Raw genomic sequence first — 451,838 nt, forward strand, 5'->3', positions numbered from 1 at the left:
GCTGCTATCGAACCCGCGCCACAAGGCAAACGCAAAGTGGTGCTTGCCACCAACATAGCCGAAACAAGCTTAACCATCGACGGCGTTCGCGTCGTAGTGGACGCTGGACTGGCCCGCGTGCCGCGCTTTGACCCTGTCAGTGGTATGACTCGCCTGGATACGCAACGTGTTTCTCGAGCGGCAGCTACGCAACGTGCTGGCCGCGCAGGACGCCTCGAACCAGGTGTTTGCTATCGACTCTGGTCGGAATCGCAACATGACCAGCTTGCTGCATACGACGCTGCCGAAATTTTGCAGGCAGACCTATCTGGACTCGCGCTGCAGCTAGCACGATGGGGCGTGCAGCCTGACGATTTGGCTTGGTTAGATTCGCCTCCTGTAGCAGCTTATGCGCAAGCTCGTGACCTGCTCATCCGGCTAGGAGCATTAGATGAGCGTGGTGTTATTACTGCCCATGGCCAAGCTATGGCTGAGTTACCTGCACATCCTCGAATCGCGCATCTGTTGCTCCGTGGCCAGGCATTCGGACTTGGTAACCTCGCCTGTGACATCGCGGCGCTGCTTGGAGAAAAGGATATCCTCCGCGGTACCGGCGCCGACCTTCATGATCGTATTAGTGTATTGGGTAATGAAGCGTCCTCACGCGCTAGTCGAGGGGCTGTTCAACGAACCCGTCAGCTAGCGAGACAGTTCAGGGGATATCTACGCGGTCCGGTATCTGAGCCTGTGGCAGACCCTGATCATCCACGGTGGCAAGGGGGGCTCTTGGCCTTCGCTTATCCCGACCGAGTTGCTCGTCAGCGACGCGATGGTGGAGCTGAGTACCGATTGGCAAATGGTCGTGCCGCTCAGTTTGGCGAGCCTGACGCACTGATGAAAGAACCTTGGCTAGTCATTGCAGATCTTGGGAGCAGACAAGGTCAGAGAGAGGAGCGCATCTACATTGCCGCAGCACTTGATCCCCAGCTATTCGACACTCTGCTTGCCGAGCAGGTAAGCCAGCGTGATGAACTCGAGTGGGATGAACGCGAAGGTGTATTGAAAGCCGAGCGTCAGCAGCGTGTGGGTGAGCTGGTACTGAGTCGAGCGGCCATTCCTGGGCTTGATGAAGAGGCTCGTTCTAAGGCCTTGGTCGGCCTCGTACGTCGCAAGGGCATGGAGCTGCTACCGTGGACACCGGATCTTCGTCAGTGGCAGGCACGAGTGTCTCTTCTTCGTGGTCTGGATCTCGAGCAAAAGGGTGAAAGTGAGTGGCCTGATCTGTCAGATACCGCACTCCTGAGCTCACTTGAAGAGTGGCTGGGACCGTATCTGGATAAAGTCAGCCGACTCAGTCATTTCGCCGACTTGGATCTCCGAAGCATCCTTTTTGGTTTACTGCCTTGGCCGTTACCTGCACGCCTCGATGAACTTGCCCCCAAAGCGCTGCAGGTGCCTTCTGGCTCGCGCATTGCGATTGATTACTCAGAACACCCACCCGTGCTTGCTGTGAGGCTACAGGAGCTGTTTGGCCTGGCTGACACTCCACGTGTAGCAGGAGGCCGTCAGGGGGTGCTACTGCATCTACTGTCTCCAGCCCGCAGACCCGTACAGGTTACTCAAGATCTCGCCAGCTTTTGGGCCAACACTTACATTGAAGTAAAGAAAGATCTAAAGGGTCGATACCCCAAACACTGGTGGCCTGATAACCCTATGGAAGCAGAACCAACCGCTAGGAGTAAGCCTAGAAAGCAATGACTGCCGCCCGAGCGAAGCCAAGAAAAATCTAGAGATCGAGATAAGAAGCGACCAAGTTTACGTGGCGCGTGCCTTGGCAATTTCAAAGTCTTCATTACGAAACTTCTTGAGCTTTGCAAGCTTTGTTGCGTACTCGGCAACAGGCATTCCTGCCTTCAAGTCGTTCAGAAGTTTCTCTTGGCTTTGGTCAAAGACTTCAATCGCCTTGATCATGTAAACCGAGGAAACCGTAGTGTGATAGTTCGATACCTTCTCGAAGGCTAGGTGAATGTAGCGCTCTACAGAGTCAGGACAACCCCCTGGCCCTGTTGGCCGGTGACGACAAGGCCGCGCGCGGCGCTCGTGGCGGCGTGCAGCGCGCCCGCCAGCTGGCGCGGCAGTTCCGCTCCTAGCTGCGCGGCCCGGCCAGCGAGCCGGTGGCCGATCCGGATTACCCGCGCTGGCTCGGCTGCCTGCTGGCCTTCGCCTACCCGGACCGCATCGCCCAGCAACGCCGCGCGGGCGGTGCCGATTACCGCCTGGCCAACGGCAGCGCGGCGACCTTTGGCGAGCCGGATGCGTTGATGAAACAGCCCTGGCTGGTGATCGCCGACCTCGGCAGTCGCCAGGGCCAGCGCGAGGAGCGCATCTACCTCGCCGCCGACCTCGACCCGGCGCTGTTCGAGGGGCCGCTGGCCGAACTGGCGCCGCGTACGCTGGAAGTGCCGTCCGGTTCCCGTATCCGCCTGGACTACAGCGACGAGATGCCGGTACTCGCCGTGCGCCTGCAGGAGCTGTTCGGCCTGGCCGATACCCCGCGCATCGCCAACGGTCGCCAGGCGTCAAGCTGCACCTGCTGTGCAGGTCACCCAGGACCTGGCGAGCTTCTGGCGCAATACCTACGCGGAAGTGAAGAAAGATTTACGAGGTAGGTACCCCAAGCATTACTGGCCTGAGGATCCACTTGTGGCCGAGGCTACTGCAAGAGCTAAGCCGAGAAAGCCATAGGTATTGCCTTAATGTTAATGCTGGTGAATTAAAAAAGTAAGTTACTTTGTTGGGTACTGCAAGCAAAAGATTAGAAATAGAACAACTGGCTCATGCTAGGCTGCGTGCGATTCTAGAAATTTATACCATCCTTCAACGCTCCGATTAGACCTTACGAAAAGCGCAACCGTGCATGACAGAACTGGCGTAGATCCCACGGCCCGCCCCTCATGTGCGAGTGAGTGAAGACTCCCGCTGGCGAGCAATCTCAAAGTCCTTATTCGCCATCTTCTGCAGCACTTTGAGTCGCTGAATGTACTCGGTGACCGGCATACCTTCTTCAAGGAGGGCGAGCAATTCGTTCTCCTCTGAGAAGTACTTGTCCATCGCCATGACCAGGTGAACTGAACTTACTGTTTCCGTGTATCCAGCCAAATCGCGGAAGGCCAAGTTGATGTAGTACTCGGCCGATTGTGATGTGAGATGACCTGTCCAACTGATTACCTCAGCCAGGAATGTCTGGCTATCAAGTAGCGCACGCCGGAAGTCGTCTTCATTGGTGAGTTGGTGGCGTTTGATGAAGCGAATGAAGAGATTGGTGATGAAGGCATGACGGAACATGTGCGCGCAGACTTGGGACTCGATGCCGGCTACTTTGCGCAGATGATTGATCTCGTTTGATATTGCGCCGCTTGTGAGCGGGCGACCCGTTGTCGCAGAGACGAAGAAATACCCATGATCCTTTACGCCTTTGTACACAGTGCGCATGATTTTGCGTCGCTCCACTTCTATGTACTGTTTGAGTTTTTTTAGCGCAGTAGAAAAGACGGGAACGTAGCGCTCGGCTCCCTCGGCCTGTTTGAGCGTGTCCAGGCGTAGTACGGGATGTTCCATTTCCAATGCTCTCAGTACATCATCCACCTTAAGGTTTGCAACTTCGGTGCGCCTTCCACCTGTATCGCTGAAAAGTTCAATCATGCAGGCACGTCTTACCTTCACAAACGCAGGGCTCTTATCCTTCCGGATGGCGGCTTTCAGTTGCTGAATCTGCTCTTTCGTGATCGGGTTTCTGCGGTGTTCTCTGTGCGACTCTCCGAACGAGTGATGCGTCAAGTAAGTCCGATAGATATTTCTCCCATTTCGGGACGCGGCGACATACTTTTCCTCCCTGGCCCGTATTGACCCTTCAGGAGAAACAAAGTTAGGAATGCCATATAATCGGCCAACGAAGCCTAGAAAATCTAGCCAAACTTTTCCCGTGGCAACTACTGAGGTCTCCGATTTCTTTGTTACCGCCGGATTGAAACTCGAGGTCTCCTTTCGAATCTCATCAATGTAATCAGTAAACTTTCCATCTTGCAGGGTGATGGGGTCGAGACTATCTCGATAGCACTTTCGTAGCAGTTGACTCAATTTTGAGGCGTACTCTCCCATTGATCCGCCTTTCTGTCCCTTTCGCGATAGCCCTTGCTTTCCACGTCCCTTGCGACTCAACAGGGATTGCATATACAGGTTGCCAATTAAACAGGGCGAACCGTTTGGCCAGATCATAAACGGCATGTTAGTGGCATCACGGGTACTCAAGCGGTCGACCGAAAAGTGGCTGAATGTCTTGAATTCGCCCAAGAGGCTGTAAAGCTTACGGGTTAATCGACTATTCATGCGCTAGCCTTTGCGGTAGTCCGAGATATTGGCAACGTCCGCTATCGGAGCGTGAGCTTCGGAATAATTTTCTACTTGATTGAACGGTGGCATGCCCATGCTCAATATGGCCCGTAAAGTGTGGAGGGCATCGTGGGTCCGCTTTGCTCGGATCTTGTCGTCCGCTGCGTCGCGTATGTTGGTGAGCTGAGTCATTGACTCGGATAGTGCGCGAAGCAATATCACATTCGTCTGCCGCTGCATCTCCAGTTCCTGTTCCAGCTGCTCGACCTTTCTTGTTAACCCTGACTTGCTTCGTTTATTGGCGTGTTGCTGCCGTTTCTCCGCAAATTCAAGCGCCTCGAGAGCTTTGAGGCGTAGATCATTTAGTGCTTTGAAGCCACCAACTAGGTTTTCATTAGCATGTGTCTTCAGGCTGTTCAAGCTCATAGGGTAAGTTATTAGTGGCTCGTCTTTCTCGCTCGCTATAGATCGCTCGAGTTTTGCGAGACTTCCTTGGCTTTTTAGGGCGAGGTGGAGATCGGCATCCTTACTGAATTGCACTGGCCGTTGAATGATCTGCACAAGCAGAACATGAAGCGCCTTGACGCCGGCAGCCACTAGGCTTGCTCGCGACGCCCTGCTCATGCTGTTTCCTCAGTTAAAATCAGGCGGGCCACTACCTTGAACTTGTGGCCCTGGTGATCCGTGAAGAATTCCGGCTCGATTTCCACCCAGCCCTCAACTAGCAAGTCTTGAATCTGGTCTTCTAGATCATGGGTATCTATCAGATTGAAGTCTTCTGTCCCGTGCCGTTTCTTGAGTAATTCGGCGAGGGCGAGGTAATTCTCAACATTGCCCATATGCAGTTGTTCGGCTACATAGTGTGCCTTGGCACTGGCTAACACGGATCCGTCGGTTGATTCGGTAATGTAATGGTAGACATGCTTTGGATCCGCATGTCCCAGCATCCATTGCAGCGTGTCGAGTTTGGCGAAACTGCCGCAGTAAAAGAACAACATTGCAAAAAAACGACGCATTTGGTGCTGGCGGAAATAGTATCGCTCACCAGCTGCGTTTAGAGGTGTTTCGAAATAGTCACAGAACATGTCGAGGTTGCGGTTGTACACGGTAACGGACGATTCCGTGAGATTCGGTGCGCCTGTTACAGTAGGAACGGCGAAAAGGGTTTTAAGCTTACGGATGTAACCTATCCGTTGCAGAACCTTCTGCATCCTAATGAGAGTCTTTACCATGTCTACGGCTATGGGTTCGATGGGGCGCGCTTGCCTGCGACGATGACCGAAGAGGTGGCGAGTGCTCTTTGCGTTTTTAAACATGAGCCACGTCTCAGTTTCGTCAAGGCAATCGGCTGCTTTTAATTCATACAACTCGCTAGCGCGTCGGGCCATAAGCACGCCAATAGTCAACTGTATGCACCCGATGTAAACCATTATGAGTTCATATAGACCAGAATTGCGTCTTAGGTTTTCGAAATACTCGTTTTTTTTACCCTTCACGTTGGAGCGAGTTTTGGACTTGGCTGAACCACGCACACGAGTCGAAAGACATAGTCTATTTACTCCCAGAGATGCCAGTTTTTGACCAACTAGATATTGTACCTCTTCATGCGTAAGAGAGCTTGGAGATATGTTGCGCTTGCGGCACTCGAGTGCAACTCGACAGAAAGCTTTAGTGATTTCTTGTCCGTGATCGAGGTGGAACTCTATCGCTTGACGTACAGCCTTGAATACGATGTCGGACGGAACAGTGCGAAACCTACCCAGGGTCGACAAATCAGGCATATAGCGTTCAGCCTCAATTAGGGCCTCTAGGGGAGGGCTTGGAAGCGGGATTTCATGTAACAACCCAAGGCTGTATAAAGTTGAACGATAGAAATAGTAGGTATTGTCTATCATTCTCTCATGCTGCCCACTTTTTACGGGCGCACTTCGGTATTCCTTTTTAAAAGTACTGGTGTCACTGTTGAAGCAGAGGATTGGGTGAACGGGCTTGGCGAGGCTCTTGCCTCGTAGGGTATCATGGTAAATATCCTGGGCGAGCAAAAAGGTATTCGGCTGTTTGCCATAGGGAACTTGGTTGTGATAGAAATTTCTTAAGTATAGAGCCGCCCGTACCTGAGGAATTAGGTCATAAGATATTCCTAGTATGTCATCGTCCAATTGCTCATTAGTGATCAATCCAATTTCTGGAAGGCTCTTCAGTACGATTGAGATCTCGTTGGAATCGGTGCGTTTAACTAAATTAAGGCAGTATTCGCGTGCTCGATTAGTCCAATTGTATGTTGACTCTGTAGTATGTGGGGTTGATGCTATCGTCTCTAGAATTTCAATTAAGTTACCACTCGTAAGCCCGCCAAGTCCATGAGAGGATAGCTTGTAGCGTTTGCTATTTATGAGCAGTAAGTCAATGATATGACAAGCAGCGCGAAAGCGCTTGTGCTGCTGTCGCTGACCTTTCGCTTCTGCAAGAAAACTGGAAGAAATGCGTGTGCAAGACGTCAAGTAATACTTGAAGCTGTCGAGCAGTTGTTTGTGTCTGGATTCCGTAAGAGTGCTTCCGTCATCCAATACTACCCTCCAGTCAAGCTCTTTATATGTTTTGAATTCAAAGCTAATCCTCCACACTGGATCATCGAAGTCGCTGAGAAGCCAACAGGCCGATCGATATTCTTCTTTAGCCTTGATTAGAAAAGGCGAAAGAAAATCGAGTTCAGGGGGTAGATGCATAGATCAGATTCTCCATGTGTGAAGCGCTGACGTGCTTTCGCGCGATGTGTAGGTGATCTTGAAGGTCACTGTTGTAGCCATCTTCAATCTCTCGTACTACCAAGTCGGTGAAATTCGACCAGTAAATAGCTTTAGAGCACAGTTTGGACGGGGTGCTAGCGCTGCAAACGGCTTCTTTTAATGAAAGGAGGGCAGTAAGCACTCCGCTGTCGATCGAGATAAGTACACGATCAGCCTGGTCAATATGCTGGATGTCCCGCTGTTTTGAATCCGCCATTTTCATGTGCTCGGGGTTCCGGATATGATCTGGAATTTCTCGTAGAGCATGGTGTTTTAGGAACTCATGAAGTTCCTCCATGTTTTGGAATCTTGCGACTTCTAGTAAGCGAGGGCTGTCCTTCATGGCTTCGCAAATAATGCCGCGCTGGAAAATTCGAATCCATCGGGTCTGGAAAAATGCAAGGATAGGTTCCGGTAGGTAACTACTCAGCAAAGAAGAGTTATATCCAGTATGCCCGATAGCCTTAGCCATAGTTTCTACGCTGTTAGTCTTTAGGTAAACTTCAACTCCACTGGATGCTCGCAGCGATGTCACCGAAACACGTGAAATAAACTCTCGGATGGTGTTTTCGTCTCGGCCAGAAATAGTTGAAAATTCGTCAATTATCTGCTGGTGACGATCTATCATGCATGGCTTGATCTTGAATATCTTCGGCTTTTTTGGATAACAGATGGCTCGCTGGCAGTGAATAAATAAATACCGCCATGCATTATCGTCTGCATTGCGAAGTTCTTCCCGAAGGGGTTCAGTTAGTGAAATTACTCGGCGAACCCATACGGCCTGCCGAGGAGTAAGGTCGATTTTTTGCTCACTCAATTTGCCTCCTTTGCGATCTTTGTATCCAATAAGTTGATAGCCGCTGTCTGTCTTCAGGAATCCAGAAAGATTTCCCCGTTTGTCGTAGAGCTCGAGGTTATCGAAGAAGCTTTCTGTCAAGCAGGGATGATGGTAAGTGAGTAGCAACTGCAGGGCGAAGAAGTCGCTGGGTTTGGGGAGGGCAAATAATTTGGCTGCATCATCTTTCGTTGTTTGCCAAAGAATCTTGTTTGCATGCTCTCTAAGATAAGCTAGCCCAAATTTTTTGAATGTTGCACATAAGTTGTTCTCTCCGACTTCATTGATGCTTGCAAGTCGTCGGCTTATTTTTGTGATTGGTGTCCCTGTGAGCGAAAGTTGATCTCGATTGATTTGTTTCTTGCGGATGCTAAAGAGTCGTTTTTCAGCCCATTTCACTACTATCTGGTTATCTTCTAGGATTCTTTTAAATATTATTTCTATTGCTTCGGAGTCGGTTAGCTGCAGCGGTACGGAAGTTATGAGCTTGTCTTTAACAATGGTGCCATCAGCTGTCGTTCTGAGATTGGTATGGGAGCCAGGCGTAGAGGCGGAAGTCGGGCGCGGTAACTCACCAGCGAATGGCCGGGTCCAAATTCCCGATTGGATGAACGCCTCATCTATAGTATGGATGAACTTCGCATAGGAACGCGTCCGATTTGCGATGTCAGTACCTACTTCCAGTGCTTGCTTGAAGTTGAAGAGTAAGTAATCGATGAAGAGATTCTTGATCTGCATAGGGTGCTGGAAACTGGTACTGGGCCAGCGCTCAGCATTTTGTGAGAGAAAGAGCAAAAACAAATTGAAGTCAGAGTGCGCAGGTGCAAGATGTTTTTGCGCATTCTGGCGATAGTTCTTATAAATCTCTTCGGCAAACTCCTCGCCGTGGGAGTTCCAGATTAGGTTGATCGGAATGAAGCTGATTGCTTCTTTGCGGCCTTGAACAGGCCAGCCATTCCAGTAGCGAACTGACTTTGCGTCGAGGTGCTGCTTTTCCTGCTCCCAAACGTGCTGGTTGTAACGGGGATAAACCTCCATTCGAGATAAGGAGGGCAAAAGTGGGATCTCCTTACGCATTTCATCCAACAGCATGACGAATCCCCTGGCGTAGCGCTGTCTGCTCGTACCGTTTAGGACGAGCAGAGATTGGTCGGCTAACGATCCGAGAAAGCCTTTCATGACATTAAGAAATGATGGGGAGGAGAGAGACAGATAAGTGATCACGGTGCCGGTGACTTGGCAGTAGGCTTCGAAGACCTTCACGAGGTGAGTAGCTTTTTCCGCAGCGTTGATCGCGGCGCAACGCTGCATGAGGTCCACGACATCTGGAGGTATGACGCTAAAGCGATAGTTCACCAACGACTGCATATGTTTGATGACTGTCAAAGATTTATCCTTGAGATTATTTCCATGAAATGCCCGGAATAGAAGGATACTGGAAGAGTTTGACAACATCTGGCAAGTGGCAAAGTGCTTGAGCGCAGCCTCGACGCCGATCTGGCATTGGCCCTGAGTTTGAACGGTCGAGAGCTGTTTCGCGCTGAACAGCCGCTGAAGATTTTGCTGATGTCCGCAACGCTGGAAGGCGAACGCCTGGCCGGTTTGCTCGACGACGCGCCGATCCTGCGCAGCGAGGGCCGCATGTACCCGGTGACAATGCGCTGGGGGCGGCCGTTTCAGCCCGGCGAATACATTGATCAACGCGTGACGCAGACGGTACTCGAAGCGCTCAATGATGAAACCGGCAGCGTGTTGGTGTTTCTGCCGGGGCAGGCGGAAATCCGTCGAGTCCATCAGCAACTGAGCGACGCCATCGGTGAGCGCAGCGACGTGTTGCTCTGTCCGTTACACGGTGAGCTTGATCTGAACGCGCAACGAGCGGCCATCGATCCGGCTCCACCCGGTCAGCGCAAAGTGGTGCTGGCGACCAACATCGCCGAAACCAGTTTGACCATCAACGGCGTGCGCGTGGTGATCGATGCCGGGCTGGCGCGGGTGCCGCGTTTCGATCCGGGCAGCGGCATGACCCGCCTCGACACTCAACGCATTTCCAAAGCCAGTGCCACCCAACGCGCAGGCCGGGCAGGGCGACTGGAGCCAGGCGTTTGTTATCGCTTGTGGTCGCAGGATCAACACGAGCAACTGGCGGCATACGGCAGTGCGGAAATTCTCTCGGCAGATCTGGCCAGCCTTGCGTTGCAACTGGGGCGCTGGGGCGTGACACCGGGCGAACTGGTCTGGCTCGACGTGCCGCCGGCAGCGGCTTATGCACAGGCACAGGATTTGTTGCAGCGTCTGGGTGCGCTGGACGGCGAGGCGCTGACTGCGCACGGTCAGGCCATGGCCGAGCTGCCGGCGCATCCGCGTATCGGCCACTTATTGCTGCGCGGTCAGGCGTTGGGGCTGGCGACGATGGCTTGCGATGTCGCCGCGCTGCTGGGCGAGCGCGATATCTTGCGCGGCGCCGGGGCCGACCTGCACAGCCGACTGATCCTGCTTTCGGGCGAAGAGCGCGCAACTCGTGGGGCGCAGGGCGGCGTGCAGCGTGCGCGGCAACTGGCGCGGCAATACCGCGGTTACCTGCGCGGTAAGGCGAGTGAACCGGTCAACGATCCGGATCATCCGCGCTGGCTCGGCGCTTTGCTGGCGCTGGCCTATCCCGACCGTGTCGCCCAGCAGCGCCGCGCCGGTGGCGCTGAATATCGCTTGGCCAACGGTCGCGCTGCGCTGTTCGCCGAAGCCGACAGCCTGATGAAAGAACCGTGGATCGTCATCGCCGACCTCGGCAGCCGTCAGGGCCAGCGCGAAGAACGGATTTATCTGGCGGCGGATTTTGATCCGGCGCTGTTCGATTCGGTGCTGGCCGAGCAGGTGCAGTGCGTCGATCAACTGGATTGGGACGAGCGCGAAGGTGTGTTGCGCGCCGAGCGTCAGCGCAAGGTCGGTGAGCTGATCCTCAGTCGTGAACCGTTGACCGGTCTCGATGAAAGCGCACGCAGTCAGGCACTGGTCAATCTGGTGCGGCGCAAGGGTCTTGAGTTGCTGCCATGGACACCGGAACTGCGTCAGTGGCAGGCGCGTGTCGCCCTGTTGCGGCAGTTGGATCTGCAGACTCAAGACGCAAGCCAATGGCCGGACGTCAGCGATGACGCGCTGATGAAATCCCTTGAACACTGGCTGATGCCGTATCTGGGCAAAGTTTCGCGGCTCAGTCATTTCGCCAATCTGGATCTGTCGAGCATCGTCCGCAATCTGCTGCCGTGGCCTCTGCCGCAACGGCTGGATGAGCTGGCGCCACATCATCTGAGCGTGCCGTCGGGTTCGTCGATTCGCCTGGATTACAGCGAGTTTCCGCCGATTCTGGCGGTACGTTTGCAGGAGTTGTTCGGGCTGGCCGAAACCCCGCGAATCGCTGGCGGCAGGCAAGTGGTCAAGCTGCATCTGCTTTCACCCGCGCGGCGTCCGGTGCAGGTGACGCAGGATCTGGCCAACTTCTGGCGCAGCACTTATGCCGAGGTGAAGAAGGATTTGAAGGGACGGTATCCCAAGCATTATTGGCCGGATGATCCGTTGGTGGCCGAGGCCACTGCCCGGGCCAAACCTCGTGGCACCTGAAGAACAAACGATCGCCGCTTGCGGCAGCTCCTACAGGATGTGGGTCGGCCACAAATTCATTGCTGCGAGAAAACCGTCTTCACCCAACCTTGCAGCGTGTATTTTTCATAGATGGGTGCAGGGATGTCCACGTACGGGGCTGTGATGAAGTGCTCCGGAATCACCGGGCTGTTTTCGTCGATGACCAGAATGTTTGCCGGATTGTAGAAGTCATAATCGACAACACTCTTGTTGGTCGTGATGACCTTTTTTCGAAGAACGTAATGCCCGGATGACCCCCGGGATCGGTTTGCACTGCACCAGAAACCTGTAATCGGTAATGCCGAGTCGATCGAACTCATTCGCCAGACCTTCAAGTGCCGGCACCCGGTCCTTGCCGGCCATCACCACAAACGCCGAGTAATCGCCGGGCGCACCGTCGGCAACATAGTCGTCGTAAATGAAATTGTGCAGTTTTTTCAGACCGTGGTGCCGTTTGCTATGGGGTGGCCGGGAGCAGAAAACGGGCGATCACTGGCAAGTGATCGGAAATGCGCAAGGTATCGTCCTGGCGCACCATCGCTTCAACCCGCTTGATCTTCGGGCTGTAGAACAGATAGTCGACCGTGCGATCCGGGCCGTTGAGGCCGGGATCGTTGGGGTAGTGCGTCAGCCACTGGGCGCGATTGATGCCGCTGGCTTCATTGTTGGTCGGGATCATCGGGTATTTGTCCCACAGCAGATGTAACTCGCTGTCGGCGGCGTAGGGCGTGCGCTGCTCTGCGGGCAAACGGCGATATTGGCCGATCGGCAGCAGGTTGAAATCGCCGCCGACCAGCCACAGCAAACCCTGGCTTTCATACTTGTCGAGTACCTTGGCCACGGCCGTCACCTGCGCCTGCAAGGTGTCATTCGGTTGGCTGGCGCGTTCCAGATGCGTATTGAATACGGTCAGTTGCCCGCCATCGCTGAGCGGCAGACGGGTCGAGAGCAGGGCGTTTTTAGGCTGGAACTGGCGGCTGATGAAATTGCTCGAAGCCACCGGTAATTGCAGACGTTCGGCGTGTTCGATGCGGTAGCGGCTCAGGGTCGCCAGTTGCCGGCCGACGCTGCCAAAGATGTGGGGTTCGGGGACGAAGTCGGCTTTCCAGTCAAACGCGCTGACGCTGCACGGATACAGATCGGCGACCCGCTCCTGCAACAGCTTGAGCTGATTCTGATAGTCGCTGGCCTTGGCGCCGTCATCCAGTTCCTGCAACAGCACCACATCGGGTTGCTCGTCGCGGATCACTCGCGCCACTTCATCGAGACTGAAGGCCATGTCTTCCAGGGTTGGCGCTTCGTCATTGCCCTGGGCCAGATCATTCCAGAACACGTAACGCTTGCCGGCCAGGTACTGCACGTTCCAGGTCATGACTTTCAGCGCTTGCCCGGGCACCAGCGCAGGAGGGGTGCCGGTGCAACTGACCGGCAGGGTTTCCCGGGTGTCGGGGCGCCAGGTCAGGCTGAACAACAGCACGCCGATCAGAGCGATGGCGAGCACAACAAGCAACAGGGTGTAGCGCAGCAGACGGGTCATGGCTCGGCTTATAGCGTTACAGAAAGTGGCCCCGAGCATACCCGAGTGCGCGCCCGTCGCCCAAGGCCAAAGCGATCAGACCGCGCCACTACGTTTGTCAGGCAGTTCGCTGATCAGCATGAACAGGCGAAACAGCACCACGCTGGTGAACAGTTGCAGGAAGCTGTGGGCACTGTCGATCAGTACGGCGATCACCGGGTTTTGCGGCTCTGGATAAACCGCCAGGCTCGCCCCTTTGAGCAACCACAGCGGTGTCATCACGCAAAGAATGCACAGCAGGATTCGCCAGAAATGCCCACGGGTCAGGCGCAGGCTTTCTTTCATGGCGTGCAATGGATTGAGGCCGCGCAGGACCAGCAGGTATTCGCCGAACGCCAGCATCACCATGAGGATCAGACCCGGCAGGAAATACAGCGAAATGCCCAGCAGGATCAGCAATGTGTTCAGCGCCGTCAGCAAGGCGAAGCGCGGCCACAGGGTGGCAGCCATCGCCAGCAGGTCGCGGTTGCGCGGCGACTCGCCACGACTGCGGGCATCGAGAAACAGAATCAGCGCGGCGGTATACAACGGATAAATCACCAGGCCGACGATGATGCTGCTCGCCGCAAAGCTTTCCGGCCCGGTGGCGCGATCGACCACCTGTTGCAAAAAGGCTTCGACGATCACCAGCGGCAGGCACAGCTGCACGATGCTGACCAAATGGCGTTTGAAAAAAAACAGAGAGTCGCGCAGCACTTCGAAGGCATTCATCAGTCGGTATCGCAGGTCGAAAACAGTGGCTCACTTTAACCGATGATGTGCGGCGCGGCACAAACGTAAACATTCGGTAAAGGTCGTTGAAACATCCTGTCACCGTCGCCATTACAGGTGAGCACCCCGTCCAGTGTGGACGAGGGCAATGTTTTCCCCGGCAATCTACGAGGTCGCCATGAACAGCGAAGAGCAAACCCTGATCGATGGATTGTTTTCCCGGCTGCAACAGGCCGAAACGGAAGCAGCCCCGCGCGATGCCCAGGCCGAGGCGCGGATCAAGGAACACCTGACACGCCAACCGGCGGTAGGTTATTTCATGACCCAGGCGATTCTGGTGCAAGAGGCAGCGCTCAAGAGCCTCGACGAACAGAACAAGCAACTGACCCGGCAAGTCCAGCAGTTGCAGGCCGAACTGCAATCGGCCAAGGCCCAAGGTGCGGCGCCCACGCCGAGTGGTGGCGGTGGTTTTCTGTCGAGCATCTTTGGCGGCGGCACTTCGCGTCCGGCACCGGCCCAGAGCACCCCGGCATCCACTGGCGGCTGGCGTGAGCCGGCACCGCAGCAGAACTTCAATGCGCCCGCGCCGCAACAGAGCTTTGGCGCACAGTCGCCTAACTACGCGCAACAAGCGGCTCCGGCGGCAGGCAACAGCTTTCTCGGTGGCGCATTGAAAACCGCCGCTGGCGTGGCCGGTGGTGTGATGCTGGCGCAAGGCATCAGCAGCCTGTTTCATCACAATCAACAGCCGGAAGAAATTGTTGAAGTGATCAAGGAAGAGCCGGCGCAGGTTGCAGACCAGAGCAACAGCGGTTGGGGCGATGACCAGCGCGTGGCCGGAAACGACCAGGGTGGGGTTGCCGATACCGACTACAGCGATGACAACTCATCGTTCTTCGATGACGACGATTCCTTAGTCTGACTCACCATTCGTCCGGAGCCCCTGAGGGCTCCGGACCGATTATTCGCGTCACCTTCCTTCGGGCTGGCATACTGAGCGCCATTTTCGGGCCTGGCGCCTGATCCCGCTTCGTGCGCTTGCGCGCTCACAGGAACTCCGGTGAAAAAAATCGCAGTGTTCGCCGACGTGCAGAACCTCTACTACACCGTGCGTCAGGCCTATGGTTGCCACTTCAACTACGCGGCGCTGTGGGCAGACATCAGCAAGGACGGGCAGATCGTCGAGGCCTACGCCTACGCGATCGACCGTGGCGACAGCAAGCAACAGCAGTTCCAGCAGATCCTGCGCAACCTCGGCTTCATCGTGAAGCTCAAGCCTTACATCCAGCGCAGCGACGGCTCGGCCAAGGGCGACTGGGACGTGGGCATCACCCTCGACATCATGGACGCCGCCGACCACGTCGACGAAGTTGTCCTGGCGTCCGGTGATGGCGATTTCGACATGCTGCTGGAACGCATCATCAGCAAACACGGGGTGCAAGCGGTCGCCTACGGTGTGCCCGGCCTCACCGCCAACTCGCTGATCCGCGCCGCCAGCCGTTATGTGCCGATCGAAGGCGCACTGCTACTGAAGAATTGAGCGGTTACTGAAGAATTGATTTGTACGGAGTTGAACCCGGTTTGGAACGCATTGCAGTCATCGACTTTGAAACCACTGGCCTCTCGCCAAACAGCAGCTGTCGCGCCACGGAAATCGCCGTGGTCATGCTGGAAAACGGCCGCATCGTCGAGCGTTACCAGAGCCTGATGAACACGGGTGTACGCGTCCCCGCGTTCATCGAACAACTGACCGGCATCAGCAACGCCATGCTACGCACCGCGCCGCCGGCGGAAAAAGTGATGAACGAGGTCAACGAGTTTGTCGGCTGCACGCCACTGGTCGCGCACAACGCTTCGTTCGACCAGAAGTTCTGGGACTTCGAACTGGGGCGGATCAAGCGCACACGCCTGCAAAACTTCGCCTGTTCGCTACTGTTGGCTCGCCGCTTGATGCCGGCGGCGCCGAACCACAAACTCGGCACCCTCACCACGTTCGCCCGCCTGCCCCACACGGGTCAGGCTCACCGGGCGATGGCGGATGCAGAGATGGCGGCGAACTTGATGGCGCACCTTGCGGATGAGTTGCGCAGCAAGCACGGCGTGCGCGAGTTATCCCATGACCTGCTGTGCAAACTGCAGAAAGTCCCGGCCGCCAAAGTCAGCGAACATCTGCAGCGCTATCGCTGATCCCAAAATCACCGAAGCTTCCCTGTAGGAGCTGTCGAGTGAAACGAGGCTGCGATCTTTTGATCTTGTTTTTAAGAGCAAGATCAAAAGATCGCAGCCTGCGGCAGCTCCTACAGGAGAGCTCTACTTGCCGTTGCCTTCGATATGCCCGAGCGGCACGCGCTTTTCGATGGCGCTCGACAGCACAATCGATGTCTTGCTGAACCCGAATTTCGCCACGCGATTAATCAACTCCTCCAGCTCTGGCATCGAGCCCACCGCGGCCTTCATGATCACGCACGGATCGCCCGTCACTCGAAAGCACTCGGTCAGTTGGGGGATTTTCACCAGTTCGTCGTAGACCTTCTGACTGCCGTTCTGGTGCAGACGCAGTTCGATCACGCACTGAATCGGCAGGCCGATTTTCGCCAGATCGATTTTTGCCTCATAGCCGGTGATCACTCCCGCTGCTTCAAGCTTGGCCACACGCTCCGCGACGGCGGGGGCGGAGAGGTTTACTTTGCGCGCTAGGTCGGCGTAGGACGCTCGACCGTTTTCGAGTAGGGCGCTGAGCAGCATGCGGTCGTATTTGTCCAAGGGGTGAACTCCTGAAATCGGCAGACTTTCGAAATCGTGGTTTATGCCGTTGATCTCCGTGCTTTCCAAAGTGTACCGGCGCGATAAACAGGTTTTGTAACTTATTTTTGCCGGCTGGCCTTTCTAGAATATCCAGTCTCCTGACGCTGACTGTCGAGTTGCTCATGTCTGCCCTGCGCCGTTTTTCCTTGCCGCTGATCGCTGCTTTTTTTGCGTTGTATGTGATTTGGGGATCGACCTATCTGGTGATCCGCATCGGCGTCGAATACTGGCCGCCGCTGATGCTTGGCGGCGTGCGCTTTGTGATTGCCGGTGCGTTGATGTACGGCTTCCTGCGCTGGCGCGGGGCACCGGCGCCGACGTGGGCGCAGTGGAAAGCGGCGGGGATCATCGGGATTTTGTTGCTCAGCTTCGGTAACGGTGCGGTGAGTGTGGCCGAGCACTCGGGGGTGGCTTCGGGAGTTGCTGCGTTGGCGGTGGCGACGGTGCCGCTGTTCACGTTGCTCTGCGGTTATTTCTGGGGCGCGCGTAATACCCGTCTCGAGTGGGCCGGGGTAGGCTTGGGCATTGTCGGCATCGCCATGCTCAACATGGGCTCCAACCTGCAATCGAGTCCGCTGGGTGCCGCGTTGCTGATTTTTGCGGCGGCGGCGTGGGCTTTCGGTTCGGTGTGGAGCCGGCATCTGCCGCTGCCGCAGGGTGCGATGGCCAGTGCCGTGGAAATGCTGGTCGGCGGTGTGGTGCTGCTGATCGGTAGCACGCTGAGCGGCGAACATCTGCAAGCGCTGCCGCCGATTGAGGGCTGGCTGGCGCTGGCGTATCTGATTTTCTTCGGCTCGATCATCGCCTTCAATTCCTACATGTACCTGCTCAAGCACGTGCGCCCGGCCGCGGCGACCAGTTATGCCTACGTCAACCCGGCGGTGGCGGTGTTGCTGGGGATCGTGTTTGTTGGCGAGACGATTGGTATCGAAGAGGCGCTGGCGATGTTGGTGATCATCAGCGCTGTGGTGTTGATTGGCTTGCCGCAGTGGCGCCGACCAGTACTGCCGCCAGTCGCAGCGCCGACAGCCGTTCCCGCGGAACAGCGTACGAATTAGGGTAAACTGCGCGGCATTGCACACTCGTGTCGCACAATTGCGCTGAATTTTCCTACGGTACTCCCATGACTTTCGCCTCCCTTGGCCTGATCGAACCTTTGCTGCGCTCTCTCGAGAAGCTCGGCTACCAGACCCCGACGCCTGTGCAGGCGCAAGCCATACCGGCCGTTCTGGCCGGTCGCGACCTGATGGCTGCGGCCCAGACCGGCACTGGCAAAACAGCCGGTTTTGCCTTGCCGCTGTTGCAGTTGCTGGCCATGGAAGGCCCAAAAGTCACCGCGAACTCCGCGCGTGCGCTGATTCTGGTGCCGACCCGCGAGCTGGCCGAGCAGGTTCATGAGTCTGTGCGCCAGTACGCCGAAAACCTGCCGCTGCGCACTTATGCGGTTTACGGCGGCGTCAGCATCAACCCGCAAATGATGAAGCTGCGCGGCGGCGTCGATGTGCTGGTCGCCACGCCTGGTCGCCTGATCGACCTGTTCCGCCAGAACGCGCTGAAACTCGATCAGTTGCAAACCCTGGTGCTGGATGAAGCCGATCGTATGCTTGACCTGGGCTTCTCCGAAGAACTGGCGAACATCTACCGCATGCTGCCGAAAAAGCGCCAGACCCTGCTGTTCTCCGCGACCTTCTCCGACGATATTCGCCTGCTGGCCGGGCAGATGCTCAACGACCCACTGAGCGTCGAAGTCAGCCCGCGCAACGTCGCCGCCAACACCGTCAAGCAGTGGGTGGTGACGGTGGACAAGAAGCGCAAGGCCGAACTGTTCGTGCATCTGATGCGCAAGAACAAGTGGAAGCAAGTGCTGGTGTTCGCCAAGACCCGCAACGGCGTGGATGCGCTGGTGGAAAAACTCCAGGGCCTGGGCGTCAACGCGGACGGCATCCATGGTGATAAACCGCAGGCGACCCGTCAGCGTGCGCTGGATCGTTTCAAACTCAGCGAAGTGCAGATTCTGGTGGCCACCGATGTCGCGGCCCGTGGTCTGGACATCGAAGACCTGCCGCTGGTGGTCAACTTTGATCTGCCGATCGTGGCCGAGGATTACATTCACCGTATCGGCCGTACTGGCCGTGCCGGTGCGACGGGCGAAGCGATTTCGCTGGTATGTGCCGATGAAGTGAACATGCTGTCGGCGATCGAGATGCTCACGCGTCAGACGTTGAAGCGTCAGAACGAACCGGACTTCGAGCCTGAACACCGCGTGCCGGATACCGATGCCAGCGGCCAGGTGATCAAGAAGCCGAAGAAACCGAAAAAGCCGAAAACTTCCGGCGGTGGCGGCAAGCGCAACCTGGGTAAATGGGTCGACAGCGGCGAGACGCAGGCGCCAGAGCCTTCGATCAAACCTGTGCGCAAGGTGCCTGTGTTCAACACTGGGCCGCGCAAGCGCAAGCCGTAAAAGCAGCTTCGAGTGGATAGCTGCAAGCTGCAAGTTAAAAGCGCTGTGCTTTAGCTTGCAGCTTGTGGCTTAAAAACTGGCGCTGCTTTTAAGCCACTGCACAATCCCCAACCCCGCGGCCCGCCCACTGGCAAAACACCCCGTCAGCAAATAGCCGCCCGTTGGCGCTTCCCAGTCAAGCATCTCGCCCGCGCAGAACACCCCCGGCAACGCCTTGAGCATCAATTGCTCGTCCATCGCCTCGAACGTCACGCCCCCGGCACTGCTGATCGCTTCGTCCAGCGGGCGGGTTTTGATCAATGTCACCGGCAATGCCTTGATCGCCCGGGCCAACAACGCCGGATCAGCAAAGGTTGCAGCGTCAGTCAATTCACGCAGCAACGCCGCTTTCACCCCATCAATCCCGACCTGACTGTGCAGATGCTTGGCCATCGACCGCGAACCGCGTGGCTTGCTCAACGCTGCCTGCAATTTATCCACAGGTCGGCCGGGCAACAGATCGATGTGAATGGTCGCTGAGCCGTGCGCGTTGATCGCCTCACGAATCGGCGCCGACAGCGCATAAATCAGACTGCCTTCAATGCCGGTCGCGGTGATCACGCATTCGCCCAAGCGCGGAATGTCGTCGTTCAAGCCAATGGCGATATTTTTCAGCGGCGCGCCGGCGAATTTGCTGACAAGCAATTCGCTCCAGGCCTGCACTTCGAAGCCGCAGTTACTTGGCTGCAATGGCGCCAGTCCTACACCACGCTGCTCAAGCGGCAACATCCACGCGCCGTCGGAACCGAGTCGCGACCAACTGCCGCCGCCGAGGGCGAGCAGCGTGGCGTCGGGTTTGAGGGTTTTCTCGCCTTCCGGGCTGTCGATGCGCAGCGCGCCGTGTTCATCCCAACCGAGCCAGCGATGGCGGGTGTGGATAACCACGCCGCTGTCGCGCAGACGCTTGAGCCAGGCGCGCAGCAGCGGCGCGGCTTTCATGTCGGTGGGGAACACACGGCCGGAGCTGCCGATGAAGGTTTCGATGCCCAGATCGTGAATCCAGCGGCACAACGCGTCGGCATCGAAGCTGCGAAGCAACGGGGCGATTTGCGGTGCGCGTTCGGCGTAGCGCGAAAGGAACGCCGGGTAGGCTTCGGAATGGGTGATGTTCATGCCGCCGACGCCTGCCAGCAGAAACTTGCGGCCCACCGAGGGCATGCCGTCGTACAGATCGACGCGTACTCCCGCCTGGCTCAGCACTTCGGCGGCCATCAGGCCGGCAGGGCCACCGCCGATGATGGCGACGTGAGCGGGGGAGGAGGCGGTGTTCTGAGTCATGGCGTGCGCTGCGGTATGGCGAGATAAGGCGCGCATTCTAACAGCGCAGGCCAATGGGGGAGATCCCTGTGGGAGCGAGCCTGCTCGCGAAAGCGGTGGGTCAGTCACTTTTGATGTTGGAAGGACCGACTTCTTCGCGAGCAGGCTCGCTCCCACAGTGGATTTGTGGAGCAATTCAAATGTTGGTTAAAAAACAACCACCGCGCTGTACGCCATGTTCGCTGTGGCCTGTAGTCCCTTTCACTCAGGTTATCCACAGGCAGTTCCACAGCGATTGTGGGTAACGCAGCACAGCTCAATGACAACCGTGTGACGTCCAGACGCGCTGCGCGCTGTGATGAAGAATGCCGTGGCGGCGGGCGAGGGCGTGGCGATCCTTGCTGTAACCACCGCCGATCACGCCGACCACCGGGATGTCGCGGCCCAGACAATGGCGCATCACGCTTTCATCGCGGGCGGCGACACCTTCGTCGGTCAGTTGCAGATAACCGAGGGCGTCGTCCTTGTGCACATCAACGCCGGCGTCATACAGCACCAGATCCGGTTGATACAGCGGCAGCAGATAGTTGAGCGTGTCGTCGACCACTTTCAAATAGTCGGCATCGCCCATGCCTTTGGGCAGCGGTATGTCCCAGTCACTTTCGGCTTTGCGTGCAGGAAAATTCTTCTCGCAGTGCAGGGACACGGTAATCGCCTCCGGGGTGTCATGCAGGATGCGCGCGGTGCCGTCGCCCTGATGCACGTCGCAATCGAAGATCAGCACGCGATTGACCCGGCCGCTTTGCAGCAGGTATTGGCTGATGATCGCCAGGTCATTGAAGATGCAGAACCCGGCCGGGTAGTCGTAATGCGCGTGGTGGGTGCCGCCCGCCAGATGACAGGCCAGGCCATGCTCCAGGGCTTTTTCCGCAGCGAGGATTGAACCGCCGACCGCCCGCACCGTGCGCCGCGCCAGTGCTTCGTTCCACGGCAGGCCGAGGCGCCGCTGGTCTTCGCGGGACAACTCGCCGCTCATGTAGCGTTCGATATAGCTACGGTCATGCGCCAGCGCGAGGATGTCGTTGGGGCAGATCTGCGGACGCAACAGATCGGCGTCACGGGTCAGGCCGCTGTCGACCAGGTGATCACGCAACAGACGAAACTTGTCCATGGGAAAGCGGTGATCCGCTGGGAACTCGGGGCTGTAGTCTTCGTGGTAGATCAGCGGCAATGGCATGGCTTTTTCGCGTGGGAACGTTGGAAAGAGTGAAGGATCCTACCAGCGATGTAGACTTGCGGCATGGAAACGGAGGGGCACGATGGAGCCGATACTGCAACTGGAAAGCGCACGCCTGCTGATGCGTCAGTGGCAGGACGAGGATTTGCCGGCATTTGCGGCGATGTGTGCCGATCCTCAGGTCATGCGCTACTTTCCGGCACCCTTGAGCCGACTGGAAAGTGCGGCGCTGATTGGTCGTGTACGCGGACATTTTGCCGAGCATGGCTTTGGTTTGTGGGCGCTGGAGCGCAAGGACAGCGGCGAGTTCATCGGATTCACCGGGTTGGGTGTCGTCGGTTTCGACGCCTCATTCACGCCGGCAGTGGAAATCGGCTGGCGTCTGGCCAAGGAACATTGGGGCCTGGGTTACGCCAGTGAAGCGGCGTGGACCGCTCTGCGCTGCGGCTTTGATCGATTGGCCTTGAAAGAGGTCGTGTCTTTCACCGCACAAAGCAATCTGCCTTCGGAGAAAGTCATGCAGGCGATCGGCATGCATCACGCGCCGGCCGATGACTTTGATCATCCGAAACTCGCCGTCGATCACCCGTTAAGAAGGCATGTGCTGTATCGCATCACCCGGGAACAATGGCTGCAAACCTTGCATGGATAAGCCGACACGGACGTTTACAATGGCCGCCAAATCATTGGCCTGCGCCAGAATCTGAATCGACCGCCGTAGCCAAGACTGCGCGGTATAGCTTTGTGTGAGGAGAGCCTGAATGAGCCAAGTGTTGGAAGATCTGGTCGATTTGCTGACCCTGGAACCGATCGAAGAAAACCTCTTCCGCGGCCGTAGCCAGGACTTGGGTTTCCGTCAGTTGTTCGGTGGTCAGGTGCTCGGCCAGTCGCTGTCGGCGGCCAGTCAGACCGTTGAAGAAACCCGCCATGTGCATTCGATGCACGGTTATTTTCTGCGTCCGGGCGATGCCAAGTTGCCGGTGGTCTATTCGGTTGATCGCGTGCGCGATGGCGGCAGCTTCAGCACTCGCCGCGTAACGGCAATCCAGAAGGGCCATCCGATCTTCACGTGCAGCGCTTCGTTTCAGTATGACGAAGAAGGCTTCGAGCACCAGACCCCGATGCCGGTTGTGGTCGGCCCGGAAAACCTGCCGTCGGAGCTGGAGCTGACCCAGCAACGTGCGCACCTGATCCCCGAGCACATGCGCGAAAAACTGCTGTGTCCGAAGCCGATCGAAGTGCGCCCGGTCACTGAAAAAGATCCGTACAACCCGCAGCCAGCGGACCCGGTGAAATATGTGTGGTTTCGCGCCGACGGTGCGTTGGCCGACATTCCGGCGCTGCACAAATATCTGCTGGCCTATGCCTCGGACTTCGGTCTGCTGACCACCTCGATGCTGCCTCACGGCAAATCGGTCTGGCAGAAAGACATGCAGGTTGCCAGCCTTGATCACGCGCTGTGGTTCCACAATGACCTGCGTGCCGATGACTGGTTGCTCTACGCGATGGACAGTCCGTGGGCCGGCAACTCGCGTGGTTTCTCCCGTGGCAGCGTGTTCAATCGCGCTGGGCAACTGGTGGCTTCGGTCACCCAGGAAGGCCTGATTCGGCATCGCAAGGATTGGGCATGAGCCTGGCTGACGTCCGCCATTGGGTGTTCGACATGGACGGCACCCTGACCGTCGCGGTGCATGACTTCGCGGCGATTCGCGTGGCATTGGCGATTCCGCCCGAAGACGACATCCTCACCCATCTCGCCGCGTTGCCGGCCGATGAATCGGCGGCCAAGCATGCATGGTTGCTCGAACACGAGCGCGATCTGGCCTTGGGTTCGACCCCGGCGACGGGGGCAGTGGAGCTGGTGCGTGATCTGCACTCGCGCGGTTATCGCCTCGGCATTCTGACCCGCAACGCGCGCGAACTGGCGCATGTGACCCTGGAGGCAATCGGTCTGGCTGACTGCTTTGCCGTCGACGATGTGCTGGGCCGCGATGAAGCACCACCGAAGCCGCACCCGGGTGGTTTGCTGAAACTGGCCGAGGCCTGGAACGTGTCGGCCAGTGAGATGGTGATGGTCGGCGATTACCGCTTTGATCTGGATTGCGGCCGTGCGGCGGGCGCGCGCACGGTGCTGGTGAATCTGCCGGATAACCCGTGGCCGGAGCTGACGGATTGGCATGCGCAGGATTGTGTCGAGTTGCGGCAGATGTTGTTGGCTTAGGATCAAAAGATCGCAGCCTTCGGCAGCTCCTACAGGGGGATCGCACTCCATCTGTAGGAGCTGCCGAAGGCTGCGATCTTTGCTTTTGCTTTTACTCGAACAACGCTTTCTGCCCCTCCGGCGACGTCAGCATCTCGTCGCCGTTATGCCCAACCCCCGGCACCTCAACCAAGCGCTGATTCACGCCTTCCGGATGGCGGCGCAGCAAGTAACCGAAAAACATCTTGCCTCGCTCCAGGCGATACGCCCCCTGCGCTTTTGCCGAGCAACTCTTGTCCAGCGCCGGATGCTGCGGGTCGATGTCCTGCTGCCCGAGCAGATAAATCACCTCGCGTTTGATGTAACTGCTTTCAAGCTGCAGCGCCGTTTGCCCACCGGCATACACCGGCATGTCTGACAGACCGTACTTCCAGCGATTGAAGCCCGGACATTGCGCGTGATCGAATGCCACGGGCCGCTGTTCATTGAAATAGGCGTACGAGGAAGGGTTCGCTACCACGTAACGCAGGCGAATGCCGTTGGCCTTGAGCGCAGGCTGATCCTTGGCGAGCAGGGCATAACGCTGCACCACCTGGCCTCCGCCGGAGTGGCCAAAAATCACGATCTGTTTGACGTCCGGAAACTGTTTGCGATCGGTGATACGGGCGACGATTTCATCCAGCGCCGCATAGGAACTCAATGGATTCGGACCTGTGGAAAAACCGCCGCCCATCCACTCGTTGCCTTTCCAGCGCAACACCGTCGCGGGCAATGAGTACAACGGCACGTCACTTTCATTGAGAAACTGCGGGGCGATCACCAGCGTGTGCGCGGTTTGCCCCGCCAGTTCTGCCGCGCTTTCGGCGCTCTTGCGATAGGTCTCGGCGTTGCGCAGGCGACCATGAATGACGATCAGCACGCGCTCGATTTTCTCCGGCGCAGGGCCGATACCCACCGCCATTTCCCCGGCCTTCAGTTGCAATCGCCCGGGGCTGATTGCGTCGACGCCAGCCGCCTGCGCGGTGCTGCCAACGATCAGCAAAGCCAAAAGCCATTTGTGCATTTACAGGTTTTTCGCCGCAAAGGTGTCGCACTGGCTTACCTGGCCCTGCGCGAATCCGGTTTTGAACCAGCGCACCCTTTGCGCCGACGTGCCGTGAGTAAACGAGTCTGGCACCACACGACCCTGACCCTGTTGTTGCAAGCGATCATCACCGATGGCGTTGGCCGCGTTCATGGCCTCTTCAATGTCGCCCGGCTCCAGCCAGTTCAGGCGCTTCTGCGCGCTGTAGGCCCAGACACCGGCCAGACAATCGGCCTGCAGTTCCTGACGCACCAGCAAGCCACCGTCGCCCTCCATCTGCCGACCTTGCTGGCGGGCTGTCTGAATTTTCGCCGAGACACCGAGAAGCGTCTGCACGTGATGTCCGACTTCGTGAGCGATCACGTAGGCTTGTGCGAAGTCTCCGGACGCCTTGAAGCGTTGCGACATTTCCTGGAAGAACGCCATGTCCAGATAGACCTTCTGGTCTGCCGGGCAGTAGAACGGACCGGTAGCCGATGTGGCCATACCGCACGCGGAGTTGACCCGATTGCTGAACAGCACCAGGGTAGGATCTTTATATTGACGGCCGGCCTGCTGGAAAATCGTGCCCCAGGTGTCTTCGGTATCGCCGAGGATCGAGCGGACGAACTCTGCCTGTTCATCGTTCGCCGGCGGTGCCTGGCGGGTCTGCGAAGTGGCTGCCGGTTGCTCGGACATTTGCCCGGTGAGCTGGCCGAGGATCTGCATCGGGTCTTGCCCGGTGATCCAGCCGATGCCGACGATCAGCAGAATCGCCCCAAGGCTCAGGCCCTTGCCGCCGCCAAAGCGCATGCCACCGCCACCGCCGGCGTCATCACCACGGGCATCGACGACGTTGTCACTGCGTCGGCCTTTTTTCCATAGCATGTGGGAATCCTCTATTGAACGTGATGATGAGTGTTGCTGGTGCGTGAGTATGGCGCCAGTCCGGTCGTCAGACACCCGGGTTGGCCCGGCGGTTCTATTGGCGCGTGAATCCGGGTTCACGTGCAGGATCAGGACTATAACTTCGCGTCATCAAAAGTTCTGCTGTCTTGCTCGTTATCATTGAAGCCGGTGTTGAACCATTTGGTGCGCTGTTCGCCCACTATTATGAATATTCTCTGTGAGAGTCTGACGCCTGGCTCTAGATTGTTTGGCAGTGTTTACAAAGGAGTGCCCATGACCGTCAGTACACCGTTGTCCGGCGTCAACCAACCCTTCAAAGGGATCATGCTGATTGTCGTGGCGACCTTCCTGTTCTCCAGTCATGACGCATTGTCGAAATACCTCTCCGGGTTTTATCCGATCGTGATGGTGGTGTGGGCGCGCTACGTGGTGCACACCCTGCTGATGGCGGGCATTTTTCTGCCGCAATCCGGGTTGCGCGTCCTGCGCACCAAGAAGCCTTTGTGGCAGTTGATCCGCGCACTTTGCCTGCTCGGCACCAGCCTGTTCTTCACCACGGCGCTGATGTACATCCCGCTGGCGGAAGCCACGGCGGTGAACTTCCTGGCGCCGGTGCTGGTGACCGCGTTGTCGGTGCCACTGCTTAAGGAGCGAGTGACCCGTGGTCAATGGATCGCGGTGATTTGCGGTTTTATCGGCGTGCTGATCATTGTTCATCCCGGTGGCGAACTGTTCACGCCGGCTGTTTTGCTGCCGCTGTGCTCGGCGCTGTTTTTCTGCTTCTACCAATTGCTCACTCGCAAGCTGGCCGAAGTCGACAGCCCGACCACCAGCAATTTTTTCGCCGGGTTGTGCAACACGTTGGTGATGAGTGCGCTGGTGCCGTTCTTCTGGCAGGTGCCAACGTTGACCCATGCCGGGCTGATGCTGGCGCTGGGCAGTTGCGGGATGACCGCGCACTTGTTCCTGACCCAGGCGTTCCGCCATGCCGCGCCGGCGTTGCTGGCGCCGTTCGGGTATTGCCAGATTGTGTTTGCGGGGCTGTTGGGCTGGCTGCTGTTCAATCACACGCCGAGCGGGTTGACGGTGATCGGTATTGCGGTGATCTGTTGCAGCGGTCTGGCGGCGGCGTGGCAGCAGAGCCGCAAGTAGCGACACAAACCCCTGTAAGCGCTGCGGCACGCTGCGATCTTTTGATCTTTAACAACAAGATCAACAGATCGCAGCGTGCCGCAGCTCCTACAGGGGGCGGATCACTCGGTGATGGCTGGAATCTTGCGCGGCGCCATGAAGTACATCCACGTCAGCGCGAGGAAGTACATCGCCGGAATCAGGGTGAACAGCACGGTGTAGTTGTTGTTGGTGACGGTGAGGATGTGGCCGACGATCTGGGTCATGAACATCCCGCCGATCGCTGCGCACATGCCGCCGAAACCGAACACCGTACTCATCATGTGCTTGGGCGTGTAGTCCATCACCAGGCTCCAGATGTTCGCGGTCCAGGCCTGGTGCGCGCCGATGGCCAGCGAGATCGCCGCCACCGCGACCCACAAGTTGGCGGACCCGGCGGCCATGACCACCCCGATGATGCAGCAGGCGAACAGCAACATCGACAGCAACCGCGCCTTGATCGCGTTCATGCCGCGACCGATCAGGAACGAGGACAGAATGCCGCCACCGACACTGCCGAAGTCGGCGGTGACGTAAATGATGATCAACGGGATACCCATCTGGGTCACGTTGATGCCCAGGTTGTATTGCTGATTGAGAAACGGCGGCAACCAGTACAGGTAGAACCAGAACACCGGCGCGGTCAGCGAGTAGGCGAGGGCGAAGGCCCAGGTGCCGCGCATGCGCAGGATTTTCGAGAACGGCACGCGAGCCTGTTCAGGTTCGACTTCCTGCTGGATGTAGTCGAGTTCGGACTGTTTCACGCTCGGGTGATCTTCCGGGTTGAAGTACTTCAAACCCCAGAACAACAGCCAGATCCCGCCCAGTGCCGCCATGCACAGAAACGCCGCCTGCCAGCCCCATACGTGAAGGACCAGTGGCAACAGCATCGGCGTGAACATGGCGCCGACATTGGTGCCGGCGTTGAAGATGCCGGTGGCGACGGCACGTTCACCAGCGGGAAACCACAGGCGCGTGGTTTTCACGCAGGCCGGGTAGTTCGCCGCTTCCGTCAGGCCAAGGATAAACCGGCAGACCATGAAGCCGACCGCCGAAGTGGCCAGGCCGTGAGCGCCGGTGGCCAGGCTCCAGAGCAGCACGGCGCAGAAGAACACGCGCTTGACGCCGACCCGGTCTATCAACCGCCCTTGCAGGACAAAACCGATGGCGTAGCCGACCTGAAACCAGAAGTTGATGTTGGCGTAATCCATCGCCGTCCAGCTCATTTCCTTGGCGAGGATCGGCTGCATGACGCCGAGGGCGGCGCGGTCGATGTAGTTCAGGGTGGTGGCGAAAAACACCAGCGCCAGCATGCCCCAACGGGTTTTGCCGACCGCCATGGCGCCGCGGATCTTGTCGCCGATGCCACCGGTGGCAGTGCTCATGGCCGGGGCCATGCGGGAAGTCTGTGAAGGAATCATGTGTTCCACCCGTTTTTGGATTTTTTATTTGGTGTTCTTTTGTTGTCGAACACTGCGACCGGTGGTTCATGTCCGGACTCAATGTGCAGTCGATGTTGGGCAGTGGACGAAAAATCGTCAATTCGTCAAACCGCCATTGTGTTCGATAATCGCCCGCAAAACTAACCGGGTAGTACACTTTAAATTGCTGCGCGAGGGGATGCAGCCAATAATTTCACCACGATAAAAATGATCACCCGTCACAAACGGCGCAGTCCGGGAGTTGAAGCATGCAGCGTTCCATTGCCACGGTTTCCTTGAGCGGCACCCTGCCGGAAAAACTCGAAGCCATCGCCGCCGCCGGGTTCGACGGGGTGGAAATCTTCGAAAACGACCTCCTGTACTACGACGGCAGTCCGCGGGAAATTAAACAGATGTGCGCCGATCTCGGCATCGCCATCACCCTGTTCCAGCCGTTCCGTGATTTCGAAGGCTGCCGCCGCGATCGGCTGGCGCGCAATCTGGAGCGGGCGGAGCGCAAGTTCGATCTGATGCAGGAATTGGGTACCGATCTGGTGCTGGTGTGCAGTAACGCCTCGGCCGACAGCGTTGGCGATCAGCAAATTCTGATAGATGACCTGCGGCTTCTGGCAGAGCGCGCCGGGGCACGCGGTTTACGCATCGGTTATGAAGCGCTGGCGTGGGGTCGACACGTAAACACTTATCAACAGGTCTGGGACATCGTGCGTCAGGCCGACCACCCAAGCCTTGGCGTGTTGCTCGACAGCTTCCATACCTTGTCGCTGAAAGGCGATCCGTCTGCCATCGCCGACATTCCCGGCGACAAGATCTTTTTCGTGCAAATGGCTGATGCGCCGATCCTGGCAATGGATGTGCTGGAGTGGAGCCGACATTTCCGCTGTTTTCCGGGGCAGGGTGAATTCGATCTGCCGGGCTTCCTCGCGCCGATCATCCAGAGCGGTTACACCGGGCCGCTGTCGCTGGAAATCTTCAACGATGGTTTCCGTGCCGCGCCGCCACGGGCTAACGCGGCGGACGGGTTGCGTTCATTGCTGTACCTGGAGGAGAAGACTCGGCTGCGCCTGGAGCAGGACGCGACCCCCGTTGCAAATCGCGAAATTCTCTTCGAAACGCCCAAGGCCAGCGAGTACAACGGCGTCGAGTTTCTTGAGTTCGCCGTCGATGAAAGCCTCGGCGCCAAGCTATCGAACTGGCTGGAACGACTCGGTTTCGTCAAGGCTGGGCAGCACCGCTCCAAGAGTGTGAGCCTGCTGCGCCAAGGTGATATCAACCTGATCCTCAATTCTGAACCGTACTCGTTTGCTCACAGTTTCTTCGAGGCCCACGGCCCATCGCTGTGCGCCACCGCCGTGCGAGTCAAGGACAGCGCCAGCGCGCTGGCCCGTGCAGTTGCTTATAAAGGTCAGCCCTATCGCGGGTTGGTCGGGCCGAACGAGCTGGAATTGGCGGCGGTACGCGCGCCGGACGGCAGCCTGATTTATCTGGTGGATGAACAGGCGGATGTCTACGGCACCGACTTCAATCTGCTGCCCGACGCACCGGGACGTGGCGGCCTCAAGCGCATCGATCACATGGCCATGGCATTGCCGGCGGACAGCCTCGACAGTTGGGTGCTGTTTTATAAAAGCCTGCTGGATTTCGAGGCCGACGACGAAGTGGTCCTGCCCGACCCGTATGGTCTGGTGAAGAGCCGTGCGCTGCGCAGTCGCGATAGCTCGATCCGTTTGCCGTTGAATATTTCCGAGAACCGCAACACGGCGATCTCCCACGCACTGTCGAGCTATCGCGGCTCCGGTGTGCATCACATCGCCTTCGATTGTGATGACATCTTCGCCGAAGTCAGTCGAGCCAAAGAGGCGGGGGTGCCGTTGCTGGATATTCCGCTCAACTATTACGACGATCTCGCCGCGCGTTTTGATTTCGACGACGAATTCCTCAGTGAGCTGGCGTATTACAACGTGCTGTATGACCGCGACGCGCAGGGTGGCGAGCTGTTTCACGTCTACACCGAGCCGTTTGAAGGGCGCTTCTTCTTCGAGATCATCCAGCGCAAAAATGGCTATGCCGGGTATGGCGCGGCGAACGTTGCGGTGCGTTTGGCCGCGATGGCCAAATCACGCAGTGGCGCGGTGCGCCAGGCGAAGTTGTAGGAAATTCGTAAACGCGGGATTAAACACGGGTCGCGCGGCTTCCTTCACTGTGCGGCTCGGCCCATAATCGCCAGCCTGTGCAGTGAAGGCCGTGAGCCCGCAATGACAATAAATTCAGAACTTTCCGTAGCTCCCGTCGAGTCCGTCGCAGAGCCGCGCAAAAGTCGCAAGAACAACCCGGAAAAGACCCGTGAGAACATCTTGCAGGAGGCGATCGTCGAGTTCGTCCAGCAGGGATTGTCCGGTGCCCGCGTCGACGCGATTGCCGAGCGCATCCACACCTCCAAACGCATGATCTATTACTACTTCGGCAGCAAGGAGCAGTTGTACGTCGAGGTGCTGGAGAAACTTTACGGCGATATCCGCAACACCGAAAACCGCCTGCACCTGACTGAGTTGCCGCCCGTGGTGGCGATTCGGCGACTGGTAGAGTTCACCTTCGATCATCACGACCGCAACGTCGATTTCGTGCGCATCGTGTGCATCGAAAACATCCACAACGCGGAGTTCGTGAAGCGATCCGACGCGATCAAGGCGATGAACAACACCATCCTCGATTCACTGGGCGAGATACTGCGTCGGGGTGCTGAGGAGGGTGTATTCCGCGCCGGGCTCAATGCGCTGGATGTGCATTTGTTGATCAGTTCGTTCTGCTTCTATCGCGTGTCGAACCGCCACACGTTCAGTGAGATTTTTCAGATTGATCTGCCGGACGAAAGCATCAAGCAGCGTCATCGCGAGATGATTTGCGATTCGGTGTTGCGCTATCTGCAAGCCTGACACTTCAAAAGATCGCAGCCTGCGGCAGCTCCTGAAAAACCCTGCAGGAGCTGCCGCAGGCTGCGATCTTTGATCTCTAAATGTCCATACTTTGAAAATGCGCCAGCATCCGCTGCGCATCCGGCACCACGCCGCTGAACAACTCAAACGCCTTCACCGCTTGAAACACCGCCATGTTGCCGCCATCCAGCGTCCGGCAACCCAGTGCGCGGGCGTTACGCAACAATTCGGTTTCCAGCGGGAAATAGACGATTTCCGCCACCCACAATTCCTTGCGCAACAGCTCCACAGGCACCGGCATACCCGGCAATTTGGCCATACCCATTGGCGTGGTATTCACCAGGCCGTCGGCCAGTTTCAAGGAGCTCGACAGCTCATGCCCGGCCGCTGCTCGGCCCCCGCCGAAGTGCTGGTTGAGGTTGTTCGCCAAGTGCTCGGCGCGTTCACTGTCTACGTCGAAAATACTCAAGTGCCGTACGCCTTCGCTCAACAGCGCGTGGGCCACTGCCGCGCCAGCCCCACCGGCACCCATCTGGACCACCCGCTCGCGTGCAGCGTCCTTCAAGCCACGGCGAAAACCTTCGGCAAACCCGAGGCAATCGGTGTTGTGGCCGACACGTTTGCCATCCTTCAGCACCACGGTATTCACCGCGCCGATGCCGCGCGCTTCGTCAGACAGTTCGTCGAGCAGCGGGATGATCGCTTGCTTGCACGGGAAGGTGATGTTCAACCCGGTGTAGTTCATCCGTTCGGCGGCCAGTAACAAGTCGGGGAGGGCGCTGCTATCCATGTGCAGTTGGTCGAGGTCGATCAACCGGTACAGATAACGCAGGCCCTGTGCGTCGCCTTCGTGCTCATGCAGCGCTGGCGTGCGCGAGGCCTGAATGCCGGCACCGATCAGCCCGGCCAGTATTACGTTTTTGCGAATCATGCCGCGCATCCCTTCAGCCGCTGGCTGAAATGTTCCAGGGCCAGACGATAGCCGTGGCTGCCAAACCCGCACATTACTGCCGTGGCGATGGCTGAAACGAAGGAGTGATGCCGGAATGCCTCGCGTGCGTGGACATTGGACAGGTGCACTTCGATCACCGGCAGTTCGCTGGCCACCAATGCATCACGAATCGCCACGGAGGTGTGCGTCCAGGCCGCTGGATTGATCACGATCCCGGCGCAACGGCCACGGGCGGCGTGAATCCAGTCGAGCAGTTCGCCTTCGTGATTGGTCTGGCGAAACTCCACGGTCAGGCCGAACTCTTCACCGGCACGACCGCACAGGGCAGAGATGTCAGCGAGGGTTTCGTGACCGTAAGTTGTTGGCTCACGGGTGCCGAGCAGATTCAGGTTCGGGCCGTTGAGCACCAGAACGATAGGGGGCATGAGAGGAAACTCCACTTATTGTTTTTGGCTTTGGCCGAGGGTTTCAGCCTGTGGAGATAAAATGTACTAGATGGTTACATGGGTCAATTGAACGCTTGGGTGCTTTGGGTTTTTTGTTCGGTGATCGCACAGATCCAAAGATCGCAGCCTTCGGCAGCTCCTATATTTGGAACGCGCTCCCTCTGTAGGAGCTGCCGCAGGCTGCGATCTTTTAAGGCACCCACAAAAAAGCCGTCATCACGACGGCTTTCCTGTATCCAGCATCTGCAATCAGCGCCGGGTCAGCAGCACACCCGATTCCATGTGATGCGTCCACGGGAACTGGTCGAACAACGCGCACTGAGTAATACGGTGCGTGTCGTGCAACTGGGCGATGTTGGCCGCCAGGGTTTCCGGGTTGCAGGAGATATAAAGGATGTTGTCGAAACGCCGGGTCAGTTCGCAGGTGTCCGGGTCCATGCCGGCGCGCGGTGGATCGACGAATACGCTACCGAACTCGTAACTTTTCAGGTCGATACCGTGCAGGCGACGGAACGGACGGACTTCGTTGAGCGCTTCGGTCAGCTCTTCGGCGGACAAGCGCACCAGTGTGACGTTATCCACAGCGTTTTCGCTGAGGTTGCTCAACGCCGCGTTGACCGACGTCTTGCTGATTTCGGTGGCCAGTACTTTACGCACGCGGGTCGCTAGCGGCAGGGTGAAGTTGCCGTTGCCGCAATACAGCTCGAGCAGATCGTCAGGGCGATCGCCCAGCGCTTCGTATGCCCAGTTCAACATCTTCTGGTTCACCGTGCCGTTAGGCTGGGTGAACGCGCCTTCCGGCTGGCGGTAGCTGAAGGTACGGCCGCCGACTTCAAGTTGCTCGACCACATAATCCTGGCCGAGGACTTCGCGTTTGCCCTTGGAGCGACCGATGATGCTGACGCCCAGGTCCGCCGACAACTGGGTCGCTGCCGCGTGCCAATGCTCGTCCAGCGGACGGTGATAGCACAGGGTGATCATCGCGTCGCCGGCCAGCGTGGTCAGGAACTCCACCTGAAACAGCTTGTGACTCAACGCCGAACTCGCCTGCCACGCCGCCTTCAATTGCGGCATCAACTGGTTGATGCGCAGGCTGGCAATCGGGAACTCTTCGATGAGGATCGGCGTGCGCTTGTCATCCTGGGAGAACATCGCGTAATGCCGCTCACCGCCCTCGCGCCACAGGCGGAACTCAGCGCGCAGGCGGAAGTTCGCAAGCGGCGAGTCGAACACGGTCGGCTCGGGCGCATCGAACGGCGCCAGCAGATCACGCAGGCGCGTGACCTTGGCTTCCAGTTGTTCGGCGTAAGCTTTGGAATCGAAAGTCATGCGTTGAACCAACCCAACTTGATCACGAACAGAATCGACAGAATCACCAGCGCCGGGTTCAGCTCACGAGCGCGGCCCGACAGCAGTTTGATCGCGGTCCAGGAGATGAAGCCAAACGCGATGCCGTTGGCGATCGAGTAAGTGAATGGCATGGCCAGCGCAGTCACGACGACCGGCGCGGCGACGGTGATGTCATCCCAGTCTATTTCCGCCAGGCCCGAAGTCATCAACACGGCGACGAACAGCAGCGCCGGTGCAGTGGCGAAAGCCGGAACGCTGGACGCCAGTGGCGAGAAGAACAACGCCAGCAGGAACAGAATCGCCACGACGATGGCCGTCAGACCGGTACGGCCACCAGCACTTACGCCAGCAGCGGATTCGATGTAACTGGTGGTGGTCGAAGTGCCCAGCAGCGAACCGGCCATGGCCGCGGTGCTGTCGGCGATCAGTGCGCGACCCATTTTCGGCATGTGGCCGTCCTTGCCCATCAGGCCGGCGCGCTTGGCAACGCCGATCAGGGTGCCGGAGTTGTCGAACAGGTCGACGAACAGGAAGGCGAAGATCACGCTGACCAGACCGATGTCCAGTGCGCCTTTGATGTCCAGTTGCAGAAAGGTCGGCGCCAGCGAAGGCGGCATCGAGGTAATGCCGCCGAACGGGGTGAAGCCCATCGCGATCGAGGTGATGGTCACCGCCAGGATGCCGATCAGCACGGCGCCGCGCACTTTCAGCGCTTCGAGGGCGACGATCAGGGCGAAGCCGAGGGTGGCGAGGATTGGCGCGGGTTGTTTCAGGTCACCGAGGCCCACCATGGTCGCCGGGTTGCTGACCACGATGCCGGCGTTGTGCAGGGCGATCAGCGCCAGGAACAGGCCGATACCGGCAGCAATTGCTGAACGCAGGGGCAGCGGGATGCTGTTGATGATCCATTCGCGAATGCGGAAGATCGACAACAGGAAGAACAGCACTGCGGAAATGAACACCGCACCCAGCGCCACTTGCCAGGTGTGGCCCATGTGCAGGACGACGGTGTAGGTGAAGAAGGCGTTCAGACCCATGCCCGGTGCGAGGGCGATCGGGTAGTTGGCGATCAGACCCATCACCGCCGAGCCGATGGCGGCTGCCAGACAGGTGGCGACGAACAGCGCGCCCTTGTCCATACCGGTCTCGCCGAGAATGCTCGGGTTGACGAACAGAATGTAGGCCATGGCCAGGAAAGTCGTGATGCCCGCCAGAATCTCGGTCCGCACGTTGGTGTTGTGTGCCTTGAGTTGAAACAGCCTTTCCAGCATGTCCGCTCCCCGTGGCGCGCGTGGCGCCGTGAATGTATCGACCTCAACAGCAAAGCACAGACCGTCGCAAGCGCCTGGGAAATTGTGGTGGGCCGGAAAAAGCCGCGCATCATACCAGCAGCGTGAGGAATATGGCGGATGTTGGTGTCGATCGTCGGCGAAGTTTTGCGCTGTGGTCAACTGCGCCATACTGCGCGCAGATTTTTGGTGATGGGGGGAAGCATGAGCAAGTGTCGGTTTAAAGCTTTTGGATTGATCGCAGGCCTGATGGTCGGGACGTCGACAGTGTGGGCCGCCTCGGCGCCGCCCTTGTCGCAAGTCAAAGTCATCAAGGTGCAATCTTCGGCCTGCGGCCTTGAAGACATTGCCGATGGTCAGGCGCAAACCCAGTGCAATCACAGCGGCGCGAGCATCAAGGTCTACGTGCTGGAAGTCGGTTATGGCCAGAACCAACCGCAGGCTGCGCTGGACGGTTTCGAAGTGAACGGCACTCGGGCCCCGGTCTGTGCCTTTGATACCGGCAATCTGACCGAATGCACGCCCGGCAGCAAAACCGTCGGCTCTCTTTATACCTTCGATCTGGCGGGCAAGCAGGAAGGCACCTTCACCTTCAGCAACACCTCGATCAACGCTCCGCGCAACACAATGTCGACGCAGCTTTACATCAAGTAACGGCTGTTGCTGCGCGATCCGGGCGAAGCTGACTACGCTTTGAAGATCACCCAGCGGAAAGTGCCCATGACCTTTAGAGCCCTGATTACCCTCGCCGAGGGCATCGATGATTTGCACAGTGTGACCCTGATCGACGTACTGCGCCGCGCCGGCATCGAAGTGATGGCGGCCAGCATCGAGGGTCGCCGCATGCTGACCTGCGCCCGTGGCACGCGCCTGACCGCTGACGGCATGTTGGTTGATGTGCTGGCGCAGACCTTCGACCTGATCGTCCTGCCCGGCGGTGCCGTCGGTTCACAACACCTGGCGGCGCATCAACCGCTGCAACAATTGCTTAAGGATCAGGCCAGTGCCGGGCGCCTGTTCGCCGCCATCGCCGAAGCCCCGGCTGTCGCCCTGCAAGCCTTCGGTGTCTTACGCCAGCGACGCATGACCTGCCTGCCGAGCGCCAGCCATCAACTGTCGGGTTGCACCTTTGTTGATCAACCCGTTGTCGTCGACGGCAACTGCATCACCGCCCAAGGCTCCGGCGCCGCGCTGGAGTTTGCACTGACGCTGGTCGAGCAATTGGGCGGCAAGGCGTTACGGGTGAAAGTGGCGGGGGAGTTGGTGGTTTGAAGTGATCAGGCGTGGGCAGCGAGAGGTTCAATCGCTGGCTGCTCGCGATGTTCCGCCTGCCACAGATCGTAATCTGTTTGTACACCCAGCCACACGCGCGCCTTGCCAATGCCCGCTCGCTCCAGCCGTACCGCCAAGTCCGGACTAATGGGTGCATGGCCGTGCAATACGCGGGAGAGATGCGGGCGAGCGAAGCCAAGGTGTCGTGCCAGTTCAGTAACGCTGATGCCAAGTTCGGGCAAGACGTCCATCAACAATGTTTCACCGGGATGTGGCGGGTTGTGCATGGGCATGAGCCTGCCTCCTGTCAGTGGTAGTCCAGATAATCGACCAATTCGATATCCGAGCCGATAAATCGAAAGATCACTCGCCAGTTGCCTGAAACACTTAGCGACCAGTAATCCCAGAGCTCGCCCTTGAGAGGATGCAAGCGCCAACCCGGAAGATCCAGATCTCCCGGAAGTGTCGCGCGATCCATGAACTGCAGCATGCGAGCCAAGCGTTTTGCGTGGTCGGCGCGAATTCCGCGAGTTGAACCTGTTTCATAGAAGCCCCGAAGGCCTTTGTGCTGAAAGGATTTGATCATGGCGGCGAGTGTAAGGCGATACATTACACTCTGTGCGGTATCCATGTACCGCACCTTCGCGATTAATTTGTGCTCGTCGTGCTGAGTTCTAAAGCGAACGTCAAACCTTCACCTCGTCCACCGGCACATGCATCCGGTCGCGGTTAGCCAGCGTCGGGAACAGTTTGATCCACGTCCCGGTCACCACCAGCGTGCCGATGCCGCCCATGACCACCGCCGGCACGGTGCCAAACCAGTGGGCGGTGACGCCGGATTCGAATTCGCCCAACTGGTTCGAGGCGCCGATGAACAGGCCGTTGACCGCGCTGACCCGGCCGCGCATTTCGTCCGGGGTTTCCAGTTGCACGAAGGAGGCGCGGATCACCATGCTGATCATGTCCGCCGCGCCCAGCACCACCAGTACGGCCAGCGAGAACCAGAACGAGGTCGACAGGCCGAAGGCAATGGTCGCGACGCCGAAGATGCCCACCGCGGTGAACATCACGCGGCCGACGTTACGCTCCACGGCAAAGCGCGCGAGGAACAGCGACATCCCCAGCGCGCCGACTGCCGGCGCCGAACGCAGCAGGCCCAGGCCCCACGGGCCGGTCAGCAAAATATCCTTGGCGAACACCGGCAGCAGCGCCGTGGCGCCACCAAGCAGCACCGCGAACAGATCCAGAGAAATCGCACCGAGAATGTCCGGGCGGCTACGGATGAAGCGAATCCCCGCCAGCAGTGAATCCAGCGTGGCTTTGCCTTTGTTCAGCGGTGTCTGACGGGCCGGCAGGTTGAGCATCAATGTGCAGGCAATCACGTACAGGAGCACGGTCGGGCCATAGACCCAGACGCTGCCGAACGCGTAGAGCAGACCGCCAAGCGCCGGGGCAACAATGGTTGCCGACTGCTGCGCCGATTGCGCCGCCGCGACGGCCCGCGGGAACAGCGCACTGGGCACGATGCTCGGCAACAGCGCCTGAGTGGTCGGCATCTCGAACGAGCGCGCCGCGCCGAGCAGGAAGGCGAGGATGAAGATCAATTCGCGGGTGACGTGATCGGTGGCACTGCCAATGGCCAGTGCCAGCGCGATCAACGCCTGCAACGACTGACAGATGGCCGCGACCTTGCGTCGATCGTAGCGGTCGGCGACGTGCCCGGTGTGCAGCATGAACAGTACGCGCGGGGCGAATTCGACCAGGCCGACCAGACCCAGATCGAGGACATTGCCGGTCAGTTGATAGAGGTTCCAGCCGATGGCCACGGTGAGCATCTGGAAACCGCTGGCGGTGAAAATCCGTGCGAACCAGAACGCCAGGAACGGACGATGATGACGTAACAGCAGGGGCTCTTGGCTGGGCATCTGAAGGCAGGTCTGGCTCGAGGGGAACTGCGAGATTATCACCAGTCTGTAACAGGAAGTTGCTGTGATAAAAAATTTAGTTAGCCAGACATCGATCTTGACCCGCTGCCTGACGGCGTGTGGCGAGGGAAGGCGTGGCAAAGGGTTGCTGCGGCAGTGAGGCAACTTGTCACGCGGCAAACGACCACGCAGTTCTTCGTCGGAAATGGGACTACTCTTTCAACGTTGCTTGATCCAGATCAAGACCCTCCCGGGCCATGTTCTGGTGGCCCGTTGGCCAGACTCCCTGCGTTGCGATGGTTGTAAAAAAAGAACGAATCGGAATTCGCCGCACTCCATATCCGTGGGGGCAGTAGGTGCAGGGGCCACAAGCCCCGACGCCGGTATTACCTGACAGAGGAAGACTTATGTTCGGTTTAGAGGCACTCGATCTCGCCCGAATTCAGTTCGCGTTCACCATCTCGTTCCACATCCTGTTCCCGGCCATCACCATCGGCCTGGCGAGTTACCTCGCGGTGCTCGAAGGCTTGTGGCTGAAAACCCATAACGACACCTACCGTGACCTTTACCACTTCTGGTCGAAGATCTTTGCGGTCAACTTCGGCATGGGCGTGGTTTCCGGGCTGGTCATGGCCTATCAGTTTGGCACCAACTGGAGCCGCTTTTCGGACTTCGCCGGTGCTGTCACGGGACCGCTGCTGACCTATGAAGTGCTCACGGCATTCTTCCTTGAAGCCGGTTTCCTGGGCGTGATGCTGTTCGGCTGGAACAAGGTCGGCCGCGGCTTGCACTTCTTCTCCACGGTGATGGTAGCGGTCGGTACGTTGATTTCGACCTTCTGGATTCTGGCCTCCAACAGCTGGATGCAGACCCCGCAAGGTTTCGAAATCATCAACGGTCAGGTGATCCCCACTGACTGGTTTGCAATCATCTTCAACCCGTCATTCCCTTACCGTCTGATGCACATGGCGACCGCGGCGTTTGTTGCGACGGCATTTTTCGTCGGCTCCTCAGCGGCCTGGCACTTGCTGCGCGGCAAGGACAATCCGGCGATCCGCACCATGCTGTCGATGGCGATGTGGATGGCGCTGATTGTCGCGCCGATCCAGGCTGTCATCGGTGATTTTCACGGTCTCAACACCCTCAAGCATCAACCGGCAAAAATCGCCGCGATTGAAGGCCACTGGGAAAACAAGGGTGACGAAGCAACACCCCTGATCCTGTTCGGCTGGCCGGACATGAAGGAAGAGAGAACCAAGTTTGCCGTAGAGATTCCGTATCTCGGCAGCCTGATCCTCACGCACTCGCTGGATAAGCAAGTACCGGCGCTCAAGGACTTCCCGCCCGAAGACCGGCCGAATTCGACCATCGTATTCTGGTCGTTCCGGATCATGGTTGGCCTTGGATTCCTGATGATTTTCACCGGCCTGTGGAGTCTGTGGCTGCGCAAGCGCGACACGCTCTACACCTCGCGTCCGTTTCTTTATCTGGCGCTGTGGATGGGGCCGTCTGGTCTGATTGCGATCCTCGCAGGCTGGTTCACCACTGAAATCGGCCGCCAGCCGTGGGTGGTTTACGGGCTGATGCGCACGGCTGATGCGTCTTCCAATCACAGCTTCGCGCAGATGAGCATCACGCTGATCATGTTTGTGGTGGTGTATTTCGCGCTGTTCGGTGCCGGTCTCGGCTACATGATGCGCCTGGTGCGCAAGGGGCCGAAGATCAGCGAGGGTCAGGAAACACCGGATGGTGGGCCTGGCAAGAAACGTACACCGGCCCGTCCGTTGTCCGCAGCCGACGATTCGTCCGATGCCGACCACGGCGACGACGTCACCCTGACCAAGGAGATTTGACTCATGGGTATTGATCTTCCGCTGATCTGGGCCGTGATCATCATCTTCGGCATCATGATGTACGTGGTCATGGACGGCTTCGACCTGGGCATCGGGATCCTCTTCCCGTTCATCCCGGGCAAGGTCGACCGTGACGTGATGATGAACACCGTCGCCCCGGTCTGGGACGGTAACGAAACCTGGCTGGTGCTCGGCGGTGCGGCGCTGTTTGGCGCCTTCCCGCTGGCGTATTCGGTGGTGTTGTCGGCGTTGTACCTGCCGCTGATCTTCATGCTGATCGGCTTGATTTTCCGCGGCGTGGCGTTCGAGTTTCGCTTCAAGGCCAAGGACGACAAGCGTCACCTGTGGGACAAGGCATTCATCGGTGGCTCGGTGGCCGCGACGTTCTTTCAGGGGGTGGCGCTCGGGGCGTTCATCGATGGATTGCCGGTGGTCAATCGGCAGTTTGCCGGTGGTTCACTGGATTGGCTGACGCCGTTCACGATGTTCTGCGGCGCGGCACTGGTGGTGGCTTACGCATTGCTCGGCTGTACGTGGCTGATCATGAAGACCGAAGGCAAGCTGCAAGAGCAGATGCATAACCTCGCACGGCCACTGGCCTTCGTGCTGTTGGCGGTGATCGGTATTGTCAGTATCTGGACGCCGCTGGCCCACCCGGACATCGCGACGCGCTGGTTCAGCATGCCGAACGTGTTCTGGTTCATGCCGGTGCCGATTCTGGTGCTGGTGACGATGTACGGCTTGATCCGCGCCGTGGCGCGTAACGCCAATTACATGCCGTTCCTGCTGACGCTGGTGCTGATTTTCCTCGGCTACAGCGGTCTGGGCATCAGCCTGTGGCCGAACATCGTGCCGCCGTCGATATCGATCTGGGACGCCGCCGCACCGCCGCAAAGTCAGGGCTTCATGCTGGTCGGCACGCTGTTCATTATCCCGTTCATCCTGGGTTACACCTTCTGGAGCTACTACGTGTTCCGCGGCAAGGTTACCCATGAAGACGGTTATCACTAGAACTGTAGGAGCGGGCTTGTTCCGGGCGGCGTTCCGACGATGGCGTCGGCGGCGTTATTCAGCTAACGGAGGATCGATGCAATGACTGGCAAACATTCCCTGCACGACATTAAAGAAGCCGAAAAAAAGCCGCTGTGGCAGCGGCTCGGCTGGTTGGCGATGATCTGGATTGGTAGCGTCGGCGCACTGTTTATCGTCGCGAGCCTGATGCGCATGTTCATGAACGCCGCAGGTCTGACCACCCACTGAAACATCCCGTCGCCTTCAAGGTACGGTTTTGAAACCCTCCGAACGGAGGGTTTTTTCTGCCTGGCGTTTTACTTGCGGGCTTTGAGAATCACGAATTTCGGTGTGTTCGCCACTTGTTCGACACCGCGGAACAGTCGCGCCAGTTTGCTGTGATAGCCCAGATGGCGATTGCCGACGATGTACAACGCACCGCCTACCACCAACGCTTCGCGCGCTTGCTGGAACATGCGCCAGGCCAGGAAATCACCGACCACTTGCTGCTGATGGAACGGCGGATTACACAGCACCACGTCCAGCGATTGCGCTTCCTGACCGGCCAGACCATCGCCGGCACGCACGATCATGTCGCGATCACCAAGTGCTGCGCGCCAGTTCTCGGCAGCCGACTGCACCGCCATGAACGATTCGTCGACCAGCGTGTAGTGCGCATCGGGGTTTTGCAGGGCGCTGGCAATTGCCAGCACACCGTTGCCGCAGCCAAGGTCGGCGACCCGTGCACTGCCAAGGTTCTTGGGCAGATGCGGGAGAAAGGCACGGGTGCCGATGTCCAGGCCTTCTCGGCAGAATACGTTGGCGTGGTTGATCAGTTCGATGGCCGGCGCGTCGAGACGATAACGCGAAGGGTAGGGCGACACCGCCGGTTCTTTCGCTTCAGGGGTGGCAATCAACAGCCGTGCTTTTTTCACCGCCAGTGACGCCTGTACCGGGCCGATGTAGCGTTCCAGCAAATCGCCTGCAGCGCGTGGCAGATGTTTAATCATGGCGGCGGCGATCACTTCTGCGCCGGGCGCCAGTTGCCCTTGCAGGCGAATCAGTTGTTCTTCCAGCAAGGCCAGGGTTTTCGGTACGCGGATCAGTACTCGGTCGAACGGCCCGACCAAGGGCTCGCTCGCCGGGATCCTCTGGATCGCATCGAAGGCCTGGCCATTGCGCAGCAGATTCTTTTCCAGGCCCTGAAAACCCAGAAATGAATCGCCGCTGCTGCTGACTTCAACCTTGCCCAGCAAACTGGCGGCCAACGCGCCGAAGCTGTCGTTGAGCACCAGTACCCGTGTGCCGGCCACCGGTTGCTGCGCCGCCAGGTAATTGAGCAAATATTCATCGGCCGCGTCGAAAGCTTGCAGCGGTTCATTTTGCTGTTCGGGCTGGCGAATCAGGTCGAGTTGGGCGAAGGGCGTGTCAAGCAAGGGCATGGGGCGGGGACTCAGGGTGGTCAAGGTGTGTTCCGCGGCTGGGTTACTTGCGGCGGAACCCGACCCAGTGGACAGCGACTCTGACAAACAGCGTCATCACTCGGGAAGGGCCTGAATGGTACGTTTTTTTCCGGTGCAATACCCGTAAGTTTTTGAAGGACGCCAAGCGGCGATGTCAGATAATGCCGGCTCTGGCAGCGGCGATAACCGCAGAAATCTTGTTGCAGACGTTGAGTTTCTCAATCACGTTTTGTACGTGATAGTTAACGGTGCGCTCGCTCAGGCTGAGGATTTTTGAAATTTCATAGGCGGTTTTTCCGCCAGCCGACAATTGCAGAACCTCCAGTTCTCGTGGCGAAAGATGCGGCTGGTCGGGCTTCATCGACTGCTTTGGCAGCGTACGAGCAAACAATTCGCTCAAATGACTGGCTGCATAAAAGATGTAGCCAAAATGCTCATACAGTTCGAGTGGGCTGATCGGGCAGTGTTTGCGCGCCAGGCTGAGGATGCTGCACAAGCCGCTTTCCTTATGATGGAAAGATTGCGACCAGCCATGTTGCAGGCCTTGTTCCTGCAACGCTTGCCACACATGTGGAGCCTTCTCATACAGTGTTTCATTCCAGACAATCGGCATCATCGACTGATTGCAGTGTGCCGTTATCGGATCAATTGAACTGAATTTCCTTTGTTCATACTGCCTGTTCCATTCTTCGGGGTAGTTATTGATTTGCAAGGTGTTTATTGACGTAACCTGTTGCGGCATTGCAACGGTTACTGCACAAAAGTTAAAGCCAAGATTTTCGGCAAATCTGAGCAGTATCGGATACGCAGTATCGATGCCCTTGGCGAAAGTCAGCTGCTTCAACTGCGACTCCTTCCACGTTTCCATTAAAAATGCTCCGTGCAATTTCCGGGGTGCTTCTTGGATCCAATCTGATCCGCACGAAAACGAGTGTAGGACGTTTCCCACGTGATGCTCCGATTATTTTGCTCTTGGAACGAGTGATTAATTGAATGGCCGGTTATTAAGTACAGAGTGTTTTATATGTGACTTATCATTGTTACGGAATTTTCCTCTCCCACACGTAATGGAAGAGTGCACGCACATTATCCCAAGGGCAGGCATCCTGATATCACTACAAATCAGAGGTATTTAAGCAGGCGACTTTGCGCGAGACTGTTGGTTAACCGTTGAATGGAGTGCCCAATGACTGCCAGCACAGACAAATTCACCCATCAGACCTTGCTTGACGTGCAACCGTTGACGCCCAATCTGTTCACTCTGCGTACCACCCGTGATGCGGGTTTTCGCTTTCGTGCCGGTCAGTTCGCGCGACTCGGTGTGATCAAGGCCGATGGCAGCACAGTTTGGCGCGCCTACTCCATGGTCTCTTCACCGTTTGACGAGTTTCTTGAGTTCTTTTCTATCGTGGTACCCGGAGGCGAGTTCACCAGTGAGCTGAGTCGACTGGAGGTCGGCGATACCTTGATGGTTGAACGTCAGGCCTATGGCTATCTGACCCTTGATCGTTTCGTCGACGGACGCGATTTGTGGCTGTTGTCGACAGGTACTGGGGTGGCGCCTTTCCTGTCGATCCTTCAGGATTTCGAGGTCTGGGAAAAATTCGAGAGGATCATTCTTGTGTACAGCGTCAGGGAAGCGCGCGAACTGGCTTACCAGTCGTTGATCGCCGAACTGGCACAGCGTGATTATCTGGCGGAGCACATCCACAAGCTGCAGTACATTCCCACTGTCACTCGCCAGACGCATCCCGGTGCGCTGAACGGGCGGATCACGACGCTGATCGAGAACGGTGAGCTGGAACGCGCCGCGGGTGTGGAACTGTCAGCCGAACACTCGCGCGTCATGCTGTGTGGCAATCCGCAGATGATCGACGACACGCGTGCCTTGCTCAAACAGCGGCACATGAGCCTGAGCCTTGCTCGGCGGCCTGGCCAGGTGGCGGTGGAAAACTACTGGTAAACAAACGGCGCCTCGCAGGCGCCGTTTTTTTTGGGGTGTGGCTGATTCAGGGCTGATTGTTCTGAGCCTTGAGCAAATCGCGGATCTCGCCCAGCAATTCCTCTTCTTTGGTCGGAACCGGCGGCAGGCTAGGCGCAACGGCTTCTTCGCGCTTGAGACGGTTGATGGCTTTGACACCCATGAAAATCGCGAAAGCAACGATCACGAAGTCCAAAACGGTTTGGAGGAACTTGCCGTACGCGAGCATCACCGCGGGCGCATCGCCCTGCGCCGCTTTCAACGTAATGGCCAGATCACTGAAGTCCACTCCGCCGATCAGCAGGCCGATTGGCGGCATGATTACGTCACCGACAAAGGATGAAACGATTTTGCCGAAGGCGGCACCGATGATGATACCGACGGCCATGTCGACCACATTGCCTTTGACCGCGAAGGCCTTGAACTCGTTAAGCACGCCCATAGGTTATTTCCTTGTTACAGATGAGTTTGGTGTTGGCAGTGTAAATCAGTAAAACGCTTACTGCGCGAAACACCTTCTTACAATGCACATTTTTATCGACACATGAATAGACGATTAGTTTTCAAAGTGCCACTAATCGCGCGCGATTTACGCCATAACCACATGACTTGGAAGGAATTTTTTTCAATCATTGCGTTACGTTCTTTCTATTTATGTTCAGCGTTGCGGGCCTCTAGCCTTGTGTTGGCGCACCTGGATGCGCTCAAAAAAACAGAGGATCCTGATATGAATTCCGCTATTGGATTAGGGGCTTTTCCCCATCGCCGCACGCTTGGGGTCATCACCGCCAGCCTGCTGACCTTTTCCGTGCATGCCGCCCCGCTGACTCGCGACAACGGTGCCGCGGTAGGTGACAACCAGAACTCGCAGACTGCAGGAGCCAATGGCCCGGTGCTGTTGCAGGATGTGCAACTGATTCAGAACTGCAGCGCTTTGACCGCGAGCGCATTCCCGAGCGCGTGGTACATGCACGGGGCACTGGCGCCCACGGCACCTTTACGGTGACCAACGATCTCAGCGACTTGAGCAAGGCCAAGGTGTTCGCTGCCGGCCAGACTACCCCGGTATTTGTGCGTTTCTCCGCTGTGGTTCACGGTAATCACTCCCCGGAAACCCTGCGTGATCCGCGCGGTTTCGCCACCAAGTTCTACACGGCTGACGGTAACTGGGACCTGGTTGGCAACAACTTCCCGACCTTCTTCATCCGCGATGCAATCAAATTCCCGGACATGGTGCACGCGTTCAAGCCTGACCCACGCACCAACCTTGACGACGATTCGCGCCGGTTCGATTTCTTCTCCCATGTACCGGAAGCCACGCGTACGCTGACCGAGTTGTATTCCAACTCGGGTACTCCAGCCAGTTATCGAGAGATGGATGGCAACGGTGTGCATGCCTATAAGTTGGTCAATGCCAAAGGCGAAGTGCATTACGTCAAGTTTCACTGGAAGAGTTTGCAGGGCATCAACAATCTGACGCCCAAGCAAGTCGGAAAAGTCCAGGGTCAAGACTACAGTCACCTGACTAACGATTTGGTTACGAATATAAACAAGGGCAACTTCCCGAAGTGGGACTTGTACATTCAAGTGCTAAAACCACAAGATTTGTCCAAGTTTGATTTTGATCCATTGGATGCAACGAAGATCTGGCCAGGTATTGCGGAGCGAAAAGTTGGACAAATGGTCCTTAATCGTAATCCGGCAAATGTGTTTCAGGAAACTGAACAAGTAGCCATGGCGCCGGCCAATATTGTTCCTGGTATCGAGCCTTCGGAAGACCGCTTGTTGCAAGGTCGAGTGTTCTCTTATGCCGATACACAAATGTATCGCCTCGGTGCCAATGCCCTGCAATTGCCGATCAACGCACCGAAAGTTGCGGTGAACAATGGCAACCAGGATGGTGCGATGAACTTCGGTGCCAGCGCTTCCGGAGTGAATTATCAACCGAGCCGTCTGCAGCCGCGTGAAGAAACACAAACCGCGCGCTACAGCCAGATGGCGCTGTCGGGCAGCACTCAGCAGGCGAAGATCCAGCGTGAGCAGAACTTCAAGCAGGCAGGCGATCTGTACCGCTCGTTCAGCAAGAAAGAGCGTCGCGATCTGATCGACAGCTTTGGTGGCTCGCTGGCCACCACCGATGACGAGAGCAAGCACATCATCCTGTCCTTCCTTTATAAGGCTGATCCCGAGTACGGCACTGGTGTCACCGAAGTGGCCAAGGGTGACTTGAGCCGGGTCAAGGCACTGGCAGCCAAACTGGTCGACTGATTCCACATAACGCAACGCGGGGCCTGAGTCAGGCCCCGTTTCGCTGAGGGAGACTGCTGATGCGTGTCTATCTGTTTCTATTGTTCGGGTTTATGTCCTGTGGTGCGCTGGCAGCACCGGCCGTGCAAAGCCCTGACGCGATCAAAGAACAGCTACAGGATTACTATTTCGACGCCGCCCGGCGCGGTGATGTACCAATGCTCGATACCTTTATCGAATCCGGTTATTCACTCGACACTCGCGACGACAAGGGTTACACCGCGCTGATTCTGGCGGCTTATCACGGTCAGGCACCCGCAGTGGAGCGCTTGCTCGCCGCTGGTGCGGATGCCTGTGCCCAGGACCAGCGCGGCAACACGGCGTTGATGGGCGCGATCTTCAAGGGTGAGTTACAGATCGCCCGTCGGTTAATGGCCACCGATTGCAGCCCCGATCAACGTAACGGTGCCGGTCAGACGGCGGCGATGTATGCGGGTTTGTTCAAACGCCTTGAATTGCTCGACGCGCTGAAAGCCAAAGGCGCCGACCTTAATGCCGAAGATCCGCTGGGTAACAGCGCCGCACGTCTGGCCAGCGGCGAGATCCGTACCGCAGCGCCGCGCTGATCGGCGGCGCGTGCGTTATCATCGCGGTTTTTGTCGGGGGTTCTGATGGCCAAGGCCAAGCGCATGTACGGCTGCACCGAGTGCGGCGCAACCTTTCCCAAGTGGGCCGGCCAGTGTGGCGAGTGCGGTGCCTGGAATACGCTGACCGAAACCATGATCGAGAGCGGCGGCGCGACGGCGCCCTCCGGACGCACCGGTTGGACCGGGCAGCAGGCGCAGATCAAAACCCTGGCCGAAGTCAGCGTCGAAGAGATTCCACGGTTTTCCACTGCCTCCAGTGAGCTGGATCGTGTACTGGGCGGCGGCCTGGTCGATGGTTCGGTGGTGTTGATCGGCGGCGACCCGGGTATCGGCAAGTCGACGATTCTGTTGCAGACCCTGTGCAACCTCGCCAAGAGCATGCCGGCGCTGTACGTCACCGGCGAGGAATCCCAACAGCAAGTGGCCATGCGCGCCCGCCGCCTCGGTTTGCCTCAGGATCAGCTACGGGTGATGACCGAAACCTGCATCGAGACCATCATCGCCACGGCACGTCAGGAAAAGCCCAAGGTGATGGTGATCGACTCGATCCAGACGATCTTCACCGAACAACTGCAATCGGCGCCCGGCGGCGTGTCTCAGGTGCGCGAGAGTGCGGCGTTGCTGGTGCGCTATGCCAAGCAAAGCGGCACGGCGATTTTCCTCGTCGGCCACGTGACCAAGGAAGGCGCACTGGCCGGCCCGCGCGTGCTTGAGCACATGGTCGACACCGTGCTGTATTTCGAAGGCGAATCCGATGGTCGACTGCGTTTGCTGCGGGCGGTGAAGAACCGCTTCGGCGCCGTCAACGAGTTGGGCGTGTTCGGCATGACCGACAAGGGTTTGAAAGAGGTCTCCAACCCTTCGGCGATTTTTCTCACGCGCGCTCAGGAAGAAGTCCCGGGCAGTGTCGTGATGGCGACGTGGGAAGGCACCCGCCCGATGCTGGTGGAAGTGCAGGCGCTGGTCGATGACAGTCATCTGGCCAACCCGCGCCGTGTGACGTTGGGGCTGGATCAGAACCGATTGGCGATGCTACTGGCCGTTTTGCATCGCCATGGCGGCATACCGACTCACGATCAGGATGTGTTCCTCAACGTGGTCGGCGGGGTGAAGGTGCTGGAAACCGCATCCGACCTGGCGCTGATGGCGGCCGTGATGTCGAGCCTGCGCAATCGGCCGTTGCCCCATGACCTGCTGGTGTTTGGCGAAGTCGGGTTGTCCGGCGAAGTGCGCCCGGTACCAAGCGGTCAGGAGCGGTTGAAGGAAGCGGCCAAGCATGGCTTCAAACGCGCCATTGTGCCGAAGGGCAATGCGCCGAAGGAGTCACCGCCGGGGCTGCAGATCATTGCCGTGACCCGACTGGAACAGGCCCTCGACGCGCTTTTCGAATAACTACCAACCCGCTGTAGGAGCTGCCGAAGGCTGCGATCTTTTGATCCTGATCTTTTAAAAAGCAAGATCAAAAGATCGCAGCCTTCGGCAGCAGCTCCTACACGGCCAGGCTTTATCCGATTTCGATCAGTGCGCCCAACTCCCGCTCCAGCTCCTGCGGATCGCCCAGATTGAACTCAATCACGCGCCGCAGGCGTTCGATCGACTCCAGGCTGATGTGCTTGCAGACGAAGCCCAGTTGGCCGCGGTCATCGTGGGTCAGTTGCACATCCATCTTGATGCCGACCTCATCATCGAGATGAATCTCCACGAGGAAATGCCGTTCCCGATCACCCAGCCACGGCTCGGGTTTTTCGATCAACAGCCCCTTGAGCGAGAGATCGATCAACTTGACCTGCCAGATGTACTCGCCCTGACTCAATTCAGTTCGGGCATCGAACGCGATACGTTTGAATCGGCGACGCTCTGCTGGGTGCTCGCTCATGGCGCAATCCTCTCGAAGGTTTGCTGACTATAGACCCGACCAGCCGGGTGCAGCCAACGATCAAGGCGTCTAGACCTATGTCGGGGTATGGCCTTTGTCGTCGTAAGCGCTAAACTCGGGGTGGCTGTCTTTCTTGTCCACCCTGGCTGGAATAATAAAATGAAAAACAATAATAGCCTGCTACGCCACTTACCCTGGCTAGTGCTGGCAATCGTAGGAGCGTGCGCCCTGGGCGTAGTGGCATTGCGCCGAGGCGAGGCCATTAACGCCTTGTGGATTGTGGTCGCTGCCGTGGCCATTTATCTGGTTGCGTATCGTTACTACAGCCTGTTCATCGCAACCCATGTGATGCAACTCGATCCGCGTCGGGCCACCCCCGCCGTGCTCAACAACGATGGTCTGGACTTTGTTCCAACCAACAAACACATTCTTTTCGGTCACCACTTCGCGGCGATTGCTGGCGCGGGGCCTCTGGTCGGCCCGGTGCTGGCGGCGCAGATGGGGTATCTGCCCGGCACACTCTGGCTGATTGCCGGTGTGGTGCTGGCGGGCGCGGTGCAGGACTTCATGGTTCTGTTCATGTCGACCCGACGCAACGGCCGTTCCCTGGGTGACATGGTGCGTGAAGAAATGGGCCGTGTTCCCGGCACCATTGCACTGTTCGGCTGCTTCCTGATCATGATCATCATCCTTGCGGTGCTGGCGCTGATCGTGGTGAAGGCACTCGCCGAAAGCCCGTGGGGCATTTTCACCGTGATGGCGACCATCCCGATCGCGATGTTCATGGGCATCTACATGCGCTACATCCGCCCGGGCCGCATCGGCGAAATCTCCGTGGTCGGCGTGTTGCTGCTGCTGGGCTCGATCTGGCTGGGTGGGCAGATTGCCGCCGATCCGGTGTGGGCCAAGGCGTTCACCTTCACGGGTGTGCAGATTACCTGGATGCTGGTCGGCTACGGTTTTGTCGCTGCTTCGCTACCGGTCTGGCTGATTCTGGCGCCGCGTGACTACCTCTCCACTTTCCTCAAGATCGGTACCATCGTCGCGTTGGCGATTGGCATTCTGGTGACCATGCCCGAGCTGAAAATGCCGGCGCTGACCCAGTTCGTCGACGGCACCGGCCCGGTGTGGAAGGGCGGTCTGTTCCCGTTCCTGTTCATCACCATTGCTTGCGGTGCGGTCTCCGGTTTCCACGCGCTGATTTCTTCGGGCACCACGCCCAAGCTGCTGGATAACGAAACCAACGCCCGTTACATCGGTTACGGCGGCATGCTGATGGAGTCATTCGTGGCGATCATGGCCATGGTCGCTGCATCGGTGATCGAGCCAGGCGTGTACTTCGCCATGAACAGCCCGGCGGCCGTCGTCGGCAGTGACGTGGTGTCGGTTGCGCAAGTGGTCACCAGTTGGGGTTTTGCGATCACGCCTGAGGCGCTGCAAGCCGTGGCGAATGACATTGGCGAAACGACCATCCTCGCCCGTGCCGGCGGTGCACCGACCCTGGCGGTGGGTATTGCGCAGATCCTGCACAGTGTCCTGCCGGGTGAAAACACCATGGCGTTCTGGTACCACTTCGCGATCCTGTTCGAAGCGCTGTTCATCCTGACCGCAGTCGACGCCGGTACTCGTGCCGGACGTTTCATGCTGCAGGATCTGCTTGGCTCCTTCGTTCCGGCGCTCAAGCGTACCGAATCCTGGACCGCCAACCTGATCGCCACTGCCGGTTGTGTGGCGATGTGGGGCTGGTTGCTGTATCAGGGCGTGATCGATCCACTGGGCGGCATCAACACCTTGTGGCCGCTGTTCGGTATCTCCAACCAGATGCTGGCCGGTATCGCGCTGATGCTCGGCACCGTGGTCCTGATCAAGATGAAGCGTCAGCGCTACATCTGGGTCACGCTGTTGCCGGCAACGTGGCTGTTGATCTGCACCACGACCGCAGGCTTCATCAAGCTGTTCGACGCCAACCCGGCGATCGGCTTCCTGTCGCTGGCCAGGAAGTACAGCGATGCACTGGCCAATGGTCAGGTGCTTGCTCCCGCGAAAAGCGTCGAGCAGATGCAGCACGTGATCTTCAACGCTTACACCAACGCCACGCTGACTGTGCTGTTCCTGTTCGTGGTATTCAGCATCCTGTTCTATGCGCTCAAGGTCGGCATCGCTGCCTGGGGCAAAAAAGAGCGTACGGATAAAGAATCGCCATTCCAGGCCCTGCCGGATGCGTAACCAGAGGATTGCAGCATGTTCAATGACCTGAGTCGCCTCGGTAAATACCTCGGTCAGGCCGCGCGCCTGATGGTCGGCATGCCCGACTACGACACTTACGTCGAGCACATGCAAAACAAACACCCGGACAAACCGGTGATGAGCTACGAGATGTTCTTTCGCGAACGTCAGGAAGCCCGTTACGGTGGCAAGGGTGGGCCGAAGTGCTGTTGATCTGACAGCCTGAGGTTGAAGCAAGCCCCCGGTGGGAGCGAGCTTTCTCGCGAGTGCGGAGTATCAGTCGATGAATTATTTGACTGGCACACCGCTATCGCGAGCAGGCTCGCTCCCACATTTGTTTTTGTGTTGTTCATTCATTTTGTGAAGGAGAAAGCGTTTGTCCTCTCCCATTCCTGTCACGGTGCTCAGCGGTTTTCTCGGCGCCGGCAAGACCACGTTGCTGCGCCATATCCTGAAAGCCGAGCACGGCCTGAAAATCGCCGTCATCGAGAACGAATTCAGCGATGCCGGTATCGACACCCAGTTGCTGGGCGACGAGCCGGTGCAGGTCATGACCCTGGCCAATGGCTGCGTCTGCTGCACCATCCACACTGATCTGACCAAGGCTCTGTACCTGCTGCTTGAACGTCTGGACAGCGGCGAGATCGCCTTCGATCGTCTGGTCATCGAGTGCACCGGTCTGGCCGATCCGGCACCGGTCGCGCAGACCTTTTTCATCGACGAAGAATTGCGCGAGCGTTACCTGCTCGACGGCATCATCACCCTGGTCGACGCGGCTCACGCCGACGTGCACCTGACCCAGACCATCGCCCAGGCGCAAATCGGTTTTGCCGACCGTTTGCTGGTGAGCAAGACCGATCTGGTGGACGAAGCCACATTCACCGCGCTGAGCGAACGTCTGACCCGAATCAACCGGCGTGCGCCGATCCGTGTGGTCGAGCATGGCAACATCGATCTGGCCGAACTGCTGGATGTGCGCGGCTTCAACCTGAATGCCGATCTCGGTGGCGGCCTGAGTCTGCGCCCGGTGAGCAAAGCACCTTCGATCGATCGCATCTCAAGCCTGGTACTGCGCACCGATCAGCCGCTGGATATCGATCAGCTCAGTGAGTTCATGAATGAACTGCTGGAAGAACATGGCAAGCAATTGCTGCGTTACAAAGGCGTGCTGAACATTGCCGGGGAAGATCGCCGGTTGGTGTTTCAGGGCGTGCTGAAACTCTACGGTTTCGACTGGGACACCGAATGGGGCGAGGGTGAGAAGCGCGAGAGTGTGATCGTGTTTATTGCCGATGATTTGCCGGAAGAGAAGATTCGGGCGGGGTTTGCCAACGTGGTGGCGAGCTGATGGATCTTCAGCGTCAGTGATGACGCTATCGCGGGCAAGCCCGCTCCCACAGGTCAAGCGTCGGTCATGAATGCTGTCGGCATCTTGACCACTGTGGGAGCGGGCTTGCCCGCGATGGCGATCTAGCCGACGACACAGCGGTCATTGACGGAATACAGGAGGGTGTCCTCCAGATGATCCAGATGTTGATTCATCAGCATGCTGGCTCTGCAAGCATCCCCAGACTCCACCGCCTCAACCAGTGCCAAATGCTCCTGCCACGCGCAACAGTTGTGCGTAGTCCCGCCACACCGCGCAATGGCCAGTGACGTCAGCGGCACCAGAGTGCCAAGAAAATGCGCCAACGGTGCATTCCCCGCCATCCGCGCCAATTGCAGATGAAACTCCCCGGACAAGCGAATCGCCGCGCCCCGCCGATCCTGCTCCACAGCCTGCCGTTCACGCTCGATCAGCGCTCGTAGACGTTTCAAGCCGTCAGCCTGTGGGCGCTGACACGCCAGGCGCACCAGCGTGTTTTCAGCCAGTCGCCGCGCATGCAACGTCTGCCGATTCTGTTCCGCATCCGGCTCGGCCACCCGTGGCCGATGATTGGTGCGCAATACGATGACGTGTTCGTTGCACAGCTGCGTCAGCACCCGGCGAACATCTGCGCGGCTGGCGCCGAACATCTGCTTGAGACTGTCTTCGGTGAAGCGGCTGCTCGGGTCGATGCGCTGCTCCAGAATCGCGTCGAACAGTCGCGGATACAGATCATCATCCGGCGCGCGCAGGCTGGAGAAGGGCAGGGCGGCTGACATCTGGCGAGGGTGCGACGGCGAGGCAAGGCTGTTCATGGCCGGTCTCCAGTGTGAAATATTTCAGTTGCTCAAGTGGTCGTCCGGAATGTTCATCTCGATGCCCATCCGCTGCGCCTCACGCAGAATGTGCCGGCGCATTTCAGCGCTGGCCTGGGCGCTGTTTTTGCTGCGGATCGCGCGGACCACGGCTTCGTTTTCTTCCAGCCGTTCGGCCAGATGTTCCGGGGAGTTGCGCAGCACTTCGGCGCTTTGCTTGAGGGCGTTGCTGGTCTGCTGCACCACACTCTGGAAAATCGGGTTTGAAGTCAGCGTGAACAGCTCTTCATGGAAGGCAACGTAGGCGCTGACTCCGGCTTCGCTGTCGCCGGCTTCAAGGGCTTCGCGCATGTCCATCAGCGTCAGGCGCAACTGGCCGACTTCCTTGCTGCTGATCGACTGCGCCACCAGGCCGACAATGAACGGTTCAAGGGTGTAGCGCAGTTGCAGCACGTCTTCGAGACTGGCGCCGGCCACCGCGCTGTCGTGGCGCTGGCTGTCGCTGAGTTGCGCGTCGAGCACCACCACACCTTTGCCGGGCATTGAGCGGACGAGGCCAAGGGTTTCCAGGACGATCACCGCTTCGCGCAGGCTTGGGCGGCTGATACCCAGTTGTTCGGCCAGTTCGCGCTGGCCCGGCAACATGTCGCCGGAGCGCCATTGACCACGGGCCAGTGCGGCGCGGAGTTTTTCTACGACTGAGTTGACGACGGTAGATGTGGTAATCACTTGTCTTGCTCCATGTGCCTGTGAGGGCGGCCGCAGACGACGAACAAAGGATCGACGCCTGCGGCACCTCCCACAGGGTTGAAATCAGAACTCCTGCTGGTGCGCCGGAGTTGCTGTTTTACGCGGTTGAAAGGTGTAGCCCTGCTGACCGCTGAGTACTTTATTGGCTCGCTGCACATCGATGTCCTTTTCCCAACGGGCAATGGCCACGGTGGCGACGCAATTGCCGATCAGGTTGGTCAGCGCGCGGCCGATGCCCATGAACCAGTCCACCGCCAGCACCAACACCAGGCCGACCACCGGAATCGCCGGGATTGCCGTCAGCGTCGCCGCGAGAATCACCAAGGCTGAACCGGGAATACCGTGGGCGCCTTTGGAGGTAATCAGCGACACCAGCAGAATCGTCAGCAAATCAGTCATGGCCAAAGGCGTGCCGGTGGCGTTGGCGATGAAGACGATGGCCAGCGTCAGGTAGATCGAGAAGCCGTCGAGGTTGAACGAATAGCCGGTGGGGATCACCAGTCCGACGGTCGAGCTGCCGATGCCCAGGTGTTCAAGTTTGCGCATGATCTGTGGCAACACGGCATCCGAGGACGCGGTGCCCATGACGATCAGCAGTTCTTCGCGCAGGTACTTGAGCAGCGGCCACATGCGCAGGCCGGACGCACGCATCACCAGGCCCAGAATCACGCTGACGAACGCGATGCAGGTCAGGTAGAACAAGCCGACCAGGCTGCCCAGATGTTGCAGGGAATCGATGCCGTATTTGCTGGTGGTGAAGGCGATGGCGCCGAACACGCCGATCGGCGCCAGACGCACGATCATGCCCATGATCCGGAAGATCACATGGCTCAGTTCGTTGATCAGTCGCGATATACCGGAGGCCGCTTCGCCGACCAGATTCAAAGCACTGCCGAACAGTACCGAGAACAGCAACACTTGCAGAATGTTGTTCTCGGCAAAGGCGCCGATCACCGATGTCGGGATCAGGTCCATGAGGAACTGCGTGGTGGTGTGCATGTGCTGGCCGCGCTCGGCCAGATCGCCCATGTCGGCCGTGGACAATTGCTCCAGGTGGATATTCGCACCGCTGCCGATGCCGGTGCTGAAGGCAAATACCAGACCGATCACCAGCGCGATGGTAGTCAGCACTTCAAAGTAGATAACCGACTTGAGGCCAATCCGGCCGACCTTCTTCAAGTCGCCCGCGCCACTGATGCCGCTGACCACTACGCAGAACACGATCAGGCCGATGAGCATCTTGATCAGTTTGATGAAGCCGTCGCCGAGCGGTTTGAGCTGGGCCGAGTATTCCGGAAGGGTCAGCCCACAGACGATGCCGAGCACCAGTCCGAGAACCACTTGGAGGAAAATTGAACGCGAGCACCATTTGAGCATGGGAGAAATCCTGGTCGGTGTCCTGGCTGCCGTACGCGGGGCGTATCAGATTCAGGACTTAATTATTGTGGTCTTACCGGTATGTCCAGTGCGGGTGCAGTCTAGGCTCGGTTTTTTTGAAATGACAAGTGAAAATAGTGAAATTGGCATGACCGGTCTGACCAGTGGCCAAAGATCAAAAGATCGCAGCCTTCGGCAGCTCCTACACGGAAACGCGAATCCCAATGTAGGAGCTGCCGAAGGCTGCGATCTTTTGATCTTCCTTCAGGCGAAAAAAAACCGGCCAATCACTTGGCCGGTTTTTCATGCTGCGGGTTTAGCGTCGCAATTAAGCGCCGTATACCGGCAGTTTCTTGCAGATGGCTTTGACTTTCTCACGAACGGCGTCGATCACCGCTTCATTGGAAAGATCTGCCAGGATGTCGCAGATCCAGCCGGCCAGCTCTTTGCACTCTGCTTCCTTGAAGCCACGAGTGGTCACAGCCGGAGTACCGAAGCGCAGGCCGGAAGTTACGAACGGTGAGCGTGGATCGTTAGGCACGGAGTTCTTGTTCACGGTGATGAACGCTTTGCCCAGAGCGGCGTCGGCGTCTTTACCGGAGATTTCCTGCTTGATCAGCGACAGCAGGAACAGGTGGTTTTGAGTACCGCCGGAAACTACGTCGAAACCGCGCTCGATGAACACGCTGGCCATGGCCTGGGCGTTTTTCACCACTTGTTGCTGGTAAGTCTTGAACTCAGGCTGCAGCGCTTCCTTGAAGCAGATCGCTTTGGCGGCAATCACGTGCTCCAGCGGGCCACCCTGGGCGCCCGGGAATACGGCGGAGTTGAGCTTCTTCTCGATGTCGGCGTTGGCGCGAGCCAGGATCAGGCCGCCACGTGGACCGCGCAGGGTCTTGTGTGTGGTGGTGGTCACGACGTCAGCGAAAGGCACCGGGTTCGGGTAAACGCCTGCGGCAACCAGACCGGCCACGTGAGCCATGTCGACGAACAGGTAAGCGCCAACCTTGTCAGCGATTTCGCGGAAACGCGGGAAGTCCAGGATCTGCGAGTAGGCAGAGAAACCGGCCACGATCATTTTCGGCTTGTGCTCAACCGCCAGACGCTCGACTTCGTCGTAGTCGATCAGGCCGTTGGCGTCGATGCCGTACTGGATCGCGTTGTACAGCTTGCCGGAGGAGGAAACGCTGGCGCCGTGGGTCAGGTGACCACCGTGGGCCAGGCTCATGCCCAGAATGGTGTCACCGGCCGACAGGAGGGCCAGGTAAACGGCGCTGTTGGCTTGCGAGCCGGCGTGCGGCTGAACGTTGGCGTAGTCGGCACCGAACAGTTCTTTGGCGCGGTCGATGGCCAGTTGCTCAACGATATCGACGTACTCGCAACCACCGTAGTAGCGCTTGCCCGGATAACCTTCGGCGTACTTGTTGGTCAATACCGAGCCTTGAGCTTCCATCACCGCTGGGCTGGTGTAGTTTTCCGAAGCGATCAGCTCGATGTGCTCTTCCTGGCGCACGGCTTCTTGCTCCATGGCGGCAAAGAGATCGGCGTCGTACTTGGCAATAGTCAAATCACGGCTGAACATGGCGGTCCTCAAGGATCGGGGGCAGAAAAGGGGGGCATTCTAACCCAACCGCTTTTAGAAGGGCTATGAAACACAATCAGGTTGTGGATAAGCGGGCTTCAAGCTGCAAGCCAAAAGCTGCAAGTAAAAGCCGATTTGCTCTTGCTTGTCGCTCGCTGCTTGAAGCTTGCAGCTTTCTTCATGTTTGATTGATCGGAGCTGTCAGCTCCATCAATCAAACATGAAGAGCGCATCATTGCTGAACTGCGCCTCAAACCGTCCCGCCGGCATTGGTCGCCCGAACAGATACCCCTGAACCTCATCGCAGCCATGCTCACGCAGGAAGTCCAGTTGTTCGTGGGTTTCCACGCCCTCGGCAATCACCGCCAGATTTAGGCTGTGAGCCATGGCGATGATCGCCCGGGCGATCTGCGCGTCTTGCTCGCCGGACGGCAGGCCATCGACGAAGGTACGGTCGATTTTCAGCACGTCGATCGGGAACTGCTTGAGGTAGTTCAGCGATGAATAACCGGTGCCGAAGTCATCGACCGCGATGCTCAGGCCGAGATTCTTCAGGCCGGCGAGGATCTGCATCGCTTCGCTGACCTCACGCATCAGGATGCTTTCGGTCAGTTCCAGCTCCAGACAGGCCGGTGGCAGACCGGTTTCGCGCAGGATCGTGGCGATCCGCGTACCGAGCTGGCCGTCGGAGAACTGCCGCGCCGAGATGTTCACCGACACCTTCGGCACGCGCACACGGTTCTGGTGCCAGGTCTTGAGCTGACGGCACGCCTCGCTGATCACCCAGTCGCCGACATCGACCACCAGCCCGAGCTCTTCCAGCACCGGAATGAAATCTCCCGGCGGCACCAGTCCGCGACGCGGATGACGCCAGCGCAGCAGGGCTTCGGCACCGGTCAGCCGTTTGCCGTCGCCGCTGAATTGCGGTTGGTAATACAGGACAAATTCGTCTTGTTCCAAGGCATGGCGCAGGTCGCTTTCCAGCTCCAGACGCTCCAGTGCACTGGCGTTCATGTCGGCCTGATAGAACTGGAAGTTGTTTTTTCCACGCTCCTTGGCGTGGTACATCGCGGTGTCGGCGTTCTTCATCAACTGGCTCAGTTCGTTGCCGTCCTGCGGGCTGAGGGCGATGCCGATACTTGCAGTGACAAAGAACTCACGACCTTCGAGCACGAACGGCCGCACCAGACTGGCGAGAATCTGCTCGGCGACATGAATCGCCCGGTTCAGCGCCAGTTCGCGGCTGGAACGATGTTGCAGCAGCAAGGTGAATTCATCGCCGCCCATGCGCGCCACGGTGTCGTCATCGTCGACGCAGGCCAGCAGACGTGTGGCCATGTCTTTCAGCATGCGGTCGCCGGCCGCGTGGCCGAGGGAGTCGTTGATCGGTTTGAAACGGTCGAGGTCGAGGAACATCAGCACCACCCACGACTTCTGCCGCTCGGCCGATTGCAGCGCGGTGTGCAGACGATCCTGGAACAGCGTGCGGTTCGGCAGATGGGTCAGGGCGTCGTAGTAGGCGAGACGGTGAATCCGCTGTTCGCTCGCCTTGCGCTCGCTAATGTCACTGAAGAAGCACACGTAACTGGCCAGATCACCCTCGTCATCGAGCACCGCGGTGATGCCGACCCACGCCGGGTAATGCTCGCCGTTTCGGCGCTTGAGCCAGACCTCGCCTTCCCACGTGCTGTGCTGATGCAATTGCTTGAGCACGTAACGCAGGTGTGCGTCCTGTTGTTCGTCGACGGTGAGCATGTTCGGCAACTGGTCGAGGACTTCGGCCACCGCGTAACCGCTGACCCGGCTGAAGGCTTCGTTGGCCTGGACGATGTAACCGGCCGGATCGGTGATCAGGATAGCCGAAGTCGAATGTTCGAAAACCGTGGCGGCCATGCGCAGGTCTTTTTCGGCGCGGCGCTGCTGGCTGATGTCGCGTCCTACGCCAAGCACGCCTTCGAACGCACCGTGTTCGTCCCACACCAGCACCAGGCGCAACTCGATCGGGATCTTGCGGCCGTCGGCGCGCAGGCAGTCGAACAGGAACAGCTGGGTCTGGACTTGGTTGCGCAACAGCGCCAGTTGCTCGGGTTTGTCCAAAGCCTTGCTGACCCGATCCATCAGGGCGTGGATCCCATTCAGTTGCTGCGGGTTGGCGATGGTCGATTGCCAGCCGTTCTGAAAAATCCACTCGACGTCATAACCCAGCACCGCTTGCACCGAGGGGCTGACATAGTTCAGCGACAGCTTGCTGTCGGTGGAGAAGATCACGTCGCTGATGCTTTCGGCGAGCATGCGATAGCGCTGCTCGCTGTCGCGCAGGGATTCGCTGGCCTCGATCTGCTCGGTGATGTCCTTGGCCACGCCGATGATCCGCGTGACCTGATCGTGCTTGTCGCGGGCCAGTGCCTGTTCACGGATATCGAAGCGCCGCCATTCGCCGTCGCGATGGCGGAAGCGCAACTGACATTGCAGCAACTGGCTGTAACCGGCGTGGCGCTGCATCTGGCGCGAGCGGTGGTAATAGTCGGCATCTTCGGGGTGCAGCAGGATTTCCCAGAAATACTCGCCCATCTGATGCAGTTCGCTGCGGTTGTAACCGAGCGTCTGGCCGAGGTGGTGGTTGCTGAAAATCATCCGCTGGCTGATCACGTCCTGCACGTACAGGTGATCCGGCACGGTACGCACCACGTCGGACCAGAAACCTTCGCGCTCCAGCAGCGACAGTTCGATCAGTTTGCGGCTAGTGATGTCGTTGATGCTGAGGATTACGGCTTTGTAGTCATGCTGCTCGGTCGGCAGGCGCAGCACCATCCACAGATGCTGGTCACGACCATTGATGTCGGGCAGTTTGATTTCCAGTTCCAGCTGCTTTTGCTGCTGCAGCACGGCGTCCAGAATCTGATGGCCGATCGCGCAGTGACGGTGCGGATGGCCGTCGATCAACAGTTGCCAGGCGTCGTCACAGGAATTGACGTTGAGCAGTTGCAGCGCCACCTGATTGACCTCGGTGACGCGCAGTTCCTGGAGCAATTGCTGGCGCTGTTGCGGCTGATCGAGCCAGGCCTTGAGCTGGTCGCTGGTCTGGATCTGCACCTTGTCGAAAAATTGCTTGAGACCGGACAGGTCGAGCACGCAGAGGGCCACGCCGGTGCCCTCGAAAATGTCCTGATACCGGCGACGACCCTCATGCAGTTGGCGCTGACGGCGGCGCATGTTCAGCAGCGCAATCACCGGCAGCATCGAGAAGGCCAGGCCCAGCAAGCATTTGCCGATGAACGCCGGCAGCAACTCTTCAAGCACACGTCGACGGTCGAACAGGCCGCGCAACTGCCAGTCGCTGCTGCTCAGCGGCACAGTGAGCACGGTGTTGGCCAGATCATCCGGGCTCAGCACGCCGGGCCTGGCCGACGACGGTGCCTCATCGCGGCTGATGATCTGATGGTTGAGGCGGTTTTCCACCAGCCACAGTGGACGCAGGCCGGTTTCACTTTGTTTGGTCAGCGAGTCGAAGAAGATCGGCGCCAGGCGCAAGACCCAGTAGCCGCGCGTGTTGCCGCTGGCCTGATGCAGCAGCAAATGCACCAGAGAGCCGTCGTCCGCGTTGCTGAAATAATGCGCTTGCGAGCGGCTTCGGCGCACCAGTTCAGTCAGGTAGTCGGCGTCGGAACTGTCCGCTGCGCTGTCACTGATGATTCTGCCGGAGGGACTGAGCAGCGCCATGCTGCGCAGACCGGGCAACGATTGCTGGAGCTTGCGCAGCAATGCCTGCTGTTCGTCGGCTGACTGCGGCTGTTCGACGATCGGTAGCAGATTGAGCGCGATTTGCGCGTTCAGCGCCATGTTCAGGCTAACCTGCGAGGCGAGGTCGGCGGTGTAATCGATGGTGTACTGGCGCTGGTTTTTCTGGGTTTCGCGCAATTGGTCGAGCAATTGCCAGAACAGCAATGCCAACAGCAAAAGCACGAGTGTCGCCAGCGCACCCTTTAATGTTCCGCGCAGGGGTGAGCCTGGCGCCGGTTGGGTGCTGCTCACAGAGGCTGGCGGAGTGACATTGGACAAGCTGTAATCCTGCGGTCTGGCTGGACTGGCGCGACATGCACTATAAGCCGGACGCCCGAAGGGCGGCTAGCATGCCTTGAGTTGTGGCGAAGTGCCAGCCCCCTAACGGGTGGACTGCCTTCTATCATTAAGGTAGCTTTGCCGGTTACGCGGGAGCGTTCCAGCTCCTACAATCAGACTTTTTCTGCGCGCACGCATTGATGACTATCAAGTGAACGACGCGCATCGGTCTGGCCGGGCATCGCCTGCGCTCCAATCATTCATCTGTCACTGACCCAAGGTTCTCCATGGCTCAATACGTCTTCACCATGCATCGGCTGGGCAAAGTTGTTCCGCCGAAGCGGGAAATCCTCAAAAACATTTCGCTGTCCTTCTTCCCCGGCGCCAAGATCGGCGTGCTCGGCCTCAACGGTTCGGGTAAGTCCACGCTGCTGAAAATCATGGCAGGCGTCGACACCGAGTTTGAAGGCGAAGCCCGTCCGATGCCGGACCTGAATATCGGTTATCTGCCGCAAGAGCCGCAACTTGATCCGACCAAGACCGTGCGTGAAGTGGTCGAGGAAGCGGTCAGCGTGATCAAGAACGCCCAGGCACGCCTGGACGAGGTCTACGCGGCTTACGCTGAAGAAGATGCCGACTTCGACAAACTGGCTGCCGAACAGGCCAAGCTCGAAGCGATCCTGCAAGCCAGCGACGGCCATAACCTGGACCGTCAACTGGAAGTCGCCGCCGACGCGCTGCGTCTGCCGGCCTGGGACGCCAAGGTCGAATTTCTCTCCGGTGGTGAAAAACGTCGTGTGGCCCTGTGCCGTCTGCTGCTGTCCGCTCCGGACATGCTGCTGCTCGACGAACCTACCAACCACCTGGACGCTGACTCCGTGGCGTGGCTGGAGCACTTCCTGCACGACTTCCCGGGTACCGTGGTTGCGATCACGCACGACCGTTACTTCCTGGACAACGTTGCTGGCTGGATTCTGGAACTCGACCGCGGCGCGGGCATTCCTTACGAAGGCAACTATTCGGGTTGGCTTGAAGCCAAGTCCGATCGTCTGGCTGCCGAATCCAAGCAGCAGTCGGCTCACGAAAAAGCCATGAAAGAAGAACTGGAGTGGGTGCGCAAAGGCGCCAAGGCCCGCCAGTCGAAATCCAAGGCTCGTCTGCAACGCTTTGAAGAAATGCAATCGCAGGAATTCCAGAAGCGTTCGGAAACCAACGAGATCTACATCCCGGCCGGCCCGCGTCTGGGCGACAAGGTCATCGAATTCAAGAACGTTTCCAAGGGCTACGGCGATCGCGTGTTGATCGACAACCTGTCGTTCTCGATGCCGAAAGGCGCCATTGTCGGCGTAATCGGCGGTAACGGTGCCGGTAAATCGACCCTGTTCCGCATGCTGATGGGCAAGGAAACACCGGATTCGGGCAGCATCGAAGTCGGCGAAACCGTGCAACTCGCGTGCGTCGACCAGAGCCGCGAAGACCTCGATGGCAGCAAAACCGTGTTCCAGCAGATCTCCGACGGTTCTGACCAGATCCGCATCGGCAACTACGAGATCCCGTCGCGTACCTACGTCGGTCGCTTCAACTTCAAGGGTGGCGATCAGCAGAAGTTCGTCAAGGACCTGTCCGGTGGTGAGCGTGGTCGCCTGCACTTGGCGCTGACTCTGAAAGAGGGCGGCAACGTCCTGCTGCTCGACGAACCGTCCAACGACCTCGACGTTGAAACCCTGCGTTCGCTGGAAGAGGCTCTGCTGGACTTCCCGGGCGCCGCGATTGTGATCTCTCACGATCGGTGGTTCCTTGACCGCGTCGCGACCCACATCCTGGCGTACGAAGACGACTCGCAAGCGATCTTCTTCGAAGGTAACTACACCGAGTACGAAGCCGACCGCAAAAAGCGCCTCGGCGAAGCAGCGGCCCAGCCACACCGGGTACGCCACAAAAAACTGGCCTGATTCGGGTTGGTTGCATGAAAAAGCGGAGCCTTCGGGCTCCGTTTTTTTTGCTTTGATTTTTTCGGGGGTACCGAGGTGGATTCATCGCTGGCAAGCCAGCTCCCACAGGATTTGTGATGTGCCCGGAATGGGTGAGCACTGCTGAAACTGTGGGAGCTGGCTTGCCAGCGATTGGGGTGTAACTGTTGGTGCATTATCGAGGTTGGTAATCGTCATTGAGGTGCAAAAAATCCCTGAAAAGGCTTCTGATTTATATCCTGTGCACCATTTAATTTCATAACTGCGACATCTTGCGCTGTTCCTGTGCGCATTTCGTTTGCTACAGTCCGGCTCAATTTCTTCCAACGATAATAAATTTGCCGAGACTTTTTCCATGATCGAATCCGTCGAATCCTTCCTCGCACGCCTGAAACAACGCGACCCGGATCAACCCGAATTCCACCAGGCTGTCGAAGAAGTCCTGCGCAGTCTGTGGCCGTTTCTTGAGGCCAATCCGCGTTACCTCACCTCGGGGATTCTGGAGCGCATCTGTGAGCCGGAGCGCGCGGTGGTGTTTCGCGTGTCGTGGGTCGACGATCAGGGCAAGGTCCAGGTCAATCGCGGTTTCCGTATCCAGATGAACAGCGCCATCGGACCGTACAAGGGTGGCTTGCGTTTCCACCCATCGGTGAACATGGGCGTGCTGAAGTTTCTCGCCTTCGAGCAGACCTTCAAAAACTCGCTCACCTCGTTGCCAATGGGCGGCGGCAAGGGCGGCTCGGACTTCGATCCGAAGGGCAAGAGCGACGCCGAAGTCATGCGGTTCTGCCAGGCGTTCATGAGCGAGCTGTATCGCCATATCGGTGCTGATGTTGACGTGCCGGCCGGCGACATCGGCGTCGGTGCGCGGGAGATCGGTTTCCTGTTCGGTCAGTACAAGCGCCTGAGCAACCAGTTCACCAGCGTGCTGACCGGTAAGGGCATGACGTACGGCGGCAGCCTGATTCGCCCGGAAGCCACCGGTTTTGGCTGCGTGTATTTCGCTGAAGAGATGCTCAAGCGCCGCCAGCAGACCGTTGAAGGCAAACGCGTGGCGATCTCCGGTTCCGGCAACGTTGCGCAATACGCCGCGCGCAAGGTCATGGATCTGGGCGGCAAGGTGATTTCCCTGTCCGACTCCGAAGGCACGTTGTATTGCGAAGCCGGGTTGAGCGAAGAGCAGTGGCTGGCGCTGCTGGAACTGAAAAACGTCAAGCGCGGACGGATCAGCGAATTGGCGGCAGCCTACAACCTGGAGTTCCGCGCCGGTCAGTTGCCTTGGTCGCTGGCCTGCGACATAGCGCTACCGTGCGCCACGCAAAACGAACTCGACGCCGAATCCGCCCGCGTGCTGCTGCGCAACGGCTGCGTGTGTGTGGCCGAAGGCGCGAACATGCCGACCACTCTGGAGGCTGTGGATATCTTCATCGAGGCGGGGATTCTGTTCGCGCCGGGCAAGGCATCCAATGCGGGCGGCGTGGCCGTCAGCGGTCTGGAAATGTCGCAGAACGCCATGCGCCTGTTGTGGACGGCGGGCGAGGTGGACAGCAAGTTGCACGCGATCATGCAGTCGATCCACCACGCCTGTGTGCATTACGGCGAAGAGAACGGGCGGATCAACTACGTCAAAGGCGCGAACATCGCAGGCTTCGTCAAAGTCGCCGACGCGATGCTTGCTCAGGGAGTGGTCTGATCCGGCTCGATGCGAATCACTTCAATCATTTGATCGCCGGCGGGGCGCTGCCATAGCACCTCGTCGTTGAGCCGGGTGCCAAGCAGGGCCCGGCCCAGCGGGGAGCCCCAGTTGATCAGGCCTTTGGCTGCGTCGGCCTGATCCTCACCGACCAGTTGCACGCGGCGTTCGGTGTCGTGTTCGTCGGCGTAGGTCACCCAACTGCCGATTTGCACTTTGTCTGTAGACGTCGCGGCGACGGCGACTTGTGCGCTGCCGAGGCGCTGATTGAAATAACGCAAATCCCGTTCGAGATCGGCCTGACGTTGTTTGTCGGCCTGTTCACCTTTTGCCGTTTGCTCGGCGTGCAAGGCTTGCAGCTCGGCGACTTTCGCCTGCAACTGTTGCAGACCTTGTTGCGTGACGTAATTGGGCTGCGCGCTGACCTGCCGTTCGACTGGCTGATCGGCTTGCGCGGCGGCGTTGTCTTCGTTGACGAAAGCACGGCTCATGGTGTCCTCCCCGTTAATGGGTTGGGCCATGCTCGCAGGGATTTGGTTTCATCGGATGTCTGCAAACGACCTATTGCGAGCGATAGGCCCGCGCGGCGCCCTGATCCTTCTGCTGCTGCCAGGCGCGCTCGCGCTCGTCCCAGTGCTCGTTGCGATAGTCGTTGCGATCCTTGTTTTCCAGCATCGCCTGACACTGGCGGAAACCGTCGGTCCAGCCCTCGGCGTATTGCTTGTCCTTGAGATAGCGCGGCACATTCTTGCGAAACTCGCCGCTGATCGATCCGGCGGCTTGTCGGCCGCTGACGCAACCGTCATCAAACCCGTCGGCAAAGGCCGGTGGATAACCCTTGGCGATCAAATCCTCGTGAGTGGTCTGGCAACCGCTCAGCAATAGCAAAACACCCAGCGAAACCACACACCGCCACATCGCACTCTCCCGAGCCGTCACACGGCTTATGGGGTGAGTCTAGAAGGGGATTCGTTGGATGTTGGTGAAAGGCGTGTGAGTAATTCGTTAACCAGTAGAGATCCCTGTGGGAGCGGGCTTGCCCGCGATGAGGCCATCACATTCAACATCTCTGTTGGCTGTGAGTCCGCTATCGCGGGCAAGCCCGCTCCCACAGGGTCAGTGGTATGTCTGCTTAGTAGTGATACCACTTCACCTCAAGCATCACTTCAGTCTCAGGTGTTGCCACATGACTGAACTCGCGCTGCGCACTCAGGCGTAAACCCAGGTTACGCGACAGCTCCCACTGCTGATTCAGGCTGAGGCTGCGACGCACTTCGCCATTGATGAAGTAATCACCCTTGGCCTCCAGACTCAGGTTGCCCAGCGGGTTTTTCCACAGTACGCCGGTATTGAAACCGCCGGCGGGGGAAACGAACTCGGCGAAGTCATTGTTGTGTTCGACGCGCACCGTGCCGAGGGCAAAACCGAGCACGTCTTCACCCAATTGCCACGTACCGCCACCGCCGCCATTGACGTGGCTGACCAGGGTTTCGTCATCATGCTTGCCCGGCACGCGCTCAAGTCCGCCCGTGACTTGCCACGACAGCGGCTGCAGCAACTCGTTACGTGGCGTCAGTGAGCGAATGGTCGCCAGATCCAGTTGCTGGAACTGCCAGTGATTGCCTTCGTACTGGCGCAGCTTCATCTGCAGGATTTCGATTTGCGCTCCGAGCGGGAAACTTTCGGCGTTGTCGTTGAGGTCGTGATACGCCATGCGCAAGCCGTACTCGGCGAACGCACGGTCGCCGCGAGTACCGAGGCCGGCCTGCCAGGTGCGCGACTCGTGGCCATCCTCCGGCAGACCGGGACGAGGAATTTCCAGCTCCGGTGCCGGGTTCTTGTTGATCGCCCGAAGCAGTTCAAAGCTGCGCTGCGCCCGTTGCGGATCACGTTCCTGACCGTTGGCGCGGTAGCGCTCCAGTCGATACGCGGCGTCGATGATCAGCGCTTGCCGGGCGCGGGGCAGGGCCTTGAAGGCCGGTTCCTGCAACACCTGCTGCTCGGCGCTGACTTTCAGCACCCATTGCTGTTCTTCGTCAGTCAACGGTTCGGCGCGGCTGAGCAATTCGCGCTCACGGGACGGGCGGTATTCGATGCTTTCCACCAGACCCGCTTCTTTAACGGCTTTGACCGTGTCAGTAGGGATTGCGGTCAGCGGGAATTGTTCGGTCAGGCGCAGGCTCGGCCGGGCCACTTGCAGCAGTTCGAGCAGACGGTAGGAGCAGTTTTCGTCGAAGAAGAAATAGTCGAACTGGATCTGCTTCAACTCCCACACATGCTCGACCATGCGTGCGGTTTCTTCTTGCGTCAGGTTGAGCCGGTACTCCCACAGATCTCGGTTTTCCAGGCTGCGGTATTCGGAGAGTTTTTCCTGATACGGCACCAGTGCAAACAGCCCCGGATAGCCGCCCATCAAGCCTTTCCAGGCGTAAAGAATACTGTTGTCCGAACCTTCGATGTAGGCGCCAAAGTTGATCGCGTAACTGAGCAGCGAGGTCTTGTCGCTTTGCACGTCAGCCTGATCGATACGCAGCAGGGTGTGGCCGAACATCGACGACGGACTGTTGAGATACGCTGCCGGAAAGATCATCACCGCGCTGTGCGGCGAGACGTCCTTGAACCACTTTTTGTATTCGGCGCACGCCGGCATCGGCAGGTCGGTCAGGTTGAGCTGCGTTTTCAACCAACGGGTGCGGGCCGGATAAACGCATTGCGCGTGCTGCTCACCGAGACTGGCCGGGGCGTACAACGCCTGCACGGTGGCGGCCAGCTCACGGTCGGGGTGTTCATTGCCATCGGGCGCGAGAAAGAATTTCTTGTCGCTGACATAGCTGCGCCAGCCGCCAAGCTTGGCGGTTTCGTAATGACCGAGGGAAATCCAGAAGCGGTCATTGGCCAGTTGCTGCAAACGTTGAGGGTCGATGTTTGGCGCGGCGGACAGCGGGGCGCAGACACAGAGCGCCAGCCAGGCAAGGCGTTTGAGCATAGTCGGCAACTTAAACAGGAAAAAAACAAAAGCCCAAGGAGGGACGGGCCGAAAAAATAAAAACCCGCTCCCCGAAGGAAGCGGGCAGGGTCGAGCTTAAGCCTGCGTTGCGTACTTGGCCAGACGTGGGTCTGATTTCAGCACGGACAGGGTGTTGGTATGCACGTCTTCAGCGGTCACGTCAGCCTTGCTGAAGATCTGCTGGAAGTGCTCGTGAGTCACAGCAGCGAAGTGCGCACGGTCTTCCGGCGCCACGCCCAGTACCACGGCATAGGTCGTCAGCGCTTCGCCGTTGCCCTTGGCCATGTCTTCAGACAGCTCGTTCATCATGCCATTCATGGCAAACCAGGATTTGCCGCCATAGGTCAGCGACGCGTTGGTCGAGCAACCGTTGGTGCCGGAGGTCATACCAAACGTGGCGTTACCGGAAGTGCCGTTGGTGGTGGATGCCAGGAAGTGAGCCGGGGTGCCACGCTGACCTTCGAACAGCATGTTGCCCCAACCGCAATCCGGGCCGCCTGGAGCTTGCGCCATTGCGTTGATGGATACAGCGGTGAAGAGAGTACCGAGAAGAATCCGTTTCATAGCTTTTATCTCTTTATGTGCATACCAATGGACAGGGTTCTGGCTCCTGACGGTGCCAGTGGGCCGGTATTAGTTCCAGCCGCGCAGTTTGGAGTTTAGGCACGTTCCTGGGGTTCCGTGAGTTTTTGCAAAATATTTGGAATAAACCCCGGTTTCAAGGGGGCGGGTCACGGGACGGGCGTTTGTCTATGCTTTGTCACATGGCGCGCCTTGCCAGTGGGGTACGGGCAGCGCCAGAATGCCGCTATCTGCCCCGCCTGATTGTTAAGGAAGCCCGATGCCTGATCCTGTTGCTGCCAGCTTGCGTCTAGCGCCCGAAGCGCTGACCCGTCCGTTTTCCGCTGAACAGTTCAGCTTCACTACCACCAATGATCTGGAGCCCTTTCGCGGTGTGCTCGGCCAGGAACGTGCGGTCGAAGCCTTGCAGTTCGGTGTGGCCATGCCACGCCCCGGTTACAACGTCTTTGTCATGGGCGAGCCCGGTACCGGTCGCTTCTCGTTCGTCAAACGCTACCTGAAGGCCGAAGGCAAGCGCCTGCAGACCCCGGCGGACTGGGTCTATGTGAATAATTTCGATGAACCGCGCGAACCGCGCGCACTGGAGTTGCCATCGGGCACGGCCGGCGCGTTCATCGGTGACATCAACGGCTTGATCGACAACCTGCTGGCGACTTTTCCGGCGGTCTTCGAACACCCGTCCTACCAGCAAAAGAAAAGCGCCATCGACCGCGCCTTCAACCAGCGCTACGACAAGGCCCTAGACATCATCGAGCGTCTGGCCCTGGAAAAAGACGTTGCCCTGTATCGCGACAGCAGCAACATCGCCTTCACACCGATGCTCGACGGCAAGGCGCTGGATGAAGCTGAGTTCGCCCAGTTGCCGGAAGCCGATCGCGAGCGTTTCCACGAAGACATTTCCGGTCTCGAAGAGCGCCTGAACGAAGAACTCGCTAGCCTGCCGCAGTGGAAGCGTGAGTCGAACAATCAGCTGCGTTCGCTCAATGAAGAAACCATCACCCTGGCCTTGCAGCCATTGCTGTCGCCGTTGTCCGAGAAGTACGCGGAGAACGCAGCGGTCTGCGGTTACCTGCAAGCGATGCAGGTGTACCTGCTGAAAACCGTGGTCGAGCAACTGGTCGACGACAGCAAGACCGACGCCGTCGCCCGCAAGCTGCTGGAAGAACAATACGCGCCGAGTCTGGTGGTCGGTCATCCGGTCAGCGGTGGCGCGCCCGTGGTTTTCGAGCCGCACCCGACCTACGAAAACCTGTTCGGTCGCATCGAATACACCACTGATCAAGGCGCGCTTTACACCACCTATCGCCAATTGCGTCCGGGTGCCTTGCACCGCGCCAACGGTGGTTTCCTGATTCTTGAAGCGGAAAAAATGCTCAGCGAGCCGTTCGTGTGGGATGCGCTCAAACGCGCCCTGCAATCGCGCAAGCTGAAAATGGAATCGCCGCTGGGCGAGATGGGCCGCTTCGCCACCGTGACCCTCAACCCGCAGCACATCCCGTTGCAGGTCAAAGTCATCATCATCGGCGCGCGGTCGCTGTACTACACGCTGCAGGACCTTGATCCGGACTTCCAGGAGATGTTCCGCGTTCTGGTCGACTTCGATGAAGACATCCCGATGGTCGACGAAAGCCTAGAGCAATTTGCCCAGCTGCTGAAAACCCGTACTTCGGAAGAAGGCATGGCGCCGCTGACGGCCGATGCGGTCGCGCGTCTGGCAACTTACAGCGCACGTCTGGCCGAACACCAGGGACGGTTGTCGGCGCGCATCGGTGATCTGTTTCAACTGGTCAGCGAGGCTGATTTCATCCGGCATCTGGCCGGTGATGAAATGACCGATGCCGGTCACATCGAGCGCGCCTTGAAAGCCAAGGCCACCCGTACTGGGCGCGTGTCGGCGCGGATTCTCGATGACATGCTCGCCGGGATCATCCTCATCGACACCGATGGCGCGGCGGTCGGCAAGTGCAACGGGCTGACCGTGCTTGAAGTCGGTGACTCGGCATTCGGTGTGCCGGCGCGGATTTCCGCCACGGTTTACCCGGGCGGCAGCGGTATCGTCGACATCGAGCGTGAGGTCAATCTTGGCCAGCCGATCCACTCCAAAGGCGTGATGATCCTCACCGGGTATCTGGGCAGCCGTTACGCCCAGGAATTCCCGCTGGCGATTTCCGCGAGCATCGCACTGGAGCAATCCTATGGTTACGTCGACGGCGACAGTGCGTCGCTGGGCGAGGCGTGCACGCTGATTTCGGCGCTGTCGAAAACCCCGCTCAAGCAATGCTTCGCGATCACCGGTTCGATTAACCAGTTCGGTGAAGTGCAGGCGGTGGGCGGGGTCAACGAGAAGATCGAAGGCTTCTTCCGCCTCTGCGAAGCGCGCGGCCTGACCGGCGAGCAGGGCGCGATCATTCCGCAGGCCAACGTCGCTACGTTGATGCTCGATGAGAAAGTGCTGGCGGCAGTGCGCGCAGGGCAATTCCACGTGTACGCGGTGCGTCAGGCCGACGAAGCGTTGAGCCTGCTGGTCGGTGAACCGGCCGGTGAGCCGAATGCCGATGGTGAATTCCCGGAGGGCAGCATCAATGCGCGAGTAGTGGAACGCCTGCGCGATATTGCCGAGATGATCAGCGAAGACGACCTCAAGGAAGCCGAGAAGGAATTGGCGCAGGAGGCATTGGTAGAAGCCAAACCTGCCTGAGCCTTCATGCAGTAAATCTGTGGGAGCGAGCCTGCTCGGGAAAGCGCTGTATCAGACGACGATTAAGTTGCCTGACACTTCGCATTCGCGAGCGGGCTCGCTCCCACAGTGTTTTTCCAGATTGATTTTTGCGCTGATCTTCGTGAAAAGTGCCATCACTCTGACGCCAATATTCACACAATGACCATTCGGCGCATTCTGGTTTCATATGGCTTGCACGGCGGACTTTTCTTCTATTCTCAGCTCAAGGATATCGACAGTATCACTGGATCGAGCCAGTCCTCCCGAGAGGGCTGAATACCGGCTTCACCGAGGGTCGCCGCCATGTCGCGCAACCTCTGCCTCACCCGTCAATGCCTGGGTCTCGTGACCCGTATCGAATGTGCCATCAAACCGTTGGCCGGCGATAACGGCATGTGGACGCTGCTCTTCGCTGCCGGCATGGCCGGCGAACAACCTTCCGCCATCAAAGCCCAGGGTCCGTTCCACGGCCCGATTGCCGCCGAGTCGATTCTCGACACCATCGTTGAAAGTCTGACGTTGCACGGCTATGAACTGGCCGACGACCCGCAGATCTGGAGCCTGCACCTGCAAGCCCAGCTTCGGCAGATCAACGGCGGGCGCGGCCGTAGCCTCAACGGTTAGGGCGCGGTGTCAGGCATCTGCGCCTTGTCGAGCTTGACCTCAAAGCCGTATTGCACGGTGGAGAGGTTGGTTCGCTGATAGGTTTCCACGTGGGTAGGACGGCCATAGAAGTAGTGCACGCCAAACAGCGCCGGGCCTTCTGCGCTCGCATCGTGGCTGACCGAGAGAATCTGCTTGAGGTATTTGCCGCTGTCGTCCTTGACGAAGAACCGCCATTCATCGGCAGGAAATAGCTTCAAGTCGACCACCAGCGTGTTGTTCCTGATCTCCAGACCTTTGGGCAAAGACTTGGCGTCGTAGGTTTTTTTCTCGACCGAGGCTAGAAACAGCGGCATTGAGCCGACGGCAATCGCCGGCGTATCCGGGAACAGGTTCAAATCGTAGGTGATCGTCGCTTGCAGTGGATCGACCTGATAAGCCTCGGGCGGTAGCTCGATCGGTTCATCGAGTTTGCCGCTGCGCTTTTCGGTGAAGAACGTCACCGGGCTGACCCCAGGGCTGAAGTCGTCCCCGAGCAGTTCGTCGTTGAAGGTGCGGCGGTGAGAAAACTCGATGCGCGCAGCGCTCGAGTCCTCCACCGATTGTTGAATACGCACGCCTGCCTTCAACTGATCCTCGGTCAGGCTCGCGCCTTTGAGCCAGTTCGCGGCCAGATCGTCATACACCACAATCGGCAAGTCCAATGGCTGGATTGTTTTTTCCATAGTGTGTGGGCTGAAAGTGCGAATTGGCAGATCCAGCGCTTTGCGTGTCACGGTTACCGAGGAAAAATCCAGCAGGCTGACTTCCAGCGTCTCGATCGGGCCATTGAAGTAGACCTTGTTGTAGCGGCGCGGGTGTTGTTGCTCGAACGCCAGTTGGTCGGCACTGAGCTGCTTTTCCAGCGCGTCGCTCCAGGTTTTTTGCTGTTGCAGGTGCGTCAGTTGCTTTTGGTAAAAGTTAACCTGCTCCGGACTTTCGTTGATCGAACCGGCACGCACCAGGTATTGACCAGTGCCATCACGCGCTTGAACGATCAGCGGATTGAGCTGGGCGTCCGCGACTTCCGGGGCCAGGGGCAGGTTGTTGCTGAATTCGACTTCGGCGTAGTTCTTTTCAAGCTTGAGCAGTTTGACGCTGAGATTGTCGTTGGTGCGGGTCTGACCGACATCTTTCTGCGTCAGGTCGAAACTGTACAAGCGGCGCGGCGCAATGACTTCGACCTGGCCTTGCAGGCTCACCGGTTGCGGCAAGGTCTTTTTGTCCACCCCAAGACCATCGATGAACGGGTAGGTCACGGTCAGGTCATCGGGATTGGTAACGTTGGAGCTGGACGGGCTGAGCTGGATGCCCGGATCGGTTTCCGACCATTCCGGCTGATAAGCAATGACGCGCTTGTTGCTCAACGTTACCGACTGCCATTCCACGCCATGCGGGAACAGGAAACCACCGGGGATGTTCAGGTTGAAAGGAAAAACCGGTTGCAGATCGGTGAGGTAATCGGAGCTGGCATCTTTGTGCAGCACGAACAGACCCTTGATAAACGTATCAACCAGCGCTTGCGGGTTAGGGTAGTGCTTGAGCACGCCGAGGGCGTCTTCGCCGTATTCGGTTTGTGCCGGATTGCTGTCGAGCTTGAGCTGTGCGCGTTCGAGCAACAGCAGCGAACCGCCGAGTTCGGTGACGGCGTCCTTGAGCTTCGGATCGGTGATGGCGTCCAGTGACTGTTCGAATTTTGCGGTTTTTTCTTCAAGGCTTACGGTGCGCTTTTCGTCACCTTGCGAGCAACCGCCAAGGAGCAGGGTGAAGCAAATTCCGGCAATCGTTATCGGCAATCGCACATCCATTTCCACTTTTCCTGTCCGCTTTCGCTGGGCCGTCAATGGTTTGGACACTAGCAGAAAAAATTGCCGCACACGTGCGCTGGTGGCGGATTTTCAGGCGGTTTCTGGCTGTCACAGCGGGCTGGTATACTCGCCCCCCATTACAACCCCCCTTGTGTGAGATTCAATGGAACGCTTTATCGAAAATGCAATGTATGCCACGCGCTGGCTGCTGGCGCCGATCTACATCGGGCTGTCTCTCGGACTCCTGGCGTTGGCACTGAAATTTTTCCAGGAAGTTTTCCACATCCTCCCCAACGTCTTCTCGATGGCCGAGTCGGATCTGATTCTGGTCCTGCTGTCGCTGATCGACATGGCGCTGGTCGGCGGCCTGCTGGTGATGGTGATGATTTCCGGCTACGAGAACTTCGTCTCGCAACTGGACATCGACGAGGGCAAAGAGAAGCTCAGCTGGCTGGGCACCATGGACTCCTCGTCGCTGAAGATGAAAGTGGCGGCCTCGATCGTGGCGATTTCCTCGATCCACTTGTTGCGCATTTTTATGGACGCCAAGAACGTCGATCCCGAGCACCTGATGTGGTACGTGATCATCCACATGACGTTTGTGATTTCGGCATTTGCCATGGGTTATCTGGATAAGCTCACCAAGCACTGATCATTCCTTGATTGCTGCAAAACCGCCCGTCTGTTGCGAAACAGACGGGCGGTGTCGTTTGTGGCTTGTGCTTTTTTGCCCGCAGGCATATCCCTGTAGACCTACTGGCTCGCCCTGCGTGAGGTGTGTTCATGAACCTGCAAGAGTTGAACGCGTATGCCATCGCCGGCAAGGTCGATGAGCTGAACCTGATCTCCATGGAAGGTGGCATTTACCTGCTCGAAGCGCGTATGCGTGGAGCGGCGTATCCGCTCAGCAATCCTCAAGGGCAGATGTTGACGCTACGCTCGGTCGAACATGCCCGGGATGTGCTGCATAGCTTCCCGGTGTTGCCATTCAACCTCGTACACACCTCGGTACATGATGAAATGTGTGGCCTCGGCGCCAGTGGCGAGGAAAGTCTGAAAGTGCCGCTCGCCTGGCGGTCCGCACTGTAGACCCGGCGCCCCAAACGCCAAGGCATCTGTGCTAGTCTGCTCGCCCTTTTGGTTCCGGGCGCGCCGGGACGCGCTGTGTACGCACGGCACGTCTGTTGGTCGTCCGCACAGCGGAGCAGTGTCATGTCCGAAGTAAATCTGTCCACCGACGAAACTCGCGTCAGCTACGGTATCGGCCGTCAGCTGGGTGACCAGCTGCGCGACAACCCGCCACCGGGTGTCAGCCTTGACGCCATTCTGGCCGGTCTGACCGACGCTTTCGCCGGTAAGGAAAGCCGTGTGGGTCAGGAAGAAATGTCCGCCAGCTTCAAAGTGATCCGCGAGATCATGCAAGCCGAAGCGGCTGCCAAGGCTGAAGCTGCAGCAGGCGAAGGCCTGGCTTTCCTGGCTGAAAACGCCAAGCGTGACGGTATCACCACTCTGGCTTCCGGCCTGCAATTCGAAGTGCTGACGCAGGGCGAAGGCGCCAAGCCAAGCCGTGAAGATCAAGTGCGTACTCACTACCACGGCACCCTGATTGACGGCACTGTGTTCGACAGCTCCTACGAGCGTGGCCAGCCAGCAGAATTCCCGGTTGGCGGCGTAATCGCCGGCTGGACCGAAGCCCTGCAACTGATGAATGCCGGCAGCAAATGGCGTCTGTACGTGCCGAGCGAACTGGCTTACGGCGCTCAAGGCGTTGGCAGCATCCCGCCGCACAGCGTTCTGGTATTCGACGTCGAGCTGCTGGACGTTCTGTAAGACCTGGCCTGTCAGCATGACAGGCTAATGTGGGAGCCAGTCTGCTGGCGAAAGGGTCGAGCGGTTTTTGTTCAAAACCCCTTTGATGCCATCGCCAGCAGGCTGGCTCCCACAGTTTTTTCCGTGACTTTCATAGTTCTATCTTGTGATGCAGTTCATTCGTCGGGCGCAAGGCCCGGGCGTAGCAGAACAGGAACAGATTGCGCACCAGCTCCTTGAGCACCAGCGGCTCGCTGGAATTCAGGCTGCTCACATCCAGATCACCCTGATCCTGCAGCTCATGCAGGGCTTCTTCTTCAAGCACCGCACAGACTTCCCCGGTTTCACGATGCAGGATTCTGAGGTAGGGGTGTGGGCGATCCAGCCAGGCGTCGATCAAATAAGTCATGGTTCTCATCTCCATTGAAAGGGTTTCAATGAGAATAATTCTTATTCAACAAATAGCAAGCGCCTATTGGCGGATTGCAGATTTTTCAGGGTAAAGATTGCGTAAGGTCAAAACGGCTGGCGCTTGGCTATTGCGTGGATGTACCGAGGGAGCAGGGGAGGGGGAAGCTCCATCCCACGGCGGGCGTGGGATGGATGACAGCAGGTTCAGACTTTTCTGACGAACTCGGATTTGAGCTTCATCGGGCCGATGCCGTCGATCTTGCAGTCGATGTCGTGGTCGCCATCGCACAGGCGGATGTTCTTGACCTTGGTGCCGACCTTGACCACCAGCGACGTGCCTTTGACCTTGAGGTCCTTGATCACGGTGATGGTGTCGCCGTCCTGCAGGACGTTGCCGACCGAATCTTTCTTCACGGCGTCATCGGAGGCTGCTTCGGCTTCGCTATTGGCAGACCACTCGTGGGCGCACTCCGGGCACACCAGTTGGGTGCCGTCTTCGTAGCTGTATTCGGAATTGCATTTCGGGCAGGGTGGCAACGTGCTCACTAGGGCTCCTTGAGAGTGGATCGCTAAAAGTCGCACATTGTATAGGGTTTCTCCGCTGATGGCGCCAAAAGCAAAAAATCGCAGCTCCGACAGCTCTGTAGGAGCTGCCGAAAACTGCGATTTTTTGATTTTTTTTCAGCGATTTCAGTGTGTGCGGGCGACCGCAAACTCACTCAATTCAACCAGTGCATCACGGTATTCGCTGGCCGGCAGCGCTTCGAGGCACTTGATCGCACGGGCCACATAGTCGCGAGCCAATTGCGCGGTGTACTCAAGTGAACCGGAAGCTTCCACGGCGATGCGGATGCTTTCCAGGTCTTCGATCCCACCTTTCTGGATCGCCTGACGCACCAGTGCAGCCTGTTCAGGCGTTCCTTCGCGCATGGTGTAGATCAGCGGCAGGGTCGGCTTGCCTTCGGCCAGATCGTCACCGACGTTCTTGCCCAGGGTTTCAGCGTCGCCCTTGTAGTCGAGCAGATCGTCGACCAATTGGAATGCCACGCCCAGGTGATCGCCAAAGGTGCGCAGGGCTTCGCTCTGCTCGGCGGTTGCACCGGCCAGCGCGGCGGCGCTGTGGGTGGAGGCTTCGAAGAGCATCGCGGTCTTGCCGCGGATGACTTCCATGTAGGTTTCTTCGGTGGTGCTCGCGTCACGGACCTTGGACAGTTGCAGCACTTCGCCTTCAGCGATGATGCGCGTGGCCTGCGAGAGGATCTTCATCACCGGCATCGAGCCCAGTTCGACCATCATTTCGAACGAGCGCGAGTACAGGAAATCGCCCACCAGTACACTTGGTGCGTTGCCCCACATGGCGTTGGCAGTCGAGCGGCCACGGCGCATGCCGGACATGTCGACCACGTCGTCATGCAGCAAAGTCGCGGTGTGCAGGAATTCGATGGTGGCGGCGAGCAGGCGCATGTCATCGCCTTCGCGACCCAGGGCCTTGCCACACAGCAACACTAATAAAGGACGCAGGCGTTTGCCACCGGCCGAGGTGATGTAATCGCCGATTTTCGATACCAGCGGCACTCGGGAAGTCAGCTGCTTCTTGATGATGCCGTCGACGGCGCTAAAATCGTCCGCCACCGCGCGGTAGAAAGCTTGGGGTTGCATCAGCGAGAGTCGCTCCAGAAGGGTTGCGCGGCATGCTAGGACCCCCGTCCAGACCTGTCAAGGCGCGATGGACGGCTACTTGCAAGCCTGCGATAGCTTGCGTACAATCGCGCACCCTGAACTTCCTGGGCAGCACCTGCCTTACGCAATTGCTAGCGGGCCTTCCAGCCCCATGCAGCCATGCCAGCCAATACCTCTTCTTATAAAGAGCTGGGTGAGCAGGATTATCGGAGAAACACCATGTCTTATGCAGTAATCGTTACTGGCGGCAAGCAGTACAAAGTCGCCCCAGGTGAATACCTGAAGATCGAAAAACTGGAAATCGCTACCGGCGAATCCGTTACCTTTGATCGCGTTCTGTTGGTTGCCAATGGCGACGACGTAAACATCGGCGCTCCAGTTGTTGCTGGCGCTACTGTTGTGGCTGAAGTGATCTCCCAAGGTCGTCACGATAAAATCCGCATCATCAAGTTCCGTCGTCGTAAGCACCACATGAAGCGTATGGGCCACCGCCAGTGGTACACCGAGATCAAAATCACCGGTATTCAGGCTTAATTTCAGCCTAATTCCTCACTAGGAGAATTGAACTCATGGCACACAAAAAAGCTGGTGGTAGTACCCGTAACGGTCGCGACTCAGAAGCCAAACGCCTTGGCGTGAAGATGTATGGCGGCCAGAAGATCATTCCGGGCAACATCATCGTGCGTCAGCGCGGCACCCAATTCCACGCTGGTTACGGCGTTGGCATGGGTAAAGATCACACCCTCTTCGCGAAAATCGAAGGCGTGATCAAGTTTGAAGTAAAAGGCGCGTTCAACCGCCGTTACGTGAGCGTTGTCGCGGCTTAATCGCGAGATCGCTGGAAGAGCCCTGTCTTGCGACGGGGCTTTTTCGTTTGTGGGGTGAGTCTCTTGCAAAACTGTTTGTATGGGCTGTCGGCGTGCGATACAGGTCGTGTTTTGGGGTCGCTGCGCTCATTTTTGCAAGAGTCTTATGTCTTGATTGTTTTTCGGCTCGTCCGTATGGCGAGAGGCGTTGGTTATGAAGTTTGTTGATGAAGTATCGATTCGAGTAAAAGCTGGTGATGGCGGCAATGGCGCCATGAGTTTCCGTCGGGAAAAATTCATCGAGAACGGTGGCCCGAACGGTGGTGATGGCGGTGACGGCGGTTCCATCTACATGATGGCCGACGAAAACCTCAACACCCTGGTCGACTACCGTTACACCCGGCACTTCGATGCCGAGCGCGGTTCCAACGGCGGCAGCACCGACTGCACCGGTAAAAAAGGTGAAGACCTGATCCTGCGCGTTCCAGTCGGCACCACCGTGATCGACTCCGCTACTCAGGAAGTCATTGGTGATCTGACCAAGGCTGGTCAGAAACTGATGGTAGTGCAGGGCGGCTGGCACGGTCTGGGTAACACCCGTTTCAAATCCAGTACCAACCGTGCGCCGCGCCAGACCACTCCGGGTAAACCGGGTGAGCAGCGCGACCTGAAACTGGAAATGAAAGTGCTCGCCGACGTAGGTCTGCTGGGCTTGCCGAACGCCGGTAAAAGTACCTTTATCCGTTCGGTCTCGGCAGCCAAGCCGAAAGTTGCCGATTACCCGTTCACCACGCTGGTGCCAAACCTGGGTGTGGTCAGCGTCGATCGCTGGAAGAGCTTCGTCGTTGCTGATATTCCGGGCCTGATCGAAGGTGCTTCCGATGGCGCCGGCCTGGGTATCCGCTTCCTCAAGCACCTGGCGCGTACGCGTCTGCTGCTGCACCTCGTCGACATGGCGCCGCTGGATGACGCCAGCGCGCCGGATGCCGCTGAAGTGATCGTCAATGAGCTCATCAAGTTCAGCCCGTCCCTGGCTGAGCGCGATCGTTGGCTGGTGCTGAACAAGTGCGACCAGATCCTTGAAGAAGAGCACGAGGAGCGCGTCAAGGAGATCGTTGATCGCCTGGAGTGGACTGGTCCGGTCTACGTGATCTCGGCCATCTCCAAGCTGGGTACCGAGCGTCTGTGCCACGACATCATGCGTTACATGGAAGATCGTGCCGACCGCCTGGCCAATGACCCTGCCTACAAGGAAGAGCTGGCTGATCTCGATCAGCGCATCGAAGACGAAGCGCGTGCGCAACTGCAGGCGCTGGATGACAAGCGTGCCCTGCGTCGCAGTGGCGTGAAGTCGGTCCACGACATCGGCGACGATGATTGGGACGAAGAAGATGTGGATGACGAAGACGGTCCGGAAATCATTTACGTGCGTGACTGATCCGTTGCGATAAACTTGAACGCCGCTCAATCGAGCGGCGTTTTAGTATCTGGAAATCAGTAGTTGGTCAGGAATAGCCACGATTAACGTCACGGGTGGTGCCAGGTCGCGCCGCCCTCAAGCTAAGGTTGAAAATGATGCGGAGCAAGGTGACAGGTGCGCAGCGTTGGGTCGTGAAGATCGGCAGCGCTTTGCTGACGGCTGATGGCAAAGGGCTGGATCGTGCGGCAATGAGTGTATGGGTCGAGCAGATGGTGGCTTTGCATGAGGCTGGTGTCGAGTTGGTGCTGGTGTCCTCCGGGGCGGTAGCGGCCGGCATGAGTCGCTTGGGCTGGACCGCACGACCCAGTGCGATGCACGAACTTCAGGCTGCCGCCGCTATCGGTCAGATGGGTCTGGTGCAAGCCTGGGAATCAAGCTTCGCCGAGCATGGCCGGCACACCGCGCAGATTCTCCTGACCCACGACGACCTGTCCGATCGCAAGCGCTACCTGAATGCCCGCAGCACCCTGCGAGCGCTGGTCGAGCTGAAAGTCATCCCGGTGATCAACGAAAACGACACGGTGGTTACCGACGAAATTCGTTTCGGCGACAACGACACGCTGGCGGCGCTGGTGGCCAACCTGGTTGAGGCTGATCTGCTGGTGATCCTGACGGATCGCGACGGTATGTTCGATGCCGATCCGCGCAACAATCCAGAAGCGCAGCTGATTTATGAGGCGCGCGCCGATGATCCGAGCCTGGATGCGGTGGCGGGTGGCACTGGTGGTGCGCTGGGGCGCGGCGGCATGCAAACCAAGTTGCGCGCAGCACGGCTGGCGGCGCGCTCCGGTGCGCACACCATCATTGTGGGTGGTCGTCTCGAGCGTGTGCTGGATCGGCTGAAAGCAGGTGAGCGTATCGGTACGTTGTTGTCGCCCGAGCGCGGCATGTTGGCGGCGCGCAAGCAGTGGCTGGCAGGGCATCTGCAAACCCGTGGCACGCTGGTGCTGGATGATGGTGCTGTGTCGGCGCTGTCTCAAGGTAACAAGAGCCTGCTGCCGGTTGGCGTCAAGCTGGTGCAAGGCAGTTTCCGTCGTGGTGAAATGGTGGTCTGTGTGGCGCCTGACGGTCGTGAAATTGCCCGCGGCCTGGCCAACTACAGCGCGCTGGAAGCTCAAAAAATCATCGGTCAGTCGTCGGATGCGATTGTCGGTTTGCTGGGTTACATGGCTGAGCCGGAACTGGTTCACCGTGACAACCTGATTCTGGTGTAAGGAAAATTCAATGCGCGTAGCAAGAGGATTGTTGGGTCTGTTGATGGCGCTGCCATTGCTGGCCTCGGCCGAGGAAATCGGTCAGGTGTCGACGGTGTTCAAATTTGTCGGTCCGAACGACCGGATCGTGGTCGAGGCGTTCGACGACCCCAAGGTCGAAGGTGTGACCTGCTACCTGTCGCGTGCCAAAACGGGCGGCGTAAAGGGGAGTCTGGGGTTGGCGGAAGATCGCGCCGAAGCTTCGATTGCCTGCCGTCAGGTCGGTCCGATCAAGTTCAGGGGCGAGCTGAAGGACGGCGATGAGGTGTTCAAGGAGCGCACATCGTTGGTGTTCAAGACCATGCAGGTGGTGCGTTTCCTCGACAAGAAACGCAATACGCTGGTGTATCTGGTCTATAGCGATCGCGTGATCGAGGGTAGTCCACAGAATGCGGTGACGGCCATTCCGATTTTGCCGTGGGTGCCGGTTCAGCCATAAGGCTGGAAACCATTACAGGGTCGGGTTTGTTTCCAGGCCCATTGGTTGAATGATTGAGGGCGAGCCGTTTGGCTCGCCTTTTTGTTTCTCCTTGTTGAATTGATGTGCTTCAGGCGCGAAGGGATTCGTATGCGTTCTTTTTTTATGTCGCTGATGGTGTGTTGCTCGCTGTCCATGCAAGTGCAGGCCGAACCGTTTTATGCCGGAAAGTCATTGGCGCACCCGGTGATTCAGTCTCAGGAGAGTGGCGCGACGTTGGCGTTTGTTCGCGAGCCGTCGGGCGTTGTGGGGTATGCGTGCATGTGTGATGCGCCGACAGCGGTGCCGCAGATGCTCGACAATTTCGGTGATTCGAGCATCGAGTCAGTGTTCTACGCCAGTCTCGATAGCGATATACAGACCTTGATTGTCCTGTCCCGAGCGGGTGGGCGAAATGGGCTCCATGGCTATCGATTCAGTGAGCGATCGGGCAAATATCGCAAGCTGAACAGTCTGCAGCCGGTTCTGGATCGCATTGCGAGCAATCAGAAGAAGCTCAATGCCGCACGGGTAGTGAGCGAGCTGAACAAGTTGCTGCCCTATGACTACGGTTATGAGATGGCGACAACTGGCATCCCCGAGTTCGATGCGCTCGATCCCACGGCTGGCACGTTAGTGGGCGAATTCGGTGTTGGTGGCGTTCCGGCCTCGGAGGGCGGTGAGCCGTCAGAAGATGGTGTCTATGACGCCTACAAGAAAACCTTTCTGCAGCGCGAAGGGCGTTGGTTGACGCTGACCTACGAGCGCACGCCGATGGAGGAGGGTGAGCTCGCTCCGGCCTTTCGTGTAACGCAAATTGCGTGGGAGTCTGACCCGAAACGTTATGTGGGTTCGGAGGACGGCCCTCTCGTTAAGTTGTGGGGTGATCGTGTGCTGGAGCGAGGCGTGATGGTTCAGGGCAAGAAGACGGGTGACTGGATCGAGTTTGATGCAGCGGTCTCCGAGGCCTCGGGAGCTTATGCGAATGGTTTGAGGCAGGGCACCTGGGTGGTCAACGAGCGCCATAGTGTTTCCGAGGGTTTGTTCGTCGATGGTTTGCGTGAGGGGCGCTGGACGATCACTGCGTACGATAAAGATGAAGATATTTCTGGTTTCGACACGTACAGGCAAGATGTTCTGGATGGCCCGGCAGAGCGAGTCAGGGGGAGTGAGATTATCTCTCGCGGCGAGTATCTGAATGGTCGGCAGAATGGTCGTTGGGTCAGTGGCGAAGGAGAGGGTGCTTATGTCTCGGGTGCCAGGGAGGGCGCCTGGACTCTCAAAGTGGACGGCGACCGCGTTCAAACCTTGTCGTTTGTCGCGGGTAAAAAGGATGGAGAGCTGCGCGAGGTTGATGCTGCGGGTGTGCTGCGACTGCTTGAGCACTACAAGGCCGGTGCGCTTGATGGCTTGAGAGAAACTTACGCTGCGAACGGCAAGCTGACCTATTCGGCGACCTACGTGGCGGGGCAGATCAAGGGGCGTGCGCTGACCTATACCGATGATGGTTCGGTACTGCTGTCTGACATCACCTGGCTTCATGGAAATAGAGAGGGGCCCTTTCGTACCTATCACTCAAATGGTCGGTTAGACCGGGTGGCCATTTATGAGGCGGATGAGCCCATCGGCAACGATCAGTCGTTTAATGAGGCTGGGGCGTTGGTTTCAGACAGAAATTACTGCCATGTGGTCGATGGCAAGTACACAAGAATAAAGCCGTGTGGCCTGCAGCGTAGTTTTCGCGGTGATGGGGTAGCCTACTTCGAGGCCGATTACCTGTTCGGGGTCAGGCAAAGTGTGCGTCACGAGTCTTACGAAGGGCGAAAGGTCGAGGAGGTGCTGTTGGGTGCGGATGATCGTGTGATTCACAACGATTACTACCCCAATGGGCAATTGAAGTGCTCCGAGCCCATGCAGGGATATCGTCTGATCACCGTTGAGGGACGGGAATACAAAGACTATTCCTATGCGAAGCGTGAAGGTGAAATGGTCTGCTACTACTCGACCGGCGTCGTTGAGCGTCGCTTCAACTTTAAGGGTGGCGAGCTGGTCGGCTGTTACACCGGGTACGATGAGTCGGGCGTGCAGAACTTTCCGCCGCCAGAGGGGTGTCCTCCACCGAAGCCGGTCATGTTCAATTTTGGTGAGTAGACTCGGTGAGTCGGGTGCGTACCCTTGATCGGGTGCGTGCCTGTTTGCGGGGTTGTGATGAGAGGGGCGCCAAATCGCAGGCAATAAAAAACCGACCCGAAGGTCGGTTTTCTAATGACTACGTCGCTTAGGCAGCTTCTTTCAGTGCCTTGACGTGGCCATTCAGACGGCTCTTATGACGAGCAGCCTTGTTCTTGTGGATGATGCCTTTATCGGCCATACGGTCGATAACTGGCACAGCCAGAACGTATGCAGCTTGAGCTTTTTCAGCGTCTTTTGCGTCGATGGCCTTAACTACATTCTTGATGTAGGTACGAACCATGGAACGCAGGCTGGCGTTGTGGCTGCGACGCTTCTCAGCCTGTTTTGCACGTTTTTTGGCGGAAGGTGAGTTGGCCACCGTCGAGCTCCTCGAAAGACTTTTTAGGAAATAGCAAACAAAATAGGCCGCGAATCATGCCGATGAAGAGAAGTCTTGTCAAGGGCACTTGAATCGTTCCGCTAAGTGGTAGGTATAAAGAGGCGGGATATTTATTTCCGGCGCTTGACCTGTAAACTCGCGAGCTTTGGCTCTGTGCTGCTGCGGCGCGGAGTATCGCACAAGTAGGCGCTTTATTCGCCTGCTGTTTATCGACAGGCACAAACTCCTTCAATGAATCTGCTCAAATCGTTGGCCGCCGTCAGCTCTATCACGATGATTTCCCGGGTTCTCGGGTTTGTTCGCGATACGCTGATTGCTCGAATATTCGGCGCCGGAATGGCGACAGATGCCTTCTTTATCGCCTTCAAATTGCCCAATCTGTTGCGGCGGATCTTCGCCGAAGGGGCTTTTTCCCAAGCGTTCGTGCCCATTCTTGCGGAATACAAAAGCCAGAAGGGCGAAGAAGCGACCCGTACTTTTATCGCCTATGTATCGGGTTTGCTGACGCTGGTGCTGGCGCTGGTCACCGCGCTGGGCATGATCGCCGCGCCGTGGGTCATCTGGGCCACCGCCCCGGGGTTCACCGATACCCCGGAAAAATTCCAGCTCACCTCTGACCTCTTGCGGGTGACGTTCCCTTATATATTGCTGATCTCCCTGTCCTCGCTGGCCGGTGCGATCCTCAATACCTGGAACCGCTTCTCGGTGCCGGCATTTGTGCCGACCTTGCTCAACGTCAGCATGATCGTGTTTTCGCTGTTCCTCACGCCGTACTTCGATCCGCCGGTCATGGCGCTCGGCTGGGCGGTATTGGTCGGGGGACTGGCGCAGTTGCTGTTTCAACTGCCGCATCTGAAAAAGATTGGCATGCTGGTGCTGCCGCGCCTGAATCTGCGTGATACCGGTGTATGGCGGGTAATGAAGCAGATGTTACCGGCGATCCTTGGCGTATCGGTCAGCCAGATTTCGCTGATCATCAACACCATTTTTGCTTCGTTTCTGGTTGCCGGTTCAGTGTCCTGGATGTATTACGCCGACCGTTTGATGGAATTGCCATCGGGGGTGCTGGGCGTGGCGTTGGGCACGATTCTGCTGCCGACGCTGGCCAAAACCTACGCCAGCAAGGATCGCCACGAATATTCGCGGATTCTCGACTGGGGCCTGCGCCTGTGCTTTGTGCTGGTGTTGCCGTGCTCTTTGGCGCTGGGGATCCTCGCCGAGCCGTTGACCGTTTCGTTGTTCCAGTATGGTCAGTTCACTGGCTTCGATGCCGAAATGACTCAGCGAGCATTGATTGCCTATTCTGTCGGTCTGCTCGGGATTATCGTGATCAAAGTGCTCGCGCCAGGCTTCTATGCGCAACAGAACATCCGTACGCCGGTAAAAATCGCAATCTTCACGCTGGTGTGTACTCAGTTGTTCAACCTGGTATTGATTGGTCCGCTGGCCCACGCCGGCCTGGCCCTGGCGATCAGTGCCGGTGCGTGCCTCAACGCCGGGCTGCTGTTCTATCAGTTGCGCAAACAGCAGATGTACCAGCCGCAACCGGGTTGGGCCAAGTTCGGTTTCAAGCTGATCGTGGCAGTGGCGGTGATGTCGGTGGTGTTGCTGATCGGCATGCATTTCATGCCGGCGTGGGATCAAGGCCACATGCTTGAGCGCTTCCTGCGTCTGGGGGCATTGGTGGTGGCTGGCGTGGTTGCGTATTTCGGCATGTTGCTGCTGCTCGGTTTCCGTCTGCGCGACTTCAATCGCAAGGCCTTGAGCTGAGGTTTTACCCTTTATGAATGGGCGCGGGCCGGCAGTTTTGTCGGCTCGATCACTTTGCGTTACGGTGTTGCCTGTCGTCGACCGTCGGGTGTGGTTATAATCGACCACTTTATGAGCAAGAAGCGCGTTATGCAGCTGGTTCGAGGCCTCCACAACTTGCGCCCCCAGCATCGGGGCTGCGTCGCCACTATTGGCAACTTTGACGGTGTTCACCGTGGTCACCAGGCTATCCTGGCCCGACTGCGTGAGCGTGCGCTCGAGTTGGGCGTACCCAGCTGCGTGGTGATTTTCGAGCCGCAGCCACGGGAGTTTTTCGCCCCCGAGACCGCGCCGGCACGTCTGGCTAGGTTGCGCGACAAACTGCAGCTACTGGCCGCCGAAGGTGTCGACCGGGTCCTGTGCCTGGCCTTCAACCAGCGTCTGAGCAAACTCAGCGCCAGTGAGTTCGTCGACACCATTCTGGTGGACGGGCTCGGCGTGCAGCATCTGGAAGTCGGTGACGATTTCCGCTTTGGCTGCGACCGCCTCGGCGATTTCGATTTCCTGCTGCAGGCCGGGCAGGTTCACGGGTTTACCGTCGAAGCCGCGCAAACCGTCGAGCTGGATGGCATTCGCGTCAGCAGCACTCAGGTGCGTAACGCCTTGGCCGCCGCCGATTTTGCCCTGGCCGAACGTTTGCTCGGTCGCCCGTACCGCATCGCGGGTCGTGTGCTGCATGGCCAGAAGCTGGCTCGGCAATTGGGTACGCCCACTGCCAATATTCAACTCAAGCGTCGTCGCGTGCCGTTTACCGGAGTGTATCTGGTGGATGTCGACATCGACGGCAAGACCTGGCCCGGCGTCGCCAATATTGGCGTACGGCCCACGGTGCAAGGTGATGGCAAAGCTCACCTTGAAGTCCATCTTTTAGATTTTGCCGGCGATCTGTATGACCGGCGTTTGACGGTGGTTTTCCACCAGAAGCTGCGTGAAGAGCAGCGATTTGCCTCTCTGGAGGCGCTGAAAACGGCGATCAATGCGGATGTCGCCACCGCCCGTGCACTAGCCGCACCTAGCGCCCATCGCTAATGAAGAGCCTTAAATGACCGACTATAAAGCCACGTTAAACCTTCCGGACACCGCCTTCCCAATGAAGGCCGGCCTGCCACAGCGCGAACCGCAGATTCTGCAGCGCTGGGACAGTATTGGCCTGTACGGAAAGTTGCGCGAGATTGGCAAGGATCGTCCGAAGTTCGTCCTGCACGACGGCCCTCCGTACGCCAACGGCACGATCCACATCGGTCACGCTCTGAACAAGATTCTCAAGGACATGATCATCCGCTCGAAAACCCTGTCGGGTTTCGATGCGCCGTACGTGCCTGGCTGGGACTGCCACGGCCTGCCGATCGAACACAAGGTTGAAGTGACCCACGGCAAGAACCTGGGCGCGGACAAGACCCGCGAACTGTGCCGTGCCTACGCCACCGAGCAGATCGAAGGGCAGAAGTCCGAATTCATCCGCCTTGGCGTGCTGGGCGACTTCGCCAACCCGTACAAGACCATGAATTTCCAGAACGAGGCCGGTGAAATCCGCGCTCTCGCCGAAATCGTCAAGGGTGGTTTCGTGTTCAAGGGCCTCAAGCCTGTGAACTGGTGCTTCGACTGTGGTTCGGCTTTGGCCGAGGCGGAAGTCGAGTACGAAAACAAGAAGTCGTCGACCATCGACGTGGCATTCCCGATCGCTGACGAAGCCAAACTTGCTGCCGCGTTTGGCTTGCCGTCGCTGGCCAAGCCTGCCTCGATCGTGATCTGGACCACCACCCCGTGGACCATCCCGGCCAACCAGGCGCTGAACGTTCACCCGGAATTCAACTACGCGCTGGTTGATGTCGGCGACAAGTTGTTGGTGCTGGCTGAAGAGTTGGTCGAAGCCTGTCTGGCTCGTTACAGCCTGGAAGGTTCGGTGGTTGCGACCACCACCGGTAAAGAACTGGAGCTGATCAACTTCCGTCACCCGTTCTATGACCGTCTGTCGCCGGTATATCTGGCCGACTACGTCGAACTGGGCGCTGGCACCGGTGTGGTTCACTCCGCTCCGGCTTATGGCGTAGACGACTTCGTGACCTGCAAGAAGTACGGCATGGTCAACGATGACATCCTCAACCCGGTTCAGAGCAACGGCGTTTACGTGCCGACGCTGGAATACTTCGGCGGCCAGTTCATCTGGAAGGCCAACCCGGCCATCGTCGAAAAACTGACCGAAGTCGGTGCGCTGATGCACACCACCGTCATCGAACACAGCTACATGCACTGCTGGCGTCACAAGACTCCGCTGATCTACCGCGCTACTGCGCAGTGGTTCATCGGCATGGACAAAGAGCCGGTCAGCGGCGACACCCTGCGTATTCGCTCGCTCAAAGCCATCGAAGAAACCAGGTTCGTTCCGGCCTGGGGCCAGGCGCGCCTGCATTCGATGATCGCCAACCGTCCCGACTGGTGCATCTCGCGTCAGCGCAACTGGGGCGTTCCGATCCCGTTCTTCCTCAACAAGGAAAGCGGCGAGCTGCACCCACGCACGGTCGAACTGATGGAAGAAGTGGCCAAGCGCGTTGAAGTCGAAGGCATCGAAGCCTGGTTCAAGATGGACGCCGCCGAACTGCTGGGTGATGAAGCGCCGCAGTACGACAAGATCAGCGACACCCTCGACGTCTGGTTCGATTCGGGTACCACGCACTGGCACGTCCTGCGCGGTTCGCACCCGATGGGCCACGAGACCGGCCCGCGTGCCGACCTGTACCTGGAAGGTTCCGACCAACACCGTGGCTGGTTCCATTCCTCCTTGCTGACCGGTTGCGCCATCGACAACCACGCGCCGTACCGCGAACTGCTGACCCACGGCTTCACTGTCGACGAAGCGGGCCGCAAGATGTCCAAATCCCTGGGCAACGTGATCGCACCGCAGAAAGTCAACGACACCCTTGGCGCCGACATCATGCGTCTGTGGGTGGCTTCGACCGACTACTCCGGCGAAATCGCCGTGTCCGAGCAGATCCTGGCTCGCAGTGCCGATGCCTACCGCCGGATCCGTAACACCGCGCGCTTCCTGCTTTCCAACCTGACCGGTTTCAACCCGGCCACCGACATCCTGCCGGCTGAAGAAATGCTCGCGCTGGATCGTTGGGCGGTGGATCGCACCTTGCTGCTGCAACGCGAGCTGCAAGAGAACTATGGTGAATACCGTTTCTGGAACGTCCACTCCAAGATCCACAACTTCTGCGTGCAGGAGCTGGGTGGTTTCTACCTCGATATCATCAAGGATCGCCAGTACACCACCGGCGCCGACAGCAAGGCACGTCGCTCGTGCCAGACTGCGCTGTTCCATATCTCTGAAGCGCTGGTGCGCTGGATCGCGCCGATCCTCGCCTTCACTGCCGACGAACTGTGGCAATACCTGCCGGGCGAGCGTAACGAATCCGTCATGCTCAACACCTGGTACGAAGGTCTGACCGAACTGCCGGAAGGCTTCGAGCTGGGCCGTGAGTACTGGGATCGCATCATGGAAGTGAAAGTCGCGGTCAACAAAGAGATGGAAATCCAGCGTGCAGCGAAAGCTGTCGGTGGCAATCTGCAAGCCGAAGTGACGCTGTTTGCCGAAGAGGCTCTGACTGCCGACCTGGCCAAGCTGAGCAACGAACTGCGCTTTGTATTGATCACTTCGACCGCCAGCGTTGCACCATTCGTACAGGCTCCGGCCGACGCGGTGGCTACCGAAGTCAGCGGCCTGAAGCTGAAGATCGTCAAATCGGCATTCGCCAAGTGCGCTCGCTGCTGGCACTGCCGCGAAGACGTCGGCGTGAACCCGGAGCATCCGGAAATCTGCGGTCGTTGCGTCGACAACATCAGCGGCGCTGGCGAGGTTCGTCACTATGCCTAATGCCATTGGCCGTTTCGGACGGTTGGGCTGGCTCTGGTTGAGCTTGCTGGTGCTGGTCATCGACCAGGCCAGCAAGTTCTACTTTGAAAACAAGCTCGAAATGTTCCAGCAGATCGTGATCATCCCCGATTATTTCAGTTGGACCCTGGCGTACAACACCGGCGCTGCCTTCAGCTTTTTGGCTGACAGCTCCGGCTGGCAGCGCTGGCTGTTCGCCCTGATCGCGATTGTGGTCAGTGCGGTGCTGGTGGTCTGGCTCAAGCGTCTGGGTCGCAACGAAACCTGGCTGGCCATCGCCTTGGCGCTGGTGCTGGGTGGTGCGTTGGGCAATCTGTATGACCGCGTGGCCCTGGGCCATGTAATCGATTTCATTCTGGTGCACTGGCAGAACCGCTGGTACTTCCCGGCGTTCAACATCGCCGACAGCGCTATCAGCGTTGGCGCGGTGATGCTGGCACTGGATATGTTCAAATCCAAGAAAACCGAAGAGGCCGCTCATGACTGAACAAGTATTGGCTGAGCAACGCATTGGCCAGAACACGGAAGTCACTTTGCACTTTGCATTGCGCCTGGAGAACGGCGACACCGTCGACAGCACGTTCGACAAGGCTCCGGCGACCTTCAAGGTCGGCGACGGCAACTTGCTGCCGGGTTTTGAAGCGGCGCTGTTCGGCTTCAAGGCGGGTGACAAGCGCACCCTGACCGTCGAGCCGGAAAACGCTTTCGGTCAACCGAACCCGCAGAACGTGCAGATCATCCCGCGCTCGCAGTTTGCCGACATGGAACTGTCTCCCGGTTTGCTGGTGATCTTCAACGATGCGGCCAATACTGAGCTGCCGGGCGTGGTGAAAGAGTTCGATGACGCGCAAGTAACCATCGACTTCAACCACCCGCTGGCGGGCAAGACGTTGACCTTCGACGTGGAAATCATTTCCGTCAAAGCGCTGTAAAAATGTGGGAGCGAGCCTGCTCGCGAAAGCGGTGTGTCAGGCGACATCGATGTCGAATGTCAGTCAGCTTTCGCGAGCAGGCTCGCTCCCACCCAGTTGGTAATTCATTGTTTTTCGCGCGCAAGACACGAGGCATAGCATGCAAATCAAACTCGCCAATCCCCGTGGCTTCTGCGCCGGTGTGGACCGGGCGATCGAAATCGTCAACCGCGCCCTGGAAGTCTTCGGGCCACCGATCTACGTGCGTCATGAAGTGGTGCACAACAAGTTCGTCGTCGAAGACCTGCGCAGCCGTGGTGCGATCTTCGTTGAAGAACTGGATCAGGTGCCGGACGACGTCATCGTGATCTTCAGTGCTCATGGCGTATCGCAAGCCGTGCGTACCGAAGCCGCTGGTCGTGGCCTGAAAGTGTTCGACGCTACCTGCCCGCTGGTCACCAAGGTGCACATCGAAGTCGCGAAATACAGCCGCGACGGTCGTGAATGCATCCTGATCGGCCACGCCGGTCACCCGGAAGTCGAAGGCACCATGGGTCAGTACGACGCCAGCAATGGCGGCGCGATCTACCTCGTCGAAGACGAAAAAGACGTCGCCGAATTGCAAGTGCGCAACCCGGAGAAACTGGCCTTCGTCACCCAGACAACCTTGTCGATGGACGACACCAGTCGTGTCATTGATGCGCTGCGTACGCGCTTCCCGGCCATCGGTGGGCCGCGCAAGGACGACATCTGCTACGCCACACAAAACCGTCAGGACGCCGTCAAACAACTGGCTGACGAGTGTGACGTGGTGCTGGTAGTCGGCAGCCCGAACAGCTCCAACTCCAACCGCTTGCGTGAACTGGCAGAGCGTATGGCCACCCCGGCCTACCTGATCGACGGCGCCGAAGACCTGCAAAAGAGCTGGTTCGATGGCGTCGAACGTATCGGCATCACGGCCGGTGCTTCGGCGCCGGAAGTGCTGGTGCGCGGCGTGATTCAGCAGTTGCACGCCTGGGGCGCTACCGGCGCCGATGAGCTGGCCGGGCGCGAAGAGAACATCACCTTCTCCATGCCTAAAGAGCTGCGCGTCCGCTCGATCTGACGCTTTTGGCTTTTTGACACAGCGCCTGTTCAGTCTTTTCGCTGCTCAGGCGCACGCGACCGGTCGCTGCCAGCACTATCTGGCGCTGGCTGACCGCCTCGCGAGTCGAGCAGATATGTAACGTCCCGGCCTGAAATTTGCGCCCGGGCATCAGCGGTTGCCCCAGATTGCTGAACCGCACATAACGATTCACCAGCCAATTGCCGACAATCGGCACCTTCGCATCGCTCGTATGCTCAATCAGCAGCGGGTTGTTGCTGTCCTCCGCGCCCTTGCCGCTGATATCCAGAATGATCCGCCAACCCTGACTCCAATCGCCGTTGATGCCATGAATCACCGTGGTCTGATTGCGCGTGATGGCTGTTGTGCGGGCGTTACGAATACCCTCGATCAATGACTGCGCTGCCTGGTCGCGCTGGTTCGATTCGGTGAGCGTGGCAAACGCCGGACTGACCAGCAGCAGAACAATTGCGCCAATCGCCAGTCCCATAAGCAGTTCGATCAGGCTGTAGCCTCGTTGCGACATGAAAACGACCTCCTTGGAGTGTGATCAACGACGCGTTCCCTGCGCCGCTGCGAGTAAATCAACCGACATGTATCGATTGAATGTTCTAGCGTGTAGAAGCAGGTATAGCCGACGGCAACGGAGGGCATCGATGGATCATCGTACAAAAGGTTTCACGCTGATCGAGTTGCTGGTCGCCATCGCGATTTTTTTGGTCCTGGTCACACTGGCGGTGCCCGCTTTCACCCGATCAATACAAAGCAGCAAGGCCGATACCGAAATGGGCGATCTGCAGCGGGCGATCAATTTCGCCAGGCTTGAAGCGATTGACCGCGGCGCGACGCTGCGTCTGCGTCCGACCGCCGGGGGCGGCGTCTGGACCGGTGAGTTGGCTGTCTACGACAGTACTGGCACTGCGGCCAATGTGTTGCGGGTTGTTCCGGCGATGAGCAGCGGCGCAACTCTGACGCTAACCTCAGGAGTGACCGCGCTGGATTTCAACAACCTCGGCGGTCTGGCCGCACCCTCAACGGCAGTGGTCATCAGTTACACGCTGGGAACGCAGAGCAGGACGCTTAACGTGTGTTTGAACGGACGAATTCAATTGGGTGGAAGTTGCGGATGAGGGCAGGGAGCAAAGGCGTACAGCAGGGCATGACGCTGATCGAAGTGCTGGTCGCGTTGCTGATTCTGACGGTCGGGCTACTAGGGGCGGCGGCGGTGCAAATCAATGCACTGAAATACACCGACAGTTCACGCATGACCAGTCAGGCCAGTTTCATCGCCTACGACATGATGGATCGCATCCGCGCCAACTCCGGTGCGAATTACACCGTTACGCCACCGACCTCGGCCAACCCTGGCAACGCCCGGGATCAGGATCTCTTCGATTTCACCACCAGTATCGTCAACTTCGGCGGGCCGACCGCGACGGGCAGCATCACCCTCAACCAGCGGGTTTACACCATCACCATCACCTGGAGTGACGCCCGGGCCGCCAACACGGCCAACGCTCAACGCAGTTTCGTCCTGAGCAGTCGCGCCGCCGTTGATCCGGTGGTCATGCCATGAAGCGCCAAAATCGCGGTTTCGGTCTTATCGAATTACTGGTCGCTTTGGCGCTGGGGCTGATCGTGGTGTTGGGCGTGGTGCAGATTTTCATCGCCGCAAAAAACACCTATATCAGCCAGAACAGCGCTGCTGCCATGCAGGAAGACGCGCGCTTCGTGTTGAGCAAGATGATCCAGGAAATCCGCATGGTCGGAATGTTCGGCTGCCTTGGCACCATCACCGATTCAAGCAATGCCGGGGACTTCAATGCGGCGCAGATCACGCCGATCAATTGGGATAACGCCAATCTCAAGTTGACGCTGGTCACGGCGGATATTGGCGGTGGCGGCGGCACACCCACCTGGACGGTGCTATCCGATTGCCGCAACAGCGCGACGGCCTATACCGGGTTGCGAAGCCCGGCGACCGGGCAAATATCTTTTCCTGTCAGACGTTTGATCTACAGCTTCAGCAATAACCAGATATTGATGGGTACTGGCAGCGGCAATCCGGCGCAACAGGTGCTGGTGAATAACGTCAGTGCTTTCAACGTGACATTCGGTGTGGCGAGTTCTGCGACGGATGTCGCAGCCTCGACCTACAGCACCAATCCGGGCGATCCGGCACTTATTCGCAGCGTGCGCCTGAGCCTGACCCTCGCCGACCCCAACAACCGGGTGCGCAATCAAACCTTCAACGTGGTTGCCGCTTTGCGCAACCGCTTGCAGTGAGGGGCCGGGCGATGAGGATTTCTCTCCATCAGCGTCAGGCGCAGAGGGGCATGGTGCTGCTGGTCAGTCTGGTGTTTCTGTTGCTGATGACGATGATCGGCCTGTCATCGATGCAGAGTGCCAACCTGCAGGAAAAAATGGCCGGGAGCGTAGGCCTGCGCAATCAATCATTTCAGACCGCCGAAGCAGCGTTGCGTGTGGGCGAGAGCGCGGTGCAACTGGACAGTTTCGCGTTGGCAGTGTGCAGCGGCACCACGCAATGTGCGCCGCCAGCCGAGTCGTCGGTGGTGAGTACTGCGGGGCTCAATTCAACCTCGGGGGTGCTCTGGATTGCCGCAGGTAACGGATTCTATGGCGTGCAGAACATCGGTACGACGCTGACCGCCGTGAATGTGCCGAGCAACACCTCGGCGACGCTTTATCGGGTGACCGCTGTCGGCATCGCCGGTACTTCGCGTAGCGTTGTGGAGAGCATTTATGCGAAGTTTTGAACGCTGCGCATCTCTGCTGACCGGCATGCTGCTGACTTTCTATCTGGCCGCACCGGCTTATGCGTTCACGCCGTCTGACTCGCCATTGCTGAGTGCGGCTGCGGTGCCACCGAACGTTATGTTGCTGATCGACGATTCGGGGAGCATGAACAGCATCATCTATGCGGCGGGATTCGATCCGACGCTCAACCGCACGCCCGCCCGGGAGTGCAATGCGTTCCTGGGGTTGTGCTCAGGCCTGAATGCGCCAGCGATTACGGGCGATACAGTGTTCTTGTCGAGTCTGCCGACCTCAGGTTGCTCTGGCGGTGCCTATGCGTTTTACAACAACAGCCTTGCGCCGCTTTGCCTGAAACTGCCAGATCCGGTGGGTGGCGGTAATACCCGCTACTCAGGGGATTACATTTCATACGTAGTCGGTCTTGCCATCAACAATGGCACCCGCGACTTCACCACCGGGGCGATCCCCAACGATTACCGAATCAACGTCGCACGCAACGTATCCACGGCACTGGTCAGCAGTAACCGCACTTTGCGCATGGGCCTGTCGACGTTCAACCCGGCGACCAGCAGCAACTCTGGCAATGGAGGTTACATTGCCCGTTCCATTGCTGATCTGTCTCCGGTCGCCGGCAGCGTGACCCAAGCCCAGGCTGACTCCAATTACAACGTGTTGATCTCCTCGATCAATAACTTGAGCGCCGTGGCCAACACGCCGTTGGCGGAAACCTATTACGAAGTCACTCGCTACATGCGCGGCATGGCGCCGTTCTATAACAGTACGCCGACTACCTACACCAGCCCGATCCAGTACCGCTGCCAGAAAAATTACGGCGTGGTGATTACTGACGGCTTGCCGACTTTCGACCGTACCTTCCCGACCAATGATCCGCTGGGTACAAACCGTTTGCCGAACTGGGACGGCGTCAACAATGACGGCGACAACCTTAACGGCGACGGTGAGGGCGACACGTTGTATCTGGATGACATCGCCAAATTTGCCTACGACATCGACATGCGCTCCACCGGCACCGACGCGGCAGGCAAGAGCTGGAACGCAGTGGATTTCCCCAGGCAGAACATGAACACCTACACCGTGGGCTTCGCCGCTGACAACGACATGCTCTCGGACGCAGCGAGTTACGGGCAGGGCCGGTACTATCAGGCAACCGACAGCGCTGGCCTCAATGCTGCGTTGTCGTCGGCGCTGAGCGACATCACCTCCAAGGCCGGTTCGGGCGGTGCTGGTGCCGTTAGCGGAGCCACCCTCAGCAGTAACAGCAGTTTCTATCAAACCACCTATGACCCCAAGGACTGGCGCGGCACGATCAAGGCATTCGGCTTCACATCGGCCGGAACCGTTAATACCTCAACGGCACTCTGGAACACCGACACAACAATTGTCCCCGGGGCCACGGCGCCGACTTACCAATCATGGAACACCTCCAGTAACGCCGCCGTCACGCTGGCCTACGGTAATTTTTCCGCCGGGCAGCAGACGACACTCAGCCAGGGCCTGCCCACCGGTATCACCGGCATTGATCTGGTGGAGTGGAGCAAGGGCACCAACAAGAGCGGACTCAAGGTGCGCAGCGTATTGCTCGGCGACATCATCAACTCGCCATTGGTGCTGGCCTCGCCTGCGGACAAAACCGCCTCCGACCTGTCGGGCGACACCACTTACAGCACTTACCTGACGACCAAAGCGGCGAACATGAGCGCCAGCCTGGTGGTGAATGCCAACGATGGTTTCGTCAACGTCATCAATTCGGCCAATGGCACCCGGCGTTATGCTTACTTGCCATCCAGTGTGTTGCCGTCGTTGCGCTTGATCGCCGACCCGAACTACATCAATGGCGTCAGCCACAAGTTTCTGGTCGACGGCCAGGTCGGCGTGTATGACGCGCAACTCAACAACGCCTGGAAAACCCTGGCCATTGGCGGCACCGGAGCGGGTGGCAAAACCTTTTACGCGCTGCAACTGTTCGATGCTTCCGCAGGCAACGTCATGCGTGCGTTGTGGGAAGTCAGCGCACCGACCATCGCCAACACCGGCAACGCTTTTAATGATTTGGGTTATGCCTATGCGCGACCGGAAGTGGCACGCTTGGCCGATGGTCGCTGGGCGGCGTTTATCTCCAATGGTTATGGCAGCAATTCGGGGCTGGCAGCGCTGTATGTGCTGGATGTACGCGACGGTTCGCTGATCAAAAAAATCGTTGTCGACAGTACGGATACCAGTAACGGTTTGTCCTCGGTGAAGCTCAAGGTCAACTCGCAAAATGTGGTGCAGGCTGCCTATGGCGGTGACTTGAAAGGGCGGTTGTGGAAATTCGACCTTAGCGCCACTGCGCCCGACAGCTGGGGCGTGGCGTTTTCCGGCAAGCCGCTGTTCACCACGGCGGGCGGGGCGACGCAGCCGATCACGGCGCAGCCTTTGCTGGCGGACAACGCATCGGGCGGTAAGCAGATCTTCGTCGGTACCGGTAAATTCAACGAAACCGCCGACAAGACCAACAAGGATTTGCAGGCGTTCTATTCAGTGTGGGATGCCGATGGCGGGTCCGGGCAGCTCACTGTCAGCAACTTGCAGCCGCAGGCGATTACCGGCTCGTTCTCTGGCAGTTCCGGTCAATTCCTGACCACCACGCAGAACGACACGACGTATCCGGGGGAGAAGGGCTGGTACTTGCCGCTGGTGTATAACAACGTGCTGACCGGCGAGCGAGTCATCAATCAAGCGAGTATCGTGCTGGGCCGTATCGTCTTCACCACGGCCAGCGTCGACACCACCGATCCCTGTGCGAGTTTCGGTACCGGCAAACTGGTCGAACTCGATGCGTTCAGCGGTAAGATGCTCAACTATGCCGTGCTCGACACCAATTCCGACAACCTGGTCGACAGCAATGACACGATCTCCAGTGGCGTGATATTCACTGGCGGTATTCCGACGCTGAACTTCATCTCCAGTGACGGCAAACGCAAAGGCATGACCGACACCAGCGGCACCATCACCATCATTGTTGAAAAGGGCGGCGGCGGCAGTCGTCGTATCATGTGGCGACAAATACAGTAAGTGAGAGTTTGAGGCATGCGCAGAACCAACCGAGGTTTCACCCTGATCGAAATCATGATCGTGATTGCGATCATCGGGATTGTGCTCACCATCAGCATTCCAAGTTACAACGAATACGTGAAGAAAGGCCGCCGCGCCGAAGTGGTGTCGCTGCTCTCGGAGCAGGCACAGAGCCTCGAACGTTTCTACACCAAGAACAATGTCTATACCGGTATCACCGGTTTGAGCGCGGGCAATGATTTCTACACCCTTACGCCGACGATCACAGATCAGACCTTCCTGCTGACGGCCGCCCGTAAGACGGGCACGGCCATGGCCACCGACAAGTGCGGGGATTTCACCCTGACCAATACCGGTGTCAGAAGCATGAACAACGCGACCACCGGGCTGACCACCAAGGATTGCTGGGGCCGCTGAGGCGCTTATCTTCGGGCGCCTTTTGCGCCCACTGTCTTTTTTACGGTTGGATCAAACATGACCAGGCAACAGCAAGTGGTGATTGTCGGTGGCGGGGTGATTGGCCTGCTGACCGCCTACAACCTCGCCTCCGAAGTGCGCAGCGTGGTGCTGCTGGACCGCTCGAATGTCGGCCGGGAATCGTCCTGGGCGGGCGGCGGTATCGTTTCGCCGCTGTATCCCTGGCGCTATAGCCCGGCGGTCACGGCCCTGGCGCATTGGTCGCAAGATTTTTATCCACAGCTCGGCGAGCGTTTGTTTGCCGATACCGGCGTTGATCCTGAAGTCCACACCACGGGTTTGTACTGGCTGGATCTGGACGACGAAGCCGACGCGCTGGCGTGGGCTGAGCGGGAAAACCGTCCGTTGCGGGCAGTGGATATCTCGGCGGCGCATGATGCCGTGCCGGTGCTCGGTGCCGGATTCTCGCGGGCTATCTACATGGCCGATGTGGCCAACGTAAGAAATCCACGCCTGGTGAAATCCCTGAAAGCAGCCTTGCTGGCGCTGCCGAACGTGACTATTCACGAGCAGTGCGAAGTCAGCGGTTTTGTTCGCGAGGGCGAGCGGGTTGTTGGCGTGCAGACTTCCACTGGCGTGATCACTGGGGATCAGGTCGTGCTGACGGCTGGCGCGTGGAGCGGTGATCTGCTTAAGACGCTGGATCTGACGCTGCCCGTCGAGCCAGTCAAAGGCCAGATGATTCTCTACAAGTGTGCGGCTGACTTTCTGCCGAGCATGGTGCTGGCCAAGGGGCGCTATGCGATTCCGCGTCGTGACGGGCACATACTGATTGGCAGCACGCTGGAACATGAAGGCTTCGACAAGACCCCGACCGATGTGGCGTTGCAAAGCCTCAAGGCTTCGGCGGTTGAGCTGTTGCCGGCACTGGCGGATGCCGAAGTGGTGGGGCATTGGGCAGGGTTGCGTCCGGGTTCGCCGGAGGGGATTCCCTACATTGGCCGAGTGCCAGGGTTTGAGGGGCTGTGGCTCAATTGCGGGCATTACCGCAACGGTTTGGTGTTGGCGCCGGCGTCGTGTCAGTTGTTTGCCGATGTGATGCTGGGGCGAGCGCCGATTATTGATCCGGCGGCGTATGCGCCTGAAGGCCGTATTTAGCCGTGGATTGTCCAGGCGTCTGTTAGATCGCCATCGCGGGCAAGCCCGCTCCCACAGTGTTCGTGGTGTTCATCGAACCCATGTACACCAACAAAACCTGTGGGAGCGGGCTTGCCCGCGATAGGGCCCTCAATCCAGACCGAGTTTCTTCAGGCGATAACGCATCGAGCGGAACGAAAGACTCAACCGCTGCGCCGCCGCAGTCCGATTCCAGCGGGTCTCCTCCAGCGCCTGCAAAATCAGTTTACGTTCGACGTTCTCCAGATAATCCTCCAGATTGTCGATCTGCGTCAGATCGGCAATCGCGCCATCCGCTGCACAGTTGCCCTCGCTCAAGCGCAAATCTTCAGCCTCGATCGTACGGTTCTCGCACAAGGTATGCGCCCGTTCGAGCACGTTCTCCAGTTCCCGCACATTCCCCGGAAACCGATAGTTTTTCAGAGCCTCCAAAGCGTGCAGATGCAGGCATGCCGCTGGTTGGCCGGTGTCTTTGGCCAGGCGCTGAAGCATGTGCGCCGCCAGCACTTCAATGTCATCCCGTCGCTCGCGCAGGGGCGGCACACGCAATTCGATCACGTTTAGCCGGTAATAAAGATCCTGACGAAAGCGCTCGGCGGCGACTTCTGCGTCGAGGTCCTTGTGCGTCGCGCAGAGAATGCGCACATCGACCACGGTTTCCTGCTGACCGCCGACACTGCGTACGGCTTTTTCCTGAATCGCCCGCAGCAGCTTCACCTGCATCGACAGTGGCAAGTCCGCCACTTCATCGAGAAACAATGTGCCGCCCTGTGCTGCCTGGAACAGGCCCGGTTTGTCCTCGACCGCGCCGGTAAAACTGCCTTTGCGATGGCCGAAAAACTCGCTTTCCATCAGTTCCGAGGGTATTGCCCCGCAGTTCACCGGCACGAACGGCTTGCCGGCGCGAGGCCCTTGTTCGTGGATCAGTCGTGCGACCAGCTCTTTGCCGCTGCCGGATTCGCCGCTGATGTACACCGGGGCCTGGCTGCGAGCGAGCTTGTCGACTTGTTTGCGCAGGTTGCGCATCGGCGGCGAATCACCCAGCAAGCGTCGATCAATTGAGGTGCTTGCGTCGCCAGCGGCGGGCATGCGCAGTGCTGTCGCGACCAATTCCCGCAGTCGGGTGAGATCTACCGGTTTGGTCAGAAAGTCGAAAGCTCCCGCCTTCAACGCATTGATTGCCGTTTCCAGGCTGCCGTACGCGGTGATCATCGCCACCGGCAGTTGTGGATAACGTTGCTGAATATGCTGCACCAGTTCCAGTCCCGTGCCATCGGGCAGGCGCATGTCTGTCAGGCACAGGTCGAAGGTCTCGCGCTGCAACAGCGCCTGGGCCTCCCCCAGATTGCGTGCGCTGTAGCTGTTGAGTTTCATCCGTCCCAGGGTGATTTCCAGGAGTTCGCGGATATCGGGTTCGTCGTCGACGATGAGGATTTTTTGCCGTGGGCTCGTGTTCAACTTTGTTTCCGTCCGTGAGCAAAGGTGATGCGAAAGCAGCCGCCGCCTTGGCGTGGATTGAAGTCTAGGCGCGCTTGGTTGCTTTCGCACAGCTCACGGGACAGATAAAGCCCAAGGCCGGTGCCTTGGCTGCTGGTGGTGAAGAACGGTTCGAACAGATGCGCTTGCTGATCAAGCGGTACGCCGGGGCCGTTGTCCTGAACCTCGAGTACCGCCAGTTGGCTTTCGGGGTTTATGAACAGGGCCAGCCAGACCTCGGCGTGATCATGCAGCATGGCGCTGTGACGCCAGCCGTTGCGTAAAAGATTGTCGAGAATTTGTGTGAGCTGGTTGGGATCCATCAGGGTGGCGAAGTCGCCCGAGTTGATGCGCAGATGAATCTTCTGCCGCTCGGTAGCCTGCATGCGGCTCTCAGTGACGAAGTTTTCCAGCCACGGCTTGAGGTCCAGCCGTTGTGGAGCGCTCTGTTGACGGCGGGACAGTTGCAGGACGTTTTCGATAACTCGGTTCATGCGCTGGGAGTGGTCTTGAATAATCTGCGTCAGACGCCGATCCGCGCTATCGAGTTCCTCGGACTCCCCCAACAACTGCGCGGCATGACTGATGGCGCCCAGCGGATTGCGAATCTCGTGGGAAATGCCGGCCGTCAAACGCCCGAGCGCGGCAAGTTTCAGTTGCTGGGCTTGTTGAGCGATCTGCGCGAGGTCTTCGAGAAACACGAGGGTTTGCTGATTGGGGCTTTGTTCGAGGGCGATGAAGCTTGGCTGCAGTTCCAGGCCGTTGCCGGGGATTTTCAGACTTTGTGGGCGCAGTGTCGGGTTGTTCAGCCACAGTTGCAGGCGTTCGACCAGGGCGGTCGAATAATCGTCGATCAAATGGCCCTGAAGGTGCGATTGCGCGAGCAGGGTCTGCGCGCTGTGATTGGCCAGCTGTACCCGGCGTTGTTCGTCGAGCACCAGGATCCCGGTGCGCATGCGTTGCAGGATCAGCGCATTGAGAGCCTCCAGACCGACCACTTTGCTGGCGGTTTGCTCGGCCAGGGTTTCGCTGACCTCCAGCCGCCGGACCAGCCCCTGCACCAGCAACGACGCGGCAAAACACAACGCGCCAAGGGTGCCGGCCTGCAGGTATTCGTTGGCGCTCAGGGGATGGCTGAAACTCAGCAGAAAGCTTAAACCGACAATGCCGATGGCGCCGATGGCGGCGATCAGCAGACCGATGCGGCGGCGCAGCAAGGTATTGCTGATCGCCACAGAAACGATCAGCAAGTTGCCGAGCGCACTGGCCACGCCGCCAGCCGCGTAGAACAAGCCGCACAGCATCAGAACGTCGACCAGCGCCAGGCTGAACAATTGCGCGGGGCGTCGGGTGTTCTCCAGGAACACCACCAGCAAAATGTTCAGCACCAGATACAGCCAGCTGCCGTTGCGCAGCAGATCGTCGTTGGCCGACGTCAGCAGGCGGTTGTCCATGTTGCTGGAGATCAGCAGCACCAAGGTGATGCCGACACTTAAACGGTAAAGATGATAAAGGCGCAGCAGACGCTGAGCCTGTTTGCTGTCGGCGTGGGAGGCCTCAGCGATCACTGGAACCTGGGCCTTGCTCGAGGTGAGCCTGGCTGCAATACCACTGTTGTTGAAGGCTCAGCGCGCGGTCGCGGGGCAGATGCACGCCGCAATGGGCGCAGCGCACCATCGGCGCAGCATCTTGCTCGCGAGGAGACTGGGCGGACGAAGCAGGGGCCTTGAACTTGCGCCACAACCAAATCGCGGCAAATATCAGGGCAATCCAGAACAATAAACGAAGCATGATGAGCGGCTTTTCGACGGATGATTCGGCAGTTTAGCCAAGGTCCTGACAAGCGCACAGCGCTATTAAGGGCGGTAATGAAAAAGGGAGATCCGAAGATCTCCCTTTTCTGTGCATCCGGTGTGATCAGTCGAACACGCCGAAAGTCATGTAGCTGAACCACGAACGGTCGGTATCGGCAGATTCCGGCTCCGGCTCTTCGATCACGTCGCCGTTCTCGTCTTTAGGCTTGAGCTCGTTCGGGATCGAGTCTTTCGCGTCCTGGTACTGCTTCTGCACGTCCTGGTTGGCGCGGGTCTCTCCCGGCGGCAGTGGCGGACGCGACTCGATCAGACCGAGGGTCGCCTTGCTCAGGAACGAACGGTTGTCGGCTTCTGCAACCCTTGGCACGAACTGGCCGTCTTGCAGGGTCGGGTGATCCGGGTAGTTGAGCTTCAGGGTTTCCAGGCTGGTGTTGGCCAGTTCGTCCAGGTGCAGACGCTGGTAAGCCTCGGTCATCACCGCCAGGCCGTCGCCGACCGATGGGGTTTCCTGGAAGTTTTCCACTACATAACGGCCACGGTTGGCGGCGGCGACGTAAGCCTGACGGGTCAGGTAATAGTCGGCTACGTGGATTTCGTAGGCGGCCAGCAGGTTGCGCAGGTAAATCATGCGCTGCTTGGCGTCCGGCGCGTAGCGGCTGTTCGGGTAGCGGCTGGTCAGCTGTGCGAACTCGTTGTAGGAGTCGCGGGCAGCGCCCGGGTCACGCTTGGTCATGTCCAGCGGCAGGAAGCGCGCCAGCAGGCCGACGTCCTGGTCAAAGGAGGTCAGACCCTTGAGGTAATACGCGTAATCCACGTTCGGATGCTGCGGATGCAAACGAATGAAACGCTCGGCGGCAGACTTTGCAGCCTCCGGCTCAGCGTTCTTGTAGTTGGCGTAGATCAGTTCGAGTTGTGCCTGATCAGCGTAGCGACCGAACGGATAACGCGACTCCAGGGCCTTCAGCTTGGCTGTGGCGCTGGTGTAGCTATTGTTGTCCAGGTCCTGCTGAGCCTGCTGATACAGCTCGGCTTCACTCAGGTTTTCGTCTACGACTTCCTTCGATGAGCAAGCAGCGGTCAATGCGAGGATGGCGATCAGCAGCAGGTGTTTCACTTGCATGGCGGCTTGCGTCCCTATGACGGCCGCTGTCTTGGGCGGGGCCGTCCTGTTATGATGAGCGCCCCGTTGAAAAGCCTCGGGGCAAAAGACGCCGTATTTAACCACAAGCGCGCAGCCGAAACCAAAAGCTGTGCCGACGCACAGTCAGAGCATGTCCGATAAAATTGAACTTCGCGCAGAGGTGCCGTCCGAATTGGGCGGCCAACGCCTCGATCAAGTCGCTGCCCAACTCTTCGCTGAGCACTCACGCTCGCGCCTTTCCGCCTGGATCAAAGAAGGTCGCCTGACTGTGGACGGGGCGGTCATCCGCCCGCGCGACATCGTTCATGGCGGTGCCATCCTTGAACTGACTGCCGAGCAGGAAGCTCAGGGTGAGTGGATCGCCCAGGACATCGAACTCGATATCGTCTACGAAGATGACGACATCCTGGTGATCAACAAGCCTGCGGGCCTGGTGGTGCACCCGGCTGCCGGTCACGCTGATGGCACGCTGCTCAACGCCTTGCTGCACCATGTGCCGGACATCATCAATGTCCCGCGCGCCGGTATCGTGCATCGCCTGGACAAGGACACCACCGGTCTGATGGTGGTGGCCAAGACCATTCAGGCGCAGACAAAGCTTGTTACTCAATTGCAGAGTCGCAGCGTCAGCCGGATCTACGAGTGCATCGTGATTGGCGTGGTCACCGCCGGGGGCAAGATCAACGCCCCGATCGGTCGTCACGGCCAGCAGCGCCAGCGCATGGCGGTGATGGAGGGCGGCAAGCCTGCCGTCAGCCACTATCGCGTGCTGGAGCGTTTCCGTTCCCACACTCATGTGCGGGTAAAACTGGAAACCGGTCGTACTCACCAGATTCGCGTGCACATGGCGCACATCAACTTCCCGTTGGTCGGCGATCCGGCGTACGGCGGTCGTTTCCGCATTCCGCCAGCCGCGAACGTGAACATGGTCGAAACCCTCAAGCAGTTCCCGCGTCAGGCACTGCACGCGCGTTTCCTTGAGCTGGATCATCCGACGACCGGTCAGCGCATGAGCTGGGAATCGCCGTTGCCGGAAGATTTCGTCTGGCTGCTGACCCTGCTCAAACAGGATCGCGAGGCGTTCATCGGATGAACTGGCTGACGCCGGACTGGCCTGCGCCGGCCAGCGTCAGGGCCTGTGTCACTACCCGCGAGGGAGGTGTCAGCGAGGCGCCGTTCGACAGCCTCAATCTGGGTGATCATGTTGATGATCGTCTCGAGGCTGTTGCCGAGAATCGTCGGCGACTGACCGATCACTTCTCTATAAAGCCTGCCTGGTTGCAGCAAGTTCACGGGATTGCCGTGGCACAGGCTGACCCAGGCATTGTGGCGACGGCAGATGCCAGCTGGACTGCAACGCCTGGTATCGCCTGCGCTGCGATGACGGCAGACTGTTTGCCGGCATTGTTCTGCGATCGTGCCGGCACGCGTGTCGCGGCCGCTCATGCCGGTTGGCGTGGTCTGGCGGCAGGCGTGCTTGAGGCAACTCTCGACAGCCTCGATGTTCCGGCTGCAGAGGTGCTGGTCTGGCTCGGTCCGGCCATTGGCCCCAAAGCCTTTGAAGTTGGTCCGGAAGTACGGGAAGTCTTCATCAATCAACTGCCTGAAGCAGCAGAAGCGTTCGTACCGAGCGACAATGCCGGCAAGTTCATGGCTGACATCTATCTGCTGGCGCGCCTGCGTCTGGCTGAACGGGGTGTCACGGCTGTTTATGGTGGCGGTTTCTGCACCGTGACCGATCCGCGCTTCTTTTCTTACCGCCGTGCGTCGCGCACCGGTCGTTTCGCCTCCCTTGTTTGGCTCACCCGCTAAACTCTCTGATCTGCATCAACTCACCGACGCTTGAATCTCCCAGAATCGACCGCATCTACAGTGGTATCTGGCAGGTTTCTTTATTCAGGATGGTTTCTTAGGTCCGGCCTGCTCAAAAGGAAGGTGACCCATGCGTATAGACCGTTTAACCAGCAAATTACAGTTGGCCTTGTCCGACGCCCAGTCGTTGGCTGTCGGCCACGATCATCCGGCCATCGAGCCGGCGCACTTGATGCAGGCCATGCTTGAACAGCAGGGTGGTTCGATTAAACCTCTGCTGATGCAAGTAGGCTTTGACGTCAACAGTCTGCGAAAAGAGCTGACCAAAGAGCTCGATCAATTACCAAAAATCCAGAACCCGACTGGCGACGTGAATATGTCGCAGGATCTGGCGCGCCTGCTCAATCAGGCTGATCGTCTGGCCCAGCAGAAGGGCGATCAGTTCATTTCCAGCGAACTGGTGTTGCTCGCTGCGATGGACGAAAACAGCAAGCTCGGCAAGCTGTTGCTCGGCCAGGGCGTGAGCAAGAAAGCTCTGGAAAACGCGATCAACAACCTGCGCGGTGGCGAAGCCGTTAACGACGCCAACCACGAAGAGTCGCGTCAGGCGCTGGATAAGTACACCGTCGACCTGACCAAGCGCGCCGAAGACGGCAAGCTTGATCCGGTGATCGGCCGTGACGACGAAATCCGTCGCACCATTCAGGTTCTGCAGCGTCGCACCAAGAACAACCCGGTGCTGATCGGTGAGCCTGGCGTGGGTAAAACCGCGATTGCCGAAGGTCTGGCCCAGCGCATCATCAACGGCGAAGTGCCGGATGGCCTCAAGGGCAAGCGTCTGCTGTCCCTCGATATGGGCGCACTGATTGCTGGTGCCAAGTATCGCGGTGAGTTCGAAGAGCGCCTGAAATCGCTGCTCAATGAGCTGTCGAAGCAGGAAGGGCAGATCATTCTGTTCATTGACGAACTGCACACCATGGTCGGTGCCGGTAAGGGCGAAGGCTCCATGGATGCGGGCAACATGCTCAAGCCTGCGCTGGCTCGCGGCGAGTTGCATTGCGTTGGCGCAACCACGCTCAACGAGTACCGCCAATATATAGAGAAGGATGCGGCCCTCGAACGGCGTTTCCAGAAAGTTTTGGTGGAAGAGCCGAGCGAAGAAGACACCATCGCAATCCTGCGTGGCCTCAAAGAGCGTTACGAGGTTCACCATAAAGTCGCGATCACCGACGGCGCGATCATTGCGGCGGCCAAGCTCAGCCACCGCTACATCACTGATCGGCAGTTGCCGGACAAGGCCATCGACCTGATCGACGAGGCCGCCAGCCGCATCCGCATGGAGATCGATTCCAAGCCGGAAGTGCTGGATCGTCTGGAGCGCCGTTTGATTCAGCTGAAAGTTGAATCTCAGGCACTGAAGAAAGAAAGCGATGAAGCGGCGATGAAGCGCCTGGAAAAACTTCAGGAAGAAATCGTCCGTCTTGAGCGCGAATACTCGGACCTGGAAGAAATCTGGAACTCGGAAAAAGCCGAGGTGCAGGGTTCTGCACAGATTCAGCAGAAGATCGAACAGTCCCGTCAGGAACTGGAAGCCGCGCGCCGCAAAGGCGATCTGAACCGCATGGCGGAGTTGCAGTACGGGGTCATCCCGGATCTGGAACGCAGCCTGCAAATGGTCGACCAGCACGGCAAGAGCGAAAACCAGTTGCTGCGCAGCAAGGTGACTGAGGAAGAAATCGCGGAAGTCGTGTCGAAGTGGACCGGCATCCCGGTGTCGAAAATGCTCGAAGGCGAGCGCGACAAGCTGATGAAGATGGAAAGCCTGTTGCACAAGCGCGTGATCGGTCAGGAAGAGGCGGTCGTGGCGGTCTCCAATGCGGTGCGTCGTTCGCGTGCCGGGTTGTCCGACCCGAATCGTCCGAGCGGCTCGTTCATGTTCCTCGGCCCGACCGGTGTTGGTAAAACCGAGCTGTGCAAGGCTCTCGCCGAGTTCCTCTTTGATACTGAAGAGGCGATGGTGCGGATCGACATGTCCGAGTTCATGGAGAAGCATTCCGTGGCACGGCTGATCGGTGCGCCACCGGGATACGTCGGTTACGAAGAGGGCGGTTATCTGACCGAAGCGGTACGGCGCAAGCCTTACTCGGTGATCCTCTTGGACGAAGTCGAGAAGGCGCATCCGGATGTGTTCAACATTCTGCTGCAAGTGCTTGAGGATGGCCGTCTGACCGACAGTCATGGCCGTACGGTCGATTTCCGTAATACCGTGATTGTCATGACCTCTAACCTCGGCTCGTCGCAGATCCAGGAGCTGGTCGGTGATCATGAGGCACAACGTGCGGCCGTCATGGACGCGCTGACTTCCCACTTCCGTCCGGAGTTCATCAACCGTGTCGACGAGGTGGTGATCTTCGAGCCTTTGGCGCGGGATCAGATCGCGGGTATCACCGAGATCCAGTTGGGCCGCCTGCGCAGCCGTCTGGCCGAGCGCGAGCTGAAGCTGGAACTGAGTCCGGAGGCGATGGACAAGCTGATTGCCGTCGGCTACGACCCGGTCTATGGCGCACGTCCTCTGAAGCGGGCGATCCAGCGCTGGATCGAAAACCCGTTGGCGCAACTGATCCTGTCGGGGCATTTCCTGCCCGGCGCGACAGCAACAGGTGCAGTGGAGAACGACGAAATCGTTTTCAACTGATCCGCAGCGTCAATAAAATAAGGAAGGCCTCGCATTGCGAGGCCTTTTTTTCGCCAGGCTGTTGAACTGAAAGGAAAAGGCTTGTAAAGTGCGCCCCGCAGTCAGTCACCCACAAGGGTTTCAGCTCACTGAGCGGAAATCTGAAATAAGTTGCAAATCATTAACTTGAAAGCGATTTAGGGGGTTGACAGAGGTGTTCTAGGTTGTAGAATAGCGCGCCTCAGACACACGAACGCAGCGATGCGAACGGAGTCTGAAAGCTTCAAGTTTCACCGTTGTAAATTGAAATATGTAGTTCCGTGATAGCTCAGTCGGTAGAGCAAATGACTGTTAATCATTGGGTCCCAGGTTCGAGTCCTGGTCACGGAGCCAATTTCAAACCGGGGTATAGCGCAGTCCGGTAGCGCGCCTGCTTTGGGAGCAGGATGTCAGGAGTTCGAATCCCCTTACCCCGACCATTTTTGGGTCGTTAGCTCAGTTGGTAGAGCAGTTGGCTTTTAACCAATTGGTCGTAGGTTCGAATCCCACACGACCCACCATTTTTGAAACCAGTTAACGCTGGGATCGAATCTTAAGATCAGAGGCCAAAAGCGCTGATCGAAGAAGGCGATCGAAAGGTCGCCTTTTTTTTACCGGGGTATAGCGCAGTCCGGTAGCGCGCCTGCTTTGGGAGCAGGATGTCAGGAGTTCGAATCCCCTTACCCCGACCATATTAAAAATCCTCGTATCGAAAGATACGGGGATTTTTTTTGTCCGGCATTTATAAGCCCCACAGCAACAGTGCTTGTTTGGGGCGTAAAAAAGCCGCGTTTTCCAAAGGAAGACGCGGCTTTGTCTACAGCCGACTCAGGCGCCGTCTTGATCTTTCAGGTGTTCGAACAGACCCTTGGGCATTTTCTTGCCGTTGGCTTCGAAGTTGGCTTTCACGTTGTCATACGCCTCTTGCTCATCGATGAAGCCGTCATGGTTGGTGTCGATCTTGTCGAAGTCGGATTTCGGCGCGACTTTGATGAACTCGGCGCGCGAGACTTTGCCGTCGCCATCGCTGTCGGTCTTGGCCATCGAGGCGTCGCCGCATTTGCCCTCACCGCATTTGCCTTCCGGGGTTTTTACCGAGGTTTCTGCTGAAGCGACCATGTAGCCCTGAGCCAGTGGCTGCGCGGCGAATACCGAGCCGGACAGCATCAGACCTCCCGCCAGTGCAGCGCCGAGCAGGCCAATGGATTTTTTGCCGAGAGTCGAGTGATGGGACATTGCATTCTCCTACGGTTGCACAGCGCAACCACACGTTAAGGACGATCAGCCGGAGCAGGTGTGCTCAGGTGGGGCCATTAGGCGGTGGCGGTGTATCGCGTCTGTGTCGTGGAGCGGGGCGTTTGTAAGCGAAGGTGGGGAGAGCGGGGCGGGATACAGTCAGACACATCTCTGCAGATCACCCTCAAACCCTGTAGGAGCATTCGAGTGAAACGAGGCTGCGATCTTTTGATCTTGATCTTTAAAAACCAGGTCAAAAGATCGCAGCGTGCCGCAGCTCCTACAGGTATTGCATCAATGCAGCTTCAGACGCGGCTCAGTCCCGCGACCGATCTTGCTGCCCAGCATCAGCATTGCCGTGCGGAAAGGCCCGTACAGCGCCATCTGGTGCATGCGATACAGCGACACGTAAAACATCCGCGCCAGCCAGCCTTCGAGCATCACGCTGCCGGTCAGGTTGCCCATCAGGTTACCCACAGCCGAGAAGCGCGACAGCGAAATCAGCGAGCCGTAGTCGGTGTATTTGTACTCCGGCAGGGTCTTGCCTTCGATGCGCAGTTTCAGCGACTTGGCCAGCAGTGACGCCTGTTGGTGCGCGGCTTGCGCACGCGGCGGCACGTTGCGGTCGGAGCCAGGTTGCGGGCATGCGGCGCAATCGCCGAACGCGAAGATGTTTTCGTCGCGGGTGGTTTGCAGGGTTGGTAGCACTTGCAGTTGATTGATGCGGTTGCTTTCCAGGCCATCGAGATCCTTGAGGAAACCCGGTGCGCGAATGCCCGCCGCCCAGACCTTCAGGCTAGCCTTGATCTCGTTGCCATCGGCGGTAATCAGGCTATCGGCCGTCACTTCGCTGACCGACGCGTTGGTCATCACGTTGACCCCGAGTTTCTCCAGCGTTTTGTGCACCGGCCCGCTGATGCGCTCCGGCAGGGCAGGCAGCACCCGTGGCCCGGCTTCGATGAGGGTGATGTGCATGTTTTCCGGTTTGATGCGATCGAGGCCGTACGCCGCCAGTTCATGCGCCGCGTTGTGCAGTTCTGCCGCCAGCTCGACTCCAGTAGCACCGGCGCCGACGATGGCCACGCTGATCTGCTGGACCACATCGGTCTGCCCGGCATGGGCACGCAGATAGTGGTTGAGCAGTTGCTGGTGGAAACGCTCGGCCTGTTTGCGCGTGTCGAGGAACAGGCAGTGCTGCGCGGCGCCCTGAGTGCCGAAATCGTTGGTGGTACTGCCGACTGCGATCACCAGCGAGTCATAAGCCACTTCGCGGGCGGGCACCAGTTCGACGCCGTTTTCGTCGTAGGTGGCGGCCAGCTGGATTTTTTTCGCGGCACGATCAAGCCCGCTCATGCGCCCCAGCTGGAACTCGAAGTGGTTCCATTTTGCCTGGGCAACATAGTTGAGTTCGTCTTCGGAGGAGTTCAGCGATCCAGCCGCCACTTCGTGCAACAGCGGTTTCCAGATGTGCGTCAGGTTCGCGTCGACCAGCATCACACTGGCCGTGCCGCGCTTGCCCAGAGTCTTACCCAGGCGGGTAGCCAACTCCAGACCGCCGGCGCCGCCGCCGACAATAACAATACGATGGGACATAGGGATAACTCGCAAGGTTTTTAAAAGAAATCGGTGCGATTACCCGAGCGAGCGCGATGCAGCTCATAGCGTCAGGTAACTGATAAATCGGCTCAACAGGCCCAGACCAATGGTCACTGCCAGCACCAGCACCAGGAGCATCCACGGCCGGAAAGGCCGGCGCTCGACACGGTGTTGGGAAAGTTGCAGGTACTCTTCGACATGCTTTTGGTCTTCGGGTTTCAGGCGGCTGGTCATAAAGGCCTCGTCAGGTAGACGTTGCTGAATGTGCAGAAGCTACAGCGGTTTTCAACCGGGGTTGAACGCAGCATAGCCGCTGTCCGGAACCGGTTCGACACAGAGGCTATCGTCGAGGCGAATGATGCCGCTTTGTAACACCCGCGCGGTGATTCCGCCATGCCCGCGCACCGCTTGAAAGGTGCCGGGGCCGAGGTTGTTCTGCAGGCGTGCGCAGGGCTGGCACCAGCCGGTGGTTTCGAAAATCGCCTGACCGATACGAAAGCGCCTGCCCTTGAGGCTGAACAGGTTGATCCCGCTTATAACGAGATTGCGCCGCAGATCTTCAGGTTTTACCGGTTGATCGTGCGGGCGTCCCATCAATGCGCTGATCACGGCCAGATGTTCCCACTGAATCAGCGTCACTTGCCGTGCGTTGCGCACCCCGGGGCGGGCGTGGTCGCCGGTCAGTCCGGCTTCAAGGCGTGCTTCAACGGCATCGAGTTCGATCATCGGTCCACGGGATTCGGGACGCACGCCGATCCAGCGCACGGTGCCGGTTTGCGGGACATCGGCGATCAATTGCTGAAGTGGTGTCACAGGCTGATCCCTACATCGAAGACGATGCTGCGCCCCAGGTTACTGCGCAGAAAGTCTGGTGCATCGGGGTGCGCAAACAGCACGCGGGCGAACGTCGGGCCGACGAGGGACAGCGAACGCCAGCCCTGACGCAAATATTCGGTCGGCGGTGGAAAGTGGCTGTTGAGGTCCAGCACTTCGCGCTTGAGGCTGGCGAACGCGATGATGTCCAGCTCGCCCAGATCCATGCCGCGCTCCTTGTAGTTGTGGGCTTTTTTACGCAGCGTCGGCGCGAGGCGCAAGAGGAATTCATTGGCCGGAATCCGCTTTGGCTTGGCTTCGCGGCGCACCAGTTGACTGAGGGAAAACGCGCTGCGCCGACGTTGCAGTTCATCGCGCCATTCGTCGTTAAGCCTGCGCCCCTCGTCGAGGACGAAGAATACTTCGAAGTTGGCGTCGCGAAACAGCACGTCCGGCGGCTCGCCAGCAGGCGCGAATTCGTCGGCGCGATAAGGAATGTTCAGGCCTTGCAGCAGGCGCTGGCAGACCCAACGCTCACGCTCCCATTTGCGGGCATTGGACAGGAATGCGTTGGCCTGCTCGGCCGCGATGGTCAGCAGGCGTAAGTAATCTGAGTCATCCATAGGCCAAGCTTAGCGTTCAAATGTGATCGAAGTAGTGGCCAGGAAAACTCTTCCCGGTTACGTCATCGCCAGCCAGTTTGGCAGGGCCAGCGAAATCCACGGTACATAGGTTATCAATATCAGGAACAGTAACAGGATAATCAGCCAAGGCATCGCCGCACGGATGGTGGCACCCAGCGACATGCCTGTCACCGCCGACGTGACGAACAGGTTCAGCCCCACGGGCGGAGTAATCAGCCCGATCTCCAGGTTCACCACCATGATGATGCCCAGGTGGATCGGGTCGATCCCCAACTGCACGGCAATCGGAAACAGGATCGGCGCCAGGATCAGGATGATTGCCGAAGGCTCCATGAACGCCCCCGCCACCAGTAATACGATGTTCACCACCAGCAGGAACGTCACCGGCGTCAGCCCCGCGCCGATGACCCAGGCGGTGATCTGTTGCGGAATTTGCTCGGTGGTCAGCACATGAGCGAACAGCATGGCATTGGCGATGATGAACATCAGCATGATGCTTAGCTTGGCGGATTCCAGCAGCACTTTCGGTGTCTCACGGAACGTCATGTCCTTGTAGACGAACAGTGCAATGAATGCCGAGTAGACCGCCGCGACTGCCGCCGCCTCGGTCGGGGTGAACATTCCTGAGTAGATGCCGCCCAGGATGATGACCATCAGCAACAGGCCCCAGATGGCTTTGCGTGCTGCCGTAAACCATTCACGAACGGTGGCACGTGGCATGGCGGGCAGGTTTTTCCTGACGGCGACGACATAGATAGCCACCATCAGCGCGGTACCCAGCAGCAAACCCGGTATGACCCCGGCCATGAACAGCTTGCCGACCGAGGTCTCCGTCGCAGCGGCATATACGACCATGACGATGGAGGGTGGAATGAGAATGCCCAGCGTACCGGCATTGCACACGATGCCGGCACCGAACGCCTGTGGATAACCGGAGCGGACCATGCCCGCAATTGCGATGGAACCCACGGCCGCGACCGTTGCAGGGCTCGAGCCGGACAGCGCGGCGAACAACATGCACGCGAGGACGGCTGCGATGGCCAGACCGCCGCGAATATGACCGACACACGCATTGGCAAAGTCGATCAGGCGTCGCGCGACGCCGCCCGTGGTCATGAACGCGCCGGCCAGCAAAAAGAACGGGATCGCCAGTAACGTGTAGTGCTCGGATGTCTCGAATAACTTGATGGCCAGTGAGCGCACGGAGTCGGGGCTGAACAGAATGATCGTCATCGAACCGGCCAAACCCAGGGAAATGGCGATCGGCACGCCGATGAACATCAGCACGAACAGGGCGACGAAGAGGAACAGAATGGTCATTTCTTGTCATCCTCATGCTCGGTCAGTTTCATCGCATCTGCGGCTTCATCGGCCAGGCCCAGACCGGTTTGACGGTGTTGCACAATGCGCACGAGGATTTCGGCAAAGCGAATGAACACCAGAGCGAAACCGACAGGCACGATCAGCCCGATGTGCCACTGCATGATGCCGTAGTGACCGAGATCCTCGGCGCCGATACCGGCGATGAACAACGTCTGAATCCATTCGAAACTGCTGACACTGAGCAGCCCCGCATAGGCGAGACAGCACAGGCAGGCAATGATGGCGATGATGCGCTGAGCCGGTTTGCTGGCCAGCTTCACCAAGGCATCGACGCCGATATGCCCGGCAGTGCGCACGCCATAGGACAAGCCAAAAAAGATCAGCCAGGCAAACAGGGCTTTGGTCAACGCGATGCTCCACGTCATGGCCTGGGCCATCCCCATGATGCTGTCGCCAATCGCGAATAACGGTTCACTTGCGCCTTGCCATTGCTCAGCGAAGCTGTAGAAAACGCTATAGAGGTTGTTCAGGATGACGTAAACGAACGTCACCAGCGTCATTGCCGCCAACAGGAAAACAATGAAGCCTTCCTCGAAGTGGTCCCAGATGCGCCGCAAGGCATTCATGAGTGGCTGCTCCCGATCGAGTGACGACAATGAAACAGGTGCCGCCCTTTTGAGGTGGCACATGCGGGCAGATTTACTGAGCCTGGTTTGAGGCGTCGGCGGCCTTGATCAGGTCGGCGCCGATAGCACCTTCGAACTTCGCCCAGACCGGCTTCATTTTTTCACGCCACTCGCCACGTTGTTCCGGAGTCAGCAGGATGATTTCAGTGGTTTTGGCGTCGACGATATGCTGTTTGGCGTCCTGGTTGAGCTTCTCGGCGTCTTTGTTCACCTGGGCGGTAACCTCGACGATTATTTTGTCCAGTTCGGTTCTCACATCCGGCGGCAAGCCATTCCAGAACTTGGTATTGGTGATCAGCATGTAATCGAGCAAGCCATGGTCGGATTCGGTGATGAACTTCTGCACCTCGTGCATTTTCTGACTGAAGATGTTCGAGTAAGGGTTTTCCGCACCATTCACGACACCGGTCTGCAAGCTCTGATACACCTCGGCGAAGCTCAACTTGCGCGGGTTGGCTTTCACTGCTTTGAATTGTTCATCTAGTACGGCCGACGCCTGTACACGGAATTTCAGACCCCGGGCATCGCCCGGTACAACCAGCTTCTTGTTGGCGGACAACTGCTTCATGCCGTTGTGCCAATAAGCCAGGCCTGTGATGTTCTTGCTTTCCATCGACTTGAGCAGTTCCTGGCCTTGAGGGCTGCGCTGGAAACGGTCGACGGCCGAGATGTCGTTGAACAGGAACGGCAAGTCGAATAGCTGCAATTTCGGTGTGTATTGTTCGAACTTTGCCAGCGACGGGGCAATGAGTTGCACATCGCCCAACAGCAGCGCCTCCATTTCCTTGCCGTCGCCAAACAATGAAGAGTTCGGGTAGACCTCAACCTTGACCTTGTCCTTCAGGCGTTCTTCGACGAGTTTCTTGAATAGCAGGGCGCCTTGGCCCTTGGGCGTTTGCTCGGCGACTACATGGGAAAACTTGATAACGATTGGATCGGCCGCCAGCGCCAGGCCCGATACGCCCAGCGCAAGTGCGCAGACGACTGCGTTGCGCAATGATTTAAGCATTGAGATGTTCCTCTTGTTTTAGTTCTCGTGCGGCTCATGACTCAAAAGCGTTTGCACGGTGGACAAGAGGAGTCTAGGCAATAAATCTCAATTGGTTGTCGAGACTAGTATTTCCAGAAGACCGGTGTGAGCAGCACCAGGACAGTGAGGATCTCCAGTCTTCCCAAAAGCATGCCGACAGTCAGCAGCCATTTGGCAGCATCGGGCAATGTGGAAAAGTTTCCCGCCGGCCCAATGATCGAGCCAACGCCAGGCCCGACGTTGCAGACGGCGGTAGCCGCGCCACTCAATGCAGTTGTCCAGTCCAGGCCGATGAGCGCCAAACCCATGGCGATCACCCCGATAGTGATGGTGAAAAAGAATGAAAACGTCAGCAGCGAACGGGCGATGTCCTCGTCGATGGGGTGTTTGTTGTATTTTTTTCGGATCACGGCGCGAGGATGGATCAATTGATTCAGACTGCCCATTAGCAGCGTGCCAGCCACCTGAAAGCGGAATATTTTAAGACCGCCAGCGGTGGAACCGGAGCAGCCCCCGACAAAGGTCAGATAGAAGAACAGCAACACGGCAAAACTGCCCCATAACGTGTAATCCCCCAGTGCTACGCCGGTTGTAGTGACCACCGATGTCACGTTGACCGCCACGATCCGAAACGCTTCCCACCAGCCGTAATCGCTGTGCAAGCACAACCAGGTACCGACCAGCACCCAGGTAATGAGCAAAAAGCCAATGAACCCGCGTACCTGATGATCCTTGAACAAGGCCCGTTTATTACCGCGAAGCGTGCTCACGTACAGCGTGAAAGGGAGGCTGCCCAGAATCATGGTAGCGACCGCCACCCAATGAATGGACGGTTGTGTCCAATGTGCCAGCGAGGCATCGGAGGTTGAAAATCCTCCCGTGGAAATCAATGACATTGAATGGTTGATGGCTTCGAACGGCGTCATCCCTGCTATCCACAGGGCCAGCGTAGCAAGACCGGTAAGCCCGACATAAAGCCCCAGAATATATTTGGCGGCGACATGGGAGCGCGGCGTGACCTTCTCCGACCAGTCGGACGATTCGGTCTTGAATAGCCGCATGCCCCCGACCCGCAGTAATGGCAGGATAGCCACCGCCATGCCGATGAAGCCGATCCCCCCCAGCCAATGCAGCATCGATCGCCAGATCAGCAATCCTGGAGATGCTGTGTCCAGCCCGGTAAGGATGGTCGATCCAGTTGTGGTGATGCCTGACATCGTTTCAAAAAACGCATCGGTGTAGCTGATGTGCTGGATAAGCACCATAGGCAGTGCGGCGAATATGCACACAACCACCCAACTGGCGGTCGTCAGCATGTACATATCGCGAGGACGTAACTGAACGTTCTCGGGACGACCCTTGTTAATCATCACCAGCCCGCACAGCGCTGTGATCAAGCTCGACCACAGGAAGGCCGACATATCATCTTTGCGATCATGGATCACCAGCGTCAGCATGGGTATCAGCATGCTCACCGCCAGCGTGATCAGAATAATTCCCAGAATGAAGCTGATGAGTCGTAATACCGCAATGGACATATGTAACGCCTTTTTGTTAGCGCCGCGAAGTATCGGCGGGCCTGTTGTCTCGTCCCGTAAAGTTTTCGTAACTTTTTCTCTCCTCCGGATTCTCTGCGCGCCACGCGCAGAAGCGTGATACGGCGAGTCGCAAACGGCGGTATAGACTGAGATCTGCCTCGACGGGAGAACCGCGTGAAAAATATAACAGTGTTGCTGCTCGATCTTTGGCTGGCGCGGCGCCAGGCGTCAGCGAAGGATCACCTATGATCGGCGCCGAATTGCTGTCATCCACAAGTCTGACGCTCGGATGGCTGATCTATCTGCCGGTGCTGTTCTGGGCGATTGTTCGTGCTCCTTGGGTCGAGTTGTTCAGTGATAGCCGTCGCCAGCATCTGTTGTTCGGCACGGTGTTCGCGCTGTTTCTGTTGTGGCTGGTGCGCCGCGATTTCGATACCGGGGTGGCTTATCACTTCATCGGCATGACGGCGGTGACATTGCTGCTCGACTGGCCGCTGGCGGTTCTCGGCGGGCTGGTGGCGCAAGTTGGCCTGGTGCTGCTCGGGCGCCAGGATCTCGCGGCACTGGGGGTCAACGGTGCACTGTTTATTCTGCTGCCGGTGCTGGTTACCGAGTGCGTGGCGATCCTCGTCGAGCGCGCCCAGCCTCGCAATCCCTTTGTGTACATCTTCTGCTCCGGGTTTCTCGCCGCCGCGCTGTCGGCGCTGTTGTGTCTGCTGCTGAGCCTGACATTGCTCTGGTACGACGGCCTGTTTGCCATGCCCGAATGGCTGGAAGACTTTATCGGCTACCTGTGGCTGATCATATTCCCCGAGGCGTTCATCAACGGCATGGTGGTCAGCGCACTGGTGGTGTTCAGCCCGGAATGGCTGGAGACGTTCAATCGCACGCGCTACCTTTCGGCACCCTGGAAGGACGACGATCCCAAGTCTTGATCCACATCAAACCCGCCACGCGCGCGGCATTTCATGCTCGGCCAAATTCGTTCAGGAGCGGCAGCATGAGTGTTTACGAGTGGGCGCGGCAGGAAACCCGCAAGAGTCTGGAGATGGCGCAAGAGGTGGGGTTCGATCCGGGGTTGAGCCTGCGCGCCTTGCTCAGTGCGGTGGTGCAACAGAGCAAGACCGTGCGCAACGCCGAAGACCTGGCCGACGAGTTGCGCTTTCTGGCGGAAAACCTCGACGACGATCAGGACTACGGCTTCATGCGGCCCTGAAGGGATCAGTGGCGCGGATCGAAATCGCCGGAAAACAGTTCATCCTCGGCGTCCGGTGCGACCGGGATCTTGTGCTCTTCCGAGGCCCAGGCGCCCAAGTCGATCAGTTTGCAGCGATCGGAGCAGAACGGCCGGAATTTGTTATCCGGAGTGAATTCCACGGGGGCGCCACACGTTGGGCATTCTACGGTCGGGATCTGGCTCATGATTGGCCTCCACTTAAAGTCAGGTAAAAGTCATGCAGGCGCTCGACCTCGCTGTGCAGCCAGGCGAGGTCGCGGTCGTTGACCACCACGTCGTCGGCACGGCTCACGCGGTCTTCACGGCTCGACTGGGCCTTGAGGATCGCCTGAACCTGCTGTTCGCTGGTCTGGTCACGCTGCAAGGTGCGTTCGATCTGCAGTTGTTGCGGAGCGTCGATCACCAGGATTCGCTGGGTCATCGCGTATTGCCCGGATTCGATCAACAGTGGCGAAACCAGAATCGCATAGGGCGATTTTGCCAGCGCCAGATGATGGGCGATTTCCTCGGCGATCAACGGATGCAGCAGGGCTTCGAGCCAGCGGCGCTGCTCCGGGACTTCGAAGATCAGCTTGCGCAGGGCGGCGCGATCCAGCGTGCCGTCAGCCTGTAACACGCCGGCGCCGAAGTGCTCGGCAATCCTGGCCAGCGCCGGGCGACCCGGTTCGACCACCCAGCGTGCTGCGTGATCAGCGTCGACCACATGGACGCCAAGGTCGATGAAGTGCTGGGCCGCGGCGCTTTTGCCGCTGCCGATGCCGCCGGTCAGGCCGAGAATCCAGGGTTTTTCCACAGGGGTATTCATTTCAAACCGACAAACTGCCAATAGAAGTCGGTTATTTGACCACCCCAGAGCAAGGCAATCCAGCCGGCAATTGCCAGATAGGGGCCGAAGGGGATCGGCGTCGAGGTTTTCTGCTCGCGCACACGCAGCAAAATCACCCCGAGAATCGCTCCCACCAGCGAAGACATCAGGATCGTCAGCGGCAGAATCTGCCAGCCACCCCAGGCGCCGAGCAGCGCCAGCAGCTTGAAATCACCGTGACCGATGCCGTCCTTGCCGGTCAGCAGTTTGAACAGCCAGAACACTGACCACAGCGCCATGTAACCGGCCACCGCGCCCCACATTGCATCGTGCAGCGGCACGAACAGCCCGAAACTGTTGACGATCAGCCCCAGCCACAACAACGGCAGCACCAGCACATCGGGCAGCAATCGATGCTCGGTGTCGATCAGACTCATCGCCAGCAAGCCCCAGGTAAGGAAGATCAACAGACAGGCCGGCCAGCCAAAACCCACCTGCCAGGCGATAAACGCCGAAAGCAGTCCACAACTCAGTTCGGTCAGCGGATAGCGTTTGCTGATCGGCGCTGCACACGCGGAGCAGCGTCCGCGCAGGCACAGATAACTGAGCAGCGGGATGTTTTCCCACGCACGAATTCGATGTGCGCAGTGCGGACACTCGGAGTGCGGCAGCATCAGGTTGTAGGTCGGCAGCGGCGTTTCGCCGGGCAGACCGAGCACGTCCTGCGCCTGCTGGCGCCAATCGCGCTCGAGCATTTTCGGCAGGCGCCAGACCAGCACATTGAGAAAGCTGCCGACGATAAGACCGAGCAGCAACGCCGTGCATACGAAGGCCAGTGGGTAAACGGCAAAGAGTTCGTCGATAGGCATGTCAGATCGCTGAGCCGAGTTGGAAGATCGGCAGGTACATCGCCACCACCAGACCGCCGACGATCACCCCCAGGACGACCATGATGAACGGCTCCATGAGGCTGGTGAGGTTGTCGACCATGTTATCCACTTCGTCCTCGTAAAACCCGGCGACCTTGTCGAGCATTTCGTCCAGCGCGCCGGACTCTTCGCCGATGGCGGTCATCTGCACCGCCATGTTGGGAAAAACCCCGGTGGTGCGCATGGAAAAATTCAGCTGCATGCCCGTGGAAACATCCTGGCGGATGCGCAATACCGCGCGCTTGAACACCACGTTGCCCGTGGCGCCGGCCACCGAGTCGAGCGCTTCCACCAAAAGCACGCCGGCAGCAAATGTGGTCGACAGGGTCCGGGCGAAGCGTGCAACGGCAGATTTGTACATCAGCGTGCCCACCAACGGCAGCTTCAATAGCCAGGTGTCTTTGCGATCGCGCATGGCCTGGGATGTTTTCAGCGCACGGCGGGTGCCGAAAAAAGCGGCCACCAGCGCAACGAGTATCGCCCACCACCATTGCTGCATGAATTCCGAGAGGCTGATGACCAGCAGGGTGAAGGCCGGCAACTCGGCGCCAAAACCGGAAAAAACCGACTCGAATTGCGGCACCACTTTCACCAGCAGAATCCCGGTCACCACGGCTGCAACCAGCACCACGGCGGTGGGGTAAGTCATGGCTTTCTTGATTTTGGCCTTTAGGGCTTCGCTTTTTTCCTTGTAGGTCGCGACCCGTTCCAGCAACGTGTCGAGGGCGCCGGACTGTTCGCCGGCATCCACGAGGTTGCAATACAACTCATCGAAATACTGCGGCTTCTTGCGCAGGGCGTTGGCGAAACTGTTACCGGCGGCGATCTCCTGTTTCACCTCGTCGACCAGTTTGCGCATGGCCGGGTTTTCGAAGCCCTCACCGATGATGTCGAACGACTGCAGCAGCGGCACGCCAGCCTTCATCATGGTCGCCATCTGCCGCGTGAACAGGGCGATGTCCCGGGGCTTGATGCGTTTGCCGAAGCTAAAAAGCGAGGCAGTTTTTTTACGCACCTTGCCCGGATTGATCCCTTGCTTGCGCAGTTGAGCCTTGATCAGTGCCGGGTTCTGCCCGCTTAATTCACCGCTGAGTTTGCTGCCTTTCCTGTCCGTGCCTTCCCAGGCGTAGACGCTGATTTTCGCTGCCTTGACCGCCATGTTCAGTCCTTGGTGACCCGGTTGATTTCTTCCAGGCTGGTAATGCCTTGCATGGCCTTGCGCAGGCCTGAGGTACGCAGGTCGTCGAAGCCGTCGCGGCGCATCTGGATGTCGATTTCCAGCGAGTTGCCCTCGGCCATGATCAGTCGTTGCAGGTCTGCTGTGTTCTTCACCACTTCATAAATCCCCACGCGTCCCTTGTAACCGCCATTGCAGTGATCGCAACCGACTGGCTCGTAGATCGTGAAACTGCCGATGCGTTCCTCGGGGAAACCTTCCTTGATCAAGGTTTCGCGCGGAATCTCGATGGCTCTCTTGCAGTGGCTGCACAACTTGCGCGCCAGCCGCTGGGCGATGATCAGGCTGACCGAAGTGGCGATGTTGAAGCCGGGGATGCCCATGTTATGCAGTCGCGTCAGGGTTTCCGCGGCGCTGTTGGTGTGCAGTGTCGAAAGCACGAGGTGGCCGGTCTGCGCAGCCTTGATCGCGATCTCGGCGGTTTCCAGATCGCGGATCTCGCCGACCATGATCACGTCCGGATCCTGACGCAGAAACGAGCGCAAGGCCTGGGCAAAGTCGAGCCCCTGCCTGGGGTTGACGTTGACCTGGTTGATGCCTTCCATATTGATCTCCACCGGGTCTTCGGCGGTGGATATGTTGATGTCGACCGTGTTGAGAATATTCAGCCCGGTGTACAGCGACACCGTTTTGCCCGAGCCAGTGGGGCCGGTGACCAGAATCATCCCTTGTGGCTGCTTGAGGGCTGCCAAATACAGGTCTTTCTGCTCAGGCTCATAGCCGAGGGCGTCGATGCCCATTTGCGCGCTGGAGGGATCGAGAATCCGGATCACCACTTTCTCGCCCCACAGGGTCGGCAGGGTATTGACCCGGAAGTCGATCGACTTGCTTTTGGACAGGCGCATCTTGATCCGCCCGTCCTGCGGTTTGCGCCGTTCGGAGATGTCGAGGCTGGCCATGACTTTCAAACGTGCGGCGATGCGCCCGGCCAGTTGGATCGGCGGCTTGGCCACCTCGCGCAGAATGCCGTCGGTGCGCACCCGTACCCGGTAGTTTTTTTCGTAAGGCTCGAAATGCAGGTCGGAGGAGCCGCTTTTGATCGCATCGAGCAGCATCTTGTGGACGAAACGCACCACCGGCGCATCGTCGGCGTCTTGTCCGCCGATGGCGTCCTGCTTGTTGTCGTCGATCGATTCGACATCGAGGCCGTCGAGATCGACGTCGGCCATGTCTTCGAGACCGGTGCCGTGAGTGTCGAAGAATTTTTCGATGGCATCGCTGAGCTTGTCGTCCTCCACCAGGATGGCTTCGGTGCTCAACCCGGTGCTGAACTGGATGTCGTTGATTGCCTGATGATTGCTCGGGTCGGAAATTCCCACGAACAGCTTGTTGCCGCGCCGCCACAAGGGCAGGGCATGATGCTGGCGCACCAGTTTTTCACTGACCAGGCCTTTGGGCTGGGTTTCCTTGTCCAGGCAATTAAGGTCGAGGAACGCCATGCCGAAGTGCTCGGAGGCGATCTCGGCGACCTGTGCGCTCTTTACCAGTTTGTTCTGCACCAGATAGCTGACCAGCGACAGCCGATTGCGCTGGGCCTGTTGCCAGGCCTGCTGGGCACTTTCTTCCGTGAGCAGTTCGGCCTGCACCAATTGCTTGGCCAGACCGCTCAGAGCGATGTCATTCATGGGGATTCCGCACGCTTGCAGTTCATGACTTATAGCCTAGTCAAGTGACAGCGCCAAACACGGTCGGTGCAGGTGACAAAAAGTGTCAGATAGTGCGGTTGCGGGCTGTAGGAAACTGCGTAGAGCGCTGCTCGCGCTTTGTGAGCAGGGCTTTCAGGCGCTTGGCATGCGCTATGCTCTGCTCTTCTCAGATCATGAGATTTCGACTCATGCATGGAGCGTTTCTATGAAAAAACAACAAGGTTTTACGCTGATCGAGCTGCTGATCGTTGTGGCGATCATCGGGATTCTGGCGACTATCGCCCTGCCGCAGTATTCGAAATACCAAGCGCGATCCAAGGTGACGGCGGGGCTGGCAGAGATCAGTGCGATGAAAGTGCCATTCGAGGACGTCATTAACCAAGGTACTGATCCCACACTGACTAACGTGGCGGGCAGTGCGACGGTTACTACCTCAAACTGTTCGGTGACCGCGTCGGGCACCGCTTCTTCGGGTGCCGGGACTATCGTTTGTACGATCAAAAATGCGCCAGGCCCAGTGTTGGACAAAACCATCACGCTCACTCGGTCCTCTGGCACCGGCGCGGGTCTCTGGACTTGCGGCACTACCGTTGCACCTGACTATTCGCCAAAAGGCTGTACTGCTAGCGGTACATAAGGCTTTCATTGTTTTTTGGTTAAGTGCCCCGCAATGCGGGGCATTTTTCATTGCGCAGCGCTTCACAAAAGCTTCAATAATTTCAGCGCCTTAGGAACTTTTCAAAAAGCCGCAACTTGCATGTGAATATTCAACCAGTCATGCATTTTGCATGAATCCGGAAATTTGTCTTATTTGTAAGTTATTGATTTATAAGGTTTTTATGTCATCTGAAAAGTTGGCACAGCGTTCGCAATATCTACGGTAACCCTGCTGACAAGACATCCAGCAGACTTTCCAGAAAAACAGGAGTTACTCGTATGAAGAAGTTCGCTATCACTGCCGCTGCTGCAACCGCGCTGACCCTGACCATGGCTTCCGGTGCATTCGCACAATCGGCTCAGGCTACTCAGGCTCCAATGACTCTGGCAGCCGGTGAAGTCACCGAGATGAAACAAGATACTTCCGATACCTGGATCACCACTAAGGTCAAAGCTGACCTGGTCACCGAAAAAGGCATTCCAGGTACCGACATCAAAGTAGAAACCAACAAAGGCGTTGTGTCGCTGTCGTCGACTACTGCTGTAACCGAATCGCAGAAAGACGTAGCTGTTGCCATCGCCAAGAAAATCAAAGGCGTTAAAGCGGTTTCCGCTGACGGCCTGAAAGCCGAGTAAGGCATGACTTCTCGCCTGGACCGGGAGAAGGGGCGACAGACGGGCCGAGCAATACGTCTGCCGCAACTTTAGAGTTCATGCGAACGATCACACGGATGTGATCATTACGGGCCCCGACACTTTGTGTCGGGGCCCGTTTTATTTGGCACGCAACAAACAATGTGGGAGCGAGCCTGCTCGCGAAGTGCTCCGTCAGCCGACGAAGATGTCGACTGACGCGTTGCATTCGCGAGCAAGCTCGCTCCCACATGAGTTTGGTGTCGGGTCAGTTACCGCGTTTGCTATTGATCTGCTTCAGACGATTGCCTTCAAAGCGCAGGTATTGATACATGCCGTTGTTCGGGCCGTAGGTCCATTCCTCGATCTGAAACTCTTCCCGCCGATTGGCGCTGCGCTTGTAACCCAGTACATCGCGGCTCACGGGCTCGCCACACTTGTTCAGCACCTCGCTTGCGCGGTCGCCAAGGCTGATCAGTTGGCTGCCGCAACGCAACGTATCGGAGGCTGACGCCTGGCCAGCAACGAATGTCAGTGCCATTGCCGCCAGCCATTTACGATGGGTCATTCGGCATCCAGGTGCATTTGCGTCACCACCCTACCGTCGCTTTCAGCCTCGCCCAGATTGGTGTCGATGAAGTACACGCGGTCGTCAGCCAGTTGGCCCTTGTCCACCAGGAAATCCTTGATGCTGCTGGCACGGTCCTGGCCCAACTGACGCAGCAGCACATCGCTGGAACTCCAGAACTGGATTACGCCTTCGCGCATTTTCGCTGTGCGTTCTTCCTTGCCCAGATCCTTCCATTCGGCCGGCGGCTGAGTCTTCAGACGAGTGCGATAGATGCCTTCGAGCAGTGGGCCTTTCTCGCTGTCCGGCACGTCAATCAAGGATGCCTGAGCCGGGACTTTATCGCCGCGGCGCTGGAGCATCTTGTAGTAGTTGTATTGGTATTCACGTTCCAGACGCTGTTCGGCAAGCAATGGGCCGTCGCTGCTTTTGGCGGCGACGCCCTCGATTTCCAGGCGCAGGGCCGGACGCTCCTTGAGTGCCTGGGACAGCTTGATCAGCGCCCCCTCGGCATCCTTGTTCAACTCGCTGGAGCCCGGCGCGAAGGACACCGTGCCGAGATCCTGGGAGCCGCCACCGCTGACCAAACCGCCAATCATTTTGAATGGTGCCGCAGCGGCTTTGACGATCAGATTGCGCAGTGTCTGCCAGACAATCGGCATCACGCTGAATTGCGGATTGTTCAAGTCGCCCGTTACGGGTAACTCGATGGAGATTTTGCCGTCGACGTCCTTGAGCAACGCGATCGCCAGTTTCAACGGCAGGCTTGTCGCGTCCGGACTGTCGACTCTCTCACCCAGCTGCAATTGCTCGACCACCACTTTGTTCTCGGCCTTCAGTTGGCCCTTGGTGATCAGGTAATGCAGGTCGAGGTTGAGCCGGCCCTTGCGGATGCGGTATCCGGCGAATTTGCCGGAGTAGGGTGTCAGGGTGGTCAGCTCGACCCGTTTGAAACTGGTGGTGATGTCGAGGCTGGCCATCGGGTCGAAAGGATTGACCGCGCCCTTGATGGTCACCGGTGCATAGCGGTCAACCTTGCCTTTGATGTCGACAGTGGCCGGTTTCGACTGTCGACTGTCGATGGTGCCGATCTGGCCGTTGAGTTGCTGGACGGCGGTGGCGAAATTCGGCGTCAGGCTGAAGTCGGCGAAGTTGGCCGAGCCGTCGTTGATGGCGATACCGCCGATGTGAATGCCCAATGGTTTGTCTTTGCTGGCCGGTTTGGCAGCGGCGGTTGTCGTGCCGCTGTCGGCAGGCTGCGGAATCAGCAGATCATCGATGTTGGTGGTGCGGTCATCGTTGATCATGAAGCGCACGTACGGCTGTAACAGGTTGACCTTGTCGATCGACAGGCTGTCGCCATGCTGATAGTTCAAGCCTTCCACAACGACTTGCTGCCACTTGAGGAAGTCGCGGGTTTTCAGGGTGTCGAGGGTGTGCAGTTGATCGATCTGCGCGCGGCCGGTCACGCTAAGCGCCAGCGGTTCGGTGCTTTTAAGGTTGACCTTGAGGTCACTGCCGAGCATGCCGCTGCGCAACTCGAGACGAATGAACGGATTGATGTAGGACTGCGCAACACGCAGGTCGATGTCCTGGGTTTTAACGTTGAGCTGGGCGTTGACCGGCGCCAGATTGACCGTGCCATCGGCGAGGATCTTGCCCTGCTTGCCTAACCCGGTATCGAGTTTGAGCTTGAAGGGTGATCCGTTGAGGCTGTCAAAATCCTGCAGGTCGACGTTCAGCGGGGTGACATCCAGTGTCACCGGTGGATTGGCCGACCGGTCAGCCAGATGGACGGTGTAGTTGCGCAGCTGCACATCTTTGAGCAGTACTTGCCATGGCTTGTCCTGCGCGCTCGGTTCAGGTTTTGGCGAGTCGGCGGTCGCAGGCGTGCTGGCCGGTTCGGCGGCGGCTTTGGCGGCGGGTTTCGAAGGCTGGCTGGCGAACAGTTTCTGCCAGTCCAGTTGCCCGTCAGCCTCAAGGGCGGCCCAGGTTTCCAGTTTCTGGCTACGAATCTTGCCAACCACCACTTGCTGTTTCGCCAGGTCCACCGAGGTCTCGCTGACATCAAGGCGTTCAAGTTTCGCCAGTGGGCGCCCGTCGGGTGCCTTGATCGCGAACGGCGCGATGCTCAGTGCAATGTTGTTCAGTTGTAGCTCGGTTTGTTTCGACAGATTGAGTTTGTATTCGGTGCTGAGGTTCATCACGCCGTTTTCAAGAACCAGGGGCACCGCGTCTCGCACGTAAGGCCAAAACGCTTTCATATTGCCGTCGGTGATTTTCAGCGTGCCTTCGGAGGTGATCGGGATCAGGCTGAAATTGCCGCTCCAGTCGATTCGGCCACCGTTGGGACCGATCGCGACCAGCGTCATGTCGGCGCTGTCTTCGGGCAGAGTGCTGAGATTTTTCAGCTCGAAGTTGAGATCGTCGTAGAGGAATTCGATGGGTTCGCTCGGGCGCACATCCTCAAAGTGCACGACACCGTTGGCGAGTTTGATCTGGTCGATGCGCAGAGGAAACGGTTTGGCATCGGGATCGGCGGGTGTCGGTTCACTGGCAGGTATGTTGAACAGACCGAGCAGGTTGAGCTTGCCGTCTTTGGCGAAGAGGATTTCGGTCTTCGGTTTGTCCAGTTCGATGTTGGACAGATGGACTGCTTTCGTCCACAGGCTATCGAGTTGCAGGTCGGCGTACAGGCGTTCAAAACCGACCTGTTCTTTGCCGGGCTCGCCGATGACCAGGCCCCACAAGGTGACTTCAAGGCTGAACGGATTGAGTTCGATGCGCTGGATATGCGCAGGCACCGTCGCGTAGTTGGCCAGTTGCTGGTTGGCAACACGCAACGCGATGCCCGGTAAAATCAGAAACCCGAGCAAGCTGTAGAGGGCCAGAGCGGTCAACAGTGCGCCAATCGCGCGAATCAATCCTTTGGGCATGTGCGGCTTCATCTGTCGGAAACGGAGTGCCTTGGAGTATGGCACGCGATTCTGGTTCCGAAGTACCTGGTGTAGAACAGGATTGTTCAGATTCTTCGGAAAACATAAAACACTGTGGGAGCTGGCTTGCCAGCGATGACGGCCGATCATTCGACATAGATGTCGCCTGGTCCACCGCTATCGCTGGCAAGCCAGCTCCCACAGGTTGTTCGCCGCAAAGCAATGTGATCAGAGTTGCAGGATCAGGGTTTTCAACGGCGGCTGTTGGTCCAGCGACGGAAAATCCGCGCCCGGGGTCATCACGCTCCATTCGCGCACCGGGCGCCCGGCCTTCTCGGCGCAGCGCAGGACCTGTTCGCGCCAGTCGTCCATGCTGACTTTCGCCAGGTTGTTGCAGCAGATCAGCACGCCGTTGTGGGCTGTGGTCAGCAGGGCCGGTTTGAGCAGGCTTTGATAGTCGCGCAGCAGGTCGACGGTGCCGAACGCGCTCTTGGCCCAGGCCGGCGGATCGAGCAGTACCAGATCGTACTGGCGCTGTTCCAGGCGCTGATAGCTCGGCAGTTTCTGCCCGCGTCGTTGACTGATGGGCAGACCGGCCAGTTGGCGGATGGCCGGAAAGTAGTCGGACTGGACGAACTCCATTTCCGGCAACTGCGGATTGAGCAAACCGTTTTCGCGACCAACGGCGAGGTTGCCTTCGGCAAAATCGAGGTTGCACACTTCACTGGCGCCACCGGCCGCGGCACTCAGGCCAACGCCGCAGGTGTAGGCGAACAGGTTGAGCACGCTTTTGCCTTTGGCGTGATCCTTGACCCAGCCGCGGGTGTTGCGCAGGTCGAGGAACAGCAGCGGATCCTGCCCGGCATGGCGTCCGCGTACACGGTAATTGAGGCCCCATTCGTGACCGACCAGATCCACCAGTGCGGCGTCGTCAGCACGGTAGACGTGGTCTTCGCGGTCGATACGCGAGTTGCCGCGGGAGCGGTCGTTGTAAACCAGCAAAGTCTCCAGGCCCAGGGTCTGGTTGACGATGGCGTGCAGTTGCAGCAGATCGTCACGCTCCAGCGTCTGGTGAAAACTTTGCACCAGCAATTGCGGGCCGTAACGGTCGATGGTCAGGCCGCCGGCGCCTTCCTGGCTGCCATGGAACAGGCGATAGCAATCGGTGCCCTGGCTGTGCAGTACAGAGAGCAAGTCCTGACGTTGATCGAGGGCGGCGCGCAGCGCCTGATTCAAGGAAGACATGCGGGCGCCTTGCTGGAGAGAATTGGGGCGCGGGAGTTTAACAGTTACTGAGCTGCAAGCTCTAAGCTTCAAGCCTCAAGCTCAAAACTTGCAGCTCTGAGCGTCAGCGAAGCAGCCCCATCCGCCGCTTTGCCCGTTGCACCGAGCCATTGCGCATCGCCCAGCGCAGCATCGGCGCGCTGCGCTTGACGCTGGCGCGGATCAGTTGGCGTTGCAGCGGATTCTGTTGGGCGTCGAGCATGTCGCTGGCCCAGTCTGGCAACAGATCGATGCCGGCCTTCATCATCAGATCGCCAAATGGCCGCGCCATCAGGCTGGGGGCCGGGGCTTCGAGCAGCAGGCGCAGGACTTCGCGGCTGCGCTCATCGCAGAGCAACTGCGGGCGCATGCGTTGCAGATAATCCGCCACGGCCTGCCGCGATTTCGGCACATCCCGGGCGCCGAGGCGCTCGGCGACCACGGCGATTTCTGCGTAATACCGGTCCTGATCGGCCAATGACAACTGTGGATTGCGATAACGCAGATGCGCCGCGAGAAAATTACTGACTTCCGCCACATGCACCCACGTCAGCAAATCCGGATCGCTGGCCGCATAAGGCCGGCCATCTGGCGCCGTGCCGACGACTTGCAGGTGAATGGTGCGGACCTTCTCGATCAACCAGTCGGCGTCGCGGCGTGAACCGAAAGTGGTGCCGGAGACAAACTGACTGGTGCGGCGCAAACGTCCGAGCATGTCTTCACGAAAGTTCGAGTGGTCCCAGACCCCGGCCAGCGCCAGTGGATGCAGCGCCTGCAGCAATAGCGCACTGATGCCGCCGATCAACATGCTGCTGAAGTCGCCGTGCACCTGCCAACTGACCGAGTCGGGGCCAAACAGCCCCGGGTCGCCCTTGGGATTTTCCAGATCGAGCTGGCCGAGGGACAGACCGGTCAGGCTCATGAGTTGGTTTTCGATACGACTGCGGATGAATTCCATGAGCACTCAGTGAGGGAGTGGGGCGCGCTCGGTTGGCCGCGCCCGCAAGGGTTACTGATTGAGGCGCGTGTCGATCAGGCCTTGCACCACGCTCGGATCGGCCAGGGTCGAAGTGTCACCGAGGCTGTCGAGTTCGTTGCAGGCGATCTTGCGCAATATGCGCCGCATGATCTTGCCTGAGCGGGTTTTCGGCAAGGCCGGCGCCCACTGGATCAGATCCGGTTTGGCGAAGCTGCCGATCTCCTTGCTGACGTGGGCCAACAGTTCTTTTTTCAGTTCATCGCTGGGCTCGGTGCCGTTCATCGGTGTGACGAAGGCGTAAATGCCCTGACCTTTGACGTCATGTGGATAACCGACCACCGCCGCCTCGGCGATGCTGTTGTGCAGCACCAGCGCGCTTTCCACTTCGGCGGTGCCGATACGATGGCCGGAAACGTTGATCACATCGTCGATACGTCCGGTGATCCAGTAATCGCCGTCCTCGTCGCGGCGGGCGCCGTCGCCGGTGAAGTAGTAGCCGGGGTAGGGCTTGAAGTAGGTATCGACCATCCGTTGCGGGTCGCCGTAGACACTGCGGATCTGCCCCGGCCAGCTTGACTTTATGGCGAGCACGCCGCTGCCGGCGCCTTTGATCTCTTTGCCGTGTTCATCGAGAAGCACCGGCTGCACGCCGAACATCGGTTGCGTGGCGCAGCCCGGCTTGATCCGCTGCGCACTGACCAAGGGGCTGAGCATGATGCCGCCGGTCTCGGTCTGCCACCAGGTATCGACGATGGGGCAGCGTTGTTCGCCGACCACGTTGAAATACCATTCCCACGCTTCCGGGTTGATCGGCTCACCGACGCTGCCGAGTAATCTGAGGCTCTGTCGGGAAGTTTCCTTCAACGGTTCGGCACCTTCGCGCATCAACGCGCGCAGTGCCGTCGGTGCGGTGTAGAAGATATTGACCTTGTGCTTGTCGATGACCTGCCAGAAGCGCGAGCTGCTCGGATAGCTCGGCACGCCTTCGAACATCAGCGTGGTCGCGCCATTGGCCAGTGGCCCGTAGACAATGTAGCTGTGGCCCGTCACCCAGCCGACGTCGGCCGTGCACCAGAACACTTCGCCGTCGCGGTAATCGAGCACGTATTTGAAGGTCATCGCCGCTTGCAGCAGATAGCCGCCGGTGGTGTGCAGCACGCCTTTGGGTTTACCGGTGCTGCCGGAGGTATAGAGGATGAACAGCGGGTCTTCGGCGTCCATCGGTTCCGGTGGGCAGTCGTCGCTGACGTCGCGCACAGCCTGGTGATACCAAAGGTCCCGGCCTTCGACCCAATCGACCTTGCCTTGGGTACGCTCGACCACGATGACAGTGCTGACATCCGGGCAACTTTGCAGGGCTTTGTCGACGTTGCTTTTCAGCGGCACGAATTTGCCACCGCGCACGCCTTCATCGGCGGTGATTACGGTGCGGCAATCGGCATCAAGGATGCGGTCGCGCATGGAGTCAGGAGAAAAACCGCCAAACACCACCGAATGAACGGCGCCAATTCGGGTGCAGGCGAGCATGGCGTAAGCCGCCTCGGGAATCATCGGCATGTAGATGCACACCCGATCGCCTTTCTTCACGCCACGGCTTTTCAGCACGTTGGCCAGTCGGCAGACGTGGTGATGAAGTTTTTTGTAGGTGATTTGCGCCGATTCGGCAGGGTCGTCGCCTTCCCAGAGCAGGGCGGTTTGATCGCCGCGCTGTGCTAAGTGACGGTCGATGCAGTTGTAACTGACGTTCAGTTTGCCGCCGGCAAACCAGGCGGCTTCACCGGTTTTCAGGTCGTAGCGCTGAACGGTTTGCCACGGTGTGCTCCAGTCGAGGAAGCGTGTGGCCTGTTCGGCCCAGAAACTGCTGGGGTGTTCAATGGATTCGCGGTACAGGCGCTGATAGTCGTCCTGACTCAACTGAGCAGCCCGGCGGACGGCATCGGCTTGGGGGAACGTGCTGATATCGAACATGACGGTTCCTTATTCTTGTTGTGCGAAGAATAAAGATGCGCCGAGCGGTCAACAGGTTCAAGTCATCCACAAACAACTGTGGGAGCGAGCCCGCTCGCGAATGCGGAGTGTCAGTCAACAAAGATGCTGAATGACAAACCGCATTCGCGAGCAGGCTCGCTCCCACAGTGGATAAGTGTTGCCCGCAGGATCTGTGGGCAACACAGTCAAATCACCCGCGGTGACGACCGCGGAAGTAGTTGATCAAGCCCTGGGTAGACGGATCGTCAGCGTTGGTTTCGTCGCTGCCGACCAGGCGATTGTAAACGCCCTTGCCCAATTCCTTGCCCAGTTCCACGCCCCACTGGTCAAAGGCATTGATGCCCCAGACCACGCTTTGCACGAACACTTTGTGTTCATACATGGCCACCAGTGCGCCAAGACGACGCGGGCTGATGCGTTCGACCACAAGGGTGTTGCTCGGACGGTTGCCCGGGATCACCTTGTGCGGAGCAAGTTTTTGCACCTGGTCTTCGCTCATGCCCTTTTCGCGCAATTCGGCTTCGGCTTCCGGCAGGGTCTTGCCGAGCATCAGCGCCTGGCTCTGCGACAGGCAGTTGGCGTACAGCCACTGATGGTGGTCGGCCACCGGGTTGAAGCTGACGATTGGCACGATGAAGTCGGCCGGGATCAGTTGGCTGCCCTGGTGCAGCAGCTGGTGGTAGGCGTGCTGACCGTTGCAGCCGACGCCGCCCCAGATCACCGGGCCGGTATCTGTCGAGACCGGGGTACCGTCCTGACGCACGCTCTTGCCGTTGGATTCCATGTCCAGTTGCTGCAAGTGCTTGGTGATGTTGCGCAGGTAATGGTCGTACGGCAGGATCGCGTGGCTTTGCGCGCCCCAGAAGTTGCCGTACCACACGCCGAGCAGCGCCAGCAGCACTGGCATGTTCTGTTCGAACGGCGCGGTCTGGAAATGCTGGTCCATGGTGTAGGCACCGGACAGCAGTTCCTTGAAGTTGGACATGCCGATGGCCAGGGCAATCGGCAAACCGATGGCCGACCACAGCGAGTAACGGCCGCCAACCCAGTCCCACATCGGGAAGATGTTTTCTTCACGAATGCCAAACGCCACGGCCGCGGCGTTGTTGCTCGACACAGCGATGAAGTGACGATACAGCTCGGCTTCCGAACCGCCCTGAGCCAGGTACCAGGCGCGTGCGGCCTGAGCGTTCTTCAGGGTTTCGAGGGTATTGAACGACTTCGACGAGACGATGAACAGCGTGGTTTCGGCGCGCAGCTTTTGTGTCAGTTCATGGAACTCGCTGCCGTCGATGTTTGCCAGGTAGTGGCAGCGCACGCCTTTTTGCGCGTAGGACAGCAAGGCTTCGGACACCAGCTCAGGGCCGAGGAACGAGCCACCGATGCCGATGTTGACCACGTCAGTGATCGGCTTCTCGGTGTAACCACGCCACAGACCGTCGTGGATGCGGCCGACCAGATCGGTGATCTGATTCAGCACCTTGTGCACTTCCGGCATCACGTTGACGCCGTTGACCGACAGCTTGTCGCCGACCGGACGGCGCAGGGCGGTGTGGAGCGCTGGACGCTGTTCGGACGTATTGACGATTTCGCCGTCGAACAACGCTTTGATCGCGCCCTTCAGATCGACTTCATTGGCCAGGTTCACCAGCAGGTCGCGGGTCTGGGCGTTGATCAAATTCTTCGAATAATCGAGAAACAGCCCGCAGCTGCTGAGAGTGAACTGATTGAAGCGCTGCGGATCGGCGTTAAAGGCTTCGCGCATGCTGAAATCCTGCATGGCTTGGCGGTGATCTTTCAACGCTTGCCAGGCGGGCAGAGCGGTAACGTCTTGAGGATTGAGGTAATACGCCATCGCTGCGGTTTTCCTTTTTACTTGAACGGCCTTTTGAACACTGAACAGGCCTGCACGCCATGTTTGGGCGTGGGCCAACTGCGTTGTCACGGTTTCTGGACACAGGGCGAATACAGTAAACCTCGCGCTGCAATCTGTCTTGACTTTGTCTGACCCGATCCCTGTACTTTTTTAACATTGATACCGGGAACGAGGCGACAAACGGCCAATACACACCAGCAGTGGAGCGAAAACAAATGTGGGAGCGAGCCTGCTCGCGAAGGCGGTGTGTCAGTCAACAACCAGGCTGAATGACACACGGCCTTCGCGAGCAGGCTCGCTCCCACTGGGTATTGCAGTGATGCTTACGTCGGCGTATCGAGATTCAGGTGCAGGTTATCGATCAACCGCGTAGTGCCGAGGAACGCTGCCACCAGAATCACCAGATCACGGTCTTCAGCCGTCGCCGGACGCAAGGTCACGGCGTGGCGGATTTCCAGATAATCCGGGCGCAGGCCAGCGGCTTCGAGCTGCTGCAGTTGCGCGCTGATCAGCGCCGGGAAATCCCGTTCACCTTGCTTGATCGACTCGGCAATCGTGCTCAGGGTGCGATAGACGACCGGGGCTACGGCGCGTTGTTCTTCGCTGAGGAAACCGTTGCGCGACGACAGTGCAAGGCCATCGTCAGCGCGGACTGTCGGTTCGCCGATGATCTGGATCGGCATGTTCAGGTCATGCACCAGCGCGCGGATCACCGCCAGTTGCTGGAAATCCTTCTGACCGAAGATCGCCAGATCCGGCTGAACCATGTTGAACAGTTTGCTGACCACTGTCGCCACACCTTCGAAATGCCCCGGACGGCTGGCGCCACACAGGCCTTCGGAAAGTTGCGGCACGCTGACTCGGGTCTGCCCGGCCATGCCATCGGGGTACATTTCTTCGACGGTCGGCGCGAACAGCAGCGAGCAACCGGCTTCCAGCAGTTTTTCCTGATCCGCCGCGAGGGTGCGCGGGTATTTGTCGAGGTCTTCGCCGGCGCCGAACTGCAGCGGGTTGACGAAAATGCTCGCGACCACGAAATCCACGCGTTGCGTGGCTTTGGTCACCAGCGCGACGTGGCCGCTGTGCAGGTTGCCCATAGTCGGCACGAAGCCGATGCGCTTGCCTTCGCTACGGGCGCGGGCTACAGCAGCGCGCAGTTCGCGTACGGTTTTGACGGTGTTCATGCAGAGAATCCGTGTTCGATGCCAGGGAACGTGGTGGCTTTGACTTCGCTGACGTAAGCCTTGAGGGCCGAATCGATACTGTCCTGACCGTGCATGAAGTTTTTCACGAACTTGGGTACGCGGCCGGAGATCGACAGACCGAGCATGTCGTGCAGCACCAGGACCTGACCATCGGTGGCGCTACCAGCGCCGATGCCGATGACCGGAATCTTCACTGCCTGACTGATTTCCGCAGCCAGTTCGCTCGGTACGCATTCGAGCAGCAGCATGGCCGCGCCAGCCTGTTCCAGTGAAATGGCGTCGGCACGCATCTGCCGCGCCTGGTTTTCGTTGCGGCCCTGCACTTTATAGCCACCGAGAATGTTCACCGCTTGCGGGGTCAGGCCCATGTGCGCGCAGACCGGGATACCGCGTTCAGCGAGCAGACGGATCGACTCGGCCAGCCACAATGCACCTTCGACCTTGATCATGTGCGCGCCGGCCTGCATCAGCATGGCGGCGTTGGTCATGGTTTGCTCAAGAGTGGCGTAAGCCATGAACGGCAGGTCGGCCATGATCAGGGCATCGCGGTTGCCGCGTTTGACGCAGGCAGTGTGATAGGCCATTTCTGCGGTGGTCACCGGCAGGGTGCTGTCGTGACCTTGCAGGACCATGCCGAGTGAGTCGCCCACCAGCAACACTTCGACACCGGCCTCGTTGCAGGCGTGGGCGAAAGTCGCGTCATAGCAGGTCAGCATGGTGATCTTTTCACCTTTCTGCTTGAGGCTCTGGAGCGTGGTCAGGGTGATGGCTGGCATGTAAAAAATCCTCGTTCAGGCGCTCTGGAAACTACTGCGAGTAACGCGCGTGATTCTTCATCTACTCAGGCGCACGGTCTTTTGTCGTGCTTATAAGGCCTGGATTGCGCCCGTATGTGCCGGGTTGGCGGCAGCGGGACGCCTATAGTCGTGAGGAGCCAAGCGGAAGTCAATTGTGTGTGTTACCGCGTTGTTACGAGGGGAGTGTTACCGGCGTTACTGATGCGATTCAGCGGCGCGGCGGGGCTGAATCACAGGATTTTTGTCGGACAAAAATAGCGATGTCGCACGCTATCCATGTAGGCGCTGCCGAAGGCTGCGATCTTTTGATCCTTGGGGTTTTAAAAACAAGAGCAAGATCAAAAGATCGCAGCCTGCGGCAGCTCCTACAGGGGGATTTGTTTCAGGCTTGGGGGAGGCGTTCGAGGCCGACGAACGGGCAGGCGGCCAGCAGACCGGCGAGGCTACGGCCATCGGCAAGAAGCAAATCGGCTGGAGCCAGTTCAGCCATCGGATACAGGACGAACGCGCGTTCCTGAATCTGGTAGTGCGGGACTTTCAGTCGAGGTTCGTCGATCAGTCGATCACCGAACAGCAGAATATCCAGATCCAGCGTGCGCGGACCCCAGCGCTCCAGGCGTTCGCGACCCTGATCGTTTTCGATGGCTTGCAGCGCGTCGAGCAGATCCAGAGGGGCCAGTGCGCTATCGAGCGCGGCGACCGCGTTGGTGTAACGCGGTTGGCCTGGCAGTAGCGAGTCGCTTTGATAGAAGGCGGAAACGCCGACGAGTGCGGTCTGCGGCAATTGCCCCAGCGCGTCGACCGCGCTGCGCAATTGTTCGGCAGGGTCAGCGAGGTTGCTGCCCATGCCGATGTAGATGCGTTCCATGCCTTACTCGCCTGTGGCGCTCGGCGCACCGGCGCGCTTGCGCTTGGAACCGCCGCTGCGACGACGTTTGCGCGGAGCACCGCTGGCATCGTCACCCTTGCCGCTGAGGTCGCGGATCATGTCGCGACGTTCGCTGTCGTTGGCATCCTGATAGTCAGTCCACCATTCGCCCAGGCCGTCGGTCTGCTCGCCAGCGCTTTCACGCAACAGCAGGAAGTCGTAACCGGCGCGGAAGCGCGGGTTGTCGAGCAACAAGTCGGCACGCTTGCCGCTACGCCGTGGCAGGCGCTCCTGCATGTCCCAGATCTCGCGGATCGGCATGGTGAAGCGCTTTGGAATCGCAATGCGCTGACACTGTTCAGCGATCAGCTCGTGCGCGGCTTCCTGCATCGCCGGAATCGGCGGCATGCCACGCTCTTGCAGACGCAGAACGCGGGCCGGCAGGGCGGGCCACAGCATTGCGGCAAACAGGAACGCCGGGGTCACCGGTTTGTTCTGCTTGATGCGCAAGTCGGTGTTGGTCAGCGCTTCGCTGATCAGCGTGTGGGTGTAATCCGGGTTGTGATCCAGTGCGTCGGCGCTGGCCGGGAACAGCGGGGCGAACAGTTGCAGATCGACCAGCATCTCGAAGGTGATCGCACCGTGTCCGGAGAGGAACAGCTTGAGCACTTCTTCGAACAGGCGCGCCGAGGGAATCTCGCGCAGCATCGGTGCCAGTTCGCGGATCGGCTGAACGGTGTGTTTTTCGATGCCGAAATTGAGTTTGGCGGCGAAACGCACGGCCCGCAGCATGCGTACCGGGTCTTCCTGGTAACGCTGCTTTGGATCGCCAATCAGGCGGATCAGGTGATTGCGAATGTCGTGTACGCCGTTGGCGTAATCGAGAATGCGCTCGCTGACCGGATCGTAATACAAGGCGTTGATGGTGAAGTCGCGGCGTTGCGCGTCTTCTTCCAGGGTGCCGTAGACGTTGTCGCGCAGAATCCGCCCGCTTTCGTTACGCGAAGACTGATTACTGTCTTCATCGTCTTCGTTTACGGGGTGATTGGCGCGGAAGGTCGCGACTTCAATGATTTCGCGACCGAAATGGATATGCACCAGTTTGAAGCGGCGGCCGATGATCCGCGCATTGCGGAATTCGGCGCGGACTTGCTCAGGCGTGGCGCTGGTGGCGACGTCGAAATCCTTGGGCGTGATACCCAAAAGCATGTCACGCACGCAACCGCCGACCAGATAGGCCTGGTAACCGGCGCCCTGCAAGCGTTCGACAATATTGACCGCGTAGCGGCTGAATTGCGTTTTCTGCAGCGAATGTTGACCGCTGTTGAGCACTTCAGGGGTGCTACGGATGTGTTGCGTACGACGCACGGGAGTTCGGAATGACTGGAACAACTTCTTCAGCATGGGATGCACTGTTTGAAGGAATGTTCGGCCATACCAAAGAATGACCGCATGATGGGCGCAGATTCTAGCATTTAGTCAGGGGATGGTGTAGGAGACAGCAGATTCGAGCTGAAAGCCGCAAGCTACAAGGGTGAAGCGGGAGTAAAAGGGCGATTTTTACAGACGGGAGAAACTACAAGGGGAGCCGAAGCTCCCCAAGAAAGTAGTTGCGTGCTCTTTTTTATTATTGATTCGGGCTTCTTGTTTTTGTTGAGTGCCCTCGCCATGAAGCGTTTCCTTCATGACCCTCCCAATCGGGAGCCAAGAGCAAACGGATTGCTTTGGTCGCTGAATTGCAGTGATCTCTCGATCCAACCAGTACAGGCTCTGTCTTAGGACAGTTTTTGTTGTTCTCGGCCTGGTCGTGGGGCAAGCCCCAAATACAACGCCTCTCCAAAAGAATCAGTTAGCTGCGTCTCTCGCCGTCTTGTTTTTATTGTGCGTGAGTCGATTCGTCTTATTTTTATTGTCTTGTGCATTGCTTGTTATTGTTCTTGTACCAAACATATAGCAGGGGGCGTGCCAACTTTTGCGAGGCCCAATAAAACAAGGGGTTAGGTCGATATAATCGTTTTGTCGGGACGAAAAAAAGCCGGGGTTTCGTTACCGATAACCCCGGCTTCTGTTACGTGAATGGACTGAGGTAACAGTTTTTTCACATCTTTAAACGTTACCCGCACACTCGACAGGTAACGTTCAGCTCTCGCTGGCAACCCCGGTCTTGCGCCGTGGAATGCCCAGACGCTGACGGCGTTCCCACAGGCATTTACGGCTGACGCCCAGTTTGCGCGCCAGTTCGGTCTCGGTCATGTGGTCTTGATGCTCGAGGACGAAGTGCTGGAAGTAGTCCTCCAGGGACAGATCTTCAGTCGGCTCGTGGCTGCTGTTGCTGGCGTTACCGCTCGTTTGCGGTGGCAGGCCGATGAACTCGTCGTCTTCCAGATCGCTCAGCTCGATGTCGATGCCCAGCAGCTCCGCGGAAATCTCCGGACTCTCGCTGAGAATCACAGCGCGCTCCACAGCATTTTCCAACTCACGCACGTTACCCGGCCAGGAATAGTGACGGATGGCCTGTTCGGCATCCGCGGCAAATGTCAGGTCGGTACGGTTAATGCGCGCACTCTGGCGTGCGAGGAAGGCGCTGGCGATCTCGTTGACGTCAGCACCGCGCTCGCGCAGGGCCGGCAGTTTCAATGCGATCACGTGGAGGCGGTAATAAAGGTCTTCGCGGAACTGGCCGATTTTCGCCAGGCTCTTGAGGTCCCGGTGAGTCGCCGCGATCAGGCGCACATCGACCTTCTGCGACTGCACCGAACCCACCCGGCGAATTTCGCCTTCCTGCAACACACGCAGCAAGCGGGCCTGGGCTTCGAGTGGCAGTTCGCCGATCTCGTCGAGGAACAGCGTGCCACCGTCCGCGGCTTCGACCAGGCCAGCGCGCCCGGCGCTGGCGCCAGTGAACGCACCTTTTTCGTGGCCGAACAGTTCGGACTCGATCAGGCTTTCCGGGATGGCCGCACAGTTCACCGAGATCATCGGCGCCTTGGCGCGTTTCGACAGGTTGTGCAGGGCGCGCGCCACCAGCTCTTTACCGGTGCCGGACTCGCCCTGGATCAGCACATTGGAATCGGTCGGGGCGACTTTGCGGATCTTGCTGTAAAGATCCTGCATGGGCGGGCACGAGCCGATGATGCCGATTTCGCCATTGCTGTTGTCGACGGCGGACTTGCCGCCGCTATTGGCGGTTTTGGCGGTAACAGTCTCACCGGCAGCAGGCGCCGATTGACGGTCACGCAAAATTCGCGCGACAGCCTGGAGCATTTCATCGTGGTCGAAAGGCTTGGCGATGTAGTCCACCGCGCCCATCTTCATCGAATCCACCGCCGAGCGCAGGCTGGCGTAACTGGTCATGATCAGCACCGGCGTGCCTTGGCCAAGCTTGATCAGCTCGGTGCCAGGGGCGCCCGGCAAGCGCAGATCGCTGACGATCAGATCGAACGTAGGAATGGTGAAGCGTTCTTGTGCTTCCTGCACTGAACCGGCTTCGCTCACCTGGTACTGGTTACGTTCCAGCAGGCGGCGCAAGGCGGAGCGGATAATTGTTTCGTCTTCGACGATCAAAATGTGCGGCATTGATTCGATACTCTCGACGGTCTCAGTTCACAGCGGACGTCGCTTCGACATGACGCGGTAAGGTCACCCGGATACGGGTGCCGCGTTGGCTTTGTACATCAGCCGGGCTGTCGATGGTGATTTGTCCATAATGCTCTTCAACGATGGAATAGACCAGTGCAAGGCCCAGACCGGTGCCTTCGCCAGGATCCTTGGTGGTGAAGAAGGGTTCGAACAATCGGTCCATGATGTTCTTCGGAATACCGCTGCCTTCGTCCTCCACGATCAGGTCGACCGTGTGTTCGCCGGCTTCACTCTTGACCCGCACCGCGCTGTGCGGCGGGGAGGCGTCACGGGCGTTGGAGAGCAGATTGATCAGCACCTGGGCAAGCCGCTGCGGATCGCCTTCGACCCAGTGATCGGGATCGCAGAGGTTGTAGAACTGCACTTCGAAATTGCGCCGGTTCAACGCCAGCAGGCCGATCGCATCCTGCGCGACTTCGGCCAGACAAACGGGCTCGTCGCTGTGCTGATGGCTGCCGGCATGGGCGAAGCTCATCAGCGACTGGACGATGCGTGATACGCGTTTGGTCTGTTCAAGAATCTGCCCGCTGATCTCGGTCAGCTCGCTATCGTCTTCGCGTTCTTCACGCAGGTTCTGCGCCAGACAGGCGATGCCGGTGATCGGATTGCCGATTTCATGGGCCACGCCCGCAGCAAGACGACCGATGCTGGCCAGGCGCTCGGAGTGCACCAGTTTGTCTTCGAGCATCTGGGTTTCGGTGAGATCTTCGACCAGCAGCACCAGACCGCTGTTGCCGGGGGCCAGCGGTTCGTCAATCGCTGCTTTGTGCAGATTGAGCCAGCGCGTCTGGCCGTCGAGGGCCAGGTGTTGTTTGTGCAAGTGCTCATCGGGCAGGTTGATGAAGCCCTGGAGCAATTCTTTCCACGGATCGCCAATGGTACTCAGGCGCGAGCCGACCACGCGTTGCGCAGCGATCCCGGTGAGTTCTTCCATGGCCTTGTTCCACATCAGGATCTCCTGATCCTTGGCCAGCGAGCAGACGCCCATCGGCAGTTCCTGCAAGGTCTGGCGGTGGTAGCGGCGCAGGGCATCGAGTTCGGCGGCCAGACCTGTGAGGCGCGAGTGGTAATCCTCGAGGCGGCTTTCGATGAAGTGAATGTCTTCGGTGACATAGTTTTCGCCGCCGGCCTTGTACGGCAGGAAGGTTTCGACCATGTCCTGAGCGACGCTTGGGCCCATCAGACCGGAAAGGTTGGCTTCGATACGGTCGCGCAAACGACGCAAGGCGTACGGGCGGCGTTCATCGAACGGCAGATAAAGATCACGCAGCGCCTGTTCGACTTCTTTCTGCGCAGCCTTGGCGCCCAGCGGTTTGGCCAGTTGTGTGGCGAATTCCTGTGGCGAGGCAGCATGCAGTTCGCGGCGTTGCGGGCGACGCACGTTGTCCACGGCGCAGGCTTCGGCAGCGGACGCTTCCTCGGGGCTGGCGTTGGTGAACAGCGAGATCAGAGTGAACATCAGCACGTTGGCGGCCAGCGAGGCGATCGCCGCCATGTGCCAACTGGTGTCGTCCAGCACGTAAATCATGTTCAGCAGCGGGATGTAGAAACCTTGCAGATTGCCGACCAGCGGCAGGAGCATGGTCACCACCCACACCAGAATCCCCGCCAACAGACCGGCGATAAAACCGCGCCGATTGGCGGTCGGCCAGTACAGCACCGACAAAACGCCCGGCAGGAATTGCAACGTGGCCACAAAAGCAACGATGCCCAGGTTGGCCAGATCCTGGCCGGCGCCGAGCATCAGATAGAAGCCGAAACCGGCCATGATGATCGCGACGATCAGCGCCCGGCGGGTCCACTTCAGCCAGCGATAGATATTGCCTTCGGCGGGCGGCTGATAAAGCGGCAGCACCAGGTGGTTCAGCGCCATGCCCGACAGTGCCAGGGTGGTGACGATGATCAGGCCGCTGGCCGCCGACAAACCACCAACGTAGGCGAGCAATGCCAGCGGCTTGCTGTTGGCGGCAATGCCGATGCCGAGGGTGAAATATTCCGGGTCGGTGGTGGCGCCGAGCTTGAGGCCGGCCCACAAAATCAGCGGCACTGCCAGGCTCATCAGCAGCAGGAACAGCGGCAAACCCCAGCTTGCGCTGACTAATGAGCGCGGGTTGAGGTTTTCGGTGAAGGTCATGTGATACATGTGCGGCATCACGATTGCCGAAGCGAAAAACACCAGCAGCAGCGTGCGCCACGGGCCTTCCTGCAACGGCGTGTGCAACGCGGCGAGGGCGGTCTGGTTTTGCAGCAGCCACAGCTCAAGCTGTTGCGGGCCGTCGAATACGCCGTACAGCGCATACAGGCCAACGCCGCCGAGGGCGATCAGTTTGATCACCGATTCGAAAGCAATCGCGAACACCAGCCCTTCGTGCTTCTCGCGAGTGGCGATATGCCGGGAGCCGAAGAAAATCGTGAACAGAATGATCAGCGCACAAAACGCCAGCGCCACGCGGCTCTGAATCGGCTCGCCGGTGAGGATGCCAATGGAATCGGCCACCGCTTGAATCTGCAACGCCAGCAGCGGCAGCACGCCGATCAGCATGAAAATCGTGGTCAGCGCCCCGGCCCAGGTGCTGCGAAAGCGGAAGGCAAACAGATCCGCCAGCGACGACAGTTGATAGGTGCGGGTGATTTTCAGGATCGGATAGAGCAGCACCGGCGCTAGCAAAAATGCGCCGGACACCCCGAGATAACTGGACAGAAAGCCGTAGCCGTACTGATAGGCCAGGCCTACCGTGCCGTAGAACGCCCAGGCACTGGCGTAAACCCCCAGCGACAACGTGTAAGTCAGCGGATGGCGAATGATCGCCCGTGGAATCATTCCACGCTCACTGATCCAGGCTACGCCAAACAGTGCGGCCAGGTAGGCGGCGCTGATCAGGAGCATCTGGGTCAGGCTAAAGCTCATCGGCATCTTTTTGGCTCTGCAGGATGAAGGTCACGACAATCAGGATCAGCCAAAGCAGATAGGGGCGATACCAGGCGCCCGTAGCGTCGATCCACCAATCCATGATGGCGGGCGAAAACAGATAGATCCCCACGACCAAAAGCAGGACCAAGCGATAGATGTACATCCCGGCCTCTCTTTTTTATGCGCGTGCCCGAAAACGTGCGGCGATGGTAACGGATGGCAGCGCGACTGCAAGTGTCGTCATAGCAGTTGCGCTTCGGGCAGGGTCAGTGTGCGCGGGATCCGGGTGGCATCCCAGTGCGCGCTGCCCCACTTCAGCAGTTCCTGCGGCGTGGCGTGTTCGAGTTCCGCGCCGGGGTTTTGCCCCAATGCACGCAAGGCCCGCAGCAGCAACGGCGTGGCTTGATCCGCCTCAAGCGGCGGCGAGCGGTAGGACTTGCCGAGTTTGTTGCCGTCCGGTTGGGTGATCAACGGCAGGTGCAGGTAGCGCGGTTGACGCAAGCCCAGCAGTTCTTGCAGATAGAGCTGGCGCGGCGTGGAGTCGAGCAGATCGGCACCGCGCACGATATCGGTAATGCCTTGCCAGGCATCGTCGAGCACCACGGCCAGTTGGTAGGCATAGAGGCCGTCGCGACGGCGGATCACAAAGTCGCCGACATCGCGGCCCAGATGCTGGCGATATTCGCCCTGCACCCGATCAATGAAGTGATATTCCAGCTCCGGCACGCGCAGGCGGATCGCCGCGTCTTGCTGGTCGTGGCCGGCGTTGCGGCACAACCCCGGATAAATCCCGTGATACGGCTCCAATTGTTTGCGCGAGCACGTGCAGGCGTAGGCCAGGCCGTGATTGAACAGGCTGTTGAGCACTTGGGCATAAGCGTCGTGTCGATCGCTCTGGCGCACCATGTCGCCATCCCATTCAAAGCCGTAGCTTTCCAGGGCCTTGAGGATCGCTACCTGCGCGCCGGGCTCTTCGCGCGGCGGGTCGAGGTCCTCCATACGCACCAGCCAGCGGCCGCCGACCGAACGCGCGTCCAGGTAAGAGGCGAGGGCAGCGACCAGCGAGCCGAAGTGCAGGTGGCCACTGGGTGTCGGGGCGAAGCGGCCGATGTAGGCGGGGGAAGTCTTGGCAGTCATGAATGCGATAGTACTTTTGAGGACTTGCTGCGGCCACTGTGGGAGCGAGCCTGCTCGCGAAAGCGCAGTGTCAGACAATTAAATGCTGAATGACACAGCGTTTTCGCGAGCAGGCTCGCTCCCACAAAAGCAGATAGCAAACGGCAGAAACAAAAACGGAGCGTTCGCACGCTCCGTTTTTCGTTCAGGTCGATATTACTTGCCGACCTGCTTTTCCTTGATTTCAGCCAGGTTCTTACAGTCGACGCACATGTCGGCGGTAGGACGGGCTTCGAGTCGCTTGACGCCGATCTCGATGCCGCAGGATTCACACCAGCCGTAATCTTCGTTCTGGATCAGATCAAGCGTCTTGTCGATCTTCTTGATCAGCTTGCGCTCGCGATCGCGGGCGCGCAGTTCCAGGGCGAATTCTTCTTCCTGGCTGGCACGGTCGGCCGGGTCAGGGAAGTTGGCCGCTTCGTCTTTCATGTGGTCGACAGTACGGTCGACTTCCTGCATCAAGTCCTGCTTCCACTTGTTCAGGATCTTGGTGAAGTGGGCCCGCATTGGGGCGCCCATGTACTCTTCGTCTTTGGCCTGAACATAAGGTTCGAAACCGCTGACGGTCGGATTAGCCTGTTGCTTTGCTTGGGTGGGCATGAAATGGACCGCCTCTACTCTTGTAATCCATTGCGCAGGATTGCTCCATCACCGACACCTGCCGGCCCTGCGGCTGCAAGCGGGCGAACTTACCAGATCAATTCGGCCCGCGCTACTCCCGGATGTCGAGGCTGCGGCCGACGGTGCCTGGAAATGTTTGCCAAGCCGTGTCTGGCGGTGTTGAAGACCTGTTCAATCACTGATTTTAGTCAATCCTGGAGCGTACGTTCTTATCGTTACAGTCCAGCGTTCTTGTGGCTGTGACCGCTACGGGTTCTCGCTCGTTCCGGCAGATGGGTAGAATCGTTTCTTTTCCCTCGTCGAAGGAAGGCCAATGGCTCAGCCCTACAGTGCGCGCAGTCGTGCGATCGAACCGTTCCATGTGATGGCGCTGCTGGCGCGGGCCAATGAATTGCAGGCTGAAGGGCACGATGTGATCCACCTGGAAATCGGCGAGCCGGACTTCACCACGGCCGAGCCGATCATCCAGGCGGGGCATGCGGCACTCACTGCGGGCAAGACGCGCTACACCGCCGCGCGCGGTATTCCCGAGCTGCGCGAAGCGATTTCCGGTTTTTATCAATCGCGATACGGCTTGAACATTGATCCACGGCGCATCCTGATCACGCCGGGTGGCTCCGGGGCCCTCCTGCTGGCCAGTGCTCTGCTGGTCGATCCCGGTAAACACTGGTTGCTGGCGGACCCGGGTTATCCGTGCAACCGGCACTTCCTGCGCTTGGTCGAAGGCGCGGCGCAGCTTGTTCCGGTAGGGCCGGAGGTGCGTTACCAACTGACTCCGGACCTGGTCGAGCGGCATTGGGATCACGACAGTGTCGGCGCACTGGTGGCATCGCCGGCCAACCCGACCGGGACGATCCTGACCCGCGATGAACTCGCCGGGTTATCCACAGCCATCAAGGCGCGACACGGGCATCTGGTGGTGGATGAGATCTATCACGGCCTGACTTACGGCACCGATGCGGCCAGCGTTCTGGAAGTTGATGACAGCGCTTTTGTGCTCAACAGTTTCTCCAAATATTTCGGCATGACCGGATGGCGTCTCGGCTGGTTGGTCGCACCGGATGCGGCGGTCAGTGAGCTGGAAAAACTCGCGCAGAACCTCTACATCAGCGCACCGAGCATGGCCCAGTACGCGGCGCTGGCGTGTTTCGAGCCGGATACCATCGCGATTCTTGAGGAGCGCCGAGCCGAATTCGGCCGACGTCGAGATTTCCTGCTGCCGGCATTACGCGAGTTGGGGTTCAACATCGCAGTAGAACCGGAAGGCGCGTTTTATCTCTACGCGGATATCAGCAAGTTCGGCGGCGATGCCTTCGCGTTCTGTCGTCATTTCCTCGAAACCGAGCACGTTGCGTTTACACCAGGGCTCGATTTCGGCCGTTATCAGGCCAGTCACCATGTGCGATTTGCCTACACGCAAAACCTCCCTCGCTTACAGGAAGCGGTGGAACGGATTGCCCGTGGCTTGAAGAGCTGGCAAGCCTGATGCGTTTTTATCCTCCTCTGGAAGAGGCGCGACTGATCCGCCGATATAAGCGTTTTCTCACCGATATCGAGACCGTTAACGGCGAGTTGCTGACTATTCACTGCCCGAACACCGGTTCGATGCTCAATTGCCAGGTCGAGGGTGGGCAGGTCTGGTTTAGCCGCTCTAACGACCCGAAGCGCAAATTACCCGGCACTTGGGAAATCGGTGAAACCCCGCAAGAACGGTTGTTCTGCGTGAATACCGCACGAGCCAATGGATTGGTTGAAGAGGCGTTGCAGGCCGGCGTCATTACCGAGTTGAACGGCTTTACCGCGTTGAAGCGCGAAGTGGCTTACGGACAGGAAAAAAGCCGCATCGATTTCCGCCTCGAATACCCGAGCGGCCCAGCCTATGTCGAAGTGAAAAGCGTCACGCTGGGCTTTGACGGCACAAATGTGGCGGCGTTTCCCGATGCTGTCACCCAGCGCGGCGCCAAGCATTTGCGTGAGCTGGCGCATCTGGCGCGGGATGGGATTCGTGCTGTGCAGCTGTATTGCGTGAATCTCAGCGGAATTGAGGCAGTGCGTCCGGCCGAAGAAATCGATTCGGCCTATGCCGAGGCGTTGCGTGAGGCGGTCGCCTGTGGTGTTGAGGTTTTGGCTTACGGGGTTCGCCTGAGCCATGAAGAAATGGTGATCGACCGCCGCCTCGATGTGCTGCTCAACGGTTAAACATCTATCCACAGGCCTTGCGCATCTTCGCGGCAAGGTATGGCCGTCAGCGATTGTCCGGCGCAGGGCCCGGAAACGCATTCACCGTCCTCGATCAGAAACAGTGCGCCGTGAGTGGCGCACTGGATCAGGCTATTGCTCGGGTCGAGAAACTGGTCGGGTTGCCATTCCAGCCCTACACCGCGGTGCGGGCAGCGATTGAGATAGACATACGCCTGACCTTCGCGACGCACGGCAAACAGTTTTTTTCCGTCGACATCAAAACCGCGGCTGCCGGCCTCGGCCAGAGCGGCGCCCGCGCAGAGAAACTTCATGGCTATCCTCTAGTGTCGTGTCGGGATATGTCCGAGCTTGACGTTTAAATGCAAACAATTATCAAATGGCGGCCTTCACCCGAAGGCGCCGGACAGATGCCGAGGATACTTGGCCTGACATCCTGACGCCCGGGAAAACCTTGTTCAAGGAAGCTGTGTATGCGCCTGAGTACCCGCGTTGCTGTGCTGTGTGTCGGACTTTTCGTCAGTCACCAGGCTGCAGCGGCTGATTTGCCGCAACGTTGGGTCAGTGCCGGCGGTTCGCTGTCGGAGTGGGTCAGTGCGCTGGGTGGCGAGTCGAAACTGGTCGGCGTCGATACCACCAGTCAGCATCCGCAAACGTTGAAGGCTCTGCCGAGCATCGGCTATCAGCGCAGTCTGTCTGCGGAGGGCATCCTCAGTTTGCGTCCGGACATTCTGATCGGTACCGAGGAAATGGGCCCGCCACCGGTGCTGGCGCAGGTGAAAGCGGCCAAGGTTCAGGTGGAATTGTTCTCGGCTCAACCGGATCTGCCGACACTGGAGAAAAACGTCTCCCATCTGGGCCAGCTACTTGGAGCGGAGAAACAGGCCACCCAACTGCTGCAAAGTTATCAACAGCAACTCGACGCGCAAAAAACGCGGGTGACTGACGCGCAATCCAGACAAAAGGCGCCGGGTGTGCTGCTGTTGCTCGGGCATGCCGGTGGCAAGCCGCTGATTGCTGGCAAGGACACCGCCGCTGACTGGCTGCTGCAACAGGCAGGCGGGCGTAATCTCGCCACCCACACCGGGTACAAGCCGTTTTCTGTGGAATCCCTCGCCAGCCTTGATCCTGAAGTGCTGGTGTTCTCCGACCGGGCGTTAACCGGTGAGGCGGCCAAAACTGCGTTGTTCAAGGAAAACCCTATTCTCAACTCCAGCCGCGCGGCCAAGGCCGGGCGGGTGCTGGAGCTCGATCCAACCCTGTTGGTCGGTGGGCTCGGACCACGTTTGCCGGCAGCGCTGAAAACCCTGTTTGACGGTTTTTACCCGGCCAAGAGCGGCCAATGACCACACTGGTAAAACCCCGCAGCCTGTTCATTGGCCTGACACTTCTGTGTCTGCTGGCGATCTGGTTGTCGTTGGCGTTGGGGCCGGTCAGCCTGCCACTGTTCGACACGTTGCGCGCGGCGTTGCGCATGATCGGCGTACCGCTGGTACCGGAAGGGCTGGAGCAGGCTGAGCTGATTCTCGGGCAGATTCGTCTGCCGCGAACCTTGCTCGGGCTGGCGGTCGGCGGCGTGCTGGCGTTGTCGGGGGTCGCGATGCAGGGACTGTTTCGCAACCCGTTGGCAGACCCGGGTCTGGTCGGCGTTTCCAGTGGTGCGGCGCTGGGCGCGGCGATTGCGATTGTCGGCGGTTCTTTTTTTGGTGGCTTGCCGGAATGGTTCGGGCCTTATCTGTTGTCGGCGTGCGCGTTTCTTGGTGGGCTCGGTGTTACAGCACTGGTTTATCGTCTCGGTCGGCGCAATGGGCAAACCAATGTCGCGACCATGTTGCTGGCGGGGATCGCGCTGACGGCACTCGCCGGTTCGGCAGTTGGCCTGTTCACTTATCTGGCAGATGACGCGACCCTGCGTACGCTGACGTTCTGGAACCTCGGTAGCCTCAATGGCGCCAGTTATGCGCGGCTGTGGCCATTGCTGATCATCAGTGCCGGTGTGGCGTTGTGGTTGCCGCGTCGGGCGAAGGCACTGAACGCCTTGTTGCTGGGTGAATCCGAGGCCGGGCATTTGGGCATCGATGTCGAACGGCTCAAACGTGAACTGGTTTTTTGCACGGCGCTGGGTGTCGGCGCGGCAGTGGCGGCGGCAGGGATGATCGGGTTTGTCGGGCTGGTGGTGCCACATCTGGTGCGATTGCTGGCCGGCCCTGATCACCGGGTCTTGCTGCCGGCCTCGGTGTTGGCAGGGGCGAGCCTGTTGTTGCTGGCTGATCTGGTGGCGCGACTGGCCCTGGCGCCGGCGGAGTTGCCGATCGGTATCGTCACGGCGTTTATCGGTGCACCGTTCTTCCTGTATCTGCTGCTGCGGGGGCGTGCCTGATGTTGCGTACGCACAATCTGCACATCCGCCGTGGTCGTAAAACCGTGCTCAGCGGTATCACCCTTGAGCTTGAACCGGGTGAAGTACTCGGTGTGCTCGGTCCGAATGGCGCCGGAAAGAGTACCTTGCTCGGCGCTTTGTGCGGTGAGTTGACGGCCAGTGAGGGAGAGGTCTTGCTCGACGCGCACGTGTTGAGCCACTGGACCGGCACCCAACGCGCGCAACGCCTGGCCGTGTTACCGCAGGTGTCGACGCTGGATTTTGCCTTTCGCGTCGAAGAAGTGGTCGGCATGGGGCGTTTGCCTTATCAAAGTGGCCGGGTGCGCGATGACGAGATTGTCGCCGCGGCACTGGCGGCCGCAGACGCCGGGCATCTGAGCGGTCGCAGTTATCTGGCGTTGTCCGGTGGCGAGCGGCAGCGCGTGCATCTGGCGCGGGTGCTTGCGCAACTCTGGCCGGGGCAGGCGGGGCAAACGCTGTTGCTGGATGAGCCGACCTCGATGCTCGACCCGCTGCATCAACACACGACGTTGCAAGCGGTGCGCGAGTTTGCCGATCGTGGCGCCGCCGTGCTGGTGATCCTGCATGATCTGAATCTGGCAGCACGTTATTGTGATCGCGTGTTGCTGCTTGAAGGCGGGCGTCCGGTAGCATTGGACACGCCGCAACAGGTATTGCAGCCGGAAACGCTCAAAGCCGTGTTCGGCCTTGAGGTATTGGTGCAGCCGCACCCGGAGCGTGGGCATCCGCTGATCATCGCCCGCTGATTTTCTCATCGAGGTGATCGCATGCGTGGGATGTGGCTTTTGGCTGTGTTGTTGCTCGCCGGGTGTCAGCATGTTGCTGCGCCGCCGCCGATCGGTGGTCAGATTCGTGATCTGCACAGCGGTCAGGTGCTGACCGCGCAGCAATTGCTCGCGCGTCTCGCCGAACCCGATCGGGTGATCGTCGGTGAGCAGCATGACAACGCCGACCACCACGCTGCGCAGTTATGGCTTTTACAGTCGCTTGGTGAGCTACGGCCGCAGGTCAGCCTGCTGCTGGAAATGCTCACGCCGGATCAACAGGCCAAAGTTACTGCGGTTCGCCAGTCCGCGTCGCCTCCCTCTGACCTTCCCGGCGCATTGGCCTGGCAGGAGGGTTGGGACTGGAATCTCTATGGGCCGATTGTCCGCTTCGCCCTCACGCAACCGTATCCGCTGCTGGCCGCCAACCTGGATAACGGCGAAATCCGCGCCTTCTATCGTAATCCGCCGGTTTTGAGTGGCAAGCGCAGCAATGCTGACGCAGTGAAAACGACTTTGCTGGGGCAGATCAGCGATTCTCACTGTGGTCTGCTGCCTGATTCACAGATGCCGGCGATGCTGGCGGTTCAGCAGCAGCGGGATCGACGCATGGCAGAGGTTTTGCTGTCGGCGCCGACTCCGTCCTTGCTGCTGGCCGGTGCGTGGCATGCGCGCAAGGATGTCGGGGTGCCGCTGCACGTCGTGGATGTGAGCGAGTCCCGAGCACCGACGGTGCTGATGCTGGCAGAGCAGGGCGATGAGGTGACTGAGGCGATGGCCGATTACGTCTGGTACACCCCGGCCACCCCGAAGCGCGATTACTGTGAAGAGATGCGTAAACAGTTCGGCAAATGACTTTTCCACAGGCAAAAAAAGACCCGGTAAGAACCGGGTCAAATAACCGTGATTAGCCTGATGAGGAGATAATCTGAGAGTCCGAACCAAGGGCTTTTCAGAATATCGACTGATCTCGCGACCAGTTGTGATAATCATAGCGATTCTCATTACCATGTCAATCGCTGATTCTGCATTTATTTGATCTGATCTCTGCAATGGCTCGAACGCCCCGTAAATAAAGGAGTTCGCGCTACCCTTTGTCAGCCGTCAAACGGGCGATCTGTTGGTTCATTTGGCCGATGCGCCGCGCCATGCTCGCGATCAGGCTGTGGGCGATCTTCGGATTACTGCTGGTCATGCTCAAAAATTGATCCCCGGGAATCAGCATGACTGTGCAAGGTTCTCGCGTGACCACCGTAGCGTTGCGCGGCTCCCCGGTGAACAGCGCCATGGCGCCGAAAATTTCGTCCTTGGGAACCTCGCCGACCTTGTGTCCGTCGACAAAGGCTTCGGCGTGCCCCTCGATGATCACGAACACGTGATCGGCGGGGTCGCCTTGGTGAATCAGGGTTTCCCCGGCCTCGACCCGCTTGAAACCGTTGGTACTGCGAAACTCCCGCGGTTTCAGTTCGGCCACGGCGTGGGCTAGGAGGGCCATTTGTCCCAGCAGATACTCGAGAAATTGCTCCGCACGGCTGGCGTCTGCAAATAAATGCTGGAAGACATCACTGCGCCGATAAGGCAGCAAACGTAACGGCCCGTCACTGCGCAAGCGGCAATCGGCCCAGGCGTCACTCTGCTGGAGGCCGATCAAGTCGCCTTCCTGCCAATAGAACAGTGCGCGCGAACCGATGAAACCATTGATCACCCCTTCAGCCAGTAGAAACACCTGATCGTCGGGCAACTGCGCCGACAGGTCATCAGTCGCTTCCAGTTCAATCGCCGACCCGCACGACAAAAGGCCTTCCAGCCACTGTGCAGGCAGATTCTGCAAACGGTTGATCATTGCGTCGGCCAATGCCGATTGTTCCCCAAGCAGGTACATGGCAGTCAGCGCCCGTTCAGTTCTTGTGGCGTGTGGAAATGGCTTCGAGCTGCTTGTTCAGGGCGTCCTTGCGTTCGGCGGGGATGTCGTTCCAGTGCACATCCATCAACGCGCCTTCGATCGCATACAGCAACACCTTCGACGCGCGAAACCCGCGGGTGCGCACGGCCCGGTAGGCGTCCACTGCGCCCAGGCGACGCAAGTCCGAGGCGCTGTGGATGCCCACGGCATGCAGCCATTGCGCCGACGTCTTCCCAAGATTCTTCAGGTGTTGCAGTTCATCATTCATCAAGCCTCCTTGCGACGGCCGAATGGTGCGTGGGCGAGCTTCTCAGGAGTGTAGCCATCAGTAGGAAAAGCGTGGTTGTTTGGTCGGATTCAACGCAAAAGCTTCTAAGAAACGACAACCGGAGGGTGTGAAAGGCCTGCGAACGCAGAAAGAAGGGGGCAAACAAATATCAAATGTGGGAGCGAGCCTGCTCGCGAAAGCGGTCTTACTTTCACGATCAGGGTGACTGACACTCCGTCTTCGCGAGCAGGCTCGCTCCCACAGGGTGGGTGTGGTGTCAGAGATATCAGCGAGTGCGATAACGCAGGCGTGTGCCGAAATTCATCGACATCAGAATCTCGTCAGCACTCAGTTCCGGCGGGAAGTACGCTCCGGAAATCTGCGCGTGGGCCAGGCTTGCGCCTTCAAGCGACGCGTTGCGGAAATCAATGCCACGCAAATCGGCAGAACGGAAATACGCGTCCCGGAAATCTACGCCATCGGCGTTCAATTCGCGCAAATCGAGGCCACGGAAGTCGCCACCGACCATGTCGATCGGGCCGTCTTGTGGGCGTTCCTTGTTGAAACCTGTGATGTCATCTTTATGCAGCAAGGCATACAGCGGGGTGTCGAGAAGTTTCGGCTGGCTCATGTCACATCACCTGTTGGTTTTATGACGCCAGTATAGTGCCACTATTTAGCGGCCGTGAAGCGAGCGAGGGCTTCACGGCCGAAATAGTTTCTTACAGGCCTGGCAGGCGCTGACGGATCTGAGCGACAACGGTGTCCAGTGTCCCGGATTCATTGGTCTGAACGCGTTTGCTGCGCAGAATCTCTTCTGGCGTCAACGCTTCGCGGTTGGCCTGTTGTGCTTCGATCACAGCCAACGTGGCGTCGGACGGATCCTGTTTATCGGCCTGACGAATCGCCAGCCAGCTCTCGATCACTGCTTGCGGGGCGTTGCAGTCGAGGATCAGGAACGGTGTGCCAGTCGCTTCAGCGATTTTTGCGGCGTTATCGCGCTGCTCACGCTTGAGGTAAGTCGCATCGATAACCACCGGGAAACCGGCGTGCAGGATGACCTCGGCAATTTCATGCAGGCGCGAGTAGGTTTTGGCGCTGGCGTCGGCGCTGTAAATGCCGGCCTGCACATCGTTGGCCACGGTTTGCTCGCCAAACAAACGCTTGCGTTCAACGTCGGAGCGCAGACGAATTGCCCCCAGTGCTTCGACCAGGCGCATGGCCACGTGGCTCTTGCCGACAGCGGAAACGCCGTGGGTAATCGCCATGAAGCGCGAAGGGATGGTGCTGTAGCTTTCCGCCAGGTTGGCGTAGTTGCGGTACTGGCGCAGGGTAGTGGCGCGCTGCACCGGAGTCGCGTCCGCCGGCATGCTGAACAGGGCCACCTTCGCGCGAACCAGTGCGCGGTAGGCTTTATAGAAGTTCAGCACTTCCAGGCCTTGGTAGTCGCCGGTCAGTTCCAGGTATTGGCTGATGAAACGGCGAGCCAGCGACTTCAGGCCGCGGTCTTCCAGGTCCATCGCGAGGAAACCGGTATCGGCGTAGACGTCGGTGAAGCGGAACGGCTCGTTGAACTCGATGCAGTCGAAAATCACCACTTTGCCGTCGATGACGGTGGCGTTGCCCAGGTGGATGTCACCATGGCATTCGCGGGTGAAACCTTCGGCCTTGCGCTGAGCGAACAGCGGCTTTAGGCGCTCGAAGCTGCTTTCGGCCCAGGCTTTCAGAGCCTCGAGTTGCAGCAAATCGTTTTTGTCGCTGAGGAACGGCAGGATCTGTTCGAAGTTTTGCGACACCGGTGCCATCACGCTGTCCGGGGTGCCTGCGTCGTGCTCGGCTGGGACTTTCGGCGCGGTGAGGTGGAACTTGGCGATCTGTTCAGCCATTTCGTCGATGTGCTGAGTTGTCAGCTCGCCGTTGGCTTGCAGGGTGCTGAGCAAGCCGGACTGTGGAAACTGGCGCATTTTCAGCACGTAGTCGATCGCTGGGCCGTCGCCGCCCAGTTGCGGGGCGTCGACGCTGCCCGTCACCGGCAACACTTCCAGATACAAATCCTCGGTCAAACGCTGGTTCAGACGCAGCTCTTCAGCGCAAAAGTGTTCGCGTTGATCGAGGCCGGTGAAGTCGAGGAAGCCGAAATTCACAGGCTTCTTCACTTTATAAGCAAAGGGGCCGGTGAGGATCACCCACGAAATATGGGTTTCGATGACCTGGAACCCTTCGACGGGGTGCGGATACAGGGCCGGGTTTTGCAGGGCAGCGATCAGGGACTGGCTCACGGGCGATCCTTCAGAGACTGGGGGAAATTCGAGGTCGCCATTATGGCCGCTCGCCCGCCTGACGCAAACCTCGGAGCGCTCCTGTTGAGTCTGAATAAAGTGCGTATAATCCGCCGCCATGACTCGAACTCGATCTCCCCGTACCAAGAAAAAACCACCTTCCAAGGGCCTGCGCCCATGGATGGGTTGGGCCATTAAACTCAGTCTGGTCGGCCTTGTAGTGCTGGCCGGCTTCGCCGTTTACCTCGATGCCGTGGTGCAGGAGAAGTTCTCCGGCAAGCGCTGGACCATCCCGGCCAAGGTATACGCGCGCCCGCTTGAGCTGTTCGTCGGACAGAAACTCAGCAAGGAAGATTTCCTCACCGAACTCGACGCACTCGGCTATCGCCGCGAAGCCGTGAGCAATGGCCCCGGCGCTGCCGCAGTCTCCGGAAACACCGTTGACCTGAATACCCGTGGCTTCCAGTTCTATGAAGGCCTTGAGAAGGCGCAACCCGTGCGCGTGCGCTTCTCGGGCGATTACGTGGCCGAGTTGTCGGCGACCAACGGTTCGAAACTGTCCGTGGTACGTCTGGAGCCGGTTCTGATCGGCGGGATTTATCCGAAGAACCTCGAAGACCGCATCCTGATCAAACTGGATCAGGTGCCGCCGTATCTGCTGGAAACCCTGGTCGCCGTCGAAGACCGGGATTTCTACAGCCACTGGGGCGTGTCGCCAAAGTCGATTGCCCGGGCGATCTGGGTCAACACCTCTGGCGGCAAGATGACTCAGGGCGGCAGTACGCTGACCCAGCAGTTGGTGAAAAACTTCTACCTGACCAACGAACGCAGCCTGAGCCGCAAGCTCACCGAAGCAATGATGGCGATGTTGCTGGAACTGCATTACGACAAGAAGGAAATCCTTGAGGCGTACCTCAACGAAGTCTTTGTCGGTCAGGACGGTCAGCGCGCCGTGCACGGTTTTGGTCTGGCCAGTCAGTTCTTCTTCGGTCAGCCATTGTCCGAGCTCAAACTGCATCAGGTCGCGATGCTGGTGGGCATGGTCAAAGGCCCGTCCTATTACAACCCGCGCCGCAATCCGGAACGCGCACTGGAGCGTCGTAATCTGGTGCTCGACGTGCTCGAGCAGCAAGGCGTAGCGACTTCCGAGCAAGTGGCCGCCGCGAAGAATATGCCTCTGGGTGTCACCACTCGCGGCAAACTGGCCGATAGCTCCTTCCCGGGCTTTATCGATCTGGTCAAACGTCAGTTGCGTGAAGACTATCGCGACGAAGACTTGACTGAAGAAGGCCTGCGGATCTTCACCAGTTTCGACCCGATCCTGCAGATGAAAGCCGAGGCGTCGGTCAACGACACCTTCAAGCGTCTGTCCGGTCGCAAGGGCTCCGATGATGTGGAAGCGGCGATGGTCGTGACCAATCCTGAGACCGGCGAAGTCCAGGCCATGATCGGCAGCCGCCAGGCCAGTTATGCCGGTTTCAACCGGGCACTGGACGCCGTGCGGCCAATCGGCTCGTTGATCAAACCGGCGGTTTATCTGACTGCGCTGGAGAAACCGAGCCAGTACACGCTGACCAGTTGGCTGTCGGATGATCCGTTGTCGGTCAAAGGCGCGAACGGTCAAGTCTGGAAACCGCAGAATTACGATCGTCGTTCCCACGGCACTGTGTTCCTGTATCAGGGCCTGGCGCATTCCTACAACCTGTCGACCTCGCGCCTGGGTCTGGAAGTGGGCGTGCCGAATGTCCTCAAGACGCTGGCCCGTCTGGGTGTGACCCGTGAGTTCCCGGCGTTCCCGTCAATGTTGCTGGGTGCGGGCGCGATGACGCCGATGGAAGTGGCGACCATGTACCAGACGCTGGCCAACGGTGGTTTCAATACGCCGATGCGCGGCATTCGCAGCGTGCTGACCGCCGAAGGGGAGCCGCTCAAGCGCTATCCGTTCCAGATCGAGCAGCGGTTTGATCCGGCCTCGATCTATCTGATCCAGAACGCCATGCAGCGGGTGATGCGCGAGGGTACTGGCAGCTCGGTTTATAACGTGTTGCCAAAGACTCTGACGCTGGCCGGCAAGACCGGTACCAGTAACGATTCGCGCGATAGCTGGTTCGCAGGTTTCAGTCAGGACTTGCTGGCAGTGGTCTGGCTGGGCCGTGATGACAACGGCAAGACGCCGTTCACCGGCGCGACCGGTGCGTTGCAGGTCTGGAGCAGTTTCATGCGCAAGGCCGATCCGCTGCCGCTGGATATGCCGCAGCCGGATAACGTCGTGCAGGCATGGGTTGATTCGCGTACCGGGCAAGGCTCTGACGCCAACTGCCCGGGTGCGGTGCAGATGCCGTATATTCGCGGCAGCGAACCACCACCCGGCGCTGCGTGTGCAAGCGAAACGCCTGCATCTGGCGAGTCGGTGATGGATTGGGTCAAGGGCTGGATGAATTAAGCAAAGAGGGTTTCAAGTGAACAAGTGGTTGATTCCAGCGGTGACCGCCGTGGCTTTGCTCAGCGGCTGCTCTACCGTTCAGCGTGGTTCGATCCCTGTAGTGGATTCGGGCACAGCCGTGTCCAACAGCGAGCGCATTTCCGCCAATGGCGGTTTCCGTCAGACGACGGTCAAGCGTCCTGTGCAGGGCCAGCCTCAAGCCATCCCGCAAGGCGATACCGGCGTCGTAGTGATGGTGCCGGGCGGTGGCGCGACAACGTCGGCACCGATCAGCGCGGCGCCAATTGTGCCGGGCCCGGCATCCGGCGGTATTACGCCGGGGCCATATAACCCGTCGCCAGTCGAGTCGGCACCGATCAACTCCGGCAGCTACAGCATGCCCTCGACACCGAGCGGCATTCCTTCGGCCAGCAGTAGCGGTGGTTTGTCGGCGGACGAGCAACTGGATGGCCCGGTGCTCGCCTTGTTGACGACTGCTCAACAGCAACAGGCCGGTGGCGACCTCAACGGTGCGTCGTCGAGCCTTGAGCGCGCGCAACGTGTCGCCCCGCGTGAGCCGCAAGTGCTCTATCGTCTGGCTCAGGTGCGCATGGCCCAAGGCGATGCGCCACAGGCCGAGCAATTCGCCCGTCGTGCGTTGACCATGGCCGGCGGCCGTCCGGACTTGCAGGCCAACCTGTGGGAAATCATCGCTCAGTCCCGTGAGAAACAAGGTGACTCCGCCGGCGCTGCTCAGGCCCGTCAGAAGGCCAAGGTAACGCTGTGATGGATGCGCGCTTCCCGAAAATCGCCGATCAGTTATTGCTGATCGAGCGTGAGCTGCGTACCCAGGGCTGGTGGGAAGAGGTCTCGCCGTCGGCCGAAGCCTTGAGCAGTGTCGAGCCGTTTTCGGTCGACACGCTCGAGTTCGAGCAGTGGCTGCAATGGATCTTCCTGCCTCGCATGAAGATGATCCTTGAGCAGGATCTGCCGCTGCCGAACGCCTCAGGCATTCAGGAAATGGCGGAAATGGTCTTCGCCCAGCGCAATCTGCAGGGCAAGGATCGACAGCTGCAGCTACTCCTTAAAGAGTTTGACCTGCTGATCACCGCTTCCCGCTGAACCGAAAACTGCCAGGCTTTACTGGCAGTTCTCTCTGATCTGCTTCTGCGCTTCGACAATGCGCTCCTGCCGTTGTGCATCATCCAGCCGCCGCAATTCTCCCCCCACGTCCTCTCGCAAACGCGGATTGTTCTGCAATTGCGCAAGATTCGTCCGTGCCTGCTCACAAAATGCCTTGAGCTGCGCTTGTTGGTCGTCGACCTGTTTCTTGACCTTGTCGTCGATGGCTTTCTGATCGCCCAGCACACCGCTGCCCGGCATGGCTGCGGGTTTTGCCGGGGCCGAGGAGGGCATGTGTACCGTGGTGGATGGTTGGCCTGGCGGAGGTTGCGCATCGAAGTGCGTAACACCTTGGGCATCGACCCATTTGTAAATCTGAGCGGCTGTGCACCATGGGCTGAGGCCGATCAGCAGGGTTAACAGAAGCATTCGCATGCTGATTCCTTGGCAAAATTGCGCAATTGACGCTAACAGAGTAGCTGTTTTCAGGTTTTTTCTTGCGTTCTCATGTGCTTACCCACAATTAACCACAGAGACGGCTTGACTTGGAGAGGACGAAACAGAAGAATCCAAAGTCCGCTGTAGAGGGACTGCCAGAAGCAGACCCACTCGGTAGATCATGAGGCGCATACCCGCGCCGACCTGTTACACCCGCAACGCGTTACCTCGCGCTGGGTGGGAAAGGCCCGCAACACTTGGGACGATCCCAATACTTGCTCAGTCAGTGCTGACGTAGTCGGCGACCACCGTCGCTCATGCTCTGCCGAGAAGTAAACCTATTAAGACCCGTCCCATTTTCGTGGACGGTATTCTGGCGTTTTAGAGGTGAACAACGTGGAGCTTTTATCTGGCGGTGAGATGCTCGTCCGCTTCTTGCGTGACGAAGGCGTCAAATATATCTACGGGTACCCGGGTGGTGCTCTCCTGCATGTTTACGATGCCCTGTTCAAAGAACCGGAAGTGACTCACATCCTGGTTCGTCACGAACAAGCGGCAACCCATATGGCTGACGGCTACGCCCGTGCCACCGGTAAAGCCGGCGTGGTATTGGTGACTTCCGGTCCAGGCGCCACAAACGCCATCACCGGTATTGCCACTGCCTATATGGACTCGATTCCAATGGTGATCATTTCCGGTCAGGTGCCAAGCACCATGGTCGGCACCGATGCGTTCCAGGAAACCGACATGATCGGTATCTCCCGGCCGATCGTGAAGCACAGCTTCATGATCAAGCACGCCTCGGAAATCCCGGAAGTCATGAAGAAAGCGTTCTACCTGGCGCAATCCGGTCGTCCTGGCCCGGTCGTGGTCGATATCCCGAAAGACATGACCAACCCGGCCGAAAAGTTCGAATACATCTTCCCCAAGAAAGCCAAGCTGCGTTCCTACAGCCCGGCCGTTCGTGGGCACTCCGGGCAAATCCGCAAGGCAGCAGAAATGCTCCTGGCGGCCAAGCGTCCAGTGTTGTACTCCGGCGGCGGCGTCATTTTGGGCAACGGTTCCGCTCCGCTGACCGAACTGGCGAAAATGCTCAACCTGCCGGTGACCAACACTTTGATGGGCCTGGGCGGTTTCCCTGGCACTGATCGTCAGTTCATCGGCATGCTCGGTATGCACGGCAGCTACACCGCTAACCTTGCGATGCACCATGCCGACGTGATCCTGGCAGTTGGCGCACGTTTCGATGACCGAGTGATCAACGGCCCGGCGAAGTTCTGCCCGAACGCCAAGATCATTCACATCGATATCGACCCGGCTTCGATTTCCAAGACCATCAAGGCCGACGTGCCTATCGTTGGTCCGGTGGAAAGCGTCCTGACCGAAATGGTCGCGATCCTCAAGGAAATCGGCGAGACCCCGAACAAGGAGTCCGTGGCCAGTTGGTGGAAGCAGGTTGATGAATGGCGCGGTGATCGCGGCCTGTTCCCTTACGACAAGGGCGACGGCAGCAAAATCAAGCCGCAGACCGTTATCGAAACCCTGTGCGAAGTGACCAAGGGCGATGCCTATATCACCTCCGACGTGGGTCAGCACCAGATGTTCGCTGCGCAGTACTACACGTTCAACAAGCCTAACCGCTGGATCAACTCCGGTGGCCTGGGCACCATGGGCTTCGGTTTCCCCGCAGCCATGGGCATCAAGTTGAGCTTCCCGGACGACGACGTTGCCTGCGTCACCGGCGAAGGCAGTATCCAGATGAACATCCAGGAACTGTCGACCTGCCTGCAATATGGCTTGCCAGTGAAAATCGTCATCCTGAACAACGGTGTTCTGGGGATGGTTCGTCAGTGGCAGGACATGAGCTATGGCAGCCGTCACTCGCACTCTTACATGGAATCGCTGCCTGACTTCGTTAAGTTGGCTGAAGCTTATGGCCACGTCGGCGTACGCATCACCGAATCGAAAGATTTGAAGTCGAAGATGGCAGAAGCGTTCGCCATGAAAGATCGTCTGGTGATCATCGATGTCTCGGTTGATACCAGCGAGCACGTCTACCCGATGCAGATCAAAGACGGCTCCATGCGCGATATGTGGCTGAGCAAGACGGAGCGTACTTAATCATGCGGCACATTATTTCCTTGCTTCTGGAAAACGAACCCGGCGCTTTGTCTCGCGTAGTCGGCCTGTTCTCGCAGCGCAACTACAACATCGAAAGCCTGACCGTGGCCCCGACCGAAGACCCGACCCTGTCGCGTCTGACGCTGACCACTGTGGGTCATGATGAAGTCATCGAGCAGATCACCAAAAACCTGAACAAGCTGATCGAAGTGGTCAAGCTGGTGGACCTGTCGGAAAGTGCTCACATCGAGCGCGAACTGATGTTGGTCAAGGTCAAGGCCACTGGCGCCCAGCGCGCCGAGATCAAACGCACCACCGATATTTACCGTGGACAGATCGTCGATGTCAGCGCCAGCGTGTATACCGTTCAATTGACCGGTACCAGCGACAAGCTCGACAGCTTCATTCAGTCCATCGGCACCGCATCGATTCTGGAAACCGTCCGTAGTGGCGTGACCGGTATTGCCCGCGGCGACAAAGTACTCAGCATCTAAACCAAATTAGCGAATGGCCTGAACGGCCTGGATATATAGGGGAATTTCATGAAAGTTTATTACGAAAAAGACTGCGACCTGTCGATCATCCAGGGCAAGAAAGTTGCCATCATCGGTTACGGTTCCCAGGGCCACGCCCAGGCGTGCAACCTGAAAGACTCCGGCGTCGACGTTACCGTTGGTCTGCGTAAAGGTTCGGCCACCGTTGCCAAAGCTGAAGCTCACGGCCTGAAAGTGACCGACGTTGCTTCCGCTGTTGCTGCTGCCGACCTGGTCATGATCCTGACCCCGGACGAGTTCCAGTCTGCTCTGTACAAGAACGAAATCGAGCCAAACATCAAGAAAGGCGCCACCCTGGCCTTCTCCCACGGCTTCGCGATCCACTACAACCAGGTTATTCCGCGTGCCGACCTCGACGTGATCATGATCGCGCCGAAAGCACCGGGCCACACCGTACGTTCCGAGTTCGTTAAAGGCGGCGGTATTCCTGACCTGATCGCGATCTACCAGGACGCTTCCGGCAACGCCAAAAACGTTGCACTGTCCTACGCTGCCGGCGTTGGTGGCGGTCGTACCGGCATCATCGAAACCACCTTCAAAGACGAGACTGAAACCGACCTGTTCGGCGAGCAAGCCGTTCTGTGTGGCGGTACCGTTGAGCTGGTAAAAGCCGGTTTCGAAACTCTGGTTGAAGCTGGCTACGCGCCGGAAATGGCCTACTTCGAGTGCCTGCACGAACTGAAACTGATCGTTGACCTCATGTACGAAGGCGGTATCGCCAACATGAACTACTCGATCTCCAACAACGCCGAATACGGCGAGTACGTGACCGGCCCGGAAGTGATCAACGCCGAGTCCCGTCAGGCCATGCGCAACGCCCTGAAACGTATTCAGGACGGCGAATACGCCAAAATGTTCATCAGCGAAGGCGCAACCGGCTACCCTTCGATGACCGCCAAGCGTCGTAACAACGCCGCTCACGGTATCGAAATCATCGGCGAGCAACTGCGCTCCATGATGCCGTGGATCGGTGCCAACAAGATCGTCGACAAAGCCAAAAACTAAGTCGTCGTCCCTTGTACGAAAAACGCGGCCTCGGCCGCGTTTTTTCGTTTGGGTCGGTGGTTCTGGTATAAAGCTGCATCGTTTGTGGCCGAACTGTCGTCCACAGGCACCTGTCGAATTTTTCCAAACCGTTGCAAGGTAATGTCCATGAGCGAACGTCCCGAAGAGCCGAACAAGGCTTCAGACGCCGAAAGCCTGCTGCCCATCGATGAGCACATCGAAGAAGGGCATGACGCAGAAGGCCGTAAAGTCCGGCATCGTGGTATCTATCTGCTGCCGAATCTATTCACCACTGCGAACCTGTTTGCCGGGTTTTACTCCATCATCAACTCGATGAGCGCGCAGGCGGCGTTGAGCGCTGGTGATTCCGTCAATGCGAGCAAGTATTTCGCGTTCGCCGCAATCGCGATTTTTGTCGCGATGGTGCTCGACGGTCTCGACGGTCGTGTCGCGCGCATGACCAACACGCAAAGTGCCTTCGGCGCCGAGTATGACTCGCTGTCCGACATGGTCGCCTTCGGTGTTGCCCCTGCATTACTGGCCTTCGGCTGGGCGCTGGGTGACATGGGCAAGGTCGGCTGGATGGTTGCCTTCATCTATGTAGCGGGCGCGGCGTTGCGTTTGGCGCGTTTCAACACTCAGGTGGGGACAGCGGACAAGCGCTACTTCATCGGGCTGGCCAGTCCGGCAGCTGCCGGCGTGGTGGCGGGTATTGTCTGGGCGTTCAGCGATTACGGCATCCAGGGTTCGAAGATGTCGTTTCTGGTTGCACTGATGGTGGCGGCTGCCGGCATGCTGATGGTCAGCAACATCAAGTACAACAGCTTCAAGGAGCTGGATTTGAAAGGTCGCGTGCCTTTCGTGGCAATCCTCGCGGTAGTGCTGGTGTTCGCTGTCGTGTTCAGCGATCCACCGCGCATTCTGCTGCTGGTATTCCTCGCTTATGCGGCTTCCGGCCCAATTCAGTATCTATTGCATCTTCGTCGTCACAAAAACGCCGAGTGATGTAATTTCCAGCATACTCCGCAGTCTATGGGTGCATCTGTCCTCCAAAGCTGCGGAGTTGCCATGCTCATCAAAATTCCTAAAGCGTCTGACTGCCATGAGTCGGACGTCACGTCTGAATCTATCTATCTGTCTCGCCGCCAGCTGCTCGGAGCCACCGCGGCCGGCATCGCCGTGAGCAGTCTTCCGCGCTGGGCCAATGCTGACGATGTGGTGCGATATGCCGATGTCGAACCTGGCAAGGCGCCCGCCTGGTTTGCCGAAAAACTCCCCTCTACTCAATGGGGGGCGGTAAACGTCAAGGATGAGGCGATCACGCCTTATAAGGACGCGACTCACTACAACAACTTCTATGAGTTCGGCACCGACAAGGGCGATCCGGCCGCTAATGCCGGTTCGTTGAAAACCGAACCGTGGAGTGTAGTGGTGGACGGGGAGGTGGGTAAGCCGGGGCGTTATGCACTGGAAGACTTCATGAAACCGTACCAGTTGGAGGAGCGTATCTATCGTCTGCGCTGTGTCGAGGCCTGGTCGATGGTCATTCCGTGGATCGGGTTTCCCATCGCGGCGCTGCTCAAACAGGTCGAGCCGACTTCCAAGGCCAAGTACATTCGCTTTGAAACCCTTCAGGATCCGAAAAGCATGCCGGGGCAGCGATCAGGCTTTGCCTTGATCGAATGGCCTTATGTAGAAGGCTTGCGTCTGGATGAGGCGATGAATCCATTGGCTATTCTGGCGGTGGGCATGTATGGCCGCGAATTGCCGAATCAGAACGGAGCTCCTCTGCGGCTGGTGGTGCCATGGAAGTATGGCTTCAAGAGTGTCAAATCCATCGTGCGTATCAGTCTTGTCAGTGAGCAACCGAAAACGACCTGGCAAAGTATTGCGGCGGACGAATACGGCTTCTATGCAAATGTGAATCCGACTGTCGATCATCCGCGCTGGACGCAAGCGCGCGAGCGCAGGCTGCCGAACAGTCTGTTCAAGCCGAATGTGCGCGATACCCAGATGTTCAACGGCTATTCGGAAGAAGTCGCTTCTTTATATACAGGGCTCGATCTGCGGAAGAACTACTGATGCGATATCCGGTCTGGCGGGTGAGTGTTTTCATTGCTGCAGCGATTTTGCCATTGCTGTGGTTCTATCAGGCTTTCGCGGATCTGCTTGGGCCGGATCCTGGCAAGGTGTTGGTTGACAGGTTGGGCCTTGGCACGTTGGTGCTGCTGTTGATCACCTTGAGCATGACGCCTTTGCAAAAACTGACCGGTTGGGCGGGGTGGATTGCTGTTCGGCGGCAGTTAGGCCTTTGGTGTTTTGCCTATGTGGTTTTGCACCTATGCAGCTATATGGCTTTTATCCTGGGTTTCGACTGGTCTCAACTGGGTGTCGAGTTGCGCAAGCGGCCATACATTATTGTCGGTGCGTTGGGTTTCCTCGGATTGTCGGCGTTAGCGGTAACCTCAAATCGCTACAGTCAGCGCCGTTTAGGTGCTCGCTGGAAGAAGCTGCATCGGCTGGTATACGTGATTCTTGGGCTGGGATTGCTGCATATGTTGTGGATCGTGCGCGCTGATCTCAAGGAATGGGCAATTTATGCTTTTATAGGTGTGCTGCTTCTATTGCTGCGTGTCCCTCCCGTTGCTCGTCGAATCCCGCGTTTACTTGCTAAAAAGCAGGTTCTGCAACAAAAGTGAAATTAACGGTTGACGGCAGATTCCAGACGTCTATAATTCGCCCCACTTCCGGCGCAGTCGAAACGGAAAACTCCTTGAGATTCAATGAGTTAAGTAGGTTTCGAGAGTGGGTCGCTTCAGTTCATCGAAGCCTGGAAGGAGTTGAAAGAGCGGTGATGTTTGGCTCTTTTAACGGTTCGATCTTCTCGGTCGAAAGCGGAGAAAAAGAGGTGTTGACAACAGCGAGTAACGCTGTAGAATTCGCCTCCCGCTAACGAGAGATCGGAAGCGCAAGTGGTTGAAGTTGTTGAAGAATTCTTCGAAAACTTCTGAAAATAATCACTTGACAGCAAATGAGGCTGCTGTAGAATGCGCGCCTCGGTTGAGACGAAAGATCTTAACCAACCGCTCTTTAACAACTGAATCAAGCAATTCGTGTGGGTGCTTGTGGAGTCAGACTGATAGTCAACAAGATTATCAGCATCACAAGTTACTCCGCGAGAAATCAAAGATGTAACCAACGATTGCTGAGCCAAGTTTAGGGTTTCTTAAAAACCCAAAGATGTTTGAACTGAAGAGTTTGATCATGGCTCAGATTGAACGCTGGCGGCAGGCCTAACACATGCAAGTCGAGCGGATGACAGGAGCTTGCTCCTGAATTCAGCGGCGGACGGGTGAGTAATGCCTAGGAATCTGCCTGGTAGTGGGGGACAACGTTTCGAAAGGAACGCTAATACCGCATACGTCCTACGGGAGAAAGCAGGGGACCTTCGGGCCTTGCGCTATCAGATGAGCCTAGGTCGGATTAGCTAGTTGGTGAGGTAATGGCTCACCAAGGCGACGATCCGTAACTGGTCTGAGAGGATGATCAGTCACACTGGAACTGAGACACGGTCCAGACTCCTACGGGAGGCAGCAGTGGGGAATATTGGACAATGGGCGAAAGCCTGATCCAGCCATGCCGCGTGTGTGAAGAAGGTCTTCGGATTGTAAAGCACTTTAAGTTGGGAGGAAGGGCATTAACCTAATACGTTAGTGTTTTGACGTTACCGACAGAATAAGCACCGGCTAACTCTGTGCCAGCAGCCGCGGTAATACAGAGGGTGCAAGCGTTAATCGGAATTACTGGGCGTAAAGCGCGCGTAGGTGGTTTGTTAAGTTGGATGTGAAATCCCCGGGCTCAACCTGGGAACTGCATTCAAAACTGACAAGCTAGAGTATGGTAGAGGGTGGTGGAATTTCCTGTGTAGCGGTGAAATGCGTAGATATAGGAAGGAACACCAGTGGCGAAGGCGACCACCTGGACTGATACTGACACTGAGGTGCGAAAGCGTGGGGAGCAAACAGGATTAGATACCCTGGTAGTCCACGCCGTAAACGATGTCAACTAGCCGTTGGGAGCCTTGAGCTCTTAGTGGCGCAGCTAACGCATTAAGTTGACCGCCTGGGGAGTACGGCCGCAAGGTTAAAACTCAAATGAATTGACGGGGGCCCGCACAAGCGGTGGAGCATGTGGTTTAATTCGAAGCAACGCGAAGAACCTTACCAGGCCTTGACATCCAATGAACTTTCCAGAGATGGATTGGTGCCTTCGGGAACATTGAGACAGGTGCTGCATGGCTGTCGTCAGCTCGTGTCGTGAGATGTTGGGTTAAGTCCCGTAACGAGCGCAACCCTTGTCCTTAGTTACCAGCACGTAATGGTGGGCACTCTAAGGAGACTGCCGGTGACAAACCGGAGGAAGGTGGGGATGACGTCAAGTCATCATGGCCCTTACGGCCTGGGCTACACACGTGCTACAATGGTCGGTACAAAGGGTTGCCAAGCCGCGAGGTGGAGCTAATCCCATAAAACCGATCGTAGTCCGGATCGCAGTCTGCAACTCGACTGCGTGAAGTCGGAATCGCTAGTAATCGTGAATCAGAATGTCACGGTGAATACGTTCCCGGGCCTTGTACACACCGCCCGTCACACCATGGGAGTGGGTTGCACCAGAAGTAGCTAGTCTAACCTTCGGGGGGACGGTTACCACGGTGTGATTCATGACTGGGGTGAAGTCGTAACAAGGTAGCCGTAGGGGAACCTGCGGCTGGATCACCTCCTTAATCGACGACATCAGCTGCTCCATGAGCTCCCACACGAATTGCTTGATTCATTGAAGAAGACGATAGAAGCAGCTTTAAGCTCCAAGCTGATAGCTCTGAGCTAACAGTTACAAGCTCGAAATTGGGTCTGTAGCTCAGTTGGTTAGAGCGCACCCCTGATAAGGGTGAGGTCGGCAGTTCGAATCTGCCCAGACCCACCAATTTTGTTATGGGGCCATAGCTCAGCTGGGAGAGCGCCTGCCTTGCACGCAGGAGGTCAGCGGTTCGATCCCGCTTGGCTCCACCATAAACTGCTTCGAAAGTTTGAGAGTTTAGAAATGAATATTCGCACTGAATATTGATTTCTAGTCTTTTGATTAGATCGTTCTTTAAAAATTTGGGTATGTGATAGAAAGATAGACTGAACGTTACTTTCACTGGTAACGGATCAGGCTAAGGTAAAATTTGTGAGTTACTCTGAATTGAGTATTATCGAATTTTCGGCGAATGTCGTCTTCACAGTATAACCAGATTGCTTGGGGTTATATGGTCAAGTGAAGAAGCGCATACGGTGGATGCCTTGGCAGTCAGAGGCGATGAAAGACGTGGTAGCCTGCGAAAAGCTTCGGGGAGTCGGCAAACAGACTTTGATCCGGAGATGTCTGAATGGGGGAACCCAGCCATCATAAGATGGTTATCTTGTACTGAATACATAGGTGCAAGAGGCGAACCAGGGGAACTGAAACATCTAAGTACCCTGAGGAAAAGAAATCAACCGAGATTCCCTTAGTAGTGGCGAGCGAACGGGGACTAGCCCTTAAGTGGCTTTGAGATTAGCGGAACGCTCTGGAAAGTGCGGCCATAGTGGGTGATAGCCCTGTACGCGAAAATCTCTTAGTCATGAAATCGAGTAGGACGGAGCACGAGAAACTTTGTCTGAATATGGGGGGACCATCCTCCAAGGCTAAATACTACTGACTGACCGATAGTGAACTAGTACCGTGAGGGAAAGGCGAAAAGAACCCCGGAGAGGGGAGTGAAATAGATCCTGAAACCGTATGCGTACAAGCAGTGGGAGCAGACTTTGTTCTGTGACTGCGTACCTTTTGTATAATGGGTCAGCGACTTATTTTCAGTGGCGAGCTTAACCGAATAGGGGAGGCGTAGCGAAAGCGAGTCTTAATAGGGCGTCTAGTCGCTGGGAATAGACCCGAAACCGGGCGATCTATCCATGGGCAGGTTGAAGGTTGGGTAACACTAACTGGAGGACCGAACCGACTACCGTTGAAAAGTTAGCGGATGACCTGTGGATCGGAGTGAAAGGCTAATCAAGCTCGGAGATAGCTGGTTCTCCTCGAAAGCTATTTAGGTAGCGCCTCATGTATCACTGTAGGGGGTAGAGCACTGTTTCGGCTAGGGGGTCATCCCGACTTACCAAACCGATGCAAACTCCGAATACCTACAAGTGCCGAGCATGGGAGACACACGGCGGGTGCTAACGTCCGTCGTGAAAAGGGAAACAACCCAGACCGTCAGCTAAGGTCCCAAAGTTATGGTTAAGTGGGAAACGATGTGGGAAGGCTTAGACAGCTAGGAGGTTGGCTTAGAAGCAGCCACCCTTTAAAGAAAGCGTAATAGCTCACTAGTCGAGTCGGCCTGCGCGGAAGATGTAACGGGGCTCAAACCATACACCGAAGCTACGGGTATCATCTTAGGATGATGCGGTAGAGGAGCGTTCTGTAAGCCTGTGAAGGTGAGTTGAGAAGCTTGCTGGAGGTATCAGAAGTGCGAATGCTGACATGAGTAACGACAATGGGTGTGAAAAACACCCACGCCGAAAGACCAAGGTTTCCTGCGCAACGTTAATCGACGCAGGGTTAGTCGGTCCCTAAGGCGAGGCTGAAAAGCGTAGTCGATGGAAAACAGGTTAATATTCCTGTACTTCTGGTTATTGCGATGGAGGGACGGAGAAGGCTAGGCCAGCTTGGCGTTGGTTGTCCAAGTTTAAGGTGGTAGGCTGGAATCTTAGGTAAATCCGGGATTCTAAGGCCGAGAGCTGATGACGAGTCATCTTTTAGATGACGAAGTGGTTGATGCCATGCTTCCAAGAAAAGCTTCTAAGCTTCAGGTAACCAGGAACCGTACCCCAAACCGACACAGGTGGTTGGGTAGAGAATACCAAGGCGCTTGAGAGAACTCGGGTGAAGGAACTAGGCAAAATGGCACCGTAACTTCGGGAGAAGGTGCGCCGGTGAGGGTGAAGGACTTGCTCCGTAAGCTCATGCCGGTCGAAGATACCAGGCCGCTGCGACTGTTTATTAAAAACACAGCACTCTGCAAACACGAAAGTGGACGTATAGGGTGTGACGCCTGCCCGGTGCCGGAAGGTTAATTGATGGGGTTAGCTAACGCGAAGCTCTTGATCGAAGCCCCGGTAAACGGCGGCCGTAACTATAACGGTCCTAAGGTAGCGAAATTCCTTGTCGGGTAAGTTCCGACCTGCACGAATGGCGTAACGATGGCGGCGCTGTCTCCACCCGAGACTCAGTGAAATTGAAATCGCTGTGAAGATGCAGTGTATCCGCGGCTAGACGGAAAGACCCCGTGAACCTTTACTATAGCTTTGCACTGGACTTTGAATTTGCTTGTGTAGGATAGGTGGGAGGCTTTGAAGCGTGGACGCCAGTTCGCGTGGAGCCAACCTTGAAATACCACCCTGGCAACTTTGAGGTTCTAACTCAGGTCCGTTATCCGGATCGAGGACAGTGTATGGTGGGTAGTTTGACTGGGGCGGTCTCCTCCTAAAGAGTAACGGAGGAGTACGAAGGTGCGCTCAGACCGGTCGGAAATCGGTCGTAGAGTATAAAGGCAAAAGCGCGCTTGACTGCGAGACAGACACGTCGAGCAGGTACGAAAGTAGGTCTTAGTGATCCGGTGGTTCTGTATGGAAGGGCCATCGCTCAACGGATAAAAGGTACTCCGGGGATAACAGGCTGATACCGCCCAAGAGTTCATATCGACGGCGGTGTTTGGCACCTCGATGTCGGCTCATCACATCCTGGGGCTGAAGCCGGTCCCAAGGGTATGGCTGTTCGCCATTTAAAGTGGTACGCGAGCTGGGTTTAGAACGTCGTGAGACAGTTCGGTCCCTATCTGCCGTGGACGTTTGAGATTTGAGAGGGGCTGCTCCTAGTACGAGAGGACCGGAGTGGACGAACCTCTGGTGTTCCGGTTGTCACGCCAGTGGCATTGCCGGGTAGCTATGTTCGGGAAAGATAACCGCTGAAAGCATCTAAGCGGGAAACTTGCCTCAAGATGAGATCTCACTGGAACCTTGAGTTCCCTGAAGGGCCGTCGAAGACTACGACGTTGATAGGTTGGGTGTGTAAGCGCTGTGAGGCGTTGAGCTAACCAATACTAATTGCCCGTGAGGCTTGACCATATAACACCCAAGCAATTTGACTACTCGAAAGAGCATCAGATTGCGGTGTGTGAAGACGAAACGAACCGAAAGTTCGATGTTCACAAACACCGAAAGCTGTCACATACCCAATTTGCTGAAGCGAGGCCAACTGGTCACGACTCAGTACCCGAATTTCTTGACGACCATAGAGCGTTGGAACCACCTGATCCCATCCCGAACTCAGTAGTGAAACGATGCATCGCCGATGGTAGTGTGGGGTTTCCCCATGTGAGAGTAGGTCATCGTCAAGATTAAATTCCGAAACCCCAATTGCGAAAGCAGTTGGGGTTTTGTTTTGCCCGCAGGAAAGTTTTTGTTCGCACCACCGAACAAATTTGCACAGTTATTTTCGTATCAGAACACTAGAATAGCCCCATCTTTTTCGGAGCCAGAGCCTTTATGTCAGATCCGGTTGACGCCCCAGGGCTGTCAGATTTACCGCTGGAAGACCTGGTGGCCTGTCATGAGTGCGACTTGCTGATGCGCAAGCCGAAGCTTGCCCACGGCGAAAAAGCCCTCTGCCCGCGCTGTGGTTACGAGTTGTACGCCCACCGCCATAATGTGGTGCAGCGCAGCCTTGCCTTGGTCATCGCGGCACTCTTGCTCTACGTGCCAGCGAACTTTTTACCCATCATGCAGCTCAATCTTCTCGGGCAGTCGTCGCACGACACTGTCTGGAGCGGTGTTGTGGGTTTGTTCAACACCGGCATGCAAGGTGTTTCGATCGTCGTATTCCTGTGCAGCATGGCCATTCCGTTAATCAAGTTGCTGTGCCAATTGGCGGTATTGCTGACGATCCGCTTGAACCTTGGGCGCAGCTACGGCCTGCTGCTCTATCGAATTTACCACCACCTCAAAGACTGGGGAATGCTCGAGGTCTACCTCATGGGCGTACTGGTGGCGATCGTTAAACTGGCGGACATGGCGGCCATCACCGTCGGCCTCGGTCTGGCGTGTTTCATCGGCTTGTTGTTGATTCAGGTCTGGCTGGAGGTGGTGATGTCGCCGCATCAGATCTGGCAGGCGTTATCTGGAGAGGATGCTCATGCGGGCGATTGATGCGGGCATTCTGACTTGTACCGAATGCCACGAGTTGAACAGGCAAGACGCGGACACCGACGAGCAAACCTGCACGCGCTGCGGCGCACTTGTTCACCCGCGCCGTCCGAACAGCCTGGCCAGAACCTGGGCACTGCTGATCACTGCAGCGATTATCTACATCCCCGCCAATGTGCTGCCGATCATGACTGTCAGTTCTTTGGGGCAGGGGGATCCGAGCACCATCATGTCCGGGGTGATCCAGTTGGTGCAGCACGGCATGATCCCTATTGCTGCGGTCGTTTTCATCGCCAGTATTCTGGTGCCGACTTTCAAACTGGTGGGCATCGCACTGTTGCTGTTTTCGGTGCAACGACGTCAGCCGTTGTCCGCGCGTCAGCGCATCTGGATGTACCGTTTTATCGAATTCATTGGCCGCTGGTCGATGCTCGATATTTTTGTGATCGCCATCCTCGTGGCGGTCATCAACTTCGGCCGGCTTGCCAGTGTCGAAGCCAATCTTGGCGCCGTCGCCTTTGCCACTGTGGTGATTCTGACGATGCTTGCTGCAGTAACTTTTGATCCCCGACTGATTTGGGATAACACGGAGTCGGATGACGACCATGACTGATTTGCCTGTAGCGAAAACCCGACCGGCCTCGAACTGGTCTGCCATTTGGGTACTGCCTTTGATTGCGCTGATCATCGGCGGCTGGCTCGGCTGGCGTGCTTACTCCGAAACCGGTATCGAGATCCAGATTCGCTTCGAGAGCGGCGAAGGCATCCAGGCCAACAAGACCGAGGTCATGTACAAAGGCATGTCGGTCGGTAAGGTCAAGACGCTCAAGCTCGACGATGAAGGGAACTCCAAAGGAGTGATCGCCACGGTCGAGATGAATAAAGACGTCGAGCCATACCTCAAGACCAGCACCCGTTTCTGGCTGATCAAACCAAGCGTGACCTTGGCCGGTATTACCGGGCTGGAAACACTGGTCTCCGGTAACTACGTCGCCATCAGTCCCGGCGAAGGCGAGCCTTTGCGCAAGTTCAAGGCGCTGGCTGAAGAGCCGCCGCTGTCTGATGCCAAGCCTGGTCTGCACCTGACCATCAAGGCTGATCGGCTCGGCTCGCTGAGCCGCGGCAGCCCGGTGTTCTACAAGCAGATCAAGGTCGGTCAGGTCAAAAGCTATCTGCTTTCGGAAGACCAGAGTACCGTCGAGCTCAAAGTTTTTATCGAGCCGACCTACGCCAAACTGGTGCGTAAACACACACGTTTCTGGAACGCCAGCGGCATCAGCATCGACGCCAACCTGTCTGGGGTAAAGGTGCGCAGTGAATCGCTGGCGAGTATTGTCGCCGGCGGCATTGCCTTCGCCACGCCAGAGAATCGCAAGGACAGTCCGGCGACCGATCCAAGCTTGCCGTTCCGTCTTTATGAAGACTTCGACGCCGCCGCTGCCGGAATCCGCGTGAAGGTCAAACTCAGTGACTTCGAAGGTCTGCAGGCCGGTCGTACGCCGGTGATGTACAAAGGTATTCAGGTCGGCAATCTGAAGGCGCTGAAGGTCGATGCGGATCTGAACAGCGCCACTGCCGAACTCACCCTTGATCCATTGGCCGAAGACTATCTGGTCGATGGCACGCAATTCTGGGTGGTCAAACCGTCGATTTCCCTGGCCGGTATCACTGGATTGGAAGCACTGGTGAAAGGTAACTACATCGCCGTGCGCCCCGGTGACAAAGGGGCTGCCCCGAAACGTGAATTCGAGGCCAGACCAAAGGCACCGCCGCTGGATCTGCGTTCGCCGGGCCTGCACCTGGTGTTGTTCACCGATGCCCTTGGTTCGATTGAAGTCGGCAGTCCGATTCTTTACAAACAGGTCAAGGTTGGTTCGGTTCAGAGTTACCAGTTTTCCAAAACCCGAAAGCAGGTGGTTATCGGTGTTCACATCGAGAAGGAATACGAAAATCTGGTTAACGCCTCGACCCGTTTCTGGAATGTCAGCGGTATTACATTGACAGGTGGCCTGACGGGCGGCATTCAAGTGAAGAGTGAATCACTGCAGACGCTGATGGCCGGCGGTATTGCTTTCGAAACGCCACAGCCCAAGGCGCCATTGCAGAAACGTATTCCGCGCTTCCGCCTGTTTGCCAGCCATGACGACGCCAATCAAAAAGGCGATGTTGTGACGATAAAGGTTGATCGCGCCGATGGTTTGCGCAGCGGTACGCCAGTTCGCTTCAAGGGGCTGGATGTCGGCAAGATTGAAAGTGTCGATCTGACCGACGATCTGCAAGCGGTCATCCTCACCGCACGCATCACGCAAGTGCCGGAGAAAATTGCGCGGGTTGGCAGTCAGTTCTGGGTGGTGAAACCGGAGTTGGGGCTGATCAAGACTTCCAATCTGGAAACCCTGGTCACCGGGCAATACATCGAAGTGCAGCCGGCGGCGAAGAACCTCGGGCCGCAAAAGAACTTTGTCGCGCTGGCTAATGCACCGGAAGTGACCAGGCAAGAGGCGGGTTTGAGTCTGGTATTGAGCGCGGCTCGTCGTGGCTCGCTGAAACCGGGTGTGCCAGTGACCTACCGTGAAATCACCGTGGGCAAAGTTACCGGTTATGAACTGGGCCAGACCGCTGATCGCGTGTTGGTGCACATTCTGATCGAGCCGAAATATGCGCCGTTGGTACGCAGTGGCAGCCGCTTCTGGAACACCAGTGGTGTGGGTTTCGATATCGGCTTGTTCAACGGCTTGACGGTTCGCACGGAATCGCTTGAAACGGCGATTCAGGGCGGGATTGCTTTTGCTACGCCGGATGGCGAGCGCATGGGTAATCCGGCGCGGCCTGAGCAGACGTTCCCGCTGTTCGATAAGTTCGAGGATGAGTGGCTGACGTGGGCGCCGAAGATTTCGCTCGGTAAATAACCCGTATTTGATGTGGCGTCTGAAAAGATGCTTTTGCGAGCAGGCTCGCTCCTACAGTGGATCGGCGGTAGACACAGATTCTGTGCCAACCATAAATCCCGGTGGGAGCGAGCCTGCTCGCGAAAAAGCCTCAGCGTTCAGCACACATCCCAAGCCATAAAAAAGGGCCGCTATCCAATCAGATCGCGGCCCTTTTTATTGCCTTCAGTTAACGCCGATCAAACCGCATCCAGCTCTGGCTCATCCGCTTCAACATTCACCGTGGCTTTGACCACATCATGGCGGCGGATGTACTTCCAGTCCGCCTCGTCGATGTAGATCCCCGCTGGGCCGCTGCCGCCTTCCAGGTCGATGGCGACACTGGCGCAGACCTGCGGCTTCACGCTCGCCAGAATCGGCACGAAGCCCAGTTGCAGGCTGGTTTCCAGCAAGGCTGCCTGGTTCTTCTCGTCAATGTCCGCCGCCTCATCGAGGTAGTACGGCAGGCGTACACGACCGGCCTGATCGCGGTCCATCAAGTGCAGCAACAAGTACATGTTGGTCAGCGCCTTGATGGTCATGGTGGTGCCGTTGGACGCCGCGCCGTCGATGTCGGTGTGGATAACCGGTTGGCCGTTGACCTTGGTGATCTCGAACGCCAGTTCGAACAAGTCCTTGAGGCCGAGCTGGTTGTGGTTTGCCGCCACCAACCGCGCCAGGTATTCCTTGGCCTCTTCGTTCTTGTTGTCCTGTTCGGCGCTCTGGCTGAGGTCGAACACCGACAGGGTTTCGCCTTCTTCGTACTGACCGGCGCTGTGGATGATCTGGTCGATGTGTTTGAGCGCTTCCTTGTTCGGCGCGAGGACGATACGGAAGCTCTGCAGGTTGGACACCTGACGCTTGTTGATCTCGCGGTTGAACAGCGCCAGTTGGTGCTCGAGGCTGTCGTAGTCGCTACGAATGTTGCGCAGGGTCCGGGCGATGTCGGTGACTGCCGCACGCCGCGCCTTGCCGAGGGTCAGCGCCTCGTCGGTACGGTGTGCGTAGGCGTTGATCAGCAGTGACAGGCGGCGCTCCATGTCGTCTTCGCTGTCGAACTTGGCCACGCCTTTGAGGCGCACTTGCGCGTACAACGCTTCGATCTGGCCATCGGCGCGCAGCAGACCCTGCCAGCTGTCCTGATAGTCGTTGAGCAGCGGCAGCAGGTTGTCCATCGAATCGTCGACCGGATCCATGAACGGCGTGCCGAACGGCAGGTCCGCCGGCAGCAACTGACGGCGGCGCAGGGCGTCGTCGAGAGTACGTTGCTTGGCTTCCATATCGGCGATCTGCCGGCCAACCAGTTGCAGCTTGGCCGACAGTTGCTGGACGCGCTCGGTGAACGCGTCGCTGGAGCGTTTGAGTTCGTCCTGCGCGCCTTCCATCTGCGCCAGTTGCTCAAGCTTGTCGCCTTCTTCGGCGCTCAGGGTCTGGCAGCGACGGAAGTCTTCCAGCGCCTTTTGCGCATCCAGAACCTGCTGATACAGCGCTTCGGTCTGGGTCTTGCTCGCGGCGCGGTCGGCGGCCACGGCTTGCTGGGTTTTCAGTTGCTTGAGCTCTTTATCAAGACGCTCTTTCTGATCGCGCAGCGCGGCACGGTCAGCCAAGGCTTGCAGGGCCGGTGGCTCGATGTGCGAGATGTCGATCGACAGGCCCGGCACCTCGAAGCGCTCGCCTTTGAAGCCATCGAGAATCAGCTCAACCGATTTGACCCACTCGCCATTGTCGTCGAGGGTGATGCCGTGCTCGCCCAGCGGCAAGCTGAACAGCGCGCTGTTGAACAGACGCATCAAACGCTCGACGTCAGGCTGCGAGAATTCCTCACGCAGGCGGGCGTAGCTGTTGTTGTCGGCGTGATCGAGTTGCTGCTTCACCGACTTCAGGCGTTTTTCCAGATCGCGCAGACGTTCTTCCAGATCTTCGGCGCTGAACTGACGCGATTGCGCCAAGGCACCGGCCAACTCGTCGTGAGCGTCTTTGGCGGCGAGCAATTGCTGCTCCAGCACTTTGACGTCATCGACCAGCGCAAAGCGATTTTTCAACACCGACAGTTCGCCGAGCCAGCGCTGGATGCCGGAAATTTCCCGTTCCAGACGCATCAGTTCTTGTGTACCGCCACGCTGATTGTTTTGCAGTGCATCCTGCTCGCCGCGGTAGTGATCGGCCTGAATCGTCAGCTCTTCCTTGCGCGCACCGGCGTAATCCGACCAGGTGCCGAGCAGCGAATCGAGCAGCGGCGACAGGCGGTGCAGTTTGCCACGCAGCACGTCGCGCTGTTTCACGCCATTGGCCAAGGCTTCGACCAAGGGACCAGCGGCGACCAGCGAGTTGTAGTCCTGTTCCATGCGGCGTACGTCGCGGAACGCTTCTTCGCACGCAGCAATGTAATCAACGCTACCCGAGCGCAAGCTGTGCTCAAACGCATCGAGGAACAGTTGCTTGAGTTTGGCCGCGGTGATTTCGCGCATGTGCAGCAGGTTGATGAACAGTGCGCGGAACGTCTTCAGGCTCTGCTCACTGGTGGACCGCAGCGGGATCAGGGTCAGGTCCAGCGGGATCGACGTGTGACCGCCAACCAGCAAGCGACGCAGTTCGTCAGGCTTGAGTTCGTAGGCTTTCAGGCCTTCTTTCTCAAGGTTGCTGAACAGCTCTTTCTGGCGCAGGCAAGTGTCGTTTTTCTGGTAGTGGGCCAGATCGAGTTTGCCGGCGTAGGCGAAGAACTGGTGACCGAAACCACCGCCGGGGCCGCGACCGACCACGCCGATAACGTGCGGGCCGTGGGGCAGGCTTACTTCGACAAGGATGTAACTGGTGTCGGTCGCGAAGTAGAAGCGCCGCGATTGTTCCAGGCTGTATTTGCCGAAACTCATGTCCGACATGCGCGCCAGAATCGGGAACTGCAAGGCGTTGATCGACGCCGATTTACCGAGGTTGTTCGCGCCATAAACCGACAGCGGTTCTTCCAGCGGGAACAGGCCGAGGCTGTAACCGGCGGTGTTCAAAAGGGCAAAGCGGCGGATGCCGTAGCGTTCCTGGCTCATGCGTCGGACTCCTGTTCTTCGGCAATGGCGCGGGCCAGTGCGTCTTCTTCACTCTCTTCGTCAAATTCCGAGAGATCGAGCGGATCGTCGGTTTCGAGGAATTTGGCTTCGGCAGCTTCGTCGATCAGCACTGGCGCTGGCAGCGGCAGAACGCTGTGCACGCTGGCGGCCAGGTCGCGGTCTTGCTGAACCGACAGGCACACATCGAGGAATCGGTGCATCGGCGGCAGGAAACGGTACACACCGTTCTCTTCGCCGGCGAAGCCGAGCTGGGTCATGCGGCGCATGATCTTTTCTTCCAGCTCTTCAACGGTCTGTACTTCGGCCTGAATAAATAGATCGCGGTACTTCTCCAGCAACGATGGCAGCTCTTCGCGGCCTAGGCTGCCACCATCAAGCACAGCAATCGGGTCGCGGCCCTGATCGGCCAGATGCTCGACGAGGATGAAGGTAAACAGGGCCAGACGCTGGGCCGTCTTGTTCACCGCCGCAGCAGCCAGGTCCGGTACGAAATAGTAGAAACCACGGGTGTCGCAGACCAGTTCAAAGCCCAGGGCCTTGAACAGCGTGCGGTACTGATCCTGAAAGTTCGACAGTTGCGCGTACAGCTCCGGGTCACGGCGGCTGACGTGGTAGCCCTTGAACAGTTCGCGGAAGATCGGCGCGAGTTGAGACAGTTCGGAGAGATCAAGATGCATTTGGGATGCTCGCAGAATCCTCGGCGGCGGTGTCGCGGGCCGAGAGCAGGGCGAAGGAGCGCAGGCTGACCTGGTGCTCGTGAGTGTGGTATTCGCGGCGTTCCAGACGTTCGCGCTTGAAGCGTTTTTCCCGCGACAGGCGCGAGAACCAGTAAAGCAATTCGTCGGTGGCGCCGTCCGGCTCCTGCTCCAGCAGCCAGACCATAAGATCCGGCATCGGCAGGGCGTCTTCGCAGCGATCGAGCATTTCGCGCACCGTGCGAGGCGCACGTGGAGCTTCACCACCTTTTTGGGTTTTGTGGGCCTTGGGGAAACGCGCCGGCTTCGGCTCGAAACGCGCCAATGCATAAACGTAGGCTTCGACCTGGCTGGCGCTGCCGAGGAAGGTGCTTTGCGGCCGGGTGAACAGCGGCATCGCCGCTTGCGGCACCGCATCGATACCTTTGCGGCGGATCGCGGCCAGCGCCAGTGCGGCGCCACGGGTCACGGCGTTATGGCGGCGCGCTTCTTCACGCAGCGGCAGCAGCAGTTCGCGGGCATGACGCAGGGTCAGTTGGGCGCTGGTCTGCATTTCGAGGATGCGCGCGTGGGTGCGCAGCAGCATGTCGTCATCGACCAGATGGCCGAGGCGTTGCTGTTCGCTGAGCATCTTCAGCAGTACGGTTTCGACCTTGCGCACGCCTTGTTCGAAGGCACCGTCGGCGTTGACCAGATCGATCATCGGCTCGACGTATTCGTCCCAGGTCGCCAGAACTTCGGCGTAACGCTGACGCAGTGGAATCTGTCGGTCGCTGGTCTTCGCGCGCTCGGCCACGGCCACCAGCGCCTGCTCGTCGTTGTCGAGCTTCTTCAACACGTCGCGTACGCGCATGTCGAGCAAGCGCAGCTGGCGGGCCAGGTCGTGGCCATCGCGGATGTCGAATGCGTCCTGAATATAACCAGCCAGGCGCTCGAGGTGCCGCAGATACGCTTCGATTTCCAGGCACAGGCCCAAACGGTGCTCACGGCGCAGGTAGGCGAGGAAGTCGTGAATCTGCGCATTGAGCTCGAAACGGTTCGGGCTTTTCGCCACGGGCACCAGAATGTCGAGGCGAATCCACACGTCGAGCAGACTGGTGATGTCCTGCGGCGTGCTGTCCAGTTGTTGGGCGGCCAGTTGCGTGCGCAGTTCGTTGAGGCTCAGTGTGCCTTGGTCGAAGTGCTCGCACAGTGGCTCCAGAAGTGCCCAGTGTTCAGCGAGGGCGCGCAAGACGCGCTTGGGTTCGATCATCGGAATGGCCGGCTGGTTGGCGATTAAAAGCCGCGATTGTACTGCATCACGAAGGATGCGATTCACTCTCGGGACGGGCTGTCGCTTTTTTCAAGGTAAAGAGCATGGATAAAGCGCCAGGCTCAAGACTATCGATCAACAGCGAGCGATCTTGAGCGAAGGGCGGTAGAATCGGCGCACTTCAGTTATCCACAAGTGGCCGACCTTTGCTTATCGAGTCCCGCCGCCGCGCCTATTTGAACGCCATGCAGGTGGTCAATTGGCTGCCGCGCACCGAATTGCCCTTCGCTGCCCCTTCGCGGCCCGAGCTGCTGGACATGCCCGAGCCCGAAATCGAGGCGCCGGTTGTGGCTGTGCCTCAGGCCGAAACCCCGGTGCAGCCTGCCGTGCGCCCCACCGAGCGGCAGAAGATCGAAGTGCCGCGACCTTCGTCGCCGAGTACTCGAGCCAGCACAAAACCGGTCGAGGAGGCGGACGACACGCCGGTGGTCGCCAAACCTGCGCCAGTGCCCCCCCCGCGTTTCGCCCTGCAACTGCTGCGCGCCGGGCGTTGCCTGCTACTGGTGGAGTTACCCACAGGTGAATCCTTCCAGAGCCGTGATCCGGCGTATCTCTTGCTCAAGGACATGTTGCGTGCCGCCGGTCTGCCGGATGCGCCGCAGATCGTCGGCGAGCCGGTGCGCTGGCCGTGGTTGAATCGCGGCACGATGGATCAGGGGCCGGAAGCTGCGCGCGACTTCGTGCAAGGTTTTCTTTCGGTACAAATGGAAGCGGCGCCGTGCGCCTGCCTATGGCTGATCGGCCTGCCGGCGGTGCGTTTTGCCGGTGAAGCTGACGCCGAAGCGTTCAATCGTGAATTGCAGATCGAAGGTCTGGGCCCGGCCTGGGCCATTCCCGGTCTGGAATTGTTAATGGAAGAGCCACAGCGCAAAGCCGCTGTGTGGCAAGCCATGCGTCGGCTGATGGCGCGCTGGAAAGAATCGAATGAGTGACGCTGTAACGTTCCGCCCGATGACCGAGGCGGACCTGGACGCTGTACTGAAGATTGAGTTCGCCGCCTACAGCCACCCGTGGACCCGTGGGATTTTTCTCGACGGCCTGGGCAAATACCAGATCTGGTTGATGTTCGAAGGTCAGCAGCAGGTCGGTCACGGCGTGGTGCAAATCATTCTGGATGAGGCGCACCTGCTCAACATCACGGTCAAACCGGAGAATCAGGGGCGTGGGCTGGGGCTGACGTTGCTCGAGCATCTGATGTCGCGGGCGTATGCCGCCCAGGCGCGCGAGTGTTTTCTGGAGGTGCGTGACAGCAACCGGTCGGCGTTCCGTTTGTATGAGCGTTATGGCTTCAATGAGATTGGCCGGCGTCGTGATTATTATCCGGCGGTGGGTGGGCGTGAAGATGCGGTGGTCATGGCCTGCACCTTGGTTGACTGATCCCACTGATGTATGGCTGAGCCCCCTGTAGGAGCTGCCGAAGGCTGCGATCTGTTGATCTTGCTTTGGATGTTGAACAACAAGATCAAAAGATCACAGCCTTCGGCAGCTCCTACAGGGATTGCGTTACTGCAGGTAATCAGCGATTGCCATCCAACGGTTCGCGCCGCGCCAGCTCTGCTTCATCCAGACCATTGCCGCCGCCGATATCGTCTTCATCGACCACGCTCAAATCCCAGTCCGCAGGATTGTCTTCACCGGATTCCTTCGCATCCCGTGCGCCATCCTCATGAATCAGCGTTTCCGGGCTCATGTCATCGTCGGTCGGCTCATGGTCGGCAGTCGACGCGCCAGTGAGGCCCGCTTCACGCACGCGCTCTTCTGGCATCAGTTGCTTGCGCTCCTGTTCCGGCAGTTCGTCGCCGATTTTCGCGCTGGGCTGTTCGTCGTCGAAATCCAGCTCGTGCATCGAACCCATCCGATCTTCGTTATCATCGATGGGTTCCGGTTGCACCGCATCGTAAGGGCGTCGTGAATCAGTCATGGCAAATCCTCATAGTGTGGGCCTTACTAAGGTGGACTCGCCGGGCACACGAGAATTCCAACAAAAACACTTGCGATCCTTTCGTGACCCCGACTGACGGTCGTCTGTCAAAGCAGCGCATCTTTCTTGAGGCCTTACAGCATGCATGACTTACAAGACCTGATTGATAACAACGAGCGTTGGGCTGACGCGATCACCAAGGAAGACCCGGATTTCTTCGCCAAGCTGGCGCGTCAGCAAACCCCTGAATATCTGTGGATCGGCTGTTCCGACGCACGGGTGCCGGCCAACGAAATCGTCGGCATGTTGCCGGGCGATTTGTTCGTACACCGCAATGTCGCCAACGTCGTGCTGCACACCGACCTTAATTGCCTGTCGGTGATCCAGTACGCGGTCGATGTGCTCAAGGTCAAACACATTCTGGTCACTGGCCACTACGGTTGTGGCGGTGTGCGGGCGTCGATGCAGGATCGTCAGCTCGGTCTGATCGACGGCTGGCTGCGCTCGATCCGTGACCTCTATTACGACAAGCGTGACGAACTGGCCAAGCTGCCGACCGAAGAAGAGCGGGTCGATCGCATGTGCGAGCTCAACGTGATCCAGCAAGTGGCCAACGTCGGCCATACCAGCATTGTGCAAAACGCCTGGCATCGCGGGCAGAGCCTGTCGATCCACGGTTGCATCTACGGCATCAAGGATGGGCGCTGGAAAAGCCTGAACGCGACCATCAGCGGTTTCGAGCAATTGCCGCCGCAGTATCGCTTGCGTCCTGTCGGGGCGCCGTAGCCGCCGAAGGTTGCCGCGCGGATCAGCGTGAGCCTTGCCGTCGCCAGCGCTGTAAAAAGTGCTGGCCCTCGATGCTCGGGGGTTCGTTGTAACCGGTGATCCACCCACGGCAACGTACAGAACCGCAATCGCAGGCAAACTGACGCAGCAGTTTGTCTTCGGTGGCGGCGTAATCCATGGTCAGCCGCTCACCCCTGTGGATATCTTTCAACGCCCACAGCCACAGTTCGCTCATGTCGAGAAATACGTTCGGGTCGCAGGCGTGTTCGAGTGCACCGCAAAAGCGTGGATCGTAGACGTGGATACCGTTCAACAGCTGTCGGGTCTGTCGACAGCGGTAGGGCAGTAACTGTCCAGACACCCTGCACATTCGGCAGGTGCGCTGAAATTCCCGACGCGCCGCGACGCCTGTCGGGGTGCCGTGCTCATCGTGGAAGACTTCGAAGTCGGCGCTGGACGGAAACCCGAGGCGCACAGGGAGGCCAGCGAAGGGATAGATACCTTCGGTATCGCGTGGAACAGATCCAGCAATCGCATGGGTATTCATAACAGTCCTTGTTGCAAGGAGGGCGCGATTTCCTTTATCTGACGTCCTGTCAGCGCGGCGCCACTATTCTTTGGATCCAATGTAGTTGTAATAGGTATAGACGGTCTACTGTCAGATCTGACAGGCGAGATAGACGCTTTCCCGCGTCAGTCATGGCTGACACGGGAATGACATCAACGCGATTACAAGTGTGGAGCGGGGGTCGCAGTGGCGGGCAGCGGGGCTTTGAGCTGTTGCAGTTGAGCCTTGACCGGTGGTGTGGCGCACTGGGTGGTGGCTTGCTCCGGGGTCAGGTTGCGAATGGAGGTGTAGAACAACTCGCAGGTTTTGACCTTTTGCGTGACTTGCCAGGTCTGTGTGCACGTACTGAGCGTGCTCTGCGCATCGCTGTCCGGTTTGCTGCCCATGTCGGCCTGCCAGCAGGCGGCGCTCAAATCCTGCCCCATTACCCTCATGCCTGCCGCGTCAGCCTTGGCTTGCGCATCGTCGCCGGTGTAGCTTTTGGGATCGGCGGCGTACCAGATGTAACTGGGGTGGTTCGAACCCAGCACCGGCACGTTCACCCCGGCGCTTGGGCTGATGGTCGCCAGGCCGAGGACGCTCACGGTCGGACCGTATTGCTGCTTGATCCAGTTCCTCACCGGTGCACCGAACGCCACCATCGGCAGCGTCTTGCCGCTGGCGGTCTGGCTGAACTGCTTGACCAGCGTGGTCTGGTAGTCCTTGAAGTAGTCATAGACACCCTCCAGGTCACTGCCAGCGTTGGACGGCGCGGCGATCGGTGCGATGTCGATGATGGTCTGATAGGCCGGGGTCTGATCGGCGGGGATGCCATTGACCGTCAACAGCGTTGCCCAGCGGTCGGTGGTATTGGAGCGCAGATAATCCTGAGCCTGGGTCAGCGAGTAATCCGGCGGAAAGTGCAGCAATTCGACGCTTTTACGATTCTCCAGGGCCATGCCCAACGGCAGGAACAGATACCAGCTGTACGCCCATTTGCCATCGGCGTTGAGCTTGCTGGCGCCGGTGTAGGCCAGATCTCCCGCGTCCAGCAGCGCCGACAGCGGTTTGTCGTAGCCCTGCGGCACGCCGCTGATTTCCGCGTAGATCTGGTCGTTATCGGTTTTGACCAGAACCTTCGCATTGGCATAGCCGTCGCGTTGCACGCTCTGGGTCAGGTAATGCGCGACGGTCTGCTCTAGCGTCCAGTTGCGGAAGCAGATCACGCTGCAGTTGTTGGGGTAGGCGAACAGGCGTGTGACGCGCTCGGTGCTGCCCAGTTTCAGGTCGACATCGGCGTGGGCGGCGGCGCTCAGTGTCAGCGCGGCGAGGGTAAGTCCTGCGAGTTTGAACATGCTCAGATCCTTTTCAGCGTGGTTCCCGGTTGCGGGGCGGGTACATACTGAAACCACGGGTGTCGCGCGGTCTAGTGGGCAGTAGAAAAGTTATCGAGTGAGTCGTTGCAAACGTGGGAGTGAGCCTGCTCGTGATAGCAGGCTCACTCCCACATTGGTTTTATATGGTGAGGTCGAACGCTTTACGGCATCACCGGCGGCGTATACGCCAGTGTCGTCCCGAGCGCCCACAGCAACAGCAGCACCAGCGGTGTATGCACCAGCAATTGCACGAACGAGAAACCGATCAGGTCCCGCGCCTTCAAGCCGAGCACGCCCAATAGCGGCAGCATGTAGAACGGGTTGATCAGGTTCGGCAAGGCTTCCGCCGCGTTGTAGATCTGCACCGCCCAGCCGAGGTGGTATTGCAGATCGTTGGCGACTTGCATCACGTACGGCGCTTCGATGATCCACTTGCCGCCGCCGGACGGGATGAAGAAACCGAGAATCGCCGAGTACACGCCCATCAGCAGCGCGTACGTGTCGTGCGAGGCGATGCTGACGAAGAACGTCGAGATGTGGTGGGCCAGGGTTTGCGCGTCGGCGCCTTTGACGGTGGTCATCAGCGCGGCAATCGAGCCGTACAGCGGAAACTGGATCAGCACGCCGGTGGTGGTCGGCACCGCGCGGGCGACTGCATCGAGGAAGCTGCGCGGACGCCAGTGCAGCAATGCGCCGAGCATGATGAACAGGAAGTTATAGGTGTTGAGCCCGGAAATCGCGGTAATCGCCGGTTTCGTCGAGAACTCGTGGAACAGCCATCCCGCCGCCAGCAGCACCAGCACGATGATCAGCAGCGGACTGTGTTCCAGCCATTCGCCAGGGCGCGTGCGCGGTTGCAGCGGCGGCAGGTTGAAGGCCGGGTCTATCCCGCAGGCCTCGGCGCTGCGCGCAGAGTTCGGGCCGGGGGCGGTGGCGTAGGCAATGATGATCGAAACCACGATCAGCGCCAGCAACATCACGCCGGACTGCCAGAGGAAAATGGTTTCGGTGAACGGGATAACGCCAGTGATCGACAGAATCGACGGCGGCAGGCTGCCGGGGTTGGCCTGCAACTGCGCCGCCGACGACGACAGCCCCAGTGCCCAAACCGCGCCAAGTCCCAGATACGCGGCGGCGCCAGCTGCACGGTAATCCATTTTCAGATCGGTGCGGCGGGCGAGGGCACGGACCAGCAAACCGCCGAATACCAGCGACAAGCCCCAGTTCAGCAACGAGGCAACCATCGAGATCAACGCGACCCAGGCCACGGCAGAGCGGCCGTTTTTCGGGATACGCGCCAAGCGATCAATCAGTTTAACGGCAGGCGGAGAACTGGCGACCACGTAGCCGCCGATCACCACAAAGGCCATTTGCATGGTGAACGGGATCAGGCTCCAGAACCCGTCGCCGAATGCCATGGCGGCGGCGGTCGGTTTGGCGCCCATGGCCATTGTGGCCAGCGCAACGATGATCACGGCCAACGCCGCGAATACCCAGGAATCGGGAAACCAGCGTTCGGCAAAACTTGAACAGCGCAGGGCAAAGCGTGCAGAGCGGCTATCTTCGATATCAACGGCCACGGGAGTACCTCGGATTTTTTATGGTTATTGTGGTCCGCGGGAGCCGCCGCCCATCTCGACAGCAAAGAGCTCCCACATGGGGTTCGCTGCGGTTGGTCGGCGTTGCGTCGTCCCTCTGGACAGGCCTGAACAGTAATTCAAGCCAAGCCATTTTGTGAGCAGGTTTTTGCAAAATCGGGACTATGGTCTAACGGGTTGTCCATCGACGCATTTGCGTAGACCATGTGCGCCTTGGTTTTTTGCCTGCCAGAGTTCTTTGCCATGACTGCCCAAAACACGGCCAAACCGGTGCCGTTCAGCCGCTCCGACTACAAGACCCTGGGCCTTGCGGCCCTTGGCGGGGCTCTGGAAATCTACGATTTCATCATCTTCGTATTCTTCGCCCTGACCCTCAGCCAGTTGTTCTTCCCGCCGGAAATGCCCGAGTGGCTGCGGCTGCTGCAAAGCTTCGGAATTTTCGTCACCGGTTATCTGGCGCGGCCGCTGGGCGGGATTCTGATGGCGCATTTCGCCGACCGGATGGGCCGCAAAAAAGTCTTCAGCCTGAGCATCCTGATGATGGCGCTGCCGTGCCTGCTGATCGGAATCATGCCGACTTACGCCCAGATCGGTTATTTCGCTCCGCTGCTGTTGTTGGCGCTGCGCATCTTGCAAGGCGCGGCGGTTGGCGGTGAAGTACCGAGTGCCTGGGTATTCGTCGCCGAGCACGCACCGACCGGGCATCGCGGTTATGCCTTGGGCTTCTTGCAGGCCGGTTTGACCTTCGGCTATCTGATCGGCGCGCTGACCGCGACATTCCTGGCACAAGTATTCACCCCGGCGGAAATTCTTGATTACGCCTGGCGCTATCCGTTCCTGCTGGGCGGCGTGTTCGGTGTGATCGGTGTCTATCTGCGCCGCTGGTTGAGCGAAACCCCGGTGTTCATGGCGATGCAGGCGCAGCGCGAGGCGCGGGTCGAGCTGCCGCTGCGTACAGTGCTGCGTGAACATCGACTGGCAATGCTGCCAGCCATGTTGCTGACCTGCGTGCTGACATCGGCAGTGGTGGTGTTCGTGGTTATCACCCCGACCATGATGCAGAAAACCTTCGGCATGACCGCCAGCCACACTTTTGCGCTCAGCGCCTTGGGCATCGTCTTTCTCAACATCGGTTGCGTGATCGCCGGGTTGCTGGTGGATCGCATCGGTGCCTGGCGCACGGTCATGCTGTATAGCGTGCTGCTGCCGCTGGGCATTGGCGTGCTTTACAGCTGCTTGATCATGGGGGGCGGTTGGATTGGTCTGGCGTACGCGGTGGCCGGTCTTGCCTGTGGCGTTGTCGGTGCAGTGCCGTCGGTGATGGTCGGGTTGTTCCCGGCGCGTATTCGGGTCTCCGGTATTTCCTTCACCTACAACATTGCCTACGCCGCTTGGGCGAGTATCACGCCGTTGTTGCTGATCGGTCTGATGCCATGGAGCCCGTGGATCTGCGTAATCTTCTGCGCGGTGATGGGCGCAGTGGGTGTGCTGAGTGCGGCGTATTTTGGCGCGCGGATGCCGCGTACGGGGCCATGTCAGGTTGCCGGAACTGCCTGACTCGCAGAGCCCGAACTATTTTTGACTGACGAGTCTCAATCGCTCTTCAGAAAAGCTGTCCAAGGCCGATGGTTAGGCTGTATCCGCTTTCCACCCTGCCCATCGGTGCTTTCCCATGTTCAATAAACGCTTGAAGCAAGAGCTGGCTGCTCTTCGTGAAGAACTCTCCAGCCTTGTGCAAGTAAAGGAAAGCCTGGAAAGCGAGATGATGGTGCTGACCCTCGAGCCGGATGGACGGGTTCAGTCGGTCAACCAGAACTTCCTCGACGAGATGTTCTACAAGAGCCATGACCTGATTGGCCGGGCCATCGATGACATCGTCCCGGCCCATGTGAAATCCGACGAATTCCATCAGCGCTTCAAGAGCGCCATGACTCGCGGCGAGCATTTCGCCGGCGCTGTGCGACTGCTGCGTGGCAATGGTGACGAGGCCTGGTTGCGCTCGATCGTGCAGCCGGTACGTTCTTCGGATGGGCGGATCAAGCACATCTCGATTTTCTCCAGCGACCTGACCCGCACGATCGAAGCCTCCCGCGAGCATGAAAACCTGATCGGTGCACTGGTGCGTTCCACCGCGGTGATCGAGTTCGATTTGAACGGTAACGTGCTCAACGCCAACGAACGCTTTCTCAGCGGCATGGGTTACAGCCTGGCGCAGATCAAGGGCAAACATCACCGCATGTTCTGCATGCCCGAAGAGTACAACAGTGCCGAGTATCAGAATTTCTGGCGTCGTCTGAACAACGGCGAGTTTGTGGCTGCCCGTTTCAAACGTATCGACAGCCATGGTCGTACAGTGTGGCTGGAGGCCTCCTACAATCCGGTGGTCGATGCCAACAACAAACTGTACAAAGTGGTGAAGTTCGCCACGGTGATCACCGATCAGGTTAATCGCGAACAAGCTGTCGCCGACGCGGCCAGCATTGCCTACAGCACCTCGCAACAAACCGACAGCACTGCCCAGCGCGGCACGACTGTAGTGACCGAAGCGGTCAACGTGATGCGCGACTTGTCGCGGCACATGCAGGCCGCCGGTGAAGGCATTGAAGCGCTCAATGAGCAGTCGCTGGTGATTGGCACGATCGTCAAAACCATCAGCGGCATCGCTGAACAGACCAACCTGCTGGCGCTCAATGCCGCGATCGAAGCGGCCCGCGCCGGTGAGCAGGGCCGTGGTTTTGCCGTGGTAGCCGACGAAGTGCGGCAACTGGCCTCGCGCACTAGCCAGGCGACCGAAGAGATTGTCGGCGTCGTGCGGCAGAACCAGGAAATGGCGCGTAACGCCGTGGCGCTGATGACCGACGGCAAGCTCCAGGCCGAGCAAGGGCTGGCGCTGGCGGCGGAGGCCGGAACGGTGATCGTTGAGATTCAGGATGGCGCGCAGAAAGTCGTGAATGCCGTCGGCCAGTTCGCCAATCAACTGTCTAACTGATGCTCCCTGTAGGAGCTGCGGCACGCTGCGATCTTTTGATCTTTTGATCTTTTGATTTCAAGTCTCAGAGTCAGGATCAAAAGATCGCAGCGTGCCGCAGCTCCTACAGTGGGGGCGCCAGCCATTCTGACGCTACAATCAGCTCCTTTTTCCCGGAGCAGATCCCCATGAGCGACTCCCACCGCCGCCCGGTTCCCCTGAACAAAGCCTACCGCCTGCTCAATCACGGCCCGACCGTACTGGTCAGCGCCGCCCATGACGGCCAGCGCAATATCATGGCCGCCGCGTGGGCGATGCCACTGGACTTCGAACCGCCGAAAGTTGCCGTCGTCCTCGACAAATCCACCTGGACGCGGCAGTTGCTCGAGGCGTCCGGCACCTTCGTACTCAACGTGCCGTGCGTCGATCAGGCCGACATCGTGCAGACCGTGGGCAATACGTCGGGTCTGGAAATCAGCCAAAGCCAAGGGCAGGACAAGTTTCAGGCCTATAGCTTGCAAACCTTTAGCGGCGACAAGGTTGAAGCGCCGCTGCTCGAGGGATGCGTTGCCTGGCTCGAATGCCGCTTGCTGCCGGAGCCGCGCAATCACGATCAATACGACCTGTTCCTCGCCGAAGTCATTGCCGCCCATGCCGATGAACGGGTGTTCAGCGAAGGACGCTGGCATTTCGAAGGGCATGACGGCCTGCGCACTTTGCACCATGTGGCCGGCGGGCACTTCCTGACGATAGGCGAGGCGGTGGACGGCAAGACGCTGGCGGTTTGAGTTTCGTTGATCTCAATCCCCCAGCGCTTCTCCCTCGCGCCGTGGATCTGCGCCACCTTCCAGCGATACATTTCCCTGCGCATCCTTGACCCGCACGATGGCCTGGGTGCCGCTGGTCATGTCGATTTCGTTGACGGTGTGGCCCTTGTCTTTCAAAGACTGAATCAGTGCCGGGCTGAACTGGCCTTTTTCCAGTTCGGTTGGGCCGTTGCGGCTGCCGAAGTTGGGCAGGCTTATCGCGCTTTGCGGGTCGAGGTTCCAGTCGAGCAGGCCGACGGTGGTTTTGGCGACATACTCGATGATTTGCGAGCCACCGGGCGAGCCGACGCTGGCGAGGAATTCGCCGCTGGTGCGGTCGAAGATCAGCGTCGGCGCCATCGACGAGCGCGGGCGTTTGCCGGGTTCGACGCGGTTGGCGACTTTCTGCCCGTTCTCTTCGGGGATAAACGAGAAGTCGGTCATCTGGTTGTTCAGCAGAAAGCCCTGAACCATCAAGTGCGAACCGAACGCCGCTTCGATGGTGGTGGTCATCGATACCGCGCCGCCGAGGTCATCCACCGCCACCACTTGCGAGGTGGAGATGCGCAGCGGTGAGCGATCCGGTGCGTAAGCCACTTGCACGCCCGGCGGTGTGCCCGGTTTGGCGCTGCCCATGCTGCGTTCGCCGATCAGGCTGGCGCGGCTGGCGAGATAGCCCGGATCGACCAGGCCTTTGACCGGCACCGGCACGAAGTCAGTATCGGCGACGTATTGCGCACGGTCGGCATAGGCCAGGCGTTCAGCCTCGGCGATCAGGTGCACGGCTTGCGGCGCCGGTTCGAAGCCGGCGGGTTTGTCGGTCTTCAGCGGTTTCAACGGTGCCAGCGCCAGGCGCGGATCGCGGGTCTCCAGTGCCTGCAAGGTGCCGAGGATCTGCGCCACGGCGATCCCGCCCGATGACGGTGGCGGCATGCCGCAGACCTGCCAGCGTTTGTAGTCAGTGCACAAGGGCGCGCGCTCCTTGGCTTTGTAACCTTGAAGATCGTTCAACGACAGGCTGCCGGGGTTTGCGTGGCTCTGCACCTTGGCGACGATCTCCTCGGCGATCGGGCCTGTGTACAGCGCATCGGCACCTTCGCTGGCAATGCGTTTGAGCACGGCAGCCAAGGGCGGATTTTGCAGGCGAGTGCCGACGGCTTTGACGCTGCCATCGCCATTAAGAAAGTAAGCAGCCATGTCTGGCGAGCGGCGGATCACCGGGTCGGATGCCAGCAGCGAATACAGGCGCGGGGAAATCGCAAAACCTTGTTCGGCCAGTTTGATCGCCGGTTCAAACAGCTTGGCCCAGGGTAGACGACCGTGCTGTTTATGCGCCATCTCCAGTGCACGCAATACGCCCGGTGTACCCACAGAACGCCCGCCGATTTGCGCTTGCGGGAACGGCATCGGTTTACCGTCCGCTTGCAGGAACAGTTTCTCGGTGGCGCCGGCCGGCGCGGTTTCGCGGCCGTCATAAGTGCGTACCTGTTTGCCATCCCACAACACAATCATCGCACCGCCACCGATGCCGGAAGATTGCGGCTCCACCAGCGTCAACACCGCTTGCATCGCAATCGCAGCATCAATCGCCGAACCGCCCTGACGCAGCATTTCCCGACCCGCTTCAGCGGCCAGCGGATTGGCCGCGGCCGCCATGTGTTTGCTGGCGTGACGGGTTTGCAGGTCGGTGCGATAACCGGAGGCGGCTTCCGGTGCCAGCGGCAGGGTCGAGGAGGGCGGGGCGTTGCACGCGGTGAGTGACAGAGCGCTGATGATCAGCGTCAGGGCAGGCAGGCGAAAGCGGCTCAAGGGCAAGGCTGAAAACACGCGGGCTCTCCGTCCGTGGATAAAAAGTCTGAGGGACTTTATCGACCGACCGGTCGCGACGCAAACCGGTGGGCATTTTTGTCTTTCTTTTCAGCGCGGATGTTCGCTAGGGTCAATGTCAAATTCATCGAACTGAAACAAGCCCCTGTGGGAGCGAGCCTGCTCGCGAATACGGTGTATCAGCCAGCCTTGATATTGAATGAAACACCGCTTCGCGAGCAGGCTCGCTCCCACAAATACAAAACCTACAAGAGGCCAGTAATGCACAGCGAGTTCCCCACCTAGTCCAGCTACCGCGACCATGATCTTGCCGAAGTTGCTGGCGGGCTCCGTTGTCCTGCCGGATTCCATGCGGTCCAGGAGCCGCCGCCGTGCGGATGCTTCCAAGGCCAGTCTTCGTCGAAGAGGGATATGAATCGAGCCGGGGGAGCTTGTCGGTCAATAGGGGAGTGGGGCGAACCGAACGGTTGAGTTACAGGCGCCTGGTTTCACGAAAAATCCAATTCGTACCAGGATCGAATCCGTTTCCTACGGCGCTTTCTCGGTCTGGCGGAATAGGCGATTACCGAGACTTTTCTACAGGCATAAAAAAACGGCCTACCTTTCGGTAAGCCGTTTTTAGTACTTGGTGGCTACACAGGGACTTGAACCCCGGACCCCAGCATTATGAATGCTATGCTCTAACCAACTGAGCTATGTAGCCAAGTGGCGCGCATTATTCCCCTGAAATGGAAAAGCGTCAAGCGTAAATTTAAAATATTTCTTCTTATTTTCAACCGCTTATCCTCCGGCCCCGAAAATCGTGCCGGGCAGGGCATCAACGAAGCTGAAATCTCGCGGTGTTGGTACTCAAGGCATGACTGCCCTGACTCAAGGTGTCCGCCGCCAGATTCACCGCGCGCGCGCCTTCGAGCAATCGCACTGCTGCCTGATCGACTTGCTGAATACTGCTGCTGACTTCGTCGGCGGTGCTCGCTTGCTCTTCAACCGCCGTGGCGATCTGCGCCAGGGTGTCGGTGACGCTTTGCACGGCGCTGGCAATTTCCCCCAGGCGTTCGCCCAGCCCGGTCACGGCTTCGGCGTCCGTTTGTGCCTGGCCACAGGCTGCTTCCATCAGGCTCACGGCTTCGTTGACCGTGGCGCGCAGGCTGTCGACCGTGCCGGCGATCTGCGCGGTGGACGATTGCGTGCGTTGCGACAGGCTACGCACCTCATCGGCGACCACGGCGAAACCGCGACCCTGTTCCCCGGCGCGCGCGGCTTCGATGGCTGCGTTGAGCGCGAGCAGGTTGGTCTGCTCGGCCACCCCGCGAATGGTGTCGACCACCAATTGAATCTGCTGCCCTTGCTCACTGACCCGGCCTAGCGCGGCTGCGGTGTCGTTCAAGCGTTGGTTGAGTTGTTGAATGCTCGCTGTGGTGCGCTGACTGTCGCGGCTGCTGTCGGCGGCGATGCGGCGGGTGTTTTGAGCGCTGCCAGAGGCCTGCTCGCAGCTCTGTGCCACGCCTTGGGAGGTCGCGGCCAGTTGCGTGGCCGCAGCGGCGATCTGGCTGATCTGCAACTGCTGTGCTTCGACTTCGCTGAGGGCACCGCTGGAATGATCGTTGAGGCTGCGAACCGCGTTGCTCAGTTGTGAAGTCTCGTGATCGACGCCGATCATACTGGTGCGCAATTGCACCACGGCGACGTTGAGTGCGGTGCTGATCGCCGCCAGCTCATCGTGTCCCACAACCGGAACTTGCAGACTCAGATTGCCGTCGCGCAGGGCTTCGGCAAGTACGGTGATGCCGCTGGCGCTGCGGCGGGTCGAGGCTTGCAGGCAGATGAACAGGTACAGCGCCACCAGCAGCAGACAGCCGAATATCGCCGCGACGATGATCAGTTGGCGAACCGCCGAGCCGTGATGGTCTTCGAGGCGCTGATCCAGCGACATCAGCGATTGCTGGCGCAGAGAGGCGAGGTCAGCCAGCAACGCATCAAGGCTGCGTTCGAAGTCTTCCGGTTTGAGATTGATGCTGCCACCGAACACGCCGTCGTCCAGCACTTTGAGGCCGCTGTCCAGGTGCTTGAGGCTGTCGTGGTATTGGCTGGCCCAGGATTGCAGTCCTGTGGGCAGACGCGCTTCCAGCAAGCCTGCGGTTTTCACCAACTGCTCACGGGCATCGCCGATGCGGCTGCGCAGGTCGCGCAACTGCAAGCGACTTTGCAAAGTGAACTGACCGGACACCACCGACGCCTGACCGACCGCCGCGAGGCGCCCGACCCGTTCGATCAGGTCCGGTGCATGCTGCGTGGAAATCTGCGTCAGCAGATAGGTTTCCAGCCATGGCGCGAGGGTCAGGCGATTGTCCATGACGATTTGCTCGCGCAGTGCTTGCAGGGCGCTGAGGGCGTTGGTGAAACGGTCGTAACCGTCCGGCCACCAGCCGACGCCGCTGAGGCTTTTCGAGTCCAGGCCGCCGAGCGCGGTTTGCAACGCCTGATAACGGGTGAGGGTTTCGCCTTCGGCGCCCTCGTTATTCAGCGCATTGCCCAAGTCAGTGGTGGCTTGCTGGACAGCTGGCTGCACAGCATCGAACGCAGCCATGGCGGCGAGCGTCGCGGGTGTCGGCTGACGATTGGTTTCCGTGGCACGCCAACGCGCTGCGCGGTCGCGCTGGGCCGCGAGCAGGTTGTCGAGCGCATCGAGCGCGAGCAACTGACGCACGCCGGCACGTTCGCCGGAAATCAGATTGAGTTTGTCGCGATAGTCCTGGCCGATCATCAACAGGCTGCCGGCCAACGGCAAAATGAATAGCAGAAACAACAACTGGAATTTACGTGCGAAGCCAAACCGCCCCAGCAACTTGATCCCCGGTGAAAGGAAAGCCTGCATGCCCCATGACTCCTCTGGACACCACGCACCAATGGCGTGCATCGCGGTCGGTCGACGTTGATGTTGTGCCCTGCTAAAAGGCCTCGAAAGTTCACTCTTGTTCGCTCTGTGGGCAAACTTTGTAGCGAAACTTCCCATTGTCGATCACCTTTGTAAGGCGACCGCGTTCAAGCCAAGAAGCAAGGCAAGATTCAGACCATGGCGTTGCGCTATCACCTGGTCAATGACGAACAGTCAGTTAGTTAGCTGGCTAAGGGGATAGCCTTGGCGCACCGAAAAATGGCACATTGACGCACCTGCCTGCGTGCACCCATCTGCTGTCCGGAAATTTCCATGGCTATCAGCAACGCTCCGACCGCCACTGTTTCGGCGTCCGCTCCACCCCAAAGCAGCCCACTGGTGATGCGCATCATCGGCGCAGTGGCACTGGCGCATCTGATCAATGACTTGATCCAGTCGGTTTTGCCGTCGATCTACCCAATGCTGAAGGCCAGCTACGGCCTGACCTTCACCCAGATCGGGCTGATCACGCTGACCTTCCAGCTGACCGCTTCGCTGTTGCAGCCGTGGGTCGGGTATCACACTGATCGGCACCCGAAACCATGGCTGTTGCCGGCGGGCTCAATTTGTACGCTGATCGGCATCGTGATGATGTCGGTAGTCGGCAGTTTTCCAATGATTCTGCTGGCGGCGGCGCTTATCGGCATCGGCTCCTCGACCTTTCACCCCGAGGCGTCGCGGATCGCGCGACTGGCCTCGGGTGGGCGCTTTGGTCTGGCGCAATCGACCTTCCAGGTCGGCGGTAACGCCGGTTCCGCGTTCGGTCCACTGCTGGCGGCAGCAATCATCATTCCGTTCGGTCAGGGCAATGTGGCGTGGTTCGGTTTGTTCGCGGTGTTTGCGCTGTTCGTGCTGTACCGCATCAGTCGCTGGTACGCCCATCACTTGAACCTTTTCAAACTCAAGGCGGGCCAGGCGGCGACTCACGGGCTGTCAAAGGGCAGGGTGACCAGTGCGCTGGTGGTACTCGGCCTGCTGGTGTTCTCCAAGTACTTCTACATGGCCAGCCTAACCAGCTATTTCACGTTCTACCTGATCGAGAAGTTCGACCTGTCGGTGGCCAGCTCGCAGTTGCACCTGTTCCTGTTCCTTGGTGCGGTGGCGGCGGGCACGTTCTTCGGCGGGCCGATTGGCGACAAGATCGGGCGTAAGGCTGTGATCTGGTTTTCGATTCTTGGAGTGGCACCGTTTACGCTGCTGATGCCTCACGTCGATCTGTTCTGGACCAGTGTGCTCAGCGTGATAATCGGCTTTATCCTCGCTTCGGCGTTCTCGGCGATTGTGGTGTACGCGCAAGAGTTGGTACCGGGGAATGTCGGGATGATTGCCGGGATCTTTTTCGGTCTGATGTTCGGTTTTGGCGGGATTGGCGCTGCGTTGCTTGGGCATCTGGCGGATGTGCACGGGATTGAATACGTGTACTTCCTGTGCTCGTTCTTGCCGTTGTTTGGGGTGTTGGCGATTTTCTTGCCGCGCACCAAAAAGCCCTGATTTACGCATTACCCATTGCAGGAATGTGTTGGGCCATAAATTTCAGACACAAAAAAGCCGCGTATCAAACGCGGCTTTTTCATGGGTGCAGATTTTATACGTTGAAGCGGAAGTGCATCACGTCGCCGTCTTTGACGATGTAGTCCTTGCCTTCCAGACGCCATTTACCGGCCTCTTTGGTGCCGGCTTCGCCCTTGTACTGGATGAAGTCGTTGTAGGCGATCACTTCGGCGCGGATGAAGCCTTTTTCGAAGTCGGTGTGGATCACGCCAGCAGCCTGAGGTGCAGTGGCACCGACTTTGACGGTCCAAGCGCGGACTTCTTCGACGCCGGCGGTGAAGTAGGTCTGCAAGTGCAGCATTTCGTAACCGGCGCGAATGACGCGGTTCAGGCCAGGCTCTTCCAGGCCCAGGGCCTCGAGGAACATGTCCTTCTCTTCACCGTCTTCGAGCTCGGCGATCTCTGCTTCGATCTTGTTGCAGACCGGAACAACGATGGCGCCTTCTTCTTCGGCGATGGCGCGGACAACGTCCAGGTGCGGGTTGTTCTCGAAACCGTCTTCAGCGACGTTGGCGATGTACATGACCGGCTTGGTGGTCAGCAGGTGGAAGCCTTTGATCACTGCTTTTTCGTCAGCGCTCATGGACTTCATCAGGCTGCGCGCAGGCTTGGCTTCGGTGAAGTGAGCGATCAGCTGCTCCAGCAGAGCCTTCTGAACGACCGCGTCCTTGTCACCGCCCTTGGCATTGCGCGCGACTTTCTGCAGTTGCTTCTCGCAGCTGTCGAGGTCGGCGAAGATCAGTTCCAGGTCGATGATTTCGATGTCGCGTTTCGGGTCGACGCTGTTGGAAACGTGGATCACGTTTTCGTCTTCGAAGCAGCGCACCACGTGAGCGATGGCGTCGGTTTCGCGAATGTTGGCGAGGAACTTGTTGCCCAGGCCTTCACCTTTCGAGGCGCCGGCAACCAGGCCAGCGATGTCGACGAATTCCATGGTGGTCGGCAGGATGCGCTTGGGATTGACGATGGCCGCCAGTGCGTCCAGACGTGCATCGGGCATCGGCACGATGCCGCTGTTCGGCTCGATCGTGCAGAAGGGGAAGTTCTCGGCCGCGATGCCGGATTTGGTCAGCGCGTTGAACAGGGTGGACTTGCCGACGTTAGGCAGGCCGACGATGCCGCAATTGAATCCCATGGTGTTTCCCCTCGGATAAGAGTCAGGCCTTCTGGCTGTGCAGGTTTTTCATCGCACGGTTCCATTCTCCGGCGAGGATATCCGGCAGCACGCCGAGGGCAAAGTCGATGCTGGCATCGAGTTTTTCCTGTTCGGCGCGTGGCGCACGACCCAGGACGAAATTTGAAACCATACTGGCGACGCCCGGGTGGCCGATGCCAAGCCGCAGACGGTAGAAAGTATTCTGATTGCCCAGTTGCGCGATGATGTCGCGCAACCCGTTGTGACCGCCATGGCCGCCGCCCTGCTTGAGCTTGGCGACGCCCGGAGGCAGGTCGAGTTCGTCGTGCGCCACCAGGATTTCTTCAGGCTTGATGCGGAAAAAACCGGCGAGTGCCGCCACGGCCTGGCCGCTGCGGTTCATGTAGGTGGTGGGAATCAGCAGACGAACATCCTGACCCTGATGCGAGTAGCGCCCGGTCAGGCCGAAATATTTGCGATCGGCGACAAGGTTCACACCTTGTGCGGCAGCGATGCGCTCAACAAAAAGGGCCCCTGCGTTATGCCGGGTCTGTTCGTATTCAGCGCCTGGATTTCCCAGGCCAACGATCAGTTTGATGGCAGTCACGATAGGGGCCCTTCCTTGGAGTGGTGGATAACATCGCCGCAATCAGGGAGAGCGGCGAAAGTGGACGAAAAAAGCTCATTTACCATAGATGTAAACTCCGCGTTCTCGCCCGCTTTCTCGCTACGTTCCAGTCCGCGATGTTACTTGATCACTCCGGCGTCACAGAGTGAATTACTCTGCTGCGCCTTCTTCGGTAGCTTCTGGAGCAACACGTGGAGCGTGGACGTTGGCAACAGCCTTGTCATCGCCGTGTGCCAGAGCAACGAACTCAACACCTTTAGGAGCTTTGAGGTCCGACAGGTGAATGATGGTGCCGATTTCTGCTTTCGACAGGTCGACTTCGATGAACTCAGGCAGATCTTTCGGCAGGCAGGTCACTTCGATTTCCGAAGTAACGTGCGAGATTTCGCCGCCTTTCTTCACTGGAGCTTCTTCACCAACAAAGTGCACAGGCACGATAGCGGTCAGTTTCTGACCTGCTACAACGCGTACGAAGTCAGCGTGCAGAACGTGGCCTTTCGACGGGTGACGTTGCAGAGCTTTGATGATGACGTTCTGCTTGGTGCCACCAACGTTCAGCTCGATGATGTGGCTGTAAGCCGCGTCGTTTTCAAGCAGTTTGGCAACTTCTTTGGCCAGCATGCTGATGGATTCAGGGGCTTTTTCGCCACCGTAAACAACAGCTGGAACCAGAGCGGCGAGACGACGCAGGCGGCGGCTCGCACCTTTCCCCAGGTCGGAACGCACTTCAGCATTCAGAGTAAAATCGTTCATTTTGTATCTCCAAAATAGCCATGACCGAGCGGCGTTTGCGACCAGCGCCTAACACGGTATGGGCAAAAAAGCCCCGCCCCGACAGGAATGCCGGGGCGGGGCGCTTTTCGTCAACGAGACATTTCGAGAAGGGCAGGGCCCTTAGCGGAACATCGCGCTGATCGATTCTTCATTGCTGATGCGGCGAACCGCTTCGGCAACTACCGGTGCAATATCCAGTTGACGGATACGTGCACAGGCTTGTGCTGCAGCGGACAGCGGGATGGTGTTAGTCACCACCAGCTCGTCCAGCACGGAATTTTCGATATTCTCGATGGCCCGACCCGACAGCACAGGGTGTGTGCAGTAGGCAAAGACCTTGGCTGCGCCATGCTCTTTCAGGGCCTTGGCCGCGTGGCACAGAGTGCCGGCGGTATCGACCATGTCATCGACCAGAATACAGGTACGCCCTTCGACATCACCGATGATATGCATCACTTCAGAGTGATTGGCTTTCTCACGGCGTTTGTCGATTATCCCGAGATCAACACCCAGCGACTTGGCAACAGCACGTGCACGCACGACGCCACCAATGTCAGGGGAAACAATCATCAGGTTTTCGAAGCGCTGATCTTCAATGTCATCCACCAGAACCGGGGAGCCGTAGATGTTATCTACCGGAATATCGAAGAAACCCTGAATCTGGTCAGCATGCAGATCAACCGTGAGAACACGGTCGATGCCGACTACGGTAAGCATGTCAGCGACGACTTTCGCGCTGATAGCCACACGTGCGGAACGCGGACGGCGATCCTGACGGGCATAACCAAAATAAGGAATAACAGCAGTGATACGAGTAGCCGAGGAGCGGCGGAAGGCGTCAGCCATCACTACCAGTTCCATCAGGTTATCGTTGGTCGGAGCGCAAGTCGGCTGAATAATGAAAACGTCTTTACCACGAACATTTTCATTGATCTCGGCAGTAATTTCGCCGTCGGAAAATTTGCCGACAGAGATGTCACCGAGAGGGATATGCAGCTGACGTACAACACGCCGAGCCAGATCGGGGTTAGCGTTCCCCGTAAAGACCATCATCTTGGACACGCGCAGTACCTAGAGGCTGAGGGTAACCTGGATGGGTATGGAAAATGGCAGGGGCGGCTGGATTCGAACCAACGCATGGCAGGATCAAAACCTGCTGCCTTACCGCTTGGCGACGCCCCTGTATCTGTTGCATCAAGTGCCGAGCACCTGGTTCCTTTAGAGCAGACTTTGCAGCTTGCGATGCAACATCGAAATGTTGCTTCCTTTCGCTACAAACCCTGTAAGGGTCTCTGTCAGAAGGGCCGAGACTTTATCAGCTTCAGCTTTGTTTGGGAAGCCCCCAAACACACAACTTCCAGTTCCGGTGAGCTTTGCTTCGGTAAATTTACCTAACAAATCCAATGCGTTACGTACCTCTGGATAACGCCTTGCAACCACCGGCAAGCAGTCATTTCGACTGTTTCCCTCGGGAACGGGGCGCACTTTAATGGGCGGCGTGTTACGTGTCAACAAAGGATCGGAAAAAATTTCTGCCGTACTTACAGAGACTTGCGGCACGAGCACCAGATACCACGGTTCTTCAGGGTTCACCGGAGTGAGTTTCTCGCCCACGCCCTCGGCAAACGCCGCGTGACCACGGACGAAAACCGGAACATCGGCGCCTAGCGACAAACCCAGTGCCGCCAGCCGATCTTCATCCCAGCCCAGTTGCCACAGATGATTGAGACCCAGCAAAGTCGTCGCGGCATTTGAGCTGCCGCCACCAATGCCGCCGCCCATGGGCAGAACCTTGTCGATCCAGATGTCGATGCCCAGCGCACAGCCGGACTGTTGCTGAAGCATTTTCGCCGCACGCACGATCAGATTGCTGTCATGCGGCACGCCGGCAAATTCGGTATGCAGTTGAATCACACCGTCATCGCGCACGGCGAAAGTGATTTCATCGCCGTAATCGACAAACTGAAACAAGGTCTGCAACTCGTGATAACCGTCTTCACGGCGACCCAGAATGTGCAACATCAGATTGAGTTTGGCCGGCGAGGGCAGGGTCAGGCGTGCAGCGGTCATGCGTTATTGCCCCAACTTGCGCGGTTGCCAGGTCTTGATCACCAGCGTCACATCGAGGTCGGTGCCGTGCAGCTTGATGCGCTCGGGCAGCCAGTAACCGTTTTGTTCGGTGTAAGCGGTGTATTCGACTTTCCAGCCATCCTGTTCAAGGTTGGCCAGGCGGCTGTTGGCATCCAGATTCAGTCGGCTTTTGCTGTTCGGCGCAGGCAGGCCGCGGACCCACCAGGCCAGATTCGACACCGGCAATTTCCAGCCCAACTGCTCTTCGAGCAAAGTCTCCGGCGATTGCGATTCGTAGCGGCCCTGATTGGCGACTTCCAGCGAAACTTTGCCCGGACGCCCGGTCAGGCGTGCCGCGCCACGACCCAGCGGGCCGGACAGGCGAATGTCGTAATAGTCCTGACGCTGTAGCCAGAACAGCGTGCCGCTACCGGAATCTTTCGGTGCCCGGATGCCGATCTTGCCGTCGATCTGCCAGCCGTCGAGGCCGGTCAGCTGTTGTTTGTTCGCCGCCCATTGGGCCGGGCTGCCGTGACCTTCGACCGATTCACGAGCACCGAAACCCGCGCAACCGGCGAGCAGGGCGATAAAGCTGAAAACAATAACGTGGCGCAAAAACATGAGTTAAAGAGTCTCGGATCCGGTCAGGCGCTTGATGGTGCTGCGCAGAATGGTGCTGTCGGGCTGATCCTTGAGGAATTTGCCCCAGACTTGTTTGGCTTCACGCTGGTTGCCCTTGACCCACAATACTTCGCCCAGGTGTGCGGCGACTTCGTGGTCAGGGAAACGCTCCAGCGCTTGGCGCAGATATTTCTCGGCGTCGTCCAGATTGCCCAGGCGGAAATTCACCCAGCCGAGGCTGTCGAGTACCGCCGGGTCTTCCGGATTGATCTGGTGTGCCTGCTCGATCAGCGTCTTGGCTTCAGCGTAGCGGGTCGTGCGATCGGACAGGGTGTAGCCCAAAGCGTTCAGCGCCATGGCGTTGTCCGGGTCGCGCTTGATGATCAGGCGCAGGTCTTTTTCCATCTGCGCCAGGTCATTGCGTTTTTCCGCGAGCATGGCCCGGGTGTACAGCAGATTCAGATCGTCGGGGTATTGCAGCAAGGCTTGTTGCAATACCTTCCAGGCCTTGTCGTCCTGTTTGTTGGCAGACAGGGTTTCCGACTCGATCAGATACAGCTGAATCGCGTAATCCGGTTGTTCATCGCGTTCGGCCGCCAGTTTGCTTTGGGCTTCGGCGGTCTTGCCGTTGTTCATCAGGATATCGGCCTGACGCAGCTGTGCCGGCAGATAGTCGTTGCCCGGGCCTACCTGGGCGTACTCGATCAATGCGCCCTGCGGGTCGTTGCGTTCTTCGGCGATGCGCCCCAGGTTCAGGTGCGCCGAATCGACATGGCTTTCCCGAGCGATCAGGTCTTCCAGATAGCCTTTGGCCTCATCCCAGGCCTTGGCTTCCAGGCATACCAGCGCCAGCGAATAACGCAGTTCGTCGTCTTCCGGGTACTGCTGAACGAGGCTGGAGAACTCGGCCTTGGCGTCGTCCATCCGATCCTGCTCAACCAGCATCCGCGCATAAGTCAGGCGCAGACGTTTGTCGTCCGGATATTTCCTGATGCTTTTTTGCAGCAGTGGCAGGGCTTCGTCGCCACGGTTCAACAGCTGGAGCAGACGGGCGCGCAGCAGAATCGGGGCGATTTCGCCATCCTCTGGCGTATTGTCTTCGAGCAGTGCCAGCGCCGCTTTGTTGTCGCCATCCTGTTGCAGGAGCAGGGCCTTGCCGAAAATCAGCTGACTGTTGTTCGGGTGACGCTGCAACAAGCGGTCAAAACTTTTCATCAGACCGTTGCGGGTTTCCTGATCGGTATCAGCCGCCGACAGCGCGAGGAAGTCGAAATGGGTGTCGCCCTTGCCTTGCAGGACTTTCTCCATATAGACCATCGAATCGTCATAACGCCCGGCACGCGCCAGTTGCACGGCGGCGGCGCGTTGCGCTTCGAGGTCGTCCGGCGCGTTTTTCGCCCAGATCAATGCGGTATCCAGCGCAGGCTGATCCGCACCGAGGTATTCGGCGATGCGGAACGCGCGCTCGGAGACGCCCGGATCCTGGGTATTGATGGCCTGAGTCACGTAGTTGTCCAGGGCAATGTCGAAACGATTGCGCTGGCCGGCGAGCTCGGCACTCAGCAGGCTGAACACGGTTTCTTCACTGAACGAGCTGTAAACCTTGGGTTTTTCAGGCGCAGGGGTGGTGTCTTCAACCGGCGGCGTACCGTCCGGCGACACGGGGGCCAAGGCCTGGCAGCCGCTGAGGAAGACAAAAGCGAGGAGCAACGCGGAGGATCTATTCATATAGGAAGAGGACGACTAACCTGCGGTCGGATCATCATGACACAAGCCTTCGGCCAAACATAACCGAGTCTCAACTGTGCCCATTATAGGGGCCGACAATTGGGACAATAGTCTGCGGTAGTTGTTCTGAATCTGACGAAGGTGGACAATTGCCGGCTTCACGTCACCATCAGCGACTTTGAATGGCCTTCCTTGCACTCGGTATCAACCACAAGACTGCTTCAGTAGACGTCCGCGAGCGCGTGGCCTTTACCCCTGAGCAGCTGGTTGAGGCGTTGCAGCAGCTCTGCCGACTTACCGACAGCCGCGAAGCTGCGATCCTCTCCACCTGCAATCGCAGTGAGCTTTATATAGAACAGGATCAGCTGTCGGCAGATATCGTGCTGCGCTGGCTCGCCGACTATCACCATTTAAGCCTCGAAGAGCTGCGCGCGAGTGCTTATGTGCATGAAGATGATGCGGCAGTTCGTCACATGATGCGCGTCGCCTCCGGGCTCGACTCGCTGGTGCTGGGCGAACCGCAGATTCTTGGCCAGATGAAATCGGCCTACGCCGTGGCCCGCGAGGCTGGCACCATCGGTCCGCTGCTCGGGCGTCTGTTCCAGGCAACCTTCAATGCCGCCAAACAGGTGCGTACCGACACCGCCATCGGTGAAAACCCGGTGTCCGTGGCGTTTGCGGCGGTCAGTCTGGCGAAACAGATTTTCAGTGACCTGCAACGCAGTCAGGCTTTGCTGATCGGCGCCGGCGAGACCATCACCCTGGTCGCCCGCCATTTGCATGAGCTGGGGGTCAAGCGCATCGTTGTTGCCAACCGTACGCTGGAGCGCGCAAGCCTCCTGGCTGAGCAGTTCGGCGCCCACGCGGTGTTGCTGTCGGACATTCCGGCGGAACTGGTGCGCAGCGATATCGTTATCAGTTCGACCGCCAGTCAGTTGCCGATCCTCGGTAAAGGTGCGGTCGAGAGCGCATTGAAGCTGCGCAAGCACAAGCCGATCTTCATGGTCGACATTGCCGTTCCCCGGGATATCGAGCCGGAAGTCGGCGAACTCGACGACGTTTACCTCTATAGCGTCGACGATCTTCACGAAGTGGTCGCTGAAAACCTCAAGAGTCGTCAGGGCGCAGCACAAGCGGCCGAAGAAATGGTTTCGGTCGGCGCCAGCGATTTCATGGTGCGCCTGCGCGAACTGGCAGCGGTTGATGTGCTCAAGGCCTATCGTCAACAGAGCGAACGCCTGCGCGACGAGGAGCTGCAAAAAGCCCTGCGCCTGCTGGCCAACGGCGGCAACGCCGAAGATGTGCTGGGGCAACTGGCCCGCGGCCTGACCAATAAACTGTTGCATGCGCCCAGCGTGCAACTGAAAAAGCTTTCTGCCGAAGGCCGCCTCGATGCGCTGGCCATGGCTCAGGAACTCTTTGCCCTCGAGGGCTCACCGGATAGCTTTTCGGATAAAAAACCGCAATGAAAGCGTCACTGCTCAATAAGCTGGACATCCTCCAGGACCGTTTCGAGGAACTGACCGCGCTGCTCGGCGATGCCGAAGTCATTTCCGATCAGACTAAATTCCGCGCCTATTCCAAGGAATACGCCGAACTTGAGCCGGTCGTACACGCCTATAAAAAACTGCTCAGCGTACAAAGCGATCTTGAAGGCGCACAGGCGCTGCTCAAGGACAGTGACCCGGACATGCGTGAAATGGCTGTGGAAGAAGTCCGCGAAGCCAAAGAATCGCTGATCACGCTGGAAGGCGATCTGCAACGCATGTTGCTGCCCAAGGATCCCAACGACGGGCGCAACGTGTTCCTCGAAATTCGCGCCGGCACCGGTGGCGACGAGGCGGCGATCTTCTCCGGCGATTTGTTCCGCATGTACTCGCGTTACGCCGAGCGACGTGGCTGGCGTGTGGAGATCCTGTCGGAAAACGAGGGCGAACACGGTGGCTATAAAGAAGTCATTGCGCGTATTGAAGGCGACAACGTTTACGGCAAGCTGAAATTCGAATCCGGCGCGCACCGCGTACAGCGTGTACCCGCCACCGAATCCCAGGGCCGTATCCACACCTCGGCCTGCACCGTGGCGGTGTTGCCCGAGCCGGACGAGCGCGAAGCGATCGAGATCAACCCGGCGGATTTGCGCGTCGACACGTTCCGCTCCTCCGGGGCCGGTGGTCAGCACGTCAACACGACCGACTCGGCGATCCGCATCACGCACTTGCCGACCGGCACCGTTGTCGAGTGCCAGGAAGAGCGTTCGCAGCACAAGAACCGTGCGCGGGCGATGGCCTGGTTGTCGGCCAAACTCAACGATCAGCAAACCGCTGCCGCGGCAAATGCCATCGCCAGCGAGCGCAAATTGCTCGTCGGTTCCGGTGACCGTTCCGAGCGGATTCGCACCTACAACTTTGCTCAGGGCCGTGTGACCGACCATCGCGTCAACCTGACCCTGTATTCGCTTGATGAAATTCTCGCCGGTGGCGTGGAGGCGGTTATCGAGCCGTTGTTGGCCGAATACCAGGCTGACCAACTCGCGGCGATAGGTGAATAAATGACCATCATTGCCAGCCTGTTGCGCGCCGCCGACCTGCCGGATTCACCGACCGCACGTCTGGACGCCGAATTGCTTCTGGCCGCGGCGCTGGGCAAATCGCGCAGCTTTCTCCACACCTGGCCCGAGCGCATCGTGCCGACTGACGCCGCGCTGAAGTTTGCCGAGTACCTGCAACGCCGCCGCGCAGGTGAGCCGGTGGCTTACATCCTCGGCCAGCAGGGTTTCTGGAAACTTGATCTGGAAGTCGCACCGCACACGCTGATCCCGCGCCCGGACACCGAGTTGTTGGTGGAGGCTGCGCTGCAATTGCTACCCGCGACACCGGCCAAAGTCCTCGACCTCGGCACTGGCAGTGGCGCGATTGCCTTGGCCCTGGCCAGCGAGCGTCCAGCGTGGCAGGTCACTGCCGTGGATCGCGTGCTCGAAGCCGTGGCGCTGGCCGAGCGTAATCGCCAACGCCTGCATTTGAACAATGCCAAGGTGCTGAGCAGTCATTGGTTCAGTGCGCTTGAAGGTCAGCGTTTTCAGCTGATCATCAGCAACCCGCCGTACATTGCCGCGACCGATCCGCATCTGATCGAAGGCGATGTGCGCTTCGAACCCGCCAGTGCATTGGTGGCCGGTGAGGACGGGCTCGACGATCTGCGTCTGATCGTCGCCCAGGCCCCGACGCATCTGGAGGCCGGTGGCTGGCTGATGCTCGAACACGGCTATGATCAAGCCGAAGCCGTGCGCGATCTGCTGCTCGGTCGCGGTTTCGAAGAAGTCCACAGCCGCACCGATCTGGGCGGCCATCAACGCATCAGCCTGGGGCGCCTGCCGTGCTGAACGATCAGGAATTGCTGCGCTACAGCCGGCAGATTCTGCTGCAACACATCGACATCGACGGCCAGTTGAAGCTCAAGGACAGTCGCGTCCTGATCGTCGGCCTCGGTGGTCTCGGCGCGCCGGTTGCGTTGTATCTGGCGGCGGCGGGTGTCGGTGAGCTGCATTTGGCGGACTTCGACACGGTCGATCTGACCAACCTGCAGCGCCAGATCATTCACGACACCGACAGCGTCGGCATGAGCAAGGTCGACTCGGCGCTCAAGCGTCTGGGCGCGATCAATCCAGAGATTCAACTGATCGCCCATCGTCAGGCGCTGGACGAGGATTCCCTCGCGGCGGCGGTGGCGGCGGTGGATCTGGTGCTCGATTGTTCGGATAATTTTTCCACACGCGAAGCCGTCAACGCCGCGTGCGTGGCTGCGCGCAAACCCTTGGTCAGCGGCGCGGCGATTCGCCTTGAAGGGCAACTGTCGGTGTTCGACCCGCGTCGCGCCGAGAGCCCGTGCTACCACTGTTTATACGGGCACGGCAGCGAAGCCGAACTGACCTGCAGCGAAGCCGGCGTGGTCGGGCCCCTGGTGGGACTGGTCGGCAGTCTTCAGGCGCTTGAGGCATTGAAGGTGCTGGTCGGTTTTGGTGAACCGCTGGTAGGCCGCTTGCTGCTGATCGATGCGTTGGGTTCGCGCTTTCGTGAATTGCGCGTCAAACGTGATCCGGGTTGCAGCGTCTGTGGATCGCAGCATGCGTGAGGCGCCGATCGGCGTGTTCGATTCCGGTGTCGGCGGTTTGTCGGTACTGGCTGAAATTCAGCGCTTGTTGCCCAATGAGTCGCTGCTGTACTTCGCCGATTGCGGGCACATTCCGTATGGCGAGAAAACCCCGGAATTTATCCGTCAGCGTTGCAATGTGATGGCCGGTTTTTTCCGCGAGCAGGGCGCCAAGGCGTTGGTGGTTGCCTGCAACACCGCGACTGTGGCGGCTGTTGCCGATCTGCGCCGCGACTTTCCCGACTGGCCGATTGTCGGCATGGAGCCTGCGGTCAAACCGGCCGCCGCCGCTACCCGCAGCGGCGTGGTCGGTGTGCTTGCCACCACGGGCACCTTGCAGAGTGCCAAGTTCGCAGCCTTGCTCGACCGCTTCGCCACCGATGTACGCGTGATCACCCAGCCGTGCCCCGGTCTGGTTGAATTGATTGAAAGCGGCGATCTGCACAGTGCCGAGTTGCGCACGTTGCTGCAGGGGTATGTCGATCCGCTGCTGGCCAGCGGTTGCGACACGATTATTCTCGGCTGCACGCACTACCCCTTCCTCAAGCCGATGCTCGCGTCGATGATCCCCGAGACCATCAGCCTGATCGATACCGGTGCCGCTGTAGCGCGACAACTCCAGCGCCTTTTGGCCGAACGCGATCTGCTCGCTGCAGGGCCTGACCGACCAGTCAGATTCTGGACCAGTGGTGACGCGAAGCATTTCAGCCAAACCCTGCCCCTGCTGGGCCAAACCACGTTCGACGTGCAGAAATTCAGTTTGTAAAAAAAATGTGAAATAACTGAAAATCAGCTGAACTTCTGATCAAGCGCTGGCTTCTATAGCGATGAGTTATCCAGAAAACCGAACGATCGTTCCGTAAAGGGAAGTTTCAAAGTGAAGCGACTATTCTGCTTGGCCGCGATTGCGGCCGCATTGATGGGGCAAAGTATTACCGCACAGGCTGCCGGCGTTGAATTCGCCGTTGGCGCTACCAGCGATTCGACCATGACGTATCGCCTGGGCATGAATTTCGACTGGGACAAGAGCTGGCTGCAGAGCGACGTCGGTCGCCTGACCGGTTACTGGAGCGGTGCTTACACCTATTGGGAGGGTGACAAGACCTCCAGCAACAACAGCCTGTCGTTCTCGCCAGTGTTTGTTTACGAATTTGCCGGTGAGTCGGTGAAGCCGTACATCGAGGCGGGGATTGGTGTTGCAGCGTTTTCCAACACCAAATATGAGTCGAACAATATCGGCGGTTCGTTCCAGTTCGAAGACCGTATCGGTGCTGGCGTGCGCTTCAATGGCGGGCATGAGATCGGGATTCGTGCCACGCACTATTCCAACGCCGGCCTGTCCAGCGACAACGATGGTGTAGAAAGCTACGCGCTGCATTACACGATGCCGCTGTAAGCGCACCGTGCGCCGGGCTTGCCCGAGTTTGCGCTGTGTCAGTTGACATCAATGTTGACTGACACAGCGCTTCTGCGAACAAGCCCGGACACCGTTAGTTTTTTTTACCTCAACACACCGTTCAGTCAAACCCCGGCCGTTTGGGCAAGTGATGCGCAGGCTGGTTTTGCCACGTCGGGTCAAATTTCCTTAAAGCGTCTTCCAGCCTGTCCAGCATTTTTCCTGGACTGGGTTCAGTCCTCATAATCGTGCTCAACTGAATCCGTTCATCCGGCTCACCCCTCCTGAATCTCTCAAGAAACGCCCAGACGCGGCGCTGCAACAGTGCACGTTCGATCCTGAACTCCGGCGTCATACTCAGTCGACGAATGTCCGCGATGGTGTCTGCCGGCAAGGTGGCCCAAAGATCCAGTCTTTCGCGTGTGAGTACTGGCGGCACGCTCTGTAACCACAGGTGCGCCGTTTTGTCGGGATCTATATTTCCGAGCCAGATATCTGTGCCTGTCTGGCGGCGCGCTGCAATAAAACGCCGTTGGAAAGCTGCATCGAAAAGCGGATTTCCCGCCAGATTGATGCCCTTCCTGAGCTCCAGGGATTCGGGAATCGATGAGATGAAGTTATCGGCAAGATTCAACGCTGTTTTTGGAATCTCGGACGTGACTCCATCCGGAATACTGTCGATATGCGTAGAGTGAAGATCCACTTCCCGCAACGCGGTCATTCCTCTGAACGACGGCGCAACAAATAGCGGATTGGCACTCAGATTCAATATCTCCAAATGCAGTGGACCGTTCTGCGGGCCAATCTCGGCAGGCAACCGGGTGATGCCGGTATGTGCCAGATCCAATTCTCGCAAGGCTCTCATGCCTCTTAGCGAAGGGGCATCATCGAGGTTGTTTCTGGCGAGCTTCAATATTTCGAGGCGCATCGGACCGTCCGGCGTACCCAGTTCGGTCGGTAGTTGAGTGATTCCAGTGCCTGTCAGATTCAACTCCCGCAAGCCTGTCATGCCATTGAGCGAAACGCCGCCGGTCAGTTGAGTATTTTCGCATCTCAATACCTCAAGCCGCGCCCGCCAGACATTCGCGTTTAATCCAGCAAGGCGTCCGCTCAGTGTGTTGAATGACAGATCCAGCTCGCGCAAATAGGACATATTGGTAAAGTCAGGCAGCTCTTCCAAATACACGTTATTGCTCAGATCAAGCACTTGCAGGCGTGACGGACCGGGGCTCTCGGTGAGTCCCCTCGGTGAAAACTGCATGTTGGTGTGGCGGATTCTCAATACCTGCAACTCGGTCAGGCCGCGCACCGAAATAGTATGGTGGACACTGCATTCCATCAGGGTCAGCTCGCGCAGGCGGGGCAATCCAGAGAAGCTCGTAAATTCATGTGTCCACGGGAGCGTGCATTGATGAAGCTCCAGTACTTTCAGCTCGGTGAGCCGGTTCATTGCGCCAAACAGTTCTTTGCCTTCGCCCGCCAGGTTCCGGACTTCGAGTGCTTCAACATGAGAAAACGCCGAAAACAGTGCATCCAGCTTCTGCACGGCAGTTCCCTTCAAACCCAGAGAAACAATTGAGTCGACTCGAGTGGAAAGAATCGGCGGCTGTAAATTAGCGCGACTGCCCAGGTCCAGTTCAAGCTTGAAGCCAATCAGTTGCCCATCGCGATAGACTTTTTCCGCAGCGTCGCCTTGCCACTTGTACAGTCGATGCAACGTTTCACTGATTGCAAAGCGTCTGATGAGCTCGTCGTTATCAGCCCCTCTATAAGCCGCTACCCAGGCGCTGAGTTCGCGAACCAGTCCAGGCAGCCCAAGCCGAAGCCGCTCCAGCTCTGCTTCTGCCTGCACCGAATCACCAAACCGCGCGATGAAGTCATCGGCGTGTTGATCAGTCGCTTCGGGAAAATAGCGTTTGACCTGCGCTCGCGTGGTGCCAATAACGGCCGGGGGTTGCCTGCCTGAGGGGCCTGGCGTGGTGTCGAGCCAGGGGCGGTGCAAATTGCCCGGGTTGGCCGGCCCGGGCTCATTGCGCCGCATGCCTCCCCTCAACCCCACGAAGATAGAAATCCAGGCGTTGTCCTCGTTGCGAGTAATGGCCAGGCTCTCGCCGCTTCGGCTGGCGCGGTAGATGTTGGCACTATCGCTGGCAACGGGATCAGTGGGTTTAACAATGCGCCACACCTTATTCGAGGGTGTGGACGCATCAAGATCAAGCAGTGCCTGATACGCGTGATTGAAGATTACTGCGTAGCGCTTGCCGTCATGGCGATACAGACCGTCGCTATCGGCTTCGGCCGAGCTGAAATCCAGCTCGGTGCGAAACGCCTGCAGACGGGTTTCAGTCAGTGGTGCGGTGTCTTGCGCAGCGTCATTGCGCACATGCCAGAGGCCGGTATCGGGATTACGCTGCAGCTCAGGGCCGGACGGCTGCAATTCGTTTGCGCGTCGGGCTCGGTACACGCCAGTTTTGGCGTCGAGTGCGACAAGAACGATGCCGCCGTCGGACAAATCCACATACTGACGTTTGTTGTACACCCTGAAGCCATCACTGTCGGCATGCTGCAGTTTTATCTGCGCATCGATCAGGTAGTGCTCCAACAGCGGCTGCGTGGAGGGACGGGTTTGAGTTGCCATTGAAGTCTGCTGCACCGTGACAACCGCAGCCGGCAGAATTGCATCAAGGTCGATCTCATTCACGGAGCTGGGCCGCGTTGCCGAGTCCACTTTGAACGTCAAGGGATCGAAGCCGTTTTGATTCAGCCCGTCAGGATCGGCTGAGTCCCCTTGTGATTGCCGGTTGGGGCTGACGTGGACATCGGCCTCTACGTGGGTTTTGCCACCGCGAGGTGGTTTTGCTGCCATATTTCTTCATCCTTGAAAAATTGCCCTCGGCGCTTGCGAGGCTCGGTGTTTCGGCATCCTGCCGATTGACGTGTTGGGAGCGATTCTGCTGTCGATCGTTGCGCACCAGACGGGCAAGCAATCGACCAGCCTGCTCAAACTGATACCGAGATAAAGCCGTCGAATATCGGCGTTATTTTGCGGTGAGTCTTGACGCAATCAGCACCCTCGAACGAGGACGTGAACGATATCGACTGGAGATACTGAATGAGATCAGAAGCGCAGACAGGGGCGGCAGGAAATGACGGCAACACGCGTAGGAACTGATTGACCTGCAGGGCAGCAGGTTTTTGCCTGGTTCGTTTGCCACCAGCGGTCATCGACCTGAAACGAAACAGGTGGCTGAGCGATGGCGGTTCATCGCACAGGCTCGTTGAAAGATCAGCGATATACCGTGGCAATGCCCCGGCGTTCTTCGATGCACTCCGGTGCGCCCATTTCAAACTCGCGACAGATCAGCGGACGCTTCTCATAGATCGTGCACATCATCGTGTCGCGATCCAGCGCCGCACACCAGCCGTCGTCCAGACGCAGCATCACTTCGCCGCCCCATTCATCGGTATCGATAAAACGATCAGGCACGCCGGTGTCGGTGATCAGCATCACTTCGAGCTGGCAGCAGCAGGCTGCGCAGGTCGAACAGGTGACCGCCGGTTCGGCGATTTGTTGGTGGGGAATGGTCTTCATGGGCGGCAGTGTAAGGCAGTGGATGCTGCGTGTGTGAACGCTCTGACAGACGCTCAATGAGCCAAGCGTCGAGCCATCAGGTGCAGCAGCGGGAACAGCAACGCCCAAAGCAGGCCGATGCCGATCAGACTGGCGAGCTCGCCGTAGGGAAATTGCACGCCGGCCAGGCGCCCACCGCCGTAATACGACAGCGCACCACCGACGGCCCCCAGCACGCTGGCCAGCCACCATGGCCGTGCGGTCCATTGCAGACAGTGGCGCAGCGTGGTCGCCAGCAACGCCCATAGCAGCATCAGCCACAACGGAATCAGCGGTGACGAATCCTCGAACGCGAACACACCGAGGCTGCGCAAAACGCTGTCCACCGCCGTACCGACAATCACCACGCTGAGGATCAAACGTCCCTCCGCCGCCCAGCTGCTGATCCAGAGCAGATGAATCACCAGCACCGCCAGCGCCAGCAACAGCCACAAACTGTTGCCGCCGAGCACGCAGGCCAGCCAGCCGATCTGGAACAGCGCGGCATTGGCGATCTGCTTAAGCATCGAAGCGTCCGAGCAGCGGCGCGGGCATGGCGGCCGGTTTGGCCAGCAACAATTGCGCGGTGCCGATGGTGCGCTCCAGGAAGCCACCCTCGCAGTAGCACAGGTAAAACTCCCACAACCTGAGGAAGTAATCGTCGTAGCCCAGTTCGCTCAAGCGGCCATGGGCGCGGCGAAAATTCTCGTGCCACAGGCGCAGGGTTTTGGCGTAGTGCAAGCCGAAATCTTCCATGTGCAGCAGGTTCATGTCGGTGTCGCGGCCAACGATTTCGAGCATCTTCTGCACGCAGGGCAGGGCGCCGCCGGGGAAGATGTAGCGCTGGATGAAGTCCACGCCGCGCTTGGCTTGCTCATAACGCTGCTCGCGGATAGTGATCGCCTGTAGCAGCATCAGGCCGTTGCTCTTGAGCAACTGCGCGCATTGCTTGAAGTAGGTCGGCAGGAAGCGGTGGCCGACCGCTTCGATCATCTCGATCGACACCAGTTTGTCGTACTCGCCGGTGAGGTCACGGTAATCCTTGAGCAACAACGTCACTTGATCCTGCAGGCCCAGTTGTTCGATGCGTTTTGCGGTAAACGCGTACTGCTCTTTCGACAACGTGGTGGTGGTCACGCGACAGCCGTAATTTTGCGCCGCGTAAAGCGCCATGCTGCCCCAGCCGGTGCCGATTTCCAGCAGGTGATCGCTGGGTTTGAGCGCGAGTTTCTGGCAAATGCGCTCCAGTTTGTTCAGTTGCGCCTGTTCCAGGTTGTCTTCGGGGGTCAGGAACTGCGCCGCCGAATACATCATGGTCGGGTCGAGAAACTGTTCGAACAGCTCGTTGCCGAGGTCGTAGTGCGCGGCAATGTTTTTCTGGGAGCCTTTGCGCGTGTTGCGATTGAGCCAGTGCAAGCCTTGCACCAGTGGTCGGCCGACACGAGCCAGTCCCCCTTCCATCGCATCGAGAACTTCGAGGTTGCTGACGAACACTCGCACCACGGCGGTCAAGTCCGGCGAGCTCCAATAGCCGTGGATAAACGCCTCGCCTGCACCGATCGAGCCGTTACTGGCGACCATGCCCCAGGCGGCGGCATCGAGTATGTGGATCTCGCCCACCAAGGCACTGCCGGGTGCGCCGAACAGCATCCGTTCGCCATCCTCGACCACCACAAGCTGACCGTGTTTGAGCCGGGCCATTTGCCGTAGCACGCCACGACGCAGCAGCGAACCGGTCAAGCCGTTGGCACTGAGCCGACTGACCGACAGACTAGAGGATTTCATGGCGGTGTTCCTTGGTAGGCACGGTGGCGGTTTGAAAGCTGCCGTCAGCAGCCTGATGAGAAAAGATCGGAGCGCGTTTGAACAGCAGTCGTACGGCTTGCCAATAGATCGCCAGAGCGGTTTTTGCGGTCATCCACGGGAAGCGTCGCAAGTAGCGGTGCAGGCTCTGACGGTCGAGCGTTTCGCGTTGCAGGTTGAGCGTGGCGTCGAACAGTTTGTGCTCGCCCTGCCAGTCGGCCATGTGTACGCCGAGGGTTTGTGCGGCGGGGCTGAAGCTCATGCGGTATTCGAGATCGCGCGGCAGAAACGGTGAAACATGAAAGGCCTTGGCTACCGCGAAATGCTGATGAGCGCTCTGCGGATCGATTGGCGCGCGCGCTGGCAACACATAGTGATAGCGCTCGCGCCACGGTGTGTTGGTGACTTCGCAGACAATCGCCGCCAGTTGCCCGTCGGCCTCATGGCAATAAAAGAAACTCACCGGATTGAACGCCAGCCCCCAGCTGCGCGGTTGCGTGAGCAGGCACACCGACCCTTGCGGTTCATGGCCGATGGCGATGCCGACCTGCTGGCGCACGGCGTCGATCAAGCGCATGCCGGTGCCGGTGAAGGCCTTTAGGTAGTCGGTCTCGCGAAAGGAAAACGGCGCAAAGCGACTGCGGCTGGCCAGCGCCGACAGGCCGAACAACGCGTCCTGTTCTGTCAGATCGAGGTACAGCAAACCAATCCGGTAACGAAATTCGTGTCGGCGCGGGGAGAAGCGCCGATGGCCGATCCAGCCGCTGTAGAGGGCGCTGTTCATAGGGTTTCCCCGAACGCGGCCGCCACGCGCAGTGCGCTGACCACACCGTCCTCATGAAAACCGTTGGCCCAATAAGCGCCGCAGTAGTGCGTGTGCTGGACGCCATCCAGTTCGGCCCAGCGGTTCTGCGCCGCCACCGCCGCGAGGCTGAACTGCGGATGGGCATAAGTGAAGCGGGCCAGCACTTTGTTTGGGTTGATGCCGGCGCTCTGGTTGAGGCTGACACAGAACGTGGTATCGCTTTCGATGCCCTGGAGAATGTTCATGTCGTAAGTGACGGCCGCGTGAGTATGGCCAGTACCGCTCAGGCGATAGTTCCAGCTGGCCCATGCCAGTTTGCGCGTGGGCAACAGTTGCGTGTCGGTGTGCAACACCACTTCGTTGTCGGCGTAGGGCAGGGCACCGAGGATCGCGCGTTCGGCCTCGCTCGGGCTGGCCAGTATTTGCAGGGCCTGATCGCTGTGACAGGCGAACACCACTTTGTCGAAGTGCTCGATCCCCGCCGGGCTGTGGATAACCACGCCGTGTTCGTCGCGGTCTACTCGCTTCACCGGACAATTGAGGCGAATCCTGTCCTTGAACGCGGCGGTCAGTGGCGCGATGTAAGCGCTGGAACCGCCCTCTATCACTTGCCATTGTGGCCGGTCACTGACTGACAACAAGCCATGATTCTTGAAGAAGCGCACAAAGAATTGCAGCGGAAAATTGAGCATCTCGGCCATCGGCATCGACCAGATCGCGGCACCCATCGGCACGATGTAATGCAGGATGAAACGCTCGCCGTAGCCGCCGGCCTTGAGGTAATCATCCAGGGTCATGTCGGCGTCGATGCGTAGCTCGTTGAGGTCGCGCTGGGCTTCTTTATTGAATCGCAGAATGTCGCGCAGCATGCCCCAGAATCCCGGCGACAGCAGATTGCGCCGCTGGGCAAACAGGCTGTTGAGGTTGTTGCCGTTGTATTCCAGGCCGCTGTCCGGATCGTTGACCGAGAAGCTCATTTCGGTCGGTTTGAAGCTCACGCCGAGCTGGCCGAGCAGGCGGATGAAATTCGGGTAGGTCCAGTCATTGAACACGATGAAACCAGTGTCCACGTCATATTGGCGACCTTCGACGCTGACCTGCACCGTGTGCGTGTGGCCACCGACCCAGTCGCCGGCTTCGAACACCGTGACGTCATGTCGTCGATTGAGCAGATGGGCGCAGGTGAGTCCTGCGATACCGCTGCCGATAATGGCAATTTTCATACTGGATCTCGCTGCGGTGGCGGTTTGCGCACCATGCGTTTACCGATTGCCAGTTGCAGACCCGTTGGCAGTTTCGACAAGGGCCACAGCGCGGCCATGAACAGCGCCGGGAAGGCGATCTCCAGTGGGCGATCCTTGAGCTTGGCGAAGATATGCCGCGCAGCTTTATCCACAGGCCAACTGAGCGGCATCGGGAAATCGTTCCTGGCGGTCAGCGGTGTTTCGACAAAACCGGGGCTGATGACCGTGACTTCGATGCCCTCATCCGCCAGGTCGATGCGCAACGATTCGAATAGATAGCGCAGCCCGGCCTTTGACGCGCCGTACGCTTCTGCCCGTGGCAGCGGCAGGTAAGTGACCGAACTCGCCATCCCCACCAGATGCGGCGCGGTGCCTTTGCGCAGTAGCGGCAGGGCGGCTTCGATGCAGTAGGCGCTGGCGAGCAGATTGGTGCGTACCACGTGCTCGACGATGGAAGAGTCGAATTGCCGGGCATCGACATATTCACAGGTGCCGGCATTGAGGATCACTGTGTCCAGCGACCCCCAGTCCTCAGCGATCTGCTCACCGATTTCACGCACGGTCTGGCTATTGGTCAGATCGCCCGGCACCACCAGCACTTGTCCCGGATAGCGTTGCGACAACACTTTGAGCGCGGCGACCTGGCGCGAACTGACGGCCAGGTGCGCGCCGGTGGCGAGGATGCTCTCTGCCAATGCTGCGCCAATGCCACTGCTGGCCCCCGTCAACCAATAACGCCGTGGAGGTGTACGACTCATCCCATTCTCCTTTTCAGCCAGGCGATCACCCGGCCCAATATTGGCAAGTGCTCATATAGCAACGCCCCGGCATCGAAATAATCCCGGTGACGATAAACCTTGTCGCGCCACAGCAAGTGCGAGCAGCCGCCGACGCGGATCTCCCGACCACTGGCCAGACGCGGGTGGCGATAACTCATGACCCAGCGCAGGTAGCCTTCACCCTCGCCAATCTGGTCGTAGCCGTGAAAATCGAAACGCAGCTCGCTGACGTTGGCGTACAGCTCTGCGAAGTAATCGCGCAGCTGCGCCAGCCCCTGAACTTCATGCAACGGGTCGGTGAAGTGAATGTCATCGCTGTACAACTCGCCCAGACGTTGCAGGTTGTCTTTGTTCAGCGCTGAAAATTGCCGGGCGAAGCTGCGCAGGAATTCACTCATGATCGACCCCGGCTGGTTGGCGGGAGGGCAGGTTCTTGAACGCAGTCAGCGCCCGCTCCCGCGATGCACTGAGGTTGACGATCGGCTTCGGATAATTCGCCACGCCGAACAAGCCGCCGGCACTGGCCGGGTCATGCACCTGTTTTTTGTCGAGGTCGGCGAGTTCTGGCAGCCAGTGCTTGATGAACAGGCCCTCGCTGTCGAATTTTTCCGATTGGCTCAACGGGTTGAAAATGCGGAAGTACGGCGCCGAATCGGTGCCGGTCGACGAGCTCCATTGCCAGCCGCCGTTGTTCGCCGCCAGATCACCATCGATCAAATGACGCATGAAAAACCGCTCGCCTTCGCGCCAGTCGATCAGCAGGTTTTTGGTCAGGAACATCGCCACCACCATGCGCAGGCGATTGTGCATCCAGCCGGTTTCGAGCAATTGGCGCATCGCCGCATCGATGATCGGCAGTCCGGTACGCGCCTCTTGCCACGCCGCGAGTTCTTCCGGGGCGTCGCGCCAGGCCAGCGCTTCGGTTTCCGGACGGAAGGCGCGATGGCGCGAAACCCGTGGATAGCCGACCAGAATGTGTTTATAGAACTCGCGCCACAACAGCTCATTGATCCAGGTAATAGCGCCGACTTTGCCGCTTTCGAATTCACCCTGATTGCTTTGCAGGGCGGCGTGAAGGCATTGGCGTGGCGAAACCACGCCAGCGGCCAGGTACGCTGACAGCTGACTGGTGCCGGGCTTGGCCGGGAAGTCGCGTTCGCTTTTGTAGTAATCGATTTGGGCGTCGGCGAAGGTATCGAGGCGGCGCCTGGCTTCTTTCTCACCGGCAGGCCACAGATCGCGCAAGGTTTCGCTTGGCGTGGCGAAGCCGGTGACGGATGCAGGAATCGGATCGCTGCCGATATCCAGTGCCGACTGTTTGCCGGGTGCGGGCACCAACGCCGGAATCGAGCGATGCAGGCGTTCGTAGCAGACCTTGCGAAACTGGCTGAACACCTGGAAGTAAGTCCCGGTCTTGGTCAGTAGGGTGCCAGGCTTGAACAGCAATTGATCGAGATAACTGTGAAATTCGATGCCCTCGGCCCGCAATGCCTCGGCCACGGCCGCATCGCGCCGGCTCTCGTTCAAGCCATATTCTTCGTTGACGTGCACGACCTTGATATTCAGTTGGCGACACAGTTTGCACAGTTCTGCCGGCGCCTGGTCCCAATGCGTCGCCGTACGGATCAACAGAGGAATATTCAGTTGGCCGAGGCTTTTGCTCAGTTCGTGCAGATTGCGCAGCCAGAAGTCGACCTTGCAGGGCGCGTCGTCATGTTCTTGCCATTGCTGCGGGCTCAGCAGATACACGGCAACAGTCGGACCGCGCGCTGCGGCAGCCGCGAGTGCGGTGTTGTCATGTTGGCGCAAGTCGCTGCGCAGCCAGATCAATTGCATATCGGTCGTCGTCGCGTCCATTAAATCAGCCCACGCTGAACGAGAGCCTGATGTGCTGAAAGTGGATCTTCAGCCAGGTACAAATCAGCAGTTTCCAAGGTTTTTGCGGACAACTCGGCCTGGTGGATGCAAACCGTTGGTCCGACGATGATTTTCGGGCAAGTGACGCCAGCCAAAAGTTTTGGCAACTGCGCAAGCTGCATGGCTTTGCTGGAATACAGCAGTACGCCGCGGGCTTGCAGGTGTTCGACCGCCAGTGCCAGCTCTCCGGACGGCAGTGGCCAGTCAAACACCTGCACCGGGCAATCAGCGCTGCTGACCAGCCACGCGCACAGCCACAGATGAGGCTCCAGTGACAGGTCGGAATGATTGATCAGCAACAGTGGCGCGGTGTGCAATTGACGATTGTTATGGTAGATGCGCGCGCCAAATTTGCTGCGTAACCACGAATAAAAAAATACCCGTTCCATCTGCGCGCCGAACTGGCCCTGCCAGCGCTGTTCAAGTTCAGCCAGCAGCGGCACCAGCAACTGCTCACACAGCGTGCGCGGGGGATACAGCGCCATGACTTGATTGATGCTGTCGTCGATGGTCCGTTCATTGAGTTGCGTAACGGCCATGAGCAGGGTCTGGCGCAAGCGTTGCCAATCGTTTTCCACCGACTCGCCGAGGTCTTGCGCAGTGTCGAGAAGCGGCTTGACCTGGCTGACCGCGACGCCACGGTTGAGCCAGGTGAGGATCGTCAGGATGCGCTGCACGTGCTCGGCCGAATACAGCCGATGACCCTTGGGCGTGCGTTGCGGGACGATCAGACCATAGCGCCGTTCCCACGCACGCAGCGTGATCGCATTGACGCCGGTTTGCCGCGCCACTTCGCGGATCGGCAACCAGCCATCGTCGAGGGCTTTCTTGAAATCGGCGCCGAGGTCTTCTTGGGCGCTGGTGTCGGGGCTCACGTTCATCAAATCAAGTTTCGCAGGCTGAGATTTTCCGGGTGCGGTTGCAGGTAAACCTGTTGCGCAATGTACGGATCGGGGTGTTGGCGAAAGTGATGCTTGAGCAGGGTCAGCGGTACCACGAGCGGAACGATGCCCAAACGATATTGGCCGATCACATGCACCATCTCCTGCTTGTCTTCGGCGCTGATTGCCTGTTTCAAGTAGCCGGTGATGTGCTGCAGAACATTGCTATGGGTGCCGCGGGTCGCACATTTTTTTAGCGCTGCCATCAATTCGCTGAAGTAACGCGGGCCAAGTTCGGCAGGGTCGCTCTGCGCCATGTTGCCCAGCAGCTTGCCTAGCGCCTTGTATTGCAGCGGGTTGTGCGCCATCAGCTGGTATTTGTAGCGTGAGTGGAATTCGGTGAGCACACGGCGGCTCAGGCCTTGGGCAAGCACTTGCTGCCAGGCGCTGTAGGCAAGAACCCGGGTGATGAAGTTTTCACGCAGCACCGGATCATTCAGGCGTCCGGCTTCTTCCACCGGCAAGTCCGGGTGCCGTGCACAGAAGGCCTGCGCGTAGATGCCCCGGCCACCGCCATTCACCGGCGCGCCGTTATCGTGATAGACCTTGACCCGTTCCAGACCGCAGGAAGGTGATTGCTGCATGAAGATGTAGCCGCAGATGTCATTGAGTTCGCCGGCCATTTTCTCGCCGTACTCGGCCAGAGGCGCGGTAACGTTGATCGAGGGATTGACAGTGCCGACGGCTTGCGGGCTTTGCGGATCGCCAACCAGACGGATCGGTTCGCGGGGGATGCCCATGCCGATGGCGACTTCCGGGCACAGCTGCACGAATTCGAAATGTTCAGCGAGGGTGCGGCTGCACAGGCGTGATTCCTTGTGACCGCCGTTAAAGCGAACCTCGGCGCCCATCAGGCAGGCACTGATGGCGATCTTCGGCCGGGACATGGAAAGGTCTGACATGGATACCTCTCGAATCTATACCTGTACAGAGATTGATCTCTGTACAACATTTCCTAAGCATAGATTCATAGCTGTACAAGTCAAATCATTTGTATAAGTTTTTCTGTAGACGCTGCCGCAGGCTGCGATCTCTTGATCCTGTCTTTGATTTGGGAGTTTTGAAAAGCAAAGATCAAAAGATCGCAGTCTTCGGCAGCTCTTACATGAGCCAGCCGATTTTCCATTGGGCGTTGTTTTGTAAAGCATGCCAATCGAATCGTTCGACGCGCTTGGTCAGCACCGCCTGCAACTCGACTTCGAGCACCGTGCCCTCTTCATCGCAAATCAGCTCAGTCACCAGGAAATGTTTTTCACGGTTTTGCGGGTGGGCTGCTGTCCATTTCGACAGCAGCAATTTGCGTGGGTTGATGCGATTCATTGCAAGTGCTCATGCAAGCGGCGGGCAGCTTCCTGGCCGCTGAGCCAGGCACCTTCGACGCGTCCGGACAGACACCAGTCGCCGCAGGCATACAGGCCCAGATCAGCATCCGCCAGTGTGCCCCATTCGTGGCCCGTCGCCGGACGTGCATAGAGCCAGCGATGGGCGAGACTGAAGGTCGGCGCGGGCATCGCGCTGTGCAGCAATTCGGCGAACGCGCCGTGCAGTTGCTCGATCACCGCTTCCTTGGGCAGGTCGATGTGCTGTCGACTCCAGGCGCTGGTGGCGTGCAGTACCCAAGTGTCGAGGGTGTTGTCGCGCCCCGGTTTACTGCGATTGCGCGCCAGCCAGTCGAGGGGGCTGTCCTGCACGAAGCAACCCTCGATCGGAGTATCCAGCGGCGTATCGAAGGCGAGGGCGACGGCCCAGGTCGGGTCCATTTTTACCCCGGCGGCGGCACCGGCGAGTTTCGGCGCGGCGGCCAGCAGCGCGGTAGCTTGCGGTGCCGGCGTGGCGATCACGACATGACTGAATGGGCCGTGGGTGAAGCCTTCGGCGTCTTGCAGATGCCAATGTTCTTCGCCGCGATAGACCTCGGTAATCCGACAGGCAAATTGCACCTCCAGCCCCTCGAGCAAGCCGCGGGTGATGGCGCTCATCCGCGGCGCACCGACCCAGCGGGTCTGCTCGTCCGGCGACAGATTCAGTTGCCCGCCCTGGAAGGTGTAGAGCTGCGGTGTCCACTCGGCGACCCAGCCCTGACTTTGCCAGCGCTGTACCTCGGTGACAAAACGCCGATCACGGGCGGTGAAATATTGCGCGCCCAGATCCAGCGAACCGGCGTCGCTGCGTTTGCTCGACATACGTCCGCCGCTGCCGCGACTTTTATCGAACAATTGGACGGTGTGCCCAGTCTCCGTAAGAGCCTGAGCCGCCGAGAGTCCGGCGATGCCGGTGCCGATGATTGCGATAGGTACAGTCATAGGGGCCTCGTTTACCTTTCTGTACAGACTACGCCGTCGTTGAAACCTGTACAATTTTGTTTTTTGGTATAACTTCTAGCGTTCTCGTTCTGGCAGCTTGGCCTATGGTTAAACAATAGAACCTGCCCGATAGAAAAGATCCCTGCTTTTAAAAATAGACTAGTGATCCGGGTAAAACGCCACGCGAGGAAGATGTCATGCACATATTGCTGACCGGCGGTACTGGTTTGATCGGGCGTCAACTCTGTCGACACTGGTCGGGGCAGGGGCATCACCTGACGGTTTGGAGTCGACGCCCGGAAGCGGTCGCGAAAATCTGCGGGACGCAGGTGCGCGGCATTACAAGGCTGGAAGAGCTTGGCGAAGAACCCGTCGACGCAATCATCAATCTTGCTGGCGCGCCGATTGCCGACCGACTGTGGACCCATCGACGTAAAGCGTTGCTGTGGAGCAGCCGCATCACGCTCACGGAAACCTTGTTGGCGTGGCTCGAAAAACGCGCGCAGAAACCGGCGCTGCTGATTTCGGGTTCGGCCATCGGCTGGTACGGCGACGGTGGTGAGCGCGAGTTGACCGAAGACTCACCGCCAGTAATCGACGATTTCGCCAGTCAGTTGTGCGTTGCCTGGGAGGAGACTGCCCAGCGCGCAGAGGCGTTGGGCATTCGCGTGGTGCTGGTGCGAACCGGTCTGGTGCTGTCGGCCGAGGGCGGCTTTTTGTCGCGGCTGTTGCTGCCGTTCAAACTTGGATTGGGCGGGCCTCTGGGCAATGGCCGGCAGTGGATGCCCTGGATTCATATCGACGACCAAATCGCCCTGATTGATTTTCTTCTGCATCGTGATGAGGCCAGTGGTCCTTATAATGCGTGCGCGCCAAAACCTGTGCGCAATCGCGAATTTGCCAAGACGCTGGGCAGTGTTTTACATCGTCCGGCGTTCATGCCAATGCCGGCCCTGGCACTGAAGGTCGGTCTTGGCGAGTTGTCATTGCTGTTGCTGGGTGGCCAACGGGCCACGCCGGCACGCTTGCTGGAAGCGGGATTCAGTTTCCAGTTCACGGATTTACGCGCGGCTCTGGATGATCTCTCCAGCCGCCTCTGAAATAGGACGTTGCATGACCGATCACGCCTTGCTTCTGGTCAACCTGGGTTCCCCGGCCTCCACCTCGGTGGCCGATGTACGCCGCTACCTCAATCAATTTCTGATGGATCCGTACGTGATCGACCTGCCGTGGCCGGTGCGGCGTTTGCTGGTGTCGCTGATCCTGATCAAGCGACCCGAGCAATCCGCCCACGCCTACGCCTCGATCTGGTGGGAGGAGGGTTCGCCGCTGGTGGTGCTCAGCCGTCGCTTGCAAGAGCAGATGAAGGCGCAGTGGAAGCATGGCCCGGTCGACCTGGCGATGCGTTACGGCGAGCCTTCAGTTGAAACGTGCCTGACAAGGCTGGTCGCGGCAGGGCACAAGCGCATCACGCTGGCGCCGCTTTATCCACAGTTCGCCGACAGTACGACGACCACGGTGATCGAAGAGGCCCGGCGTGTAATTCGTGCCAAGAACCTCGATGTGAAGCTGTCGATCCTGCAACCGTTCTACGATCAGCCGGAATACCTCGACGCGCTGGTCGCCAGCGCCAGGCCGCATTTGCAGCAGGACTATGACCACCTGCTGCTGAGCTTCCATGGTTTGCCGGAGCGGCATCTGACCAAGCTTGATCCGACCGGGCAGCATTGTTTCAAGAACGAAGACTGCTGCAAGAACGCATCCCCAGCGGTTTTGGCTACCTGCTATCGCGCGCAATGCCTGCGCACGGCGGCACTGTTCGCCGAGCGCATGGGGCTGGCGGACGGCAAATGGTCGGTGTCGTTTCAGTCGCGATTGGGTCGTGCCAAGTGGATCGAGCCGTACACCGAAGCGCGGCTGGATGAGTTGGCGAAAAGCGGTGTGAAGAAGCTTCTGGTGATGTGCCCGGCGTTTGTGGCCGATTGCATCGAGACGCTGGAAGAGATTGGCGATCGCGGCAAGGAGCAGTTCCGCGAAGCGGGGGGCGAGGAGTTGGTGCTGGTGCCGTGCCTGAATGACGACCCGCAATGGGCGAAGGCGTTGGCCACTCTTTGCGAAAGAGCGCCTTTGGCCCTTTAAAGCCAAAAGCTTCGCGAGCAGGCTCGCTCCCACATTTGATCTTCAGTGTGCTGAAGAACCCCGTGGGAGCGAGCCTGCTCGCGAAAGCTATCTGTCAGGCAATAAACATCTTGAAGCCTTAGAGCAGCGGCTCATCCGCCTTCTTGTTCTTCCAGCCATCATTGCCCGGCAGCAGCAGGTTCAGCGCAATCGCCACCACCGCGCACAGCGCGATGCCTTTGAGGCCGAAGTCGTCCGGACCGGTGCCAGTGCCAACCAGCACACCGCCAATCCCGAACACCAGCGTCACCGAAACAATCACCAGATTGCGTGCTTCGCCCAGATCGATCTTGTGGCGGATCAGGGTGTTCATGCCCACTGCCGCGATCGAACCAAACAACAGGCACAGAATCCCGCCCATCACCGGTACCGGGATGCTTTGCAGCAGCGCGCCGAACTTGCCGACAAACGCCAGGCTGATGGCGAAGATCGCCGCCCAGGTCATGATTTTCGGGTTGTAGTTCTTGGTCAGCATCACTGCGCCAGTCACTTCGGCGTAGGTGGTGTTAGGCGGGCCGCCGAACATCCCGGCTGCGGTGGTGGCGATGCCGTCACCGAGCAGGGTGCGATGCAGGCCCGGCTTCTTCAGATAGTCACGACCGGTCACGCTACCGACTGCAATCACGCCGCCGATGTGTTCAATCGCCGGGGCCAATGCCACTGGAACGATGAACAGAATCGCCTGCCAGTTGAACTCCGGCGCGGTGAAGTGGGGGATCGCGAACCACGGTGCTGCGGCAATTTTCGCGGTATCGACCACACCGAAATAGAACGCCATGGCGAATCCGACCAGTACGCCGGAAATGATCGGCACCAGACGGAAAATGCCTTTGCCGAACACTGCCACGATCAACGTGGTCAGCAGCGCTGGCATCGAGATCATCATTGCAGTCTGGTAATGGATCAGTTCGGAACCGTCGCCAGCCTTGCCCATCGCCATGTTCGCGGCAATCGGTGCCATGGCCAGGCCGATGGAGATGATCACCGGGCCGATGACCACTGGCGGCAGCAGACGGTCGATGAAACCGGTGCCTTTGATCTTCACGGCGAGGCCAAGAAAGGTGTAGACGAAACCGGCCGCCATCACGCCGCCCATGGTCGCGGCCAGGCCGAACTGGCCCTTGGCGAGAATGATCGGGGTGATGAATGCAAAGCTGGACGCCAGGAACACCGGCACCTGACGGCCAGTGACGATCTGGAACAGAATCGTCCCAAGACCTGCGGTAAACAGTGCCACGTTCGGGTCTAGGCCCGTGATCAGCGGCATCAGCACCAGAGCGCCGAAAGCCACGAACAGCATCTGGGCGCCGGACAGCACCGTGCGCCAGAGCGGATCGTTGAACTCTTGTTGCATGGTCACGCGTCCTTCTGCTTGGTGCCGAAGATCTTGTCACCGGCATCGCCAAGCCCTGGGATGATGTAACCGTGTTCGTTCAAACGTTCGTCAATCGAGGCGGTGTAGATGGTCACGTCCGGGTGAGCCTTTTCTACAGCGGCAATGCCTTCCGGCGCAGCAACCAGCACCATCGCGCGGATTTCCTTGCAGCCAGCCTTTTTCAGCAGGTCGATGGTTGCAACCATCGAGCTGCCGGTGGCGAGCATCGGGTCGATGATCATCGCCAGACGTTCGTCGATTTCCGGAACCAGTTTTTCCAGATAGGTGTGGGCTTGCAGGGTTTCTTCGTTGCGGGCAACACCCACAGCGCTGACCTTGGCACCCGGGATCAGGCTGAGCACGCCTTCGAGCATGCCGATGCCGGCACGCAGGATTGGCACGACAGTGATCTTCTTGCCGGCGATTTTCTCGACCGACACGGTGCCGCACCAACCTTCGATATCGTAGGTTTCCAGCGGCAGGTCTTTAGTAGCTTCGTAGGTCAGCAGCGCACCGACTTCCTGAGCGAGCTCGCGGAAATTCTTGGTGCTGATGTCTGCGCGGCGCATAAGGCCAAGTTTGTGACGGATCAGCGGATGGCGGATCTCTTGGATGGACATGGGGAAAGGCTCCGGCGGCGGGCAAAAAAACCGGCCTAGATTAATCTATCCGAGGGTGATGTCCTATAGGACATAGAGTACGTTAGTCCATAAAGGCTTGATTCAGCCGTGCGAGATGCGTACCTTTGCCCGCTTTTCGCGACTATACCCCCCTTCAACCACCCCCCGGAGAGCGCCATGTCCGCTGATCTCGAGCATATCCGTCAAATCATGCGAGAGGCTGACTGCCTGTACACCGAGTCTGAAGTCGAGGCCGCCATTGCCCGCGTCGGTGCACAAATCAACGAAACACTGGCCGAGAGCAACCCGGTGGTGTTCTGCGTGATGAACGGCGGGCTGATTTTTTCCGGCAAGCTGCTGACTCATCTGCATTTTCCGCTGGAAGCGTCCTACCTGCACGCGACCCGTTATCGCAACGAAACCAGCGGCGGCGATCTGTTCTGGAAGGCCAAGCCAGAAGTCTCGTTTCTTGACCGTGACGTGCTGATCATCGACGACATCCTCGATGAAGGTCACACCCTTGGCGCGATCATCGATTACTGCAAACACGCCGGCGCGCGCAAAGTGCACACCGCCGTGCTGATCGACAAGGATCACGACCGCAAGGCACGTCCTGACCTGAAAGCAGACTTCGTCGGCCTGCCGTGCATCGACCGTTACATCTTCGGTTACGGCATGGACTACAAAGGCTACTGGCGTAACGCCAACGGGATCTTTGCCGTTAAAGGCATGTAAGCAAGATCAAAAGATCGCAGCGTTCCGCAGCCCCTGCAAGGGATTGATGTACACCTTGTAGGAGCTGCGGAACGCTGCGATCTTTTGCTTTTAATCCCATGCTAGAGTGCTCGGCCCCGCCTTCCGGAGCCTGCCATGAGCCTCTTGATTCGCAGCCTTGCCGCCCTATTGCTCACCCTGAGCCTGCCTTTGTCCGCCGCGCCAATGCACAGCCAGTTCCTGCCGCCGGACGATCTGACCCTGCGCGATGCCGAGCCCGAACATCAGCAACTGATGCAGGTCACGGACTATTCGGTGGTGGTCGGCGCGCAACGCCAGTCCAATCAGCAGCCGATTCCGGTCACCTCGCCACTGATGATCCGCCTCAAGGGCAAATCCCTGAACAAAGGCGCGACAGTCACTCAGGTGCTGGTCAGCTTCGATGGCGAAAGCAAAAGCCTGAAAAAACCGCTCTATGACGACAAAAGCAAAACCCTGACGCTGTTTTATCCGCTGGCGCAATACCGTGTGGTGATTGATCTGCTGCGCAACGACACCGTCTATGTGCAATTCCTCAGTTACGCCAACGGCCATATCTGGGCCGATTTGCACACCGGCAGCGTGCGTGCGCGTTGAGCCGAGCGGCAGGGCAGGGGTAAACTGCCCGCCCCGTGTCATGTCTGCGAGCTGGAGTCGGCAATGCGTAAAGATAAGAAACAAGTGATTGGTGACGAGATCGGCGATGAGCAGATCAAGCTGTTCCTCTATTTTGAACCGGTCGACGCCACTTCGCCGTCGTTGCACAAACTGATCAAGGCTTACCGTGGTCTGCGAATCGACGATTTCGAGCGGTTTCTGACGTTCTTTGTGGCGGCAGGGTACGACGTCGATGGCAAGGACGAGCAGGGCCAGACGTTTGTTGATCAGATCCGCGATCAACGCAACGCGCCGGAATACATCGAGCTGATCGACAAGGCTCGCGGTTAAGGTCTAAAGACAAGATCAGCTCCTACAGAGGATTAGTGTTCACCCTGTAGGAACTGCCGAAGGCTGCGATCTTTTGCTTTTTGGCAGGCATAAAAAAACGCCCCGCACTCACTGAGCTGCGGGGCGTTTTTTATGCGGCACGATCAAGCGTAGCTTGGCGTCTCGCTGCTTTCTTCAACCAGTTCCAGGGCGATGTTGTTCTGCGTGTTGATCTTGCGATACAGCGCAGCATCGGTTTCCAGAACCTTTTCACGGGCCGGGAAGATTTCCGCCAGTTTGCCAGCCCACTCGCCGGACGCTTTGCCCGGGAAGCACTTCTCGATCAGTTCCAGCATGATCGAAACGGTCACCGATGCACCTGGCGATGCGCCGAGCAGGGCCGCAAGGGAACCATCCTTGGCCGCGACCAGTTCGGTCCCGAATTGCAGGATGCCGCCCTTTTTCGGATCTTTCTTGATGATCTGTACCCGTTGGCCGGCCACTTCCAGGCGCCAGTCTTCGGCTTTCGCCTGCGGGTAGAAACGGCGCAGGGAATCCAGACGCTGTTCCATCGACTGCATCACTTCGCTGACCAGGTACTTGGTCAGGTCCATGTTGTTTTTTGCCACCGCCAGCATCGGCCCGATATTGCCGGCGCGAACCGACAGCGGCAGGTCCATGAACGAACCGTGCTTGAGGAATTTGGTGGTGAAACCGGCGTATGGCCCGAACAGCAGGGATTTCTTGCCATCGACCACGCGGGTGTCCAGGTGCGGCACCGACATCGGTGGCGAACCTACGGCAGCCTGGCTGTAAACCTTGGCCTGGTGCTGTTTGACCACTTGCGGGTTGTCGCAACGCAGCCACTGGCCGCTGATCGGGAAGCCGCCGAAACCTTTGCTTTCTTCGATGCCCGAAGCCTGCAGCAATGGCAGGGCCGCGCCACCGGCGCCGAGGAAGACGAATTTGGCATCGACTTCACGGCTGCTGCCGCTGTTGACGTCCTTGATGCTGACGGTCCAGCCGCTGCCGTTACGCTTGAGGCCGGTGACGCGCTTGCAGTATTTGACCTGGGCGTCGGGAGCGCTGGTCAGGTGCTTGAGCAACTGATTGGTCAGGGCGCCGAAGTTGACGTCGGTGCCGTTCATCACGCGGGTCGCGGCGAGCACTTCGTCCGGCGAGCGGCCCGGCATCATCAGCGGCATCCACTCGGCCATTTTGGCCTTGTCCTCGGTGTACTCCATGTCGGCGAAGGCGTGGTGCTTGCTCAGCACATCGAAGCGTGACTTGAGGAAGGACACGCCACTGTCGCCCTGCACGAAACTCAGGTGCGGCACCGGGCTGATGAAGGATTTGCACGAGCCGAAGGTGCCTTTTTTGGTCAGGTACGACCAGAACTGCTTGGACACTTCGAACTGGGTATTGATGTGCACGGCTTTCTTGATATCGACGCTGCCGTCGGCCGCTTGCGGCGTGTAATTCAGCTCGCACAGGCCAGCGTGGCCGGTACCGGCGTTGTTCCACGGATTGGAACTCTCCGCAGCACCGGAGTCCATCAGCTCGACAACTTCCAGTTTGATCGCCGGATCGAGCTCTTTGAGCAGCACTGCAAGGGTGGCACTCATGATGCCGGCCCCAACCAGTACTACATCGACTGCTTCGTTATGCGCCATTTAACGCGTCTCCAAAATCTGCAGCACCAAATTGTCGGCATGGCTGCCAGGCATTCAGGGACAGGTCAATTATGTCCCGGCTATCCGTGGTCAGGTTCGCCATGTCCGAATCTTCGCAATTTTTCGCAACTTTGACGGATGCGTGCGGCGTGGCTTCCAGAGCTCCATGAACTCATTTCAGCGCCCGGCTGGCAATTCGACTTATGGTCGAGACATCCGTTTTTGTGCAACCAAATCCGTAGCGGACAGGCTTCAGGCTCCGGTATTCGAGGTATACCCGGTCCTGTGTCGTTGGGCTGTTTCAGACGCTAATGGTGCATGTTCAGACGCAAAACTATTCATTTGCTCGCCACACTCTTGTGAAGTTGTGAAAACCCGTTTTTTTCACGCTCTTTTGAAGACGTGAACCTCAAAAAAGGGCTGTCCAAGCCTGGCACCCTGCCCGCAAAGGCAAAACAACGCGGTGGCCGAGCGTCATGACAGCTCTGCAGATTCGCGAAAAGCGGGGGTTTTGCCGGAAGAACAGGCAAGCGCGCCAACTTCACTCGATCTGTGTGGGCGACTCTCTGTGGGCGATTTTGGATGCCAATGCAAGCGCATTGACGGTGTTGCGGGGCCCGATCAGGAGACGTCCTTATAATCGGGGGGAGATTGTATCGAAGAAATGCGCGGAGTTGGTCGAGTTTAATGACTTTTATTAGGCATCCGGTCAGATGCTCAACTGCACCTGCGCCCGTGCGCGCATTTGACGCGGTACGACCCGGGCGCTCGCGGGCAGCGGCTGGTTCAACCAGGTAAGGCGGATTTCTTCTATTTCCACCCAGCCATCGCCCATCGGCTGCAGGCTGCACTGCTTGAAGGCCTGACAGTGACCGTTGCGGTCGAGCAGGGCAAAGCTGCGATGCAGCGGGCGTGGCGCGAACAACGAGATCAGATAACGCATGGCCGAGTACCTTGTTGGAGGACTGATTTGAAGGATGCCGACCAGCCGTGACGTGTACATGTATGGCGGGTGAAAAATCTGTGACAGGAACCGCTTTCGACGGGGTTTGTCAGACATTTCAGTATTCATTGTGCGGTGCTGGTTACCCGCAGTGGCCCACCGCTATACTGCCGGCCTGTTTGTGCCTGATTCTGGAGAGAAAAGCATGTTGCAACGCCTGTTGTTCGGTTTGATCACTGTGGCCGGTTTGACTCTGGCCGGCTGCGCCCACAGCCCGCAACAACTGAGTCCGGAACCGAAGCTGACCACGCAATTGCCTGCGGTCGGCCGTGGCCAGCCAGTCGTCGTGCGTGTGGTTGACGGTCGTCCGTCGCCAACTCTGGGCACCCGTGGCGGTCTGTATCCTGAGACCAGTGCCATTACTGTACAGCGCGAGCAGATCCTGCCGAAGTTGCAGGCTCAGGCTGAAGCCGCCGTGCGTTTGCTCGGGTTCACCCCGACCAACAACGCGCCCAACGCTCCGCAACTGACTGTGACCCTGGCCGAACTGAAGTATCAGTCGCCCAAAGAAGGCATGTACGTGACTGAGGCGACCATCGGCGCGACCTTCCGCTCTGACGTGCAGAACGCCAACCGTCGCTACAGCGGCCGTTACGGTGCTTCGCTGGACCAGCGCTTCGGCATGGCGCCGAACCAGGAAACCAATACCAAACTGGTCAGCGATGTGTTGAGCGATGCGCTGACGCGTTTGTTCAAGGATCCGACCGTGGGTCAGGTTCTGGCTGAATAAGCGGGTCGCCTGATGTGAAAAAGCCCGGGACCAGTGATGTCTCCGGGCTTTTTCATGCCTACATCACTACCTGCATAACCCCCATCCCTGTAGGAGCTGCCGCAGGCTGCGATCTTTTGATCTTGTTTTCAAACAATCAAAATCAAAAGATCGCAGCCTGCGGCAGCTCCTACAGGGGGCGTATCGTTCAGGCAGCCTGCGAATAAAAATCGAGAACGCTAACCCCCGTCAGCAAATCTGTCTCGGGCAAATCCGCGTGCTGATGCCCGCCCAGCGCGCAATACACCAGCCAATGACGATCCTGAACATTGAAGGCGAGGCTGCCAACGAGACTTTGCTGCTCGTCGTAGGGGGTGATGAGGTACAGACGATCCTGGTTTTCAGCGTGAAGCATGACGCGTTCCATGTGTGTTTCGAGGCGCGCATGGTGGTGCATCCACATGACGAAGCCGTGACACAGGACAGCCATCGGTCGATTGCCGGGTTATTTGTCGTAAAGGAGAGGCGTCGCGGACAGGTTTCGGTAGAATCCTGGCGCGGTCGTCTGTCTGGCGTCTGCCACACTGATTAAGTTTGAGGTCTGTGATGTCGCTGCATTTGATGACGCTGTTTACCAACCATCCCGCCAAATTGATCAATCTGCTGGCGCTGCTGTTGGCGTTCCCCGGCAGTTGGCTGCTGCACGCGACCCGCCGCCGCGAACAACGCGCATCGGCCAGCATCGCCGCGCAGCGCCAGGCTCAGCCGAACGCTGAACCGATCCTCGATTGGTCGACGTTGCGCATGAACCGCTTTTTCTATCGCTTCGGTTTTGCCTGCCTGGGCTTGGCGCTGGTCATTTCCTGGATCAGCACCCAATTCTGAATTGAATGCAAAACCCCTCGCCACCGTCATGTGGTGTCAGGCAAAAAAAACGGCGCCCGAGGGCGCCGTTTTTGCGTCGGATCGAAGCCGCTTACAACGGCAACCCAGCCTTGACCCGATACTGGTTACGCACCGGCGTTGCATATTGCAGCACCAGATACGGACGATGCTCTTCAGGGCAAGCGTCCAGCCGTGACTGCCACTCTTCCTGCGCCTTGGCCAGCTCATCCGCCGGGAACACCTCGGCAGCTTTCGGCACATTCAGTTGCGGATCAGCATCGGCCCACTGCGCATACGCCAGGTAATGCACCGGGAACAACCGGTAGCCGCCGAGAATCTGCTTGTCCATTTCGACTGCCAATTGCTTGGTGTCTTCAAACAGCTCGGTAATGGGCGCGGCAAAGTTCACGTGCACCCGGCCCTTATAGCCGGTAATGCCCTTGGCAATGCTCACGTCATCTTCGCCCGACACTTTGCTGTAGGTGCCGGTGGTGGCGCGGATGTACAGCTCGCGGGCCTTGGCCTGGTCGCACGGATCGTATTCGTAGCTGATCGACACGGGGGTGACGTTCAGCGACTGAATCACTTCGCCGAACGGCTCGTCCTTGCGGCTCATGTGGAACATCTTGAGGATCGCCGACTCGGTGCGGTCGTCGCCATCCTTCGCCCGGCCTTCGGCCTGTGCAATCCAGATCGAGGCGCAATCATTGCGGATCGAGTGGTTGATGTACGCCGACAGCAACTGATACGCGGCCATTTTCTCGCGACGCCCGGTGATCGAGCGATGCACGATGAAACTCTTGTTCAGGCGCATCAGGTCGCTGACAAACGGCTTCTGCAACAGGTTGTCACCAATCGCGATACGCGGCGTCGGCAGGCCGGCGTGGTACACGGCGTAGTTGACGAAGGCCGGGTCCATGACGATGTCACGGTGGTTGGCGATGAACAGATACGCGCTGCCGGACTTGAATTGCTCGACCCCGGTGTAGGTCACGCCGTCGGTGGCGCGCTCGATGGTGTGGTCGACGTACGCCTCGATTTTGTCCTGCAAAGTTGCCACCGATGTCACGTCGGCAAACTCACGACGCAGCCGATGGGCTATAAGTGGTTTGAGCATCCAGCCGAAAGGACCGGCAAAACGCGGGAAGCGGAAGTGGGTGAGGATATCTAGAAACGCCTTGTCGCCGAGCAGTCTTGCCAGTACCACGGGTACTTCGCTGTCGTCGTAAGGTCGGATGGCATCGAATTCGCCCATCATGCTCTCTTGTTGGAAACGGCTAGGGTAAGTAAAGGTTTTGATCGAAAACCAACGGGGCACGGTCTGAAAAAATAGCCAGACAAAAATAGCCCTGCAAATAGACCGGCGATTATACGCACAAGTCACTTGGGAGACCGCGATGCTGGAAGCTGCACTGTATGAATGTCCTTATTGTGGGGAGCAGGTCGAGACGTCAGTGGACTTGTCCGGCGGCGATCAGACTTATATCGAGGACTGTCAGGTGTGTTGTCGCCCGATCACGTTTGTATTGCAGGTTCACGGTGAGGAATGGCATCTGGAAGTGTTCAGCGAAAACGAGTGAGGGGCGCCCATGCAGCGGATCTACGAACCGGAAAACCTGTTGGAAGGCGAAATGCTCAAGGGCATGCTCGCCAGCGAAGGTATCGAGGCGCATCTGGTGGGCCGGGATTTGCTCGGCGGCGCGGGCGAGTTGCCGATTTTCGGGTTGCTGGGGCTGTCGGTCGATAACGATCAGGCCCAATACGCCCTCGAACTGATCACCGCGTACAATGCCGCGCTGCCGCTGCCCGGCGACGAACCGGAGAGCTTCCCCGGTACGCTGGTCTGTTAGGCTGGCGTTCGTTTTATTTTTTGAGTCGTGTTGCCCCATGTGTGGACGTTATGCCCTGTTTCGCTGGAACCGCGACTTCGCGGCTCTGCCAGGTTTTCCTGCCGATCAAATGGCGCAGTGGAACATTTCCCCCAACGATTCGGTATTGATGCTGCGTGCCGGTGAAGGCGGCGAGCGCACGCTGGCCCGCGCCCGCTGGGGGCTGACGCCGCCGTGGTTGACGGACTTGTCACGCACTCCGGCTCATGCCCGCGCCGAAACCGTGGCCGAGCAACCGATGTTTCGCGAGGCGCTGCGTTTGCGTCGCTGCCTGCTGCCGGCCAACGGCTTTTATGAATGGCGCGGCACCCAGCGCAAGCGCCCGTACTGGCTGACGCCGGGCGAGGGGGCTTCGCTGTTTTTTGCGGCGATCTGGGAAGCGTACCCGGTGCAGGAGCAGGTGTGGTTGAGCACGGCGGTGATCACTCAATCAGCGGCCAGTCAGCGCCGGCCGTTGATTCTGGATGAGGCGGGGCAGGCTGCGTGGCTTGATCCCGCGACGCCGCTGCATGCCTTGCAAGCCTTGCTCGCCAGTGAACCCGCCGCGTTGCGCGAGCGGGTGTTGGCGAACATGGTCAATGATCCGAAACTCAATGGGCCGGAGTGTCTGACTCCGGGTTGAATCAAAAGCCTCTCACCCCAGCCCTCAGGGAGAGGGCTGGGGGGCTTTTGCTCTGCGGAATATATCTGAAAGTCGCTGCAACACGTCCGTTGTATCTGGCGCCAATACAATTACCCACCTACGATACGCGACAGGTTTTCAGGGAGCTTTTGAATGAACAAGACATTGGTTGTAAGTGCACTGAGCGCAGCGCTGTTGCTGGCCGGTTGTCAGTCGGTCAACACCACCAGCGGCGGCGCCGTGGGTGTGGAGCGCAAGCAATACATGTTCAGCATGCTGTCCTCGCAAGAGGTCGATCAGATGTATGCCCAGTCCTATCAGAAGACCGTGGGCGAGGCGTCGACCAAGGGTGTGCTGGACAAGACCAGCAGCGACGCCAAGCGGGTTCAGGCTATTTCCAGCCGTCTGATTGCCCAGGCACCGAATTTCCGCCCCGATTCGGCGCAGTGGAAGTGGGAAGTCAATCTGATCAAGAGCGACGAGCTCAACGCCAACTGCGGCCCTGGCGGCAAGATCATTTTCTACACCGGGCTGATCGACAAACTGAAACTCACCGACGATGAAATCGCCGCAATCATCGGCCATGAAATTGCCCACGCTCTGCGCGAGCATGGTCGTGAAGCGATGTCCAAGGCCTATGGCATTGAAATGGCCAAACAGGGCGCGGGCGCACTGCTCGGTCTTGGCCAGGACAGCCTGGCGCTGGCCGATACCGTGGCCAATTACGGCATGACCCTGCCTAACAGCCGCGCCAACGAAAACGAAGCCGACCTGATCGGCCTGGAGCTGGCCGCTCGCGCCGGCTACAACCCGAACGCCGCGATCACTCTGTGGAACAAGATGAGCAAGGCGTCGGAAGGTTCGCCGCCAGAGTTCATGAGTACACACCCGGCGTCGACCAGCCGGATTGCTTCGTTGCAGGCGGCGATTCCGAAGGTGATGCCGCTTTACGAAAAAGCTCCGAAGTCCTGATCATCTTTCAGCGAGGCTGATGATCCCTTCGCGAGCAGGCTCGCTCCCACAGGTTCGGTAGTGCTCACACAATCTGTGAGCGCCGTACATCCCTGTGGGAGCGAGCCTGCTCGCGAAGACCGATGACGCGGTCTATCGACTTGTGCCGTTAAATCCAGCCACTGCTCTGCATCGCCTTGTACACCGCAACGAGCGCCAGAATCAGGAATGCCGAGGCCGCCAGGCGTCGGATCAAGGTCAGTGGCAGTTTGTCCGCTGCAAAATTACCCGCCAGTACGACCGGCACGTTGGCAATCAGCATGCCCAATGTGGTGCCGATGATCACCAGCCACAACTCCGGATATTGCGCGGCGAGCATCACCGTCGCAACCTGGGTTTTGTCGCCCATTTCAGCAAGGAAGAACGCGATAAGCGTGGTCAGGAACGGACCGAACTTGCGCGCGGTGCTGGCTTCATCGTCATCCATTTTGTCCGGGACCAATGTCCACAGTGCAGTGGCTGCGAAGCTTGCGGCGAGAATCCAGTGCAACACGGAGTCGGAGAAGAAGCTGCCAAACCAGGCACCTACCGCACCGGCTGCTGCGTGGTTGGCCAGGGTCGCAGCGACGATGCCGGCAATGATCGGCCAGGGTTTGCGAAAGCGAGCGGCCAGAATCAGCGCGAGCAGTTGCGTCTTGTCGCCGATTTCGGCCAAGGCAACGATTGCGGTGGGAACGAGTAAAGAGTCCAGCATCAGGATTTTCCTAAGGGGCGGGTCGACACGGCTATGACACGTACAGCCTTCCCGCCCCGGGTAAGGTGTGCGTGTCATAGGTCTTGTCAAACCCTGCAATCCGTCTGATGCGGACGCTTGGGTCGCATACGCCATGATCTGAGGATCAAGTATGTTGACGTATGCCGGACGAGCTTGGTGCTCGTGGGAGACTACTCCCCTAGGACGGAGCGGATTCTGCCTTCGCAAATCCGATAGAGCAAGAACAAATTTTCAGCCGCGCTTGGCCCGGTAAATCCGGAAACCGTTACCCTCAGCCTTGATCGCACAGATCCCGAGGTGCTCTTCAATCAACGGTTGATACTTCAGGAAGCTATTGGCAACCAGGCGAAGTTCGCCACCGTTTTTCAGATGTTTGGCCGCTTTTCGCAGCAAGTTCTCGGTGGCGAAATAATCGGTATGAACGCCGACATGGAACGGTGGATTGCTCAGAATCGCGCTCAGTCCCATCGGTGCAGCATCGATACCGTCACCGGTCAGCACTTCAGCCTCCAGCCCGTTGGCTGCAAGCGTCAGACGGCTGCTGGCGGCGGCAAAAGCGTCGACGTCGAGCAACGTGACCTGGTTGTGCGGGTAGCGACGTTTTACCGCAGCCCCCAACACTCCAGCGCCACAGCCGAAATCCAGCAGGTGGCCGCTCGGCAGTTTGTCCAGATGCTCCAGCAACAGCGCGCTGCCGCGATCCAGTCGACCATGGCTGAACACGCCCGGCAGGCTGATGACTTTTAGCGGACCTTCGGCCAGCGGCAATTCATAGGTTTGTGCCAGGCTTTCCAGCGACTTCACTTCAGGGGCATTGGCTACCGTGACTTGCCAGAGCTGGCAGTGCCGCGCGCTGTCGAGCTTGCGCGGCTTGCCGAACGGGTTGAGTTGCTTGGACGCGCCTTCGATGCCGCTGCGTTTTTCCCCGACCAGAAATACTTCGCGCCCGGCCAGGCGCGCGGCCACGGCGTTGAGGATGTAGTCGGTCAAGTCCTTGGACTTGGGCAGGAACACCACGGCGCTGTCGAACTCGCGCTCGGGGATGTTCACGCCGAAATGGCTGCGGCCTTCGAAGCGCGCCTCCAGGGCGTTTTGATCACCGGCATGCCAGCACCAGCCAAACGCGTTGGGCAGGCGACCGAGCAAATCGTCGGCAGGCAAACCGGCCAACAACAGCGAACCCTGGAATAACTCGGGCTGACGAAGCAGTACTTCACTGCGCGGATCCATATCTGCTCCTCAAAAAAAAGTGCCGCAGTTTATCAACTGACGACCCGCAGCGCCTTACCGCTGAAGAACGCTTCGGCGTTTTCGGTCAATTGACCGACGATGCGCTGCCGCGCCTCACGGCTGCCCCAGGCGTTGTGCGGCGTGACGATCAGGCGCGGAATGTCGGCGGCCAGCAGCGGATTGCCCTGAGTGGGCGGCTCGACACTCAGCACGTCAGTGGCGGCGCCGCCTAGATGACCGGCGCGCAAGGCATCGGCCAGCGCCTGTTCATCGATCAGTCCGCCGCGGGCGGTGTTAATCACGAACGCGCCGGGTTTCATCGAAGCCAGTTCGCGAGCGCCGATGAAGTGGCGAGTGTGTTCGTTGAGCGGGCAGTGCAACGTCAGGGCGTCGATCTGCGGGAGCAATTCATCCAGCGGCAAACGATCCGCCCGGGCAGGGCGCCCCGGGATCTGCCCGAGCAATACGCGCATGCCGAACGCTTCGGCCAGTTGCGCAACGGCGCCGCCGAGTTCGCCATGACCGAGCAAGCCGAGGGTTTTGCCTTGCAGTTCGACAATCGGGTAGTCGAGCAGGCAGAACTGTTTCGCCTGCTGCCAGCGACCGTCACCGACGGCTTTTTGATAATCGGCCAGGCGGGTGGCGAGGTTGAGCAACAGCATGATGGTGTGTTGCGCCACCGATGGCGTGCCGTAACCCTGGCAGTTGCACACCGTGATGCCGTGGGCGCGAGCGGCCACCAGATCGACGTTGTTGGTGCCAGTGGCGGTGATCAGGATCAGTTTCAGGTCAGGGTTGGTGGCCATGGCGGCGGCGTCGATCAGGATCTTGTTGCTGATCGCCACGGTGGCACCTTGCAGGCGTTGGGCAACCTGTTCAGGCAAGGTCTGAGCGAACAATTGCAAGTCGCTGAAGCAGGCGCGCAACGGGCTGAGGTCGAGATCGCCAAGATCCAGTGAAGGATGATCAAGGAATACGGCGCGGCGCGGGTTCGTCATCAATTGTACCTTTTGTGCTGTGAACGGAAGGCGTAATCTGCCGAGCCTACCAGATGAAACAATTGGTTACTCGGTGTCGGCGGTGCTCCAAAATCCTGTGGGAGCGAGCACCTGCGCCTTGAGTCCGATTTGACTGATCAACTCCAGAGGAGCCCCCATGTACTGGACCGAGTTCTTGACCGTTGCACTGATCCACCTGCTGGCCGTCGCCAGCCCCGGCCCGGACTTTGCCGTGGTGGTGCGCGAGAGCGTCACCCACGGAAGACGCGCCGGTACCTGGACGGCGCTGGGTGTGGGCACGGCGATTTTCCTGCATGTGGGCTATTCGCTGCTGGGCATCGGTTTGATCGTGTCGCAGTCGATTGTGCTGTTCAACGCGCTGAAATGGGCGGCGGCGGCGTACCTGCTGTACATCGGCTTCAAGGCCTTGCGTGCGCAACCGGCAAAAGCCGTCAGCGATGACTTGCACAAGGAAGCGGGCGAGCGCACCGCCCGTGGTGCGTTCACTTCGGGCTTCGTGACCAACGGCCTGAATCCGAAAGCCACACTGTTCTTCCTGTCGTTGTTCACCGTGGTGATCAACCCGCACACGCCCCTGGCGATGCAGGCCGGCTACGGCGTTTACCTCGCTGTCGCGACCGCTTTCTGGTTCTGCCTGGTGGCCATGCTGTTCAGCCAGCAACGCGTACGCGCCGGTTTCGCCCGCATGGGCCACTGGTTCGACCGCACCATGGGCGCTGTGCTGATCGCCCTCGGTGTGAAAATCGCGTTCACCGAGATGCATTGATCCGGCGAGAGCCTGAGGGCTGCGGGCTATTGGATGGCCGCGATCCTGTAGGAGCTGCCGAAGGCTGCGATCTTTTGATCTTAAAAACACATCAAAAGATCGCAGCCTTCGGCAGCTCCTACAAAGGGCTCGTTCATGACTTTCCCCTTCCATCCTGCAAATGCTGGCGCAAAGCTAGCATTTGTACGGCTCTGCAAATCATTCCTTTGGCTGATTTGGCTGGCGTATAAGGGTTTTAGAGTACAAATCTCTACGCCAACACCGAGCCGTCAGAAAAGGGATTCTTATGTTGCAGACTCGCGTCATTCCCCCAGCCGATGGGGCCTACCAGTATCCATTGCTGATCAAACGGCTGCTGATGTCCGGTGCCCGTTACGAGAAAACCCGCGAGATCATCTACCGTGACCAGTTACGCTACAGCTACCCGACCCTGATCGAACGCGTGGCGCGGCTGGCCAACGTGTTGACGGCTGCCGGCGTCAAGGCCGGTGACACCGTGGCGGTGATGGACTGGGACAGTCACCGTTACCTGGAATGCATGTTTGCCGTTCCGATGATCGGCGCGGTGATCCACACCATCAACGTGCGCCTGTCCCCGGAACAGATCCTCTACACCATGAACCACGCCGAGGACCGCTTCGTGCTGGTCAACAGCGAGTTCGTCGGGCTGTACCAGGCGATTGCGCCGCACCTGACCACGGTCGAGAAAACCCTGCTGCTGACCGATCTGCCGGAAAAAACCGCCGAGCTGCCGAATCTGGTGGGCGAATACGAGCAACTGCTGGCCGCCGCCAGCCCGCAGTACAACTTTGAGGACTTCGACGAAAACTCGGTCGCCACCACGTTCTATACAACCGGCACCACCGGCAACCCGAAAGGCGTGTACTTCACCCATCGGCAACTGGTGCTGCACACCATGGGCGTGTCGACGATCATGGGCTCCATCGACAGTGTGCGCCTGCTTGGCACCAACGACGTCTATATGCCAATCACGCCGATGTTCCATGTCCACGCGTGGGGCCTGCCTTATGTGGCGACCATGCTCGGGCTCAAACAGGTTTATCCGGGGCGTTACGATCCGGAGTTTCTGGTGGAGCTGTGGCGCAAGGAGAAGGTCACGTTCTCCCATTGCGTGCCGACCATTCTGCAAATGCTGCTCAACGCCAAAGGTGCGCAGGAAACCGATTTCGGCGGCTGGAAAATCGTCATCGGCGGCAGCGCACTCAACCGTACCCTGTACGAAACCGCCAAGGCTCGCGGCATTCAACTGACCGCCGCCTATGGCATGTCCGAGACCGGACCATTGGTATCGTGCGCACACCTCAACGACGAGCTGATGGCCGGCACGGAGGACGAACGCACCACTTATCGAATCAAGGCCGGTGTGCCGGGCCCGCTGGTGGAAGCCGCGATTGTCGATGCCGAGGGCAACTTCCTCCCGGCCGATGGCGAAACCCAGGGTGAACTGGTGCTGCGTGCGCCGTGGCTGACCGAAGGTTATTTTAACGAACCGCAAAAAGGCGCCGAACTGTGGGCCGGCGGCTGGCTGCACACCGGCGACGTCGCGACGCTCGACAGCATGGGCGTGATCGACATCCGTGACCGGATCAAGGACGTGATCAAGACCGGTGGCGAATGGATTTCCTCGCTGGACCTCGAAGACCTGATCAGCCGTCACGTCGCGGTACGCGAAGTAGCAGTGGTGGGCATCGCCGATCCGCAGTGGGGCGAGCGCCCGTTTGCCCTGCTGGTGATCCGTGAAGGGCATGAAATCGGGGCGCGGGAGCTCAAGGAGCACCTCAAGCCATTTGTGGAGCTGGGGCATCTGAGCAAGTGGGCGATTCCGAGTCAGATCGCTCTTGTTACGGAAATTCCCAAGACCAGCGTCGGCAAGCTCGACAAGAAGCGTATCCGTCTCGACATCACTGAATGGCAGGCCAATAACAGCACCTTCCTCTCGACCCTTTAAGTCCCTGCTGGCGCGCCGAAAACGGCGCGCCAGACCCGCCAAGCAAGCGCTTGCCTTGTGAAATCGAAAATTTCAGCCATCCTTGCCATGCCGACACGTGTCGGCCTGGCGAAAGGACTGTTCCAGAGTGGTCGGCAGCTGCAAATCACACTTTAGAGGGATCAAGCTCTACAACCTGCTGGCTATAGTCCACTTAAGGATTTTTAAGAACGTGGCACACGCACAAGATGGGGCGATGCATCTTTGGAGTGACGTCGGACAGCCTTTGGCATCCGGTCCTTCAGGCGTTTTTAAAAGTACTCACTGCCATAACAATAATGCACATGGAGTAGCGTCGATGACCTCAGTAAACCAGTTCTGGCGCCGGGCGAAACTGCCTCTGGCGGTCAGTCTTGCTTCTTCGCTCGCCGGGCCTGCATTCGGCGTCAGTTTCAACGTTGGTGAAATCGAAGGTCAGTTCGATTCATCCCTGTCGATCGGCGCAAGTTGGTCTACCCAGAGCCCGAACAAGAACCTCATCGGCGTCAACAATGGTGGTCACGGCCTGTCGCAGACTTCTGACGATGGCCACGCCAACTTCAAGAGCGGCGAAACCTTTTCGAAGATCTTCAAGGGCATCCATGACCTTGAATTGAAATACGGCGACACCGGCGTGTTCGTCCGTGGCAAATACTGGTACGACTTCGAACTCAAGGACGAAAGCCGTCAGTTCAAGGACATCAGCGACAGCAATCGCAAGGAAGGCGCCAAGTCTTCCGGCGGGCAGATCCTCGACGCCTTCGTCTACCACAACTACGCCATCGCCGATCAGCCGGGCTCGGTTCGTCTGGGCAAGCAGGTAGTGAGCTGGGGTGAAAGTACCTTCATCGGTGGCGGCATCAACTCGATCAACCCGATCGACGTGTCTGCATTCCGTCGTCCAGGTGCCGAGATCAAGGAAGGCCTGATCCCGGTCAACATGTTCTACGTGTCTCAGAGCCTGACCGACAATCTGTCGGCCGAAGCCTTCTATCAGCTGGAATGGGACCAGACCGTTGTCGATAACTGCGGCACCTTCTTTTCGCAGCCGGACATTGTCGCCGACGGTTGCAACGACAACCTGCGCGTGCTGAACAAGCGTTCGACTATTCCAGCCGTTGCACTGGGGCCGTTGGCCGCCAACGGCGTCGATGTCAATCAGGAAGGCGTTCTGGTACGCCGTGGTCCGGATCGCGATGCCCGTGACAGCGGTCAGTGGGGCGCGTCCCTGAAGTACATGTTCGAGCCTCTGGATACCGAGTTCGGCGCGTACTTCATGAACTACCACAGCCGTGCGCCGATCTTCAGCGCAACCGGTGCGCCGCGGTCGGTCTACAACACTGCAGCCGGTCTGCCCGGGCCGTTCGCAGCTCTCGCACCACTGCTGGTGGCGGGCAACTCGAATTACTTTATTGAATACCCTGAGGACATTCGCCTCTACGGCCTGAGCTTCTCTACCACCCTGCCTACCGGTACGGCGTGGAGCGGTGAGATCAGCTATCGCCCGAATGCACCCGTACAACTGAACTCCACCGACATCCTGTTCGCCGGTGTTCGTCCGCTGGGCGGCGCACTGACCAACGCTTCGCTGCTAAATGGCGTTCCTGGTCAGGATCTGCACGGCTATGAGCGCAAGGAAATCACCCAACTGCAGACGACCTTCACGCACTTCTTCGATCAGGTCATGGGCGCCAGCCGTCTGACCCTCGTGGGTGAAGCGGGCATGACCTACGTGGGCGGTCTGGAAAGCCGTTCCGACAAGCGTTATGGCCGGGATCCGGTTTATGGTCCGGGTGAGTTGCCGGCCACTGGCGGTATCAATACCTGCGCCAACATTCTCAACGCCAGCACCATCAATGGTGCAGGGCCGGGTTCGCCGCAGAACAACCGCAGCCGCAATTGCGACAACGACGGCTTCACCACATCGATGTCGTGGGGCTATCGCGGTCGGGCCATCTGGGATTACAACGACGTCTTCGCCGGTGTGAACCTCAAGCCGAACGTGGCCTGGTCCCATGACGTCAGCGGCTACTCGCCTGGCCCTGGCGGCAACTTCGAGGAAGGTCGCAAAGCGGTCAGTCTGGGCGTCGATGCCGAGTACCAGAACACCTACACCGCGAGCCTGGCCTACACCAACTTCTTCGACGGCAAGTACACCACCGTGGATGACCGCGACTTCGTTGCGCTCAGCTTCGGCGTGAACTTCTAAGCACTGCATTTCAGGACGAACGAATTTATGAAAATAACAAAAAGTCTGTTCCACGCCGGTGTTCTGGGTCTGTCGCTGCTGGCGACCGGCGTCATGGCCGCAGTGCCTGCTGGCGAAGCGGACAAGCTGGGCAAGAGCCTGACCCCGATGGGCGCAGAAATGGCGGGTAACGCCGATGGCTCGATCCCGGCCTGGAAGCCGTTGCCGAAGAATGCCGGTGCGGTCGATGCGCGTGGTTTCCTGTCCAACCCTTACGCCAGTGAGCAGCCGTTGTTCACCATCACCGCCAAGGATGTCGACAAGTACAAGGACAAACTTGCGCCGGGCCAGTACGCGATGTTCAAGCGCTACCCGGAAACCTTCAAGATGCCGGTCTATCCATCGCATCGCGGCGCTACCGTGCCGGATGAGGTGTTCGCCTCCATCAAGAAAAACGCCACCACCACCACGCTGGTGTCGGGCGGCAACGGTCTGGAAAACTTCGAAACGGCTGTGCCGTTCCCGATTCCTAAAACCGGCGTCGAAGTCATCTGGAACCACATCACCCGCTATCGTGGCGGCAGCGTGACGCGTCTGGTGACCCAGGCCACGCCGCAACCGAACGGCTCGTACAGCCTGGTGTATTTCCAGGATCAGTTCGTGTTCCGCGACAAGATGAAAGACTACGATCCGGCGAACCCAGGCAACATCCTGTTTTACTTCAAGCAGAAAGTGACTGCGCCGGCACGTCTGGCCGGTGGTGTGCTGCTGGTGCACGAAACCCTCGACCAGGTTAAAGAGCCACGTTCGGCGTGGGTCTACAACGCCGGTCAGCGCCGTGTGCGCCGCGCACCGCAAGTGTCCTATGACGGCCCGGGTACTGCGGCGGACGGTCTGCGTACCTCCGACAACCTGGACATGTTCAACGGCGCGCCGGATCGCTACGACTGGAAGCTCGAAGGCAAAAAAGAGATGTACATCGCCTCCGACAGCTACAAGCTCGACGATCCGAAACTGAAATACGCCGACATCATCAAGGCCGGCCACATCAACCAGGATCTGGCGCGTTACGAGCTGCGCCGGGTCTGGCACGTGGTTGCGACCCTGAAGGAAGGTCAGCGCCACATCTACGCCAAACGTGACTTCTACATCGACGAGGACACCTGGCAAGCAGCGGTCATCGACCATTACGACGGTCGTGGTCAGCTGTGGCGTGTGGCCGAGGCGCATGCCGAGAACTACTACGACAAACAAGTGCCGTGGTATGCCCTGGAAACCCTCTACGACCTGCAATCCGGCCGCTACCTGGCGCTGGGCATGAAGAACGAAGAGAAGAGTGCGTATGACTTCGGCTTCACCGCGACCACCAGCGACTTCACCCCGGCCGCTCTGCGTCAGGAAGGTGTTCGTTAAACCGCTGTAAACCCGAGGCCGCATCCTCGTGAAAACGCCCCGACTGGTTCGGGGCGTTTTTTTTTGATCATTTTGTACCGCTTTGTGTAGGCGTTGCCGCAGGCTGTGATCTTTTAATCCTGCTTTGGATTCAGAAACATTCTCGTCAAAAGATTGCAGCCTTCGGCAGCGCCTACAGGATTTGGCGTGCAGGTCGTTGTAGCCTTTTTGTAGCCATTTGTAGCAACTACCTTCATAACCGGTTCGTTTAAGGCTAGTCTGCGGACATCTGCAACGCCGCCAACAGCAATTCGAACAAGAGCCGGCCATGACTGATCTGTCCCCACTTCCGGGTCCCGCAAGCGTTGCCGTCGCGGCACTGGACGGGCGTTTTTTTCGCCCGCCGCTGCCTGACGGACACGTATTGCGACCACGCCTTTGCGAGCGCCTGCAAGCAGGACTCGGTGGACGGCTGTTGCTGGTCAGCGCCCCCGCAGGTTTCGGCAAGAGTTCGCTGGCCGTGGAGTTTTGCCAGAGTCTGCCGGCGCATTGGCAAAGTCTCTGGCTGGGCCTGAGCCCACGGGACAGCGACCCCGGTCGCTTTCTCGAGCGCTTGCTCGAAGGCCTGCAAGACTATTTCCCCGAACTGGGCAGCCGCGCGCTCGGCCTGCTGAAGATGCGTCAACGCCACCAGCCGTTTGCCTTTGAAGAATGGCTCGACGGTCTGCTCGACGAGCTGGCGCAGCACCTTGATCCGGCGACACCCTTGTTGCTGGTGCTCGACGATTATCATCTCGCCCAAGGCCCGGTGCTCGACCGTTGCCTGCAGTTTTTCCTCAACCACTTGCCCGAGGGTCTGCTGGTGATGGTCACCAGTCGGCAGCGCCCTGACTGGCACCTGGCGCGCTTGCGACTGTCGCGGCAACTGTTGGAACTGCACGAGCAGGATTTACGCCTGACCCATGACGAAGCCCTGACATTGCTCGATCGCCACAGCACTTCATTGCGCGGCGAAGCGTTGGAAAACCTCATCCAGCGCAGCGAAGGCTGGGTCGCCGGGCTGCGTTTCTGGCTGCTGGCAGCATCCGAAGCCGGCAGTGAAGCCGCATTGCCGCAAGCGCTGAACGGCGGGGAAGGGCTGATCCGCGACTATCTGCTTGAAGAAGTCATCGATTGCCTGCCCATCGAAGTGCAATCGTTTCTCTACGACACCGCACCGCAGGAGCGCTTTTGCAGCGAACTGTGCGATGCCGTGCGCGAAGCCCATGACAGTGCCGAGATCCTGCGTTTCCTGCAGGCGCATCAGGTGTTTCTGGTGCCGCTGGATGAACACGGGCACTGGTATCGCTATCACCATTTGTTTTCCGACCTGTTGCGCAGTCGCCCGGTTGCACAGGCCATGGTGCCCACCGGAACGCTGCATTTGCGCGCCTGTCGCTGGTTCAACGCTCAGGGTTTACTCGATGAGGCCGTGGAGCAGGCGTTGCGTGCCGGCCACCTCGACGTCGCGGCTAATCTGGTGCAGAACCTGTCGGAGGAGCAACTGTTGGCCGAGCAGAATGTCGGCATGCTGTTGCGCTGGAAAATGGACTTGCCCGACAGCCTGTTGATCAGCACGCCGCGCTTGATCGTCTTGTACAGCTGGGCGCTGGGGCTGGCGTGTCAGCTCGATGCGGCCGAAGAATTGTCCAGCCATCTGAGCCGCTTCCTGCCGGCGCCATCGGCCACGGCGCAAAAGTCGATGCTGGCGCAATGGCTGGCGTTGAGCGGGATCATCGCGCGCGGGCGCGGTCATCGCGAGTTGACGCTCAAATACTGCAGCGAAGCGCTCGAAAGCCTGCCGGTCAAGCGCTACGGCCAGCGGCTGATGTGCTTGTCGACGTTATCCAACCTGGCGATTGCCGACGGTGATCTGTGGCGCGCGCGGGGATTGAATCGCGAGTCCCTTGAGTTGGCGCAACGCGTTGGTAACCCGTTATTTGAAGCACTGGCGCATTACGATCGCGCCCGCGTTTTGCAGGCTCGCGGTGAAATTCTGCGTTCGCTCGATGAAGTCCATCAGGGCCTGGAACGGTTGCGCGGACTTTCCCCACAGCGCCTGTATGCCGTGCGCGCGCGGCTGACGTTGTACGAAGGTTTTCTGTTGGCGATGCGCTTGCAGCCGCAGCTCGCACGCGTGCGGTTATTGGCCGGGCTCAGTGAAGCACGGGCCTGTCGCGACATCAGCGTGTTGATCGGTCACTGCGTGATCGCGCGTCTGGATGGCGCCAGCGGTGAGTTCGCCAAAGCCTTCGCCGAACTCGCTGAAGCCGAACGGCTGATGCACATCTGGGACGTGCCGCCGATCTACTATCTGGCGATGATCACCCTGGTCAAATGTGAACTGTGGCTGGCGCAGGGCCGCACCGATCTGGCCGAAGCCTGGCTGGCGCGGTTGGGCCAGACTTATACGGGCGAACGTGCGGCGGCGCCGCCGGAATTTCATCCACAACTGCCTTTGCATGTCGAACTGCAACAGGCACTGCTCGATGTTATTCAAGGGCAACCGATGCTCGCCGAAGGGCGCTTGAACGTATTGCACGAAAACGGCCAGCAAACCGGGCGTCAGTTGCTCAGCGTTATGGCGTTGACGCAGAAGGTGGCGTTGCTGTTGGCGAGCGGGCGCGAGGCGGAGGCGCGCAAAGCGCTGAATCAGGCGTTGGAGGCAGCGGCCGGGGGCGTGCTGCAACCGTTCGAGGCTTTGGTCAAGGGACACGTGGACTGGTTGCGCGGACAATTGCTGACGTCGCCAACGCTGGCAGGACAGCAATTGCTGCAACATTTTCCGCCAGCCGCACCCCGTCCGGCCGTGGAATCAAGTACTACCGAACAGCTCAGCAGTCGCGAACTGGCGGTATTGCGGTTGATTGCTCAGGGCTGCTCGAATCAGGAAATCAGCGAGCAGTTGTTCATCTCGCTGCATACCGTTAAAACCCACGCCAGCCATATCAACAGCAAACTTGGGGTTGAGCGGCGTACGCAGGCAGTGGCGCGGGCTAAAGAGTTGGGGGTGTTGCAGTGACCGCCGTTTGACGCCTCTGGAGCAAGGAGAAACTTGAACCAGAGTTTGTCGTTCACGCTGTTCCGGCAAAGTCCGTGCGTTTTATCGAATTCTCACGCTGGAGAATTGAAATCAGCCCCAAGGCGCAATCATCTGCAGTTTCGCTGGCGATGGACTGTTGCAGGTGCTCGCTCAAAACAGCCTTGAATTTTTTTCCCGGCAACGTTGCATTCCACTCCAGCAGTTTTTGCACTGCCGGTGCGGGAACGCCGCTGGACTTTTGGTAAAGGCTTTCTGCTGTGCCGGCACTCATGATCGCAAAACCCGTCGGCGCTAAGACTGTCCCGCGGTACAGCCTGAGCTTCGATATCGCTTTAGGGTCATTCAGCAACGAGGTGGTATTGGTGAGCTCGTCATTTTCTGGAGGCGAAAGGGTCTCGAGTTGCCCGTCCGGATCAATCAGTGCAATGACGCCGACTCCCAAGTTGCCCGCCATATAGCGACCTTGTGAGTAAGCGACGAACGACAGAGTGCAGGCCAGATCGTTGATCTCGCAGCCGAGCTTAGCGGATTTGCGTCTGAACGCGTCCAGGCAACGATTGATCAGGCGCTGGGCTGCCTTGGCGTTGTGCTTTTCCATGTTCTGCCAAAGGCTTTCAAAGTTTTTGCAGACGTAGGCGAGTGTCGCGGTTACTGCGACTTGGGCGCCGATGTCCGAGCGGGCTCTGGAGCCAGCGCCGTCGGCCAAGGCAATGCATGTCACAGCGTTCGACTCTCTTGCCGCGACGTAGTCCTGGCAAGGTGCTTGAGTTTCCAGATGCGAGCGTCCTGCCACAGACGCGAAAGCGGTTTTACAGGTGAAGTCCAGCGTGAGGTCAGACATGGTGTCCTTAAGGGAAGGCGTCCATAAGAGGGCGCTTTTATCGACGAGCACGTGTTCCATTGGGTAGGGATTGACTACCTGCCGTCTTGTTTAGCAATTGGCTGGGCGCGAGGATAACCTATCGATTTTGCGGATCACAACCGCAGCGGCACGCCTTGGTATCAGGATCAAAATTATGCAAACCCCGAACACAGCCCTTATCCGCGAAACCTTCCCCGTCGGCCCTTTGCAATGCAACTGCACGATCATCGGCGATCCGATCACAAAAAAAGCCATCGTCGTCGACCCGGGTGGCAATCCCGACTTGATCATGGCCCGCCTCGATGCGCTGGGCCTGAAAGTGGTCAGCATCATCCATACCCACGCGCATCTCGATCATTTCCTCGCTTCCGGGCAGATGAAGGAAAAGACCGGCGCGACCCTGCATCTGCACAAGGAAGATCAGTTCCTCTGGGACAACCTCGAGATGCAATGCCAGATGTTCGGCGTGCCCTACGTTCCGGTGCCATCACCGGATCGCTGGTTGTCGGACGATGAGGAGCTGGCTTGCGGTTGCGGGGTGGCACTGCATACGCCGGGTCATACGCCCGGTTCCATGAGCTTTTGGTTTTCCGAGGCTAAGCTGTTGATTGCCGGCGACACACTTTTTCGTCGCGGGGTAGGGCGCACGGATTTATGGGGTGGCGATCAGGCGACCATCGTGCGATCGATCAAGCAGCGGCTGTACACCCTGGACGAAGATGCAACGGTGGTTACCGGGCATGGTCCGGACACGCGTCTGGGTGATGAAATGCGCGAAAACCCTTTTGTACGGGCGTAAATATTTTGTCATGGGTGGGCGGCGGAATTTTTGTCCATTGTCATGATCCAACGCCCGCAGAGGTTTATTGCCAACCGGCCGCTGCACCTCAGAATGCAGAAAAGTAGGAGCTCTTCATGTTCACCAAGCGTCGTTTGATTATTGTCGCTACTGCCGTGGCCTTGTTGTCCGGCTGCGCCTCGCCTAACCCTTATGACAACCAGGGCCAGGCCGACGGCGGCTCCCAAGGCATGAGCAAAACCGCCAAGTACGGCGGCCTCGGCGCTCTGGCCGGTGCACTGGCTGGTGCCGCTATCGGTCACGATAACCGTGGCAAGGGTGCCTTGATTGGTGCTGCCGTGGTGGGTGCTTCGGCGGCCGGTTACGGTTACTACGCCGATCAGCAAGAGAAGAAACTGCGTGCCAGCATGGCCAATACCGGGGTTGAAGTGCAGCGTCAGGGCGATCAGATCAAGCTGATCATGCCGGGTAACATCACGTTCGCCACCGATTCGGCGAATATCGCCTCCAGCTTCTATCAGCCATTGAATAACCTCGCCGGCTCCCTGAAGGAGTTCAGCCAGAACCAGATCGAAATCGTCGGCTATACCGACAGCACCGGCAGCCGCCAGCACAACATGGACCTGTCCCAGCGTCGTGCGCAGAGCGTGGCGACCTACCTGACGTCGCAAGGTGTCAGCGGTGCCAACCTGTCGGCCCGTGGCGCCGGTCCGGATAATCCAATCGCCAGTAACGGTGACGTCAATGGTCGGGCGCAGAACCGTCGCGTTGAGGTCAACCTGAAGGCGATTCCGGGCCAGCAGTATGGTGCTCAGCAACAGCCGGGCACGGTTCAGCAGTATCCGTAACTGATGGCCTGAATGAAAAAATGCCCGATCCTGTGATCGGGCATTTTTTTTGTGGCCGGTGCTGGCTCCATCGCGGGCAAGCCCGCTCCCACAGGGTTATGTGTGGAACACGGATTTTGTGTACACCAAAGAAACCTTTAGGAGCGGGCTTGCCCGCGATGGGGCCGGTGCATTCACCGTAAAATCCTCAGGCACAAAAAAGCCCCCGGACAACGGAATTGTCCGGGGGCTTTTGCTTGTCGCTGCGACTGATTACTTCTTCAAACCATAATGCTCATCGAGCATGCCTGGCGCATTCGGAGTCTTCGGCGCGTAATCGCGTGGCGGCTCCTGATCGCGCGGTGGCGTCAGACGCTCGCGTGGGGCCTGCACCGATTCAGAGTGCAACGAGGCGAGCAAGCGCTGGCGAGTCTGCTCGTCCAGGGCCAGACGATTGGCACCCTCGGCGAGATGATCCTGCACTTCCTGATAGCTTTGGGTCAGTTTCTTGACCAGCATCGCGGTGCTGTTGAAGTGGGTGACCACTTCGTTTTGATAACTGTCGAAACGCTCCTGGATATCATCCAGTTGACGCTGCGTACGGCTCGGCGCAGCGTTCGGCGCAACGCGCGCGATCAGGAATCCAATGGCGACACCCACAACCAGGGCAAGAGTCGGTAACAACCAAACTAAGAGCGAGTGTTCCACGAGTCCTTCCTCTATAAACGGCTTTGCTTTACGTTAACGGCTCGAACCTGCGCTGTATACCGCGATTCACTCGCAATAGATTGGCACAGACAATTTGCTAGACGAGTCGACCCGATTCGAGGTCACGGAGTTCCTTCCTTGCTGATGCGTGAAACCCCTGTAGTGATTGATGGCCCAGTCGGCCAAATTGAAGCTCTTTACCTGGATAACGAGCAGCCGCGCGGCATCGCGCTGATCTGCCATCCGAACCCGGTGCAGGGCGGCACCATGCTCAACAAGGTCGTCTCGACCCTGCAGCGCACGGCCCGCGACGCCGGTCTGATCACCCTGCGCTTCAATTATCGCGGCGTCGGCGCCAGCGAAGGTAGCCACGACATGGGCACCGGTGAGGTCGACGATGCTCAAGCCGCCGCCGCATGGCTGTTGGAAAAACACCCGAATCTGCCACTGACCCTGTTCGGTTTCTCCTTCGGCGGATTTGTTGCAGCAAGTCTCGGCGGCCGTCTCGAAGCCCAGGGCGTGCAACTCAAGCACCTGTTCATGGTTGCGCCGGCGGTGATGCGTCTGGGCGAGCAGGATCAACTGCCAGCGCATGTCGAGTTGACCGTGATCCAGCCGGAAACCGACGAAGTCATCGATCCGCAATTGGTCTATGACTGGTCGGACGAACTCCAGCGCCCCCATGAGCTGCTGAAAGTGGCAGAATGCGGACACTTTTTTCATGGCAAGTTGACCGATCTCAAGGATCTGATCCTGCCGCGTCTCTCGAATTGATTGCAGTCTGACAAGCGATTACCCATGACGAACCGTACCCGCATCCTCACCGGCATCACCACCACCGGCACGCCACACCTTGGCAACTACGCCGGCGCCATCCGTCCGGCGATCCTCGCCAGCCGCGACAGCAATGCCGATTCGTTCTACTTCCTGGCCGACTACCACGCCCTGATCAAATGCGATGACCCGCTGCGCATCCAGCGCTCGCGTCTGGAAATCGCTGCGACCTGGCTGGCCGGTGGCCTGGATGTCGACCGCGTGACCTTCTACCGTCAGTCGGACATCCCGGAAATCCCCGAGCTGACCTGGCTGCTGACCTGCGTCGCCGCCAAGGGCTTGCTCAACCGTGCGCACGCCTACAAGGCCTCTGTGGACAAGAACGTCGAAACCGGTGAGGACCCGGATGCCGGCATCACCATGGGCCTCTACAGCTACCCGGTGCTGATGGCCGCGGACATCCTGATGTTCAACGCGCACAAGGTGCCGGTCGGTCGTGACCAGATCCAGCACGTGGAAATGGCCCGCGACATCGGCCAGCGTTTCAACCACCTGTTTGGCCAGGGCAAAGAATTCTTCACCATGCCTGAAGCGCTGATCGAAGAAAGCGTGGCGACGTTGCCTGGCCTCGACGGTCGCAAGATGTCGAAGAGCTACGACAACACCATTCCGTTGTTCTCCAGCGCCAAAGAGATGAAGGACGCGATCTCGCGGATCGTCACTGACTCCAAAGCGCCAGGCGAAGCCAAGGACCCGGACAACTCGCACCTGTTCACTCTGTTTCAGGCCTTCGCCACGCCAGCACAGGCTGACGAATTCCGCAGTGAACTGCTCGGTGGCCTGGGTTGGGGCGAGGCGAAGAACCGCCTGTTCCAGTTGCTCGATAACGAATTGGGCGAGGCGCGCGACAAGTATCACCAGTTGATCGAGCGTCCGGCAGATCTGGAAGACATCCTGCAGATAGGCGCGAAAAAGGCCCGTGCCGTGGCAACGCCGTTCCTCAACGAACTGCGTGAAGCCGTGGGCCTGCGTTCGTTCGTCAATCAGGTTCAGGTGGCTGCGACCACCAAGAAGAAAGCCGTAAAAGCCGCTCGCTTCGTCAGTTTCCGCGAGGACGACGGCAGTTTCCGTTTCCGTCTGCTGGCGGCCGATGGCGAGCAATTGCTGCTGTCGCGCAACTTCGCGGATGGCAAAACCGCTGGCCAGGTGACCAAGCAACTGCAATCCGGTCAGCCTCTGGATGTGCGCAGCGAAGACTTGAGCTTCAGCGTGTGGCTGGAAGGCGACTGCATCGGCGACAGCCCGGCATTCGCTGACAGCACGGCGCGGGACGCGGCCATCGAGGCCCTGCGCATCGCGTTGACCCCGGTACAGGAATAATCAGCGGCTCGGCCCGACCAAGGGCTGATTGCCATTCCCATGGGCCGTCGCTACAGTGACGGCCCGTTTTTGTTGCCTTGCTAACGAATTATGACGCCCCTAGAACGATACCAAGCTGATCTGAAACGCCCGGACTTCTTCCATGACGCCGCGCAGGAAACTGCTGTGCGTCATTTGCAGCGCCTGTACGAGGATCTGATCGCCGCCGATCAGAACAAGCCGGGTCTTTTGAGCAAGCTGTTTGGCAAAAAGGATCAGACGCCGGTCAAGGGTCTGTACTTCTGGGGCGGCGTGGGTCGCGGCAAGACTTACCTGGTCGACACCTTCTTCGAAGCGCTGCCGTTCAAGGAAAAGACCCGCACGCACTTCCACCGCTTCATGAAGCGTGTGCACGAAGAGATGAAAACCCTCGGCGGCGAGAAAAACCCGCTGACCATCATCGCCAAGCGTTTTGCGACTGAGTCGCGGGTCATCTGCTTCGATGAATTCTTTGTCTCCGACATCACTGACGCAATGATCCTCGGCACGCTGATGGAAGAGTTGTTCAAGAACGGCGTGACCCTGGTTGCGACCTCGAACATCGTTCCCGATGGTCTGTACAAGGACGGCCTGCAACGCGCGCGCTTCCTGCCGGCCATTGCGCTGATCAAGCAGCACACCGAAATCGTCAACGTCGACAGCGGCGTCGACTATCGTTTGCGTCACCTCGAGCAGGCGGAACTGTTCCACTATCCGCTCGACGAAGCCGCTCACGAAAGCCTGCGCAAGAGCTTCAAGGCACTGACACCGGAATGCACGGCGGCGGTGGAAAACGACGTGCTGATCATTGAAAATCGCGAGATCCGCGCCCTGCGCACGTGTGATGACGTGGCCTGGTTCGACTTCCGCGAACTGTGCGACGGCCCGCGCAGCCAGAACGACTACATCGAACTGGGCAAAATCTTCCACGCCGTGCTGCTCAGCGGTGTCGAGCAGATGAGCGTCACCACCGACGACATCGCTCGCCGCTTCATCAACATGGTCGACGAGTTCTACGACCGTAATGTGAAGCTGATCATCTCTGCTGAAGTCGAATTGAAGGATCTGTACACCGGCGGGCGCCTGAACTTCGAGTTCCAGCGCACGCTGAGTCGCCTGCTGGAGATGCAGTCGCACGAATTCCTGTCGCGGGCCCATAAGCCTTAAGCAGATCTCGAATTCAGAAAAAGGGCCTGCAATTGCAGGCCCTTTTTTTTAGCGCGTTTGGTCAACCGGTTTGTTCGAGGTAAGACGCCAGATGCTCTTGCTGTCGGCACCCGACCAGCAGCCAGAGCAAAATCCTCGCTTTGCGCGGGCAGGCGAACCCGGCCATCAAGGCACCCTTGCGCTGTAAATCGATTTCGCTGCCCTCAAAGCCGTAGGTTGACCGTGCCGTGGAGCCACAGCCGGTGCGTGTCGCGATGATTACCGGAATGTGTCGGGCGATGGTTTCGATGACTTTGGCCCAGTGTGCGGACACATGTCCGGCACCGAATCCGGCGATCACCAGCCCGTCATAGCCCAGCTCGACGACATTTTCCAACAGCAGACTGTCCGCAGAGAGCGATGCTTCCAGCAAGGCGATCGTCTGGTTGGTGGTTTGCGGCAGGGGCAAGACCTGACGTGCAACAGGCGGCTGCAAATAACGCACAACACCTTCCATTAGAATGCCGGCCGGACCGGTCACAGGCGATGCGAACGCGTGCAGCGCCATGGAGTCGACTTTGCGCACGGCGTTCGCCCGGTGAATCTGCCCGTGGATAACCACTTGGGCGCCGCGTCCCCGACTGCTTTGCGCCAGTGCGACGCGGCCGGCATCCAACAGGTTTGCCGGGCCATCGGCACCCGCCTGTGCCGCCGAACGCATGGCGCCAGTCAGCACCAGCGGTTCGTCGTGGTCCCACAGATAATCAAAAAAAGTGGCGGATTCCTCTAGCGTGTCCGTGCCTTGAACAATGATGACGCCTGCCGCTCCTTGATTGATCTGAAAGTTCGCCCAGCACAACACGCTAAGCAGATATTCGAAATCAAGTGAGGCGCCGGGCAATAGTCCGAGCGTCTCTACAGTCAACTGCGCAAGTGTTTTCAGTTCCGGCACCGTGTTCAGGAGCGCTTCGCCTGACACCGATGGAACGACGCCTTCGCCGCTTTGGAGCGATTGCATGCTGACAGTACCGCCGAGTGCGGCAATGGCCAGTTTGGGCAAGTCCATGTGATACCTCGCAAAGGAAACCGGCGGCTCCTGAATCGAATTCAAGCGCCAGCCGGGAAGGGGGACGTCAGTGGCTTGCCAGCCAGCCGACGAGCGGAAGGATCAGCAGCGTGCTGATGGCCATGGACAACACATTCCCGATGAAACCGTGCATGTGCCCCGGCACTCGTTGCGCGAGGGCGCAAGCCAGCGGTGGGGCGATCAGGGCACCGAGCAATGCGCTTGAGACAATCACTTGCCAGTCGCCGCCGTAGGTCAAAATAGCTGCCGGAACGACTGATACCAGCGGCACATAGGTCGGGTACCAGCCTCGGGCTATCCATTGTTTGCGCCAGATCAGCACGCCCAGTGCCGAGGTCAATGCCTGGCCCGCCAGTAGTTGTGGCAACAAACCGGTGCCATAGACAGGGCTCATCGGGTTCAGGGTAAACGCCAGCAATGCGCCGACGATCAGCCCGAGACTGGCCCATTCATTGCCGAAAAAAGGCGCTTCGGAGAAGTCCGCCAAGACCCGGCGAATGCTCCAGACCACACCATAATCGGGAGCCTTGGCGGTCACCGGGATGCTGGCCTCCTCGGCGACCTGTTCGGGCGCCGCGGATGTCACCAGACTCGGTATGTAGCGGCAGAGTACGAAGGCGCCGATGCTGGCGATTGCCATGCCCGATACATTGCCGATCACCACGGGCAGTCCGAGGGGATTGCAGACGTAATTCACTATCAGCATGCACATGGGCGTCACGAAAAGGGCTCCCATGATTGCGCCATTGATAGCGACCTTCCAGCCACCCCCAAACATCAGAACCATCGCCGCGGGCAACGACACAAATGCCGCAAACGTTGGCTGCCAGCTCGTGGCGGTTACGGTCCAGCCCCATACGAGATTGCTCAGGACCAGACCCAGCAACGAGCTGGTGACGAGCCACGGCCATAGTCCGCTGCCGTAACAGATGGTAAAGCCTTGCCAGGATTTTCCCGTTCGATTCGCCCAGTAACCCAGATAAGCACCTGCCAAAAGGCCAATGGATGCGAACTCGTGTTTATAAAATGCCACCTCACTGATATCTCCCAACACCCAGCGCAGCCAGGCGGTCGGCTCGGGAAGATTCGAGACCATGTGGCCGTAATCCGGCCAGCGTGCTGACCAAAGTGAGTGATTGTTCATCGAGAGCCAGACAATCAGCGCTGTAGCACTCAGCAGCAATCCAATGATCATGCTGTCGAGCATTGTTCTGGCGGCGACTTGTTTCCGTGGTTTTGCGTGGATAGTTCCCATTGCTTGGCCCCCCGGTTAGCGCGGAAGGCACGGATGCTCGGTGTAGCCGAGCATTCGGTCGTAGACATCGCAGCGGCGATCCCGATGGAGGTCGTTCAAGTCATTCCAGATAGGCGCGCTGCGAGCGCTGGTCAGGTCAATATCGGCGTAGAGAATTTCCTGCTGGTCGGCAGATGCCACGCGGCCGATCGGCCAGCCGTTGGTGCCGGCGATCAACGAACATCCAAGGTATCGAGCGCCGCGCTCTTCGCCGATTCGACTCGCCGCCGCGATAAACACGTTGTTGACATGCGCGGCGGTCATGGTCAGATACGAGGCCATGCATTTGCCGGCATCATCGAACAACGGTGGCGGAGTCCAGACCCAATTGTTGAGGCTGCAAATGATGTCTGCGCCTTGCTGGCTCAGGATCCTCGGGACCTCGGGAAACCAGATGTCCCAACAGATCAGCAATCCAATGCGACCGATAGGCGTGTCAAAGACCGGGAATCCCGAGTCGCCGGCAGTGAACCAGAGCTTTTCCAGGTTCCAGAGATGAGCCTTGCGGTACTTGCCGATAAACCCGTCAGGTCCCACTAGCACGCCAGTGTTGTAAAGCCTCGATCCCTCGCGCTCGGTCAGCCCGGCTACCAGATAAACCTGATGATGACGGGCGAAATCTTCCCAACTGCCAACACTCGGCCCATCTGGAACCGCTTCGGCATGGTCAAACGCATCCTGCCGGTTCTGAAAGAAATAACCGGTGTTGGTCAGTTCGGGCAAAACGATAAGGTTTGCGCCGTTGTTAACCGCTTCCAGTGCCAACTCCAGACTGGTACTCAAGTTTGCCGCGCGGTTTTGCGTGCCGACCTGCGGATCGAATTGCACGACCGCAACACGAACGGGGCTTGTGGACTCACTCATTTTTCATGACCTCTTATTATTGTTTTCACGCCGTTGAATGGCGGGGTCATAAGAGTCGAGTCGGGAGCAAAGCGTAAGTCGGCGGTTTCCGGTTAAGTTGTAGGCCTTCTCCTAGGAAGCGTAGTCCTGCGTTAACGCAAGGTCCTCGGCCTGCTGCCGGGACCCTTCGTTAACAGTGGATGGCGTGCGCAGAGAATCAGGTGGCGTGGTGAAAATGCGGGTAGTCATCCATGGTGAAGCCGCCGTTGAAACGCGCATTGGTCTTGTCGCAAATATGAATGACTGCATCGACGGCACCGCGAAAGCAGGGCTCGGTCCAACCGGCATCAACCGAAAATGACTCCCCCGATAAATACAGGCCCGAAGCCTTTGAATAGTCTCGGTTATATTTCAGCAGGCGGACGGCATCGTGGTAAGTCCCGGGACGGTAAAGCTTGGCGCACCCCAGCGAATTTTTATCGGTCATCCAGCGCTGTACGACGGCTTGTTGCAGGCCAATGTACGGGGAAATACGTTGTTGAATATTGCTGGAGTTCATGAGGATTCTGTCCAGTTCTTCTGCGCACTTTGCGATCAGTTCTTTGTCGCTGAAGCAGGACAGTTTGGTTGCATCGTCCTCCCAGGTGTAACTCAAAAGAATGCAGTCGTAGCTGTAGTTCTCGTTGTAGCGGTAGGTATAAACGTCATGGATAAAGCTGTCCGTGACAATCGCTTGGGGAATGTTGGTATTGCCCGACAGAAAGGATTTTTTCAGCGGTGCGAAGACCTTGCAGCTGGTTTCCCAGTGCGCGGTTTTGTACGCGTTAATCGTTTCGAACGGCAGCATCTGAGGCGTGAAGTCTTCCAGCTTGACTCGGGTCTCGATCAACCATGAGGGCAGCGTCATGATCACTGAATCAAAGTCATTGAAGTGTTCCTGGGCCAACTCGGGCTGGCTATGTTTGCGGTTGAAATAGACGCGGATTTTTCCGCTGCCGAGTTTTTTCAATCTGCTGACGGCGCAGTCGGTCAACAGGCCTTCACTGCTTTGCTGGCAGTGCTCATAAAACGATTGGGTGGACTCGTCGGGCTTCATGAACATCAGGCATTCACTCAGCGCAGCGAGCCCCAGATAGCGTGGTTTATCAAACTGCAGGCCAGTCGAATCGAAAACCGCATTGCTGTTCACAAGGGGTGAGTCAGGCAGCGGGTCGCCTTGTTCATCCACTCGGCCATGCACTAATTGCAAATGGCTGCTGAAACCAAATATGGCGGTGCGCAGAGGATATAACGCGCACACGTCATAGAAGGCTCCCCAGCTACCGTCGCCAATCCCGATGGCATAGAAAATGGCCGACTCCTTTGCCGACATGCCCATCCCGCCAAAGTCACCGGGAGCGTCGCGATTCCAGCGCTGCAAGGCAGGCATGCCAACCAGTTCTCGGAAGGATACGGCGTGGTATTTTTCGACGATAGCGGCCCAGGCGGCTTCCCAGTCCTCGCCCGCGTACATTTCGGCGACATGCCGGGTCATGCGGTCGGCGAAAGCTCTCCACTTGGCGTGCACCGCTTGCAGTTCATCGCTGGGAGGCGGCGTCTGGCCGTCGGTATTTTTCCAGATCAGCATTTGCGGTGCAGCTTCGGTCGCCAGACGGCCCTCGCGCAGGTAAATGCCGGTTGATTTGACCCATTGGCTGCCAGGGTTGGCGAAGTCCGACAGCGACAAGTCAAAGGTCTTCGCGTAGTAGGCCATGAGCGATCGACCCTCAGTCGGCAACTCGCCTTCGCGGTTGAACAGAGGCATGCGCATCGCGCCCATTTCAAACGGGGTATGACTCGCGCTGGATTGAGGGCTTCCCGGAACGGTCAGGTGTCTGCCGCCTATGCGGGAGGATTGTTCGATCAGCGTGATATGCCTGAAGCCGCAGCGCAGCAACTCTCGGGCGGCTGTGAGACCGGTGACGCCAGCGCCAATGATGCAGATCCGGTGTTGTGGGTCAGTGGCGCGAGCGATGCCGTCTTTTTGCTCGACCAATGCGCGATAGTCAAAGCACAAGTCAGGAGGATTGGGAAAGCGGGGCTTCCATTTGGATGGCGTTGAGCGTTTTTTGCGAACCTCAACGCCAGCGGCTTGTGATGGGTAGTTGTAACTGGATCCGATGGTCACTGTTCATCTTCCTTGATGCGATGTGCATGTGAAGGAGTCTGTACGGCGAACCTATGTATGGACAGTCGTAAAAAAGGTCGGAAAGCTGATCTGTTTTCGCTGGTTTATGTGGGAAAAAACACGCCAAGAGCCGTCCATGTGAAAGGGCTACTCGCACATGGACGTCTGTCTGATTGTGTTTATGCAGCCTGCTGAAACTGCTGCCGATACTGGTTTGGCGACAATTCGGTGTGCTGACGGAACAGCCGCGCGAAGAAGCTCGCATCGTCATAACCGACTTCATAACTGATGGTCTTGATGCTCTTGCGGCTGGCGGACAACAAGCCCTTGGCCGTTTCGATGCGCAGGCGTTGCAGATAGTGCAGGGGTTTGTCGCCGGTGGCGGTCTGGAAGCGGCGCATGAAATTGCGGATGCTCATGCCGTGCTCGCGCGCAACGTCCTCGAAGCGAAACTTGTCGGCGAAGTGCTCTTCGAGCCAGTGCTGGATCTGCAGGATGATCACGTCCTGATGCAGCTTCTGCCCGCCAAAACCGATGCGGCCCGGCGAGTAGCTGCGCTGCACTTCGTAGAGGATGTCGCGCGCTACAGCCTGTGCGACGTTGGCGCCGCAGAAGCGCTCGATCAAGTAGATGTAGAGGTCGCAGGCCGAGGTGGTGCCGCCGGCACAGTAGAGATTGTCTGCATCGGTCAGGTGTTTGTCCTGATTGAGGTAGACCTTCGGGAAGCGCTCGGTGAAAGCGTTGAAAAAACGCCAGTAGGTCGTAGCTTCCTTGCCATCGAGCAGGCCTGCCTCGGCCAGCCAGAACACCCCGGTGGCTTCGCCGCACAGGACGGCACCGCGAGCATGTTGCTCACGCAGCCACGGCAGGACTTGCGGGTAGCGGGTGCACAGCGTGTCGAAATCGTCCCAGAAAGCCGGGAGGATGATGATATCGGTATTTTCCAGGCCGCCGTCCACTGGCATGACCACATTACTGAAGCTTTTCACCGGCTTGCCATCGGGGCTGACCAGGCGGGTTTCGAACGCCGGAGTCAGGCCTTGGCCCAGTTGCTTGCCGTAACGCAGGCTCGCCACATGGAAGAAGTCCTTGGCTTGCATGAGTGTGTAGGCGAAAACCTGGTCGATCGCCAGGATGCTGACGCGCCGCAAGGGCGTGGAGACGTGCTTGGACATAATTCAACTTTTGTTTTGTTTTTATAAGGGAAAGTGGTCACCAGACGGCTGGATCGTCTTATTTTTTGTCGGATGTGTCCAGTGTCCTCTATCGGAGGGGAGGCTTAGTCTCTGAAGGACACAGCCCTCCAACAAGAAAGAAAGGTGCCGCATGATCCCCAGAACCTTGTTCAGTTCCGAGCACGAATTGTTCCGCGACAGCGTACGAACCTTCCTCGAAAAAGAGGCCGTGCCGTTTCACGGGCAATGGGAGAAACAAGGTCACATCGACCGTAAACTCTGGAACAAGGCAGGGGAGGCGGGGATGCTCTGCTCGCATCTGCCGGAAGAGTACGGTGGCTTGGGGGCGGACTTTCTTTACAGTGCGGTGGTGATCGAAGAGGTTGGGCGATTGGGCCTGACCGGCATCGGTTTTTCGTTACATTCAGACATTGTTGCGCCGTACATCCTGCATTACGGCAGCGAAGCGCTGAAGCATAAATACCTGCCGAAACTGGTGTCGGGCGAGATGGTCACGGCCATTGCCATGACTGAGCCCGGCGCGGGTTCCGACCTACAAGGCGTCAAGACCACCGCCGTGCTGGACGGTGACGAGTACGTGATCAACGGCTCCAAGACCTTTATCACCAACGGCTTTCTCGCTGATCTGGTGATTGTCGTCGCCAAGACCGATCCAAAGGCCGGCGCCAAGGGCACCAGTCTGTTTCTGGTGGAGGCGAATACGCCGGGCTTCGAGAAGGGCAAACGCCTGGAGAAGGTCGGAATGAAGGCCCAGGATACGTCGGAATTATTCTTCCAGGACGTACGCGTGCCGAAGGAAAATTTACTGGGGCAGGCCGGGGCGGGGTTCGCTTACCTGATGCAGGAATTGCCGCAAGAGCGTTTGACCGTGGCGATTGGTGGTCTCGCTTCGGCAGAAGCAGCGTTGCAATGGACAATCGATTACACCCGTGATCGCAAGGCATTCGGCAAGGCGATTGCCGATTTCCAGAACACCCGCTTCAAACTGGCGGAAATGGCCACGGAAATTCAGATCGGTCGTGTGTTCGTTGATCGCTGTCTTGAGCTGCATCTGCAAGGCAAGCTCGACGTGCCGACTGCGGCGATGGCCAAGTACTGGGGCACTGACCTGCAATGCAAGGTGCTCGACGAATGCGTGCAGTTGCACGGCGGTTACGGGTTCATGTGGGAATACCCGGTGGCTCGGGCGTGGGCGGATGCGCGGGTGCAGCGGATTTATGCCGGCACCAATGAAATCATGAAGGAGATCATTGCGCGGTCGCTTTGAGTTTTGCAGTGAGTTGACAGGCCCCTTCGCGAGCAGGCTCGCTTCCACAGGTACGGTGATCTCCTGTGGGAGCTAGCTAGCTTGCTCGCGAAAGCGGTGCATCAAACGATCACGGCGCAGGATTCGGATGATCCTTGTGAATCGCCTCGATCCCCGCCAGCACTTCATCCGACAGTTTCAGATCGAAACTGGCGATGTTGCTGTCCAGCTGCTCCAGCGTCGTCGCGCCAATGATGTTGCTGGTGACGAACGGCTGCTGAGTCACGAACGCCAAGGCCATTTGCGCCGGATCCAGACCGTGTTCACGGGCCAGTGCGACATAGCGGCTGCACGCCGCTTCCGATTGCGCGTTGAAATAGCGGCTGAAGCGGCTGTAGAGGCTCAGACGACCTTTTGGTGGGCGCGCGCCACCTTCGTACTTGCCGGACAGGAAACCGAACGCCAGCGGCGAATAGGCGAGCAAGCCGCATTGTTCGCGGATGGCGATTTCTGCCAGGCCAATTTCAAAGCTGCGGTTGAGCAGGTTGTAGGGGTTCTGGATCGACACGGCACGCGGCCACCCCCGTGCTTCGGCCAGGGCGAGGAAGCGCATGGTGCCCCACGGCGTTTCGTTGGACAGGCCGATGTGGCGGATTTTCCCGGCCTTCACTTGCTCGTCGAGTGCTTCGAGGGTGTCTTCAAGTGGCGTCAGGTTGGCTTCGATCTTGTGTTTGTAGCCCAGTTGTCCAAAAAAGTTGGTGCTGCGCTCCGGCCAGTGCAGTTGGTAGAGGTCGATGTAATCGGTCTGCAGACGCTTGAGGCTGGCATCCACCGCTTCCGTGATGTGTTGGCGGTTGTGGCGCAGGTTTTTGTCGCGGATGTAGTCGATGGTGTTGCCGGGGCCGGCGATCTTGCTGGCCAGGATCCAGTCGGCGCGATCACCACGGCTTTTGAAGTAATTGCCGATATAACGCTCGGTGGTGGCGTAGGTTTCGGCTTTCGGCGGTACCGGATACATCTCGGCGGTGTCGATGAAATTGATCCCGGCCTCTTTGGCCCGTTCGATCTGGGCGAAGGCTTCAGCTTCAGTGTTTTGCTCGCCCCAGGTCATGGTGCCGAGGCAGATTGCACTCACGTTCAGGTCGGTACGGCCTAGCTGGCGATAGTCCATCGGGTGCTCCTTGGGCAAAACAATCATAAAAGCAGGTTGAAATATTTTTCGCAATCTGCATAATTGCCGACCTCTTTCTGCAGTGGAAGTGATGCGCCGCCGCCGAAGAATCTTGCCGTTGAACGGACGCGCCGACCCGAGCCCCCGAAAGCGTCTGTATCCGGCTGCCTTTGACTTGTCAAAGTACGCACTATTCAGTAAGATCCGCCGTCTAATTTACAGGGCGGCCCCTGAGGCTATAAAGAATGAAAACTTTTACTGCTAAACCAGAAACAGTAAAGCGCGACTGGTTTGTCGTCGACGCTGCTGGTCAGACCCTGGGTCGTCTGGCCACCGAAATCGCGAGCCGTCTGCGTGGCAAGCATAAGCCTGAGTACACTCCTCACGTTGATACCGGCGACTACATCGTCGTAATCAATGCTGAGCAGATTCGTGTTACCGGTGCTAAAACCACTGACAAAATGTACTACTCCCACTCCGGTTTCCCGGGCGGCATCAAGTCGATCAACTTTGAAAAGCTGATCGCTAAAGCCCCTGAGCGCGTGATCGAGACCGCGGTTAAAGGCATGCTGCCTAAAAACCCGCTGGGTCGCGACATGTACCGTAAGCTGAAAGTCTATGCGGGCGCTGCACACCCACATACTGCTCAGCAGCCCCAAGAACTGAAGTTTTAACGGAATAGTACATTATGTCGGCGACTCAAAATTACGGCACTGGCCGTCGCAAGACCGCAACCGCACGCGTTTTCCTGCGTCCGGGTACTGGTAATATCTCCATCAACAACCGTTCGCTGGAAAACTTCTTCGGCCGCGAAACTGCCCGCATGGTAGTTCGTCAGCCGCTGGAGCTGACTGAGACTGTCGAGAAGTTCGACATCTACGTCACCGTGATCGGTGGTGGTGTAAGTGGTCAGGCTGGCGCAATCCGCCACGGCATCACTCGCGCTCTGATGGACTACGACGAAACCCTGCGTGGCGCTCTGCGTAAAGCTGGCTTCGTTACTCGCGACGCCCGTGAAGTTGAACGTAAGAAAGTTGGTCTGCGTAAAGCGCGTAAGCGTCCGCAGTACTCGAAGCGTTAATTCCGCTTCCGCGTTCAAAGAACGCCCGCCTCCTCACGGAAGCGGGCGTTTTTTTATGCCTGCGATTTATCAAAAGAATTGCGCTGTGACAACTTGCCACATTCGTAGAGCCCCTATACTGCAAGGCTTGAGGGTGAGAGCTCCGGGTAATTCCCTTGTCAGAATTGGGGCTTTTCATTACCATTCGGCAAAATTTTTATAAGTAACATTGATTTATTTAGTAGATGCCTGATTTAACAGGCCACAAAAGCTGATGGGAGAGGACTGAATGAGCAATGACGGCGTGAATGCAGGCCGGCGTCGCTTCTTGGTAGCAGCCACATCCGTGGTGGGTGCTGCAGGAGCGGTGGGGGCTGCGGTCCCGTTCGTGGGGTCATGGTTTCCCAGTGCCAAGGCGAAAGCCGCTGGTGCACCGGTGAAAGTGAATGTCAGCAAAATCGAGCCAGGACAGCAGATGATTGCTGAGTGGCGCGGTCAGCCGGTGTTCATTGTCCGCCGTACCGAGGAAATCCTGGGGAATCTTAAAAAGATCGAGGGGCAACTCTCCGATCCGACCTCCAAAAACTCCACGCAACCCACCTATGTCGACCCTGAAGTGCGTTCGATCAAGCCGGAAATTCTCCTGCTGATCGGGATTTGCACACACTTGGGTTGCTCACCGACCTTCCGTCCCGAAGTGGCACCTGCGGATCTGGGTAAAGACTGGGTAGGCGGTTATTTCTGCCCTTGCCACGGTTCCCACTACGATCTGGCTGGCCGCGTCTACAAGTCGCAACCCGCGCCTTTGAACCTGCCAGTTCCCCCGCATTCCTATGAGACCGATGACCTGATTGTCATTGGCGTCGATACGGAGAAAGCGTGATGAGCAAGTTCATGGATTGGGTAGATGCGCGCTTCCCTGCCACAAAAATGTGGGAAGACCATCTCAGCAAGTATTACGCTCCAAAAAACTTCAACTTCTTCTACTTTTTCGGCTCGCTGGCGCTTCTGGTTCTGGTTAACCAGATCGTCACCGGTGTCTGGCTGACGATGAGCTACACCCCGTCGGCAGAAGAAGCGTTCGCTTCTGTTGAATACATCATGCGCGACGTCGAGTACGGCTCGATCCTGCGTCTGCTGCACTCCACTGGCGCTTCGGCGTTCTTCATCGTGGTCTATCTGCACATGTTCCGTGGTTTGCTCTACGGTTCGTACCAGAAACCGCGTGAGCTGGTCTGGGTGTTCGGCATGCTGATCTACCTGGCGCTGATGGCCGAAGCCTTCATGGGTTATTTGCTGCCGTGGGGTCAGATGTCCTATTGGGGTGCGCAGGTGATCATCTCGCTGTTCGGTGCGATTCCGCTGATCGGCGACGACCTGACCCAGTGGATTCGTGGTGACTATCTGATCTCCGGAATCACCCTGAACCGCTTCTTCGCCTTGCACGTTGTGGCCTTGCCGATCGTGATTCTCGGTCTGGTGGTGCTGCACATTCTGGCGCTGCATGAAGTGGGTTCGAACAACCCTGACGGCGTCGATATCAAGAAGCACAAAGACGAGAACGGCATCCCGCTGGATGGCATTCCTTTCCATCCGTACTACACCGTGAAAGACATTGTCGGTGTTGTGGTGTTCTTGTTCATCTTCTGCTTTATCGTGTTCTTCTTCCCGGAAATGGGTGGCTATTTCCTCGAAAAGCCGAACTTTGAACCGGCCAACCCGTTCAAGACGCCAGAGCACATTGCGCCGGTTTGGTACTTCACGCCGTACTACGCGATCCTGCGGGCGATCCCGGACAAGCTCATGGGTGTTATCGCCATGGGTGCGGCCATTGCAGTGCTGTTCGTCTTGCCATGGCTCGATCGCAGTCCGGTCAAGTCGATGCGCTATAAAGGCTGGATGAGCAAAATCTGGCTGGTGGTGTTCTGCATTTCGTTCGTGATCCTCGGCATTCTCGGCGTTCTGGCGCCAACCCCGGGTCGTACGTTGCTATCGCAGGTCTGCACCTTCCTGTACTTCGCCTACTTCATTCTGATGCCGTTCTACACCAGGCTCGAGAAGACCAAACCGGTTCCGGAAAGGGTGACTGGCTGATGAAAAAGTTATTTTTTGCTCTGATTTTTGCTGCTTTGCCTGTCCTGTCTTTCGCGGCACCACACGGTGGTCCGGAACTGGAAAAAGTCGACATTGACGTCGGCGACAAGGCTGCTCTGCAGGATGGTGCGCGTACCTTTGCCAACTATTGCATGGGTTGCCACAGTGCCAAGTTTCAGCGTTACGAGCGGGTTGCCGATGATCTTGGCGTACCCCACGAACTGATGCTGGAGAAGCTGGTGTTCACTGGCGCCAAGATCGGTGACCACATGAACATCGGCATGCAGCCTGCCGACGCCAAGACCTGGTTCGGCGCAGCGCCGCCGGATCTGACGCTGGTGGCTCGCGTTCGTGGCACTGACTGGCTCTACGGTTACCTGAAGTCGTTCTACGAAGACCCTGCACGTCCATGGGGCGTGAACAACACGGTCTTCCCAAACGTCGGCATGCCTAACGTGCTGGTCGGCCTGCAAGGTCGTCAGGTTGTAGGTTGCAAACAGGTGCAGATCGTCGAGGACGGCAAGAAGCAATATGATCCGCTGACCGGTACGCCTCTGACTCACGAAGCGTGCGATCAACTGACCATCGTGCCGAAATCCGGTGCTCTGAATGAAGAGCAGTTCGATGAGAAGGTCAAGAATCTGGTAACCTTCCTGGCTTACTCGGCTAACCCGGTTAAGCTGCAACATCAGCGCATCGGTACTTACGTTTTGCTGTACCTGGCGTTCTTCTTTGTGTTCGCCTATTTGCTCAAGCGTGAATACTGGAAAGACGTGCACTGATACGCTTCAAGCATTGCTGTTAATCGCGCGCGCCCAAGGGCGCCTCCGACAACGTAGCGCCTGGTAAGCCAGGTGTTGCGGGAGGCGCCCTCTGGGCGCGCGCGTTTTTCCGGTTCCGATAATTTCAACAAGCGAGGAGGATCGCCATGGGCGTGACCAATCGGTTGGCCTGCTACTCCGACCCCGCCGACCACTATTCCCACCGAGTGCGCATCGTGCTTGCAGAGAAGGGTGTCAGCGCCGAAATCATTTATGTGGAAGCTGGTCGCCAGCCGCCTAAACTGATTGAGGTGAACCCTTACGGAAGTCTGCCGACGCTGGTCGATCGTGACTTGGCGTTGTGGGAGTCGACCGTGGTGATGGAGTATCTGGATGAGCGTTACCCGCACCCGCCGTTGCTGCCGGTTTACCCGGTGGCACGTGCCAACAGCCGACTGCTGATTCATCGCATTCAGCGTGACTGGTGTGGTCTGGTGGATCTGATTCTGGATCCTAAAAGCAAGGAGGCCGCGCGCGTCGTGGCGCGCAAGGAATTGCGCGAAAGCCTGACTGGCGTGTCGCCGCTGTTTGCCGACAAGCCGTTTTTCCTCAGTGAGGAACAAAGTCTGGTGGATTGCTGCCTATTGCCAATACTCTGGCGTTTGCCGATTCTGGGTATTGAACTGCCGCGGCCTGCCAAGCCGTTGCTTGATTACATGGAGCGCTCGTTTGCGCGTGAGGCTTTCCAGGCGAGTCTGTCTGGTGTCGAACGCGACATGCGCTAAGGCTTAAGGAGCCGCTATGAACTCCAGTCGACCTTATCTGGTCCGCGCGCTCTACGAGTGGATTGTGGATAACGATTGCACCCCGCACATGCTGGTTAACTCCGAGTATCCGGCCGTGCAGGTGCCGCAGGGTTTCGCCAGTGACGGGCAGATTGTTCTGAACATCTCGCCAAGTGCTGTGCGTCATTTGCACATGGACAACGACGTGGTGACCTTTGAAGGTCGCTTTGGTGGTGTCCCGCACAGTCTGTACGTGCCGATCAGCGCCATCCTGGGCATTTATGCCCGGGAGAACGGTCAGGGCATGGTCTTCGATATCGAGTCGCCGATGGGTGACGAAGACGATATCGAGCAGGACGATGACCTGCCGCCACCGGACAGCGAGCCACCGCGCCCAAGCGGCCGGCCAAGTCTGAAGGTAGTGAAGTAATAAAAAAGGCGATCCGGATGGATCGCCTTTTTTATTGCCTGCTTTAAACCTGTAAGAGCTGCCGAAGGCTGCTCCTACCAGGAAGAAGTCAGTCGATGTACTCGAACAGCTTCACAATCTTCTGCACGCCGGATACGCCCTGCACGAGGTTGGTCGCCTGAGCGGCTTCCTGCTTGGTCAGCAGACCCAGCAGATAGACGATGCCATTCTCGGTCACGACCTTGATGCGCGAGCCGGGAATACTGGCGTCGGTGAGCATCTGGGTCTTGATCTTGGTGGTCAGCCACGTGTCGTTCTGACGCGCCAGCAGGGAGGAGGGTGGCAGCACTTGCAGCTCGTTGTGCACCTTCTTGACGCGCTGAACGTTGGCAGCGGCCTGTTCGGCCTTTGCCTTGAGGTCTGCGCGCGGTGTCTGGCCAGCCAGCAGCACGACGCCGTTGAAACTGGTGACGACCACGTGCGAGTCGTTGTCCAGCGCCGGGTCGGCCTTGGCCACGTTAACGCCCACTTTGGTTTCGATCAGCGAGTCATCGATCTTGCTGCCGAAGGTGCGAGTACCGCGGTCGTCATCAATCGGCGCTTCACGGCTGGCATTCACCACCGAAGTGCAGCCGCTGATGCCGAGGCACAGAGTCAAGGCCAGAAGGCCAAGGCGATTAGGGGTCATTCTTCACTCCCGAACAGTTGGCTGTCGATCAGATCGCAGAGGCAATGGATCGCCAGCAAGTGGACTTCTTGAATACGTGCAGTGACGTTGGCCGGTACGCGAATCTCGACGTCCTCGGGCAACAGCAGTGACGCCATGCCGCCGCCATCGCGTCCGGTCAAAGCTACGACAATCATTTCGCGATCATGTGCGGCCTGGATCGCTTGAATAATGTTCGCCGAGTTACCGCTGGTCGAAATCGCCAGCAAAACATCGCCTGGCTGACCGAGTGCACGGATCTGCTTGGAGAACACTTCGTTGTAGCTGTAGTCGTTGGCGATCGAGGTGATCGTCGACGTATCGGTGGTCAGGGCGATGGCCGGCAGGCTCGGGCGCTCGCGCTCGAAGCGGTTGAGCAGTTCCGAGGAGAAATGCTGGGCGTCGCCGGCAGAACCACCGTTGCCGCACGAAAGCATTTTGCCTTCGTTGAGCAGGGCGTTGACCATGATCTGGCTGGCTTGCTCGATGTGCGGTGCAAGTACGTCCATCGCCTGTTGCTTGGTGTCGATACTGGCCTGAAAAAGCTGGCGAATTCGCGATTGCATGTCCATCTGTGTGACCTTAAGTAGCGCGGCTGTTCGGCACATGAATGTGCAGCCCGCAAAGCAAAGAGCAAAAGTTGTCGGGTGGAAATATCCGGGTTGGCGGCAGGCAATCAACTGTCGAAAGCATTCTGCAACCAGTTCAGCTGGCTCGGATGGCTGTCGATGGCCACCACGTCGAAGCGGCAGGGGGAATTGGCCCAACGCGACTCGCGCTGAAGAAAATACTGTGCAGCGAAAATCAGTTTCTGCTGCTTGCGCTCATCGATGCTAGCGAGCGCACCACCCCATTGAGTGTTTTTTCTGTAGCGAACTTCAACGAATACTACTGTATCGCCATCAAGCATGACCAGATCAAGCTCGCCGCGTTTACATAACCAGTTCTGCGCCAGCAGGCGCAGCCCCTGATTTTGCAGATGTTCGAGCGCCTGGCGCTCGGCATCCTTACCGCTTTGCGAGCGTGACCTGTCAGGCATTAGCGCTGGGTGTCCGGCAGGCGCTGAACCTGGCCGCTGACGAATTGAGCCCAAGGCAGTTGACGCACAATACGCTGAGTCTGGGTCATGCTGAGGCTGCCCGACTGACCTTCGATGCGGCTGTCCGGCAGGGCTTTGAGTTGGCCCAGACGCGGTGCCAGACGATAAGCATCGGCGCCCATGGCGTACAGGCGCCCAAGGCTGCCGGCGGCTTGTGGCCACTGCGCGGTGACTTGCTGGCGCAGCGGATCGCTGGTTTCCAGCAGCCAAGGCGTTTCGCAGAAGCGGATGCCGTTCATGTCGTTGTACTGGTTCACATCGCCGCTGGCGCTGTAAACGTGCGAGGTCGCATAGACAGGGACGTCACCGGCGTACTGGAAATTCAGGGTCGGCTTGATCTGCTGCGCCTGTTGCGGAGTCGCGGCGAGGAAGATGAATTCGATGTCCTGACGGCGCGATGGCTGAGCGGCAACGTTGGTGCCTGCAGCATTTTGCAGGCTCTTGGCGCGGGCTTCGCTCTGGCGCAGTTGGAACATGTCGGCAATTTGCTGGGCCAGTTGCACTGGCTGGTCGACACGCTCGGTGGCAACGATGCTGCCGCCATTGGCTTGCCAATCCTGGCTGAACGCGCGCAGGACGCGGTCGCCCCATTCGCCTTTCGGCACCATGATCGCGGCGCGTTGCAGGCCGTCGGCGCGGGCGCGGCGGGATACTTCGCGGGCTTCGTCTTCAGCTGCAAGGCCAAACTGGAACAGCTGCGCCGGACCTTGATCGCCTTCGCTGTAGTTCAGCGCGAGGGTGGTGATCGGCAGTTGCGGGCGGGTGCTCAGTTGTTTGACCAGCGTTTTTTCCAGTGGACCGACGACCAGTTGCACGCCGTCGGCCTGAGCCTTGCGGTAGAACTCGTCCATGGAGGTCAGTTTCGAGCTGTCATAGAACTCGATCGCTGGTGGCTTCTGCCCGGCCTGTTGGGCCTGATAGTGCGCAGCCATGAAACCTTCGCGCAGTGCTTTGCCGACCGACGCCAGTTGGCCGTCCTGTGGTAGTAGCAGGGCGATTTTGCTCAGCGGCTGGCTGGCCAGTTCCTTGAGCTTGGTCAGCGGCAGCGGCAGATTGATTGCAGCCGGGTGCTTTGGATTCTGCGCGCGCCAGGTATCGATTGCGGCTTGTTGCTGTTCGAGCGTGCCGGCGGTTTTCACGGCCAGCGCCAGGCCCATCCAGCCGCCGAGGTCATCGGTGGTGTTCGGTTGCAGTTGATCGGTCGGCAGCGAGGCGATCAAAGTCCAGATCGCTTCATGGTTCTTGCTCGCAGCTTCGTCTTTCAGCATCGGCGCAATGAAGATGCGCTCGCGGGCGGCAGCCAGGGTCTGGCCATCGGCTTCGAGGGCGCGAGCATGAACGGTGCCGGTGCGGACTTGTTGCTCTTCCGGCATTTCACCCAGTTTCTGCAGGCTTGGATGGCTAAGGGCGGTCAGCGCCGCTTTCGGCTGATTACGCGTCATCGCGAGTTCGGCGGACAGTGTATTGGCAAAAATCTGCTGGCCCGGCTTGAGTTGCTCCACCGGCACTTGTTGCAGGATCTGCGCAGACTGCCCGGCATTGCCTTGGCGATAGGCCAGGTCTGCTGCGCTCAGGCGCAACAGGGCGGCTTTTTCCGGGGTTTTAGCCTGGGAAGCCTGTTCGAGCAGTTGCTCGATGCTGGCGTCCGGAGTCCGTGGAAGTTCGCCAAGGCTGGAGGAAGGGGAACTGGCGCAAGCCGCCAAAAGGGCAGCGAGGCAGAGGGCAGTGAACAGCCGCAGGCAAGCGATCATGTAAGTGTTCCTGATACTCGATCAAATTAGCGTGGAATTGTACCCAAGCACTGGCCGGGGCGCGATGTTGCTGGCGTGAATCGGTCAATTTAGCTGAAGTAAATGTTGCGGGGTCGCATGACTGCGCGCAAAACCGCAGGCCGGCAGAGGACGTCGCAAGCCTCGTGACGCGTTACAATGCCGGTTTTTACCGATCATGAGGTGTGCGCTTTGACTGCTCCAGGTTCCCTGAATTCCGCTGCCGGCTCGCTTTATGTGGTGGCGACGCCCATCGGCAACCTGGACGACATCAGCGCCCGGGCACTGAAAATCCTCCGTGAAGTGGCGCTGATCGCTGCCGAGGATACGCGTCACTCGCAACGACTGATGCAGCACTTCGGTATTTCGACGCCGTTGGCCGCTTGCCACGAACATAACGAACGAGATGAAGGTAGCCGCTTTATCACCCGTCTGCTGGCGGGAGATAGCGTCGCGCTGATTTCCGACGCGGGCACGCCGCTGATTTCCGATCCGGGCTATCACCTGGTGCGTCAGGCTCGCGCTGCCGGGATCAATGTGGTGCCGGTGCCGGGTGCCTGCGCGTTGATCGCAGCATTGTCGGCAGCGGGCCTGCCGTCTGATCGATTCATCTTCGAAGGTTTCCTGCCGGCCAAGTCGGTTGGGCGCAAGGCGCGACTCGAAGCAGTCAAGGAAGAGCCGCGTACACTGATTTTCTACGAAGCCCCGCACCGCATTCTGGAATGTCTACAGGACATGGAAGCAGTGTTCGGTGGCGAACGGCAGGCACTGCTGGCCCGTGAAATCACCAAGACCTTTGAAACGCTCAAGGGGCTGCCACTGGCTGAATTGCGCGCATTCGTCGAGTCCGACAGCAATCAGCAGCGCGGCGAATGCGTGGTGTTGGTTGCCGGCTGGACGGCCCCTGATAGCGAGGACGCGGTCAGCAGCGAAGCCATGCGCATCCTCAATCTGTTGCTTGAAGAGATGCCGCTCAAGCGTGCCGCCGCGCTGGCAGCGCAGATCACCGGTGAGCGTAAAAACGTCCTTTATCAGGTCGCGCTGGATAAACAGAAAGACGTGTAAGCCGTCGCCCATAGCGGTCTTGAGGCTTTTAGCGCTTGTTCTTCGCTCGCTCTGCCGTTAACCTTCGCGGTGGAGAGTCGATCGGACAGTCGCTGCCCTCTATGAAAATTAGGGGGGGGAGGAAAGTCCGGGCTCCATAGGGCGAAGTGCCAGGTAATGCCTGGGAGGCGTGAGCCTACGGAAAGTGCCACAGAAAATAACCGCCTAAGCGCTTCGGCGCCGGTAAGGGTGAAAAGGTGCGGTAAGAGCGCACCGCGCGTCTGGCAACAGTTCGTGGCTAGGTAAACCCCACTTGGAGCAAGACCAAATAGGGTCCCAAGGCGTGGCCCGCGCTGGGACCGGGTAGGTTGCTAAAGATGTCCAGTGATGGCCATCGTAGACGAATGACTGTTCAAGACAAAACCCGGCTTACAGATCGACTCTCCACCTTTTTCTTTCCCTGCTTGAATCAATGGCATCGGGGCTGTGTAATATCAGCAGGCCTGCTCTGAAAGTTCGGCAGCGGCAATTGCAGTAATAGCCTTTTCCCACCTTGCTTCAATCAACAGCAGAAGCGCTTTTGTAATACCGAAAAAATCTTACTCTTAACAAATTACTTTAACTTTCGAGCGCAGCTTTCAGTGCTGCATCAAGTTATGGGTCAAAAGTCTCCGTCAGATTCTCGTTACTCCTCCTTTTATGCTCCTAAATCTCCGTTCTGTAAGGCTTTTCCTTTAATCCGCGCCTTGACGGTGTGGTGGCCGCATTCCTATAGTGTGCACAAGTGGCGGAAAGTGGCATGAAGTGGGTTTTTTGAGCTCAAAACGATAAAAATTGGAGAAACGCAGACGTGTTTCGCGGAGCTAACGCTATCAGTCTCGATGCAAAGGGCCGTCTCGCTATGCCGAGCCGGTACCGTGACGAGCTGGATTCGCGTAGTTCCGGCCAATTGATCGTCACCATTGATGCCGTTGATCCGTGTCTTTGTGTCTACCCGCTCGACGAGTGGGAAATTATTGAAACCAAGTTGCGCGCGCTCCCTTCGCTTCGTGAAGAGAACCGCCGCTTGCAGCGTTTATTGATTGGTAATGCCGTCGACCTCGAACTCGATGGCAGTGGTCGTTTTCTGGTTCCACCGCGTCTGCGCGAATACGCAAAGCTTGATAAGAAAGCGATGCTGGTGGGCCAACTGAACAAGTTCCAATTGTGGGACGAGGATGCATGGAACGCGGTATCTGCCGCTGACCTTGCTGCCATTCAACAACCGGGCGCGATGCCTGATGAACTGCGTGATTTGATCCTGTGACTATTGATAGCGGCTTTAACCACATCACCGTACTGCTTGACGAAGCCGTCGAGGCTCTCGCCGTACGTCCTGATGGCTGCTATCTGGACGGTACGTTCGGGCGCGGCGGACACAGTCGTTTGATCCTCAGCCAGCTCGGACCGGACGGTCGACTCATCGGATTCGACAAGGATCCTCAAGCGATTGCCACCGGGCAAACGCTAGCGGCCGAAGACGGCCGCTTTGTCGTTGTGCAGCGCAGCTTTGCCGAGCTCGGTTCGGAAATCGCCGAGCGCGGTCTGGCCGGCAAGGTCAGCGGTATTCTGCTCGACCTGGGCGTGTCCTCGCCGCAACTCGATGACGCTGAGCGCGGTTTCAGTTTCCTCAATGACGGCCCGCTGGATATGCGCATGGATCCGTCCCGCGGCATCAGCGCTGCTGAATTCGTCAACACCGCGCCGGCTGAAGAAATCGCCCGGGTGTTCAAGGAATACGGTGAAGAGCGTTTCTCCGGTCGCATGGCGCGTGCCGTCGCCGAGCGTCGCGATATCAAACCTTTCGAGCGTACCGCCGATCTGGCCGAAGTGCTCAAGGTTGCCAACCCGGCATGGGAAAAGGGCAAGAATCCGGCCACCCGTGCGTTCCAGGGTTTGCGCATTCACGTCAACAACGAATTGGGCGATCTGGAAGCCGGCCTCGAAGCGGCGCTGGAAGCCCTGGAAGTGGGCGGCCGTCTGGTCGTGATCAGCTTCCATTCCCTGGAAGACCGCATCGTCAAACTGTTCATGCGCAAGCTGGTGAAAGGCGAAGCCGATAACCTGCCGCGCAACCTGCCGGTTCGCCATGTGGCGTTCGAGCCGAAAATCAAAGTCCATGGCAAAGCGCAGACGGCCTCCGACGCCGAACTCAAAGCCAACCCACGTTCCCGTAGCGCCGTCATGCGCGTCGCGGAGAAATTGCGTTGAGCAAGCTTTTCGCCAAGCCACTGCCCGGCGGCAGCTTTTTCATGCTGCTGCTGTTTGTTGCCGTGCTCGTGTCGGCCATCGCGGTGTCTTACAGCGCGCACTGGAACCGCCAGCTGCTCAACAATCTTTATAACGAGCTCAGCGTGCGCGACAAGGCGCAGGCCGAGTGGGGCCGCTTGATTCTCGAGCAAAGCACCTGGACCGCACACAGCCGGATCGAAGTGCTGGCCACCGAACAACTGAAAATGCATATCCCTGGCGCGGCTGACGTGAAGATGGTGGCGCCATGATGAAACTTGAAGGCGCACTGTTCCCGTGGCGCTTCCGCCTGATGGTGACGCTGCTCGGTTTGATGGTGGCTGCGATCTGCTGGCGCATCATTGACCTGCAAGTGGTTGACCGTGACTTCCTCAAAGGTCAGGGCGATGCACGCAGTCTTCGTCACATCCCGATTCCTGCTCACCGTGGTCTGATCACCGACCGTAACGGCGAGCCTTTGGCCGTCAGTACCCCGGTGACCACCCTGTGGGCCAACGCCAAGGAAATGCAGACGGCCAAAGAGAAGTGGCCAGCACTGGCCGCCGCGCTGGGTCAGGACCCGAAAGCCCTGACCGAACGCCTTGAGGCGCAGGCCAACAAAGAATTCATTTATCTGGTGCGCGGGCTAACCCCTGAGCAGGGCCAGTCCGTGCTCGACCTGAAAGTGCCGGGCGTTTACGGCATCGAAGAATTCCGCCGGTTCTACCCTGCCGGTGAGGTCACCGCGCACATGGTCGGATTTACCGACATCGATGATCACGGGCGCGAAGGCGTCGAACTGGCCTACGACGAATGGCTGGCCGGTGTGCCGGGCAAGCGACAAGTCATCAAGGATCGGCGCGGTCGGCTGATCAAGGATGTCCAGGTCACCAAAAACGCCAAGGCCGGCAAGCCCTTGGCGTTGTCCATTGACCTGCGCCTGCAATATCTGGCCAACCGCGAGCTGCGTAACGCGATCATCGAGAACGGCGCCAAGGCTGGCAGCCTGGTGATCGTGGACGTGAAGACCGGCGAGATCCTCGCGATGGTCAACCAGCCGACCTACAACCCGAACAACCGTCGCAACCTGCAACCGGCGATGATGCGTAACCGCGCGATGATCGACGTGTTCGAACCGGGTTCGACCATGAAAGCCATCTCGATGGCCGCCGCGATCGAAACCGGTCGCTGGAAACCGAGCGATACCGTCGAGGTTTACCCAGGCACGCTGCAGATCGGCAAATACACCATCAAGGACGTTTCGAGGTCCGAAGGTCCGGTACTCGACCTGACCGGCATCCTGATCAATTCCAGTAACGTCGGCATGAGTAAGGTCGCGTTCGATATCGGCGGTGAAACGATTTTCCGCCTGGCGCAGAAAGTCGGTCTCGGCCAGGACACCGGCCTCGGCTTCCCGGGCGAGCGTGTCGGTAACCTGCCGAACTACCGCGAATGGCGCAAGGCAGAGACGGCGACGCTGTCCTACGGTTACGGTATTTCCGTCACCGCGATTCAACTGGTTCACGCCTTCTCGGCGCTGGCCAACAACGGTCGCCTCGCACCGCTGACGCTGATCAAAACCGACAAAATGCCGCAAACCACACAAGTGCTGCCGGAAGCTGTCGCGAAAACCATGCAGGGCATGTTGACCCAAGTGATCGAAGCCCCGCGCGGTGTGTTCCGTGCGCAGGTGCCGGCGTATCACGTGGCGGGCAAATCGGGTACGGCGCGCAAGACCTCGGTGGGCACCAAGGGCTACGCCGAAAACTCCTACCGTTCGCTGTTCGCCGGCTTCGGCCCGATGAGCGATCCGCGTTACGCCATCGTTGTGGTGATCGATGAACCAAGCAAGGCCGGTTACTTCGGTGGTCTGGTTTCCGCGCCGGTGTTCAGCCGTGTGATGTCCGGCACCCTGCGCTTGATGAACGTGACCCCGGATAACCTGCCGACCCCACAACAGGCCAACACGACCCCGGTCGTTCCGCTGAAAGCCAATGGAGGGCGCGGCTGATGTCATTAAGTCTGAACAAGATATTCCCCCACGCCGGCCACGATCTGTTGATTCGTGAATTGGCGCTGGATAGCCGTAACGTACGTGCGGGCGACCTGTTCCTCGCGGTGCCGGGCGGCAAATTCGATGGGCGTGCGCACATTGCCGATGCCTTGCAACGTGGCGCCGCTGCTGTGGCCTATGAAGTGGAAGGCGCCACGGTGCTGCCAATCACCGATGTGCCGCTGATTCCGGTCAAGGGCCTGGCAGCGCAGCTGTCGGACATTGCCGGGCGTTTTTACGGTGAGCCAAGCCATCACCTGAACCTGGTGGGGGTGACGGGCACCAACGGTAAAACCAGCGTGACCCAACTGGTTGCGCAGGCGCTGGATCTGCTCGGCCAGCATTGCGGCATTGTCGGCACCCTCGGTTCCGGCTTCTATGGCGCATTGCAAAGCGGCCTGCACACCACGCCGAATCCGATCGCCGTGCAAGCGACTCTGGGCGACCTGAAAAAGGCTGGCGCCAAAGCCGTGGCCATGGAAGTGTCGTCCCACGGTCTGGATCAGGGCCGCGTCACCGCGCTGGCGTTCGACGTTGCCGTGATGACCAACCTGTCCCGCGATCATCTGGATTATCACGGCACGATGGAGGCTTACGCGCAGGCCAAGGCCAAGCTGTTCGCCTGGAATGATCTGAAGTGCCGTGTGGTCAACCTCGACGACGATTTCGGCCGGCAACTGGCCGCCGAAAAACGCGAGTCGCGTTTGATCACCTACAGCCTGCTCGACAGCAGCGCTTACCTGTACTGCCGCGAAGCGCAGTTTGACGATCATGGCGTGCGCGCCACCTTGGTCACGCCGCAGGGCGAGCATCATCTGCGCAGCACGCTGCTCGGCCGTTTCAACCTGAGCAACGTATTGGCAGCCGTTGGCGCCTTGCTCGGCCTGGATTACGCGCTCGACGAAATTCTCAAGGTACTGCCGAAACTCGAAGGCCCGGCCGGACGCATGCAGCGTCTTGGCGGCGGCACTCAGCCGTTGGTGGTGGTCGATTACGCGCACACCCCGGATGCGCTGGAAAAAGTCCTGACGGCTTTGCGCCCGCACGTCAAAGGTCAGTTGCTGTGCCTGTTCGGCTGTGGCGGTGATCGTGATCGCGGCAAGCGTCCGTTGATGGCTGAAGTGGTCGAGCGTCTGGCCGATCAAGTGCTTGTCACGGATGACAATCCGCGCACCGAAGACCCGGCAGTGATTTTCGATGACATCCGCGCCGGTTTCACGGCTGTGGATAAAGTCACCTTCGTCTCCGGTCGTGGTCAGGCAATCGCGCAATTGATTGCCGAGGCTTCGGCGGATGACGTGATCGTTCTGGCCGGTAAAGGTCACGAGGACTATCAGGAAATCAATGGCGAGCGTCATGCCTTCTCTGACCTGGTCGAAGCCGATCACGCGCTGACCGCTTGGGAGGTGGCCCATGCTTAAGGCCCTGACACTCAGCGAGCTGACCAACGCGCTCGACGCACGCCTGATCGGCGCCGATGCCAGTTTCGACGGCGTGAGCATCGACAGCCGCGGGATCAAACCCGGCCAACTGTTTATTGCCCTGACTGGCCCGCGTTTCGACGGTCATGATTATCTGAACGACGTCGCCGGCAAAGGCGCCGTTGCTGCATTGGTCGAGCGCGAAGTCGCCGACAGCACCTTGCCGCAATTGCTGGTCAAGGATACCCGTCAGGCCTTGGGCCAGTTGGGTGCCTTGAACCGTGCCGCGTTCACTCAGCCAGTGGCTGCCGTCACCGGTTCCAGCGGCAAGACCACGGTCAAGGAAATGCTCGCCAGCATCCTGCGTACGCGCGGTCCGGTGCTGGCAACACGCGGCAACCTGAACAACGACCTCGGTGTTCCGCTAACCCTGATCGAGCTCGCCCCGGAACACACCTCCGCCGTGATCGAACTGGGCGCCTCGCGTCTGGGCGAAATCGCCTACACCGTCGGGCTGACCAAGCCGCACGTAGCGATCCTGAACAATGCCGGTACCGCTCACGTTGGTGAGTTCGGTGGCCCGGAAAAAATCGTCGAAGCCAAAGGAGAAATCATCGAAGGGCTGGCGGCCGATGGCATCGCCGTGCTCAACCTCGACGACAAGGCCTTTGGTATCTGGAAGACCCGCGCTGCCGGTCGCAAAGTGCTGACCTTCGCGCTGAGCAACACTCAAGCGGACTTCTACGCCAGCGACCTGAGCACTGATGCACGCGGTTGCCCGGCCTTCAATCTGCACACGCCCGAAGGTAGCGAGCGCGTTCAACTGAACCTGCTCGGCACCCATAACGTTGCCAACTCCATGGCCGCCGCCGCTGCTGCCCACGCTTTGGGTGTGTCGCTGTTCGGCATCGCCACTGGCCTTGGCGCGGTGCAACCGGTCAAGGGCCGCACCGTCGCGCAATTGGCGAAAAACGGCATGCGCGTGATTGATGACACTTACAACGCAAACCCCACCTCGATGTGCGCGGCCGTTGATATACTCGCCGGCTTTTCCGGCCGCACCGTCCTGGTGCTCGGAGATATCGGCGAGTTGGGCGATTGGGCGGAGCAGGGGCACCGCGACGTGGGCGAATACGCCCGGGGCAAGATTTCCGCGCTGTACGCGGTTGGACCGAACATGGTTCACGCCGTCAACGCATTCGGTGAGCAGGCGCATCACTTCGGTACACAGGCCGAACTGATCCAGGCCCTGGACGCCGAGCAGGACACAAACACCACCATTTTGATCAAGGGTTCGCGCAGTGCAGCGATGGAAAACATCGTTGCGGCTCTGTGTGGGTCCAGTCTGGAGAAACATTAATGCTGCTGCTGCTAGCGGAGTATCTGCAACAGTTCCACAAAGGCTTCGCGGTCTTTCAGTACCTGACCCTGCGCGGGATCCTCGGTGTGCTGACCGCGCTGGTTTTGTCGCTGTGCTATGGCCCGTGGATGATCCGCACTCTGCAGAACCGTCAGATCGGCCAGTCCGTTCGTAACGACGGTCCGCAATCGCACCTGTCCAAGTCGGGTACCCCGACCATGGGCGGCGCACTGATTCTGTCGTCCATCGGCGTCAGTACTTTGCTCTGGGCTGACCTGAGCAACCGCTATGTCTGGACTGTGTTGCTGGTGACTCTGTTGTTCGGCGCCATCGGCTGGGTCGACGATTACCGCAAAGTCATCGAGAAGAATTCGCGTGGCTTGCCAAGCCGCTGGAAGTATTTCTGGCAGTCGGTGTTTGGTCTGGGCGCGGCGATCTTCCTTTATATGACCGCTTCGACGCCGGTGGAAACCACGCTGATCCTGCCGATGCTCAAGGATTACAGCATTCCGCTGGGCTTCGGCTTCATTGTGCTGACCTATTTCGTGATTGTCGGTTCGAGCAACGCGGTCAACCTCACCGACGGCCTCGACGGTCTGGCGATCATGCCGACCGTGATGGTCGGCGGTGGTCTCGGCATCTTCTGCTACCTGTCGGGTAACGTGAAATTCGCTGAATACCTGTTGATCCCGTATGTGCCGGGCGCAGGCGAACTGATTGTGTTCTGCGGCGCGCTGATCGGTGCCGGTCTGGGTTTCCTCTGGTTCAACACCTATCCGGCCCAAGTCTTCATGGGCGACGTCGGCGCACTGGCGCTGGGTGCTGCACTGGGCACCATCGCGGTGATCGTCCGTCAGGAAATCGTCCTGTTCATCATGGGCGGCGTGTTCGTGATGGAAACCCTGTCGGTGGTCATCCAGGTTGCATCCTTCAAGCTGACCGGTCGCCGCGTATTCCGCATGGCACCGATACACCACCACTTTGAACTCAAGGGCTGGCCCGAGCCGCGCGTGATCGTCCGTTTCTGGATCATCACCGTGATTCTCGTGCTGGTTGGCCTTGCCACCCTGAAGCTGAGGTAGAACGAGTGTCTCTGATCGCTTCTGACCACTTCCGCATCGTTGTCGGCCTCGGCAAGAGCGGCATGTCCCTGGTTCGCTTCCTGGCGAACCGGGGCACGTCGTTTGCCGTGGCCGATACGCGGGAGAATCCACCGGAACTGGCCACGCTCAAGCGTGACTATCCGCACGTGGAAGTGCGTTGTGGCGAGCTGGACGTTGAATTCCTCTGCCGTGCCGACGAGCTCTACGTGAGCCCCGGCCTGGCGCTGGCGACCCCGGCCCTGCAAGCCGCTGCGGCCCGTGGCGTGAAACTGTCCGGTGACATCGAGCTGTTCGCGCGTAACGCGAAGGCGCCGATTGTGGCCATCAGCGGTTCCAACGCGAAAAGCACCGTTACCACCCTCGTCGGCGAGATGGCGGCTGCGGCCGGCAAACGTGTGGCGGTGGGCGGTAATCTCGGTACCCCGGCGCTGGATCTGCTCAGCGACGACGTCGAGTTGTACGTGATGGAGCTGTCGAGCTTTCAGCTGGAAACCACCGATCAGCTCAACGCTGAAGTGGCCACCGTGCTGAACATCAGCGAAGACCACATGGATCGCTACAGTGGTCTGCCGGCGTACCACCTGGCCAAGCACCGGATCTTCCGTGGTGCCAAGCAGTTCGTGGTCAACCGTCAGGATGCACTGACCCGTCCACTGATGGGCGAGGGCCAGCCATGCTGGACGTTCGGCCTGAGCAAACCTGATTTCAAGGCATTCGGTATCCGCGAAGAAGAGGGCGAGAAGTATCTGGCCTTCGAATTCCAGAACCTGATGCCGGTCCGTGAGCTGAAAATTCGTGGCGCGCATAACCAATCCAACGCACTGGCGGCGCTGGCGCTCGGCCATGCGGTCGGCCTGCCATTCGACGCGATGCTTGCGGCCCTGCGTACCTTCGCCGGTCTCGAACACCGCTGCCAGTGGGTGCGTGATCTGGACGGTGTCGCTTACTACAACGATTCCAAAGCCACCAACGTTGGCGCCGCACTGGCGGCTATCGAAGGCCTGGGTGCGGATATCGACGGCAAGGTCATTCTGATCGCCGGTGGTGATGGCAAAGGTGCCGAGTTCAACGACCTGCGTGATCCGGTGGCAGCCAACTGCCGCGCCGTGATCCTGATGGGCCGCGACTCCGACAAGATCGGCGCGGCCATCGGCGATGGCGTGCCACTGATTCGCGCAACCTCTCTGGTTGATGCTGTCGCGCAATGCCGCGCCGCCGCTCAACCGGGTGATGTGGTGCTGCTGTCGCCGGCCTGTGCCAGTTTCGACATGTTCAAGAATTATGAAGACCGTGGTCACCAGTTCGTCCGCGCCGTGGAGGAATTGGCATGAACCTGAGAAATATCATCAAGCCGTACCCGTCGCCGCTGATTACCGGGCGCGGTATCGATCTCGACTTCCCGATGCTCGCCGGTTGCCTGGCGCTGCTCGGCCTGGGCCTGATCATGATCGCGTCGGCCTCCACCGAAGTGGCAGCCGCGCAGTCGGGCAGTCCGCTGTATTACATGATCCGCCACCTTATCTATGTGGTGCTGGGGTTGGGCGCGTGCATCATCACCATGATGATTCCGATCGCCACCTGGCAACGCCTTGGCTGGTTGATGCTGCTGGGTGCGTTCGGCCTGCTGATCATGGTGATCATCCCGGGGATCGGCCGTGAGGTTAACGGTTCGATGCGCTGGATCGGTTTCAGCTTCTTCAACGTGCAGCCCTCGGAGATCGCCAAGGTATTCGTGGTGATTTACCTCGCCGGATATCTGGTGCGTCGCCAGAAAGAAGTGCGTGAGAGCTGGATGGGTTTCTTCAAGCCGTTCATCGTGCTGCTGCCAATGGCCGGACTGTTGCTGATGGAGCCGGACTTCGGTGCCACCGTCGTAATGATGGGGGCTGCGGCGGCGATGCTGTTCCTTGGCGGGGTCGGCTTGTTCCGCTTCTCGCTGATGGTGGTGCTGGCGGTCGGGGCCGTGGTCCTGCTGATTCAGATGCAGCCCTACCGGATGGCGCGTCTGACCAACTTCGCCGACCCGTGGGCCGACCAGTTCGGCGCCGGTTATCAGTTGTCGCAAGCGCTGATCGCGTTCGGTCGAGGTGAATGGCTGGGCGTGGGCCTGGGCAACAGCGTGCAAAAGCAGTTTTACCTGCCGGAAGCGCACACCGACTTCGTGTTCTCGGTACTCGCCGAAGAGCTTGGCGCGGTGGGTTCGCTGTGCACCGTGGCCCTGTTCGTCTTCGTGTGTATCCGCGGCATGTACATCGGTCTGTGGGCCGAGAAAGCCAAGCAGTTCTTCGCTGCTTATGTGGCATACGGCCTGTCATTCCTGTGGATTGGTCAGTTCCTGATCAACATCGGTGTGAACGTCGGCCTGCTGCCAACCAAGGGGCTGACCTTGCCGTTCCTCAGTTACGGCGGCAGCTCGCTGGTGATCTGCTGTGCCTGCCTTGGCCTGTTGCTGAGGATCGAGTGGGAGAGTCGAACCCATTTGGGCAGTGAAGAGATGGAATTCCATGAGAGCGACTTCACCGAGGAGCCGAATCATGGGCGCTAACGTATTGATCATGGCCGGCGGAACCGGCGGCCACGTATTCCCGGCGCTGGCCTGTGCCCGCGAGTTTCAGGCGCGCGGCTACACCGTGCACTGGCTCGGCACGCCACGCGGGATCGAGAACGAGCTGGTACCGGCCGCAGGGCTGGAACTGCACCGCATCAACGCCAGTGGCCTGCGCGGCAAGGGCAAGCTGTCGCTGCTCAAGGCGCCGTTCATGCTGCTCAAATCGGTCTGGCAGGCGCGGGCGATCATTCGTCGGCTGCGTCCGGTGTGTGTGGTCGGCTTTGGTGGCTACGTGACCGGCCCCGGCGGTCTCGCGGCGAAACTGGCCGGTGTGCCGGTGATCGTTCACGAGCAGAACGCCGTCGCCGGCACCGCCAATCGGTTGCTGGTGCCGTTCGCCGCCCGAGTGTGTGAAGCGTTCCCCGACACCTTTACTCTGTCGGACAGCCGCCGTACCACCGGTAACCCGGTGCGCAGCGAGCTGTTCCTCGAAACACCGCGACCTGCTCTGGCCGGTCGCAAAGCGCGTTTGCTGATCCTGGGCGGAAGCCTTGGCGCAGAGCCGTTGAACAAGTTGCTGCCTGAAGCGCTGGCGCAAGTCGCTGCCGATTTGCGTCCGGAAGTGTTCCATCAGGCCGGCAAAAACCACGATGAAGTGACTGCAGAGCGCTACCGCGCCGCCGGCGTGGAAGCGCAGGTGCAGCCGTTCATCAAAGACATGGCCCAGGCCTATGGCTGGGCTGACCTGGTGGTGTGCCGTGCAGGCGCGTTGACCATCAGTGAGCTGGCTGCCGCCGGTCTGCCCTCGATGCTGGTGCCTTTGCCCCACGCGATCGACGATCACCAGACCCGCAACGCCGATTATTTGGCCCGTGAAGGCGCTGCCTTCCTGATGCCGCAAAGAACGACTGGTGCCGCGGACCTTGCCGCGCGCCTGACAGAGGTCTTGATGCAACCGCAACGACTCGAAGAAATGGCCCAAGCGGCCCGCCGTCTGGCGAAACCCGATGCCACCCGTAGCGTGGTCGATACCTGTCTGGAGGTGGTCCATGGTTGAGAATCAGAAAGCCATGCCGCAACCGGAAATGCGCCGCATCCGTCGCATCCACTTCGTCGGTATCGGCGGCGTGGGCATGTGCGGCATCGCCGAAGTGTTGTTGAACCTGGGCTATGAAGTGTCCGGTTCCGACCTGAAAGCCTCGCCGGTCACCGAGCGTCTGGAATCGTTCGGCGCCAAGATCTTCATCGGCCACCGTGCCGAGAACGCTGCTGCCGCCGATGTGTTGGTGGTGTCGAGCGCCGTCAACACCTCCAACCCGGAAGTGGCGACTGCACTGGAACGCCGCATCCCGGTGGTGCCGCGTGCCGAAATGCTGGCTGAGCTGATGCGCTATCGCCACGGCATCGCCGTTGCCGGTACCCACGGCAAAACCACCACGACCAGCCTGATTGCTTCCGTGTTCGCCGCCGGTGGTCTCGATCCGACGTTCGTTATCGGTGGGCGTCTGAACGCTGCCGGCACCAACGCGCAACTCGGCACCAGTCGTTACCTGATCGCCGAAGCCGATGAAAGCGACGCGAGCTTCCTGCACTTGCAGCCGCTGGTGGCCGTGGTCACCAACATCGACGCCGATCACATGGCGACCTACGGCGGTGACTTCAACAAACTGAAGAAAACCTTCGTCGAATTCCTGCACAACCTGCCGTTCTACGGTTTGGCGGTGATGTGCCTGGACGACCCGGTCGTGCGCGAAATCCTGCCACTGGTCAAACGTCCGACCGTGACTTACGGCTTCAGTGAAGACGCCGACATCCGTGCGATCAACGTGCGTCAGCAAGGCATGCAGACCTTCTTCACCGTGCTGCGTCCTGATCGCGAGCCGCTGGATGTATCGGTGAATATGCCGGGCAACCACAACGTGCTCAATTCGCTGGCAACCATCTGCATCGCCACCGACGAGGGCGTCAGCGATGAAGCCATCGTTCAGGGTCTGTCGGGCTTCCAGGGTGTTGGTCGACGTTTCCAGGTCTACGGCGAACTGCCGGTGGACGGCGGCAGCGTGATGCTGGTCGACGACTACGGCCACCATCCGACCGAAGTCGCGGCCGTGATCAAAGCCGTGCGGGGTGGCTGGCCGGAGCGCCGGCTGGTGATGGTTTACCAGCCGCACCGCTACAGCCGCACCCGCGACCTGTACGACGACTTCGTCAATGTACTGGCTGACGCCAACGTTTTGCTGCTGATGGAAGTCTATCCGGCCGGTGAAGAACCGATCCCGGGCGCCGACAGCCGCAAGCTGTGCAACAGCATCCGGCAGCGCGGTGCGCTCGACCCGATCTACATCGAGCGTGGCGTCGATCTGGCGCCGCTGGTCAAGCCGCTGTTGCGCGCCGGCGACATCCTGCTGTGCCAGGGCGCTGGTGATATCGGCGGTCTCGCGCCGAAGCTGTTGAAAAGTGAATTGTTCGCTGGCGCCGTGGCCGCGCCGGTCGAGGGGAAGTTGAAATGACTGCTGCCTACGCCAATCTGTTCTCCACCATCGCGCCGAAAGACTTCGGCCGTGTCGCCGTGCTGTTCGGTGGCCTGAGTGCCGAGCGTGAGGTTTCGTTGAAATCCGGTAACGCTGTGCTCGAGGCGCTGCAGAGCGCTGGCGTGGACGCGTTCGGCATCGACGTCGGCGACGATATTCTGCAGCGTCTGCTGAGCGAAAAAATCGACCGCGCCTTCATCATTCTCCACGGTCGTGGCGGTGAAGACGGCTCCATGCAGGGCCTGCTCGAGGTCGCCGGCATTCCATACACCGGCAGCGGCATTCTGGCGTCGGCACTGGCGATGGACAAACTGCGCACCAAGCAGGTCTGGCACAGCCTCGGGATTCCGACGCCGCGTCACGCCGTGCTGTGCAGCGAAGCCGATTGTATTTCGGCAGCGACGGAACTGGGCTTCCCTTTGATCGTCAAACCGGCGCATGAAGGTTCAAGTATCGGGATGGCCAAAGTGAGTTCTGCGTCCGAGTTGATCGACGCATGGAAAGCGGCCAGTACCTACGATTCGCAAGTGTTGGTTGAGCAATGGATTCAAGGTCCGGAGTTCACCATCGCCACCCTGCGTGACCAGGTGTTGCCTCCAATCGCCCTGGGTACACCGCACACGTTCTACGACTACGACGCCAAGTACATCGCCAACGATACCCAGTACCGCATTCCGTGCGGGCTGGATGCCGCCAAGGAAAAAGAACTCATGGATCTCACGGCCAAGGCCTGTGAGGCGCTGGGTATCGCCGGTTGGGGCAGGGCAGATGTGATGCAGGACGCCGACGGGCAGTTCTGGTTCCTGGAAGTGAACACCGCACCGGGCATGACCGATCACAGTCTGGTGCCGATGGCGGCCCGTGCTGCCGGTCTGGATTTCCAGCAACTGGTACTGGCCATTCTGGCTGCCAGCGTAGAAGAGGCGCGAGGTTAAGACGATGCAAGGCGCACAGCTCAGACATCAGCCACCCGCACCCGGCCGCAAGCCGGTGCCGCGGGGTGCCAGCCGAATGGTGGCCAAAGAGCCAATGTCCGCGCGCCTGCCAAAAGCCAACTTCGGTTTTGTGAAAAGCCTGTTCTGGCCAGTGCTGCTGGTGGTGCTCGGGTTCGGTACTTACGAAGGTGCGCAGCGGTTGCTGCCGTACGCCGACCGGCCGATCGCCAAAATCGCCGTGCAGGGCGACCTGAGCTACATCAGCCAGCAAGCGGTGCAGCAGCGAATCGCCCCGTTCGTCGCGTCGAGCTTCTTCACCATCGACCTGGCCAGCATGCGCAAAGAGCTTGAGCAAATGCCCTGGATTGCCCACGCCGAAGTGCGTCGGGTGTGGCCGGATCAAGTGGTGATCCGCCTCGAAGAGCAACTGCCGATAGCGCGTTGGGGCGACGAGTCATTGCTCAACAACCAGGGCCAGGCGTTTACGCCCAGGGAGCTGGCGAACTACGAACACCTGCCACAACTGTTCGGCCCACAACGGGCTCAGCTGCAAGTGATGCAGCAATACCAGGTGCTGAGCCAGATGCTCCGGCCTATGGGCTTCTCGATTGCACGCCTGGAATTGCGTGAGCGAGGTAGCTGGTTCCTGACCACCGGTGCCGGCAGTTCCGGCCCCGGCATCGAGTTGCTGCTGGGACGCGGCAACCTCGTGGAAAAGATGCGCCGCTTTATCGCCATCTATGACAAGACGCTTAAAGAACAGATTACGAACATTGCGCGCATCGATCTGCGCTACGCCAACGGCCTTGCTGTTGGCTGGCGGGAACCAGTAGCGCCGACGGCAGCCCAACCCGCTGTCGCAAAGAATTAAGAAGAGGCAGGACCCATGGCAAACGTGCAAAGCGGCAAAATGATCGTCGGTCTGGATATCGGCACCTCCAAGGTGGTGGCGCTGGTAGGCGAGGTCTCGGACGACGGCACGCTGGAAATCGTCGGTATCGGTACACATCCGTCCCGCGGCCTGAAAAAAGGCGTGGTGGTGAATATCGAGTCCACCGTGCAATCGATCCAGCGCGCGATCGAAGAAGCCCAACTGATGGCGGGCTGCCGCATTCACTCGGCGTTCGTCGGCGTGGCGGGTAATCACATCCGCAGCCTGAACTCCCACGGCATCGTTGCGATTCGTGATCGCGAAGTCAGCTCGGCCGACCTTGAGCGCGTGCTCGACGCCGCCCAGGCTGTCGCGATTCCGGCTGATCAGCGTGTGCTGCATACCCTGCCGCAAGATTACGTGATCGATAACCAGGAAGGCGTTCGCGAACCTCTGGGCATGTCCGGCGTACGTCTGGAAGCCAAGGTTCACGTGGTCACCTGCGCCGTCAACGCCGCACAGAACATTGAAAAATGCGTGCGCCGCTGCGGTCTGGAAATCGACGACATCATTCTGGAGCAACTGGCGTCCGCGTATTCGGTGCTGACCGATGACGAGAAAGAGCTGGGCGTGTGCCTGGTCGACATCGGCGGCGGTACCACCGACATCGCGATCTTCACCGAAGGCGCGATCCGCCACACGGCCGTGATCCCGATTGCTGGTGATCAGGTGACCAACGACATCGCCATGGCGTTGCGCACCCCGACCCAGTACGCCGAAGAGATCAAGATCCGTTATGCCTGCGCCCTGGCCAAACTGGCTGGCGCCGGCGAAACCATCAAAGTGCCAAGCGTTGGCGACCGTCCCCCGCGTGAACTGTCGCGTCAGGCCCTGGCCGAAGTGGTCGAGCCGCGTTACGACGAACTGTTCACCCTGATCCAGGCCGAACTGCGCCGCAGCGGCTACGAAGACCTGATCCCGGCCGGCATCGTCCTGACCGGCGGTACGTCGAAGATGGAAGGCGCCACCGAGCTGGCCGAAGAAATCTTCCACATGCCGGTACGCCTCGGTGTCCCGCACGGTGTGAAAGGTCTGGATGACGTGGTGCGCAACCCGATTTATTCCACTGGCGTTGGCTTGTTGATGTACGGCCTGCAAAAGCAGTCCGACGGAGTTTCGTTCTCCGGCATCGGCAGCCGCGACAGCTACAGCAGCGAAGAGCCTCAGGCGCCGCTGCTCGACCGACTGAAAAAGTGGGTCCAGGGCAATTTTTAAAAGCAGCGCGAAGCGACAAGCTTCAAGCGGCAAGCAACAGCAGTAGATACACCGCAACAAACAGCAGTAGGCGAAAAAACTAGAGAATGTAAGGAGAGGGAAAATGTTCGAACTCGTAGACAACATCCCCGCAAGCCCGGTAATCAAAGTTATCGGTGTTGGCGGTGGCGGCGGCAACGCTGTCAATCACATGGTCAAGAGCAACATCGAAGGCGTTGAATTCATCTGCGCCAACACTGATGCTCAAGCGCTGAAATCCATCGGCGCGCGGACCATCCTGCAACTGGGCACCGGCGTGACCAAAGGTCTCGGCGCTGGCGCCAACCCTGAAGTAGGTCGTCAGGCCGCTCTCGAAGACCGTGAGCGCATTGCCGAAGTCCTGCAGGGCACAAACATGGTGTTCATCACCACGGGCATGGGCGGTGGTACCGGTACCGGTGCTGCGCCGATCATCGCCGAAGTGGCCAAGGAAATGGGCATTCTGACCGTTGCGGTCGTGACTCGTCCGTTCCCGTTCGAAGGCCGCAAGCGCATGCAGATCGCCGACGAAGGTATCCGTCTGCTGTCTGAAAGCGTCGACTCGTTGATCACCATCCCCAACGAGAAGCTGCTGACCATCCTCGGTAAAGACGCGAGCCTGCTGTCGGCTTTCGCCAAGGCCGACGATGTACTGGCCGGTGCCGTTCGCGGTATCTCCGACATCATCAAGCGTCCGGGCATGATCAACGTCGACTTCGCCGACGTACGTACCGTGATGAGCGAAATGGGCATGGCGATGATGGGCACTGGCTGCGCCAGCGGTCCTAACCGTGCACGTGAAGCCACCGAGGCGGCGATTCGCAACCCGCTGCTCGAAGACGTGAACCTGCAAGGCGCACGCGGCATCCTGGTGAACATCACCGCCGGTCCTGACCTGTCCCTGGGTGAGTACTCCGACGTGGGTAGCATCATCGAAGCCTTCGCATCCGAACACGCCATGGTCAAGGTCGGTACCGTTATCGATCCGGACATGCGTGACGAGCTGCACGTCACCGTCGTTGCCACCGGTCTGGGCGCGAAAATCGAGAAGCCTGTCAAGGTCATCGACAACACCGTTCACACGTCTATGGCAGCTTCTCAGGTTCAGCAACCGGCTCCGTCCCGTCAGGAAGCACCTGCGGTGAACTACCGTGATCTGGACCGTCCGACCGTCATGCGCAACCAGGCTCAGGCCGGTGCTGCGGCTGCCGCGAAGATGAATCCGCAAGATGACCTGGACTACCTGGACATCCCGGCTTTCCTGCGTCGTCAGGCCGATTGATGGAATGTATCAGGGCTATGAAGGTGATTGGTGTTCAGCAAAGGCTCGGTCTGCTATTATCGCCAGCCTTTGTTGATACCAGTTCGCAATTTGCGCTGAAGCGGCCCAAGCCATGATTAAACAACGCACACTGAAAAATATTATCCGTGCCACAGGTGTAGGCCTGCACTCCGGTGAGAAGGTCTATCTGACCCTCAAGCCTGCGCCTGTCGACACTGGCATTGTGTTTTGTCGCGCTGACCTCGACCCTGTGGTGCAGATTCCTGCCCGCGCGGAAAACGTCGGTGAAACCACTATGTCGACGACGCTGGTAAACGGCGACGTCAAAGTGGACACGGTAGAGCACTTGCTCTCGGCCATGGCTGGCCTGGGCATCGATAACGCCTACGTCGAGCTCTCCGCGTCCGAAGTCCCGATCATGGATGGCAGCGCTGGACCCTTCGTATTCCTGATTCAATCGGCTGGCCTGGAAGAACAGGACGCCGCCAAGAAATTCATCCGCATCCTGCGTGAAGTGACAGTGGAAGACGGCGACAAGCGCGCCACTTTCGTCCCTTTCGAAGGGTTCAAGGTGAGCTTCGAGATCGATTTCGATCACCCGGTTTTCCGGGACCGCACCCAAAGTGCAAGCGTGGATTTTTCCAGCACTTCGTTCGTAAAAGAAGTCAGCCGCGCCCGTACTTTCGGTTTCATGAGTGACATCGAGTACCTGCGCAAGCACAACCTCGCACTCGGCGGCAGCGTTGAAAACGCAATCGTGGTCGATGCCGATGGCGTACTGAACGAAGACGGCCTTCGCTATGAAGACGAATTCGTGAAGCACAAAATCCTCGATGCCATTGGCGATCTGTACCTGCTGGGCAATAGCCTGATTGGTGAGTTCAAGGGCTTCAAGTCCGGTCATGCACTGAACAACCAGCTGCTGCGCAAATTGATTGAGCAGACAGATGCCTGGGAAGTGGTGACGTTCGAAGACGCCAGTACCGCACCAATCTCTTACATGCGCCCTGTTGCGGCGGTGTAAGTAAAAAACCTCTCTAGTTTTTTGAAGGCCATCCTCGGATGGCCTTTTTTTATGCCTGGTGTTTTTGTGTTGCCTGAGCTGACCTCATCGCTGGCAAGCCAGCTCCCACAAGGATTTGTGGTGTGCCGGAAATTTGTGTCTCATCCATAAACCTGTGGGAGCTGGCAAGCCAGCTCCCACAAGGATTTGTGGTGTGCCGGAAATTTGTATCTCATCCATAAACCTGTGGAAGCTGGCAAGCCAGCTCCCACAAGGATTTAAGGTGTGCGGAGATTTGTGTCTCATCCATAAACCTGTGGGAGCTGGCTTGCCAGCGATGGGGCCGGTAAGGGCAAAGCATTAATCAGGCAGCCACCACCACCCGATTGCGCCCGCCTTCCTTGGCCTGATACAACGCCTTGTCCGCCGCGAACAGCAACTGCTCCAGCGTCATCTCGCTCGCCGTCGTCCACGAAGCGATGCCGATACTCACCGTCATCGGCGACTCAGCCCCTGCGACCAACGGCAATTGTTCCACCGCCACCCGAATATGCTCGGCAATCTGCTGCGCGCCCGCACTGTCGGTCTCGGCAAGAATCACCGAAAACTCCTCGCCGCCGTAACGCGCCACCAGGTCCGTCGGTCGTCGCACATTCGCCGTGATCACTTTGGCCAATTCGCGCAATGCCCGATCCCCTGCCTGATGCCCATGCCGGTCGTTGAACGCCTTGAAGTGATCGGCGTCGATCATCATCACCGACAGCGGTTTGCCCGAGCGCTGGGCACGAAACCATTCATGGCGCAGCGACTGATCGAGCATCCGCCGGTTGGCCACCCCGGTGAGCGCATCGGTGGCGGCCAATTGCGCCAGTTCGTGTTCGGCGCGGTGACGCAGGCGCAGTTCACGGACAAGCAGCCAGGTCAGCCAGAGCAGGCCTAGGCACAGCACGCCGGTGGCGCCACTGATCAGTATTGCGGTGCGGCGCCAGGCGGCGAATACCTCGTCGCTGGACAACGCGACGATCACCGTCAGCGGCAGGTTCCCGACCCGCGAATAGGTGTAGAGCCGCTGCTGATAATCCATGCTCGACGTGCTGGTAAAACTGCCGTTGCCACTTCTGTCGTTCAGAATCCGCACCACATTGGGTCGATTGCCGAAACTTTTACCGACGGAGTCGCTTTGCAGGTACGGCTTCTGCGCCAGCAACACGCCATCGTTGTCGATGATGTTCAGTGTGCTGCCATTGCCGATGTCGAGGCTGTTGAATAATTGGTCGAAATAATCGAGCTTCAACGATGCCACGGCCACGCCGACGAACTCGCCGGTGTCCGAGGAAATACGTCGACTGAAGCTGAGGCGCCATTGATTGGCCTCGTCGCAGTCGCAACGGGTCTTGAACGGCCGGCTGATAAACATGCCGACATCGCGGTTGAAAGCATGGGCGAGAAAGTAATCGCGGTCAGCGAAGTTGCCCGGCTTCGGCACGAGCTGCGATGAGTCGGCAACCACATTGCCGAGCTTGTCGAGCAACAGGATATCGCCCTTGAAGCGTGCAGTGGCCGAGCGATCGAACAGCGCCAGATGGCGGATCTGCGGGGTCAGGTCACGCAGGTCATCACGCTGCGACGTGGCGATCAGGCCTTGCAGCGTCAGGTCGTACAACTCGACGGTGCGCAGTACGTCGGCGTCGATCAACTGGGCGATGGTGGCGGCGCTGCGGGTGCCTGACTCCTGAGCGCTGGCGTGCTCACGAATCAACAGGAACGTGACAATGCACACGATCGCGATCACGCTCAGCAGGCTGCCGAAAATCAATAGCCGCTCGGGGCGTCCGGTCTTGCCCGCAACAGGTGGGGTACGGCTCGCGATCATGGTGGGGTTATCGGTTGGGGAGTCTTATAAGCGTAGTAGGACATACACAGCAGCCAAAGCCAGAAACGATTCCCAATGTGGGAGCGAGCCTGCTCGCGAAAGCGATGTGTCATTCAACCGGATGTCGATTGGAAGACCGCTTTCGCGAGCAGGCTCGCTCCCACAGTGTGCATCATTAAATTCTAGACTGTGTTTGTCGCGCCGATCTTAGAAGACGTTGATCGGGTAGTCGACGATCACGCGGTATTCATCGGTGTCCGAATCAATTACGCCATAACCGTTGCCAACGCGATGGGTGGCCCACTGCAGGCGCACCGCCAGGTCTTTCGCCTGACCGCTTTGTACGACGTACTTCAAATCGAGATCGCGTTCCCAATGCTTGGCGTTGCGGCCGTCGGCGCTGTACCAATTGGAATACCCCACGCTACGCGGGTCAGCCTTGGTCAAGTCAACCATCCCCCGCGAGTATGACACTGCCGAGGTCAGACCCGGTACGCCGACACTGGCAAAGTCGTAGGCGTACTTGAGTTTCCACGAACGCTCGTTCGGGCCGTTGAAGTCCGAGTATTGCTGGGAGTTGTCGAGGTAAACGCTGTCGCCCTGGCTGATGTAGTCGAATGGCGTGTTGCCGTTGACCCGTTGGTAAGCGGCGGTGACGCTATGGCTGCCGATGCCGACAGTGAAATGCAGGCTGTAGGTGTTGTTGTCGATGTTGCCGAGCAGCGCATCGCCGGTGTCCTGGGTGTGATAGAAGTGCAGGCCCGGGTTGAGGCTGACCAGGTCATTCAACTGCCAGGTGTAATCCAGGTCGTAGTAATACTGGTTCCAGATGTCCTCGAGCTCGGACGCATACAGGCTGCTGGTCAAGCCTTCGACACCGCTCCAGGCCACACCGGCCCAGTTCAGGTGTCGGCTTTCGTCACCCTCGGCCAGCGTGCCGTACGAAGTGCCGATGCGCTGGTGGGCACTTTGGTTGTAAGGCTTGGTGAAACTGGCCTGGCCACCTTCGATCAACCAGCCATCGAAACTGTGGTTGGTCAGGCTGACGCCACGGAACGTCTGCGGCAGCATGCGCGTGTCGCCGCCGGCAATCACCGGGTTGGTGAGGAACAAGTCACCAGCCTTCAATTCGGTGTCGAACGCACGCATTTTCAAAGTACCGCCGGCTGTCGAAAACGAGCCCGGTGCCTTGCCGTTGCCATCGCTGATCGGCAGGATGCTGGAGCCGTCCGTGCCGCCACCACCGTCGAGTTTCAGCCCGAGCATGGCGTGGGCATCAATGCCGAAACCGACTGTGCCTTGGGTATAGCCCGACTGGAATACCCCGAGAAAACCCTGGCCCCACTCGATGTTGTCGTCCGCCTTCTGCAGGCGGTTGCGATTCATGTAGTAGTTGCGGGCGTTGAGGTTGAGGCTCGAGCCTTCGATAAAACCTTCTGGTGCGGGCTCATCGGCGTGAACGGCGGGGGCAATCGTTGCGGCAATTGCAATGAACAGTGGAGTGAAACGGACTGGGTAACGCACGTGCGGTAAAGCTCCTTGGGTCAACGGCACCTCAATGTTCCGAGGCGCGAAATGTTTCTTGTTGTAAAAGACGCACCAAACAGCTTTCAGACCACAACGAAAAAAGGCCGCTGAAAGGCAGCGGCCTGGAATGACGACGGTTGAACGGGAAGAGCCAAACAACCGCGTCGAGGGAAACGGAGCGATGTGCGACTCAGCTGTCTTTCTCGGAGGCTTGAGCCTGGGTTGCTGCAGCCTGAGGTGTCTGCGTCGCGTCTTTGGCCTTGGCCATCATTTCTGTCTGATGCTGATCGTACGCCTGGGCCCGAGCGCTATTGTGCGCAACGAACGCCTGGGACTCTTCAGCCATCGCCATCGGCGACAGGATCAATGAGGACAAAACGAAAGCGCTGGCAATACCCATACTGTTGGACATCTTGAAAACCTTCTTGCTTGGCAAGTGCTGTTTGGTGCGGGCAAAGATAAGGTTGCCGGGGCTTGGGAAACAGCGTGATTTTCATAAATGACTATTGCGCAGTAGGTAAAAATTGAAGATTGCGGTGAGGCCAAGAGCTATCCCCTCAGCCCAGCCCTCTCCACCAAGGGGGGCGAGGGGGAAAGGGAGCAGATCGGGGGCTTTTCAAACCGGCAAACAAATCCCAAAGGTATTCATCCCCCGATCACTGCGCACAAACACATCCCCGCCATGCATCAGCGCAATCGCTTTCACGATCGCCAGCCCCAGTCCATGGTTATTCCCACTGTTGCTGCGCGAAGCATCCACCCGATAAAAGCGCTCGAACAACCGTGGCAGATGCTCGCTGGCAATCGGCGAACCGGGGTTGGTTACGCCGATGCTGACTAGATGTTCTTCTACCTCAATTCGCACCACGATCACCTGACCCGGCGCGGTGTGTTGCACTGCGTTGCTCAATAGATTGATCAACGCCCGACGCAAATGCGCGACCTCTATCTGCACCTGCGCATCGCCGCTGACCTGCACCTGAACCTGCGCGTCTTCGAGAATGAAATCCAGATACTCCAGCGTGGTTGCCACTTCATCGGCCAACGATGCCGACGTCAGTTTGTTCGCCTTGTTGCCCTGATCCGCACTGGCCAGAAATAACATGTCGTTGATGATCGAACGCAGTCGCTCCAGCTCTTCGAGGTTGGATTGCAGCACTTCGAAGTAATGTTCGGCTGAACGTCCGCGCGTCAATGCCACCTGAGTCTGGCCGATGAGATTGGTCAGCGGCGAACGCAGTTCGTGCGCCACGTCGGCGTTGAACGACTCCAGTCGCGAATAGGCCATTTCGACCCGCTCCAGCGTCGAGTTGAACGAGTCGACGAACTGTTCCAGCTCCGGTGGCAATGGCGACAATCGCAAGCGACCGGCTCGCAGCGGCGGGGTCAGGCGCTGGGCTTCGTGGGACAGTTTGATCAGCGGCTTGAGGCCGATCCGCGCCACCCAATATCCCAGCGCCGAGGCCAGCAGCACGCCGACAATCGCCAGGCTGATCAAGGCGATCAGCAACTGATGCTGGGTCTGGTGAAAGGTCTCGGTATCGATGCCGATCATAAAGCGCAGCGGCGGACGCTGATCCTTGGCCGGCAATTCAGTCAACAGCACTTTCAGTGGATAAGTACGCTCCGGCAGCTGCAAGTCATGCATCCCCAGCGGCCCTTGGGCGAAGGCGCGGATCCGTGAATCCGGCGTACCGTATTCGTAACCCGGATCACCACTCACCACCCAGAAACGAATGCGCTTGTCCTCTTCGCCGAGCAGTTTCAACTTGGCGTTGATCTTCACCCAATGCTCCGGGGTACCGAAGCGATTGAGTGCCGATTCGAGCACGCTGTACCGCGCATCCAGCTCGGCTTCCGGTAACAAGCCCAAACCTTTATCGACCTGCTGATACAGCGCGCCGCCGATCAACAGAAACACCAGCAGCGCCACCAGCGTGAACATGCCGCTCAGGCGCAGGGCGATCGAGTTACTGGACACCACGACTCTCCAGCACATAACCCATGCCACGAATGGTGTGCAGCAGTTTCTCGTCGAACGGCCCGTCGAGCTTGGCGCGCAGGCGTTTGATCGCCACCTCGACAACGTTGGCATCGCTGTCGAAATTGATGTCCCAGACCATTTCGGCGATGGCGGTTTTCGAGAGGATTTCACCCTGGCGGCGGGCGAGGACACTGAGCAACGAGAACTCCTTGGCGGTCAGGTCCAGGCGCGTGCCGGCGCGAGTCGCCTTGCGGCTGATCAGGTCTATCCACAGGTCGGCGATGCTCACCTGCACCGGCTCATGCCCGCCACTGCGCCGGGTCAGCGCTTGCAGACGCGCGACCAGTTCGAGGAAGGAAAACGGTTTGCCAAGGTAATCATCGGCACCGTCGCGCAAGCCCTTGATCCGGTCTTCAACCCGCTCGCGGGCGGTGAGCATGATCACCGGGGTTTGCTTGCGCGCACGCAATGCGCGCAGCACGCCGAAGCCGTCGAGGCCCGGCAACATGACGTCGAGGACGATCACCGCGTAGTCGCTTTCCAGCGCCAGGTGCAGGCCTTCGACGCCGTCGCGGGCCAGGTCCACGGTGTAACCCTGTTCCGTCAGGCCGCGGTGCAGATAGTCCGCGGTTTTTTCCTCGTCTTCGATAATCAGAACGCGCATGACCCGCCTCAGTCTGTGGTCGCCAACGCCGGTACGGGCGCAGGTTTGGGTCTATGGAAAAGTCGCTCAAGCCACAAGTATATGACCGGCGTGGTAAACAGCGTCAGCATCTGGCTGACCAGCAAGCCGCCCACTACCGCGATCCCCAGCGGTTGGCGCAATTCGGCGCCGGTGCCGTAACCGAGCATCAGCGGCAAGGCACCGAGCAGCGCGGCGAGAGTGGTCATGATGATCGGCCGGAAACGCGTGATGCACGCTTCGAAAATCGCGTCCTCTGGTGACATCCCGCGTTGACGTTGGGCTTCGAGGGCGAAGTCGATCATCAGGATGCCGTTCTTCTTCACAATGCCGATCAGCAAGACCAGCCCGATCAGCGCCATGATCGAAAAATCCTGGCCGCAGATCCACAACATCATCACCGCGCCCAAACCCGCTGCCGGCAAGGTCGAAATGATCGTCAGCGGATGCACGAAGCTCTCATAAAGCACACCGAGAATGATGTACACCGCCACCAGCGCCGCGAGAATCAGCCACGGCTGACTGGCCAGCGAGCTCTGGAACGCCTGCGCCGCCCCCTGGAAGTCGCCGCTGATCGCGGTCGGCATGCCGATTTCGGCCTTGGCCTGATTGAGCAGAATCACCGCATCGCCCAGCGCCACGCCGGGCGCCAGGTTGAACGACATGTTGGCGGCCGGAAACATGCCGTCATGGGCAATCGACAGCGGGCCAATGGTCGGTGCATCGAATCTGGCCAGCGCCGACAGCGGCACCATTTCCCCGCTCAGCGGCGAGCGCAGGTAGAAATAGTTGAGGCTTTCGGCCTTGCCGCGCTGCCGGGTGTCCAGCTCCAGAATCACGTTGTACTGGTTGACCTGAGTCTGGAATTCATTGATCTGGCGTTGGCCGAACGCATCGTAGAGCGCCTCGTCGACATCGCTGGCAGTCAGACCGAAACGCGCCGCCGCGCTGCGGTCGATGCTGATGTGAGTGATGCTGCCGCCCAGTTGCAGGTCGTTGGAAATGTCGCGAAACGCCGGGTTGCTGCGCAGTTTTTCGGTCAGGCGCTGGGTCCAGGTGGCGAGGGTCGCGCCGTCGTTGCTCTTGAGTACGTATTGGTACTGCGCGCGACTTGGGCCGGAACTGAGGTTGATGTCCTGGCCGGCACGCAGGTAGAGCACGATGCCGGGGACTTTCATCAGTTGCGGACGAATCCGGTCGATGAACTGGCTGGCGCTGACGTCACGGTCGCCGCGTTTCTTCAGGGCGATCCAGAAGCGCCCGTTGGCGATGGTCTGGTTACTGCCGGAAACACCCACCGAGTGGGAAAACGCCTGCACCGCCGGGTCGGCGGCGACGATTTCGGCCATGGCCAAGTGTTTTTTCACCATGTCGCCGTAGGAAATGTCCGCAGCGGCTTCAGTCGTACCGAGCACGAAGCCAGTGTCCTGCACCGGGAAGAAACCCTTGGGGATAAAGATGTAGCCGGCGATGGCCAATGCGAGGGACAAACCGAACACGCCGATCATCAATTTCTGGTGGGCGAGGGCGCGGCGCAGGCCTTTCTCGTACCAGCCGAGCAAGCGTTCACTAAAGCCCGGTTTCGCGTGGGCGTGATGCACCGGTTTGCGCATGAACAGCGCCGCAAGAGTCGGCGCCAACGTCAGCGAAACCACCACGGAAATCATGATGGTCGAGGTCGCGGTCAGGGCAAACTCCTTGAACAGTCGCCCGACCACACCGCCCATGAACAACAGCGGAATAAACGCCGCCACCAGCGAGAAACTGATCGAGACCACGGTGAAGCCGATCTCGCCTGCGCCTTTGATCGCCGCCTCGCGCATATCGTCGCCGGCCTCCAGGTGCCGGTGAATGTTTTCCACCACCACAATCGCATCGTCGACCACAAATCCCACGGCCACCACGATGGCGACCAGCGTCAGGTTGTTCAAGCTGAAGCCGAGGATATACATCAGCGCGAAACTGGCGATCAGCGACACACCGAGCACTGCCGAGACAATCAACGTCGCCGACAACTGACGCAAAAACAGCGCCATCACCGCCACCACCAGCAGGATCGCGATCAACAAAGTGATCTCGACCTCGTGCAGCGAGGCGCGGATGGTCTGGGTGCGGTCGATCAGTACGTCGACCTGCACAGAGGCCGGCAGCATCGCTTCGAGGCCGGGCAGGGCGGCTTGAATCCGGTCCACGGTCTCGACGATGTTGGCGCCCGGCTGGCGCGAGATCACCAGGTTTACCCCCGGTCGATCACCCGCCCACGCTTGCACATAATCATCTTCCGAACCGTTAACAACGTTGGCGACATCTCTTAGGTGAACCGGGGCGCCATCCTTGTAGGAAACGATGAGTTGGCTGTATTCCTCGGGATGGAATAACTGGTCGTTGGTCGACAGTGTGGAAATACTCGACTCACCGTACAGCGCTCCTTTGGCCAGGTTGAGGCTGGTTTGCTGAATCGCCAGACGAATGTCGGCGAGGGTCAGACCGATGGCCGCGAGTTTATCCGCCGAAGCCTGAACGCGAATCGCCGGACGTTGCTGACCGGTAATGTTGATTTGGCCTACACCGTCGATCTGACTGATCTGACGGGCCAGCAGGGTTTCCACCAGATCGCTGAGTTCGGTGCCAGGCATCTGCGTCGAGCTGACACTCAGGATCAACACAGGGCTGTCGGCGGGGTTGACCTTCCTCCAGGTCGGCAGCGTCGGCATGTCCTTGGGCAGCTTGCCGGCGGCGGTGTTGATCGCCGCCTGAACTTCCTGCGCGGCCGTGTCGATGCTTTTGTCGAGGCTGAACTGCAGGGTCAGCAAGGTTGAGCCCAAGGCACTGCTGGAAGTCATCTGGGTCATGCCGGGAATGGCGCTGAATTGCACCTCCAGCGGCGTGGCCACGGACGAGGCCATGGTGTCGGGGTTGGCGCCGGGCAATTTCGCGGACACCTGAATCGTAGGAAATTCCGCTTCTGGCAGTGGGGCAATTGGCAAACGCGGGAAGGCAATGATGCCGACCAGCACCAGTGCGAGGGTCAGCAAAATGGTCGCCACCGGGTGATCAATGCACCACGTCGAAACCCCTTTGTGCGCCTTCATGGTTTCGGCTCCGCCTGCACTACTTGCGGTGGCTCGGTCATGACTTGCACGGTCGAACCGGGTTTGAGCCGCGACTGGCCATCGGTTACCAGCACGTCACCGGCCTTCACACCTTTGATGATGTCCTGACCGCTGCCCTGATAAACCATCTGCACTTGCACGGCTTCAACCTTGTCGCCGTTCACTCGATAAACGAAGTGTTGGTCGAGACCGCGTTGTACGACGGTGGGTGGCACGACCAGCGCATTTTTGTCGAGGGCCGTCTGAATTTTTACCGTCACCAACAGGCCCGGCCAGAGCTTCTGGCTGGCATTGGCGAATTCGGCTTTGGCGCGGATGGTGCCGGTGTTGGCGTTGATCTGGTTGTCGATCAGGGTCAGGTGACCTTCGCCGAGCAGGTTACCGGTTTCGCCGTCGGTGTCGGCGCCGATGTAAGCCTTGACCTGTGCATGTTGCGGGTCGTTGATCAGGCCTTGCAGGGTCGGCAGCATTTGTTGTGGCAGGGAGAACTCCACGGCAATCGGGTCGATCTGGGTGACGGTGAACAGGCCCTGGGTGTCGGTCATGCGCAGGAAGTTGCCCTCATCGACTGTGCGAATACCGACGCGGCCAGTGACCGGGGAGCGAATCTGCGTGTAGGAAAGTTGTACCTGCGCTGCATCAATCGACGCTTGATTGCCTTGGGCACTGGCCTTCAATTGATTGACCAGAGCCTGTTGCTGGTCGTAGGTCTGCTTGGAAACCCCGTCATCGACGCTGAGCAGTTTGTAGCGTTTGAGGTTGACCTGGGCGACTTGCAGTTGGGCCTGACTCTCGCCGAGTTGGGCGCGGGCCTGGTCGAGGCTGGCGCGGATCGAGCGGTCGTCGATGGTGGCGAGCAAGTCGCCTGCTTTGACCAGTTGACCTTCTTTGACGAGGATTTTGGTGAGGGTACCGTCGATTTGGGGGCGTATGACCACACTGTGCAGGGACAGCACCGAGCCGATGCCGCTGGTGTAGCGGGGGACGTCTTTTTGGCTGACGGCGATCACTCGCACCGGGATGGCGGTAGGGGTGGCGAGTTTGGTAGGGGCAGGTCGGGTTGCAAACCACAGGCCTGCGGCAGCCAGGGCGATCAATAGGGTGGCTAGCAGGGCTTTGTGCTTTTGGATTCGCATGCTTTTTGGGCGCCGAGGTTTGGAGTTTGGGCAGATTGGGTAGGTTATAAACCAGTGTGGGGGTCAGGAGGGTGACGGCTAGCTGTCAGCGCTGTCAGTTTCGTTTTGTGTGCATATCCGTAGCTGTGGTAACGGCCCCTTAGGGTTCCGCCCTTACGGCGGGTCACTTTTGGCAAACGCCCCAAAAGTAACCAAAAGGTCTGTGCCCTGGCGTTCGGCCCCTCGCTGAGGCTCGGGGTCCCTTCGTTCCGGGATTGATTCGGGGGCATCGCTTCCGGTTTGCTTCGCTGCACCTCCTTTCGATGTGTTTGGCTTCGCCAAACGGTCGCTGCGCTCCCACCCCCGGATCATTCCCTCCACTCAGCCTGCCGACGGGCTCTGAGATCAAGATCAAGATCAAGAGCTTTACTCGAGCTAACGCTCATTGTTGAGTTGGGCGGCATTCGCCGCGTGCGGGGTGTACTTGTCTCCTCTGTAGGAGCTGCCGCAGGCTGCGATCTTTTGATCTGGCTTTTGCTTTCTGTGAGAGCTGGCTTGCCTGCGATGGCGGCCTGCCAGCCGACCAATGTCTTGCAGACTGCATGCGAACCCATTGTAGGAGCGAGTCTGCACCGCGCCATCTACGCTTCTAAAGATCCGCTCCCGCCAGCGGATACAAGTTGTATACCCCAGCCATTATCGTTGCGGGTCTCTTCGGGAGTGTCTTGCAATGAACCTCAAAACTGTCATCTCCAGCGTGCTTGTTTTACTTCCGCTAACGGTCTGCGCCGCGCCTCAGCCCCTCTCGGGCGAGATCCGCTTCACCGGGCAAATCGTCGATTCCGGATGTGAAGTCGGGCGAGTGGGTGCGCTGGTGACCAGCGAATCCCGGCAGATCGAACTCAAGCCAGGGGTGAAGGTTGATGTAGACACTTACCGCAACGCTTGCAGCCGTGGGGCGTTGCCGTTTTCCATGACCTATGAGTCGCTGAAAACCTCCACCGACAATGGCATCGTGACCATCAATTACCTGTAAGCCGTTCGGCGTGCGGTGCAAATCTTCAGGTGCCGAGCCACGGCGCGCAGGTATACTGCGGCCCTTCGCGGCTCACTTACCGGGCGCGACTTTTTGTTTTGCGGAGCTTTCATGACTTCCCCGATCCAACCGCCGGTTGACGACGCTGTGAGCGATGTCCCGGCCGATATGGCCGACGCCAGCGATTCCAAAGCCGAGATCCCGGCATTCAAGTTCCCGTTCAAACCGGGCGAACTGGCAGGTGCCAAAGGCTCTAACCAGCCGTGGTACAAGAATGGCGCCAAGAACGGCCATACCAAGAGCCCAGGCATGGCGCCGCCGGGCACCCGTCGTTCGATGGGCAAGCGCTGACTTTTCCTTCGGGGAATTGCATTTGGTTGCGCGGGTTTTTGAGGGGCGGCGACAGATTTGGGATTGTGGTCGCCTTCACTGGCCCCATCGCTGACAAGCCAGCTCCGACAGGTTTTCCGGTTGTTCACTTAGTTGATGTACGACGCAAGACCCTGTGGGAGCTGGCTTGCCAGCGATGGGGCCCGAACAGCCACTCGAGTATCTGTATCAAGCCGCACGCAACGAAATAAACGCATAGGTCAGCGCCGGCTCCGTCACCACCAGCGCCCCCGCCGCCCGCACTTGCCCGGCCACATCATCCCCGGACAAATGAAACAGCCATTCACTGGCCACTTCACCCAGTGGCTGCGCGTTCACCTGGTCAATTACCTTCGCAAAAGCGTCCATATTCGGCAAATACGCGGTAAACCCGTCGCCCTTGAGCGCCGTGGTCCGGATGCCCAGCGCAGCGCAGATGGCATCCTTTGTCCGAATGTCATCACGATCAGCCTGACGCGAACGCTGAATCAGCTCGATCAGTTCCTGATCGACCAGTTCGCCACCGACGATCAACAGCGGCCCCTGTTCCCACGACTCTGGCGGGCAATCCTTGGCGGCAGGGTTGAGCGGAATGTGCGGATTGATCTCCGCCGGATAAATCCGACACACCAACGGTCGACGTTCGTAGATGCGGCACAGCTTGTCATCGTCAAGATTCCGACAAGGTCCGACATTGTACGCGGCGAAAGTGATGGCCACGTGCACCGCCGATTCACCGCTGCGCACCGCGACCGAACGCCGTTCGGCATGTTCACGCTGCTGCGCCGGCAAGCCCAGACCGTTGCCGAGAAAAGCCTCTACCAGCACGATCACCTGACCACCGTCGGCCGCCCACATGCGGGCTTCGGCGAGGGTCAGGGGGACATGGTGGTCGGTGCAGCACTTGCCGCAGCCTACGCAGGAAAACGTCGTATTCATTGAACGATCAATCTTCAATCAGGTGTGAATCAGCGACGTAAAGCCGCCATGGGATCACCGATCGAAGCAAGTTATGCGCCATTCATTGGGTTTTGGCAGTCGGGCGGATCGAGTCCCATTCGGTGACGAATGCGGTTTTCGATTTTTTGTTGTACAGGCACAGCTCGGTGCCTTGTTGGCCTTTCATGTGTTTTTGCGGGTATTGGCCTTGCAGCAGCACGGCGGTGTAGCCGACGCGGTCGTCGAATTGCGCGGCATTGCCGACTGGTTTGGCGTTCTTCAAACCGCTGGCTTTGGTGCAACTGGCGAGCACGGTTTTGTCGTAGGCGGCCCAGGCGTCAGGGCTGGACGCGTGGGCGTTGGAGACGAGGGCGGTGAGGCAGAGCAAGCTTGCGGTGAAGGTTTTCATGGTTGGGGCATCCTTGGATTGAGTGGCCAAGGGTTGGAGTATGCCTAAAGACTATTGTTGCTTGGGCCAACGTTAAAAGATCGCAGCCTTCGGCAGCTCCTACATGGAAATGCGATATCTGTAGGAGCTGCCGAAGGCTGCGATCTTTTGATTTTCTTCAGGTCGGTACGATTTCCCGGCGGACTACGTACATTCCGGCACTTTCATACAATCGCTGTGCCCGCAGGTTGTCTTCCAACACTTTCAAATCGACAAACCCTTCGCGCCGTTGCTGAAAAACCTTGAATGCATTCAACAGCAATGCCCGGCCCAATCCTCGACCCTGGGCGCGCGGATGCACCACCAGATTCTTGATGTACGCACTCGTCCAGCACTGCACCACACCAACGACACCCTCGGCATCAATGGCAATGAAACACAGAGCCGGGTCATATTCCGGATCGCGTTCAAACCGTTGCTGCCAAACCTCCAGCGCCGGCACCCGGCCGCCACCTTCGTGGTGACCGAGTTGCATCAAGTCATGCACGGCGCCAGCCAGTTCCGGGCGATAGGTGCTGATTTCAATGCCCCTCGGCCACAAGACATCCGGAACGTCTGCACTCAGATCGCGCCGCAGCAAAAAGCAGTAAATCTCGCCCAAGAGTCAATAACCGTTGGCCGCGACGTGTTTGGCCGCTTCGATCAGACGTTGGGTCAGCTCCGGCGAGGAGAACTTCGTCAGCACTGCGTTGGCCCCGGCCAGTCGTGCCTTTTCGCTGTTCATCGCGCTGTCGAGCGAGGTGTGCAGCAGCACGTAGAGATGGGCGAAATCCGGGGTCTCGCGCAGGGTGCGGGTGAAGGCGTAGCCGTCCATCTCGGACATTTCGATGTCGGAGACGATCAGGTTGATCTGCTGGGCGGTGCCCTGCAAATCGAGCAGGCAGTCGATGGCTTCCTTCGCGCTGCGTGCGGTGTGGCATTGCAGGCCGAGATTGCGCAGGGTGTGCACCGATTGTTGCAGCGCCACCTGACTGTCGTCGACCACCAGAATCCGCGCGTTGCCGAGGACGTCGGCGTCTTCCATGGTCAGGTCGGTCGGGGCCATTTCGATTTGCGCCGGAGCGATGCTGTGGATGACTTTTTCGATGTCCAGCACCTGCACCAGCGTGCCGTCCACCGAGGTCACACCCGTGATGTAGGCGCGCGGTCCGCCGGAGCCGAATGGCGGTGGTTTGATGTCGGTGGTCAGGCAGTGGACGATTTTGCTCACCGCTTGAACGTGCAGGCCCTGTTTGGAGCGGCTGACGTCAGTGACGATCAGACAGCCACCGTTGGGGTCTTCCAGCGGTCGCTCGCCGATCGCGCGGCTGAGGTCGATGACCGACAGCGCGGCGCCGCGCAGGGTGGCGATGCCTTTGACGTGCGGATGCGACTCCGGCAGCTTGGTCAGCGGCGGGCAGGGAATGATTTCACTGACTTTCAGCAGGTTGATCGCCATCAGCTTGCCGCTGCGCAAAGTAAACAGCAGAAGCGAAAGTGAATCTGCGCGGGCTTTGTTGGAAGACATAAAAACCTTCTGTGGAAAAAGGTGATGGGCGAGGGTGGAAATCGCCAGAAACTATTGATGCCGGGTTATCGGCGCTAATGGGGTGGGCTTTAGGTCAGTTGTCGGGTGGCGTTGCGTTCCAAAGCCAAAGCCAAAGCCAAAGCCCCTCACCCCAGCCCTCTCCCCGAGGGAGAGGGGGCCGACCGAGGTGTCTTGCGCAATACATCGACCTGAAAGAACGAGTCGATTATGGATTCGACACTGCACATTCACGTCGGCGCAGCTCTCCAACATCCCCCTATCAGTCCCCTCTCCCTCCGGGAGAGGGTTAGGGTGAGGGGGCTTTTAGCTTTTCATGCCCAACCGCTTGGCCATCCGTCCCAGATTCGCCCGATCAAGCCCCAACTCCCGCGCCGCACTCGCCCAATTATCCTGATGACGTTCCAGCGCCGCAGTGATCAATTGCCGCTGGTACGCCTCGGTAGCACTGCGCAAATCCCCGCTGATCAATGGCGCCGACGCCACAACCGCAGCAAGTGGCTCAGGCAAGTTATCCACAACCTCACGCGGCAAATCGAGATCCGCCGCACTCAAACTGAGAATCTTCGGCCGCACCTTGCAGTTGCCCAAGGCCTTCAACGCGCTGCGCCCGATCAAGTGTTCCAGTTCGCGCACGTTGCCTGGCCAAGTGTAGGCGAGGAGGGCTTCCTGGGCGTCACTGTTCAGTCGCAGGCTATTAAGGCCCATGCGCGAACGGTTCTGTTCGAGGAAGAAGCCGCTGAGCAGCAACACATCACGTCCACGATCACGCAAGGCCGGCACCCGTAGCGGGTAAACGCTCAGGCGGTGGTAAAAGTCGGCACGGTAGCGACCGCTGCGCACTTCTTCGGCCAGATTGCGGTTGGTCGCAGCGATCAGGCGCACGTCGACCTGATGCTCCTTGTCCGAGCCTAAACGTTGTAACTGGCCGCTCTGCAGCACGCGCAACAGTTTGGCCTGAACGGTCAGCGACAATTCGCCCACCTCATCGAGAAACAGCGTGCCGCCATTGGCCAGTTCAAATTTGCCGCGGCGGTCGCTGGTAGCGCCGGTGAAGGCGCCGCGTACGTGGCCGAACAACTCGCTTTCCACCAACGTGTCGGGCAGTGCCGCGCAGTTGAGGCTGATGATCGGTTTGTCGGCGCGGGCTGAGGCAGCGTGGATCGCCTGAGCTACCAACTCCTTGCCAACCCCGGTTTCGCCGGTGATCAACACGGTCAGGTCGCTACCGCCGACCAGGTTGATCTCTTCCACGAGGCGCTTGTGCGTCTTGCTCTGGCCGATCATTTCGCGGTTCTGCTGACCGCTGGCCTGCCGGTAAATCTCGGCGCGCTGGTGCTCGTCTTCGACCCGGATCGCCAGACGCTCGATGCGTTCGGCGGCATTGACTGTGGCCGAGGCAAGGCTGGCGAAGGCTTGCAATACGTCCAGTTCGATCGGCTCGAAGCGTTCCGGATCGAGCGCGTCGAGGGTGATCAGGCCCCAGAGTTTTTCATCGACAAACAGCGGACAGCCGAGGCAGTCGTGAACTTCCAGGTGGTCGTCGAGGCCGTCGATCAAACCGTCGTAAGGGTCGGGCAAGTCGCTGTCGGCGGCAAACCGGGTCGGCCCGGACCCTGCCAGCAACACCTCAAAGCGCGGGTGCTCACTAACCTTGAAGCGGCGGCCGAGGGTGTCCGTACTCAAGCCATCCACCGCCAGTGGCACCAGCGATTCGCCGTCGAGGCGCAACAACGCGGCGGCATCGCAGGGCAGCAGGGCGCGCATGGCTTCAAGCAGTCGACGATAACGCTCACCCTCCGGCAATTCGCGGGAGAGGTCGGAGACCAGCGGCAGTAGAGCGGTCAGCAAGGATTTGGCGATCATGGTTGTGTAGTCAAAGAGACAAGATGTAGTCGGAGTGACTATAAAGAGCGTTGGGTCGAATTGACTACATATTTTTTAACATACTGATTTATATGGATAAATAAGTTGGCACGGTAACTGATAACTCTAGGGTAACTTTTCCAGAAAGCTCAGGAGTCACCCTTATGCTTAGCGTCCAGGATCGTGCCATCGTCAAATCCACCGTGCCTTTGCTGGAAAGCGGCGGTGAGGCGCTGATCACGCACTTCTACCGCATGATGCTCTCCGAATACCCGCAAGTGCGCCCATTGTTCAACCAGGCGCATCAAGCCAGCGGCGACCAGCCGCGTGCGTTGGCCAACGGTGTGTTGATGTACGCCCGGCACATTGATCAGCTCGACCAGTTGGGCGATCTGGTGGCGAAGATCATCAACAAGCACGTCGCCTTGCAGATCCTGCCGGAGCACTACCCGATTGTCGGTGCCTGCCTGTTGCGCGCCATCTCTGAAGTGCTCGGCGAAGAGATCGCCACGCCAGAAGTGATGAGCGCCTGGGGCGCGGCGTACGGTCAACTCGCCGACATCCTGATCGGCGCCGAAACCGCCATCTATGACCAGAAAGAGCAAGCCGTTGGTGGCTGGCGCGGGGCGCGCGAATTCATCGTTGCGGCCAAGGTGGAAGAGAGCGCGGAAATCACTTCCTTCTACTTTGAGCCTGCGGACAAAGGCCCGATTCTGGCGGCCGAGCCGGGTCAGTACATCGGCATGAAGCTGGTGCTGGATGGCGAAGAAATCCGCCGCAACTATTCGCTGTCGGCGCTGGCGAATAAAGGTCAGTACCGCATTAGCGTCAAACGCGAACCGGGTGGCCGTGCGTCCAATCACTTGCACGATCAGTTGCATGTCGGCGCGAGCATTCAGCTGTTTCCACCATCGGGTGAGTTCACCCTGGCTGCCAGCGACAAACCACTGGTGTTGATCAGCGGCGGCGTTGGCATCACCCCGACGTTGGCGATGCTCGAGGCGGCGCTGGAAACCGAGCGCCCGGTGCACTTCATCCACTGCGCGCGCAATGGCAGTGTGCATGCGTTCCGCGACTGGATCGACGGCCTGGCTGCGCGTCATCCGCAACTCAAGCGTTTCTATTGCTACGCCGAAGACGACGGCGTGAGCCCGGCAGCGGACAAGGTCGGGATACTGAGCCAGGAGTTGCTCGCTCAATGGCTGCCGGAGCAGCGCGATGTCGACGCCTACTTCCTTGGGCCGAAAGGTTTCATGAGCGCGATCAAGCGGCATCTGAAAGCGCTGGGTGTACCGGAGAAACAGAGCCGGTATGAGTTCTTCGGGCCGGCTGCTGCCTTGGAATAAATAGTCGAGACCGAGTAGTCCGTATCGCGGGCAAGCCCGCTTCCACAGGTTTTATGGCGTACGCAAAATTCATGTACGACGCTGGACCTGTGGGAGCGGGCTTGCCCGTGATGGCCGTTACACGGTTCCGTTCTGAAAAATCCCTTTGAATTAATGGTTCCTTAACCGCTTTATCGTTTATTTCCCCGGTGTAGACTTGCGACAACTTTCAGTCGCCAGACGGCTGAACCATGGACATATAAGGGAAACGCGATGAGCGAGGAAACAATTCGATTGGGACGTGAGCGGCGCTTTCTGGTGCTGCTGGGCATCATCTGCCTGGCGTTGATCGGTGGCGCGCTGTACATGCAGATCGTGCTCGGCGAGGCGCCGTGCCCACTTTGCATCCTGCAGCGTTATGCGTTGCTGCTGATCGCGCTGTTCGCCTTTATCGGTGCAGCCACGCGCACCCGGCGCAGCATCACCGTATTCGAAGTACTGGTGGTGATCTGTGCGATTGCCGGGGCGGCAGTCGCCGGGCATCACGTGTACACCCAGTTCTATCCGGCGATCAGCTGTGGCATCGATGTGTTGCAGCCTATTGTTGATGATCTGCCGCTGGCGAAGATCTTCCCGCTGGGCTTCCAGGTCGACGGATTCTGCTCGACGCCGTACCCGCCGATCCTCGGTCTGTCGCTGGCGCAATGGGCGCTGGTAGCGTTCGTACTGGTGGTGATCCTGGTTCCGCTGCTGGCCTCGCGTAATCGAAAAACACTGCGCTGAGTCAACTATTGCGCGTTGTTGCCGATACAGAAAACGCCCCGATTTGCGGTTCAGCAGATCGGGGCGTTTTGCATTTCAGAGTGTTTGTGAAAACACCGTGACGAACGGCAAGGAAGGGTGTGGCAGGTGTGCGACATGTTGTCACACAGGCGGTGTCGCAAGCCGATCCACCTACCCGGATTGGCGCACTGTTACAAAAAAGGATTGGTCTGTTTGGGTGTTTTCGGGCTTTTGAACGCGTGTGCCACATCAGGCAGTTTTAACAAGCGCGGGCAAATGGCCAGAAGCCTTGGGGTATCGGGCTTTGCGCCGATCCAGCCCTCGGAAAAAGCCTTCAGAGCTGTCTGAACTGAGGCGGATACACCTACAAATTTTGGCGTTTTTGTTGAGAATCTATTTCGATAACATGCGGCACTTTTGCAAAAATTGCGATGGATTGTTGCTTGAACGGATAAAAATTATTTCGGGATAAGACATGGTGTATAGGGCGCTACCTATCTACAATCGCCCGCACTGAATTCCCGGCGCTGTTCAGCCTTTATTAAGGAGGCGAGCAGGAAGTCGGGTGTCGAGCAGGCTGTGAGGCTTTCAAGACACCCAGGTGTCGGTGCCTTCCAACTTTCCGCACCAAATGGAATTGGTCTGTAACAAGGCCTTTGACCACGAATTCGAATAAGAACTTACCGCTGTCCCAGGTTTTGTCGAGCGTCTGACGCGCGACGGGCGGCCCTTATTCAATCCAAAGAAAATGCCAACCCTTGGCAGGGTGAAGTGTTGGCGATCAAAACCCAACTGCATTGCGCAAGCTGCTTTAGAGGTCGTGAGATGAGTAAAAACAGGTACCCCAGATTACTAGGCCTAGTGCCGCTGCTCGGCACGTTGTTGCTGGGAGGCTGCAACATGACCCTGCTCAATCCAACGGGCCAGGTCGGCCTGGAACAGCGCAACCTGATCATCACCGCGACCCTGCTGATGCTGTTGGTCGTTGTGCCGGTTATCGTCATGACCTTCCTGTTCGCCTGGAAGTATCGCGCCTCCAACAAAGACGCCATCTACACGCCGAAATGGTCGCACTCGACCAAGATCGAAGTGGCCGTCTGGACCATTCCGGTTCTGATCATCATCGCGCTGGGTTACATCACCTACATTTCGACCCACGAACTGGACCCGTATCGTCCAATCGAATCCGACGTCAAGCCGATCACCATCGAAGTGGTTGCGCTGGACTGGAAGTGGCTGTTCATCTACCCGGAACAAGGCATTGCCACGGTCAACAAGATCGTGTTCCCGGCGCACACGCCAATCAACTTCCGGATCACCTCCGACGCCGTGATGAACTCGTTCTTCATCCCGGGCCTGGGCGGCCAGATCTACGCGATGGCGGGCATGCAGACCAAACTGCACCTGATCGCTGACCGCAACGCTGAAATGGACGGTATCTCCGCCAACTACAGCGGCGCAGGTTTCACCGGCATGAAGTTCAAAGCCATCTCGACGACTCAGGAAGATTTCGACGCCTGGGTAAGTGAAGTCAAGAAGTCACCTAAACAGCTTGATCAAGCTGAATACGCAGCCCTTGCCAAACCGAGCCAGAACAACCCAGTCGAGCTCTACTCCTCGGTCACGCCGAACCAGTTCCAGATCATCGTCGACAAGTACGAAGGTATGAAGCCGGGCAAGCCGCTGAAGCACGAGAAGAAAGAGAAAGAAGTGGCGGCCACGGAAATTGACTCGAGTTCGCATTCAGCTGCCGGGGCAGAGGAGTAAACAATGTTTGGTAAATTAAGTTGGGAAGCGGTTCCTTTCCACGAGCCGATCGTGATGGTGACCATCGCCATGATCGCGCTGGGTGGTCTGGCACTGTTCGCTGCAATCACTTACTTCAAGAAGTGGACTTACTTGTGGACCGAGTGGTTGACCTCGGTTGACCACAAGAAAATCGGCGTGATGTACATCATCGTCGCCATGGTCATGCTGCTGCGCGGTTTTGCCGACGCCATCATGATGCGTACCCAGTTGGCCATGGCCACCGAGGGTTCGCCTGGCTACCTGCCACCTGAACACTATGACCAGATCTTCACCGCTCACGGTGTGATCATGATCATCTTCATGGCGATGCCATTCTTCACCGGCCTGATGAACCTTGCAGTGCCGCTGCAGATCGGCGCGCGTGACGTTGCCTTCCCGTTCCTGAACTCCCTGAGCTTCTGGCTGCTGGTATCCGGCGTTGTGCTGATCAACCTGTCGCTGGGCGTTGGCGAATTCGCCAAGACCGGTTGGGTTGCTTATCCACCGCTGTCGGGCCTGCAATACAGTCCGGGCGTGGGGATGGATTACTACATCTGGGCGCTACAGTTATCCGGGTTGGGTACAACGCTGACGGGGGTTAACTTCCTCGCCACCGTGCTGAAAATGCGTACCCCTGGCATGAAACTGATGGACATGCCGATCTTCACCTGGACCTGCACCTGGGCAAACGTTCTGATCGTGGCTTCGTTCCCGATCCTGACCGCTACCCTGGCACTGCTGACCCTTGACCGTTACATGGATTTCCACATTTTCACCAATGAACTTGGTGGCAATCCAATGATGTACGTCAACCTGTTCTGGGCGTGGGGCCACCCTGAGGTATACATCCTGATCCTGCCGGCATTCGGCATTTTCTCGGAAGTCATCTCGGCCTTCACCGGCAAGAAACTGTTCGGCCACCACTCGATGATCTACGCCTCGGGCGCGATCTCGGTACTGGGCTTCATGGTTTGGCTGCACCACTTCTTCACCATGGGTTCGGGTGCCAGCGTCAACGCCTTCTTCGGTCTGGCGACGATGCTGATTTCCATCCCGACGGGTGTGAAGCTATTCAACTGGCTGTTCACCATTTACCAGGGCCGTCTGCGCTTCACCAGCCAGGTGCTGTGGACGCTGGGCTTCATGGTGACCTTCGCCATCGGCGGCATGACCGGCGTACTGCTGGCCATCCCGGGTGCTGACTTCGTTCTGCACAACAGCCTGTTCGTGATCGCTCACTTCCACAACGTGATCATCGGCGGCGCGGTATTCGGTTACATCGCAGGTTTCGCGTTCTACTTCCCGAAAGCGTTCGGCTTCAAGCTGCACGAAGGCTGGGGTAAAGCAGCGTTCTGGTTCTGGATCTCGGGCTTCTTCGTCGCGTTCATGCCGCTCTATGCACTGGGCTTCATGGGCATGACCCGTCGTCTGAACGCCACCACCAACCCTGAGTGGGTACCGTACCTGTACGTTGCCATGTTCGGTGCGGTAATGATCGCTGTCGGTATCGCCTGCCAACTGATCCAGCTGTACGTCAGTGTGCGTGACCGCAACAAGCCAGAGAACGTTTGCGATCACGGTGACCCGTGGAATGCACACACCCTGGAATGGTCGACCTCTTCGCCACCGCCGTTCTACAACTTCGCCGTGCTGCCTAAGGCTGACTGCATCGACCCGTTCACCGAAGCCAAGGAAAACGGTACTGCGTACCAGCGTCCGGCCAAGTACGAGCCGATCCACATGCCGAACAACACCGCCACTGGCGTTGTGATGGGCGCGCTGTTGACCGTCTTCGGTTTTGCCATGATCTGGCACATCTGGTGGCTGGCAATCGCGAGCCTGGTAGGCACTGTCGTCTACTTCGTGATCCACGCTGCACGTGACGACCAGGGCTATATGGTTCCGGTTGAAACGATCGAGCGCATCGAAGCCGAGCAGCACAAGCGTCTGGTTGCGGCAGGGAAAATCCCGGCCGGTGCCACCCGTGTTGAAACCTCGTTGGAACAGGCTTAAACCATGTCGAATTTAGTGACCAATGCTGGACACGCCCATGGCGAACATGGGCACGATGACCATCACCACGATTCGGGCGAGATGACCGTATACGGTTTCTGGCTCTACCTGATGACCGACTGCATCTTGTTTGCGTCGATCTTCGCGGTATACGCGGTACTGGTAAACAACGTTGCCGGTGGCCCGTCGGGCCACGACATCTTCGAACTGCCATACGTGCTGGGCGAAACCGCTCTGCTGTTGTTCAGTTCGATCACCTACGGCTTCGCCATGCTGGCGTTGTACAAAGGCAAGAAGCAGCAGGTCCTGGGCTGGTTGTTCATGACCTTCCTGCTCGGTGCTGGCTTCATCGCCATGGAGATCAACGAGTTCCACCTGCTGATCTCCGAGGGCTTCGGTCCTAGCCGTTCGGGCTTCCTGTCCGCGTTCTTCACCCTGGTCGGTACCCACGGTCTGCACGTATCCGCAGGTCTGATCTGGATGGGCATCATGATGTACCAGGTCAACAAGCACGGCCTGACGGCGACCAACAAGACCCGTCTGAGCTGCCTAAGCCTGTTCTGGCACTTCCTGGACGTGGTGTGGATCTGCGTATTCACCGTTGTTTACCTGATGGGGACTCTGTAATGGCTAACGCACACTCCCATGACAGCCATGATGCTGGCCACGGCAGCGCCAAGTCGTACGCCATTGGCTTCATTCTGTCGGTAATCCTGACTGTCATTCCGTTCGGCCTGGTGATGTACCCGACCTTGCCGAAGATGACGACACTGGCAATTGTCATGCTGTTCGCAGTGATCCAGGTGATTGTTCACCTGTATTACTTCCTGCACCTGGACCGTTCCATTGCTCAGCGTAACAACGTGATTGCGTTCGTCTTCACGGCCATCGTGATCGTGCTGCTGGTTGGCCTGTCGCTGTGGATCATGTTCAGCATCCACACGTACATGATGGCGAAGTGAGGTAGACCCGATGTCGCTCAAGCACTTTATCCAAATCACCAAACCGGGGATCATTTTCGGTAACGTGCTTTCTGTGGCAGGCGGGTTCTTCCTGGCCTCGAAAGGGCATGTCGATCTGGCGGTGTTTCTGGCAGCCATGATCGGCACCTCCCTGGTTGTAGCCTCCGGTTGCGTGTTCAACAACTGCATCGACCGCGACATCGACCTGAAGATGGAACGCACCAAGAACCGGGTACTGGTCCAGGGCTTGATCTCCCTGAAACTGGCCCTGATCTACGCGACCATCCTTGGTGTTCTCGGCGTTGCATTGTTGTACAAGGTGGCCAATCCGTTGGCCGCCCTGTTCGCGGTAATCGGCTTCGTGATCTACGTCGGCTTCTACAGCCTGTACCTCAAGCGCAAGTCGGTTCACGGCACGCTGGTGGGCAGTCTGTCGGGCGCCATGCCGCCAGTGATCGGTTACGTCGCTGTAACCAACAGCTTCGACATGGCCGCGCTGGTTCTGCTGGTGATGTTCAGCCTGTGGCAGATGCCGCATTCCTACGCCATCGCGATCTTCCGCTTCAACGATTACCTGGCCGCATCGATTCCGGTGCTGCCAGTGAAGCGCGGGATTAAAGTGGCCAAGAAGCACATCCTGCTCTACATCCTGGCGTTCCTCGTGGCGACCTTGATGCTGACCTTCAGCGGCTACGCCGGCATGAGCTACCTGGCCGTCGCCGCCGCGATGGGCATGTACTGGCTGTACATGGCCTGGACCGGCTACAAGGCAGTGGATGACACTGTCTGGGCACGCAAGCTGTTCGTGTTCTCGATCTTCACCATCACTGCGTTGAGCGTCATGATGTCCCTGGACTTCAAGGTGCCGAGCGAGTTGTTGCTGACGTACGCGCCGTAAGTTTCAGGTTGTTCAAGAAGCCCCGCCATCGAGAGATGTGCGGGGTTTTTTGTTGGCTGACTTTCGGTGATTGAGGCGCCATCAATCGTGAGCAGGGGCCACCTCGACGCGATACCTTTGCAGGAGCTGCGGCACGCTGCGATCTTTTGATCCTGGTCTTTAAAACTACAATCAAAACCAAAAGATCGCAGCGTGCCGCAGCTCCTACAGGGTTGAGTTGCGGTATCGGAGTAAACCCCCTAGATTCGGATCCAACCATGACAGTGATAGCGCCATGCCATTTCACGGGTGCTCAACTGTTCTTCATGCACCGATAACGAGGCTGGGCGAAATGACTGAGAGGATGACCTGCGACGAACGCTTCATTGCCCTGGCACAAGAGCTGAACTACGACATCCACGGTGAGAACACCGCCGGCGGTAACTACGCACCGCTGATCCGTCATCACGATGAGCTGTACATCAGCGGGATGGTGCCACGTACCCACGGCAAGATTCAGTACCCCGGTCGAGTTGGCCTGGAGTTGACGCTCAAGGACGCGCAGGCCGCCGCGAGCATCAGCGCGATGCGGTGTCTGGCGCTGATCGTCGATGCGGTCGGTTCGCTGGACAAGATCCGGGCGCTGTTGCGGGTCACGGTGTACGTGAAGTCCACGCCTGACTTTGTTGACCTGAGTGAAGTGGCCAACGGTGCGTCGGATGTGTTCAGCCATGTGCTCGGCGATGCTGGCCGGCACACGCGCACCACGGTGGGTGTCTATCAGTTGCCGAAGAATGCGGCGATTGAAGTCGACATGATTGCGGCATTGCACTCGGGCGCATAATCCTCGCGCCGGAAAACAAAAAGCCCCGCCTGATCACTCAGTGCGGGGCTTTTTCGTCAGCGTGGCCGGATTACTGCGCGGCGATGCTGTAGCCATCAAATGCGGTCCGCTGCTGCAGGGCCGTGATGATGTTCTTGCGGTTGACGGCCTGTTCGGTGCCGGCATTGTCGACGAAGGTTTCGCTATCGATTTCGGCTTCCTCACCTTCACCGACGAAGGTGAAACCAAGGAACTCCAGCGCTTCACGGTCAACATTCAGACGCGAGCGTGGCGTGCGCAATGGCAGGGTCACGCTGCTGCCATCCTTGCTGATGGTGAAGATTTCGACCTCTTTCTTCGCCCGTGCCGCTTTGCTCTTGCCGCCGCTCGGGTTGCTGATCGCCTGATGGGTCTGGTTCAGTACTTTGAGCGCCAGGCCGTAAACGATTTCCTGGAAAGCCGGATCATCCTTGAAGCTAGAGAGGATGCGGCCGATCGAGAACTTGCTGCTCAGGTCTTCGAGGGCGGCGATGTCGGCAGCCTCGGCATCCTTGAGGCTCTTGAGTTCACCCATCAGTTCGTAGGCCTTGTCGTCATCGAAGCGGTCGTGCGCCTCTCGGATCGCGGTGCGCAGTTCACGGATCTGATCGCTCTCGCGGGTCGACTGGAACGCGTCCAGTACCATCTCGCTGATGATTTTGGCTTGTGGCAGGTGTTGTGAAAGATTGATGGAGTTTTCGTATTCCGCTTTGGACGATTCGGTGACTACGGATTCAGCGGTGTTGAAATCGGACATTGAAATTTCACTACTTTTTAACTTGAGTGGAGATGAGCAAGCACGGGGCTTTTTCAGGTCGACTAATTTAGGGGAGCGGGGCGACGTTGTCACGGAGCAACGGGCTGGCGGTCGAGTTTTTTCCGTAGCTCACCGCTTAATCAGGATCTGCCCCAGGCTGTCATCGCAAACTCGACGAAACGTCTGAGCTTGGGCAGTCGATACCGATCCGGGGCGTATAACAGGTGCAATGGACGGCTGGGCGGCTGGTATTCAGGGATGACCGTGACCAGTCTGCCATCGCGCAGGTCCTGTTCCACCAGTGCATCGGGCAGCATCACGATGCCCATGCCGGTGCGTGCGGCCTGATGCAGGCCGGCGGAGCTGTTGATCAGCATCGGGCCACTGACATCGACCATGATTTCGCCTTCCGGGCCGCTGAGGCGCCAGCGCTTTTCCACCGATTGCCAGTCATCGCCGGTGGGGTAGGCGAAGGACAGGCAGTCATGCTGTTGCAGGTCTTGCGGCGTCAGCGGCATGCCGCGCCGTGCCACATAGTCCGGCGACGCGCAGACCGTCAGGGTGTAATCGATCAATGGCCGCGCGATCAGGTTGGACTGCTCGAAGTTGCCCAGCCGAAAAGCGACGTCGAGCCCGTTTTCGAGCAGGTCCGGACGGCTGTTGGTCAGGACCACATCGAGTTTGACCTTTGGCCATTGCAGGGAAAATTCACTGAGCGCCGGGGCCATGCGTTCAACGCCGAAGGTCAGCGGTGCGGTGATGCGCAAGATGCCGCGAGGTTCGTCCAGAGCCTGTTCGGCGAGGCGTTCGGAATCGGCCAGCAGGCCCAGCACTTCGAGGCAGCGCTGGTAGTAGACGCTGCCGAACTCGGTCAGTCGTTGGCGGCGGGTGGTGCGCTGCAGCAGTTGCACACCAAGCCGTTGCTCCAGCGCTCGCAGATGATTGCCTACCATCGTCGTCGACATTTCGCACTGCAACGCGGCCGCCGTCATGCTCCCCGCTTCGACGACCTTGACGTAGACGTTCATCGACTGAAACAAATCCATTATCAAGCCCAGCTTATAAATGATTGAAGTTTTGCCGAGTTTATCCAGTTCTGGTGGCTAACCATACTGCAAACACACCGACCTTCACTGGAGTTTGAAGTCATGACCGCCGCCCTGATGAACACCTACCAACCACTAGCCCTGAGCTTCACCAAGGGCCTGGGCACTCGACTGTGGGATCAGGCTGGCCGCGAGTATCTGGATGCGGTCGCTGGGGTGGCCGTGACCAACGTCGGCCACTCGCACCCGCGGATCGTGTCGGCCATCAGCGAGCAGGCCGGACTGCTGCTACATACTTCAAATCTGTACAGCATCGACTGGCAGCAACAATTGGCAAAACGGTTGACCGAACTGTCGGGGATGGAGCGCGCGTTCTTCAACAATTCCGGGGCCGAGGCCAATGAAACTGCACTGAAACTGGCGCGGCTCTACGGCTGGCGCAAAGGGATCGAGCAACCGCTGGTGGTGGTGATGGCCAACGCGTTTCATGGCCGCACGCTCGGCACGCTGTCTGCCAGCGACGGGCCGGCGGTGCGTTCGAGCTTCAGTGAACTGCCGGGTGATTTCGTCAAAGTCCCGTTCGGTGATCTCGCCGCAATCGAGCAGGTTCAGCGCAAGCACGGCGAGCGGATCGTGGCGATACTGGTCGAACCGATTCAGGGCGAAAGCGGCGTGCAACTGGCGCCGCCCGGTTACCTGAAAGCCCTGCGCGAGATCTGTAATCGGCATGCCTGGTTGCTGATGCTTGACGAGATCCAGACCGGCATCGGCCGCACTGGCCAGTGGTTTGCGTTTCAGCACGAGGGTTTCGTCCCGGACGTCATGACATTGGCCAAAGGACTCGGCAACGGCGTGCCGATCGGCGCGTGTCTGGCGCGGGGCAGGGCGGCGGATCTGTTTACACCGGGCAGTCATGGCAGCACGTTTGGCGGTAACCCATTGGCCTGTCGGGTTGGCTGCACCGTGCTGGACATCATCGAAGAGCAAGGCCTGCTGGAGAACGCCCAAGTACAAGGTGAGCGCCTGTTGACGCGGCTACGCGCAGAGTTGGCGGACAACCCCAATGTGCTGGCGATTCGAGGGCAGGGATTGATGATCGGCATCGAGCTGAAACAGCCGATTCGGGATCTGACACTGATCGCAGCGCGGGATCATGGGCTGCTGATCAACGTCACGCGCGGCAAGACGATACGGCTGCTGCCACCGCTGACGATTGATGAGCGGGAGGTGGGGATGATTGTTAGAGGTGTTGCGCGGGCTGTAACTTCGATTTGATAGCTACGCGATAACCCTGTGGGAGCGAGCTTGCTCGCGATAGCGCATTGTCAGGCGACATTCATTTTGAATGATCGATCGCAATCGCGAGCAGACTCGCTCCTACATGGGAAAGGTGCATAGCTCTACTTCGGATAGTCCGCCAAATCCGGCGCCAGCATTCGCGTTTGGGGCGCGCCGTTCGAGTTGTGCTGAATGATCTCTCGCGGCTGTCCCTGTTCATTGAAAAACACCTGACCGATCCCCGCCGAATTCCATAACCGTTCGCCGGCTTCAGCATGTTCTGGCGTGTACGGCACGATGCGCATGCGGCGGCGTTTGGTCAGCCAGTTGAGTGGTGAGCGGGGTGAGTAGAGCCAGCGGTTGAGGCGATCAAACCACTCCAGCAACGTAGGCGGGAACTCGTTCTTGATGCCGCTGCTGGTGATCTGCCAGATTCGCGGGCCGGCCTTGCGGTGTCGGATAAGTACTTCGTAGACGAAGGAATAATGCACATCGCCGGACAGCACCACGTAGTTCCCGGGCGTGCGCGAGTGTCGGAAAATGTTCAGGATCACCTGCGCGGCGCCCCGGTGGGCCATCCAGTTTTCGGCATCGACCAGCAATGGAAAACCGCACCAGCTAAAGATCTTTTGCACGGTTTCAATCAGCTTCACACCGAAGATCGGCGCGGGTGAAACGATGATCGCCGACGGGTGATCGAGCAACTCCTGCTGCAGTTCGCTCAACGCTTCCCAGTCGAGCAGTCCTGAGGGTTGCTTGAGCGCCATTTCGCTGCGCCAGCGTCGGGTCCGGGTGTCGATAACCACCAGCGCCGGGCTGGTTGGCAGCACGAAATGCCAGTGCTGAAAGCGCAGCAGCTCATCAATCAGATCGTCCTGCACCGGGCTGTCGAGGTAATGGTCATCGCCGCTGGCAATCAGACGTCGAGTCTTCACCAGCACATCCTTGAACGCGTCCGGGTTATTGCCCCAGCCCTGGCACAACATGTAGGCGATCAACGCATTGCCGATGATGCGTTTGGAGAACGGATGGCCGTAGGCCGTTTCCTCCCATTGCGCAGAAAGATTCCAGTCATCGGTAATGTCGTGATCATCAAAAATCATCAGGCTCGGCAGATGCGCCAGCGCCCGGGCGACGTTGCCCAGCCCTGCCTTGAAAGCATCGATACGCGTCTGTTCGAGGTTATAGCGCTTGAGGCGCTCGGGCGTCAGCGTTGGTGTCGTCGGATTGATCAACGTCCAAGCCACCGGCGACCACACCAGCAAATACATCGCCATGACTTCGGCAAAGGTCACCAGATGATTGTCGGCGCTGCTGCTGGTGAAAATCGGCTTACGCGCACCGCCGAAAAATCGCTCGCGCAATGTCTCGTTGCTCTCAAGTGCCGGTAACAAATCTGCACGATGGTAGTAGCTCGCCGGATGATCGTAGAGCTTGGCGCTGTCGCTGACCACGGCGCCTTCGAGGTGTTCGTCGAACAGGCCGAGGCGTCCGATCAAGGCATGAATCGCCCGCAGCGTCGGCCCGGCGACGTCATCGGCGTAGACCTGATCGCCACTCATCATCAGCAGCGCCGGGCGCTGTTGCGGGTCGGTTTCGGCGGCCAGCAGTTGGTCGACGCAGAGCAAACCATCCACCGCCGGATGGTGCGGCTTGCGGCAAGAACCGTGGAGCAACTGGTCGATCCGCGAACGCACCACGAAATTTGGGCACCTGGCGTCGCCATACAACAGATGCGGCGCCCAATCGGCGATGCACGCGTCGCCATCAATCAACACGTCGTAATCGACAAACTCGTCGAGGGGCAGGGCGTTTTCGAGGCTGACATCAATGAGATGAACGAATGCGCGAGTGCCTACAGGAATGACCGTGCATTTCTCGGCATCCAGAGGAATGTCTCCTACACCTTGCACGCGCAAAGTCAGCGACAGTTGGCGCGTGCCAACCAGCCACAGCACCAGTCGTTTGGGCTCAAGCCGTCGCAACAACGGGCCGGCCAAAACCGGTGGCAGCGGGATCAGTTCATCAAGTGTTGGAGACATCCGGGGACAAGACTCAAAGCGCACGGCCGGCGATGATAGCGCAGCCGGCGCCTTGAACGCTTAAGTGAGGCTTAAGAGTCGGCTTTTTGCAGTTTCAGATCCAGCAGACGCCATTCGGCCGGCGTCGCGTCAACTCTTGGCTGCTCTTGCACGGAGCAATCGAAACGGTAGGTGACATCGTCGCCGGTCATGTTGCGAGCGATGACGGTGTTGCTGAAGGTGTAAACCTGATCCTTGAAACGGTGGCTGACGAGGCTTTTGCTGTCAGCAAAGCGAGCCGACGCGGGGAAGCGCAACGTGCCGGTCACGAACGGGCTGCACATGACATACGCGAGCATCGACTTGTCGGCTTGTGCATCACTGCGAAACTTTTTGCTCAACGCCGCGAGGGCTTTGCGTCCCTGGTCGTCACTCTGGTCCAGCACGGTCTGTAGCGCCATCGACTTCGGCGCTCGGCTGGCGTAGTTCGGCAGCAAGGCAGAGTCGGCGGGCGAAGGCTTGTCATCCGGTTCGATGGCGGCAAACACCGGCGCATCTTTCAGGGCAGCGGGAGGGGTGACTGATTCGGCTTCGGGCAACAGCGAAGTGGGTTCGGCCTCCTGCGTCTGCACGGTTTCGTAATCATGTGAAGAAGGAAACAGTGACAAGGTGATCGACAACACCACCATGGCCACAATAAAACCGCCGGCCGCGCCCACAATGTTGCCGTAGAAAATATTCCAGCTGCCACGGTTCTTGACCACCCAGCGCCACATGAAACCCCAGGCGGCGACAAACGCCAGAAAACGCAGAAACTCCATTTGATCCTTTCCTTAAACCTTCAAAATCCTGAAAACAGCGCACCGCGATGATGAGCCCTGACGATGGGCGGCAAGATATCAAAATAGAAGTCTGGTGCCACGAGGACATTTACATCAAATGGCCGGGGTGGACTATTTGAGCGAAAAACATCAATACAGTCACGCCGGCCACAACGCCGCAAACGCCTGCGAGAAGTTGGCGTGCGAGCGTATGTTCAATCCCTGAGCGGCGCGCCACCCACATCCATGCACCTGCCAGAGCAGCGGCGATTGTCAGGAATTCAAACACCGTCCACATGCCCTCTGGACGAGGCGGGCGAGATGATCCGAGCAGTCCGATGTAAAGCTCCGAGAAGACCAGACCCACCATCATGCCGCTGGCGGCGCCCAGCGCATTGGCGACTATCAGATTCCACGCCCCCCGATGCCGGACGACCCACACCCACATTGCCGCCCAAGCCAAAAAGAAAACCGCCCAATCCATCGTATTCTTCCTTTTTAAATCGACACCGCTTGAGGCTGTTGGCACCCTCACCGACAGTGGACGGCAAGATAGCAAAATAGTAGCGTCGCGCCACTCACTTGATTCCCGTAATGGACTACACATGTCGATTATCACGTCAGCCTTACGCTTGCTCTGCGGACTCACTTTTGCCGCAGGCATGAGCCCGGCCATCGCCGCAGTGCAAGAAAATCCGCAAAACAGTTGGGACTATTACTTCGCCAATTGCCAGCGAATGCAGGAAAAAATAGCCGACGTCCAGAGCGGTCGGGTTCCGGGTGCTTTTGAGGTGATGTTTGATCTGGAAGGCAGCCTGCGGTCCATGGCTCAGCGCCGCTCGAACCTGGCCCCGCAACACCTCGGCTCCCGCGAATTCGCGCAATGCGAAAACGTCGCCGCCCAGGCCGAAGCGACGATTGCCCAAGGCAAAGCCGAGTTCGCCGCCAAAATGGAGCGTGGCGTACAGGAAGGCAGAATCGCCCACCAGAACTCCCCCGAATACCAACGCGCCCGCTCCCTCGGCTTCAGCGACGTCGGCGATATCTCCTTCCTGAAACTGCACGAAGACACCGAAGGCGAAGCACGCCTGAAAACCATGCTGATCACCGTCGACGCAGTCTGCGGCCAGTACTTCCGCGCCACGCACTATGTGAAGCCGTATGTGGTCTACACCGTTCGGCCGTCGGATGGTGGGTGTGGCGAGGTAAAGCGCGTGGCGGTGGTGGGCGGTCGAGCGGTGGAGAAGGGTGACTACATTGATGAGAAAGGCGAGTTTCAGTATGTGGGGTGGAAGAAGCTTGCAGGCGCGGATGGCTTCCCGACAGACATTCGGGTGCTGAAGTTACTGCGTTAGCTAGTGTGGCTGGGTAACTGTTTTCCAGGAGTTGCTACCTTAGAACTCCTGTAAAAAGATGAATGTAATGAGTTGGTGGAGCGTCGATGTTAAAGATCATATGGAACATAATCGCGGGTGCTGCTGTTTTGTCCGGGTTGTACCAAGGGTACGCTACTTATAAAGTGCCAAAGGCAGAAGTGTCATTGGCGTACAGTGTCTCGGATTTCAATTTTCCCCCTTCATTGACATCTGTTTTCGATGAGAGCGGTGACAGAAAGTTGTTGGAAGCCAGTTACTCAGACGTCGTCAAGTACTCCGGAATAAATTCCATTGCTTACGCCGGATTGCATAATGAGGGCGATAAATCGGCGGCTGACATCCGAGTGACCTTCCCGACAGCCCGACTGATCACCGTCGAACCCGAAAGATCCAAGGCCTATGAAATCCGGGGTGGAGCCAACGTGATCATTGAGAAGCTCGCCCCTGGAGAATCGGTCTATATCAGGGCGTGGCTGAATGATTCGGCGGAGAAGGCGCTGGACAAAATATCTTCAGTCCATTCCGAAGGAGCGGTTGAGTTGTCGCCACTCACAGAGGTACCCAAAAGTTCGTTAACTAAAAATGACACAGCGTTTTTCGGAATGTTTGCAATTGCCGTCATGCTGCTTTTGCTTGCAATATTTCTGGCCTATAACCTTTATTGGACTCATGAAGATCCCAAAGCCAGTTATTCCCGCGCCTGATGACGCTTGAATCTCAAAGAATGTCTTTCAAGTAAATCTTAAGTGCAAGGAGCGGCTGATCGAGCTGCTCCAGCGATTGCGCCTGGCTGAAATCGGCTGACAACTTGTGCAGCTCACGCCCCAACGGTTTCTCGACACCGCCCAAGGCGTCCATTGCCAGACCAAGACACTCGTTCATCTTCAACTGAATGGTCTCGACATCACCCCGCCGCACCAGCAACTCGAAAATATCCTTCTGGTAATCACCCATGACCATGTCGTCCCGCAAAATCGGGCTCAGGCCTTCTTCCTCGTAAGCGAGCTTGAGGGAGAAGAGGGCGACTGTTTCCAGTGACGTTTCCATGGGGTGCCTTTTGCGATGTCCTTCGTAACGAGAGATGAGGGTTCTGGGGGCAGCCAACGCTGCACCGGGGACGGGCGCGATTATACGTATCCGACTGCATTCGGGGGAGTGATCAACAACGATACCGCCCACTTCAGTACAGCCAGGACTCGAGAGTGGTGACGCTGCATTCAAAGCAGTTCTGATAAATTCTCCATCGCTAAAACCGCTGACAGGGAGTCATGTATGGCAACACCATTCGCACAAATAACCAAACCCAAAACGCGGCAGTTGCCACCATCAGCACCGCAACGATGAAAAAGTTACTGATCGGGGCGGCGCTCGTGATGGGGGCTATTCTCTACATCGGCTACTACCAAGCCCTTGAAGACGGTGACATTGAAACCATCCTGTTTATCAAAAAGCATCCGACGTGGCAGATGAGGTTTCACAACATCCACGCCAACGACGGGGAGATCAGGCAAGTGGAACGGCTTACGGACGAGGAGCGAAAAATGATCATCGATTACTGTCGGTATCGACTGGGGCTCGATACGGCGCTGAGAACGCAGGATGATGTTGAGAGATGCAGAATTAAATAGCCCCGTTCGATAAGGGTTACGGGTACAGGCCCGGTCGGAGTTGTGCCACCCACAAACTCGACGTTAGATGTTGAACACAAGCGGAGTTACGACCATGGAATACGACGACAAGCTGATGGAGGATGCCGTGCTCGCCCTGTTGGCAGCCTTAAGTTCAGATGACGGCAATGCCTGGAAAGGCTTCGACTTCGAGATCATGAACCGATTGCATGAGCAGGGTTTCATCAGTAATCCGGTGAACAAGAACAAGTCGATCTGGTTGACAGATGAAGGCATGCAGCGAGGTCGGAAGATAGCTGAGCGGTTGTTTGGGGGGAGTGCACAAGCTGAGCCCGCTTCCAGCCCTGAGACCTGATCTCATGCGGCTTCATCGGCTGGATGCACCTGAAAATCATCTAGCCGAGGGCAACCAGTTTTCTACAGACGAAAAAAAGGCCTTGCCTAAGCAAGACCTTTCTTGATTTTGGTGCCCGAGGGAGACTGTAGGCATCCATATAATCCGTGGCTTGCAGCTAAGTTATGCACTTAGGGATACAAGCAGGGATACAAATTCAGTTTTGCTGCCCTGATGATGCCTGATCTGCTCGGTGCTTACCAGCTGAGCTCAGCGACCAAGCCGCAGATAAGGCGATGATCGGTGACGTTGAAATAAGTCGGATCTTGTTCGTCTTGCTCTCCGATGAAAAATGCATAGGCGCGTTTTTTGGATTTGCTTTTTTTCTCCTTGATACCTTCCTCGCGCACGACCTCCATCTCATTCTGTACCTTCGTCCGTTTGTAACTGGACCACTGGGACCAACAGATGCGAAGCATGTATTTGCGCACTAGCTGTCGCTCGGAGTTCCATTCACCAGCAGAAAGCTGGATCACCAACGAATCATCTGTTGCTTGAGCCTTGGCCCAGGCCAGCTCCGCATAGAAAACTTTTGAACGAGAAAATTGCTCAATGCCTGCGTTTGCAGCCCCCAGTTTTTTGAAGGCAGTCAGATACGTCTTGTCCTCGATCCCGGGAATGTCTAAGGACATGTTTCTGTCGTAGGGGAAATTGATGAACGCCCGACAAATCGGCCGGATCGTGTTGGACGGTCTTCGCCCGGCTGGTCGCGTAGTACCATCATCCGAATTGGTACGGGTGGTGCTCTTGCTACCAGTCTGTGCCGGTGACTTTGGCAAGGTAGTGTCTACTGAAGTACGTTCGTCCTTAAGGATCAATCTCGAAGGGGACAAGCCTGGGCTGGTTTCCAATTCATTGCGAACGCTACCTTTGCGGCCGCTTGCAACGGTTTTCCGTTCCCCATCTACGTCGCAACCTTCTACATGATCCGTTTTAGGGAATAGGCTGAAGTGCGGCCTCTTTAGATTAGTTTTGAGATACGACGCTGGGTAAACGGGTTTCTTGCACCCGCTACATTCATAGCCATCCCTGTCAACGTGTGGAAGCATCCATAAATCTTCAGCCTCTACAATTTCCTTTGTGTACCTATCCCGAGCTGATTCCATCCTGCCTCTCCAAAAAACGTGGCCTTTCCGTAACTTAACACGCTTCAGTCCTGTAAAAGCTGCCGGGGCCCCTGAGACTTTTGTCTTAACACGGTGTCGGAAACCCGCGACATCTTGCTAGCGACAGACATCCCACCTTACTGAAATTTCAACGTTGAAATTGAAAGGATCCTGACGAAAAAGTGGCATCGTTACCGCGATGGTAAAGATGCCCCTTTGTGTTGCTGATTGGCAGAGAACGGCCAAAGGCGGACACTTCGGTCTGGTTTGCGTCGGAAAATAAGTCGAGATTATTCGAATGCCGGTTGAGTGCAAAAGATGCGGTCAAGGTTCAGTCCAAGCTATGCGTATCCGCTCTACGAATATCTTGCTGTGGGTCTGCGAGGAATGTGAAGCGACCTGGAAAAGACAAGAGGAAGTCAACGTCGGTAAGTTTGAAGACTACGGAACGCTAATGAGGGGGATCGGGCGCAGTATTTTGTGGTCGGAGCTAGTGCCTCAGTAAAAAGCGCGCAAAATTCGCTTTACACTTTCTGTGAATCGTCCGCTTGGGGTTGTGGATTCAACTGGTTGACGCAACAGATTGGCTAAGGACTTAACACGTCAATGAATCGATTGCGCCGGATGGTTTACTCGGGAATTCCGGTCACCGTATGCACTACGCGCATTGCACAAGGAGGTCGGGTCCCTTCTGGGTGCAACTGTTCGCATTTCTTCAGCAGCGGATAGGCATCGGCAAACTTCATGGCCGCCACCTGCTCAGCGTGTTGCTGCGAAACAAAGCAGTGCTCGAACCGATAGGCCGCATACACCTCGGGTAGCAGAGCCGGATGATCGTAAACCTCGTCGACGATATTGTTTAACAGCTGGGACATCTGCCCGTTGAGCCCTGGCGACATCCTGGTGAGCAGATCATCCTTAGCGACACCGGCGTGTCTGGCCTCGATGACCTGCTTCGATGCGCCGATAGACGCCTGCATCCCCTCTGGGAACGGACAACTAGACGCCCCCAATGCCGAGGCCGAAGCCATACAACTCAGTAAAGTGAAAACAGCGGCCATCCTTGTCATGGAACTCCCTCGTTTAAAGTCGGCATTGTCGAAAAGACGTTGAGGATCTTAACCGATGCCAGCTCAGACCGCTGCTATGGGTCGTTCTCTACCGGTCATGTCGACGGCTCGTACTGGTCAAATCCGATGCAAATGACTGGTCAGGTCGAATGCAAATGGGTGGGCAAGTCTGTGCAATTACCCAATTGCACTGGTGAACTGTGAGTTCACCCGGTTCACCTGTTCACTAAGATGGGTACCTTTTCGCTAGCACAGTCCCGCGGGTTCCCGGTCGCGATGCCGTCCATATGCACAGCCACGCTGCTGTTCGAGCAGTCAGTCTGCTTGGTGTATGTCGCAGCGCGTTCAGAAAGTCGCCAAGCTCAGGCTCCAACAAATGAGGGTGCTGTTGAGTTTTCGGTGCTTGAGCTGCGATATCGCGGAGCCGGCTTCCCGGGTTGTTCTCGGTTAAGCCTAAACCGATGGCTCGACCGAATATCTGATTGACCCAGGTGCGACACTTTTCCGCTACGTTGTGGGCGTCCCGCGCTTCTATGGATGCTTGCAGGTCCGCGCAATCTGTACGGGTTATTTCGTCGAGAGGTTTGTCTCCGAGCGCTGGAAGAATGTCCTTGTCGAGGTACGTGCGAATCTTATTGAGTGTGGACGGAGCCAGACCCTTTTCTTCTTTCGCCTTTAACCAAGCGTCAGCAGCCGCTCGGAAGGTTCGAGTTTTAGCTGCATCTATTGCCGCTTTAGCTGATCGCTTTTGTTCGAGGGGGTCAGCACCACTGCTCACTACTTTGCGTAGTTCGGCAGCTTTGTCTCTCGCTAGCGCGCCGCTTACCTCTGGGTAACCCCCAAGCCCCATCCACGCCCAATTACCCGCCGGGCGTTTATAGCGGAGCTGCCAGGATTTACCTCCATCAGGTTTGACCCTGAAGTAGAGGCCATTTCCATCCAGCTCTCGGTATTCCTTTGATTCCGGCTCCAGTCCCGCGAGTGTGGTATCTGCGAGAGGCCGACGCTTGATATCTGCGCGCTTCATCCATGTATCCCAAAGTTCGGTATTTTTCTCAGGATACAAGCAGGGATAAAGGGATAAAGGGATACAGAGGTAGATAGCCAGACATAAAAAAACCGGCCTAAGTGGCCGGTTTCTTTGGGTCTGAGAGACTGGTAGAGACTCTCAGATACTGCTATGTGGTGCCCCGAGGGGGCAACGGTCGAACTGCGACAGTAACGTACCACACACGGCAATCGCCTGCGATGCCCGGTTATGCTGGGCTGCATCGGTCTTGAAAGAAGACAGTAAACGGCATGATCCTGCATCTGCGTGATAGCCTTTACGCCATTTTTACGCCAGGAGGGTGTGGTGGCTTCTTACAGGAAACGAAGCGGTGGTTGGCGAGCAGAGGTCGCGAAGCTAGGTGTGCGTGACTCCCAGACCTTCGAAACAAAAGCGGCGGCGGTGGCTTGGGCAACGGCTCGTGAAGCGGGAATCCTCGCGCAGAGCGGGAAGTCGCGCACGACTGTGTCGATGACTCTTTCGGAAGCTCTGCGTCGATATAAGCGTGATGTATCACCCAGCAAGGCAGGCCAACGCTGGGAGGAGTTGCGTTTGGATAAGTTCGACAGGGAGCTCGAGTGGGTCGGGGAACTGATGGATACCATTACGTCAGAGCAAGTAGCTCAATGGCGTGATGCGCGATTGAAGGTGGTGAAGACCGCGACAGTTCGGCGTGAGATGACCCTTCTGTCATCCGTTTTTGAGCTCGCCAGAAGGGAGTGGAAAACGTGCTTGGTGAACCCTGTACGTGATGCCAAGCGGCCGAGTAATGGGCCACCCCGCGAACGCCGAGTCTCCCCAGGTGAGATCAGCGCACTCCTTAACCGGCTCGGCTATGTCGAAGGGCAACCGCCGGTGACGCTGCTTCAAGAGTTGGCATATGCGTTTCTGATTGCCCTTGAAACGGCAATGAGGCAGGGGGAAATCTTAGGCATGACCGCGAAGTGGGTGAATCTAAGGGAGCGTTACGTCCGGCTGCCCATGACAAAGAATGGCTCAAGCCGGAATGTACCTCTGAGCAAGCGAGCCGGGGAACTGTTGGAGCCGCTGTATAAGGGGAAGGGCGCTGAAGATCGACTGTTCCGGCTCGAATCGGCGTCGGCAGACACCATGTTCCGGAAAATCCGCGACGAGCTGGGGATTGAAGGACTGACGTTCCATGACACGCGACATGAGGCTATTACTCGGCTTGCCCGAAAAGTAGATGTTCTGGATCTGGCGCGTATCACTGGCCACAAGGATTTGAAGTCGTTGATGATTTATTACAACGCAACTGCTTCGGAATTGGCCCAACGATTAGGATGAAAAAAGCCTGCGGAATGCGCAGGCTCAAGGGTTATGCAAGCTCTCTCGATCGCCTTGCTACCGGTAATCTGGCGCGATGTTGCCGCAACCAGGTGATCACCTCCCCCGCGAACCATCTTTTCGCGGCTTTTGCTCCGGTGGCGCAAGGTTGTACGCTTTTGGGAAAGCCAGGCTGAACAACGACTCTACGTTCAACTGTGTAGGTGGATAGCTTCAGGTACGCCGCGATGTCCTGTGATGTCCACAGCTCATGTTCAGCCGCTACTGCCGGACGTTGCAACTGCCGAATCAGTTCTTGTATCGAGCTGAGCAGATCTGCCGGCGCTGATAGCGATTCACCTGACATAGCGTTTCTCCCGAGCTGCTCGAGCAGCAGTTTTCTCCGCCATCAGGACAGCCCATTCTTCTGCTTTCCGTTGCTGACGTAGCTTGCTGCAGCTCTTGTGTCGGCGTGTCGAGCGAGAAAAACCACAGATGTCGCAGACGCTGGGCAGATCAAGCCGCTGGCTGGCCATTGCAGGCCGGATTCTTTCTCTTGCTGGCGTGGTCGAGTTGGTCATTGGTGCGTCACTCGGTGGTGGTTCGGCAGTTCCTTTTCAGACTCGATAAAGCCGGTACTTTTGGCGTCGCCGTCCATTGCCTTAATGAACATGACTTCCACTTTCGCGGAGTCCACCAAGACTTTCCCTACTTCGGCGATTGCCTTCGCCCGCTCAATGTCCATTGGCTTATCTTCGTCTTGAAGAGCTTCCAAAGTGGCAAACAAGTGATTTCGTAGATCCGTCATTTTGTTATTCATGAGCGGCCTCAATTGCGCGCTTGAGTTTGCCGAGTTGGCGAATAGTAGATTTGAGTTCTTCCGGGTATCGGTGAATGGAGTTGCGTCGCATGAGTTCGCCCCGGGTTATCAATTCAAGGTTCTCGACGTTGCAGTTGTTATGGTCACCGTCTCTGAAAACCAGGAGGAAACCGGTCGCTATAGGTCCGTGGACCGCTTCCCAATTTCGTCGGTGTGTCCACTCCCACGTATTGGGTTCGGCAACTTTGATTTTCAGGTACCCGTCCGTGGCCATGACTTCCGTCCCGATCGGGACATGGTTGTGCGGTAGCCGGCCAGTGGTGAATTGTGTTTCTGCAGATCTGCCGCCTGCGGCAAATGGCTTACCTCTGTTCCAGGTCCCGTGTCCTTTTTGAAAGCGAGTGGCCACGCCGGGGTTGTTACTTTTACGAAGACGGCCGGAATGCTCGCCGGCCAGAAACTCGGCGCTGCGCTTCAATCCGAGCTCTTTCGCTTTGCCATAGATCGCTGACTTTGGACGGCCAAGCATTTCCTGAAGCTGAGTCATCGGCGTGTCGTGATACAGGGCGGACAGGTGCGCAACCTCGGCCGTTGTCCAGAAACGCCGGCGGGTGGTCGACCGGCCTTGTTTCGCTTCAGCAGTGCTTGCTCTTGCACGCTCCAACGCTTGTTGTGCAATCGGGTTCATACGGAAGTTCCAAACAGAGTGGGCTTGGCCAACAGCTGGGCCACCACAGCAGCCTCGTTCGCGGTGAGGTCACCGAGCAGGTGGGCCATGGTGGTTAGGGATTCGAGGCGGATCCGAGCGTCTGGCGTCTTGCGCACCTGATAGTCAAAAAGTGCGGTACCGACAATGCGGATGGCCATCAAGTGACGAGCCTCCTGCACGCCGCCGGCCGGTGATGTGATAGCCTTCGGGGCGCTGCTGCTTTGGTGCTGTGCTTGCATGGTGTTGCCCTCAGTGGTGGTTGGTGCCGAGGGGTTGCCTCCCCTCGACGCCTTTCTTTACCGGCGATCGCCGGTGCTGGATCTGGTGGCTAGGCTCAAGCCTTCCGCACCAGGTGAATTACCAAATCCTCAAACTCCCCGACCTCATCCCAAGACTGCCATTCCAGAACGGCCTGAATCTGCGCAGGTGTGCAGTCCAAGACGAGAATCTCCCGATGGCCACGGTTGGCTCGGACCTCTAACGCATCTACCAGCCCGCATAGGGCATACGCTTCGGCGAAGACCGTCCGGCTTTCATCTCCAAACTGCGCCATTACCGCGTTCAGCCGGCGTATCTCTGCGATTGCGCTGTCTCGATCCCGATCGTTGATCACTTGAATCTGCATGGCGGCTACTCCCGGAAAATGAAGCAGCGCATGGTGGAAGGGATGTGGGCGGTTGGTGCCATGTCCTGCTGCCGGGCACGGATCGCGCTTTCCACTCGTTTCTGAGTGTCCAAGCATTGGTGAGCACGGCAGTCTTTAAGCAGGCGTCGCAGCACGGCCAGGTCCGGAATGCGCTGGCGGTGTTCCAGGGCGACCTCGGCGAACTGGTTGAGGTTGATGGCAATCACGCCGGCCTTTTTGCTGTGGTTGACCATCGGTGCAGAAGGCAGCGATTCCAGGTAATCAAACACCTGCCAGAACTCGTTCACTTCCTTCGGATCCGTGCTGATCGCCGCCTGGCGCTCGTTGGCCGCTTTCAGAAGGTATTTGCGGCAGGCCTGGACCATGTGGTCTGGGATGGCGATGACAAGCTGCAGACAGTCCAGCAGGGCCAGCATCATGCTGTGGTTCTTGATGACCCGATCGGATGCCAAGTTACGGCTGGCCCAAAGCTCGGCGCGGTACTTGGGATACAGTTCGGCGAAGCGCTTGAGCACCTGCGGTTCGGCGCGCATTGCCTTCACCATGAAGTGGCTGACGTGTTCCAGTTCGGTCTGGACGATCGCATCGGCCGCTTTGCGACTCTCATCGGTGATCACCGGCTTGAGAAACGGCAGCCGGACGATACGGCTGATGATCGCTTCGTGGCCGGTGACGATGGCGTTCTGAGCGATCACGATGGACGCGCGAAACGGCGGCTCGTAGGTGTCGTTGCTGTTGGACTTGACGCCCCGGGTACGCAGGGTGCCGCCGCCATAGAAGTCCTTGAACTGGTCCCACTCGAAGGCCTTTGTATTGTCCTCGTTGGTGTTGCGGTCAGCCTCGAGGAGTACCAATGGGAGGTTAGCCACCTGGCCCATCGCCCGACTCAAGCCCGAGAACGAGCTTTTGGCCGGGTCGAAGCCCTCATAGATCCGCCCGAACAGCTTCCAGATGAATTTGATCAGCGTGGTCTTGCCCGAATCGGGCTCGCCCGACATTTCCAGGAACGGGAAGCTTTCATGCTCTGCCCTGATCTGCTCGGCGAACAGCGAGCCAAACCAGTAGGTGAGGGCCAGAATGCCGTTCTCGCCGAAAACCGTCCAAAGGTTCGGCAGCCAGTCTTCGCGATAGCCCTTGCTGTCCAAAGCCATCTTGAGCTTCACCGACTTCATGAGGCACTTGACGCGCTGTTTGCCGAATTCGAAATAGTCCTCGTCGTTGGCTTTGTAGATTGAACCGCCTTGAATGGCGACATCGTTGAAGATGTACGCCTTGTGATCGCGGCTGTAGCCCAGAAAGTCAATGGTTTCGACGGTTTTCAGGCCTTGGGTCTGCCGGATGATGATCTGATCCAGGTGTTTCTGAGTGCCCATCCATGTCCCACCAGAGAACATGAGTCGTGTCTTGAATTCACTGCTCGACGAAATTTGTTTGGGCGTGAATGTCCAGTTTTCACCATCATCCTGATCGATGCCGGTAACGTGAATGTAGAACCATGCTTCGTTGGTAACGTCGTTCACCTGTTTGTAAAGCGCTTCAAACCGGCAGTTGGCGAGCAACTTAAGGCTGCAAACGTTCTGCAGCGCCTTGCGACGGGCTGCTTTGTCGTTGAGTTGCTGGTCTTCATGGTCCTCGCTGGTGGCCAGTGATTTCTGTTCCTCCTCGAGCTTCGATAGATCGAACTTTGCCCAGTAAGTCTGGTTGCCGAAGTTGAAGGCGAATTCTGGGAAACCTTCTTCCCAGGTGTAGATCAGCAGCGCCTTCTCTTTCGGCGAGGGAGCCAGCAGCAATTCGCCCTCATGGCGCGCAGCATCCAAATCACGCTTGCGCTTGTCGTTGCGGGCCTTACCTTCTTCTTCGAACTGCCAACGCTGGTGCAGGTCGTTCCAATCGACTTTCTTATCCCGCTGCGGAATGAGCGCAGCCTTGCACGTGAAGCCCATCTCGCGTGCCTGTTTCACCCAGCGCAACAGGTAGCCGCGTGCAGTCGGTTCGTTGTCTAGGCCCCAGACCAGAGTGGGAAGATTGCCCGGACGCTGCTCGAGCAGTTGCTTCAAAGCTTCGATCGGGAAGTTCACACTCGACATGGCTGACACCGCATCGACGGCGTTTTGCACTAGGGCAACGGCGTCAAAGATACCCTCGACTATCCACAGCTCTTTGACGGTGGCCAGGTCCACACTCGGCGGGCACCACCATTCACCTTGGGCGCTATATTTGGGCTTGAAGCGGGCCTTCATCTTGCCGAAGCGGGCAGGACGATCGATCAGACGTTCCCAATAGCCACCGTTCGGAAGGGTGAATCGAATCGTGGCGCTGGACTCGTTCGTTTCGTGGTTGACGTAGTTCTCTTGGGTGAACCAACCGGTCATAGCTCCGGCGTTCAAGCCCCGGGCGAATTCCAAGTACGCACGGGCCGTTACGGTCGGATCGTTGTCCGTTGCCGGCGCTCGCTTACTCCAGTCCTCGAACAGATCCTCATAGATTTCTTTTACGTGCTCGATATGACCGCAGCGCTCTGGGCGACCACAGCGTATCTGCCAGGGCTTGTCGTGGCGGGCATACAGCTCTTTCTTGTTGCAGGCAGGGCAAACGCCGCCTCGCATGTAGTTTGTGCCTACACGTAACTTCAGGCCGAAGTCGTCTTCCAGCCGCTGAAGTACTTGAGTTCGGATATCTTCATTCATCATGATTTTTTCGCTGCTTTAAGGCTGAGGCCGAGGCTTTGGGTAAGGGCGCCGATCAGGTGTTTCTGAGCGGCCATCACAGGGCTGTTGGCAAGAATCGATCCGTGGCGCAGGCCATCGGGAATCAGGCGGTACTGGTCTGCGTACCAGAGGTCGTTGAAGCTGAGACGGTATTGCTCGCGCAGGCTGGCCAAGAGCGCCTTCGCCTGATCGGGCGTCAGTTTTGCGTTGATGTTCATGGCGTTTTCCATCGTCAAACCTCAAATTCGGGCGCAGCTCACCCAAACCCACGGCAGTGGGGCAGGCGGATTTATTAGTTGGGAGTTACGGCGCGGCTACGCGGAAACGACCGTTGTCCGGTGCGTTGAGAATGCGTTCGTAGATTAAGCTGACCGGGACGGCCCACGCGTTACCGGTGGCCGGGTCGATTATGACGGTGTGCGTCGACGTGCTGCTGACGATGTCCAGGCGCTGCCGATCGCGAATGGCGGTCATATCACTGCAAGCCAAATGCACTAGTTTTTCAGCGGTCTGTGTGAGCACGTCATAGTCGCTGACCAGGTGCTGCACGGCGCGGTCGAACAACTGCTGATCGTCGCCCAGGTGTTCGCAGTGATGACGCTCCAAAAACACAAGCGCTGCTGCTTTGAGCACGTCCTGATATTCCTGTACTGCAGATAGGCCGATCATTGGGACGCCCCTGATTTGTTGCGGTACAGGTCGATGGCCGCCAGCACTTCGGCGTGACGTGCTGCCATGTGCAGGTTGTGGGCATTGAGGATGTGTTCCGCTTCGATTTCGGAAATGCAACCGTCCGCCAATGCCTTTGCAATTTCTTGGTCAACACACCCGCGCTTGGCTGCGACGTTTACCGAGAGGGTGTACATCTCAACGTTGTCCAAGCTCTCAGGGTCCGCCACCGGAACAAACAAACCGCCGTACATGGCCGCCACGTAGTTGGGCAAATGCTGTGTGCCGGCTTCCTGTTCCAGTTGATAGAGCTGGGCATCATTAAGCGGGCGGCTGTTGTTGTTCTCGTAAGCGTGGTTATCGAACTTCTTCAATGCCAAGCCGATCCGAGCTGCCGCGCATTCCCGTCCACCTGGGTAACTACAGATGATGGCGCTGACAACTTCCCGGCGAGTCTTTAGAACTGAACTATTCATGTTCTGCTTTTCCCTGTGGCTTAGTGCTATTACTGTTCGATCACGCCGTCTTTGATCCCCAGCAACACGGCGGCTCGATGTGCCTCCCCGCGTCGACACTGGCTCTGGCCACTCAGCACTGCGTAGACGGTGCTGGGATTCAATTGGTGCTTCTCAGCGAAGTCTTTCGCTGTCTGGCCTTTTCGTTCCAAAGCTTCTCGGGCTTCGCGCCGGGCTTGCTCGTTGATGGTGCTGTTCGGCATAGTGCAATTCCTTGCAACTTCGTGTGATGTGATGCAAAGGATGTGGCAAAAAACTGCCAATGTAAATATGAAAAGTGGAAATATTTTGACTCTGTCCGAAGAGATAGGCGCAAGACTGCGCGAGCAGCGTAGTGAAAAAGGCCTGACACAAGATCAAGTGGCTGAAAGGCTGGGCATTTCCAAACGAACCCAGGGGAACTATGAGTCCGGGGCAAGTGACGCCCCTGCGTCCTACCTGAGCGTCGTCGGAAAAGACCTGGGTTTCGACGCCCCATATATTCTCAGTGGTGTGCGTAGCACCCTTGGTGGCGATGCGCTGGACGCGCTCGAGGATTCGATTATTAAGAAATATCGAAGCATCCCGGAAGACGACCAGAAAACGATCCGTCGCCTGCTCGATGCCATGGCGGTGATGGAGGCGCGTGGCCTGAATTAGGCTGTGACAAATTGCTAACACCTCTGGCGCCTCCTCTGTCCTAAGGCTCTAAACCGCCCGATAACGTCGATTCACTCATGCACCTATGGAGCAGTACGCATGTTGGATCGCGCTAAATTTGAAGGCAGTTACAACGAGTCCCGTGAAAATGATTGGCAGCCAATTACCGCATTGGAGCTGCGGTTGATTAGGCTTTACCGGCGAATGTCTGACGAAGATCAGCAGCGGGTGAGGCGGATGACAGAAGTACTCTCGGAAGTCCCTGACGGCCCTGACATCGACAAAGCAATCACCTAACCACCTCGCTTGTCCTTACGTTGCTTCAGGCGCTGGCCCCTGCGGCTGGCGTTCCCGCGTTATCACGCTGCCCCCAGCTGATCGAACAGCTCCCGCTGTTTCGCCCTGGGCGAGTCGGCAGTTTGCGCCGTAGTCTGTGCCCCGAGTTGCTCAAACATTTCCTGCAACTCTGCCTTGGGCATTTCCTTCAAACGGCCAAACAACAACTGGTTGACCATCTGTGCTGACGGGTGGGTCGTATGAGAAAAAGTCAGATGTGCGGCCCATTGGTGTCCGCAATTAGGGTCTAAACAAAAGCAATACAGCGTCCTGAAATCCGTTGATGTCTTTACGCTGTTCTTGATTTTTCCCTTGTGCCCGCATTTACAAGTAACTCGCATGTGTCCCTCCCCAGGGGCAGCCAATTGCCACTATTTTGCCATAATTTGTAGTGGTATTTCCTGCTCTAGACACTTCCTGTAGCTTTTTCAACTGCTGTTTCTGGTTCCTTCCAGGAGATTCGTCTGTCTTCCCGCAAGGTCTCGTTCACCTGGTCGAAAAGTTGACAGATCGGACGAATTTCGTTGCTGGTGTACACCCGATCGATCTTTTCGATATCGCCAAAGCCGGCGCTGTTTTCCGGGATGATTCCGGCCAGTGCGGGGTTCATTCGCCAGGCAGCGATCACGTCGTTGCGGGTGATGTTCTTGACCTTCTCCAGTTCGTCCTTCGCCTGGAAATCCCCCACCGGGATGATCTGCACGGCCTTTTCGGCGCCGCCGGGGATGTTCAGAAACAGCGAACGAAAGTTGCCCACGCCCTTGCTGCCGGAGATCTGCTCACGCAGGTTCTCTTCGTCCTTTTCCGTCAGGTTTGGATCGTTGGTGTAGAAGACGTAACCCGCGTGGGCACCGTTGGCGTAGTAGCGCCGGCGAAACAGGGTGGCGGCTTCGTTGAGCAACAGCGCCTGCATGCCGCCGAGGTAGTCGGGCACGCCATAGATGTCCTGCTCGACGTCGTAGTCGAGGACGTGCTCGATCTCGTCCCGGTCAAACTCCATCTCTTTGCCGTCCGGCAGCAACATCACATACCCGCCGTCGACCTTGACCCGCATGTTGATCGCGGGCAGGTGCTCCAGCTCCAGGATCTGCCCGAGCATGTTGGGCTTGCGATACAGGTACGCTTCGCCAAACACCACAAAGTCCAGTCCAGCGCGGCCCATGGTCGCCACGCTGCAGCCCTGGGAAGGAATGAACTCGCGCAGCAACAGGTTGCGTTTGAATTTGGGAATTGCGCCGTGGTGTGCGTTAGCCCGTAGCAGCTTAGCCAGCCCCAGACGTGACACCGGCGGCTTGTACAGGCGGCCATCCTCCGACGCGAATACGCCCAGGTAGTTGCCCATGCTGCCGACCAGAACCTGTTCGGGATCGCCGAATGCGAATGACCGCGTCGGTTGCTTGGGTTGAGTCGGTTGGTCTTTGACTGTTCGCTTCGTCATGGTGGCCTTTAGTTGCTGAACACGTAGCGGCTACGTTGTTTTTTGTCGGTGTTGAGGGGTTCGTTGGCCAGGGCATGCATGATTGCCCAGGCCACGTCGGCGTGACCGGTGGCGTCGGTGCGCGATGCGCTGTAGGTGATCTGGCCGCTGCCGGTGGTGCCGCGCTTGATCGTCAGGAAGGCCTGGGCGATGTCGTTCCAGCCGGCGTCCCATTCGATCCGGCTGCCGACGATGGTGTCCTGTGCCTTGAGCACCAGGATGTTTTTGGTTTCGAGGCTGTAATGGATCGAAGTCGCACGCGGGTAGAAGTCGCGCACCAGGTCGAACACACCGTGGCCAATGCCGGTTGTGTCGATGCCGATGTGCTGGACGTTGAAGCGCTCCGTGAGCCGCTTGATCTGCTCGGCCTGGTACTTGAACGACTGCCCCCGCCAGCTGTGCTTTTCGAGAATCCGAAACTTACCTTCAGGCTCGAGGGGCGGCGCGATGACCACGCAGGTCGAATCGTCACGGGTGCGGCTCGGGTCGTAGCCGATCCAGACAGGGCTGTTACCGAAGGGGCGCGGATCGTCAGGGTCGTAGTCGGTCCACAACGACAGGTCGGAGTAGCAGCGTTCAAGGTCGCTCAGGGCAAACACGCTCTGGGTACTGTCGATGAATTTGCACATGAACAGCTGTTCGAACTTGTCGTCGTCGTACTCCAGCTGCAGCTGCTCGAGGTCGAACAGATCACAGCCGCCGGCGATCGCATCCAGGATGGTGATGACCTTGCGCCATTGGCCGTCCGGACAGAGCGAACCTGCAGACGTTTGTTTGTCGCTGGGCCATGGGTCTTTCGCAATCTTGCGTTTGCTGTTGCGGAATTTTTCGCCGGTCCAGAACGGATAGGCCTGGTGCGACACCGCGCTGGGCGTGGAGAAGTAGGTTTTGCGCCACTTCTTATGGGTCGCCATGGCGCTGGCCACGGTGTTCAGTTTTTCGAAATCCCGTATCCAGAAATATTCGTCGACATAGACGTGGCCATGGTGGCCCTGGGCAGTGCTGCTGTTGGTGCTGAGAAAGCGCAGCTCGGCCCACGGCTTGCCGTCCTTGCTGAGCACGATCGGGTTGCCGGTCAGCTCCAGGCCAAACCATGCCTGGGCAAACGAGATGATGTAGCTACGGAAGATCTCGGACTGGGCGCGACTGGCCGACAGGAATATCTGGTTGTCGCCGGTCAGCACGGCGTCCATGAACGCTTCGCCGGCGAAGTAGTAGGTCAGGCCCACCTGGCGACTTTTCAAAATGTTACGGATCCGCGCCGTCAGCGGGTTGATTTTGGCGGCGTACAGCTCTTTCTGGTAGCCGTACATCTTGCTGATGAACTTGTCGAGAAAGTCCACTTCGGTCAGGCCGCTGACGTCGTTCTTCGGCGCTTTCTGTTTTTTCTTCCCACCCTTATCGCCGCGATCGCCCCGGTCCCGACGCTCATTGCGCTGCTCGTCACGACGCTGGCCACCGTCCTCCTGTGGATCATTCGCCGGCATCGGCGCGGGCTTGGCGCATTGCTTGGCCAGGCGTTCGCGGATCGTGGTCAGGTGCGTCAGCTCGTCCAGTTCACCCTTGGTCAGGCTGCCGGGTTTATCCAGAAGCAGGGTGATGCGCCGGCTGACGGCGGTCAGCGGTTCTTCGTCCGACAACATGTCGTCCCACTCACCCTGGCGGATCCAGTAGTAAATGATCCGGATGTTGGGCAGGGATAACTGCGCCTGAATTTCACGCGGCTTACAGCGGCGTAAATAAAGGCGTTTGGCGGCTTCTTTTAGTTCGGGGGCGTATGGCATGGCCGCAGTCTATGCGGCGAAAACGACTGAAACGCGGAGTTAAAATACGCGTTCTTCTGATATTCCGAAAATCAGAATGCATCAGAAGTTAACCGTTTGTTTGGGGCTGATCGGCTCCCTATCGTGGCGGCTCAAATCACCGATTGAGCGCAGTTAACGCCCATGCCCCGTTCCCTTGTTTCGTTCTGGAAACGTGTCGCCACCAGCGGCCCGACCGTTGACGGTCGCGTAATCCTTCCCCAGGAACTGCGTGACATTGCTGAGACGTACAGCACCGCCAAGTACACGGCATCGATTTGGTCTGAACACGAGCGCTGGCCAGGTTCCTACGGCACGGTCTATGCGGTACGCCTCGTAGAAGAAAGCGAAGGCCTAGAGCCTGGCCAAGTGGCGTTGGAAGCCCAACTGAAGCCTAACGACAAGCTGCTCGCGCTTAACGACCAGGGCGAGAAGTTGTTTTCGAGTATCGAGATCCTGCCGGACTTTGCCAACACCGGCAAAGCCTACCTAGTTGGCCTGGCTGTGACCGATTCACCGTCCAGCCTCGGTACTCAAGAACTCTATTTTTCCCGCAAGACCGGTCAACCGGTCCATTTCGCAGCCTCCGTTCCCCTCGGTTCCCTGCGAGAAGAAGAGCCTCAAGGCGACATGGCCAAGTTGTTCAGCATGTTCAGCGGCCTGTTCAAACGCTTCGGTATTGACGAAGTGCCTGACGAAACCACCCCGAAAACTACCGAAGAGAACAACGAAATGGATCAAACCACCGGCACGGCCCTCAAGGCCTTGCGCGATCAACTCCTGATCATCGTCGCAGGGCTGGACGCCGTGATCGAAGTCGCTGCCGCCGCAGCTCCTGAACCTGAAGCTGCACTGGTCGAAGACGTGCAGGCGGCAGTCGATACGGTCGTGACTAGCGCCGAAAACGAGTTCAAGAGCAAAAGCCAGGCCAATGCAAACAAGACTCTGGCAGCCCAATTGGCAGCGCTGACAAAAGAGTTCAGCGAGCTGAAGAACTCCCCGGCTGGTCGCGTCCTGCCGAAAACCACTGGCTCCACCGACACCAAAAAGCGGGTGCTCTGACATGGCTCAGTCCCTTAGCGCTCATGGCGCAAAGATGTATGCACAACTGCAGCTCGACATCGCCGAAACCTACGGCGTAGATCTGGCGCGGAAAATGTTCAACGTCGAACCCTCGATTGCCCAGGAATTGAACGAGGCGATCACCGCCAAGTCGGACTTCCTGCTGCGCATCAACGTCATTGGCGTGAGCGAGATCAAAGGTCAGAAGGTGTTCCTGGGCGTTTCCGGTCCTGTGACCGGCCGCACCAACACCAAGACCACCGACCGCGAAGCTAAGGACGGCTCGGCGCTCGACGAAAACACATACGAGCTGTTTTCCACCGAGTCCGACGTTAGCCTGCCATACGCCAAAATCGACGCCTGGGCGAAGTTCCCGGACTTCCATCAGAAGTACTCCGCGGCTGTGCAGAAACAAATCGCGTTGGACCGCATCATGGTCGGCTTTCACGGTGTTAAAGCCGCTGTGCAGACCGATATCGTTGAATATCCGATGCTGCAGGACGTGAACAAGGGCTGGCTGCAGATCGCTCGGGAGCAGATCCCCGCGCAGGTTCTGACCCAAGGCCTGGAGGCCGGCAAGGTGACCCTCGGCGAAGGTGGCGATTACGCGAACCTCGACGCCCTGGTGCATGACACCAAGCAAATGGTGGACGAACGCCTGCGTGATGGCGGCGACCTGGTCGCGATCATCGGTTCTGACCTGCTGGCTGCCGACAAGGCGAAGCTGTACGCCAAGCAAGGCGACGTGCCGACCGAGAAAGAGCGCATTGAAGAGGCTCAGGTCATTGCGACCTATGGCGGTCTGCCGAGCTTTAGCTTCCCGTTCTTCCCGGTCGACACCGTGGTGGTCACCAGTTTCGACAACCTGTCGCTCTACTTCCAGGACACCAGCTTTCGCAAGCAAACCATCGACAATCCGAAGCGCTCCCGCGTCGAAGATTACACCAGCCGTAATGAAGGCTATGTGATCGAGCAGCTCGAGAAGTTTGCGATGACCGAAAACGTCGAACTGGTGACCGCGTGAGCCTGGCACTGGCGCATAAGCGCCGCATGAAAGCCGAAGGCCCAGCAGTCGCTGTCGTCGGTGCCAAAGCCATGGCCTATTCGCCCGAAACAGCGCTCTCCAGCCCTGCCAATGCGAAGAAGCACCTGCAGCTGCAGATGGATGCTCTGAATGTCGACCTGGAGCGCATTAGCTCCATGGACAACCACGAGCTACGTCGTCAGCTCAAGCGTGACGAACTGCTGCCCAAGTACCTGGCCTATGTGCAGCGTTACCGTGATTCCGAATTGAGTTTTCCGAACCCGGTAATGATGCAGGTCCTGGTCTGGTTGTTTGACACCGCCCAGTTCGGCGCGGGGCTGGAGCTGGCCAACTTCGCTATGTCCCAGGGGCAGGAACTGCCGGAGCGCTTCAAGCGCAACGTGCAGACCTTCGTCGCGGACGAGGTGATCGACTGGGCCGAAGCCGAATACAAGGCCGGTCGCAGTCCCGAACCCTACCTGTCCGACTTGTTGCACCTGGTGGACGGCGAATGGCAGCTCTTTGAGCGCATTCCGGCCCGCTACCACAAGCAGATCGGGATTCTCGCCCTGGATCAGCGCGACTTTGGCAAAGCCATCAGCCACTTCGAACGTGCCGAGGCGCTGTACGACGGCATTGGCGTGGGCACGCGCTTGGAAGGGGCCCGCAAGGCCATGGCAAAAGAACAAGCCGGCAACGGCACCGAATAACCGACTACCCCCCCAGCGGGAAACTGTGGAAGTGAGTCAGCCATTTATGGCCGTCGACTCACCACCACCAGTTTTCCCGCCCTATTCGAGCGCCCAGCAATGAGCTTTACAGGCAGAACCACCACCTATGTGGAACAGCAGATCGGCAACGACGGCTTTTGGCCTGACCTTTCCGTGTCTGAGTTTCAGAAGGCCTATCGCCTTCCTGGTGAATACCTGGGCGAGCTGCTGGTCGCTGATTTGACCATGGCTATGGTCGAGGTCAATAACGACCTGGCCAAACTCAAAGCCAGTTGGCAATCCGCAGGCGTGTCCAGCGTGGAATCTGCTGACCCTATGGTGCTGCCGGAGCGCACATTTCAAGCAGCGACGTACAAGCGCGCCGTGTATTGCCGCGCCAAAGCCAGCCTGCTGACCCAGTTCGCCACTGTGAGCCGACGCGAAAGCGCCGAGAACACCGGTAAAGAAGCCCCGGAGCGATCGGAAACCTTCCTGGCCTTCAGTCAGCAGGCTGTTCGCTCGCTACAAGGTCGTGGGCGCATCTCGGTGGCGCTGCTATGAGCCAGGTCGTGAAAATCGCCTACCTCGAAATCTCCGGCCGTCAGACGGGCAAGACTGAACGTCTGACTGGAATAGCGAGGCACTTGGCTGCCGAAGGTAAGTCCGTCGTCTATGTCATCTGCAATAAGTACTGCGCGGCTGACTCACGCATGTGTCTTCCCGGCGTGACAGTGATTGTGGACGGCGACCCTCTGCCGTTTGGCATTGATCCTGACGCAGCTATCTGGATCTACGACGAATTTGACTTCCAGAAGTCGGTGGTTGTTCGCGACGGCGCTTACTACGCAACCACGGCGGAACACCTGCGAGTGGTCGGTGTGATTCCAGCAAGTGACGACGTCCTTATGCAGCTGCTGAAAGCGAATGGCTACCGACATGAGCGGCATTTGCTCCCGGACTTCTTGAGAGAACTTGTCCACGATCATCGCGCATTCATGTCCCCGGGCGAGTTCCGACTGAGCATGCTCGGGGAGTTCCAGTCGTGATCAAGCTGAAGGCACTCACCGCCTATCTCACCGAACGCCAGTTGGTGGCGCCCGAGCATCTGGATAGCTGGTCCGACCAGGTGCAGCTGGAACTGATCTGGAAGCCCGACACCAAGGGCATGCACATGGGCAATGTGAACTACAGCGCCACGATCGTGCTCGAGAGTTTCAAAGGCGAATCGGCCCGCCTGATGGCATTGGTCGGCAGTTGGCTGGAGAACAACGACGAAGACCGTGATGGCCTGGCCGCGACCGTGTTCGACGTCGTCGTGTCTGACGATGCGCTGGGCCTGGTCGACGTCGACATCAAGCTGCAGTTCATCGAGCCGCAATACCTGACCGAGGATCCGGACGGCGAGATCGAGGCCTTCGGCGAGACCTGGGCGTTCGTGCCGTTCGAGCTGTGGGTGGCCGAGAAAGGCGAGGTGATCGGCGATGGCGCGTAGCACTTTCGACCTGGACGTGCGTGGCCTGCTGGGTGCGGAAGAACAGCTCGCCCTGCTCAATCTGCCGCCGCAGTTGCGCCGCCGGCTGCTGAACAACGTCAGCAAGCGCGTGCGCAGCCTGAGCCGACAGCGGATCCGCAACCAGCAGAACCTGGACGGCACGCCGTTCGAGGCCCGCAAAGGTTCGGCCAAAGGCAAAAAGAAGATGGAAGCCGGCCTGGGCAAGCTGCTCGAGGTCACCCGCGTCAATGCTGACGAAGCCGAACTGGGCTGGCGTAACGCGCTGACCCGTTGGGTGGCTTCGCAACAACACAACGGCGTCTCCGAACGCCGCACCGCCGCCCAGATGCGCCAGTGGAACAAGGTGCCCGAAGGCCTGGCCGCGACTGAAAAGCAGGCCAAGCGTCTGCGCCGTCTCGGTTTCAAGGTCCGTCAGGTTGGCAAAAAGACGCTCACACGCCCGTCCGTGGCGTGGATTAAAGAGCATGTGAATTACGCCAAGGCCGGTCTGCTGATTCGCATCCTGGACGACGAACAAGCCGAGACCTCTGGTGCACAAAGCTGGGAAATCAAGCTTCCCAAGCGCCAGTTTCTCGGCCCTGGTACCGAGTCCGAAACCAGCGCGCTGGTGAACCTGGTGCTGCAACAAATCCTTAATTCTCCCCGCTAACGAGGCACTGCATGTCACTCGGCAAAGTCAGCGTAAACAATCTCAACCTCGGCCAGGGTGCCGTGTCTGCGATCGAATGTTATTTCCTGTTCATCGGTCCCGGTGCGAAAAGCACAGGGCAACTGATCCCACTCAACACCGACAGCGACCTGGACGTGATGCTGGGTATTCCAGCCAGCGACCTGAAAACGCAGATCACCGCCGCACGTCTGAATGGCGGTGACCGCTGGGCCTGCCTGGCTGCGCCGTTGGCTGCCGATGGCAACTGGCAGGACGCACTGACCAAGGCGCAGCAACAGGGCTACTCCGTCGAAGCCGTGGTGATCACCAAACCAGTCACCACTGCCGCCGAATTGTCGACCATGCACGACGCTGCGCAAGCCCTGCAGAACACCTATGGGCGTCGCGCTTTTGTCATTGCCTCGTCGGTCGGCATCGACGCTGCGCAGACCTGGTCGCAGTACCTGGGCGAACAGAAAGCCATCGTGGAAGGCCTGGCCGCACCGCGTGTCATTTGCGTGCCCCAGCTGCACGGCAACGACCTGGGCGTGTTGGCCGGTCGCCTGGCCAACGCCGCCGTCAGTGTGGCCGACAGCCCAATGCGCGTGGCCACCGGCCCGGTACTCGGCTTGGGACCGGTACCGGTCGATTCCGAAGGCGTGCCGCTGCTGTCCGCGATCCGCTCCGAGCTGGATAAGGCGCGTTTCTCCGTGACCCAGACCTACACCGATTATCCGGGCGTGTACTGGGCCGACGGCAACCTGCTCGACACCCCAGCGAGCGACTTCCAGGTGATCGAGTACCTGCGCATCGCCGACAAGGCGGCACGCCTGGTACGTCCGCTGCTGATCCGCCGCGTGGCCGATCGCCGCCTGAACAACTCGGCCAACAGCATGGCGGTGAACATCAGCGCCCTGATGGCCCCGCTGCGCGCGATGGCCAAGTCCACCACCTTCGCGGGCCAGGTGTTTCCCGGCGAGATCGAGCAGCCCAAGGACGGCGACATTGTCCTGACCTGGAAGAGCAAAACCGCCGTCGAGGCCTACATCAAGTTGCGCCCCCTTAACTGCCCGAAAGACCTGACCGCGAACATCGCGCTGGACCTTTCGACCACTGAAACGGAGTAACCCCGCATGGCTGCAAAGATTGGCGGCAAGAACTTCGACGTGAACCTGGGCGATCTGCTCGTTCACGTCGAGAGCGGCACCATCGACATCACCGACAACAGCACCGTCGCCCAGACCAAGGGCGTACCCAATGGCCATGTTGACGGTGACGTAGCCGCAGCGGGCGAACTGGAGCTGGATACCACCAACTTCAACCTGCTGATCGAACAGGCCAAGAGCGCCGGCAGCTTCCGCGAGCTGGAACCGTTCGACATCGTGTTTTTCGCCAAGGCGGGCGACGAGGAACTGCGCATCGAAGCGTTCGGTTGCAAGGTGCGGATCTCCAGCCTGTTGAGCCTCGACCCGAAAGGCGGCGAGAAGAACAAACACAAGATCCCGTTCGACGTCACCAGTCCGGACTTCATCAAGATCAACGGCGTGCCATACCTGAGCGCTGCTGAAATCGAAGGCCTGACCTGATGGTGGACTGGTTCGATCGCGCCCAGGCGCAAGAGCAGCGCGAGCGCGACAAGGCCATTGAGGCCCAGCTCGCCCGCCCGCGCCCGTCCGGACCGAGCCGGACCCATTGCCAGGATTGCGACAACGAAATCCCAACTGCGCGTCAGGCGCAGGGCGGGATCACCCGTTGCACCCCGTGCCAATCCCTTTTCGAAAAGAGGCCTCATCGATGAGCAAAAGCCCTTGGCCGAATTTCAGCTACGACGAATTGCGTTGTCGCTGTGGCCGCTGCAGCAGTGACGGGACGGAGATGGATCCGGCGTTCATGGACCAGGTGCAGAAGCTGCGCATCCTGTTCGGCAAGCCGCTGACCATCAACAGCCCGTATCGCTGCCCGAAACACCCGGTGGAAGCCAAAAAGGCCAAGCCTGGCGTGCATGCCGAAGGCAAGGCGATCGACATCGCCTGCACCGGCGCGGACGCGGTCGAGCTGCTGCGTCTGGCCATGACCCTGCCGTTCACCGGCGTGGGCATTCAGCAACGCGGTACCGGCCGTTACATCCACCTGGACATGGCCGCTGCCCAGGCCGGTCGTCCACGTCCAACGCTCTGGAGCTACTGAATGCACCGTACGCGAGTGGTGGCAGTTATTGGTGTGCTCGCTGCATTGGCGGGCAACCAGTTGAACAGCGTCACCGATTACTTCGAAAGCACTTACGCGGACTACGTGGGCACCGTGGCCGGCGCGTATTGCCTGGCACCGACAGAGCTGCGCGGCAGGGTGCGTCAGATCATCGACGAGAGTGCGGCGCCCAACAAAATCCGCGTGGAGTGCGCCGCCGATGCCCTTTAGAAGCGACCTGATCATCAAAGCGGTGAACGGTTCGGCCCTGTGGGATCTGGTTCGGCCGCTGTTCTTCGTCACCGCCGACGGTCGGCCGGTGACGGTGCCAGCGGGCTATCGCACGGATCTGGCCAGCGTGCCGCGTCCGGTGTGGTGGTTGGTGCCGCGTGACGATGAACTGGCCCGACGTCCGGCTGTGGTGCACGACTACATCTACACCCACCTGACCCGCAAATTCACCAAAGCCGAAGCCGACCTGGTGTTTTACCAGGCACTGCAGGAAGAGGGCATGCACAAGCCTCTGGCCTGGCTGATGTACAGCGCGGTCCGCATCGGCGGCCGTGGCAACTGGAGCGCATGACATGGAGTTGAACCCGCTGACCGTCAGCGTCTTGCTGGTGCTGACCGAACTCGCCCTGACCGGCGTACTGGGCTTTCAGGTTTACCTGTTTAAGCAGGTCAGCGCGGCGCGCCGTGAACACCTGGAACTGCGCCTGTACATGGCCCAGAACTACGTGAGCAACGAGCAATTCGACAAGGTTATCTCTCGGCTGGAAACCCGCCTGGAAAACCACCTCGACACCTACTTTCGCAACCTCAACAAGAGAGCCAACGCATGACTGAAGTAAACCGCGACATCACCATGGAAATCGGCGACCGCGATTTCACCTTCCACCTGACGCCCCAGGACGTGACCAAGTACTTCAACAGCACCACGAACAACAACAAGGTGGCCCCGGCCAATAACTTGCTGGTGAGCACCGTCAAGCAGGAAGAGCGCGCCTCGCTGAAGCCCTTGCTGGTTAACCCCATGACCGTGATGGAGCTGGCCGGTGCGCTTCTTGAAGAGTACTCGCCGGACATCGACATCATCGTAAAAAAGTCCTCAGCCACGCTGACGGCTTAACCGACGACGGGTTTGGGCAACTGATGGCCCTGACCCACCGTTGGCTACCTGGTGCTGTGCCCTCGATCGAGAACATGGGCACGGCGAAATGGCTGGAAGACGAACACTGGAGACGCATGGAGATTGCCGTGGCTAACGGCATCGCCTTTGCGCTGAACGGATAACACCCCATGGCTGACCGCAGCGCCCGCTTGGCTTTCATCCTCAGTTTGACCGACAAGGTCAGCGCGCCCCTGGGCAGGGTGAAAACCAGTTTTTCCGACCTGGCCACCCAGGGCGAAAACAACATCAAGCAGATGGGCCTTGGCTTGGGCGGGATGATCGGCGCAGCCAAGGGCATCAGTGAATCGCTGGAACCGGCGCTGGAAATGAACCGCGCCCTGGGCGAAGTCCGCTCGCTGGGTGTGGCTGAAGATGCCCTGAATGCCCTCAATCAAAAGTCGCTCGAGTTCTCCGTGAACTATGGCGAGAACGCCCGCGACTTTGTGGCCTCGGCTTACAGCATCTCGGGCGCGATCAAGGGGTTGTCCGGCGACCAGCTGGCGACCTTCACCAACACCAGCAACCTATTGGCCAAGGCCACCAAATCCGACGCCGAGACCATGGGCGCCTACGTCGGCACCATGTACAACCTGTTCAAAACATCGGCTGATGCCATGGGCAAAAGCCAGTGGGTCGAAAAGCTGGGTGGTCAGACGGCACTGGCGGCGCAGTTATTCCGCACCGATGGCGCACAGCTCAAGGATGCGTTCAAGGAAGTGGGCCAGCTCGCCACCACGGCGGGCGTGGACATCGCCGAGCAGTTCGCGGTGATCGGTACTTTGAGCAGCACCATGGAAGGCGGCGACGCCGGCGGCTTGTACAAGTCGTTTTTCGAGAACATCGGCGCCGCGTCCGACAAGCTCAAGATGAAATTCACCGAGCAGAACGGCCAGCTGATGCCGATGACGGACATTCTGGCCAAGCTCGAGGGCAAGTTCGGCGACCTGACCAGTGCCGCCGCCGGTGCCAAGTTGACCGAAGCGTTCGGCGGCGAAGGGGCACGGGTGATCAACGCCCTGGCCAAGGACACCGACCGATTCAAAAACGGCCTCGACCAGCTGGGCAAAGTCCGCGGCTTGGAGAGCGCCGAGAAAATGGCCAAGGCCATGGTCGATCCCTGGCAGCAGTTCGGCGCGGCCGTCCAGGCGCTACGCATTGCCTTCGGCCAAGCGTTGATCCCAATGCTCGCCCCGCTGATGGACAAGCTGGTCGGCATCGCTGGCACGTTGACCCGTTGGACCCAGCTATTCCCCAACATCACCCGCGTGATCGGCATCACCGTATTGGTGATCCTCGGCCTGACCGCCGCCATGGCCGCGATGACCTTCACCGTGGGCCTGGCCAAAATGGTTTGGCTATCGCTGGTCACCATCTGGAAAGTCCTGACCTGGACGGGCTTTCGCAGCATCGCCATGTTCCTGGTGCACACGGTATTGATCGCAGGGTTTGTCCTGGGCTTGGCAGCGCTCTACACCTGGATGGGCTTGGTCAAGGTCGGCATGTTGCTCTGGCAGGGCGCGATCTGGCTGGTCAACGCCGCCATGTATGCCAACCCGGTGGGGCTGATCATCGCCGGCATCGTCGCCCTGGTCGCGATCGTAGGCGCCGCGATCTATTACTGGGACGACTGGACCAGCGCACTGATGAACACGGCCGCGTTCCAGTGGATCGCCGGCCAGCTGCAGGCCTTGTCGGATTGGTTCGGCTCGATCGGCGGCTGGACCGGCATGGCGAGTGCGGCGTGGGACGGCATCGTCAAGATTTTCAAAGACGCGATCAACGGCCTGATCGAGATGTTGAACAAGATCCCCGGCGTGCAGATCGATGCGGCCTTTGGCGACATGCCAAAAGCGCCGGAGATCCCTGGCATAAAAGCGCCGGAGATTCCCGGCATAAAAGCACCGGTACCGAACACACCCGCCGTGGATCGAACGCTGCAGGTCGCCCAACAGCCGTTGGCGGCGCGTCCTGCCCTGTCTGTGGTGCCGTCCCTGGTCATGGCGCCGGCTCCGACCGAACAGGCCGAGCAAGCCCGCCAGCGCATGAGCGCAACGACCGGAAGCCTTTCCCCGACGCGCCCGACAGCCGTGCCCCAGGGCGGTCTGCTGCGCAGCATCCAGAACACCAACAACCAGACCCAAAACAAGGGCACGCATGTGGAGACCCTCAACATCAACACGGCCAAGCCTATGACCCCGTTGGAAGTGGAAAACATGATGAGCATGGCGGTGGGTGGATGAGCGAGTACATCGACCTATTGATCACTGACAACGACCTGGCGCTGGATCTGTCCCGCCAGCCACTGCCGGTCGAGGATCGCGCCTGCATTGCCCAGGACATCGGTCACATGATCCGCGAAAGCGGTCTGCTGGTGACGTTGGTGGCCGAGCGTAACCGCCTGAAACAGCGCGACTGCATTCAGCAGCTGGAACTTTTGGTGGAGGCGGACGTGCGCCTGGTACCGGGCACCGCCTCAATAAAAGAGCTTGCACCAGGTCAGTACCTGGTCACCGCCACCACCCTGCAATTTGGCAATGTCGAGGTGACCCTTTGAGCGTTGACTTTAAACAGGCGCTCGCTGACTCGGGCGTTCCAACCACTGAGGCCGCACTAAAGGCTGCGTGGGAAACCGAAGTTACTGCCCAGGGCAGCAAGCTGGCCAACACCAGCGCCTATTCACCGTTCTGGCGCGTGGTCACCGCGCTGGTGACCAAACCGGTGCTGTGGTTGCTGACCTTTGTCAGTGACACCGTGCTGCCCAACTTTTTCGTCAAGACCGCCGAAAAAGCCTGGCTGGACATGTTGGCCTGGGCGGTCAACGTCGAGCGCAAAGCCCCGACCAAGACCGTCGGCACACTGTTGTTCAGCCGCGCCACGACGGTGGGGGAGTTCGAAGTCCCGATTGGCACGCGGGTGCAGTCGGCCTCGATCAATGGGCATGTCTACGAACTGGTGACCACCGCCACCGCCAGCTTTGCCGAAGGCCAGTCACAACTACAAATTCCGGCTAAGGCGACCGAAGCCGGCAGCGGGTTCAACCTGGCCCCCGGTTATTACGCGGTTTTGCCGGTACCGGTACCGGGCGTGATCCAGGTGGTGAATCTGGACGGCTGGCTGACAACGCCTGGTTCGGATTCCGAGCCGGACGACCAGCTGCGCCTGCGGGTGCGTAACCAGTTCAGTGCGGTCAACCAATGGCACACCGACGCGGTGTACCGAGCTCTGATCGCGGCGTTCCCGGGCGTATCGCCCAATGGCGTGTACTTCGAACATGGGGCACCGCGTGGCCCAGGCAGCGCCAATGCCTACGTGTTATTTGAAGCCGGCGTGCCGGCAGACACCTACCTGAAGCAGATCAACGCCAAGATCATGGACGAGGGCAACCATGGCCACGGCGATTCCATGTTGGTCATGGTCATGCCCGAAACCCTGCACGACGTCAGCTTGCAGGTGTGGCCGGTGGCGAACCTGAGCGTGGCGCAGCGTGCCACCTTGCAAGCCGATATCGCTCTGTTTGTGCGGGCAGCGTTCCGCGAAAGCACTGGGCGCGATTACACGCCGACGCTGACCTGGCCGCAGTCGCGCTTTTCCTTCAGTCGCCTGATCGAGGAACTGCACGAACAGTTCCCCGGCATCGAGTCCATGAAGTTCGGCAACGAGGACATCCTTTCCGACCTGGTCATTCCCCGGCTGCAGGCGCTGGAGGTGACGTTCGATGATTAAGCTCGAATTGCCGTTCTGGCTCGACGGCGAAGAGGCCACCAAGCTCAAGGCCACCGCCCAGGCCTGGTGGGATTCGGTCGAAGGCTGGATGCGTTGGCCGTTGCTGCAAATGGACGCCGAGACGTGCCACCTAACCATTCTGGATCTGCTCGCCTGGCAGCGCGACATCACTCGTTTTCGAGGTGAGTCGGAGAGCCTGTACCGCCTGCGTGTGAAATACGCCTTCATCAACGCGGTCGACGCCGGATCGGTGATCGGCTTCCAGCGGATCCTGCAGCGCCTCGGTGTGGGGTATGTGCGGATCGAAGAACGCCTGCCCGATCGGGACTGGGACATCGTCCAGTTGCACCTGAGTGATTCGCAGCTTTCGGAAAATCCAGCGTTGCTGGACATGATCGTTCACCAGTACGGGCGCACCTGCCGCCGTTACGAATTCGTCAGCACCTCCGTGGTTCGCCTGGTGATGGCTGCCTACGAGATCAGCAACGACCAAATGACCCTGATCGCCAAGTTCGACGACACGCAAAGCGTGGTTATGCGCTTGACCACTGCCGAGTTCGGTCACGACCACCTGTCGATGGTCGCCCGCTTCAACGACACCCAAACGGTCGGCCTGGCGCTGACCACCTCCGAGTTCAACAACGACCAGGTCACCCTGGTTACACGCTAAAAGGAATTACCCCATGGGGGCTAGCATTACCCTTGCAGGCGAAAGCCTGATCTCGCAGAAACAGGCCGCACGCCAGACCGTTGAGGTGTCCCGCTTCATCCTGGCCAAGGTGCCCGGGCTGGATACCACCCTGCCGGTGGATCGCGCCGCCGGCGTGCCCGATGCCAACCTGATCGTGCATACCACGCCGGTCACCCGTGAAGGCTATCTGGCCACCAACAAAGTGGTGTACAGCCTGATGTTGGGTACCGATATCGGTGACTTCGACTTCAACTGGATGGGCCTGGTGACCGCCGAGGGCGTGTTGCTGATTGCGGCTTATGTCCCGCTGCAGCAGAAACGTCGCGAGATCCCGCCACTGCAGGCCGGCAACAACCTGACCCGCAACATCGTCTGGGAATACGACGGCGCGCAGTCGCTGTCGGGGATCACCGTCCCGGCCAGCACCTGGCAGTTCGACTTCACCGCCGACTTCACCGCGATCAACGCCCAGTTGGCCGAGCTGAAAACCGAGCTGGACAAGAAGGTCGATCTGACGACCTGGACACCGCCGCAAGCGGTGAGCCTGGACGGCCCGGTGTTGGTGTACCCAGGCAGCGTCAACACCTACAAGATCACCGACTACAACCGGTTCAGCATTTTCACGGCGGCGACCACGGTGGGCACTGTGACCATCGCGGCGGACGTCCTGACCTTGACGATTCCAGCCAACGCGCCGGCGGGGATAATGACGCTCGACGTGCTGCGCGATGGCAGTAAAGCCTCGTTCCGCCTGCCGGTCGGTGCTGCCGCCATTGTGCCGCCGACCATCACCAGCCCCGTCAATCTAGCGACCGGTGTGGCCCTTGACCTGGTGCTGACCGCGACAGCGTTTGAGGTGTTTCCGGCGGGCTTTGACCACCAGGTGTCCCGTCGCTGGCAGATCGCGACAGACGAAGCCTTTACCCAGCTGATCTTTGACAAGACCAGCACCACCGCGCTGACCAGCATTCGCCCGAGCGACTACGACATCCTGATGCCTCCGGGTAAACGCTTGTATGCGCGGGCGTTGGACATTGGCGCAACACTGCAAACGGTCGCACCGGTGGCTATCTCGTTCAACACCGCGACCATCTACATCCGTCGCCCATCGATCACCTTCCCAGTTGATGGCCAGCAGGGCGTTACTTCGCCGGTAACGATTCTCAGCGATGCGTTCAGTGTTTACGGTGGAAGTGATATCCATCTCGAAAGCCGTTACCAACTGTTCATGGCCCCCGATGCGACAGGCCTTGTTTCTGACAGTGGTTGGTCTACCACCAATCTAACCAGTTACAAGCCCAACTCTATCGTTCCCAACACACAACTTTATGTAAGGGTGAAATATAAGGGCAAGGTACTGGGCGAAACGGAGTGGTCATCGTTAGTGCGCTTTGTCACGGCTAAGCAGTTAGACGGTGTTTACACCCAGCTTGTTGCAGGGCCTGCCAGTCGCTCGGATGCCGTAATGGTCTCGGTCGATGGGGATATTTACCTGCAAGGGGGTCGATATAATAATACTGGCGGCGCTACGCGTTCAGACCTTTGGAAATTCTCTCCGGGATCTGGCACTTGGACTCAGAAAACTTTTTCAAAGGCGCTTAGTACGCACGTGGCCGTTGCTATTAACGGTTTGATTTATTTCTATGGTGGTTCTAGCTCTGCGGATGGGACCAACTATCTAAACGACCTTTGGATCTACAACCCTACCACCGGGGTGGTTAGCGCCGGTGCGAGCCCTGCTGGGGGCGGACGTACAAATGTGCTGGGTTGTGCCCTTAATGGAAGGATGTACGTCGCGGGTGGCAGCATGTCCGGGTATGGCATTAGTAAGAATTTACTATGTTACAACCCGGCTAATAATACTTGGAGCGTTCTGCCTGACTGCCCTGTTTCGGTCTGGTCGCTGGGCGCAAAGCTGGTGGCTGCTGCCGGTAAGATTTTTCTGCTCAGCGGAGCATCGACCTATTGTTATGATCCTGAATCCGGAGAGTGGACTCAGAAAAGTAACTTTCCCTATGTAGCGTTTTCAAACTTTGGAGTCGTTGCGGTAAATGACCTGATTTATCGTTACGGGGGGTATTCGAATTCCATTTACTACAAAACGCTGTCTGTGTACGACCCTGTTCAAGATAGCTGGAAGGCTCTCCCAGCAGGAGGATATCCGAGAGCGAATCCGGCCATTGCGGAGGCTGGAGGCAGTATTTATGTCTTCGGTGGCACGAACGACACGACTTACCTGACTGACTTTTGGAGGATCGACTAAGTGTATAAGTTAATTTCTTATTCTGACGGCTCGGCTTTAGTGACTAACGACAGTCCGGCCTATCGTGCTGAACACTTGGTTGAAAGTGCGGCAGAGGCCGAAGAGTTAGTTGTGGGGCTGAACCAGTCCGGGTTAATGGAACAATTGACGGTTTATCGTTTTGAGGTTGAAACCACCGGTTTGACACTCGAAGGCGGCTTAAGACTCAAGACCGACCGCGAAAGCCAAGCTCAACTGAGCAGCGCCTACACCACCCTCAAATACCACCTGATTCCAGATACCGATTGGAAAGCCTTGAACGGATGGCAGGTGGTGACACTGGAGCAGATCGAGCCGATCGCTCGCGCCATGGCGGCGCACGTTCGCGGCTGCTTCCGTGGTGAACGTGCTGTGGGTACCGCCATCACCAGCGCGACCACCATGGAGGACATCGACTCGATCGACATTCCGGTCCAGTTCACAGCGGCGTATCAGGCTGCGTTCGCTGAGGTGATGAACATCGAGCAGGCGACTGAATGAACTGGTCGCCGGTGACCATGCAGTGGCCCGCCGAGGCGACCGCCTGGATGGATCAGATGAGTGAGGCCAAGGACATGGCCACCGCCGCCCTGGCGAGCACGGGTGCGCGCCTGACCAGTTTGGCGGACCAGGTCACCACGGATCTGAGCTTGATTGGTGCCGCGGTCAAGGGCGTTATTGCGAACGGTCGCGCCGCCTTGGACGGCCAGTTTGGCGAGATTCCTAAGTGCTTTGTGGTGACGCCGTTTCAAAGCGGTGTCGGCCAGGGCACCGGTTACCAGCGTTTCCTGTCAGCCCCAAATCTGGTGCAGCGCCTGGCGGATAAGCTCGAGGACAGCGCCGATCCGGCGCACCCGACGGGCGAGCAATACGCCCTGGTGATCCTGTTCCTGGGCACGCGCTTTGACCAGATGGCCGGGGTGCTGTCGAAATTCAACGCCTTGATGCCGATCGCCGAGCTGCAGAAAGCCGAGCGTCGTGCCCAGCACCTGTTCGACCTGGACACCTCGAAGTGGGAACTGCCGACTATCGGCGCTTTGCCGCCCTGGGTTGATCTGCCGCTGGAGCGTTGCACCGTGCTCAAGGAAGCCAGCGCCTCGATCAACGGCCAGTTGGCCCGCTTGGAAAGCTACGCGGCGGACAGTTCGCCGCTGGATGACCTGGCCGAGTTGGCTCAGCGCAAGGCCGAACAGGCCCTGGGCCAGGACTCGAAACTGAACGCCCTGAAAGACCTGCTGGCCGGCGGCACACCCGACACCAGCATGCAGGCGCGTTTGCTGGGACCAGGTGACGCGGGTGAACTGCGCAAGCAGCTGCTCGAGGGCGACGGTGCACCAGGTCACGAATGGGTGCTGTCGTCGGGCGTCATGCTGGTGGGTTCCCTGCAGGGCTTGAGCTTTGTTCGCGAACTGGTGGGCCTATGACGCTGCTGCTCGATGGCCAACAAATCATCGGTAACCGCATGAAGGTGACGGCCAACCTCAAGATCGAAAGCGACGACATGTCGGGGCAGACCAGCAACACCGAAAAGTCGCACAAGGGTTTCAAGCCCAAGACGCTGACGATCGCGTTGACGATCCCCTACAAGCAGCTGAGCAACTTGCGCACCCTGATGCGCCTGGCCGAAGGCACCGAAGGCGGGGGCCAGCTCAAGACCTATCGGATCGTCAACGACACCGCCGAGGCGTTCGGCATCCGCCAGGTGACGTTTTCTGACGGTGTCAGCGCCCGTGAAGACGACAGCCTGGCGCAATGGATCGTCCAGTTCACCCTGTCGGAAAAGCTCTCGAACCCGGAAAAGGTCGAGAGCCGACGTGCTGGCAACGCGGTGAAGTCGCAATCCGCACCCGGTGACGGAGTGGCCGGTACCGGCGCCGATGGATCGGGCGGGGCGGCCGAAGAGCTGACCGGCTTCGAAGCTGTCCTCAAAAAAGTGGACTCCTACCTGGGCGGCACAACATGAGCATGAAGCTGCATAAGGTGCTGACGATCAATGGTGTCGTGGTACCGCTGGTAAAAGACGAAGTTCGCCTGGAGATCAAAAGCCCAGGGCGGGCGATGTTCACCATTCAGGCAGGGGCCTCGGTGCAAGGCCTGGTGACGCTGGACATCGGTTACAACGAAGCCGCACTGCAGCGCCACTTCATCGGCTACGTCGAGCGCTGCACCGCGGCTAATGGCATTGAGCAGGTGGTGTTCTGCCGTGAGCTGGTCGCCGTGCTGGCCAAGTCCCTGCCGATGAACCTGCGCCATGTGGATCTGCGCGCCGTGCTGACCGAGATCAGCAGCAAAACCGGGCTGCATTTTCGTGTTCCGGATCAGCCGTACACCAAGGTGAAAGCTCCGTTTTTCTACAGCCTGGCGGCCGGATATCAGGCGCTGGACAGCATGGCCAGGGTGTTCGGCATTGCCGATTTTATCTGGCAGCAGCAGGGCGACGGTGAAGTATTCGTCGGCTCCTGGGCCGACAGCTTCTTTGGTGCTCGAGCACCGCTGCAACTCCCGGTCAGTCTGTTCGATGGCTACCAGGGCAATCAAAGCGCAATGGTCGCGGCTCTCCCCGGGCTACGACCAGGTGCAACAATTAACCAGGGCGAGCGGATCACCAGTGTCACGCTTGCCGGCACACAGATGGCCATCAAATGGACGACGCAATCAAGCGCAGCGTAGAACGCCAATTCCCTGAACTGACCGGTGGCTACCACCTGCCGCGCTTTGCCCGCGTGGTGAGGGTGGCTGATGCGCCCGCCGGCGCATCGATGTGCGACGACTTCCGGCCACGCTATGCCGTCGACATCGAGGTGCTGACCCCGGACGGTGAAGCCGATCCGAACCTGCCGGTATTGTCCGGTGTGCCGCTTCCGTTGCCATCCGGTGGCGATGAAATGGGCATGTTCGCGTTTCCCCAGGAAGGCACCCAGGTGGTGGTGTGCTTTGCCTACGGCCTGCCGCACAAGCCCTACATCCAGACGATCCTGCCGCACGGCCTGAGCCTGCCGAAGGTGCCGAAGGGCGACCAGGTGTGGCAGCACAGCGATGCGGTGCAGCAGCGCGTCGATGCGGACGGCAACTGGACGCGCCTGACTGACGGCAAGATCCGCGACCATTCGCTGGAGCGCGAAGTCGAAGCCCTGGGCAACCACGAGAAGTACCAGAGCCACGTTCAGGACGTGGAGAATCATTCCACCGAGGAAGTGGGTGGCATCAAGCGGATCAACGCCCTGGGTGCGCTAAAGCTGAATTCCGCCGGTACCGCAACGATCGCCTCTCTGGATGACATGCACCAGGCGACTGGGCGAGATTTAAACCTGGTGGTGGGCAAAAAGCACAACGCTGCTGTTGGTGGCGACATGCTGGAAAAGATCCAAGGTCTGCGCAAAAGCGTGGCCGGGCAAAGCCAGCACATGGTCGCGCCGAAAAACCATGTCGGATCCGAAGGGGTCAACATCTTCCGCGTGCTTTGCGACACACTCGATCTGCTCGAGCAAATGGCTACCCAGATCGCCAGCCACGTCCACGGATCCAGTCCAGTACCGACGACGGCGGCGGTATTCACGGCGGATAGCGTGAAAGCAGCATTGCTATCGACAGAGTTAGGGGCAGTGACGCTTTGAGCGGGCTGTTCTAACGATTAATATTTCTTCGTGATACTGGATTAATTTATGCCTTCCCTATAGCGTGTTGGTGCTGATCAAACAGGCACACTTTATAGGGATATAAATGAATATTCATACCATAGCCGATTTTGAAAAACGACTTAAAGAAATCGCGGGACATGCAACGGCGCCAACCAACTCACTCGAAATGCATGATGGTGTTATGTATGACCTACCCCAAGAACAACGTCTATTGCTGATAGGGTTGGTTAAAGATTTTATCGTAAAGACAAAGTGCTCTGAGACATTTTCTGAGAAGGTTGTAAGCAATAAAATAAAATCTATTTTTGCGCAGATTCTATCGAGTCCAAGTTTAATATTTAAAGATCAAATTAAGCTTCTCGCTGATGAGCTTGAATCTTTCGATACCGTAAATACAGTTTATCTTAGGGTTGATGGCTTACTGGTTGAGAAGACTCTGAGCCTTGGGAAGGTTACATTTTCTATGTGCGATGAAGCGTATATAGATTCGATTCTGGCACCCGCAATTTTTGAAAGCGAGGGGGTACGGTCATCAAACGCTTTAACGTTTGAACAACGCATCAAGCCGGAGATAGAAAAAGATTTAGATCGTCGATGCGTTGCGCGAGTTGAAATCATTGCTGAGCCTAATCGCGCATTTGAAAGGGCTAAGGACGAGGCTAGGCGAGTTATAGATATATTACGATACTCCTCCAAATTCATTTATCCACTGTCTGAGGATGTGAGGATCGGACTGATAGGAGATCATCCTAGAGCGGATAGAATTGGGTATGTAACAAGGGAAAAGGGTTTTCTCTTGACATCTGACGCTGTGGGATCACCGCGGGCTTTCGTCGTTGATAAAGCCGCGTTGACTACTATGGACAGTATTGGTGCCTTAGAACTAGCTGGTTATTTAAATGAGGAGCAGTTGAGTCCTTTCAAAGAGTGCCTGCTACGGGCAGTTCATTGGTACTCATCGGCAATCACTCAGTCCGAACGTGAAAATAGTTATTTGCATTTAATGATTGCACTGGAAACTCTGTTTACTCCTGAGAAAGGAGAGCCAATTGCCAATACTATAGCAGAGTCAACGGCGCTTATAATTAACACGACTTTGCCCGGCAGGAAGCAAATTAAGAAATTCATCAAAAAATGTTACGGTACAAGAAGCACTATAGCTCATGGCGGGAAGCAGACTGTTAGTGATACTGACTTATGGGAGCTTTTAATAATGGTTTCTAATGTTATTCGGCAACTAACAAAGAAAATTCATTTGTTTTCTACGCAAAAGGATGTTGTTGCATATCTTGAGGATTTGAAGTTTTCTTAATTGGTGGAGATTCTAGGTCTTGTAATTTTTCCTTCACTCATCGAGCCGAGTTGTGAAATATCGGCTCATGAAATTCCTACGCCAGTCGGCACCACCAAGATTGCGCATAAGCGCAACCGTCGATGTACTCTATTCCGCTTAGAACAAATCCAGTAACCGCCATCCCCGCTAGGGTTGCATCCAGGAGTCTCGGTAAAGGATCCGGGTCTAGAGGCATTCCTACATCTAAACGTGCGACATTAGCGGTTCTACCCAGCTCTTTGTTTATCTCCGAGTTCACCATCACATTCCCCCTAATGGCCGGATAGCGTCGTCGTTCCTTGGCGTCGAGAGCTACGCCATGGCGCCGCATAGGGGTAACAAGCATATGCACGTGATGCTCCTACCTATTCGTCAGTTGGACGATCGAACAGAGCTTCGACCGCATACGCCAATGCCCCATCCGCTTGTTCAAGAAGATCGCTGAGGTCGCCCTGATCGATTATGTGAGCCCGATGTAGTGCATGAGCCGTTCTGAGCAGTGCTTTATGTTGAGCACCAGGATTCTCTAGCAGCGCATCGCTATCGTTCAGCAACACTGTCCACGTCGCGATAGCAGCGGTTCTTTCAATGGTTGCCATGTCCATAACTCCGGCCTCATTCCGTGACTGCAAAAATACTGTACATGCAGACAGTATACTCGAGCGACCAGATTCCGTCTCGACAGTCAGATGACGTGCAGCTAGCGGCTCGATCAGATTGCTTCACGGAAAACGAGCGCTGGAACAAAAAAACATCTGAAAAAGCACTTATCCCCCTCCCGCCGACGGGCTTTGCGTCCGTTTTTTGTGCAAATTCGGATGTAGTGCAAACGAGACTGCAGCCCAGGCGGGCCGAGGGGCCCTGCAGGTGATCGGCACTTTCACAGAGTGCAAAGTTTTGAAAGGAAATGCAGCGCGGTTGCACAGCTACGCAAAGGGCGCGGACGGAAGGGTTAACGCTGGAGTGCCCGGTTTCATTGGGCGAAAACTTTTAAAACGTGGGTTTCGGTGTGTTTTAAAAAACGCGCACGTTCTTTTTCTGGCGGGGATTGGTTGTGTACGGGGTGAGGCTGAATTCCCTGCTAGCCAGGCAGGGCAAGGACTGCAGGCGGATTGCAGCATTTCGGAGGGTTTCACGCCTCCTTAGCGTTAACCATTCGAAGGTGAGGCAGGTTGTTCATGTTTTGAAGGCGCGTGAATTCCTTGGTCACGATCGGGATCAGCACGCGGTTCAAAGCATCACTCAACCTAACAGCCTGGTCTTCGTTCAGCTTCTTTACCGTCCCAGTCTGTCCGCTGGCACAGCACACATTGTCGGGATGAATTCCCAGATCATCCATGGTGCCGTCGATGTATCCGCGCAGGTATTCGCCGCGTTGGAACAATATCGAGCTTTCGGGCGCTTCCTGGTAATCCCAATGAACCTCCCAAGCCGCGCCTTTCTTGATGATTTCGATGATGGGTACTGCTGCTCGGGATGCTGTCTTACGCATGCTTATTCTCCTCGATCAGTGCGCGCCGGGTCATTTTGAAGGATAGCTTCAAGGCGCCTCATTAAAGTTTATTTAGGTTGACCCCCAAATCCCTGTCAGACCATGGATATCTGTCAGAAAATGCTCTGGAGACCCTGTATTTACTGGGTTTCAGATCTGACATCGAGGCTGGATGTTTGTGTCAGTTTTGCCATCAGAAATAAAAACCCCTTATAAATCAGCTACTTGAAAACTGCGAATCTGACACTGCTGTTTTGTCAGGTTTTGACAGGTCGCTGACACCTTTCTGACATCAACAAAAACGGCTGAGAGCCTTGATTTATAAGGGTTAGATAGTAGTTAGAATAGTAATCTGACAAAACTGACAAGCTTTTGAGGGGTCAACCCTAATTTTTTTTCGCTTCGCATAGGGGGCGCTTCGTCACATGCGTACACATCGCAACGGCTCTAAAAGTTCGGCCTATCACACCGCGACACTGCTACATCTCACCCATCCGCTACTGAGCGTTGGGCTTTAACGTCGAGATGGTCTGTGTGCCAACACGATTTGCTGCTGCCTGAGCCTGGGCGCTTTGATTTGCGCGGTTACGCCATAATTACGCCAGACGAAAAAAAAGGCCTTGATAATCAAGGCCTTTCTTCATTGTGCTGGTGCCCCGAGGGAGACTCGAACTCCCACTCCTTTCGAAAACGGATTTTGAATCCGCCGCGTCTACCAATTCCGCCATCAGGGCTCAATGGCGGCGAAGTATAGAGATGAGATTACCGTTGGTCAATCACGTTTCATGGTCAATTTTCGATATTTCCGCTAGACTTTCGGCCCCTGCTAGACGAACCCCATCATGCGCGTTGCTGACTTTACCTTCGAACTCCCTGATTCGCTGATCGCCCGCCACCCTTTGGCCGAGCGTCGCGGTAGTCGCCTGTTGACCCTTGATGGGGTCAGCGGTGCTCTGGCACACCGTCAATTCACTGATTTGCTTGAGCATTTGCGCTCGGGCGATTTGATGGTGTTCAACAATACCCGGGTGATTCCGGCGCGGCTGTTCGGGCAGAAAGCGTCCGGTGGCAAGCTGGAAATACTCATCGAACGGGTACTCGATACCCATCGCGTACTGGCGCATGTGCGTTCCAGCAAGTCGCCGAAGCCGGGTTCGAAGATTCTCATCGACGGCGGTGGCGAAGCCGAGATGCTCGCGCGTCATGACGCGTTGTTCGAGTTGGGCTTTGACGAAGAAGTGTTGCCGCTGCTTGATCGCGTCGGGCACATGCCGTTGCCTCCTTATATAGACCGCCCGGATGAAGGCTCGGATCGCGAGCGTTATCAGACGGTGTACGCCGAGCGCCTGGGCGCGGTGGCGGCGCCGACGGCGGGGCTGCATTTCGATCAGGCCCTGATGGAGGCGATTGCCGCCAAAGGCGTCGAGACCACATTCGTCACGCTGCACGTTGGCGCCGGTACGTTCCAGCCAGTGCGCGTCGAAAAGCTTGAAGATCACCACATGCACACCGAGTGGCTGGAAGTCGGCCAGGACGTGGTCGATGCAGTCGCCGCGTGTCGTGCGCGCGGTGGTCGAGTGATTGCCGTGGGCACCACCAGCGTGCGTTCGCTGGAGAGTGCGGCGCGCGATGGCGTGCTCAAGCCGTTCAGTGGCGACACCGATATCTTTATCTTCCCGGGCCGGCCGTTCCATGTGGTCGATGCCCTGGTGACCAATTTCCATTTGCCTGAATCCACGCTGTTGATGCTGGTTTCGGCCTTCGCCGGTTACCCCGAAACCATGGCCGCCTATAAGGCTGCCGTCGATAACGGTTACCGCTTTTTCAGCTACGGTGATGCGATGTTCATCACCCGAAATCCCGCGCCGACTGCCCCTAGTGAATCGGACCCAGAGGAAACAGTATGAGTCGCACCTGTCGTATGTCCTTCGAGCTGCTTGCCACCGATGGCAAGGCCCGTCGTGGTCGTCTGACCTTCCCGCGTGGCACCGTCGAGACTCCGGCCTTCATGCCGGTCGGTACTTACGGCACGGTCAAGGGCATGTTGCCGCGTGACATCGTCGCCACCGGCGCGGAAATGATCCTGGGCAATACCTTTCACCTGTGGCTGCGTCCTGGCACCCAGGTGATCAAGGAGCACGGCGACCTGCACGATTTCATGCAGTGGAAGGGCCCGATCCTGACCGACTCCGGCGGCTTCCAGGTGTTCAGCCTCGGCGCGATGCGCAAGATCAAGGAGGAGGGCGTGACCTTTGCCTCTCCGGTCGACGGCGCCAAAGTGTTCATGGGCCCGGAAGAGTCGATGCAGGTTCAGCGCGATCTCGGTTCCGATGTCGTGATGATCTTCGACGAATGCACGCCGTACCCGGCTGACGAAGACGTCGCCCGTGTGTCGATGGAGCTGTCGTTGCGCTGGGCTCAGCGTTCGAAGAATGCTCACGGCGAGAATACCGCTGCACTGTTCGGCATCGTCCAGGGCGGCATGCATCAGGATCTGCGCATGCGCTCGCTCGAAGGCCTCGACAAGATCGGCTTTGATGGCCTGGCCATTGGCGGTCTGTCGGTGGGTGAACCGAAGCACGAGATGATCAAGGTGCTCGATTATCTGCCGGGCATGATGCCGGCTGACAAACCTCGTTACCTTATGGGCGTTGGCAAACCGGAAGATCTGGTTGAGGGTGTGCGCCGCGGTGTGGACATGTTCGATTGCGTGATGCCAACCCGTAATGCCCGCAACGGGCATCTGTTCATTGATACAGGCGTGCTGAAGATCCGTAACGCGTTCCATCGCCATGATGAATCGCCGCTCGATCCGACCTGCGATTGCTATACCTGCCAGAACTTCTCCCGCGCTTATCTGCATCACCTGGACAAGTGCGGCGAAATGCTGGGAAGCATGCTCAATACCATCCATAACTTGCGCCATTATCAGGTGCTGATGGCTGGTTTGCGCGAGGCTATTCAACAGGGTACATTGGCCGCCTTTGTCGATGCCTTCTACGCCAAACGCGGGCTCCCCGTTCCGCCTTTGGACTGAGTTTTCTGACCCCAAGATTCAACATTTGCAACTGGAGTGCTAAATGAGCTTTTTTATCTCTAACGCCATGGCTGACGCTGCTGCACCGGCTGCTGCAGGCCCAATGGGCGGCGGCTTCGAGTGGATTTTCCTGGTCGGCTTCCTGGTCATCTTCTACCTGATGATCTGGCGCCCACAGGCCAAGCGCGCCAAAGAGCAGAAAAACCTGCTGAGCAGCCTGCAGAAGGGCGACGAAGTGGTCACCACCGGCGGCATCGCCGGCAAGATCACCAAAGTGGCCGATGACTTCGTGGTTCTGGAAGTTTCCGACACCGTGGAAATGAAGTTCCAGAAAGGCGCCATCGCCGCCACGCTGCCAAAAGGCACGCTGAAAGCGATCTAAGGTTCCAACTTCTACTCAATCGACGGGGCGCGCAAGGCGCCCCGCGTTCATAACGGGCGGCGTGATGCTGAACAAATACCCTCTGTGGAAATACATTCTGATCCTGGCGGTGCTGGCGGTCGGTCTGATTTATTCCGCTCCCAATCTTTATCCTGATGACCCGGCCATTCAGGTCAGCGGCGCCAGCACGGCACTGCAGGTCAATCAGGCCGATCTGGATCGCGTAAGCACCGCGCTGAAAGAATCCGGGATCAACGTCAAGGCTGCCACGCTGGCGGCGAACGGCAAGGGCGGTCTGATCCGTCTGACCAAGGCTGAAGATCAGTTGCCGGCCAAAGACGTTGTGCGCAAGGCATTGGGTGATGACTACGTCGTCGCGCTGAACCTGGCACAGACCACCCCGCAATGGCTGCGCAACCTGGGCGCGCACCCGATGAAGCTGGGTCTGGACTTGTCCGGTGGTGTGCACTTCCTGCTGGAAGTGGACATGGATAAAGCCCTCGATGCACGCCTGAAAGTCTACGAAGGCGACGTCAAGAGCCTGCTGCGCAAAGAGAAGCTGCGTTATCGCAGTCTGCCGCAGCTCAATGGTGCCATTCAGCTGGGCTTCAGCGATGAAGATTCCCGCGAACAGGCCCGTGCGCTGATCCGCAAGAACTTCAACGATTTCGACATTGTTCCGGCCGACCTCAATGGTCAACCGGTGCTGCGTCTGGCGATGACCCCGGCCAAGCTGGCGGAAATCCGTGAATACTCCATCAAGCAGAACTTGACCACGGTACGTAACCGCGTCAACGAGCTGGGTGTTGCTGAACCGATCGTCCAGCGTCAGGGCGCCAACCGCATCGTGGTTGAGCTGCCGGGCGTGCAGGACACTGCCGAAGCCAAGCGTATTCTCGGCAAGACGGCCAACCTTGAGTTCCGTCTGGCTGCAGAGCCTGGCGCTTCGAAAGCCACTTCCGAAACTTTCGAGTTCCGTGAAGGCAATCGTCCTTCGGCGCAGATCGAGCGCGGCCTGATCATCACGGGTGACCAGGTAACCGACGCCAAGGCTGGTTTCGGCGAGCACGGCACGCCTGAAGTGAACATCCGTCTGGATGGTCACGGTGGCGAGCTGATGAGCCGTGCGACCCGCAGCAACGTTGGTCGCAGCATGGCTGTGATCTTCATTGAGCAGCGTCCGGTCACCACTTACACCAAGCAAATGGTGAATGGCGTCGAAAAAGACGTCGCGGTGCAGACGTTCAAGGAAGAGAAGAAGATCATCAGCCTGGCGACCATCCAGTCGCCGCTGGGTGCTCAGTTCCGTATCACTGGCCTGAACGGTCAGGGCGAGTCGTCCGAGCTGGCGCTGCTGCTGCGTGCCGGTGGTCTGGCGGCTCCAATGTACTTCGCTGAAGAGCGCACAATCGGCCCGAGCCTGGGTGCTGACAACATCACCAAGGGTATCGATGCGTCGTTGTGGGGCATGTTGTTCGTGTCGCTGTTCATCATCGCGATCTATCGCTTCTTCGGCATCATCGCCACCGTCGCTCTGTCGGTGAACATGGTGTTGCTGCTGGCGCTGATGTCGCTGCTGGGTGCAACGCTGACCCTGCCGGGTATCGCCGGTATCGTCTTGACCATGGGTATGGCGGTCGACGCCAACGTGCTGATCTTCTCGCGGATACGTGAAGAGATCGCCGCGGGCATGTCCGTGCAGCGCGCAATCAACGAAGGCTTCGGCCGGGCATTCACCGCGATTCTCGACGCCAACCTGACCACTCTGTTGGTCGGCGGGATTCTCTTTGCGATGGGCACAGGCCCGGTCAAAGGTTTCGCAGTGACCATGTCCCTCGGGATCTTTACCTCGATGTTCACGGCCATCATGGTGACCCGCGCAATGGTCAACCTGATCTTCGGCGGACGTGACTTCAAGAAGTTGTGGATTTAAGGGGCTGCCATGTTACGTACAATCAACTTCATGGGCGTTCGCAACTTCGCGTTCGGCGTCACAGTATTCCTCACCCTGCTGGCTATGTTCAGTGTCGTCACCAAGGGCATGAACTGGGGTCTGGACTTCACCGGCGGTACGCTCATCGAGCTGACCTACGAGCGTCCGGCCGATGTCACCAAGGTGCGCGAGCAACTGGTGAGTTCGGGTTACCACGAAGCCATCGTGCAGAGCTTCGGTGCGACGACTGATCTGCTGGTGCGGATGCCGGGTGAAGACCCTCAGCTGGGCCATCAGGTCGCGGAGGCGCTGCTGAAGGTTGGCGGCGACAACCCGGCGATGGTCAAGCGTGTCGAGTTCGTCGGCCCGCAGGTCGGTGAAGAGCTGCGCGACCAGGGCGGCCTCGGCATGCTGCTGGCGCTCGGCGGCATCCTGATCTACCTGGCTTTCCGCTTTCAGTGGAAATTCGCGGTCGGCGCTATCGTTTCGCTGATCCACGACGTGATCGTGACCATCGGTATCCTGTCGTTCTTCCAGATCACTTTCGATCTGACAGTACTGGCAGCGGTGCTGGCGATCATCGGTTACTCGCTGAACGACACCATTGTGGTATTCGACCGGGTTCGTGAGAACTTCCGTGTACTGCGCAAGGCAACGCTGATCGAGAACATCAACATCTCGACCACCCAGACCCTGCTGCGCACCATGGCGACGTCGATTTCGACCTTGCTGGCGATCGCTGCGCTGCTGTTCTTTGGTGGCGACAACCTGTTCGGCTTCTCGATTGCCCTGTTCATCGGTGTTCTGGCGGGTACTTACTCGTCGATCTACATCGCTAACGTGGTGCTGATCTGGCTGAACCTGACGACCGAAGACCTGATTCCACCGGCTAACACCGAGAAGGAAGTCGACGACCGTCCATAAACGGCCATCGTTTTTCCAGTAGTCAGCCAAAAAAGGCGCGAGTTGAACTCGCGCCTTTTTTTATGCTCCAAGGCTGGGAGAAGCGCGGGCCCGTCCCGCATGTGATGGTCAGGAGGTTCATGTGAACAAGTCGTTGCTGGTTGGTGCGGTATTGGGTGCTGTCGGTGTGACTGCCGGGGGTGCTGTTGCCACCTACAGCCTGGTTAAAAGCGGCCCTGAGTATGCGCAAGTATTAGCCGTTGAACCGGTCAAGACACAGATCAAGACGCCACGTGAAGTGTGCAAGGACGTAGCAGTGACCCGGCAGGCGCCGGTCAAGGATCAACACCAGATTCTCGGTACCGCCATCGGTGCCGTAGCGGGTGGTTTGCTGGGTAACCAGATCGGCGGCGGCAACGGCAAGAAGATCGCTACGGTCGCCGGCGCGGTCGGTGGCGGTTATGCCGGTAACAAGGTTCAGGAAGGTATGCAGGGTCGTGACACCTACACCACGACACAGACTCGCTGTAACACCGTAAACGACATCAGTGACAAGGTTGTTGGTTACGACGTGCGTTACTCGCTGGATGGCAAGGAAGGCAAAGTGCGCATGGATCGTGATCCGGGCAACCAGATTCCGGTCGACAAGGAAGGCAAACTGGTCCTGTCGCAGAATGAGCCAGGTCAGTAACGGCCTGGTCGTTTAAAAAGAAGCACCCTTCGGGGTGCTTTTTTTGTGCCCGTATTCTTGTCAGCCGACTGATCTGTCGGTGATCACCAGGAGCTGCCGAAGGCTGCGATCTTTTGATCTTGTTTTTAAAAACCAGAATCAAAAGATCGCAGCCTTCGGCAGCTCCTACAGGGGGGATATTGAATTTCAGGCATAAAAAAAGCACCCCGAAGGGTGCTTTTTTCGTTTCGCGAAAAGCTTAGCGCTTCAGCGACGCCGGCAGGTGCGGCTGGATCGCCGTCAGCACTGCCTTGAAGCATTTGGTGTTGCCGGCAACGATGTGGCCTTTTTCAAGGAAGTCGTGACCACCGGTGAAGTCGCTCACCAGGCCGCCAGCTTCTTGAATCAGCAGGGCGCCTGCAGCCATGTCCCACTCGGACAGGCCCGACTCCCAGAATGCATCGAAACGACCGGCAGCCACGTAAGCCAGGTCGAGGCTCGCCGAGCCAGCACGGCGGATGCCAGCGGTCTGGCCAACCAGAGCGCGGAACATGCCCAGGTAGTTCTCGAGGTTGTCCATCTGGTCGTCACGGAACGGGAAGCCAGTGCCCAGCAGGGCGCCGTCGAGGCTGGTGCGACCGCTGACGCGCAGGCGGCGACCGTTCAGTTGAGCGCCGCGACCACGGCTGGCGGTGAATTCTTCCTGGCGAACCGGGTCCAGAACAACAGCGTGTTCCAGGCGACCGCGATATTTGCAGGCGATGCTGACAGCGAAGTGAGGAATGCCACGCAGGAAGTTGGTGGTGCCGTCCAGCGGATCAATGATCCACAGGTATTCTTCGCCTTCGATGCCGGTACCGGCGTGCATGCCGGTCTCTTCGCCACGGATGGAGTGGTTCGGGTAAGCCTTGCGCAGCGCGTCGATGATTTTCTGCTCGGCGGCGCGGTCCACCTCGGATACATAATCCTTGGCGTCTTTTTCGTCGACCTTGATGGTATCCAGGCGCTCGATGGAGCGGAAGATCAGTTCACTGGCGCTGCGGGCGGCGCGCAGCGCGATATTCAGCATGGGCTGCATGGATGTGTCACCTAAGGTTGTTAAAGAAAGCCGCGCATTCTATCAGAACTTTTCTTCAGGTGAAGGTCGCTGTTCGCTTTCATAGCTTAACGGTAGGCTGTTCTGTAAGATTTGCACCCCTTTCCTGTGTCCGAGAGCGCCTCCCTTGCTGCAGAACATTCGTGTCGTCCTGGTCAATACCAGCCACCCCGGCAACATCGGCGGGGCCGCGCGCGCCATGAAAAACATGGGTCTGTCGCGCTTGGTGCTGGTCGAGCCGCGCCTGTTTCCGCACCACGAGGCCGATGCTCGCGCCTCCGGTGCCGGTGACATCCTTGAAAATGCCCAAGTCGTCGCCACCCTTGAAGATGCCTTGGTCGGTTGCAATCTGGTGCTTGGCACCAGTGCTCGTGACCGCCGTATCCCCTGGCCGCTGCTGGATCCGCGCGAATGCGGAACCAAAGTGGTTGAGGAGGCCGGGCAAGGCGCGCAAATCGCTTTGGTATTCGGTCGTGAAGATTCCGGCCTGACCAATGACGAGCTGCAGCGATGTCACTTTCACGTGCATATCCCCTCCGATCCTGAGTTCAGCTCGCTGAATCTGGGGGCGGCGGTGCAGGTGTTGAGCTATGAAGTGCGTATGGCCTGGCTGGCGGCACAGGGTCAGCCGAGCAAGATCGAGAAAGAAGAAGTGGCCTCGGTGAAAAGCGCCGAGCTGGCGACCATGGATGAGCTGGAGCGATTCTATGAGCATCTGGAGCAGACGCTGGTCGCTATCGAATTCCTCGATCCGGAAAAACCGCGGCACTTGATGGCGCGCCTGCGCCGGTTGTACGGACGCAGCTCGGTCAGCCGGGCGGAAATGAATATATTGCGTGGCATCCTCACGGAAACCCAAAAAGCGGCCCGTGGTGAGCTTCTAAAGCGGAAGGACTGAATGATGTTTGAGCGTTTGCGTGAAGATATCCAGAGCGTATTCCATCGAGACCCGGCGGCGCGTAACGCTTTTGAAGTCCTGACCTGCTACCCCGGCATGCACGCCATCTGGATTCATCGATTGGCAGGCATGCTCTGGCGCAATGAGCTGAAATGGCTGGCGCGATTGGTGTCGAACTTCGGTCGCTGGTTGACCGGGATCGAAATTCATCCGGGCGCCAAGGTCGGTCGGCGTTTTTTCATCGATCACGGTATGGGGATCGTCATTGGCGAAACCGCCGAGATTGGTGATGACGTGACCATTTATCAGGGGGTGACCCTGGGTGGCACGAGCTGGAACAAGGGCAAGCGTCACCCGACACTGGGCGACGGCGTTGTCGTGGGCGCTGGCGCCAAGGTGCTCGGCCCGTTCACGGTCGGTGCCGGTGCCAAGGTCGGCTCCAACGCGGTGGTGACCAAAGAAGTACCGCCGGGCGCTACAGTCGTGGGCATTCCAGGTCGAATCATCGTCAAATCCGATGAGGAGCAGGACGCCAAGCGCAAGGCCATGGCCGAGAAGATCGGTTTCGATGCCTATGGTGTCAGCGAAGACATGCCCGACCCGGTGGCGCGCGCCATCGGTCAGTTGCTCGACCACCTGCAAGCGGTGGACGGGCGGCTGGAAGGTATGTGCGGCGCATTGAAGGATCTGGGCAGTAATTACTGTGCGAAAGATCTGCCTGAGCTGCGCGAAGAAGACTTCGCCTGCGTGAAGGGCAAGGATCAGAGTCAGGCCAGCTAAACCGCACCGTTGCTGTCGCGAGCAGGCTCGCTCCCACGGGGGGCATTCCAGTGTGGGAGCGAGCCTGCTCGCGAAGAACGGTAACGCGGTACCTCTGGCTGTTAACGGCCTGCCTTTGCTATGATGCGCGCGCTCTTTCGCGGGTAAACCCGACTAAAGCACTAGGTCTTATAGTTGACTTAAATACTCGGGAATTGCATACTCGCCCCATTCTGAACTCCGTGGTAATTGTCCATGCGACTGACTACAAAAGGCCGATACGCCGTGACCGCCATGCTTGATCTGGCGTTGCACGCGCAGCACGGGCCGGTGTCCCTGGCCGATATCTCCGAGCGCCAAGGCATTTCCCTGTCCTATCTCGAACAGCTTTTTGCCAAGCTGCGCCGCAGTAACCTGGTTTCCAGCGTTCGCGGTCCGGGTGGTGGCTACCAGTTGTCCCGCGACATGCAGGGCATTCAGGTCGCCCAGGTGATCGACGCGGTGAACGAATCGGTCGATGCCACCAAGTGCGGGGGGCAGGGTGATTGCCATTCCGGCGACACTTGCCTGACACATCATCTGTGGTGCGATCTGAGCCTGCAGATTCACGAATTTCTAAGTGGTATCAGCTTGGCTGATCTTGTGACTCGCCGTGAGGTGCAAGAAGTAGCCCAGCGTCAGGACCAGCGCCGTTGCAACAGCAAGGCGCAACGCCTGGACAAGATTGAAGCGTCCGCCGTCGAATGACAGCCGTAGAGCCAGCGGCACGCCAGCCCTGATTTAGGAGATAGTCCATGAAATTGCCGATTTACCTTGATTACTCTGCGACCACACCGGTCGATCCGCGCGTTGCGCAAAAAATGAGTGAATGCCTGCTGGTCGACGGAAACTTCGGTAACCCGGCGTCCCGTTCCCACGTGTTCGGCTGGAAAGCTGAAGAGTCCGTCGAAAACGCCCGTCGTCAGGTGGCCGATCTGGTCAATGCCGACCCGCGTGAAATCGTCTGGACCTCTGGCGCCACCGAGTCCAACAACCTGGCGATCAAAGGTGCGGCACATTTCTACGCCTCCAAGGGCAAACACCTGATCACCACCAAGATTGAGCACAAGGCTGTCCTCGACACCATGCGCCAACTGGAGCGTGAAGGTTTCGAAGTGACCTACCTCGAGCCGCAGACCGATGGTCTGGTGACTCCGGCAATGATCGAAGCCGCGCTGCGTGAAGACACCATTCTCGTGTCGGCCATGCATGTGAACAACGAAATCGGCACCATCAACGACATCGAAGCCATCGGCGAGATGCTTCGCGCCAAAGGCATCCTGTTCCACGTTGACGCTGCTCAGTCCACCGGCAAGGTCGACATCGACCTGTCGAAACTGAAAGTCGACATGATGTCGTTCTCTGCCCACAAGACCTACGGCCCTAAAGGCATCGGCGCGCTGTACGTGAGCCGCAAGCCGCGTGTGCGCATCGAAGCGACCATGCATGGCGGCGGTCACGAGCGCGGCATGCGTTCCGGTACTCTGGCGACCCACCAGATCGTCGGCATGGGCGAAGCGTTCCGTGTGGCCAAGGAAGACATGGCTGCTGAAAACGTGCGCATCAAAGCCCTGAGCGACCGCTTCTACAAGCAGGTCGAGCATCTGGAAGAGCTGTATGTCAACGGCAGCCTGACTGCCCGCGTTCCGCACAACCTGAACCTGAGCTTCAACTACGTTGAGGGCGAGTCGCTGATCATGGCGCTCAAGGATCTGGCGGTTTCGTCCGGTTCGGCGTGCACCTCGGCATCGCTTGAGCCTTCGTACGTACTGCGCGCCCTGGGCCGCAACGACGAACTGGCACACAGCTCGATCCGCTTCACCTTCGGCCGTTTCACCACCGAAGAAGAAATCGACTACGCCGCGCAGAAAGTCTGCGAGGCCGTTACCAAGCTGCGCACTTTGTCGCCGCTGTGGGACATGTACAAAGACGGCGTCGATATCTCGAAGATCGAGTGGGCGGCACACTAAATATAGAAGCCGCCAGATACAGATCCTGTAGCGACGCGGCGACTGACGCAGCGCAGCTACAGGGCCTCAAGAGCGGCCCTGATGAGTGAGGATTAGAACCATGGCTTACAGCGAAAAGGTCATCGACCACTACGAAAACCCGCGTAACGTCGGCAAGATGAATGCCGAAGACCCGGATGTCGGCACTGGCATGGTTGGCGCACCAGCGTGCGGCGACGTGATGCGTCTGCAGATCAAGGTCAACGATCAGGGCATCATCGAAGATGCCAAGTTCAAGACCTACGGCTGCGGTTCGGCAATCGCCTCCAGCTCCCTCGCTACCGAGTGGATGAAGGGCAAGACCCTGGACGAAGCCGAAACCATCAAGAACACCCAGCTGGCCGAAGAACTGGCCCTGCCGCCAGTGAAAATTCACTGCTCGGTACTCGCTGAAGACGCTATCAAGGCGGCTGTTCGCGATTACAAGCAGAAGAAAGGCTTGATCTGACTTTCAGGATTTGGCGACGAGTAAGGAGTCACCGATGGCTATCAGCATGACAGAAGCGGCTGCTCGACACGTGCGGCGCTCCCTCGACGGGCGCGGCAAAGGTGAAGGGATTCGTCTGGGTGTTCGCACCACAGGTTGTTCCGGCCTTGCCTACGTGCTGGAGTTTGTCGACGAGGTGGTTGCAGAGGATCAGGTGTTCGAAAGTCACGGCGAAAAAGTGATTATCGACCCGAAAAGCCTGGCCTACCTGGACGGCACCGAGCTCGATTTCGTCAAGGAAGGGTTGAACGAAGGCTTCAAGTTCAACAACCCCAACGTACGCGGTGAGTGTGGCTGCGGCGAAAGCTTCAACATCTGAGGCTTGTCGTGGGTACTCCTTGTCATTTCGCTTTATTCGAGCTGCAACCGAGCTTCCGTCTGGATCTCGAGCAGTTGGCCACGCGCTACCGTGAGTTGGCGCGTGGTGTTCATCCTGACCGCTTTGCCGATGCTTCCGAGCGCGAGCAGCGGTTGGCGCTTGAGCAATCTGCCGGCCTCAACGAGGCTTATCAGGTGCTTAAGAGCCCGCCCCAGCGTGCGCGCTACCTGCTGAAGGTCAGTGGGCATGAAGTGCCGATGGAAGTCACGGTCCATGATCCCGAGTTTCTTTTGCAGCAGATGCAATGGCGCGAAGAGCTCGAAGACCTCCAGGACAGTGCCGATCTCGACGGCGTCGCGGTATTCAAGCGTCGCTTGAAAGTGGCCCAGGAAGAACTCAACGAAAGTTTTGCAGCCTGTTGGGACGATGCAGCGCAACGTGATCAGGCCGAACGCCTGATGCGGCGCATGCAGTTCCTCGACAAGCTGACCTACGAAGTGCGCCAGTTAGAAGAGCGCCTCGACGATTAACCCAGTGCCGCTCCGGTCGCACGCCTGATATACAGATAAGTCCTGATCACGATGGCCCTACTGCAGATCGCCGAACCCGGCCAAAGTCCTCAACCGCACCAGCGTCGCCTGGCTGTGGGGATCGACTTGGGTACTACCAATTCGCTGGTCGCTGCGTTGCGCAGTGGTCTTTCCGAGCCGCTGGCCGACGCAAACGGGCAGGTCATCCTGCCGTCTGCCGTGCGTTACCACTCCGACCGTGTCGAAGTCGGCGAGTCGGCCAAACTGGCTGCCGCTTCCGATCCTTTGAACACTGTGCTGTCGGTCAAGCGCTTGATGGGTCGTGGTCTTTCCGACGTCAAGCAATTGGGCGAGCAACTGCCATACCGCTTTGTCGGCGGCGAATCGCACATGCCGTTCATCGATACCGTGCAGGGCCCGAAAAGCCCTGTCGAAGTCTCCGCCGAAATCCTCAAAGTGTTGCGCCAGCGTGCTGAAGCGACCTTGGGTGGCGAACTGGTTGGCGCGGTGATCACCGTTCCGGCGTATTTCGACGATGCTCAGCGCCAGGCCACCAAGGATGCGGCCCAATTGGCCGGTCTGAACGTGCTGCGCCTGCTCAATGAGCCGACCGCGGCCGCTGTGGCTTACGGTCTGGATCAGCACGCCGAAGGCCTGGTCGCGATCTATGACCTGGGCGGCGGTACTTTCGATATATCGATTCTGCGTCTGACTGGCGGTGTGTTTGAAGTTCTCGCCACTGGCGGCGACAGCGCGCTGGGCGGCGATGATTTCGATCATGCGATTGCCAGCTGGATCATCGAGAGCGCGGGCCTGTCCGCCGATCTCGATCCAGGCGCGCAACGTAATCTGCTGCAAACCGCTTGCGCGGCCAAAGAAGCCCTGACCGATGCGGCCAGTGTTGAAGTTGCCTACGGCGACTGGAAAGCACAGCTGACCCGCGAAGCCTTCGATGCACTGATCGAGCCGATGGTCTCTCGCAGCCTGAAAGCCTGCCGCCGTGCTGTTCGTGATTCCGGCATCGAGCTGGAAGACGTGCATGCCGTGGTCATGGTCGGCGGTTCGACTCGCGTCCCGCGCGTTCGCGAAGCGGTTGCCGAAGCCTTTGGTCGTGAGCCGTTGACCGAAATCGACCCGGATCAAGTGGTGGCCATCGGTGCCGCGATCCAGGCCGATACGTTGGCTGGCAACAAGCGCGATGGCGGCGAACTGCTGCTGCTCGACGTGATTCCGCTGTCCCTGGGGCTGGAAACCATGGGCGGTCTGATGGAGAAGGTGATTCCGCGCAACACCACCATCCCCGTCGCCCGTGCTCAGGACTTCACCACTTACAAAGATGGCCAGTCGGCAATGGCGATTCACGTGCTGCAAGGCGAGCGTGAGTTGATCAGTGACTGCCGCTCGCTGGCGCGTTTCGAATTGCGTGGCATTCCAGCGATGGTCGCGGGTGCGGCGAAGATTCGCGTGACCTTCCAGGTCGACGCTGACGGTCTGCTCAGCGTTTCCGCCCGCGAACTCGGTTCGGGCGTTGAGGCGAGCATTCAGGTCAAGCCTTCCTACGGTCTGACCGACGGCGAAATCGCCAAGATGCTCAAGGACTCGTTCCAGCACGCCAATGACGACAAGGTCGCTCGCGTTCTGCGTGAACAGCAAGTCGATGCCCGGCGTCTGATCGAAGCCGTGCAGGGTGCTCTTGAGGTGGATGGCGAGCGTTTGCTTGACGCCGAAGAGCGCATGGTTATCGACCTGCAATTGCAGGAACTGGCCGAACTGATGAAAGGTACCGATGGTTACGCCATCGAGCAGCAGACCAAGCGTCTGTCGCAAGTGACCGATGCTTTTGCTGCCCGCCGCATGGATTTGACGGTGAAAGCCGCTCTGTCGGGGCGCAATCTGAATGAAATCGAGGATATCTGATGCCGCAGGTCATTTTTCTGCCCCACGACAAGTTCTGCCCTGAGGGTATGGTGGTCGAGGCTGCGCCCGGCACATCGATTCTTGAACTGGCCCACGAACACCACATCGAGATGGAAAGTGCTTGCGGCGGCGTCTGCGCCTGCACCACTTGTCACTGCATCATTCGCGAGGGTTTCGACTCGATGGAAGAGGCTGACGAGCTGGAAGAAGACTTCCTTGATCGTGCCTGGGGTCTGGAAGCGCAATCGCGACTGGCCTGTCAGGCTATCGTGGGTGAAGAAGACATCACCGTCGAGATTCCGAAATATTCGCTTAACCATGCGGCCGAAGCGCCGCACTGACTGGTAAGACTGTCATGAGCTACGGTTGGAATGATGTTCAACGTATTGCAGAAGAGCTGGCCGAGGCCCACCCCGGTATCGATCCGTATTCTGTTGGTTTCGTCCGTCTGCAGCAGATGATCATGAATCTGCCTGACTTTGATGACACCTCTGGTCGCGTTGGCGAGAAAGTACTGGAAGCGGTTCAGACGCTCTGGGCCGAAGAATTGGACTGATCGTCCTCGCAGGTTAGGCAATACCCAAGAACCCGCGTATAATTCGCGGGTTTAATTTTTCACAAATTACCGTTTCTGGAGTTACACCATGGCTGTTCAACGCACTTTCTCCATCATCAAGCCTGACGCTGTTGCAAAAAACGTCATCGGCGAAATCACCACTCGTTTCGAAAAAGCCGGCCTGCGCGTTGTAGCTTCGAAACTGAAGCAACTGTCCAAAGCTGAAGCTGAAGGCTTCTACGCTGAGCACAGCGCTCGTGGTTTCTTCGGCGACCTGGTTTCCTTCATGATCTCCGGTCCTGTTGTTGTTCAGGTTCTGGAAGGCGAAAACGCTATCGCTCTGAACCGTGAGCTGATGGGCGCTACCAACCCTAAAGAAGCTGCTGCCGGTACCATCCGCGCTGATTTCGCTGATTCCATCGACGCCAACGCTGTTCACGGTTCGGACTCCGAAGCCGCAGCTGCTCGTGAAATCTCGTACTTCTTCGCAGCTACTGAAGTAACCACTCGCTAAGCATTGGCTTAAGAGTGAAGGTGAATCCATGACTACATCGACTGTTAAAACCAACCTGCTGGGTCTGACCCAGCCGGAAATGGAAAAATTCTTCGACTCAATCGGGGAGAAGCGTTTCCGTGCCGGTCAGGTAATGAAATGGATTCACCACTTTGGCGTCGATGATTTCGACGCCATGACGAACGTCAGCAAGGCCTTGCGCGACAAGCTCAAGGTTATTGCCGAGGTCCGTGGTCCCGAAGTTGTCAGCGAGGACATCTCCACCGACGGCACCCGTAAGTGGGTGGTGCGCGTGGCGTCCGGCAGCTGTGTCGAGACCGTGTACATTCCCCAGGGCAAACGCGGCACGTTGTGCGTTTCGTCCCAGGCAGGCTGTGCCCTGGACTGCAGTTTCTGCTCCACCGGCAAGCAAGGCTTCAATAGCAACCTCACCGCCGCCGAAGTCATCGGTCAGGTGTGGATTGCCAACAAATCTTTCGGCAGCGTCCCGGCGACCGTCGACCGTGCCATCACCAACGTGGTGATGATGGGCATGGGTGAGCCGCTGCTGAACTTCGATAACGTCGTCGCCGCCATGCATCTGATGATGGATGACCTCGGCTACGGGATCTCCAAGCGCCGCGTGACCCTGTCCACGTCGGGTGTGGTGCCGATGATCGATGAGCTGTCCAAGCACATCGACGTATCCCTGGCGTTGTCCCTGCACGCACCGAATGACGCATTGCGTAACCAATTGGTGCCGATCAACAAGAAATATCCGCTTAAGATGCTGCTCGAGTCGTGCCAGCGCTACATGTCGTCCCTGGGCGAGAAGCGCGTGCTGACCATCGAGTACACCTTGCTCAAGGACATCAACGACAAAGTCGAGCATGCCGTTGAGATGGTCGAGTTGCTGAAAGACATTCCATGCAAGATCAATCTGATTCCGTTCAACCCGTTCCCGCACTCCGGGTACGAGCGGCCTAGCAACAATGCTATCCGCCGGTTCCAGGATCAACTGCATCAGGCAGGCTTCAACGTCACTGTGCGCACCACCCGTGGTGAAGACATCGACGCGGCTTGTGGACAATTGGTAGGACAGGTGCTGGATCGCACCCGTCGCAGCGAACGTTACATTGCCGTGCGGGAATTGAACGCCGACGGCGATCTGGCGCAGAACGCCGCGAATACAAACTAAGAGAGGATCTCTATGTCCCTGCGCTTTGCGCTGCTGTTGCTGTTGGCCAGCCTGAGTGCTGGCTGTGTCCTGTCGGGTGACTACAACCCGATGAAGACCAGCAAGGGCCGCGATGAAGCGCGAGCCGCTTATGTGCAGTTGGGGCTGGGGTATTTGCAGCAGGGCATGACCGAGCGCGCCAAGGTGCCGCTGAAAAAGGCCCTTGACCTGGACAGCTCTGACCCGGACGCCAATGCTGCGCTCGGACTGGTATTCCAGGCCGAGATGGAGCCTGCACTTGCTGACGAACACTTCCGCAAGGCCTTGTCTTCACGTCCCGCCGATGCCCGCACCCTCAACAACTACGGCAGTTTTCTCTACGAAGAGCAGCGATACAAGGAAGCCTACGAGCGTTTTGAACAGGCCGCCGCCGATACCCTGTATCCTGAGCGCTCGCGCGTATTCGAGAGCCTCGGCATGACGGCGGCAAAGCTCGGCCAGCGTGATCTGGCGCAGCAGCAACTGGAAAAAGCCCTGCGGTTGAATCGTCAACAACCGCGCGCATTGCTGGAAATGGCTGAGTTGTCCTTCGAAGACAGGCATTATGTGCCCGCACGTGACTATTACGACCGTTTCAGCCTGCTAACCGAACAAAATGCACGTAGTCTATTGCTCGGCGTTCGGCTGGCGAAAGTGTTTGAAGATCGCGACAAGGCAGCCAGTTATGGCCTGCAATTAAAACGACTCTATCCCGGTACGCCGGAATATCAGCAATACCTGTCGGAGCAATGATGAAAGCGGCGCATCCCGAAGTTGTAGCAGCGAATCGCGTTAACCCCGGTGAGACCTTGCGCCAGGCCCGCGAAAGCAATGGCTGGTCGCTGGCCGAAGTGGCCCTCAAGCTCAACCTCACCGTGACGTCCCTGAGCAATCTTGAAGCCGGCGCTTTCGACAAGCTGCCGGGGCACACCTTCGCTCGCGGCTATATTCGCGCCTATGCCAAGTTGCTCGGCATGGACCAGACCGCTCTGGTTCAGCAATTTGACCAGTCCACCGGCACCGATTCCCAGGGCAGCAACGTGCATGCGCTGGGTCGTATCGAAGAGCCGGTGCGGGTTTCCCACACCATTTTGCGCATCGTCAGCCTGCTGTTGCTGATCGCGGTCATCGGTGGCGGTTTCGTCTGGTGGCAGGATCAGACTTCGCAGCGCACCAAAGACCTGACCAGCCTCGCCCCTGAGCACGTCGAAGTCGAAGGCGCCGACGGCACCACGCAGATTCACCCGATTGACGAGCCGGAAGACCAGGCCGTTGCCGAAGGTCAGGCCGAAGGCACGACTGATTTGGCGTTGCCGCAATCGGAAACCACCGCTGAATCCACTGGCGCCGAGCCTGCTGCTCCGGCAACCGCTCCAGCAGCACCGGCCGCGACGCCAACTGCACCGGTTCACACGCCGGCTCCGGTTGTCGCTGCGCCGGCCACGCCGACAGCGAATGTTCCGGCTACTCCTGCGCCGACCGTTGCCGCTCCGGTGGCTCCTGCGACGCCAGCGCCAACCGCGCAAGCGGCTGCGCCAGTTGCGGGTCAAGGTCAGGTTTCTGTGCAATTCGTTGCTGATTGCTGGACGCAAGTCGCCGATGGCACCGGCAAGATTCTGTTCAGTGGCCTCAAGCGTAAAGGCGATAGTCTGTCTGTTGCCGGCAAACCACCGTTTGCCGTACGACTGGGCTATGCCCGTGGCGCACAGGTCAGCTACAACGGCCAGTCGGTCGATATCGCTCCGTTCACCAGTGGCGAGACTGCTCGCCTGAAGTTGGGTCAATAAGTCATGCACGGCGAATCTCCAATCAAACGTCGCGTTTCGCGCAAGATCTGGGTCGGCAACGTACCGGTAGGCGGCGATGCGCCTATCGCTGTGCAGAGCATGACCAACAGCGACACCAATGACGTAGCCGCCACCGTTGCGCAAATCAATCGTCTGGAAGCGGCCGGCGTCGACATCGTTCGCGTTTCGGTGCCGGACATGGACGCCGCCGAGGCATTCGGCAAGATCAAGCAATTGGTCAAGGTGCCGCTGGTTGCCGACATTCACTTCGACTACAAGATCGCTCTGCGCGTAGCCGAACTGGGTGTGGACTGCCTGCGTATCAACCCGGGCAACATCGGTCGCGAAGATCGCGTGCGTGCAGTGGTTGATGCTGCTCGTGACCGCGGTATCCCGATTCGTATCGGCGTCAACGCCGGCTCGCTGGAAAAAGACCTGCAAAAGAAATACGGCGAGCCAACTCCGGCGGCGCTGGTCGAATCCGCCCTGCGCCACGTTGAGCACCTCGAACGCCTGAATTTCCAGGACTTCAAAGTCAGTGTGAAGGCCTCCGACGTGTTCATGGCCGTCGAAGCCTACCGCTTGCTGGCGAAAGAAATCGTCCAGCCGCTGCACCTGGGCATCACCGAAGCGGGTGGATTGCGTTCTGGCACGGTGAAATCCGCCGTGGGCCTAGGTATGCTGCTCGCCGAGGGGATTGGCGATACTATCCGCATCTCGCTGGCGGCCGACCCGGTCGAGGAAGTGAAGGTCGGTTACGACATTCTCAAGTCTTTGCATTTGCGTTCCCGTGGCATCAACTTCATCGCCTGCCCGAGCTGCTCGCGGCAGAACTTCGATGTGGTCAAGACCATGAACGAGCTGGAAGGGCGCCTTGAAGACCTGCTGGTGCCGCTGGATGTCGCGGTGATCGGTTGTGTAGTCAACGGCCCCGGCGAAGCCAAGGAAGCCCACATCGGCTTGACCGGCGGCACGCCAAACCTGATTTACATCGACGGCAAGCCGGCGCAGAAACTGACGAATGAAAATCTGGTGGATCACCTGGAAAAGCTGATCCGCCAGAAAGCGGCCGAAAAGGTCGAAGCTGACGCAGCGGTTATCGCGCGCGGCTGAGCCTACAGAGCCGAACGAATTTAAGGATTTAAAGTGAGCAAGTCATTGCAAGCCATTCGTGGCATGAACGACATCCTGCCCGAACAGACCCCGCTGTGGCGTTATTTCGAGGGCACTGTTGCGCGTCTGCTGGATAACTACGGTTACAAGCAGATCCGCATGCCGATCGTCGAGTTCACCGAGCTGTTCAAACGCTCGATCGGTGAAGTGACCGACATCGTCGAAAAAGAGATGTACACCTTCGAAGACCGCAACGGCGACTCCCTGACCCTGCGTCCGGAAGGCACCGCTGCGTGTGTACGTGCTGTGCTTGAGCACGGCATCACTGGCGGTGGTCAGGTGCAGAAACTCTGGTACATCGGGCCGATGTTCCGCCACGAGCGTCCGCAGAAAGGCCGCTATCGCCAGTTCCACCAGATCGGTCTGGAGGTGTTCAACCTCGACGGTCCGGACATCGACGCCGAGCTGATCACCATGACCTGGCGCCTGTGGGGCGAGCTGGGTATCCGTGATGCGGTCAAACTCGAACTCAACAGCCTCGGCACCAGCGAGTCCCGTGGTCGCTACCGTGAAGCGCTGGTCGAGTATCTCTCGGCGCATCACGACAAGCTCGACGAAGACAGCCAGCGTCGCCTGAAAACCAACCCGCTGCGCGTGCTCGACACCAAAAATGCCGACACTCAGGCCGTGCTGGTCGATGCGCCGAAAATGGCCGACTACCTGGACGACGAGTCCCGTGCACACTTTGAAGGCTTGAAGGCCCGTCTGGATGCCGTCGGCATTCCGTACGTGCTCAACCCGAAGCTGGTACGCGGCCTCGATTACTACAGCAAAACCGTTTTCGAATGGGTCACCGACAAGCTCGGCGCCCAGGGCACTGTTTGCGCGGGCGGTCGTTACGACGGCCTGGTCGAGCAGATGGGCGGCAAGCCGACCACCGGCGTTGGTTTCGCCATGGGCATCGAACGTCTGGTGCTGATGCTCGAGACCCTCGAGCAGATCCCGGAAGAAATTTCCCGTCAGGTCGACGTCTACCTCTGCGCCTTTGGTGAAGAAGCCGAGCTGGCGGGTCTGGCTCTGGCCGAGCGTGTACGTGATCAGCTTCCAAACCTGCGTCTGCAAGTCAATGCCGGCGCTGGCAGCTTCAAAAGCCAGTTCAAGAAGGCCGACAAGAGCGGTGCGCTGTACGCACTGATCCTCGGTGACGACGAAATGGCCCAGCAAGTGGTAGGTTTCAAACCCCTGCGTGGCCAGGGCGAACAACAAAGCATTGCCTGGGATGCGCTTGCCGCTCACCTGGCCACCTGCGTCGTGCAGGGTTGAAGCTGTCTTAACAGCCGAATTAGCGATTAAGGAGTATTGGGGTGTCGAGTACCGAAGACGAACAGTTGGCGGATTTGAAGGACTGGTGGACACGCAACGGCAAACCTCTGGTCACCGGCGGCCTGTTGGCGCTGGTTATCGTGTTCGGCTGGCAGGCTTATCACAAATATCAGGACAACCAGTCGCAAGGCGCCTCGGTGCTCTATCAGCAACTGCTGGAAACCACGCTGACGCCTGACGGCAAGCCTGATGCTGCCCGCGTTGCGGATCTGGCTGGCAAGCTCAAGAGCGAATTCGGCGGCACTGCCTATGCGCAGTACGGCAGCCTGTTCGTGGCCAAGGTTGCAGTCGACAGCGGCAAGCTGGACGACGCCGCGACCGAACTCAAAACCATCGTCGACAAACCGGCCAATCCGGCGCTGGGCGAAATCGCCCGTCAGCGTCTGGCGCAGGTGCTGGGCGCGCAGGACAAGGCGGATGACGCTCTGAAACTGCTCGACGGCGACGCCGACACGGCGTTCCTGGCCACTCGCGAAGAACTCAAGGGCGACCTGCTGGTGAAGCTGGGCCGTACCGACGACGCGAACAAGGCGTATCAAAAAGCCAAGGCGGCACTGTCGGATGAAGCGGCGGTCGGTGGCCTTCAAATCAAGCTCGACGACCTGGCTAAAGGGGATGCGTGACGTGATCCGTTGGAAGCATGCAGCATTGCTGGCTCTGGCCATTTTGGCCGCGGGTTGCAGCAGCAACAGCAAAAAAGAATTGCCACCGGCCGAGCTGACCGACTTCAAAGAAGAAGTGGTTCTGCAAAAGCAGTGGAGTCGTTCGATCGGTGACGGTCAGGGCGAAACCTACAACATGCTGGTACCGGCGATCGACGGTGACACCATCTACGCGGCCGATGTGACCGGCGTGGTAATGGCCATGGATCGCAGCAACGGCGACGTGAAGTGGGATCAGGATCTTGAACTGCCTGTCTCCGGCGCCGTTGGCGTCGGTTACGGTCTGGTTCTGATTGGTACGCTGCGTGGCGAAGTCGTCGCTCTGGACACCATCAACGGTGAAGAGAAGTGGCGTGCTCGCGTCAACAGTGAAGTCCTCGCGCCGCCGGCCAACAACGGCGACGTGGTAGTGGTGCAGACTCAGGACGATCGTTTGATCGGTCTGGATGCTTCCACCGGTACCCAACGCTGGGTGTATGACAGCACTCCAGCCGTGCTGACCCTGCGTGGCACCAGCGCACCGCTCGTGACCAACCGCCTCGCGGTGGCTGGCCTGTCGACCGGTAAAGTTGTCGCCCTGGATATTTCCAATGGCGTTCCGGTGTGGGAACAACGCATCGCGATTCCACAGGGTCGTTCGGAACTGGAGCGCGTGGTCGACATCGACGGCGGTCTGCTGCTGTCCGGCGGCACGCTGTACGTTGCCAGCTATCAGGGTCGCGTTGCGGCACTGGATCTGGAAAGCGGTCGTCAATTGTGGCAGCGCGATGCGTCGAGCTACGCCGGTATTGCTCAAGGTTTCGGCAGCGTTTACGTGAGCCTGTCTTCGGGCACCGTTGAAGGCGTCGACGAGCGTTCTACCACGGCTTTGTGGAGCAACGATTCGCTGGCTCGCCGCCAGCTGTCGGCTCCGGAAGTGTTCTCCAGCTATGTTGCAGTAGGTGACCTGGAAGGTTATCTGCATTTGCTGAGTCAGGTTGACGGTCGTTTCGTCGGCCGTGAGCGCATCGACAGCGACGGCCTGCGTGCTCGTCCGCTGGTGGTGGGGGACACGATTTATGTGTATGGCAACAGCGGCAAACTGGAAGCCCTGACCATCAAGTAACAACTATGCTTGGGGATAACACCCCAGGCAGCTTCACTTGTGGGAGTGAACCTGTTCACCCCGCAGTGTTGCCCCGAGCACCAGCCGCTGCCTCGCAGCGGCTTTTGTATTTTCTGAAATAACGAAGTGGAGAGCCGCATGGTTCCCGTAATCGCCCTGGTGGGCCGACCGAACGTCGGCAAGTCCACCTTGTTCAACCGCCTGACCAGGACTCGCGACGCCATCGTCGGCGACTTGTCCGGTCTGACCCGTGATCGCCAGTACGGTGAGGCCAAGTGGCAAGGGCGTTCCTACATTCTGGTCGACACCGGTGGTATCTCCGGTGACGAGCACGGTATGGACGAAAAAATGGCCGAGCAGTCGCTGCTGGCCATTGAAGAAGCAGATGTTGTGCTGTTCCTGGTAGATGCCAAGGCCGGTTTCACCGCCGCCGACCAGATGATCGCCGAACACCTGCGCAAACGTAACAAGTGTTCCTACGTGGTTGCCAACAAGGTCGACAACATCGACCCGGAAATGGCCCGCGCTGAATTTGCTCCGTTGGGCATGGGCCACGCGATTCCTATCGCCGGTGCTCACGGCCGTGGCATCACTCAGATGCTGGAAATCGCCCTGGGTGAATTCCCGAGAGACGAAGAAGAGCCGGAAGACGGCGAAGAAGAAGTCGTTGCCGAAGGCGAGGAAGCCAAGCGCATTCCTGGCCCGAGCGAAAAAGACGGCATCAAGATCGCCATCATCGGTCGTCCGAACGTTGGCAAATCGACTCTGGTTAACCGCATGCTCGGTGAAGACCGGGTAATCGTTTATGACCAGCCCGGCACCACCCGCGACAGTATCTACATCCCGTTCGAACGGAATGAAGAGAAGTACACGCTGATCGACACCGCTGGTGTGCGCAAGCGCGGCAAGATTCACGAAGAAGTCGAAAAATTCTCCGTGGTCAAAACCCTGCAGGCAATCAAAGACGCCAACGTGGTGATCTTCGTGATGGACGCCCGCGAAGGTGTGGTCGATCACGACCTCAACCTGCTGGGCTTCGCCATCGAGTCGGGTCGTGCGCTGGTGATCGCGATCAACAAGTGGGACGGCATGACGCCGAGCGAGCGCGACTTCGTGAAAGTCGAACTTCAGCGTCGCCTGTTCTTCGTTGACTATGCCGACATCCACTTCATCTCGGCACTGCACGGCACTGGCGTGGGCAACCTCTACGCTTCCGTACAGAACTCGTTCAAGTCGGCGGTCACCCGCTGGCCGACCAACCGTCTGACCCAGATTCTGGAAGACGCGGTTGGCGAACACGCGCCACCGATGGTCAACAACCGCCGGATCAAGCTGCGTTACGCCCACTTGGGTGGTGCGAACCCGCCGATCATCGTGATCCACGGTAACCAGATCGAGAAAGTGCCGAAGTCGTACGTGCGCTATCTGGAAAACACTTACCGCCGTGTGCTGAAGCTGGTCGGTACGCCGATCCGCATCGAGTTCAAGGGCGGCGAGAACCCGTACGAAGGCAACAAAAACACCCTGACCGACCGCCAGGTCAACAGGAAGCGTCGGATGATGTCGCACAGCAAGAAAGCCGACAAGAAACGCCGCGACAAAAAATAAAGCAGCTGCCAGTTTTTAGCTGCAAGCTTCAAGTAAAAGCAAAAAGGGCTCTTTTCAGAGCCCTTTTTTGTGTCCGACAGTTTGATGCTTGAAACTTGCGGCTTACAGCTTGAAACTTGCAGCTCACCTGCAAGGGGCTACCGATGATCACCAGTAAGCTGCCGAATGTCGGCATCACGATTTTCACGCAGATGTCTCAGCTCGCGGCGCAGACCGGCGCCATCAACCTGTCCCAGGGTTTTCCTGATTTCGACGGCCCGCAGTCTCTGCGCGATGCGGTAGGTCGGCACATTGCCAGTGGCCATAACCAGTATTCGCCGATGGCCGGCCTGCCAGCGCTGCGCGAGCAGATCGCGGCGAAGATCGCTCGCAGCTACGGCGTGAAGGTGGATGCCGAACATGAAGTGACCGTGACGCCCGGCGCGACACAGGCGATCTTCTGTGCAATTCAGGCAGTTATCCACAGCGGCGACGAAGTCATCGTGTTTGACCCGTGCTACGACAGTTACGACCCCGCGACGCAATTGGCTGGCGGTCGCTGCGTGCATGTGCAACTGAGCCCCGACGATTTCTCCATCGATTTCGACAAGCTTGCCGCCGCCCTGAGCCCGCGCACCCGCATGATCGTCCTCAACACCCCACACAACCCGAGTGGTGCGCTGATCAGCCGCGCTGAACTGGATCAATTGGCGGCGTTGATTCGCGATCGCGACATCTATCTGATCAGCGATGAAGTCTACGAACACCTGGTGTTCGACGGTGTGCCGCATGTCAGCGTGCTGGCTCATGAAGAGCTGTATCAGCGCGCCTTCGTGGTCAGTTCGTTCGGCAAGACGTACCACGTTACTGGCTGGAAAACCGGTTATGTCGTCGCGCCGCCGGCCCTGACGGCTGAACTGCGTAAAGTGCATCAGTACGTCAGTTTCTGCGGCGTCACGCCGCTGCAATACGCCTTGGCCGATTACATGGCCGAGCACCCGGAGCATGTCGAAGAGCTGCCGGCGTTTTATCAGGCCAAGCGCGATCTGTTCTGTGATTTGCTGGCACCGTCGCGATTCACCTTTAACCGGGTTGCCGGCACCTATTTCCAGCTGGTCGATTACTCGCAGATTCGTCCTGACCTGAACGACGTCGAGATGGCCCTGTGGATGACTCGCGAGCACGGCGTGGCGAGTATTCCGATCTCGGTGTTCTACCAGAGCCCACCTGAAGGCCAGCGCCTCGTGCGCCTGTGCTTTGCCAAACGCGAGGAGACGCTGCGCGAAGCGGCGGCAAAACTATGCGTGATCTGAGTGCATTACCTGACCTTAATCTGGCGCTGATCCAGACCAGTCTGGCGTGGCACGACCGCCAGGCCAACTTCGAACATTTCGAGGTGTTGCTGGAACAGGCGCGTGGGGCGGACCTGATTATCCTGCCGGAGATGTTCACCACTGGCTTCTCCATGGAGTCGGAAACCCTCGCTGAAGCCGAGAATGGTCCGACCAGCAAATGGCTGCGGCTTCAGGCCGCCAGGCTCGATGCGGTCATCACCGGCAGCGTGATCATCCAGGCGGCAGACGGCAGCCATCGCAATCGCCTGCTGTGGGCGCGGCCGGACGGTGAAGTGCTGCATTACGACAAGCGTCACCTGTTCCGCATGGCCGGCGAACACAACCACTACACGCCCGGTGAGCGGCAGGTGCAGTTCGAACTCAAGGGTTGGCGAATTCGTCCGCTGATTTGCTACGACTTGCGTTTCCCGGTGTGGAGCCGTGATGCGCAGGACACCGATCTGCTCCTGTACACCGCCAACTGGCCGGGCGCACGGCGTCTGCACTGGAATCGGTTGTTACCGGCGCGCGCCATCGAAAACCTCTGTTACGTGGCAGCGGTGAATCGCGTTGGCACCGACGGCAAAGGTTTTGCCTACACCGGCGACAGCCAGGTGCTGGATTTTCAGGGCGAGTCTTTGCTGGCGGCGGGGGAGGCGGACGGGGTGTTCAAGGCTGTGCTGGAAGCGGCACCACTGGCGGCTTATCGCGAAAGATTCCCGGCCAATCTGGATGCCGACACCTTCGAATTCACCTGAAATTCAAGCGGTGACGGGGAGGGCCCTTTCGCGAGCAGGCTCGCTCCCACATTGGAATGCGATCCTCCTGTGGGAGCGAGCCTGCTCGCGAAGGTGGCTTTGAAATCTGCACAAAAATGTCAGGCAAAAAAAGGCCCCGAAGCTTTCACTTCGGGGCCTTTTGCGTTTCAGCGGTGGATTAAGCCGCTTTCGCTTCCGGCTGGCTCAACGAGCGATTCAACGCACTGAACAGTGCCTTGAAGCTGGCAGTGGTGATGTTTTCATCGATACCCACGCCGTGCACCGCTCGTTCGCCGTTCACGCGCAGCTCAATGTAAGCCGCCGCTTTGGCGTTGGTGCCCGCGCCAATCGCGTGTTCGTTGTAGTCCATGATCTCCACCGGAATCGGCAAGCCGGCCACCAGTGCTTCCAGCGCACCGTTGCCCTTGCCGCGCCAATGAAGGTTGGTTTCGCCCTGACCCTTGCTCGCCACTTCAACTTCGACGGCACTGTTGCCGTTTTCTTCCTGCAGACGATGGCTGACCAGCGCATAAGGGGTGTTGGCTTGCAGGTACTCGCTGATCAACAACGAGTGGATCTGCTTGGCTGTCATCTCAAGGCCCAGGCGATCGGTTTCACGCTGTACCACCTGGCTGAATTCGATCTGCATGCGACGCGGCAGGCTGATGCCATATTCCTGCTCCAGCAAGTAGGCAATGCCACCCTTGCCCGACTGGCTGTTGACGCGAATCACCGCCTCATAGCTGCGGCCAATATCGGCCGGGTCGATCGGCAAGTACGGCACTTCCCACAGGGCATCTGGTTTCTGCTGGGAGAAGCCTTTGCGGATCGCGTCCTGGTGGGAACCGGAGAATGCGGTGTGGACCAGATCGCCAACGTACGGGTGACGTGGGTGAACCTGAATCTGGTTGCACTCTTCAACGACTTTGCGCACGCCGTCGATGTCGGAGAAGTCCAGCTGAGGATCGAGGCCCTGGGTGTACATGTTCAGCGCGACGGTAACGAGATCGACGTTGCCGGTACGCTCGCCGTTACCGAATAGGCAGCCTTCGACGCGATCGGCGCCAGCCATCAGGCCCAGCTCGGTGGCGGCCACGCCGGTGCCACGGTCGTTGTGGGTGTGCAGGCTGATGATCACGCTGTCACGACGGTTGATGTTGCGACCGAACCATTCGATCTGGTCGGCATAGATGTTCGGCGTCGCGCACTCAACAGTGGCCGGCAAGTTGAGGATCATTTTGTGCTCAGGCGACGGGTTCCAGACCTCGATCACTGCATCACAGACTTCCTTGGCAAATTCCAGTTCGGTGGCGCTGAAGGTTTCCGGCGAGTATTCGAAAGTCCACTCGGTGTCCGGCTGCATGGCGGCGTATTTGACGAACAGCTTGGCCGCGTTTACCGCGATGGCCTTGATGCCTTCCTTGTCTTGGTTGAAGACGATGCGACGGAAAGAAGGCGAGGTGGCGTTGTACAGGTGAACGATGGCTTTCTTCGCGCCGCGCAAGGATTCGAATGTGCGCTCGATCAGGTCTTCACGGCCCTGGGTCAGCACCTGAATGGTGGTGTCGTCCGGGATGTGGCCTTCTTCAATCAGGGTACGCACGAAGTCGAAGTCGGTTTGCGAAGCCGCCGGGAACGAGGCTTCGATTTCCTTCACGCCCACTTGCACGAGGGTTTTCCAGAAACGCAGCTTTTTCACCGCGTCCATCGGCTCGATCAGCGACTGGTTGCCGTCACGCAGGTCGGAGCTGCACCAGATCGGCGCGGTATCGATGGTTTTCGACGGCCAGGTGCGATCAGGCAAGTTGATGACGGGGAACGCGCGGTATTTCGAGGACGGATCTTTGAGCATGCTCATCGGGAAATTCCTTATTGTCTGGGCCGAAAAGAGGCGGCCTGCCGGTACAACGAATGTGTTGGGAAAAGCGTAGGACGAGGCGCCGCGATTCAGCCTGGCAGTCGTGCGCTGACGAGGCACAGGCTGCGGTGCTGGCGAAGCTGAATAAGGGTGTGAGAGGTTTTCATGCTTTCAACCCTAACCGCGAGGACAGAGGTTGGCAAGCGGTCGAAAAAAATTGAGAGGAATACTCGAAAAGACGGGTTTTGCGCGATTTTATTGTTTGTAAGTTGCCGGATCGTTTTGATGTTTGCGCGAGGTTTGGTTGGGGCGCAATTGAGGGTGATGTGTTATTCCAGAATATTTCGGTGACAGTGAGTCCGTCATCGCGGGCGAGCCACGCTCCCACAGAGATTAGTGGTGTACACAACATTCATATTTACCTCGAACCCTGTGGGAGCGGGCTTGCCCGCGATGAGGCCGGTAGCCTCATCACATAACTCAGGGCTGAAACGCACCAATGAAAATCGCCGGATCCACCCGCGCATCATTCAGACTGATGTTCCAGTGCATATGCGGCCCGGTCGCCCGACCAGTCGAGCCGACCTTGCCAACCACTGCCCCACGAGCCAGCTGATCGCCAACCTTCACGTCGATTTTCGACATATGGCAGAACATGCTGATAAAGCCCTGGCCATGATCGACAAACACCGTATTGCCGTTGAAAAAGTAATTGCCGGTCAGGATCACTTTGCCCCCGGCCGGGGTCTTGATCGGCGTGCCGGCCGGTACGGCGAAATCGAGGCCGGCGTGAGGATTGCGTTCTTCACCGTTGAAGAACCGGCGCACGCCGAACTTGCTCGACAACGGCCCGTTGACCGGTTTGTCCAGCAGCAGATTGCTTGGAATGTTCGGGCTGAAGCTGCGATAAGCCTTGATCTGCTCGGCCAACTCGCCCTCGATGCGCTTGAGGTTGGCCGGGTTCGGATTGACCTGCTGAGTGTTCTTCAGGGTGATGCGCTGTTCCGGGTATTTTTTGCTGCCAACGGTGAATGGCAAGGTTCGACCGCCACTGCTGATCTGCTGTGCGCCAGGCTTGACCGTCAACGGCACACCGACAATCGCCAGCCAGTTGTTCTGTTCTTTCACCACAAGCACTGGTTTGCCCTGATATGTGGCTTTCGGCGCCTGAGCAGCAGCGCCAAGATCAACCACGGCCACGCCGCCGGGCACCGGTTTGTTGAGCAGCCGGGTGATGTAACTGTCGGCGTGGGCATTGAAGGTCAGGCAGAGCAAAAACAATGGAGCCAGAAAACGCGGCATGGATCAGTCCAGTAAAGAAAGGGTGACGGGCGTCAGGTGGTTGTCTTCGACGCGCACTTGCAGTTCGCCTTCGCCGAGTTTGGCTTTCAGGCGCTGGCCGGTGTGTGTCTGCGCGGCGTTGCGAATCGCGTTGCCGCGCTCGTCGAGCAAAATGCTGTAACCGCGACCGAGGGTTGCCAGCGGGCTGACCACATGCAGCGTCTGCATCTGACTTTGCAATTGCAGTCGACGGTTTTTCAGACCTTCGCGCATGGCCCGGGGCAGACGTTCGGCGAGGCTGTCGAGGCGCTGGCGCAACATCGCCAGTTGCCGTCCCGGATGTTGTCCGGCGAGGCGGGTTTCCAGACGGATCAGACGTTCGCGGCGGGTATTGAGCTGGCGCTCGAAAGCCCGGCGCATGCGCATATCCAGATCATCCAGGCGCTGAGCCTGCTGGCGCAGACGTTCGCCGGGATGACGCAAACGACGAGCCATGCCTTCCAGGCGCAAGCGATCGCGCATCAAGCGGTCACGCATACGCATCACCAAACGACGATGCAGGCTTTCGACCTGACGGATCAGATGACTGGAGTCGGGGGCGAGCAACTCGGCGGCAGCGGAAGGTGTTGGCGCACGCATGTCGGCGACAAAGTCGCTGATCGACACATCGGTTTCATGGCCGACGGCGCTGACGATTGGCGTCACGCAGGCATCGACCGCACGGGCCACGGCTTCTTCGTTGAAGCACCAGAGGTCTTCCAGTGAGCCACCGCCACGGGCGAGGATCAATGCGTCAAAGCCGCGCGCGTCCGCCAGTTTCAAGGCGCGGACGATTTGCGCGGTGGCTTCGCGGCCCTGTACGGCGGTCGGGATCAACGTCAGCTGCACTTGTGGCGCCCGGCGGCGGAACACGCTGATGATGTCGCGGATCACCGCACCGGTCGGCGAGCTGATGATGCCGATGCGCTGTGGATGGGCCGGCAGCGGCACTTTGCGTTCGGCACTGAACAGACCTTCGGCGCTGAGCTTTTCCTTCAGCGCGTCGAAGGCCAGGCGCAACGCACCGTCACCGGCCGGTTCCACGGTGTCGAGTATCAATTGATAGTCGCCACGGCCCTCGAACAGCGAGACCTTGCCGCGCACCTTCACCGCCAAACCGTCCTTCAACGCCTGACGCACCCGAGCGGCGTTCTGCCGAAACAGTGCGCAGCGCACCTGAGCACCGCTGTCCTTGAGGGTGAAATAGATGTGGCCGGACGCCGGACGGGCGAGGTTGGAGATTTCGCCCTCGACCCAGATGTTACTGAACACGTCTTCAAGCAACACCCGCGCGCGGCCGTTGAGCTGGCTGACGGTCAGGACTTCACGGTCCAGGCCAAGTCTTGCAAAGGGATCTTTAATCATGGGGCGCAGTTTAAAGGCATTCGCCGGTGAATGTCTGGAGGAAGTGTTGGATCAAAGGTGTGGGATTTTGCCTATAGGCGAGGGCGACGGTGCTGTTGCAATCGGCATCCGAGGGAAGGAATCTTACGCCGATGGGGGCGCTGTCCTGAATCAACAGCAAAAATCGAATGGTTGCGGCTGCTGCCGTGCATGGCGGTGGGCTGTTTGCAATCGCAGGTGTGTATGCCGAGCTACCCTTGTTGATGCTGGCGCTGTGTCTGTTGCCGGCCATGGCATTGGGATTGTGGACTGGTCGGCGGCTGACGATGCGTTTGTCCCGCGAGGCATTTGTGCGACTGGTGATGTGGCTGGTGCTGGCAAGCGGGATTGCGTTGATCGTGCGCTACTTCAGCACTTGACCGGATTTCGTCAGGGATTAAGCTGCCGGCCGCACTGACGCCATCGCGGGCAAGTCGAATCGGCGCACCGATGCTCCCACAGTGATTTGAGTCGATCACAATGTTTGTATTCGCCTCAGACCCCGGGGGGAGTGGGCTTGCCCGCGATGGCGGTGGAGTGAGCACCGCAGAACTTCCATTTGACGTCGCAGGCTGCATCATGAATTCGCAAAGCATCATCGTCCCGAAAATCTCCACCCTGCCGGTGCACGAGCCCCGGGCGCGGGCGATCGTGCGCTGGCTGGTGCGCAAGAACATCGTCAAGGAAGAGCTAAGCACCTGCGGGCGCACCGGCAACCGCATGGCCTACGCGATCGCTGATGGCGCCCGCGCGGTGGTGCTGCATCCCGAGGCGCTGCCATTCGGTGAGGCGATCAATGGCCTGGAGATCGTCACCAAGCGTTGCATCTTCACCCCGGCCAAAGGTTTTCTCGAAGAAGCAGGTTGCGCCGAATGTCGCCGGGAAATCGGCGAAGCGCTGTTCGATAGCCTTGAGGAATGGATGCCGGCACGCACCGACAACTTCACCTGCCCCGAATGCGGCCACGAAGACGATATCAATGGCTTTCTCTTTTTGCAGGAATGCGCGTTCTCCAACCTAGGGTTCATCTTCAACAACTGGCTGGAAGCGGGGTTCAAACAGAGCTTTATCGACGAATTTGCCGACTGGCTCGATCAACCTGTGAGCTGGGTAAAAGTTGAACTCTAACGCCACATTCCCTGTGTAGGAGCTGCCGAAGGCTGCGATCTTTTGACGTTGTTCTTCAAAAGCAAGATCAAAAGATCGCAGCCTTCGGCAACTCCTACAACGAGCAGGGTTTTCCGTATATCAATTAGGCTGAGTTTTACATTGAACAGCAGGGGGTGTCTGACTATAATGGCGCGCTTCCATTTTCCCGCTCGGGAGCCCCCGCGATGCTGCGTATCAGCCAAGAAGCTCTGACCTTCGACGACATTCTTTTAGTACCTGGTTATTCCGAGGTGCTTCCTAACGAAGTCAGTCTCAAGACCCGTCTTACCCGTGGCATCGAACTGAACATTCCTCTGGTTTCTGCCGCCATGGACACCGTTACTGAAGCCCGTCTGGCAATTGCCATGGCTCAGGAAGGTGGCATCGGCATTATCCACAAGAACATGACCATCGAGCAGCAAGCTGCCGAAGTGCGCAAGGTCAAGAAGTTCGAAGCCGGTGTGGTCAAGGATCCGATTACCATCGAGGCTGATGCCACGGTGCGTGACCTGTTCGAACTGACCCGCATGCACAATATCTCCGGCGTTCCGGTGCTGCACGATGGCGACCTGGTCGGCATCGTCACCTCCCGCGACGTGCGTTTCGAAAGCCGTCTGGAAGCCACCGTCCGTGAAGTGATGACGCCTAAAGAGCGTCTGGTCACGATCAAGGAAGGCGCCAGCAAGGACGAAGCACGCGAACTGCTGCACAAGCACCGCATCGAGCGCGTGTTGATCGTCGACGACAAATTTGCCCTCAAAGGCATGATGACCGTCAACGACATCGAAAAAGCCAAAGCCTACCCGCTGGCCAGCAAGGACGATCAAGGTCGTCTGCGCGTGGGTGCTGCGGTCGGTACCGGTAAAGACACCGGTGACCGCGTCGCCGCTCTGGTCAATGCCGGTGTGGACGTGGTGGTGGTCGACACCGCTCACGGTCACTCCAAAGGTGTGATCGACCGTGTTCGCTGGGTCAAACAGAATTTCCCTGACGTGCAGGTGATCGGCGGCAACATCGCCACCGGCGCTGCCGCCAAGGCCTTGGCCGAAGCTGGCGCCGATGCGGTCAAGGTCGGTATCGGCCCTGGCTCGATCTGCACCACCCGCATCGTCGCCGGTGTCGGCGTTCCGCAAATCAGTGCCATCGCCAACGTCGCCGCTGCCCTTGAAGGCACAGGCGTGCCGTTGATCGCCGACGGCGGCATCCGTTTCTCCGGTGACCTGTCCAAGGCCATCGTTGCCGGTGCTTCCTGCGTGATGATGGGCTCGATGTTCGCCGGTACTGAAGAAGCACCGGGCGAGATCGAACTGTTCCAGGGCCGTTCGTACAAGGCTTATCGCGGCATGGGTTCGCTGGGCGCCATGTCCCAGGCTCAAGGTTCCTCCGACCGTTACTTCCAGGACTCCTCGGCAGGCGCCGAGAAACTCGTTCCGGAAGGCATCGAAGGCCGTGTGCCGTACAAAGGCACCCTGAGCGCGATCATTCACCAGTTGATGGGCGGTCTGCGTTCCTCGATGGGTTACACCGGCAGCGCCGACATCGAAGAAATGCGCACCAAGCCCGAGTTCGTGCGGATCACCGGCGCCGGCATGGCCGAATCCCACGTTCACGACGTGCAGATCACCAAAGAAGCGCCAAACTACCGCGTAGGTTGAGCCTTCAAGCAAATCGTTAAGCAACCGGGGCTGTGTTATTCAGCCCCGAGTTGTTTCTGAATCACGACTGTTTCTGAATTACTTAGACGAGACTGAATCATGGCCCTCGACATTCACGCTCACCGCATCCTGATCCTCGACTTCGGTTCGCAATACACGCAACTGATCGCCCGCCGCGTGCGCGAGATCGGTGTTTACTGCGAACTGCACCCGTTCGACATGGACGAAGATGCGATCCGCGAATTCGCACCTAAAGGCGTCATCCTCGCCGGCGGCCCCGAGTCCGTGCACGAAGCCAACAGCCCGCGCTGCCCGCAAGCCGTGTTTGACCTCGGCGTGCCGGTCTTCGGTATCTGCTACGGCATGCAGACCATGGCCGAGCAACTGGGCGGCAAGGTTGAAGGTTCCGAGCTGCGTGAGTTCGGTTACGCCCGCGTTGACGTGGTCGGCAAGAGCCGTCTGCTCGACGGCATCGAAGACCACATCGACGCCGACGGCCTGTTCGGCCTCGACGTGTGGATGAGCCACGGTGACAAGGTCACCAAGATGCCGGAAGACTTCCACATTCTGGCCAGCACCCCAAGCTGCCCGATTGCTGGCATGTTCAACGACGACCGCGGCTACTACGGCGTGCAGTTCCACCCGGAAGTGACCCACACCAAACAGGGCGGCCGTATCCTGTCGCGCTTCATCCTCGACATCTGCGGCTGCGAAGCACTGTGGACGCCGTCGAAGATTGCCGAAGACGCCATTGCCAACATCCGCGCACAGGTCGGTACCGACAACGTGTTGCTGGGTCTGTCCGGCGGCGTTGACTCCTCGGTAGTTGCCGCGCTGCTGCACAAAGCCATCGGCGACCAGCTGACTTGCGTCTTCGTCGACAACGGTCTGCTGCGTCTGCACGAAGGCGAGCAAGTGATGGCCATGTTCGCCGAGAACATGGGCGTCAAGGTGATCCGCGCCAACGCTGAAGAGCAGTTCCTGAACAATCTGGCCGGCGAAGCCGACCCAGAGAAGAAGCGCAAGATCATCGGTCGTACCTTCATCGACGTCTTTGATGCCCAGTCGAACAAACTGGACAACATCAAGTACCTCGCTCAGGGCACTATCTACCCGGACGTGATCGAGTCGGCTGGCGCCAAAAGCGGCAAGGCTCACGTGATCAAGTCGCACCACAACGTGGGCGGCCTGCCGGAAGAGATGAACCTGAAACTGGTCGAGCCGCTGCGCGAACTGTTCAAGGACGAAGTCCGTCGTCTGGGTCTGGAGCTGGGCCTGCCGTACGACATGGTTTACCGTCACCCGTTCCCGGGTCCTGGCCTGGGCGTGCGCATCCTCGGTGAAGTGAAAAAGGAATACGCCGACCTGCTGCGTCGTGCCGACCACATCTTCATCGAAGAACTGCGCAAAGCCGACTGGTACCACAAGGTCAGCCAGGCGTTCGTGGTCTTCCAACCGGTGAAATCGGTTGGCGTTGTAGGCGATGGCCGTCGTTACGCCTGGGTCGTTGCCCTGCGTGCCGTAGAAACCATCGACTTCATGACCGCACGTTGGGCGCACCTGCCTTACGAACTGCTGGAAACTGTCAGCGGCCGCATCATCAATGAAATCGAAGGCATTTCGCGCGTTACTTATGACGTGTCGAGCAAGCCGCCGGCGACGATTGAGTGGGAATGATTCCGCGTCTGGCACAGCCAGGCACCTGATGGCATGAAATGCCGCTAAGCCCGCGTAATTGCGGGCTTTTTTTTGTTTGTGTTTGGCACGATCTGGCAACGGGAGGAAGCGCCAAGCACCGTTTGAGCATGGCATTAAAGCTGGTATTATGGTTTGGCGATGCCATGATTGATGCCGATACCATGCTGCGTTCTTTTGTGTGTTCATGGTATTAATATTCTATAAGTTACTGTTTCGTAAGAAAAAATACGATAAATTCGAGATTTTTTCAGCATGGTATCGGAGACGAAGAAGGACAAGGTACATGCTGACCGATACCAAGCTGCGCAATCTCAAGCCCAGGGACAAACTCTACAAAGTGAATGACCGGGAAGGTCTCTATGTGGCAGTGACTCCAGCCGGCTCCATCTCGTTCCGTTACAACTACTCAATCAACGGTCGGCAGGAGACCATCACCTTTGGGCGTTATGGTGTCGGTGGCATCACCCTGGCCGAAGCCCGCGAGCTGTTGGGTGACGCCAAGAAGATGGTTGCGGCGGGCAAGTCGCCGGCCAAGGAGAAAGCCCGAGACAAGGCGCGGGTGAAAGATGCAGAGACGTTCGGTGCCTGGGCGGAGAAGTGGCTGCGTGGCTACCAGATGGCCGACTCCACCCGCGATATGCGCCGCTCGGTTTATGAGCGTGAGCTGAAGCCGAAATTCAGCAATCAGAAGCTGGTGGAGATCACCCACGAAGACTTGCGGGCGCTGGCTGATGCCATTGTTGAGCGAGGCGCACCGGCCACCGCCGTTCATGTGCGTGAAATCGTGTTGCAGGTATTTCGCTGGGCCATCGAGCGTGGGCAGAAGGTCGAAAACCCGGCAGAACTGGTGCGCCCAACAAGCATCGCTCGATTCGAGCCACGTGACCGAGCGTTGACGCCAGAAGAAATTGGGCTGATGTACCAGTACATGGAGCGAGTGGGCACAAGCCCAACAAACCGTGCGGCGGCCAAGCTGTTATTGCTGACGATGGTGCGCAAGAGCGAGCTGACCAATGCGACCTGGAGCGAGATCAATTTCAGCGAAGCGTTGTGGACGATTCCAAAGGAGCGGATGAAACGCCGTAACCCGCACCTGGTATTTCTGTCCCAGCAGGCTCTGGATATTTTCATTGCCATGAAAACCTTTGCCGGTGGTTCCGACTTCGTTTTGCCATCACGGTACGACTCGGATGCGCCGATGAGCGCTGCCACACTTAACCAGGTGCTGACGCTGACTTACAAGGCGGCGCAGAAAGATGGGAAGTCACTTACCAAGTTCGGACCGCATGATTTGCGGCGCACAGCCAGCACGCTGTTGCATGAGGCCGGCTACAACACCGACTGGATCGAGAAGTGCCTGGCGCACGAGCAGAAGGGCGTGAGGGCTGTCTACAACAAGGCTGAGTACCGCGAGCAGCGGGCGGCGATGTTGCAGGATTGGGCCGATATGATTGATGAGTGGACTTCGGGAGGCAGTAAGGGTTGATGTTTTTGCTATCTTTGATAGCATTGAAGTTGATGCCGTGAATTTATAAATAAGGCCGCCATTGGCATCGGGCAGGTCAATTACCGATTAGCTGCTTCGCGCAGCTACTCGATGAATAGCAACTATTCATTTGAGAGGTATTGACCCATGCAAAATATAAAGACCCTCATCAACAGGAAGAAGCTCCTGGAGATGATCCCGCTTTCGACACGAACAATTTATAACCTGGAGCAGCGAGGGGATTTTCCACGCCGTATCGCGTTAACCAGTAGAAATGTCGCCTGGGATTTGTCAGAGGTCGAAGAGTGGATTGAGGCACGTAAATCATCGGGTGATCAAGCTGCGCGACCTGGCCCTATAGAGGGCTAGTTATATGGCTCTTGATCTTATGGCGGCTTTCACGGAATTGCCGCCACCCATTGATTATGTTCTGCCTAATATGGTTGCTGGCACTGTTGGTGCTCTTGTGTCGCCTGGTGGGGCTGGTAAATCCATGTTGGCCCTTCAATTGGCTGCACAGATTGCAGGCGGGCCTGATTTACTTGAAATAGGCGAGTTTCCCACCGGGCAAGTGGTCTATCTGCCTGCTGAAGATCCACCGGCCGCTATTCACCATCGTCTGCACGCCCTTGGGGCACACCTCAGCGCAGCGGAACGGCAAGCCGTGGCTGATGGTTTGCTCATTGAACCCTTGATCGGTAAATGCCCAAACATCATGGCTGCTAGCTGGTTCGATGCTCTCAAACGAGCCGCTGAAGGTCGTCGCTTGATGATCTTGGACACTTTGCGGCGCTTCCACATTGAGGAGGAGAACGCTAGCGGGCCGATGGCGCAGGTTGTTGGGCACATGGAGGCCATAGCCGCTGATACAGGCTGCTCCATTGTGTTTCTGCACCACGCGAGTAAAAGCGCAGCCATGATGGGGTCGGGCGATCAACAGCAGGCCAGTCGTGGATCGTCCGTACTGGTTGATAACATCCGTTGGCAATCGTACCTATCCGGCATGACGCAAGGCGAGGCCGAGATACTGGGGGTCGATGATTGTCAGCGTGGGTATTTTGTCCGCTTTGGCGTCAGCAAGGCCAACTATGGCGCACCTTTTCAAGAACTCTGGTTTAGACGGCACGACGGCGGCGTGTTGAAGCCTGCTGTACTGGAGCGGCAGTGCAAGGTGAAAAGGAGACAGCGTGAAGAAGCCTAAGCATGACCTGACCCACGTCCGACATGATCCCGCGCACTGTTTGGCACCTGGCCTGTTCCGCAGCCTCAAGCGTGGCGATCGCAAACGCTGCAAGCTGGACGTGACCTACACCTTTGGCGAGGACGAATCCATGCGTTTCGTCGGATTCGAACCTCTCGGGGCCGATGATATGCGTCTTTTGCAAGGCATCGTGGCCCTTGGCGGCCCGAACGGCATCTTGCTAACCCCGGAACCGACCAGTGAGACGGGGCGACAGCTACGGCTATTCCTTGAACCCCGTTTCGAAGCCATTGAGCAAGACGGCTTGGTGGTTCGTGAGAGCCTGACCAAACTGCTCTCAGAAACGGGCATGACGGATAGCGGCGACAACATCAAGGCGCTCAAAGCCAGCCTGCTGCGCATGTCGAACGTCACCATCCTTGTGACGAAGGGACGGCGGCAAGCCGCGTTCCACCTGATGAGTCATGCTTTTGACGAGACGGACGGCAGGCTATGGGTTGCCCTGAATCCGCGTATTGCCGAAGCGATCCTGGGGCATCGTCCATATGCCCGTATCGACATGGCGGAAGTGCGGGTGCTACAGACTGATCCGGCACGGCTGATGCACCAACGGCTATGCGGCTGGATCGACCCCGGCAAATCCGGGCGCGTGGAACTGGACACGCTTTGCGGCTATGTCTGGCCAGATGAAGCCAATGCCGAAGCTATGAAAAAACGCCGTCAGACTGCCCGGAAGGCACTGGCCGAACTTGCCGCCGTGGGTTGGGTAGTGAACGAATACGCCAAGGGAAAATGGGAGATCAAGAGGCCTGGCCCCACGGCAACTGCACCCGTTTACCGTCGTAACGTTCCCTTGTTACCGTCGTAACGCTCCCCTTCTGCCGTCGTAACGTTCCCCGTCCCAATTTGGAAAACCCAGACGGTGCGCTGCTTTGCGGGCAGTTTGGGAAATCCATCCAAGATTATCTAAAGATAATCCATCATGCGCGGTGCAGCTCGCGCCTTGAGGGCGCGTTCTGACCTTGCCAATAAAGCCCTGGCGGGCTTTATCAATCGGCCATAGGCCGATGGTTTAACGCCAAGAAGAGAAGGCGGCTTCAGTGGCCGCTGAAACGCCTTGTGAGAGGGGAAAACAACCCGGAGTCCCTTATTCCATGAGCTGAAGCAGAATCTGCGTCTAACGGTGCTGGAGGGCCGCTGTGTGCACTTGTAGTTATCTGTACTGAAACCTTGGCTCGAAACGTGAAATGGCTAAGCAGTGCCCATTCGTTCGGTAAGAATAATAAGAAGATTATTATTCTTATTATTACCAAGCAGGAATGAGCCGTGTGTGTTGGACGCCCATAACCAGTAACCTGCGTGAAGGTGTCAACATCAGGAAAGGTTGCCCCTCAAGTATCAATACGTCGCCTTAGTGGTATGACGGGAGGGGAGGCAAATTTCTTGTGTTCATTGACACTTGAGGGGCGGGTTATGCCCTTCTTTTTTGGCGTCCAACTCGCCCCATCGGGGCGAATGGTTTGTGTCGATTGTTGGCATTTTAGGTTCCGATTTAAAGCCGATTGAGCAGCGATTTTGAAGCGACTATGTCGATTGCAGGCCGATTTGGTGACGATTACGGTTATGTTGCCAAGAATCGGTGTTTGTTTGACGATAAAACGCTTTACGTTCGATATGCGCTAGATTTTCAATAGTGGGTGAAATGCGGGCAGGATGGGTGAAGTTAGCTAACCGGCAAGCCGGTTATCTATCTTCACTGTCCCTTATTCGCGCCGGGGGCACTCAACGGGAATCCTGCCCTGCGGGGCTGATCGGCTACCGCCGGTTGCAAGAGTATAGGTCTTGCTATTTTTAATATCTTTGATAGCATGGTTGTCGGGTACACCAAAAGGGTATTGATATGGCAAATGTGCTTATCAGGAATTTACCCGCCGAGGTGCACCGTGCGTTGAAAGTTCGAGCAGCGCTCAACGATAGGAGCACCGACGCGGAAATACGCGAAATACTGACGGCGGCAGTACAGCCGCTAGAGCTTGAAGAGATTGGCCGGGAAGTTGGCTTGTCCGAAAGCGATAAAAAAACAGAGTAGTTTTACGTTTGTAAGTCCGGGCCTCAGCGCCAAGGGCAATACCGATCAGCTAGTGGCGTAGCTCTTCGATGAAACGTTGCCGAGAACAAGCACAACGCTTGGTCAAGGCAATGCCTTCTTTTCATCGACGGAGTACGACCATGAAGTCCAAAATTTTAGCGGCTAAAAAAACCGCTCTAGCCGTTGCACTCGCAACCGGCTTTATCACCACTACCACCGCCCCTGTGCAAGCTGGTATCCCCGTCATCGACGGCGGCAACCTGGCCCAGAACATCATGACGGCCATCGAGTCGGTGGCGCAGACGCTCAAGCAGATTGAGCAGTACCAGACCCAGTTGCAGCAGTACGAAAATCAGCTCCAGAACACGATGGCCCCAGCCGCGTATATCTGGGATCAGGCGCAGACTACGATCAACCGGCTGATTGCCGCGCAAAACACGCTGGCCTATTACGAGAACCAGCTAGGCAGCCTGGATCGTTACCTGGCCAAGTTTCAGGACGTGGCCTATTACCGCAGCTCGCCATGCTTCAACGGCAGCGGCGGATGCACGCCGGCCGAAAAGGCAGCGATGGAAGAGAACCGCCGCCTGGCGTCAGAGTCGCAAAAGAAGGCCAACGATGCCCTGTTCCAGACCGTTGCCGACCAGCAAAAGGCTTTGAAGGATGACGCCCGTACCCTGGAGCGGCTGCAAGGCGCGGCCCAGGGTGCAACTGGCCAGCTACAGGCCATCGGCTACGCCAACCAGCTCGCCAGCCAGCAGGCCAATCAGCTCTTGCAGATTCGCACCATGTTGACCGCCCAACACAACGCGGAGGCAGCCCGGATTGCAGCAGAACTCGATGCCGAGGCGCGAGGTGATGCCAGGGCCGAGCAAATGCGTACCTGGACGTTTCGCCCGAGTCCGGCAGACAACTACTAGGGAGGCGGTGAGATGAAAAAAATCTTTTTTACTACCGCGGCTACGTTGCTGTTGTTGGCTGGATGTGAACAGGAAAGGATGCCCGAACCAAATGCGGCGACGTGTGCCCCCGATGCGTTCCAGGCAGCACTGAATGAAATGCGCAGCGAAGCGAACCGAGAGGCCTTTACCGAGGAATGCAGAGCATTCCAGAAGGCCAAGCAGATGCGTCAGTGGGAGTTCAAGCCCAGCCCTAAAGATGATTATTGAGGTGGTCGCCATGAGAAAGAAAATTGCTCTAGGTGGCTTGATGATGGTCGCCACAATGGTGCTGGCTGAACCTGCAATGGCGCAGGAGCTAAGTAGCAGCGGTGTTATGAATGATGTGCTCAAGCGTTTTCATGATGCTGCCGCAACATGGGGGCCAGCTATTGAGTCCGCTGCATCGCGTTTGTTCTGGACGCTGGTTGTGATTTCGATGGTCTGGACATTCGGCATGATGGCTTTGCGCAAGGCCGACATTGGCGAGTTCTTCGCGGAGTTCGTTCGCTTCACGATCTTCACCGGCTTTTTCTGGTGGTTGCTGACGAATGCGAACCAGGGCATGAATATCGCCGGTACGATTGTTCAGTCATTGCAAACTCTGGGCGCGCAGGCGGGGGGACTTTCCAATAGCAATCTTGGGCCCTCCAGCATCCTTGATCTTGGTTTCGAGTTATACAACCGCACAGTACAGGCCACCTCGGAGCTGGGATGGCGGCAGATGGCAACTGCTCTGGTCATGGAGCTAATGGCCCTGGCTGTTTTGTTTGTCCTGGCGTTGATTGCGGTCAACCTGTTGCTGTTGCTCGCATCAGCCTGGATTCTGTTGTATGCCGGTGTGTTCTTCCTTGGCTTTGGTGGAAGTCGTTGGACTTCCGACATGGCGATCAATTACTACAAGACCGTGCTGGGCCTGGCCGCACAGCTTATGGCAATGGTGCTTCTGGTTGCGATTGGCAAAGAGTTCATCAATCACTACTACACGCAAATCAGCGAGAACATGGCATCCCAGGAACTGGCCGTGATGTTGGTTATATCGGTCATCTTGCTTTTCTTGGTCAACAAAGTTCCGCCGATGATTTCTGGTCTTGTGTCTGGTGGTGGTATTGGCGCAGCCGGTGGAATTGGAAACTTCGGTGCGGGTGCGGCAGTTGGGGCGGCGGTGACGGCGGCCAGTATGGCAACTGGCGGCGCTGCCCTGGCAGGTAAAGCGGTTATGGGTGCCGCAGCCGGTGCAGCCGGAGGTGCAAGTGCACTCCAAGCGGCTTTTCAGAAAGCATCAGCGAGTATGGAAACCGGCGGTGACATGTCCAGCATGGGGTCAGTTGTCAGCAGTGGCGGAAACGGTGGTGGTGAAGCGGGTACTGCTGGCAGTAGCCCATTCGCCCAAGCGGCTGGCTTTGGTGACAGCGGCAGTAGCTCAAGCGGTGGCGGCTTTGCCAAGGCCGCGAAGCTGGCCACAGGCACGGCCTCCGAGTTAGCCAAGGGTGTCGGCTCTCAAGTGAAGCAGGGATTCCAGGAGCGAGTGAGCGAAACCACAGGCGGAAAACTGGCTGCTTCGATACGCGAAAGCATGGAGCCGAAAGAAGCAAGCCAATCTGGCCAGTTCGAGGGCAATAGCTTGGGCGCCGATTCTGGCCCAGATAGTAACGAAGTCAGGAGTTAGCACGATGACGACATCAACATACATGGCCGCATTGGCGGCCCTGGATGAAGCGCCAAGGGAAGAAGTCAGCCAGGTATTTATTTCGCCGCTGGGTGATCAATCGACCGAGGTCGATGCAGAGACAGAAACAGCCGCTTTTGTATCACGGCCAGACCCTATGAGAGAGAGCGAAACTAAGCCGATAAGTATTGAGGTTAATGGCGGCAGGAATGAGCGGTCAGCATTCGCGGAGGCGGCGGGGCTGTACCTGTAGGCGCACCGGGCTGGCCACAACCAGCCCGGCACTTTCAATCAACACCTACTGGAGAGGTGAATTATGACAACACAACATATTATCGAACCAGGGCAAGCAGTGCATCAAGCAGCGGCTATTCTTTCTTCTTTGGAGTACATCAACCAAGCGGAAGCGCGGAGCCTTGGGCCATTGGCCGAAGCCGTCGCTAATGCTTTTATGGTGGTGTACTACCAAGCTGAAACGGGCCGGGCGACACAGGCTGATTTTCAAGAAGCAATGAACGCCTTGCGCCAAGCGTGCAGCTAATGACGAAAGGGCGGCCACTCGAACTGGCCGCCTTTTTCAATCTTCACTGTTTGGCCATTCCCGACCCACAGACGGCGCATCCATCCATTCGCGTTCCTCCGGCGGCAGCGGGTAAGCCCCGGATGCTTTCGCGTCGGCCAGTAGTTCGGCCAGTGTGTAGCGCACCCGACCAGTGGAAACGGCGCGGGCCGGGTCGGCCTTCTCATGCAGCCTGTTCTCTAGGTTCTTTGGGTCTGTCATCGGGCGACCTCAGCAAGCATGGATACTAGGTGTTCCAGGTCAGTGATCGAATGCGCCAGGAAGCGGCCGGCGCGGCAATCTGCAATCATTTCCTCAGTTTTTTCCTACTCATGTTCAACCTCGTTCGTACCAGCTCTTCGAGCGATTCACCACGCGCACGACCAGCAGCATCACCGGCACTTCGACCAGGACGCCGACCACGGTTGCCAATGCAGCGCCGGAGTGCAGACCGAACAAGCTGATGGCGGCCGCCACGGCCAGCTCGAAGAAGTTGCTGGCACCGATCAGGGCCGAAGGACAGGCGACAGAGTGCTTTTCCCCCGCCCGCTTGTTCAGCCAGTAGGCTAACCCGGAATTGAAGAACACTTGAATCAAGATCGGCACGGCTAGCATGGCGATCACTAACGGCTGCCGGATGATGGCCTCGCCCTGGAAGGCGAACAGTAGAACCAACGTCAGCAGCAGCGCGGCCATCGACCACGGCCCGATCTTCTGCATGGCCCGTTCAAAGGCGGCCTGTCCTTGCTTGAGCAGATGCCGCCGCAAGAGCTGCGCCAGGATCACCGGCACGATGATGTAGAGCACGACCGAAATCAGCAGCGTGTCCCAAGGCACCGAGATCGAGGACATGCCCAGCAGCAGGCCGACGATGGGCGCGAAGGCCACGATCATGATGGCGTCGTTCAGAGCCACTTGCGAGAGCGTGAAAAGCGGGTCGCCGTTGGTAAGGCGGCTCCACACGAACACCATTGCCGTGCAGGGCGCGGCGGCCAGCAAGATCAAGCCCGCGATGTAGCTGTCCAGTTGATCGGCCGGCAGGAACGGAGCGAACACTTGTCGGATGAACAGCCACCCCAGCAGGGCCATCGAGAATGGCTTGACGGCCCAATTCACGAACAGCGTGACGCCGATGCCGCGCCAATGCTCTTTGACCTGGTGCAGCGCCCCGAAGTCGATCTTGACCAGCATCGGGACGATCATTACCCAAATCAGCAGGCCCACCGGCAAATTGACCTGGGCCACTTCCATGCGGCCTATGGCCTGGAACACGTCAGGAAGGCCCTGGCCGAGCGCAACACCGGCGACGATGCACAGGGCCACCCACAGCGTCAGGTAACGCTCGAAGCCGCTCATCGGGGCCTGGCGCGGCTTCGCGGCGATGGCCTGTGCGCCGGCGCTCATGCTTCCTGCTCGGTCTTGCCGATGTTCGCCAGCTCGCGCTTGATGGCCGTCTGGTCAAGCATTTTGAGAGGCAGATTCACGAACAGGCGGACGCGGTTCATCATGTGCCGGAAGGTTTGTTCGAAGGCCCGGCGCTTCTCGGCGTCAGTGCCTTCGACGGCGGCCGGGTCTTCAAATCCCCAATGCGCCGAGATCGGCTGACCAGGCCACACCGGACACATTTCGCCGGCGGCGTTGTCGCAGACGGTGATGATGAAGTCCATCTTCGGTGCGTCGGGCGTGGCGTACTCGTCCCAGCTCTTGCTGCGCAGATTCTCGGTCGGGTAATTCACCGACTCCACCTTTTCGACGGCGAAGGGATTGACCTTGCCGGTTGGGTGACTGCCGGCGCTGTAGGCGCGGAAGCGCCCTTGCCCCATCGTGTTGATGAGAGCTTCGGCCATGATGCTGCGCGCCGAATTGCCGGTGCAGAGGATGAGGACGTTATAGATTCTTTCGGTCATGATGTTTCGCTTTCTGGTAGTGGCTGGGGAGCAATGGCGATGGATGAAAGATCGGTGGCCTCGTCGATGACGTGGCCGGCCGCTTTCCGTTCGGAATAGCGGTCTGTCAGTGCTTCACGGTGCGGCCGTACCAGCGCCGTGAAGCGCACCAGTTCTTCCATCACATCGGCTATTCGGTCGTAGTACGGCGAGGGCTTCATGCGGCCCGCCGCGTCGAACTCTTGGAACGCTTTGGCGATACTCGACTGGTTCGGAATGGTGAACATTCGCATCCAGCGGCCGAGCAGACGCAAGGTGTTCACGGCGTTGAAGCTCTGCGAGCCGCCGGATACCTGCATCACGGCCAGGGTGCGGCCTTGGGTCGGCCGGATGCCGGCCATTTCAAGCGGCAGATGGTCAATCTGCGCCTTCATGACACTGGTAATCTGACCGTGGCGTTCCGGGCTGCACCAGACTTGTCCCTCTGACCACTCGGACAGGGCGCGCAGCTCCTTGACGGCCGGGTGATCGTCGCTTTGCACTTGATCGGGCAACGGCAAATCGGACGGGTCGAAGATGCGTGTTTCTGCGCCAAAGAATTGCAGCAGCCGGGCCGCTTCCTCGACGGCCAGCCGTGAGAACGAGCGGGCGCGCAGCGAGCCATACAGCAGCAGGATACGCACCGGCGGGGCGTCGGGTGCCAGCCCGAGCGCCGGGCGCTCGATGGCAAAGGATTTGTCCAAAGCGGGCAAAGAATCGGGGTCGGAAAGATGGCGAAGTCTCATGCCAACACCTTCCCGGCTTCCGTGGTGCAAGACAGGTTGCACACCTGGCCGCCGCAGCAGTTTTCCGTGAGAAAGGCCACCAGGTTAGTGGCCGTCGAAAAGTTCGCCTCGTAGATCACAAATCGGCCTTCTTGCCGCGACGTGACCATGCCGGCGTGTGCCAGCTCTTTCAGGTGGAAGGATAGCGAAGACGGCGGGATGCCGGCCGCTTCGCTGATTTTTCCGGCGGCCATGCCGGCGGGGCCGGCCTGGACGAGAAGCCGGAACACCGCGAGGCGCGATTCTTGAGCGATGGCCGCCAGGGCGGCTACAGCATTTATCGTTTCCATGTTTCAATAATAGTCGAAATATGGAGTGTGCTCAATAGCTCATTTAAGCTGTAAAAATGAGCTAGGCGCATTTAGATCGATATGTGATAAATTGGCCTGCCAGTTTAAGATGGGTGCATTTGAGTATGCCCAAAGGAGCCCGCAAGTATGCGCAGGACGAAGCCAGTAGCCGCGCCGATGGTGGCGCGGGTCTATCTGCGCGTCAGCACCGACGCGCAGGACTTGGAACGCCAAGAGGCGATCACTACGGCCGCGAAGGCCGCCGGCTACTACGTCGCCGGCATCTACCGTGAGAAGGCATCCGGCGCACGCGCCGACCGGCCTGAGCTGCTGCGCATGATCGGCGACCTACAGCCCGGCGAGGTGGTCATTGCCGAGAAGATCGACCGCATCAGCCGCCTACCTTTGCCCGAGGCCGAGCGCCTGGTGGCCTCGATACAGGCCAAAGGCGCACGCCTGGCCGTCCCTGGCGTGGTCGATCTATCCGACCTGGCGGCCGAGGCCCAGGGCGTCGCCAAGATCGTGCTGGAAGCCGTGCAAATCATGCTTTTTCGCCTGGCCTTGCAGATGGCCCGCGACGACTACGAGGACAGGCGCGAACGCCAGCGCCAAGGCATTGAGTTGGCCCGCCAGGCCGGGCGGTACAAGGGCCGCCGTGCTGATCCGAAGCGCCGCGCCCAAGTTGTCGCGCTGCGCAAGTCCGGCTACAGCATCAACAAGACCGCCGAGCTGGCCGGGTACAGTGCGGCCCAGGTGAAACGGATATGGGCCGAGGTCAGCCAGGCCGAAGCGAAGCAGCACGGCGCGTTCGTGGAGGACGCATTGACGGAAGCCGATGCCCTGGCCGCTGTCGGCCAGGATGAGCGCCAGGAGGAAAGGGCATGAAGAAGCCGAACCAAGACGACGAGCCGTTTTTCATCACCGAGGAGATTGCGGCCGAAATGATCGCCGGCGGCTATGAGTTCGAGCTGCCGCCCATTCCTTGCACCATCCGCCTACGCGACGTGCTGGAGCGCATGACCGATGCTGAGCTAGCATTGCAGCCGGGCGAGATCGCCGACCAGGAGCGTGAACGCTGCCGGCGCAAGCCGTGTTCAACCTCATGATCTGGTCATGGTATTTTTCATGGCACTGAGCCTGATAGTTCTTGCAAATTGTTGTCACTAAAGGGTTTTGTGTGCTTGTTTACAATCGAGTGGGAGTGACGGGCACTGGCTGGCAATGTCTAGCAACGGCAGGCATTTCGGCTGAGGGTAAAAGAACTTTCCGCTAAGCGATAGACTGTATGTAAACACAGTATTGCAAGGACGCGGAACATGCCTCATGTGGCGGCCAGGACGGCCAGCCGGGATCGGGATACTGGTCGTTACCAGAGCCACCGACCCGAGCAAACCCTTCTCTATCAGATCGTTGACGAGTATTACCCGGCATTCGCTGCGCTTATGGCAGAGCAGGGAAAGGAATTGCCGGGCTATGTGCAACGGGAATTTGAAGAATTTCTCCAATGCGGGCGGCTGGAGCATGGCTTTCTACGGGTTCGCTGCGAGTCTTGCCACGCCGAGCACCTGGTCGCTTTCAGCTGTAAGGGGTCGTTTGCGGGAGGGGGCGGAATCCTACGCTAAGGCTTTGGCCAGCGATATTCTCCGGTGAGATTGATGTGTTCCCATCCGAGCGGCGAAACATGGGCCAAGAGATCGGGCGATAGCAGCTTTCCATCGCGTTTCTGGTTTGCAACGACCTCGCCGAGCTTCATGGTGTTCCAGAAGATGATGATGGCGGCGAGCAGATTCATGCCGGCGATGCGGTAATGCTGGCCTTCGGCGGAACGGTCGCGGATTTCACCGCGGCGGTGGAAGCTGATTGCCCGCTTCAGCGCATGATGAGCTTCGCCTTTGTTGAGCCCGATCTGGGCACGCCGTTGGAGTTCGGCATCCAGAATCCAGTCGATCATGAACAGGGTGCGCTCGACGCGACCGACTTCCCGCAGGGCTGTCGCGAGCTCGTTCTGCCGCGGATAGGAGGCGAGTTTCCGCAGAATCTGGCTTGGCGCGACGGTCCCGGCAGCAATGGTGGCGGCGATGCGCAGGATGTCGGGCCAATTGCGCTCGATCATGGCTTGGTTGACCTTTCCGCCGATCAACGCTCGCAGGTGCGCCGGGGCGGCCGACGGATTGAACGCGTAGAGCCGTTTGGATGGCAGGTCGCGGATGCGCGGAGCGAACCGGTAGCCGAGAATGGCACATGCGGCAAAGACGTGATCGGTGAAGCCGCCCGTGTCGGTGAACTGCTCGCGGATATGGCGTCCAGCATCGTTCATCAGCAGGCCATCGAGGATGTAAGGCGCTTCGCTTGCCGTTGCAGGAATCACCTGGGTTGCGAACGGCGCATATTGGTCGGAGACGTGGCTATAGGCTTTCAGGCCCGGGGTATTGCCATATTTCGCGTTGACCAGGTTCATGGCCTCACCTTGCTCTGTAGCGACGAAGAACTGTCCGTCGCTCGAAGCCGACGTGCCCATGCCCCAGAACCGGGCCATGGGTAACGCTGCCTGTGCCTCGACCACCATGGCCAGCGCCCGGTCATAGGCTTCGCCCTCGACATGCCACCGTCCAATGCGGATCAATTCCCAGAAGGTGTGGGTGTTTGTCGCATCCGCCATTTTGCGCAAGCCGAGGTTGATCCCTTCCGCCAAGATAACGTTCATTAGCCCGATCCGGTCAGCGCAGGGTGCTCCTGTGCGCAGATGGGTGAACGCTTCGGTGAAGCCGGTCGCCGCATCCACCTCCAGCAGGAGATCGGTGATGCGCGTGGGCGGGATCTGCTTGTAGAGATCGAGCACCAGATCTTCGGCGCCTGTCGGCGCGGCGGCTTCGAGTTTCTCGATATGCAGAACGCCGTTTTCAATCGACCCGCCCGGGATCGTGCCTGCGCGAGCGGCACGGCCAAGCTCGCGCAACCGCATGTCGAGGCGAGCTTGCCGGTCTGCCAGCCATTCCTCCGGCCGCAATGGCACAGCGAGACGACCGCCTTCCGCGATGGATTGTGCCGGAACGAGTGCGTGTTTCAGATCGCCATAGCGCCGGGACCTAGTAAGCCAGACATCTCCGGAGCGGAACGCATCGCGCAGATGGAACAGCACCGCGATCTCCCATAGGCGAGCGTCGCCAGCCCTCTGGGCCCGAAGGTGGCGATGCCATTTCGAGCTGGGCCGCAAGAAGCTGGTCATCGCGGCATCGTTCAAACCGGTACGAAGGGCCGTCACCGCTTCCAGAAGCGGCAGTGCAACGGGCGCAGCTCGCAGATCGAGCAGGCGCAACATGCGTGGAGCGTATCGGCGGAAGCGGTGATAACCGTCGAGCACATGATTGAGCGGATCGTCGGCCATGGTGGCGGTCAGCCTGGTTGCCATTGCAACAAGGGTTTTTAAGCCGTCCCACCCTGACCCACTCGCGATGACATCGCCCAGCGGCTGGCCATCATCCTGTGCATCGACCAGGGCGCCCCCGATCTCGGCGAAGGATTTCAGGGTGTCACGCACCACCCCCGCTTCGTCTGCGACCTTTGCATGGCAAATACGCTCCGAAGCACGGTAGAGACGGCCGACGATCCGGTCGTGGGTTTCGACCACTGCGTCGGCCAACATCGCCTGCCATTCCGAGACGCAAACAGCCAAGATCGCAAGCCGCCTGTCCTCCGGGAGATCGCGCATGCCGTCGGCATAATACCGTTCACCCTGCCTGCGCAGACGAGTCACCCGATGGGCAGGAACGCCGGCAAGCAGATCCTCGGGGAGATCGATGCGTTGCAGATATTCGAGCCGGTCGAGCAGCCGGTTGGCCGACGAAGAGTTCGAGCCAGGCTCGAACTGGCGCAGCCACACAAAACGGGTCACCCGATCATCAGCCGTCTCCTCGAGCAATGCCAGCAACTGTTCTCGGATCGACATAGGCAGCCGACTGGCGATCCTCGTCTCGATGCGTCGCTCGGCATCGACGAGAGCCGCGGCACAAAGCCGCTCGATCGTGGATGTCGCGGGAAGGACAGTGCGGGTGCGTCGGCACTCGGCTACGAAGCGACGGGCGATATCCTCGTTCGACACCGCCATCTCGGCTTCTCGGAACAACCATTCCTTCAGCTCGCTCGCACCACGTCCGGAGAAGGTGCGGAAGCCGTAGAGCCCCCGTAACTCGGCAAGATGCTCGTGCCGTGTTTCCTCGCGGGCAGCATAGTCTACGAGATCGTCGGCACCCAGGCCAAGCTGCGCTCCGATAAATTCGATGACCTCTGCAGGGATCAGTTCGCCTGGAGCCAGCACCCGGCCGGGATAGCGCAGGACACACAATTGCAGGGCGAAGCCGAACCTGTTGTGAGCGCGCCGACGCAGCCTGATATGCCCAAGGTCTTCATCACTCAGCGTATAGTGCTTGAGCAAATCCGTCTGTGAAGTCGGCAAGCGCAACAGCGCGTCTTTCTGCCGATCGGTTAGAGTGACGCGACGCGGCATACATGTTCCTTTTTCAAAATCTGATAGCGTTCAAGACGCTTTGTTTATGAAGCTGGTTGAGATACATTTCCAGAGGTCAATGCAATCGTGGCCGAAGCGCCGCCTCAAACCAACGTTTGTGATACATGCTGATCGGATATGCCCGCGTCTCCAAAGCCGATGGCTCGCAGTCTCTCGACCTGCAGCACGACGCCTTGCGCGCCGCAGGTGTCGAACGGGACAATATCTATGATGATCTTGCTTCCGGCGGTCGTGATGATCGCCCTGGCTTGACTGCCTGCCTCAAGTCATTGCGTGACGGCGATGTGCTGGTGGTCTGGAAGCTCGATCGCCTCGGACGATCGCTTGCCCATCTGGTCAACACGGTGAAGGAGCTGTCAGACCGCAAGATCGGCCTGCGGGTTCTGACTGGAAAGGGCGCTCAGATCGACACCACGACTGCGTCCGGTCGCATGGTGTTCGGAATCTTCGCCACCTTGGCCGAGTTCGAGCGGGATCTGATCCGAGAGCGCACCATGGCGGGTCTCGCCTCCGCGAGAGCGCGCGGTCGCAAGGGCGGACGAAAATTCGCGCTCACCAAAGCTCAGGTGCGTCTCGCGCAAGCCGCCATGGCCCAGCGCGATACTTCAGTTTCCGATCTCTGCAAGGAACTCGGCATCGAGCGCGTCACTCTCTACCGATATGTCGGTCCCAAAGGCGAGCTCAGAGACCATGGAAAGCATGTTCTCGGACTTACGTAGCAACTCGTTTCTTTTCGCAGGTTGAGCCACCTCCGCGCTTCATCAGAAAACTGAAGGAACCTCCATTGAATCGAACTAATATTTTTTTTGGTGAATCGCATTCTGACTGGTTGCCTGTCAGAGGCGGAGAATCTGGTGATTTTGTTTTTCGACGTGGTGACGGGCATGCCTTCGCGAAAATCGCACCTGCTTCCCGCCGCGGTGAGCTCGCTGGAGAGCGTGACCGCCTCATTTGGCTCAAAGGTCGAGGTGTGGCTTGCCCCGAGGTGATCAACTGGCAGGAGGAACAGGAGGGTGCATGCTTGGTGATAACGGCAATTCCGGGAGTACCGGCGGCTGATCTGTCTGGAGCGGATTTGCTCAAAGCGTGGCCGTCAATGGGGCAGCAACTTGGCGCTGTTCACAGCCTATCGGTTGATCAATGTCCGTTTGAGCGCAGGCTGTCGCGAATGTTCGGACGCGCCGTTGATGTGGTGTCCCGCAATGCCGTCAATCCCGACTTCTTACCGGACGAGGACAAGAGTACGCCGCAGCTCGATCTTTTGGCTCGTGTCGAACGAGAGCTACCGGTGCGGCTCGACCAAGAGCGCACCGATATGGTTGTTTGCCATGGTGATCCCTGCATGCCGAACTTCATGGTGGACCCTAAAACTCTTCAATGCACGGGTCTGATCGACCTTGGGCGGCTCGGAACAGCAGATCGCTATGCCGATTTGGCACTCATGATTGCTAACGCCGAAGAGAACTGGGCAGCGCCAGATGAAGCAGAGCGCGCCTTCGCTGTCCTATTCAATGTATTGGGGATCGAAGCCCCCGACCGCGAACGCCTTGCCTTCTATCTGCGATTGGACCCTCTGACTTGGGGTTGATGTTCATGCCGCCTGTTTTTCCTGCTCATTGGCACGTTTCGCAACCTGTTCTCATTGCGGACACCTTTTCCAGCCTCGTTTGGAAAGTTTCATTGCCAGACGGGACTCCTGCAATCGTCAAGGGATTGAAACCTATAGAAGACATTGCTGATGAACTGCGCGGGGCCGACTATCTGGTATGGCGCAATGGGAGGGGAGCAGTCCGGTTGCTCGGTCGTGAGAACAATCTGATGTTGCTCGAATATGCCGGGGAGCGAATGCTCTCTCACATCGTTGCCGAGCACGGCGACTACCAGGCGACCGAAATTGCAGCGGAACTAATGGCGAAGCTGTATGCCGCATCTGAGGAACCCCTGCCTTCTGCCCTTCTCCCGATCCGGGATCGCTTTGCAGCTTTGTTTCAGCGGGCGCGCGATGATCAAAACGCAGGTTGTCAAACTGACTACGTCCACGCGGCGATTATAGCCGATCAAATGATGAGCAATGCCTCGGAACTGCGTGGGCTACATGGCGATCTGCATCATGAAAACATCATGTTCTCCAGTCGCGGCTGGCTGGTGATAGATCCCGTCGGTCTGGTCGGTGAAGTGGGCTTTGGCGCCGCCAATATGTTCTACGATCCGGCTGACAGAGACGACCTTTGTCTCGATCCTAGACGCATTGCACAGATGGCGGACGCATTCTCTCGTGCGCTGGACGTCGATCCGCGTCGCCTGCTCGACCAGGCGTACGCTTATGGGTGCCTTTCCGCAGCTTGGAACGCGGATGGAGAAGAGGAGCAACGCGATCTAGCTATCGCGGCCGCGATCAAGCAGGTGCGACAGACGTCATACTAGATATCAAGCGACTTCTCCTATCCCCTGGGAACACATCAATCTTACCGGAGAATATCGTTGGCCAAAGCCTTAGCGTAGGATTTCGCCCTCTCCCGCAAACGACCCCATGTGGGCGGTAAAATCAGCTATGTCCGTATTCCCTCACCTGAAGACTTCTGGTGATGAAAATGGCATCCCCACCCGGAAACTGGAAAACCCGCTATAAAGCCAGTGATCTTGCAGACCATCAAAGATTAGAAATGACCTGCAAGAAATGTAACCGCCTTGTTTATATCAATAAGGCAATGATCAGCTCAATTCGAGGACACGAGCAATTATATTTGGACGAAGTTGAACGACGCGCACGCTGCAAAGCTCAAAATTGCCGTGGCACCATGCGCATGGCAATGGTGCGTCTTGATGAACTCAGCGGTTTTATTGGCGGGATTGCTTGATCTCCCGCCAAGATTTTAAGATCGCAATAAACTGGCTGACTGGCGCAATAATGGTATAGCAATAAGATAAAGGCTTGCTGCGACGAGCCAAACCCAACCATCCCACTGCCCCGCGGTTAAGCCATAAAGCGTCGTAAATCCGACCGGCCCGATAATCGAGGTTATATTCGTCAACCCCGTTAAAGTTCCCTGTAAAGCACCTTGTTTTTCATCGCAAACAAGACCTGAAATAATGGCCTGCAAAGCAGGCATACCAATGCCGCCTGTGGCCAGCATAAAAATTGCCGGCAGAACCATCCAGCTTTGCGTGATAAAAGCCAGCAATAAAAACCCGCACATATCAGCGCCCATTCCAAGCAGCAACACACCGCGGTCACCCAGTCGCTTTGAAAGAGTGCCGGTTAAAACAGCTTGTACGAATGTATGTGCTGCACCAAAAACGGCCAGCGACACACCTGCTGTGCCAATATCCCAATTCAAGCGCTGTTCGCCATAAATCACCCACAAAGCGGCGGGCGCCTGCCCAATCAGCTGCATAAGAAAAAACAACGCAAAAAAGCTGGCAAGTCCCTGAACTGCAAAATTGAAGCGAAAGCCTTCAAACAAATTGATTTTGGCTGGCTGTCCTTCAGGCGGTTGTGACGGCGTTTTGGGCAACAAGAAAGCCACCAAACAAAAGGCAATTGCATTGAGAAGAGCCCCTGCCACAAAGGGCGCATGCACAGATATATCACCAAGAACACCGCCAATAGCAGGCCCTGCAATCATACCTGCACCAAAACACGCCCCCATAAAACCAAACCAACGCGCACGTTCTTCCTGTTTAGTTGTATCAGCGATAATTGATGCCGCGATTGCACCAGTTGCTCCGGTAACACCTGAGATAATCCGGCCGATATAAAGCACCCATAAAACAGGCGCTGCCGCCATTATGCTATAATCAATCGTGGCACCTAAAAATGAAACCAGCAAAATAATCCGCCGTCCATAGCGGTCAGATAACCGCCCTAAAACGGGCGCGCAAAAGACCTGCATAAACGCATAAAGCGATAAAAAAACACCATAGTGAAATGCTGTTTGCTCTGCCGGTACAAATTCATTTAATAAAGCCGGAACCACCGGCATGATTAATCCCAAACCAATCGCATCAAGCGCGACAACAATGAGTGCGGTTATAAGTGATTTTGACATAGATGTGACTTTTATTTATCATTGATAAGTTGGCGATAAAAAACTTTGTACCTGGCATAAAGCTCGGTGGTGTCAGCGCGTGACCGTACCGGCTTCTTTTGATACTGCCGCCTGGGCGGCTTCTCCTGCTGATCCGGTGACGCCTCAAAGGCTCCCAGCCGCTTTTCCAGGGCAGGCTTGGACAGATCGCGGGACAGGGTGCTGGGCTTGACCATCGTGCCGTCATCGGCCCGGATCACCAACCCGTTACCCCTTGGCGTAATCTCCAGGCCGTTATCACGCATGACCTGGTGCAGCTCCGTCCAGGACTGCGCGGCTTTAATGTCGTCCAGGCATTCGCGCTTGATCCAGCCCACCAGACTTTCCACGCCGGCATGGCGCTCCATGTCGGCGGCCCTCGATGCCGCCCCGCGCTGCTGCGGCCGGTGATTGTCTGCCTCCAGGCCATAGTCCCGTTCCAGCGTCTCGCACAAGTCGGCCAGCGCCAGGTGCGGATAGTACGGTTCGTGCATCGTGTGCCTGGTCGGGTGAATCTTGTTGATGGCAATGTGGATGTGCAGGTTGTCGGTGTCGTTATGCACGGCGCTGATACGCTGATGCTCACCAAACCCTAGCCCTTGGCAAATCCGTTCCTCTATCGCCTTCAAGGTGTCGGCATCGGGATTCTCGCCGGCGCGAAAACTGACAATCAGGTGATAGGTCTTATCGCCCTTGGCCCTGGTGTTCATGTGCTGGGTGGCCAGCACTTCGGTGATGGCATCGCGCACTGAATGCGCCTCGCAATTCGTGACCTGAACATGGCCCAGCCGGTGGTCTTTGCTCTGTGCGTCGGTGATGTATTTAGCCAGGTCGGCAAAGTCTGATTTGCCCAGGGAACGCATGGCAACATGCTTGGCAATCATGATGCTGCCCTGGGTCGCACAATAGATTCCATCAATCGGCTCATTTCGTCCTGGTTGGCCTCAATCCGGGCCAGCAGGCCCAAGACAGTTTCAGCGCTGAACCGGGCCGTTCGGGCATCGTCGGTCAGCCACAATTTCAGCAGACCACCGAGGCGGCCCAGGTCGCCATTGACCCGCACCAGCTCGCGCACGTTCTCGTAATCGGTCACGCCCTGGACGGCGTAACCCTGCCCCACGGCCAGCAAAAAAGCAGACGTACTCAAGCCAGCCGCTTGTGCGTTGGCCTCAATGGCGGCCCGCTCTTCCGGCAGGCAATACACCTTGATCGGCGTGCTGCTTTTTCTCGTTACCTTCTGCTCTGTCGCCTCCATCTTTGGCGTCCTCCTGGTTCTCTTATTCCGGCGTCCGCCGATGGCCCCGCAGGGCAGGATTCCCGTTGAGCGCCGCAGGTGCGAATAAGGGGAAGTGAAGAGGAACACCATGCTTGCATGGTGGGCCTACTTCACACATCCTGCCCGCTTCACCACCACTTTAACATCACTACCATTTACCGGCTATAACCCGTTTTATCGACAAACACAAGCCGATTCCACGCATAAGGCGTGCAATCTGGCTTTAGTCGCCTTACAATCGCTTTAATAGCGATAGAATCGGCATTAAATCGCGGATAAATCGACATATAAAAGGCGGTAGAATCGGCATGACTAAACGGCTTACAGAGCGCATTGCAGCGCAAATGCAGACCCAAAAGCCCACCCGTTCAGGACAGAATCGGGCGGCTTTCCTGGCCCAGCGCGACGACATAAAAGAGGCTTTGACCGATGGCTGGCCGGTAAAAGCCATCTGGAAAACGCTGCACGATGAAGGGAAAATCAGCTTCGGATATGATGCTTTTATCAGCTATGTGAACAGTCTGATTCGGTCGCCAGGCGAGCCTGAAAAGGCCACCGCAAGACCGCCGGCATCCTCCCAACCGGCCCCCAAGAAAGCCACCCCAGCGACACCCAAACCAGTACCATCAGCCAGCCATAAGCCGGGGGAGATTCCCAGCTTCAACTTCAACCCCAGCCCGAACAAAGCGGACTTGATTTGACGCCCCAAGGGGCGGATTGGACGCCAAGAGGGAAGGCATAGCCCGCCCCTCAAGTGTCAATGAACCCCTGGAAATCGACCCCGAAAACAGCCCCCTTCATAGAGGCGGCCTATTAACATTTGAGTGGGAGTGACGGGCACTGGCTGGCAATGTCTAGCAACGGCAGGCATTTCGGCTGAGGGTAAAAGAACTTTCCGCTAAGCGATAGACTGTATGTAAACACAGTATTGCAAGGACGCGGAACATGCCTCATGTGGCGGCCAGGACGGCCAGCCGGGATCGGGATACTGGTCGTTACCAGAGCCACCGACCCGAGCAAACCCTTCTCTATCAGATCGTTGACGAGTATTACCCGGCATTCGCTGCGCTTATGGCAGAGCAGGGAAAGGAATTGCCGGGCTATGTGCAACGGGAATTTGAAGAATTTCTCCAATGCGGGCGGCTGGAGCATGGCTTTCTACGGGTTCGCTGCGAGTCTTGCCACGCCGAGCACCTGGTCGCTTTCAGCTGTAAGCGTCGCGGTTTCTGCCCGAGCTGTGGGGCGCGGCGGATGGCCGAAAGTGCCGCCTTGCTGGTTGATGAAGTACTGCCTGAACAACCCATGCGTCAGTGGGTGTTGAGCTTCCCGTTTCAGCTGCGTTTCCTGTTTGCCAGCCGGCCCGAGATCATGGGGTGGGTGCTGGGCATCGTTTACCGCGTCATTGCCACGCACCTGGTCAAGAAAGCGGGCCATACCCACCAAGTGGCCAAGACGGGCGCGGTCACCCTGATCCAGCGTTTTGGATCGGCGCTCAATCTGAATGTTCACTTCCACATGCTGTTTCTCGACGGTGTGTATGTCGAGCAATCCCACGGCTCAGCGCGTTTCCGCTGGGTCAAGGCGCCGACCAGCCCAGAGCTCACCCAGCTGACGCACACCATCGCCCACCGGGTGGGTCGCTATCTGGAACGGCAAGGCCTGCTGGAACGGGATGTCGAAAACAGCTATCTGGCCTCGGATGCGGTGGATGACGACCCGATGACACCCCTGCTGGGGCACTCGATCACTTACCGTATCGCTGTCGGTTCACAGGCGGGGCGAAAGGTGTTCACTTTGCAAACTCTGCCGACCAGTGGTGATCCGTTCGGTGACGGGATTGGCAAGGTAGCCGGGTCCAGCCTGCACGCCGGCGTGGCGGCCAGGGCCGATGAACGCAAGAAGCTCGAACGGCTGTGCCGGTACATCAGCCGCCCGGCGGTATCCGAGAAGCGGCTGTCGTTAACACGAGGCGGCAACGTGCGCTACCAGCTCAAGACGCCGTACCGGGACGGCACCACGCACGTCATTTTCGAACCATTGGATTTCATTGCAAGGCTGGCCGCCCTGGTACCGAAGCCCAGAGTCAACCTAACCCGCTTCCACGGGGTGTTCGCACCCAACAGTCGGCACCGGGCGTTGGTCACGCCGGCAAAACGGGGCAGGGGCAACAAGGTCAGGGTGGCTGATGAACCGGCAACACCAGCACAACGGCGAGCGTCGATGACATGGGCGCAACGGCTCAAGCGTGTTTTCAATATCGACATCGAGACCTGCAGCGGCTGCGGCGGCGCCATGAAAGTCATCGCCTGCATTGAAGACCCTATAGTGATCAAGCAGATCCTTGATCACCTGAAGCACAAAGCCGAAACCAGCGGGACCAGGGCGTTACCCGAAAGCCGGGCGCCACCGGCTGAGCTGCTCCTGGGTCTGTTTGACTGACGAGCCTGAAGGCCAACGATACCAATCAAAATGCTGCGTTCACAGCGCCGCGGCAGGGATCCGCCGTGCTGGTTGTCGGAAAAGGAGCCGCTAGTGGGAAAGAGGAGGGTAAATTTTCAGCGTTGCTGGCTCCCCGTCAGCCGGATTGGGTTGCATCGCAGGGGTGTCGAAAGAGTCAACTGCGGTCCAAAGCTGTTGGACTTGGGTGAAAAGGGCGTTTATTCTTCCTATACGTGCCGCGTTCCAGGCGGCGACTATGAGGGCTATGTCGATGCCCATGTGCGCCGGCTGGAGGCGCTACGCCGGGCCGGTATCGTCGAGCGGATCGACGCCGACCAATGGCGCATCCCCGATGATCTGGTCAGCCGTGCCGCCGCCCATGACGCCGGCCGAGACAGTCAGGCCAGCGTTCGCGTCCTTTCCCCGGTCGATCTGAACAAACAGATCGGATCGGACGGCGCGACCTGGCTGGACCGGCGGCTGATCCACGGCGAGACGGCCGACCTTGCGCCAACCGGCTTCGGGCAACAAGTCCGCGAAGCCATGGACCAGCGCCGCGAGCACCATATCGAACAGGGCGACGCCACCCGCAGCCGGGACAGCCGCGTCTTCTACCGGCGCAACCTTCTCGCCATCCTGCGGGAGCGCGAGGTAGCCGGCGTCGGATCGGATATGGCTTTGAGTAAGGGCCTGCCGTTCCGCGCCGCCACGGACGGCGAGAGCGTCAGCGGCAAGTTTACCGGAACCGTGCATCTATCGAGCGGCAAGTTCGCCGTGGTCGAGAAATCCCATGAGTTCACCCTTGTCCCGTGGCGGCCGATCATCGACCGCCAACTCGGCCGCGAGGTTATGGGCATCGTGCAGGGCGGGTCGGTGTCGTGGCAGTTAGGGCGGCAGAGGGGGCTGGAACGCTGAGTGCGCCCATGCCGCATTGCGAAGCAAAAGATAATCGGATAAAATGTAGCAATTCATATTCGTAAGCGTGGAGTAATCAGATGGGAAATTCCAAGTCAGCAGACAAGTAAGCCGCAACAACCAGTATTGTTGTTGCGGCGCTCTGTAAGGCTAGTCTCATCTGATTGCTGACGAGCAGACGTCGCCCGGTATTCCTTAATCGAGGGTTGATTCGTCATGACCACCACACGCCCCGCGTGGGCCTATACGCTGCCGGCAGCACTGCTGCTGATGGCTCCTTTCGACATCCTCGCTTCACTGGCGATGGATATTTATCTCCCTGTCGTTCCAGCGATGCCCGGCATCCTGAACACGACGCCCGCTATGATCCAACTCACGTTGAGCCTCTATATGGTGATGCTCGGCGTGGGCCAGGTGATTTTTGGTCCGCTCTCAGACAGAATCGGGCGACGGCCAATTCTACTTGCGGGCGCAACGGCTTTCGTCATTGCGTCTCTGGGAGCAGCTTGGTCTTCAACTGCACCGGCCTTTGTCGCTTTCCGTCTACTTCAAGCAGTGGGCGCGTCGGCCATGCTGGTGGCGACGTTCGCGACGGTTCGCGACGTTTATGCCAACCGTCCTGAGGGTGTCGTCATCTACGGCCTTTTCAGTTCGATGCTGGCGTTCGTGCCTGCGCTCGGCCCTATCGCCGGAGCATTGATCGGCGAGTTCTTGGGATGGCAGGCGATATTCATTACTTTGGCTATACTGGCGATGCTCGCACTCCTAAATGCGGGTTTCAGGTGGCACGAAACCCGCCCTCTGGATCAAGTCAAGACGCGCCGATCTGTCTTGCCGATCTTCGCGAGTCCGGCTTTTTGGGTTTACACTGTCGGCTTTAGCGCCGGTATGGGCACCTTCTTCGTCTTCTTCTCGACGGCTCCCCGTGTGCTCATAGGCCAAGCGGAATATTCCGAGATCGGATTCAGCTTTGCCTTCGCCACTGTCGGGCTTGTAATGATCGTGACAACCCGTTTCGCGAAGTCCTTTGTCGCCAGATGGGGCATCGCAGGATGCGTGGCGCGTGGGATGGCGTTGCTTGTTTGCGGAGCGGTCCTGTTGGGGATCGGCGAACTTTACGGCTCGCCGTCATTCCTCACCTTCATCCTACCGATGTGGGTTGTCGCGGTCGGTATTGTCTTCACGGTGTCCGTTACCGCGAACGGCGCTTTGGCAGAGTTCGACGACATCGCGGGATCAGCGGTCGCGTTCTACTTCTGCGTTCAAAGCCTGATAGTCAGCATTGTCGGGACATTGGCGGTGGCACTTTTAAACGGTGACACAGCGTGGCCCGTGATCTGTTACGCCACGGCGATGGCGGTACTGGTTTCGTTGGGGCTGGTGCTCCTTCGGCTCCGTGGGGCTGCCACCGAGAAGTCGCCAGTCGTCTAACCGACGACTGGTAGCAGGCCCGCTCCGATGCGGCGCACTAACCATCGAAACCTCGTGAATGTCGGTATCCTGTCTGGCAGGATACCGCTCATTTCCCTTGTTCAGTTCATCGCCGTCGCCGAGCATCTGAATTTTCGGCATGCGGCCAAGGCACTTGGTATCAGCCAGTCGAGCGTCAGCGCGCGTGTGAAAGCGCTGGAGGATAACCTTGGTGTCCTGCTATTTGAGCGCCATGCGCGGGGCGTTCGGCTAACAGACGCAGGCAGGCACTTCATGGAGCGTGTCACGGCGGGTGTCGATCAACTCGATCACGCAGTGAAGACCGCGGAGTGACGGGCACTGGCTGGCAATGTCTAGCAACGGCAGGCATTTCGGCTGAGGGTAAAAGAACTTTCCGCTAAGCGATAGACTGTATGTAAACACAGTATTGCAAGGACGCGGAACATGCCTCATGTGGCGGCCAGGACGGCCAGCCGGGATCGGGATACTGGTCGTTACCAGAGCCACCGACCCGAGCAAACCCTTCTCTATCAGATCGTTGACGAGTATTACCCGGCATTCGCTGCGCTTATGGCAGAGCAGGGAAAGGAATTGCCGGGCTATGTGCAACGGGAATTTGAAGAATTTCTCCAATGCGGGCGGCTGGAGCATGGCTTTCTACGGGTTCGCTGCGAGTCTTGCCACGCCGAGCACCTGGTCGCTTTCAGCTGTAAGCGTCGCGGTTTCTGCCCGAGCTGTGGGGCGCGGCGGATGGCCGAAAGTGCCGCCTTGCTGGTTGATGAAGTACTGCCTGAACAACCCATGCGTCAGTGGGTGTTGAGCTTCCCGTTTCAGCTGCGTTTCCTGTTTGCCAGCCGGCCCGAGATCATGGGGTGGGTGCTGGGCATCGTTTACCGCGTCATTGCCACGCACCTGGTCAAGAAAGCGGGCCATACCCACCAAGTGGCCAAGACGGGCGCGGTCACCCTGATCCAGCGTTTTGGATCGGCGCTCAATCTGAATGTTCACTTCCACATGCTGTTTCTCGACGGTGTGTATGTCGAGCAATCCCACGGCTCAGCGCGTTTCCGCTGGGTCAAGGCGCCGACCAGCCCAGAGCTCACCCAGCTGACGCACACCATCGCCCACCGGGTGGGTCGCTATCTGGAACGGCAAGGCCTGCTGGAACGGGATGTCGAAAACAGCTATCTGGCCTCGGATGCGGTGGATGACGACCCGATGACACCCCTGCTGGGGCACTCGATCACTTACCGTATCGCTGTCGGTTCACAGGCGGGGCGAAAGGTGTTCACTTTGCAAACTCTGCCGACCAGTGGTGATCCGTTCGGTGACGGGATTGGCAAGGTAGCCGGGTCCAGCCTGCACGCCGGCGTGGCGGCCAGGGCCGATGAACGCAAGAAGCTCGAACGGCTGTGCCGGTACATCAGCCGCCCGGCGGTATCCGAGAAGCGGCTGTCGTTAACACGAGGCGGCAACGTGCGCTACCAGCTCAAGACGCCGTACCGGGACGGCACCACGCACGTCATTTTCGAACCATTGGATTTCATTGCAAGGCTGGCCGCCCTGGTACCGAAGCCCAGAGTCAACCTAACCCGCTTCCACGGGGTGTTCGCACCCAACAGTCGGCACCGGGCGTTGGTCACGCCGGCAAAACGGGGCAGGGGCAACAAGGTCAGGGTGGCTGATGAACCGGCAACACCAGCACAACGGCGAGCGTCGATGACATGGGCGCAACGGCTCAAGCGTGTTTTCAATATCGACATCGAGACCTGCAGCGGCTGCGGCGGCGCCATGAAAGTCATCGCCTGCATTGAAGACCCTATAGTGATCAAGCAGATCCTTGATCACCTGAAGCACAAAGCCGAAACCAGCGGGACCAGGGCGTTACCCGAAAGCCGGGCGCCACCGGCTGAGCTGCTCCTGGGTCTGTTTGACTGACGAGCCTGAAGGCCAACGATACCAATCAAAATGCTGCGTTCACAGCGCCGCGGCAGGGATCCGCCGTGCTGGTTGTCGGAAAAGGAGCCGCTAGTGGGAAAGAGGAGGGTAAATTTTCAGCGTTGCTGGCTCCCCGTCAGCCGGATTGGGTTGCATCGCAGGGGTGTCGAAAGAGTCAACTGCGGTCCAAAGCTGTTGGACTTGGGTGAAAAGGGCGTTTATTCTTCCTATACGTTGTCGGCAGCGGGCCAAAAAGGAATACGTCCATGCCCATCGAGGTGAAACCGGCTGTGAGCGCGGGTTCAAGCATATAGCCCGACAGGCGCGTATCCTTGCCGATCACGACACGATGGCGGTGGTCACCGCGACGAAAGACACGGCCAGCCGCCATGCCGACGCGCAAGGCGGTTTCCGCCGTCATCGCGCCTTCGTTGGCTTTGCCACGAATACCGTCTGTGCCGAAATATTTGCGCACCATAAGGTCGATTATCCTGTCGTCGGGTCGCCCTCAAAGGGGACATGCCTGCTGAACCGCGAATATAGAGAAATATCCCGAATGTGCAGTTAACGAATTCTTGCGGTTTCTTTCAGCGCCGCCAATACCGCCAGCCCGTCGCGCAAGGGGCGCGGCTCGTGTGTGCGGATGAAGTCAGCTCCACCTGCGGCGGCGGCAAGCTCTGCAGCGAGTGTCGCGGCCCCGACATCCCCCGGACCACGGCCTGTGAGCGCGCGCAGAAAGGATTTGCGCGAAACAGACAGAAGCACCGGCAAATCGAAGCGCAGCCGCAATTCATCGAACCGCGCCAGCACCGAGAGCGAGGTTTCGGGAGCAGCCCCCAGAAAAAACCCCATGCCGGGATCAAGGACAAGGCGGTTGCGTTTGATACCGGCACCCGTCAGCGCCGCGATGCGCGCGTCAAAGAACGCCGCAATGTGATCCATGATGTCGCCAGCGGGTGCCTCGCGCCGATCTGCCTGCCCGTCTTGCACCGAATGCATAACGACGAGTTTGGCAGATGATTTCGCCAATTGCGGATAGAACGCAGCGTCTGGAAAACCGCGAATATCATTGAGATAGGCCACACCACGCGACAAGGCATAGGCTTGCGTCGCGGGTTGATAACTGTCGAGCGAGACGGGAATGCCATCTGCCTTGAGCGCGTCCAGCACCGGCGCGATACGCGCGATTTCTGTGTCGGACGAAACAGGCGCGGCGTCGGGATTGCTGGATGCCGGACCGAGGTCGATCACATCTGCCCCCTCGGCCATCAGCTTACGCGCCTGCGCAATGGCTGCGTCTGGCGCCAGATACCGGCCTCCATCGGAGAAACTGTCCGAGGTTATGTTGACGATGCCGAAAATGATGAGCGATTTATTCATGGGGGCTTCTATAATAATAATAATCGAGCATGAGTATCATACGGATGCTCGGGTCGAAAGGGAATCCCCAGGCGAGTAACCTGTTTGCGGTGATCCATTAGCTGCAGGAGCAGAAGAGCATACATCTGGAAGCAAAGCCAGGAAAGCGGCCTATGGAGCTGTGCGGCAGCGCTCAGTAGGCAATTTTTCAAAATATTGTTAAGCCTTTTCTGAGCATGGTATTTTTCATGGTATTACCAATTAGCAGGAAAATAAGCCATTGAATATAAAAGATAAAAATGTCTTGTTTACAATAGAGTGGGAATGATCCTCTTGCACTTGAATGCCTGCATCAAGTGACTGAAAACCCCTGGCCTCGGCCGGGGGTTTTTCGTTTCAGGTGCGCGAAAACGTTCAGAGGGGCAGGCGGCTTTGCAGTTTTAGCCCTATTTCCGTCAGGCGCTGGGAGAGTGCGGCGATATCAGGAAACAATACGCCACTGATCCGCGGCATGGCCTGGACCCAGACATACACTTGGCCGTCCACCGTCTGATTGACCGGGGTTCGGACAAGGTTGCCCGAGCTATTGCGGCGTATGAGGGTGTAATTGTTCTGGGTTTTTTCCAGCAGGTACATGCCATTGCGGTGTAGCAGCCGATCCAGCGTTTCCTCGGTCCAGGTCACGGGGGGCGCTTCGATTTGCAGGCGCAGGTCGGCGTAGAGATAGTCGAACGAGTCGCGTGTGCTTGCGCCATTGTCGAAGGGGCCGCGAGCGACTTTGATGCCGGGGTCGATGTCCACGCCAACCTCCTCTGACGGCAAGGCCTCTTCTATCCGCAACCCGATGCCGCCCCGCAGTTCGCTGATGCCGGGCAGGTTCCTGAAGTTATTGGTGTTCTGGGCATCGATCAGTGCGATCCATTTGCCCGGACCGTTAAGCACATCATCCCCCCACATGATTTGCGACATCAGGCTGGTGTGCATCATTTGCTCTTCAATCGAGGTGAGGGACACGTTCATTTTGTAGCTGGCCGCGCAATCGATCCCTTGCACCCGGATGCCATTGACCTGGGCCGTCCTGACCAGCTCGAGCATGTTGAACCTCTCGTTCGGATCGGTCCCGAGGCTGGTCAGGTAAAGGCGTAAATCTTCGGACATCTGCCCGCTGGTGTAGAAGTTGTTCAGATCAACCTGAGCGAAATCATTGAGCAGGCCACGTACATAGAGCGTCTTGGCATGTCGGGCAAGCGCGGGCATGTTTTCGATCATGAAGCGCATGCTGGTGATGCGATCGAGGGTTTCGCCAACGGCCAGGCCTTCGGCGTGTTCAAAAATGCCATCAATCAGTTCGCCGGTTGGCATGGCGCGGGTGATTGCAGGCTGTTTCGGCCGTACCGGCAGGTTGTTCCAGTCCAGCTCGGCGTAAAACTCCTTGGCCTCACTCAGAAGCTGTGTGCGTCGGTGGCTGAAATGGGTGGCATACACGTGGTCGACCGTTCCATTGCCGGCGGCGCCGGCAGCTGCATCGGCTGAATCTTCGGGCAGGTTCATTGCCCATTTTCTCAGGTTGAGCATGTCCGAACCGTACACGTCGTAGAGCGTACGCACGCGGCGCAGCGGGCGGGAAATCGTTGCGGGTGGCAGGACCAACGATTCGTCTGGCGTTGGTTCCAGTGAGGGGATCGACGAGCTCTTGCCGGGGCCACAGGTGCCCAGGCATTGCCCGCCGCCTTTGAGACGCAGCGCCGGCATGCGCTCCCAGGTGCCGTCGGCACTCAAGCGAACCGGCAGGGAATAGGCGAACTGGCTGGGCCGCTCCGGGTCGACGATTGCCCAGTTGCCACTGTCCTCGGAGGCGGTGAAGTAACGCACGTAGTACGGTTTGCCATCGAGGCTGATGGCATACGCCGGCTCCGAGTCGAGGCGGTAAATGCCCTGGAACTTCCCCGGTTCGGTTTCGGCGTGAAGGTGTTCAAGCACGGCATCACACTGATACCGGACAGGGATTTTCAGCGCCGAAGACGATGGCGGTTCAGCGGGGGCGAGCACCTCGGGAGTGGGCGAAGGGGTTGTGGCCTCATCCGACAGTCCGGTTGCCGTCTCACCCGCCTCGGCTTCGGATACGGCCTGCGGCGCATCGAGCGCTGGCAGAAACGGCTCGTTCGCCGCGGTGAACTCGATCAACCCGGCCATTTCCTCGGCCTCGGCAAATTCAACCTGCGGGCCCACCTCCAGCAGCGCGCCGGAGCCGCTGAGGAACGGAACGTTGAGCAGCGCCTCGATACCGTCGAGCACCGCGCCTAGGGTGCCGACCCTGCGCTCGGCGGGAGTCCTGCCGTTGACTGCCAGGTCGATGTTCAGGCTCATGTTGGCGATACCGGCGCCAATCACCGGTAGTGCCAACGGCCAACCCACGGCGGCCATTGGGCCGAAGACTTTCAGACCGGCGCTCAAATAACCCATCCACAGTTTTTTGCGCAGATCGCTGTTGGAGGTCAGCGCCAGACGGGCCTCGGCAAACATGGCGTTGCGTGTCGAATCGGTTAGCCAGGTGAACGGGTCAGCGTTGATGGCGACGCTGCTGCCATTGACCAGCCGATGATCGCTGCGACCCCAAGTGCTCACCAGACGGTTCATCAGATCGGTCAGATTTTCGTTCATCGCGTTGCGATCGGCCAGCGGGAACCGGTTTAGGAAGGCCTTGCGTTTGCCCTCGGTGTTCATCTGTTCGAGCACCCACCAGTGCAGATCCGCGTCGTCCTCCATGACCCGCAAAGCTCGGACTTCGCCGGGCAGATAGAGGATCTGCCGGCCACTGTCCTGCACCAGGCGCAGCGCATTGATGGCGACGTGTCCGTCAATTTCCAATGCACGTACTTCGCCGCTGGCCGCTTGGCTTGCCTGCAGCATTTGCAGGGTGACGGGCCAGGTGATGGGGCCAGTCACCGCGTCGATCACGCGCTGGAAATCTGTCCCGTCAAGGTGGCCGTGCTTGAGTGCCTGAACTGCGAGGGCGAGAAAATTGCACTTGGCCAACGTGCGGAAGTCGTCCGCCGAGGCCTGCCAGAACGTCGTCAGCTCCCCGGTGTAGCGCGTGCTGAAATCGATGCTCCAGAATTCATTCAACACATCACTGCCCAGCAATCGCACTTCATTGCTCTGATCAAAGCTTTCGGCCTCCGGCCCCTCGGAGTAGAAACCGCAGTAGAGCGCCAGCAGGTCTGCGTTGTCCTGATCGGTGGCGCGAAAACGCTGGATCACCAGTTGCGTGAGGGTCAACGACTCGTACGGTTTCTCCTGCGGGTGTTCCCAGCCGGTGAAAGTCAGGGCGCTGCTCTGCGCGGTCCTGAATCGATGGAAGTAAATCCGGTCCGGATTGGCGCCCGACAGACCTTTATCGGCCAGTAACTGCGTGGCGACGGCTCGGGCTGCGTCCTCAAGGCCTGGACATACCAGCACGAGGGTTGTGGCGATTGCCTTGAGACTGGCCTTGTCTGCCGCGTTGGGCAGCTGGCGGCGTTCGGGTGCGTTCATGCACTTCTCCATCCATGGGGAAAACGAAGATCGAGCATGAACGATTGGTTGCGGGCGCAGGCACTAACTATGTATCGCCCATGGAGGCTGGCGTGGAAATAGCAAAACCCCTGGCTCGCGTCAGGGGTTTTGTCTGTCTGGAGCAGGTGTCAGTCGGGCAGGCGACTTTGCAGCGACAGGCCCATTGCGCTCAGGCGTTGGGACAGTTCCTTGATGTTGGCGAAGCGGATGTCGTTGACCTTTGGCCAGCCAGGGCGGTGCAGGGAAACGCCGCCATCAGGCAGTTGCGTCACGGGTGTGCGCATCAGCATGCCTCGCTTGCTGCGGTGCAGCACGGTCCAGCTGTCGTCGTTCTTGATGAACATGAACATGCCGCGTCGATGCAGCAGGTTGTCCAGCGTGTCCTCATTCCAGTTCACCGGTTCTGCCGGCATTCTCAGGCGCAGGTCAGTGCGAATCACGTCATGATTGACCGACGCTCCGGCTTCAGCGGAAAACGCCTCGCGACGCACTTCCAGGCCCGGATCGACATCGACCACTGTGGGTTGGCCCATTGCCGCTTCTTCGATGCGCAAACCGATGCCGCCCTTGATTTCGGCGAGACCGTCCAGGCCTCTGAAGGTGTTGGTGTTCTGCGCGCCGGTCAGCACCATCCATTTTCGCGGACTGTTGATGTAGGTGTCGCCGGTCATGATGTCACTGGCCAGATACGTGCCGATCATTTGCTCGTCGTAGGGCGCGGCCGGCGAACTCATCTTGTAGCTCGCCGCGCAATCGATGCCCTGTACCCGCACGCCGTTTTCCCTGGCGACCCTGACCAGTTCCAGTGCATTGAAGCGTCCCGCCGGGTCGGTGCCCAGACTGGTCAGATAGGTGCGCAGGTCCGCCGACATGGCGCCGCTGGTGAAGTAGCGGTTCAGGTCCACCTGTGCGAAGTCACTGAGCACACCGCGCATATAAAGGGTTTTGGCATGGCGGGCGAGCGCCGGCATGTTTTCGATCATGAAGCGCATGCTGGTGATGCGGTCCAGGGTCTCGCCCACGACCAGCCCGGGCGCCGACTCAAAGATACGGTCGAGCAGTTCGGCTATGGATGTCTGCTCATCAAAGGCAATGGGTGGACGCGGCGGCGACGTGATCCACGGCAGATCGTTGAAGAATTTTCTCGCGGCGACTTGCAGCGACTGCCGCTTGGCCAGCGCATGGCGCTCGAAGGGGTCCTCCATGCCGAAAGTGCCGTCGGCGGTGGGCGTCAGTTCGACATGGGTTTCGTTGAGGTTCAGCGCCCAGGCCTTGATCGAGCGGCGCACCGTCGGATCGATATCGTAAGCCGAGGGCACGATGCGCACCGCGCGCGGTATCGGCGACTGTGGTTCTGTCGGCGGTAGCGTTTCGGCCTCGGTGGATTCAGTCGACTCAAGGGTGTTGAGTTCGATAGGCGGCGTGCACTGTTTGCCCGCGCACTGGCCACCGCCCCGAAGACCCAGCGCCTGCATCCGCTCCCACTCGCCTTGGGGGTTCAGGCGCACCGGCAACGAATGCACGAACTGGTTGGGACGATCCGGATCGACAATCGCCCAATAGCCGCCCTCGCTGGCATCGCCGAAAAAGCGCACGTAGTACGGCTTGTTGTTGAGCAGGATGGCGAACGGTGGATCACGATCAAGGCGAAAGATCCCTTGAAACTGTCCGGGCTCACTTTGCGCAGTCAGCCCTTCGAGCAGTTCGTTGCACACGTATCTCTGCGCAATCGGCGGCGGGGTCGCACGGCCAACCGGGCCCGGCCACGTTAACTCGGCGACCGGATTTAGCGTTTCGGCGTCCTCGGCCGCTTCGCTAGGCGCTTCAGGCGCAAGCGGATCCGCCGGCGTCTGGGCCGCAGTTGCTTCGCTGAACTCGGCCATCTGTTCGGCTTCTGCTGCGTCCACCTCAACGCCGACCTCCAGCGTTGAGCCTGAGCCTTTGAGAAACGCGACGTTGAATAGCGCGTCAATGCCACTGAGCACCGCACCGAGCACCCCGGCCTTGCGTTCACTGGCGCTTTTGCCATTGACCGCCTGATCGATATTCAGGCCCATGCTGGCAAGGCTGGCGCCAATCACCGGCAGGGCAATCGGCCAGCCGACCGCAGCCATGGGGCCGAATACCTTGAGGCCCGCGCTCAGGTAGCCGATCCAGAGTTTCTTGCTCAGTTCGCTGTTGGAGGTCAGGGACAGGCTGGCCTCGGCGAACATCGCGGCGCGGGTCGCTTCACCGAGCCAGCGCATCGCATCACCGCTGATCGCGCGATTGTGCTGGTTGATCAGGTGATGGTCGGCGCGGCCCCAGGTGCCGACCAGCTGGTTCATCAACTCGGTGAGCCCCTCGGTGATCTGCTGCCGATCCGCCAGTGCAAAGTGGCTCAGCAGCGCCTGTCGCCGGGTTGCCTCGTTCATCTGTTCGAGCACCCACCAGTGCATGTCCGCCGGGGTCTGCATGACCACAAAAGCCTGCGCTGCGCCCGGCAGATACAGGATCTGCCGGCCGTCGGCAGCCACGATGCGCAGCAGATTGATGGCGACATGCCCGGCGATATCGAACGCGCGCACATCACTGGTCGTCGTGTGGCTCGATTGCAACATGGCCAGTGTCACCGGCCAGGTAACGGGGCCGATGACCGCATCGACGATCCATTGGAAATCGCTGCCGCTCAGTTGCTCGAGTTCAAGTGCCTGCACCGCCTGACTGAGAAAGTTGCACTTGGCCAACGTACGGAAATCTTGCGCGTGGGCGCTCCAGAAGCTGTTCAGCTTTTGCTGGTAGCGCGAGCTCAGATCAATGGCCCAGAAGTCGTTGAGCACTTCGTTGCCATGCAGGCGCACTTCATTGGTGTGGTCGAACGTCTCGGCCTGCGGCCCGTCCGTGTAGAAGCCGCCGTAGAGGTCCAGCAAGTCGGTATTGTCCTGATCGGTGGCGCGAAAGCGATGCACCACCAATTGGGTGAGGGTCAGCGATTCGTAGGGCTTTTCGCCGGTGTGCTCCCAGCCGGTAAACGACTGCGTGCTGCTTTGCGCCAGGTTGAAACGATGGAAATAAACCTGATCCGGGTCGATCTCGGTAAGGCCCTTGCGCACCAGCAACTCGCTGGCGACTTGATGGGCCTCGTCGTACAGGCTGGGGCAAAGCTGCACGACGGTGGTGGCGATGGCCTTGAGTGACGCTTTGTCTGCCGCATTCGGCAGACGGCGCTGTGGGGACGATTTCATGTGCTCTCGATCCTTGAGAAATGAAGGTCGAGCATGGCCGAATCGCTACGGCGGCGTGCATTAGATACCTACCGCACAGGATGTCTGCAAACGTGTCGAGGGTCAGCGCCGCGCCACGTCGGAGAAGTAGAACTTGTCCAGAGTGTGCCGGGATTCGGTGTATTCGAACTGGCGGCCGTCCTGAAGGAATGTCTGGTTGCTGACGACGATCACGTGGCTCTGGCCGTCGAGGTCCAGGTGCGACAGGTCATCCTTGCTGCACGGGCGGGCTTCGATGGTGCGCTGCGCGTAGGCGATCTGAAGCTGCAGGGTCTGTTCGATGTAGGCGTAGATTGATTGCTCGGCGATATCGAGGGACAGGCCGGGAATGACCTCGGTGACAAAATGGTTGATGTCGAGGATCACCCGTTTGCCATCAATGCGCCGCACCCGTTTGACCCGGGTAATCAGGCTGCCGGGCTGCGCATCGATGTGTTCGAGCAATGCGCCTTCGAGGGGAATCTGCGCCAGCTCGACCACTGCGGTACTGACGTCGTCGCCCAGGCGTGGGTAGGTCTCCTGAAAACTGACGATGCCACCGAGCTGAAATTCGATCGGGTTGGTCGACAGGACGAAGGTGCCCTTGCCATGGACTTTCTGCGCGAAACCGCGCTCCTGAAGTTGCTCGATGGCCTTGCGCACGGTGCCGCGGCTGGCCTGATAGCTGTCCATCAGCTCGGTTTCGGAGGGCAGGCGAGCGCCTCGTTGCAGACGTTCAGTGGTGATACTCGCCAGCAGATCGCTGTAGATCTGGTTGTATTTGCTCATGAGAGGGGCTCGATGCCGGCTGTGCTCAAAGCTTCGAACCTTAAGGGCAGGGTAGGGCTTTGTCCATGTGGGGATTGGAAATCACCTTAGGCTGAAGTAGGAAAATTCTCTGCTGGTCTGGCAAAAACATACAAAAACAAACTCGTCTGTACGAGTTGTTGCAATAACTCGTACAGACGAGTACTTTTCGTTCCCACGTGCTGCCAATAACAACAATCCACAGCGGAAGAACTAGCATGAGCCACGACTATCCGAACATCGTCCAAGCGCTGCTGCAAAGCCTTGGCGGTCGCGAGAACATCGAACAGGCCGCGCACTGCGTCACGCGCCTGCGCCTGGCGTTGAAGAATCCAGCCCTGGTCAATAGTGCCACGCTCAACCAGATCGATCTGGTCAAAGGCTCGTTCTTCACCGGCGGTCTGTATCAGGTGGTGATCGGCCCGGGCGAAGTGGAAAAGGTCTACGCCGAATTGCGCCGCCAGACCGGCCTCGCCGCGTCGACCATCGCCGACGTCAAACAGAAAAGCGCCGAGAAGATCAACGCCATGCAGCGTCTGGTGCGGGTATTTTCCGACGTGTTCATGCCGATCCTGCCCGCGCTGATCGTTGCCGGTTTGCTGATGGGCATCAACAACCTGATCGGCGCCAAAGGCATGTTTATCGAAGGTCAGACCCTGCTGGATGCCTACCCCAAACTCGAGGGACTGTGGAGCCTGATCAACCTCATGGCCAACACCGCGTTCGTGTTCTTGCCGGCATTGGTGGGATGGTCGGCGGCCAAGCGCTTTGGCGGCAGCGAGATTCTCGGCATCGTACTCGGCCTGATGCTGGTTCACCCGGATCTGCTCAACGCCTGGAACTATGGCAAGGCGGTGGCCGGTCTGGACGGTCAGCAGATGCCGTACTTCGACATCCTCGGATTGTTCCAGGTAGAGAAAGTCGGTTATCAGGGGCAGATCCTGCCGATACTGCTGGCCGCTTACGTGATGAGCGTCATCGAAAAATGGTTGCGGGCACGCGTGCCCAACGCAGTGCAATTGCTGGTGGTGCCCATCACCACGATTGTCGTCACGGGAGTTCTGGCGTTGGCGGTGATCGGGCCTGTAACCCGTCACATCGGTATCTACATCACCGAGGGTGTGGTCATGCTGTTCGACCTGGCGCCGATGGTCGGTGGGGCGATTTTCGGACTGCTCTATGCCCCACTGGTGATCACCGGAATGCACCACATGTTCCTCGCCGTCGATCTGCAACTGATCTCGACCCAGGGCGGCACGTTCATCTGGCCGATGATCGTCATGTCCAACCTCGCTCAAGGCAGCGCTGCGTTGGCGGTGTTCTACATGACGCGCAACGCGCGGGACAAAAGCATGGCGTCGACCTCAGCGATTTCCGCGTATTTCGGTATCACTGAACCCGCCATGTTCGGGGTCAATCTGCGTTACAAATTTCCGTTTTACGCCGCGCTGACCGGCTCGGCGCTGGGCTGCATCTTCCTGTCGATTAACAAGATTCAAGCCTCGGCCATCGGCGTCGGCGGCTTGCCCGGGTTTATCTCGATCATTCCGCAGTTCATTCCGATGTTCGTGATCGGGATGATCATCGCCATGGTTGTGCCGTTTGTTTTGACCTGTGCGCTGAGCATGAAGATTGTCCGCCCCGGCTATCGGGTTGCCTGATATCGACCCGTAGGAGCTGCCGCAGGCTGCGATCTTTTGATGTTGTTTTTTGAAAAGCCAAAGTCAACAGATCGCAGCCTTCGGCAGCTCCTACAGGGGGCACAGGGTTTGCCGGTTTTAAAATCAAGAGGGAAATGTGCCATGCAAGACTGGCAGCGTTCGGTTATCTACCAGATCTACCCGAAGAGTTTTCACAGCCATGCCGGCAACCCGACAGGTGATTTGCTCGGCGTCGTGGCCAAGCTCGATTACCTGCAATGGCTGGGTGTCGATTGCTTGTGGATCACGCCATTCCTGCGCTCGCCGCAACGTGACAACGGCTATGACATCAGCGACTACTACGCGATTGATCCCAGTTACGGCAGCATGGCCGACTGCGAGTTGCTGATCGCCGAGGCGGGCAAGCGCGGGATCAAGTTGATGCTCGACATTGTGGTCAACCACACCTCGATCGAACATGTGTGGTTTCAGCAGGCGCGCAGCAGCCTCGATAATCCCTACCGTGACTTTTATATATGGCGCGATCAGCCGAACAATTGGCAGTCCAAGTTCGGCGGTTCGGCCTGGGAGTACGAAGCCCAGACCGGTCAGTACTATCTGCACCTGTTCGACCACACCCAGGCTGACCTGAATTGGGACAACCCCAAGGTACGCGCCGAAGTCTTCAAAATGATGCGCTTCTGGCGGGACAAGGGCGTGGGTGGTTTCCGGCTGGACGTGATCAATCTGATCTCCAAGCCTGCGGATTTTGCCGAGGACAACAGCGACGGCCGACGCTTTTACACCGACGGGCCGAACGTCCATGAGTACTTGCAGCAGATGCACCGTGAGGTCTTCGCCGGCCACGACCTGATCAACGTCGGGGAGATGTCATCCACCAGCCTCGAGCACTGCATTCGTTATTCCAATCCGCAGTCGCAAGAGCTGTCGATGACCTTCAACTTTCATCATCTGAAAGTCGATTATCCAAACCTGGAAAAGTGGGTTCGCGCCGATTTCGATTTCCTCCAGCTCAAGCAGATCCTGTCCGACTGGCAGACCGGCATGCAGGCCGGCGGTGGCTGGAATGCGCTGTTCTGGTGTAACCACGATCAGCCTCGGGTGGTCTCGCGGTTTGGCCATGACGGCGAATATCGTGAGCTCTCGGCAAAAATGCTCGGAACGGCGCTGCACTTTTTGCAGGGCACGCCGTTTGTGTACCAGGGCGAAGAACTGGGCATGACCAATCCGGGTTTCGAGCGTATCGATCAGTACCGGGATGTCGAGACGCTGAACATCTTTCGGCTCAAGCGTGAAGCAGGCACCAGCGACATCGACAACATGGCGGCGATCATGCAGAAGTCCCGTGACAACGGGCGTACGCCGATGCACTGGAACGCGGAACCGAATGCCGGTTTCAGCCACGTCGAACCGTGGATCGGGTTACCGGCCAATGCCGCCCGGATCAACGTCGCCCAACAACTTGATGATCCTGATTCGGTCCTTCATCACTACCGTCTTCTGATCGCGTTGCGGCGCACAGAGGCGCTGATTTCGCTGGGCATCTATCGACAGTTGTTGCCTGAACACAAGCAGGTCTGGGCTTATCTGAGAGAAGGCACCGGCGAGCGCCTGCTGATCGTGAACAACTTCTATGCCACACCGTGTGAAATCGAACTGCCAATAGAGATCGACGAGACGCTGAACCAGCGGTTGCTTGTCAGCAATTATCCGGACTGTCCGTCACGTAATCGACAGGTGAGTTTGCGCCCGTATGAATCGTTCGTCCTGCACCTGATTGATCCCTGATTCCTAACTAAAAAACAAGATTTCAAAAAGCACGCAGAGCACTGCGCGGGGGAGTTTTGCGCGCCGAATTCATGGAAACACACAATAAAAATAATGGGGTGGCTTATGAAAACAACAATTAATCGCAGCCTTGCAGTCGCAGGTTTATGCCTCGCGTTACCACAGACATCATCAGCGCTGGAGTTCGGTGGTTACTTGCGCAGTGGCATTGGCAATGCGACCAAGGGCGGTAGCCAATCGTGCTTCCAGTTGCCGGGGGCGCAGACCAAATACCGCTTGGGCAACGAATGCGAGCAGTACGGCGAGCTTGAGCTGCGCCAGGATTTGTACACCCTCGACGATGGCTCGGTACTTAGCGTCGATGGCATGGTCTCGCTGTACAACCGCTACAACCAAAGCCTCACGTTCAATGAAGACAACGGCTCGGTGCGTCTGCCGCAGGCCTATGCACAGTGGTCGAACATGCCCGCGCTCAATGGCGGTTCGCTCTGGGCCGGTCGCCGCTACTACAAACGTAATGACATCCACATTTCCGATTTCTACTACTGGAACCAGAGCGCTACCGGTGGCGGGATCGAAGATGTGCTGATCGGCGATCTGAAATACAGCTACGCCTTTTCGCGCAAGGACAACCTCTATCAAAAGGACTACATCAACCGGCACGACTTCAACGTCGCCGGGTTCGCTACCAATCCGGGCGGCGAGCTTGAGTTTGGCTTGAGCTACATCGACAAACCCGACAGCCGCGACGCGCACCGGGGCTGGGCGATCACCACGCAGCATGTGCAGAAGGACTTTCTCGGTGGCAAAAACAAACTGGCCTTCCAGTACGGCGAAGGGCCTGGCACCGGGCTGGGTTATACCGGTAACGTCAAACTGGACGACAGCAATAAAAGTTATCGGATTGTCGAGTTTTTCGACTGGCAACTGACGCCGCGTTTTGGCGGGCAAATCGAGGCGGTGTATCAAAAAGATATTCGCCCGGACGGCGCTGACCAGAACTGGCTGTCGCTAGGTGTGCGTCCGACCTATGCGCTTACCGAACAATTCAAACTGGTCACCGAACTGGGCCATGATCAAGTCGATGCACCGGGCGGCACGCGCAAATTGAGCAAGTTCACCGTTGCGCCGACATGGTCACCCAAGGGCCCGGAATTCTGGGCGCGCCCCGAGGTGCGTTTGTACTACACCTATGCCAGTTGGAACGAGGCAGCCAAACGCGCGGCCAACGAATTGGCCCAAGGGTCGGCGCTGTCCGATACCGGCGCTTTCGGTACCGCTCGCCACGGTGCGAACGTTGGATTGCAGGTCGAATACTGGTGGAAATAAGCGATGCTGGTGGGGCGGCGCGCTCCACGGGTACTTCCAAGAACAAAACCGCAGGTGACATCATGGCCACACCTCAACAATTGCAACTGCTGGCGCCTTTGTCCGGCGTGCTGATCCCAATGGATCAAGTGCCCGACCCGGTGTTTGCCAATCGCGTGATCGGCGACGGCCTGTGCATCGACCCGACTTCATCAGCCTTGTGCGCTCCGCTGGCCGGGGTGATCAGCAACGTGCAGGCAAGCGGTCATGCCGTGAGCATCACCGATGACCGTGGCGTTCAGGTGTTGCTGCACATCGGTCTGGATACGGTGAATCTTGGCGGTCAGGGCTTCACCCGCCTGGTTGAAGAAGGTCAGCGAGTGGCGGCTGGCGAAACGCTGATCAAGTTCGATGCCGATTACATCGCCCTGCACGCGCGCAGCCTGATGACCCTGATGCTGGTGGTCAGCGGTGAGCCATTTACCTGGACGGCCGCGCAGACGGGGCTGGTCGAAACGGGCCAACCTCTGCTGAGTCTCACCAGTGCGCATGCCATCCGTGAAGAACAGGTCGCGCCAACAGGCGAAGTGATTTTCTCAAATGTGCTGAAACTGCCCAATCCCAATGGTCTGCATGCGCGTCCGGCGGCGGTGTTCGCGCAAGCGGCGAAGGTTTTTTCGGCAAAGATCTATCTGCATAAACAGCAGGCCGAAGCCAACGCCAAGTCACTGGTGGCAATCATGGCGTTGCAGACCGCTTTGGGTGACAGCGTGCAAGTGAGCGCCGTGGGCGAAGACGCGCAAGCAGCAATCAGCACACTCTCGCGGTTGCTCGCCGAAGGGTGCGGGGAATCGGTCACAACGTTGCCTGTGACGGAGCCTTGCGAAAGCGTCGAACCTGAGGTGCTGACGGTTCTGCGTGGAGTCTGTGCATCGCCCGGTTCGGCATTGGGCCAGGTCATGCAGATCACCGAGCCAAGCCTCGACATAAAAGAGTCCGGTGCCGGGGTGAAAACGGAACAGGAGGCGCTGACGAACGCGCTGATCGAGGCGCAAATGGCCTTGCAGCACTTGCGCGACACGGCGGGAGGCAGCGCTCAGGAGGAAATCTTCAAGGCTCATCAGGAACTGCTCGATGACCCGAGCCTGCTCGATCAGGCCCAAGCGTTGATTGCCGAGGGCAAAAGCGCGGAGTTTGCCTGGAGTACTGCAACCGAGTCGACCGCGGCGCTGTTTCGGCAGTCGGCCAGTCCGTTGCTGGTTGAACGTGCGGCAGACCTGGCGGACGTCTGCTTGCGAGTCCTCAATTTGATTCTCGACGTGCACGACCCGGTCCTGACATTGCCGCACGGGACGATCCTGGTCGCCGATCAACTGACGCCGTCACAGACGGCGGGGCTCGATGTGACAAAGGTGCTTGGCATCGTCACGGTCGGTGGTGGCGCCACCAGCCATGTCGCCATTCTTGCGCGGGCCTTTGCCCTGCCGGCGATTTGCGGGGTGCCGGCGCAGGTGCTGGCCTTGGCGAACGGCAGCACGGTGCTGCTCGATGCCGACAGGGGCGAACTGCAACTCAACCCCGATCCGCTCGCCATCGAGCAATTGCAAGCCAGACGCGAGCTACAGCGCCTGCGCCATCAACACGACCACGCACAGGCGACGCTGGCCGCCTGCACCCGCGACGGGCACTACATCGAGGTGACAGCCAACGTTTCCTCCCTGAGTGAAACCGAGCAGGCGATGGGCCTGGGCGGTGCAGGTGTCGGGCTTTTGCGCTCGGAGTTTCTTTATCTGGATCGCAACCATGCGCCCACTTTCGACGAACAAGTGTCGACCTACAGCGCCATCGCCCAGGCCGTGGGGCCGTCGCACAATCTGGTGGTACGCACCCTCGATGTCGGCGGCGACAAGCCATTGGCCTACGTGCCGATGGACAGAGAAACCAACCCGTTCCTCGGACTGCGCGGGATTCGTCTGTGTCTGGAGCGCCCGCAACTGTTGCGCGAGCAATTTCGGGCGATCCTTGGCAGTGTCGGTCTGACGCGCCTGCACATCATGTTGCCGATGGTCACGCAAATCTCGGAGCTGCATCTGGCCCGGCAAATGCTGGAGGAGGAAGCGCAGGCACTGAACCTGGTCGAACGGCCGAAACTGGGGATCATGATCGAAGTGCCGGCGGCGGCACTGATGGCCGATGTGTTCGCGCCCTACGTGGATTTCTTCTCGATCGGCACCAATGATCTGACTCAATACACCCTGGCGATGGATCGCGATCATCCTCGCCTGGCCAGTCAGGCCGATAGTTTTCATCCCTCGGTGTTGCGCCTGATTGCCATGACCGTCAAAGGCGCGCACGCCCATGGCAAATGGGTCGGCGTCTGTGGCGCGATGGCTTCGGAACGTCTGGCCGTGCCGCTGTTGCTGGGGCTCGGCGTGGATGAGTTGTCGGTCAGTGTTCCGCAGATTCCGGCGATCAAAGCGGCAGTGCGGGAGGTGGATCTGCTCGACTGCAAGGCCATCGCCGACCAGGTACAGAGTCTGGAAAGCGCTGAGGAAGTACGCGAAGCACTGCGCCTGTATCACGAGGCAACGGTCGATATTTCACCGGTTCTGGAGAACTGACATGTTCGATAAATTGCAGCAGGCGTTCTGGAAAGCCCTGACCCCGGATCTGGTGCCGGACGAGCCGACAATACCAACCGAACCTGCCGAGGGGTTAAGCGCAGATATCGTTGCGGCGTTGGGTGGTGGGGATAACCTCAAAGCGCAGCAACCGGTGGCGCTGACCCGGGTGCGGGTGGTGTTGCGTGACGTATCACGCATGGACCGTCAGGCATTGAACGAGGCCGGTGTCGCGGGCGTCATGCCCCTTGAGGATGGGGTGGTGCACCTGATTACCGGCCTGCGGCCATAAGTCCCTAGGGGTGTGCGGCCTCAGGTCACCCTTACTGTTTCTCAACCGCAGGTGTATCGTATTCGCCTTTTACGGGCCTTCAGGGGTCTGTCGCTGATACGTGAGGTAGTTGAGTTCATGTCCTTTACCCGTCGCCAAATCCTCGGTGGCCTGGCCGGTCTTGTTGTCGTAGGCGTTGGAGCGGGAGGCGCGTCGCGTTACTGGCTGGGCAAGATGGCTGACGCCGAGGCGGGCCACGACTACGAGTTGATCGCCGCGCCCCTGGATGTGGAACTGGTGCCGGGGCACAAGACCGAGGCCTGGGCGTTCGGCCCGTCGGCACCGGGCACCGAGTTGCGTGTGCGTCAGGGCGAATGGCTGCGGGTGCGGTTCATCAACCATCTGCCGGTGGCGACCACCATTCACTGGCACGGCATTCGCCTGCCGCTGGAAATGGACGGCGTGCCGTACGTGTCGCAATTGCCGGTGCTGCCGGGCGAATACTTCGACTACAAATTCCGCGTGCCGGACGCCGGCAGCTACTGGTATCACCCGCATGTCAGCAGCAGCGAAGAACTGGGGCGCGGATTGGTCGGGCCGCTGATCATCGAAGAGCGCGAGCCGACCGGTTTCAACTACGAAAAGACCCTGAGCCTGAAGAACTGGCACATCGACGAAGAAGGCAATTTCGTTGAGTTCAGTATCCCTCGTGAAGCTGCGCGCGGTGGTACGGCGGGACGTTTGTCGACTATCAACGGCGTGCCGTTGCCGGTGATCGACCTGCCGGCCGGGCAGATCACCCGCGTGCGTTTGCTCAATCTGGATAACACCCTGACTTACCGCATCAACATTCCTGGTGTTGAGGCAAAAATCTACGCGCTGGACGGCAACCCGGTTGAGCCGCGCCCGCTGGGCAAGGAATACTGGCTCGGCCCCGGCATGCGTATTTGCCTGGCGATCAAGGCACCGGCGGCAGGCGAAGAATTGTCGCTGCGCAATGGCCCGGTGCGTCTGGGCACTCTGCGCTCGGTGGCCAACACGGACGCGCCGACCGAGTGGCCGCCGGCGCTGCCCGCCAACCCGGTGGCCGAACCGGACCTGGCCAATGCCGAGAAACTCAACTTCAATTTCGAATGGGTCGGTTCGGTGTCGGTCAACGTCGACAACGGCAAGCCGCCGAGTCTGTGGCAGATCAACGGCAAGGCGTGGGACATCACCGACAAGACGTGCGCCGATCGTCCGATTGCCAGTCTCAAACTGGGCCAGAGCTATATTTTCGAATTGAAGAACATGACCCAGTATCAGCATCCGATTCACCTGCACGGCATGAGCTTCAAGGTGATTGCGTCGAACCGGCACAAGGTCATCCCGTACTTCACCGACACCTATCTGCTGGGCAAGAACGAGCGCGCGCAAGTGGCGCTGGTGGCGGATAACCCGGGGGTATGGATGTTCCATTGCCACGTGATCGACCACATGGAAACCGGCCTGATGGCCGCCATCGAGGTGAAGTGATGCGCCAGATTCGCCCCGCAGCGATCATCGACCGCAGCCGTGACCGCGACTTCATGCGCGAAGCGCTTGCCCTTGCAGCGCAAGGCGCAGCCCTCGGCGAAGTGCCGGTGGGCGCGGTGCTGGTGCAGGATGGCGAGATCATCGGTCGTGGCTTCAACTGCCCGATCAGCGCCAGCGACCCGAGCGCTCACGCCGAAATGGTCGCGATCCGCGCCGCGGCGCAGGCGGTGGATAACTATCGACTGCCCGGCAGCACGCTGTACGTGACGCTGGAGCCGTGCAGCATGTGCGCCGGTTTGATCGTGCATTCAAGAGTGGCGCGGGTGGTGTATGGCGCGCTGGAGCCAAAAGCCGGGATCGTGCAAAGCCAGGGGCAGTTTTTCACCCAGGGCTTTTTGAATCACCGGGTGTTGTATGAGGGCGGGGTGTTGGCAGAGGAGTGCGGGGCGGTGTTGACCGAGTTCTTTCGTGCCCGGAGAGCAAAACCCACTGAATAAACACGGACTCAATGTGGGAGCGAGCCTGCTCGCGAAAGCGTCGGTACATTCAACATGAAGGGTGACTGACACACCGCTTTCGCGAGCAGGCTCGCTCCCACAGGGGTTCTCTAATGTGCGGGAGATTGGGTTACTTCCTCGCGACGATCACCGCCCGCATCGGCGCCGGCAGTCCTTCGATCGTCTTGCTGTGATCATCCGGATCAAGGAAGTCACTCAACGACTGATACTTCATCCACTCGGTGCCGCGCTGTTCCTCAATCGTCGTCGTGCTGACATCCACGCATCGAATATCGGTAAACCCGGCACGCCGTAACCACAACTCCAGCGCCGGCACCGACGGCAGGAACCACACGTTACGCATTTGCGCGTAACGGTCTTCTGGCACCAGCACCTGATGCTTGTCGCCTTCAACCACCAGCGTTTCCAGCACCAGTTCGCCGCCCTTGACCAGGCAATCCTTCAGCGCCAGCAGGTGCTCGATCGGCGAGCGGCGGTGGTAGAACACGCCCATGGAAAACACCGTGTCGAAACCTTCCAGATTCGGCGGCAAATCCTCGAACGGGAAGGGCAGGTGCCACGCGTTTGGCTCAGACAGATAACGCTGCACAGCCTGAAACTGGCAGAAGAACAACCAGTTCGGGTCAACCCCGATCACGCTGTCCGCACCGGCGCCAAGCATGCGCCACATGTAGTAGCCGTTGCCGCAACCGACATCGAGGATGCGTTTTCCCTTCAGATCCAGATGCAGGGCGACCCGCGACCACTTCCAGTCCGAGCGCCATTCGGTGTCGACGTGCACACCAAACAGATCGAACGGCCCCTTGCGCCACGGCGACAGGCCCATCAGGGCGGTGCGCATTTGCGCGCGGGTTTCGTCGTCGCAATCGGTGTCGAGTTTCAAGCCGTTGAGCAGATCGACTTCGCTCGGCTGGATCTTCGGCAAGGCGTCCAGCGCACTTTGCCAGCGCTCCAGATCGCCGTGGCCCTTCTCCATTTTCTTGTCGAGTTGACGCTGCAGGGTGTTGGCCCATTCGGCCAGCGGTGTACCGGCCAGACGGCGGGCGAGGGGGGACAGATCAATCATGGCAAGGCAATCAACGAGGCAAAGTTAAGACACTGGAACCACGGCACGACTTTCGAGAACCCGGCGGCCAACAGGCGTTCGCGGTGTTCTTCGAGGCTGTCGGGCTTCATGACGTTTTCGATGGCGCTGCGCTTCTGGGCGATTTCCAGTTCGCTGTAGCCGTTGGCGCGTTTGAACGCGACGTGCAGATCGGTGAGCAATGCATGTTCTTCGGCGTCATTGAAGCGCAGTTTTTCCGACAGAATCAGTGCGCCGCCGGGCAGCAATGACTGGTGGATGCGCGACAACAACGCGGTGCGCTGATCCGGGGCGATGAATTGCAGGGTGAAGTTCAGTGCCACCACCGAGGCGGGTTGAAAGTCGAGGGCGAGGATGTCGCCTTCGATCACTTCGACCGGCAGCAACTCCTGAAACATCGAGTCCTGCCCGTTGAGGTATTCGCGGCAACGTTCGACCATGGCGGCCGAGTTATCCACCGCGATTACCCGGCAACCGTCGGTGCGCACGTGACGGCGCAACGCCTGGGTCACTGCCCCGAGGGAGGCGCCGAGGTCGTAGAGCACGCTGTTCGGCTGGGCGAATTGAGCGGCGAGCACGCCGAGGTTTTCGACGATGGTCGGGTAACCCGGCACCGAACGCTTGATCATGTCCGGGAACACGCGCACCACGTCTTCGTTGAAGGCGAAGTCAGGCACCTTATCCAGGGGCTGGGCGAAAATGCGATCGGATTCTTTGCTCACGGCGGTTTCCGGCGGTGTCGGTGGAAAAGGCCGGCATTTTAGCCAAAGTGGCGCGGGGATGCTTGAGTTGTCTGATAAAGCGTGGGGAATCGGCACGCGGCCTACAGAGGGCGGGGGGCTGCGCAGGATAGTCAGGAGAGAACAGTGAATGACCCAGTCAACATCAAGACTTGATCATTCACGGCTTAAAGCGAGATCAGGAGGCGCGCATGTAAACGTTTAATTCGGCTCTGCCAGTGATGTGCAGCTCTTCTGTCCTGTGGTCTTTGCCTTTGAAATCAAAGTTGATGAGGTAGCGCAGCGCCTGGCAGTCGTTTGAAATGACTTCGACATCAATAGTGCCGCTTTCCGGACTGTAATTATAAAAAGTGGAGTAAGAGTCGCTAGCACCGACTTCATAATATTGGAATATCTCAAACGGGAAGTCTGAATCTGTTGGGTTGTAACTGCCAGATTGAATGTCGCTGCGAAAACGAAACGTCATTCCTTTTCCGTAATTCACAAGATTTTTTTCGAAAGCGCTGGCAGTAAATTCGATTCGAGTGCTGTTAGGGTCTTGTTGGAACTCGATATTTTGCGTATTGAAATCCACGCGGTTTGAAATCGAGGTTTGAAGATCGCAGTTGACGGAGATATAGGTCCCCTGTGCATTTGGCGAATTTTTGTTTTTGAATATATTCATGATGTTCTTCCTTGGTCTACATTCGTGATTTGGATAACGCCACGCAATGGTAGTGAGGGGAAGAAATTCGGGGCACTGTCAGATCTGACAGGTTTTTATATCGTTTCGAGATAGATCAAGATTTTTATGGTTATGACACATCGCCAGATTGTTTGTTTTTATTAAACGCCGAGGCAGCAATACCCCATTGGCCCAGCCAATAACTGAGGATGATGACGTAAGGCGCGGCATGGAATGGTGCAACAAACCGGTCGATGCCAATCACGCTGTCAGAAAACACAAATGCCAGCGCACCTCCCGCTGCCAGTAACGCCGAACGCTTGGGCACGTCGGTGCCGAGGCGAGCAAGAGCCCGCCAGAGCATGGCGCTTATTGCTGTGCCGTAGACGATCACGGGTACTAGCAATGGGCCGAGGCCACTGGAAATCAGCATCCCCAACAGCACCGCACCAACGCCGAGCGCGAGCATCAGTGGCATCAACGCCAGACGTTTGCAGTCACTGAGATAAGCCTTGAGATACGCCAGATGCGCAACAAGAAATGCGCCAAGGCCGAACACGAACAGATCCCCTGGCCACGCCAACAACACATCGCCCAGCAGGGAAAAAATCAGACCGAGGCTGATCCAGCGGCGATAGTCGCTGGGCGGTGCGTCGTGCAGCCAGCCGAGCAATGCCAACACCGGCAACGGTTTGACCAGCAGACAAAGCAGCGCCGCGTGGGTGCTCAAGCCGTAGAGAAAGGTCACCGCGCCCATCAGCGCCAGAATCAGCCAGCCCACGATCAATTCACCGAAATGGCGCAGTCAAAGGTTTCTACCGGCAACACTTCCGGCGCCCAGGGTTGTTGCGAGGTCAGGCGCAGGCGCCCGGTGCCCGCAGCAAACGCTTGAAAACGCCAAGTGGAAAGCCCGGCAGCACCGACCACGCCAGCATCTTCCGGGTTGCTGTAGACCTCGGGGCTGAGGGCGCGCAAGACGCCGCCAGCGGAATCCTGAATCGCCCAGCGATAACCCGTGGTCGGGTTGCTTGGCAGCATCACGATCAGGTTTTGCCCGGTGGTGAGTCGCACGGGGCATTCGCTTTGTTTTTCCACGGTCACGTTCTGTTTCGGCTGCGTGGCGCAAGCGGCCAGCAAAGAAAGGGCGATAGGGACAAACAGGCGAATGGGGGACATAAGGTCAGCGGCTCCGGCGTTGGCGACGAACGGCGAGCATAACCGAAGATGAGACAAATTGTGACGGCGCGGCGGTTTGGCGGTGTTGTCAAGGACGCCATCGCTGGCAAGCCAGCTCCCACAGGTTTCTCGGTAGAGCACAAGATTTGTGAGCACCAATGAACATTGTGGGAGCTGGCTTGCCAGCGATAGCGGTAGTGCAGTTGCTACTTCATGTTCAGAAGAGCACCTTCGCCACATCCGCAAACCGCTTGGCGAAATGCACGGTAATGCCTTCTTTCAAGTAGTCCGGCAGTTCCTCGAAGTTGCCCCGATTCGGTTCTGGCAGGATCAACTCAAATATCTTCTGCCGCCGGGCCGCGATCACCTTTTCACGTACCCCGCCAATCGGCAGTACATGCCCGGTCAGTGTCAGTTCGCCGGTCATCGCCACGCCTTTTTTCGGCGCTTGATTGCGTGCGAGAGAGAGCAAAGCGCTGGCCATGGTCACGCCGGCGCTCGGGCCATCCTTCGGTGTCGCGCCTTCCGGTACGTGCAGGTGGACGAAGGCTTCGTCGAAGAACTTCGCATCGCCGCCGAATTGCTTCAGGTTCGAGCTGACGTAGCTGTAGGCGATCTCCGCCGATTCCTTCATCACGTCACCCAACTGCCCGGTGAGTTTGAAACCGCGATTGAGCGTGTGAATCCGCGTCGCTTCGATCGGCAACGTGGCGCCGCCCATGCTGGTCCACGCCAGCCCCGTGATAACGCCCGTGCCGGACAGCACTTGCTCGTTGCGGAACACCGGATGGCCCAACGAGGCTTCCAGATCTTTCGGCCCGAGTTTGATCACCGCTTTTGGCTCGTCGATCAGTTTCATCACCGCTTTGCGCACCAGTTTGCCCAGTTGTTTTTCCAACTGACGCACCCCGGCTTCACGGGCGTAACCGTCGATCAGGGTTTTCAGGGCGCTGTCACTGATGCTCAGGCTGCCCTTGGATACGCCGGCCTTTTCCAACAATTTCGGCCACAAGTGACGCTTGGCGATGGCGACTTTTTCTTCGGTGATGTAGCCCGACAGACGAATCACTTCCATACGGTCGAGCAACGGACCGGGGATCGAATCAAGCGTGTTGGCGGTGCAGACGAACAGGACTTTCGACAAGTCCATGCGCAGATCGAGGTAGTGGTCGAGGAATTCGACGTTCTGTTCCGGGTCGAGGGTTTCGAGCAGCGCCGAGGCCGGGTCGCCCTGGTAGCTCTGGCCCATCTTGTCGATCTCGTCGAGCATGATCACCGGGTTCATCACTTCGACGTCTTTCAACGCCTGCACGAGTTTGCCTGGCTGTGCGCCGATGTAAGTGCGGCGGTGGCCCTTGATCTCGGCTTCGTCGCGCATGCCGCCGACGCTGAAGCGGTAGAACGGGCGGCCGAGGGATTCGGCGATGGATTTGCCGACACTGGTTTTACCCACACCAGGCGGGCCGACCAGCAGCACGATAGAACCGCTGATCTCGCCTTTATAAGCACCGACGGCGAGGAATTCGAGGATGCGGTCCTTGATGTCGTCGAGGCCGGCGTGGTGTTTGTCCAGCACCTTGCGCGCGTGCTTGAGGTCGAGTTTGTCCGCGCCATAAACGCCCCACGGCACCGACGTCGCCCAGTCGAGGTAGTTGCGGGTGACCGCGTACTCCGGCGAGCCGGTCTCGAGGATCGACAGTTTGTGCGTTTCTTCGTCGAGGCGTTTCTGCACCTGCGCCGGCAGGACTTTACCTTCCAGGCGCTGTTGGAACTGTTCGAGGTCAGCGCTGCGGTCGTCCTTGGTCAGGCCGAGTTCCTGCTGGATGACTTTGAGTTGTTCCTTGAGGAAGAACTCGCGCTGATGCTCGCCGATCTTGCGGTTGACCTCAGCGGAGATTTCTTTTTGCAGGCGCGCGACTTCGACTTCCTTGCGCAGCATCGGCAGGACTTTTTCCATGCGCTTGAGCATCGGCACGCAGTCGAGCACGGCTTGCAGCTCGGCGCCAGTGGCCGAGGTCAGGGCGGCGGCGAAGTCGGTCAGTGGCGACGGATCGTTAGGGCTGAAGCGGTTGAGGTAGTTCTTCAGCTCTTCGCTGTACAGCGGGTTGAGCGGCAGCAGTTCCTTGATCGCGTTGATCAGCGCCATGCCGTAGGCCTTGACCTCGTCGGTCGGCTCGGTCGGCTGATGCGGGTATTCGACTTCCACCAGATACGGCGGGCGGTGGTGCTTGAGCCAGGTCTTGATGCGGACGCGGCTCAGGCCCTGGGCGACGAACTGGAGTTTGCCGTTTTCGCGGCTGGCGTGGTGCACCTTGACCAGTGTCCCGTACTCGGGGAGGGCGTCGGTGTTGAAGTGGCGCGGGTCTTCCTGGGGCGTGTCCATGAAGAACAGGGCCAGGGAGTGGTGTTCGGATTTGCTGACCAGTTCGAGGGTTTCGGCCCACGGTTCTTCGTTGACGATGACCGGCAGCACTTGCGCCGGGAAGAACGGGCGGTTGTGGATCGGGATGATGTAGACCTTGTCCGGCAGGTTCTGGCCGGGCAGGGCCAGCCCTTTGCCGGAGGTGGTGTGTTCGATGTGGTCTT

422 protein-coding genes, 9 tRNA genes, 3 rRNA genes, 1 other RNA gene, 12 pseudogenes and 1 riboswitch (2 of these 448 running past the window's edge) are annotated in these 451,838 nt (G+C 58.5%); of the genes and pseudogenes, 253 read left to right on the top strand and 194 right to left on the bottom strand.

The features are described from left to right. Positions 1-1,737, top strand: the 3' portion of a protein-coding gene (gene hrpB, locus AB4P92_RS19845) for an ATP-dependent helicase HrpB (protein WP_395598038.1). 714 nt of this gene lie to the left of the window's left edge; the window shows 1,737 of its 2,451 coding nt (coding positions 715-2,451); its start codon lies off the left edge, out of view; it ends in the stop codon at positions 1,735-1,737. A gap of 57 nt (positions 1,738-1,794) precedes the next feature. Here hrpB (AB4P92_RS19845) and AB4P92_RS19850 read toward each other — a convergent pair whose 3' ends face one another. Next, positions 1,795-1,950, bottom strand: coding sequence for a hypothetical protein (locus AB4P92_RS19850; RefSeq protein ID WP_177429592.1), 156 nt, complete (start codon positions 1,948-1,950; stop codon positions 1,795-1,797). A gap of 86 nt (positions 1,951-2,036) precedes the next feature. On the opposite strand from AB4P92_RS19850, the pseudogene AB4P92_RS19855 reads away from it, so the two are divergent. Then, positions 2,037-2,724 (top strand): annotated as a pseudogene (locus AB4P92_RS19855) (ATP-dependent helicase C-terminal domain-containing protein); the annotation flags it as partial. A gap of 207 nt (positions 2,725-2,931) precedes the next feature. Here the strand turns inward: AB4P92_RS19855 and AB4P92_RS19860 are convergent. The 4 genes from AB4P92_RS19860 to AB4P92_RS19875 are packed head-to-tail and all read right to left on the bottom strand — an operon-like array spanning position 2,932 to position 9,375. Then, entirely contained in the window at positions 2,932-4,365 is a 1,434-nt protein-coding gene (locus AB4P92_RS19860) for a tyrosine-type recombinase/integrase (RefSeq protein ID WP_100549884.1), read from the bottom strand. Between the two features lie 3 nt (positions 4,366-4,368). Then, positions 4,369-4,992, bottom strand: coding sequence for a hypothetical protein (locus AB4P92_RS19865; protein ID WP_100549883.1), 624 nt, complete (start codon positions 4,990-4,992; stop codon positions 4,369-4,371). Then, positions 4,989-7,094 carry an integrase gene (locus tag AB4P92_RS19870; RefSeq protein WP_395598039.1) on the bottom strand — a complete coding sequence of 702 codons (2,106 nt, stop codon included), beginning with the start codon at positions 7,092-7,094 and terminating at the stop codon, positions 4,989-4,991. Before AB4P92_RS19870 ends, AB4P92_RS19865 begins: the two co-directional genes overlap by 4 nt. After that, positions 7,078-9,375, bottom strand: coding sequence for a hypothetical protein (locus AB4P92_RS19875; RefSeq protein ID WP_100549881.1), 2,298 nt, complete (start codon positions 9,373-9,375; stop codon positions 7,078-7,080). Before AB4P92_RS19875 ends, AB4P92_RS19870 begins: the two co-directional genes overlap by 17 nt. Before the next feature lie 90 nt (positions 9,376-9,465). Here AB4P92_RS19875 and hrpB (AB4P92_RS19880) point away from each other — a divergent pair. Then, positions 9,466-11,604: pseudogene (gene hrpB / locus AB4P92_RS19880) on the top strand (ATP-dependent helicase HrpB); the annotation flags it as partial. A gap of 56 nt (positions 11,605-11,660) precedes the next feature. Here the strand turns inward: hrpB (AB4P92_RS19880) and AB4P92_RS19885 are convergent. The 3 genes from AB4P92_RS19885 to AB4P92_RS19895 form a co-directional block, all read right to left on the bottom strand. Beyond that, positions 11,661-11,945: a hypothetical protein gene (locus AB4P92_RS19885; protein WP_395598040.1), complete on the bottom strand. Its 285-nt coding sequence runs from the start codon at positions 11,943-11,945 to the stop codon at positions 11,661-11,663. Between the two features lie 137 nt (positions 11,946-12,082). Further along, complete coding sequence (locus tag AB4P92_RS19890; RefSeq protein ID WP_395598041.1) at positions 12,083-13,162, bottom strand: endonuclease/exonuclease/phosphatase family protein; 1,080 nt, start codon at positions 13,160-13,162, stop codon at positions 12,083-12,085. 75 nt (positions 13,163-13,237) lie between these two features. Continuing rightward, a complete protein-coding gene (locus AB4P92_RS19895) occupies positions 13,238-13,912 on the bottom strand; it encodes a YciC family protein (protein WP_042561202.1) in 675 nt (224 codons plus the stop codon). 178 nt (positions 13,913-14,090) lie between these two features. Between AB4P92_RS19895 and AB4P92_RS19900 the strand changes: the two genes are divergently transcribed. From AB4P92_RS19900 to AB4P92_RS19910, 3 genes are all read left to right on the top strand, one after another. Continuing rightward, positions 14,091-14,834, top strand: coding sequence for a DUF2076 domain-containing protein (locus AB4P92_RS19900; RefSeq protein WP_395599684.1), 744 nt, complete (start codon positions 14,091-14,093; stop codon positions 14,832-14,834). A gap of 138 nt (positions 14,835-14,972) precedes the next feature. After that, positions 14,973-15,452 carry an NYN domain-containing protein gene (locus AB4P92_RS19905; protein WP_042561201.1) on the top strand — a complete coding sequence of 160 codons (480 nt, stop codon included), beginning with the start codon at positions 14,973-14,975 and terminating at the stop codon, positions 15,450-15,452. 41 nt (positions 15,453-15,493) lie between these two features. Next, entirely contained in the window at positions 15,494-16,099 is a 606-nt protein-coding gene (locus AB4P92_RS19910; RefSeq protein WP_042561200.1) for a PolC-type DNA polymerase III, read from the top strand. Positions 16,100-16,222: 123 nt separating this feature from the next. Here the strand turns inward: AB4P92_RS19910 and AB4P92_RS19915 are convergent, their stop codons facing one another. Then, the gene (locus tag AB4P92_RS19915; protein WP_042561199.1) at positions 16,223-16,675 is read right to left on the bottom strand and encodes an Lrp/AsnC family transcriptional regulator; all 453 of its coding nucleotides are present in this window, start codon (positions 16,673-16,675) and stop codon (positions 16,223-16,225) included. A gap of 164 nt (positions 16,676-16,839) precedes the next feature. Here AB4P92_RS19915 and yedA point away from each other — a divergent pair, with 164 nt between their 5' ends. Together yedA and AB4P92_RS19925 are read left to right on the top strand one after the other, a co-directional pair. Further along, on the top strand, positions 16,840-17,775 hold the full coding sequence (gene yedA, locus AB4P92_RS19920; protein ID WP_042561198.1) for a drug/metabolite exporter YedA: 936 nt from the start codon (positions 16,840-16,842) through the stop codon (positions 17,773-17,775). 65 nt (positions 17,776-17,840) lie between these two features. Beyond that, positions 17,841-19,178, top strand: a complete 1,338-nt coding sequence (locus AB4P92_RS19925) for a DEAD/DEAH box helicase (protein WP_261736597.1) — start codon at positions 17,841-17,843, stop codon at positions 19,176-19,178. 69 nt (positions 19,179-19,247) lie between these two features. Here the strand turns inward: AB4P92_RS19925 and AB4P92_RS19930 are convergent, their stop codons facing one another. Further along, on the bottom strand, positions 19,248-20,495 hold the full coding sequence (locus tag AB4P92_RS19930) for a TIGR03862 family flavoprotein (RefSeq protein WP_395598042.1): 1,248 nt from the start codon (positions 20,493-20,495) through the stop codon (positions 19,248-19,250). 295 nt (positions 20,496-20,790) lie between these two features. Continuing rightward, positions 20,791-21,711, bottom strand: a complete 921-nt coding sequence (locus tag AB4P92_RS19935; protein ID WP_047303524.1) for a histone deacetylase — start codon at positions 21,709-21,711, stop codon at positions 20,791-20,793. Positions 21,712-21,793: 82 nt separating this feature from the next. Here AB4P92_RS19935 and AB4P92_RS19940 point away from each other — a divergent pair, with 82 nt between their 5' ends. The 3 genes from AB4P92_RS19940 (at position 21,794) to AB4P92_RS19950 (ending at position 23,932) form a co-directional block, all read left to right on the top strand. Continuing rightward, the gene (locus tag AB4P92_RS19940) at positions 21,794-22,363 is read left to right on the top strand and encodes a GNAT family N-acetyltransferase (protein ID WP_115146529.1); all 570 of its coding nucleotides are present in this window, start codon (positions 21,794-21,796) and stop codon (positions 22,361-22,363) included. A gap of 109 nt (positions 22,364-22,472) precedes the next feature. Then, a complete protein-coding gene (gene tesB, locus AB4P92_RS19945) occupies positions 22,473-23,342 on the top strand; it encodes an acyl-CoA thioesterase II (protein ID WP_047303520.1) in 870 nt (289 codons plus the stop codon). After that, on the top strand, positions 23,339-23,932 hold the full coding sequence (locus tag AB4P92_RS19950) for an HAD family hydrolase (protein WP_395598043.1): 594 nt from the start codon (positions 23,339-23,341) through the stop codon (positions 23,930-23,932). Before tesB ends, AB4P92_RS19950 begins: the two co-directional genes overlap by 4 nt. 91 nt (positions 23,933-24,023) lie before the next feature. On the opposite strand, the gene AB4P92_RS19955 is transcribed toward AB4P92_RS19950, so the two are convergent. Together AB4P92_RS19955 and AB4P92_RS19960 are read right to left on the bottom strand one after the other, a co-directional pair. Continuing rightward, on the bottom strand, positions 24,024-24,974 hold the full coding sequence (locus AB4P92_RS19955) for an alpha/beta hydrolase family protein (RefSeq protein WP_042561191.1): 951 nt from the start codon (positions 24,972-24,974) through the stop codon (positions 24,024-24,026). Then, positions 24,975-25,862 (bottom strand): neutral zinc metallopeptidase, encoded by an 888-nt coding sequence (locus AB4P92_RS19960; RefSeq protein ID WP_042561190.1) that lies wholly within the window; start codon positions 25,860-25,862, stop codon positions 24,975-24,977. It abuts the gene before it with no gap. Positions 25,863-26,156: 294 nt separating this feature from the next. On the opposite strand from AB4P92_RS19960, the gene AB4P92_RS19965 reads away from it, so the two are divergent. Beyond that, positions 26,157-27,035, top strand: a complete 879-nt coding sequence (locus AB4P92_RS19965; RefSeq protein ID WP_047303516.1) for a DMT family transporter — start codon at positions 26,157-26,159, stop codon at positions 27,033-27,035. A 101-nt stretch (positions 27,036-27,136) separates the two neighbouring features. Here AB4P92_RS19965 and AB4P92_RS19970 read toward each other — a convergent pair whose 3' ends face one another. After that, the gene (locus tag AB4P92_RS19970) at positions 27,137-28,474 is read right to left on the bottom strand and encodes an MFS transporter (RefSeq protein ID WP_042561188.1); all 1,338 of its coding nucleotides are present in this window, start codon (positions 28,472-28,474) and stop codon (positions 27,137-27,139) included. A 269-nt stretch (positions 28,475-28,743) separates the two neighbouring features. On the opposite strand from AB4P92_RS19970, the gene quiC reads away from it, so the two are divergent. Next, positions 28,744-30,645 (top strand): 3-dehydroshikimate dehydratase QuiC, encoded by a 1,902-nt coding sequence (quiC, locus tag AB4P92_RS19975; protein WP_047303351.1) that lies wholly within the window; start codon positions 28,744-28,746, stop codon positions 30,643-30,645. Between the two features lie 102 nt (positions 30,646-30,747). After that, the gene (locus AB4P92_RS19980) at positions 30,748-31,425 is read left to right on the top strand and encodes a TetR family transcriptional regulator (protein ID WP_395598044.1); all 678 of its coding nucleotides are present in this window, start codon (positions 30,748-30,750) and stop codon (positions 31,423-31,425) included. A 76-nt stretch (positions 31,426-31,501) separates the two neighbouring features. On the opposite strand, the gene AB4P92_RS19985 is transcribed toward AB4P92_RS19980, so the two are convergent. The 4 genes from AB4P92_RS19985 to AB4P92_RS20000 form a co-directional block, all read right to left on the bottom strand. Then, on the bottom strand, positions 31,502-32,356 hold the full coding sequence (locus tag AB4P92_RS19985) for a shikimate dehydrogenase (protein WP_395598045.1): 855 nt from the start codon (positions 32,354-32,356) through the stop codon (positions 31,502-31,504). Then, complete coding sequence (gene aroQ, locus AB4P92_RS19990; RefSeq protein ID WP_261736601.1) at positions 32,353-32,802, bottom strand: type II 3-dehydroquinate dehydratase; 450 nt, start codon at positions 32,800-32,802, stop codon at positions 32,353-32,355. Before aroQ ends, AB4P92_RS19985 begins: the two co-directional genes overlap by 4 nt. A gap of 270 nt (positions 32,803-33,072) precedes the next feature. Continuing rightward, entirely contained in the window at positions 33,073-34,152 is a 1,080-nt protein-coding gene (gene trmA / locus AB4P92_RS19995) for a tRNA (uridine(54)-C5)-methyltransferase TrmA (RefSeq protein ID WP_047303346.1), read from the bottom strand. Next, on the bottom strand, positions 34,149-35,444 hold the full coding sequence (locus tag AB4P92_RS20000; protein WP_150597074.1) for an NCS2 family permease: 1,296 nt from the start codon (positions 35,442-35,444) through the stop codon (positions 34,149-34,151). Before AB4P92_RS20000 ends, trmA begins: the two co-directional genes overlap by 4 nt. A 222-nt stretch (positions 35,445-35,666) precedes the next feature. On the opposite strand from AB4P92_RS20000, the gene AB4P92_RS20005 reads away from it, so the two are divergent. Both AB4P92_RS20005 and AB4P92_RS20010 read left to right on the top strand, forming a co-directional pair. Beyond that, on the top strand, positions 35,667-36,116 hold the full coding sequence (locus tag AB4P92_RS20005) for a DUF4879 domain-containing protein (protein WP_042562203.1): 450 nt from the start codon (positions 35,667-35,669) through the stop codon (positions 36,114-36,116). Between the two features lie 66 nt (positions 36,117-36,182). Further along, positions 36,183-36,734, top strand: coding sequence for a DJ-1 family glyoxalase III (locus tag AB4P92_RS20010; protein ID WP_047303489.1), 552 nt, complete (start codon positions 36,183-36,185; stop codon positions 36,732-36,734). A 5-nt stretch (positions 36,735-36,739) separates the two neighbouring features. On the opposite strand, the gene AB4P92_RS20015 is transcribed toward AB4P92_RS20010, so the two are convergent. From AB4P92_RS20015 to AB4P92_RS20025, 3 genes are all read right to left on the bottom strand, one after another. Continuing rightward, positions 36,740-37,027 (bottom strand): HigA family addiction module antitoxin, encoded by a 288-nt coding sequence (locus tag AB4P92_RS20015; RefSeq protein ID WP_047303344.1) that lies wholly within the window; start codon positions 37,025-37,027, stop codon positions 36,740-36,742. Positions 37,028-37,041: 14 nt separating this feature from the next. Then, positions 37,042-37,320: a type II toxin-antitoxin system RelE/ParE family toxin gene (locus AB4P92_RS20020; RefSeq protein ID WP_115146588.1), complete on the bottom strand. Its 279-nt coding sequence runs from the start codon at positions 37,318-37,320 to the stop codon at positions 37,042-37,044. Positions 37,321-37,420: 100 nt separating this feature from the next. Beyond that, positions 37,421-38,659, bottom strand: coding sequence for an MFS transporter (locus tag AB4P92_RS20025; RefSeq protein ID WP_395598046.1), 1,239 nt, complete (start codon positions 38,657-38,659; stop codon positions 37,421-37,423). Positions 38,660-39,066: 407 nt separating this feature from the next. Between AB4P92_RS20025 and AB4P92_RS20030 the strand changes: the two genes are divergently transcribed. The 3 genes from AB4P92_RS20030 to AB4P92_RS20040 all read left to right on the top strand — a co-directional run bounded on the left by AB4P92_RS20030 (position 39,067) and on the right by AB4P92_RS20040 (position 41,772). Continuing rightward, positions 39,067-40,512 carry a cytochrome ubiquinol oxidase subunit I gene (locus AB4P92_RS20030; protein WP_042561181.1) on the top strand — a complete coding sequence of 482 codons (1,446 nt, stop codon included), beginning with the start codon at positions 39,067-39,069 and terminating at the stop codon, positions 40,510-40,512. A gap of 3 nt (positions 40,513-40,515) precedes the next feature. Beyond that, positions 40,516-41,523, top strand: coding sequence for a cytochrome d ubiquinol oxidase subunit II (gene cydB, locus AB4P92_RS20035; RefSeq protein WP_042561180.1), 1,008 nt, complete (start codon positions 40,516-40,518; stop codon positions 41,521-41,523). 81 nt (positions 41,524-41,604) lie between these two features. Then, positions 41,605-41,772 carry a DUF2474 domain-containing protein gene (locus tag AB4P92_RS20040; protein WP_080896061.1) on the top strand — a complete coding sequence of 56 codons (168 nt, stop codon included), beginning with the start codon at positions 41,605-41,607 and terminating at the stop codon, positions 41,770-41,772. A 68-nt stretch (positions 41,773-41,840) separates the two neighbouring features. On the opposite strand, the gene AB4P92_RS20045 is transcribed toward AB4P92_RS20040, so the two are convergent. Beyond that, complete coding sequence (locus AB4P92_RS20045; RefSeq protein ID WP_395598047.1) at positions 41,841-42,965, bottom strand: methyltransferase; 1,125 nt, start codon at positions 42,963-42,965, stop codon at positions 41,841-41,843. A 175-nt stretch (positions 42,966-43,140) separates the two neighbouring features. Next, complete coding sequence (locus AB4P92_RS20050) at positions 43,141-43,854, bottom strand: autoinducer binding domain-containing protein (RefSeq protein WP_115146532.1); 714 nt, start codon at positions 43,852-43,854, stop codon at positions 43,141-43,143. 318 nt (positions 43,855-44,172) lie between these two features. Here AB4P92_RS20050 and AB4P92_RS20055 point away from each other — a divergent pair, with 318 nt between their 5' ends. Continuing rightward, positions 44,173-44,949: a ferredoxin--NADP reductase gene (locus tag AB4P92_RS20055; RefSeq protein ID WP_261736603.1), complete on the top strand. Its 777-nt coding sequence runs from the start codon at positions 44,173-44,175 to the stop codon at positions 44,947-44,949. 46 nt (positions 44,950-44,995) lie between these two features. Here AB4P92_RS20055 and mscL read toward each other — a convergent pair whose 3' ends face one another. Next, entirely contained in the window at positions 44,996-45,409 is a 414-nt protein-coding gene (gene mscL, locus AB4P92_RS20060) for a large-conductance mechanosensitive channel protein MscL (RefSeq protein ID WP_042561176.1), read from the bottom strand. A gap of 285 nt (positions 45,410-45,694) precedes the next feature. Here mscL and AB4P92_RS20065 point away from each other — a divergent pair. The 3 genes and pseudogenes from AB4P92_RS20065 (at position 45,695) to radA (ending at position 49,253) form a co-directional block, all read left to right on the top strand. Further along, positions 45,695-47,235: pseudogene (locus AB4P92_RS20065) on the top strand (catalase). A 59-nt stretch (positions 47,236-47,294) separates the two neighbouring features. Next, the gene (locus AB4P92_RS20070) at positions 47,295-47,840 is read left to right on the top strand and encodes an ankyrin repeat domain-containing protein (RefSeq protein ID WP_395598048.1); all 546 of its coding nucleotides are present in this window, start codon (positions 47,295-47,297) and stop codon (positions 47,838-47,840) included. Between the two features lie 45 nt (positions 47,841-47,885). After that, complete coding sequence (radA, locus tag AB4P92_RS20075; RefSeq protein ID WP_008084632.1) at positions 47,886-49,253, top strand: DNA repair protein RadA; 1,368 nt, start codon at positions 47,886-47,888, stop codon at positions 49,251-49,253. Positions 49,254-49,365: 112 nt separating this feature from the next. Here radA and AB4P92_RS20080 read toward each other — a convergent pair whose 3' ends face one another. Beyond that, positions 49,366-49,737 (bottom strand): PilZ domain-containing protein, encoded by a 372-nt coding sequence (locus AB4P92_RS20080; protein WP_261736606.1) that lies wholly within the window; start codon positions 49,735-49,737, stop codon positions 49,366-49,368. A 159-nt stretch (positions 49,738-49,896) separates the two neighbouring features. Between AB4P92_RS20080 and AB4P92_RS20085 the strand changes: the two genes are divergently transcribed. From AB4P92_RS20085 to yjiA, 3 genes are all read left to right on the top strand, one after another. Beyond that, the gene (locus tag AB4P92_RS20085; RefSeq protein WP_042561172.1) at positions 49,897-51,963 is read left to right on the top strand and encodes a carbon starvation CstA family protein; all 2,067 of its coding nucleotides are present in this window, start codon (positions 49,897-49,899) and stop codon (positions 51,961-51,963) included. A 15-nt stretch (positions 51,964-51,978) separates the two neighbouring features. Continuing rightward, the gene (locus AB4P92_RS20090) at positions 51,979-52,176 is read left to right on the top strand and encodes a YbdD/YjiX family protein (RefSeq protein ID WP_042561171.1); all 198 of its coding nucleotides are present in this window, start codon (positions 51,979-51,981) and stop codon (positions 52,174-52,176) included. A gap of 163 nt (positions 52,177-52,339) precedes the next feature. Further along, on the top strand, positions 52,340-53,311 hold the full coding sequence (gene yjiA, locus AB4P92_RS20095; RefSeq protein ID WP_042561170.1) for a GTPase: 972 nt from the start codon (positions 52,340-52,342) through the stop codon (positions 53,309-53,311). A gap of 122 nt (positions 53,312-53,433) precedes the next feature. On the opposite strand, the gene AB4P92_RS20100 is transcribed toward yjiA, so the two are convergent. The 5 genes from AB4P92_RS20100 to morA form a co-directional block, all read right to left on the bottom strand. Beyond that, positions 53,434-54,144, bottom strand: coding sequence for a GntR family transcriptional regulator (locus tag AB4P92_RS20100; RefSeq protein ID WP_395598049.1), 711 nt, complete (start codon positions 54,142-54,144; stop codon positions 53,434-53,436). Between the two features lie 24 nt (positions 54,145-54,168). Further along, a complete protein-coding gene (locus AB4P92_RS20105; protein WP_042561168.1) occupies positions 54,169-54,873 on the bottom strand; it encodes a FadR/GntR family transcriptional regulator in 705 nt (234 codons plus the stop codon). A gap of 84 nt (positions 54,874-54,957) precedes the next feature. Next, the gene (locus AB4P92_RS20110) at positions 54,958-56,271 is read right to left on the bottom strand and encodes a C4-dicarboxylate transporter DctA (protein ID WP_042561167.1); all 1,314 of its coding nucleotides are present in this window, start codon (positions 56,269-56,271) and stop codon (positions 54,958-54,960) included. A 328-nt stretch (positions 56,272-56,599) separates the two neighbouring features. Next, positions 56,600-57,853: a serine hydroxymethyltransferase gene (glyA, locus tag AB4P92_RS20115; RefSeq protein WP_042561166.1), complete on the bottom strand. Its 1,254-nt coding sequence runs from the start codon at positions 57,851-57,853 to the stop codon at positions 56,600-56,602. A gap of 210 nt (positions 57,854-58,063) precedes the next feature. Continuing rightward, on the bottom strand, positions 58,064-61,912 hold the full coding sequence (morA, locus tag AB4P92_RS20120) for a cyclic di-GMP receptor MorA (protein ID WP_395598050.1): 3,849 nt from the start codon (positions 61,910-61,912) through the stop codon (positions 58,064-58,066). A 287-nt stretch (positions 61,913-62,199) separates the two neighbouring features. On the opposite strand from morA, the gene ettA reads away from it, so the two are divergent. Beyond that, positions 62,200-63,864, top strand: coding sequence for an energy-dependent translational throttle protein EttA (gene ettA / locus AB4P92_RS20125; protein ID WP_042561164.1), 1,665 nt, complete (start codon positions 62,200-62,202; stop codon positions 63,862-63,864). An 81-nt stretch (positions 63,865-63,945) separates the two neighbouring features. Here ettA and AB4P92_RS20130 read toward each other — a convergent pair whose 3' ends face one another. Then, positions 63,946-64,239, bottom strand: a complete 294-nt coding sequence (locus AB4P92_RS20130; protein WP_261736610.1) for a hypothetical protein — start codon at positions 64,237-64,239, stop codon at positions 63,946-63,948. Here AB4P92_RS20130 and gdhA point away from each other — a divergent pair. Beyond that, entirely contained in the window at positions 64,238-65,575 is a 1,338-nt protein-coding gene (gene gdhA / locus AB4P92_RS20135; protein WP_042561163.1) for an NADP-specific glutamate dehydrogenase, read from the top strand. The two genes, AB4P92_RS20130 and gdhA, sit on opposite strands and share 2 nt — an antisense overlap. Here the strand turns inward: gdhA and AB4P92_RS20140 are convergent. From AB4P92_RS20140 to AB4P92_RS20155, 4 genes are all read right to left on the bottom strand, one after another. Beyond that, entirely contained in the window at positions 65,560-66,066 is a 507-nt protein-coding gene (locus AB4P92_RS20140) for a GreA/GreB family elongation factor (RefSeq protein ID WP_042561162.1), read from the bottom strand. The two genes, gdhA and AB4P92_RS20140, sit on opposite strands and share 16 nt — an antisense overlap. 70 nt (positions 66,067-66,136) lie before the next feature. Beyond that, positions 66,137-66,493, bottom strand: coding sequence for a hypothetical protein (locus AB4P92_RS20145; RefSeq protein WP_042561161.1), 357 nt, complete (start codon positions 66,491-66,493; stop codon positions 66,137-66,139). Between the two features lie 214 nt (positions 66,494-66,707). Further along, on the bottom strand, positions 66,708-68,561 hold the full coding sequence (locus AB4P92_RS20150; protein WP_042561160.1) for a DUF4105 domain-containing protein: 1,854 nt from the start codon (positions 68,559-68,561) through the stop codon (positions 66,708-66,710). 96 nt (positions 68,562-68,657) lie between these two features. Further along, positions 68,658-69,146, bottom strand: coding sequence for a DUF3015 domain-containing protein (locus AB4P92_RS20155; RefSeq protein ID WP_042561159.1), 489 nt, complete (start codon positions 69,144-69,146; stop codon positions 68,658-68,660). Positions 69,147-69,423: 277 nt separating this feature from the next. Here AB4P92_RS20155 and AB4P92_RS20160 point away from each other — a divergent pair, with 277 nt between their 5' ends. After that, positions 69,424-71,862 carry a Lon protease family protein gene (locus tag AB4P92_RS20160; protein WP_047303324.1) on the top strand — a complete coding sequence of 813 codons (2,439 nt, stop codon included), beginning with the start codon at positions 69,424-69,426 and terminating at the stop codon, positions 71,860-71,862. A 324-nt stretch (positions 71,863-72,186) separates the two neighbouring features. Further along, on the top strand, positions 72,187-72,507 hold the full coding sequence (locus AB4P92_RS20165) for a hypothetical protein (RefSeq protein WP_042561157.1): 321 nt from the start codon (positions 72,187-72,189) through the stop codon (positions 72,505-72,507). Here the strand turns inward: AB4P92_RS20165 and AB4P92_RS20170 are convergent. After that, complete coding sequence (locus AB4P92_RS20170; RefSeq protein WP_395598051.1) at positions 72,504-74,333, bottom strand: hypothetical protein; 1,830 nt, start codon at positions 74,331-74,333, stop codon at positions 72,504-72,506. The genes AB4P92_RS20165 and AB4P92_RS20170 overlap by 4 nt on opposite strands. A gap of 163 nt (positions 74,334-74,496) precedes the next feature. Between AB4P92_RS20170 and AB4P92_RS20175 the strand changes: the two genes are divergently transcribed. From AB4P92_RS20175 to AB4P92_RS20185, 3 genes are all read left to right on the top strand, one after another. Beyond that, complete coding sequence (locus tag AB4P92_RS20175; protein ID WP_042561155.1) at positions 74,497-74,985, top strand: TIGR00645 family protein; 489 nt, start codon at positions 74,497-74,499, stop codon at positions 74,983-74,985. Between the two features lie 131 nt (positions 74,986-75,116). Next, positions 75,117-75,422, top strand: coding sequence for a DUF6482 family protein (locus tag AB4P92_RS20180; RefSeq protein WP_042561154.1), 306 nt, complete (start codon positions 75,117-75,119; stop codon positions 75,420-75,422). A 123-nt stretch (positions 75,423-75,545) separates the two neighbouring features. Continuing rightward, positions 75,546-76,163 carry an FKBP-type peptidyl-prolyl cis-trans isomerase gene (locus AB4P92_RS20185; protein WP_042561153.1) on the top strand — a complete coding sequence of 206 codons (618 nt, stop codon included), beginning with the start codon at positions 75,546-75,548 and terminating at the stop codon, positions 76,161-76,163. 130 nt (positions 76,164-76,293) lie between these two features. On the opposite strand, the gene AB4P92_RS20190 is transcribed toward AB4P92_RS20185, so the two are convergent. The 3 genes from AB4P92_RS20190 to AB4P92_RS20200 form a co-directional block, all read right to left on the bottom strand. After that, positions 76,294-76,551 (bottom strand): hypothetical protein, encoded by a 258-nt coding sequence (locus tag AB4P92_RS20190; protein ID WP_150602192.1) that lies wholly within the window; start codon positions 76,549-76,551, stop codon positions 76,294-76,296. Positions 76,552-76,757: 206 nt separating this feature from the next. Further along, positions 76,758-77,099, bottom strand: a complete 342-nt coding sequence (locus tag AB4P92_RS20195) for a zinc ribbon domain-containing protein YjdM (RefSeq protein WP_395598052.1) — start codon at positions 77,097-77,099, stop codon at positions 76,758-76,760. A gap of 144 nt (positions 77,100-77,243) precedes the next feature. Then, positions 77,244-78,212, bottom strand: coding sequence for a polyprenyl synthetase family protein (locus AB4P92_RS20200; protein ID WP_007909817.1), 969 nt, complete (start codon positions 78,210-78,212; stop codon positions 77,244-77,246). A gap of 240 nt (positions 78,213-78,452) precedes the next feature. On the opposite strand from AB4P92_RS20200, the gene rplU reads away from it, so the two are divergent. The 6 genes from rplU to AB4P92_RS20230 all read left to right on the top strand — a co-directional run bounded on the left by rplU (position 78,453) and on the right by AB4P92_RS20230 (position 84,380). Next, complete coding sequence (gene rplU, locus AB4P92_RS20205) at positions 78,453-78,767, top strand: 50S ribosomal protein L21 (protein ID WP_003230856.1); 315 nt, start codon at positions 78,453-78,455, stop codon at positions 78,765-78,767. A gap of 35 nt (positions 78,768-78,802) precedes the next feature. After that, positions 78,803-79,060: a 50S ribosomal protein L27 gene (gene rpmA, locus AB4P92_RS20210; RefSeq protein ID WP_003176049.1), complete on the top strand. Its 258-nt coding sequence runs from the start codon at positions 78,803-78,805 to the stop codon at positions 79,058-79,060. Between the two features lie 193 nt (positions 79,061-79,253). Then, entirely contained in the window at positions 79,254-80,477 is a 1,224-nt protein-coding gene (cgtA, locus tag AB4P92_RS20215) for an Obg family GTPase CgtA (RefSeq protein WP_115146542.1), read from the top strand. A 137-nt stretch (positions 80,478-80,614) separates the two neighbouring features. After that, entirely contained in the window at positions 80,615-81,733 is a 1,119-nt protein-coding gene (gene proB, locus AB4P92_RS20220; RefSeq protein WP_042561149.1) for a glutamate 5-kinase, read from the top strand. A 10-nt stretch (positions 81,734-81,743) separates the two neighbouring features. Then, the gene (locus AB4P92_RS20225) at positions 81,744-82,211 is read left to right on the top strand and encodes a CreA family protein (protein ID WP_395598053.1); all 468 of its coding nucleotides are present in this window, start codon (positions 81,744-81,746) and stop codon (positions 82,209-82,211) included. A 129-nt stretch (positions 82,212-82,340) separates the two neighbouring features. Then, entirely contained in the window at positions 82,341-84,380 is a 2,040-nt protein-coding gene (locus tag AB4P92_RS20230; RefSeq protein ID WP_395598054.1) for a hypothetical protein, read from the top strand. A gap of 127 nt (positions 84,381-84,507) precedes the next feature. Here AB4P92_RS20230 and rpsT read toward each other — a convergent pair whose 3' ends face one another. Further along, the gene (gene rpsT, locus AB4P92_RS20235) at positions 84,508-84,780 is read right to left on the bottom strand and encodes a 30S ribosomal protein S20 (protein ID WP_003228351.1); all 273 of its coding nucleotides are present in this window, start codon (positions 84,778-84,780) and stop codon (positions 84,508-84,510) included. Between the two features lie 252 nt (positions 84,781-85,032). On the opposite strand from rpsT, the gene murJ reads away from it, so the two are divergent. From murJ to ispH, 6 genes are all read left to right on the top strand, one after another. Further along, positions 85,033-86,571: a murein biosynthesis integral membrane protein MurJ gene (gene murJ, locus AB4P92_RS20240; RefSeq protein ID WP_042561146.1), complete on the top strand. Its 1,539-nt coding sequence runs from the start codon at positions 85,033-85,035 to the stop codon at positions 86,569-86,571. Between the two features lie 129 nt (positions 86,572-86,700). Beyond that, complete coding sequence (ribF, locus tag AB4P92_RS20245) at positions 86,701-87,639, top strand: bifunctional riboflavin kinase/FAD synthetase (RefSeq protein ID WP_042561145.1); 939 nt, start codon at positions 86,701-86,703, stop codon at positions 87,637-87,639. A 13-nt stretch (positions 87,640-87,652) separates the two neighbouring features. Beyond that, positions 87,653-90,484 (top strand): isoleucine--tRNA ligase, encoded by a 2,832-nt coding sequence (gene ileS / locus AB4P92_RS20250; RefSeq protein WP_395598055.1) that lies wholly within the window; start codon positions 87,653-87,655, stop codon positions 90,482-90,484. Next, the gene (gene lspA, locus AB4P92_RS20255) at positions 90,477-90,989 is read left to right on the top strand and encodes a signal peptidase II (RefSeq protein ID WP_042561143.1); all 513 of its coding nucleotides are present in this window, start codon (positions 90,477-90,479) and stop codon (positions 90,987-90,989) included. Before ileS ends, lspA begins: the two co-directional genes overlap by 8 nt. Positions 90,990-90,996: 7 nt before the next feature. After that, positions 90,997-91,434 (top strand): FKBP-type peptidyl-prolyl cis-trans isomerase, encoded by a 438-nt coding sequence (gene fkpB, locus AB4P92_RS20260; protein WP_181818467.1) that lies wholly within the window; start codon positions 90,997-90,999, stop codon positions 91,432-91,434. Positions 91,435-91,573: 139 nt separating this feature from the next. Next, positions 91,574-92,518, top strand: a complete 945-nt coding sequence (gene ispH / locus AB4P92_RS20265) for a 4-hydroxy-3-methylbut-2-enyl diphosphate reductase (RefSeq protein WP_210624921.1) — start codon at positions 91,574-91,576, stop codon at positions 92,516-92,518. Here ispH and AB4P92_RS20270 read toward each other — a convergent pair. After that, positions 92,490-93,044 carry a GspH/FimT family pseudopilin gene (locus tag AB4P92_RS20270; protein ID WP_395598056.1) on the bottom strand — a complete coding sequence of 185 codons (555 nt, stop codon included), beginning with the start codon at positions 93,042-93,044 and terminating at the stop codon, positions 92,490-92,492. The two genes, ispH and AB4P92_RS20270, sit on opposite strands and share 29 nt — an antisense overlap. Before the next feature lie 130 nt (positions 93,045-93,174). On the opposite strand from AB4P92_RS20270, the gene AB4P92_RS20275 reads away from it, so the two are divergent. From AB4P92_RS20275 to thiO, 7 genes are read left to right on the top strand one after another with little or no spacing between them, the layout of a single operon-like run. Continuing rightward, on the top strand, positions 93,175-93,648 hold the full coding sequence (locus AB4P92_RS20275; RefSeq protein WP_210624923.1) for a GspH/FimT family pseudopilin: 474 nt from the start codon (positions 93,175-93,177) through the stop codon (positions 93,646-93,648). Beyond that, positions 93,645-94,094, top strand: coding sequence for a type IV pilus modification protein PilV (pilV, locus tag AB4P92_RS20280; protein WP_200613089.1), 450 nt, complete (start codon positions 93,645-93,647; stop codon positions 94,092-94,094). The genes AB4P92_RS20275 and pilV overlap by 4 nt, the downstream gene beginning before the upstream one ends. After that, on the top strand, positions 94,091-94,804 hold the full coding sequence (locus AB4P92_RS20285) for a PilW family protein (RefSeq protein WP_200613069.1): 714 nt from the start codon (positions 94,091-94,093) through the stop codon (positions 94,802-94,804). The genes pilV and AB4P92_RS20285 overlap by 4 nt, the downstream gene beginning before the upstream one ends. Positions 94,805-94,815: 11 nt before the next feature. Next, complete coding sequence (locus tag AB4P92_RS20290; RefSeq protein ID WP_042561136.1) at positions 94,816-95,295, top strand: PilX N-terminal domain-containing pilus assembly protein; 480 nt, start codon at positions 94,816-94,818, stop codon at positions 95,293-95,295. Further along, the gene (locus AB4P92_RS20295) at positions 95,282-98,371 is read left to right on the top strand and encodes a pilus assembly protein (RefSeq protein WP_395598057.1); all 3,090 of its coding nucleotides are present in this window, start codon (positions 95,282-95,284) and stop codon (positions 98,369-98,371) included. The genes AB4P92_RS20290 and AB4P92_RS20295 overlap by 14 nt, the downstream gene beginning before the upstream one ends. Positions 98,372-98,386: 15 nt before the next feature. After that, positions 98,387-98,788 carry a type IV pilin protein gene (locus AB4P92_RS20300; RefSeq protein ID WP_395598058.1) on the top strand — a complete coding sequence of 134 codons (402 nt, stop codon included), beginning with the start codon at positions 98,387-98,389 and terminating at the stop codon, positions 98,786-98,788. A 57-nt stretch (positions 98,789-98,845) separates the two neighbouring features. Next, the gene (gene thiO / locus AB4P92_RS20305; protein ID WP_042561133.1) at positions 98,846-99,946 is read left to right on the top strand and encodes a glycine oxidase ThiO; all 1,101 of its coding nucleotides are present in this window, start codon (positions 98,846-98,848) and stop codon (positions 99,944-99,946) included. Positions 99,947-100,075: 129 nt separating this feature from the next. Here thiO and AB4P92_RS20310 read toward each other — a convergent pair whose 3' ends face one another. The 4 genes from AB4P92_RS20310 to AB4P92_RS20325 all read right to left on the bottom strand — a co-directional run bounded on the left by AB4P92_RS20310 (position 100,076) and on the right by AB4P92_RS20325 (position 104,374). Beyond that, positions 100,076-101,422, bottom strand: a complete 1,347-nt coding sequence (locus AB4P92_RS20310; protein WP_042561132.1) for a sigma-54 dependent transcriptional regulator — start codon at positions 101,420-101,422, stop codon at positions 100,076-100,078. Further along, a complete protein-coding gene (locus AB4P92_RS20315) occupies positions 101,419-103,008 on the bottom strand; it encodes a sensor histidine kinase (protein WP_395598059.1) in 1,590 nt (529 codons plus the stop codon). The genes AB4P92_RS20310 and AB4P92_RS20315 overlap by 4 nt, the downstream gene beginning before the upstream one ends. Beyond that, a complete protein-coding gene (locus AB4P92_RS20320) occupies positions 102,998-103,231 on the bottom strand; it encodes a PP0621 family protein (protein WP_042561130.1) in 234 nt (77 codons plus the stop codon). The genes AB4P92_RS20315 and AB4P92_RS20320 overlap by 11 nt, the downstream gene beginning before the upstream one ends. Before the next feature lie 126 nt (positions 103,232-103,357). Further along, the gene (locus tag AB4P92_RS20325) at positions 103,358-104,374 is read right to left on the bottom strand and encodes an outer membrane protein assembly factor BamD (RefSeq protein WP_042561129.1); all 1,017 of its coding nucleotides are present in this window, start codon (positions 104,372-104,374) and stop codon (positions 103,358-103,360) included. Positions 104,375-104,525: 151 nt separating this feature from the next. On the opposite strand from AB4P92_RS20325, the gene rluD reads away from it, so the two are divergent. From rluD to AB4P92_RS20360, 7 genes are all read left to right on the top strand, one after another. Continuing rightward, complete coding sequence (rluD, locus tag AB4P92_RS20330) at positions 104,526-105,488, top strand: 23S rRNA pseudouridine(1911/1915/1917) synthase RluD (protein WP_042561128.1); 963 nt, start codon at positions 104,526-104,528, stop codon at positions 105,486-105,488. After that, on the top strand, positions 105,485-106,207 hold the full coding sequence (gene pgeF, locus AB4P92_RS20335) for a peptidoglycan editing factor PgeF (protein WP_395598060.1): 723 nt from the start codon (positions 105,485-105,487) through the stop codon (positions 106,205-106,207). Before rluD ends, pgeF begins: the two co-directional genes overlap by 4 nt. 130 nt (positions 106,208-106,337) lie before the next feature. After that, the gene (clpB, locus tag AB4P92_RS20340; protein WP_042561126.1) at positions 106,338-108,902 is read left to right on the top strand and encodes an ATP-dependent chaperone ClpB; all 2,565 of its coding nucleotides are present in this window, start codon (positions 106,338-106,340) and stop codon (positions 108,900-108,902) included. Between the two features lie 296 nt (positions 108,903-109,198). After that, positions 109,199-109,274, top strand: a tRNA-Asn gene (locus tag AB4P92_RS20345). Between the two features lie 9 nt (positions 109,275-109,283). After that, positions 109,284-109,360 (top strand) — tRNA-Pro (locus tag AB4P92_RS20350). Between the two features lie 5 nt (positions 109,361-109,365). Then, positions 109,366-109,441: transfer RNA gene (locus tag AB4P92_RS20355), tRNA-Lys, on the top strand. A 94-nt stretch (positions 109,442-109,535) separates the two neighbouring features. Beyond that, positions 109,536-109,612, top strand: a tRNA-Pro gene (locus tag AB4P92_RS20360). Between the two features lie 136 nt (positions 109,613-109,748). Here the strand turns inward: AB4P92_RS20360 and AB4P92_RS20365 are convergent. The 9 genes from AB4P92_RS20365 to AB4P92_RS20405 all read right to left on the bottom strand — a co-directional run bounded on the left by AB4P92_RS20365 (position 109,749) and on the right by AB4P92_RS20405 (position 117,786). Further along, positions 109,749-110,156, bottom strand: a complete 408-nt coding sequence (locus AB4P92_RS20365) for an EF-hand domain-containing protein (protein ID WP_200613043.1) — start codon at positions 110,154-110,156, stop codon at positions 109,749-109,751. A 294-nt stretch (positions 110,157-110,450) separates the two neighbouring features. Then, the gene (locus AB4P92_RS20370) at positions 110,451-111,749 is read right to left on the bottom strand and encodes an NAD(P)/FAD-dependent oxidoreductase (RefSeq protein WP_042561124.1); all 1,299 of its coding nucleotides are present in this window, start codon (positions 111,747-111,749) and stop codon (positions 110,451-110,453) included. 63 nt (positions 111,750-111,812) lie between these two features. Then, positions 111,813-111,986, bottom strand: a complete 174-nt coding sequence (locus AB4P92_RS20375) for a DUF3094 family protein (RefSeq protein WP_042561123.1) — start codon at positions 111,984-111,986, stop codon at positions 111,813-111,815. A gap of 51 nt (positions 111,987-112,037) precedes the next feature. Next, entirely contained in the window at positions 112,038-112,565 is a 528-nt protein-coding gene (locus AB4P92_RS20380; RefSeq protein ID WP_042561122.1) for an MOSC domain-containing protein, read from the bottom strand. Next, a complete protein-coding gene (locus AB4P92_RS20385; RefSeq protein ID WP_007909887.1) occupies positions 112,562-113,188 on the bottom strand; it encodes a DUF1780 domain-containing protein in 627 nt (208 codons plus the stop codon). Before AB4P92_RS20385 ends, AB4P92_RS20380 begins: the two co-directional genes overlap by 4 nt. Positions 113,189-113,245: 57 nt before the next feature. Then, positions 113,246-114,529, bottom strand: coding sequence for a C4-dicarboxylate TRAP transporter large permease protein DctM (dctM, locus tag AB4P92_RS20390; protein WP_261736619.1), 1,284 nt, complete (start codon positions 114,527-114,529; stop codon positions 113,246-113,248). Beyond that, entirely contained in the window at positions 114,526-115,158 is a 633-nt protein-coding gene (locus AB4P92_RS20395; protein ID WP_042561120.1) for a TRAP transporter small permease, read from the bottom strand. The genes dctM and AB4P92_RS20395 overlap by 4 nt, the downstream gene beginning before the upstream one ends. 73 nt (positions 115,159-115,231) lie before the next feature. After that, positions 115,232-116,227 carry a TRAP transporter substrate-binding protein gene (locus tag AB4P92_RS20400; RefSeq protein WP_150597108.1) on the bottom strand — a complete coding sequence of 332 codons (996 nt, stop codon included), beginning with the start codon at positions 116,225-116,227 and terminating at the stop codon, positions 115,232-115,234. A gap of 104 nt (positions 116,228-116,331) precedes the next feature. Further along, entirely contained in the window at positions 116,332-117,786 is a 1,455-nt protein-coding gene (locus AB4P92_RS20405; RefSeq protein ID WP_042561118.1) for a TrkH family potassium uptake protein, read from the bottom strand. A 245-nt stretch (positions 117,787-118,031) separates the two neighbouring features. Here AB4P92_RS20405 and AB4P92_RS20410 point away from each other — a divergent pair, with 245 nt between their 5' ends. Both AB4P92_RS20410 and AB4P92_RS20415 read left to right on the top strand, forming a co-directional pair. Beyond that, the gene (locus AB4P92_RS20410; protein WP_395598061.1) at positions 118,032-118,721 is read left to right on the top strand and encodes an energy-coupling factor ABC transporter permease; all 690 of its coding nucleotides are present in this window, start codon (positions 118,032-118,034) and stop codon (positions 118,719-118,721) included. 65 nt (positions 118,722-118,786) lie between these two features. Further along, a complete protein-coding gene (locus tag AB4P92_RS20415) occupies positions 118,787-119,002 on the top strand; it encodes a hypothetical protein (protein WP_042561116.1) in 216 nt (71 codons plus the stop codon). Positions 119,003-119,007: 5 nt separating this feature from the next. On the opposite strand, the gene yacG is transcribed toward AB4P92_RS20415, so the two are convergent. The 5 genes from yacG to pilB are packed head-to-tail and all read right to left on the bottom strand — an operon-like array spanning position 119,008 to position 123,619. After that, complete coding sequence (yacG, locus tag AB4P92_RS20420) at positions 119,008-119,208, bottom strand: DNA gyrase inhibitor YacG (protein WP_042561115.1); 201 nt, start codon at positions 119,206-119,208, stop codon at positions 119,008-119,010. After that, positions 119,205-119,828 carry a dephospho-CoA kinase gene (gene coaE, locus AB4P92_RS20425; RefSeq protein WP_150597110.1) on the bottom strand — a complete coding sequence of 208 codons (624 nt, stop codon included), beginning with the start codon at positions 119,826-119,828 and terminating at the stop codon, positions 119,205-119,207. The genes yacG and coaE overlap by 4 nt, the downstream gene beginning before the upstream one ends. Further along, entirely contained in the window at positions 119,825-120,697 is an 873-nt protein-coding gene (locus tag AB4P92_RS20430) for a prepilin peptidase (RefSeq protein ID WP_395598062.1), read from the bottom strand. The genes coaE and AB4P92_RS20430 overlap by 4 nt, the downstream gene beginning before the upstream one ends. 1 nt (position 120,698) lies before the next feature. Continuing rightward, complete coding sequence (locus tag AB4P92_RS20435) at positions 120,699-121,916, bottom strand: type II secretion system F family protein (RefSeq protein WP_395598063.1); 1,218 nt, start codon at positions 121,914-121,916, stop codon at positions 120,699-120,701. A gap of 2 nt (positions 121,917-121,918) precedes the next feature. Then, on the bottom strand, positions 121,919-123,619 hold the full coding sequence (gene pilB / locus AB4P92_RS20440) for a type IV-A pilus assembly ATPase PilB (protein WP_395598064.1): 1,701 nt from the start codon (positions 123,617-123,619) through the stop codon (positions 121,919-121,921). 226 nt (positions 123,620-123,845) lie between these two features. On the opposite strand from pilB, the gene AB4P92_RS20445 reads away from it, so the two are divergent. Both AB4P92_RS20445 and AB4P92_RS20450 read left to right on the top strand, forming a co-directional pair. After that, positions 123,846-124,277, top strand: a complete 432-nt coding sequence (locus AB4P92_RS20445; RefSeq protein WP_042561110.1) for a pilin — start codon at positions 123,846-123,848, stop codon at positions 124,275-124,277. 299 nt (positions 124,278-124,576) lie between these two features. Next, complete coding sequence (locus tag AB4P92_RS20450) at positions 124,577-124,933, top strand: BON domain-containing protein (RefSeq protein ID WP_042561109.1); 357 nt, start codon at positions 124,577-124,579, stop codon at positions 124,931-124,933. 265 nt (positions 124,934-125,198) lie between these two features. On the opposite strand, the gene AB4P92_RS20455 is transcribed toward AB4P92_RS20450, so the two are convergent. The 15 genes from AB4P92_RS20455 to dksA all read right to left on the bottom strand — a co-directional run bounded on the left by AB4P92_RS20455 (position 125,199) and on the right by dksA (position 145,737). Further along, positions 125,199-125,498, bottom strand: a complete 300-nt coding sequence (locus AB4P92_RS20455; RefSeq protein WP_395598065.1) for a DUF2845 domain-containing protein — start codon at positions 125,496-125,498, stop codon at positions 125,199-125,201. Continuing rightward, positions 125,495-128,446 carry a DUF748 domain-containing protein gene (locus AB4P92_RS20460; protein WP_395599685.1) on the bottom strand — a complete coding sequence of 984 codons (2,952 nt, stop codon included), beginning with the start codon at positions 128,444-128,446 and terminating at the stop codon, positions 125,495-125,497. The genes AB4P92_RS20455 and AB4P92_RS20460 overlap by 4 nt, the downstream gene beginning before the upstream one ends. A 216-nt stretch (positions 128,447-128,662) precedes the next feature. Next, positions 128,663-129,679, bottom strand: a complete 1,017-nt coding sequence (locus AB4P92_RS20465) for a class I SAM-dependent rRNA methyltransferase (RefSeq protein WP_395598066.1) — start codon at positions 129,677-129,679, stop codon at positions 128,663-128,665. 103 nt (positions 129,680-129,782) lie between these two features. Beyond that, positions 129,783-130,655: an oxygenase MpaB family protein gene (locus tag AB4P92_RS20470; RefSeq protein WP_395598067.1), complete on the bottom strand. Its 873-nt coding sequence runs from the start codon at positions 130,653-130,655 to the stop codon at positions 129,783-129,785. A 51-nt stretch (positions 130,656-130,706) separates the two neighbouring features. Then, complete coding sequence (acs, locus tag AB4P92_RS20475; RefSeq protein WP_042561104.1) at positions 130,707-132,644, bottom strand: acetate--CoA ligase; 1,938 nt, start codon at positions 132,642-132,644, stop codon at positions 130,707-130,709. A gap of 211 nt (positions 132,645-132,855) precedes the next feature. Further along, on the bottom strand, positions 132,856-134,520 hold the full coding sequence (gene pgi / locus AB4P92_RS20480; protein ID WP_395598068.1) for a glucose-6-phosphate isomerase: 1,665 nt from the start codon (positions 134,518-134,520) through the stop codon (positions 132,856-132,858). 344 nt (positions 134,521-134,864) lie between these two features. Beyond that, a complete protein-coding gene (gene panC / locus AB4P92_RS20485; protein ID WP_395598069.1) occupies positions 134,865-135,725 on the bottom strand; it encodes a pantoate--beta-alanine ligase in 861 nt (286 codons plus the stop codon). After that, positions 135,722-136,522 (bottom strand): 3-methyl-2-oxobutanoate hydroxymethyltransferase, encoded by an 801-nt coding sequence (panB, locus tag AB4P92_RS20490; protein WP_047303260.1) that lies wholly within the window; start codon positions 136,520-136,522, stop codon positions 135,722-135,724. Before panB ends, panC begins: the two co-directional genes overlap by 4 nt. A 403-nt stretch (positions 136,523-136,925) precedes the next feature. After that, on the bottom strand, positions 136,926-137,411 hold the full coding sequence (gene folK, locus AB4P92_RS20495; RefSeq protein WP_115146570.1) for a 2-amino-4-hydroxy-6-hydroxymethyldihydropteridine diphosphokinase: 486 nt from the start codon (positions 137,409-137,411) through the stop codon (positions 136,926-136,928). A gap of 3 nt (positions 137,412-137,414) precedes the next feature. Next, positions 137,415-138,815 (bottom strand): polynucleotide adenylyltransferase PcnB, encoded by a 1,401-nt coding sequence (locus tag AB4P92_RS20500; RefSeq protein WP_042561099.1) that lies wholly within the window; start codon positions 138,813-138,815, stop codon positions 137,415-137,417. 735 nt (positions 138,816-139,550) lie between these two features. Beyond that, on the bottom strand, positions 139,551-140,987 hold the full coding sequence (locus AB4P92_RS20505; RefSeq protein ID WP_047303255.1) for a sigma-54 dependent transcriptional regulator: 1,437 nt from the start codon (positions 140,985-140,987) through the stop codon (positions 139,551-139,553). Positions 140,988-141,009: 22 nt separating this feature from the next. Further along, positions 141,010-143,964 carry a sensor histidine kinase gene (locus AB4P92_RS20510; protein ID WP_162184591.1) on the bottom strand — a complete coding sequence of 985 codons (2,955 nt, stop codon included), beginning with the start codon at positions 143,962-143,964 and terminating at the stop codon, positions 141,010-141,012. Continuing rightward, positions 143,948-144,124: a hypothetical protein gene (locus AB4P92_RS20515; protein ID WP_003176118.1), complete on the bottom strand. Its 177-nt coding sequence runs from the start codon at positions 144,122-144,124 to the stop codon at positions 143,948-143,950. Before AB4P92_RS20515 ends, AB4P92_RS20510 begins: the two co-directional genes overlap by 17 nt. Before the next feature lie 77 nt (positions 144,125-144,201). Then, a complete protein-coding gene (gene gluQRS, locus AB4P92_RS20520; RefSeq protein ID WP_047303253.1) occupies positions 144,202-145,098 on the bottom strand; it encodes a tRNA glutamyl-Q(34) synthetase GluQRS in 897 nt (298 codons plus the stop codon). A 195-nt stretch (positions 145,099-145,293) separates the two neighbouring features. Then, positions 145,294-145,737: an RNA polymerase-binding protein DksA gene (gene dksA / locus AB4P92_RS20525; RefSeq protein WP_042561095.1), complete on the bottom strand. Its 444-nt coding sequence runs from the start codon at positions 145,735-145,737 to the stop codon at positions 145,294-145,296. Positions 145,738-146,071: 334 nt separating this feature from the next. Between dksA and AB4P92_RS20530 the strand changes: the two genes are divergently transcribed. Together AB4P92_RS20530 and sfsA are read left to right on the top strand one after the other, a co-directional pair. Beyond that, positions 146,072-147,244, top strand: a complete 1,173-nt coding sequence (locus AB4P92_RS20530) for a pyridoxal phosphate-dependent aminotransferase (protein ID WP_042561094.1) — start codon at positions 146,072-146,074, stop codon at positions 147,242-147,244. Further along, positions 147,244-147,957 (top strand): DNA/RNA nuclease SfsA, encoded by a 714-nt coding sequence (gene sfsA, locus AB4P92_RS20535; protein ID WP_261736627.1) that lies wholly within the window; start codon positions 147,244-147,246, stop codon positions 147,955-147,957. Before AB4P92_RS20530 ends, sfsA begins: the two co-directional genes overlap by 1 nt. Here sfsA and AB4P92_RS20540 read toward each other — a convergent pair. Next, the gene (locus AB4P92_RS20540; RefSeq protein ID WP_042561092.1) at positions 147,954-148,271 is read right to left on the bottom strand and encodes a Rieske (2Fe-2S) protein; all 318 of its coding nucleotides are present in this window, start codon (positions 148,269-148,271) and stop codon (positions 147,954-147,956) included. The genes sfsA and AB4P92_RS20540 overlap by 4 nt on opposite strands. 159 nt (positions 148,272-148,430) lie before the next feature. On the opposite strand from AB4P92_RS20540, the gene AB4P92_RS20545 reads away from it, so the two are divergent. From AB4P92_RS20545 to AB4P92_RS20560, 4 genes are read left to right on the top strand one after another with little or no spacing between them, the layout of a single operon-like run. Beyond that, positions 148,431-149,303, top strand: coding sequence for a hemin ABC transporter substrate-binding protein (locus tag AB4P92_RS20545; RefSeq protein WP_395598070.1), 873 nt, complete (start codon positions 148,431-148,433; stop codon positions 149,301-149,303). Positions 149,304-149,353: 50 nt separating this feature from the next. Continuing rightward, positions 149,354-150,337, top strand: a complete 984-nt coding sequence (locus tag AB4P92_RS20550; RefSeq protein ID WP_395599686.1) for a FecCD family ABC transporter permease — start codon at positions 149,354-149,356, stop codon at positions 150,335-150,337. Then, a complete protein-coding gene (locus AB4P92_RS20555) occupies positions 150,337-151,104 on the top strand; it encodes a heme ABC transporter ATP-binding protein (protein ID WP_115146574.1) in 768 nt (255 codons plus the stop codon). Before AB4P92_RS20550 ends, AB4P92_RS20555 begins: the two co-directional genes overlap by 1 nt. Before the next feature lie 21 nt (positions 151,105-151,125). Beyond that, positions 151,126-151,977, top strand: a complete 852-nt coding sequence (locus AB4P92_RS20560; RefSeq protein ID WP_395598071.1) for a ChaN family lipoprotein — start codon at positions 151,126-151,128, stop codon at positions 151,975-151,977. A gap of 232 nt (positions 151,978-152,209) precedes the next feature. On the opposite strand, the gene AB4P92_RS20565 is transcribed toward AB4P92_RS20560, so the two are convergent. From AB4P92_RS20565 to AB4P92_RS20580, 4 genes are all read right to left on the bottom strand, one after another. Next, a complete protein-coding gene (locus tag AB4P92_RS20565) occupies positions 152,210-153,004 on the bottom strand; it encodes a Crp/Fnr family transcriptional regulator (RefSeq protein WP_395598072.1) in 795 nt (264 codons plus the stop codon). A 16-nt stretch (positions 153,005-153,020) separates the two neighbouring features. Continuing rightward, positions 153,021-153,293, bottom strand: coding sequence for a TfoX/Sxy family protein (locus AB4P92_RS20570; protein WP_042561087.1), 273 nt, complete (start codon positions 153,291-153,293; stop codon positions 153,021-153,023). A gap of 286 nt (positions 153,294-153,579) precedes the next feature. Next, positions 153,580-153,924 carry a pentapeptide repeat-containing protein gene (locus tag AB4P92_RS20575; RefSeq protein ID WP_007909940.1) on the bottom strand — a complete coding sequence of 115 codons (345 nt, stop codon included), beginning with the start codon at positions 153,922-153,924 and terminating at the stop codon, positions 153,580-153,582. A gap of 91 nt (positions 153,925-154,015) precedes the next feature. Then, a complete protein-coding gene (locus AB4P92_RS20580) occupies positions 154,016-155,572 on the bottom strand; it encodes a bifunctional aminoglycoside phosphotransferase/ATP-binding protein (protein WP_261736631.1) in 1,557 nt (518 codons plus the stop codon). Between the two features lie 118 nt (positions 155,573-155,690). Between AB4P92_RS20580 and mrcB the strand changes: the two genes are divergently transcribed. Genes mrcB through AB4P92_RS20595 form a run of 3 tightly spaced genes read left to right on the top strand, consistent with a single transcriptional unit; the run spans position 155,691 to position 159,116 of the window. After that, positions 155,691-158,015: a penicillin-binding protein 1B gene (gene mrcB, locus AB4P92_RS20585; RefSeq protein ID WP_395598073.1), complete on the top strand. Its 2,325-nt coding sequence runs from the start codon at positions 155,691-155,693 to the stop codon at positions 158,013-158,015. 16 nt (positions 158,016-158,031) lie between these two features. Next, entirely contained in the window at positions 158,032-158,781 is a 750-nt protein-coding gene (locus AB4P92_RS20590; RefSeq protein WP_042561084.1) for a tetratricopeptide repeat protein, read from the top strand. Beyond that, a complete protein-coding gene (locus AB4P92_RS20595; protein ID WP_395598074.1) occupies positions 158,781-159,116 on the top strand; it encodes a YqcC family protein in 336 nt (111 codons plus the stop codon). Before AB4P92_RS20590 ends, AB4P92_RS20595 begins: the two co-directional genes overlap by 1 nt. An 18-nt stretch (positions 159,117-159,134) precedes the next feature. Here the strand turns inward: AB4P92_RS20595 and AB4P92_RS20600 are convergent, their stop codons facing one another. Next, positions 159,135-159,551, bottom strand: coding sequence for a DUF4124 domain-containing protein (locus AB4P92_RS20600; protein ID WP_047303229.1), 417 nt, complete (start codon positions 159,549-159,551; stop codon positions 159,135-159,137). Between the two features lie 399 nt (positions 159,552-159,950). Here AB4P92_RS20600 and AB4P92_RS20605 point away from each other — a divergent pair, with 399 nt between their 5' ends. From AB4P92_RS20605 to AB4P92_RS20670, 14 genes are all read left to right on the top strand, one after another. Continuing rightward, positions 159,951-161,675 carry an acetolactate synthase 3 large subunit gene (locus tag AB4P92_RS20605; RefSeq protein WP_047303486.1) on the top strand — a complete coding sequence of 575 codons (1,725 nt, stop codon included), beginning with the start codon at positions 159,951-159,953 and terminating at the stop codon, positions 161,673-161,675. A gap of 2 nt (positions 161,676-161,677) precedes the next feature. Further along, a complete protein-coding gene (gene ilvN / locus AB4P92_RS20610; protein WP_003176102.1) occupies positions 161,678-162,169 on the top strand; it encodes an acetolactate synthase small subunit in 492 nt (163 codons plus the stop codon). A 48-nt stretch (positions 162,170-162,217) separates the two neighbouring features. Then, positions 162,218-163,234 (top strand): ketol-acid reductoisomerase, encoded by a 1,017-nt coding sequence (gene ilvC / locus AB4P92_RS20615; RefSeq protein WP_042561081.1) that lies wholly within the window; start codon positions 162,218-162,220, stop codon positions 163,232-163,234. A 147-nt stretch (positions 163,235-163,381) separates the two neighbouring features. Then, positions 163,382-164,239 (top strand): CDP-diacylglycerol--serine O-phosphatidyltransferase, encoded by an 858-nt coding sequence (pssA, locus tag AB4P92_RS20620; protein WP_042561080.1) that lies wholly within the window; start codon positions 163,382-163,384, stop codon positions 164,237-164,239. A gap of 63 nt (positions 164,240-164,302) precedes the next feature. Next, the gene (gene msrP, locus AB4P92_RS20625) at positions 164,303-165,316 is read left to right on the top strand and encodes a protein-methionine-sulfoxide reductase catalytic subunit MsrP (protein ID WP_200612959.1); all 1,014 of its coding nucleotides are present in this window, start codon (positions 164,303-164,305) and stop codon (positions 165,314-165,316) included. Continuing rightward, positions 165,316-165,933 carry a protein-methionine-sulfoxide reductase heme-binding subunit MsrQ gene (msrQ, locus tag AB4P92_RS20630; protein ID WP_261736633.1) on the top strand — a complete coding sequence of 206 codons (618 nt, stop codon included), beginning with the start codon at positions 165,316-165,318 and terminating at the stop codon, positions 165,931-165,933. The genes msrP and msrQ overlap by 1 nt, the downstream gene beginning before the upstream one ends. Positions 165,934-166,480: 547 nt before the next feature. Next, positions 166,481-168,017: ribosomal RNA gene (locus tag AB4P92_RS20635) — 16S ribosomal RNA — on the top strand. Positions 168,018-168,140: 123 nt separating this feature from the next. Beyond that, positions 168,141-168,217 (top strand) — tRNA-Ile (locus AB4P92_RS20640). Between the two features lie 10 nt (positions 168,218-168,227). Next, positions 168,228-168,303, top strand: a tRNA-Ala gene (locus AB4P92_RS20645). A gap of 241 nt (positions 168,304-168,544) precedes the next feature. Further along, positions 168,545-171,438 (top strand): 23S ribosomal RNA (locus tag AB4P92_RS20650). 156 nt (positions 171,439-171,594) lie between these two features. Then, positions 171,595-171,710, top strand: a 5S ribosomal RNA gene (gene rrf, locus AB4P92_RS20655). The 16S, 23S and 5S rRNA genes sit together here with 2 tRNA genes alongside, the layout of an rRNA operon. Before the next feature lie 148 nt (positions 171,711-171,858). Continuing rightward, the gene (locus AB4P92_RS20660; protein WP_042561077.1) at positions 171,859-172,518 is read left to right on the top strand and encodes a paraquat-inducible protein A; all 660 of its coding nucleotides are present in this window, start codon (positions 171,859-171,861) and stop codon (positions 172,516-172,518) included. Further along, positions 172,505-173,128, top strand: coding sequence for a paraquat-inducible protein A (locus AB4P92_RS20665; RefSeq protein ID WP_395598075.1), 624 nt, complete (start codon positions 172,505-172,507; stop codon positions 173,126-173,128). Before AB4P92_RS20660 ends, AB4P92_RS20665 begins: the two co-directional genes overlap by 14 nt. Further along, on the top strand, positions 173,121-175,424 hold the full coding sequence (locus tag AB4P92_RS20670; protein ID WP_261736025.1) for a PqiB family protein: 2,304 nt from the start codon (positions 173,121-173,123) through the stop codon (positions 175,422-175,424). The genes AB4P92_RS20665 and AB4P92_RS20670 overlap by 8 nt, the downstream gene beginning before the upstream one ends. 218 nt (positions 175,425-175,642) lie before the next feature. On the opposite strand, the gene mksF is transcribed toward AB4P92_RS20670, so the two are convergent. The 3 genes from mksF to mksB are packed head-to-tail and all read right to left on the bottom strand — an operon-like array spanning position 175,643 to position 180,451. Further along, positions 175,643-178,483 (bottom strand): Mks condensin complex protein MksF, encoded by a 2,841-nt coding sequence (gene mksF, locus AB4P92_RS20675; protein ID WP_261736024.1) that lies wholly within the window; start codon positions 178,481-178,483, stop codon positions 175,643-175,645. After that, the gene (gene mksE / locus AB4P92_RS20680; RefSeq protein WP_042561074.1) at positions 178,480-179,181 is read right to left on the bottom strand and encodes an Mks condensin complex protein MksE; all 702 of its coding nucleotides are present in this window, start codon (positions 179,179-179,181) and stop codon (positions 178,480-178,482) included. Before mksE ends, mksF begins: the two co-directional genes overlap by 4 nt. Further along, entirely contained in the window at positions 179,171-180,451 is a 1,281-nt protein-coding gene (gene mksB / locus AB4P92_RS20685) for an Mks condensin complex protein MksB (RefSeq protein WP_162184590.1), read from the bottom strand. The genes mksE and mksB overlap by 11 nt, the downstream gene beginning before the upstream one ends. 245 nt (positions 180,452-180,696) lie before the next feature. On the opposite strand from mksB, the gene AB4P92_RS20690 reads away from it, so the two are divergent. Together AB4P92_RS20690 and rimI are read left to right on the top strand one after the other, a co-directional pair. Then, a complete protein-coding gene (locus AB4P92_RS20690) occupies positions 180,697-181,443 on the top strand; it encodes an energy transducer TonB (protein WP_261736034.1) in 747 nt (248 codons plus the stop codon). Further along, positions 181,436-181,888 carry a ribosomal protein S18-alanine N-acetyltransferase gene (gene rimI, locus AB4P92_RS20695; protein WP_047303173.1) on the top strand — a complete coding sequence of 151 codons (453 nt, stop codon included), beginning with the start codon at positions 181,436-181,438 and terminating at the stop codon, positions 181,886-181,888. The genes AB4P92_RS20690 and rimI overlap by 8 nt, the downstream gene beginning before the upstream one ends. A 139-nt stretch (positions 181,889-182,027) precedes the next feature. Here rimI and AB4P92_RS20700 read toward each other — a convergent pair whose 3' ends face one another. Further along, the gene (locus AB4P92_RS20700; protein WP_047303171.1) at positions 182,028-182,432 is read right to left on the bottom strand and encodes a hypothetical protein; all 405 of its coding nucleotides are present in this window, start codon (positions 182,430-182,432) and stop codon (positions 182,028-182,030) included. A 141-nt stretch (positions 182,433-182,573) separates the two neighbouring features. Between AB4P92_RS20700 and can the strand changes: the two genes are divergently transcribed. Further along, the gene (gene can, locus AB4P92_RS20705; RefSeq protein ID WP_042561069.1) at positions 182,574-183,218 is read left to right on the top strand and encodes a carbonate dehydratase; all 645 of its coding nucleotides are present in this window, start codon (positions 182,574-182,576) and stop codon (positions 183,216-183,218) included. A 22-nt stretch (positions 183,219-183,240) separates the two neighbouring features. On the opposite strand, the gene AB4P92_RS20710 is transcribed toward can, so the two are convergent. From AB4P92_RS20710 to AB4P92_RS20720, 3 genes are all read right to left on the bottom strand, one after another. Then, entirely contained in the window at positions 183,241-183,765 is a 525-nt protein-coding gene (locus AB4P92_RS20710) for an SET domain-containing protein-lysine N-methyltransferase (protein ID WP_047303168.1), read from the bottom strand. 182 nt (positions 183,766-183,947) lie between these two features. After that, on the bottom strand, positions 183,948-185,120 hold the full coding sequence (locus tag AB4P92_RS20715; protein ID WP_395598076.1) for a hypothetical protein: 1,173 nt from the start codon (positions 185,118-185,120) through the stop codon (positions 183,948-183,950). Positions 185,121-185,302: 182 nt separating this feature from the next. Next, entirely contained in the window at positions 185,303-186,721 is a 1,419-nt protein-coding gene (locus tag AB4P92_RS20720; protein WP_042561066.1) for a short-chain fatty acid transporter, read from the bottom strand. A gap of 261 nt (positions 186,722-186,982) precedes the next feature. On the opposite strand from AB4P92_RS20720, the gene AB4P92_RS20725 reads away from it, so the two are divergent. The 4 genes and pseudogenes from AB4P92_RS20725 (at position 186,983) to AB4P92_RS20740 (ending at position 190,495) form a co-directional block, all read left to right on the top strand. Further along, a complete protein-coding gene (locus AB4P92_RS20725; RefSeq protein ID WP_042561065.1) occupies positions 186,983-188,296 on the top strand; it encodes an MFS transporter in 1,314 nt (437 codons plus the stop codon). Positions 188,297-188,504: 208 nt separating this feature from the next. Beyond that, positions 188,505-189,140, top strand: a pseudogene (locus AB4P92_RS20730) (PAS domain-containing protein); the annotation flags it as partial. A gap of 150 nt (positions 189,141-189,290) precedes the next feature. Next, positions 189,291-189,728: pseudogene (locus tag AB4P92_RS20735) on the top strand (methyl-accepting chemotaxis protein); the annotation flags it as partial. A gap of 167 nt (positions 189,729-189,895) precedes the next feature. After that, positions 189,896-190,495: a flavin reductase family protein gene (locus tag AB4P92_RS20740; RefSeq protein ID WP_395598077.1), complete on the top strand. Its 600-nt coding sequence runs from the start codon at positions 189,896-189,898 to the stop codon at positions 190,493-190,495. 12 nt (positions 190,496-190,507) lie between these two features. Here the strand turns inward: AB4P92_RS20740 and ggt are convergent, their stop codons facing one another. From ggt to AB4P92_RS20755, 3 genes are all read right to left on the bottom strand, one after another. Further along, positions 190,508-192,340, bottom strand: coding sequence for a gamma-glutamyltransferase (ggt, locus tag AB4P92_RS20745; RefSeq protein WP_395598078.1), 1,833 nt, complete (start codon positions 192,338-192,340; stop codon positions 190,508-190,510). Between the two features lie 626 nt (positions 192,341-192,966). Then, a tRNA-Met gene (locus tag AB4P92_RS20750) sits at positions 192,967-193,043 on the bottom strand. Positions 193,044-193,157: 114 nt separating this feature from the next. Beyond that, the gene (locus AB4P92_RS20755; RefSeq protein WP_395598079.1) at positions 193,158-195,215 is read right to left on the bottom strand and encodes a methyl-accepting chemotaxis protein; all 2,058 of its coding nucleotides are present in this window, start codon (positions 195,213-195,215) and stop codon (positions 193,158-193,160) included. Positions 195,216-195,548: 333 nt separating this feature from the next. On the opposite strand from AB4P92_RS20755, the gene AB4P92_RS20760 reads away from it, so the two are divergent. Continuing rightward, positions 195,549-196,766: an MFS transporter gene (locus AB4P92_RS20760; protein ID WP_042561060.1), complete on the top strand. Its 1,218-nt coding sequence runs from the start codon at positions 195,549-195,551 to the stop codon at positions 196,764-196,766. Between the two features lie 94 nt (positions 196,767-196,860). On the opposite strand, the gene ychF is transcribed toward AB4P92_RS20760, so the two are convergent. The 8 genes from ychF to AB4P92_RS20800 all read right to left on the bottom strand — a co-directional run bounded on the left by ychF (position 196,861) and on the right by AB4P92_RS20800 (position 203,782). Then, positions 196,861-197,961: a redox-regulated ATPase YchF gene (gene ychF, locus AB4P92_RS20765; RefSeq protein WP_150592616.1), complete on the bottom strand. Its 1,101-nt coding sequence runs from the start codon at positions 197,959-197,961 to the stop codon at positions 196,861-196,863. Positions 197,962-197,983: 22 nt separating this feature from the next. Continuing rightward, complete coding sequence (gene pth, locus AB4P92_RS20770) at positions 197,984-198,568, bottom strand: aminoacyl-tRNA hydrolase (RefSeq protein ID WP_003228164.1); 585 nt, start codon at positions 198,566-198,568, stop codon at positions 197,984-197,986. Between the two features lie 171 nt (positions 198,569-198,739). Then, on the bottom strand, positions 198,740-199,342 hold the full coding sequence (locus tag AB4P92_RS20775; RefSeq protein WP_042561057.1) for a 50S ribosomal protein L25/general stress protein Ctc: 603 nt from the start codon (positions 199,340-199,342) through the stop codon (positions 198,740-198,742). A 141-nt stretch (positions 199,343-199,483) separates the two neighbouring features. Then, positions 199,484-200,425 carry a ribose-phosphate pyrophosphokinase gene (locus tag AB4P92_RS20780; RefSeq protein WP_003171603.1) on the bottom strand — a complete coding sequence of 314 codons (942 nt, stop codon included), beginning with the start codon at positions 200,423-200,425 and terminating at the stop codon, positions 199,484-199,486. A 45-nt stretch (positions 200,426-200,470) separates the two neighbouring features. Further along, positions 200,471-200,545, bottom strand: a tRNA-Gln gene (locus tag AB4P92_RS20785). 36 nt (positions 200,546-200,581) lie between these two features. Next, positions 200,582-201,433, bottom strand: a complete 852-nt coding sequence (gene ispE, locus AB4P92_RS20790; protein ID WP_042561056.1) for a 4-(cytidine 5'-diphospho)-2-C-methyl-D-erythritol kinase — start codon at positions 201,431-201,433, stop codon at positions 200,582-200,584. A 3-nt stretch (positions 201,434-201,436) separates the two neighbouring features. Continuing rightward, entirely contained in the window at positions 201,437-202,054 is a 618-nt protein-coding gene (gene lolB / locus AB4P92_RS20795) for a lipoprotein insertase outer membrane protein LolB (protein ID WP_042561055.1), read from the bottom strand. 3 nt (positions 202,055-202,057) lie between these two features. After that, complete coding sequence (locus tag AB4P92_RS20800; protein ID WP_115148149.1) at positions 202,058-203,782, bottom strand: tetratricopeptide repeat protein; 1,725 nt, start codon at positions 203,780-203,782, stop codon at positions 202,058-202,060. Between the two features lie 182 nt (positions 203,783-203,964). On the opposite strand from AB4P92_RS20800, the gene hemA reads away from it, so the two are divergent. From hemA to AB4P92_RS20830, 6 genes are all read left to right on the top strand, one after another. After that, positions 203,965-205,251, top strand: coding sequence for a glutamyl-tRNA reductase (hemA, locus tag AB4P92_RS20805; RefSeq protein ID WP_042561053.1), 1,287 nt, complete (start codon positions 203,965-203,967; stop codon positions 205,249-205,251). Continuing rightward, a complete protein-coding gene (prfA, locus tag AB4P92_RS20810) occupies positions 205,248-206,330 on the top strand; it encodes a peptide chain release factor 1 (RefSeq protein WP_042561052.1) in 1,083 nt (360 codons plus the stop codon). Before hemA ends, prfA begins: the two co-directional genes overlap by 4 nt. Next, the gene (prmC, locus tag AB4P92_RS20815; protein WP_047303151.1) at positions 206,331-207,161 is read left to right on the top strand and encodes a peptide chain release factor N(5)-glutamine methyltransferase; all 831 of its coding nucleotides are present in this window, start codon (positions 206,331-206,333) and stop codon (positions 207,159-207,161) included. Continuing rightward, positions 207,155-207,910, top strand: coding sequence for a molybdopterin-synthase adenylyltransferase MoeB (locus AB4P92_RS20820; protein ID WP_042561050.1), 756 nt, complete (start codon positions 207,155-207,157; stop codon positions 207,908-207,910). The genes prmC and AB4P92_RS20820 overlap by 7 nt, the downstream gene beginning before the upstream one ends. Continuing rightward, a complete protein-coding gene (gene murI, locus AB4P92_RS20825; protein ID WP_261736013.1) occupies positions 207,903-208,694 on the top strand; it encodes a glutamate racemase in 792 nt (263 codons plus the stop codon). The genes AB4P92_RS20820 and murI overlap by 8 nt, the downstream gene beginning before the upstream one ends. 111 nt (positions 208,695-208,805) lie before the next feature. Further along, entirely contained in the window at positions 208,806-209,324 is a 519-nt protein-coding gene (locus AB4P92_RS20830) for an acyloxyacyl hydrolase (protein ID WP_042561048.1), read from the top strand. Between the two features lie 121 nt (positions 209,325-209,445). Here the strand turns inward: AB4P92_RS20830 and AB4P92_RS20835 are convergent, their stop codons facing one another. From AB4P92_RS20835 to AB4P92_RS20895, 13 genes are all read right to left on the bottom strand, one after another. Continuing rightward, on the bottom strand, positions 209,446-212,190 hold the full coding sequence (locus AB4P92_RS20835) for a hypothetical protein (RefSeq protein WP_395598080.1): 2,745 nt from the start codon (positions 212,188-212,190) through the stop codon (positions 209,446-209,448). Positions 212,191-212,610: 420 nt separating this feature from the next. Beyond that, entirely contained in the window at positions 212,611-212,916 is a 306-nt protein-coding gene (locus tag AB4P92_RS20840; protein ID WP_042561046.1) for a YkgJ family cysteine cluster protein, read from the bottom strand. A gap of 53 nt (positions 212,917-212,969) precedes the next feature. Further along, a complete protein-coding gene (locus AB4P92_RS20845) occupies positions 212,970-213,461 on the bottom strand; it encodes a DUF2878 domain-containing protein (RefSeq protein ID WP_261736011.1) in 492 nt (163 codons plus the stop codon). Continuing rightward, entirely contained in the window at positions 213,454-214,719 is a 1,266-nt protein-coding gene (locus AB4P92_RS20850) for a cyclopropane-fatty-acyl-phospholipid synthase family protein (RefSeq protein WP_115148156.1), read from the bottom strand. Before AB4P92_RS20850 ends, AB4P92_RS20845 begins: the two co-directional genes overlap by 8 nt. Then, positions 214,706-215,521, bottom strand: coding sequence for a DUF1365 domain-containing protein (locus AB4P92_RS20855; RefSeq protein ID WP_042561043.1), 816 nt, complete (start codon positions 215,519-215,521; stop codon positions 214,706-214,708). Before AB4P92_RS20855 ends, AB4P92_RS20850 begins: the two co-directional genes overlap by 14 nt. Beyond that, the gene (locus AB4P92_RS20860; RefSeq protein ID WP_395598081.1) at positions 215,518-216,765 is read right to left on the bottom strand and encodes an NAD(P)/FAD-dependent oxidoreductase; all 1,248 of its coding nucleotides are present in this window, start codon (positions 216,763-216,765) and stop codon (positions 215,518-215,520) included. Before AB4P92_RS20860 ends, AB4P92_RS20855 begins: the two co-directional genes overlap by 4 nt. Beyond that, complete coding sequence (locus tag AB4P92_RS20865) at positions 216,762-217,544, bottom strand: SDR family oxidoreductase (RefSeq protein ID WP_042561041.1); 783 nt, start codon at positions 217,542-217,544, stop codon at positions 216,762-216,764. The genes AB4P92_RS20860 and AB4P92_RS20865 overlap by 4 nt, the downstream gene beginning before the upstream one ends. Continuing rightward, entirely contained in the window at positions 217,541-217,963 is a 423-nt protein-coding gene (locus AB4P92_RS20870) for a nuclear transport factor 2 family protein (RefSeq protein WP_395598082.1), read from the bottom strand. Before AB4P92_RS20870 ends, AB4P92_RS20865 begins: the two co-directional genes overlap by 4 nt. After that, the gene (gene phrB / locus AB4P92_RS20875; protein ID WP_395598083.1) at positions 217,956-219,401 is read right to left on the bottom strand and encodes a deoxyribodipyrimidine photo-lyase; all 1,446 of its coding nucleotides are present in this window, start codon (positions 219,399-219,401) and stop codon (positions 217,956-217,958) included. The genes AB4P92_RS20870 and phrB overlap by 8 nt, the downstream gene beginning before the upstream one ends. A gap of 20 nt (positions 219,402-219,421) precedes the next feature. Then, positions 219,422-220,363 (bottom strand): MerR family transcriptional regulator, encoded by a 942-nt coding sequence (locus tag AB4P92_RS20880; RefSeq protein ID WP_042561038.1) that lies wholly within the window; start codon positions 220,361-220,363, stop codon positions 219,422-219,424. Beyond that, entirely contained in the window at positions 220,363-221,325 is a 963-nt protein-coding gene (locus AB4P92_RS20885; protein ID WP_395598084.1) for a YbgA family protein, read from the bottom strand. Before AB4P92_RS20885 ends, AB4P92_RS20880 begins: the two co-directional genes overlap by 1 nt. A 199-nt stretch (positions 221,326-221,524) precedes the next feature. Beyond that, positions 221,525-221,743, bottom strand: a complete 219-nt coding sequence (locus tag AB4P92_RS20890; RefSeq protein ID WP_042561036.1) for a TIGR02450 family Trp-rich protein — start codon at positions 221,741-221,743, stop codon at positions 221,525-221,527. Then, entirely contained in the window at positions 221,740-222,726 is a 987-nt protein-coding gene (locus tag AB4P92_RS20895; protein WP_047303137.1) for an NAD(P)/FAD-dependent oxidoreductase, read from the bottom strand. Before AB4P92_RS20895 ends, AB4P92_RS20890 begins: the two co-directional genes overlap by 4 nt. A 197-nt stretch (positions 222,727-222,923) precedes the next feature. On the opposite strand from AB4P92_RS20895, the gene AB4P92_RS20900 reads away from it, so the two are divergent. Further along, positions 222,924-223,826, top strand: a complete 903-nt coding sequence (locus AB4P92_RS20900; RefSeq protein WP_395598085.1) for a TIGR01777 family oxidoreductase — start codon at positions 222,924-222,926, stop codon at positions 223,824-223,826. Between the two features lie 13 nt (positions 223,827-223,839). Continuing rightward, on the top strand, positions 223,840-224,865 hold the full coding sequence (gene hemH, locus AB4P92_RS20905) for a ferrochelatase (protein WP_042561033.1): 1,026 nt from the start codon (positions 223,840-223,842) through the stop codon (positions 224,863-224,865). 118 nt (positions 224,866-224,983) lie between these two features. Here hemH and AB4P92_RS20910 read toward each other — a convergent pair whose 3' ends face one another. Together AB4P92_RS20910 and upp are read right to left on the bottom strand one after the other, a co-directional pair. Beyond that, complete coding sequence (locus tag AB4P92_RS20910) at positions 224,984-226,258, bottom strand: uracil-xanthine permease family protein (RefSeq protein WP_261736007.1); 1,275 nt, start codon at positions 226,256-226,258, stop codon at positions 224,984-224,986. Positions 226,259-226,260: 2 nt separating this feature from the next. Next, the gene (upp, locus tag AB4P92_RS20915; protein ID WP_042561031.1) at positions 226,261-226,899 is read right to left on the bottom strand and encodes a uracil phosphoribosyltransferase; all 639 of its coding nucleotides are present in this window, start codon (positions 226,897-226,899) and stop codon (positions 226,261-226,263) included. Between the two features lie 177 nt (positions 226,900-227,076). Between upp and AB4P92_RS20920 the strand changes: the two genes are divergently transcribed. The 3 genes from AB4P92_RS20920 to AB4P92_RS20930 all read left to right on the top strand — a co-directional run bounded on the left by AB4P92_RS20920 (position 227,077) and on the right by AB4P92_RS20930 (position 228,600). Next, on the top strand, positions 227,077-227,634 hold the full coding sequence (locus AB4P92_RS20920; RefSeq protein WP_042561030.1) for a hypoxanthine-guanine phosphoribosyltransferase: 558 nt from the start codon (positions 227,077-227,079) through the stop codon (positions 227,632-227,634). A gap of 135 nt (positions 227,635-227,769) precedes the next feature. Next, a complete protein-coding gene (locus tag AB4P92_RS20925; protein ID WP_042561029.1) occupies positions 227,770-228,249 on the top strand; it encodes a hypothetical protein in 480 nt (159 codons plus the stop codon). Between the two features lie 63 nt (positions 228,250-228,312). Next, a complete protein-coding gene (locus tag AB4P92_RS20930; RefSeq protein WP_395598086.1) occupies positions 228,313-228,600 on the top strand; it encodes a PA4642 family protein in 288 nt (95 codons plus the stop codon). A 143-nt stretch (positions 228,601-228,743) separates the two neighbouring features. Here AB4P92_RS20930 and mqo read toward each other — a convergent pair whose 3' ends face one another. Both mqo and AB4P92_RS20940 read right to left on the bottom strand, forming a co-directional pair. Further along, positions 228,744-230,252, bottom strand: a complete 1,509-nt coding sequence (mqo, locus tag AB4P92_RS20935) for a malate dehydrogenase (quinone) (RefSeq protein ID WP_047303131.1) — start codon at positions 230,250-230,252, stop codon at positions 228,744-228,746. Between the two features lie 709 nt (positions 230,253-230,961). Continuing rightward, positions 230,962-231,195: a hypothetical protein gene (locus AB4P92_RS20940; RefSeq protein WP_042561026.1), complete on the bottom strand. Its 234-nt coding sequence runs from the start codon at positions 231,193-231,195 to the stop codon at positions 230,962-230,964. Positions 231,196-231,400: 205 nt separating this feature from the next. On the opposite strand from AB4P92_RS20940, the gene AB4P92_RS20945 reads away from it, so the two are divergent. After that, entirely contained in the window at positions 231,401-231,985 is a 585-nt protein-coding gene (locus AB4P92_RS20945) for a YajG family lipoprotein (protein WP_007912832.1), read from the top strand. Positions 231,986-232,172: 187 nt separating this feature from the next. Here the strand turns inward: AB4P92_RS20945 and AB4P92_RS20950 are convergent, their stop codons facing one another. Further along, the gene (locus tag AB4P92_RS20950) at positions 232,173-232,379 is read right to left on the bottom strand and encodes a hypothetical protein (RefSeq protein ID WP_008083982.1); all 207 of its coding nucleotides are present in this window, start codon (positions 232,377-232,379) and stop codon (positions 232,173-232,175) included. A 191-nt stretch (positions 232,380-232,570) separates the two neighbouring features. Here AB4P92_RS20950 and AB4P92_RS20955 point away from each other — a divergent pair, with 191 nt between their 5' ends. After that, positions 232,571-232,849: a hypothetical protein gene (locus AB4P92_RS20955; RefSeq protein ID WP_042561025.1), complete on the top strand. Its 279-nt coding sequence runs from the start codon at positions 232,571-232,573 to the stop codon at positions 232,847-232,849. 91 nt (positions 232,850-232,940) lie between these two features. Here the strand turns inward: AB4P92_RS20955 and AB4P92_RS20960 are convergent, their stop codons facing one another. Next, positions 232,941-234,104 carry a 1-acyl-sn-glycerol-3-phosphate acyltransferase gene (locus AB4P92_RS20960; RefSeq protein ID WP_200892968.1) on the bottom strand — a complete coding sequence of 388 codons (1,164 nt, stop codon included), beginning with the start codon at positions 234,102-234,104 and terminating at the stop codon, positions 232,941-232,943. Positions 234,105-234,246: 142 nt separating this feature from the next. On the opposite strand from AB4P92_RS20960, the gene AB4P92_RS20965 reads away from it, so the two are divergent. From AB4P92_RS20965 to AB4P92_RS20980, 4 genes are all read left to right on the top strand, one after another. Continuing rightward, a complete protein-coding gene (locus AB4P92_RS20965; RefSeq protein WP_042561023.1) occupies positions 234,247-234,429 on the top strand; it encodes a CPXCG motif-containing cysteine-rich protein in 183 nt (60 codons plus the stop codon). Between the two features lie 9 nt (positions 234,430-234,438). Further along, complete coding sequence (locus tag AB4P92_RS20970) at positions 234,439-234,699, top strand: putative signal transducing protein (protein WP_047303124.1); 261 nt, start codon at positions 234,439-234,441, stop codon at positions 234,697-234,699. Between the two features lie 37 nt (positions 234,700-234,736). Next, on the top strand, positions 234,737-235,360 hold the full coding sequence (locus AB4P92_RS20975) for an SOS response-associated peptidase (protein ID WP_395598087.1): 624 nt from the start codon (positions 234,737-234,739) through the stop codon (positions 235,358-235,360). Positions 235,361-235,513: 153 nt separating this feature from the next. Beyond that, complete coding sequence (locus AB4P92_RS20980; RefSeq protein ID WP_042561020.1) at positions 235,514-236,332, top strand: M48 family metallopeptidase; 819 nt, start codon at positions 235,514-235,516, stop codon at positions 236,330-236,332. Positions 236,333-236,480: 148 nt separating this feature from the next. On the opposite strand, the gene AB4P92_RS20985 is transcribed toward AB4P92_RS20980, so the two are convergent. The 3 genes from AB4P92_RS20985 to AB4P92_RS20995 all read right to left on the bottom strand — a co-directional run bounded on the left by AB4P92_RS20985 (position 236,481) and on the right by AB4P92_RS20995 (position 239,314). Continuing rightward, entirely contained in the window at positions 236,481-237,065 is a 585-nt protein-coding gene (locus tag AB4P92_RS20985; protein WP_115148164.1) for a TMEM165/GDT1 family protein, read from the bottom strand. Between the two features lie 89 nt (positions 237,066-237,154). Further along, a riboswitch (yybP-ykoY riboswitch) is annotated at positions 237,155-237,277 on the bottom strand. A gap of 40 nt (positions 237,278-237,317) precedes the next feature. Beyond that, a complete protein-coding gene (locus AB4P92_RS20990; RefSeq protein ID WP_042561018.1) occupies positions 237,318-238,316 on the bottom strand; it encodes a class I SAM-dependent methyltransferase in 999 nt (332 codons plus the stop codon). Between the two features lie 32 nt (positions 238,317-238,348). Next, a complete protein-coding gene (locus AB4P92_RS20995) occupies positions 238,349-239,314 on the bottom strand; it encodes a 2-hydroxyacid dehydrogenase (protein ID WP_395598088.1) in 966 nt (321 codons plus the stop codon). A 157-nt stretch (positions 239,315-239,471) separates the two neighbouring features. On the opposite strand from AB4P92_RS20995, the gene AB4P92_RS21000 reads away from it, so the two are divergent. From AB4P92_RS21000 to AB4P92_RS21020, 5 genes are all read left to right on the top strand, one after another. Continuing rightward, positions 239,472-240,101, top strand: coding sequence for a LysE family translocator (locus AB4P92_RS21000; RefSeq protein WP_042561016.1), 630 nt, complete (start codon positions 239,472-239,474; stop codon positions 240,099-240,101). A 286-nt stretch (positions 240,102-240,387) separates the two neighbouring features. After that, the gene (locus AB4P92_RS21005; RefSeq protein WP_047303120.1) at positions 240,388-242,070 is read left to right on the top strand and encodes a fatty acid--CoA ligase; all 1,683 of its coding nucleotides are present in this window, start codon (positions 240,388-240,390) and stop codon (positions 242,068-242,070) included. Between the two features lie 337 nt (positions 242,071-242,407). Continuing rightward, positions 242,408-244,297: a DUF1302 domain-containing protein gene (locus AB4P92_RS21010; RefSeq protein WP_042561014.1), complete on the top strand. Its 1,890-nt coding sequence runs from the start codon at positions 242,408-242,410 to the stop codon at positions 244,295-244,297. Positions 244,298-244,324: 27 nt separating this feature from the next. After that, positions 244,325-245,689: a DUF1329 domain-containing protein gene (locus AB4P92_RS21015; RefSeq protein WP_042561013.1), complete on the top strand. Its 1,365-nt coding sequence runs from the start codon at positions 244,325-244,327 to the stop codon at positions 245,687-245,689. Positions 245,690-245,996: 307 nt separating this feature from the next. Next, positions 245,997-248,729: a LuxR C-terminal-related transcriptional regulator gene (locus tag AB4P92_RS21020; RefSeq protein ID WP_395598089.1), complete on the top strand. Its 2,733-nt coding sequence runs from the start codon at positions 245,997-245,999 to the stop codon at positions 248,727-248,729. A gap of 52 nt (positions 248,730-248,781) precedes the next feature. Here AB4P92_RS21020 and AB4P92_RS21025 read toward each other — a convergent pair whose 3' ends face one another. After that, complete coding sequence (locus tag AB4P92_RS21025; RefSeq protein WP_261735999.1) at positions 248,782-249,591, bottom strand: PP2C family serine/threonine-protein phosphatase; 810 nt, start codon at positions 249,589-249,591, stop codon at positions 248,782-248,784. Positions 249,592-249,766: 175 nt separating this feature from the next. Between AB4P92_RS21025 and AB4P92_RS21030 the strand changes: the two genes are divergently transcribed. Beyond that, the gene (locus tag AB4P92_RS21030) at positions 249,767-250,411 is read left to right on the top strand and encodes an MBL fold metallo-hydrolase (RefSeq protein ID WP_042561011.1); all 645 of its coding nucleotides are present in this window, start codon (positions 249,767-249,769) and stop codon (positions 250,409-250,411) included. Positions 250,412-250,527: 116 nt separating this feature from the next. Then, positions 250,528-251,259 carry an OmpA family protein gene (locus tag AB4P92_RS21035; protein ID WP_042561010.1) on the top strand — a complete coding sequence of 244 codons (732 nt, stop codon included), beginning with the start codon at positions 250,528-250,530 and terminating at the stop codon, positions 251,257-251,259. 252 nt (positions 251,260-251,511) lie between these two features. Here the strand turns inward: AB4P92_RS21035 and AB4P92_RS21040 are convergent, their stop codons facing one another. Further along, positions 251,512-251,946 (bottom strand): YhcB family protein, encoded by a 435-nt coding sequence (locus AB4P92_RS21040; protein ID WP_042561009.1) that lies wholly within the window; start codon positions 251,944-251,946, stop codon positions 251,512-251,514. Between the two features lie 144 nt (positions 251,947-252,090). On the opposite strand from AB4P92_RS21040, the gene AB4P92_RS21045 reads away from it, so the two are divergent. The 3 genes from AB4P92_RS21045 to zapE all read left to right on the top strand — a co-directional run bounded on the left by AB4P92_RS21045 (position 252,091) and on the right by zapE (position 255,285). Continuing rightward, a complete protein-coding gene (locus AB4P92_RS21045; RefSeq protein WP_042562198.1) occupies positions 252,091-252,720 on the top strand; it encodes an alpha/beta hydrolase in 630 nt (209 codons plus the stop codon). A 24-nt stretch (positions 252,721-252,744) separates the two neighbouring features. Further along, positions 252,745-254,100: a tryptophan--tRNA ligase gene (locus AB4P92_RS21050; RefSeq protein ID WP_261735998.1), complete on the top strand. Its 1,356-nt coding sequence runs from the start codon at positions 252,745-252,747 to the stop codon at positions 254,098-254,100. Positions 254,101-254,190: 90 nt separating this feature from the next. Continuing rightward, the gene (zapE, locus tag AB4P92_RS21055; protein ID WP_042561007.1) at positions 254,191-255,285 is read left to right on the top strand and encodes a cell division protein ZapE; all 1,095 of its coding nucleotides are present in this window, start codon (positions 254,191-254,193) and stop codon (positions 255,283-255,285) included. A gap of 61 nt (positions 255,286-255,346) precedes the next feature. Here zapE and AB4P92_RS21060 read toward each other — a convergent pair whose 3' ends face one another. The 5 genes from AB4P92_RS21060 to AB4P92_RS21080 all read right to left on the bottom strand — a co-directional run bounded on the left by AB4P92_RS21060 (position 255,347) and on the right by AB4P92_RS21080 (position 261,731). Continuing rightward, a complete protein-coding gene (locus AB4P92_RS21060) occupies positions 255,347-256,330 on the bottom strand; it encodes an asparaginase (protein WP_261735997.1) in 984 nt (327 codons plus the stop codon). A 67-nt stretch (positions 256,331-256,397) separates the two neighbouring features. Then, positions 256,398-257,606, bottom strand: a complete 1,209-nt coding sequence (locus AB4P92_RS21065; RefSeq protein WP_115148171.1) for a hypothetical protein — start codon at positions 257,604-257,606, stop codon at positions 256,398-256,400. A gap of 15 nt (positions 257,607-257,621) precedes the next feature. Beyond that, complete coding sequence (locus AB4P92_RS21070) at positions 257,622-258,509, bottom strand: nitrilase family protein (RefSeq protein ID WP_261735996.1); 888 nt, start codon at positions 258,507-258,509, stop codon at positions 257,622-257,624. 196 nt (positions 258,510-258,705) lie between these two features. Next, on the bottom strand, positions 258,706-260,655 hold the full coding sequence (locus AB4P92_RS21075; protein ID WP_395598090.1) for an FAD-dependent oxidoreductase: 1,950 nt from the start codon (positions 260,653-260,655) through the stop codon (positions 258,706-258,708). Positions 260,656-260,834: 179 nt separating this feature from the next. Further along, entirely contained in the window at positions 260,835-261,731 is an 897-nt protein-coding gene (locus tag AB4P92_RS21080; RefSeq protein WP_196304183.1) for a GlxA family transcriptional regulator, read from the bottom strand. Positions 261,732-261,981: 250 nt separating this feature from the next. Between AB4P92_RS21080 and AB4P92_RS21085 the strand changes: the two genes are divergently transcribed. Beyond that, positions 261,982-263,118, top strand: coding sequence for an acyl-CoA dehydrogenase family protein (locus AB4P92_RS21085; protein ID WP_042561001.1), 1,137 nt, complete (start codon positions 261,982-261,984; stop codon positions 263,116-263,118). Positions 263,119-263,227: 109 nt separating this feature from the next. Here the strand turns inward: AB4P92_RS21085 and AB4P92_RS21090 are convergent, their stop codons facing one another. Continuing rightward, entirely contained in the window at positions 263,228-264,268 is a 1,041-nt protein-coding gene (locus tag AB4P92_RS21090; RefSeq protein ID WP_041073179.1) for an NADP(H)-dependent aldo-keto reductase, read from the bottom strand. Positions 264,269-264,513: 245 nt separating this feature from the next. Here AB4P92_RS21090 and rplM point away from each other — a divergent pair, with 245 nt between their 5' ends. The 7 genes from rplM (at position 264,514) to AB4P92_RS21125 (ending at position 269,398) form a co-directional block, all read left to right on the top strand. Further along, a complete protein-coding gene (gene rplM / locus AB4P92_RS21095; protein WP_007917032.1) occupies positions 264,514-264,942 on the top strand; it encodes a 50S ribosomal protein L13 in 429 nt (142 codons plus the stop codon). A gap of 14 nt (positions 264,943-264,956) precedes the next feature. Then, on the top strand, positions 264,957-265,349 hold the full coding sequence (gene rpsI, locus AB4P92_RS21100) for a 30S ribosomal protein S9 (protein WP_008080273.1): 393 nt from the start codon (positions 264,957-264,959) through the stop codon (positions 265,347-265,349). 268 nt (positions 265,350-265,617) lie between these two features. Further along, positions 265,618-266,211, top strand: a complete 594-nt coding sequence (gene petA / locus AB4P92_RS21105; protein WP_007917031.1) for a ubiquinol-cytochrome c reductase iron-sulfur subunit — start codon at positions 265,618-265,620, stop codon at positions 266,209-266,211. After that, on the top strand, positions 266,211-267,422 hold the full coding sequence (locus tag AB4P92_RS21110) for a cytochrome bc complex cytochrome b subunit (protein ID WP_042561000.1): 1,212 nt from the start codon (positions 266,211-266,213) through the stop codon (positions 267,420-267,422). The genes petA and AB4P92_RS21110 overlap by 1 nt, the downstream gene beginning before the upstream one ends. Next, entirely contained in the window at positions 267,422-268,204 is a 783-nt protein-coding gene (locus AB4P92_RS21115; RefSeq protein WP_047303099.1) for a cytochrome c1, read from the top strand. The genes AB4P92_RS21110 and AB4P92_RS21115 overlap by 1 nt, the downstream gene beginning before the upstream one ends. Positions 268,205-268,350: 146 nt before the next feature. After that, positions 268,351-268,968, top strand: a complete 618-nt coding sequence (locus tag AB4P92_RS21120; protein WP_047303097.1) for a glutathione S-transferase N-terminal domain-containing protein — start codon at positions 268,351-268,353, stop codon at positions 268,966-268,968. A gap of 16 nt (positions 268,969-268,984) precedes the next feature. Continuing rightward, positions 268,985-269,398, top strand: coding sequence for a ClpXP protease specificity-enhancing factor (locus AB4P92_RS21125; RefSeq protein ID WP_150592664.1), 414 nt, complete (start codon positions 268,985-268,987; stop codon positions 269,396-269,398). Between the two features lie 88 nt (positions 269,399-269,486). Here the strand turns inward: AB4P92_RS21125 and AB4P92_RS21130 are convergent, their stop codons facing one another. The 4 genes from AB4P92_RS21130 to AB4P92_RS21145 form a co-directional block, all read right to left on the bottom strand. After that, positions 269,487-270,065 carry a BON domain-containing protein gene (locus AB4P92_RS21130; protein ID WP_042560996.1) on the bottom strand — a complete coding sequence of 193 codons (579 nt, stop codon included), beginning with the start codon at positions 270,063-270,065 and terminating at the stop codon, positions 269,487-269,489. Continuing rightward, positions 270,062-270,655 (bottom strand): phosphoheptose isomerase, encoded by a 594-nt coding sequence (locus AB4P92_RS21135; protein WP_008082788.1) that lies wholly within the window; start codon positions 270,653-270,655, stop codon positions 270,062-270,064. Before AB4P92_RS21135 ends, AB4P92_RS21130 begins: the two co-directional genes overlap by 4 nt. 104 nt (positions 270,656-270,759) lie before the next feature. Then, positions 270,760-271,122: a YraN family protein gene (locus tag AB4P92_RS21140; RefSeq protein ID WP_042560995.1), complete on the bottom strand. Its 363-nt coding sequence runs from the start codon at positions 271,120-271,122 to the stop codon at positions 270,760-270,762. Beyond that, entirely contained in the window at positions 271,122-272,933 is a 1,812-nt protein-coding gene (locus AB4P92_RS21145; protein WP_042560994.1) for a penicillin-binding protein activator, read from the bottom strand. The genes AB4P92_RS21140 and AB4P92_RS21145 overlap by 1 nt, the downstream gene beginning before the upstream one ends. 177 nt (positions 272,934-273,110) lie before the next feature. On the opposite strand from AB4P92_RS21145, the gene rsmI reads away from it, so the two are divergent. The 18 genes from rsmI to lpxC all read left to right on the top strand — a co-directional run bounded on the left by rsmI (position 273,111) and on the right by lpxC (position 292,684). Continuing rightward, positions 273,111-274,016 (top strand): 16S rRNA (cytidine(1402)-2'-O)-methyltransferase, encoded by a 906-nt coding sequence (gene rsmI, locus AB4P92_RS21150; RefSeq protein ID WP_200616147.1) that lies wholly within the window; start codon positions 273,111-273,113, stop codon positions 274,014-274,016. A gap of 73 nt (positions 274,017-274,089) precedes the next feature. Then, positions 274,090-274,443, top strand: an RNA gene (gene rnpB / locus AB4P92_RS21155) — RNase P RNA component class A. A gap of 402 nt (positions 274,444-274,845) precedes the next feature. Continuing rightward, positions 274,846-275,301, top strand: coding sequence for a division/cell wall cluster transcriptional repressor MraZ (gene mraZ, locus AB4P92_RS21160; protein WP_042560992.1), 456 nt, complete (start codon positions 274,846-274,848; stop codon positions 275,299-275,301). Beyond that, the gene (rsmH, locus tag AB4P92_RS21165; RefSeq protein WP_390896372.1) at positions 275,298-276,245 is read left to right on the top strand and encodes a 16S rRNA (cytosine(1402)-N(4))-methyltransferase RsmH; all 948 of its coding nucleotides are present in this window, start codon (positions 275,298-275,300) and stop codon (positions 276,243-276,245) included. Before mraZ ends, rsmH begins: the two co-directional genes overlap by 4 nt. Beyond that, positions 276,242-276,535 carry a cell division protein FtsL gene (gene ftsL / locus AB4P92_RS21170; protein WP_042560990.1) on the top strand — a complete coding sequence of 98 codons (294 nt, stop codon included), beginning with the start codon at positions 276,242-276,244 and terminating at the stop codon, positions 276,533-276,535. Before rsmH ends, ftsL begins: the two co-directional genes overlap by 4 nt. After that, positions 276,535-278,274, top strand: coding sequence for a penicillin-binding protein 2 (locus AB4P92_RS21175; protein WP_181818547.1), 1,740 nt, complete (start codon positions 276,535-276,537; stop codon positions 278,272-278,274). The genes ftsL and AB4P92_RS21175 overlap by 1 nt, the downstream gene beginning before the upstream one ends. Then, entirely contained in the window at positions 278,274-279,737 is a 1,464-nt protein-coding gene (locus AB4P92_RS21180; protein WP_261735993.1) for a UDP-N-acetylmuramoyl-L-alanyl-D-glutamate--2,6-diaminopimelate ligase, read from the top strand. Before AB4P92_RS21175 ends, AB4P92_RS21180 begins: the two co-directional genes overlap by 1 nt. After that, positions 279,730-281,097, top strand: coding sequence for a UDP-N-acetylmuramoyl-tripeptide--D-alanyl-D-alanine ligase (gene murF / locus AB4P92_RS21185; RefSeq protein WP_115148179.1), 1,368 nt, complete (start codon positions 279,730-279,732; stop codon positions 281,095-281,097). The genes AB4P92_RS21180 and murF overlap by 8 nt, the downstream gene beginning before the upstream one ends. Next, positions 281,097-282,179 (top strand): phospho-N-acetylmuramoyl-pentapeptide-transferase, encoded by a 1,083-nt coding sequence (mraY, locus tag AB4P92_RS21190; RefSeq protein WP_047303084.1) that lies wholly within the window; start codon positions 281,097-281,099, stop codon positions 282,177-282,179. Before murF ends, mraY begins: the two co-directional genes overlap by 1 nt. Before the next feature lie 5 nt (positions 282,180-282,184). After that, the gene (gene murD, locus AB4P92_RS21195) at positions 282,185-283,531 is read left to right on the top strand and encodes a UDP-N-acetylmuramoyl-L-alanine--D-glutamate ligase (RefSeq protein WP_200616141.1); all 1,347 of its coding nucleotides are present in this window, start codon (positions 282,185-282,187) and stop codon (positions 283,529-283,531) included. Then, a complete protein-coding gene (gene ftsW, locus AB4P92_RS21200) occupies positions 283,528-284,745 on the top strand; it encodes a putative lipid II flippase FtsW (RefSeq protein ID WP_395598091.1) in 1,218 nt (405 codons plus the stop codon). Before murD ends, ftsW begins: the two co-directional genes overlap by 4 nt. Continuing rightward, on the top strand, positions 284,735-285,805 hold the full coding sequence (murG, locus tag AB4P92_RS21205; RefSeq protein WP_115148181.1) for an undecaprenyldiphospho-muramoylpentapeptide beta-N-acetylglucosaminyltransferase: 1,071 nt from the start codon (positions 284,735-284,737) through the stop codon (positions 285,803-285,805). Before ftsW ends, murG begins: the two co-directional genes overlap by 11 nt. After that, the gene (gene murC, locus AB4P92_RS21210; protein ID WP_042560981.1) at positions 285,798-287,258 is read left to right on the top strand and encodes a UDP-N-acetylmuramate--L-alanine ligase; all 1,461 of its coding nucleotides are present in this window, start codon (positions 285,798-285,800) and stop codon (positions 287,256-287,258) included. Before murG ends, murC begins: the two co-directional genes overlap by 8 nt. Then, positions 287,255-288,214: a D-alanine--D-alanine ligase gene (locus tag AB4P92_RS21215; protein WP_115148182.1), complete on the top strand. Its 960-nt coding sequence runs from the start codon at positions 287,255-287,257 to the stop codon at positions 288,212-288,214. The genes murC and AB4P92_RS21215 overlap by 4 nt, the downstream gene beginning before the upstream one ends. A 4-nt stretch (positions 288,215-288,218) precedes the next feature. Further along, the gene (locus AB4P92_RS21220; protein ID WP_047303073.1) at positions 288,219-289,085 is read left to right on the top strand and encodes a cell division protein FtsQ/DivIB; all 867 of its coding nucleotides are present in this window, start codon (positions 288,219-288,221) and stop codon (positions 289,083-289,085) included. 15 nt (positions 289,086-289,100) lie between these two features. Further along, positions 289,101-290,360, top strand: a complete 1,260-nt coding sequence (ftsA, locus tag AB4P92_RS21225) for a cell division protein FtsA (protein WP_047303071.1) — start codon at positions 289,101-289,103, stop codon at positions 290,358-290,360. Positions 290,361-290,463: 103 nt separating this feature from the next. After that, the gene (gene ftsZ / locus AB4P92_RS21230) at positions 290,464-291,660 is read left to right on the top strand and encodes a cell division protein FtsZ (RefSeq protein ID WP_042560977.1); all 1,197 of its coding nucleotides are present in this window, start codon (positions 290,464-290,466) and stop codon (positions 291,658-291,660) included. Positions 291,661-291,772: 112 nt separating this feature from the next. Continuing rightward, positions 291,773-292,684 carry a UDP-3-O-acyl-N-acetylglucosamine deacetylase gene (gene lpxC / locus AB4P92_RS21235; protein WP_007939852.1) on the top strand — a complete coding sequence of 304 codons (912 nt, stop codon included), beginning with the start codon at positions 291,773-291,775 and terminating at the stop codon, positions 292,682-292,684. A gap of 343 nt (positions 292,685-293,027) precedes the next feature. On the opposite strand, the gene AB4P92_RS21240 is transcribed toward lpxC, so the two are convergent. The 7 genes from AB4P92_RS21240 to AB4P92_RS21270 form a co-directional block, all read right to left on the bottom strand. Beyond that, on the bottom strand, positions 293,028-294,536 hold the full coding sequence (locus AB4P92_RS21240; RefSeq protein WP_200616137.1) for a sensor domain-containing diguanylate cyclase: 1,509 nt from the start codon (positions 294,534-294,536) through the stop codon (positions 293,028-293,030). 207 nt (positions 294,537-294,743) lie between these two features. Beyond that, positions 294,744-296,060 (bottom strand): OprD family porin, encoded by a 1,317-nt coding sequence (locus AB4P92_RS21245; RefSeq protein WP_395598092.1) that lies wholly within the window; start codon positions 296,058-296,060, stop codon positions 294,744-294,746. A gap of 193 nt (positions 296,061-296,253) precedes the next feature. Further along, positions 296,254-296,475 (bottom strand): hypothetical protein, encoded by a 222-nt coding sequence (locus AB4P92_RS21250; protein ID WP_042560974.1) that lies wholly within the window; start codon positions 296,473-296,475, stop codon positions 296,254-296,256. A gap of 204 nt (positions 296,476-296,679) precedes the next feature. Further along, a complete protein-coding gene (locus AB4P92_RS21255) occupies positions 296,680-298,044 on the bottom strand; it encodes a heavy metal sensor histidine kinase (RefSeq protein WP_395598093.1) in 1,365 nt (454 codons plus the stop codon). Next, positions 298,034-298,711, bottom strand: a complete 678-nt coding sequence (locus tag AB4P92_RS21260) for a heavy metal response regulator transcription factor (protein WP_007916978.1) — start codon at positions 298,709-298,711, stop codon at positions 298,034-298,036. The genes AB4P92_RS21255 and AB4P92_RS21260 overlap by 11 nt, the downstream gene beginning before the upstream one ends. An 8-nt stretch (positions 298,712-298,719) precedes the next feature. Further along, on the bottom strand, positions 298,720-301,821 hold the full coding sequence (locus AB4P92_RS21265) for a multidrug efflux RND transporter permease subunit (RefSeq protein WP_395598094.1): 3,102 nt from the start codon (positions 301,819-301,821) through the stop codon (positions 298,720-298,722). Beyond that, positions 301,818-302,978 carry an efflux RND transporter periplasmic adaptor subunit gene (locus AB4P92_RS21270; protein WP_395598095.1) on the bottom strand — a complete coding sequence of 387 codons (1,161 nt, stop codon included), beginning with the start codon at positions 302,976-302,978 and terminating at the stop codon, positions 301,818-301,820. Before AB4P92_RS21270 ends, AB4P92_RS21265 begins: the two co-directional genes overlap by 4 nt. A gap of 709 nt (positions 302,979-303,687) precedes the next feature. On the opposite strand from AB4P92_RS21270, the gene AB4P92_RS21275 reads away from it, so the two are divergent. Continuing rightward, on the top strand, positions 303,688-303,993 hold the full coding sequence (locus AB4P92_RS21275; RefSeq protein WP_115148189.1) for a type 1 fimbrial protein: 306 nt from the start codon (positions 303,688-303,690) through the stop codon (positions 303,991-303,993). Between the two features lie 111 nt (positions 303,994-304,104). Continuing rightward, positions 304,105-304,344, top strand: coding sequence for a hypothetical protein (locus tag AB4P92_RS21280; RefSeq protein WP_047303058.1), 240 nt, complete (start codon positions 304,105-304,107; stop codon positions 304,342-304,344). A 207-nt stretch (positions 304,345-304,551) separates the two neighbouring features. Here AB4P92_RS21280 and AB4P92_RS21285 read toward each other — a convergent pair whose 3' ends face one another. The 5 genes from AB4P92_RS21285 to norR form a co-directional block, all read right to left on the bottom strand. Then, positions 304,552-305,301 (bottom strand): YkgJ family cysteine cluster protein, encoded by a 750-nt coding sequence (locus tag AB4P92_RS21285; RefSeq protein ID WP_395598096.1) that lies wholly within the window; start codon positions 305,299-305,301, stop codon positions 304,552-304,554. Positions 305,302-305,383: 82 nt separating this feature from the next. Beyond that, positions 305,384-305,710, bottom strand: a complete 327-nt coding sequence (locus AB4P92_RS21290) for a hypothetical protein (RefSeq protein ID WP_395598097.1) — start codon at positions 305,708-305,710, stop codon at positions 305,384-305,386. 157 nt (positions 305,711-305,867) lie between these two features. After that, positions 305,868-306,350, bottom strand: coding sequence for a GNAT family N-acetyltransferase (locus tag AB4P92_RS21295; protein WP_395598098.1), 483 nt, complete (start codon positions 306,348-306,350; stop codon positions 305,868-305,870). Positions 306,351-306,353: 3 nt separating this feature from the next. Continuing rightward, on the bottom strand, positions 306,354-307,256 hold the full coding sequence (locus AB4P92_RS21300; protein ID WP_042560964.1) for a chemotaxis protein CheV: 903 nt from the start codon (positions 307,254-307,256) through the stop codon (positions 306,354-306,356). A 324-nt stretch (positions 307,257-307,580) separates the two neighbouring features. Then, positions 307,581-309,140, bottom strand: a complete 1,560-nt coding sequence (norR, locus tag AB4P92_RS21305; protein ID WP_395598099.1) for a nitric oxide reductase transcriptional regulator NorR — start codon at positions 309,138-309,140, stop codon at positions 307,581-307,583. A gap of 164 nt (positions 309,141-309,304) precedes the next feature. Between norR and hmpA the strand changes: the two genes are divergently transcribed. The 8 genes from hmpA (at position 309,305) to AB4P92_RS21345 (ending at position 317,732) form a co-directional block, all read left to right on the top strand. Next, positions 309,305-310,486 (top strand): NO-inducible flavohemoprotein, encoded by a 1,182-nt coding sequence (gene hmpA / locus AB4P92_RS21310; protein ID WP_261735981.1) that lies wholly within the window; start codon positions 309,305-309,307, stop codon positions 310,484-310,486. Positions 310,487-310,738: 252 nt separating this feature from the next. Then, positions 310,739-311,248 (top strand): disulfide bond formation protein B, encoded by a 510-nt coding sequence (locus AB4P92_RS21315; protein WP_200616104.1) that lies wholly within the window; start codon positions 310,739-310,741, stop codon positions 311,246-311,248. A gap of 825 nt (positions 311,249-312,073) precedes the next feature. Then, entirely contained in the window at positions 312,074-313,015 is a 942-nt protein-coding gene (gene cyoA, locus AB4P92_RS21320) for a ubiquinol oxidase subunit II (protein ID WP_042560960.1), read from the top strand. Positions 313,016-313,018: 3 nt separating this feature from the next. Beyond that, positions 313,019-315,049, top strand: a complete 2,031-nt coding sequence (gene cyoB, locus AB4P92_RS21325; protein WP_042560959.1) for a cytochrome o ubiquinol oxidase subunit I — start codon at positions 313,019-313,021, stop codon at positions 315,047-315,049. 3 nt (positions 315,050-315,052) lie between these two features. Continuing rightward, positions 315,053-315,676 carry a cytochrome o ubiquinol oxidase subunit III gene (gene cyoC / locus AB4P92_RS21330; protein ID WP_042560958.1) on the top strand — a complete coding sequence of 208 codons (624 nt, stop codon included), beginning with the start codon at positions 315,053-315,055 and terminating at the stop codon, positions 315,674-315,676. Continuing rightward, on the top strand, positions 315,676-316,011 hold the full coding sequence (cyoD, locus tag AB4P92_RS21335; RefSeq protein ID WP_042560957.1) for a cytochrome o ubiquinol oxidase subunit IV: 336 nt from the start codon (positions 315,676-315,678) through the stop codon (positions 316,009-316,011). Before cyoC ends, cyoD begins: the two co-directional genes overlap by 1 nt. 10 nt (positions 316,012-316,021) lie before the next feature. Beyond that, a complete protein-coding gene (cyoE, locus tag AB4P92_RS21340; RefSeq protein WP_042560956.1) occupies positions 316,022-316,909 on the top strand; it encodes a heme o synthase in 888 nt (295 codons plus the stop codon). A gap of 331 nt (positions 316,910-317,240) precedes the next feature. After that, entirely contained in the window at positions 317,241-317,732 is a 492-nt protein-coding gene (locus AB4P92_RS21345) for a RidA family protein (protein WP_042560955.1), read from the top strand. A 70-nt stretch (positions 317,733-317,802) separates the two neighbouring features. Here the strand turns inward: AB4P92_RS21345 and AB4P92_RS21350 are convergent, their stop codons facing one another. After that, positions 317,803-318,507, bottom strand: a complete 705-nt coding sequence (locus AB4P92_RS21350) for a hypothetical protein (protein ID WP_042560954.1) — start codon at positions 318,505-318,507, stop codon at positions 317,803-317,805. A gap of 140 nt (positions 318,508-318,647) precedes the next feature. Next, positions 318,648-319,553, bottom strand: a complete 906-nt coding sequence (locus AB4P92_RS21355) for a LysR family transcriptional regulator (RefSeq protein WP_395598100.1) — start codon at positions 319,551-319,553, stop codon at positions 318,648-318,650. A gap of 102 nt (positions 319,554-319,655) precedes the next feature. Between AB4P92_RS21355 and AB4P92_RS21360 the strand changes: the two genes are divergently transcribed. Beyond that, positions 319,656-320,828 carry an aspartate aminotransferase family protein gene (locus tag AB4P92_RS21360; RefSeq protein WP_395598101.1) on the top strand — a complete coding sequence of 391 codons (1,173 nt, stop codon included), beginning with the start codon at positions 319,656-319,658 and terminating at the stop codon, positions 320,826-320,828. Between the two features lie 125 nt (positions 320,829-320,953). Here AB4P92_RS21360 and AB4P92_RS21365 read toward each other — a convergent pair whose 3' ends face one another. From AB4P92_RS21365 to AB4P92_RS21375, 3 genes are all read right to left on the bottom strand, one after another. After that, entirely contained in the window at positions 320,954-322,873 is a 1,920-nt protein-coding gene (locus AB4P92_RS21365) for an alkaline phosphatase D family protein (RefSeq protein WP_395598102.1), read from the bottom strand. A gap of 71 nt (positions 322,874-322,944) precedes the next feature. Next, the gene (locus tag AB4P92_RS21370) at positions 322,945-323,673 is read right to left on the bottom strand and encodes a hypothetical protein (protein ID WP_395598103.1); all 729 of its coding nucleotides are present in this window, start codon (positions 323,671-323,673) and stop codon (positions 322,945-322,947) included. Positions 323,674-323,782: 109 nt separating this feature from the next. Next, positions 323,783-324,157 carry a hypothetical protein gene (locus tag AB4P92_RS21375; protein WP_395598104.1) on the bottom strand — a complete coding sequence of 125 codons (375 nt, stop codon included), beginning with the start codon at positions 324,155-324,157 and terminating at the stop codon, positions 323,783-323,785. 121 nt (positions 324,158-324,278) lie between these two features. Here AB4P92_RS21375 and AB4P92_RS21380 point away from each other — a divergent pair, with 121 nt between their 5' ends. Beyond that, complete coding sequence (locus AB4P92_RS21380; protein WP_395598105.1) at positions 324,279-325,028, top strand: hypothetical protein; 750 nt, start codon at positions 324,279-324,281, stop codon at positions 325,026-325,028. An 86-nt stretch (positions 325,029-325,114) separates the two neighbouring features. Then, positions 325,115-325,753, top strand: a complete 639-nt coding sequence (locus AB4P92_RS21385; protein ID WP_261735974.1) for a hypothetical protein — start codon at positions 325,115-325,117, stop codon at positions 325,751-325,753. A 13-nt stretch (positions 325,754-325,766) separates the two neighbouring features. Here AB4P92_RS21385 and AB4P92_RS21390 read toward each other — a convergent pair whose 3' ends face one another. Continuing rightward, entirely contained in the window at positions 325,767-326,096 is a 330-nt protein-coding gene (locus AB4P92_RS21390; protein WP_047303032.1) for a hypothetical protein, read from the bottom strand. A 293-nt stretch (positions 326,097-326,389) separates the two neighbouring features. Between AB4P92_RS21390 and AB4P92_RS21395 the strand changes: the two genes are divergently transcribed. Then, a complete protein-coding gene (locus AB4P92_RS21395; RefSeq protein ID WP_115147797.1) occupies positions 326,390-326,677 on the top strand; it encodes a hypothetical protein in 288 nt (95 codons plus the stop codon). Between the two features lie 94 nt (positions 326,678-326,771). Next, a complete protein-coding gene (locus AB4P92_RS21400) occupies positions 326,772-327,032 on the top strand; it encodes a DUF6429 family protein (RefSeq protein ID WP_210554963.1) in 261 nt (86 codons plus the stop codon). A 236-nt stretch (positions 327,033-327,268) separates the two neighbouring features. On the opposite strand, the gene AB4P92_RS21405 is transcribed toward AB4P92_RS21400, so the two are convergent. The 3 genes and pseudogenes from AB4P92_RS21405 to AB4P92_RS21415 all read right to left on the bottom strand — a co-directional run. Further along, entirely contained in the window at positions 327,269-327,703 is a 435-nt protein-coding gene (locus AB4P92_RS21405) for a hypothetical protein (protein WP_123595698.1), read from the bottom strand. Between the two features lie 1,103 nt (positions 327,704-328,806). Further along, a complete protein-coding gene (locus AB4P92_RS21410) occupies positions 328,807-329,247 on the bottom strand; it encodes a hypothetical protein (protein ID WP_042560940.1) in 441 nt (146 codons plus the stop codon). Positions 329,248-329,512: 265 nt separating this feature from the next. Further along, positions 329,513-330,274: pseudogene (locus AB4P92_RS21415) on the bottom strand (tyrosine-type recombinase/integrase); the annotation flags it as partial. Positions 330,275-330,658: 384 nt separating this feature from the next. Here AB4P92_RS21415 and AB4P92_RS21420 point away from each other — a divergent pair. After that, on the top strand, positions 330,659-331,600 hold the full coding sequence (locus AB4P92_RS21420; RefSeq protein WP_395598106.1) for a tyrosine-type recombinase/integrase: 942 nt from the start codon (positions 330,659-330,661) through the stop codon (positions 331,598-331,600). A 556-nt stretch (positions 331,601-332,156) separates the two neighbouring features. On the opposite strand, the gene AB4P92_RS21425 is transcribed toward AB4P92_RS21420, so the two are convergent. The 9 genes from AB4P92_RS21425 to AB4P92_RS21465 all read right to left on the bottom strand — a co-directional run bounded on the left by AB4P92_RS21425 (position 332,157) and on the right by AB4P92_RS21465 (position 337,849). Then, positions 332,157-332,399: a hypothetical protein gene (locus AB4P92_RS21425; RefSeq protein WP_395598107.1), complete on the bottom strand. Its 243-nt coding sequence runs from the start codon at positions 332,397-332,399 to the stop codon at positions 332,157-332,159. After that, complete coding sequence (locus AB4P92_RS21430; RefSeq protein WP_395598108.1) at positions 332,392-333,087, bottom strand: HNH endonuclease signature motif containing protein; 696 nt, start codon at positions 333,085-333,087, stop codon at positions 332,392-332,394. The genes AB4P92_RS21425 and AB4P92_RS21430 overlap by 8 nt, the downstream gene beginning before the upstream one ends. Then, the gene (locus AB4P92_RS21435) at positions 333,084-333,347 is read right to left on the bottom strand and encodes a hypothetical protein (protein ID WP_395598109.1); all 264 of its coding nucleotides are present in this window, start codon (positions 333,345-333,347) and stop codon (positions 333,084-333,086) included. The genes AB4P92_RS21430 and AB4P92_RS21435 overlap by 4 nt, the downstream gene beginning before the upstream one ends. Positions 333,348-333,442: 95 nt before the next feature. Beyond that, entirely contained in the window at positions 333,443-333,733 is a 291-nt protein-coding gene (locus tag AB4P92_RS21440; protein ID WP_395598110.1) for a hypothetical protein, read from the bottom strand. 5 nt (positions 333,734-333,738) lie between these two features. Beyond that, positions 333,739-336,441 carry a toprim domain-containing protein gene (locus AB4P92_RS21445; RefSeq protein WP_395599687.1) on the bottom strand — a complete coding sequence of 901 codons (2,703 nt, stop codon included), beginning with the start codon at positions 336,439-336,441 and terminating at the stop codon, positions 333,739-333,741. Next, a complete protein-coding gene (locus AB4P92_RS21450) occupies positions 336,441-336,692 on the bottom strand; it encodes a hypothetical protein (RefSeq protein ID WP_177031608.1) in 252 nt (83 codons plus the stop codon). Before AB4P92_RS21450 ends, AB4P92_RS21445 begins: the two co-directional genes overlap by 1 nt. Positions 336,693-336,765: 73 nt before the next feature. Next, positions 336,766-337,131 (bottom strand): hypothetical protein, encoded by a 366-nt coding sequence (locus AB4P92_RS21455; RefSeq protein WP_395598111.1) that lies wholly within the window; start codon positions 337,129-337,131, stop codon positions 336,766-336,768. Beyond that, on the bottom strand, positions 337,128-337,607 hold the full coding sequence (locus AB4P92_RS21460) for a YmfL family putative regulatory protein (RefSeq protein ID WP_395598112.1): 480 nt from the start codon (positions 337,605-337,607) through the stop codon (positions 337,128-337,130). The genes AB4P92_RS21455 and AB4P92_RS21460 overlap by 4 nt, the downstream gene beginning before the upstream one ends. 29 nt (positions 337,608-337,636) lie before the next feature. Continuing rightward, positions 337,637-337,849, bottom strand: a complete 213-nt coding sequence (locus AB4P92_RS21465) for a DNA-binding protein (protein ID WP_395598113.1) — start codon at positions 337,847-337,849, stop codon at positions 337,637-337,639. Here AB4P92_RS21465 and AB4P92_RS21470 point away from each other — a divergent pair. Both AB4P92_RS21470 and AB4P92_RS21475 read left to right on the top strand, forming a co-directional pair. After that, positions 337,833-338,285: a helix-turn-helix domain-containing protein gene (locus tag AB4P92_RS21470; protein WP_395599688.1), complete on the top strand. Its 453-nt coding sequence runs from the start codon at positions 337,833-337,835 to the stop codon at positions 338,283-338,285. The two genes, AB4P92_RS21465 and AB4P92_RS21470, sit on opposite strands and share 17 nt — an antisense overlap. Positions 338,286-338,384: 99 nt before the next feature. Beyond that, on the top strand, positions 338,385-338,582 hold the full coding sequence (locus AB4P92_RS21475; RefSeq protein WP_395598114.1) for a hypothetical protein: 198 nt from the start codon (positions 338,385-338,387) through the stop codon (positions 338,580-338,582). Between the two features lie 62 nt (positions 338,583-338,644). Here AB4P92_RS21475 and AB4P92_RS21480 read toward each other — a convergent pair whose 3' ends face one another. The 3 genes and pseudogenes from AB4P92_RS21480 to AB4P92_RS21490 all read right to left on the bottom strand — a co-directional run. Beyond that, a complete protein-coding gene (locus AB4P92_RS21480) occupies positions 338,645-338,962 on the bottom strand; it encodes an ogr/Delta-like zinc finger family protein (RefSeq protein WP_395598115.1) in 318 nt (105 codons plus the stop codon). A gap of 65 nt (positions 338,963-339,027) precedes the next feature. Beyond that, entirely contained in the window at positions 339,028-339,963 is a 936-nt protein-coding gene (locus AB4P92_RS21485; protein ID WP_395599689.1) for a phage portal protein, read from the bottom strand. Between the two features lie 115 nt (positions 339,964-340,078). Further along, positions 340,079-341,882 (bottom strand): annotated as a pseudogene (locus AB4P92_RS21490) (terminase large subunit domain-containing protein); the annotation flags it as partial. Between the two features lie 162 nt (positions 341,883-342,044). Between AB4P92_RS21490 and AB4P92_RS21495 the strand changes: the two are divergent. The 27 genes and pseudogenes from AB4P92_RS21495 (at position 342,045) to AB4P92_RS21625 (ending at position 361,861) form a co-directional block, all read left to right on the top strand. Continuing rightward, entirely contained in the window at positions 342,045-342,962 is a 918-nt protein-coding gene (locus AB4P92_RS21495; RefSeq protein WP_395598116.1) for a GPO family capsid scaffolding protein, read from the top strand. A gap of 1 nt (position 342,963) precedes the next feature. Continuing rightward, positions 342,964-343,986 (top strand): phage major capsid protein, P2 family, encoded by a 1,023-nt coding sequence (locus AB4P92_RS21500; protein ID WP_395598117.1) that lies wholly within the window; start codon positions 342,964-342,966, stop codon positions 343,984-343,986. Beyond that, on the top strand, positions 343,983-344,696 hold the full coding sequence (gene gpM / locus AB4P92_RS21505; protein WP_395598118.1) for a phage terminase small subunit: 714 nt from the start codon (positions 343,983-343,985) through the stop codon (positions 344,694-344,696). The genes AB4P92_RS21500 and gpM overlap by 4 nt, the downstream gene beginning before the upstream one ends. Before the next feature lie 99 nt (positions 344,697-344,795). Continuing rightward, positions 344,796-345,257, top strand: coding sequence for a head completion/stabilization protein (locus tag AB4P92_RS21510; protein WP_395598119.1), 462 nt, complete (start codon positions 344,796-344,798; stop codon positions 345,255-345,257). An 8-nt stretch (positions 345,258-345,265) separates the two neighbouring features. Beyond that, complete coding sequence (locus tag AB4P92_RS21515; protein ID WP_395598120.1) at positions 345,266-345,742, top strand: hypothetical protein; 477 nt, start codon at positions 345,266-345,268, stop codon at positions 345,740-345,742. Continuing rightward, the gene (locus tag AB4P92_RS21520; RefSeq protein WP_395598121.1) at positions 345,739-346,188 is read left to right on the top strand and encodes a phage tail protein; all 450 of its coding nucleotides are present in this window, start codon (positions 345,739-345,741) and stop codon (positions 346,186-346,188) included. Before AB4P92_RS21515 ends, AB4P92_RS21520 begins: the two co-directional genes overlap by 4 nt. Next, the gene (locus tag AB4P92_RS21525) at positions 346,178-346,858 is read left to right on the top strand and encodes a phage virion morphogenesis protein (protein ID WP_395598122.1); all 681 of its coding nucleotides are present in this window, start codon (positions 346,178-346,180) and stop codon (positions 346,856-346,858) included. Before AB4P92_RS21520 ends, AB4P92_RS21525 begins: the two co-directional genes overlap by 11 nt. Positions 346,859-346,869: 11 nt before the next feature. Next, complete coding sequence (locus AB4P92_RS21530; RefSeq protein WP_395598123.1) at positions 346,870-347,985, top strand: DUF2586 domain-containing protein; 1,116 nt, start codon at positions 346,870-346,872, stop codon at positions 347,983-347,985. Positions 347,986-347,991: 6 nt separating this feature from the next. Beyond that, positions 347,992-348,444 (top strand): phage protein, encoded by a 453-nt coding sequence (locus AB4P92_RS21535; protein ID WP_210702854.1) that lies wholly within the window; start codon positions 347,992-347,994, stop codon positions 348,442-348,444. Continuing rightward, on the top strand, positions 348,444-348,656 hold the full coding sequence (locus AB4P92_RS21540; protein WP_395598124.1) for a TraR/DksA C4-type zinc finger protein: 213 nt from the start codon (positions 348,444-348,446) through the stop codon (positions 348,654-348,656). Before AB4P92_RS21535 ends, AB4P92_RS21540 begins: the two co-directional genes overlap by 1 nt. Then, entirely contained in the window at positions 348,653-349,045 is a 393-nt protein-coding gene (locus tag AB4P92_RS21545; RefSeq protein ID WP_395598125.1) for a YcbK family protein, read from the top strand. Before AB4P92_RS21540 ends, AB4P92_RS21545 begins: the two co-directional genes overlap by 4 nt. After that, entirely contained in the window at positions 349,046-349,276 is a 231-nt protein-coding gene (locus AB4P92_RS21550) for a hypothetical protein (RefSeq protein WP_395598126.1), read from the top strand. It abuts the gene before it with no gap. After that, a complete protein-coding gene (locus AB4P92_RS21555; protein ID WP_395598127.1) occupies positions 349,266-349,628 on the top strand; it encodes a DUF1353 domain-containing protein in 363 nt (120 codons plus the stop codon). The genes AB4P92_RS21550 and AB4P92_RS21555 overlap by 11 nt, the downstream gene beginning before the upstream one ends. Before the next feature lies 1 nt (position 349,629). Next, positions 349,630-349,887, top strand: a complete 258-nt coding sequence (locus tag AB4P92_RS21560) for a hypothetical protein (protein WP_099776125.1) — start codon at positions 349,630-349,632, stop codon at positions 349,885-349,887. Next, positions 349,884-350,174 carry a putative phage tail assembly chaperone gene (locus tag AB4P92_RS21565; protein ID WP_395598128.1) on the top strand — a complete coding sequence of 97 codons (291 nt, stop codon included), beginning with the start codon at positions 349,884-349,886 and terminating at the stop codon, positions 350,172-350,174. Before AB4P92_RS21560 ends, AB4P92_RS21565 begins: the two co-directional genes overlap by 4 nt. Before the next feature lie 23 nt (positions 350,175-350,197). Next, positions 350,198-350,338 carry a DUF6890 family protein gene (locus AB4P92_RS21570; RefSeq protein WP_395598129.1) on the top strand — a complete coding sequence of 47 codons (141 nt, stop codon included), beginning with the start codon at positions 350,198-350,200 and terminating at the stop codon, positions 350,336-350,338. Between the two features lie 6 nt (positions 350,339-350,344). Next, positions 350,345-352,456 carry a phage tail tape measure protein gene (locus AB4P92_RS21575; RefSeq protein WP_395598130.1) on the top strand — a complete coding sequence of 704 codons (2,112 nt, stop codon included), beginning with the start codon at positions 350,345-350,347 and terminating at the stop codon, positions 352,454-352,456. Beyond that, the gene (locus AB4P92_RS21580) at positions 352,453-352,770 is read left to right on the top strand and encodes a DUF2590 family protein (protein WP_395598131.1); all 318 of its coding nucleotides are present in this window, start codon (positions 352,453-352,455) and stop codon (positions 352,768-352,770) included. The genes AB4P92_RS21575 and AB4P92_RS21580 overlap by 4 nt, the downstream gene beginning before the upstream one ends. Continuing rightward, positions 352,767-353,939 carry a baseplate J/gp47 family protein gene (locus tag AB4P92_RS21585; protein ID WP_395598132.1) on the top strand — a complete coding sequence of 391 codons (1,173 nt, stop codon included), beginning with the start codon at positions 352,767-352,769 and terminating at the stop codon, positions 353,937-353,939. The genes AB4P92_RS21580 and AB4P92_RS21585 overlap by 4 nt, the downstream gene beginning before the upstream one ends. Continuing rightward, positions 353,932-354,447: pseudogene (locus AB4P92_RS21590) on the top strand (phage tail protein); the annotation flags it as partial. The gene AB4P92_RS21585 and the pseudogene AB4P92_RS21590, both read left to right, overlap by 8 nt. A 175-nt stretch (positions 354,448-354,622) precedes the next feature. Then, positions 354,623-356,893 (top strand): phage tail protein, encoded by a 2,271-nt coding sequence (locus AB4P92_RS21595; protein ID WP_395598133.1) that lies wholly within the window; start codon positions 354,623-354,625, stop codon positions 356,891-356,893. Then, positions 356,894-357,412, top strand: a complete 519-nt coding sequence (locus AB4P92_RS21600) for a DUF4376 domain-containing protein (protein ID WP_395598134.1) — start codon at positions 356,894-356,896, stop codon at positions 357,410-357,412. Beyond that, positions 357,409-358,335, top strand: coding sequence for a hypothetical protein (locus AB4P92_RS21605; protein ID WP_395598135.1), 927 nt, complete (start codon positions 357,409-357,411; stop codon positions 358,333-358,335). Before AB4P92_RS21600 ends, AB4P92_RS21605 begins: the two co-directional genes overlap by 4 nt. Continuing rightward, a complete protein-coding gene (locus AB4P92_RS21610; protein WP_395598136.1) occupies positions 358,332-358,874 on the top strand; it encodes a DNA-binding protein in 543 nt (180 codons plus the stop codon). The genes AB4P92_RS21605 and AB4P92_RS21610 overlap by 4 nt, the downstream gene beginning before the upstream one ends. Then, positions 358,871-359,581, top strand: coding sequence for a hypothetical protein (locus AB4P92_RS21615; RefSeq protein ID WP_395598137.1), 711 nt, complete (start codon positions 358,871-358,873; stop codon positions 359,579-359,581). Before AB4P92_RS21610 ends, AB4P92_RS21615 begins: the two co-directional genes overlap by 4 nt. Next, positions 359,554-360,525, top strand: coding sequence for a hypothetical protein (locus AB4P92_RS21620; protein ID WP_395598138.1), 972 nt, complete (start codon positions 359,554-359,556; stop codon positions 360,523-360,525). The genes AB4P92_RS21615 and AB4P92_RS21620 overlap by 28 nt, the downstream gene beginning before the upstream one ends. A gap of 106 nt (positions 360,526-360,631) precedes the next feature. Beyond that, positions 360,632-361,861 carry a hypothetical protein gene (locus AB4P92_RS21625; protein ID WP_395598139.1) on the top strand — a complete coding sequence of 410 codons (1,230 nt, stop codon included), beginning with the start codon at positions 360,632-360,634 and terminating at the stop codon, positions 361,859-361,861. 76 nt (positions 361,862-361,937) lie between these two features. Here the strand turns inward: AB4P92_RS21625 and AB4P92_RS21630 are convergent, their stop codons facing one another. The 4 genes from AB4P92_RS21630 to AB4P92_RS21645 form a co-directional block, all read right to left on the bottom strand. Beyond that, positions 361,938-362,234, bottom strand: a complete 297-nt coding sequence (locus tag AB4P92_RS21630) for a hypothetical protein (RefSeq protein ID WP_395598140.1) — start codon at positions 362,232-362,234, stop codon at positions 361,938-361,940. 13 nt (positions 362,235-362,247) lie between these two features. Continuing rightward, positions 362,248-362,481, bottom strand: coding sequence for a hypothetical protein (locus AB4P92_RS21635; protein ID WP_395598141.1), 234 nt, complete (start codon positions 362,479-362,481; stop codon positions 362,248-362,250). Between the two features lie 533 nt (positions 362,482-363,014). Then, positions 363,015-363,374 (bottom strand): hypothetical protein, encoded by a 360-nt coding sequence (locus AB4P92_RS21640; protein WP_395598142.1) that lies wholly within the window; start codon positions 363,372-363,374, stop codon positions 363,015-363,017. Between the two features lie 649 nt (positions 363,375-364,023). Further along, positions 364,024-364,108 (bottom strand) — tRNA-Leu (locus AB4P92_RS21645). A 108-nt stretch (positions 364,109-364,216) separates the two neighbouring features. Here AB4P92_RS21645 and queA point away from each other — a divergent pair. The 6 genes from queA (at position 364,217) to AB4P92_RS21675 (ending at position 370,320) form a co-directional block, all read left to right on the top strand. Continuing rightward, complete coding sequence (gene queA / locus AB4P92_RS21650; protein ID WP_042560939.1) at positions 364,217-365,281, top strand: tRNA preQ1(34) S-adenosylmethionine ribosyltransferase-isomerase QueA; 1,065 nt, start codon at positions 364,217-364,219, stop codon at positions 365,279-365,281. Between the two features lie 14 nt (positions 365,282-365,295). After that, on the top strand, positions 365,296-366,411 hold the full coding sequence (gene tgt, locus AB4P92_RS21655; protein ID WP_162184604.1) for a tRNA guanosine(34) transglycosylase Tgt: 1,116 nt from the start codon (positions 365,296-365,298) through the stop codon (positions 366,409-366,411). A gap of 43 nt (positions 366,412-366,454) precedes the next feature. Further along, a complete protein-coding gene (gene yajC / locus AB4P92_RS21660) occupies positions 366,455-366,793 on the top strand; it encodes a preprotein translocase subunit YajC (protein ID WP_007916913.1) in 339 nt (112 codons plus the stop codon). Positions 366,794-366,857: 64 nt separating this feature from the next. Further along, complete coding sequence (secD, locus tag AB4P92_RS21665) at positions 366,858-368,726, top strand: protein translocase subunit SecD (protein WP_042560937.1); 1,869 nt, start codon at positions 366,858-366,860, stop codon at positions 368,724-368,726. A 9-nt stretch (positions 368,727-368,735) separates the two neighbouring features. Continuing rightward, positions 368,736-369,650 (top strand): protein translocase subunit SecF, encoded by a 915-nt coding sequence (secF, locus tag AB4P92_RS21670; protein ID WP_042560936.1) that lies wholly within the window; start codon positions 368,736-368,738, stop codon positions 369,648-369,650. Positions 369,651-369,771: 121 nt separating this feature from the next. Then, positions 369,772-370,320 (top strand): glycine zipper 2TM domain-containing protein, encoded by a 549-nt coding sequence (locus AB4P92_RS21675; RefSeq protein ID WP_042560935.1) that lies wholly within the window; start codon positions 369,772-369,774, stop codon positions 370,318-370,320. A gap of 238 nt (positions 370,321-370,558) precedes the next feature. Here AB4P92_RS21675 and suhB read toward each other — a convergent pair whose 3' ends face one another. Continuing rightward, a complete protein-coding gene (gene suhB / locus AB4P92_RS21680; protein WP_008084666.1) occupies positions 370,559-371,377 on the bottom strand; it encodes an inositol-phosphate phosphatase in 819 nt (272 codons plus the stop codon). Positions 371,378-371,522: 145 nt separating this feature from the next. Here suhB and trmJ point away from each other — a divergent pair, with 145 nt between their 5' ends. The 21 genes from trmJ to AB4P92_RS21785 all read left to right on the top strand — a co-directional run bounded on the left by trmJ (position 371,523) and on the right by AB4P92_RS21785 (position 390,347). Continuing rightward, a complete protein-coding gene (trmJ, locus tag AB4P92_RS21685; protein ID WP_042560934.1) occupies positions 371,523-372,293 on the top strand; it encodes a tRNA (cytosine(32)/uridine(32)-2'-O)-methyltransferase TrmJ in 771 nt (256 codons plus the stop codon). 3 nt (positions 372,294-372,296) lie between these two features. Next, positions 372,297-373,073, top strand: coding sequence for a serine O-acetyltransferase (gene cysE / locus AB4P92_RS21690; RefSeq protein WP_025109222.1), 777 nt, complete (start codon positions 372,297-372,299; stop codon positions 373,071-373,073). Positions 373,074-373,307: 234 nt separating this feature from the next. Then, on the top strand, positions 373,308-373,799 hold the full coding sequence (gene iscR / locus AB4P92_RS21695) for a Fe-S cluster assembly transcriptional regulator IscR (protein WP_042560933.1): 492 nt from the start codon (positions 373,308-373,310) through the stop codon (positions 373,797-373,799). A 47-nt stretch (positions 373,800-373,846) separates the two neighbouring features. Next, a complete protein-coding gene (locus tag AB4P92_RS21700) occupies positions 373,847-375,061 on the top strand; it encodes an IscS subfamily cysteine desulfurase (protein ID WP_047303011.1) in 1,215 nt (404 codons plus the stop codon). A gap of 100 nt (positions 375,062-375,161) precedes the next feature. Then, entirely contained in the window at positions 375,162-375,548 is a 387-nt protein-coding gene (gene iscU / locus AB4P92_RS21705) for a Fe-S cluster assembly scaffold IscU (RefSeq protein WP_042560931.1), read from the top strand. A 34-nt stretch (positions 375,549-375,582) separates the two neighbouring features. Next, a complete protein-coding gene (gene iscA / locus AB4P92_RS21710) occupies positions 375,583-375,906 on the top strand; it encodes an iron-sulfur cluster assembly protein IscA (RefSeq protein WP_003227904.1) in 324 nt (107 codons plus the stop codon). Between the two features lie 8 nt (positions 375,907-375,914). Then, positions 375,915-376,436 carry a co-chaperone HscB gene (gene hscB, locus AB4P92_RS21715; RefSeq protein WP_042560930.1) on the top strand — a complete coding sequence of 174 codons (522 nt, stop codon included), beginning with the start codon at positions 375,915-375,917 and terminating at the stop codon, positions 376,434-376,436. A 51-nt stretch (positions 376,437-376,487) separates the two neighbouring features. Continuing rightward, complete coding sequence (gene hscA, locus AB4P92_RS21720; protein WP_395598143.1) at positions 376,488-378,353, top strand: Fe-S protein assembly chaperone HscA; 1,866 nt, start codon at positions 376,488-376,490, stop codon at positions 378,351-378,353. Next, positions 378,353-378,694 carry an ISC system 2Fe-2S type ferredoxin gene (fdx, locus tag AB4P92_RS21725; RefSeq protein ID WP_042560928.1) on the top strand — a complete coding sequence of 114 codons (342 nt, stop codon included), beginning with the start codon at positions 378,353-378,355 and terminating at the stop codon, positions 378,692-378,694. The genes hscA and fdx overlap by 1 nt, the downstream gene beginning before the upstream one ends. 14 nt (positions 378,695-378,708) lie before the next feature. Further along, positions 378,709-378,909: a Fe-S cluster assembly protein IscX gene (gene iscX, locus AB4P92_RS21730; RefSeq protein WP_042560927.1), complete on the top strand. Its 201-nt coding sequence runs from the start codon at positions 378,709-378,711 to the stop codon at positions 378,907-378,909. 88 nt (positions 378,910-378,997) lie between these two features. After that, positions 378,998-379,423 carry a nucleoside-diphosphate kinase gene (ndk, locus tag AB4P92_RS21735; RefSeq protein WP_042560926.1) on the top strand — a complete coding sequence of 142 codons (426 nt, stop codon included), beginning with the start codon at positions 378,998-379,000 and terminating at the stop codon, positions 379,421-379,423. A gap of 28 nt (positions 379,424-379,451) precedes the next feature. Next, positions 379,452-380,600, top strand: a complete 1,149-nt coding sequence (gene rlmN, locus AB4P92_RS21740; protein WP_042560925.1) for a 23S rRNA (adenine(2503)-C(2))-methyltransferase RlmN — start codon at positions 379,452-379,454, stop codon at positions 380,598-380,600. A 12-nt stretch (positions 380,601-380,612) separates the two neighbouring features. Then, positions 380,613-381,371 carry a type IV pilus biogenesis/stability protein PilW gene (pilW, locus tag AB4P92_RS21745; RefSeq protein ID WP_042560924.1) on the top strand — a complete coding sequence of 253 codons (759 nt, stop codon included), beginning with the start codon at positions 380,613-380,615 and terminating at the stop codon, positions 381,369-381,371. Next, positions 381,371-382,405 (top strand): RodZ family helix-turn-helix domain-containing protein, encoded by a 1,035-nt coding sequence (locus AB4P92_RS21750; protein ID WP_042560923.1) that lies wholly within the window; start codon positions 381,371-381,373, stop codon positions 382,403-382,405. The genes pilW and AB4P92_RS21750 overlap by 1 nt, the downstream gene beginning before the upstream one ends. Before the next feature lie 3 nt (positions 382,406-382,408). Next, entirely contained in the window at positions 382,409-383,518 is a 1,110-nt protein-coding gene (gene ispG, locus AB4P92_RS21755) for a flavodoxin-dependent (E)-4-hydroxy-3-methylbut-2-enyl-diphosphate synthase (protein ID WP_042560922.1), read from the top strand. A 33-nt stretch (positions 383,519-383,551) separates the two neighbouring features. After that, entirely contained in the window at positions 383,552-384,841 is a 1,290-nt protein-coding gene (gene hisS / locus AB4P92_RS21760; protein WP_016984369.1) for a histidine--tRNA ligase, read from the top strand. A 41-nt stretch (positions 384,842-384,882) separates the two neighbouring features. Then, entirely contained in the window at positions 384,883-385,524 is a 642-nt protein-coding gene (locus AB4P92_RS21765; RefSeq protein WP_042560920.1) for a tetratricopeptide repeat protein, read from the top strand. Then, positions 385,517-386,668: an outer membrane protein assembly factor BamB gene (gene bamB, locus AB4P92_RS21770; protein ID WP_042560919.1), complete on the top strand. Its 1,152-nt coding sequence runs from the start codon at positions 385,517-385,519 to the stop codon at positions 386,666-386,668. Before AB4P92_RS21765 ends, bamB begins: the two co-directional genes overlap by 8 nt. 138 nt (positions 386,669-386,806) lie before the next feature. Then, positions 386,807-388,276, top strand: a complete 1,470-nt coding sequence (gene der, locus AB4P92_RS21775; protein ID WP_042560918.1) for a ribosome biogenesis GTPase Der — start codon at positions 386,807-386,809, stop codon at positions 388,274-388,276. Between the two features lie 143 nt (positions 388,277-388,419). Further along, entirely contained in the window at positions 388,420-389,568 is a 1,149-nt protein-coding gene (locus tag AB4P92_RS21780) for a pyridoxal phosphate-dependent aminotransferase (protein ID WP_395598144.1), read from the top strand. Next, positions 389,556-390,347, top strand: a complete 792-nt coding sequence (locus AB4P92_RS21785) for an amidohydrolase (protein ID WP_042560916.1) — start codon at positions 389,556-389,558, stop codon at positions 390,345-390,347. The genes AB4P92_RS21780 and AB4P92_RS21785 overlap by 13 nt, the downstream gene beginning before the upstream one ends. Positions 390,348-390,525: 178 nt before the next feature. Here AB4P92_RS21785 and leuA read toward each other — a convergent pair whose 3' ends face one another. The 4 genes and pseudogenes from leuA to AB4P92_RS21805 all read right to left on the bottom strand — a co-directional run. Next, complete coding sequence (leuA, locus tag AB4P92_RS21790; RefSeq protein ID WP_042560915.1) at positions 390,526-392,205, bottom strand: 2-isopropylmalate synthase; 1,680 nt, start codon at positions 392,203-392,205, stop codon at positions 390,526-390,528. A 480-nt stretch (positions 392,206-392,685) separates the two neighbouring features. Next, positions 392,686-393,507, bottom strand: coding sequence for a M23 family metallopeptidase (locus AB4P92_RS21795; protein WP_042560914.1), 822 nt, complete (start codon positions 393,505-393,507; stop codon positions 392,686-392,688). Between the two features lie 3 nt (positions 393,508-393,510). Further along, a complete protein-coding gene (xseA, locus tag AB4P92_RS21800; protein ID WP_395598145.1) occupies positions 393,511-394,890 on the bottom strand; it encodes an exodeoxyribonuclease VII large subunit in 1,380 nt (459 codons plus the stop codon). Between the two features lie 10 nt (positions 394,891-394,900). Next, a pseudogene (locus AB4P92_RS21805) lies at positions 394,901-395,041 on the bottom strand (LysR family transcriptional regulator); the annotation flags it as partial. Between the two features lie 43 nt (positions 395,042-395,084). On the opposite strand from AB4P92_RS21805, the pseudogene AB4P92_RS21810 reads away from it, so the two are divergent. From AB4P92_RS21810 to AB4P92_RS21875, 14 genes and pseudogenes are all read left to right on the top strand, one after another. Beyond that, a pseudogene (locus AB4P92_RS21810) lies at positions 395,085-395,288 on the top strand (sulfite exporter TauE/SafE family protein); the annotation flags it as partial. Between the two features lie 199 nt (positions 395,289-395,487). After that, entirely contained in the window at positions 395,488-396,036 is a 549-nt protein-coding gene (locus AB4P92_RS21815; RefSeq protein WP_210622609.1) for a sugar ABC transporter ATPase, read from the top strand. A gap of 206 nt (positions 396,037-396,242) precedes the next feature. Then, positions 396,243-397,712: an IMP dehydrogenase gene (gene guaB, locus AB4P92_RS21820; protein WP_115147749.1), complete on the top strand. Its 1,470-nt coding sequence runs from the start codon at positions 396,243-396,245 to the stop codon at positions 397,710-397,712. 99 nt (positions 397,713-397,811) lie between these two features. Further along, entirely contained in the window at positions 397,812-399,389 is a 1,578-nt protein-coding gene (guaA, locus tag AB4P92_RS21825) for a glutamine-hydrolyzing GMP synthase (protein ID WP_042560909.1), read from the top strand. A 304-nt stretch (positions 399,390-399,693) separates the two neighbouring features. Then, entirely contained in the window at positions 399,694-400,896 is a 1,203-nt protein-coding gene (locus tag AB4P92_RS21830) for a site-specific integrase (RefSeq protein WP_000954590.1), read from the top strand. Positions 400,897-401,043: 147 nt separating this feature from the next. Continuing rightward, positions 401,044-401,265 carry an AlpA family transcriptional regulator gene (locus AB4P92_RS21835; protein WP_001179606.1) on the top strand — a complete coding sequence of 74 codons (222 nt, stop codon included), beginning with the start codon at positions 401,044-401,046 and terminating at the stop codon, positions 401,263-401,265. A gap of 4 nt (positions 401,266-401,269) precedes the next feature. Next, positions 401,270-402,097: a helicase RepA family protein gene (locus AB4P92_RS21840; protein ID WP_001162384.1), complete on the top strand. Its 828-nt coding sequence runs from the start codon at positions 401,270-401,272 to the stop codon at positions 402,095-402,097. Next, on the top strand, positions 402,084-402,965 hold the full coding sequence (gene repC / locus AB4P92_RS21845; RefSeq protein WP_000743064.1) for a replication protein C, IncQ-type: 882 nt from the start codon (positions 402,084-402,086) through the stop codon (positions 402,963-402,965). The genes AB4P92_RS21840 and repC overlap by 14 nt, the downstream gene beginning before the upstream one ends. Before the next feature lie 1,032 nt (positions 402,966-403,997). Further along, positions 403,998-404,186, top strand: coding sequence for a stabilization protein (locus AB4P92_RS21850; protein ID WP_000024442.1), 189 nt, complete (start codon positions 403,998-404,000; stop codon positions 404,184-404,186). A 140-nt stretch (positions 404,187-404,326) separates the two neighbouring features. Beyond that, entirely contained in the window at positions 404,327-405,106 is a 780-nt protein-coding gene (gene trbJ, locus AB4P92_RS21855) for a P-type conjugative transfer protein TrbJ (protein ID WP_000836966.1), read from the top strand. Between the two features lie 12 nt (positions 405,107-405,118). Then, on the top strand, positions 405,119-405,355 hold the full coding sequence (gene trbK / locus AB4P92_RS21860) for an entry exclusion lipoprotein TrbK (RefSeq protein ID WP_000718002.1): 237 nt from the start codon (positions 405,119-405,121) through the stop codon (positions 405,353-405,355). 10 nt (positions 405,356-405,365) lie between these two features. Then, complete coding sequence (gene trbL / locus AB4P92_RS21865; RefSeq protein ID WP_001405816.1) at positions 405,366-406,793, top strand: P-type conjugative transfer protein TrbL; 1,428 nt, start codon at positions 405,366-405,368, stop codon at positions 406,791-406,793. Positions 406,794-406,797: 4 nt separating this feature from the next. Further along, complete coding sequence (locus tag AB4P92_RS21870; RefSeq protein ID WP_000213809.1) at positions 406,798-407,046, top strand: hypothetical protein; 249 nt, start codon at positions 406,798-406,800, stop codon at positions 407,044-407,046. Between the two features lie 63 nt (positions 407,047-407,109). Next, on the top strand, positions 407,110-407,334 hold the full coding sequence (locus tag AB4P92_RS21875; RefSeq protein WP_000211355.1) for a type I toxin-antitoxin system ptaRNA1 family toxin: 225 nt from the start codon (positions 407,110-407,112) through the stop codon (positions 407,332-407,334). Positions 407,335-407,370: 36 nt separating this feature from the next. On the opposite strand, the gene AB4P92_RS21880 is transcribed toward AB4P92_RS21875, so the two are convergent. The 5 genes from AB4P92_RS21880 to AB4P92_RS21900 form a co-directional block, all read right to left on the bottom strand. After that, positions 407,371-407,574 carry a hypothetical protein gene (locus AB4P92_RS21880; protein ID WP_395598146.1) on the bottom strand — a complete coding sequence of 68 codons (204 nt, stop codon included), beginning with the start codon at positions 407,572-407,574 and terminating at the stop codon, positions 407,371-407,373. Positions 407,575-407,688: 114 nt separating this feature from the next. After that, the gene (gene arsB, locus AB4P92_RS21885; RefSeq protein ID WP_001272375.1) at positions 407,689-408,756 is read right to left on the bottom strand and encodes an ACR3 family arsenite efflux transporter; all 1,068 of its coding nucleotides are present in this window, start codon (positions 408,754-408,756) and stop codon (positions 407,689-407,691) included. Beyond that, positions 408,753-409,259, bottom strand: a complete 507-nt coding sequence (locus AB4P92_RS21890; protein WP_000140066.1) for an arsenate reductase ArsC — start codon at positions 409,257-409,259, stop codon at positions 408,753-408,755. Before AB4P92_RS21890 ends, arsB begins: the two co-directional genes overlap by 4 nt. Then, the gene (arsH, locus tag AB4P92_RS21895) at positions 409,256-410,023 is read right to left on the bottom strand and encodes an arsenical resistance protein ArsH (protein WP_001239389.1); all 768 of its coding nucleotides are present in this window, start codon (positions 410,021-410,023) and stop codon (positions 409,256-409,258) included. The genes AB4P92_RS21890 and arsH overlap by 4 nt, the downstream gene beginning before the upstream one ends. Beyond that, positions 410,020-410,352 carry a helix-turn-helix transcriptional regulator gene (locus AB4P92_RS21900; RefSeq protein WP_000447876.1) on the bottom strand — a complete coding sequence of 111 codons (333 nt, stop codon included), beginning with the start codon at positions 410,350-410,352 and terminating at the stop codon, positions 410,020-410,022. The genes arsH and AB4P92_RS21900 overlap by 4 nt, the downstream gene beginning before the upstream one ends. A 147-nt stretch (positions 410,353-410,499) precedes the next feature. Here AB4P92_RS21900 and AB4P92_RS21905 point away from each other — a divergent pair, with 147 nt between their 5' ends. The 3 genes and pseudogenes from AB4P92_RS21905 to AB4P92_RS21915 all read left to right on the top strand — a co-directional run. Further along, the gene (locus AB4P92_RS21905; protein ID WP_001366550.1) at positions 410,500-411,237 is read left to right on the top strand and encodes a recombinase family protein; all 738 of its coding nucleotides are present in this window, start codon (positions 410,500-410,502) and stop codon (positions 411,235-411,237) included. After that, positions 411,234-411,458, top strand: a complete 225-nt coding sequence (locus tag AB4P92_RS21910) for a hypothetical protein (RefSeq protein WP_000743213.1) — start codon at positions 411,234-411,236, stop codon at positions 411,456-411,458. The genes AB4P92_RS21905 and AB4P92_RS21910 overlap by 4 nt, the downstream gene beginning before the upstream one ends. 210 nt (positions 411,459-411,668) lie before the next feature. After that, positions 411,669-411,938, top strand: a pseudogene (locus tag AB4P92_RS21915) (transposase zinc-binding domain-containing protein); the annotation flags it as partial. Between the two features lie 32 nt (positions 411,939-411,970). On the opposite strand, the gene AB4P92_RS21920 reads toward AB4P92_RS21915, so the two are convergent. Further along, complete coding sequence (locus AB4P92_RS21920) at positions 411,971-414,856, bottom strand: Tn3 family transposase (protein ID WP_001138082.1); 2,886 nt, start codon at positions 414,854-414,856, stop codon at positions 411,971-411,973. A 125-nt stretch (positions 414,857-414,981) separates the two neighbouring features. On the opposite strand from AB4P92_RS21920, the gene AB4P92_RS21925 reads away from it, so the two are divergent. From AB4P92_RS21925 to AB4P92_RS21940, 4 genes are all read left to right on the top strand, one after another. Beyond that, positions 414,982-415,596 (top strand): recombinase family protein, encoded by a 615-nt coding sequence (locus AB4P92_RS21925; RefSeq protein ID WP_000904906.1) that lies wholly within the window; start codon positions 414,982-414,984, stop codon positions 415,594-415,596. A gap of 65 nt (positions 415,597-415,661) precedes the next feature. Then, the gene (gene aph(3'')-Ib, locus AB4P92_RS21930) at positions 415,662-416,465 is read left to right on the top strand and encodes an aminoglycoside O-phosphotransferase APH(3'')-Ib (RefSeq protein WP_001082319.1); all 804 of its coding nucleotides are present in this window, start codon (positions 415,662-415,664) and stop codon (positions 416,463-416,465) included. After that, the gene (locus tag AB4P92_RS21935) at positions 416,465-417,301 is read left to right on the top strand and encodes an aminoglycoside O-phosphotransferase APH(6)-Id (protein ID WP_000480968.1); all 837 of its coding nucleotides are present in this window, start codon (positions 416,465-416,467) and stop codon (positions 417,299-417,301) included. The genes aph(3'')-Ib and AB4P92_RS21935 overlap by 1 nt, the downstream gene beginning before the upstream one ends. A gap of 161 nt (positions 417,302-417,462) precedes the next feature. Further along, the gene (locus AB4P92_RS21940; RefSeq protein WP_208536440.1) at positions 417,463-417,735 is read left to right on the top strand and encodes a hypothetical protein; all 273 of its coding nucleotides are present in this window, start codon (positions 417,463-417,465) and stop codon (positions 417,733-417,735) included. 15 nt (positions 417,736-417,750) lie between these two features. Here the strand turns inward: AB4P92_RS21940 and tet(Y) are convergent, their stop codons facing one another. The 3 genes and pseudogenes from tet(Y) to traJ all read right to left on the bottom strand — a co-directional run bounded on the left by tet(Y) (position 417,751) and on the right by traJ (position 420,199). Continuing rightward, on the bottom strand, positions 417,751-418,926 hold the full coding sequence (tet(Y), locus tag AB4P92_RS21945; protein WP_011931119.1) for a tetracycline efflux MFS transporter Tet(Y): 1,176 nt from the start codon (positions 418,924-418,926) through the stop codon (positions 417,751-417,753). A 26-nt stretch (positions 418,927-418,952) separates the two neighbouring features. Further along, a pseudogene (gene traI / locus AB4P92_RS21950) lies at positions 418,953-419,828 on the bottom strand (TraI/MobA(P) family conjugative relaxase); the annotation flags it as partial. Next, positions 419,825-420,199, bottom strand: a complete 375-nt coding sequence (gene traJ / locus AB4P92_RS21955; protein ID WP_033472343.1) for a conjugal transfer transcriptional regulator TraJ — start codon at positions 420,197-420,199, stop codon at positions 419,825-419,827. The gene traJ and the pseudogene traI, both read right to left, overlap by 4 nt. 329 nt (positions 420,200-420,528) lie before the next feature. Here traJ and AB4P92_RS21960 point away from each other — a divergent pair, with 329 nt between their 5' ends. The 6 genes from AB4P92_RS21960 to AB4P92_RS21985 all read left to right on the top strand — a co-directional run bounded on the left by AB4P92_RS21960 (position 420,529) and on the right by AB4P92_RS21985 (position 426,943). Further along, positions 420,529-420,921 carry a TraK family protein gene (locus AB4P92_RS21960; RefSeq protein WP_052928019.1) on the top strand — a complete coding sequence of 131 codons (393 nt, stop codon included), beginning with the start codon at positions 420,529-420,531 and terminating at the stop codon, positions 420,919-420,921. Positions 420,922-421,165: 244 nt separating this feature from the next. Continuing rightward, on the top strand, positions 421,166-422,659 hold the full coding sequence (locus AB4P92_RS21965) for an IS91-like element ISVsa3 family transposase (RefSeq protein ID WP_001120888.1): 1,494 nt from the start codon (positions 421,166-421,168) through the stop codon (positions 422,657-422,659). Positions 422,660-422,689: 30 nt separating this feature from the next. Continuing rightward, a complete protein-coding gene (locus AB4P92_RS21970; RefSeq protein WP_001447541.1) occupies positions 422,690-423,574 on the top strand; it encodes a DUF3363 domain-containing protein in 885 nt (294 codons plus the stop codon). A 216-nt stretch (positions 423,575-423,790) separates the two neighbouring features. Further along, positions 423,791-425,005: a chloramphenicol/florfenicol efflux MFS transporter FloR gene (gene floR, locus AB4P92_RS21975; protein WP_066679304.1), complete on the top strand. Its 1,215-nt coding sequence runs from the start codon at positions 423,791-423,793 to the stop codon at positions 425,003-425,005. Positions 425,006-425,032: 27 nt separating this feature from the next. After that, positions 425,033-425,338, top strand: a complete 306-nt coding sequence (locus AB4P92_RS21980) for a LysR family transcriptional regulator (RefSeq protein WP_001255015.1) — start codon at positions 425,033-425,035, stop codon at positions 425,336-425,338. A gap of 111 nt (positions 425,339-425,449) precedes the next feature. Then, positions 425,450-426,943, top strand: coding sequence for an IS91-like element ISVsa3 family transposase (locus AB4P92_RS21985; protein ID WP_001120888.1), 1,494 nt, complete (start codon positions 425,450-425,452; stop codon positions 426,941-426,943). 175 nt (positions 426,944-427,118) lie between these two features. Here the strand turns inward: AB4P92_RS21985 and AB4P92_RS21990 are convergent, their stop codons facing one another. From AB4P92_RS21990 to treR, 5 genes are all read right to left on the bottom strand, one after another. Then, entirely contained in the window at positions 427,119-427,421 is a 303-nt protein-coding gene (locus tag AB4P92_RS21990; protein ID WP_000251875.1) for a phosphoglucosamine mutase, read from the bottom strand. An 86-nt stretch (positions 427,422-427,507) separates the two neighbouring features. After that, positions 427,508-428,323: a sulfonamide-resistant dihydropteroate synthase Sul2 gene (gene sul2, locus AB4P92_RS21995; RefSeq protein ID WP_001043260.1), complete on the bottom strand. Its 816-nt coding sequence runs from the start codon at positions 428,321-428,323 to the stop codon at positions 427,508-427,510. Positions 428,324-428,716: 393 nt separating this feature from the next. After that, positions 428,717-431,836, bottom strand: coding sequence for a dermonecrotic toxin domain-containing protein (locus tag AB4P92_RS22000; protein WP_395598147.1), 3,120 nt, complete (start codon positions 431,834-431,836; stop codon positions 428,717-428,719). 149 nt (positions 431,837-431,985) lie between these two features. Then, the gene (locus tag AB4P92_RS22005) at positions 431,986-435,081 is read right to left on the bottom strand and encodes a membrane-targeted effector domain-containing toxin (RefSeq protein ID WP_395598148.1); all 3,096 of its coding nucleotides are present in this window, start codon (positions 435,079-435,081) and stop codon (positions 431,986-431,988) included. A gap of 102 nt (positions 435,082-435,183) precedes the next feature. Next, complete coding sequence (treR, locus tag AB4P92_RS22010) at positions 435,184-435,888, bottom strand: trehalose operon repressor (protein ID WP_042560906.1); 705 nt, start codon at positions 435,886-435,888, stop codon at positions 435,184-435,186. Positions 435,889-436,124: 236 nt separating this feature from the next. Here treR and treP point away from each other — a divergent pair, with 236 nt between their 5' ends. The 7 genes from treP to tadA all read left to right on the top strand — a co-directional run bounded on the left by treP (position 436,125) and on the right by tadA (position 445,567). Then, entirely contained in the window at positions 436,125-437,567 is a 1,443-nt protein-coding gene (treP, locus tag AB4P92_RS22015; RefSeq protein WP_273877860.1) for a PTS system trehalose-specific EIIBC component, read from the top strand. A gap of 141 nt (positions 437,568-437,708) precedes the next feature. Continuing rightward, on the top strand, positions 437,709-439,355 hold the full coding sequence (treC, locus tag AB4P92_RS22020) for an alpha,alpha-phosphotrehalase (RefSeq protein WP_395598149.1): 1,647 nt from the start codon (positions 437,709-437,711) through the stop codon (positions 439,353-439,355). Between the two features lie 105 nt (positions 439,356-439,460). Continuing rightward, entirely contained in the window at positions 439,461-440,684 is a 1,224-nt protein-coding gene (locus AB4P92_RS22025) for a carbohydrate porin (RefSeq protein ID WP_115147753.1), read from the top strand. 62 nt (positions 440,685-440,746) lie between these two features. Then, positions 440,747-443,284 carry a phosphoenolpyruvate--protein phosphotransferase gene (gene ptsP, locus AB4P92_RS22030; RefSeq protein ID WP_395598150.1) on the top strand — a complete coding sequence of 846 codons (2,538 nt, stop codon included), beginning with the start codon at positions 440,747-440,749 and terminating at the stop codon, positions 443,282-443,284. A 1-nt stretch (position 443,285) separates the two neighbouring features. Next, a complete protein-coding gene (locus AB4P92_RS22035; protein WP_047302960.1) occupies positions 443,286-443,576 on the top strand; it encodes a PTS transporter subunit EIIB in 291 nt (96 codons plus the stop codon). 117 nt (positions 443,577-443,693) lie between these two features. Further along, positions 443,694-445,070 carry a multicopper oxidase family protein gene (locus tag AB4P92_RS22040; RefSeq protein ID WP_042560900.1) on the top strand — a complete coding sequence of 459 codons (1,377 nt, stop codon included), beginning with the start codon at positions 443,694-443,696 and terminating at the stop codon, positions 445,068-445,070. Beyond that, positions 445,070-445,567 (top strand): tRNA adenosine(34) deaminase TadA, encoded by a 498-nt coding sequence (tadA, locus tag AB4P92_RS22045; protein WP_042560899.1) that lies wholly within the window; start codon positions 445,070-445,072, stop codon positions 445,565-445,567. The genes AB4P92_RS22040 and tadA overlap by 1 nt, the downstream gene beginning before the upstream one ends. A gap of 130 nt (positions 445,568-445,697) precedes the next feature. Here tadA and cmoB read toward each other — a convergent pair whose 3' ends face one another. The 6 genes from cmoB to lon all read right to left on the bottom strand — a co-directional run. Further along, positions 445,698-446,654 carry a tRNA 5-methoxyuridine(34)/uridine 5-oxyacetic acid(34) synthase CmoB gene (gene cmoB / locus AB4P92_RS22050; RefSeq protein WP_395598151.1) on the bottom strand — a complete coding sequence of 319 codons (957 nt, stop codon included), beginning with the start codon at positions 446,652-446,654 and terminating at the stop codon, positions 445,698-445,700. Further along, complete coding sequence (gene cmoA / locus AB4P92_RS22055; protein ID WP_115147757.1) at positions 446,651-447,394, bottom strand: carboxy-S-adenosyl-L-methionine synthase CmoA; 744 nt, start codon at positions 447,392-447,394, stop codon at positions 446,651-446,653. The genes cmoB and cmoA overlap by 4 nt, the downstream gene beginning before the upstream one ends. Before the next feature lie 196 nt (positions 447,395-447,590). Beyond that, positions 447,591-448,076, bottom strand: a complete 486-nt coding sequence (locus AB4P92_RS22060; RefSeq protein ID WP_047302954.1) for a hypothetical protein — start codon at positions 448,074-448,076, stop codon at positions 447,591-447,593. Between the two features lie 130 nt (positions 448,077-448,206). Continuing rightward, positions 448,207-448,857 carry a lysoplasmalogenase gene (locus AB4P92_RS22065; protein WP_181818523.1) on the bottom strand — a complete coding sequence of 217 codons (651 nt, stop codon included), beginning with the start codon at positions 448,855-448,857 and terminating at the stop codon, positions 448,207-448,209. Positions 448,858-448,859: 2 nt separating this feature from the next. After that, positions 448,860-449,252, bottom strand: a complete 393-nt coding sequence (locus AB4P92_RS22070) for a protease inhibitor I42 family protein (RefSeq protein WP_047302952.1) — start codon at positions 449,250-449,252, stop codon at positions 448,860-448,862. Between the two features lie 217 nt (positions 449,253-449,469). Continuing rightward, positions 449,470-451,838 carry the 3' portion of an endopeptidase La gene (gene lon / locus AB4P92_RS22075; RefSeq protein ID WP_234451852.1) on the bottom strand. Its footprint extends 55 nt past the window's final position, so only the last 2,369 of its 2,424 coding nucleotides appear in the window; the start codon falls outside the window, past its right edge; its stop codon occupies positions 449,470-449,472.

It is taken from the genome of Pseudomonas sp. A0308 (assembly GCF_044218815.1).
GTDB classification, from domain to species: domain Bacteria; phylum Pseudomonadota; class Gammaproteobacteria; order Pseudomonadales; family Pseudomonadaceae; genus Aquipseudomonas; species Aquipseudomonas iridis.

Bases quoted from the DNA above. Each gene is read 5' to 3' on its own strand.
- AB4P92_RS21470 (WP_395599688.1), top strand. From the start codon at position 337,833: ATGGTGCTGTTCGGCATAGTGCAATTCCTTGCAACTTCGTGTGATGTG.
- AB4P92_RS20025 (WP_395598046.1), bottom strand. From the start codon at position 38,659: ATGCCCAGCCAAGAGCCCCTGCTGTTACGTCATCATCGTCCGTTCCTG.
- AB4P92_RS20600 (WP_047303229.1), bottom strand. From the start codon at position 159,551: ATGCGAATGCTTCTGTTAACCCTGCTGATCGGCCTCAGCCCATGGTGC.
- AB4P92_RS20575 (WP_007909940.1), bottom strand. From the start codon at position 153,924: ATGAGCCAGCCGAAACTTCTCGACACCCCGCTGTATGCCTTGCTGCAT.
- AB4P92_RS20185 (WP_042561153.1), top strand. From the start codon at position 75,546: ATGTCCGAAGTAAATCTGTCCACCGACGAAACTCGCGTCAGCTACGGT.
- AB4P92_RS21875 (WP_000211355.1), top strand. From the start codon at position 407,110: ATGACAACACAACATATTATCGAACCAGGGCAAGCAGTGCATCAAGCA.
- lpxC (WP_007939852.1), top strand. From the start codon at position 291,773: ATGATTAAACAACGCACACTGAAAAATATTATCCGTGCCACAGGTGTA.
- AB4P92_RS21410 (WP_042560940.1), bottom strand. From the start codon at position 329,247: ATGACAAGGATGGCCGCTGTTTTCACTTTACTGAGTTGTATGGCTTCG.
- ettA (WP_042561164.1), top strand. From the start codon at position 62,200: ATGGCTCAATACGTCTTCACCATGCATCGGCTGGGCAAAGTTGTTCCG.
- AB4P92_RS20515 (WP_003176118.1), bottom strand. From the start codon at position 144,124: ATGTACATCTATCGCTTGGTCCTGCTTTTGGTCGTGGGGATCTATCTG.
- AB4P92_RS20755 (WP_395598079.1), bottom strand. From the start codon at position 195,215: ATGCAGGCTTTCCTTTCACCGGGGATCAAGTTGCTGGGGCGGTTTGGC.
- AB4P92_RS21220 (WP_047303073.1), top strand. From the start codon at position 288,219: ATGCAAGGCGCACAGCTCAGACATCAGCCACCCGCACCCGGCCGCAAG.
- AB4P92_RS20970 (WP_047303124.1), top strand. From the start codon at position 234,439: ATGCAGCGGATCTACGAACCGGAAAACCTGTTGGAAGGCGAAATGCTC.
- guaB (WP_115147749.1), top strand. From the start codon at position 396,243: ATGCTGCGTATCAGCCAAGAAGCTCTGACCTTCGACGACATTCTTTTA.
- der (WP_042560918.1), top strand. From the start codon at position 386,807: ATGGTTCCCGTAATCGCCCTGGTGGGCCGACCGAACGTCGGCAAGTCC.
- AB4P92_RS21145 (WP_042560994.1), bottom strand. From the start codon at position 272,933: ATGATCGCTTGCCTGCGGCTGTTCACTGCCCTCTGCCTCGCTGCCCTT.
- thiO (WP_042561133.1), top strand. From the start codon at position 98,846: ATGACCAGGCAACAGCAAGTGGTGATTGTCGGTGGCGGGGTGATTGGC.
- AB4P92_RS21960 (WP_052928019.1), top strand. From the start codon at position 420,529: ATGACTAAACGGCTTACAGAGCGCATTGCAGCGCAAATGCAGACCCAA.
- hmpA (WP_261735981.1), top strand. From the start codon at position 309,305: ATGCTTAGCGTCCAGGATCGTGCCATCGTCAAATCCACCGTGCCTTTG.
- AB4P92_RS20295 (WP_395598057.1), top strand. From the start codon at position 95,282: ATGCGAAGTTTTGAACGCTGCGCATCTCTGCTGACCGGCATGCTGCTG.
- AB4P92_RS20540 (WP_042561092.1), bottom strand. From the start codon at position 148,271: ATGAAGTTTCTCTGCGCGGGCGCCGCTCTGGCCGAGGCCGGCAGCCGC.
- AB4P92_RS19890 (WP_395598041.1), bottom strand. From the start codon at position 13,162: ATGACCCGTCTGCTGCGCTACACCCTGTTGCTTGTTGTGCTCGCCATC.
- suhB (WP_008084666.1), bottom strand. From the start codon at position 371,377: ATGCAGCCCATGCTGAATATCGCGCTGCGCGCCGCCCGCAGCGCCAGT.
- rluD (WP_042561128.1), top strand. From the start codon at position 104,526: ATGTCCGATAAAATTGAACTTCGCGCAGAGGTGCCGTCCGAATTGGGC.
- AB4P92_RS21350 (WP_042560954.1), bottom strand. From the start codon at position 318,507: ATGTCCGATTTCAACACCGCTGAATCCGTAGTCACCGAATCGTCCAAA.
- trbJ (WP_000836966.1), top strand. From the start codon at position 404,327: ATGAAGTCCAAAATTTTAGCGGCTAAAAAAACCGCTCTAGCCGTTGCA.
- AB4P92_RS20000 (WP_150597074.1), bottom strand. From the start codon at position 35,444: ATGCTGGAAAGGCTGTTTCAACTCAAGGCACACAACACCAACGTGCGG.
- AB4P92_RS21545 (WP_395598125.1), top strand. From the start codon at position 348,653: ATGAGCAAAAGCCCTTGGCCGAATTTCAGCTACGACGAATTGCGTTGT.
- petA (WP_007917031.1), top strand. From the start codon at position 265,618: ATGAGCAATGACGGCGTGAATGCAGGCCGGCGTCGCTTCTTGGTAGCA.
- AB4P92_RS20800 (WP_115148149.1), bottom strand. From the start codon at position 203,782: ATGAATAGATCCTCCGCGTTGCTCCTCGCTTTTGTCTTCCTCAGCGGC.
- AB4P92_RS21540 (WP_395598124.1), top strand. From the start codon at position 348,444: ATGGTGGACTGGTTCGATCGCGCCCAGGCGCAAGAGCAGCGCGAGCGC.
- AB4P92_RS21830 (WP_000954590.1), top strand. From the start codon at position 399,694: ATGCTGACCGATACCAAGCTGCGCAATCTCAAGCCCAGGGACAAACTC.
- AB4P92_RS21125 (WP_150592664.1), top strand. From the start codon at position 268,985: ATGAACTCCAGTCGACCTTATCTGGTCCGCGCGCTCTACGAGTGGATT.
- arsH (WP_001239389.1), bottom strand. From the start codon at position 410,023: ATGAGACTTCGCCATCTTTCCGACCCCGATTCTTTGCCCGCTTTGGAC.
- AB4P92_RS21870 (WP_000213809.1), top strand. From the start codon at position 406,798: ATGACGACATCAACATACATGGCCGCATTGGCGGCCCTGGATGAAGCG.
- AB4P92_RS20020 (WP_115146588.1), bottom strand. From the start codon at position 37,320: ATGATCAAATCCTTTCAGCACAAAGGCCTTCGGGGCTTCTATGAAACA.
- AB4P92_RS20300 (WP_395598058.1), top strand. From the start codon at position 98,387: ATGCGCAGAACCAACCGAGGTTTCACCCTGATCGAAATCATGATCGTG.
- AB4P92_RS21135 (WP_008082788.1), bottom strand. From the start codon at position 270,655: ATGGACATGCAATCGCGAATTCGCCAGCTTTTTCAGGCCAGTATCGAC.
- AB4P92_RS20385 (WP_007909887.1), bottom strand. From the start codon at position 113,188: ATGGATGACTCAGATTACTTACGCCTGCTGACCATCGCGGCCGAGCAG.
- murJ (WP_042561146.1), top strand. From the start codon at position 85,033: ATGAATCTGCTCAAATCGTTGGCCGCCGTCAGCTCTATCACGATGATT.
- arsB (WP_001272375.1), bottom strand. From the start codon at position 408,756: ATGAGCGCCGGCGCACAGGCCATCGCCGCGAAGCCGCGCCAGGCCCCG.
- AB4P92_RS20070 (WP_395598048.1), top strand. From the start codon at position 47,295: ATGCGTGTCTATCTGTTTCTATTGTTCGGGTTTATGTCCTGTGGTGCG.
- AB4P92_RS20980 (WP_042561020.1), top strand. From the start codon at position 235,514: ATGAACAAGACATTGGTTGTAAGTGCACTGAGCGCAGCGCTGTTGCTG.
- AB4P92_RS20410 (WP_395598061.1), top strand. From the start codon at position 118,032: ATGATCGGCGCCGAATTGCTGTCATCCACAAGTCTGACGCTCGGATGG.
- AB4P92_RS21435 (WP_395598109.1), bottom strand. From the start codon at position 333,347: ATGCAAGCACAGCACCAAAGCAGCAGCGCCCCGAAGGCTATCACATCA.
- leuA (WP_042560915.1), bottom strand. From the start codon at position 392,205: ATGAGCATGCTCAAAGATCCGTCCTCGAAATACCGCGCGTTCCCCGTC.
- AB4P92_RS19930 (WP_395598042.1), bottom strand. From the start codon at position 20,495: ATGACTCAGAACACCGCCTCCTCCCCCGCTCACGTCGCCATCATCGGC.
- AB4P92_RS19965 (WP_047303516.1), top strand. From the start codon at position 26,157: ATGACCGTCAGTACACCGTTGTCCGGCGTCAACCAACCCTTCAAAGGG.
- AB4P92_RS20155 (WP_042561159.1), bottom strand. From the start codon at position 69,146: ATGAAACGGATTCTTCTCGGTACTCTCTTCACCGCTGTATCCATCAAC.
- AB4P92_RS21445 (WP_395599687.1), bottom strand. From the start codon at position 336,441: ATGAATGAAGATATCCGAACTCAAGTACTTCAGCGGCTGGAAGACGAC.
- AB4P92_RS20165 (WP_042561157.1), top strand. From the start codon at position 72,187: ATGTCGCGCAACCTCTGCCTCACCCGTCAATGCCTGGGTCTCGTGACC.
- AB4P92_RS21610 (WP_395598136.1), top strand. From the start codon at position 358,332: ATGACGCTGCTGCTCGATGGCCAACAAATCATCGGTAACCGCATGAAG.
- AB4P92_RS20560 (WP_395598071.1), top strand. From the start codon at position 151,126: ATGCGTGGGATGTGGCTTTTGGCTGTGTTGTTGCTCGCCGGGTGTCAG.
- ilvC (WP_042561081.1), top strand. From the start codon at position 162,218: ATGAAAGTTTATTACGAAAAAGACTGCGACCTGTCGATCATCCAGGGC.
- AB4P92_RS20395 (WP_042561120.1), bottom strand. From the start codon at position 115,158: ATGAATGCCTTGCGGCGCATCTGGGACCACTTCGAGGAAGGCTTCATT.
- pilW (WP_042560924.1), top strand. From the start codon at position 380,613: ATGTCCCTGCGCTTTGCGCTGCTGTTGCTGTTGGCCAGCCTGAGTGCT.
- AB4P92_RS20200 (WP_007909817.1), bottom strand. From the start codon at position 78,212: ATGCAACCCCAAGCTTTCTACCGCGCGGTGGCGGACGATTTTAGCGCC.
- AB4P92_RS20775 (WP_042561057.1), bottom strand. From the start codon at position 199,342: ATGAACGATTTTACTCTGAATGCTGAAGTGCGTTCCGACCTGGGGAAA.
- AB4P92_RS21355 (WP_395598100.1), bottom strand. From the start codon at position 319,553: ATGGATTTGTTTCAGTCGATGAACGTCTACGTCAAGGTCGTCGAAGCG.
- AB4P92_RS20005 (WP_042562203.1), top strand. From the start codon at position 35,667: ATGAGCAAGTGTCGGTTTAAAGCTTTTGGATTGATCGCAGGCCTGATG.
- AB4P92_RS21380 (WP_395598105.1), top strand. From the start codon at position 324,279: ATGTCGATTATCACGTCAGCCTTACGCTTGCTCTGCGGACTCACTTTT.
- iscX (WP_042560927.1), top strand. From the start codon at position 378,709: ATGAGCTACGGTTGGAATGATGTTCAACGTATTGCAGAAGAGCTGGCC.
- AB4P92_RS21140 (WP_042560995.1), bottom strand. From the start codon at position 271,122: ATGCCTGACAGGTCACGCTCGCAAAGCGGTAAGGATGCCGAGCGCCAG.
- AB4P92_RS21290 (WP_395598097.1), bottom strand. From the start codon at position 305,710: ATGAAAACCTTCACCGCAAGCTTGCTCTGCCTCACCGCCCTCGTCTCC.
- AB4P92_RS20880 (WP_042561038.1), bottom strand. From the start codon at position 220,363: ATGAACGTGAGCCCCGACACCAGCGCCCAAGAAGACCTCGGCGCCGAT.
- AB4P92_RS20445 (WP_042561110.1), top strand. From the start codon at position 123,846: ATGAAAAAACAACAAGGTTTTACGCTGATCGAGCTGCTGATCGTTGTG.
- AB4P92_RS20050 (WP_115146532.1), bottom strand. From the start codon at position 43,854: ATGGAAACGTGGAAGGAGTCGCAGTTGAAGCAGCTGACTTTCGCCAAG.
- cyoA (WP_042560960.1), top strand. From the start codon at position 312,074: ATGAGTAAAAACAGGTACCCCAGATTACTAGGCCTAGTGCCGCTGCTC.
- AB4P92_RS21015 (WP_042561013.1), top strand. From the start codon at position 244,325: ATGAAAATAACAAAAAGTCTGTTCCACGCCGGTGTTCTGGGTCTGTCG.
- AB4P92_RS20400 (WP_150597108.1), bottom strand. From the start codon at position 116,227: ATGCTTAAATCATTGCGCAACGCAGTCGTCTGCGCACTTGCGCTGGGC.
- AB4P92_RS20405 (WP_042561118.1), bottom strand. From the start codon at position 117,786: ATGTCCATTGCGGTATTACGACTCATCAGCTTCATTCTGGGAATTATT.
- floR (WP_066679304.1), top strand. From the start codon at position 423,791: ATGACCACCACACGCCCCGCGTGGGCCTATACGCTGCCGGCAGCACTG.
- AB4P92_RS21060 (WP_261735997.1), bottom strand. From the start codon at position 256,330: ATGGACTTGCCCAAACTGGCCATTGCCGCACTCGGCGGTACTGTCAGC.
- AB4P92_RS20510 (WP_162184591.1), bottom strand. From the start codon at position 143,964: ATGCCGATGAGCTTTAGCCTGACCCAGATGCTCCTGATCAGCGCCGCC.
- AB4P92_RS21985 (WP_001120888.1), top strand. From the start codon at position 425,450: ATGCCTCATGTGGCGGCCAGGACGGCCAGCCGGGATCGGGATACTGGT.
- ispH (WP_210624921.1), top strand. From the start codon at position 91,574: ATGCAAATCAAACTCGCCAATCCCCGTGGCTTCTGCGCCGGTGTGGAC.
- AB4P92_RS20415 (WP_042561116.1), top strand. From the start codon at position 118,787: ATGAGTGTTTACGAGTGGGCGCGGCAGGAAACCCGCAAGAGTCTGGAG.
- AB4P92_RS21935 (WP_000480968.1), top strand. From the start codon at position 416,465: ATGTTCATGCCGCCTGTTTTTCCTGCTCATTGGCACGTTTCGCAACCT.
- guaA (WP_042560909.1), top strand. From the start codon at position 397,812: ATGGCCCTCGACATTCACGCTCACCGCATCCTGATCCTCGACTTCGGT.
- AB4P92_RS21465 (WP_395598113.1), bottom strand. From the start codon at position 337,849: ATGCCGAACAGCACCATCAACGAGCAAGCCCGGCGCGAAGCCCGAGAA.
- AB4P92_RS20505 (WP_047303255.1), bottom strand. From the start codon at position 140,987: ATGCCGCACATTTTGATCGTCGAAGACGAAACAATTATCCGCTCCGCC.
- AB4P92_RS20565 (WP_395598072.1), bottom strand. From the start codon at position 153,004: ATGTACCTGCTTGGGGAACAATCGGCATTGGCCGACGCAATGATCAAC.
- AB4P92_RS20500 (WP_042561099.1), bottom strand. From the start codon at position 138,815: ATGCTGAAGAAGTTGTTCCAGTCATTCCGAACTCCCGTGCGTCGTACG.
- rplU (WP_003230856.1), top strand. From the start codon at position 78,453: ATGTCTTATGCAGTAATCGTTACTGGCGGCAAGCAGTACAAAGTCGCC.
- ileS (WP_395598055.1), top strand. From the start codon at position 87,653: ATGACCGACTATAAAGCCACGTTAAACCTTCCGGACACCGCCTTCCCA.
- ftsA (WP_047303071.1), top strand. From the start codon at position 289,101: ATGGCAAACGTGCAAAGCGGCAAAATGATCGTCGGTCTGGATATCGGC.
- AB4P92_RS22060 (WP_047302954.1), bottom strand. From the start codon at position 448,076: ATGAATATATTCAAAAACAAAAATTCGCCAAATGCACAGGGGACCTAT.
- AB4P92_RS19850 (WP_177429592.1), bottom strand. From the start codon at position 1,950: ATGATCAAGGCGATTGAAGTCTTTGACCAAAGCCAAGAGAAACTTCTG.
- iscA (WP_003227904.1), top strand. From the start codon at position 375,583: ATGGCTATCAGCATGACAGAAGCGGCTGCTCGACACGTGCGGCGCTCC.
- hemA (WP_042561053.1), top strand. From the start codon at position 203,965: ATGGCCTTCCTTGCACTCGGTATCAACCACAAGACTGCTTCAGTAGAC.
- rplM (WP_007917032.1), top strand. From the start codon at position 264,514: ATGAAAACTTTTACTGCTAAACCAGAAACAGTAAAGCGCGACTGGTTT.
- AB4P92_RS22005 (WP_395598148.1), bottom strand. From the start codon at position 435,081: ATGAAATCGTCCCCACAGCGCCGTCTGCCGAATGCGGCAGACAAAGCG.
- AB4P92_RS21045 (WP_042562198.1), top strand. From the start codon at position 252,091: ATGCGTGAAACCCCTGTAGTGATTGATGGCCCAGTCGGCCAAATTGAA.
- tesB (WP_047303520.1), top strand. From the start codon at position 22,473: ATGAGCCAAGTGTTGGAAGATCTGGTCGATTTGCTGACCCTGGAACCG.
- panC (WP_395598069.1), bottom strand. From the start codon at position 135,725: ATGAACACCGTCAAAACCGTACGCGAACTGCGCGCTGCTGTAGCCCGC.
- AB4P92_RS21595 (WP_395598133.1), top strand. From the start codon at position 354,623: ATGGGGGCTAGCATTACCCTTGCAGGCGAAAGCCTGATCTCGCAGAAA.
- AB4P92_RS20285 (WP_200613069.1), top strand. From the start codon at position 94,091: ATGAAGCGCCAAAATCGCGGTTTCGGTCTTATCGAATTACTGGTCGCT.
- AB4P92_RS21965 (WP_001120888.1), top strand. From the start codon at position 421,166: ATGCCTCATGTGGCGGCCAGGACGGCCAGCCGGGATCGGGATACTGGT.
- AB4P92_RS21270 (WP_395598095.1), bottom strand. From the start codon at position 302,978: ATGCGAATCCAAAAGCACAAAGCCCTGCTAGCCACCCTATTGATCGCC.
- AB4P92_RS20855 (WP_042561043.1), bottom strand. From the start codon at position 215,521: ATGAACAGCGCCCTCTACAGCGGCTGGATCGGCCATCGGCGCTTCTCC.
- dctM (WP_261736619.1), bottom strand. From the start codon at position 114,529: ATGACCATTCTGTTCCTCTTCGTCGCCCTGTTCGTGCTGATGTTCATC.
- AB4P92_RS22035 (WP_047302960.1), top strand. From the start codon at position 443,286: ATGTTCGATAAATTGCAGCAGGCGTTCTGGAAAGCCCTGACCCCGGAT.
- AB4P92_RS20320 (WP_042561130.1), bottom strand. From the start codon at position 103,231: ATGCTTCGTTTATTGTTCTGGATTGCCCTGATATTTGCCGCGATTTGG.
- AB4P92_RS21175 (WP_181818547.1), top strand. From the start codon at position 276,535: ATGAAACTTGAAGGCGCACTGTTCCCGTGGCGCTTCCGCCTGATGGTG.
- AB4P92_RS21480 (WP_395598115.1), bottom strand. From the start codon at position 338,962: ATGCGAGTTACTTGTAAATGCGGGCACAAGGGAAAAATCAAGAACAGC.
- AB4P92_RS20985 (WP_115148164.1), bottom strand. From the start codon at position 237,065: ATGCTGGACTCTTTACTCGTTCCCACCGCAATCGTTGCCTTGGCCGAA.
- AB4P92_RS20375 (WP_042561123.1), bottom strand. From the start codon at position 111,986: ATGACCAGCCGCCTGAAACCCGAAGACCAAAAGCATGTCGAAGAGTAC.
- prmC (WP_047303151.1), top strand. From the start codon at position 206,331: ATGACCATCATTGCCAGCCTGTTGCGCGCCGCCGACCTGCCGGATTCA.
- cgtA (WP_115146542.1), top strand. From the start codon at position 79,254: ATGAAGTTTGTTGATGAAGTATCGATTCGAGTAAAAGCTGGTGATGGC.
- AB4P92_RS21090 (WP_041073179.1), bottom strand. From the start codon at position 264,268: ATGGACTATCGCCAGCTAGGCCGTACCGACCTGAACGTGAGTGCAATC.
- AB4P92_RS21375 (WP_395598104.1), bottom strand. From the start codon at position 324,157: ATGGATTGGGCGGTTTTCTTTTTGGCTTGGGCGGCAATGTGGGTGTGG.
- AB4P92_RS20365 (WP_200613043.1), bottom strand. From the start codon at position 110,156: ATGTCCCATCACTCGACTCTCGGCAAAAAATCCATTGGCCTGCTCGGC.
- AB4P92_RS21400 (WP_210554963.1), top strand. From the start codon at position 326,772: ATGGAATACGACGACAAGCTGATGGAGGATGCCGTGCTCGCCCTGTTG.
- zapE (WP_042561007.1), top strand. From the start codon at position 254,191: ATGACGCCCCTAGAACGATACCAAGCTGATCTGAAACGCCCGGACTTC.
- AB4P92_RS21640 (WP_395598142.1), bottom strand. From the start codon at position 363,374: ATGCGTAAGACAGCATCCCGAGCAGCAGTACCCATCATCGAAATCATC.
- AB4P92_RS20965 (WP_042561023.1), top strand. From the start codon at position 234,247: ATGCTGGAAGCTGCACTGTATGAATGTCCTTATTGTGGGGAGCAGGTC.
- AB4P92_RS21905 (WP_001366550.1), top strand. From the start codon at position 410,500: ATGCGCAGGACGAAGCCAGTAGCCGCGCCGATGGTGGCGCGGGTCTAT.
- iscR (WP_042560933.1), top strand. From the start codon at position 373,308: ATGCGACTGACTACAAAAGGCCGATACGCCGTGACCGCCATGCTTGAT.
- AB4P92_RS21365 (WP_395598102.1), bottom strand. From the start codon at position 322,873: ATGTCTCCAACACTTGATGAACTGATCCCGCTGCCACCGGTTTTGGCC.
- ftsZ (WP_042560977.1), top strand. From the start codon at position 290,464: ATGTTCGAACTCGTAGACAACATCCCCGCAAGCCCGGTAATCAAAGTT.
- glyA (WP_042561166.1), bottom strand. From the start codon at position 57,853: ATGTTCAGCCGTGATTTGACTATTGCCAAGTACGACGCCGATCTCTTT.
- upp (WP_042561031.1), bottom strand. From the start codon at position 226,899: ATGTCCATCCAAGAGATCCGCCATCCGCTGATCCGTCACAAACTTGGC.
- AB4P92_RS20955 (WP_042561025.1), top strand. From the start codon at position 232,571: ATGTCGCTGCATTTGATGACGCTGTTTACCAACCATCCCGCCAAATTG.
- AB4P92_RS21625 (WP_395598139.1), top strand. From the start codon at position 360,632: ATGAATATTCATACCATAGCCGATTTTGAAAAACGACTTAAAGAAATC.
- AB4P92_RS20925 (WP_042561029.1), top strand. From the start codon at position 227,770: ATGAGCCTCTTGATTCGCAGCCTTGCCGCCCTATTGCTCACCCTGAGC.
- AB4P92_RS21390 (WP_047303032.1), bottom strand. From the start codon at position 326,096: ATGGAAACGTCACTGGAAACAGTCGCCCTCTTCTCCCTCAAGCTCGCT.
- mksF (WP_261736024.1), bottom strand. From the start codon at position 178,483: ATGAGCCAGGAACGCTACGGCATCCGCCGCTTTGCCCTTTTGAACACC.
- AB4P92_RS21835 (WP_001179606.1), top strand. From the start codon at position 401,044: ATGCAAAATATAAAGACCCTCATCAACAGGAAGAAGCTCCTGGAGATG.
- AB4P92_RS20460 (WP_395599685.1), bottom strand. From the start codon at position 128,446: ATGAAGCCGCACATGCCCAAAGGATTGATTCGCGCGATTGGCGCACTG.
- AB4P92_RS21035 (WP_042561010.1), top strand. From the start codon at position 250,528: ATGTTCACCAAGCGTCGTTTGATTATTGTCGCTACTGCCGTGGCCTTG.
- AB4P92_RS20870 (WP_395598082.1), bottom strand. From the start codon at position 217,963: ATGAGTGAATTCCTGCGCAGCTTCGCCCGGCAATTTTCAGCGCTGAAC.
- treP (WP_273877860.1), top strand. From the start codon at position 436,125: ATGAGCCACGACTATCCGAACATCGTCCAAGCGCTGCTGCAAAGCCTT.
- AB4P92_RS21300 (WP_042560964.1), bottom strand. From the start codon at position 307,256: ATGTCTTCCAACAAAGCCCGCGCAGATTCACTTTCGCTTCTGCTGTTT.
- cyoE (WP_042560956.1), top strand. From the start codon at position 316,022: ATGTCGCTCAAGCACTTTATCCAAATCACCAAACCGGGGATCATTTTC.
- AB4P92_RS21315 (WP_200616104.1), top strand. From the start codon at position 310,739: ATGAGCGAGGAAACAATTCGATTGGGACGTGAGCGGCGCTTTCTGGTG.
- AB4P92_RS21280 (WP_047303058.1), top strand. From the start codon at position 304,105: ATGACTTCCCCGATCCAACCGCCGGTTGACGACGCTGTGAGCGATGTC.
- AB4P92_RS21500 (WP_395598117.1), top strand. From the start codon at position 342,964: ATGGCTCAGTCCCTTAGCGCTCATGGCGCAAAGATGTATGCACAACTG.
- can (WP_042561069.1), top strand. From the start codon at position 182,574: ATGCATGACTTACAAGACCTGATTGATAACAACGAGCGTTGGGCTGAC.
- pgi (WP_395598068.1), bottom strand. From the start codon at position 134,520: ATGGCGTATTACCTCAATCCTCAAGACGTTACCGCTCTGCCCGCCTGG.
- AB4P92_RS21485 (WP_395599689.1), bottom strand. From the start codon at position 339,963: ATGGGCAACTACCTGGGCGTATTCGCGTCGGAGGATGGCCGCCTGTAC.
- AB4P92_RS20225 (WP_395598053.1), top strand. From the start codon at position 81,744: ATGCGCGTAGCAAGAGGATTGTTGGGTCTGTTGATGGCGCTGCCATTG.
- AB4P92_RS20180 (WP_042561154.1), top strand. From the start codon at position 75,117: ATGAACCTGCAAGAGTTGAACGCGTATGCCATCGCCGGCAAGGTCGAT.
- trbL (WP_001405816.1), top strand. From the start codon at position 405,366: ATGAGAAAGAAAATTGCTCTAGGTGGCTTGATGATGGTCGCCACAATG.
- radA (WP_008084632.1), top strand. From the start codon at position 47,886: ATGGCCAAGGCCAAGCGCATGTACGGCTGCACCGAGTGCGGCGCAACC.
- AB4P92_RS21495 (WP_395598116.1), top strand. From the start codon at position 342,045: ATGCCCCGTTCCCTTGTTTCGTTCTGGAAACGTGTCGCCACCAGCGGC.
- cyoB (WP_042560959.1), top strand. From the start codon at position 313,019: ATGTTTGGTAAATTAAGTTGGGAAGCGGTTCCTTTCCACGAGCCGATC.
- mqo (WP_047303131.1), bottom strand. From the start codon at position 230,252: ATGGCGCATAACGAAGCAGTCGATGTAGTACTGGTTGGGGCCGGCATC.
- AB4P92_RS21530 (WP_395598123.1), top strand. From the start codon at position 346,870: ATGTCACTCGGCAAAGTCAGCGTAAACAATCTCAACCTCGGCCAGGGT.
- lolB (WP_042561055.1), bottom strand. From the start codon at position 202,054: ATGTTTTTGCGCCACGTTATTGTTTTCAGCTTTATCGCCCTGCTCGCC.
- AB4P92_RS21850 (WP_000024442.1), top strand. From the start codon at position 403,998: ATGGCAAATGTGCTTATCAGGAATTTACCCGCCGAGGTGCACCGTGCG.
- AB4P92_RS21285 (WP_395598096.1), bottom strand. From the start codon at position 305,301: ATGAATACGACGTTTTCCTGCGTAGGCTGCGGCAAGTGCTGCACCGAC.
- AB4P92_RS19970 (WP_042561188.1), bottom strand. From the start codon at position 28,474: ATGATTCCTTCACAGACTTCCCGCATGGCCCCGGCCATGAGCACTGCC.
- AB4P92_RS22040 (WP_042560900.1), top strand. From the start codon at position 443,694: ATGTCCTTTACCCGTCGCCAAATCCTCGGTGGCCTGGCCGGTCTTGTT.
- AB4P92_RS19935 (WP_047303524.1), bottom strand. From the start codon at position 21,711: ATGCCATTGCCGCTGATCTACCACGAAGACTACAGCCCCGAGTTCCCA.
- AB4P92_RS21925 (WP_000904906.1), top strand. From the start codon at position 414,982: ATGCTGATCGGATATGCCCGCGTCTCCAAAGCCGATGGCTCGCAGTCT.
- gluQRS (WP_047303253.1), bottom strand. From the start codon at position 145,098: ATGACTGCCAAGACTTCCCCCGCCTACATCGGCCGCTTCGCCCCGACA.
- AB4P92_RS20040 (WP_080896061.1), top strand. From the start codon at position 41,605: ATGACTGGCAAACATTCCCTGCACGACATTAAAGAAGCCGAAAAAAAG.
- tgt (WP_162184604.1), top strand. From the start codon at position 365,296: ATGTCCTTCGAGCTGCTTGCCACCGATGGCAAGGCCCGTCGTGGTCGT.
- pilB (WP_395598064.1), bottom strand. From the start codon at position 123,619: ATGAATGACATCGCTCTGAGCGGTCTGGCCAAGCAATTGGTGCAGGCC.
- mscL (WP_042561176.1), bottom strand. From the start codon at position 45,409: ATGGGCGTGCTTAACGAGTTCAAGGCCTTCGCGGTCAAAGGCAATGTG.
- cysE (WP_025109222.1), top strand. From the start codon at position 372,297: ATGTTTGAGCGTTTGCGTGAAGATATCCAGAGCGTATTCCATCGAGAC.
- AB4P92_RS19955 (WP_042561191.1), bottom strand. From the start codon at position 24,974: ATGCACAAATGGCTTTTGGCTTTGCTGATCGTTGGCAGCACCGCGCAG.
- AB4P92_RS21550 (WP_395598126.1), top strand. From the start codon at position 349,046: ATGCACCGTACGCGAGTGGTGGCAGTTATTGGTGTGCTCGCTGCATTG.
- tadA (WP_042560899.1), top strand. From the start codon at position 445,070: ATGCGCCAGATTCGCCCCGCAGCGATCATCGACCGCAGCCGTGACCGC.
- AB4P92_RS20275 (WP_210624923.1), top strand. From the start codon at position 93,175: ATGGATCATCGTACAAAAGGTTTCACGCTGATCGAGTTGCTGGTCGCC.
- sfsA (WP_261736627.1), top strand. From the start codon at position 147,244: ATGCGTTTTTATCCTCCTCTGGAAGAGGCGCGACTGATCCGCCGATAT.
- AB4P92_RS20080 (WP_261736606.1), bottom strand. From the start codon at position 49,737: ATGAGCGAGCACCCAGCAGAGCGTCGCCGATTCAAACGTATCGCGTTC.
- AB4P92_RS21110 (WP_042561000.1), top strand. From the start codon at position 266,211: ATGAGCAAGTTCATGGATTGGGTAGATGCGCGCTTCCCTGCCACAAAA.
- coaE (WP_150597110.1), bottom strand. From the start codon at position 119,828: ATGAATACCCCTGTGGAAAAACCCTGGATTCTCGGCCTGACCGGCGGC.
- AB4P92_RS20900 (WP_395598085.1), top strand. From the start codon at position 222,924: ATGCACATATTGCTGACCGGCGGTACTGGTTTGATCGGGCGTCAACTC.
- mksB (WP_162184590.1), bottom strand. From the start codon at position 180,451: ATGATCGAACCCAAGCGCGTCTTGCGCGCCCTCGCTGAACACTGGGCA.
- AB4P92_RS21065 (WP_115148171.1), bottom strand. From the start codon at position 257,606: ATGGGAACTATCCACGCAAAACCACGGAAACAAGTCGCCGCCAGAACA.
- AB4P92_RS21345 (WP_042560955.1), top strand. From the start codon at position 317,241: ATGACTGAGAGGATGACCTGCGACGAACGCTTCATTGCCCTGGCACAA.
- AB4P92_RS20170 (WP_395598051.1), bottom strand. From the start codon at position 74,333: ATGGATGTGCGATTGCCGATAACGATTGCCGGAATTTGCTTCACCCTG.
- AB4P92_RS20055 (WP_261736603.1), top strand. From the start codon at position 44,173: ATGACTGCCAGCACAGACAAATTCACCCATCAGACCTTGCTTGACGTG.
- AB4P92_RS20545 (WP_395598070.1), top strand. From the start codon at position 148,431: ATGCGCCTGAGTACCCGCGTTGCTGTGCTGTGTGTCGGACTTTTCGTC.
- ilvN (WP_003176102.1), top strand. From the start codon at position 161,678: ATGCGGCACATTATTTCCTTGCTTCTGGAAAACGAACCCGGCGCTTTG.
- AB4P92_RS20530 (WP_042561094.1), top strand. From the start codon at position 146,072: ATGGCTCAGCCCTACAGTGCGCGCAGTCGTGCGATCGAACCGTTCCAT.
- AB4P92_RS21385 (WP_261735974.1), top strand. From the start codon at position 325,115: ATGTTAAAGATCATATGGAACATAATCGCGGGTGCTGCTGTTTTGTCC.
- AB4P92_RS22070 (WP_047302952.1), bottom strand. From the start codon at position 449,252: ATGTCCCCCATTCGCCTGTTTGTCCCTATCGCCCTTTCTTTGCTGGCC.
- AB4P92_RS19860 (WP_100549884.1), bottom strand. From the start codon at position 4,365: ATGAATAGTCGATTAACCCGTAAGCTTTACAGCCTCTTGGGCGAATTC.
- iscU (WP_042560931.1), top strand. From the start codon at position 375,162: ATGGCTTACAGCGAAAAGGTCATCGACCACTACGAAAACCCGCGTAAC.
- AB4P92_RS21050 (WP_261735998.1), top strand. From the start codon at position 252,745: ATGACGAACCGTACCCGCATCCTCACCGGCATCACCACCACCGGCACG.
- AB4P92_RS21430 (WP_395598108.1), bottom strand. From the start codon at position 333,087: ATGAACCCGATTGCACAACAAGCGTTGGAGCGTGCAAGAGCAAGCACT.
- traJ (WP_033472343.1), bottom strand. From the start codon at position 420,199: ATGGAGGCGACAGAGCAGAAGGTAACGAGAAAAAGCAGCACGCCGATC.
- AB4P92_RS21700 (WP_047303011.1), top strand. From the start codon at position 373,847: ATGAAATTGCCGATTTACCTTGATTACTCTGCGACCACACCGGTCGAT.
- AB4P92_RS21780 (WP_395598144.1), top strand. From the start codon at position 388,420: ATGATCACCAGTAAGCTGCCGAATGTCGGCATCACGATTTTCACGCAG.
- yacG (WP_042561115.1), bottom strand. From the start codon at position 119,208: ATGAGCCAGATCCCGACCGTAGAATGCCCAACGTGTGGCGCCCCCGTG.
- AB4P92_RS21570 (WP_395598129.1), top strand. From the start codon at position 350,198: ATGGCCCTGACCCACCGTTGGCTACCTGGTGCTGTGCCCTCGATCGAG.
- AB4P92_RS21460 (WP_395598112.1), bottom strand. From the start codon at position 337,607: ATGAATAGTTCAGTTCTAAAGACTCGCCGGGAAGTTGTCAGCGCCATC.
- ispE (WP_042561056.1), bottom strand. From the start codon at position 201,433: ATGACCGCTGCACGCCTGACCCTGCCCTCGCCGGCCAAACTCAATCTG.
- AB4P92_RS20715 (WP_395598076.1), bottom strand. From the start codon at position 185,120: ATGTTCAAACTCGCAGGACTTACCCTCGCCGCGCTGACACTGAGCGCC.
- AB4P92_RS19980 (WP_395598044.1), top strand. From the start codon at position 30,748: ATGACAATAAATTCAGAACTTTCCGTAGCTCCCGTCGAGTCCGTCGCA.
- AB4P92_RS21535 (WP_210702854.1), top strand. From the start codon at position 347,992: ATGGCTGCAAAGATTGGCGGCAAGAACTTCGACGTGAACCTGGGCGAT.
- AB4P92_RS21815 (WP_210622609.1), top strand. From the start codon at position 395,488: ATGAATTCGCAAAGCATCATCGTCCCGAAAATCTCCACCCTGCCGGTG.
- AB4P92_RS20845 (WP_261736011.1), bottom strand. From the start codon at position 213,461: ATGCTTAAGCAGATCGCCAATGCCGCGCTGTTCCAGATCGGCTGGCTG.
- ftsW (WP_395598091.1), top strand. From the start codon at position 283,528: ATGAACCTGAGAAATATCATCAAGCCGTACCCGTCGCCGCTGATTACC.
- ptsP (WP_395598150.1), top strand. From the start codon at position 440,747: ATGGCCACACCTCAACAATTGCAACTGCTGGCGCCTTTGTCCGGCGTG.
- AB4P92_RS20230 (WP_395598054.1), top strand. From the start codon at position 82,341: ATGCGTTCTTTTTTTATGTCGCTGATGGTGTGTTGCTCGCTGTCCATG.
- AB4P92_RS20990 (WP_042561018.1), bottom strand. From the start codon at position 238,316: ATGGATCCGCGCAGTGAAGTACTGCTTCGTCAGCCCGAGTTATTCCAG.
- AB4P92_RS20435 (WP_395598063.1), bottom strand. From the start codon at position 121,916: ATGGCGGTCAAGGCAGCGAAAATCAGCGTCTACGCCTGGGAAGGCACG.
- AB4P92_RS21240 (WP_200616137.1), bottom strand. From the start codon at position 294,536: ATGATCGCGAGCCGTACCCCACCTGTTGCGGGCAAGACCGGACGCCCC.
- AB4P92_RS20725 (WP_042561065.1), top strand. From the start codon at position 186,983: ATGACTGCCCAAAACACGGCCAAACCGGTGCCGTTCAGCCGCTCCGAC.
- AB4P92_RS20190 (WP_150602192.1), bottom strand. From the start codon at position 76,551: ATGACTTATTTGATCGACGCCTGGCTGGATCGCCCACACCCCTACCTC.
- AB4P92_RS21475 (WP_395598114.1), top strand. From the start codon at position 338,385: ATGTTGGATCGCGCTAAATTTGAAGGCAGTTACAACGAGTCCCGTGAA.
- AB4P92_RS19870 (WP_395598039.1), bottom strand. From the start codon at position 7,094: ATGCATCTACCCCCTGAACTCGATTTTCTTTCGCCTTTTCTAATCAAG.
- cmoB (WP_395598151.1), bottom strand. From the start codon at position 446,654: ATGATTGATCTGTCCCCCCTCGCCCGCCGTCTGGCCGGTACACCGCTG.
- AB4P92_RS20100 (WP_395598049.1), bottom strand. From the start codon at position 54,144: ATGAACAGCCTTGCCTCGCCGTCGCACCCTCGCCAGATGTCAGCCGCC.
- dksA (WP_042561095.1), bottom strand. From the start codon at position 145,737: ATGCCCACCCAAGCAAAGCAACAGGCTAATCCGACCGTCAGCGGTTTC.
- AB4P92_RS20700 (WP_047303171.1), bottom strand. From the start codon at position 182,432: ATGACTGATTCACGACGCCCTTACGATGCGGTGCAACCGGAACCCATC.
- AB4P92_RS20145 (WP_042561161.1), bottom strand. From the start codon at position 66,493: ATGTGGCGGTGTGTGGTTTCGCTGGGTGTTTTGCTATTGCTGAGCGGT.
- AB4P92_RS21635 (WP_395598141.1), bottom strand. From the start codon at position 362,481: ATGGCAACCATTGAAAGAACCGCTGCTATCGCGACGTGGACAGTGTTG.
- murC (WP_042560981.1), top strand. From the start codon at position 285,798: ATGGTTGAGAATCAGAAAGCCATGCCGCAACCGGAAATGCGCCGCATC.
- AB4P92_RS21990 (WP_000251875.1), bottom strand. From the start codon at position 427,421: ATGGTGCGCAAATATTTCGGCACAGACGGTATTCGTGGCAAAGCCAAC.
- AB4P92_RS20325 (WP_042561129.1), bottom strand. From the start codon at position 104,374: ATGCAAGTGAAACACCTGCTGCTGATCGCCATCCTCGCATTGACCGCT.
- ndk (WP_042560926.1), top strand. From the start codon at position 378,998: ATGGCTGTTCAACGCACTTTCTCCATCATCAAGCCTGACGCTGTTGCA.
- AB4P92_RS21840 (WP_001162384.1), top strand. From the start codon at position 401,270: ATGGCTCTTGATCTTATGGCGGCTTTCACGGAATTGCCGCCACCCATT.
- AB4P92_RS20885 (WP_395598084.1), bottom strand. From the start codon at position 221,325: ATGTCAGACCTTTCCATGTCCCGGCCGAAGATCGCCATCAGTGCCTGC.
- AB4P92_RS20895 (WP_047303137.1), bottom strand. From the start codon at position 222,726: ATGACTGTACCTATCGCAATCATCGGCACCGGCATCGCCGGACTCTCG.
- msrQ (WP_261736633.1), top strand. From the start codon at position 165,316: ATGCGATATCCGGTCTGGCGGGTGAGTGTTTTCATTGCTGCAGCGATT.
- AB4P92_RS20370 (WP_042561124.1), bottom strand. From the start codon at position 111,749: ATGTCCCATCGTATTGTTATTGTCGGCGGCGGCGCCGGCGGTCTGGAG.
- AB4P92_RS20850 (WP_115148156.1), bottom strand. From the start codon at position 214,719: ATGAAATCCTCTAGTCTGTCGGTCAGTCGGCTCAGTGCCAACGGCTTG.
- AB4P92_RS20430 (WP_395598062.1), bottom strand. From the start codon at position 120,697: ATGCCTATCGACGAACTCTTTGCCGTTTACCCACTGGCCTTCGTATGC.
- rlmN (WP_042560925.1), top strand. From the start codon at position 379,452: ATGACTACATCGACTGTTAAAACCAACCTGCTGGGTCTGACCCAGCCG.
- yajC (WP_007916913.1), top strand. From the start codon at position 366,455: ATGAGCTTTTTTATCTCTAACGCCATGGCTGACGCTGCTGCACCGGCT.
- AB4P92_RS20840 (WP_042561046.1), bottom strand. From the start codon at position 212,916: ATGAAGACCATTCCCCACCAACAAATCGCCGAACCGGCGGTCACCTGT.
- murF (WP_115148179.1), top strand. From the start codon at position 279,730: ATGCTTAAGGCCCTGACACTCAGCGAGCTGACCAACGCGCTCGACGCA.
- AB4P92_RS20690 (WP_261736034.1), top strand. From the start codon at position 180,697: ATGCAGGTGGTCAATTGGCTGCCGCGCACCGAATTGCCCTTCGCTGCC.
- AB4P92_RS21215 (WP_115148182.1), top strand. From the start codon at position 287,255: ATGACTGCTGCCTACGCCAATCTGTTCTCCACCATCGCGCCGAAAGAC.
- murI (WP_261736013.1), top strand. From the start codon at position 207,903: ATGCGTGAGGCGCCGATCGGCGTGTTCGATTCCGGTGTCGGCGGTTTG.
- panB (WP_047303260.1), bottom strand. From the start codon at position 136,522: ATGCCAGCCATCACCCTGACCACGCTCCAGAGCCTCAAGCAGAAAGGT.
- AB4P92_RS19940 (WP_115146529.1), top strand. From the start codon at position 21,794: ATGGAGCCGATACTGCAACTGGAAAGCGCACGCCTGCTGATGCGTCAG.
- AB4P92_RS21565 (WP_395598128.1), top strand. From the start codon at position 349,884: ATGACTGAAGTAAACCGCGACATCACCATGGAAATCGGCGACCGCGAT.
- treC (WP_395598149.1), top strand. From the start codon at position 437,709: ATGCAAGACTGGCAGCGTTCGGTTATCTACCAGATCTACCCGAAGAGT.
- phrB (WP_395598083.1), bottom strand. From the start codon at position 219,401: ATGCAATTGATCTGGCTGCGCAGCGACTTGCGCCAACATGACAACACC.
- AB4P92_RS22000 (WP_395598147.1), bottom strand. From the start codon at position 431,836: ATGAACGCACCCGAACGCCGCCAGCTGCCCAACGCGGCAGACAAGGCC.
- AB4P92_RS20140 (WP_042561162.1), bottom strand. From the start codon at position 66,066: ATGAGCCGTGCTTTCGTCAACGAAGACAACGCCGCCGCGCAAGCCGAT.
- AB4P92_RS21265 (WP_395598094.1), bottom strand. From the start codon at position 301,821: ATGAAGGCGCACAAAGGGGTTTCGACGTGGTGCATTGATCACCCGGTG.
- norR (WP_395598099.1), bottom strand. From the start codon at position 309,140: ATGATCGCCAAATCCTTGCTGACCGCTCTACTGCCGCTGGTCTCCGAC.
- AB4P92_RS20175 (WP_042561155.1), top strand. From the start codon at position 74,497: ATGGAACGCTTTATCGAAAATGCAATGTATGCCACGCGCTGGCTGCTG.
- pssA (WP_042561080.1), top strand. From the start codon at position 163,382: ATGAGCGAACGTCCCGAAGAGCCGAACAAGGCTTCAGACGCCGAAAGC.
- AB4P92_RS19885 (WP_395598040.1), bottom strand. From the start codon at position 11,945: ATGAGTTCGATCGACTCGGCATTACCGATTACAGGTTTCTGGTGCAGT.
- AB4P92_RS21880 (WP_395598146.1), bottom strand. From the start codon at position 407,574: ATGACAGACCCAAAGAACCTAGAGAACAGGCTGCATGAGAAGGCCGAC.
- AB4P92_RS21575 (WP_395598130.1), top strand. From the start codon at position 350,345: ATGGCTGACCGCAGCGCCCGCTTGGCTTTCATCCTCAGTTTGACCGAC.
- secD (WP_042560937.1), top strand. From the start codon at position 366,858: ATGCTGAACAAATACCCTCTGTGGAAATACATTCTGATCCTGGCGGTG.
- AB4P92_RS20045 (WP_395598047.1), bottom strand. From the start codon at position 42,965: ATGCCCTTGCTTGACACGCCCTTCGCCCAACTCGACCTGATTCGCCAG.
- AB4P92_RS20975 (WP_395598087.1), top strand. From the start codon at position 234,737: ATGTGTGGACGTTATGCCCTGTTTCGCTGGAACCGCGACTTCGCGGCT.
- sul2 (WP_001043260.1), bottom strand. From the start codon at position 428,323: ATGAATAAATCGCTCATCATTTTCGGCATCGTCAACATAACCTCGGAC.
- quiC (WP_047303351.1), top strand. From the start codon at position 28,744: ATGCAGCGTTCCATTGCCACGGTTTCCTTGAGCGGCACCCTGCCGGAA.
- AB4P92_RS21555 (WP_395598127.1), top strand. From the start codon at position 349,266: ATGCCCTTTAGAAGCGACCTGATCATCAAAGCGGTGAACGGTTCGGCC.
- AB4P92_RS20270 (WP_395598056.1), bottom strand. From the start codon at position 93,044: ATGTCGCAACGAGGCTACAGCCTGATCGAACTGCTTATGGGACTGGCG.
- AB4P92_RS21900 (WP_000447876.1), bottom strand. From the start codon at position 410,352: ATGGAAACGATAAATGCTGTAGCCGCCCTGGCGGCCATCGCTCAAGAA.
- AB4P92_RS21000 (WP_042561016.1), top strand. From the start codon at position 239,472: ATGTACTGGACCGAGTTCTTGACCGTTGCACTGATCCACCTGCTGGCC.
- AB4P92_RS21395 (WP_115147797.1), top strand. From the start codon at position 326,390: ATGAAAAAGTTACTGATCGGGGCGGCGCTCGTGATGGGGGCTATTCTC.
- AB4P92_RS20865 (WP_042561041.1), bottom strand. From the start codon at position 217,544: ATGAGTCGTACACCTCCACGGCGTTATTGGTTGACGGGGGCCAGCAGT.
- AB4P92_RS20835 (WP_395598080.1), bottom strand. From the start codon at position 212,190: ATGGCAGCAAAACCACCTCGCGGTGGCAAAACCCACGTAGAGGCCGAT.
- AB4P92_RS21030 (WP_042561011.1), top strand. From the start codon at position 249,767: ATGCAAACCCCGAACACAGCCCTTATCCGCGAAACCTTCCCCGTCGGC.
- AB4P92_RS21940 (WP_208536440.1), top strand. From the start codon at position 417,463: ATGAAAATGGCATCCCCACCCGGAAACTGGAAAACCCGCTATAAAGCC.
- AB4P92_RS20710 (WP_047303168.1), bottom strand. From the start codon at position 183,765: ATGAATACCCATGCGATTGCTGGATCTGTTCCACGCGATACCGAAGGT.
- trmA (WP_047303346.1), bottom strand. From the start codon at position 34,152: ATGACTTTCGATTCCAAAGCTTACGCCGAACAACTGGAAGCCAAGGTC.
- prfA (WP_042561052.1), top strand. From the start codon at position 205,248: ATGAAAGCGTCACTGCTCAATAAGCTGGACATCCTCCAGGACCGTTTC.
- cyoD (WP_042560957.1), top strand. From the start codon at position 315,676: ATGGCTAACGCACACTCCCATGACAGCCATGATGCTGGCCACGGCAGC.
- msrP (WP_200612959.1), top strand. From the start codon at position 164,303: ATGCTCATCAAAATTCCTAAAGCGTCTGACTGCCATGAGTCGGACGTC.
- aroQ (WP_261736601.1), bottom strand. From the start codon at position 32,802: ATGCCCCCTATCGTTCTGGTGCTCAACGGCCCGAACCTGAATCTGCTC.
- AB4P92_RS21360 (WP_395598101.1), top strand. From the start codon at position 319,656: ATGACCGCCGCCCTGATGAACACCTACCAACCACTAGCCCTGAGCTTC.
- AB4P92_RS20950 (WP_008083982.1), bottom strand. From the start codon at position 232,379: ATGCTTCACGCTGAAAACCAGGATCGTCTGTACCTCATCACCCCCTAC.
- AB4P92_RS19985 (WP_395598045.1), bottom strand. From the start codon at position 32,356: ATGATTCGCAAAAACGTAATACTGGCCGGGCTGATCGGTGCCGGCATT.
- AB4P92_RS20930 (WP_395598086.1), top strand. From the start codon at position 228,313: ATGCGTAAAGATAAGAAACAAGTGATTGGTGACGAGATCGGCGATGAG.
- AB4P92_RS20455 (WP_395598065.1), bottom strand. From the start codon at position 125,498: ATGACCCATCGTAAATGGCTGGCGGCAATGGCACTGACATTCGTTGCT.
- ychF (WP_150592616.1), bottom strand. From the start codon at position 197,961: ATGGGATTCAATTGCGGCATCGTCGGCCTGCCTAACGTCGGCAAGTCC.
- AB4P92_RS19865 (WP_100549883.1), bottom strand. From the start codon at position 4,992: ATGAGCAGGGCGTCGCGAGCAAGCCTAGTGGCTGCCGGCGTCAAGGCG.
- AB4P92_RS20090 (WP_042561171.1), top strand. From the start codon at position 51,979: ATGTTCAATGACCTGAGTCGCCTCGGTAAATACCTCGGTCAGGCCGCG.
- AB4P92_RS21980 (WP_001255015.1), top strand. From the start codon at position 425,033: ATGCGGCGCACTAACCATCGAAACCTCGTGAATGTCGGTATCCTGTCT.
- AB4P92_RS21510 (WP_395598119.1), top strand. From the start codon at position 344,796: ATGAGCTTTACAGGCAGAACCACCACCTATGTGGAACAGCAGATCGGC.
- acs (WP_042561104.1), bottom strand. From the start codon at position 132,644: ATGTTCGATATCAGCACGTTCCCCCAAGCCGATGCCGTCCGCCGGGCT.
- AB4P92_RS21970 (WP_001447541.1), top strand. From the start codon at position 422,690: ATGCTGCGTTCACAGCGCCGCGGCAGGGATCCGCCGTGCTGGTTGTCG.
- rpmA (WP_003176049.1), top strand. From the start codon at position 78,803: ATGGCACACAAAAAAGCTGGTGGTAGTACCCGTAACGGTCGCGACTCA.
- mksE (WP_042561074.1), bottom strand. From the start codon at position 179,181: ATGCATCTTGATCTCTCCGAACTGTCTCAACTCGCGCCGATCTTCCGC.
- AB4P92_RS20470 (WP_395598067.1), bottom strand. From the start codon at position 130,655: ATGGAATTCATCCGCAGTCGTATCGAAAACCAACTCATGAGCCTGACC.
- AB4P92_RS21085 (WP_042561001.1), top strand. From the start codon at position 261,982: ATGATCCCCAGAACCTTGTTCAGTTCCGAGCACGAATTGTTCCGCGAC.
- proB (WP_042561149.1), top strand. From the start codon at position 80,615: ATGCGGAGCAAGGTGACAGGTGCGCAGCGTTGGGTCGTGAAGATCGGC.
- clpB (WP_042561126.1), top strand. From the start codon at position 106,338: ATGCGTATAGACCGTTTAACCAGCAAATTACAGTTGGCCTTGTCCGAC.
- AB4P92_RS20995 (WP_395598088.1), bottom strand. From the start codon at position 239,314: ATGACGAACCCGCGCCGCGCCGTATTCCTTGATCATCCTTCACTGGAT.
- pilV (WP_200613089.1), top strand. From the start codon at position 93,645: ATGAGGGCAGGGAGCAAAGGCGTACAGCAGGGCATGACGCTGATCGAA.
- mrcB (WP_395598073.1), top strand. From the start codon at position 155,691: ATGACTCGAACTCGATCTCCCCGTACCAAGAAAAAACCACCTTCCAAG.
- hscA (WP_395598143.1), top strand. From the start codon at position 376,488: ATGGCCCTACTGCAGATCGCCGAACCCGGCCAAAGTCCTCAACCGCAC.
- ribF (WP_042561145.1), top strand. From the start codon at position 86,701: ATGCAGCTGGTTCGAGGCCTCCACAACTTGCGCCCCCAGCATCGGGGC.
- AB4P92_RS20945 (WP_007912832.1), top strand. From the start codon at position 231,401: ATGTTGCAACGCCTGTTGTTCGGTTTGATCACTGTGGCCGGTTTGACT.
- AB4P92_RS20110 (WP_042561167.1), bottom strand. From the start codon at position 56,271: ATGCTCAAATGGTGCTCGCGTTCAATTTTCCTCCAAGTGGTTCTCGGA.
- AB4P92_RS19895 (WP_042561202.1), bottom strand. From the start codon at position 13,912: ATGAATGCCTTCGAAGTGCTGCGCGACTCTCTGTTTTTTTTCAAACGC.
- AB4P92_RS22025 (WP_115147753.1), top strand. From the start codon at position 439,461: ATGAAAACAACAATTAATCGCAGCCTTGCAGTCGCAGGTTTATGCCTC.
- AB4P92_RS21910 (WP_000743213.1), top strand. From the start codon at position 411,234: ATGAAGAAGCCGAACCAAGACGACGAGCCGTTTTTCATCACCGAGGAG.
- AB4P92_RS21005 (WP_047303120.1), top strand. From the start codon at position 240,388: ATGTTGCAGACTCGCGTCATTCCCCCAGCCGATGGGGCCTACCAGTAT.
- AB4P92_RS21920 (WP_001138082.1), bottom strand. From the start codon at position 414,856: ATGCCGCGTCGCGTCACTCTAACCGATCGGCAGAAAGACGCGCTGTTG.
- AB4P92_RS21025 (WP_261735999.1), bottom strand. From the start codon at position 249,591: ATGTCTGACCTCACGCTGGACTTCACCTGTAAAACCGCTTTCGCGTCT.
- lspA (WP_042561143.1), top strand. From the start codon at position 90,477: ATGCCTAATGCCATTGGCCGTTTCGGACGGTTGGGCTGGCTCTGGTTG.
- queA (WP_042560939.1), top strand. From the start codon at position 364,217: ATGCGCGTTGCTGACTTTACCTTCGAACTCCCTGATTCGCTGATCGCC.
- gdhA (WP_042561163.1), top strand. From the start codon at position 64,238: ATGATCGAATCCGTCGAATCCTTCCTCGCACGCCTGAAACAACGCGAC.
- AB4P92_RS21620 (WP_395598138.1), top strand. From the start codon at position 359,554: ATGGACGACGCAATCAAGCGCAGCGTAGAACGCCAATTCCCTGAACTG.
- cyoC (WP_042560958.1), top strand. From the start codon at position 315,053: ATGTCGAATTTAGTGACCAATGCTGGACACGCCCATGGCGAACATGGG.
- AB4P92_RS21180 (WP_261735993.1), top strand. From the start codon at position 278,274: ATGTCATTAAGTCTGAACAAGATATTCCCCCACGCCGGCCACGATCTG.
- AB4P92_RS20660 (WP_042561077.1), top strand. From the start codon at position 171,859: ATGTCAGATCCGGTTGACGCCCCAGGGCTGTCAGATTTACCGCTGGAA.
- AB4P92_RS21580 (WP_395598131.1), top strand. From the start codon at position 352,453: ATGAGCGAGTACATCGACCTATTGATCACTGACAACGACCTGGCGCTG.
- AB4P92_RS20570 (WP_042561087.1), bottom strand. From the start codon at position 153,293: ATGAATGATGAACTGCAACACCTGAAGAATCTTGGGAAGACGTCGGCG.
- AB4P92_RS21455 (WP_395598111.1), bottom strand. From the start codon at position 337,131: ATGATCGGCCTATCTGCAGTACAGGAATATCAGGACGTGCTCAAAGCA.
- AB4P92_RS21560 (WP_099776125.1), top strand. From the start codon at position 349,630: ATGGAGTTGAACCCGCTGACCGTCAGCGTCTTGCTGGTGCTGACCGAA.
- AB4P92_RS20085 (WP_042561172.1), top strand. From the start codon at position 49,897: ATGAAAAACAATAATAGCCTGCTACGCCACTTACCCTGGCTAGTGCTG.
- ispG (WP_042560922.1), top strand. From the start codon at position 382,409: ATGCACGGCGAATCTCCAATCAAACGTCGCGTTTCGCGCAAGATCTGG.
- AB4P92_RS19960 (WP_042561190.1), bottom strand. From the start codon at position 25,862: ATGCTATGGAAAAAAGGCCGACGCAGTGACAACGTCGTCGATGCCCGT.
- AB4P92_RS21615 (WP_395598137.1), top strand. From the start codon at position 358,871: ATGAGCATGAAGCTGCATAAGGTGCTGACGATCAATGGTGTCGTGGTA.
- AB4P92_RS21120 (WP_047303097.1), top strand. From the start codon at position 268,351: ATGGGCGTGACCAATCGGTTGGCCTGCTACTCCGACCCCGCCGACCAC.
- AB4P92_RS21275 (WP_115148189.1), top strand. From the start codon at position 303,688: ATGAACCTCAAAACTGTCATCTCCAGCGTGCTTGTTTTACTTCCGCTA.
- AB4P92_RS20940 (WP_042561026.1), bottom strand. From the start codon at position 231,195: ATGCGTTATCTGATCTCGTTGTTCGCGCCACGCCCGCTGCATCGCAGC.
- AB4P92_RS20920 (WP_042561030.1), top strand. From the start codon at position 227,077: ATGTCCGCTGATCTCGAGCATATCCGTCAAATCATGCGAGAGGCTGAC.
- AB4P92_RS21130 (WP_042560996.1), bottom strand. From the start codon at position 270,065: ATGACCCCTAATCGCCTTGGCCTTCTGGCCTTGACTCTGTGCCTCGGC.
- AB4P92_RS20465 (WP_395598066.1), bottom strand. From the start codon at position 129,679: ATGTCTTCCTTGAATCAGGCGCTGCGCGCCGCCCTCGATCAACGTCAG.
- yedA (WP_042561198.1), top strand. From the start codon at position 16,840: ATGTCTGCCCTGCGCCGTTTTTCCTTGCCGCTGATCGCTGCTTTTTTT.
- AB4P92_RS21440 (WP_395598110.1), bottom strand. From the start codon at position 333,733: ATGCAGATTCAAGTGATCAACGATCGGGATCGAGACAGCGCAATCGCA.
- rimI (WP_047303173.1), top strand. From the start codon at position 181,436: ATGAGTGACGCTGTAACGTTCCGCCCGATGACCGAGGCGGACCTGGAC.
- AB4P92_RS21010 (WP_042561014.1), top strand. From the start codon at position 242,408: ATGACCTCAGTAAACCAGTTCTGGCGCCGGGCGAAACTGCCTCTGGCG.
- AB4P92_RS21890 (WP_000140066.1), bottom strand. From the start codon at position 409,259: ATGACCGAAAGAATCTATAACGTCCTCATCCTCTGCACCGGCAATTCG.
- mraY (WP_047303084.1), top strand. From the start codon at position 281,097: ATGCTGCTGCTGCTAGCGGAGTATCTGCAACAGTTCCACAAAGGCTTC.
- AB4P92_RS21070 (WP_261735996.1), bottom strand. From the start codon at position 258,509: ATGAGTGAGTCCACAAGCCCCGTTCGTGTTGCGGTCGTGCAATTCGAT.
- AB4P92_RS20290 (WP_042561136.1), top strand. From the start codon at position 94,816: ATGAGGATTTCTCTCCATCAGCGTCAGGCGCAGAGGGGCATGGTGCTG.
- AB4P92_RS21115 (WP_047303099.1), top strand. From the start codon at position 267,422: ATGAAAAAGTTATTTTTTGCTCTGATTTTTGCTGCTTTGCCTGTCCTG.
- AB4P92_RS19950 (WP_395598043.1), top strand. From the start codon at position 23,339: ATGAGCCTGGCTGACGTCCGCCATTGGGTGTTCGACATGGACGGCACC.
- fdx (WP_042560928.1), top strand. From the start codon at position 378,353: ATGCCGCAGGTCATTTTTCTGCCCCACGACAAGTTCTGCCCTGAGGGT.
- AB4P92_RS19925 (WP_261736597.1), top strand. From the start codon at position 17,841: ATGACTTTCGCCTCCCTTGGCCTGATCGAACCTTTGCTGCGCTCTCTC.
- AB4P92_RS20890 (WP_042561036.1), bottom strand. From the start codon at position 221,743: ATGAATCGCATCAACCCACGCAAATTGCTGCTGTCGAAATGGACAGCA.
- folK (WP_115146570.1), bottom strand. From the start codon at position 137,411: ATGGAACGCATCTACATCGGCATGGGCAGCAACCTCGCTGACCCTGCC.
- AB4P92_RS20860 (WP_395598081.1), bottom strand. From the start codon at position 216,765: ATGAAAATTGCCATTATCGGCAGCGGTATCGCAGGACTCACCTGCGCC.
- AB4P92_RS19900 (WP_395599684.1), top strand. From the start codon at position 14,091: ATGAACAGCGAAGAGCAAACCCTGATCGATGGATTGTTTTCCCGGCTG.
- AB4P92_RS21605 (WP_395598135.1), top strand. From the start codon at position 357,409: ATGAACTGGTCGCCGGTGACCATGCAGTGGCCCGCCGAGGCGACCGCC.
- AB4P92_RS21525 (WP_395598122.1), top strand. From the start codon at position 346,178: ATGGCGCGTAGCACTTTCGACCTGGACGTGCGTGGCCTGCTGGGTGCG.
- AB4P92_RS20010 (WP_047303489.1), top strand. From the start codon at position 36,183: ATGACCTTTAGAGCCCTGATTACCCTCGCCGAGGGCATCGATGATTTG.
- AB4P92_RS21370 (WP_395598103.1), bottom strand. From the start codon at position 323,673: ATGGAGTTTCTGCGTTTTCTGGCGTTTGTCGCCGCCTGGGGTTTCATG.
- trbK (WP_000718002.1), top strand. From the start codon at position 405,119: ATGAAAAAAATCTTTTTTACTACCGCGGCTACGTTGCTGTTGTTGGCT.
- AB4P92_RS20130 (WP_261736610.1), bottom strand. From the start codon at position 64,239: ATGGAAAAAGTCTCGGCAAATTTATTATCGTTGGAAGAAATTGAGCCG.
- AB4P92_RS21020 (WP_395598089.1), top strand. From the start codon at position 245,997: ATGACTGATCTGTCCCCACTTCCGGGTCCCGCAAGCGTTGCCGTCGCG.
- AB4P92_RS21260 (WP_007916978.1), bottom strand. From the start codon at position 298,711: ATGCGCGTTCTGATTATCGAAGACGAGGAAAAAACCGCGGACTATCTG.
- AB4P92_RS21750 (WP_042560923.1), top strand. From the start codon at position 381,371: ATGAAAGCGGCGCATCCCGAAGTTGTAGCAGCGAATCGCGTTAACCCC.
- AB4P92_RS20960 (WP_200892968.1), bottom strand. From the start codon at position 234,104: ATGGGCGAATTCGATGCCATCCGACCTTACGACGACAGCGAAGTACCC.
- murG (WP_115148181.1), top strand. From the start codon at position 284,735: ATGGGCGCTAACGTATTGATCATGGCCGGCGGAACCGGCGGCCACGTA.
- AB4P92_RS20670 (WP_261736025.1), top strand. From the start codon at position 173,121: ATGACTGATTTGCCTGTAGCGAAAACCCGACCGGCCTCGAACTGGTCT.
- AB4P92_RS21425 (WP_395598107.1), bottom strand. From the start codon at position 332,399: ATGAATAACAAAATGACGGATCTACGAAATCACTTGTTTGCCACTTTG.
- hemH (WP_042561033.1), top strand. From the start codon at position 223,840: ATGACCGATCACGCCTTGCTTCTGGTCAACCTGGGTTCCCCGGCCTCC.
- AB4P92_RS20740 (WP_395598077.1), top strand. From the start codon at position 189,896: ATGAGCGACTCCCACCGCCGCCCGGTTCCCCTGAACAAAGCCTACCGC.
- xseA (WP_395598145.1), bottom strand. From the start codon at position 394,890: ATGATTAAAGATCCCTTTGCAAGACTTGGCCTGGACCGTGAAGTCCTG.
- AB4P92_RS20760 (WP_042561060.1), top strand. From the start codon at position 195,549: ATGGCTATCAGCAACGCTCCGACCGCCACTGTTTCGGCGTCCGCTCCA.
- AB4P92_RS20595 (WP_395598074.1), top strand. From the start codon at position 158,781: ATGGATGCGCGCTTCCCGAAAATCGCCGATCAGTTATTGCTGATCGAG.
- treR (WP_042560906.1), bottom strand. From the start codon at position 435,888: ATGAGCAAATACAACCAGATCTACAGCGATCTGCTGGCGAGTATCACC.
- AB4P92_RS21250 (WP_042560974.1), bottom strand. From the start codon at position 296,475: ATGTCCAACAGTATGGGTATTGCCAGCGCTTTCGTTTTGTCCTCATTG.
- secF (WP_042560936.1), top strand. From the start codon at position 368,736: ATGTTACGTACAATCAACTTCATGGGCGTTCGCAACTTCGCGTTCGGC.
- AB4P92_RS21405 (WP_123595698.1), bottom strand. From the start codon at position 327,703: ATGTCCTTAGACATTCCCGGGATCGAGGACAAGACGTATCTGACTGCC.
- AB4P92_RS20030 (WP_042561181.1), top strand. From the start codon at position 39,067: ATGTTCGGTTTAGAGGCACTCGATCTCGCCCGAATTCAGTTCGCGTTC.
- AB4P92_RS20015 (WP_047303344.1), bottom strand. From the start codon at position 37,027: ATGCCCATGCACAACCCGCCACATCCCGGTGAAACATTGTTGATGGAC.
- AB4P92_RS20160 (WP_047303324.1), top strand. From the start codon at position 69,424: ATGCCTGATCCTGTTGCTGCCAGCTTGCGTCTAGCGCCCGAAGCGCTG.
- AB4P92_RS21785 (WP_042560916.1), top strand. From the start codon at position 389,556: ATGCGTGATCTGAGTGCATTACCTGACCTTAATCTGGCGCTGATCCAG.
- rpsI (WP_008080273.1), top strand. From the start codon at position 264,957: ATGTCGGCGACTCAAAATTACGGCACTGGCCGTCGCAAGACCGCAACC.
- AB4P92_RS20555 (WP_115146574.1), top strand. From the start codon at position 150,337: ATGTTGCGTACGCACAATCTGCACATCCGCCGTGGTCGTAAAACCGTG.
- AB4P92_RS20150 (WP_042561160.1), bottom strand. From the start codon at position 68,561: ATGCTCAAACGCCTTGCCTGGCTGGCGCTCTGTGTCTGCGCCCCGCTG.
- AB4P92_RS20910 (WP_261736007.1), bottom strand. From the start codon at position 226,258: ATGCAACAAGAGTTCAACGATCCGCTCTGGCGCACGGTGCTGTCCGGC.
- AB4P92_RS20665 (WP_395598075.1), top strand. From the start codon at position 172,505: ATGCGGGCGATTGATGCGGGCATTCTGACTTGTACCGAATGCCACGAG.
- AB4P92_RS21450 (WP_177031608.1), bottom strand. From the start codon at position 336,692: ATGGAAAACGCCATGAACATCAACGCAAAACTGACGCCCGATCAGGCG.
- bamB (WP_042560919.1), top strand. From the start codon at position 385,517: ATGCGTGACGTGATCCGTTGGAAGCATGCAGCATTGCTGGCTCTGGCC.
- AB4P92_RS20450 (WP_042561109.1), top strand. From the start codon at position 124,577: ATGAAGAAGTTCGCTATCACTGCCGCTGCTGCAACCGCGCTGACCCTG.
- rsmI (WP_200616147.1), top strand. From the start codon at position 273,111: ATGCCGGTTTTTACCGATCATGAGGTGTGCGCTTTGACTGCTCCAGGT.
- cydB (WP_042561180.1), top strand. From the start codon at position 40,516: ATGGGTATTGATCTTCCGCTGATCTGGGCCGTGATCATCATCTTCGGC.
- pgeF (WP_395598060.1), top strand. From the start codon at position 105,485: ATGAACTGGCTGACGCCGGACTGGCCTGCGCCGGCCAGCGTCAGGGCC.
- AB4P92_RS21795 (WP_042560914.1), bottom strand. From the start codon at position 393,507: ATGCCGCGTTTTCTGGCTCCATTGTTTTTGCTCTGCCTGACCTTCAAT.